The organism is Lysobacter sp. KACC 24251 (assembly GCF_057747755.1).
Genome location: NZ_CM173222.1, coordinates 1,410,442 through 1,871,814, shown reverse-complemented (window position 1 = coordinate 1,871,814; position 461,373 = coordinate 1,410,442). Strand labels below are relative to the sequence as shown.

Annotated in this window: 391 protein-coding genes, 7 tRNA genes, 1 other RNA gene, 3 pseudogenes and 1 riboswitch (2 of these 403 cut by a window edge); of the genes and pseudogenes, 190 read left to right on the top strand and 212 right to left on the bottom strand. The window is 65.8% G+C overall.

Translation table 11 applies throughout. The features are described 5' to 3' along the window. The 20 genes from nuoN to pnp form a co-directional block, all read left to right on the top strand. Window positions 1-842, top strand: partial view of an NADH-quinone oxidoreductase subunit NuoN gene (gene nuoN / locus AC3ARF_RS08725; protein ID WP_498927081.1) — the 3' portion only. It extends 634 nt beyond the left edge of the window; 842 of the gene's 1,476 nt are visible here — the last part of the coding sequence; its start codon lies beyond the left edge, outside the window; it ends in the stop codon at window positions 840-842. 59 nt (window positions 843-901) lie between these two features. Continuing rightward, window positions 902-978: transfer RNA gene (locus tag AC3ARF_RS08720), tRNA-Met, on the top strand. An 826-nt stretch (window positions 979-1,804) separates the two neighbouring features. After that, window positions 1,805-2,320, top strand: a complete 516-nt coding sequence (locus tag AC3ARF_RS08715) for a hypothetical protein (protein ID WP_498927079.1) — start codon at window positions 1,805-1,807, stop codon at window positions 2,318-2,320. Window positions 2,321-2,326: 6 nt separating this feature from the next. Next, on the top strand, window positions 2,327-4,255 hold the full coding sequence (locus AC3ARF_RS08710) for a tetratricopeptide repeat protein (protein ID WP_498927077.1): 1,929 nt from the start codon (window positions 2,327-2,329) through the stop codon (window positions 4,253-4,255). Continuing rightward, on the top strand, window positions 4,252-7,401 hold the full coding sequence (locus AC3ARF_RS08705; RefSeq protein ID WP_498927075.1) for a tetratricopeptide repeat protein: 3,150 nt from the start codon (window positions 4,252-4,254) through the stop codon (window positions 7,399-7,401). Before AC3ARF_RS08710 ends, AC3ARF_RS08705 begins: the two co-directional genes overlap by 4 nt. Beyond that, a complete protein-coding gene (locus tag AC3ARF_RS08700; RefSeq protein ID WP_498927073.1) occupies window positions 7,385-8,032 on the top strand; it encodes a tetratricopeptide repeat protein in 648 nt (215 codons plus the stop codon). Before AC3ARF_RS08705 ends, AC3ARF_RS08700 begins: the two co-directional genes overlap by 17 nt. Next, the gene (locus tag AC3ARF_RS08695; RefSeq protein ID WP_498927071.1) at window positions 8,032-8,379 is read left to right on the top strand and encodes a hypothetical protein; all 348 of its coding nucleotides are present in this window, start codon (window positions 8,032-8,034) and stop codon (window positions 8,377-8,379) included. Before AC3ARF_RS08700 ends, AC3ARF_RS08695 begins: the two co-directional genes overlap by 1 nt. Window positions 8,380-8,436: 57 nt before the next feature. Beyond that, window positions 8,437-9,111: a MotA/TolQ/ExbB proton channel family protein gene (locus tag AC3ARF_RS08690; RefSeq protein WP_498927069.1), complete on the top strand. Its 675-nt coding sequence runs from the start codon at window positions 8,437-8,439 to the stop codon at window positions 9,109-9,111. A gap of 22 nt (window positions 9,112-9,133) precedes the next feature. After that, entirely contained in the window at window positions 9,134-9,640 is a 507-nt protein-coding gene (locus AC3ARF_RS08685; RefSeq protein WP_498927067.1) for an ExbD/TolR family protein, read from the top strand. Continuing rightward, on the top strand, window positions 9,637-10,143 hold the full coding sequence (locus AC3ARF_RS08680) for an ExbD/TolR family protein (RefSeq protein ID WP_498927066.1): 507 nt from the start codon (window positions 9,637-9,639) through the stop codon (window positions 10,141-10,143). Before AC3ARF_RS08685 ends, AC3ARF_RS08680 begins: the two co-directional genes overlap by 4 nt. Before the next feature lie 28 nt (window positions 10,144-10,171). Next, window positions 10,172-11,554 (top strand): AgmX/PglI C-terminal domain-containing protein, encoded by a 1,383-nt coding sequence (locus AC3ARF_RS08675; RefSeq protein WP_498927064.1) that lies wholly within the window; start codon window positions 10,172-10,174, stop codon window positions 11,552-11,554. A 41-nt stretch (window positions 11,555-11,595) separates the two neighbouring features. After that, window positions 11,596-11,684: riboswitch (cyclic di-GMP riboswitch) on the top strand. A gap of 106 nt (window positions 11,685-11,790) precedes the next feature. After that, a complete protein-coding gene (locus tag AC3ARF_RS08670) occupies window positions 11,791-19,275 on the top strand; it encodes an isopeptide-forming domain-containing fimbrial protein (protein WP_498927062.1) in 7,485 nt (2,494 codons plus the stop codon). After that, window positions 19,272-24,404 carry an OmpA family protein gene (locus AC3ARF_RS08665; protein WP_498927060.1) on the top strand — a complete coding sequence of 1,711 codons (5,133 nt, stop codon included), beginning with the start codon at window positions 19,272-19,274 and terminating at the stop codon, window positions 24,402-24,404. The genes AC3ARF_RS08670 and AC3ARF_RS08665 overlap by 4 nt, the downstream gene beginning before the upstream one ends. Before the next feature lie 338 nt (window positions 24,405-24,742). Next, window positions 24,743-25,348, top strand: a complete 606-nt coding sequence (gene rimP, locus AC3ARF_RS08660; RefSeq protein ID WP_498927058.1) for a ribosome maturation factor RimP — start codon at window positions 24,743-24,745, stop codon at window positions 25,346-25,348. 5 nt (window positions 25,349-25,353) lie between these two features. Continuing rightward, the gene (nusA, locus tag AC3ARF_RS08655) at window positions 25,354-26,841 is read left to right on the top strand and encodes a transcription termination factor NusA (protein WP_498927056.1); all 1,488 of its coding nucleotides are present in this window, start codon (window positions 25,354-25,356) and stop codon (window positions 26,839-26,841) included. 106 nt (window positions 26,842-26,947) lie between these two features. Further along, window positions 26,948-29,572, top strand: coding sequence for a translation initiation factor IF-2 (gene infB / locus AC3ARF_RS08650; protein ID WP_498927054.1), 2,625 nt, complete (start codon window positions 26,948-26,950; stop codon window positions 29,570-29,572). A gap of 3 nt (window positions 29,573-29,575) precedes the next feature. Next, on the top strand, window positions 29,576-29,980 hold the full coding sequence (rbfA, locus tag AC3ARF_RS08645) for a 30S ribosome-binding factor RbfA (RefSeq protein ID WP_498927052.1): 405 nt from the start codon (window positions 29,576-29,578) through the stop codon (window positions 29,978-29,980). 46 nt (window positions 29,981-30,026) lie between these two features. Next, entirely contained in the window at window positions 30,027-30,950 is a 924-nt protein-coding gene (gene truB / locus AC3ARF_RS08640) for a tRNA pseudouridine(55) synthase TruB (protein WP_498927049.1), read from the top strand. A 222-nt stretch (window positions 30,951-31,172) separates the two neighbouring features. Further along, the gene (rpsO, locus tag AC3ARF_RS08635) at window positions 31,173-31,433 is read left to right on the top strand and encodes a 30S ribosomal protein S15 (protein ID WP_036135007.1); all 261 of its coding nucleotides are present in this window, start codon (window positions 31,173-31,175) and stop codon (window positions 31,431-31,433) included. 157 nt (window positions 31,434-31,590) lie between these two features. Next, window positions 31,591-33,699, top strand: a complete 2,109-nt coding sequence (gene pnp, locus AC3ARF_RS08630; RefSeq protein WP_498927047.1) for a polyribonucleotide nucleotidyltransferase — start codon at window positions 31,591-31,593, stop codon at window positions 33,697-33,699. 100 nt (window positions 33,700-33,799) lie between these two features. Here the strand turns inward: pnp and dinB are convergent, their stop codons facing one another. Next, on the bottom strand, window positions 33,800-34,885 hold the full coding sequence (gene dinB, locus AC3ARF_RS08625; RefSeq protein WP_498927045.1) for a DNA polymerase IV: 1,086 nt from the start codon (window positions 34,883-34,885) through the stop codon (window positions 33,800-33,802). A 218-nt stretch (window positions 34,886-35,103) separates the two neighbouring features. Here dinB and AC3ARF_RS08620 point away from each other — a divergent pair, with 218 nt between their 5' ends. Beyond that, complete coding sequence (locus AC3ARF_RS08620; RefSeq protein ID WP_498927043.1) at window positions 35,104-37,818, top strand: bifunctional acetate--CoA ligase family protein/GNAT family N-acetyltransferase; 2,715 nt, start codon at window positions 35,104-35,106, stop codon at window positions 37,816-37,818. A 15-nt stretch (window positions 37,819-37,833) separates the two neighbouring features. Here AC3ARF_RS08620 and AC3ARF_RS08615 read toward each other — a convergent pair whose 3' ends face one another. Continuing rightward, entirely contained in the window at window positions 37,834-39,237 is a 1,404-nt protein-coding gene (locus tag AC3ARF_RS08615) for a GntP family permease (protein ID WP_498927041.1), read from the bottom strand. Window positions 39,238-39,419: 182 nt separating this feature from the next. Between AC3ARF_RS08615 and AC3ARF_RS08610 the strand changes: the two genes are divergently transcribed. Both AC3ARF_RS08610 and AC3ARF_RS08605 read left to right on the top strand, forming a co-directional pair. After that, window positions 39,420-41,654 carry a TonB-dependent receptor gene (locus AC3ARF_RS08610; protein WP_498927040.1) on the top strand — a complete coding sequence of 745 codons (2,235 nt, stop codon included), beginning with the start codon at window positions 39,420-39,422 and terminating at the stop codon, window positions 41,652-41,654. 108 nt (window positions 41,655-41,762) lie between these two features. After that, the gene (locus tag AC3ARF_RS08605) at window positions 41,763-45,110 is read left to right on the top strand and encodes a hybrid sensor histidine kinase/response regulator (RefSeq protein WP_498927038.1); all 3,348 of its coding nucleotides are present in this window, start codon (window positions 41,763-41,765) and stop codon (window positions 45,108-45,110) included. A gap of 9 nt (window positions 45,111-45,119) precedes the next feature. On the opposite strand, the gene AC3ARF_RS08600 is transcribed toward AC3ARF_RS08605, so the two are convergent. After that, window positions 45,120-45,785 carry a response regulator transcription factor gene (locus AC3ARF_RS08600; RefSeq protein ID WP_498927036.1) on the bottom strand — a complete coding sequence of 222 codons (666 nt, stop codon included), beginning with the start codon at window positions 45,783-45,785 and terminating at the stop codon, window positions 45,120-45,122. A gap of 111 nt (window positions 45,786-45,896) precedes the next feature. Here AC3ARF_RS08600 and AC3ARF_RS08595 point away from each other — a divergent pair, with 111 nt between their 5' ends. The 7 genes from AC3ARF_RS08595 (at window position 45,897) to AC3ARF_RS08565 (ending at window position 53,074) form a co-directional block, all read left to right on the top strand. Further along, complete coding sequence (locus tag AC3ARF_RS08595) at window positions 45,897-47,756, top strand: 3-hydroxybutyrate oligomer hydrolase family protein (protein ID WP_498927034.1); 1,860 nt, start codon at window positions 45,897-45,899, stop codon at window positions 47,754-47,756. Between the two features lie 144 nt (window positions 47,757-47,900). Beyond that, window positions 47,901-48,518 (top strand): CDP-diacylglycerol--serine O-phosphatidyltransferase, encoded by a 618-nt coding sequence (pssA, locus tag AC3ARF_RS08590; protein ID WP_498927032.1) that lies wholly within the window; start codon window positions 47,901-47,903, stop codon window positions 48,516-48,518. A gap of 65 nt (window positions 48,519-48,583) precedes the next feature. Continuing rightward, the gene (phaE, locus tag AC3ARF_RS08585; protein WP_498927030.1) at window positions 48,584-49,897 is read left to right on the top strand and encodes a class III poly(R)-hydroxyalkanoic acid synthase subunit PhaE; all 1,314 of its coding nucleotides are present in this window, start codon (window positions 48,584-48,586) and stop codon (window positions 49,895-49,897) included. Between the two features lies 1 nt (window position 49,898). Continuing rightward, on the top strand, window positions 49,899-50,984 hold the full coding sequence (locus AC3ARF_RS08580; protein ID WP_498927028.1) for a class III poly(R)-hydroxyalkanoic acid synthase subunit PhaC: 1,086 nt from the start codon (window positions 49,899-49,901) through the stop codon (window positions 50,982-50,984). Window positions 50,985-51,048: 64 nt separating this feature from the next. After that, the gene (locus AC3ARF_RS08575) at window positions 51,049-51,249 is read left to right on the top strand and encodes a PspC domain-containing protein (protein ID WP_498927027.1); all 201 of its coding nucleotides are present in this window, start codon (window positions 51,049-51,051) and stop codon (window positions 51,247-51,249) included. Between the two features lie 8 nt (window positions 51,250-51,257). Continuing rightward, entirely contained in the window at window positions 51,258-51,701 is a 444-nt protein-coding gene (locus AC3ARF_RS08570) for a hypothetical protein (RefSeq protein WP_498927026.1), read from the top strand. A gap of 74 nt (window positions 51,702-51,775) precedes the next feature. Beyond that, on the top strand, window positions 51,776-53,074 hold the full coding sequence (locus tag AC3ARF_RS08565; RefSeq protein ID WP_498927024.1) for a PQQ-dependent sugar dehydrogenase: 1,299 nt from the start codon (window positions 51,776-51,778) through the stop codon (window positions 53,072-53,074). A gap of 105 nt (window positions 53,075-53,179) precedes the next feature. Here AC3ARF_RS08565 and AC3ARF_RS08560 read toward each other — a convergent pair whose 3' ends face one another. After that, window positions 53,180-53,551, bottom strand: coding sequence for a hypothetical protein (locus AC3ARF_RS08560; RefSeq protein WP_498927022.1), 372 nt, complete (start codon window positions 53,549-53,551; stop codon window positions 53,180-53,182). Window positions 53,552-53,698: 147 nt separating this feature from the next. Further along, entirely contained in the window at window positions 53,699-54,502 is an 804-nt protein-coding gene (locus tag AC3ARF_RS08555) for an NRDE family protein (RefSeq protein ID WP_498927020.1), read from the bottom strand. Between the two features lie 294 nt (window positions 54,503-54,796). Between AC3ARF_RS08555 and AC3ARF_RS08550 the strand changes: the two genes are divergently transcribed. From AC3ARF_RS08550 to AC3ARF_RS08515, 8 genes are all read left to right on the top strand, one after another. Beyond that, entirely contained in the window at window positions 54,797-55,300 is a 504-nt protein-coding gene (locus tag AC3ARF_RS08550; protein ID WP_498927018.1) for a MarR family winged helix-turn-helix transcriptional regulator, read from the top strand. A 59-nt stretch (window positions 55,301-55,359) separates the two neighbouring features. Beyond that, window positions 55,360-55,899, top strand: coding sequence for an arsinothricin resistance N-acetyltransferase ArsN1 family A (locus AC3ARF_RS08545; protein ID WP_498927016.1), 540 nt, complete (start codon window positions 55,360-55,362; stop codon window positions 55,897-55,899). 10 nt (window positions 55,900-55,909) lie between these two features. Beyond that, complete coding sequence (locus AC3ARF_RS08540; RefSeq protein WP_498927014.1) at window positions 55,910-57,319, top strand: FAD-dependent oxidoreductase; 1,410 nt, start codon at window positions 55,910-55,912, stop codon at window positions 57,317-57,319. Window positions 57,320-57,391: 72 nt separating this feature from the next. Then, window positions 57,392-57,700, top strand: a complete 309-nt coding sequence (locus tag AC3ARF_RS08535; protein ID WP_498927012.1) for an ArsR/SmtB family transcription factor — start codon at window positions 57,392-57,394, stop codon at window positions 57,698-57,700. Window positions 57,701-57,751: 51 nt separating this feature from the next. After that, window positions 57,752-58,756 (top strand): ArsJ-associated glyceraldehyde-3-phosphate dehydrogenase, encoded by a 1,005-nt coding sequence (locus tag AC3ARF_RS08530; RefSeq protein ID WP_498927010.1) that lies wholly within the window; start codon window positions 57,752-57,754, stop codon window positions 58,754-58,756. Between the two features lie 3 nt (window positions 58,757-58,759). Continuing rightward, window positions 58,760-60,004: an organoarsenical effux MFS transporter ArsJ gene (gene arsJ / locus AC3ARF_RS08525; RefSeq protein WP_498927008.1), complete on the top strand. Its 1,245-nt coding sequence runs from the start codon at window positions 58,760-58,762 to the stop codon at window positions 60,002-60,004. Window positions 60,005-60,031: 27 nt separating this feature from the next. Next, window positions 60,032-60,451 (top strand): OsmC family protein, encoded by a 420-nt coding sequence (locus AC3ARF_RS08520; protein ID WP_498927006.1) that lies wholly within the window; start codon window positions 60,032-60,034, stop codon window positions 60,449-60,451. An 8-nt stretch (window positions 60,452-60,459) separates the two neighbouring features. Next, window positions 60,460-61,068: a cation efflux transmembrane domain-containing protein gene (locus AC3ARF_RS08515; RefSeq protein ID WP_498927004.1), complete on the top strand. Its 609-nt coding sequence runs from the start codon at window positions 60,460-60,462 to the stop codon at window positions 61,066-61,068. A gap of 14 nt (window positions 61,069-61,082) precedes the next feature. Here AC3ARF_RS08515 and AC3ARF_RS08510 read toward each other — a convergent pair whose 3' ends face one another. Next, the gene (locus AC3ARF_RS08510) at window positions 61,083-61,313 is read right to left on the bottom strand and encodes a heavy-metal-associated domain-containing protein (protein ID WP_498927002.1); all 231 of its coding nucleotides are present in this window, start codon (window positions 61,311-61,313) and stop codon (window positions 61,083-61,085) included. 159 nt (window positions 61,314-61,472) lie between these two features. Between AC3ARF_RS08510 and AC3ARF_RS08505 the strand changes: the two genes are divergently transcribed. Then, window positions 61,473-63,908 (top strand): heavy metal translocating P-type ATPase, encoded by a 2,436-nt coding sequence (locus AC3ARF_RS08505; protein WP_498927000.1) that lies wholly within the window; start codon window positions 61,473-61,475, stop codon window positions 63,906-63,908. Further along, window positions 63,898-64,365, top strand: coding sequence for a Cu(I)-responsive transcriptional regulator (gene cueR, locus AC3ARF_RS08500; protein WP_498926998.1), 468 nt, complete (start codon window positions 63,898-63,900; stop codon window positions 64,363-64,365). The genes AC3ARF_RS08505 and cueR overlap by 11 nt, the downstream gene beginning before the upstream one ends. A gap of 88 nt (window positions 64,366-64,453) precedes the next feature. On the opposite strand, the gene AC3ARF_RS08495 is transcribed toward cueR, so the two are convergent. The 5 genes from AC3ARF_RS08495 to AC3ARF_RS08475 form a co-directional block, all read right to left on the bottom strand. Continuing rightward, complete coding sequence (locus tag AC3ARF_RS08495; RefSeq protein WP_498926996.1) at window positions 64,454-65,128, bottom strand: DUF2894 domain-containing protein; 675 nt, start codon at window positions 65,126-65,128, stop codon at window positions 64,454-64,456. Then, window positions 65,125-65,769 (bottom strand): OmpA family protein, encoded by a 645-nt coding sequence (locus AC3ARF_RS08490; protein WP_498926995.1) that lies wholly within the window; start codon window positions 65,767-65,769, stop codon window positions 65,125-65,127. The genes AC3ARF_RS08495 and AC3ARF_RS08490 overlap by 4 nt, the downstream gene beginning before the upstream one ends. Further along, entirely contained in the window at window positions 65,766-67,862 is a 2,097-nt protein-coding gene (locus AC3ARF_RS08485) for a DUF802 domain-containing protein (RefSeq protein WP_498926993.1), read from the bottom strand. Before AC3ARF_RS08485 ends, AC3ARF_RS08490 begins: the two co-directional genes overlap by 4 nt. A gap of 1 nt (window position 67,863) precedes the next feature. Beyond that, window positions 67,864-68,595, bottom strand: a complete 732-nt coding sequence (locus tag AC3ARF_RS08480) for a DUF3348 domain-containing protein (RefSeq protein WP_498926991.1) — start codon at window positions 68,593-68,595, stop codon at window positions 67,864-67,866. A 343-nt stretch (window positions 68,596-68,938) separates the two neighbouring features. Next, on the bottom strand, window positions 68,939-69,598 hold the full coding sequence (locus AC3ARF_RS08475) for a DUF2278 family protein (RefSeq protein WP_498926990.1): 660 nt from the start codon (window positions 69,596-69,598) through the stop codon (window positions 68,939-68,941). A gap of 245 nt (window positions 69,599-69,843) precedes the next feature. On the opposite strand from AC3ARF_RS08475, the gene AC3ARF_RS08470 reads away from it, so the two are divergent. Next, a complete protein-coding gene (locus AC3ARF_RS08470) occupies window positions 69,844-70,467 on the top strand; it encodes a DNA-3-methyladenine glycosylase (protein WP_498926988.1) in 624 nt (207 codons plus the stop codon). Window positions 70,468-70,500: 33 nt separating this feature from the next. Here AC3ARF_RS08470 and xth read toward each other — a convergent pair whose 3' ends face one another. Then, the gene (xth, locus tag AC3ARF_RS08465; protein WP_498926986.1) at window positions 70,501-71,295 is read right to left on the bottom strand and encodes an exodeoxyribonuclease III; all 795 of its coding nucleotides are present in this window, start codon (window positions 71,293-71,295) and stop codon (window positions 70,501-70,503) included. Between the two features lie 18 nt (window positions 71,296-71,313). Next, window positions 71,314-71,886, bottom strand: a complete 573-nt coding sequence (locus AC3ARF_RS08460; RefSeq protein WP_498926984.1) for a DUF488 domain-containing protein — start codon at window positions 71,884-71,886, stop codon at window positions 71,314-71,316. 193 nt (window positions 71,887-72,079) lie between these two features. Between AC3ARF_RS08460 and AC3ARF_RS08455 the strand changes: the two genes are divergently transcribed. Beyond that, entirely contained in the window at window positions 72,080-72,814 is a 735-nt protein-coding gene (locus AC3ARF_RS08455) for an SOS response-associated peptidase (protein ID WP_498926982.1), read from the top strand. Window positions 72,815-73,178: 364 nt separating this feature from the next. Here the strand turns inward: AC3ARF_RS08455 and AC3ARF_RS08450 are convergent, their stop codons facing one another. Beyond that, window positions 73,179-74,012 carry a dienelactone hydrolase family protein gene (locus AC3ARF_RS08450; protein ID WP_498926980.1) on the bottom strand — a complete coding sequence of 278 codons (834 nt, stop codon included), beginning with the start codon at window positions 74,010-74,012 and terminating at the stop codon, window positions 73,179-73,181. A gap of 239 nt (window positions 74,013-74,251) precedes the next feature. Here AC3ARF_RS08450 and AC3ARF_RS08445 point away from each other — a divergent pair, with 239 nt between their 5' ends. After that, window positions 74,252-75,085: a GlxA family transcriptional regulator gene (locus AC3ARF_RS08445; RefSeq protein ID WP_498926978.1), complete on the top strand. Its 834-nt coding sequence runs from the start codon at window positions 74,252-74,254 to the stop codon at window positions 75,083-75,085. A gap of 99 nt (window positions 75,086-75,184) precedes the next feature. After that, window positions 75,185-75,622 carry a GNAT family N-acetyltransferase gene (locus tag AC3ARF_RS08440; RefSeq protein ID WP_498926976.1) on the top strand — a complete coding sequence of 146 codons (438 nt, stop codon included), beginning with the start codon at window positions 75,185-75,187 and terminating at the stop codon, window positions 75,620-75,622. Window positions 75,623-75,703: 81 nt separating this feature from the next. Here AC3ARF_RS08440 and AC3ARF_RS08435 read toward each other — a convergent pair whose 3' ends face one another. Both AC3ARF_RS08435 and AC3ARF_RS08430 read right to left on the bottom strand, forming a co-directional pair. Continuing rightward, window positions 75,704-76,183 (bottom strand): nuclear transport factor 2 family protein, encoded by a 480-nt coding sequence (locus AC3ARF_RS08435; protein WP_498926974.1) that lies wholly within the window; start codon window positions 76,181-76,183, stop codon window positions 75,704-75,706. 19 nt (window positions 76,184-76,202) lie between these two features. Next, a complete protein-coding gene (locus AC3ARF_RS08430; protein WP_498926972.1) occupies window positions 76,203-76,811 on the bottom strand; it encodes a glutathione S-transferase family protein in 609 nt (202 codons plus the stop codon). Window positions 76,812-76,978: 167 nt separating this feature from the next. Here AC3ARF_RS08430 and AC3ARF_RS08425 point away from each other — a divergent pair, with 167 nt between their 5' ends. Beyond that, complete coding sequence (locus AC3ARF_RS08425; protein WP_498926970.1) at window positions 76,979-77,134, top strand: hypothetical protein; 156 nt, start codon at window positions 76,979-76,981, stop codon at window positions 77,132-77,134. On the opposite strand, the gene soxR is transcribed toward AC3ARF_RS08425, so the two are convergent. Beyond that, window positions 77,131-77,628, bottom strand: a complete 498-nt coding sequence (gene soxR, locus AC3ARF_RS08420; RefSeq protein ID WP_498926968.1) for a redox-sensitive transcriptional activator SoxR — start codon at window positions 77,626-77,628, stop codon at window positions 77,131-77,133. The genes AC3ARF_RS08425 and soxR overlap by 4 nt on opposite strands. A 111-nt stretch (window positions 77,629-77,739) precedes the next feature. On the opposite strand from soxR, the gene AC3ARF_RS08415 reads away from it, so the two are divergent. Both AC3ARF_RS08415 and AC3ARF_RS08410 read left to right on the top strand, forming a co-directional pair. After that, window positions 77,740-78,072, top strand: coding sequence for a hypothetical protein (locus AC3ARF_RS08415; RefSeq protein ID WP_498926966.1), 333 nt, complete (start codon window positions 77,740-77,742; stop codon window positions 78,070-78,072). A 214-nt stretch (window positions 78,073-78,286) separates the two neighbouring features. Next, complete coding sequence (locus AC3ARF_RS08410; protein WP_498926963.1) at window positions 78,287-78,559, top strand: hypothetical protein; 273 nt, start codon at window positions 78,287-78,289, stop codon at window positions 78,557-78,559. Between the two features lie 46 nt (window positions 78,560-78,605). On the opposite strand, the gene AC3ARF_RS08405 is transcribed toward AC3ARF_RS08410, so the two are convergent. The 13 genes from AC3ARF_RS08405 to AC3ARF_RS08345 form a co-directional block, all read right to left on the bottom strand. After that, window positions 78,606-78,692: transfer RNA gene (locus AC3ARF_RS08405), tRNA-Leu, on the bottom strand. A 43-nt stretch (window positions 78,693-78,735) separates the two neighbouring features. Continuing rightward, window positions 78,736-79,335, bottom strand: a complete 600-nt coding sequence (locus tag AC3ARF_RS08400; protein ID WP_498926961.1) for a cysteine dioxygenase family protein — start codon at window positions 79,333-79,335, stop codon at window positions 78,736-78,738. 60 nt (window positions 79,336-79,395) lie between these two features. Next, a complete protein-coding gene (metX, locus tag AC3ARF_RS08395) occupies window positions 79,396-80,544 on the bottom strand; it encodes a homoserine O-acetyltransferase MetX (protein WP_498926959.1) in 1,149 nt (382 codons plus the stop codon). Window positions 80,545-80,638: 94 nt separating this feature from the next. Beyond that, window positions 80,639-81,640, bottom strand: coding sequence for a tetratricopeptide repeat protein (locus AC3ARF_RS08390; RefSeq protein ID WP_498926958.1), 1,002 nt, complete (start codon window positions 81,638-81,640; stop codon window positions 80,639-80,641). Beyond that, a complete protein-coding gene (locus AC3ARF_RS08385; RefSeq protein WP_498931815.1) occupies window positions 81,640-82,146 on the bottom strand; it encodes a cytochrome c-type biogenesis protein in 507 nt (168 codons plus the stop codon). The genes AC3ARF_RS08390 and AC3ARF_RS08385 overlap by 1 nt, the downstream gene beginning before the upstream one ends. A gap of 83 nt (window positions 82,147-82,229) precedes the next feature. Continuing rightward, entirely contained in the window at window positions 82,230-82,814 is a 585-nt protein-coding gene (locus AC3ARF_RS08380) for a DsbE family thiol:disulfide interchange protein (RefSeq protein ID WP_498926956.1), read from the bottom strand. After that, complete coding sequence (locus AC3ARF_RS08375; RefSeq protein ID WP_498926954.1) at window positions 82,814-84,811, bottom strand: heme lyase CcmF/NrfE family subunit; 1,998 nt, start codon at window positions 84,809-84,811, stop codon at window positions 82,814-82,816. Before AC3ARF_RS08375 ends, AC3ARF_RS08380 begins: the two co-directional genes overlap by 1 nt. 66 nt (window positions 84,812-84,877) lie before the next feature. Further along, window positions 84,878-85,348: a cytochrome c maturation protein CcmE gene (gene ccmE, locus AC3ARF_RS08370; RefSeq protein ID WP_498926952.1), complete on the bottom strand. Its 471-nt coding sequence runs from the start codon at window positions 85,346-85,348 to the stop codon at window positions 84,878-84,880. Next, a complete protein-coding gene (gene ccmD / locus AC3ARF_RS08365) occupies window positions 85,345-85,509 on the bottom strand; it encodes a heme exporter protein CcmD (protein WP_498926950.1) in 165 nt (54 codons plus the stop codon). The genes ccmE and ccmD overlap by 4 nt, the downstream gene beginning before the upstream one ends. Next, entirely contained in the window at window positions 85,506-86,276 is a 771-nt protein-coding gene (locus AC3ARF_RS08360; RefSeq protein WP_498926948.1) for a heme ABC transporter permease, read from the bottom strand. Before AC3ARF_RS08360 ends, ccmD begins: the two co-directional genes overlap by 4 nt. A gap of 87 nt (window positions 86,277-86,363) precedes the next feature. Beyond that, entirely contained in the window at window positions 86,364-87,059 is a 696-nt protein-coding gene (gene ccmB, locus AC3ARF_RS08355; protein ID WP_498926947.1) for a heme exporter protein CcmB, read from the bottom strand. Next, a complete protein-coding gene (gene ccmA / locus AC3ARF_RS08350; protein WP_498926945.1) occupies window positions 87,056-87,715 on the bottom strand; it encodes a heme ABC exporter ATP-binding protein CcmA in 660 nt (219 codons plus the stop codon). Before ccmA ends, ccmB begins: the two co-directional genes overlap by 4 nt. 36 nt (window positions 87,716-87,751) lie before the next feature. Next, window positions 87,752-88,222: a DUF3293 domain-containing protein gene (locus AC3ARF_RS08345; protein WP_498926943.1), complete on the bottom strand. Its 471-nt coding sequence runs from the start codon at window positions 88,220-88,222 to the stop codon at window positions 87,752-87,754. Window positions 88,223-88,441: 219 nt separating this feature from the next. On the opposite strand from AC3ARF_RS08345, the gene AC3ARF_RS08340 reads away from it, so the two are divergent. Both AC3ARF_RS08340 and AC3ARF_RS08335 read left to right on the top strand, forming a co-directional pair. Continuing rightward, a complete protein-coding gene (locus AC3ARF_RS08340; RefSeq protein WP_498926941.1) occupies window positions 88,442-89,602 on the top strand; it encodes a pyridoxal phosphate-dependent aminotransferase in 1,161 nt (386 codons plus the stop codon). A gap of 14 nt (window positions 89,603-89,616) precedes the next feature. Beyond that, window positions 89,617-90,414 carry an amidohydrolase gene (locus AC3ARF_RS08335; protein ID WP_498926939.1) on the top strand — a complete coding sequence of 266 codons (798 nt, stop codon included), beginning with the start codon at window positions 89,617-89,619 and terminating at the stop codon, window positions 90,412-90,414. Between the two features lie 34 nt (window positions 90,415-90,448). Here AC3ARF_RS08335 and AC3ARF_RS08330 read toward each other — a convergent pair whose 3' ends face one another. Further along, on the bottom strand, window positions 90,449-90,658 hold the full coding sequence (locus tag AC3ARF_RS08330; RefSeq protein WP_498926937.1) for a dodecin: 210 nt from the start codon (window positions 90,656-90,658) through the stop codon (window positions 90,449-90,451). 389 nt (window positions 90,659-91,047) lie between these two features. Between AC3ARF_RS08330 and AC3ARF_RS08325 the strand changes: the two genes are divergently transcribed. Next, a complete protein-coding gene (locus AC3ARF_RS08325; protein WP_498926935.1) occupies window positions 91,048-91,512 on the top strand; it encodes an aminoacyl-tRNA deacylase in 465 nt (154 codons plus the stop codon). 47 nt (window positions 91,513-91,559) lie between these two features. On the opposite strand, the gene AC3ARF_RS08320 is transcribed toward AC3ARF_RS08325, so the two are convergent. Genes AC3ARF_RS08320 through AC3ARF_RS08310 form a run of 3 tightly spaced genes read right to left on the bottom strand, consistent with a single transcriptional unit; the run spans window position 91,560 to window position 95,139 of the window. Beyond that, window positions 91,560-93,251 (bottom strand): pseudouridine synthase, encoded by a 1,692-nt coding sequence (locus AC3ARF_RS08320; protein ID WP_498926932.1) that lies wholly within the window; start codon window positions 93,249-93,251, stop codon window positions 91,560-91,562. Then, window positions 93,244-94,143: an SMC-Scp complex subunit ScpB gene (gene scpB / locus AC3ARF_RS08315; protein ID WP_498926930.1), complete on the bottom strand. Its 900-nt coding sequence runs from the start codon at window positions 94,141-94,143 to the stop codon at window positions 93,244-93,246. The genes AC3ARF_RS08320 and scpB overlap by 8 nt, the downstream gene beginning before the upstream one ends. A 39-nt stretch (window positions 94,144-94,182) precedes the next feature. Continuing rightward, window positions 94,183-95,139, bottom strand: coding sequence for a segregation and condensation protein A (locus AC3ARF_RS08310; RefSeq protein WP_498926928.1), 957 nt, complete (start codon window positions 95,137-95,139; stop codon window positions 94,183-94,185). 382 nt (window positions 95,140-95,521) lie between these two features. On the opposite strand from AC3ARF_RS08310, the gene AC3ARF_RS08305 reads away from it, so the two are divergent. Beyond that, a complete protein-coding gene (locus tag AC3ARF_RS08305) occupies window positions 95,522-95,821 on the top strand; it encodes a YciI family protein (protein ID WP_498926927.1) in 300 nt (99 codons plus the stop codon). Further along, complete coding sequence (locus AC3ARF_RS08300) at window positions 95,818-96,114, top strand: BolA family protein (protein ID WP_498926925.1); 297 nt, start codon at window positions 95,818-95,820, stop codon at window positions 96,112-96,114. The genes AC3ARF_RS08305 and AC3ARF_RS08300 overlap by 4 nt, the downstream gene beginning before the upstream one ends. Before the next feature lie 27 nt (window positions 96,115-96,141). Here the strand turns inward: AC3ARF_RS08300 and AC3ARF_RS08295 are convergent, their stop codons facing one another. From AC3ARF_RS08295 to AC3ARF_RS08285, 3 genes are read right to left on the bottom strand one after another with little or no spacing between them, the layout of a single operon-like run. Further along, the gene (locus AC3ARF_RS08295) at window positions 96,142-97,089 is read right to left on the bottom strand and encodes a hypothetical protein (protein WP_498926923.1); all 948 of its coding nucleotides are present in this window, start codon (window positions 97,087-97,089) and stop codon (window positions 96,142-96,144) included. A 2-nt stretch (window positions 97,090-97,091) separates the two neighbouring features. Next, window positions 97,092-98,654 (bottom strand): hypothetical protein, encoded by a 1,563-nt coding sequence (locus AC3ARF_RS08290; RefSeq protein WP_498926921.1) that lies wholly within the window; start codon window positions 98,652-98,654, stop codon window positions 97,092-97,094. Between the two features lie 24 nt (window positions 98,655-98,678). Continuing rightward, window positions 98,679-101,408, bottom strand: coding sequence for a type VI secretion system Vgr family protein (locus AC3ARF_RS08285; RefSeq protein ID WP_498926919.1), 2,730 nt, complete (start codon window positions 101,406-101,408; stop codon window positions 98,679-98,681). Between the two features lie 266 nt (window positions 101,409-101,674). Here AC3ARF_RS08285 and smc point away from each other — a divergent pair, with 266 nt between their 5' ends. The 7 genes from smc to gyrA all read left to right on the top strand — a co-directional run bounded on the left by smc (window position 101,675) and on the right by gyrA (window position 114,180). Then, complete coding sequence (gene smc / locus AC3ARF_RS08280) at window positions 101,675-105,178, top strand: chromosome segregation protein SMC (protein WP_498926917.1); 3,504 nt, start codon at window positions 101,675-101,677, stop codon at window positions 105,176-105,178. Between the two features lie 50 nt (window positions 105,179-105,228). Then, window positions 105,229-105,987 carry a cell division protein ZipA gene (gene zipA / locus AC3ARF_RS08275; RefSeq protein ID WP_498926916.1) on the top strand — a complete coding sequence of 253 codons (759 nt, stop codon included), beginning with the start codon at window positions 105,229-105,231 and terminating at the stop codon, window positions 105,985-105,987. 18 nt (window positions 105,988-106,005) lie between these two features. After that, window positions 106,006-108,354 (top strand): NAD-dependent DNA ligase LigA, encoded by a 2,349-nt coding sequence (gene ligA / locus AC3ARF_RS08270; RefSeq protein WP_498926914.1) that lies wholly within the window; start codon window positions 106,006-106,008, stop codon window positions 108,352-108,354. Further along, window positions 108,351-109,334, top strand: a complete 984-nt coding sequence (gene epmA / locus AC3ARF_RS08265) for an EF-P lysine aminoacylase EpmA (RefSeq protein ID WP_498926912.1) — start codon at window positions 108,351-108,353, stop codon at window positions 109,332-109,334. The genes ligA and epmA overlap by 4 nt, the downstream gene beginning before the upstream one ends. A gap of 121 nt (window positions 109,335-109,455) precedes the next feature. Further along, complete coding sequence (locus AC3ARF_RS08260; RefSeq protein WP_498926911.1) at window positions 109,456-110,214, top strand: DUF3011 domain-containing protein; 759 nt, start codon at window positions 109,456-109,458, stop codon at window positions 110,212-110,214. Window positions 110,215-110,260: 46 nt separating this feature from the next. Next, complete coding sequence (gene mtnA / locus AC3ARF_RS08255) at window positions 110,261-111,322, top strand: S-methyl-5-thioribose-1-phosphate isomerase (RefSeq protein WP_498926909.1); 1,062 nt, start codon at window positions 110,261-110,263, stop codon at window positions 111,320-111,322. Between the two features lie 212 nt (window positions 111,323-111,534). Beyond that, a complete protein-coding gene (gyrA, locus tag AC3ARF_RS08250; RefSeq protein WP_498926907.1) occupies window positions 111,535-114,180 on the top strand; it encodes a DNA gyrase subunit A in 2,646 nt (881 codons plus the stop codon). Between the two features lie 93 nt (window positions 114,181-114,273). Here the strand turns inward: gyrA and AC3ARF_RS08245 are convergent, their stop codons facing one another. Beyond that, complete coding sequence (locus AC3ARF_RS08245; RefSeq protein WP_498926905.1) at window positions 114,274-114,756, bottom strand: peroxiredoxin; 483 nt, start codon at window positions 114,754-114,756, stop codon at window positions 114,274-114,276. 155 nt (window positions 114,757-114,911) lie between these two features. On the opposite strand from AC3ARF_RS08245, the gene AC3ARF_RS08240 reads away from it, so the two are divergent. Further along, on the top strand, window positions 114,912-115,832 hold the full coding sequence (locus tag AC3ARF_RS08240) for a DnaJ C-terminal domain-containing protein (RefSeq protein ID WP_498926903.1): 921 nt from the start codon (window positions 114,912-114,914) through the stop codon (window positions 115,830-115,832). A gap of 41 nt (window positions 115,833-115,873) precedes the next feature. Here the strand turns inward: AC3ARF_RS08240 and AC3ARF_RS08235 are convergent, their stop codons facing one another. From AC3ARF_RS08235 to AC3ARF_RS08195, 9 genes are all read right to left on the bottom strand, one after another. Continuing rightward, window positions 115,874-116,239 (bottom strand): response regulator, encoded by a 366-nt coding sequence (locus tag AC3ARF_RS08235; protein WP_498926902.1) that lies wholly within the window; start codon window positions 116,237-116,239, stop codon window positions 115,874-115,876. Between the two features lie 71 nt (window positions 116,240-116,310). Beyond that, window positions 116,311-117,303 carry a YhdH/YhfP family quinone oxidoreductase gene (locus AC3ARF_RS08230; RefSeq protein WP_498926900.1) on the bottom strand — a complete coding sequence of 331 codons (993 nt, stop codon included), beginning with the start codon at window positions 117,301-117,303 and terminating at the stop codon, window positions 116,311-116,313. Between the two features lie 158 nt (window positions 117,304-117,461). Beyond that, window positions 117,462-118,055, bottom strand: coding sequence for an LOG family protein (locus tag AC3ARF_RS08225; RefSeq protein WP_498926898.1), 594 nt, complete (start codon window positions 118,053-118,055; stop codon window positions 117,462-117,464). 97 nt (window positions 118,056-118,152) lie between these two features. Next, window positions 118,153-119,595, bottom strand: coding sequence for a dihydrolipoyl dehydrogenase (lpdA, locus tag AC3ARF_RS08220; RefSeq protein ID WP_498926896.1), 1,443 nt, complete (start codon window positions 119,593-119,595; stop codon window positions 118,153-118,155). 124 nt (window positions 119,596-119,719) lie between these two features. Then, the gene (gene sucB / locus AC3ARF_RS08215; RefSeq protein WP_498926894.1) at window positions 119,720-120,934 is read right to left on the bottom strand and encodes a dihydrolipoyllysine-residue succinyltransferase; all 1,215 of its coding nucleotides are present in this window, start codon (window positions 120,932-120,934) and stop codon (window positions 119,720-119,722) included. Between the two features lie 52 nt (window positions 120,935-120,986). After that, a complete protein-coding gene (locus AC3ARF_RS08210) occupies window positions 120,987-123,818 on the bottom strand; it encodes a 2-oxoglutarate dehydrogenase E1 component (protein WP_498926892.1) in 2,832 nt (943 codons plus the stop codon). A 130-nt stretch (window positions 123,819-123,948) separates the two neighbouring features. Continuing rightward, entirely contained in the window at window positions 123,949-124,851 is a 903-nt protein-coding gene (locus tag AC3ARF_RS08205) for a GNAT family N-acetyltransferase (protein WP_498926890.1), read from the bottom strand. Window position 124,852: 1 nt separating this feature from the next. After that, a complete protein-coding gene (locus AC3ARF_RS08200) occupies window positions 124,853-126,094 on the bottom strand; it encodes a ribosomal protein uL16 3-hydroxylase (protein ID WP_498926888.1) in 1,242 nt (413 codons plus the stop codon). Between the two features lie 32 nt (window positions 126,095-126,126). Then, window positions 126,127-126,498, bottom strand: a complete 372-nt coding sequence (locus AC3ARF_RS08195; protein WP_498926886.1) for a winged helix-turn-helix transcriptional regulator — start codon at window positions 126,496-126,498, stop codon at window positions 126,127-126,129. A 122-nt stretch (window positions 126,499-126,620) separates the two neighbouring features. Here AC3ARF_RS08195 and AC3ARF_RS08190 point away from each other — a divergent pair, with 122 nt between their 5' ends. Next, the gene (locus AC3ARF_RS08190; RefSeq protein ID WP_498926884.1) at window positions 126,621-127,718 is read left to right on the top strand and encodes an NAD(P)H-dependent flavin oxidoreductase; all 1,098 of its coding nucleotides are present in this window, start codon (window positions 126,621-126,623) and stop codon (window positions 127,716-127,718) included. Continuing rightward, the gene (gene gstA / locus AC3ARF_RS08185; RefSeq protein ID WP_498926882.1) at window positions 127,715-128,335 is read left to right on the top strand and encodes a glutathione transferase GstA; all 621 of its coding nucleotides are present in this window, start codon (window positions 127,715-127,717) and stop codon (window positions 128,333-128,335) included. Before AC3ARF_RS08190 ends, gstA begins: the two co-directional genes overlap by 4 nt. Before the next feature lie 137 nt (window positions 128,336-128,472). Here the strand turns inward: gstA and purB are convergent, their stop codons facing one another. After that, entirely contained in the window at window positions 128,473-129,855 is a 1,383-nt protein-coding gene (gene purB, locus AC3ARF_RS08180) for an adenylosuccinate lyase (protein ID WP_498926880.1), read from the bottom strand. Between the two features lie 160 nt (window positions 129,856-130,015). Here purB and AC3ARF_RS08175 point away from each other — a divergent pair, with 160 nt between their 5' ends. Then, a complete protein-coding gene (locus AC3ARF_RS08175) occupies window positions 130,016-131,422 on the top strand; it encodes a class II fumarate hydratase (protein WP_498926878.1) in 1,407 nt (468 codons plus the stop codon). Between the two features lie 73 nt (window positions 131,423-131,495). Here AC3ARF_RS08175 and AC3ARF_RS08170 read toward each other — a convergent pair whose 3' ends face one another. The 5 genes from AC3ARF_RS08170 to AC3ARF_RS08150 are packed head-to-tail and all read right to left on the bottom strand — an operon-like array spanning window position 131,496 to window position 134,760. Beyond that, window positions 131,496-132,137, bottom strand: coding sequence for a hypothetical protein (locus tag AC3ARF_RS08170; protein ID WP_498926877.1), 642 nt, complete (start codon window positions 132,135-132,137; stop codon window positions 131,496-131,498). Between the two features lie 43 nt (window positions 132,138-132,180). Further along, window positions 132,181-133,230, bottom strand: a complete 1,050-nt coding sequence (locus AC3ARF_RS08165; protein WP_498926875.1) for a hypothetical protein — start codon at window positions 133,228-133,230, stop codon at window positions 132,181-132,183. Further along, a complete protein-coding gene (locus tag AC3ARF_RS08160) occupies window positions 133,227-134,102 on the bottom strand; it encodes an ABC transporter ATP-binding protein (protein WP_498931813.1) in 876 nt (291 codons plus the stop codon). Before AC3ARF_RS08160 ends, AC3ARF_RS08165 begins: the two co-directional genes overlap by 4 nt. Before the next feature lie 5 nt (window positions 134,103-134,107). Further along, entirely contained in the window at window positions 134,108-134,479 is a 372-nt protein-coding gene (locus AC3ARF_RS08155) for a GntR family transcriptional regulator (RefSeq protein ID WP_498926873.1), read from the bottom strand. Window positions 134,480-134,481: 2 nt separating this feature from the next. Then, a complete protein-coding gene (locus AC3ARF_RS08150) occupies window positions 134,482-134,760 on the bottom strand; it encodes a hypothetical protein (RefSeq protein ID WP_498926871.1) in 279 nt (92 codons plus the stop codon). A 126-nt stretch (window positions 134,761-134,886) separates the two neighbouring features. Between AC3ARF_RS08150 and AC3ARF_RS08145 the strand changes: the two genes are divergently transcribed. From AC3ARF_RS08145 to AC3ARF_RS08120, 6 genes are all read left to right on the top strand, one after another. Continuing rightward, window positions 134,887-135,456: a glutathione peroxidase gene (locus tag AC3ARF_RS08145; protein WP_498926869.1), complete on the top strand. Its 570-nt coding sequence runs from the start codon at window positions 134,887-134,889 to the stop codon at window positions 135,454-135,456. Between the two features lie 84 nt (window positions 135,457-135,540). Further along, window positions 135,541-136,479 (top strand): FKBP-type peptidyl-prolyl cis-trans isomerase N-terminal domain-containing protein, encoded by a 939-nt coding sequence (locus AC3ARF_RS08140; protein ID WP_498926867.1) that lies wholly within the window; start codon window positions 135,541-135,543, stop codon window positions 136,477-136,479. Window positions 136,480-136,591: 112 nt separating this feature from the next. Beyond that, entirely contained in the window at window positions 136,592-137,374 is a 783-nt protein-coding gene (gene bamJ, locus AC3ARF_RS08135; protein ID WP_498926865.1) for a BamJ family beta-barrel-assembly machinery protein, read from the top strand. Between the two features lie 85 nt (window positions 137,375-137,459). Beyond that, window positions 137,460-138,809, top strand: coding sequence for a UDP-glucose dehydrogenase family protein (locus tag AC3ARF_RS08130; RefSeq protein ID WP_498926864.1), 1,350 nt, complete (start codon window positions 137,460-137,462; stop codon window positions 138,807-138,809). After that, on the top strand, window positions 138,806-139,036 hold the full coding sequence (locus tag AC3ARF_RS08125) for a SlyX family protein (RefSeq protein WP_498926862.1): 231 nt from the start codon (window positions 138,806-138,808) through the stop codon (window positions 139,034-139,036). The genes AC3ARF_RS08130 and AC3ARF_RS08125 overlap by 4 nt, the downstream gene beginning before the upstream one ends. 64 nt (window positions 139,037-139,100) lie before the next feature. Beyond that, a complete protein-coding gene (locus tag AC3ARF_RS08120; protein WP_498926861.1) occupies window positions 139,101-139,781 on the top strand; it encodes a DUF2058 domain-containing protein in 681 nt (226 codons plus the stop codon). 75 nt (window positions 139,782-139,856) lie between these two features. Here AC3ARF_RS08120 and AC3ARF_RS08115 read toward each other — a convergent pair whose 3' ends face one another. Further along, entirely contained in the window at window positions 139,857-140,567 is a 711-nt protein-coding gene (locus tag AC3ARF_RS08115; RefSeq protein ID WP_498926859.1) for an rRNA pseudouridine synthase, read from the bottom strand. Window positions 140,568-140,660: 93 nt separating this feature from the next. On the opposite strand from AC3ARF_RS08115, the gene AC3ARF_RS08110 reads away from it, so the two are divergent. Continuing rightward, window positions 140,661-141,518 carry a PA4780 family RIO1-like protein kinase gene (locus AC3ARF_RS08110; protein ID WP_498926857.1) on the top strand — a complete coding sequence of 286 codons (858 nt, stop codon included), beginning with the start codon at window positions 140,661-140,663 and terminating at the stop codon, window positions 141,516-141,518. A gap of 7 nt (window positions 141,519-141,525) precedes the next feature. Here the strand turns inward: AC3ARF_RS08110 and metH are convergent, their stop codons facing one another. The 3 genes from metH to AC3ARF_RS08095 form a co-directional block, all read right to left on the bottom strand. Next, complete coding sequence (gene metH / locus AC3ARF_RS08105) at window positions 141,526-144,213, bottom strand: methionine synthase (RefSeq protein WP_498926855.1); 2,688 nt, start codon at window positions 144,211-144,213, stop codon at window positions 141,526-141,528. Window positions 144,214-144,327: 114 nt separating this feature from the next. Further along, a complete protein-coding gene (locus tag AC3ARF_RS08100) occupies window positions 144,328-145,428 on the bottom strand; it encodes a homocysteine S-methyltransferase family protein (protein WP_498926854.1) in 1,101 nt (366 codons plus the stop codon). A 9-nt stretch (window positions 145,429-145,437) separates the two neighbouring features. Further along, the gene (locus AC3ARF_RS08095; protein WP_498926852.1) at window positions 145,438-146,379 is read right to left on the bottom strand and encodes an ArsR/SmtB family transcription factor; all 942 of its coding nucleotides are present in this window, start codon (window positions 146,377-146,379) and stop codon (window positions 145,438-145,440) included. Window positions 146,380-146,535: 156 nt separating this feature from the next. Here AC3ARF_RS08095 and AC3ARF_RS08090 point away from each other — a divergent pair, with 156 nt between their 5' ends. The 5 genes from AC3ARF_RS08090 to AC3ARF_RS08070 all read left to right on the top strand — a co-directional run bounded on the left by AC3ARF_RS08090 (window position 146,536) and on the right by AC3ARF_RS08070 (window position 154,721). Then, window positions 146,536-147,711, top strand: a complete 1,176-nt coding sequence (locus tag AC3ARF_RS08090; RefSeq protein ID WP_498931811.1) for an acyl-CoA dehydrogenase family protein — start codon at window positions 146,536-146,538, stop codon at window positions 147,709-147,711. Between the two features lie 5 nt (window positions 147,712-147,716). Beyond that, window positions 147,717-147,869, top strand: coding sequence for a hypothetical protein (locus tag AC3ARF_RS08085; RefSeq protein WP_498926850.1), 153 nt, complete (start codon window positions 147,717-147,719; stop codon window positions 147,867-147,869). A 59-nt stretch (window positions 147,870-147,928) separates the two neighbouring features. Beyond that, window positions 147,929-152,911 carry an NAD-glutamate dehydrogenase gene (locus AC3ARF_RS08080; protein ID WP_498926848.1) on the top strand — a complete coding sequence of 1,661 codons (4,983 nt, stop codon included), beginning with the start codon at window positions 147,929-147,931 and terminating at the stop codon, window positions 152,909-152,911. Between the two features lie 61 nt (window positions 152,912-152,972). Then, entirely contained in the window at window positions 152,973-153,746 is a 774-nt protein-coding gene (locus AC3ARF_RS08075) for an NAD kinase (RefSeq protein WP_498926846.1), read from the top strand. A gap of 66 nt (window positions 153,747-153,812) precedes the next feature. Beyond that, entirely contained in the window at window positions 153,813-154,721 is a 909-nt protein-coding gene (locus AC3ARF_RS08070; protein WP_498926844.1) for a 5'-nucleotidase, read from the top strand. A gap of 9 nt (window positions 154,722-154,730) precedes the next feature. Here AC3ARF_RS08070 and AC3ARF_RS08065 read toward each other — a convergent pair whose 3' ends face one another. The 15 genes from AC3ARF_RS08065 to asnS all read right to left on the bottom strand — a co-directional run bounded on the left by AC3ARF_RS08065 (window position 154,731) and on the right by asnS (window position 168,547). Next, window positions 154,731-155,294 carry a DUF2939 domain-containing protein gene (locus AC3ARF_RS08065; protein WP_498926842.1) on the bottom strand — a complete coding sequence of 188 codons (564 nt, stop codon included), beginning with the start codon at window positions 155,292-155,294 and terminating at the stop codon, window positions 154,731-154,733. Beyond that, entirely contained in the window at window positions 155,291-156,505 is a 1,215-nt protein-coding gene (locus AC3ARF_RS08060) for an MFS transporter (protein WP_498926840.1), read from the bottom strand. The genes AC3ARF_RS08065 and AC3ARF_RS08060 overlap by 4 nt, the downstream gene beginning before the upstream one ends. Window positions 156,506-156,507: 2 nt before the next feature. Next, window positions 156,508-157,194, bottom strand: coding sequence for a DUF2461 domain-containing protein (locus tag AC3ARF_RS08055; RefSeq protein WP_498926838.1), 687 nt, complete (start codon window positions 157,192-157,194; stop codon window positions 156,508-156,510). A 39-nt stretch (window positions 157,195-157,233) separates the two neighbouring features. Beyond that, the gene (gene sbcB, locus AC3ARF_RS08050) at window positions 157,234-158,676 is read right to left on the bottom strand and encodes an exodeoxyribonuclease I (RefSeq protein ID WP_498926836.1); all 1,443 of its coding nucleotides are present in this window, start codon (window positions 158,674-158,676) and stop codon (window positions 157,234-157,236) included. Window positions 158,677-158,680: 4 nt separating this feature from the next. Continuing rightward, window positions 158,681-160,039 carry an FAD-dependent oxidoreductase gene (locus AC3ARF_RS08045; protein ID WP_498926834.1) on the bottom strand — a complete coding sequence of 453 codons (1,359 nt, stop codon included), beginning with the start codon at window positions 160,037-160,039 and terminating at the stop codon, window positions 158,681-158,683. Further along, window positions 160,029-161,321, bottom strand: a complete 1,293-nt coding sequence (kynU, locus tag AC3ARF_RS08040) for a kynureninase (protein WP_498926833.1) — start codon at window positions 161,319-161,321, stop codon at window positions 160,029-160,031. The genes AC3ARF_RS08045 and kynU overlap by 11 nt, the downstream gene beginning before the upstream one ends. 51 nt (window positions 161,322-161,372) lie before the next feature. Further along, window positions 161,373-162,383 carry an amidohydrolase family protein gene (locus AC3ARF_RS08035; RefSeq protein WP_498926831.1) on the bottom strand — a complete coding sequence of 337 codons (1,011 nt, stop codon included), beginning with the start codon at window positions 162,381-162,383 and terminating at the stop codon, window positions 161,373-161,375. Between the two features lie 13 nt (window positions 162,384-162,396). Beyond that, window positions 162,397-162,945: a 3-hydroxyanthranilate 3,4-dioxygenase gene (locus AC3ARF_RS08030; RefSeq protein ID WP_498926829.1), complete on the bottom strand. Its 549-nt coding sequence runs from the start codon at window positions 162,943-162,945 to the stop codon at window positions 162,397-162,399. A gap of 23 nt (window positions 162,946-162,968) precedes the next feature. After that, window positions 162,969-163,412: a RidA family protein gene (locus AC3ARF_RS08025; RefSeq protein ID WP_498926827.1), complete on the bottom strand. Its 444-nt coding sequence runs from the start codon at window positions 163,410-163,412 to the stop codon at window positions 162,969-162,971. Window position 163,413: 1 nt separating this feature from the next. Next, window positions 163,414-164,076 carry a carbonate dehydratase gene (can, locus tag AC3ARF_RS08020; protein WP_498926826.1) on the bottom strand — a complete coding sequence of 221 codons (663 nt, stop codon included), beginning with the start codon at window positions 164,074-164,076 and terminating at the stop codon, window positions 163,414-163,416. Window positions 164,077-164,083: 7 nt separating this feature from the next. Beyond that, a complete protein-coding gene (locus AC3ARF_RS08015) occupies window positions 164,084-165,508 on the bottom strand; it encodes an aldehyde dehydrogenase (protein WP_498926825.1) in 1,425 nt (474 codons plus the stop codon). A gap of 100 nt (window positions 165,509-165,608) precedes the next feature. Further along, a complete protein-coding gene (locus tag AC3ARF_RS08010; RefSeq protein ID WP_498926823.1) occupies window positions 165,609-166,397 on the bottom strand; it encodes an SDR family oxidoreductase in 789 nt (262 codons plus the stop codon). Between the two features lie 138 nt (window positions 166,398-166,535). Continuing rightward, a complete protein-coding gene (locus AC3ARF_RS08005) occupies window positions 166,536-166,838 on the bottom strand; it encodes a hypothetical protein (protein ID WP_498926822.1) in 303 nt (100 codons plus the stop codon). Further along, window positions 166,835-167,143, bottom strand: a complete 309-nt coding sequence (locus tag AC3ARF_RS08000; RefSeq protein WP_498926820.1) for a hypothetical protein — start codon at window positions 167,141-167,143, stop codon at window positions 166,835-166,837. The genes AC3ARF_RS08005 and AC3ARF_RS08000 overlap by 4 nt, the downstream gene beginning before the upstream one ends. 3 nt (window positions 167,144-167,146) lie before the next feature. Continuing rightward, a complete protein-coding gene (gene asnS / locus AC3ARF_RS07995) occupies window positions 167,147-168,547 on the bottom strand; it encodes an asparagine--tRNA ligase (RefSeq protein WP_498926819.1) in 1,401 nt (466 codons plus the stop codon). Window positions 168,548-168,719: 172 nt separating this feature from the next. Between asnS and AC3ARF_RS07990 the strand changes: the two genes are divergently transcribed. From AC3ARF_RS07990 to AC3ARF_RS07955, 8 genes are all read left to right on the top strand, one after another. Further along, window positions 168,720-169,058, top strand: a complete 339-nt coding sequence (locus tag AC3ARF_RS07990; protein WP_498926817.1) for a HesB/IscA family protein — start codon at window positions 168,720-168,722, stop codon at window positions 169,056-169,058. Between the two features lie 285 nt (window positions 169,059-169,343). Continuing rightward, window positions 169,344-169,775, top strand: coding sequence for a 30S ribosomal protein S6 (gene rpsF / locus AC3ARF_RS07985; protein ID WP_498926816.1), 432 nt, complete (start codon window positions 169,344-169,346; stop codon window positions 169,773-169,775). An 11-nt stretch (window positions 169,776-169,786) separates the two neighbouring features. Beyond that, window positions 169,787-170,017: a 30S ribosomal protein S18 gene (gene rpsR, locus AC3ARF_RS07980; protein WP_036136221.1), complete on the top strand. Its 231-nt coding sequence runs from the start codon at window positions 169,787-169,789 to the stop codon at window positions 170,015-170,017. 135 nt (window positions 170,018-170,152) lie between these two features. After that, window positions 170,153-170,605, top strand: coding sequence for a 50S ribosomal protein L9 (gene rplI, locus AC3ARF_RS07975; RefSeq protein ID WP_498926811.1), 453 nt, complete (start codon window positions 170,153-170,155; stop codon window positions 170,603-170,605). Window positions 170,606-170,862: 257 nt separating this feature from the next. Next, the gene (locus tag AC3ARF_RS07970; RefSeq protein ID WP_498926809.1) at window positions 170,863-172,275 is read left to right on the top strand and encodes a replicative DNA helicase; all 1,413 of its coding nucleotides are present in this window, start codon (window positions 170,863-170,865) and stop codon (window positions 172,273-172,275) included. 59 nt (window positions 172,276-172,334) lie between these two features. Then, window positions 172,335-173,759 carry a cryptochrome/photolyase family protein gene (locus AC3ARF_RS07965; protein WP_498926808.1) on the top strand — a complete coding sequence of 475 codons (1,425 nt, stop codon included), beginning with the start codon at window positions 172,335-172,337 and terminating at the stop codon, window positions 173,757-173,759. Between the two features lie 110 nt (window positions 173,760-173,869). After that, the gene (locus tag AC3ARF_RS07960; protein ID WP_498926806.1) at window positions 173,870-175,285 is read left to right on the top strand and encodes a WS/DGAT/MGAT family O-acyltransferase; all 1,416 of its coding nucleotides are present in this window, start codon (window positions 173,870-173,872) and stop codon (window positions 175,283-175,285) included. A gap of 84 nt (window positions 175,286-175,369) precedes the next feature. Continuing rightward, window positions 175,370-176,065 carry a YiaD family glycine zipper/OmpA-like lipoprotein gene (locus tag AC3ARF_RS07955; RefSeq protein WP_498926804.1) on the top strand — a complete coding sequence of 232 codons (696 nt, stop codon included), beginning with the start codon at window positions 175,370-175,372 and terminating at the stop codon, window positions 176,063-176,065. Window positions 176,066-176,249: 184 nt separating this feature from the next. Here the strand turns inward: AC3ARF_RS07955 and ssrA are convergent. Beyond that, window positions 176,250-176,603, bottom strand: a transfer-messenger RNA (tmRNA) gene (ssrA, locus tag AC3ARF_RS07950). A 128-nt stretch (window positions 176,604-176,731) separates the two neighbouring features. Between ssrA and AC3ARF_RS07945 the strand changes: the two genes are divergently transcribed. Next, a complete protein-coding gene (locus AC3ARF_RS07945) occupies window positions 176,732-178,921 on the top strand; it encodes a CHASE domain-containing protein (protein ID WP_498926802.1) in 2,190 nt (729 codons plus the stop codon). Between the two features lie 42 nt (window positions 178,922-178,963). Here AC3ARF_RS07945 and smpB read toward each other — a convergent pair whose 3' ends face one another. Continuing rightward, window positions 178,964-179,473, bottom strand: a complete 510-nt coding sequence (smpB, locus tag AC3ARF_RS07940) for an SsrA-binding protein SmpB (protein WP_498926800.1) — start codon at window positions 179,471-179,473, stop codon at window positions 178,964-178,966. Window positions 179,474-179,517: 44 nt separating this feature from the next. Here smpB and AC3ARF_RS07935 point away from each other — a divergent pair, with 44 nt between their 5' ends. Both AC3ARF_RS07935 and AC3ARF_RS07930 read left to right on the top strand, forming a co-directional pair. After that, a complete protein-coding gene (locus tag AC3ARF_RS07935; protein ID WP_498926798.1) occupies window positions 179,518-179,952 on the top strand; it encodes a type II toxin-antitoxin system RatA family toxin in 435 nt (144 codons plus the stop codon). A gap of 47 nt (window positions 179,953-179,999) precedes the next feature. Next, the gene (locus tag AC3ARF_RS07930; RefSeq protein ID WP_498926797.1) at window positions 180,000-180,218 is read left to right on the top strand and encodes an RnfH family protein; all 219 of its coding nucleotides are present in this window, start codon (window positions 180,000-180,002) and stop codon (window positions 180,216-180,218) included. A gap of 59 nt (window positions 180,219-180,277) precedes the next feature. On the opposite strand, the gene AC3ARF_RS07925 is transcribed toward AC3ARF_RS07930, so the two are convergent. Continuing rightward, window positions 180,278-180,667, bottom strand: coding sequence for an outer membrane protein assembly factor BamE (locus tag AC3ARF_RS07925; RefSeq protein ID WP_498926795.1), 390 nt, complete (start codon window positions 180,665-180,667; stop codon window positions 180,278-180,280). Window positions 180,668-180,756: 89 nt separating this feature from the next. On the opposite strand from AC3ARF_RS07925, the gene fur reads away from it, so the two are divergent. Further along, entirely contained in the window at window positions 180,757-181,161 is a 405-nt protein-coding gene (gene fur / locus AC3ARF_RS07920) for a ferric iron uptake transcriptional regulator (RefSeq protein WP_036133315.1), read from the top strand. Window positions 181,162-181,225: 64 nt separating this feature from the next. Here fur and recN read toward each other — a convergent pair whose 3' ends face one another. Then, complete coding sequence (recN, locus tag AC3ARF_RS07915) at window positions 181,226-182,893, bottom strand: DNA repair protein RecN (protein WP_498926793.1); 1,668 nt, start codon at window positions 182,891-182,893, stop codon at window positions 181,226-181,228. 199 nt (window positions 182,894-183,092) lie between these two features. Here recN and hrcA point away from each other — a divergent pair, with 199 nt between their 5' ends. The 11 genes from hrcA (at window position 183,093) to recJ (ending at window position 199,183) form a co-directional block, all read left to right on the top strand. Continuing rightward, entirely contained in the window at window positions 183,093-184,142 is a 1,050-nt protein-coding gene (hrcA, locus tag AC3ARF_RS07910; RefSeq protein ID WP_498926791.1) for a heat-inducible transcriptional repressor HrcA, read from the top strand. Between the two features lie 99 nt (window positions 184,143-184,241). Continuing rightward, window positions 184,242-184,772: a nucleotide exchange factor GrpE gene (gene grpE, locus AC3ARF_RS07905; RefSeq protein ID WP_498931809.1), complete on the top strand. Its 531-nt coding sequence runs from the start codon at window positions 184,242-184,244 to the stop codon at window positions 184,770-184,772. A gap of 102 nt (window positions 184,773-184,874) precedes the next feature. Then, a complete protein-coding gene (dnaK, locus tag AC3ARF_RS07900; RefSeq protein WP_498926789.1) occupies window positions 184,875-186,791 on the top strand; it encodes a molecular chaperone DnaK in 1,917 nt (638 codons plus the stop codon). 152 nt (window positions 186,792-186,943) lie between these two features. Beyond that, complete coding sequence (dnaJ, locus tag AC3ARF_RS07895) at window positions 186,944-188,074, top strand: molecular chaperone DnaJ (protein WP_498926787.1); 1,131 nt, start codon at window positions 186,944-186,946, stop codon at window positions 188,072-188,074. A gap of 168 nt (window positions 188,075-188,242) precedes the next feature. Next, a complete protein-coding gene (locus tag AC3ARF_RS07890; protein WP_498926785.1) occupies window positions 188,243-190,363 on the top strand; it encodes a DUF1631 family protein in 2,121 nt (706 codons plus the stop codon). A gap of 48 nt (window positions 190,364-190,411) precedes the next feature. Beyond that, window positions 190,412-191,125: a 4-hydroxy-tetrahydrodipicolinate reductase gene (dapB, locus tag AC3ARF_RS07885; protein ID WP_498926783.1), complete on the top strand. Its 714-nt coding sequence runs from the start codon at window positions 190,412-190,414 to the stop codon at window positions 191,123-191,125. Window positions 191,126-191,401: 276 nt separating this feature from the next. Next, window positions 191,402-192,538, top strand: a complete 1,137-nt coding sequence (carA, locus tag AC3ARF_RS07880) for a glutamine-hydrolyzing carbamoyl-phosphate synthase small subunit (RefSeq protein ID WP_498926782.1) — start codon at window positions 191,402-191,404, stop codon at window positions 192,536-192,538. 1 nt (window position 192,539) lies between these two features. Beyond that, window positions 192,540-195,791: a carbamoyl-phosphate synthase large subunit gene (carB, locus tag AC3ARF_RS07875; RefSeq protein ID WP_498926780.1), complete on the top strand. Its 3,252-nt coding sequence runs from the start codon at window positions 192,540-192,542 to the stop codon at window positions 195,789-195,791. Between the two features lie 204 nt (window positions 195,792-195,995). Beyond that, complete coding sequence (greA, locus tag AC3ARF_RS07870; RefSeq protein WP_498926778.1) at window positions 195,996-196,472, top strand: transcription elongation factor GreA; 477 nt, start codon at window positions 195,996-195,998, stop codon at window positions 196,470-196,472. A gap of 3 nt (window positions 196,473-196,475) precedes the next feature. Continuing rightward, window positions 196,476-197,471 (top strand): phosphoglycerate mutase, encoded by a 996-nt coding sequence (locus AC3ARF_RS07865; RefSeq protein WP_498926776.1) that lies wholly within the window; start codon window positions 196,476-196,478, stop codon window positions 197,469-197,471. Continuing rightward, on the top strand, window positions 197,468-199,183 hold the full coding sequence (gene recJ, locus AC3ARF_RS07860; protein WP_498926774.1) for a single-stranded-DNA-specific exonuclease RecJ: 1,716 nt from the start codon (window positions 197,468-197,470) through the stop codon (window positions 199,181-199,183). The genes AC3ARF_RS07865 and recJ overlap by 4 nt, the downstream gene beginning before the upstream one ends. Here recJ and AC3ARF_RS07855 read toward each other — a convergent pair. Next, window positions 199,129-200,322, bottom strand: coding sequence for an acyltransferase family protein (locus AC3ARF_RS07855; RefSeq protein ID WP_498926773.1), 1,194 nt, complete (start codon window positions 200,320-200,322; stop codon window positions 199,129-199,131). The two genes, recJ and AC3ARF_RS07855, sit on opposite strands and share 55 nt — an antisense overlap. A 152-nt stretch (window positions 200,323-200,474) precedes the next feature. Between AC3ARF_RS07855 and AC3ARF_RS07850 the strand changes: the two genes are divergently transcribed. From AC3ARF_RS07850 to AC3ARF_RS07830, 5 genes are all read left to right on the top strand, one after another. Then, the gene (locus AC3ARF_RS07850) at window positions 200,475-201,350 is read left to right on the top strand and encodes a LytTR family DNA-binding domain-containing protein (protein ID WP_498926771.1); all 876 of its coding nucleotides are present in this window, start codon (window positions 200,475-200,477) and stop codon (window positions 201,348-201,350) included. Window positions 201,351-201,427: 77 nt separating this feature from the next. Next, window positions 201,428-202,556, top strand: a protein-coding gene (gene prfB / locus AC3ARF_RS07845; protein ID WP_498926770.1) for a peptide chain release factor 2 whose coding sequence is annotated in 2 segments (ribosomal slippage) — window positions 201,428-201,502 and window positions 201,504-202,556 — 1,128 coding nt in all. Because the reading frame shifts where the segments join, the coding sequence is not laid out codon by codon here. Window positions 202,557-202,674: 118 nt separating this feature from the next. Continuing rightward, a complete protein-coding gene (gene lysS / locus AC3ARF_RS07840) occupies window positions 202,675-204,195 on the top strand; it encodes a lysine--tRNA ligase (RefSeq protein ID WP_498926769.1) in 1,521 nt (506 codons plus the stop codon). Window positions 204,196-204,299: 104 nt separating this feature from the next. After that, window positions 204,300-205,358: an HD domain-containing phosphohydrolase gene (locus AC3ARF_RS07835; protein ID WP_498926767.1), complete on the top strand. Its 1,059-nt coding sequence runs from the start codon at window positions 204,300-204,302 to the stop codon at window positions 205,356-205,358. Window positions 205,359-205,361: 3 nt separating this feature from the next. Further along, window positions 205,362-207,545, top strand: a complete 2,184-nt coding sequence (locus AC3ARF_RS07830) for an ATP-binding protein (RefSeq protein WP_498926765.1) — start codon at window positions 205,362-205,364, stop codon at window positions 207,543-207,545. 22 nt (window positions 207,546-207,567) lie between these two features. On the opposite strand, the gene AC3ARF_RS07825 is transcribed toward AC3ARF_RS07830, so the two are convergent. Both AC3ARF_RS07825 and AC3ARF_RS07820 read right to left on the bottom strand, forming a co-directional pair. Then, window positions 207,568-208,437, bottom strand: a complete 870-nt coding sequence (locus AC3ARF_RS07825; RefSeq protein WP_498926763.1) for a crotonase/enoyl-CoA hydratase family protein — start codon at window positions 208,435-208,437, stop codon at window positions 207,568-207,570. Between the two features lie 138 nt (window positions 208,438-208,575). Then, window positions 208,576-210,255 carry a long-chain fatty acid--CoA ligase gene (locus AC3ARF_RS07820; protein ID WP_498926761.1) on the bottom strand — a complete coding sequence of 560 codons (1,680 nt, stop codon included), beginning with the start codon at window positions 210,253-210,255 and terminating at the stop codon, window positions 208,576-208,578. Between the two features lie 246 nt (window positions 210,256-210,501). On the opposite strand from AC3ARF_RS07820, the gene AC3ARF_RS07815 reads away from it, so the two are divergent. Beyond that, window positions 210,502-210,876 carry a nuclear transport factor 2 family protein gene (locus AC3ARF_RS07815; protein WP_498926760.1) on the top strand — a complete coding sequence of 125 codons (375 nt, stop codon included), beginning with the start codon at window positions 210,502-210,504 and terminating at the stop codon, window positions 210,874-210,876. Between the two features lie 7 nt (window positions 210,877-210,883). Here AC3ARF_RS07815 and acnA read toward each other — a convergent pair whose 3' ends face one another. After that, window positions 210,884-213,649, bottom strand: coding sequence for an aconitate hydratase AcnA (gene acnA / locus AC3ARF_RS07810; protein ID WP_498926758.1), 2,766 nt, complete (start codon window positions 213,647-213,649; stop codon window positions 210,884-210,886). A 290-nt stretch (window positions 213,650-213,939) separates the two neighbouring features. On the opposite strand from acnA, the gene AC3ARF_RS07805 reads away from it, so the two are divergent. From AC3ARF_RS07805 to AC3ARF_RS07790, 4 genes are all read left to right on the top strand, one after another. Continuing rightward, complete coding sequence (locus AC3ARF_RS07805; RefSeq protein ID WP_036133362.1) at window positions 213,940-214,185, top strand: AbrB/MazE/SpoVT family DNA-binding domain-containing protein; 246 nt, start codon at window positions 213,940-213,942, stop codon at window positions 214,183-214,185. 15 nt (window positions 214,186-214,200) lie between these two features. Continuing rightward, complete coding sequence (locus AC3ARF_RS07800) at window positions 214,201-214,602, top strand: type II toxin-antitoxin system VapC family toxin (RefSeq protein ID WP_498926756.1); 402 nt, start codon at window positions 214,201-214,203, stop codon at window positions 214,600-214,602. Between the two features lie 108 nt (window positions 214,603-214,710). Next, window positions 214,711-217,299 carry a bifunctional aconitate hydratase 2/2-methylisocitrate dehydratase gene (gene acnB / locus AC3ARF_RS07795; protein WP_498926754.1) on the top strand — a complete coding sequence of 863 codons (2,589 nt, stop codon included), beginning with the start codon at window positions 214,711-214,713 and terminating at the stop codon, window positions 217,297-217,299. Window positions 217,300-217,505: 206 nt separating this feature from the next. After that, window positions 217,506-219,644, top strand: a complete 2,139-nt coding sequence (locus AC3ARF_RS07790; RefSeq protein ID WP_498926752.1) for a TonB-dependent receptor family protein — start codon at window positions 217,506-217,508, stop codon at window positions 219,642-219,644. A 19-nt stretch (window positions 219,645-219,663) separates the two neighbouring features. Here the strand turns inward: AC3ARF_RS07790 and hflD are convergent, their stop codons facing one another. The 5 genes from hflD to AC3ARF_RS07765 all read right to left on the bottom strand — a co-directional run bounded on the left by hflD (window position 219,664) and on the right by AC3ARF_RS07765 (window position 223,054). Beyond that, window positions 219,664-220,263, bottom strand: a complete 600-nt coding sequence (gene hflD, locus AC3ARF_RS07785) for a high frequency lysogenization protein HflD (protein ID WP_498931807.1) — start codon at window positions 220,261-220,263, stop codon at window positions 219,664-219,666. Between the two features lie 20 nt (window positions 220,264-220,283). Further along, the gene (gene mnmA / locus AC3ARF_RS07780; protein ID WP_498926750.1) at window positions 220,284-221,402 is read right to left on the bottom strand and encodes a tRNA 2-thiouridine(34) synthase MnmA; all 1,119 of its coding nucleotides are present in this window, start codon (window positions 221,400-221,402) and stop codon (window positions 220,284-220,286) included. Next, entirely contained in the window at window positions 221,399-221,878 is a 480-nt protein-coding gene (locus tag AC3ARF_RS07775) for an NUDIX hydrolase (protein WP_498926748.1), read from the bottom strand. Before AC3ARF_RS07775 ends, mnmA begins: the two co-directional genes overlap by 4 nt. Before the next feature lie 93 nt (window positions 221,879-221,971). Continuing rightward, the gene (locus AC3ARF_RS07770) at window positions 221,972-222,451 is read right to left on the bottom strand and encodes a hypothetical protein (protein ID WP_498926746.1); all 480 of its coding nucleotides are present in this window, start codon (window positions 222,449-222,451) and stop codon (window positions 221,972-221,974) included. Window positions 222,452-222,580: 129 nt separating this feature from the next. Then, entirely contained in the window at window positions 222,581-223,054 is a 474-nt protein-coding gene (locus tag AC3ARF_RS07765) for a hypothetical protein (protein ID WP_498931805.1), read from the bottom strand. 155 nt (window positions 223,055-223,209) lie between these two features. On the opposite strand from AC3ARF_RS07765, the gene clpS reads away from it, so the two are divergent. Together clpS and clpA are read left to right on the top strand one after the other, a co-directional pair. Next, window positions 223,210-223,530 (top strand): ATP-dependent Clp protease adapter ClpS, encoded by a 321-nt coding sequence (gene clpS / locus AC3ARF_RS07760; protein WP_498926742.1) that lies wholly within the window; start codon window positions 223,210-223,212, stop codon window positions 223,528-223,530. Window positions 223,531-223,675: 145 nt separating this feature from the next. After that, window positions 223,676-225,961 (top strand): ATP-dependent Clp protease ATP-binding subunit ClpA, encoded by a 2,286-nt coding sequence (clpA, locus tag AC3ARF_RS07755; RefSeq protein ID WP_498926740.1) that lies wholly within the window; start codon window positions 223,676-223,678, stop codon window positions 225,959-225,961. 97 nt (window positions 225,962-226,058) lie between these two features. Here the strand turns inward: clpA and infA are convergent, their stop codons facing one another. The 4 genes from infA to trxB all read right to left on the bottom strand — a co-directional run bounded on the left by infA (window position 226,059) and on the right by trxB (window position 229,359). Further along, the gene (infA, locus tag AC3ARF_RS07750; RefSeq protein ID WP_031372296.1) at window positions 226,059-226,277 is read right to left on the bottom strand and encodes a translation initiation factor IF-1; all 219 of its coding nucleotides are present in this window, start codon (window positions 226,275-226,277) and stop codon (window positions 226,059-226,061) included. A gap of 165 nt (window positions 226,278-226,442) precedes the next feature. Then, window positions 226,443-227,177 carry a leucyl/phenylalanyl-tRNA--protein transferase gene (gene aat, locus AC3ARF_RS07745; RefSeq protein ID WP_498926738.1) on the bottom strand — a complete coding sequence of 245 codons (735 nt, stop codon included), beginning with the start codon at window positions 227,175-227,177 and terminating at the stop codon, window positions 226,443-226,445. A gap of 12 nt (window positions 227,178-227,189) precedes the next feature. Then, the gene (locus AC3ARF_RS07740) at window positions 227,190-228,362 is read right to left on the bottom strand and encodes a GNAT family N-acetyltransferase (protein ID WP_498926736.1); all 1,173 of its coding nucleotides are present in this window, start codon (window positions 228,360-228,362) and stop codon (window positions 227,190-227,192) included. Between the two features lie 43 nt (window positions 228,363-228,405). Continuing rightward, a complete protein-coding gene (gene trxB / locus AC3ARF_RS07735; RefSeq protein ID WP_498926734.1) occupies window positions 228,406-229,359 on the bottom strand; it encodes a thioredoxin-disulfide reductase in 954 nt (317 codons plus the stop codon). Between the two features lie 180 nt (window positions 229,360-229,539). Between trxB and AC3ARF_RS07730 the strand changes: the two genes are divergently transcribed. From AC3ARF_RS07730 to AC3ARF_RS07695, 8 genes are all read left to right on the top strand, one after another. Further along, window positions 229,540-230,607, top strand: a complete 1,068-nt coding sequence (locus AC3ARF_RS07730) for an alanine dehydrogenase (RefSeq protein ID WP_498926732.1) — start codon at window positions 229,540-229,542, stop codon at window positions 230,605-230,607. Between the two features lie 97 nt (window positions 230,608-230,704). After that, on the top strand, window positions 230,705-233,059 hold the full coding sequence (locus AC3ARF_RS07725) for a DNA translocase FtsK (RefSeq protein WP_498926730.1): 2,355 nt from the start codon (window positions 230,705-230,707) through the stop codon (window positions 233,057-233,059). 153 nt (window positions 233,060-233,212) lie between these two features. After that, window positions 233,213-233,851 (top strand): outer membrane lipoprotein periplasmic chaperone LolA, encoded by a 639-nt coding sequence (gene lolA, locus AC3ARF_RS07720; protein WP_498926728.1) that lies wholly within the window; start codon window positions 233,213-233,215, stop codon window positions 233,849-233,851. 305 nt (window positions 233,852-234,156) lie between these two features. Beyond that, window positions 234,157-234,867 (top strand): hypothetical protein, encoded by a 711-nt coding sequence (locus AC3ARF_RS07715; RefSeq protein ID WP_498926726.1) that lies wholly within the window; start codon window positions 234,157-234,159, stop codon window positions 234,865-234,867. Between the two features lie 152 nt (window positions 234,868-235,019). Next, a complete protein-coding gene (locus tag AC3ARF_RS07710) occupies window positions 235,020-236,330 on the top strand; it encodes a replication-associated recombination protein A (RefSeq protein WP_498931803.1) in 1,311 nt (436 codons plus the stop codon). A gap of 83 nt (window positions 236,331-236,413) precedes the next feature. Beyond that, window positions 236,414-236,992, top strand: a complete 579-nt coding sequence (locus AC3ARF_RS07705; protein WP_498926724.1) for a hypothetical protein — start codon at window positions 236,414-236,416, stop codon at window positions 236,990-236,992. A gap of 27 nt (window positions 236,993-237,019) precedes the next feature. Further along, entirely contained in the window at window positions 237,020-237,424 is a 405-nt protein-coding gene (crcB, locus tag AC3ARF_RS07700; protein ID WP_498926722.1) for a fluoride efflux transporter CrcB, read from the top strand. A gap of 143 nt (window positions 237,425-237,567) precedes the next feature. Next, entirely contained in the window at window positions 237,568-237,792 is a 225-nt protein-coding gene (locus AC3ARF_RS07695; protein WP_498926720.1) for a hypothetical protein, read from the top strand. 55 nt (window positions 237,793-237,847) lie between these two features. On the opposite strand, the gene AC3ARF_RS07690 is transcribed toward AC3ARF_RS07695, so the two are convergent. The 6 genes from AC3ARF_RS07690 to AC3ARF_RS07665 all read right to left on the bottom strand — a co-directional run bounded on the left by AC3ARF_RS07690 (window position 237,848) and on the right by AC3ARF_RS07665 (window position 250,533). Then, window positions 237,848-238,867, bottom strand: coding sequence for a hypothetical protein (locus AC3ARF_RS07690; RefSeq protein ID WP_498926718.1), 1,020 nt, complete (start codon window positions 238,865-238,867; stop codon window positions 237,848-237,850). 381 nt (window positions 238,868-239,248) lie between these two features. Further along, entirely contained in the window at window positions 239,249-240,340 is a 1,092-nt protein-coding gene (galE, locus tag AC3ARF_RS07685) for a UDP-glucose 4-epimerase GalE (protein ID WP_498926716.1), read from the bottom strand. A 141-nt stretch (window positions 240,341-240,481) separates the two neighbouring features. Further along, window positions 240,482-241,321 carry an alpha/beta hydrolase family protein gene (locus tag AC3ARF_RS07680; protein WP_498926714.1) on the bottom strand — a complete coding sequence of 280 codons (840 nt, stop codon included), beginning with the start codon at window positions 241,319-241,321 and terminating at the stop codon, window positions 240,482-240,484. After that, window positions 241,318-242,115 carry an alpha/beta hydrolase family protein gene (locus AC3ARF_RS07675; RefSeq protein WP_498926712.1) on the bottom strand — a complete coding sequence of 266 codons (798 nt, stop codon included), beginning with the start codon at window positions 242,113-242,115 and terminating at the stop codon, window positions 241,318-241,320. The genes AC3ARF_RS07680 and AC3ARF_RS07675 overlap by 4 nt, the downstream gene beginning before the upstream one ends. Further along, a complete protein-coding gene (locus AC3ARF_RS07670) occupies window positions 242,105-245,443 on the bottom strand; it encodes a non-ribosomal peptide synthetase (RefSeq protein WP_498926711.1) in 3,339 nt (1,112 codons plus the stop codon). The genes AC3ARF_RS07675 and AC3ARF_RS07670 overlap by 11 nt, the downstream gene beginning before the upstream one ends. Further along, window positions 245,440-250,533 carry an amino acid adenylation domain-containing protein gene (locus AC3ARF_RS07665; protein WP_498926709.1) on the bottom strand — a complete coding sequence of 1,698 codons (5,094 nt, stop codon included), beginning with the start codon at window positions 250,531-250,533 and terminating at the stop codon, window positions 245,440-245,442. The genes AC3ARF_RS07670 and AC3ARF_RS07665 overlap by 4 nt, the downstream gene beginning before the upstream one ends. Before the next feature lie 274 nt (window positions 250,534-250,807). On the opposite strand from AC3ARF_RS07665, the gene AC3ARF_RS07660 reads away from it, so the two are divergent. Beyond that, window positions 250,808-251,632 (top strand): DUF8692 domain-containing protein, encoded by an 825-nt coding sequence (locus tag AC3ARF_RS07660; RefSeq protein WP_498926708.1) that lies wholly within the window; start codon window positions 250,808-250,810, stop codon window positions 251,630-251,632. A 30-nt stretch (window positions 251,633-251,662) separates the two neighbouring features. On the opposite strand, the gene AC3ARF_RS07655 is transcribed toward AC3ARF_RS07660, so the two are convergent. After that, the gene (locus AC3ARF_RS07655) at window positions 251,663-252,601 is read right to left on the bottom strand and encodes a 4'-phosphopantetheinyl transferase family protein (RefSeq protein ID WP_498926706.1); all 939 of its coding nucleotides are present in this window, start codon (window positions 252,599-252,601) and stop codon (window positions 251,663-251,665) included. Between AC3ARF_RS07655 and AC3ARF_RS07650 the strand changes: the two genes are divergently transcribed. From AC3ARF_RS07650 to AC3ARF_RS07630, 5 genes are all read left to right on the top strand, one after another. Next, window positions 252,546-253,049 carry a CopL family metal-binding regulatory protein gene (locus tag AC3ARF_RS07650; protein ID WP_498926704.1) on the top strand — a complete coding sequence of 168 codons (504 nt, stop codon included), beginning with the start codon at window positions 252,546-252,548 and terminating at the stop codon, window positions 253,047-253,049. The two genes, AC3ARF_RS07655 and AC3ARF_RS07650, sit on opposite strands and share 56 nt — an antisense overlap. 125 nt (window positions 253,050-253,174) lie before the next feature. Then, window positions 253,175-255,079, top strand: coding sequence for a copper resistance system multicopper oxidase (locus AC3ARF_RS07645; protein WP_498926702.1), 1,905 nt, complete (start codon window positions 253,175-253,177; stop codon window positions 255,077-255,079). Continuing rightward, a complete protein-coding gene (locus AC3ARF_RS07640) occupies window positions 255,076-256,089 on the top strand; it encodes a copper resistance protein B (RefSeq protein ID WP_498926700.1) in 1,014 nt (337 codons plus the stop codon). Before AC3ARF_RS07645 ends, AC3ARF_RS07640 begins: the two co-directional genes overlap by 4 nt. Window positions 256,090-256,099: 10 nt before the next feature. After that, window positions 256,100-256,654 carry a DUF411 domain-containing protein gene (locus AC3ARF_RS07635; RefSeq protein ID WP_498926698.1) on the top strand — a complete coding sequence of 185 codons (555 nt, stop codon included), beginning with the start codon at window positions 256,100-256,102 and terminating at the stop codon, window positions 256,652-256,654. A 68-nt stretch (window positions 256,655-256,722) separates the two neighbouring features. Next, window positions 256,723-259,083 (top strand): heavy metal translocating P-type ATPase, encoded by a 2,361-nt coding sequence (locus tag AC3ARF_RS07630; RefSeq protein ID WP_498926696.1) that lies wholly within the window; start codon window positions 256,723-256,725, stop codon window positions 259,081-259,083. A gap of 54 nt (window positions 259,084-259,137) precedes the next feature. Here AC3ARF_RS07630 and AC3ARF_RS07625 read toward each other — a convergent pair whose 3' ends face one another. Further along, window positions 259,138-260,448: a hypothetical protein gene (locus AC3ARF_RS07625; protein ID WP_498926695.1), complete on the bottom strand. Its 1,311-nt coding sequence runs from the start codon at window positions 260,446-260,448 to the stop codon at window positions 259,138-259,140. Between the two features lie 203 nt (window positions 260,449-260,651). Between AC3ARF_RS07625 and AC3ARF_RS07620 the strand changes: the two genes are divergently transcribed. The 3 genes from AC3ARF_RS07620 (at window position 260,652) to AC3ARF_RS07610 (ending at window position 264,010) form a co-directional block, all read left to right on the top strand. Then, the gene (locus AC3ARF_RS07620; RefSeq protein ID WP_498926693.1) at window positions 260,652-262,172 is read left to right on the top strand and encodes a thymidine phosphorylase family protein; all 1,521 of its coding nucleotides are present in this window, start codon (window positions 260,652-260,654) and stop codon (window positions 262,170-262,172) included. Beyond that, window positions 262,169-263,101: a ribose-phosphate diphosphokinase gene (locus AC3ARF_RS07615; RefSeq protein WP_498926691.1), complete on the top strand. Its 933-nt coding sequence runs from the start codon at window positions 262,169-262,171 to the stop codon at window positions 263,099-263,101. Before AC3ARF_RS07620 ends, AC3ARF_RS07615 begins: the two co-directional genes overlap by 4 nt. Window positions 263,102-263,236: 135 nt before the next feature. Further along, window positions 263,237-264,010: an SDR family NAD(P)-dependent oxidoreductase gene (locus AC3ARF_RS07610; protein WP_498926689.1), complete on the top strand. Its 774-nt coding sequence runs from the start codon at window positions 263,237-263,239 to the stop codon at window positions 264,008-264,010. Between the two features lie 81 nt (window positions 264,011-264,091). On the opposite strand, the gene AC3ARF_RS07605 is transcribed toward AC3ARF_RS07610, so the two are convergent. After that, the gene (locus tag AC3ARF_RS07605; RefSeq protein WP_498926687.1) at window positions 264,092-264,937 is read right to left on the bottom strand and encodes a universal stress protein; all 846 of its coding nucleotides are present in this window, start codon (window positions 264,935-264,937) and stop codon (window positions 264,092-264,094) included. 157 nt (window positions 264,938-265,094) lie between these two features. Between AC3ARF_RS07605 and AC3ARF_RS07600 the strand changes: the two genes are divergently transcribed. Together AC3ARF_RS07600 and AC3ARF_RS07595 are read left to right on the top strand one after the other, a co-directional pair. Then, window positions 265,095-267,518: a DEAD/DEAH box helicase gene (locus AC3ARF_RS07600; RefSeq protein WP_498931801.1), complete on the top strand. Its 2,424-nt coding sequence runs from the start codon at window positions 265,095-265,097 to the stop codon at window positions 267,516-267,518. Beyond that, window positions 267,515-268,369 (top strand): ribonuclease H-like domain-containing protein, encoded by an 855-nt coding sequence (locus AC3ARF_RS07595; protein WP_498926685.1) that lies wholly within the window; start codon window positions 267,515-267,517, stop codon window positions 268,367-268,369. Before AC3ARF_RS07600 ends, AC3ARF_RS07595 begins: the two co-directional genes overlap by 4 nt. Here the strand turns inward: AC3ARF_RS07595 and AC3ARF_RS07590 are convergent. The 17 genes from AC3ARF_RS07590 to AC3ARF_RS07510 all read right to left on the bottom strand — a co-directional run bounded on the left by AC3ARF_RS07590 (window position 268,366) and on the right by AC3ARF_RS07510 (window position 281,059). Beyond that, window positions 268,366-268,992: a hypothetical protein gene (locus tag AC3ARF_RS07590; RefSeq protein WP_498926683.1), complete on the bottom strand. Its 627-nt coding sequence runs from the start codon at window positions 268,990-268,992 to the stop codon at window positions 268,366-268,368. The genes AC3ARF_RS07595 and AC3ARF_RS07590 overlap by 4 nt on opposite strands. Before the next feature lie 89 nt (window positions 268,993-269,081). Then, window positions 269,082-271,601: a DNA ligase D gene (gene ligD, locus AC3ARF_RS07585; RefSeq protein ID WP_498926681.1), complete on the bottom strand. Its 2,520-nt coding sequence runs from the start codon at window positions 271,599-271,601 to the stop codon at window positions 269,082-269,084. A gap of 3 nt (window positions 271,602-271,604) precedes the next feature. Continuing rightward, window positions 271,605-272,549, bottom strand: a complete 945-nt coding sequence (gene ku, locus AC3ARF_RS07580) for a non-homologous end joining protein Ku (RefSeq protein ID WP_498926680.1) — start codon at window positions 272,547-272,549, stop codon at window positions 271,605-271,607. A gap of 490 nt (window positions 272,550-273,039) precedes the next feature. Continuing rightward, window positions 273,040-273,492 carry a methyltransferase family protein gene (locus tag AC3ARF_RS07575; protein WP_498926678.1) on the bottom strand — a complete coding sequence of 151 codons (453 nt, stop codon included), beginning with the start codon at window positions 273,490-273,492 and terminating at the stop codon, window positions 273,040-273,042. 47 nt (window positions 273,493-273,539) lie between these two features. Then, complete coding sequence (locus AC3ARF_RS07570; protein ID WP_498926676.1) at window positions 273,540-273,983, bottom strand: hypothetical protein; 444 nt, start codon at window positions 273,981-273,983, stop codon at window positions 273,540-273,542. 16 nt (window positions 273,984-273,999) lie between these two features. Continuing rightward, window positions 274,000-274,395 (bottom strand): hypothetical protein, encoded by a 396-nt coding sequence (locus AC3ARF_RS07565; protein ID WP_498926674.1) that lies wholly within the window; start codon window positions 274,393-274,395, stop codon window positions 274,000-274,002. 172 nt (window positions 274,396-274,567) lie between these two features. Then, a complete protein-coding gene (locus AC3ARF_RS07560; protein WP_498926672.1) occupies window positions 274,568-274,873 on the bottom strand; it encodes a hypothetical protein in 306 nt (101 codons plus the stop codon). Window positions 274,874-275,272: 399 nt separating this feature from the next. After that, window positions 275,273-275,536: a TFIIB-type zinc ribbon-containing protein gene (locus tag AC3ARF_RS07555; protein WP_498926670.1), complete on the bottom strand. Its 264-nt coding sequence runs from the start codon at window positions 275,534-275,536 to the stop codon at window positions 275,273-275,275. A gap of 113 nt (window positions 275,537-275,649) precedes the next feature. Beyond that, window positions 275,650-275,919: a hypothetical protein gene (locus tag AC3ARF_RS07550; protein ID WP_498926669.1), complete on the bottom strand. Its 270-nt coding sequence runs from the start codon at window positions 275,917-275,919 to the stop codon at window positions 275,650-275,652. A 230-nt stretch (window positions 275,920-276,149) separates the two neighbouring features. Next, window positions 276,150-276,581, bottom strand: a complete 432-nt coding sequence (locus AC3ARF_RS07545) for a DMP19 family protein (protein ID WP_498926667.1) — start codon at window positions 276,579-276,581, stop codon at window positions 276,150-276,152. Window positions 276,582-276,678: 97 nt separating this feature from the next. Next, the gene (locus AC3ARF_RS07540) at window positions 276,679-277,038 is read right to left on the bottom strand and encodes a hypothetical protein (RefSeq protein ID WP_498926666.1); all 360 of its coding nucleotides are present in this window, start codon (window positions 277,036-277,038) and stop codon (window positions 276,679-276,681) included. Between the two features lie 105 nt (window positions 277,039-277,143). Then, a complete protein-coding gene (locus tag AC3ARF_RS07535) occupies window positions 277,144-277,617 on the bottom strand; it encodes a DUF4019 domain-containing protein (RefSeq protein ID WP_498926664.1) in 474 nt (157 codons plus the stop codon). A 59-nt stretch (window positions 277,618-277,676) separates the two neighbouring features. Then, window positions 277,677-278,114 (bottom strand): hypothetical protein, encoded by a 438-nt coding sequence (locus tag AC3ARF_RS07530; protein WP_498926663.1) that lies wholly within the window; start codon window positions 278,112-278,114, stop codon window positions 277,677-277,679. An 81-nt stretch (window positions 278,115-278,195) separates the two neighbouring features. Then, the gene (locus AC3ARF_RS07525) at window positions 278,196-278,651 is read right to left on the bottom strand and encodes a hypothetical protein (RefSeq protein WP_498926661.1); all 456 of its coding nucleotides are present in this window, start codon (window positions 278,649-278,651) and stop codon (window positions 278,196-278,198) included. A 231-nt stretch (window positions 278,652-278,882) separates the two neighbouring features. Then, the gene (locus AC3ARF_RS07520) at window positions 278,883-279,176 is read right to left on the bottom strand and encodes a hypothetical protein (protein ID WP_498926659.1); all 294 of its coding nucleotides are present in this window, start codon (window positions 279,174-279,176) and stop codon (window positions 278,883-278,885) included. A 512-nt stretch (window positions 279,177-279,688) separates the two neighbouring features. Beyond that, a complete protein-coding gene (locus tag AC3ARF_RS07515; protein ID WP_498926657.1) occupies window positions 279,689-280,258 on the bottom strand; it encodes a hypothetical protein in 570 nt (189 codons plus the stop codon). A gap of 474 nt (window positions 280,259-280,732) precedes the next feature. Beyond that, complete coding sequence (locus AC3ARF_RS07510) at window positions 280,733-281,059, bottom strand: excalibur calcium-binding domain-containing protein (protein ID WP_498931799.1); 327 nt, start codon at window positions 281,057-281,059, stop codon at window positions 280,733-280,735. A 286-nt stretch (window positions 281,060-281,345) separates the two neighbouring features. On the opposite strand from AC3ARF_RS07510, the gene AC3ARF_RS07505 reads away from it, so the two are divergent. The 5 genes from AC3ARF_RS07505 (at window position 281,346) to AC3ARF_RS07485 (ending at window position 284,678) form a co-directional block, all read left to right on the top strand. Beyond that, complete coding sequence (locus tag AC3ARF_RS07505; RefSeq protein ID WP_498926655.1) at window positions 281,346-281,990, top strand: c-type cytochrome; 645 nt, start codon at window positions 281,346-281,348, stop codon at window positions 281,988-281,990. Further along, on the top strand, window positions 281,987-282,970 hold the full coding sequence (locus AC3ARF_RS07500; protein WP_498926653.1) for a c-type cytochrome: 984 nt from the start codon (window positions 281,987-281,989) through the stop codon (window positions 282,968-282,970). Before AC3ARF_RS07505 ends, AC3ARF_RS07500 begins: the two co-directional genes overlap by 4 nt. A gap of 22 nt (window positions 282,971-282,992) precedes the next feature. Continuing rightward, the gene (locus AC3ARF_RS07495; RefSeq protein WP_498926652.1) at window positions 282,993-283,385 is read left to right on the top strand and encodes a DUF302 domain-containing protein; all 393 of its coding nucleotides are present in this window, start codon (window positions 282,993-282,995) and stop codon (window positions 283,383-283,385) included. A gap of 84 nt (window positions 283,386-283,469) precedes the next feature. Further along, entirely contained in the window at window positions 283,470-283,844 is a 375-nt protein-coding gene (locus AC3ARF_RS07490) for a rhodanese-like domain-containing protein (protein ID WP_498926650.1), read from the top strand. Between the two features lie 39 nt (window positions 283,845-283,883). Next, complete coding sequence (locus tag AC3ARF_RS07485; protein WP_498926649.1) at window positions 283,884-284,678, top strand: sulfite exporter TauE/SafE family protein; 795 nt, start codon at window positions 283,884-283,886, stop codon at window positions 284,676-284,678. Between the two features lie 35 nt (window positions 284,679-284,713). Here the strand turns inward: AC3ARF_RS07485 and AC3ARF_RS07480 are convergent, their stop codons facing one another. The 9 genes from AC3ARF_RS07480 to AC3ARF_RS07440 form a co-directional block, all read right to left on the bottom strand. Next, on the bottom strand, window positions 284,714-285,280 hold the full coding sequence (locus AC3ARF_RS07480; RefSeq protein ID WP_498931720.1) for a DUF7010 family protein: 567 nt from the start codon (window positions 285,278-285,280) through the stop codon (window positions 284,714-284,716). Window positions 285,281-285,342: 62 nt separating this feature from the next. Next, window positions 285,343-285,864 carry a DUF1993 domain-containing protein gene (locus AC3ARF_RS07475; RefSeq protein WP_498931718.1) on the bottom strand — a complete coding sequence of 174 codons (522 nt, stop codon included), beginning with the start codon at window positions 285,862-285,864 and terminating at the stop codon, window positions 285,343-285,345. Window positions 285,865-286,004: 140 nt separating this feature from the next. Continuing rightward, entirely contained in the window at window positions 286,005-288,131 is a 2,127-nt protein-coding gene (locus AC3ARF_RS07470) for a catalase (RefSeq protein ID WP_498931717.1), read from the bottom strand. Between the two features lie 212 nt (window positions 288,132-288,343). Next, the gene (locus AC3ARF_RS07465; protein ID WP_498931715.1) at window positions 288,344-288,778 is read right to left on the bottom strand and encodes a nuclear transport factor 2 family protein; all 435 of its coding nucleotides are present in this window, start codon (window positions 288,776-288,778) and stop codon (window positions 288,344-288,346) included. Then, complete coding sequence (locus AC3ARF_RS07460; RefSeq protein WP_498931797.1) at window positions 288,771-289,166, bottom strand: OsmC family protein; 396 nt, start codon at window positions 289,164-289,166, stop codon at window positions 288,771-288,773. Before AC3ARF_RS07460 ends, AC3ARF_RS07465 begins: the two co-directional genes overlap by 8 nt. A 40-nt stretch (window positions 289,167-289,206) precedes the next feature. Next, window positions 289,207-289,779, bottom strand: a complete 573-nt coding sequence (locus tag AC3ARF_RS07455) for an NADPH-dependent FMN reductase (protein WP_498931713.1) — start codon at window positions 289,777-289,779, stop codon at window positions 289,207-289,209. A gap of 151 nt (window positions 289,780-289,930) precedes the next feature. Continuing rightward, window positions 289,931-290,491, bottom strand: coding sequence for a YceI family protein (locus tag AC3ARF_RS07450; RefSeq protein ID WP_498931712.1), 561 nt, complete (start codon window positions 290,489-290,491; stop codon window positions 289,931-289,933). A 1-nt stretch (window position 290,492) separates the two neighbouring features. Beyond that, the gene (locus AC3ARF_RS07445) at window positions 290,493-291,077 is read right to left on the bottom strand and encodes a cytochrome b (RefSeq protein WP_498931710.1); all 585 of its coding nucleotides are present in this window, start codon (window positions 291,075-291,077) and stop codon (window positions 290,493-290,495) included. Between the two features lie 13 nt (window positions 291,078-291,090). Continuing rightward, a complete protein-coding gene (locus AC3ARF_RS07440; RefSeq protein WP_498931709.1) occupies window positions 291,091-291,798 on the bottom strand; it encodes a pirin family protein in 708 nt (235 codons plus the stop codon). A 191-nt stretch (window positions 291,799-291,989) separates the two neighbouring features. On the opposite strand from AC3ARF_RS07440, the gene AC3ARF_RS07435 reads away from it, so the two are divergent. Then, window positions 291,990-292,679, top strand: coding sequence for a glutathione S-transferase family protein (locus AC3ARF_RS07435; protein WP_498931707.1), 690 nt, complete (start codon window positions 291,990-291,992; stop codon window positions 292,677-292,679). A gap of 20 nt (window positions 292,680-292,699) precedes the next feature. Here AC3ARF_RS07435 and AC3ARF_RS07430 read toward each other — a convergent pair whose 3' ends face one another. From AC3ARF_RS07430 to AC3ARF_RS07420, 3 genes are all read right to left on the bottom strand, one after another. Further along, the gene (locus AC3ARF_RS07430; protein WP_498931705.1) at window positions 292,700-292,849 is read right to left on the bottom strand and encodes a hypothetical protein; all 150 of its coding nucleotides are present in this window, start codon (window positions 292,847-292,849) and stop codon (window positions 292,700-292,702) included. A gap of 154 nt (window positions 292,850-293,003) precedes the next feature. Then, window positions 293,004-293,681 carry an alpha/beta hydrolase gene (locus AC3ARF_RS07425; RefSeq protein ID WP_498931703.1) on the bottom strand — a complete coding sequence of 226 codons (678 nt, stop codon included), beginning with the start codon at window positions 293,679-293,681 and terminating at the stop codon, window positions 293,004-293,006. 17 nt (window positions 293,682-293,698) lie between these two features. Next, window positions 293,699-294,499: a dioxygenase family protein gene (locus tag AC3ARF_RS07420; protein ID WP_498931701.1), complete on the bottom strand. Its 801-nt coding sequence runs from the start codon at window positions 294,497-294,499 to the stop codon at window positions 293,699-293,701. Between the two features lie 259 nt (window positions 294,500-294,758). Between AC3ARF_RS07420 and AC3ARF_RS07415 the strand changes: the two genes are divergently transcribed. From AC3ARF_RS07415 to AC3ARF_RS07395, 5 genes are all read left to right on the top strand, one after another. Further along, window positions 294,759-295,853, top strand: coding sequence for a glycerophosphodiester phosphodiesterase (locus tag AC3ARF_RS07415; RefSeq protein WP_498931699.1), 1,095 nt, complete (start codon window positions 294,759-294,761; stop codon window positions 295,851-295,853). Window positions 295,854-295,982: 129 nt separating this feature from the next. Continuing rightward, window positions 295,983-296,600, top strand: a complete 618-nt coding sequence (gene lexA / locus AC3ARF_RS07410; RefSeq protein WP_498931697.1) for a transcriptional repressor LexA — start codon at window positions 295,983-295,985, stop codon at window positions 296,598-296,600. A 14-nt stretch (window positions 296,601-296,614) separates the two neighbouring features. Beyond that, window positions 296,615-297,331, top strand: coding sequence for a translesion DNA synthesis-associated protein ImuA (locus AC3ARF_RS07405; RefSeq protein ID WP_498931695.1), 717 nt, complete (start codon window positions 296,615-296,617; stop codon window positions 297,329-297,331). A 12-nt stretch (window positions 297,332-297,343) separates the two neighbouring features. After that, window positions 297,344-298,768: a Y-family DNA polymerase gene (locus AC3ARF_RS07400; protein WP_498931693.1), complete on the top strand. Its 1,425-nt coding sequence runs from the start codon at window positions 297,344-297,346 to the stop codon at window positions 298,766-298,768. Further along, entirely contained in the window at window positions 298,765-301,977 is a 3,213-nt protein-coding gene (locus AC3ARF_RS07395; protein ID WP_498931691.1) for an error-prone DNA polymerase, read from the top strand. Before AC3ARF_RS07400 ends, AC3ARF_RS07395 begins: the two co-directional genes overlap by 4 nt. Window positions 301,978-302,078: 101 nt before the next feature. On the opposite strand, the gene AC3ARF_RS07390 is transcribed toward AC3ARF_RS07395, so the two are convergent. Continuing rightward, window positions 302,079-302,492, bottom strand: coding sequence for an HU family DNA-binding protein (locus AC3ARF_RS07390; RefSeq protein ID WP_498931689.1), 414 nt, complete (start codon window positions 302,490-302,492; stop codon window positions 302,079-302,081). A 193-nt stretch (window positions 302,493-302,685) separates the two neighbouring features. On the opposite strand from AC3ARF_RS07390, the gene AC3ARF_RS07385 reads away from it, so the two are divergent. The 4 genes from AC3ARF_RS07385 to AC3ARF_RS07370 all read left to right on the top strand — a co-directional run bounded on the left by AC3ARF_RS07385 (window position 302,686) and on the right by AC3ARF_RS07370 (window position 309,055). Next, a complete protein-coding gene (locus tag AC3ARF_RS07385; protein WP_498931688.1) occupies window positions 302,686-304,125 on the top strand; it encodes a Wadjet anti-phage system protein JetA family protein in 1,440 nt (479 codons plus the stop codon). Continuing rightward, window positions 304,122-304,886, top strand: coding sequence for a DUF4194 domain-containing protein (locus AC3ARF_RS07380; RefSeq protein ID WP_498931686.1), 765 nt, complete (start codon window positions 304,122-304,124; stop codon window positions 304,884-304,886). The genes AC3ARF_RS07385 and AC3ARF_RS07380 overlap by 4 nt, the downstream gene beginning before the upstream one ends. Continuing rightward, on the top strand, window positions 304,873-308,301 hold the full coding sequence (locus tag AC3ARF_RS07375) for an SbcC/MukB-like Walker B domain-containing protein (RefSeq protein ID WP_498931684.1): 3,429 nt from the start codon (window positions 304,873-304,875) through the stop codon (window positions 308,299-308,301). The genes AC3ARF_RS07380 and AC3ARF_RS07375 overlap by 14 nt, the downstream gene beginning before the upstream one ends. Window positions 308,302-308,518: 217 nt before the next feature. Next, window positions 308,519-309,055, top strand: coding sequence for an outer membrane beta-barrel protein (locus tag AC3ARF_RS07370; protein WP_498931682.1), 537 nt, complete (start codon window positions 308,519-308,521; stop codon window positions 309,053-309,055). Window positions 309,056-309,160: 105 nt separating this feature from the next. Here AC3ARF_RS07370 and AC3ARF_RS07365 read toward each other — a convergent pair. The 6 genes from AC3ARF_RS07365 to ppsR all read right to left on the bottom strand — a co-directional run bounded on the left by AC3ARF_RS07365 (window position 309,161) and on the right by ppsR (window position 311,142). Next, window positions 309,161-309,236 (bottom strand) — tRNA-Glu (locus tag AC3ARF_RS07365). A gap of 35 nt (window positions 309,237-309,271) precedes the next feature. Next, window positions 309,272-309,347: transfer RNA gene (locus tag AC3ARF_RS07360), tRNA-Ala, on the bottom strand. 126 nt (window positions 309,348-309,473) lie between these two features. After that, window positions 309,474-309,549 (bottom strand) — tRNA-Glu (locus AC3ARF_RS07355). A 46-nt stretch (window positions 309,550-309,595) separates the two neighbouring features. Continuing rightward, a tRNA-Ala gene (locus AC3ARF_RS07350) sits at window positions 309,596-309,671 on the bottom strand. A 45-nt stretch (window positions 309,672-309,716) separates the two neighbouring features. Beyond that, entirely contained in the window at window positions 309,717-310,214 is a 498-nt protein-coding gene (locus tag AC3ARF_RS07345; protein WP_498931679.1) for a DUF1249 domain-containing protein, read from the bottom strand. 106 nt (window positions 310,215-310,320) lie between these two features. Beyond that, a complete protein-coding gene (ppsR, locus tag AC3ARF_RS07340; RefSeq protein WP_498931677.1) occupies window positions 310,321-311,142 on the bottom strand; it encodes a posphoenolpyruvate synthetase regulatory kinase/phosphorylase PpsR in 822 nt (273 codons plus the stop codon). A gap of 151 nt (window positions 311,143-311,293) precedes the next feature. Between ppsR and ppsA the strand changes: the two genes are divergently transcribed. Beyond that, window positions 311,294-313,669 (top strand): phosphoenolpyruvate synthase, encoded by a 2,376-nt coding sequence (gene ppsA / locus AC3ARF_RS07335; RefSeq protein ID WP_498931675.1) that lies wholly within the window; start codon window positions 311,294-311,296, stop codon window positions 313,667-313,669. A gap of 4 nt (window positions 313,670-313,673) precedes the next feature. After that, window positions 313,674-314,588 carry a mechanosensitive ion channel family protein gene (locus tag AC3ARF_RS07330; protein WP_498931673.1) on the top strand — a complete coding sequence of 305 codons (915 nt, stop codon included), beginning with the start codon at window positions 313,674-313,676 and terminating at the stop codon, window positions 314,586-314,588. 15 nt (window positions 314,589-314,603) lie between these two features. Here AC3ARF_RS07330 and orn read toward each other — a convergent pair whose 3' ends face one another. Next, window positions 314,604-315,170, bottom strand: a complete 567-nt coding sequence (gene orn / locus AC3ARF_RS07325) for an oligoribonuclease (RefSeq protein WP_498931671.1) — start codon at window positions 315,168-315,170, stop codon at window positions 314,604-314,606. 69 nt (window positions 315,171-315,239) lie between these two features. On the opposite strand from orn, the gene AC3ARF_RS07320 reads away from it, so the two are divergent. Then, window positions 315,240-315,695, top strand: coding sequence for a DUF2721 domain-containing protein (locus tag AC3ARF_RS07320; protein ID WP_498931669.1), 456 nt, complete (start codon window positions 315,240-315,242; stop codon window positions 315,693-315,695). A gap of 22 nt (window positions 315,696-315,717) precedes the next feature. Here AC3ARF_RS07320 and tadA read toward each other — a convergent pair whose 3' ends face one another. The 13 genes from tadA to ndk all read right to left on the bottom strand — a co-directional run bounded on the left by tadA (window position 315,718) and on the right by ndk (window position 329,158). Then, entirely contained in the window at window positions 315,718-316,194 is a 477-nt protein-coding gene (gene tadA, locus AC3ARF_RS07315; RefSeq protein ID WP_498931667.1) for a tRNA adenosine(34) deaminase TadA, read from the bottom strand. Then, window positions 316,181-316,681, bottom strand: a complete 501-nt coding sequence (locus AC3ARF_RS07310; RefSeq protein WP_498931665.1) for a hypothetical protein — start codon at window positions 316,679-316,681, stop codon at window positions 316,181-316,183. The genes tadA and AC3ARF_RS07310 overlap by 14 nt, the downstream gene beginning before the upstream one ends. Window positions 316,682-316,725: 44 nt before the next feature. Continuing rightward, a complete protein-coding gene (guaA, locus tag AC3ARF_RS07305; protein WP_498931664.1) occupies window positions 316,726-318,291 on the bottom strand; it encodes a glutamine-hydrolyzing GMP synthase in 1,566 nt (521 codons plus the stop codon). A gap of 4 nt (window positions 318,292-318,295) precedes the next feature. After that, window positions 318,296-319,753 carry an IMP dehydrogenase gene (guaB, locus tag AC3ARF_RS07300; RefSeq protein WP_498931661.1) on the bottom strand — a complete coding sequence of 486 codons (1,458 nt, stop codon included), beginning with the start codon at window positions 319,751-319,753 and terminating at the stop codon, window positions 318,296-318,298. A gap of 425 nt (window positions 319,754-320,178) precedes the next feature. Beyond that, window positions 320,179-321,060, bottom strand: coding sequence for a bifunctional methylenetetrahydrofolate dehydrogenase/methenyltetrahydrofolate cyclohydrolase FolD (gene folD, locus AC3ARF_RS07295; protein WP_498931659.1), 882 nt, complete (start codon window positions 321,058-321,060; stop codon window positions 320,179-320,181). Window positions 321,061-321,144: 84 nt separating this feature from the next. Then, the gene (moeB, locus tag AC3ARF_RS07290) at window positions 321,145-322,272 is read right to left on the bottom strand and encodes a molybdopterin-synthase adenylyltransferase MoeB (RefSeq protein ID WP_498931657.1); all 1,128 of its coding nucleotides are present in this window, start codon (window positions 322,270-322,272) and stop codon (window positions 321,145-321,147) included. Between the two features lie 106 nt (window positions 322,273-322,378). Beyond that, the gene (gene der, locus AC3ARF_RS07285) at window positions 322,379-323,782 is read right to left on the bottom strand and encodes a ribosome biogenesis GTPase Der (RefSeq protein WP_498931655.1); all 1,404 of its coding nucleotides are present in this window, start codon (window positions 323,780-323,782) and stop codon (window positions 322,379-322,381) included. Window positions 323,783-323,866: 84 nt separating this feature from the next. Continuing rightward, a complete protein-coding gene (bamB, locus tag AC3ARF_RS07280) occupies window positions 323,867-325,075 on the bottom strand; it encodes an outer membrane protein assembly factor BamB (RefSeq protein ID WP_498931653.1) in 1,209 nt (402 codons plus the stop codon). Then, complete coding sequence (locus AC3ARF_RS07275; protein WP_498931650.1) at window positions 325,075-325,701, bottom strand: YfgM family protein; 627 nt, start codon at window positions 325,699-325,701, stop codon at window positions 325,075-325,077. The genes bamB and AC3ARF_RS07275 overlap by 1 nt, the downstream gene beginning before the upstream one ends. A 60-nt stretch (window positions 325,702-325,761) precedes the next feature. After that, window positions 325,762-326,580 (bottom strand): RodZ domain-containing protein, encoded by an 819-nt coding sequence (locus AC3ARF_RS07270; protein ID WP_498931648.1) that lies wholly within the window; start codon window positions 326,578-326,580, stop codon window positions 325,762-325,764. After that, window positions 326,577-327,353, bottom strand: coding sequence for a type IV pilus biogenesis/stability protein PilW (locus AC3ARF_RS07265; RefSeq protein ID WP_498931646.1), 777 nt, complete (start codon window positions 327,351-327,353; stop codon window positions 326,577-326,579). Before AC3ARF_RS07265 ends, AC3ARF_RS07270 begins: the two co-directional genes overlap by 4 nt. 43 nt (window positions 327,354-327,396) lie before the next feature. Further along, entirely contained in the window at window positions 327,397-328,575 is a 1,179-nt protein-coding gene (rlmN, locus tag AC3ARF_RS07260; RefSeq protein ID WP_498931795.1) for a dual-specificity RNA methyltransferase RlmN, read from the bottom strand. Window positions 328,576-328,732: 157 nt separating this feature from the next. Continuing rightward, window positions 328,733-329,158, bottom strand: coding sequence for a nucleoside-diphosphate kinase (gene ndk, locus AC3ARF_RS07255; protein WP_036133688.1), 426 nt, complete (start codon window positions 329,156-329,158; stop codon window positions 328,733-328,735). A 212-nt stretch (window positions 329,159-329,370) separates the two neighbouring features. Here ndk and AC3ARF_RS07250 point away from each other — a divergent pair, with 212 nt between their 5' ends. The 3 genes from AC3ARF_RS07250 to AC3ARF_RS07240 are packed head-to-tail and all read left to right on the top strand — an operon-like array spanning window position 329,371 to window position 333,672. Further along, on the top strand, window positions 329,371-329,991 hold the full coding sequence (locus AC3ARF_RS07250; protein ID WP_498931644.1) for a TetR/AcrR family transcriptional regulator: 621 nt from the start codon (window positions 329,371-329,373) through the stop codon (window positions 329,989-329,991). A 55-nt stretch (window positions 329,992-330,046) separates the two neighbouring features. Next, window positions 330,047-332,422, top strand: a complete 2,376-nt coding sequence (locus tag AC3ARF_RS07245; RefSeq protein ID WP_498931642.1) for a 3-hydroxyacyl-CoA dehydrogenase/enoyl-CoA hydratase family protein — start codon at window positions 330,047-330,049, stop codon at window positions 332,420-332,422. Between the two features lie 26 nt (window positions 332,423-332,448). Next, the gene (locus AC3ARF_RS07240) at window positions 332,449-333,672 is read left to right on the top strand and encodes an acetyl-CoA C-acyltransferase (protein WP_498931641.1); all 1,224 of its coding nucleotides are present in this window, start codon (window positions 332,449-332,451) and stop codon (window positions 333,670-333,672) included. A 53-nt stretch (window positions 333,673-333,725) separates the two neighbouring features. Here AC3ARF_RS07240 and AC3ARF_RS07235 read toward each other — a convergent pair whose 3' ends face one another. Next, window positions 333,726-335,024, bottom strand: coding sequence for an NAD(P)/FAD-dependent oxidoreductase (locus AC3ARF_RS07235; RefSeq protein WP_498931639.1), 1,299 nt, complete (start codon window positions 335,022-335,024; stop codon window positions 333,726-333,728). Window positions 335,025-335,071: 47 nt separating this feature from the next. Between AC3ARF_RS07235 and AC3ARF_RS07230 the strand changes: the two genes are divergently transcribed. Continuing rightward, window positions 335,072-335,500 (top strand): hypothetical protein, encoded by a 429-nt coding sequence (locus tag AC3ARF_RS07230; protein ID WP_498931637.1) that lies wholly within the window; start codon window positions 335,072-335,074, stop codon window positions 335,498-335,500. A 44-nt stretch (window positions 335,501-335,544) separates the two neighbouring features. Here the strand turns inward: AC3ARF_RS07230 and AC3ARF_RS07225 are convergent, their stop codons facing one another. The 7 genes from AC3ARF_RS07225 to cmk all read right to left on the bottom strand — a co-directional run bounded on the left by AC3ARF_RS07225 (window position 335,545) and on the right by cmk (window position 342,976). Next, window positions 335,545-337,458 (bottom strand): polysaccharide biosynthesis protein, encoded by a 1,914-nt coding sequence (locus AC3ARF_RS07225; RefSeq protein WP_498931635.1) that lies wholly within the window; start codon window positions 337,456-337,458, stop codon window positions 335,545-335,547. Then, the gene (locus AC3ARF_RS07220) at window positions 337,455-338,477 is read right to left on the bottom strand and encodes an MraY family glycosyltransferase (RefSeq protein WP_498931633.1); all 1,023 of its coding nucleotides are present in this window, start codon (window positions 338,475-338,477) and stop codon (window positions 337,455-337,457) included. The genes AC3ARF_RS07225 and AC3ARF_RS07220 overlap by 4 nt, the downstream gene beginning before the upstream one ends. Before the next feature lie 3 nt (window positions 338,478-338,480). Then, window positions 338,481-339,659 carry a lipopolysaccharide assembly protein LapB gene (gene lapB, locus AC3ARF_RS07215; RefSeq protein WP_498931631.1) on the bottom strand — a complete coding sequence of 393 codons (1,179 nt, stop codon included), beginning with the start codon at window positions 339,657-339,659 and terminating at the stop codon, window positions 338,481-338,483. A 2-nt stretch (window positions 339,660-339,661) separates the two neighbouring features. Then, on the bottom strand, window positions 339,662-339,925 hold the full coding sequence (locus tag AC3ARF_RS07210) for a DUF1049 domain-containing protein (protein WP_498931629.1): 264 nt from the start codon (window positions 339,923-339,925) through the stop codon (window positions 339,662-339,664). 93 nt (window positions 339,926-340,018) lie between these two features. Beyond that, window positions 340,019-340,321 carry an integration host factor subunit beta gene (locus tag AC3ARF_RS07205; protein ID WP_498931627.1) on the bottom strand — a complete coding sequence of 101 codons (303 nt, stop codon included), beginning with the start codon at window positions 340,319-340,321 and terminating at the stop codon, window positions 340,019-340,021. Window positions 340,322-340,411: 90 nt separating this feature from the next. Further along, entirely contained in the window at window positions 340,412-342,097 is a 1,686-nt protein-coding gene (gene rpsA, locus AC3ARF_RS07200) for a 30S ribosomal protein S1 (protein ID WP_498931625.1), read from the bottom strand. A 198-nt stretch (window positions 342,098-342,295) separates the two neighbouring features. Then, a complete protein-coding gene (cmk, locus tag AC3ARF_RS07195; protein WP_498931623.1) occupies window positions 342,296-342,976 on the bottom strand; it encodes a (d)CMP kinase in 681 nt (226 codons plus the stop codon). Between the two features lie 215 nt (window positions 342,977-343,191). Between cmk and ykgO the strand changes: the two genes are divergently transcribed. The 5 genes from ykgO to AC3ARF_RS07170 all read left to right on the top strand — a co-directional run bounded on the left by ykgO (window position 343,192) and on the right by AC3ARF_RS07170 (window position 347,255). After that, entirely contained in the window at window positions 343,192-343,317 is a 126-nt protein-coding gene (gene ykgO, locus AC3ARF_RS07190) for a type B 50S ribosomal protein L36 (protein WP_010342887.1), read from the top strand. Window positions 343,318-343,512: 195 nt separating this feature from the next. After that, the gene (locus AC3ARF_RS07185; RefSeq protein WP_498931621.1) at window positions 343,513-343,923 is read left to right on the top strand and encodes a hypothetical protein; all 411 of its coding nucleotides are present in this window, start codon (window positions 343,513-343,515) and stop codon (window positions 343,921-343,923) included. 12 nt (window positions 343,924-343,935) lie between these two features. Further along, window positions 343,936-344,973, top strand: a complete 1,038-nt coding sequence (locus AC3ARF_RS07180) for an agmatine deiminase family protein (RefSeq protein WP_498931619.1) — start codon at window positions 343,936-343,938, stop codon at window positions 344,971-344,973. A gap of 160 nt (window positions 344,974-345,133) precedes the next feature. Continuing rightward, window positions 345,134-346,024 carry a carbon-nitrogen hydrolase gene (locus tag AC3ARF_RS07175; protein ID WP_498931617.1) on the top strand — a complete coding sequence of 297 codons (891 nt, stop codon included), beginning with the start codon at window positions 345,134-345,136 and terminating at the stop codon, window positions 346,022-346,024. Between the two features lie 10 nt (window positions 346,025-346,034). Then, complete coding sequence (locus AC3ARF_RS07170) at window positions 346,035-347,255, top strand: TraB/GumN family protein (protein WP_498931793.1); 1,221 nt, start codon at window positions 346,035-346,037, stop codon at window positions 347,253-347,255. 29 nt (window positions 347,256-347,284) lie between these two features. Here AC3ARF_RS07170 and AC3ARF_RS07165 read toward each other — a convergent pair whose 3' ends face one another. The 4 genes from AC3ARF_RS07165 to AC3ARF_RS07150 are packed head-to-tail and all read right to left on the bottom strand — an operon-like array spanning window position 347,285 to window position 356,128. After that, complete coding sequence (locus tag AC3ARF_RS07165) at window positions 347,285-348,397, bottom strand: DUF5694 domain-containing protein (RefSeq protein ID WP_498931615.1); 1,113 nt, start codon at window positions 348,395-348,397, stop codon at window positions 347,285-347,287. A gap of 51 nt (window positions 348,398-348,448) precedes the next feature. Then, window positions 348,449-351,526: an efflux RND transporter permease subunit gene (locus AC3ARF_RS07160; protein WP_498931613.1), complete on the bottom strand. Its 3,078-nt coding sequence runs from the start codon at window positions 351,524-351,526 to the stop codon at window positions 348,449-348,451. After that, on the bottom strand, window positions 351,523-354,990 hold the full coding sequence (locus tag AC3ARF_RS07155; RefSeq protein ID WP_498931611.1) for an efflux RND transporter permease subunit: 3,468 nt from the start codon (window positions 354,988-354,990) through the stop codon (window positions 351,523-351,525). The genes AC3ARF_RS07160 and AC3ARF_RS07155 overlap by 4 nt, the downstream gene beginning before the upstream one ends. A gap of 13 nt (window positions 354,991-355,003) precedes the next feature. Then, a complete protein-coding gene (locus AC3ARF_RS07150) occupies window positions 355,004-356,128 on the bottom strand; it encodes an efflux RND transporter periplasmic adaptor subunit (protein ID WP_498931609.1) in 1,125 nt (374 codons plus the stop codon). 253 nt (window positions 356,129-356,381) lie between these two features. Here AC3ARF_RS07150 and AC3ARF_RS07145 point away from each other — a divergent pair, with 253 nt between their 5' ends. Then, a complete protein-coding gene (locus AC3ARF_RS07145; RefSeq protein ID WP_498931792.1) occupies window positions 356,382-356,762 on the top strand; it encodes a c-type cytochrome in 381 nt (126 codons plus the stop codon). Window positions 356,763-356,776: 14 nt separating this feature from the next. Next, complete coding sequence (locus AC3ARF_RS07140; protein ID WP_498931607.1) at window positions 356,777-357,238, top strand: c-type cytochrome; 462 nt, start codon at window positions 356,777-356,779, stop codon at window positions 357,236-357,238. Window positions 357,239-357,408: 170 nt separating this feature from the next. Here AC3ARF_RS07140 and AC3ARF_RS07135 read toward each other — a convergent pair whose 3' ends face one another. From AC3ARF_RS07135 to AC3ARF_RS07125, 3 genes are all read right to left on the bottom strand, one after another. After that, complete coding sequence (locus AC3ARF_RS07135; protein ID WP_498931605.1) at window positions 357,409-357,822, bottom strand: DoxX family protein; 414 nt, start codon at window positions 357,820-357,822, stop codon at window positions 357,409-357,411. 140 nt (window positions 357,823-357,962) lie between these two features. Further along, entirely contained in the window at window positions 357,963-359,768 is a 1,806-nt protein-coding gene (locus AC3ARF_RS07130) for a hypothetical protein (RefSeq protein ID WP_498931603.1), read from the bottom strand. A 16-nt stretch (window positions 359,769-359,784) separates the two neighbouring features. Next, entirely contained in the window at window positions 359,785-360,381 is a 597-nt protein-coding gene (locus AC3ARF_RS07125; protein WP_498931601.1) for an NfuA family Fe-S biogenesis protein, read from the bottom strand. 103 nt (window positions 360,382-360,484) lie between these two features. On the opposite strand from AC3ARF_RS07125, the gene AC3ARF_RS07120 reads away from it, so the two are divergent. Both AC3ARF_RS07120 and AC3ARF_RS07115 read left to right on the top strand, forming a co-directional pair. Further along, window positions 360,485-360,826: a 4a-hydroxytetrahydrobiopterin dehydratase gene (locus tag AC3ARF_RS07120; protein WP_498931599.1), complete on the top strand. Its 342-nt coding sequence runs from the start codon at window positions 360,485-360,487 to the stop codon at window positions 360,824-360,826. A gap of 44 nt (window positions 360,827-360,870) precedes the next feature. Continuing rightward, window positions 360,871-361,302, top strand: a complete 432-nt coding sequence (locus tag AC3ARF_RS07115; RefSeq protein ID WP_498931596.1) for an energy transducer TonB — start codon at window positions 360,871-360,873, stop codon at window positions 361,300-361,302. Between the two features lie 73 nt (window positions 361,303-361,375). Here the strand turns inward: AC3ARF_RS07115 and AC3ARF_RS07110 are convergent, their stop codons facing one another. Further along, complete coding sequence (locus AC3ARF_RS07110; protein ID WP_498931594.1) at window positions 361,376-362,359, bottom strand: RluA family pseudouridine synthase; 984 nt, start codon at window positions 362,357-362,359, stop codon at window positions 361,376-361,378. Window positions 362,360-362,865: 506 nt separating this feature from the next. Here AC3ARF_RS07110 and rne point away from each other — a divergent pair. Then, the gene (gene rne, locus AC3ARF_RS07105) at window positions 362,866-365,958 is read left to right on the top strand and encodes a ribonuclease E (RefSeq protein ID WP_498931592.1); all 3,093 of its coding nucleotides are present in this window, start codon (window positions 362,866-362,868) and stop codon (window positions 365,956-365,958) included. Window positions 365,959-366,089: 131 nt separating this feature from the next. Here the strand turns inward: rne and AC3ARF_RS07100 are convergent, their stop codons facing one another. From AC3ARF_RS07100 to AC3ARF_RS07090, 3 genes and pseudogenes are all read right to left on the bottom strand, one after another. Then, window positions 366,090-366,737: a response regulator gene (locus AC3ARF_RS07100; protein ID WP_498931590.1), complete on the bottom strand. Its 648-nt coding sequence runs from the start codon at window positions 366,735-366,737 to the stop codon at window positions 366,090-366,092. Between the two features lie 229 nt (window positions 366,738-366,966). After that, window positions 366,967-367,056 (bottom strand) — tRNA-Ser (locus AC3ARF_RS07095). Between the two features lie 154 nt (window positions 367,057-367,210). Further along, window positions 367,211-368,131: pseudogene (locus AC3ARF_RS07090) on the bottom strand (LysR family transcriptional regulator); the annotation flags it as partial. 123 nt (window positions 368,132-368,254) lie between these two features. Between AC3ARF_RS07090 and AC3ARF_RS07085 the strand changes: the two are divergent. Beyond that, window positions 368,255-368,833, top strand: coding sequence for an FMN-dependent NADH-azoreductase (locus AC3ARF_RS07085; RefSeq protein WP_498931588.1), 579 nt, complete (start codon window positions 368,255-368,257; stop codon window positions 368,831-368,833). Window positions 368,834-368,948: 115 nt separating this feature from the next. Here the strand turns inward: AC3ARF_RS07085 and AC3ARF_RS07080 are convergent, their stop codons facing one another. From AC3ARF_RS07080 to serS, 3 genes are all read right to left on the bottom strand, one after another. After that, complete coding sequence (locus AC3ARF_RS07080) at window positions 368,949-370,991, bottom strand: tetratricopeptide repeat protein (RefSeq protein ID WP_498931586.1); 2,043 nt, start codon at window positions 370,989-370,991, stop codon at window positions 368,949-368,951. 135 nt (window positions 370,992-371,126) lie between these two features. Next, window positions 371,127-371,798, bottom strand: coding sequence for a DNA oxidative demethylase AlkB (alkB, locus tag AC3ARF_RS07075; protein ID WP_498931584.1), 672 nt, complete (start codon window positions 371,796-371,798; stop codon window positions 371,127-371,129). A 22-nt stretch (window positions 371,799-371,820) separates the two neighbouring features. Further along, window positions 371,821-373,149 (bottom strand): serine--tRNA ligase, encoded by a 1,329-nt coding sequence (gene serS, locus AC3ARF_RS07070; RefSeq protein ID WP_498931582.1) that lies wholly within the window; start codon window positions 373,147-373,149, stop codon window positions 371,821-371,823. A 113-nt stretch (window positions 373,150-373,262) separates the two neighbouring features. Between serS and AC3ARF_RS07065 the strand changes: the two genes are divergently transcribed. Further along, window positions 373,263-373,922, top strand: a complete 660-nt coding sequence (locus AC3ARF_RS07065; protein WP_498931580.1) for an energy transducer TonB — start codon at window positions 373,263-373,265, stop codon at window positions 373,920-373,922. Window positions 373,923-374,000: 78 nt separating this feature from the next. Here AC3ARF_RS07065 and aroA read toward each other — a convergent pair whose 3' ends face one another. The 4 genes from aroA to serC are packed head-to-tail and all read right to left on the bottom strand — an operon-like array spanning window position 374,001 to window position 378,776. Then, window positions 374,001-375,314 carry a 3-phosphoshikimate 1-carboxyvinyltransferase gene (gene aroA / locus AC3ARF_RS07060; RefSeq protein ID WP_498931578.1) on the bottom strand — a complete coding sequence of 438 codons (1,314 nt, stop codon included), beginning with the start codon at window positions 375,312-375,314 and terminating at the stop codon, window positions 374,001-374,003. Further along, window positions 375,311-376,477 (bottom strand): histidinol-phosphate transaminase, encoded by a 1,167-nt coding sequence (gene hisC / locus AC3ARF_RS07055; RefSeq protein ID WP_498931576.1) that lies wholly within the window; start codon window positions 376,475-376,477, stop codon window positions 375,311-375,313. The genes aroA and hisC overlap by 4 nt, the downstream gene beginning before the upstream one ends. Then, window positions 376,474-377,691 (bottom strand): prephenate dehydratase, encoded by a 1,218-nt coding sequence (gene pheA / locus AC3ARF_RS07050; RefSeq protein WP_498931574.1) that lies wholly within the window; start codon window positions 377,689-377,691, stop codon window positions 376,474-376,476. Before pheA ends, hisC begins: the two co-directional genes overlap by 4 nt. Beyond that, window positions 377,691-378,776, bottom strand: coding sequence for a 3-phosphoserine/phosphohydroxythreonine transaminase (gene serC, locus AC3ARF_RS07045; RefSeq protein ID WP_498931572.1), 1,086 nt, complete (start codon window positions 378,774-378,776; stop codon window positions 377,691-377,693). Before serC ends, pheA begins: the two co-directional genes overlap by 1 nt. A gap of 168 nt (window positions 378,777-378,944) precedes the next feature. Between serC and AC3ARF_RS07040 the strand changes: the two genes are divergently transcribed. From AC3ARF_RS07040 to msrQ, 6 genes are all read left to right on the top strand, one after another. Continuing rightward, on the top strand, window positions 378,945-380,141 hold the full coding sequence (locus AC3ARF_RS07040) for an efflux RND transporter periplasmic adaptor subunit (RefSeq protein WP_498931569.1): 1,197 nt from the start codon (window positions 378,945-378,947) through the stop codon (window positions 380,139-380,141). 12 nt (window positions 380,142-380,153) lie between these two features. Next, entirely contained in the window at window positions 380,154-383,312 is a 3,159-nt protein-coding gene (locus AC3ARF_RS07035; RefSeq protein ID WP_498931567.1) for an efflux RND transporter permease subunit, read from the top strand. Next, entirely contained in the window at window positions 383,305-384,738 is a 1,434-nt protein-coding gene (locus tag AC3ARF_RS07030; protein ID WP_498931565.1) for an efflux transporter outer membrane subunit, read from the top strand. Before AC3ARF_RS07035 ends, AC3ARF_RS07030 begins: the two co-directional genes overlap by 8 nt. Beyond that, the gene (locus AC3ARF_RS07025; RefSeq protein WP_498931564.1) at window positions 384,735-385,343 is read left to right on the top strand and encodes a TetR/AcrR family transcriptional regulator; all 609 of its coding nucleotides are present in this window, start codon (window positions 384,735-384,737) and stop codon (window positions 385,341-385,343) included. Before AC3ARF_RS07030 ends, AC3ARF_RS07025 begins: the two co-directional genes overlap by 4 nt. Window positions 385,344-385,553: 210 nt before the next feature. Beyond that, on the top strand, window positions 385,554-386,522 hold the full coding sequence (gene msrP, locus AC3ARF_RS07020) for a protein-methionine-sulfoxide reductase catalytic subunit MsrP (RefSeq protein ID WP_498931562.1): 969 nt from the start codon (window positions 385,554-385,556) through the stop codon (window positions 386,520-386,522). After that, window positions 386,522-387,169, top strand: a complete 648-nt coding sequence (gene msrQ / locus AC3ARF_RS07015; RefSeq protein WP_498931560.1) for a protein-methionine-sulfoxide reductase heme-binding subunit MsrQ — start codon at window positions 386,522-386,524, stop codon at window positions 387,167-387,169. Before msrP ends, msrQ begins: the two co-directional genes overlap by 1 nt. Here the strand turns inward: msrQ and AC3ARF_RS07010 are convergent. After that, window positions 387,138-387,944 carry an FHA domain-containing protein gene (locus AC3ARF_RS07010; protein ID WP_498931558.1) on the bottom strand — a complete coding sequence of 269 codons (807 nt, stop codon included), beginning with the start codon at window positions 387,942-387,944 and terminating at the stop codon, window positions 387,138-387,140. The genes msrQ and AC3ARF_RS07010 overlap by 32 nt on opposite strands. An 84-nt stretch (window positions 387,945-388,028) precedes the next feature. On the opposite strand from AC3ARF_RS07010, the gene AC3ARF_RS07005 reads away from it, so the two are divergent. Beyond that, complete coding sequence (locus AC3ARF_RS07005) at window positions 388,029-388,304, top strand: polyhydroxyalkanoic acid system family protein (RefSeq protein WP_498931557.1); 276 nt, start codon at window positions 388,029-388,031, stop codon at window positions 388,302-388,304. Window positions 388,305-388,353: 49 nt separating this feature from the next. Here AC3ARF_RS07005 and AC3ARF_RS07000 read toward each other — a convergent pair whose 3' ends face one another. Continuing rightward, window positions 388,354-389,067, bottom strand: a complete 714-nt coding sequence (locus tag AC3ARF_RS07000; RefSeq protein WP_498931555.1) for a DUF8198 family protein — start codon at window positions 389,065-389,067, stop codon at window positions 388,354-388,356. A 191-nt stretch (window positions 389,068-389,258) separates the two neighbouring features. Here AC3ARF_RS07000 and AC3ARF_RS06995 point away from each other — a divergent pair, with 191 nt between their 5' ends. The 3 genes from AC3ARF_RS06995 (at window position 389,259) to AC3ARF_RS06985 (ending at window position 392,340) form a co-directional block, all read left to right on the top strand. Then, window positions 389,259-390,503, top strand: a complete 1,245-nt coding sequence (locus AC3ARF_RS06995) for a patatin-like phospholipase family protein (RefSeq protein ID WP_498931553.1) — start codon at window positions 389,259-389,261, stop codon at window positions 390,501-390,503. A 57-nt stretch (window positions 390,504-390,560) separates the two neighbouring features. Then, on the top strand, window positions 390,561-391,142 hold the full coding sequence (locus AC3ARF_RS06990) for a phasin family protein (RefSeq protein ID WP_498931551.1): 582 nt from the start codon (window positions 390,561-390,563) through the stop codon (window positions 391,140-391,142). A 232-nt stretch (window positions 391,143-391,374) separates the two neighbouring features. Beyond that, window positions 391,375-392,340, top strand: coding sequence for a restriction endonuclease (locus AC3ARF_RS06985; RefSeq protein WP_498931549.1), 966 nt, complete (start codon window positions 391,375-391,377; stop codon window positions 392,338-392,340). A gap of 106 nt (window positions 392,341-392,446) precedes the next feature. Here the strand turns inward: AC3ARF_RS06985 and AC3ARF_RS06980 are convergent, their stop codons facing one another. Continuing rightward, window positions 392,447-394,438 (bottom strand): SDR family oxidoreductase, encoded by a 1,992-nt coding sequence (locus AC3ARF_RS06980; RefSeq protein ID WP_498931547.1) that lies wholly within the window; start codon window positions 394,436-394,438, stop codon window positions 392,447-392,449. A gap of 205 nt (window positions 394,439-394,643) precedes the next feature. Between AC3ARF_RS06980 and AC3ARF_RS06975 the strand changes: the two genes are divergently transcribed. The 4 genes from AC3ARF_RS06975 (at window position 394,644) to AC3ARF_RS06960 (ending at window position 397,321) form a co-directional block, all read left to right on the top strand. Further along, window positions 394,644-394,901: an acyl-CoA-binding protein gene (locus tag AC3ARF_RS06975; protein ID WP_498931545.1), complete on the top strand. Its 258-nt coding sequence runs from the start codon at window positions 394,644-394,646 to the stop codon at window positions 394,899-394,901. Between the two features lie 27 nt (window positions 394,902-394,928). Then, on the top strand, window positions 394,929-395,555 hold the full coding sequence (locus tag AC3ARF_RS06970; protein WP_498931543.1) for a TetR/AcrR family transcriptional regulator: 627 nt from the start codon (window positions 394,929-394,931) through the stop codon (window positions 395,553-395,555). 349 nt (window positions 395,556-395,904) lie between these two features. Next, window positions 395,905-396,792 (top strand): hypothetical protein, encoded by an 888-nt coding sequence (locus AC3ARF_RS06965; RefSeq protein ID WP_498931541.1) that lies wholly within the window; start codon window positions 395,905-395,907, stop codon window positions 396,790-396,792. A 106-nt stretch (window positions 396,793-396,898) separates the two neighbouring features. Continuing rightward, window positions 396,899-397,321: a universal stress protein gene (locus AC3ARF_RS06960; protein ID WP_498931539.1), complete on the top strand. Its 423-nt coding sequence runs from the start codon at window positions 396,899-396,901 to the stop codon at window positions 397,319-397,321. Between the two features lie 6 nt (window positions 397,322-397,327). Here the strand turns inward: AC3ARF_RS06960 and AC3ARF_RS06955 are convergent, their stop codons facing one another. Then, entirely contained in the window at window positions 397,328-399,676 is a 2,349-nt protein-coding gene (locus AC3ARF_RS06955; RefSeq protein ID WP_498931536.1) for a putative bifunctional diguanylate cyclase/phosphodiesterase, read from the bottom strand. 279 nt (window positions 399,677-399,955) lie between these two features. On the opposite strand from AC3ARF_RS06955, the gene AC3ARF_RS06950 reads away from it, so the two are divergent. After that, window positions 399,956-402,559, top strand: a complete 2,604-nt coding sequence (locus AC3ARF_RS06950; protein WP_498931534.1) for an N-acetylmuramidase domain-containing protein — start codon at window positions 399,956-399,958, stop codon at window positions 402,557-402,559. Window positions 402,560-402,717: 158 nt separating this feature from the next. After that, window positions 402,718-406,320 carry an LGFP repeat-containing protein gene (locus AC3ARF_RS06945; RefSeq protein WP_498931532.1) on the top strand — a complete coding sequence of 1,201 codons (3,603 nt, stop codon included), beginning with the start codon at window positions 402,718-402,720 and terminating at the stop codon, window positions 406,318-406,320. Between the two features lie 87 nt (window positions 406,321-406,407). Here the strand turns inward: AC3ARF_RS06945 and AC3ARF_RS06940 are convergent, their stop codons facing one another. The 8 genes from AC3ARF_RS06940 to AC3ARF_RS06905 all read right to left on the bottom strand — a co-directional run bounded on the left by AC3ARF_RS06940 (window position 406,408) and on the right by AC3ARF_RS06905 (window position 421,770). Further along, complete coding sequence (locus AC3ARF_RS06940) at window positions 406,408-407,322, bottom strand: DUF808 domain-containing protein (protein WP_498931530.1); 915 nt, start codon at window positions 407,320-407,322, stop codon at window positions 406,408-406,410. A gap of 210 nt (window positions 407,323-407,532) precedes the next feature. Beyond that, a complete protein-coding gene (gene tviB, locus AC3ARF_RS06935; RefSeq protein ID WP_498931528.1) occupies window positions 407,533-408,822 on the bottom strand; it encodes a Vi polysaccharide biosynthesis UDP-N-acetylglucosamine C-6 dehydrogenase TviB in 1,290 nt (429 codons plus the stop codon). Between the two features lie 126 nt (window positions 408,823-408,948). Continuing rightward, a complete protein-coding gene (locus AC3ARF_RS06930; protein WP_498931526.1) occupies window positions 408,949-409,959 on the bottom strand; it encodes an NAD-dependent epimerase in 1,011 nt (336 codons plus the stop codon). 149 nt (window positions 409,960-410,108) lie between these two features. Continuing rightward, window positions 410,109-410,564, bottom strand: coding sequence for a response regulator (locus AC3ARF_RS06925; protein WP_498931524.1), 456 nt, complete (start codon window positions 410,562-410,564; stop codon window positions 410,109-410,111). Between the two features lie 96 nt (window positions 410,565-410,660). After that, complete coding sequence (locus AC3ARF_RS06920) at window positions 410,661-416,003, bottom strand: PAS domain S-box protein (RefSeq protein ID WP_498931522.1); 5,343 nt, start codon at window positions 416,001-416,003, stop codon at window positions 410,661-410,663. A 329-nt stretch (window positions 416,004-416,332) separates the two neighbouring features. Further along, complete coding sequence (locus AC3ARF_RS06915; protein ID WP_498931520.1) at window positions 416,333-418,795, bottom strand: putative bifunctional diguanylate cyclase/phosphodiesterase; 2,463 nt, start codon at window positions 418,793-418,795, stop codon at window positions 416,333-416,335. Between the two features lie 75 nt (window positions 418,796-418,870). Further along, window positions 418,871-421,318 (bottom strand): putative bifunctional diguanylate cyclase/phosphodiesterase, encoded by a 2,448-nt coding sequence (locus AC3ARF_RS06910; RefSeq protein ID WP_498931518.1) that lies wholly within the window; start codon window positions 421,316-421,318, stop codon window positions 418,871-418,873. Next, window positions 421,315-421,770, bottom strand: coding sequence for a response regulator (locus AC3ARF_RS06905; RefSeq protein WP_498931517.1), 456 nt, complete (start codon window positions 421,768-421,770; stop codon window positions 421,315-421,317). Before AC3ARF_RS06905 ends, AC3ARF_RS06910 begins: the two co-directional genes overlap by 4 nt. Window positions 421,771-422,094: 324 nt before the next feature. Here AC3ARF_RS06905 and AC3ARF_RS06900 point away from each other — a divergent pair, with 324 nt between their 5' ends. Beyond that, on the top strand, window positions 422,095-423,210 hold the full coding sequence (locus AC3ARF_RS06900) for a GGDEF domain-containing protein (RefSeq protein ID WP_498931515.1): 1,116 nt from the start codon (window positions 422,095-422,097) through the stop codon (window positions 423,208-423,210). 322 nt (window positions 423,211-423,532) lie between these two features. Here AC3ARF_RS06900 and galU read toward each other — a convergent pair whose 3' ends face one another. Next, on the bottom strand, window positions 423,533-424,432 hold the full coding sequence (gene galU / locus AC3ARF_RS06895; RefSeq protein WP_498931513.1) for a UTP--glucose-1-phosphate uridylyltransferase GalU: 900 nt from the start codon (window positions 424,430-424,432) through the stop codon (window positions 423,533-423,535). 120 nt (window positions 424,433-424,552) lie between these two features. Then, on the bottom strand, window positions 424,553-426,232 hold the full coding sequence (locus AC3ARF_RS06890; RefSeq protein WP_498931511.1) for an ABC transporter ATP-binding protein: 1,680 nt from the start codon (window positions 426,230-426,232) through the stop codon (window positions 424,553-424,555). 77 nt (window positions 426,233-426,309) lie between these two features. Between AC3ARF_RS06890 and AC3ARF_RS06885 the strand changes: the two genes are divergently transcribed. Continuing rightward, window positions 426,310-426,609 carry a PqqD family protein gene (locus AC3ARF_RS06885; RefSeq protein WP_498931509.1) on the top strand — a complete coding sequence of 100 codons (300 nt, stop codon included), beginning with the start codon at window positions 426,310-426,312 and terminating at the stop codon, window positions 426,607-426,609. Next, window positions 426,602-427,045 carry a lasso peptide biosynthesis B2 protein gene (locus AC3ARF_RS06880; protein WP_498931507.1) on the top strand — a complete coding sequence of 148 codons (444 nt, stop codon included), beginning with the start codon at window positions 426,602-426,604 and terminating at the stop codon, window positions 427,043-427,045. The genes AC3ARF_RS06885 and AC3ARF_RS06880 overlap by 8 nt, the downstream gene beginning before the upstream one ends. 15 nt (window positions 427,046-427,060) lie before the next feature. Here the strand turns inward: AC3ARF_RS06880 and AC3ARF_RS06875 are convergent, their stop codons facing one another. Next, complete coding sequence (locus tag AC3ARF_RS06875; protein WP_498931505.1) at window positions 427,061-428,161, bottom strand: nucleotidyltransferase family protein; 1,101 nt, start codon at window positions 428,159-428,161, stop codon at window positions 427,061-427,063. Between the two features lie 33 nt (window positions 428,162-428,194). Between AC3ARF_RS06875 and AC3ARF_RS06870 the strand changes: the two genes are divergently transcribed. From AC3ARF_RS06870 to AC3ARF_RS06860, 3 genes are all read left to right on the top strand, one after another. After that, a complete protein-coding gene (locus AC3ARF_RS06870; protein ID WP_498931503.1) occupies window positions 428,195-430,093 on the top strand; it encodes an asparagine synthetase B family protein in 1,899 nt (632 codons plus the stop codon). Window positions 430,094-430,193: 100 nt separating this feature from the next. Continuing rightward, window positions 430,194-430,376 carry a hypothetical protein gene (locus AC3ARF_RS06865; protein ID WP_498931501.1) on the top strand — a complete coding sequence of 61 codons (183 nt, stop codon included), beginning with the start codon at window positions 430,194-430,196 and terminating at the stop codon, window positions 430,374-430,376. Between the two features lie 86 nt (window positions 430,377-430,462). Beyond that, the gene (locus AC3ARF_RS06860; protein WP_498931499.1) at window positions 430,463-431,413 is read left to right on the top strand and encodes a hypothetical protein; all 951 of its coding nucleotides are present in this window, start codon (window positions 430,463-430,465) and stop codon (window positions 431,411-431,413) included. Here the strand turns inward: AC3ARF_RS06860 and AC3ARF_RS06855 are convergent. Further along, on the bottom strand, window positions 431,385-432,734 hold the full coding sequence (locus AC3ARF_RS06855) for a phosphohexomutase domain-containing protein (protein ID WP_498931497.1): 1,350 nt from the start codon (window positions 432,732-432,734) through the stop codon (window positions 431,385-431,387). The genes AC3ARF_RS06860 and AC3ARF_RS06855 overlap by 29 nt on opposite strands. Window positions 432,735-432,749: 15 nt before the next feature. Then, window positions 432,750-434,147 (bottom strand): mannose-1-phosphate guanylyltransferase/mannose-6-phosphate isomerase, encoded by a 1,398-nt coding sequence (locus tag AC3ARF_RS06850; protein ID WP_498931495.1) that lies wholly within the window; start codon window positions 434,145-434,147, stop codon window positions 432,750-432,752. A gap of 141 nt (window positions 434,148-434,288) precedes the next feature. Between AC3ARF_RS06850 and fcl the strand changes: the two genes are divergently transcribed. Beyond that, entirely contained in the window at window positions 434,289-435,233 is a 945-nt protein-coding gene (gene fcl / locus AC3ARF_RS06845; protein ID WP_498931493.1) for a GDP-L-fucose synthase, read from the top strand. Between the two features lie 6 nt (window positions 435,234-435,239). Here fcl and AC3ARF_RS06840 read toward each other — a convergent pair whose 3' ends face one another. From AC3ARF_RS06840 to AC3ARF_RS06745, 20 genes and pseudogenes are all read right to left on the bottom strand, one after another. Beyond that, window positions 435,240-435,740 (bottom strand): hypothetical protein, encoded by a 501-nt coding sequence (locus AC3ARF_RS06840; RefSeq protein ID WP_498931491.1) that lies wholly within the window; start codon window positions 435,738-435,740, stop codon window positions 435,240-435,242. Between the two features lie 426 nt (window positions 435,741-436,166). Further along, complete coding sequence (locus AC3ARF_RS06835) at window positions 436,167-436,658, bottom strand: hypothetical protein (RefSeq protein ID WP_498931489.1); 492 nt, start codon at window positions 436,656-436,658, stop codon at window positions 436,167-436,169. 185 nt (window positions 436,659-436,843) lie between these two features. Beyond that, window positions 436,844-437,818: a UDP-glucose 4-epimerase GalE gene (gene galE / locus AC3ARF_RS06830; protein WP_498931487.1), complete on the bottom strand. Its 975-nt coding sequence runs from the start codon at window positions 437,816-437,818 to the stop codon at window positions 436,844-436,846. A gap of 616 nt (window positions 437,819-438,434) precedes the next feature. Next, window positions 438,435-439,187 (bottom strand): WecB/TagA/CpsF family glycosyltransferase, encoded by a 753-nt coding sequence (locus AC3ARF_RS06825; RefSeq protein ID WP_498931485.1) that lies wholly within the window; start codon window positions 439,185-439,187, stop codon window positions 438,435-438,437. Next, on the bottom strand, window positions 439,180-440,355 hold the full coding sequence (locus AC3ARF_RS06820) for a glycosyltransferase family 4 protein (protein ID WP_498931484.1): 1,176 nt from the start codon (window positions 440,353-440,355) through the stop codon (window positions 439,180-439,182). The genes AC3ARF_RS06825 and AC3ARF_RS06820 overlap by 8 nt, the downstream gene beginning before the upstream one ends. Next, complete coding sequence (locus AC3ARF_RS06815; RefSeq protein WP_498931482.1) at window positions 440,352-441,596, bottom strand: glycosyltransferase family 4 protein; 1,245 nt, start codon at window positions 441,594-441,596, stop codon at window positions 440,352-440,354. The genes AC3ARF_RS06820 and AC3ARF_RS06815 overlap by 4 nt, the downstream gene beginning before the upstream one ends. After that, window positions 441,589-441,780 carry a hypothetical protein gene (locus AC3ARF_RS06810; RefSeq protein ID WP_498931790.1) on the bottom strand — a complete coding sequence of 64 codons (192 nt, stop codon included), beginning with the start codon at window positions 441,778-441,780 and terminating at the stop codon, window positions 441,589-441,591. Before AC3ARF_RS06810 ends, AC3ARF_RS06815 begins: the two co-directional genes overlap by 8 nt. Before the next feature lie 396 nt (window positions 441,781-442,176). Further along, the gene (locus AC3ARF_RS06805) at window positions 442,177-443,346 is read right to left on the bottom strand and encodes an O-antigen ligase family protein (RefSeq protein WP_498931480.1); all 1,170 of its coding nucleotides are present in this window, start codon (window positions 443,344-443,346) and stop codon (window positions 442,177-442,179) included. A gap of 83 nt (window positions 443,347-443,429) precedes the next feature. After that, on the bottom strand, window positions 443,430-444,170 hold the full coding sequence (locus tag AC3ARF_RS06800; protein WP_498931478.1) for a glycosyltransferase family 2 protein: 741 nt from the start codon (window positions 444,168-444,170) through the stop codon (window positions 443,430-443,432). Continuing rightward, window positions 444,167-445,066, bottom strand: a complete 900-nt coding sequence (locus tag AC3ARF_RS06795) for a hypothetical protein (RefSeq protein WP_498931475.1) — start codon at window positions 445,064-445,066, stop codon at window positions 444,167-444,169. Before AC3ARF_RS06795 ends, AC3ARF_RS06800 begins: the two co-directional genes overlap by 4 nt. A 196-nt stretch (window positions 445,067-445,262) precedes the next feature. After that, on the bottom strand, window positions 445,263-446,636 hold the full coding sequence (locus AC3ARF_RS06790; RefSeq protein WP_498931473.1) for a hypothetical protein: 1,374 nt from the start codon (window positions 446,634-446,636) through the stop codon (window positions 445,263-445,265). A 12-nt stretch (window positions 446,637-446,648) separates the two neighbouring features. Further along, window positions 446,649-447,812: a lipopolysaccharide biosynthesis protein gene (locus AC3ARF_RS06785; protein WP_498931471.1), complete on the bottom strand. Its 1,164-nt coding sequence runs from the start codon at window positions 447,810-447,812 to the stop codon at window positions 446,649-446,651. Between the two features lie 149 nt (window positions 447,813-447,961). Further along, window positions 447,962-449,083, bottom strand: coding sequence for a GDP-mannose 4,6-dehydratase (gmd, locus tag AC3ARF_RS06780; protein WP_498931469.1), 1,122 nt, complete (start codon window positions 449,081-449,083; stop codon window positions 447,962-447,964). 58 nt (window positions 449,084-449,141) lie between these two features. Beyond that, window positions 449,142-450,527: an undecaprenyl-phosphate glucose phosphotransferase gene (locus tag AC3ARF_RS06775; protein WP_498931467.1), complete on the bottom strand. Its 1,386-nt coding sequence runs from the start codon at window positions 450,525-450,527 to the stop codon at window positions 449,142-449,144. A gap of 68 nt (window positions 450,528-450,595) precedes the next feature. After that, the gene (locus AC3ARF_RS06770) at window positions 450,596-451,864 is read right to left on the bottom strand and encodes an O-antigen ligase family protein (RefSeq protein WP_498931465.1); all 1,269 of its coding nucleotides are present in this window, start codon (window positions 451,862-451,864) and stop codon (window positions 450,596-450,598) included. A gap of 119 nt (window positions 451,865-451,983) precedes the next feature. Then, window positions 451,984-452,370 (bottom strand): hypothetical protein, encoded by a 387-nt coding sequence (locus AC3ARF_RS06765; protein WP_498931463.1) that lies wholly within the window; start codon window positions 452,368-452,370, stop codon window positions 451,984-451,986. Between the two features lie 97 nt (window positions 452,371-452,467). Then, window positions 452,468-453,652 (bottom strand): tetratricopeptide repeat protein, encoded by a 1,185-nt coding sequence (locus tag AC3ARF_RS06760; protein ID WP_498931461.1) that lies wholly within the window; start codon window positions 453,650-453,652, stop codon window positions 452,468-452,470. 25 nt (window positions 453,653-453,677) lie between these two features. After that, window positions 453,678-454,313: pseudogene (locus AC3ARF_RS06755) on the bottom strand (CpsD/CapB family tyrosine-protein kinase); the annotation flags it as partial. A gap of 141 nt (window positions 454,314-454,454) precedes the next feature. Continuing rightward, window positions 454,455-455,825 (bottom strand): annotated as a pseudogene (locus AC3ARF_RS06750) (GumC family protein); the annotation flags it as partial. Further along, entirely contained in the window at window positions 455,825-456,514 is a 690-nt protein-coding gene (locus AC3ARF_RS06745) for a polysaccharide biosynthesis/export family protein (protein WP_498931459.1), read from the bottom strand. The gene AC3ARF_RS06745 and the pseudogene AC3ARF_RS06750, both read right to left, overlap by 1 nt. Before the next feature lie 215 nt (window positions 456,515-456,729). Here AC3ARF_RS06745 and AC3ARF_RS06740 point away from each other — a divergent pair, with 215 nt between their 5' ends. Then, the gene (locus AC3ARF_RS06740; RefSeq protein WP_498931457.1) at window positions 456,730-457,212 is read left to right on the top strand and encodes a hypothetical protein; all 483 of its coding nucleotides are present in this window, start codon (window positions 456,730-456,732) and stop codon (window positions 457,210-457,212) included. A 248-nt stretch (window positions 457,213-457,460) separates the two neighbouring features. Beyond that, window positions 457,461-458,237 carry a TlpA family protein disulfide reductase gene (locus AC3ARF_RS06735; protein ID WP_498931455.1) on the top strand — a complete coding sequence of 259 codons (777 nt, stop codon included), beginning with the start codon at window positions 457,461-457,463 and terminating at the stop codon, window positions 458,235-458,237. Here AC3ARF_RS06735 and AC3ARF_RS06730 read toward each other — a convergent pair. Beyond that, window positions 458,234-459,802: a PAS domain-containing hybrid sensor histidine kinase/response regulator gene (locus tag AC3ARF_RS06730; RefSeq protein WP_498931453.1), complete on the bottom strand. Its 1,569-nt coding sequence runs from the start codon at window positions 459,800-459,802 to the stop codon at window positions 458,234-458,236. The genes AC3ARF_RS06735 and AC3ARF_RS06730 overlap by 4 nt on opposite strands. 182 nt (window positions 459,803-459,984) lie before the next feature. Here AC3ARF_RS06730 and AC3ARF_RS06725 point away from each other — a divergent pair, with 182 nt between their 5' ends. Both AC3ARF_RS06725 and AC3ARF_RS06720 read left to right on the top strand, forming a co-directional pair. Continuing rightward, window positions 459,985-460,986, top strand: a complete 1,002-nt coding sequence (locus tag AC3ARF_RS06725) for a ligase-associated DNA damage response exonuclease (protein WP_498931451.1) — start codon at window positions 459,985-459,987, stop codon at window positions 460,984-460,986. Next, window positions 460,986-461,373, top strand: partial view of an ATP-dependent DNA ligase gene (locus AC3ARF_RS06720; protein ID WP_498931449.1) — the 5' end (the start) only. Its footprint extends 1,217 nt past the window's final position; 388 of the gene's 1,605 nt are visible here — the first part of the coding sequence; it begins with the start codon at window positions 460,986-460,988; its stop codon lies beyond the right edge, outside the window. Before AC3ARF_RS06725 ends, AC3ARF_RS06720 begins: the two co-directional genes overlap by 1 nt.

The following is a 461,373-nucleotide window of genomic DNA, read 5'->3' as shown; positions in this document are numbered from 1 at the left end:
GCGCTTCGCTCATGCTGGTTACCGGTCTGGTGTTCGTGGTGTGCGGCATCGCGTTCAAGTTCGGCGCGGCTCCTTTCCACATGTGGCTGCCGGACGTGTATCACGGCGCACCCACCCCGATCACGCTGTTCATCGGCTCGGCACCCAAGCTGGCGGCCTTCGGCATGACCTACCGCCTGTTGGAGTCGGGCATGGGCCCGCTGGACAACCACTGGCGCCTGATGCTTGCCGGGCTGGCCGTGCTGTCGCTGGCCATTGGCAACCTGACCGCGCTGGTGCAGTCCAACCTCAAGCGACTGCTGGCCTATTCGACCGTGTCGCATGTGGGCTTCCTGTTCATTGGCTTCGCCGGGGGCGGCTCGCAGGGTTATGCCGCGGCGATGTTCTATGCGATCAGCTACGCCATCATGTCGGCTGCCGCGTTCGGTGCCATCGTGGTGATGTCGCGCCAAGGCTTCGAGGCTGACCGTATCGATGACTACAAGGGTCTCAATGCACGCAATCCATGGCTGGCTGGCCTGGTGTTGTGCGTGATGGCCTCGTTGGCGGGCGTGCCCCCGTTCCTGGGCTTCTGGGCCAAGCTTGCTGTGCTACGCGCAGCGATCGAGGGCGGCATGCTCTGGTTGGCGATAGTCGGCGTGGTGTTCGCGGTGGTTGGCGCCTTCTACTACCTGCGCGTGGTCAAGGCGATGTACTTCGACGAGCCGGAAGGCGATGCGCCGCCAATTCGCGAGAACCGACCGCTCCACATTGCGTTTGGTGTCAATGCGCTGGCTCTGCTTGCGTTGGGTTTTGCCTGGAATCCGATCATGGCGTGGTGCCAGGCGGCGTTCTCGGTATAGCGAAATTCATGAATGGGGGTTGCGCTTAGCGCCTTCCTCCGCTAACATTGTTCTTCTGATGCGGGGTGGAGCAGTCTGGCAGCTCGTCGGGCTCATAACCCGAAGGTCGCAGGTTCAAATCCTGCCCCCGCTACCAAATAACTGGTCTCCTGCTCCAGGCCAGCGCGTAACGAAGAGGCGACGATTTCGGTGACGAAATCGCCGCCTTTTTCGTTTGGATCGCGCAGCTGCGACGGAAGGGGGGGGGCTGGCGGTTTCAAGGATTGGCGGTTCTTGCCGGAAATGATTAACGACGTCCAGGTCAAATTGTCCGGCGTTCTAGGTCCGAGTAAGAGCACGTTCGGGCCGGCCCTGGCAGCGTCCTCAGTTCTATTCTGACCCTCAAGGCTGTGGCGGTGCTGGAGCTCAACGAGGCTCCCTGCTGTTCTTCCCAGCACCGGCTTCCCGTCTCGCCACTTGTGTGGCGGCTCGCAGGACGAGGCTCGCTTCGGCCGAAGGTCAGGGCGGGAGTTGCCACCACGCCGCGCCCACGGCAATGGGGCCGTCATGCGTGTGAGTCGCCGAAGCATCTCGCGAGCGACGCACCCTCGAAGCGGGCGCGCATGCCGCGCAAGTGATCCAACTGCAACCCGAGCAGTGCACCGATCCAACAGTGAAGATCAGCATCACACTTCGCGTGAGAGCTGTGTTGGCATCTGACAAAAATATGCCATTTCTGCCGCGCTGCGTAACAAGTTCTGCAATGACCATCTCACTGTCCACTACATGCGGACTGCTCTAATTCGCCCGTATTCAGCCGGCGGATGAACGGGCACAGCGAAGCAATCGAGAGATTGTCGAGCAACGCCGGCGGTCAAGGGGACAACGAACTCCACGTTAGCGGGAACCCCGCATTTCAGCTTGCTTTGCACGGCTGGATGGGTGGTGCGCATTCGTGGCCGGGGAACTGTGAGGCGCATTGCATGAAGAAGATCTTGTTGTGGACGGTCGTGCCGTTCCTGCTGGCACTTGGTTGCCTGCCGGCTTTGGCGCAGGACGGTTATCGAGAGCAGATGAAGGGGCTGGATGAGCAGGTGCAGGAGGTCAAGTCCGACGTTCTGTCCATCTCCGCCGAACTCAGCCAGCTTGAAGAGAAGCTGCTGTACCCGTCCGACACCCACTTCGCCATCTTCGTGCAGTTGGCGAAGGGCGACACGCTGCGGTTGGATTCCGTGGATGTGCGGGTCGACGGTCAGCCGGCGGCGCACTACATCTACAGCTTCAAGGAGCTGGAGGCCCTGCAGAAGGGCGGTGTGCAGCGCTTGCATACCGGCAACATTGCCAGCGGGCAGCACCAGCTCGAAGTCACGGTGATCGGCAAGCGCGCCAACGGCGAGGATTACAGCCGCACAGAGACAGTCGCCTTCACCAAGGAGATCAAGCCCAAGCTGGTCGGCTTGACCGTGTCAGGTGACTCCATCAGCGCGACGGACTGGTAAGACCCCATGCGACACGCGCCCATCGTCCTGCTGGGACTCGCGCTGGCCATGATGCCGGGAGTCCGCCCGTGCATGGCCGCCGAGGCGGAGCCGACAGCAGGTGAGCAGGACCCTTACTTTGGCGAAGCCTTGTTCAACGCCTACCAGGGACGCTGGTTCGAGGCGTTGCAGCGGCTCGATTCCGAGTTGGGCCAGCACTACCGCGTGGACGAAAAAACGCTGGATTCGCTCTACCCGTTGATCGGTCATGCCGAGTTCTCGGTGGGCGACTTCGAGCTCAATTACCGCATGCACCACCGCGCCGGGCGCGCGATCACGGCCGTGCTGGAAGCGGATGTCGAGGACGTGGTGCGTAATGAGGCGGCGTTCCGCCTCGCCCGCATTCATTTCCAGAAGGGCCAGCCACAGGACGCGATGCATGCGCTGGAGCGCATCAGCGGGGACGTGCCTGAAGACATCCGCGACGAGATCGAGTTCCTGCGCGCCAACACGTACCTGGCAATGGGCCAGCCCGCGGAAGCCGCGGCGGTCTTGAAGAAGCTGCAGGGCGCGGAAGGGCTGGCGGGGTTTGCCGGATATAACTATGGCATCGCCCTGCTGCAGGATGGCAAGACAGCGGAAGGCCAGCAGCAGCTGGCCAAAGCCGGGGCGCCCAGCCGCACGGATGCCGCGTCCGTCGTCGGGATCCGCGACAAGGCCAACATGGTGCTTGGCCGGCTGAGGCTGGAGTCCAGCGACTTCGCCAATGCCCAGCGCTACTTCGACCGTGTCAGCCTGGAAGGGCCGTACTCGAACCAGGCTCTGCTGAGCGCCGGTTGGGCAGACGCCCAGGCGGGAAACTATGAGCGTGCTCTGGTGCCGTGGAAGCTCCTCGCAGCGCGTGATGCCACGGACAGCGCGGCGCAGGAGGCGAAGCTGGCCCTGCCGCACGCCTACGGCAAGCTCAATCTGCATGGCCGCGCTGCGGTGCTGTACGACGAGGCATTGACCACGTTCAATGCGCAGCTGGAATCGCTGGATGCATCGACGCGCAGCGTGCGGGATGGTCATTTCCTCAAGGCGCTGGTGCGCGAGGAGATCCATCAGGATTCGCTGTGGGTGGTGAAGCTGCGTGATCTGCCGGACACGCCTGAAACTTTCTACCTGACCAATCTGATGGCGTCGCACGACTTCCAGACGGCGCTGCAGAACTACCTTGACCTCGAAGACCTGCGCAGGAAGTTGGAATCCTGGCAGTCGAGCTTCGACGCCTACGACGATCTGATCAGCCAGCGTCGCGACTATTACGAACCCCTGTTGCCGGGCATCGATGCGAGGTTCCGCGAGCTGGATGCGCAGTACAAGTTGCGGCATGAGCAGCGCAATATCCTCGCGCGCCGTCTAAAGGACCAACTGACTTCGCCACGGCCCGAACTGCTCGCGAAGGCTGACGAACGGATCCTGCTGGATCGCATCAACGCAGCAGAAGAAGCCCTTGCGCGCCTGCCTCAGGCTGATCGCGGCACCCACGCAGAGCAGATCGACCGCCTGCGCGGGGTGATCACCTGGAAGCTGCGTACCGAATACGCAGATCGCCTCACCGAGGCGCACGACCATCTTGAACAGCTGGACACGGAAATCGCCGCCTTGCAGGAACGTTATGCGGCGTTTGTTCGCCTGCGACAGGCGAGCGTGCACAGTTACCTTGGCTATGACGATGGAATCCGGGACCTGCGCAATCGCGTGCGTGACTCACTGGACCGCGTGGGGCAGCTGCAGAAGCAGCAGGGCGCCTTGATCGAGGCAGTGGCCATTACCGAGTTGACGGCCCGCAGCGAGCGTCTGAAGGCCTACCAGACCCAGGCCCGTTACGCCGTGGCGGACAGTTTTGACCGCGCCAACCAGGCGCAGGGCGCGACCCCGTCGCCGGGTGCAGCAGCCGGGGAGGGCAAATGAGGCTTCGTCTTCGCACCACCGTGGTGGCGGTGCAGCTTGCGCTGCTGGCTGGCTGTGCCCATACCGAACGTGCAAACACCTTGGCTTCGCTTCGCAAAGTGCAGCCGGATACCACCGATGTTCGCGTCGACAACGGTCTGGAGCGGGCGGTGGAGGGCTACCGTCAGTTCCTGCAGCAGACCCCGGCCAGTGAGCTGACGCCGGAAGCAATGCGTCGCCTTGCCGACTTGCAACTGGAGCGCGAATACGGTGTTCGCGGCACCACTGCCATCGTGGTGGACCGGCCGCCGACGTCGACCAGTTCTGCGGTGGATGTGTCTCCGGCAGGTTCGACGCCTGTGAGGATGGCCGCCCCTGAATCCATTACGAAAGTCTCCGCTGCCGCGAGCTCGAGCGGGAGGGCGGTGCCCAATGGCGCGCCCGGCGACATAGAACGCCAGATCGAGCAGCGTGCGACGCAGGAGCAGTCGATCGCTGCGGCTGACACCACCGGCGTCACGTCGGGTGAGTCGGGCCCGCTTGAGTCGATCCAGTTGTACGACAAGTTGCTGGCCGAGTTCCCCAACTACGCCTACCGCGACCAGGTGCTCTACCAGAAGGCCCGGGCTTTCGACGAGCTCGGTCGCCCGGACGACGCGATGTCGGTGATGGGTGATCTCGTCAAGGAGCACCCCAGTTCCGCGCTGGCGGACGAAGTGCAGTTCCGGCGGGGTGAAAGCTTCTTCGCCCAACGCAAGTACCGGGAGGCCGAAAGCGCTTACCAGAGCGTGGTAGCCAAGGGAGCAGCTTCGGAGTTTTTCGAGCCCTCGATGTTCAAGCTGGGGTGGTCCTTCTACAAGCAGGGCGCGTTTGAGGAGGCCCTGCACCGCTACTTCGGGCTGATCGACCACAAGGTCGGCAAGGGCTACGTCCTTGGCGGGAAGCACACCGCGGCAGAGGATCGCCGCGTTGAAGACACCTTCAACGTCATCGCGCTGTCCTTCTCCAATCTGGGCGGGCCGGAGGTCATTGGCGAGTATTTCGCCGAGTTTGGACACCGCCCCTACGAGGACCACGCGTACCGCTACCTCGGTGAGTTCTTCCTGTCCAAGCAGCGCTACCAGGATGCCGCCACGGTCTACAAGGATTTCGTGGGGCTCTATCCGTTCCATGCCGCATCGCCAGACTTCAGCCTGCGGGTCATCGGGATCTACGAGACTGGCGGATTCCCGCAGCTGGTGGTCGAGGCGAAGCGCGATTTCGCCGCCAAGTACGGGCTGAAGGCCGAGTACTGGAAGCACCAGCCCATCGGCGAGCGGCCTGAGGTGGTGGCAGCCCTGAAGTCCACCCTGATGGACCTGGCGAACTACTACCACGCCCGCTATCAGGACCCGACCTTGGCCAAGGAGAAGCAGCAGAGCTTCGCCGAAGCCACCCGGTGGTACGGCGAGTTCCTCGACTCCTTCCACAGTGACCCCACGGCCCCAGCCGCGAACTACCAGTTCGCCGACCTGCTGCGGGAGAACGGCGATTTCCGACTGGCGGCAGAACAGTACGAGCGCACCGCCTACGGCTATCCGGCGCACGAGAAGGCGTCTGCGGCAGGCTACGCGGCAATTTTCGCGCACCGCGAGAACCTTAAGGGGGTGGCGCCATCCGCACAGGACCAGGCGAAGCGGGCCACGGTCGCCAGCTCGCTGCGATTTGCTGATACGTTCCCGCAGCACGAGCAGGCGTCGGTTGTGCTGGTGGCGGCCGCACAGGACTTGTATGACCTGAAGGATTACGCGGCTGCGCGTGATGCCGGACGCAAGTTGTTGGAGAAGTTCCCGGCAGCAACGAGGGACCTCCAACGCACCGCCTGGATGGTGGTGGCGCACTCCTCGTTTGAACTGGCTGAGTTCCCGGTAGCGGAACAGGCCTACGTGCAGGTGCTGGCGGCGACGCCCGCGCAGGATGCGTCCAGGGCCGAACTGATCGAAAACCTGGCGGCGTCGATCTACAAGCAGGGCGAGGCCGCGAACACGGCAGCCGACTACCGCGCGGCAGCGAACCACTTCCTCCGCATCAAGGCGGCGGCCCCAACGTCGAAGATCCGCGCTGGAGCCCAGTATGACGCGGGTGCGGCGCTGATGCGGCTACAGGACTGGAAGGTGGCCGCGCAGGTCCTGGATGAGTTCCGCAGCGACAACCCGACCCACGAACTGGTCAAGGACGCGACGAAGCAGATCGCAAGTGCATTCCAGCAGGCCGGTGACCTGGGCGGTGCGGCGAGCGAGTACGAGCGCGTTGCCAATGAAGCAACCGACCCCGCGCTACGCGCAGAGGCGCTGTTGCTCGCAGGCAAGCTGCACGAGGATTCAAGGGACACGGAGCGTGCGTTGGCGGTTTACACCCGTTACGTCGGGGAATTCCCGAAGCCGGTCGGTGACGCTGTAGAAACCCGCAACCGGATGGCCGAGATCCACAAGGCACGCGGTGATGATGCGCGCTATCGCGCCGAGTTGGAACGGGTGGTCCAGGCGGACGCCAAGGCTGGCACGGAGCGTACGAGCCGCACGCGCACGCTGGCGGGTCGCGCCGCACTGGTTCTCGTCGAGCCGTTGTACGCGCGCTTCACCTCGATAGAGCTGAAGCTGCCGTTCGAGCGGAGCATGGCCGCCAAGCAGAAGGCGATGTCGGAGGCGATCAAGGGCTTCAATACGCTGGTGCCTTACGAAGTGGCGGATGTTACCGCCGCCGCCACCTTCTACATGGCCGAGGTGTACGCCAACTTCAGTCGGTCGCTCAACGAATCCGAGCGCCCTGGCAGTCTCAAGGACGCTGACCTGCAGGACTACAACGACCAGCTGGACGAAATGGCATTCCCCTTCGAGGAGAAAGCCATTGGCCTGCATGAGAAGAATATCGAGCTGCTGGAGGCTGGCGTGAACAGCCCGTGGATCGAGAAGAGCATCGCGCGCCTGGGCCAGCTGGTACCCGCACGCTATGCGCGTCCTGAAGGGAGCACCGGCTTCCTTGGTCAGGTTGATCGATACGAATACGTCAAGCCGGCGCCGGCAGTGGTTCAAGGCGTGCCTGCTGAAGCAGGTGGAAGCAACGACGTTGATAGCGTTGCCCCAGCTGCCCCTGCAAATAACGGAGACGAAGATGTCCGCGCGCAATGATCCCCGCTACCGCCGTGCAGTCCGCCACACCGCGAGGCTCGGCGCGTTAATGCTGGTCTACTTCGCGGCAACCGCCATGGCGGCACGCAAGGAGCCGCCAGGCGTGCACGTCAGCGGTACTGGCTTCACGATCGTGGAATCGGCCAGGATTGATGGGGCCACGCGATCCGACTATGCGCGTGCAGCTGGTCTGCTGGCGCAGCAGCGCTACGCTGACGGCATCGCGCTGTTGCAGGCAATCACTGCGAAACAGCCCGCATTGACCGCAGCTCACGTCGACTTGGGCATCGCATATGCGAAGACCGGTGAACTGGACAAGGCCGAGGTAAGCCTGAAGCGCGCTTTGGAGCTGCAGCCGCGCCATCCCATCGCATGGAACGAGCTGGGGCTGGTGCAGCGGCGTCAGGGAAAGTTGGGCGACGCACGCGCGTCTTACGAGAAGTCACTTGCCGCCGCGCCTGGCTTCCACTTTGCCCGACTCAATCTCGCAGTGCTATGCGATCTCTACCTGGCTGACGCCGGTTGCGCCTTGGACAACTACCTCATGTACCAACAGGCCGTGCCTGATGACAGGCAGGTGGCTGGCTGGATCGCGAACGCCCGGAGCCGGGCCGGAAAGGGAGCTAACTGATGTTTCGGATATTCCCATGCATCTTCCTGGTCTCGGCTTCGGTAGCGACATTTGCTGCCGAGCCTGCAACACAGAAAACCAGCAGCCAGGACGAAACCGCAGCGCCCGGTGCCAGCAAGACGAGAACGACGCCTGCGGGTGACGTGGTGATGTCCGGGCTGTCGATTGTCGGCAACGAGGAAACGCCCAAGGAGCTGGTGATCGTTCCCTGGAAGAGTTCCCAGCTGGCCGACGCACCAGGAATTTCGCGCCTGCTGGACGACAGCACGCAGCCGGTCGACAAGGACGTTTTCATGCGCGAGCTCGCGTACTACGGACTCAGGACAGCCGCTCCCGACGGCAACTGAGGCAAAGATTCAACTTTTTCCCAGATGTTTCAGCGAACTTTCAGTGAGGGCAGTGCCATGGGTGTGATTCATTCTGTTGCGGAGTTCTTCAAGGCCGGCGGACCGATGATGTATCCGATCCTGTTGATCGGTCTGGTCGGCCTGGCGATTGCCATCGAGCGCCTGGTGACCATCACCCGTGCGCAGATGCACACCAAGGCCATGTGGGCCAGGGTCGAGCCTTCGCTGGGTGAAGGTGACTTCGACAAGGCCCGCAAGATCGTCGGCGATGACAACAGCCCGCTGGGACGCCTGCTGGGTGCGGGTCTGGCGATGCAGGGTGCGGTGCGCCGTCGTGACGACGTCGAGAAGACCATGCAGGAAGGCATCATGGAAATCGTGCCGCGCCTGGAGAAGCGGACGCACTATCTGGGCACTTTCGCGAACCTGGCGACCCTCGTGGGCCTGCTGGGTACCGTGTCCGGCCTGATCGGCGCGTTCGGCGCGGTGGCCGCGGCCAACCCGGCGGAGAAGGCGAACCTGCTGTCGGCGAGCATTTCCGAAGCCATGAACTGTACGGCGTTTGGCCTCGGTACGGCGGTGCCGCTGCTCTTCATGCACGCGTTCCTGACCGCCCGCACCCAGAACCTGGTCGAGAGCCTGGAAACAGCTGCGATCAAGTACCTGAACGTGCTCTCGCTGCGCATGGGCCGTGTCGCCCAAGCCGCGGTCCAGAACATCCGGGCCGCCTGAGCCAACGTAGGGGAGAAACGCCATGGGCCTGATGCTCCGTCGCAAGCCGCCGGCCAAGCCGGTCGAGCTGATGCTCGTGCCGATGATCGACATCTTCAGCGTGATGATCACGTTCCTGCTGATGACGGCCGTGTTCTCGCGCATCTCGATCATCCAGCTCGACCTGCCGAGCGCGGCGGCCGGTGAGGCGGTCGAGCCGCAGTTCCGCCTTGAAGTGATGGTGCGCAAGGACGGCCTGGAATTGACCAACGGTCGCGACTCCATTGCGGTGTTACCGCTGGAAAACGGAGCCTATCCGCTCAAGCAGCTAACGCTCATGGCTGCCAACCTGAAGGGGCAGCACGTCGATGTCGACACTGCTTCCGTACTGATGGCGCCTGACGTGCAGTACGACCACCTTGTGCAGGTGATGGATGCCATTCGCAGCACGGACGTCGCTACCGCCGCGGCCAATGGCTTCACCAGCACGCCTGACGGAAGCGGTCGCGTTTCCATGTTCCCGAAGATCGCCGTGGGAGATGCACCATGAGGATGTCCTTGAACCCGTTCCGCGGGGCGCGCAAGAAGCACGAGGACCCGGAGCTCAACCTGATCCCCATGATCGACATCATGTCGGTAATGGTGGCGTTCCTGCTGATCTACTCGACCGAGGTCGAGGTGGTGCAGAACGCAAAGGATGTCGAGATTCCGCTATCGACGGCGGAAGCCAAGCCTGCCGAAACCGTCGTGGTGACCATCACCAGGGACACATTGCTTGTACAGGGCGATGTCGTCGCCACGATGGAGCAGATCCGCGACCCGAATACGGCGTTGATCGAGCCGCTGCGCGAGTACTTGTCGCGACCGTTGACCACCAAGGGCGACGCGGCCCAGCAGGCAGCGCTTGCAAACCGCGAGATCACCGTGCTGGCCGACCGGAGCTTGCCGTATGAGGTGATTCGCAAGGTGATGACGACCTGCACTGCTGCCGCCTACGACAAGTTGTCCTTGGCGGTGCTTGAAACCAGTGGAAGTGCGGCAGCGGGCGGCTGAGGCAGACCACGTGACGGATACCAACGCCATGGAACTCGAAACCATTCCCGATACCAGCGCCGACGGTTCGCTCGACGAGCGCATCGCAGCGGTGCGGGCACAACTTGAAGAGCTGGGTCACGATCTTGCGGCCGTGGATGACGAACTTGATTCGTTCGCTGGGGAGCGACTGCAGCACCGGTTGCTTGCGCAGGCCTGCCATACCCTGGAGGAGCTGGCACAGGCCGGTGGTGCTGACCTGTTCTGGGAAGGCCTCTCCGCCCGCGCAGCGTGGCCGGAACACATCGCCAATGCCCTGGCCCGCACTGAAGCGCTGCGTGCCAGGATTGATGATATTGAGGCGCGCCGCACCGAGCTTGTTGCGCGGATTGGTGAGCAGAATGAACAGCTGCTGCTCCTGGAGGACGAAGCGTTCGAGCACCTGGAGGAACTTGAGCGTCAGCGCAACGAGTGGGTGGTCGATCGCGAGCTGGAAGCCGATCGCGTTCGGCCGCATCTCATGCTGTGGATGCGCGGCGAGGAAGACCAGCGCTCGCGCAAGGCGCTGGCCATCGCGCTATGCCTGTGGGTCTTGATTGCCTTCATCGTTCCTTTCATCAAGATCCCCGAGCGCCTCGCGCCGGCGGCGGAAGCGCTGCCTGAGCGCGTGGTTACCGTGATTCCTGAAGCCAAGAAGCTTGAGCAGGCGCCGCCGCCACCGCCTGAGCTCACGCGGCCAGTGGAAAGGAAGGTTGAACGCAAGCCGACCCCGACGCGGACAGAAACGGCAAAGGTTGAGCCACGGCCCGTTACGAACCCGCAGCCGACGGCCAAGCCCCAGGGCATCCTGGCGTTCAAGGACGCCCTCACCGCAGTCGACGACGTACCTGCGGTGTCGCAACTGGGCAAGGCAGCCAAGCTCAGTAGCGACACAGGTGCGGCGCGGCCTGAGCGGGCAATGCTGACCGGAAGTGCGCCAGGACGGAGCAGTGGCATCAACCTCGCGTCGGAAAGCCGCGGCTTTGGCAATGGTGGTGGTGAGCGCGCCGCCATCAGGGGCACTGCGCTGACCCGCGCTTCGAGCGGGATCAACGCGATTGCCGCAAAGGATTCAGCGGGCGGTGGCAGCTCGCGACGCGGTGGACGGTCCGACGAGGAGATCCAAGTCGTGTTTGATCGCTACAAGTCCGCGCTATATCGCCTGTATCAGCGTGAACTTCGCAATGACGCGACGTTGCAAGGCAAGGTCATTCTTCGCCTGACCATCGAGCCCGACGGCAGTGTTTCGATGGCCCAGGTGAAGTCATCGGAGATGGATGCGCCTGGCCTGGTCTCCGACATCGTTGCGCGCGTCAAGGGCTTCAACTTCGGCGCAAAGGACGTCCCAGCGGTAACGATCGTGTATCCGATGAACTTCCTGCCGGCAGGCTGAAGACATAACGCCGACAGCGCGATTCAACGTAACAAGCAACAAATCGACAAAGGCAAAACCACCGAAAGGTGGCGACGCAAAGTCACCGGCCTGTCGGGCGCAGTGCGCCCGTGGTAGCGGGACCGCCGGATCCTCACCCAGGGAGCGAGCAAGCTCGCCCTCCTCGGGTGAGGCCATTCCTCGGTCCACTTCCAAGCCGATTCGTGGCATGCGCCGCACGCAAATGGAGTAAGGGCATGGGTCTGGGGTTCGCACGAAATACTCGAAGCACGGTAGCAGGGAGGAGCTGGGTCATCCGGCTGTGCGCCCTGCTGATGCTGCTCGGCATGTCGTTCGGTGCGTACGCACAATCCGTCAAGTGCTCCGACTTCGGTGGCGTTCTGGACGGGAGCACGCCGGGGGCCGTCAACCCGAGTCAGCTCGAAGTCGACACGCTCGTGTGCATCGTCCGCAACTACCCCCGTTCTGCCTATCCGCCAGATGGCTTCATTGCCAACCTGCAGTACAAGCCGGGTCAGGAAAAGCTGGTCATTTTCGACAACGTCTACTGGAGCGGCAACATTGCCTGTAACGACGTCCAGAACAACAAGATCTGGTTCGTCAACTCCGACGTTCCAAAGTTCCGTGAGGACTGCCAGAACGTCCTGATTCCGGTTGAATCCATCAACAAGCGCGGTCCTGGTTTCGTCGCCGTTGGCGTGCCCTTCACCTACCGGCTGATGATTCCGGTGCTGATCGATCCGCAGACCGGCGCAGTCGTGCTCAATGGCGAGTCGCAGGACGACCTGCACGGCATCACGCTGTACGACAACATCGGCATGGACCCGGTATCCGTGACCGTCAACGGTCCGGACGACAACGACCCGAGCACGCCGCCGGTTCAGTACCCGGTGACCATTCCTGGCACCGGCGTCGACCTTAGTCTGGTCGGTACCCCAAGCGTGCGTTGGTGCACAGACCTGTCATGCACTTCGCTGGGGGCGGCTCTCAATCCGAACATCGTCGTAAACGCGAACGGGCTGGTTGAGTTCCACTTCCCAGCGGGCTTCATCCTGCCCAAGGGTGGGCGCATCGCGATCGACATGACCGTGGTTCTCGATGACAACCCGTCGGTTAATAGCCTCGGTAAGTCCTTCGTCAACACTGCGATCTGGCAGTTCGGGCGCCTGATCGACGGTACGTTCTACAACCCGCTTCCGGGCGAGAACGGCGTGTCCAACCCCGCGGTGATCGCCGGTCCCAATCTGGTTGTCAACAAGAGCGGCACCGCGGCCCTCGGTAGCGCGGGCCTGAACCTGGGTGAGTGGGGCGACTTCACCATCGATGCGGTGAACACTGGCCAGTTCGATGCATGGAACGTCACGCTGCTCGATCGCCTGCCCGATGGGCCCAACGGCGGCATGTGTGACCTGACGCCTCGGATCACCTCCGTGCGCCTGGGCGGCACCACGCTGACCCAGGGCACCCAGTACGCCTTCTCGTATTCCGCCGCGCCGACGTGCGAAATGAGCATCACGCTGCTCGATGCGGCCGGACCGGTCGCGCCCGGCCAGCATCTCTTCGTCGAATACCGGACCAAACTCGACGCCAACAGCCAGAACGGCGAAACGCTCACCAACGTTGCCGGTGCGACGCGCTGGTACAACGACGACAGTGGCAATGCCGCGCGCGTTGAGATCAACCGTGTGCTGACCGACGGCACGGTTGGCGTCGATGACCATCAAGACGCGCATTCGCTAGCGGTGCTGCTTTCGGGCTTCTTTTTCGAGAAGACGGTCCGCAACGTCACGAGCGGCGCCGATCCCGCCCGCACCGCAGTGCCGGGCGACGTGCTGCACTACACGTTGCGGTTGCAGGCAACGGATTCGAGCTTCACCGATTCGATTTTCAGAGACCAGCTGCCCGCCGATTTCGTGCCCGGTTCGCTCAGCTTCACGTCGCTGCCGGCCGGTGCGGTCAATAACAGCAATCCAAGCACCGGGCTGATCGACATCGGCAATATCGATCTCGCCGCGGGCGGTGAGGTGCGCGTCGAGTTCGACGTCACCCTGCGGTCGACGTTGGCCCACGGCCACCTCGTCATCAATCAGGCGCAGCTGCTCAGCAGCAGCGGCAGCTTCCTCGCGGACAGCGACGATCCGACCGTCAACGGCCAGGCCGACCCCGACCCGGCTGTCGATGACGAAGATCCCACCATCGTGCGCATCTCTGCGCCGCCGGTGCCGCCGACCAAGGCGTTGCTGTCGCCCACCAACGGCGAAGCCACTATCGGTCAGGAGCTCGTCTATCGGATCGCCGTGCCTGGTCAGCCGCGGAACGCGCCGATGTACGACGTGCAGGTCCTCGATGCGCTTGATGTGAACCTCGAGTACATGAGCGCGACGGTGACCGTCGGCGGCGTGGTCAATGGAGCGGGCGTTGCCAACACCAGTACCGCTTCTCAGGTTTCGGTCACGATCGACCAGGTTGCGGCAGGCCAGCAGGCTTTCGTCGACGTGCGTGTGCGTGTGCGCAATGTGATGAGCGCTCAGCAGGGCGTGAACGTCGAGAACACGGGGTCGGTCACGTGGGCGGAAGCCGACGGCGGCGCCCGTGAACCGGCCCAGGTGACCAATCCGGTGGGTTTCAACATCGTCGAGCCGACGGTGACCATCGCCAAGACTGCCGACCGCGCTACCGCGGTCGCCAACGATGTCACCCGCTACACGATTACCTTGACCGCCGCCAGTGGCACCGATGCCTCTAGCGCGTTCGACGTGTCGCTGACCGACACGCTGAGCGCGGGGCTTGTGTACGCTGGCAATCCTGTCGTCACGGGTACGGGCAACACGCTGGGCGCGCCTGTTGTGACCGGCGACGGCAGCGCGGGCGCGCCGCAGACGATGGTGTGGAGTCTGGCCGACGGCAACGCGAACATCGACCTTGTTGAAGGTACCTCGGTGCAGGTGTCCTACGACGTGCGCGTGCTGGGCAGTGTGCTTGCGGACCAGCAACTGACCAACACTGTGGTTGCGCGCTGGACTGGCTTGGATGCGGCCAACGCCAACGAGCGCACCGGCGCCGACGGTGTCGGCCAGCTCAACGACTACGTCACCGCGCCGGTGTCCACCACCGTGATCACACCGGGCGCGCGCCCAGCCAAGCAGCTGGTCGCGCCAGCCACGGGGCTGGCGACCATCGGCCAGGAAGTCACATATGCGATCACCGTGCCAAGCGCGCCTAGCAGCGCGACCCTGTATGACGTTGCGGTCATCGACGTGCTTGACGGGAACGTTGAGTTCGTCAGCGCCGCCGTCACCGGGGTGAGCGGGGCATCGACCGCAACCAGTACTGCGACGCAGATGAACGTCACCATCCCGCAGATTCCCGCAGGTCAGCAGGCGACGATCGAACTGCGCGTGCGCGTGCGCAACATCGCCAGCGCGCAGCAGGGCGTGGTGGTCAGCAACACTGCCTCCTACACCTATGCAAAGACCGCGGGCGGCACCGCAGTTACGCCGCTGGTGAGCCCGGCGGCGACGTTCACCGTCGTTGAGCCGACGATTGCCGTCACCAAGACCGGCGACAGGACCGGTGCGAAGGGCGGCGACATCGTGCGCTACACCGTCAACCTGACCGCGGCTGCCGATGCGGAAGCGGCCGACGGGTTCGAGCTGCGCCTGGTCGACACGCTTGCGCCGGGTCTGGAGTACGTTGGCAACCCGGCCGTAACCGGCGTCGGCAACACCATCGGCGCGCCACAGATTACTGGCGGTGGCACCGCCGGCAGCCCGTACGTACTCACCTGGAGCACCGCTACGGGTAACGCCGCCATCGATGTCGCAAAGGGCGGAACCGTGCAGGTCAGCTACGACGTGCGCGTACAGAACAACGTCCCGGCACTGACGACGCTCGCCAACAGCGTCTACGTGGACTGGACCAGCCTGGACGGGAGTAGCACCTTCGAGCGCCACGGCGCAGGTTGCCCTAGCATCAGCGCGCCGAACGACTACTGCGCCGGTCCCGCGGTGCACGCGGTGCTCACCGATCCGCCGCGCCTCAACTTCACCAAGACCGTGGTCAGCACGATGCCTGCGCATCCTGGCGACGTGGTGCGCTACCGACTGCAGTTGAGCAACCTGAGCAACGTCAGTGTCGCCGGCCTGTCGCTGGTCGATGAGATCGATGCGCTCAACACCCCGGGGATGTTCGTGCCCGGCACGCTCGCCATTGTCGGCGCGCTCCCAGCCGGTGCGACCAGCAGCACCAATCCCACAGGCGGTGCCAAAGGCACCGGCCGCATCGAAATCGGCAGCATCGCGCTGGGTGCGGCAGGTACGGGCTCCGAGTCCGTGGTGTTCGAGTACCAGGTGCAACTGGTGCCGGTGATCGCCAACGGCACGATCGTGCTCAACCAGGCGCGCACGCAATTCGGTGCCGCCGTCATCGCCCTCAGCGACGATCCTGGCGTCAACGGTCTGGCTAACCCGGATGTGTCCGGCGACGAAGATCCGACCCGCCTGCCCATCGAATCCGCACCGCAACTGGTCGTGCAGAAGACGTCGTCCTACCTCGGCGCGGATCCCAACGTGCTGATGGCCGGCGAAACAGTGCGCTACACGATCACGGTCCGCAATATCGGCGACGACCACGCTCATGGCGTGATCCTGCGCGACCTGGTTCCCGCCAACACCACCTACGTTTCGGGCAGTACCGCGCTCAATGGTGTGGCGGTGGCCGATGGCGTCAACGGCTCGCCGCTGATCAACGGCATCGCCGTCACGTCGCCGGTCGAAACCACGGCGGGGCTCGTCCGCGCTGACAACCCAGCGGATGCCGCGGCCAACGTGGCGACCATTACTTTCAATGTGGTCGTCGATGCGGATGCGGCAGATGGCACCATCATCGCCAACCAGGCCTTTGTCACCGGCTTGGATGTCGGCAACGAAGTGCCGTCCGATGATCCGCGCACGCCGGTCGTCAACGATCCCACCCGGGATGTCGTGGGCAACGTGGCGCTCCTCTATGCCGACAAGGCTGCCGTCCTGCGCGTCGACGGCGGTTCGCCGGGCGTGGTTGATCCGCTCGATACGCTGCGGTACACCATCCGTATCTACAACAACGGCAAGGCACCGGCCACCCAGGTGGTGCTCCGCGACGACGTGCCGCAGCACACTACGTGGGTCGCCAATGCGCTAACCCTGAACGGCCAGCCTGTGGGCCAGCCGGATGGTGGCGTCTCGCCGCTCATTGCCGGCATCACCATCGGCACGCTCAATCCGGGCCAGGTGGCGACCGTGGAGTTCGAGCTGCGCGTCAACGCCGGTACGGCTGGCGGTACTTTGATCGTGAACCAGGCGCGCGTGATCAGTACCGGGCAACCGCCGCTGCTGACCGATGGTGACGGCAATGCCTCCACCGGCCCCGAACCGACCGTGGTGGTGGTCGGTGGCATGCAGATGCTCACCATCAACAAGCAGGTGGCCGTAGTCGGCGGCGGCGCGGCTTTGCCGGGTGCCGAGCTCGAGTACGTGGTTGTCGTGCGCAACATCTCGACCGTGCCCGCCACGCTGGTGCGCATCGTCGACGACCTCAACGCGACGGCCTCAGGCCAGCTTACCTATGTCAGTGCTTCGGCCACGTTGAACGGCAGCAGTGCCGGCATCAGCGTCAGCGGCCAGATGATCACAGGCGATTACGCCGGTGCCTATGGCGATCTCGCGCCTGGCGCGTCGGCCACGCTGCGCTTCCGCGCAACGCTCGCGTCCAACGTCGCCGCAGGCACGCGCGTGACCAACACCGGCGTCGTCAACTGGAACAACCCGGTGCAGACCGCGAGCGCGAGCGTCGCTTTCGACGTCGGCAGCCGGATCGGTGTCGGTGTGCTGAGCGGTCGCGCTTGGCACGACGCAGACTTCAATCGGACCACCGACGCGGGCGAACGCGTGCTTGCCGGCTGGAGTGTGGCGCTGTACCGCAACAACCAGCTCGAACGCAGCACGACCACCGATGCCAATGGTGCGTGGCAGATCGCGAACGTGGCGCCCAACGCCGGCTCGTCCGACGCGCTGGAAGCCCGCTTCACCGCGCCTGGCGCCACCGCGGCCACTGCCAAACTCGGCTACGCGCACTCCGTGTTCAGCAACGACCTGCAGCGTATCCACGCCATCGTCGTCCAGACCGGCAGCAGCCTGCCCAACCTCAACCTGCCGATCGAGCCCAACGGCGTTGTCTACGAGTCCATGAACCGTGGCGTGGTTCCGGGAGCGCGTGTACGCATGCTTGATGCGGCCGGTGTCTCGGCGCTGCCCGCCAGCTGCTTCGCCGATCCGGCGCAGCAGGGCCAGGTCACCCAGCAGTGGGGATACTACCGCTTCGACCTGAACTTCGCAGATCCGGCGTGCCCCGCAGGAGGCGGCTATGTCATCGAGGTGGCGCCGCCGTCCGCGGACTTCCTGGCCGGTGCTTCGGCCCTGATTCCGCCGACTTCGGACGCGAGTACCGCGGCGTTCTCTGTTCCCAGTTGCCCTGCGGGCGTGAGCGATGCCATTCCGGGCACCACCGAGCGCTGTGAAGCGCAGCCGTCGGAGCTTGCGCCATCCACGTCGGTGCCCGCACGTTCGGCGGGCACCACCTACTACCTGCACCTCCGACTGGACAACGCGTTCGTGCCCGGCAGCAGCCAGATCTTCAACAACCACATCCCGCTTGACCTCGACCTGGGCGAAGCGCTGGCCATCAGCAAGACCACGCCGATGAAGAACGTCACGCGTGGGCAGTTGGTGCCGTACACGATCACGCTCCGCAACCTGTCTGGATTGCAGCTGCGCGACGTGCGTGCGGTCGACTACTACCCTGCTGGCTTCCGCTACGTCCCGGGTTCGGCGCGCGTCGACAACGTTCCGACGGAGCCGACGCAGGACGGTCGCCAGCTCACGTGGAGTGGGGTGGCCTTCGGAACCGCCGACGAGCACGTCATCACCCTGCTGCTCGCAGTGGGTGCAGGCGTGGGCGAGGGTGAATTCGTGAACCGCGCCCGCGTCTGGAACGGCCTGACCGACCGTCCGCTGTCCGGGGAGGCCACGGCCACCGTGCGTGTGACGCCGGATCCGACCTTCGACTGCACCGATATCATCGGCAAGGTCTTCGACGACACCAATCGCAACGGGTACCAGGACCCGGGCGAGGGCGGCATCGGGGGAGTCCGCTTGGTCAGTGCGCGTGGCCTCGCAGCCAGCACCGACAAGCACGGCCGGTACCACCTGACCTGTGCGGTGGTGCCGAACGAAGACCGCGGCAGCAACTTCGTGCTGAAGCTGGACGACCGGACACTGCCTAGCGGTTACCGTCTCTCCACCAAGCAGACCGTGATCGCGCGGGCCACCCGCGGCAAGGCGCTGAGCATCGACTTCGGTGCATCGGTCTTCCGGGTGGTGAGCCTCGACCTGAGCGAAGAGGTGTTCGAGCGCGATGGCACCGAGTTGCGCCGCCACTGGCAGCCGCGCTTGCAGACGCTGCTCGATGAACTGGTGAAGGAGCCCGCCGTGTTGCGCCTGTCGTATCTGGCGGACCTCGAGAACCCCGATCTGGTCGAAGCCCGCCTCGCGGCGATCAAGGAAAAGGTCATGCAGGCCTGGCCGTCGGCTGGCGCCAGCCACCAGCTCACCGTGGAGCAACAGACCTTCTGGCGCCGCGGCGCGCCAGTGCAGCGGCCCGCTGACAACCAGGGGGCGCGTAAGTGAACACCAGGCTGAAGAACAACATGTTGAAGAAGCGCATGCGACTCTCGCTGCTGGCGTTGGGCCTGATGACCGCCACGGCAATGGCCCAGTCCGCCGATGAGCAGGCCCCCAGCGAGCAGGCCACCGAAGGCCAGCCCCCCAAGGAAGTTCCGATGGGCGAGGCGGTCGAGCGCCACCTGTCGGGTGACCAGGCGTTCCGTCCGCTGGTGCGTGACCCCAGCGTGCTCGAGAACATCGGCGGTGATCGGGTCGAGAAGCAGCAGGTCGACGGTCAGGTCATGGAGACGGTGAAGCTGGGCGGCATCGTCGCCCCGCTGCACTTCGACTCTGGCGCAATCACGATCCGCAGCGAGGACATCGAGAAGATCCGGCGTGCGATGGAATCGGTGCGCGGCAAGGCCAACGTCCGCCTGCACCTGATCGGCCACGCCGACAACCAGCGCCTGTCGCCTGAGCTGACCGCACGTTATGGCGATAACCAGGGACTGTCGCGCGAGCGCGCAGGTGAGGTGGCGGAGCTGCTCCAGCGTGCGCTTTCCCTGCCCCCGGAAGCGATCGCCTTCGAGGGCATGGGGGACACCAAGCCGGTGGCAAGTAACGCATCGGAAACCGGGCGTGCGAGAAACCGTCGCGTCGAAGTCGAGGTCTGGTACGACGAACCCAAGGCCGCCACGATGGAGCAGGAGGTGCTCGTCAAGGAGGACTTCCGCCAGATCAAGGTCTGCCGCGTGCAGGAACTTTGCCTCATGCGGTTCCAGGACGGCCATGCCAAGCGCACGCGCGTCAACAACCTGGTGACCGCCCTGCACTATGGCGAGGAGGGCGTCGACGTAACGCCAGCATTCATCGAGCAGGTGCGCAAGGCCTTCGCCAACCTAAGCGGCAAGCAGAACGTCACCGCCAAGTTCATCGGCTATGCCGATGAGATGGCACTGTCCGATCGCAACGCACGCATCTACGGCGACGCCGTCGCGTTGTCCAAGGCGCGCGCCCATCGCACGGCCCTCGCTGTGCAGCAGGCCCTTGGCCTGCCTGCCGCAGCGGTACAGAGTGATGGTCGTGGCGCGACCACCTTCCTGGCCGCCAACGACACACCGCAGGGCCGCGCGCTCAACCGTCGCGTCGAAGTGCAGTTCTGGTACGACGACCCGATGCAGGAGCTGCCCGAAGAGCCGCAGATGTGCCCGGCCGACGCCGGTAACGAGACCATCACGCGCATTCACCAGCCCTCGGGCGGGCCCATCCCGACGCTGGCCCTGGAGGCCGGCGAGGCAATCATCCCAGCCGGGTTTACCGAGCGCCTTCGCAGCGCCCTGGATGAAGTGAAGGACCGCGAGAACGCCCGCCTGCGCTTCATCGGTTACACGGGTAACGAGCGACTGGATCGCCGCACCACCTCTGTCTACGAGGATGACATTGGCCTGTCCGTGGCACGCGCACGCCGGGCGATGGAAGCCATCCGCACGGAGATGCAGCTTGGGGCGGAGCAGGCGGAGCATGAGGGCCGCGGCTTCGTGCAGGCCGCGGACGTCCCGAATGACGGCTTCATCCAGGGTCTGGATTCCTACATCGAAGTACAGGTGGTGTACGACGAGGCAGCCCCGCGCGATGACCTCGAAGGCGTGGACATCACCCGCCTGAACCGGGAGCTGGCGCCGACCAACGCGTTCGGTCTCAACCCCATGCACATCTCGGTGGACGGCGAGCCCATCGACGACCCGGCACGCAGCTCGTCCGATGTGCAGCGATGCACCGACGTGGCGCTGGACGGGGCTGGCATCCGCTTCCAGTTCGACGACCTGACCGCAGCGCCGCGTCTGGCCGTGTCCGCTTTGCCGCAGGTGGCCGTGGTGGACACTCCGGTTCGCTTCCGGATGTACTCCAACTACGGCGGCTTCATCCACCGCGCTGAAGTTCGTCTTCATCACAAGGGACAATCCCCGCAGACCACCCCACTGGCGGTCGTGGCGCTGGACCCGAACGGAGAGGGTGAGTGGCAGCCTGCCGGCGAAAGCATCCCGGCGGCAGGACGCGAGCTGCAATACGTGTTGCGCGTCTATGACGAGCAGGGCAAGTTCGATGAAACCAGTGCGCGTCCGTTGTGGATGGTCAATGCCAACGCCGATGGCAGTGTCGAGGACGTGCCTGCCACGGCAAGCGCTGAAGGCGCGCCAACCTTGGCGGGCTACGGCGAAAGCCACATCGCGCTGCGCAACATCCGCATCGGTGCCAATACCGTCGCGGTGCGCGGCAATGGCATTCCGCAAGGACACACCGTGTGGGTGGCCGGCCGCCCGGTCCCCGTGGACGCCAAGGGCGAGTTCATCGCCGAGGCGATCCTCCCCGAGGGCCTGCACACCGTGGAAGTCGCAGTGCTGGATCCCGAAGGCAACGGCCATCTCTACCTGCGCGACCTCGAATTGCGCCAGCGTGACCGCTTCTTCGTCGGCATCGCCGACCTGACGCTGGCCAAGAACCGCACCAAGGGCCCGGCCGACCTGCTTGAAGGCGAAAACACCGGTTTCGAACGCAACGCCTCGTTCTACGGTCGCCTGGCCTTTTACGGCACCGAGAAGTTCGGCAACGGCTGGCGCCTGACCGCCAGCGTCGACACCCGAGAGGGCCCGGTGAAGGATCTCTTTGGCAACCTGCTGGACAAGGCGCCGGACGCATTGTTCCGCCGCATCGATCCCGACTACCACTATCCGACCTTCGGCGATGACGGCGTCGTCGAGGAAATGGCGCCGACGCTGGGTAAGTTCTATCTGCGTGCGGAACGTGGCGACGACTTCGCGATGTGGGGCAACTTCCACACCGACTACGCCGACAACGAGCTGGCCCAGGTCGACCGCGGGTTATACGGTGCCAACGCGGAGTGGAAGGCGGATTCAACGACCACGTTCGGCGAGCGTCGCGCGGTCGTGGGCAGTTTCGCGGCCGAACCGGGCACCGTCGCGGGTCGCGACGAGTACCGCGGTACCGGAGGCTCGCTGTTTTACCTGCGCAACCAGGACATCCTCAGCGGCTCCGAGCGTTTGCGCATCGAGATGCGCGACAAGGATTCGCAGCTGGTCACCGGCACCGTGGACCTGCGCCCCGGCCTGGATTACGACATCGACTACCTGCAGGGCCGCATCCTGTTGAACCAGCCGCTGTCGTCCACCGGCGGCGACAACATGCTGGTGCGCAGCGGCGGCCTCTCGGGCGAGGAAGCTTGGCTGGTGGCGCGCTACGAGTACGCCCCGGGCTTCGACGAAATCGACACGGTGACCACCGGCGGCCGAGCGCACGTCTGGGTCAACGACCACGTCGGCATCGGCCTGACCGGCAGCCGAAGCAGCGGCGATGCCGAGGACAGCGGCATGCTCGGCGCGGACCTCACCCTGCGCAAGAGTGCCGACACGTGGCTCAAGCTGCAGAGCGGCCGCACCCGCGGCATGGCGTCCAATTCGCTGTATTCCTATGACGGAGGCTTCGGCTTCACCGGCAACGACCCCGCCGCGTTCAACAACGCGGAAGCCGGCGGTTACCGCGCCGACTTCAGCCTGGGCATCAACGACATCTTCAAGAGTGGCCAGGGCAGGGTGACGCTGTACACGCAGGCGCAGGATGCCGGCTACTCGGCGCCCGGCCTGGGCACGCTGTCCGACCGCACGTACTACGGCGGCACGGTGGACGTGCCGGTTGGCGACCGGCTCAGCGTGGTCGGCAAGGCCGACCACCGCGAGCAGGACGCCGGCCTCACGCTGGATGCGGCCGAATTGAACGTCAAGTACCGGCTGAACGACCGCTGGAACGTCGCCACCGGCGTGCGCAGCGACAAGCGCGAAGACCTGCGCACGACCGTGCCGCTGACGCAGGAGCAGGGTCAGCGCACCGATGCCGTGGTGCACGTGGGGTATGACTCTGCAGACAAGTGGAATGCCTGGGGCTTCGCCCAGCAGACCCTGTCGAAGGACGGCGACCGCCAGGACAATGGTCGACTGGGCGTGGGCGGTGCAATGCGCGTGGGCGAGAAGCTGCGCGTGGAAGCCGAAGCCTCGGCCGGTGACCTTGGCCCGGGCGGGCGCCTGGGCACCAGCTACCTGGTGTCGGACAAGACCAGCCTGTACATGAACTACGCGCTCGAGAACGAGCGCGGCGACATCCTCGACGGCACCAACATCAGCGGCCAGCGCGGCAGCCTGGTCTGGGGCGTGAAGCGGCGCCTGGCGGACAGCAGCAGCATCTATGCCGAGCAGCGCCACCAGGATGCCAACGAGGCCCGGGGCCTGACGCATGCCGCCGGCCTGTCGCTCAACCTGGGTGACCGCTGGAGCCTGGGCGCCAACGCCGAGCTGGGTACCCTGCAGGACAGCGAGACCGCCGCGGAGACCGAGCGCCGCGCGGGCGGGGTGCGGGTGTCCTACATCCTCGGTTCGACCCGGATCTCCAGTGGCGTTGAATACCGCGCCGACGACAGCGAACGGCCGGACGCCACGCATGTGGAGCGCACCACCTGGCTGTTCCGGAACAACTTCAAGGTCCAGATGTCGGACGACTGGCGCCTGGTCGGCAAGTTCGACCACTCCATGAGCGAAAGCTCGCAGGGGCAGTTCTACGACGGCAGGTTCACCGAGGGCGTCATCGGCTTCGGCTACCGCCCGGTGCTGAGCAACCGGTTGAACGCGCTGGCCAAGTACACCTACTTCTATAATGTGCCGACCACCGACCAGGTAACCCTCACCGGCACGGCGGCGCAGTTCATCCAGAAGAGCCACATCGGCTCGGTGGATGCCAGCTACGCCCTGACGCCGTGGTGGTCGGTGGGAGGCAAGTACGCCTACCGCCTGGGATCGGTGAGCCTGGACCGCGAGAACCCCGAGTTCTTCGACAACCGGGCGCAACTGGTGATCCTGCGTACCGACGTGCGCCTGTTCGAGGACTGGGAGGGGCTGCTGGAGGCCCGTCGCCTGCACCTGCCGGACCTGGACGAATCCCGTGGCGGCATGCTGCTGGGTGTGTACCGCTACTTCGGCGAGCACGTGAAGGCGGGTGTGGGCTACAACTTCACCGACTTCTCGGAAAACCTGACCGACCTGAGCTACCGCCACCAGGGTCTGTTCCTGAACGTCGTCGGCGCCCTGTAGCGCCGGCGGGGGTAGGGCGGGGCTTGGCTCGGGGCCGGGAACCGCGTATCATCCCGTGCTCCGGCGAGGGGTGGGTGGCCTGACTGGCAAGGTCAGATAGGCGCAAAACCCTGCCCGCGCTGCTAGTTCCGATCGAATGCCGGCAGTATCGGCATGCGATGCGCCCCGAGGATGGGGCACGTCCCGGGTCGGAATCTGGGCTAGGTGACGCGCTCTGCTCGCGCGTCACGCCGACATCCAGTTGTACGGACAAGGGGCCCAATGGGCCCTTTGTTGCATTCGAAGTACCGCAATCCGCAGTACCCACTCGCAGGTCACAACCGCAGGAGCGTCAGCGCGTGACAGATAAAGCGACCGAAATTGCCAACCTGCTGGCCCCGACCGTGTCGTCGCTGGGCGTCGAGCTGCTGGGCGTGGAGTACCTGCCGTCGACCGGCGGCACCACCCTGCGCCTGTACATCGACATGCCGGCTGATGCCGCTCCGGGCGAGGATGGCGAGCCGCGCATGGTCGGTATCGACGAGTGCGAGGCCGTGAGCCGCGAGGTGTCCGCCCAACTCGACGTCGAGGACCCGATCAGCGCCAACTACACGCTGGAAGTGTCCTCGCCGGGCATCGACCGGCCGCTGTTCACCGCGGAGCACTTCGCGCGCTTTGCGGGTGAGTCGGCGAAGGTGACGCTGAAGCTGCCGCAGGACGGCCGCCGTCGCCTCCAGGGCCGCATCGATTCGGTCGAAGGCGACATGGTCACGTTCAGCATCGACGGCACGCCTTTCGTGGTGTCGGTCGACAACATCGAAAAGGCGCGCCTGGTCCCCGATTGGGTGGCCCTGGGCCTCGCGCCCGCCAAGGACAAGTCCGGCCGCGACGCGCGCCCGGGCAAGAGCAAATCCAACAAATCCACCAAGAAGCCGGCGGCCGACAAGCCGTCCCGTGCGGAGTAATCGAGATGAGCAAGGAACTGTTGCTGGTCGTTGATGCGGTTGCCAACGAGAAGGGCGTACCGCGGGAAGTGATCTTCGAGGCGATCGAAGCCGCGTTGGCGTCCGCCGCGAAGAAGCGCTACCACGACGAAGACGTGCTGGTTCGCGTCAAGATCGACCAGAAGGACGGCAGCTACGAGACCTTCCGCCGCATGGAAGTCGTGGCCGATGACGTGGTCATGGACTCCGTCGACCGCCAGATCCGCCTGATGGATGCCATCGACGAAGTCGAAGGCGTCGAGGTGGGCGACTACATCGAAGAGCAGATCGAGAACCCCGAGTTCGGCCGCATCGCCGCGCAGGCCGCCAAGCAGGTGATCGTGCAGCGCGTGCGCGAAGCCGAGCGCCAGCAGGTGGTGGACGCGTGGAAGGACCGCGTGGGCGAGCTGGTCACCGGCATCGTCAAGCGCGTTGAGCGCGGCAACATCTACGTCGACCTGGGCGGCAACGCCGAGGCGATCATTCCCAAGGACAAGGGCATCCCCCGCGACGTGGTCCGCACCGGTGACCGCATCCGCGGCTATTTGTTCGACGTGCGCAACGAGCCCCGTGGCCCGCAGCTGTTCATCAGCCGCGCCGCGCCGGAGTTCATGATGGAGCTGTTCAAGCTCGAGGTGCCGGAAGTCGGCCAGGGCCTGGTGTCGATCAAGGCCTGCGCCCGCGACCCGGGTGACCGCGCCAAGATCGCCGTGCTGGCCCACGACAACCGTACCGATCCGATCGGCGCGTGCATCGGCATGCGCGGCTCGCGCGTGCAGGCGGTGAGCAACGAGCTCAACGGCGAGCGCGTGGACATCGTGCTGTGGTCCGACAACCCGGCGCAGTTCGTCATCAATGCGATGGCGCCGGCCGAAGTGCAGTCGATCATCGTCGACGAAGAAAAGCATTCGATGGACCTGGCCGTGGCCGAAGAGCGCCTGGCGCAGGCCATCGGCAAGGGCGGCCAGAACGTGCGCCTGGCCAGCCGCCTGACCGGCTGGCAGCTCAACGTGATGACCCAGGACCAGGTCACCGCCAAGTCGGAAGCCGAGCAGGCCGCGGCCCGCCAGCTGTTCATGGACAAGCTGGAAGTGGACGAGGAAATCGCTGGCATCCTGGTGTCGGAAGGCTTCAACACCGTCGAGGAAATCGCCTACGTACCGGTCGGCGAACTGCTGGCGGTCGAGGGCTTTGACGAGGACATCGTCGAAGAGCTGCGTTCGCGTGCCCGCGACGCGCTGCTCAACGACGCGCTGGCCGCGGAGGAGGAGCTGGAGGAACACCAGCCGGCCGCCGACCTGCTCTCGCTGGAAGGCATGGACGAGGCCACGGCCTACGCCCTGGCCGCGCGTGGCGTGGTGACCCGCGACGACCTGGCCGACATGGCCACGGACGAGCTCACCGATATCGAGGGCATCGACCAGGAACGCGCCGCGGCGCTGATCATGGAAGCCCGCAAGCACTGGTTCGAGTAAAACCCGGCCGGCGGCCACCCTGAACAGGGGTTGGCGGCCACCGCAGGGCTAGAATCGCTCCATCACGCGCGGGATGCGTCCCACGCCACGAGGACACGGAAACCGAATGTCGCAGCAAACCACTATCCGCAAGCTGGCCGCACTGGTGAACACGCCGGTCGAGAAGCTGCTGGAACAGCTCGCCGAAGCCGGCATGCCGTTCAGCGGCCCCGACCAGGTCGTGACCAGTATCGAGAAGGTCAAGTTGCTTGGCTTCCTCAAGCGTTCCCACGGCAAGGTCGAGACCACCGACGATGCTGTCGAGGCGCCCAAGAAGATCACGCTCAACCGCAGCCGCAAGCAGGAAATCACGGTGGGCGGCAGCAAGGGTGGCAAGACCACGGTGGACGTGGTCGTGCGCAAGAAGATCACCCTTTCGCCGCGCGATGCCGCTGCCGAGAAGGCTGGCCCGGTCACCGACGAGCGTGCCGAGATCCTGCGCAAGCTCGAGGAGTCGCGCCAGCGCAATCTCGACGAACAGCGCCGCCTGGCCGAGACCGACCGCCAGCGTGCCGAAGCGCAGGAGCGCACCCGCCTAGAGGCGGAAGAGGCTGTCCGCCAGAAGGCCGAGGCCGAAGCCCGTGCAGCACTTGAGGCTGCCGGCGTCGCTTCCACCGACGAGGAGGCCCCGGTCCGCAAGCCGGCGCCCGCGCACGCCCACGCCCATCCCAAGCCCGCCGCGGCACCGCGGGTCGATACGACGCGTGCGCCCGCGCACAAGCCGCGTGGCTCGCATGCCATGGTGGCTGGCGTCGAGGACGATGACCGCGCCAGCCGCTTTGCCGGCCAGATGCACCTGAGCGCCTCCGACCGTGCCCGCCGTTCCACCGGCGCGCGTGGCAAGCCTGCGGGTGGCAACCGACCGCGCCGGGGCTCCGAGCAGGCCCGCACCGGCGGTGGCAAGCACGCCTTCGAGCGTCCCACCGCACCGGTTGTGCGCGAGGTGGCCATCGGTGACACGATCACCGTGGCCGACCTGGCGCAGAAGCTCGCGATGAAGGGCGGCGAGGTGGTCAAGGCGCTGTTCAAGATGGGCGTCATGGCCACCATCAACCAATCCATCGACCACGACACCGCGGCGCTGGTCACCGAGGAACTGGGCCACGTCGCGCTGAAGGCCGACGCCGGCAACGTCGAGGACGCGCTGCTGGCCCACGTGGAGGACACGCAGGGCGAGAAGCTCGCGCGTCCGCCGGTGGTCACCATCATGGGCCACGTCGACCACGGCAAGACCTCGCTGCTGGATTACATCCGCCGCACCAAGGTGGTGTCCGGTGAGGCCGGTGGCATTACCCAGCACATCGGTGCGTACCACGTCGAAACCGACCGTGGCGTCATCAGCTTCCTGGACACCCCGGGCCACGCCGCGTTCTCCGCGATGCGTGCCCGCGGTGCCAAGCTGACCGACATCGTGGTGCTGGTCGTGGCCGCCGACGACGGCGTCAAGCCGCAGACCAAGGAAGCGGTGCAGCACGCGAAGGCGGCCAAGGTGCCGCTGATCGTGGCCGTCAACAAGATCGACAAGTCCGACGCCGACCCGCTGCGCGTGAAGAACGAACTGCTGGCCGAGGAAGTGGTGGCCGAAGAGTTCGGTGGTGACACCCAGTTCGTCGAGATCTCGGCCAAGACCGGCCAGGGCATCGACGCGCTGCTCGACGCGATCTCCATCCAGGCCGAACTGCTCGAACTGAGTGCGGTGCGCGACGGGCGCGCCAACGGCGTGGTCATCGAGTCCTCGCTGGACAAGGGCCGCGGCCCGGTCGCCACCGTGCTGGTCCAGTCCGGCACCCTGAAGAAGGGCGACTACCTGGTCTGCGGCGTGCAGTACGGCCGCGTGCGTGCGCTGTTCGACGAGCGTGGCGAGCAGGTGCCGGAAGCGACCCCGTCGATCCCGGTGCAGGTGCTCGGCCTGTCGGGCGTGCCCGATTCGGGTGACGACTTCGTGGTCGTGGACGACGAGCGCCTGGCGAAGGACGTCGCGCAGCAGCGTGACGCCAAGCGCCGCGAATCGCGTCTGGTCGCCCAGGCGGGTAACCGCATGGAAGACATCCTGGCCCAGATGGGTTCGGGCGAAGGCCAGCAGACCCTCAACCTGGTGGTCAAGGCCGACGTGCACGGTTCCGTGCAGGCCCTGCGCGAGGCCCTCACCGGTCTGTCGACCGACGCGATCCGCATCAACGTCATCGGTTCGGGCGTGGGCGGCATCACCGAGTCCGACGCCACCCTGGCCTCGACCTCGAAGGCGACGATCATCGGCTTCAACGTCCGTGCCGACGCCTCGGCGCGCAAGGTCATTGAGACCAACGGCGTCGACCTGCGTTACTTCTCGATCATCTATGACGTGATCGACCAGGTGAAGCAGGTGGCGTCCGGTTTGCTGGGCGTGGAGATCCGCGAAGAGATCATCGGCATCGCCGAGGTCCGCGACGTCTTCCGCAGCTCCAAGTTCGGCGCGGTTGCCGGCTGCATGGTCGTCGAGGGCGTGGTCAAGCGCTCCAAGCCGATCCGCGTGCTGCGCGACAACACCGTGGTCTTCGAGGGCGAGCTGGAATCGCTGCGCCGCTTCAAGGAGAACGTGGACGAAGTGCGCAACGGCACCGAGTGCGGTATCGGCGTGAAGGCGTACAACGACGTCAAGCCGGGCGACCAGATCGAGTGCTTCGAGCGTATCGAAGTGGCGCGTACCCTCTAAGCCATGGCACAGAAGTCGTTCTACCGCAGTGATCGCGTGTCCGCCCAGCTCCGTCGTGAGCTGGGCAAGATCGTGCACGAAACCGTGCGTGAGCACGGCCTGCCGTCGCTCAGCGTGTCCGACGTTGAGGTCACCCGTGACCTGGCGCACGCGAAGGTCTTCGTGACCGCGTTGCTGCAGGAGAGTTCAGCCGCCGCGGTCAAAGAGTTGAAGGCATTGACGCCCGAAATGCGCTACCAGCTGGGCCGGGCGATGAAGCTGCGGCACGTGCCGGAGCTGCACTTCCACTATGACGATTCGGTGGACAAGGGCGAGCGCATCGACCTGCTGCTGCGCGATCTGCCCGACCTGCGGGACGAGGCGGAACGCGCCGACGGCGACGAACCCGATACCGACGGGTCGAAGTGAAACCAGGAAGGCGGCCACGGCCGCCTTTTTCACGATTGGACTGGGAATGAGCAGGAAAGCGCGCACCGTATTCCGTCCGCTGCACGGCATCGTGCTGCTGGACAAGCCGCAGGGGCTGAGCTCCAACCAGGCGCTGCAGCGGGTGCGGCACCTGTTCCGGGCGGAGAAGGGCGGCCATACCGGCGCGCTCGACCCCTTGGCGACTGGGCTGCTGCCGCTGTGCCTGGGAGAGGCGACCAAGATCGCCGGCCTGTTGCTGGGCGCCTACAAGGCGTACGAGACGGTGGCGGTACTGGGTGCCACCACGGACACCGATGATGCCGATGGCGTGGTGCTGCAGGAGCGGCCCGTGCCGGCGCTGGATGACGCCGCCATCGAGGCCGCTTTGCAGCCGCTGGCGGGCGTGATCCAGCAACGTGCCCCGATCTACTCGGCCCTCAAGCAGGGCGGCGAGCCGCTATACGCCAAGGCACGCCGGGGCGAGGCGATCGAGGCCCCGGTGCGCGAGGTTGAGGTCCGCCAGATCCGCCTGCTGGGCCGCGACGGCAACCGGGTTCGCCTTCACGTGGAGTGCGGATCCGGCACTTACATCCGCAGTCTGGTGCGCGACCTCGGCGAGGCGCTGGGGTGCGGTGCGCACGTCGCGGTCCTGCGGCGCCTGTGGGTGGAGCCGTTCACCGCGCCGCGGATGTGGACGCTCGATGCCTTGGAGGCCCTTGCCGCTGAGGGCGAGGACCGGCTGATGGAGGCCTTGCTGCCCGTCGAGGCCGGGTTGGCCGGCTTTCCGAAGGTGACGCTTGACGCCGGCGGGGCCCTGCGACTGGGCCGGGGCCAGCCCGTGCCCCTTCCGGCGCCATCCGCCGACGGGATTGTCGCCGTGTGCGATGAGACGGGGCGCGCCCTCGGTCTGGGCCAAGTGGAGGAGGGCGTGGTGCGTGCGCAGCGTCTGTTCATCTGGGCGGTAACGTGACCAAGCGACCGGTCTTTCCGCGGCCTTCCGTCAGCACGGGGCCCGTGCCGCCGCGCTGAAACCTTGTTCCGCAAAGCCCCGCGGGCTACAATCCGCGGGCTTTCAACAGCAAGTTGGCACCCTCGGGTGCTTTTTTCCTTTGGCAAAAGGCGAGCCAGGCGGTGCATCGGCGCATAGCGCGTTCGATTCGCTTCTGCAGGCATCGCGTCACGAGATATCGCAATGTCCATTGATACCAGCAAGATCATCGAAGACAACAAGCGCGGCGCCAACGACACCGGTTCGCCGGAAGTCCAGGTCGCCCTGCTGACCGCCCGCATCGAGCAGCTCACCGAGCACTTCAAGCAGCACAAGCAGGACCACCACAGCCGTCGCGGCCTGCTGATGATGGTCAACAACCGTCGCAGCCTGCTGGACTACCTGAAGCGCAAGGACGTGGAGCGCTACAAGGCGCTGATCGAGAAGCTCGGTCTGCGTCGCTAACCGAGATACCTACCGCGGCGCAGTGATGCGCCGCGGTTCGTTTTTGGGGACGGCCGGAGTTTCCGTCGTCCCAGGCAACACCCGGTCGCCGTGAGGCAACCAAACGCCAGGGGCAGGGGCCCCGCGCGTAACGCATCGAAATTCGAAGGAAACCAACGTGGCAAAAATTACCAAGACCTTCCAGTACGGCAAGCACCAGGTCACCCTGGAAACCGGCGAGATCGCCCGCCAGGCCGGCGGCGCCGTCCTCGTCAAGATGGATGACACTGTTGTGCTGGTGGCCGCAGTCGCCGCCAAGACCGCACGCGAAGGCCAGGACTTCTTCCCGCTGACGGTCGACTACCAGGAGAAGTTCTACGCCGGTGGCCGTATCCCGGGTGGCTTCTTCAAGCGCGAAGGCCGCGCGACCGAGAAGGAAACGCTGACCTCGCGCCTGATCGACCGCCCGATCCGTCCGCTGTTCCCGGAAGAGTTCAAGAACGAAGTCCAGATCATCGCCACCGTGATGTCGATGAACCCGGAAGTGGACGGTGACATCCCCGCCCTGCTGGGTGCCTCGGCCGCCGTCGCGCTGACCGGCGCGCCGTTCCAGGGCCCGATTGGCGCCGCCAAGGTCGGCTACAAGAACGGTGAGTACATCCTCAACCCGTCGACCAGCGAACTGCTGGAGTCGGACCTGGAGCTGGTCGTCGCCGGCACCCAGAGCGCCGTGCTGATGGTTGAGTCCGAGGCCAAGGAGCTGTCGGAAGACGTGATGCTGGGTGCGGTGATGTTCGGTCACCAGCAGATGCAGGTCGCGATCAACGCGATCAACGAGCTGGTCGCCGAAGCCGGCACCAAGAAGTGGGATTGGGTTGCCCCGGCCAAGAACGACGCGCTGATCGGCGCGCTCAAGGCTGCCATCGGCAACCGCCTGGCCGACGCCTTCCAGATCCGCAACAAGCTCGAGCGTCGTGATTCGATCTCGACGCTGAAGAAGGAAGTGCTGGCGTCGCTGGCCGGGCAGATCGAAGCCAACGGCTGGAACCCCGCCGATGCCGCCAAGGAATTCGGCGAGCTCGAGTACCAGACCATGCGCAACTCCGTGCTGAGCACCAAGGTGCGCATCGACGGCCGTGCGCTCGACACGATCCGCCCGATCAACTCGAAGGTGTCGGTGCTGCCGCGTACCCACGGCTCCGCGCTGTTCACCCGCGGCGAGACGCAGGCGATCGTGGTCGCGACCCTCGGTACCGCGCGTGACGGCCAGATCATCGATGCCGTCTCGGGCGAGTACAAGGAACACTTCCTGTTCCACTACAACTTCCCGCCGTACTCGGTCGGTGAAGCTGGCCGCATGATGGGCCCGAAGCGCCGCGAGATCGGCCACGGCCGTCTTGCCAAGCGTGGCGTGCTGGCCGTCATGCCCAGCATGGAAGCGTTCCCGTACACCATCCGCGTCGTCTCGGAGATCACCGAGTCGAACGGTTCCTCGTCGATGGCCTCGGTCTGCGGTTCGTCACTGGCACTGATGGACGCGGGCGTGCCGATCAAGGCGCCGGTGGCCGGTATCGCCATGGGCCTGGTGAAGGAAGACGACAACTTTGTCGTGCTGTCCGACATCCTGGGTGATGAGGATCACCTCGGCGACATGGACTTCAAGGTCGCCGGTACCGCCGCGGGCATCTCGGCGCTGCAGATGGACATCAAGATCCAGGGCATCACCGAGGAGATCATGAAGGTCGCGCTGGCGCAGGCCAAGACCGGTCGCCTGCACATCCTCGGCGAGATGGCCAACGCCCTGACCACGCCGCGCAGCGAGCTGAGCGAGTACGCGCCGCGCCTGCTGACCATCAAGATCCATCCGGACAAGATCCGCGAAGTGATCGGCAAGGGCGGCGCCACCATCCAGGGCATCACCAAGGAAACCGGCACCCAGATCGACATCCAGGACGACGGCACGATCGTCATCGCTTCGGTCAACGCCGCCGCTGCCCAGGCCGCCAAGGCGCGCATCGAGCAGATCACCTCGGACGTGGAGCCGGGCCGCATCTACGAAGGCAAGGTCGCCAAGATCATGGACTTCGGTGCGTTCGTCACCATCCTGCCGGGCAAGGATGGTCTGGTCCACGTGTCGCAGATCTCCAACGAGCGCGTCGAGAAGGTATCGGACAAGCTCAAGGAAGGCGATCTGGTCAAGGTGAAGGTGCTGGAAGTCGACAAGCAGGGCCGTATCCGTCTGTCGATGAAGGCCGTGGAAGAGGGCGAGGGCCTGGCGGGCGAGTAATCGCTGCCGGGTTCCAAGCGGTACACGTGGAAGAGCGGGCGAAAGCCCGCTCTTCTGCTTTCTGGCGCCCTGTTGTTCTCGGGCAGGCTCCTCCCCCATCCTAAGTCCCGCACGCAAACAGATCGCTCTGGATCTCGAACTGATCAGTGTCGATGAAGCCAGACAGCCCGACACCTACCAGCCGGTAGCGCGTCTTTGCCGGGAGGTCGACACGATTGCGCAACCCACAGGCGATGCGCGCCAGATCCTCGGCGCCGACCGGTGGCGCAGGTTGCGTCAGGCTGCGGGTGAGCGTGCGGAAGTCTGTGGTCTTGAGCTTCAACACCACCGTGCGCGCCATGCGGCCTGTTTCGCGCTCGTATCCAGCCCAGGTCTTCTCCGCCAGCCGCTGGATGTGGGGCTCCAGTTCGTCCAGCAGCAGGTCTCGCTCGAAGGTGTCCTCGCTGGAGATCTGCACCGTGGGCCGTTCGGTCACCACGGGATGGTCATCGATGCCGCGGGACAGCTCGTGCAGCCGGCGGCCCCAGCGGCCAAATCGGTGTTCCAGCACGTCTTCGCCGATGGCTTGCAGTTCGCCCACGGTGGCAATACCCAACTCCGCCAGTTTCAGCTCCATCACCTTGCCTACGCCGGGCAGGCGTCCCACCGGCAGCGGAGTGAGGAAGGCTTCGGCCTGGTGCGGGCGGACCACGAACAATCCGTCGGGCTTGTTCCAATCCGACGCAATCTTCGCCAGGAACTTGTTGGGTGCGACACCCGCCGACGCCGTGAGCTGGGTTTCCTCGCGTATCGCGGCGCGGATGGCCTGCGCCGTTTCAGTCGCCGACGGCAGGCCAGTCTTGGTGACGGTGACATCCAGGTAGGCCTCGTCCAGCGAAAGCGGTTCAATCAGGTCCGTGTGGCGGGCGAACACTTCGCGAATCTGCCGTGATACGGCTTTGTAACGAGCAAAGTCGGGAGGCACGAACACGGCGCGCGGGCAAAGTCGCTCGGCCCGAACCGCCGGCATGGCCGAACGGACTCCGAACTTGCGCGCCTCGTAGCTGGCCGCACACACCACCGAGCGCGCACCGCGCCAAGCCACGACCACCGGCCGGCCGCGCAGGCTGGGATCGTCGCGCTGCTCGACGGAAGCGTAGAACGCGTCCATGTCGACGTGGAGGATTTTTCGGGGCGGTTGCTGCAAGCCGGTCAACGAGTGCCGTGTTAGTCAAAATACTAACGCCGTCGCTCTGCGGGAGCCAGTGGCTGTCATCGGGGCGACGGCGTGCAGGGACACAATGCGGTGCAATCAGCGGCCGGGCACGGCAGGATGGAATGGCGTGGCCATCTGAGCTGCGCGCCGGATTGAGGCCGATCAAGCCGGGTAATCGAGAGATCAGCGAGGATTGGCGTCATCCGCAGATGAGCACATATTCCCTCGAATCCGTCTTCAATCCCCGCTCCGTCGCGGTCGTGGGCGGCAGCCCGCGCGCGCGCTCGCTAGGTGCCGCTGTGCTCCGCAACCTGCAGGCAGCAGGATTCGCGGGGCCCTTGGGTCTGGTGAACCCGAGCCACGCCCGGATCGAGGGCGTGGCCGCGGTACCGCGCCTGCAGGACCTGGGGTGGACACCCGAACTGGTCGTCCTGGCGGCGCCACCCGCCAAGGTGACTGGACTCACGCGGACGGCGGCCGAGCTTGGGACGGCCGCGGCCATCGTGCTGGGCACGGATCTGGGACACGGGCCGGGATCGACCGCGGCCAAACTCGCGGCTGTTGCGCGCACCCATGGCCTTCGCCTGGTCGGGCCGAATGGTCTGGGCGTCATCGCACCACACGCGCGGCTCAATGCCAGTTTCTCCGCGCACCACCCGCAGCCGGGCGACATCGCCGTGATTTCGCAGTCGGCCGCGATCGCCGCGGCGCTGGTGGAGTGGGGCGCAGGCCGTTCGGTCGGCTTTTCCGCCGTGGCATCCCTGGGCGATGAGCTCGACGTCGACTTCGCCGACCTGCTCGACTTTTTCGCCCGCGACTTCCGCACCCGCGCGATCGTCCTGTACGTGGAATCGATCCGCGACGCGCGCAAGTTCATGTCGGCCGCGCGCGCAGCCGCCCGTTTGAAGCCGGTCGTGGTGGTGAAATCAGATCGTCATGCGCGGCCGGTCAACGTGCCGCGGACACACTCGGCAATGCTGGCCTCGCCCGATGCCGTGTACGCCGCGGCGTTCCAGCGGGCGGGCATGCTGCGGGTGCTGGCGCTGGACGAACTCTTCGCTGCCGCCGAAACCCTGGGACGGGTCGATACGTTCCCGGGACCGCGATTGGCGATCTTCGCCAACGGGCGGGGGACCGGCATGCTCGCCGCTGACCGCCTGCGCGATATGGGCGGCAAGCTGGCCGACCTGGGTGAAGACACGGTGCAGCAGCTCGGCGCCGTCGCCTCGGCGGTGTGGCCTGGCACCAACCCCGTGGACATCAATGGCGGGGTTGGCAATCCGGAGTATGCAGCGGCGTTCTCGGCGTTGGCCCAAGATACTGGCAACGACGCGATCCTGGCGCTGAACGTGCCCACGGCGCTGGTGCCGACCGAGGTACGCGCGCAGGCATTGGCCGAGGCCCGCAAGGCACTGCCGTCCACGGTCGCGCGCAAGCCAGTGCTGGCGGTGTGGCTCGGGGCGAATGACGCCGCGACTGAGCAACTGAGCGCCGCGCGAATTCCCACCTACGCGACAGAGGCCGACGCAGTTCGAGGCTTCATGTACCTCGTGCGCCACCGCGAGGCAAAGACGACGTTGATGGAGACGCCGCCCAGCCTTCCCGACGATCTCGTGGTGGACACGGCTACTGCGCGCGACACGGTGGCGCGCGCGCTGGCCGACGGGCGTGCATGGCTTGACCCGGGCGAAGTCGCGCACGTGCTGACGGCGTACGGCATTCCCATCACTCCCGTGGTCACTGCGCGTGATGCCGACGAGGCAGCGCGAATGGCGGAGCCGATGTTGGCCGATGGCGGAACGCTGGCGGTGAAGATCCTGTCGCCGGACATCACCCACAAGTCGGACATCGATGGGGTCTGCCTCAACCTCTCCGCCCCCGCAGCGGTGCGCGAGGCGGCCACCGCGATCCTCGCGCGCGCCCGGGAAGCGCGTCCCACGGCGCGGATCGATGGGGTCACGCTGCATCCCATGGTCGTGCGCACGAAGGCCCGCGAACTGATTGCCGGCGTCGTGGACGACGCGACGTTCGGGCCGGTCGTCGTATTTGGCCGCGGTGGCACGGCGGTGGAAATGATCAACGACAAGGCGCTGGAGCTGCCGCCGCTGGACCTTCGGCTTGCGCACGACATGATCGATCGGACCCGCGTGTCACGCATCCTCAAGGCATACCGCGATGTGCCTGCTGCCGACGAGCGGGCCGTGGCCCTGGTGCTGGTCAAGCTGGCGCAGCTCGCCGCCGACGTGCCCGACATACGCGAGATCGACATCAACCCTCTGCTGGCGGACAAGGATGGAGTCATCGCCGTGGATGCGCGGATCGGCGTGTCAGCGTTGGCGCGACTGCACAAGGGGCCGGGCCACCCGCGGTTCGCGATCCGGCCGTATCCGAGGGAGTGGGAGCGCCATGTCGAACTGGGGCACGGTCGCCAGGTGTTCGTGCGGCCGGTGCGGCCCGAGGATGAGGCACTGTTCCGCGAGTTCTTCACCCACGTGTCGGATGAAGACCTGCGCATGCGCTTCTTCCAGGCGGTCCGGCACTTCAGCCATGAGTTCATTGCCCAGTTGACGCAACTGGATTACGCGCGATCGATCGCGCTGGTGGCCTTTGACCCGGATACGGGTGCGATGCTGGGGGCGGTGCGGCTGCTTGCGGATGCCAACTACGACCACGGTGAGTACGCGATCCTCGTGCGCTCGGACCTGAAGGGGCACGGGCTGGGGTGGCGGTTGATGCAGATCATGATCGAGTACGCGCGCTGGCTCGGGTTGCGCTCGGTCGTGGGTGAGGTGCTTCAGGAAAACCGCACCATGCTGGAAATGTGCAAGGCGCTCGGCTTCAAGGTCGCGCCGAGTCCGGACGACCCATCGGTGATGGCAGTGTCGTTGCCGATCCAGGCCGAAGACGTGTCGTCCCCGGCCTGAAGTCCGGTTGGCTGATCAGACGATCCCTGCCAGGTAGTACGCGGCGATGACCACGAAGACCGCCGCGGTCTTGATGACCGTGATCGCGAAGACATCCTTGTAGGCCTGGCGGTGCGTCAGGCCAGTCACGGCCAGCAGCGTGATCACGGCGCCGTTGTGGGGCAACGTGTCCATGCCGCCTGATGCCATCGCCGCGACGCGGTGCAGCACCTCCATCGGGATGCCGGCGGCATTGGCGTTGGCGATAAACGTTTCGGCCATCGCCGCCAGGGCAATGCTCATGCCGCCGGACGCCGAACCGGTGATACCCGCCAGCGCGGTCACCGTGACCGCCTCATTGACCAGCGGGTTGGGGATGGCGCTCAGCGCATTGGCCACGACTAGGAAGCCAGGCAAGGCCGCGATGACCGCGCCAAAGCCATACTCCGAAGCGGTGTTCATGGCCGCCAGCATGGCGCCACCGATGGCCGACTTGGTGCCTTCTGCAAAGCTGGCCATCACCGGTTTCCAGGCGAATGCAATCACGCAGGCGATGCCCACGAGCAACGCGCCTTCCACCGCCCATATGGCGGCGAACTTGGATACTTCCTGCACCACGGGTGGCGTGCTGCCGATCACCGCCGGGTCGAAGGAATGGCTGTCACCGTAGACCCCCGGGATCCAGCTGGTGAACAGCTTGTTGCTCACGCCTACCAGCACCAGCGGCAACACCGCGATCAACGGATTTGCCAGCTTGCTGCCTGTGAACGAGGCCGGCTCGTTCACCAGCGCGCCACCGTCGGCGTAGCCCTCGCCGGCTTTCAGCGCGGCGCGACGGCGCCACTCAAGGTAGCTCAGGCCCACGATGAGGATGAAAACGCCGCCCAGGATGCCCAGCCACGGCGCGGCCCAGGCGTTGGTGCCAAAGAACGATGCGGGAATGATGTTCTGGATCTGCGGCGTGCCCGGCAGCGCGTCCATGGTGAAGGTGAACGCGCCCAGCGCGATGGTGCCCGGGATCAGCCGCTTGGGAATATTGCTTTGGCGGAACAACTCCGCGGCGAAGGGGTAGACCGCGAAGACCACCACGAACAGCGACACGCCGCCATAGGTGAGCAGGGCGCAGACGATGACGATGGACAGCATGGCGCGACTGGCACCGACCAGGCGGATTGTGGCCGCAACGATCGATTTGGAGAATCCCGAGACTTCGATCAGCTTGCCGAAGATGGCGCCCAGCAGGAACACCGGGAAGTAGAGTTTGAGGAAACCCACCATCTTGTCCATGAATAGCCCGGTGAACATGGGCGCCACCAGCGAAGGATCGGTGAGCAACACCGCGCCCAGCGCCGCCACCGGAGCGAAAAGGATGACGCTGTAGCCGCGATACGCCACGAACATCAGGAAGCACAACGCGGCCAGTACGATCAGAAACGCCATCCCCAGCTCCAGAGCCTTGCAGGTGGATGGAGTCTCCGGATCGGGCCGCTCCCCCGGCATTGTCCGAAGGTACAGATGCCGAGGTGACATGCCTCTCCTAGTCTTGCGGCCATGGTGGGACCGTCCCATCAGGCGCTGGCCGTCGTGCCGGGCCACCATGAAATCGGGGGAGGAGTGCCGTAATGGGTCGTAGCAAGAACAGCCGCAAGTACCTGAGCCTTGCCATCGCCAGTGCGCTGATGGCGCCGGCGGCGTGGGCGCAGGAGTCGGCGCCGACGGGGCAGCAGTCCGAACAGGCCACCACGCTGGACAAGGTCACGGTGACTTCGCGCAAGCGCGAGGAGACGCTGCAGGAAGTGCCCATCGCGGTGACCGCGTTTACCGCTGAGGCGCTGGACCGGATGGCCGTTGAGGACCTGAGCGACCTGGATGCCCTGGTGCCCAACCTCACCGTCTACGCGGCCCGTGGTTCGAGCAGCACGGTAACGGCCTACATCCGTGGCATAGGCCAGTCGGACCCGTTGTGGGGCGTGGATCCGGGCGTGGGCATCTACCTGGATGACGTCTACATCGCGCGTCCCCAGGGCGCATTGCTTGACGTGTTCGATGTCCAGCGCGTGGAAGTGCTGCGCGGCCCGCAGGGCACCCTGTATGGCAAGAACACCATTGGCGGTGCGATCAAGTACATCTCGCGTGGCCTGCCGACCGACTTCGAGGGCAACGCCTCGGTCACCATCGGCAACTACAACCAGCTTGACGTCAAGGCGGCGGTCGGCGGACCCATCGGCGGCGCGGACAGTGGCCTGCGTGGTCGCCTCGCCGTCGCGAGCCTGAATCGTGATGGCTTCGGCCAGAACGTGGTGACCGACCAGGAAGTCAGTGACAAGGAGATCCTTGCGCTGCGCGGACAGTTGGGCGCGTATGCGGGCGACGACTTCGACGTGCAGTTCGCCTTCGACTGGGTGGACGACCAGTCTGGTGTCCGCGGCGCGCAGATGCTCGGGGCCAACCGCTTCGTCCCCAATGCTCCGCCCATGGACTCGCGCTATGACGTTCGCAACGGCATGCCGAACGTCAACGACACCGAGCTGCGCGGCGCGTCCGTGACGGTGAACTGGCGTGCCAACGAAGATTGGGCCCTCAAGTACGTGCTGGCCAAGCGCGAGTCCGATACCGAGACCAACATCGATTTCGACCTCACGCAGGCCAAGATCGCCGACGTCAAGGCGTTCTACAGCGACCAGCAGGTCAGCCACGAACTGCAGGCTAATTTCGACGGCGGCGGGCGCGCCCGCGGCGTCATGGGCCTGTATGCCTTCGATGGCGATGCGGGCGGCCAGGTGCTCAACAACTTCTTCAACCTGCTGTTTGGCGATACCCAGGGTACTGTGCGCACCGAGAGCGTCGCGCTGTACGCCGACTGGACCTTTGACCTGACCGACAAGTTCAAGCTGGACGTGGGCGCACGCTACACCGACGAAGACAAACGAGCGACCGTCCTTAACCGCGGCTACAGCGATGCGACGTTCACGCGCCCCATCTCCACGGTGGCCAACTTCGACAAGTCGATCAACTTCAAGAACACCTCGCCGAAGGTCTCGCTCAACTACCAGGCAACCGACGACATCATGCTGTACGCGTTGGCGACGCGCGGCTTCAAGTCGGGTGGCTACAACATCCGTGCCCAGGCGACCGCCGTGCCTCGTTCCGCCGAGCCGTTCAATGACGAGGTCGTCGACAGCTTCGAGATCGGCAGCAAGATGGCGTTCCTCGACCAGACGCTGTTCCTGAACCTGGCGGCATTCCAGAACAAGTACGAGGACATCCAGCTGTCGGTGTTCACTGCCTACGACAGCAACAGCGACGGCACCGACGATGCGTTTTTCGGCGATTTCACCAATGCCGGCAAGGGCACGGTCAACGGGGTCGAAGTCGAGTACCAGTGGTTGCCGGTCCGCAATTGGGTGCTCAGCGGCAACCTGGCATGGCTGGATGGCAAGTACGACGAGTTCCGCTACGCCGGCCTGAACATCGCCGATGAGCAGGAGTTCACCAATGCGCCTGAGTTCTCCGGAGCAATGAATCTGGAATACCGCACGGATCTGTCGGGCGGGGGCAACCTTTCGGCGCGGGTGGGTTACAGCTACCAGTCGGAAGTGGTCGCCACTACCGAGATCCTGCGGGCGGAAGTCCCGCCCAACGGGCGTGGGCCCATCACCCAGGATGGCTACGGGCTGCTCAACGCGGGCGTGACGTGGCGCGTCAACAACGCCTGGTCGTTCTCGCTCAACGGCAGCAACCTGACGGACGAGGAGTATCTGACCACCGGATACAACCTCAACCGTGCATTGGGCGTCTACACGGGCTTCTACGGTGCTCCCCGCCAATACAGCCTCACGGCGCGCTTCGACTTCTGACCGACCCCGAAAGCGGTCAGGGTGCACGACGGGTTCCGGTATCGGGACCCGTCGTTGCATTTTCGCTATGCTCAAGGCGAGGGTCCGGGTAGGGGAGTCCAGGCGCGAATGTTGAGTTTCACCGCGGTCGCGCTTGCCAGCCTGGTGTGGCTGGCGTTGATGTTCGGTACGGCGCTGTGGGCCGAGCGGCACCCGAACGTGCTTGGCCGTCATTGGCGCCACATCTACGCCCTGTCGCTCGCGGTGCACTGCACGTCGTGGACGTTCTACGGAACGGTCACCCAGGCCGCGCGCTACGGGTGGCCTTTGCCTCCCACTTTCCTCGGCGCGATCATGCTGTACGCGCTTGCCGTCGCGTTCATGATGCGACTGGTCCGACTGGCGCGCGACACCAATGCGACATCACTGGCCGATCTGATCGCCACCCGTCTGGGCAAGGACGCGTGGTTGGCGGCCACCGTGACCCTGGTCGCCGCGCTGGGCCTGATTCCCTACATCGCGCTGCAGCTCAAGGCCGTCGCGATGAGCTTCTCGATGCTCACCACCCGCTCCGCGGCGGACGCCACCGGTCCGGCCTGGCAGGACATCGCCCTCTATGTCGCGTTGGCGATGGCGCTGTTCGCGATGCTGTTCGGCACCCGGCGCGCTTCCGCCACCGAGCACAATCGCGGGTTGGTGCTGGCAATGGCCTTCGAGTCGGTGTTCAAGCTCGCGGCGATGCTTGCGCTGGGTTGCTTCGTCTGGTTCGGCCTCGATATCCCCGAGCTGCCAACGCCCGCCACTCCGCCGCCCGCCGTGCCCTCTGGCGGCTTCATGCCGCTGGTTCTGTTGGGCGCCATGGCGATGTTCATCCTGCCGCACCAGTTCCACATCGCGGTGGTGGAGTGCCGCGACGAGCGCGACGTGCGGACGGCGCGCTGGTTGTTCCCGTTGTACCTCGTGTTGATCGCGCTGCCGGTACTGCCGTTGGCCAAGGCGGGGCAGGCGCTGCTTGCGGGGCAGGTGCCTTCGGACCTTTACGTGTTGGCCTTGCCTTTGTCACAGGGGCATGAAGCACTGGCGCTGTTTGGTTTCCTTGGCGGGCTCAGCGCCGCTACCGGCATGGTGGTGGTCAGCACACTGACCCTGAGCCTGATGATCGGCAACCACTGGTTCGCGCCCGGGCTGCTGCGCGGGGCATGGTCACGCCACGATGGCGGGGACCTGCGTGGCCACGTGTTGCTGCTGCGTCGCGGCGGCATCGTCGCGACGATGCTGCTGGCGTGGGCGTACAGCCGCCTCATCGCCGGCAGCGATGCACTGGCCGACGTTGGGGCCGTGTCGTTCTCGGCGCTGGCCACGCTGGTGCCTGCCTTGGGCTTTGCGGTGTGGCGGCCAAAGACTCCGGCCCGCGCGGCACAGGCCGGCATACTGCTCGGGTTCGCGGCGTGGGTGTGGGTGCTGCTGGTGCCGATGACCCTGGAATTGCGTGGTACGCCACCTGCCTGGTTGACCGCCGGACCCTTTGGGCAAGCGTGGCTGGCCCCGGACGCACTGTTTGGACTGACGGGCTGGAGCCGCCTGGGCCGCGCCGTGGGTGCCAGCTTGTTCTTGGGCACGGTCGGCACGCTGGTTGCCGCGCTGTGGCGCAGTGAAGCCCCGCGTAAGGTCCGATTGGGACTGGATGCGCGGGCACTGCGCGATGCCGGACTGCGCTTCCTGTCGCGCGATCGGGTGGACCACTTGCTGGCCGATGCCGCCGGCCAGGGCGCCGTTACCCCCGACGTGGAAGCGCGCATGGAGCGCGAGCTGGCCGCCGTGCTGGGCACCGCCTCAGCACGCGTACTGCTGGACGCGGCGCGCCGGGAGGCAGGCCAGGACCTCGACACCGTGGCGGCCATCGTCGGGGTCGCGTCCGCGGACCTGCGCTTCAACCAGCGTGTGCTGGAGGCGGCGCTTCAGAACATGTCGCAAGGCATCAGCGTGGTGGATGCGCAACTGCGGCTCGTGGCATGGAATCGCCGCTATGTCGAACTGTTCGGCTATCCCGAGGAGTTGTTGCAGATCGGTCGACCGATCGCGGATCTCTCGCGCTGGGCGCTGGCGCAGGTGCCGCACGGCCCGGACACCGAGCAGGCCCTTGAGCGCCGCTTGGCCTTCATGCGCGCGGGCACGCCGCACCTCTCGGAGCGGGTGCTGCCGGATGGCACCATCATCGAAATCCGGGGCAACCCCATGCCCGGCGGGGGCTTCGTGGCCACGTTCACCGACGTCACCGAATTCCGGCATGCCGAGGCGGGCCTGATCCAGGCCAACGAAACCCTGGAGCAGCGCGTGACCGAACGCACGGTGGACCTCGTAGCCGCCAAGCGCGAAGCCGAAAGAGCCAACGACGCCAAGAGCCGCTTCCTTGCCGCCATCGGTCACGACCTGATGCAGCCGCTGCACGCGGCGCAGCTGTTCACCGACGCACTGTCGCAGCAGCTACGCGACCCGGCGCAGCGCGCAACGGTGGCGCAGATCGAAGGCGCGCTCGACTCCACCAGCGACCTCCTCAATGGCCTGCTGGACATGTCGCGCCTGGAGGCCGGCGGCCTTGAGGCGCAACCGCGTGAGCTGCCCATTGCGGAGGTACTCGATCCGCTCGCTTCGGAGTTCGGTGCGATAGCCGCAGCGCACGGACTGCGATTCCGCTACGTGCCCAGCTCCGCGTGGGTCCGCACGGACCCCCAACTGTTGCGCCGCGTGCTGCAGAACTTCTTGGCCAACGCCGTGCGATACACCCCTTCCGGTTCCGTGCTGCTGGGCGTTCGTGCAGGGCGTGAGTCGTTGCGCATCGAGGTGCTCGACACCGGGCCTGGTATCGCGGTCGAGCACCAACGCCACATTTTTGAGGAGTTCCGCCGCGGCGATGACGCGCCGGGGCAGGGGTTGGGCCTGGGGTTGGCCATTGCCGACCGCATCGCCGAACTGCTGCAAGCGCCCATCGGCTTGCGCAGCCGGCCCGGCCGCGGCACGGCATTTACCTTGCAGGTAGAGCGCGTGGGCAGCCGTCCGCGCGTCGTCGCCCCGCTTGCTGTGCAGCGCCAGGGTTTGTCCGGGACCCGCGTGCTGGTGCTGGACAACGACCCGCTGGCACTGGAGGCCCTGGCGCAACTGCTGCGGACGTGGGGGTGCGAGGTGGTCACCGCGGGAGATGGCGAGCAGGCAGCGGCCGCGCTGGCCCACGAGCCTGCGGCCCTGTGGCTGTTCGACTACCACCTCGACGATGGGGACACCGGACCGGCCGTCGTGGAGAGGCTGGCGGCGCGCTTCGGTGCACGCCCCACGGTGATCCTGAGCGCCGACGCCGGCGAAGCGGTGCGTCGCGACGTGCAGGCAGCGGGGTTCACGCTGCTCCGAAAGCCGCTCAAGCCACTCGCGTTGAAATCGGTGCTGGACCGACTGCTCGCCTCACGCGAGTTGCAGCCCGCTTGAGGCCATCGCTCAGCCGGCGATCTGCCGCGCCGGGTCGGTCAGTTCCAGTTCGCGCAGGATCACGCCCGCCTGCGTGCGGTTGCGCACGCCCAGCCGCTCGAAGATTGCCGACAGGTGCGCCTTCACCGTCCGTTCCTGCACGTCCAGGCGATCGGCGATCTGCTTGTTCAACAGCCCCTGCGCAACATAGGTGAGGACACGAAACTGCTGCGGCGACAGGCTGGCCAATCGCGACGCAAGATCGGTATCGCTGCTGGAACTCTGCGTGCGCGCCACGGCGGCCCGCAGCGACGCCGGCAGCCATTGCTCGCACGCCAGCACCGCCCGCACGGCGTCGCGCAGCTCTTCCAATCCAGAGCTCTTCGGCAGGTAACCCGCCGCGCCGTGATCCAATGCCCGCCGCACGACGCGCGGATCATCGTTGGCCGATACCACCACCACGGCCACCTCGGGGTGCTGCGCGCGCACTGCCGCCAGCCCCGCCAGCCCGTGGTTGCCCGGCATGTGCAGGTCCAGTAGCACCAGGTCGACGCCGGGATCTGCATCCAGCGCCGTCAACACGCCGTCCAGGCTATCGGTTTCCGCCACCACGGTGTCCGGCACGGCATCGGTGGCCGCCTGGCGCAGCGCGGCGCGAAACAACGGGTGGTCGTCGGCAATCAGGAGTGAGGGCATGTTGGGCTCGGCTTCGTGCCTAGCCTAGCAAGCCGGACCCGCACTGTGCGCCGCCGGGAGGTGGTACCAAAGTACGATGAGGGCCGGAGTGCGGCTTGCTACGCTCGCAGCATGAAGATCTCCATGACCCTCCGCCGTCCGACCCTGCGCGCGTTGCACGTCGCCCTGGCCAGTGCCGCCCTCGCAGTGGCTGGCTGCAGCAGCCTGGGAGCCCCACGCACCAAGGGAGACAGCGACGTGTTTGGCCCAATGCGCATCACCGAGCATCGTGGCAACGACGACCTGCTGACGGCGGGCTTGGGCCTGGGCGGCCTGCGCGCCATGACTCCGCCTGCCTTCGCCGATGTCGCCGCGCCCACTTCCGGCGAACTGCGCCGCCGGGCGCTGTGGGCCAACTGGCGTGGCATCGCCGATCTCACGCCCGGTGGCGGCTATGGCAGCCTGTATGGCAGCGCCGCCGCAATACCCGGCCGGGAATTCAGCGCCTTGGCCACCGTACCGGGCGCACGTCACCCGCACCGCGTGCTGGTGCAGGTGCCCGACGCCTTCGACCTCAAGCGCCGTTGCGTAGTGGTGACCGCCGCGTCCGGGTCACGCGGGGTGTATGGCGCCATCGCCGTCGCCGGGGCCTGGGGCCTGCCCAAGGGCTGCGCCGTGGCACACACGGACAAGGGCGCTGGCACCGACTATTTCGATCTCGACAGCGGGCAGGGCGTGCGTCTGGATGGCACCGTCGGTTCCGCCGCGGATGACCTGGCGTTCAAGCCGGAGGCTCCGGCCGGTGCCACGGGCATCGCCTTCAAGCATGCGCATTCGGGCGACAATCCCGAGGCCGACTGGGGTCGCCACGTGAAGCAGGCCGCGCAGTTCGCGCTGCAGTCGCTCGATACGGCGTTCCCGCAGGCCGCGCCCTTTACCTTCGACAACACCCGCGTCATTGCCGTCGGTATCTCCAACGGCGGTGGCGCGGTTTTGCGCGCCGCCGAGATGGAAGGCGACTGGCTGGATGGCGTGGTCGCCGGCGAACCCAATGTGCTGGTGGAAGGGCAGGGCAGCCGCGCGCTTTACGACTACACGACCGAAGCGGCGCTGCTGATGCCATGTGCACTGCTGCACCCGGCCTTGGCCCCATTGCCCCAGCCGCCGCTGCAGGCACAAGTTGCGCCACTGTGGGCGGCGCAATGCACCGCCCTGCGCAAGGCCGGCCTGCTGGATGGCGCCGACACCGCCGCGCAGGCCGCCGCCGCCTATCAGCGACTGCACGACGCCGGCTGGACCGACGAAGCCCTCCGCGCCGGCGCCCTGTCGGCCGGATTCGACCTGTGGCGTTCGGTGGCGGTGACGTATGCCGCCGCCTACACGCGTGCGCCGCTGGGCGAGATGCCGTGCGGCTACACGTATGCCGCCTTGGATGCCGCCGGCAAGCCGCGTCCGGCCACCGCCGCTGAACGCGCGACCTGGTGGAGCGATGCCAGTGGCATACCTCCGGGCGCCGGGGTGTTTGCGGTGGCACCGACGGGTTCCAACCCGATGGCCGACCTCCAGTGCCTGCGTGCGCTGTGGACCAACCGGGACGAGGCGCAGGCTGCCCAACTGCACCAGGGTGTTGCCCAGACCCGCGCCGGCTGGCCGCGCGCCGGGCTGCCGGTGGTCGTCGTGCATGGCGCCAGCGACGGGCTCATCCCGATGGCCTTCACCAGCGCGCCTTACGTAGCCGGGGCCAAGGCGGCCGGCCGCGACGTGCGTTTCTGGCAGGTGCGCAACGCCCAGCATTTCGATGGTTTCCTCGGCCTGCCGGACTACGCCGCGCGGTATGTGCCGATGCTGCCGTATGTGTACCAAGCGCTGGACATGGTGCAGGCGCACCTGGACGGCAAGGGGCCGCTTCCCGCCGATGCGGTCATCCCCGCGGTTCCACGCGGGGCAGGCAACGCGCTGGAAGCGCGCAATCTCGCCATGCCGGCCCAATGACGTCGTGCGCGGTGCCATTGCACGGCGACGCGCTACGCCGACGCCGTCGCCTTTGTGCACACGCGTGCTTGCCCTGTTCACCTCGTCTTTGGCAGGCTGAGAGGCTGAAGGTCACCGACTGACCTGCCGACGACAGGAGTCGCCATGTCGCGCCGCCATTTCTCGATGCTCCGCGAGTTCCACCTCGCGGACTGGTTCACCCTCGCCAACGCCTTCTGCGGCACCGGTGCCATCTTTGCCGCCATGCGCTTCCTGCAGGAGGGCGTGGTGCGCGATCTCATGATCGGCATGGCGCTCATCCCGCTGGCGTTCGTGTTCGACGCGCTGGACGGCCGCATCGCGCGCTGGCGCAAGTCCGCCTCCACGCTGGGCCGCGAACTGGATTCGCTTGCCGACGTGATCTCCTTCGGCGTGGCGCCGGCCGCGCTGGCCTATGCCTGCGGCCTGCAGGGCGGCTGGGATTGGGTGGTGCTCAGCTACTTCGTCGGCTGCGGCGTCAGCCGCCTGGCGCGCTACAACGTCACCGCCGAACAGCTCTCTGGCGACGAGGGCAAGGTCAAGTACTTCGAAGGCACGCCCATCCCCACCAGTCTGGTGCTGGTCATCGTACTGGCGGTGGCGGCCTCGCAAGGCGCCATCGGCCAGAACTTGTGGTTCGGCATGCTTCAGCTGGGTCCATGGCAGTTCCACCCGCTGGTGCTGATGTTCGCCCTGTCCGGCTCGCTGATGATCAGCAAAACCCTGCGCATTCCCAAGCCCTGATCCGGGCGCCTTGGCGCACTGCAACATTTCCGTTGCTATGATCCGGACAGACGCGGGAGGGCACGATGGCCAAGCACGGTTTCGGGACAATGGGCGGCTTTGGGGCGGAAGAATTCGACACCATTGCCAAGCAGTACTGGAGCGCATGGGGCGAGATGATGCGCGGCGCGGGAGCCAAACCCGCCAACGCCGTCCCCGGTTGGGAAGAGGCGGTGCGCTGGTGGTCGCAACTGGCGCAGGGCGGCGCACCGCAGGCCAACGACGCCGTAAGCCGCTTCAACGCGCAGGCGCAGGGCTGGTTCGGGCAGATGCAGCAGCTGGCCGCACAATTCGCTGGCCAGAACGCCGACGCCAGCGAGATCGCCAAGGTGTGGAAGCAATTGATGGGCGGCGCCGGTGCCAATCCCTTCGCCGACATGCTCAAGCACATGCGCGGCCCCGGCCAGCACGACTTCGAAGCCTGGAGCGAGCAGGTGCGTCCGTATCTGGACATGCTGCAGCGCGACCGCGGCCGCTGGATGGACGCCCCCACCTTCGGCTTCGCGCGTGAGCACCAGGAGCGCTGGCAGGACGCCGCCAAGGCCCAGGCCGAGTACCAGGCGGCGAGCCAGACCTTCAACGCGCTGCTGGCCGAATCGGCCCAGACTGCCTTTGAGCGCTTTGAGCAGTTGCTGGCCGAGCGCAGCGAACCCGGGCGGCAGTTGACTTCCGCGCGCGCGCTGTTCGATCTGTGGATCGACGCTGCGGAAGATGCATATGCCGAGCTGGCGCTGTCGCAGCGCTTCCGTGATGCCTACGGCCACCTGGCCAATGCACAGATGCGCGTGCGCCAACACGTGCAGGAAGAGATCGAGCGCGCCAGCGCACTGCTGGGAGTGCCCGGTCGCACGGAGGTCGACGCCGCGCACCGCAAGATAGTGCAACTGGAGCGCGAGGTGCGCCGCCTGCGGGACCTGGTGCATGCGATGTCGGCCACGCCGACCGCACGCCCGACGCCGGCGAAGGAAAGCGCGTTCTCCGAAGCCATCGGTACCTTGCGGCGCAAGACTGCGGCGCAACCGCCCGCCAACGCTCGCAGTGCCACACGAAAGACGGCGGATACCGCTGCCGATTCGGGCGCGAGGAGTGCCAGGTCGGGTGCCAGCGCTGGCCAGCCCGTGCAGGGCAAGGGCGCGACGACCAATCGTTCCGCGAAGACGGGCAAGGCCAGCCCCCCCGGGGCAGCCGCGAAGCCTCCGATTGCCCGGAAGGCCACGAAAACCACCAGCACTTCCAAGGCGGCAGCGGCGCGCAGCGCCACGCCAACCAAAGCCGCACGCCCGGCCAAGGCACCGGCCAGCAAACCGGGTGTGAGAAAGTCCGGCAAGGGAGCCCGCTGACATGAACGCCTTCGACAGTTTCGGCCCCCTCGGCTTCACCCCGCAGTCTCTGGCCGAAGAGGCCACGAAGATGCAGCACAAGCTGGCCGCCGGCCTTGAGACGCTGACCGAGGTCGACGAAGTCGAGTACGGCGCCACCCGTCGCGAGGAAGTGTGGCGCGACGGCAGGGTGGTGCTGTACCGCTTCATCGGGGAACGCGCGCCCACTGCCAAAGTGCCGTTGCTGATCGTGTATGCGCTGGTCAACCGCCCCTACATGGTGGACCTGCAGACAGACAAGTCCATCGTGCGCGGCTTGCTGGAGCGTGGTGAGGACGTGTACGTGCTGGACTGGGGTTACCCCGACCGCTCCGACCGCTATCTCGAGCTGGAGGACTACATCCAGCGCTGGATTGGCGGCGCCGTCGACCACCTGCGCAGCGCCTACCACCAAGACGCCATCAACCTGCTCGGCATCTGCCAGGGCGGCGCGTTCTCGCTCTGCTATTCCGCGCTCAACCCGCGCAAGGTGCGTAACCTCATCACCATGGTCACCCCGGTGGACTTCCACACCGAGGGCAACATGCTGGCGAACTGGACCCGCGGGATGGACGTGGACCTGATGGTCGACACGCTGGGCAACGTGCCGGCCGACATGATGAATTTCACCTACCTGCAGCTCAAGCCGTGGCGGCTGTTCGTGCAGAAATACGTGGGCCTGGTCGATATCCTTGACGACAAGCAGGCGCTTGAAGACTTCCTGCGCATGGAAAAATGGATCTTCGACTCGCCCGACCAGGCCGGCGAAGCCTTCCGTCAGTTCATCAAGCAGTTCTACCAGGGCAACGGCTTCGTCAAGGGCGGCATCGACATCGGCGGACACCCGGTGGACCTCATCCACGTGGACATGCCAGTGCTCAACATCTTCGCCGAGCAGGACCACCTGGTGCCGCCTGAGGCATCCAAGGCGCTCGGTGGGCTGGTCGGCAGCAAGGACTACAGCGAGCTCTCGTTCCGGGGCGGGCATATCGGCATCTACGTTTCCAGCCGCGCCCAGCGCGAGGTGCCGCAGGCGATTCACGACTGGTTGTCCGCGCGGTCGCGCTGACGGTCACATGCCGGCGGGACGGGCCCGCGCTATGCTCGCCGGCAAGGCCACAAGGATCGATGCCATGAGCAACCCACGCCCGTTCACCCGCTCCCGCCACGACCGCATGATCGCCGGCGTCATGGGCGGCATCGCCCAGCGCTTTGGCTGGAATTCCACGCTGCTGCGCGCCATCTTCGTGATCTTCTCGATTGCGTCGGCGGCGTTCCCCGGCATCCTCGTCTACCTGATCCTGTGGCTGTTGATGCCGGAGGAGGGCGCCTGAGCCCTTGGTTGCGCCGTGCCGCGCAATTGCTCGGCATTGCATGGGCCTCGCCGAACACCGCGCTGGGGCTGGTGGCTGGCGGCATCGGCCTGGCGTTTGGTGCACATGTGCACCTGCGCCCGCGGGACATGGCCGTCGTATTCCACGGCTGGCCATGGGGCCCGGGTGGCGCGCTGACCATGGGCAACGTCATCCTGCATACCGGCGACACGCTGGATTCGCCTTGCATCACCTACGCACATCGCGCCGGCCACGGTGCGGAGCCGCACATCGTGCTGGCCGACCACGAGCGCGCGCATGTCTACCAGTACATGGTGCTGGGACCGCTGTTCCTGCCTGTCTACCTGTTGTGCGGAGGCGTGAGCGTGCGCAACCCGTTTGAGCGCGCGGCAGACCGCTACGCCCAATGCGGGCGAGGGTGGTGGCCGTGGAGTGCGCCAGGCCGGTCGTAACGACGCACATCGCGTAGACATTGCGTTGCGGAGGTGCGTGTTAAAGCTGAGGCACGCTCCCCACCACAACCGACATGCGCCGTCGTACCCCACTCTGCATTTCCCTGCTGTTGGTGGCCTGTGCAACCACGGCAGAGCGCGACCCAGGCGTGGGCAGCCAGCCCACACTGCCGACGGCGAAGCCGCCGGCCATCCCCACGGTGAACATCGCCCCCGCCGAAGCTTGGCACGACGGTGAGATGCCAACCCCCGCCCAGGGGCTGCAGGTGACGCCTTTCGCTGTCGGCCTTGACCATCCACGATGGCTGCTGGTGTTGCCCAACGGCGATGTGCTGGTGGCCGAATCCAACGGTCCCGCCGGCAAGTCCGGCATCCGCGGCGTCAAGGGCGCCATCATGAAGCAGGTGATGAGCAAGGCTGGCGCCGGGACGCCCAGTGCCGACCGCATCACGTTGCTCCGCGATGCCGACGGCGATGGCGTTGCCGAACTGAAGACGGTGTTCGCCAGCGGTCTGCACTCGCCCTTCGGGATGGCGCTGATCGGTCAGACGCTGTATGTCGCCAATGCGGACGCGTTGATAGCAACCGCGTACGCGCCGGGCGCGACGCGCGCGGGGGCGATCCGCCAGGTCACTTCGCTGCCGGGAAAGGGCGACGAGCTCAACCACCACTGGACCAAGAGCCTGATCGCCGACCGGGAAGGTCGCTTCCTGTACGTGGGCGTGGGTTCCAACAGCAACGTTGCCGAGAACGGCATGGCTGCCGAAAAGGATCGCGCCGCGATCCTGCGCATCGACCCCTCATCAGGAGAGACCCGCGTATTTGCGTCGGGCCTGCGCAACCCGGTTGGGCTGGCGTGGGAGCCCACCACGCAGCGGCTATGGACGGTGGTGAACGAACGGGACGAACTGGGCAACAACCTGGTACCGGACTATCTGACCTCGGTCACCGAAGGGGGGTTCTATGGTTGGCCGTGGTACTACTGGGGCAACAACCGGGATACCCGCGTACCACTCGCGGAAGGCGTTCCGCCGCCGCTCCGCCCGGACTACGGATTGGGCAACCACGTCGCGCCGCTGGGACTGGCGTTCTCAAACGGAAATGCGCTCGGCGAAGAGTTTGCCCATGGCGCGTTTGTCGGCCTGCACGGTTCCTGGAACCGGAAGCCGCTCAATGGCTACAAGGTCGTATTCGTGCCATTCCAGGCGGGCCGCCCCGCCGGTTCACCGGTCGAAGTGCTGGGTGCATTCCTCACGAAGGAAGGCAAGGCCCGGGGTAGGCCTGTGGGTGTCGCGCTCCATCGAAACGGCCTGCTGGTTGCCGACGACGTGGGCAATGTGGTCTGGAACGTGCGACGCGCGCCTCGTCCCTGAGTGCGCGGCCGTCCAACCGTCAAACAGAATCGCCGGCACTGCGACTCCTGGAGCGGGACGAGGAGTGTCCGGAGTCGCAGGCCGGCGAAATGGCCAACCGAAGGATCAGTTACCGTCGGTGTTGTTCTTGGCGTCAGCCGCAGCAGCAGCTTCCTCGGCGGCATCCTGCGCCTGCTCGGCGGCGTCAGCAGCCTTTTCGGCGGAGTCGGCGAGGTCATCGCGGCGGGTCAGTTCGTCGCCAGACACGGCCTCAGCGGTCGTCGCCGAAGCATCGGCAGCGGCAGCAGCGGCATCAGCAGCCGCCTGGGCGGCAGTGGTGGCCGCGGCGTCGCCAGTGGCGGCAGCATTGTTCGCAGCCTCCTGGGCTTCCGAGGCGGACTCGGCGGCGTCCTGGGCGGACATGTTCGCCTGGTCCTTGTTGCAGGCGCCCAGCGCCAGCACGAAGGCCATTGCGAGAAGGGTCTTGGTCGTATTCATGGTGTGCTCTCCTGGAACGCGTTGGTGCGTCGCAGGAACCTTGCAACCGAGCGTGTGAAAGCCACGGCAACGCGATGTTGTGGGTACGCGATCCGTTCAGTTTGCGCAAGGGCAGCCAGACAGGCCTCCCACCGCTCTCGGTCCGCCTCAGGCGATGCCTTCGGGCAATGCCAGCAGCTGAACCGTCTGCCCGGTCACTTCCGCATCCGGTCCGAAGCGCCGTTCCAGGAACAACAGACGCCCATGCTCGACCAGCACCACGGTGCTGCAACGTGTGCCATACGTGCCATTGCGGACGAAGGGCGGCGACAGCGCGCGCTCCAGCGCCAGCCCAACGCCGGTATCGGGCAGGGCATCGTCGGGGGCAGGCGCGGTGTCGGCCAGGGCCTGAAGCAACGGTTCCAGCGACGCGACGTCATCCGTGGTGCGCGCGATGGCGTCGTCCTGCGCCAGCCACGCGGACAACGCGCCCGTGGCATGTCCGCCCTTGGGCCACACCGCATCGAACGCCCCGTTGGACATCGCATGCACGCCGGGCGCGATCGGGCAGGTGGCAAACCCCGGATGGTTGGTGGCGAACGCCAGGGACTCCCCGTCCCACGCCAACAGGTTGAAGCGGCCGTAATCCGGAGCGTCGGGCGCCAAGGCCGCGCACCAATCGCGTGCGGGGGCGATGTCCTGTACGAACTGCGTTACCAGGCCGCCCCGTGAGCGCGGCGCTGTCTCGGTGGTCAAGCCCTGGCGCACGTTGGTCACCGCGGCCAGCCGCCCCCGCGACGACACCATCAGCCAACTGCCGCCCTGCAGCCCGTCGCGGCCACCGAATGCTCCGGGGAGATCCGCGTAGGCGCCGGCGGGCGAAGTAGGGCGCGCATGCGACTCGTCGCGGTTGGCGATCAGCGCCAACGGGTAGCGGGGATGGACGCCCCAGGCGACGGCAATCAGGCACATGCAGCGCATCCTAGCGCAGCGGCCGACAGACGGTCGGGGTTTATTGACACGCAGCTAACACGCAGCCGCGTAGAGTTCGTGGTGCCGGAGAAAAAGCACGAGACTCACGTTTCCTGCAACAGCTCCGACTGGAAGGCTCAGCCACCCGGAGATTCGTTTCCGAGGACTGGGCCTTCTTCATGTCTGGGGATTGGCCGGTGCGCTGCGGTCCCAAGCCGGGCAACGCATTTCAGTGTTTGACATAGTTGCGAGTGACAACTAATATGCTCCCGCATGAAGGGAGCGAACCCGCCAATGTCAGATAGCCAGACCCTGCGGAGCGACGCGGAAGCGCTGAACGCGGCCGTTGCCGACCTGGTGCGGATCTACCAGTTCCGGGATCGGGACAAAATCTGCTGCTACGACATCTCGGTGACCCAGTGCTATGCGCTGGAAGTGCTCGTTGAGAGCGGGCCCAGCCGCAGCCAGGTGCTGGCCGATGCGCTGCGCCTGGACAAGAGCACCACGACGCGCGTGGTCGACGCGCTGGTGCGCAAGGGCTACGTGGAGCGGCTGCGCGACGCGGATGACGCCCGTGCGCTGTCGCTCTCGGTGACCCAATCGGGGCGCAAGCTGTACGAGAAGATCAACAGTGCGCTGATCGACCAGCAGGTTGATCTGCTGCGGGGGCTGGATCCGCAGGTTCGCTCGGTGGCTACCCAAGTCATCCAGCGGCTGGCGCGCGCGGCGCAGTCCCGTTTCGTGTCGGGCGTCAGCGTCGCCGATTGCGCCACGTCCCAAGGCGATAGCGGTGGCTGAGCGATCAGCCGCCTTTTTTTTGTTCAATTGGTTGTCACTAACAACGTATGGGGCTTTGAATGAAACAGATCCGATCTGCGCGACCCGAGGACGCTGCCGCGGTTGCAGCCGTCTACAACCAGGCAATCGCCGAACGGTCCGCAACGTTTGAAACCGTTGCGAAAACGGTCGCTGACATGGAGCTGCGCATTGCCGACCAGGCGCGCTATCCCTTGCTGGTAGCGACCGACCCGGCCGGCACCGTGTTGGGCTGGGCGGGGTTGAGCAGCTACCGCCCGCGGGACTGCTACGCGGGCATCGGCGAGTTCTCGATCTACCTGGACGCATCGGCACGCGGACGTGGGCTCGGGGGCGAGCTGCTGCAGTCGCTGCTCGAAGTCGCACGCGAGCGCGGCTACTGGAAGCTGATTTCCCGTGTATTCCTCTTCAATGCCGCCAGCCGCGCGCTGTGCCGCTCGGCAGGGTTCCGCGAGGTCGGCATCTATGAAAAGCATGGCCAGCTGGATGGCCGTTGGCTTGATGTGGCCATCGTCGAACGGCTGATTCCCGAAAACATTGCCGCCCCCCTGACGGCCGCGCCGGCCGCTGCCATCCGCTAAGGAGAATCCGATGAACGCTTCACTTCCTGTTGTCGTAATCGGTGCTGGGCCGGTGGGCTTGGCCGCCGCAGCGCACCTGCTCGAGCGCGGACTCACGCCGCTGGTCCTGGAGGCTGGCGACGGCGTCGGTGCCGGAATGCTTCGCTGGGCCCACGTGCGCATGTTCTCGCCGTGGGAGTTCAACATCGACCGCGCCGCTGCGGCGCTGCTGGCGAAGCAGGGATGGGAGACGCCTGACGTGGCGCAGTTCCCCACCGGGGGCGACGTCGTCGAGCGTTACCTCAGGCCGCTGGCGGCCACGCCCGAAATCCAGCCACGTATTCGTACCAACGCGCGTGTGATTGCCGTGACCAAGCAGCGGCGCGACCGGATGAAGGACTCGCAACGCAACGAAGTGCCGTTCCTGGTGCGATATGTCGATGCCAAGGGCGAGCACGAAGTAGTGGCGCAAGCTGTCATCGACGCGTCCGGCACCATCGGCACTCCGAACCCGATGGGTGCGTCCGGTGTGCCCGCCTTGGGCGAGCGTGCGCTGCAGGCACAGATCTTCTACGGCATGCCCGATGTGCTGGGCATTCATCGCGGTCGCTACGCGGGCAAGCGCGTGCTGGTGGTCGGCAGTGGCCACTCGGCGTTCAACGTGTTGGGCGATCTGGCTGCCCTGGCACGCCAGGTGCCAGGCATGCGCATCGAATGGGCGATCCGCCGCGGATCCCTGCAGCGGGTGCTGGGTGGCGGCGAGCATGACCAGCTCAAGGAGCGCGGCCGCCTGGGCATGACCATCGCGAAGCTCGTCGAGGACGGGATCCTGCACGTGACCACCGGCTTCCATCTGGACCGCTTGGAGACCACAGGTGAGGGCATCGTCGCCCACGGCGACGGCCGCCAGATCGGCCCGGTGGACGAGATCGTCGCGGCCACCGGATTCCGGCCCGACCTGGGGGTGCTGTCCGAACTGCGCATCGCGCTGGATCACGGCACCCAGGCGCCGGTGGCGCTCGCACCGCTGATTGATCCCAACCAGCACAGTTGCGGTAGCGTCCGGCCGCACGGTGCCGAGGAGCTGAAGCACCCGGACGCAGGCGTGTACATCGTCGGCATGAAGAGTTATGGCCGGGCGCCCACGTTCCTGTTGCTGACCGGGTACGAGCAGGTGCGCTCGGTCGTGGCTGCGATCGCCGGCGATTGGGATGCGGCGCGTCGGGTCGAGCTGGTATTGCCGGAGACTGGCGTTTGCATTACCCAGTTCGCGGAAGAAGACGCTGCGGAGGCCGCGACTTCGTGCTGTGGCCCGGATTCGACCGCGGCAGCGGGCTGTGGCGTCGGTAATGTGGATGCGCAGGCCGAAGGAAAGTCCGGCTGTGGTGGCGCAAAGGGGAACACGGTGCCTGCGCCGCGCGAGGAGGCTTGCTGCCGGTAATCGGGCTCGGGAGGATGGGGGAAGGGATGACGTTGATTACAACTGTCACAATTATTCCATTATGCTGGAAGCATGGATATGAAGCAGGCCGTCCCCGCCCTCAGCGCCTTGGCGCACGCCTCCCGGCTCGCCCTCTTCCGCCACCTGGTTGAACTGGGTCCGGAAGGCGCTTTCCCGGGCGAGCTCATCGAAAAGTTCGAACTGCCGGCAGCCACCCTGTCGTTCCACCTCAAGAACCTGTCGCAAGCGGGCCTGATCGAGGGCGAGCAGCAGGGGCGCTACATCCGTTATCGCGCCAACTTCCAGCAAATGCAGGGGCTGGTGGACTACCTGACCCGGAACTGCTGCGGCGGAGACCGATCCAGGTGCGTCAGTACGTGACGCGTGCGGGTCTCCCCACCCTTCTTTCTCCATCGACTTGACGGCAATCACATGAGCATTCGCGTTGGCATCAATGGCTTTGGCCGCATGGGTCGACTCACCCTGCGCGCGGCGTGGGGCAATCCGGAGTTGCAGTTCATCCATATCAACGACCCGGCGGGCGATGCGGCGACGCTAGCGCACCTGCTGAACTTCGATTCGGTCCATGGCCGCTGGCAGCATGAGGCGGTGGCCGACGGCGACGCGATCGTGATCGGTGGCACCCGCATCCCCGTCACCCGCAACAGGGAACTGGCCGCCACGAATTGGTCCGGTTGCGATGTGGTGCTGGAGGCCTCCGGCAAGTTCCGCAAGCCCGACGTGCTGCAGCCGTACCTCGATCAAGGGGTGAAGCGGGTGGTGGTGACGGCGCCGGTGAAGGCCGAGGGCGCGCTCGACGTGGTGGTGGGCGTCAACCACCAGCGCTTTGATCCGGCGAGGCACCGTATCGTGTCGGCGGCGTCGTGCACCACCAACTGCCTGGCGCCGGTGGTCAAGGTGATCCATGAGGGCCTTGGGATCCGCCACGGCAGCCTGACCACGATCCACAGCCTGACCAACACCCAGGTCATCGTCGACGCCCCGCACAAGGACCTGCGTCGCGCACGTTCGTGTGGCAGCAGCCTGATCCCGACATCGACAGGCTCGGCGACGGCGATCGCGGAAATCTTCCCCGAGCTCAAGGGCCGGTTGAACGGCCACGCCGTGCGCGTGCCGCTGACGAATGCGTCGCTGACCGACTGTGTGTTCGAGGTCGAGCGCCCCACCACGGTGGAAGAGGTGAACCGGTTGCTGCAGCAGGCCGCGGAAGGTGAACTCAAGGGCATCCTGGGCTACGAGCCGCGTCCGCTGGTGTCGATCGACTTCCTGCACGATCCGCGTTCGAGCATCGTCGACGCGCTGTCCACCCTGGTCACCAACGGCACGCAGGTAAAGATCTACGCCTGGTACGACAACGAGTGGGGTTACGTGAACCGCACCGCCGAGCTGATCCAGCTTGTGGGCAAGGCGGCGTAAGCCATGCTCGCGCGCCTGTCGCCCGATATCCGCCAGTACCTGCTGATCACCGGCAACTACTGGGCGTTTACCCTGACCGACGGCGCGCTGCGCATGCTGGTGGTGCTGCATTTCCACCAGTTGGGCTATAGCCCGCTGCAGGTGGCCTTGCTGTTCCTGTTCTACGAGATCTTCGGGGTCATCACCAACCTCGTCGGTGGCTGGTTGGGTGCGCGCATCGGCCTCAACCGCACCATGAACATCGGCCTGGCGATGCAGGTCATCGCCCTGTCGATGCTGCTGGTGCCGGCGGCGTGGCTGACCGTGCCTTGGGTGATGGCGGCGCAGGCGCTTTCGGGCATTGCCAAGGACCTCAACAAGATGAGCGCCAAGAGCAGCATCAAGCTGCTCGTTCCGGGCGATCAGCAGGGGACGTTGTTCCGCTGGGTGGCCGCGCTGACCGGTTCGAAGAACGCGCTGAAGGGCATCGGCTTCTTCCTCGGTGGTGCCTTGTTGACGACCGTGGGGTTCGCGCCGGCCGTGGCCATCATGGCCGGTGGGTTGCTGGTGGTCTGGCTGTTGAGCCTGGCGATGCTCAAGCGCGACATGGGCAAGGCCAAGGGCAAACCCAAGTTCCGGGACATCCTCTCCAAGAGCCGGGCCATCAACCTGCTGTCGGCGGCACGGATGTTTCTGTTCGGCGCGCGGGATGTGTGGTTTGTCGTGGCGGTGCCGGTGTTCATGGCGACCACGCTGGGCTGGGACTTCTGGAAGATCGGCGGCTTCATGGCGCTGTGGGTGATCGGGTACGGCGTCGTCCAGTCGATCGCTCCTTATTTCACCGGCAAGCGCCGCGGGCAGGTGCCGGACGGTCGCGCGGCCTTTGCGTGGGCGCTGCTGCTGGCCGGGGTGCCGGCGCTGATGGCGTTCCTGTTGATGCAGGGCCATTCCGCGCAGTGGGTCCTAATCGCAGGGTTGGCGGTGTTCGCGTTCGTATTTGCCGTCAACTCCTCGCTGCACAGCTACCTGATCGTCAGCTACGCGGCCGAGGACGGCGTGTCACTCGACGTCGGCTTCTATTACATGGCCAATGCGATGGGGCGGTTGATCGGCACGGTGCTGTCGGGGTGGATCTTCCAGGCGCACGGCCTCGCGGCGTGCTTGCTGGTGTCGGCCGGGTTCGTCGCGATGGCGGCGCTGGTATCGGTGGCGTTGCCGCGTCATGGAGACCGACAGGACTACGGGCGACCCTCGTCCGTGGTGAACTAGAGCTCTCGGCAGACACCGGTGACAGGCATGGCCAGCACTCCCCAGAAACTGTCGTTCAAGGTCCAGTCCACGCGACTGGATGCCGATGGCAGCGAAGCCCGTTGCAAGGATGCCGTGATCCCCTTGGACACTCGGCTTGCGGGGCGCCGGGACGCCTTCAACCCGGCCGAACTGCTCCTGGCCGCGCTGTCGGCCTGCATGATCAAGGGCATCGAGCGGGTGGTCCCCATCCTGAAGTTCGAGTTGCGGGGAGTGTCGGTGACCATCGAGGGGGTGCGCCAGGACGCGCCGCCGAGGATGGAGTCCATTACCTACGAGATCGCGGTGGATACCGACGAAAGTGATCGCCGGATCGAACTGCTGCACGAAAACGTCCGCAAGTACGGCACCGTGTTCAATACAGTGTCGCCGGGGACGGAGTTGCACGGCACGATGCGTCGCCTCTGATTGCCCGCATGAGCGATTGTGACTGCCACCACGAGGCGAGGAATGCGCAGGAACGGCGGGTGCTGCGCATTGCGCTGCTGCTCAATGCCGCCATGGCCGTCATTGGTGGCATCGCCGGCTGGCTGGCGCAGTCCACCGGGCTGTTGGCCGATGCCCTGGACATGCTGTCGGATGCCAGCGCCTACGCCATTGGACTGATGGCGATCGGTCGCAGCGCGCGTTTCAAAGCGAATGCCGCCTGGCTCAGTGGCTTTGCATTGCTGATCCTGGGCGTCGCCGTGCTGGTGGAAGTCGCCCGGCGTGTCGCTTACGGCGCGGAGCCGTTGAGCGGCTGGATGATCGGCACCGCGCTGCTGTCGCTGGCGGTGAACCTGACCGTGCTGCGCCTGCTGTCGCCGCTGAAGTCCGGTGAAGTGCACCTGCGCGCCACCTGGCTGTTCACCCGCGCCGATGTCGTGGCCAACGTGGGAGTGATCGTGGCCGGCGCGCTGGTGTTCTGGCTGGCGTCGCCGTATCCGGACTATGTGATTGGCGTGCTGATCGGCCTGTACGTCATCAAGGAAGCCGTGGAAATACTGGGAGAGGCCCGCCGAGCACGCGCTGCCGGCGAGCCCTGACGCTTCGAGCACCCTCAACGGTTGCCGCTGCAGCATTCCGACTTCGTCGTACCAGTGGTGCCGTGAGTGACCGTGTAGCCCTCTTTTTGGATTGCGCGGCGCACGGCGGCGATATCGTCAATGCCGGTCACCGCCACGGTTCCCGCGGCCAGATCCACCTCGGCGGTGCCGCCCAGGGCCGCCACGGCCTGCTTGATGGCGCGCTCGCAATGGGCGCAGGTCATGCCTTCTACGTTCAGTTGCATCATTGTTCTCCGGGCCGGTGCATCCGGCAGCGGGCAGCCTAGGGGTTACCCCCGTGGGAAGGTCAACCGCGGGGCAACGGGGGGGGTGAACCGCGGACCCCTTGACCTTCCTACAATGGGAAGGCTCAGGCTGCGACCAAACCCCATGAGACCACGCCCATGAACGCCACCGTCCCCAGAACCGCCCTGCGCCTGCCCATCGAGGGGATGACCTGTGCGTCCTGTGCCGGGCGGGTGGAACGCGCGTTGAAGAAGCTGCCGGGCGTTGAGGACGCGGGCGTCAATCTGGCCACCGAAACCGCGGAGGTCCGCGGCGCGGCGTTGCCCGGCATCAGCGACCTCGCGAAGGCGGTGGAAGCGGCGGGCTACCGTGTAGGCGTGGACGAGGTGGAACTCGCGATCGAAGGCATGACCTGTGCCTCATGCGTGGGCCGCGTCGAGCGGGCGCTCCAGCGCGTCCCCGGCGTGCTGGAGGCGGCGGTCAACCTGGCCACCGAGCGCGCCCGCGTGCGAACCGCCGGTGCCCTCGACCTCGGGACGCTGCTGGCCGCGGTTCAGGCCGCCGGCTACACCGCGCGGCTCCCGGAGGCTGCTGCGGAAGAGGCCAGTGTCCAACCTGGCGACGCCGCTTCCGCCCCGATGTCGCGCGAAGCGCGCCACCTGCTGATCGCTGCCGTGCTCACGGTGCCGCTGGTGGTCCCCATGGCCGGCATGCTGTTCGGCATCCACTGGATGCTGCCGGGCTGGGTGCAACTGCTGCTGGCGACTCCCGTGCAGTTCTGGCTGGGCGCGCGCTTCTACCGCGCGGGCTGGAGCGCCCTGCGTGCGGGCACCGGCAACATGGATCTGCTGGTGGCGCTGGGCACGTCGGCTGGGTATGGCCTGAGCGTGTACCACCTGCTGCAGGGGACCGCGCACCACGCGCCCGCCGCGCTGTATTTCGAGGCCTCGGCGGCGATCATCACCCTGATCCTGCTGGGGAAGTTCCTCGAATCGCGGGCCAAGCGCCAGACCACCGAAGCCATCCGCGCGTTGCAGGCGCTGAAGCCCACCTCCGCGCGCGTGCGCGGGCCCTCCGGCGACGTCGAGGTGCCCGTGGAGCGTGTGCAGGTAGGCGACATGGTGGTGGTGCGACCCGGCGAGCGTTTCCCGGTGGACGGCGTGGTGCGCGAAGGCCGCACGCATGCCGATGAGTCACTCATCACCGGCGAGTCCCTGCCGGTCACCAAGGACACCGGCGACCGCGTGACCGGTGGCGCGGTCAATGGCGAAGGTGTGGTTGTGGTGGAGACGCGCGCCATCGGCAGCGAGACGGCCCTGGCCCGCATCATCCGCCTGGTGGAAGACGCGCAGGCCAAGAAGGCGCCGATCCAGAAGGCGGTCGACCGGGTCAGCGCGATCTTCGTCCCGGTGGTGGTGGCGATTGCCCTCTTGACGATGCTGGGCTGGGGCCTTGCCACGGACGACTGGAACACGGCCATTCTCAACGCCGTGGCAGTGCTGGTCATTGCCTGCCCCTGCGCGCTGGGCCTAGCGACGCCGACCGCGATCATGGCGGGCACCGGCGTCGCGGCGCGCGCAGGCATCCTGATCAAGGATGCCGAAGCGCTCGAGCTGGCCCACAAGGTGAAAATTGTGGCTTTCGACAAGACTGGTACGCTCACCGCGGGCGAACCGAGGCTGGTCGAAGCGCTGCCATTGGCCGGTGACCGCCACGCCCTGTTGGCATTCGCCGGCGCGCTGCAGAGCGGCAGCGAGCACCCGCTGGCGCGTGCGGTGTTGCGCGAAGCCGGGCAGGTCACGGCGGCCACCGAGGTGAAGGCCTTGCCCGGCCGTGGTCTCACCGGCAGCGTGGGTGGCCAGCAGGCGTGGCTGGGCAACCAGGCGCTGATGCACGAAGTGGGTGCTGCCACCCGCGCCCTGCAGCCAAAGGCCGACGCGCTGGCGCAGGACGGCCACACGCTCAGCTGGGTCGCGCGTCAGACGGGCGAGGGCGTGCGGGTGGAGGGCCTGCTGGCCTTCCGCGACGAACCCCGCGCCGGGGCGCAGGCGGCCATTCAGCGCCTGCACCAGTTGGGCATCCGCACGGTCATGATTTCCGGTGACAACGAAGGTGCCGCGCGCGCCATCGCCCAGCGCCTTGATATCGACGAGGTGCATGCCAACGTGCAGCCCGGGCAGAAGGTGGACGCCATCGGCGGCCCGAAGGGCCACGGCGTGGTAGCGATGGTGGGCGATGGCATCAATGACGCCCCGGCATTGGCGGCGAGCCACGTGGGCATCGCCATGGGCTCGGGCACTGACGTGGCAATGCATGCCGCCGCGATCACGCTGATGCGCCCGGAACTCACCCTGGTCGCGGACGCCATCGACGTGTCCCGCCGCACCACGCGCAAGATCCACCAGAACCTGTTCTGGGCGTTCGGCTACAACGTGGTGGGCATCCCGCTGGCGGCGCTGGGCTACCTGGACCCGGTCGTGGCGGGCGCCGCCATGGCCTTTTCGTCGGTCAGCGTGGTCGGAAACACGCTGCTGCTCAAGCGCTGGCGGCCTACCGATGGCCACAAACTCGCCGAGGTGAGCCATGCGCACTGAAACCTGCCCGCCGGAGCTTGGTGAAGCCCGCGCGCAGGGCCTGCACAACATCGGCCAGGCCGCGCGACTCTCCGGAGTGTCGGCCAAGATGATCCGCCATTACGAAGGCATCGGCCTGCTGCCCGAGGCCGCGCGCACCGCCGCCGGCTACCGCCTCTACAGCGATGCCGACGTGCACCGCCTGCGCTTCGTCAAGCGTGCGCGCGACCTCGGCTTCCACATGAAGCAGATCGCAGTGCTCTTGGGATTGTGGTCTGACCGCAGCCGCGCCAGCGCCGAGGTGAAGCAACTGGCGCAGCAGCACGCCAGCGAGCTGGGCGAACGCATTGCCGAGATGCAGGCGATGCAGCGCACGCTGCAGGACCTGGCGCGCCGCTGCCATGGCGACCAGCGGCCGGAGTGCCCCATTCTCGATGAGCTCAGCGGGGACTGCGGGTCAGGTGCCGCGGGTCAATGACGCGGGCACGGAGTATCAGGCGCGGCTGATTCGCTGATGCAGTCACTACGTCCCAGGTGTGGCTAATCGCCGATGCCGCGGTCGCGCCTCACCCGGGGCGACGACGCGGTTTTGCCCGGCTCGGTTTTCCGCCGCTGGCGGCGCGAGGCGCGGTGTCCGGTGGCGCCGTGTGCTTGGCGCAGATGGGTTCCAGCCCGGACAGCGCGTCGATGTAGGCGACGAAATGCTCCAGGTAGTCCGGCGACAGGTCGCGCATGAGGGTCAACGCGCGATGCACCAGGCTGGCGGAGTTGAGGGGGCCTGCGTCGGCCGGCGCAGGCGTCAGCGCCTGACGCAGTTGGCTTTCGGTGCGGACTTCGGCACAGATCTGTCTCAGCTCTTGGAACACCGGGGAACCAGACTGCGAGTGCCGCGGTGGAGCGTCGCAGAGCGGAGCATCACTCGGCTCTGCATCAAGGTGCGCGGCGCGCGATGCGAGGTGATCGATCAGGTCAGCCAGCAAGCTTGGTGGGCGCGCAGCAGGCAGCTCGCCCGTGTTTGCGCGTGTCGGTGCAGCGCCAGTCGTAGCGCTCAAGTACGCGGCATAGGCATTGACCAGCTCCGCCAGCCGCTCATCGAGCAGGCGCCGGACGTCGCCCACCTGTGTCGCCGCGCGCCGCTCCAGGGCCACGATCCGCTGGAGACGGATCGGGTCCTTGCGATCGGCGCTGTTCCCCAGCCACGACTCCAGCCGGGAGCGCGTGCTGGCTGCTTCCTGACTCATGGTGCGTTCCGGCGTGCCTTTTCGGGCCTGGGCATCGGCGCAATTTCCACGCGGCGGTTGCGGGCGCGGCCTTCCTCGTCGGCATTGGACCCCACGGGCTGCTGCGAACCAAACGCCGCCGCGAAAACAGACGAGGCCGGCACGCCTTCGTTGATCAACGTGCGGGTCACGGTGAGTGCGCGCTGGGCGGACAACTCCCAGTTGTCCGCAAACTGTTGGTTGCCATCGCGCACCTGGCGATCGTCGGTGAAGCCGCTGACCATCAGGATCTCCTCGCGCGCGCCCAGGTACTCTGCCAACGGGCCGGCGAGCGATTTCAGCAACTGCCGCCCCTCGGGCTGCAACTGGTCGGAGTTGAGCGCGAACAGCACGCTGCCGCGGATGCCGATGCGGCCGTCCACCAGTGTCACCCGTCCTTCGGCCAGCGGTACGGCGAGCACCTGCTCCAGCGTGCGGTTGCGCTGGGCCTCGGCTTGGCGCTTGCGAACCTCTTCGTCCAACTGGTGCGAAAGGCGCATCTGCACCGCGATAACGCCCACCAGGATCAGCGCGAACACGCCCAGCAGCACGGACATCAGGTCGCCGAAGGCGGCCCAGACGGCGGTGGACGACTCGGCGTCGCCGTCGTGCTCCACGCTCATGCCGCTTCGGTCCCGAGCGCGGCGCGCTGGTCGGCCAGATGCTTCAGCTCGCCGATGATCTGCTTCTGCGACAGCACGCTGAGGTCGATCACCTCACGCGCCTGCGCCACGTAGTACGCGAGTTGCTCGTCACTGCGGGCGAGCGACTGGTCCAGCGCGGCTTCGATGGCCTGCAGGCGGGCGACCAGTTGTTCATTGGACTCGCCAAAGCGCTGCACCGCTGCACCGAAGGTATCGCCCAGGCTGGCGACCTCGATCGCGCCGGCCGCAATCCGGGTGGCGGCGGCGTCCAGCTTGCCGGTCTCGGCCTCGACGTGCGCGGTGAAGCGCGTGCCCACGCGGTCGAGCAGGTCCGCCGTGGTGGAGATGAGTGAATCCACGGAGGTGCGCTGCTCGGTGGATGCATGGTTAACCGCGTCCAGCAGCGTCTCGACCGTGGCCAGCAGGCGGCCACGCTCCTCCAGCATCGCGGTGTCGCGCACCATGCTGTCGGACAGCTTCTGGCGCAACTCGGCGATCACGTCCGCCGCTGCCTTGGGTGCTTCGGAGGCCGCTTCCACCAGACGCGAAATCTCCGCGATCGTGTCGCGCGCGTGTGCCTGCGTCTGGGCGGCAATCGTGTCGGCCGTGCGCGCCAGCGTGTCGCACAGCGCCTGCTGTCGGCTGGCGGCGTGTTCGCCCGCCTGTTCCCAGCGCTGGACCAACGGACCGGTCATCGCGCCGAACGTCTCCGCCCAGGCCTCCAGGCGTTCCTGGGACTTGGCTTCCAGCGTCGATTGCAGGTCCGCGTGCGACTCATGCACCACGCGCACCAGGGACGCCGCATGCGTCTCGAACGTCGCCGAGGCTGCCGCCAGAGCGTCCTGGTTGCGGACGGCGAACTCGTTGCCAGCCGCGGTCTGTTGCGACACCGCCTCGGCCCACGCCGAGCTGGCGCTGCGGGTGGCCGCATCAAAGCGCGCCGATACGGACTCGACCATCCCCGCCGAGCGTTGGTCGAAGGTGTCGGTGAAGCGTTCCAAGGTGGCGTGCAGGTCCTGCAGCAGCGCGTCGTTGCACTGGCGCTGCTCGGCGAGCGACTGGCTCCACAACTCGGCCACCGTGCGCGTGCTCGCCTGGAAACCCGTGGACAAGCCCTCCACCTGCTGCTGCAGCGACTGCATCACCTCCGCGTGCAGCGACGCCGCATTGCGAGCCATCCCGGCCATGGTGGCTTCGACCACCGGCTGCAGCGCCGTGCTCGCGGCGCGCGCGCTCTCGGCCGCTCCCTCCATCAAGGACTGCTGCACCGACGATGCCAGCCGCGAATACACCGCTTCGGTGCGGTCATGGAATGCCGCCTGCTGCGACAGCTGCCGCTCGTTGGCCACTCCGCTCTGTTGCTCGATGGCCGACATCATCGCCTGCAGCCGGTCGACCAGTGCCGGCAGGGAATCGGCCTGTCGCTGCAGCAGCTTGAAGGCCTCCTCGCGCTGGTGCGGCTGCGAGAACGGGCGCAGCGTGGTCGCGATGGCCGCGTCCAGCGCCTGGGCCACTTCCACGCGTTCGCGCCGGCACAGGGCCGACAGCAGGCCCAGCATTGCCGACGCAGCCACGCCCGCGATGGACGTACCAAAGGCGAACGCCAGCCCCTTGACAGGGGCGGCGATCGACGCGCGCAGGGCCTGCAGGTCCGACGCACTTTCCAGTGCCAGGCCGGTGCCCTGCAGGGTGGTCATCATGCCGAGCAACGTGCCCAGCATGCCGAGCAACACCAGCAGGCCGACCAGGTACGGCGTGAGGGCCGGCGCCGGCAGCGGCGTACGCCCGCTTTCAATGCGCTGGCGCACTGCGTCGCGCAGGGACGGGTGCAACTGGGCGAGCCACTCGCCCAGATGGGGCGCGGGTGCAGTCAACGTGGCGACCGCGTGGTCCAGGCTGGCCGTGGCCTGCCGGTAGCGGTGCAATTCCAATGCGCCCGCCACGTAGCACGCAGCGATGAGCAGCACGACGGCCAGCGCCAGCAGATTGACGCCGACGTAGCCAGCCCCGATCCAGGTCAACGCGGCCAGGCCAGTGAAGAAGACAGCGGGTTTGAGCAGGTTGTTGCGCATGTTATCCACGGGGTGTGTTGCGAACGGCCGCGAGCAGGCCCTCCGCCGGTTGCAATCGAATATCGAGTTCGGCCAGCAGCAGGCGCTGCATGTCCTTCAGGAACGGGTCCAGCCACGCGATGGCTGGGCGGGCAGGGGAGGTGCTGTCCGGGACGCCCTGCGCGGCGTGCCGAAGCCGCTCGAAATGCTTGCCCAGAAGTTCGGGCAATGCGGACAACAAGGCGCGTTCATGCCGCCCCAGCGCCCGCTCCATGACCGCATCCATCGCAGCCAGTTGCTGCAGGGACGGCGCATGCCGCGCGGCCATGCCCCGCACCCGCCCGCGCAGATGGCTGGCTTCCGCCTCCATCGCCTGCTGCAGGGCCACGTAACGCTGGCGGAAGAAGGCGTAGTCGGGCGGCGCGCCTTCCGCCCCGTCCACCTCACCCGGTGCGCCCGGCGGCGAGGCGGCTCGGGCGAACGCGCGATCCCCCTCGATGGCCTTCACCAGCACCCCACGTACCCGCGCGCACTCGCCGTCCTCAGCGTGGGCGCTGGCGTTGTCTTCGCTCGGGGGCGGGGATGGCCGGGCGTCCAGCGCGGCCGATAGGGCCACCGCATGGCGCCAATCGATCCACTGGCCAAGCCGGGCCGACAACGATTGGGAGGGCAGGGGCGCGTCGGCGTCGCCCATGCGGGCCAGCAGCCGGATGAGCGCGGGGCCATGGGCCTGCGCCCTTCGGGAAGATTCCACTACGTCTACGCGGGTAAAACGCGGATTTTACACGGATTTTGGGGTGGGCGCGGGGGTGGGGCAGGCTGTCGGGTCGCGGGCCCGGGGTGGATGGCCGCCCAATTCTCATCACCGTCGCGTCCCGCTATCGTGTGCCGCTGAACCCCGCCGACCGTCGAGCAGCGCCTGCAACAGAGCAGGGGCCAGTTCCGTTACGGTGCGCGAAACACCTCGCACGTGGAAGCCGATGGCCGACTTGTCACTGGCATGAACTGGCAATCCACGCGTGATGTGGTCGGGGCCGTCATTCGGCAATTGGAGGCTGGGCGGGCCTCGGTAAAGTGACATGCGGGGGCGGCCAAACTCAGGCGGGCCGCCCCTGGGCATCGGTCTTGAAAGACTGCGTCTTGAACTTGTTGAGAAAGCCAACAAAGCTGCCGTCCGCCATCTGCACGATCGTCCCACCGTCCTGCCAGATGGCGTTTTCGGCTGAGAATGGGCTGTTGATCGGGTCGCCCTGGTTCTGGTGGATGTTGTGGACGCCAACACCGGTGGAAAACGGCTCGCCAAACACGAAGAAGCGCACGCCACTGTTGAGGACCGATTCCAGGCTTTCCAGCGCCTGGATGCCGGTCCCGTTGTTCCATGGCGGATTCCAGCGGAGCCAATGCAGGAAGAAGTACAGCGGCCTGCGGAACCACACCTGCTTGAACAGAAGCGGCGGGTGCAGGGCTGGCGCCCGGATGTAATCGAGCGCGCCGGTGCCCGGGGCAGAGGACAGGGCATGCCAGCCGTTGCCCTTGGACGCGATGTTCGCGAAATCAGATGGCCGGATCTTCACGACGCGCCACTGGATGCCGTCCGGCATGGACTTGGGGTCCACGTCGATGGCGCAGCGGTAAATCCCCGCCGGTGCCGCTATCTCGAGGTTGCCGTGGTAGTAGCGGCCAAAATCATCGGGATTGTCCCTGTAGTAGTTGTGCTTGGTACCGATCACAACGGCGTAGCCATTGGACAGTGCCATGACGACTCCTCCTTGAGGGCGGACGATGAGGCCTGCATCCATGCCTACGCAGGGGCGGCGCGGTAGGGGCCACACCGCCTGCCAGCCGACTGCCTCCATGGGGTGGCCGACCCCATGTGATGGGGTGGCTGACTGCCTCGACGGGGTGCTGAACCCCGTCCACGCGGCAGGGCGACCCCAGCCCATTGACCTGATGGCCACCTGGGAGGCGCCATGCTGTCCTCACCGCCCGAGGAACCTCGCCCATGCCTGCCCGGAACGATGCTGACGGTTGGGCCGTGCTACCCCGCGTGTTCTACCAGCGTCACGCCACGCTGGTGGCGCCCGAACTGCTCAACAAGATCCTGGTGCGCGATGACGGCCGCGCCGCCCGAATCGTGGAGGTGGAGGCGTACGCGGGCAGCGACGACCCGGCTGCCCATTCGTTCCGCGGCCAGACGCCGCGCAACGCCACCATGTTCGGCCCGCCAGGGCACCTGTATGTCTACTTCATCTACGGCATGCACTGGGGCGCCAACGCCGTGTGCGGCGAGGAGGGCGAGGGCACCGCCGTGCTGCTTCGCGCCGCCGAGCCGCTGGCTGGAGTGGACTCCATGCGCCTGGCTCGCCCCGCCGCCCGCCGCGACCGCGACCTGGCCAGCGGGCCCGGGAAGCTGTCGCAGGCGTTCGGGCTGACCCGCGCATTCGATGGCGCCGATCTGGTGACGGGCGATCGGGGCATCACCATCGTGTCCGACGGCACGCCGCCGCCCGCGGAGCCAACCGTGGGCCCGCGCATTGGCATCAGCAAGGCGACGGATTTTCCGTGGCGCTGGCACGTGCCCGCGCACCTGCACGTGTCGGTGCGGCCGCGCCGCACGCGTGGCTGATCCCGACGGTTCATCCCTCCCCGCAGCGCGGCATCAGGAAGCGGAGACCTCGATCCAGGTGGGCGCGTGGTCGCTCGCCTTCTCCTGCAATCGCACCCAGCGGTCCACGCCGGCGGCCTTCAGTCGCGGCGCCAGCGCGGGGTTCACCAGCAGATGGTCGATGCGCAACCCGCGGTCGCGCTCGGCGTGCTGGCGAAAGTAATCCCAGAAGGTGTAGATGCGCGCATCGCCAGACACCTCCCGCAGCGAATCGGTCCACCCCTGTGCCAGCAGCTGCTGATAGGCCTCGCGCACTTCGGGCTGCAGCAGCGCGTCCTTGCGCCAAGCCTTGGGGTCGTACACGTCCTCATCGGTGGGGATGACGTTGAAATCCCCCATCAGCACGACCGGGTGCGGCAGGTCCACCAGCGTCCGGGCGTGCTGGTTCAAGCGCTGCATCCACTTGAGCTTGTAGTCGAACTTCGGGCCCGGCTGCGGATTGCCATTGGGCAGGTACAACGCCCCCACCACGATGCCGTGCACCGCCGCTTCGATGTAACGACTCTGCTCGTCGCCGGGATCACCGGGCAGACCGCGCCGGCTCTCCTGCGGTGCCACCCCACGGCCCAGCAACGCGACCCCGTTCCAACGGTGCTGGCCATGCCAGATGGCGAGGTAACCGGCCTCCTCCAGGGCGGCGGCGGGAAAGGCCGCATCGACCGCCTTGAGCTCCTGCAGCGCCACCACGTCCGGCTGTTCCTTGGCCAACCACGCCAGCAGGTGCGGCAGCCGCGTGCCCACGCCGTTGACGTTGAAAGTGGCCAGCTTGAGCGTCTTTTTGCGCGCCATGACCTGTGCCTCGCTGCGTTACCCGCGCGTGGGAAACAAACCGCCCTGCACCGATGGGTAGATCAGGCCGTCGCCGACGGATTGCGCCGCCGGGTTGCCCGGATGTGGCTGGGCGGGCTTCTCGTCCAGGATGTGCAGCACGCGGTAGCCACGGTGCTGCAGCAGGTCGGCGATGAGGCGACGGTGACAGCGCCACCACAGCGATTCGGCACACATCAACGCCGTGTTCTTCGCTGCCGCCAGATCCAGTGCGTGCTGCAGGCCCTCGTGGAATTCCGCGCTGGCCATGTGGTCGGCGTAGCCCTGGAAGGCGGCGTTGCGCCAGCCGCCGTTGGGCGAACCGGGTTGCGCCCGACGCCGTCCACCCAGTTGCGGCAGCCATCGGTACGCGATGCCTTCCGCCGGCAGCTGCGTGGCCAGGGTTTCGCTGGCGAACCACGGATAGCGACGCGAACCGGGGAAACGGCGCACATCCGCGATGGCCTGGATGCCATGGGCCGCCAGGACCGAGAGGAACACCTCCCACGGGCGCGTGGAGTGGCCGACCGTCCACACGGTGTTCGAGGGAGGACTCCCGATGGGTGACGTCATGCAAAGGGTTCCTCGGTCCTCATTCCTATCGCAGGGGTCAATCAGTCGGTGTGGGTACGTGCAAATGCACCGTGTCGCCTCACACCATGGTCGGGGTAGCCCCGTAAAGAGATCGCGATATCCGCGTGAACGCCGATACGCCCGGCCGCGGATGCACGCGGGAATCACGCCCGCGCGGCTTACGCTGAAAGGCATGAGACGTTTCGCGCAAGCGTTCGCGGATGGTGAATCGCTGCCCCATGGCTTGCCGGAAGACGTGGCGCAGGCCCTGGTGGACGCGCCCGACCGCTACAACGTGGGCAAGGGAAAACCGGCCAGCGTGATCGCCGCCAACAAACACGGCGTTCCCGTGGTGGCGGACATGGCATGGGGCCTGGTGCCGCGCTGGTCGAAGGAACCCGCCACGCCCTACACCACGGTCACCGCGCGTTTTGAGCGGGCACCGCGCAGCCGCATCTTCGCGCAAGCGTGGCAGCTGCGGCGCTGCATCGTCGCGATGAGCGGGTATTACAAATGGGATCGGCAGCGCAAACCGCCGTGGCCCCGCTTCATCCAGCGAACCGACGGCGTGGCGTTGTTGGCCGCGGGATTGTGGGAGTACTGGGAAGGCCCCGAGGCGGAGGAGGGCCTGCTGAGTTTTGCGCTGTTGACGGGCCCCAACCCAGCGATCCCATCGCCGTTGACTCAAGACGGGCCTGTGTTTCTCGATGCAGCGACAGGATTGAGGTGGCTGGGAGGAGAGTTCACTACGCCGCGAGCGCTCGCGCGCCGCGCATTGCTTCCTTCGCTGGAGAGCTATCCGGTCAGTCGCCGGGTCAGTGATGTGTCACGCGACGATTACACGTTGCTGGAGCCGGTGGATCCGGACGGGGAAGCGGCTCACTCCTCGGAGGGGCCGCAGGAGGACTGGGACGACGATGGCGACTAAGGCGGCTACGTCGGTTGCCCAGGGTAGGGCGGCCGGGCAGCGCCTCCGGACTCAAACAGGGGTCCTGATACGGTGTCAATCGGGGTCCGCTTCTGACCCAGGCGTAATGACGCCGGCAACAGGCGGTCGCGGCGGCGACCAATCTCGGAGCGCGCCGCCTGGTTCCCGTCCACTACGGCGTATCGGATATCGACGAATACGGGGAGGTCCACGATCCGGTCGGCCGGCTGCGCAAGGCCGCACGCGGCCGGCCCATCGCGATCCAGCCAACGCTACCGGGTCAGTGGGTGGACTTCCAGGTCGACGCATTTGCATCGCAGGTCGGTTGATGGCGGCGCGACAGTCAACAGCAATGACGGAAAACCTAGACGCCAATGAGGCGCTCCCTCAGGAAGGCCAACACTTCATCCCGGGCGCGGGTCGTCGGTTCTCCACTGGCGTCGATGAGGTGAGCAGTCAGGACGCTATGCGGGCTTGCCACGACCTGCTTGAAGAACGGAGGTGGATCGCGGTGAGCGGCTGTGTCTGGCAAGACACGGGCGATGAAACGAGGTCCGAGCGCAGCCTGATACGCCGCGAAGCGCTCCGCCCGACAGTGGCGGTCGCCTTCAAAGCGGTAGCCGAGCACGGTGAGATCCTCACGTTCGAGTAGGTCTTTCACGGCGGCCAATTCCTCGGCGTCACTTTCGATCGCCTCGGGTACATCCAGCGGAAGCGAGGGCTGTGCGAGAACCGGTGCCAGCATCGCGGGCTCCAGCATCATGGAGAGGGCGAAGTTGCCGGTGAAGCACATGCCGATGGCGCCGACGCCGCGGCCCCCGCACTCGGCCAATACCTCCCGCGCCAGCGCGCGCAGCCAAGACGTCACGGGGCTCGCGCCTCTACCCCCCAGAGCATGGAACTCCGCGCTCACACAGGCGCGGCGCAAGACCTCAAGGCCCTCATCGGCCTGTGGGAAGGCACCGTCTCGGCCGAAGAGCGACGGTAGGTAAACCGAGAAACCGGCGTCACGCACCCACCGGGCAAAGCGGGCGACATGGGGGCTGATCCCTGGCATTTCCGCCATGACGATTACCGCCGGGCCCTCCCCGGAGACCAACACGCGCTTTGTCGTGCCTTCGACGGTGATGGCGCGCGCGTGGAAATCTGCAAGGTTGTCATCGTGGGCAAAGCAATCAGCAGGCGCAGCTCGATTCATGGGTCAAGCCTCTGGTGGTTGCCCTCATTTCATCCTCGACACGTCCCAAGACGAAGTGTCCAATAGGACATCTTTCGGGCGATAACGGACATGAAGGATTTCGAGGTCCTCGTTGTTGACGGTGCATACCCGAGCAGTGTCGCCATGAGCTGCACATCCTCGCAGCGGCGGCGCAGTTTGCTGACAAAGTAGGGGCGCCAATCCCCACATGGGGCGTCTACTCATTGCAGGGCGGGCAGGTGGCCTTGCGCGACGGGCTCGGCATCGAGACCGCGCGGTTCCCTCGGCGCATCCGCGGACGGCGCTCGATCTGCATTGTTCCTGGATTGGGCACTGCCGACCCGGAGGCGCTAATGGCGCGGATGGCGACACCAGAGGCAACGGCGGTTGCTGGGCTCCTGGCTCGTCACGTCGCCTGCGGGGGAAGGGTCGCGGCTTCCTGTTCGGCCGTTTTCCTGCTCAACGCCGCCGGCTTGCTCGGCGGCCGCCGTGCTACGACGACGTGGTGGCTGGCACCCACGCTGGCACGGATGGCGTCGGGTTGTGTCGTCGACGCGGACCGGATGGTGTGTGCCGATGGCCCCGTAGTGACTGCGGGAGCCGCGTTCGGCCACGCTGACTTGATGCTGCATCTGCTTCGCGATCGCTTCGGTCCGGATCTTACTGAAGCGGTTTCGAGGGCGCTGCTGCTGGAGCATCGCCACTACCAGTCGCCTTTTGTAGTGCCCGAGATGTTTGCCGGCGGTCATGCCTTGGTGGCGCAACTGACCACGAGGGTTGAGAAGTCCTTGCCGAACATTCCCCCCATTTCCCAGTTGGCGCGTGACCTGTGCGTCTCCCAGCGCACCTTGGGCAGGCACGTGCACAAGGCGACCGGCAAAACCACTAGCAGCCTGGTCCAGGGCATCAAGCTACGGCGGGCGAGGCTGCTGCTGGAGAATAGCCGGATGACCATTGATCAGGTTGCGGTGGCAGTTGGATACCAGGACGCCACCGCTCTGCGGCGATTGATGCGGAAGAGTGCGGGCACGAAACCAACGACCATTCGGAGAACGGCCACGGTGGGGGGCTAGGGCGAGTGCGATCCGCCCACCCCCAGACCTAGAACCAGGCACTGCCACAGTCTTCTTCGGCTGCTGCTTCGCCGATCAGATCACCCAAATGCAATCTTCGTGGGAATCATCATGCAGATATCGTGGACGCAATCCATTGATGCGGTCGACTGGGACGAGATGTCCGAGCTCTATCGTATTGCCCCTCTTGGCAACAAAAGCGCGGAATCGCTTAGGACTACCTACGCCAACAGTATGTTCAAGTGCCTCGCGATGAAAGACGGAAAGATCATTGCGGCCGGACGCGCCCTGGCCGACGGCGTGGACTGTTCCTACCTTTGCGACATCGTCGTCCACCCGGGTTATCAGGGCCTCGGACTCGGAAAGGACCTCATACAAAGACTGGTCGAGCTTTCCAAGGGCCACCGCAAGATCATTCTGTATGCGGTTCCAGGCCGTGAGCCGCTGTACGAGAAATTTGGTTTTCGTCGTATGAATACAGCGATGGCCATATTCTCGGATCCGCTGAGGGCAGTAGCGGACGGGTACACGCAGTGAAGCATGCGAATACGCCGCCGCCGCTAGCTTGACGACGCCCCGTGCCTGCTCCGAGTAAGACCGGCCAGCTCACCCAGTCGTCTACAGCCCCAGTTCGCTCAGCGCGGGGTACTCGTCTGGACGCCGTCCCAGCAGCCAATGGAACTCCCTCTCTGCAGCTTTGATCAGCTGGTCGTTGATGCAGGCGTAGCGCCGGCGCATCAGCCCGTACTCGTCGAACTCCCAATTCTCGTTTCCGTAGGAGCGGAACCAATTGCCGGAGTCGTCGTGCCACTCGTAGGCGAAGCGCACGGCAATGCGGGCGCCATCGAAAGCCCACAGTTCCTTGATCAGTCGGTAGTCGAGCTCCCGTGCCCACTTGCGGGTGAGGAACTGGGTGATCTCCCGGCGGCCGTTGACGAACTCGGCGCGGTTGCGCCACTCGCTGTCCTGGCTGTAGGCGAGGGTGACGCGCTCTGGATCGCGCGAGTTCCAGGCATCCTCGGCGGCGCGAACCTTCTGCATCGCCGTCGTGTGGGTGAAAGGCGGCAGTGGTGGGCGGGTCTGGCTGGCGGGGCACATGCTCTTTGTTCCGTTCGTTTCAGGCGCCGTCATGCATTCCGGGCATCCCGACGTAACCGGGCAGGGCCCGCACGGCCGCGAGCCAGCGGCGCACAGCCGGGTAGGGAGCCAAGTTGACCCGCGCGTCCGGCGCAAGCGCGAGATAGGGGTAGACGGCCAGGTCGGCGATGCTCGCCTGTCCCTCGACCAGCCATTCGTGGGTGGCGAAGTGCGACTCCAGGATGGCGAGCAGCCGGGCGGTAATCGCTTCGGCGGCGGGGACGTCGATTGCCCGGCCGAACAGATAATGAGAGCGCAGCAGCGCCGGGCCGTGGGCAACCTCGTTGGCGGCGGTTGAGAGCCATGCCGCGACTTTCGCCTCGCCGGCGGGGCTTGCCGGCAGCCAACGGCCGTCGCCATGGGTCAGCGCCAGGTACAGCAGAATCGCTTGGCTGTCGCGCAGCACCGTCGCGCCATCGACCAGCACTGGCACCTGGCCGAAGGCGTTGCGGGCCAGGAAAGCTGGCGACTTGTGTTCCAACTCGTTACCGCGCACCAGCACGCTTTCATACCGAAGGCCCAACAGCGAGAGCAGCAGCCGGACCTTGTGGCAGTTGCCGGACGCGGCGAACTCGTAGAGCGTGATCATCGAACAGGTTCCTTTGTTGGTGTCGGTAGGGATCCGGATCCGGGCGCGGAAGGGACGCAACACCAGGCTACTTTGTCGATTTCAACCCGCTGGGAGAATCGGCTGGAAATGCAATTGATCGTTCCTGATGGCGGAATGATGCGAGGGGTCCGCTGGAATCGACCGGTGTGTTCTTCGCCATTGCGGAGGTCCGCGAGTCGGCCGCGGCTCTCAACCGCCAGGCGCGCGGCCGATTGCACGGCCGGCGGTCGGTCAACATGCGCGCCTTCGTGGTCCTGATGGTCCTGCGGTTGCGGGGCGATGCGGCGCTGAGCGCGCGCTAGCCGGAAGCGCCGGGCGCGCTGCGTGACCCGGGTCCTGCGAGTATCCGTTGGGGACCAGGTCCTTGCTCCGACAATTCGTCGTACGGATTGCGCAGTCGGCAGGATTCGATCGACAAGCAGCCACAGCCAATGCAGTCGCTCAGCTGATCGCGCAGCTGGGTCAGGTAGTGAATGCGCTCGTCCAGCTCTTGCCGCCAGCGCTCGGAGAGCTGGCGCCAGTCCGCCGCGGTGGGGGTTCGCCCTTGTGGCAGCGACTGCAGCGTGTCGTGGATGGCGGCCAGCGGGATGCCGATCCGCTGGGCGACCTTGATGATCGCCACCCGCCGCAGCACGTCGCGCGAGTAGCGTCGCTGGTTGCCGCTGTTGCGCCAGCTCGCGATCAGCCCCTTGGACTCATAGAAGTGGATGGCCGAGACGGCCACGCCGCTGCGGTCCGCCACCTCGCCTACGGTGAGGGGTTTACTCAGCTCGCCGGGCTTCAAGCGGGACGCCATGATTCACCTTCTTGACCTCAACCAAGCTTGAGGTTTTACCCTGCTGTTCGCCAACTGACAAGCCGGCGCCTTCGGGGCGCTGACGCACAGCCAAACAAGGAGAACAATGCCATGACATCCAAAGTATTCCGCGTCGACAGTTTCGTGGTGCCAGCGGCAGCGAAAGCGGAATTCGTCGCCCAAGTGCACCGGACCCACGAGCTGTTACGGACACTGCCGGGTTTCGTCCAGGAACAGTTGCTCGAGCAGGATTCCAGTTCGGAGGCGTGCCGGATCGTCACTCTTGTCGAATGGTCGGGCGCGGACGCGCTTGAGTCCGCCAGGGCCGAAGTGATGAAGTTTCGGGCCCGGGAAGGTACCGATCCACGCCAACTGATGGCGCGGCTCGGGGTCCAGGCCGATCTCGGTGAGTTCCGTCCGCTCGTTGGCCCTTCAATCGACTAGACATACCTTCATCGTGCGGCGGTCACGCGCAACGTGGCCGCTTTCAACGAGCACGACGCCGACGCCCAGGGCGTGCGCTCGACTACGGAGGCATGGGAAGCCGACGCATCCCATTCACCAATATGACGTCGCTTTCACGATTGTCAGCGTGTTTCACTCCCCGCCAACTTCGCATGGTTACCCTCAGGACATCACTCCCCCAAGGAGGTTCGCCATGTCCGCAGACCCCAAGTCCCCGCTGGACCACGTCAACGACACCCTGCTGCAGCTCAAGGAGATGCGGCACTACTCCAAGAACAACGTCGAACTGCTGACTACGCAGTGGCTGCTGTTCGATGGTGAGCTGTCCAAGTTGAAGCAGGCGCAGAAGATTGAGGACCTCATGGCCCGCCAGTCAGGCTTCCACGATGCGGTGGAGTCCGCGATCGCCGACCTTGAGGAACTGGCAGTGCAATTGCAGCCTCCACCGGAGGAAGGGGGCGCTTGAGTGCGCCCCAACAAAAAAGCCAAGTCCGAAGACTTGGCTTTTTTTCTGGTGCCGGAGGTGGGACTCGAACCCACACGCTTTTAAGGGCGGCGGATTTTGAGTCCGCTGCGTCTACCGATTCCGCCACTCCGGCGCGGGCGAGCAGTATAGCCGAGGCCGCGGCCTCCGTCTGCGGGTCAGTGAACTTCGTCGGTCTTCAGCGCCTTGCAGGCACGGCCGAACCATTCGCCGTCCTGCGGCACGAACATCGAGCAGCTCTCCATCGGCCCCTTGTAGATGTGCAGGGAGATGGCCACGTCGTCGCCGCTGGTGTTGCGGATGGTGTGGTACTCGTGCGGGGGAATCAGGCTGCCGGCGCTGCCAGGGCCGGCCTGCATGCCGCCCGCGGCCCGGAAGCGGAAGCGGTCGCCATCGCGTTCCAGCAGTTCGTACTGGGTGATCTCCAACTCGCCGTCCCACACGCCCTCCACGCACCACAGGCCGCAGTGGTCGTGCACGGGGGTGCCCTGGCCGGGGCCCCAGGTCATGGCCACCACGCTGTAGCCGTGGGTCGGGCTGCGGTACAGCTCGCGGCGGGCGTAGTGGTCGTCGATGGGGTCGTACACGCACTCGGGCAGCTGCACGTCGCGGTCGCGGATCATGCTGCACAGCACGCTGCGCAGGGCCGCGGTCACGGCGTGTTCGTCACCGGCGGTGACGGCGGCATCGAGTGCGGCGACCAGCTTGTCGTGGCCGGGAAAATCGAGGTCGGGCAGGGTATCGGCGAGGGCTTGCATATGACGGAGTGTAACCCGCTCATCGCCGGATGTTATGTGCGGTGCCGCATGGTGCGGCCGTCAGAGCTCGGCCAGGAAGCCGCCCACGGCTGGTGAAAACCGGTCGAAATCCACCAGGAACGCGTCGTGCCCCTGCGGCGAGGGCAGCGGCAGGAAGCGCGCGTCGGTGCCGCCGGCCAGCAGGCCTTCGGCGATTTCCTGCTGCTGCTGCAGCGGGAACAGGATGTCGGTGTGCACGCCAATCGCCAGCGCCTTCTCCAGCTTGATGCTGGCAAGGGCGGCGCGGGTGTCCGCGTCACTGGAGGGATGCTCACCCCGGTCGCAGCCACCCGGGCAGAAGTCGCCGATGTCGAACCAGTCCATCGACCGGCTCAGGTACAGATAGCAGTTGGGGTCGAAGCGGCGCACGAAGCGGCGGGCGTGGCCTTCAAGGTAGCTCTCCACCTCGAACTCCAGGCCGAATGGCTCGTCGTCGGCCCGGTCGGAGTCCAGCCGCACGCGGCCGAAGCGGCCGTCCCACTCCAGCGCGGAGCGGTAGGTGATGACGCCCAGCTTGCGCGCCATGCGCATGCCCGACTCGGGGTAGTGCTCGTCGGTGTAGTTGCCGCCGTTCCACTGCGGGTCCAGCCGGATCGCCTCGCGCTGCAACGAACGGATGGCAATGGAGAACGGCAGGGCACGCGCCGCGCCGGAGATGTTGATGTGGCTGCGGGCGATGCCCGGGTGCAGGGCCAGCAGGGCCAGGGCGGTCATGCCGCCCATCGAGTTGCCGATCAGGCAGGCCAGTTGCTCGATGCCCAGCGCGCGCACCACGTGGGCGGCAGCGTTGGCGCCGTCTTCCACGGACAATTCCGGGAAGCTCAGGCGGTAAGTCTCACCGGTGGCCGGGTCGATGGACGCGGGTCCGGTGGAGCCTTTGCAGCTACCCAGCGAGTTGACGCAGATGACGTGCCAGCGGTCGGTGTCGATGGCCTTGCCGGGGCCGACCATGGCCTCCCACCAGCCGGCGGCGGGGTTGGCGTCGTTGGCGGCCGCGTGCGCGTCGGGCGACAGGCCGGTGACGATCAGGATGGCGTTGTTGCGCGCGGCGTTGAGCGTGCCCCAGGTCTCGTACGCCATCTTCCCCCCGCGCAGGGCGCCGCCGCGGCGCATCGGGAACGGCGAGGGCAGGTCGATGTAGCGGGTCCCGGGGGGGATGAATTCGGTCATTCCGTTGGCTCGTGGGCGGATGGTGGCGCCGGGGCAGCGGACGATTGTCGCAGACGGCACCCCTTGCGGCTGCAAGGGGGCGTCGTCGCGCCCGTTACGGGCGGATGCGGTCGATGGTCAGCACCAACGTGGCCTTGACGTCGGTGGCAGTCTGCACCGGCGTGGCCTCCAGATCGCCGGCCCTGGGCGTGGCGTCGCCGCTGGCCGACAGGCGCGCGGTGATCTCGGCCTTCGCCAGGTCGGAGAACTTCCGGGTAGGCATCAGGCTGTCGGTATCGTCGATGCGTACTTCCACGGGCAGCTGGACCGCGGCCAGTTTTTCCGCCGCCACCGGGATCGGCGCGCCGCCCGGCTCGCGGGCCATGACGAACAGGGTGGCGCCGGCGGGCACCTTGTCCCGCAGGGCGTCGGCCAATACCACTTTCACCGTGACGCCCTTGCCGCTGGCCACCGGGGCCGGGGCGGTCAGCTCGGGCAGGCCGGCTTCGGCGCGGGCGGCGTTGATCTGCGGACGCAACGTCAGGGCAACGCTCGGCTCGACGATGGCCAGCAGCGGCTCCCACGTCCTTGCCGCTTCGCCCGCTTGGCCGGCCTGGCGCTGGGCGATGCCGAGGAACCAGCGGGCGCGCTGGTGCATGGGCTGCTTTTCCAGCGCATGTCGCAGCATCTGCACGGCCTTGTCGTCGAAACGGTGGTCCTTGTCGGCGTTGGCGCGGGCTTCGGCCGCGTCGGCCAGCAGGTCCGGCTCGTCAGGAGCCACGGCGACCGCGCGGGCCAGGGCGTCGCGCGCTTCGGCCGGGCGACCCTGTGCGGTGTAGGCGCGGGCGAGCAGGCGCCACCCGTCGATTTCGCCGGGTTCGTCGGCCAGCTTGGCCTCCAGCTGGGCGACGGCTTCGTCCAGCGTCTGCGGGGCGCGGCGTTGCGCCGGGTCCAGCGCGCGCGGCGTGCCGATGGCGTAATACAGCGCGCCCGTCATTACCGCCGCCGACGCGAACATCGCCACGCCGGTCAGGCGATGGGCCTTGAGCACGGGACGCAGCACGAACGCCATTACCAACAGCACCAGCACCAGGCTGGCCACCACGAACGCACTCATCACCACTCCTGATCGTCTTCGGCGGCGTTGGCCGGATTGCGGCGCGCGGGGGCCCCCGGCTGCGCGAGGGAGCGATCCCTCGCCGAGCGCCGGCGAACGATACCCGCGACCACCACGGCGCCTGCCAGCAACACCACCACCGGGCCGAACCACAGCAGCCAGGTCTTCGATTCCACCTGCGGGCGGTACAGGACGAACTCCCCGTAGCGCGCGACCAGAAAGTCCTTGATCTCGGCGTTGGTCTTGCCCTGCCGCATCAGCGACAGCACCTCGTGGCGAAGGTCCACCGCAATCTGCGCATTGGAGTCGGCCAGCGACTGGTTCTGGCACATCACGCAGCGCAGCTCGGACACCAGCGCATGGAAGCGGGCCTCCTCGGCGCTGTCATTGAACTGGATGGGCGCGGCATCGACCGCCGCCTGCGCGTGGGCCGGAGCCGCAGCGAAGGCCGAAATCAGTCCCAGCGTTATTGCGATCGCTATAGCCTGCGCCCATGCCATGGTCAGAAGCGACCGCGCGGCAAGTGCCCCGGCCCGGGGCTGTTGCACGGACGAGGGCCATTGCGTCGCGGACGACCCCAGCAACCCGCTCACAGCGAAACTCCTGCCGGTGTGGTTTCAACTTCCTGCAGTGCGGGCAGCAGTTGCTTCTGGATCACGTCATCGGTCAGCGGGCCTACGTACTTCCAGCGGATCATGCCGTTGGCATCCACCAGGAACGTCTCCGGTGCGCCGTAGATGCCCCAGTCGATCGCGACTTTGCCTTCGTAGTCGGCCAGCACCAGCCAGTAGGGGTTGCCGAACTCGTCCAGCCAGCGCAGGGCGTCGGCGGATTCGTCCTTCCAGTTGTAGCCCACCACGCGCACGCGCTTGGTTTCGGCGAAGCGGGTCAGTACCGGGTGCTCATCGCGGCAGGCCGGGCACCAGCTGCCCCATACGTTGAGCAGGTACGGCGCGCCGCGCAGTTCCTGCGAGGTCACGGTGCGTGCCGGGTCATGCAGCACCGGCAGCGCGAACGCGGGTGCGGCCTTGCCGATCAGCGGCGAGGGCAGCGCTTCCCGGTTGGGGTTGCGGCTGAGCAGCACCCCCACGCCCAGCAGCACGCCCAGCAGCGCGACGAAGGCCAGCGGCAGCCAGCGCATCGCGCCGCGCTTGGGGGAAGGCGATGAACTCATCAAATGGGCTCCGCGGCCGGTGCCGTGGGGGAAGTGGGGGAGGCCGCGATGGTCGGCTCAGGCGCGCGCGCTGGCACCCGGTCGGTGCCCACGCGGCGGAAGCGCTTGTCGGCCGCAGTGACGAAGCCACCCAGCATCATCAGCAGCGCACCCAGCCAGATCCAGCGCACGAACGGCTTGATGTGCACGCGCACCGCCCACGCACCACCGCCCAGCGGTTCGCCGAGGGCCACGTACAGGTCCTGGGTGATGCCCGGGCGAATGGCTGCCTCGGTCATGACCTGGCCGCCACTGGCGTAGGCACGCTTTTCCGGATGCAGCACAGTCACCACGCGGTCATTGCGCAACACGGTGACGGTGCCGCGGTCGGCCTCGTAGTTGGGGCCTTGGCTGTGGGTGACGCCGTCAAGGCGGAACTCGTAGCCGGCCACTTCCACCGACTTGCCGGGCGACACGGCCACCTCGCGCTGCTGGTTGAGGCCCTCGACCAGCAGGGCGCCGATCAGGAACACCGCGACGCCAGCGTGGGCGAGGATCATGCCCGTCATTTCGGCGGTGAAACGCTTGCCGTTGGACTGCAGGCGCGTCCACGCGAAGCGGGCGGTGCCAGCGGCGACCCACACTGCGCCCATCACGCCCAGCGCCACCTTCCACGCACCTTGCGGCGCCATGAAGTACACCGCGATGCCCGCGACCAGTGCCAGCACCGCCCACGGCGCCAGCATCGCCAGCGGCTTGGACACCTGCTCGCGCTGCCAGCGGGTGATGGGGCCAAACGGCAGCAGCAGCACCAGCGGCGCCATCAGCAGCATGAACATCAGCGCGAAGTACGGCGGCCCGACGGAAATCTTGCCCATCTCCAGCGCATCCGCCAGCAGTGGGTACAGCGTGCCGAGCAGCACCATCGCGCAGGCGGTGGTCAGCAGCAGGTTGTTGGCCAGCAGCAGCGTCTCGCGCGAACTGGCTTCGAACGGCTTGCCTTCGTCATCGCCGCCCGGTGCTCGCAATGCGTACAGCAGCAGCGAGCCACCGACGATGATGCCGAGGAAGATCAGGATGAACAGCCCGCGCGACGGATCGGCGGCGAAGGCGTGCACGCTGGTCAGCACGCCCGAGCGCACCAGGAAGGTGCCCAGCAGTGACAGCGAGAACGTGGCGATGGCCAGCAGCAGCGTCCAGCCGCGGAAGCTGCCGCGCTTCTCGGTCACGGCTTGCGAATGCAGCAGCGCCGCGCCGGCCAGCCACGGCATGAAGCTGGCGTTTTCCACCGGGTCCCAGAACCACCAGCCACCCCAGCCCAGCTCGTAGTACGCCCACCAGCTGCCCAGCGCGATGCCCAGCGTAAGGAAGCCCCAGGCCACGTTGGTCCACGGCCGCGTCCAGCGCAGCCAGCGTGCATCCACGCGGCCGTCCAGCAGCGCGGCGATGGCGAAGGCGAACGGCACCGCGAAACCCACGTAGCCGGCATACAGCATCGGCGGATGGAAGATCAGGCCCGGATCCTGCAGCAGCGGGTTGAGGTCGCGGCCTTCCGCGGCGGCAGGTAGCAGGCGCTCGAACGGGTTGCTGGTGAAGATCAGGAAGGCAAGGAAGCCCACGCTGACCCAGCCCATCACCGCCAGCACGCGGGCAATCACGTCATCGGGCAGGCGCTTGGACCACAGCGCCACGGCCCCGGTCCACAAGGCCAGCACCAGCGCCCACAGCAGCAGCGAACCTTCGTGCGAGCCCCACACCGCCGAGTAGCGGTACATCATCGGCAGCAGCGAGTTGCTGTTCTTGGCCACGTAGGCCACCGAGAAGTCCTGCACCACGAAGGCCCAGGTCAACACCACGAAGGCGAGGGAGACCAGCCCCAACTGCGCGTAGGCCGCCGGCCGCGCCACAGCCATCCACGGCGCGATGCCGCGTTGGGCACCCACCAGCGGCAGGGTGGCCTGCAGGATCGAGACCAGCAGCGCCAGGATCAGGGTGATCTGGCCAAGTTCAGGCAACATCGTTCGTGCTCCGGCGCGCGATGCGCGTCAGTGGGGCCCGGACCGCGATGCGGCAACCGGGCTGGCTCAATTCGCCTTCCCGGCGTCGGCGGCGGGTTCGGGCACGTTGTGCTTCTTGTGCGCCTGGCCCATCTTGTCGGCCACTTCCTTGGGCATGTAGGTCTCGTCGTGCTTGGCGAGCACCTGCTCGGCGACGAAACGGTCGCCGTCCATGTGGCCGGTGGCCACCACCGCCTGGTTCTCGCGGAACAGGTCCGGGAGGATGCCGGTGTAGACGACGGGCATGATGTTGTCGCCGTCGGTCACATCGAAGTGCGCTTCCATCGAGCCCTCGGCGCGCTTGAACGAATTCTTGGCCACCATGCCGCCCAAGCGGAAACGGGCGTGCTTGCCGGCTTCGCCGGCCTTCACTTCGCTGGGCGTGTAGAGGTAGGCGACGTTGCGCTGCAGGGCCATCGCCACCAGGGTCGCGGCCAGGCCGGCCGCCACCACCAGGGCGAGGATCCACAGCAGCCGTCGGCGGCGGATCGGATTCATCGGGTCAACTCGTCGGACTGCGGGCGGGCCGCCACGCGCTTGGCGCGCTGGCGGGCGTTGTTGATCTCGCGGCGGATCTGCAGGCGGGTGGCGATGTAGTCCCAGCCCAGCACAATCACAAAGACCGCGAAGGATGCGATGACGTAGTTCTGGTAGCTCATTCGGCGCGCTTCCGGCTGTCGGGGCCGACACCGGCCAGGTCCGCCACCCACGACTTGCCGGCTTCGCGGCGCAGGTTGTCGGCACGGGCGCGGGCGAGCAGGGCGCCGATGAACCAAAGCTTGGTACCGACGATCATCCACCACAGCGGGGGCATCATCGTCGAATCCATGGCTGACTCACCGAACACGCGGATGGTCTGGCCCTGGTGCAGCGAATTCCACCACACGACCGAGTAGCGGATGATCGGCAGCAGCACCACGCCGACGATGGCCAGGAAGCCCGCGGCGCGCGCGGCGGCACGACGGTCGTCGATGGCGTTGTAGAGCCCGATGACGCCCAGGTACAGGAACAGCAGGATCAATTCCGTGGTCAGGCGCGGGTCCCAATCCCACCAGGTGCCCCACATCGGCTTGCCCCAGATGGAGCCGGTGGCCAGGGTAATGAGGGTGAAGGCCGCGCCGATCGGCGCGCAGGCCATGGCCAGGACTTCGGCCAACTTGATCCGCCACACCAGCGCGATGACGGCATAGAGGGCCATCAGCCCGAACACGGCCATGCTCATCCAGGCACTGGGCACGTGGATGTAGAGGATGCGGAAGCTGTCGCCCTGCTGGTAGTCGGCCGGCACCTGGAATAGCGCGCCATAGGTGCCGATGGCCATGAGCAGCAGGCCCAGCCCGTAGCCCCACGGCGCCCAGCGCGCGGCGAAGCGGTCGAAGTAGGGGGGAGAGCCGAGTTTGTGGAACCAGAGAACGATCGGATTCATGCGGTCAGGTCGCGCTCCGCGCAGGCGCGGTGCGCCGATGGGGTGGGGCCATTGTCGCCCAATGGGCGGGCCGGGCGTTGACGTGCCTCAATTCAGCGCGATCCGGATGGCCGTGGCAGCGGCCAAAGGCGCCAGCAGGGCGGTGACCAGGAGGCCCGCGGCCAGCATCAGCAGCGCGCCGATCGGGTCCAGACCCTGTGCCGACGCCGCCACCGAACCCGCTCCGAACACCAGAATCGGCACGTACAGCGGCAGCGCCAGCAACGCGACAAGGATACCAGAGCGGCGCATGCCGACCGTCAGCGCAGCCACCACGGCTCCAAGCAGACTCAGCAAAGGCGTGCCTAGCGCCAGCGAGGCCATCAGCACGCCCAACTGCTCGCGCGGCAGGTGCAGCAGCTCCCCGAGGAACGGGGTGGCGACCAGCAGGGGCAGCGCCGTCGTCATCCAGTGCATGAACGTGCGCACGCCGACCAGCCACGCCAGCGGCACCGGAGCCAGCATCCACTGCTCCAGCGAGCCATCCTCGGCATCGCCGCGAAAAAGGGTGTCCAGCGCCAGCAGTCCGGCCAGCAGCACCGCCAGCCACAACACGGCGGCGGCGACTTTCGACAGCGCCTGCGGCTCGCCGCCCAGGCCTAGGGCGAACAGCACGACCACCAGCAGCGCGAACAGTGCCGGCTGGAAAGCATCGCCGCGGCGGCGCCACAACAGGCGCAGGTCGCGGGCCATCAGGGCCTTGGCGGACGAAGCCAACCCCGGGGCGTGATGGGCGGAACTCATCGGTAGCCCTCCATGACGCGGCGTTCCAGGGTGAGCAGGCGCGTGCGCACCGGCGGCGCGGCGTAGGCGCCGTGGGTGGTGACCAGGGCAGCCCCGCCTTCCCGCAGGTGCGCCTGCACCATGCGATTGACCAGTTCGATGCCCTGGAGGTCGAGGTTGGCGTAGGGCTCGTCCATCAACCACAGCGGCGCCGGCGAGAGCCACATGCGTGCCAGCGAGAGGCGCTTCTTCTGTCCCGCCGAGAGCTGGCGGGCGAGTGCGTCCTCATAACCGGCCAGGCCGACGACAGCGAGGGCATTTTCCGGCAGCTGGGTGCGGCGGCGGCCCTGCAGGCCGCCGAGGAAATCAAGGTTTTCCAGCGCGGTCAGGTCGGCCTTCAGTCCTGGAAGGTGGCTCAGGTAGGCGATGGCGCGGGCGCGGCGGGAGGCCTGTGCGGGCTGGCCATCGATGTCGACCTCCCCGTCGTCGGCGCGCAGCAGGCCGGCAAGAACGCGAAGGAGGGTGGTCTTGCCGGCGCCGTTTCCGCCCTGCACCAGCAGCGCTTCGCCGGCATTGACGGAGAAGTCGAGGGGCCCGAAGACGGGCTCGTCATTGCGGGTGAAGCGCAGGCCGCGGGCTTCGAGCAGCGGCGGGGCAGGTCGGTCGGGAGGCGTCATCGGCGGGAATTGGGCGGCTATCGGGCCGCAATCCCGTCATTCTACCCAGTCAATGTGCGGTACAGGGGGCACGTGAAGTGGGCGCGGCAAGTACATCTTGAGCCGCACCGGGCGCCCCGGTTCCCAATGCAGCACGGCAGCCTGGCCGAATTCGTGGGCCATGGCATCCAGCATGTGCGGATCAAGCCCTGCGACCAGCCAGCCGGCTTCGCGCCAGTCTCCGGTGGCATCTTCGGCCCACGCAGGCTGGTGGGGCGCGCCGATGGCCTTGAGCTGGGCCACCAGGGATGAATCGGCGCTCTGGTTGGCCGTGTCGGATGTCGGCCGGGAGGCGGGATTCCACGCGGTGATGAACGCGTAGCGGGTGGCGGGCCAGTAGGCCTCCATGTCGCCCGCCGGGCTGCCCACCTTGAGCCGGAAGGTGTCGCCATCCAGACGCACCGCATAGTCCGCCTTGGCGTAGGCGGCTGCGAGTTCGCCGGCATCGACGATCTGGATTTCGCGCATCGCGTGAGTGTGGGGTGAAAACCGTCACGGAAAAAGCCCGTTCGTCGGGGGCGGGAGCACGGCTGGCTCTCGTCGCCGAGGCGGCTTCACGCGGTCACCTGGGTGTCGTATATCGCTTCATTCGGATTGATAGGTGGAATTTTGACGTGCCCTTTCCGTACACTTCGCGATTCTCTTCCCTCCGTCTCTCCTCCCTTCGTCCCGGATGACTCCCCCTTGATGACCCCTCCGCTGACCCCCGAGACCAAACTGCCCAAGGTGGGCACCACCATCTTCACCGTCATGTCGCAACTGGCGATGGAGCACGGCGCGGTGAACCTCGGCCAAGGGTTTCCGGACTTCGACGTGCCGGCTCGGTTGGTGGATGCGCTGGCCCGGGCCATGCGCGAAGGCAAGAATCAATACTCGCCCATGACCGGGCTACCGGTGCTGCGGCAGGCCATCGCCGACAAGACCGAGCGTTGCTACGGCTACCGCCCGCACGTCGATGCCGAGATCACCGTGGTTTCGGGCGCCAGTGAGGCGATCTTCGACGCCGTTGCCGCCGTGGTTCGCACCGGGGACGAAGTGATCGTCCTCGACCCGTGCTACGACTGCTACGAGCCCGCCATCGACCTGGCGGGCGGCGTGGCAGTGCACGTGGCGCTGGACCCGGCGACGTTCTCGCCCGACTGGGCCGCGATCCGCGCCGCGATCACCCCGCGGACGCGGCTGTTGATGATCAACAGTCCGCACAATCCGTCGGGCGCGATGTTCAGTGCGGACGACATTGCGCAATTGACGGCGCTGTTGAGCGGCACTGGCATCTACCTGCTCTCCGACGAGGTGTACGAACACATCGTGTTCGACGGCGCGCGTCACGAGTCGGTGTTGCGTTATCCCGAGTTGCGTGAGCGCGCGTTCGTGGTGTCCAGTTTCGGCAAGACATACCACTGCACCGGCTGGAAGGTGGGTTACTGCATTGCCCCGGCCGCGCTGTCGGCCGAGCTGCGCAAGGTGCACCAGTACAACACCTTCTGCACCTTCACCCCTGCCCAGGCGGCATTCGCCGAGATGATCGAAGCCGAACCGGAGCACTACGAGACGCTGGGAGCGTTCTATGAGGAAAAGCGCGACCGATTCCGTAACCAGTTGCTGACCACGCGGCTGAAGCCGCTGCCGGTGCCGGGCGGTTATTTTCAACTGATCGACTATTCGGCCGTAAGCGACCTCGACGACGTGGACTTCTGCCGCTGGCTGACGGTCGAGAAGGGTGTCACCGCGATTCCGTTGTCGCCGTTCTACGAGACGCCTCCAAAGGGACAGCGTCTGGCGCGCCTGTGCTTCGCTAAGAATGAAGCTACCCTGGACGCCGCCATCGTGCGGTTGCAGTCGCTTTGATCAAGGAGCTCCCCATGCTGGACCTGCGTGTCTCCATCGTCCAAGGCGATACCCTCTGGCATGATCCGGTCGCGAACCGCGAGTACTACGGCCATTTGATCGCGCCACTGCATGGCAGCACCGACCTGGTGGTGCTGCCGGAGACTTTCACCAGCGGTTTCAGCAACGACGCCATCGGCAATGCGGAAGGCATGGACGGGCCCACCGTCGCTTGGGTGCGCGAGCAGGCGGTTCAACTGGGTGCCGCAGTGACGGGCAGCGTGCAAGTGCGCACCGATGAAGGCGTGTTCAACCGCATGCTGTTCGCCACGCCTGATGGCGCGCTGCACACCTATGACAAGCGCCATCTGTTCCGCTACGCGCGTGAGCACGAGCGCTACGCAGCCGGCCGCGAACGTCTCACGGTGGAGTGGAGGGGTTGGCGAATCTGCCCGCTGGTCTGCTACGACCTGCGTTTCCCGGTATTTTCCCGCAACCGCTACGACGTTGAACGCGCGGGTCAGCTGGACTACGACCTGGCGCTTTACGTCGCCAACTGGCCGTCCTCGCGCAACTACCCGTGGAAGACGTTGCTGCGTGCGCGGGCCATCGAGAATCTCTGCTACGTGGTGGGCGTGAACCGTGTTGGCACCGACGGTAATGGCCTGCACTACAGCGGCGACAGCGCGGTGATCGACTTCCTCGGGCATCCGGTCAGTGAATGCGCGGACCAGGAAGTGGTCGTAACCACCACTTTGCAGGCGGCGGAACTGCGGGCGCACCGCGAACGGTTCCCCGCCATGCTCGACGGGGACTCGTTCGAACTGCGCTGATTGCCGGTGGGCCAGCCCTGACGCGGGTGACCCCTCACTCCTCGAGGGTGAAGCCCACTTTGAGTGTGACCTGCCAATGGGCCACCTTGCCGTTTTCCACGTGGCCGCGCACGTCCGTGACCTGGAACCAGCGGATGTCGCGGATGGTTTTCGATGCGCGTTCGATCGCATTGCGGATGGCGTCGTCGCTGCTTGCCATCGAGGATCCAGTCAATTCCACTGATTTGTAGACGTGCTCGGCCATGGCTGTGCGCTCCGGGTGAGGGGCGCCGACGCGGCGCCCGCCTGTCATCATCCTAGCAACGGCCGCCAGTCCCAACACATTGTCTTTGCACCCGGCGCCCGTCGCGCGGCCTTGGTCATCGACTATGGGGTAACCGGCCCGTGGGCACGGAGATGCAAACCCAGAAAGAACGCAGCAAACGCCATGCCAACGCCGTGTCGGTGGAAGGGAACGAGTGGGCGGCCGACGTCCGACGTACGGCGTCGGTTGCGTCTCGTCACAGGCATATATTCCCAGTGCGTGTCCGCTGGTCACGCCCGCCGGATGCCGGTCCGCGGCCATTTCGGCCCATTCTGTTTGGCCGACCTGATTCCGCGTGATCCCGGCTTCATCACCACAGGAGTCAGGCCATGGCTACGCAACGGCTCGAACAGTTCCTGCAAGCGCACAACGTGCGTTTCGACACGGTGACGCACGAACACTCGCTCACCACGCTTGATGCCGCCCGACGCGCGCATCTTTCCAGCCATGACGTGGCCAAGACAGTGATGGTCAAGGTCGACGGCAAGCTGGCGATGGCGGTGATGCCGGCCAACGAGTGGCTCAGCCTGGAGAACCTCCGCAAGGCGAGCGGGGCACGAAGTGTGTCTCTGGCTAGCGAAAGCGAGTTCAGTGACCGGTTCCCGGAGTGTGAGATCGGCGCCATGCCGCCGTTCGGCAATCTGTATGGCCTGGATGTCTATGCCGCGGACACGCTTTCGCACGAGCACAGCATCGCCTTCAATGCCGGCAACCACCACGAGCTGGTGCGGATGGGTTGGAGCGACTACGAGCGGCTGGTGCACCCGCGCATCATGTCGATGACGCGTCACTGACTAACGGAAAAACGAAGGGCACCGTGAGGTGCCCTTCGTGTCGTTGATCAGCCGCGCGGACCTTGGCCGCCTGGACGGCCGCCCCCCGGGCGTCCGCCACCGCGCGGACCGCCCGGACGCGGGCCACCCGGGCGGGCCCCGCCGGGGCGTGCACCACCTGGGCGCGGACCGCCAGGACGGTTCTCGCCCGGTCGACCAGCGGGCTTGCCACCCGGACGGGGACCACGCGGACGATCGCCGTACGGGTTGAAGCCGCCCGGATTCGCGTGGTCGGACGGGAAGGAGGGCGCATTGCCGGGGTGACCGTACGGACGCGCCGCACGCTGCGGCTTGCCCTGCGATGCTCCGCCACCGGGACCGCGGCGATCACCGCCGAAGCCGCCCTGGCCTTCGCCCGCGTATCCACCGGGGCCGCCACGACCGCCCGCGCCGCTACGTGCGCCGGGACCGCTACGGGCACCGGGGCCGCCGCTGCCGCTGCCGCTGCCGCTGCGCGCGCCGCCGGGCTTGCCGCCGCCCTTGGCGCCCCACGGCTTCTTCGGGCCGCGCTGCTCGGGGTTTCGGTGACCGGTGGGGCCGGTATCCACGCCCTCCGGCACGTACCAGGTGCGGAACGCGGCGGGGCTGCCTTCGGGCAACTTCTGCCCCTTTTCCTGGCGCTGCTTGAAGGGCTTGTGCGATGCCTTGGCCGCCATCTCGCCGCTGACCGTCAGGCCACCGTGCGGCTTCTTGCCACCGCGGCCGCCGCGACGGTCGTCGCGCACGTGGTCGAATCGGCGCAGCTCGCGGCCTTCATCGGCGGTGTTGTGGCCGCCCACGTAGCCCTGGGTACGCTCGCCGCCGAAGTGGATGGTCGCCTTGGCCGCCTTCCGCTGGCCGATCACCGGCTGCAGCGTCAGTGCTGACGGCGTGCCGTCCTCGAGGCCCAGCTTGGTGCGCAGCGCTTCGACGCGCTCCGCCGGCAGCTCCTGCGACTGGCCACGCAGCAGCGGCTGCGGCAGGGTCACGTCACCGTAGCGGATGCGCTTGAGGCGGCTCACCTGACAGCCCTGCGACTCCCACAGGCGGCGCACTTCGCGATTGCGGCCTTCCTTCACCACCACGCGGAACCAGTCGTGCGAATCGGTGCCACCGATGGCCTCGATCTCGTCGAACTTAGCCGGGCCGTCATCCAGCGCAACGCCGCGACGCAGGCGGTCGACGATGTTCTCCGGCACGTTTTCCATGCCTTCCGGCGCGCGCACGCGGCAGACGTACTCCCGCTCGACTTCAAACGACGGGTGCATCAGCGCGTTGGCCAGCTCACCGTCGGTGGTGAGCAGCAGCAGGCCGGTGGTGTTGATGTCGAGGCGACCGATGGCGATCCAGCGCGCGCCCTTCAGCGCGGGCAGGGCCTCGAACACGGTGGGGCGACCCTCGGGGTCTTCACGAGTGGTCACTTCGCCTTCGGGCTTGTTGTACATCAGCACGCGCGACGGGTCGGTCAGCGCACTGGCGACGAACTGGCGGCCGTCGATCTCGATCTTGTCGCCGCCCTTGATGCTCTGGCCCACCTGCGCGGTCTCGCCATTGACCTTGACCAGGCCGTCGGCGATGCGTTGTTCCAACGCGCGGCGCGAGCCCAGCCCAGCCTGAGCCAGTACCTTGTGCAGGCGTTCTTCAAGCTTGGGGGCGGTGGTCTCGCTCGCGGCTTCGGTGCCGCGCTTGAGCGTGAGCTTGCGGCTCTTCTCTTCAGTCATTTTTCATTTGCTCCGGCGCGTCCTCGTCAGAGGGGGCCTGTACTTCGGGAACGGTCGTCGTCGCGACGGCGTTGTCTTGCTCGTGATCGTTCTCGTCCGCCGCGCGCTCGCCCGGCGCGGCTTCGGGGTTGCCCGTGGGGGCGGTGTCTTGCTGGGTGTTGCTGTCGCTGCCGTCCTGGTCGAGCCCTTCGTCGGCATCGTCCAGGTCGGCAGCGGTGGAATTCATTGCGTTGGCTGCGTCGATGTCGTCCTGAGCACCTTCCTGGTTCGCGGCTGGCGCTGCGTCATCGCCCTCATCGGCGCCCTTGCCGATGCCACCTGCGGGCATCGGGGCGTCGCCCAGGGCCAACTGCGGCTCCAACTCGCCGATGTCCTTGATCTCCGACAGCGGCGGCAACTCATCCAGCCGCTTCAGCCCGAAGTAATCGAGGAACGTCCGGGTGGTGCCGAACAACGCGGGCCTGCCCGGAACGTCGCGGTGGCCCACCACGCGGATCCACTCGCGCTCTTCCAGCGCCTGGATGATGTTGCTGCTCACCGCGACGCCGCGGATCTGTTCGATTTCGCCGCGGGTGATCGGCTGGCGGTAGGCGATCAGGGCCAGTGTCTCCAGCGTGGCACGGGTGTACTTGGTCTTGCGGTCGGTCCACAGCCGCGCCACCCAGGGGTGCACATCGGCCTTGACCTGGTAGCGGAAGCCCGAAGCCAGTTCGACCAGTTCCACGCCTCGCTCGGCGCAGCGTTCCTGCAGGGTCTGGATGGCCTGCGCCACGCTGCCGCTCGGCGGCGGCTGGTCCTCGGGGAACAGCGCCTGCAACTGCGCCAGCGACAGCGGCTGGTTGCCCGCCAGCAGGGCGGCTTCGACGATGCGGGTGATGAGGTCTTGGTCCATTCGCTCAATGCTTGTGGGCGGGGTGGGCGGGTGCCCGAATCAGTTGTCCGGGTCGTTGGCGGCCGGCTCGTCGTCGAACTCGCTGGACAGTTCCAGCGCATCCGGCGCGTCCTGGCCAATTACCAGCGACTTCACGTAAATCGGTTGCAGCGGTGCTTCCTGCACGATCTCCAGCATCTGCTCCTTGGCCAGGGTCAGCATGCCAAGGAAGGTGACCACCACGCCGAGCTTGCCCTCCTCGGCGGTGAACAGTGACTCGAACCGGTGGAAGGCGCCGTCGCCCAACCGCTCCAGCAGTTCCGCCATGCGCTGGCGGACGCTGAGCGCATCGCGCTTGATGGCGTGCTGGGTGAACAGCTCGGCGCGCTTAAGCACGTCGTGCAGGGCCAACAGCATTTCCTTCAGGTCCACCGGCGGCGGCATCTTGACCGCCGCGCGGTCCGGCACGAAGGCCTGCGCCGGGGTGGTGTCGCGGTCCTGACGCGGCAGGGCGTCGATGTCCTCGGCGGCCTTCTTGAAGCGCTCATATTCCTGCAGGCGTCGGACGAGCTCGGCGCGCGGATCCTCCTCCTCGCCCTCCACACTGGCCGAACGCGGCAGCAGCATCCGCGACTTGATCTCGGCCAGCATGGCGGCCATGACCAGGTAGTCGGCGGCCAGCTCGAAGCGCATCTCGTGCATGGCCTGGATGTAGTCGACGTACTGGCGGGTGATGTCCGCCACCGGGATGTCGAGGATGTCCAGGTTCTGCCGCCGGATCAGGTACAGCAGCAGGTCCAACGGGCCCTCGAAGGCCTCGAGGATGACCTCCAGCGCGTCCGGCGGGATGTACAGGTCCTGGGGGATCTGCAGCACCGGCTGGCCATGCACCACCGCCAGCGGCATTTCCTGCTGCTGGGGAGCGCTGGCCTGGGCCGCCGGGGCGGCTACCGCTGGGGGCGTCTCAGCGTCCTGCCCGGGGGCGTCGGTCGCATCTGGCGCGTTTTCGTTGGTCATCAAGAGCGGGCCCCCTCGGGCCTGCGGCACTGCCAATGCATCGGAGTGGCGGCCGGATCGGCCACCTGGGAAGGTGCTACGGACAGCAGAACGTCTTTGCCAGGGGCCCGACGGGTCCGGCTCGCGCGCCATCAAGAGGGCGGGCAACAGTCAGGAAGGCGTTGGGCATGGGCCGGGAACGGGGCGAACCGTGGTGGGGCACGGGTTTCGCGGGGGGCTGGCGCCGCAACCGCGAGCATCGCCGCCTGACGGCCTCAGGCGATTGCGACCAAGGGTACGGTGTTGGGGGTGGCCCTGTCCAGTCGGGAGTTAGGGTCGCAGCTACTACAATTCAGACAGGGTCCGCGCCGCGTGGACATTTCCCAACAAGGAGCAGGGCCGTATGTGGTACGTGATCGAAGGGTATGACGGAGAAGACGTGCTGTCCCGGCGTCTGGCAGCCAGGCCCGAACACGTGGCCCGCCTGACTGAACTGCGGGACGCGGGCCGGCTGTTGCTCGCCGGCCCGTGCCCGGCCATCGACGCGGAAGACCCGGGTCCCGCGGGGTTCAGTGGCAGCCTGGTCGTTGCCGAGTTTGAATCGCTGGAAGCCGCCCGTGCGTGGGCAGACGCCGACCCCTATGTGGCCGCGGGGGTCTACACGCGCGTGGACGTGCGGCCGTTCCGCAAGGTGCTGCCGTGACCGCCGGGCCGCTGCCCCGTGAGGCGAGGGTGGCGGCGATCCGTGCTGCCATCGAAGCGGCCCTCCAGCCCGTGTCCTTGGTGGTGGAGGATGAGAGCCACCGGCATGCCGGTCATGCAGGTGCGCGGGATGGGCGGGGGCACTTCCGGGTGGAAGTGGTCAGTGCGGCCTTCCAAGGCATGGGCCCGATTGCGCGGCATCGGGCGGTGTATGCGGCCGTAGGTGACCTGATGGTCAACGATATTCATGCGTTGGCGATTGTGGCCAAGGTGCCCGGGGATGCCGGCCCGTAACACTTCCGGCCTGTGTTTGGCAGTGGATTACCGCAGGGACGGATCGGACTGGTCCGGTGACCACTGCCAGAAGGTCGCGCCGTAGCTGCTGCCTTCAATCTCGGGGAAAGTGTCGCCCTGTTTGAAGTGGCGACGGCTGCCTTGTTTCGCGGCGGTGTGCCAGTAGCCGGATTGCGATGCGGGCCGACCGGCGGGGATACGCAACAGTTCGACGGTGGCGTCGCCGTCTAGGCGGATCATGCGGCCGGTGGGGCGGAAGGGGTGCCAGATTACATCGACGGGGCGAGTGGCCTCATAGCTCGGATCATCCGGATGAGGAAACACCTCATAGGCCGGTTGCATGATCTGACCTCGCATGGCAAACGCGAGCGCGGCGGTGCCTGCGCCATTGGCGGGGATCCATACGCCGGTCCAAGGGACGATCTCGCCGGTGGTGCAGCTCAGGGAGGTGTCGGCCGCGTATTCCGGCAATTCGTGCACATGCTCCGCAAAGTCTTCCCAATACAGACGGATTTCTGAGCCTTGAAATCCTTGATCTTCGTCGACGCGCCAGTCGCCGTGGGGGTCGTCGAAGTGAAGTCCACTCATGACAGTGGCATCCATGTAACTGGTTGCGATTCCGTATGCCTCGTTCAGGGTCTTTTCGAAGAATTCCCGCGAGTCATCTCCCATCCACGTCATGATGCTTTCGGAAAACCCCCGGGGAATCTTCATGAGGAGGCCTGCCCAGTCGTTGATTGCACTGAACTCGCCATGCGCCATCATGGCGCGCGCATTGGCGTAGCTTTCCTCCAGCCGTTCCATCTCGCCCAGCCACCGAAGTACGGGCGGGTAGCGTTGGATCTCTTCATGCGACTTTATATGTTGACGCAGAAACTCAGCCGCTTCCTTAAGTTTTGCGTAGCTCCGGTCCAGGTACTTTGGCGAGGTCATCGCGTACCACAGGAAGGCTTCTTTGTTCAGGTCGCGCTGCATGGTTAATTCCGGTTTGGATTGGGCAGGCCGATCAGGTCGTGCTGATCTTCAAAGTCTTTGTAGCCCCAGCCGGTCTGGAAGGGGCCCTCAATGCGCTTGTCGTTGATCTTGCGGCGGTACCAAGCGTCCATGGCGCCGCCTTCGACCATGTCGGGCGTGCGAACCGCGCCGTCGGTGAAAGTGTCCTTCTTATCCTTCGCACCTTTGATCTGTTCCAGCGGACGGAAACGAATCTGGTCGAGTCCGCCTTCCAGATACCCGGCCTCGGGGTGCTGAGGGTCTTTCAAGAATTGCGCCGACGCTGGTCCTTCCCAAACCACCACCTCGCCATCTCGGACCTTGTTGTAGGTGTACTTGATGTACTGGCCGTTCTGGTTCCACTCGGGAAGTACCGCAAGACCGCCGCGCCAAAGAGCACGGGGGTCGTCTGCTTGTTTGATCTGCTTCCAGATCTCCTCGGTCATCCAAGAGGTGCTGAAGGTGCCACTCGTGGGATCGACGACGCGATAGAGAGTTTCGCCTTCCCGCAAGGCGCGGGCCTTTACTGGACGGCCAGCGATTCTCGCAAAGCTCCTGATTTCATCATCGCCGAGCGAAGGCGCGCCACGCTTCATTCCCTCTGCGTAATCGGCGGAGTCTCTGAATGTTTTGACCTTGTACTGCTTGTACTTGACGTCCTTGCTCGTCTTCACCCACTTCGGCTTGTGCCTCGCAATCAACCGCCGCGCGCCCTGTTCTGACACGGGCGCGATCCAACCCCTGTTGACCTGCTGCGTCCAAGCCACCCAGTACATGTCGTCCAGGCGCTTCGCAATGCGTTCCATGATCGCCTTGACCGGCGCGACGTACTTGTCGACGTGCTGGGTAAAGGATTTCTGGACGGTGGTGATGCCGCGCTTGACCTGGGCGATCTTACCGGCGGCGGCATCGGGGAGGAAATTGCCGACGTCATCCAGGATGTCCTTGAGGTCGTTCGCCCGTTCCGTGAAGAGCCGCTTGAGGTTGCTGGGCTCGACCTTGCCAGTAGCGACGCGGATGAGCCGCGCGACCTCCTTGACGATGTCGGGGATGCGCGACTTAGTGAGGAACTTCTGCACGCGTGGGTCGCGCAGGTATGCGAGGATGTCGGGCAGGGCTTCGTCAAACGCTTGATCGACGGCCTTCAATACCTTGCTGGTGTTGGTCAGGTCGTCGACGTGGCGCAGCAACGGCCGCAGCTTGATCAGTACCAGTTTGACCACGCCCTTGGCGACCGACCCCAGTTCGGGGATGAAGCCGACGATGGTCAGCACCAGCGAGAACCACGCGAAGCCGCTGGTGGGCGCACGAGCGATGGCAATGATGTTCGCGACCAGATCGCGGATATCCATCACCGTGTCGACGCCCGGAATCAGGCAAACGCCCATGTCCAGGCCGATCTGGCCCATGCTGCGGTTGGGGTTGAAGTCGCCCTGCAGCGCCTCCCACACCCAGACCGCCTTGTCCTTGGCAGTTTTCAGTTCCTGCCTGGCATTGCGCGCGTAGCGGTTGAGGCCTTGCAGGATGTCGTTGAAATCGAAACCCATGTGTCGCGTCCTTGCGTCCGACGGTTACTCGCCCAGGAAGGCGCGGATGGAATGGGCCAGGTCCTTGAAGTCGTAGGCGGGCGGGTCTTCGCCTTTGTTCTCGTAGACGACCTTGTGCTGGCCAGTTTTGGGCACGTTCTCGATGTGCGCGTAGCCGTTGCTGTCGAGTGTGCCCTTGCGCTTCGAGCCATCGGCGAACTCGATTGTGTACTTGACGCCAGGCAATGTTTCGGTTTCCCATCCGCGCAACTCAAGGTCGATCCAGTTGGGTGTTTCCCCGGCGAAGCCGCTTGGCAGGACGTCTGGTTCTGCCGCCCCACTTGCCCCCCCCAAGAACGGATTCTCACTGGCCTTGACTGTGAAGCTCCCCGGGCAGGCAAAGGTGACATTTCCGCCCTCCAGCGTGATCGCGCTTTTGCCTGCCTGCAGGACGATCTTCTCCTTCGCCAACACCTCAATCCGCTCATCGGTCGCGGTGATCGACACGGATTGATCTGCCAACAATTCCAACGTCCCGGTATGCGCCTGCAAGCTGACTTGGCCATTGGCTGCGACGGCCCGCAGCGGGCCTTGCTGTGCAAAGAACGCAACATGCCCCCCGCTGACGCCGGCCAGCGTCTGGCCCGCGGCGAGGTGCGCATGGTCCTGCGAGGTCAGGTGCAGGTGACCGCCCGCATACGCCACCGCGCTCTTCCGCGTGGCCATTGCGATGCGGTCCGGGCCTTCGGCGAGTATTGCTGCCGCGCCAAAGGGCTTGGGCGCCGCGCTCGCGCTGACGTTGTCAGGCGTCCACTCATCCGCAGTCGTTTCCACCGTCTTGATGAAGGCGCGCAGTGGATCGTTGGCCTTTTTGAGGCCCGGCACATCATGGTGTCCTAGCACCTCGTCCAGCGCCTGTGCGGTCTGCTCGGCACCGCGCATCTTGCTGATGGCCTCGGCGTCGTCCATCTGCGTGCAGGCAGAGTTGCTGCGCAGGGTGGAGGACAACAACACGCCTCGCCCAGCCCGCAGGTTGCCCCAGCCCAGCGTTGCCAGGTCGAAGCCTTGCCCGCGCAACCCACCGCGGTGCTGGTTGCCGTGTTCGACCAGGTAGCCCAACTCCAGTCGTGCGTCGGCGAGCGTGGAATGCAGGCGCTGCCGTAGCTGGCCGGGTGCGTCGTCCATTACCCACTGCTGCGTGCCGCCGCCGTCCAGCGACTGGCTGTGCAGGCCGCTCAGGGTGCCGATGTGGTTGGCTGCCGCGTCGTGGCCGGCAGCGAACGGTGGGGCGACGTCGCCGTTGTAGAGCTGGCCGCTCACGATCGGCTGGTCGATGTCTGCGTGCAGGAATTCCACCAGCACTTCGCTGCCGACGCGGGGGAGGGCGTGGCTGCCCCAGTTGGGGCCCGCCAGCCATTCGGCCACGCGCACCCATGTTCCGCTGGTGTGGTCACCCGGGGCGTGGGCCTCGGGAAAGGCGCCGGAAGCGGCCTCGGTCAGCCCGCCGCGATTCGGTGTGGCGCCCCGCTGCCACGAGAACTGGATGCGCACCTGGTGATCGCGACTCGACGTGATCGCAGCGTCCGGCAAACCCACGACCATGGCGGTCTGGGCGCCGGGCGCGACCGGCCTCTGGCGCGGGGCCGGCACGACCGGCACGCCTTCTGCGACGGTCAGGAACCGGTTGCGGTAGCTGCCGCGATCCAGATCGGGTGCATCGAGCAGCGCCACGATGCGGCTGCCGAGGTTGTTGCTGGCGGTGTGCTCCACCACCAGCGGGACAAACGACCTCCCCGACAGCTCCGGGTGTTGCAGCAGGGTGAAGGCATGCCCCGGGGCCATGCCACGGTCGCTGCCGCTGCCGGTCTGCAGCGTACGTGGCAGGCGCAGGGCATCCAGCAACAGGCGACCGGCCTGGTCGGCTTCGCCTCGGTTGGCGAAGCGACCAGCGTGGCCAGCGTGGAAGACCTCGCGACTGGCAACGGCGCCCGCTTCGTCGCGTGCCTCCGCAGTGGCGGAGGTGGCTTCGACAACGCCGGCATCCCAGCTGGCCACTGCGACTGCATCCGGTGCGAGACCGTGTGACTCGGCGAAGTGGCTGATGGCATCCCGCGACTCGGTGGCATCGATGCGGTGGTAGCGCACGGTCGCGGGTTGGGCGCGCGGGGCGCCGGCTTGGGCGTCGGTTATCACCAGGGTGGGGCCGGCGGTGTCGTGGTCAATGCGCCACGCCAGCCCCTGCTCGGCCAATAGCCGGGTGACGAAATCCCAATCGCTTTCGCGGTACTGCGTCGTGATGGCCCGCTGTGGCATCGCCTGTGTGACGTCCGCGCGCCAACTGGCCTGTGGGTAATCGGCAAACACTCGCGTCACCACACCCAACACGTCCAGGTCCTGGAAGATCAAGGCGTTGGTGCGCAGCCGCAGCAGGGCGGTCCAGGGCTCCAGCGTCAGCCGGTAGCGCGCGAGCCCGCCGTCGCTGCCCAGGGCCGAGGTGTGCGTGATGAGTCCGTTCCATGCCCGCAGGGAGCCATCGGCCCGGCGCAGGCGCAGCGTAGCCAGTTGCCCCAGCACGCCGGCGAGCGGGGCAAAGGCGGTAGGCGACAGGCAGTCGATCTCGAAGCGGAACCCCTCGCACACGGCTTCGCGGCCTTCGAACCGCTCTGGCACGAGGACGCCGGGCAAGGCGCAGTCAAGCTCGATGAGGCGGGCGTCCTGCGAAAGCAGTTTGCCCAAGGCAATGGCAGCGTCCTGCGCCGCGTCGATCCAATCCATGGCGATGTCAACCCAAGTCCGTTTGGTGGTGCATGACCGCGGACCAGTCCGCCGCGGTATGGCGGGGAGCATAGCACCGGCGGACGGGGCCCGTGGAACACCCACAGTGCTTGGTGCAGGTCGGTACGCGACGGCTATACTCACCTGTGGTCACGCGCGGTCCGCTCAGGCGGATTCAAGCAAATCAATGGCTTGTAGCGCAAACCTCATCTCGTCTTGACATCAATGGCAGCGCCCCTGCGCTGCGCCAGGGGCCACCTCGACGCATGCGTCTGTCCACCATCAAGCTCTCCGGTTTCAAGTCCTTCGTCGATCCCACGACGCTGCACCTGCCCACCAACATGACTGGCGTGGTCGGTCCCAACGGTTGCGGCAAGTCCAACATCATCGACGCCGTGCGCTGGGTGATGGGCGAGAGCTCGGCCAGCCGCCTGCGCGGCGACTCGCTCACTGACGTGATCTTCGCCGGCTCGTCTGCGCGCAAGCCGGTGTCGCAGGCCATGGTCGAACTGATCTTCGACAACGCCGACCACACCATCACGGGCGAGTACGCGGCCTACAACGAGATCTCGGTCAAGCGCATGGTCAGCCGCGATGGCCAGAGCAGCTATTACCTCAACGGCGCCAAATGCCGGCGCCGCGACATCACCGACCTGTTCCTCGGCACCGGCCTGGGCCCGCGCAGCTACTCGATCATCGAGCAGGGCATGATCAGCCAGATCATCGAGGCGCGGCCGGAAGACCTGCGCGTGTACCTCGAAGAGGCCGCCGGCATCTCCAAGTACAAGGAGCGCCGCAAGGAGACCGAGACCCGCATCCGCCACACCCGCGAGAACCTGGATCGCCTCAACGACCTGCGCGACGAGGTGGGCAAGCAGCTGGAGCACCTCAAGCGCCAGGCCCGCCAGGCCGAGCAGTATCAAGCCATCCAGGCTGAGCGCAAGGTCAAGGATGCCGAGTGGAAGGCGCTCGAGCACCGCGGCCTGGACCAGAAGCTGCAGGCCGCCCGCGAGAAGCTCAGCCAGCAGGAAACGCGCCTGCAGCAGCTGATTGCCGAGCAGCGCGAGGCCGAGCGAGAGATCGAGCAGGGCCGGGTCAAGCGCGAGGAGGCCGCGGAGCAGCTCAACAAGGCGCAGGCCTCCAGCTACGAGGTCAGTGGTGCCCTTGCGCGAATCGAGCAGCAGATCCAGCACCAGCGCGAGCTGTCACAGCGCCTGCTGCGTGCCCGCGACGAAGCACAGAGTCAGCTTGCCGAGATCGCCGCGCACATGGGCAGCGACCAATCACGGCTGGACGTGCTGCGGGCGGCCATCGAACAGGACGAGCCTCGCCTCGAGCAATTGCAGGCCGAAGACGAAGCCCGCCAGGAAGCCCTGCGCGAAGCCGAGACCCGTCTGCACGATTGGCAGCAGCGCTGGGACGAACACACGCGCTTCCAGTCCGAGGCCGCACGTGCCGCGGACGTGGAGCGCACGCGCATCGAACATCTGGACCGCCAGGTGCTGGACGCCGACCGCCGCCGAGAGTCGCTGGGCAGCGAACGGGTAGGCCTGGACGTCACGGCGCTGACGGAAGCCTTCGAGGCGTTGAGTGAGGAGCATGAACTCAAGAAGGCTTCGCTGGACAGCCTCACTGAGGAGCTGGAAACGCGCAAGCGCGCCGTTTCCGAGATGCAGGACCAGCAGCGCGGCACGCAATCCGAGCTGGCCGAGGTGCGCAAGAGCGCGCAGGCCGCACGTGGTCGCCTGTCATCGCTGGAAACGCTGCAGCATGCCGCGCTGGGCCAGGAACAGGGCGCGGCGCTGGCGTGGCTGAAGGCGCGCGGACTTGATTCCGCATCGCGCGTCGGCGAGAAGCTGATGGTGGAGCCGGGCTGGGAAAATGCCGTCGAAAGCGCCCTCGGCCAGTTGATCGAAGGCGTGCTGGTGGAGTCGCCTGAGTCGCTGGTCGATGCCATCGGCGAACTGGGCGAAGGGCGTCTCGCGCTGGTCGACCCGCACAACGACGCAGTGGCATTCGCCCCGACTTCGCTGGCGTCGAAGGTGCAGGGACCGATCGCCATCCGTCGCATCCTATCCAAGCTGCATGGCGCGGAAGACTTGCAGTCCGCCCGCGCGCTGCTGGCCGGCTTGGGCGATGGTGAGTCGGTCATCACCCGCAATGGCGAGCGCCTCGGTGCCGGTTGGGTCCGCGTGCTGCGTTCCGGCGCTGCCAAGCAGGGCGCCCTGTTGCGCGAGCGCGAGATCCAGTCACTGCGCGGCGAGATCGAGACCCTGCAGGAGCGCGAGCGCACCCTCGAGGCCACCCTGACCCAACTGCGCGACCGCCTGCTGGCCAGCGAGCAGCAGCGCGAGGACGCACAGCGGACGTTGTACATGGCGCACCGCAGCGTGTCCGAGCTGGCTGGCCAGTTGCAGAGCCAGCAGGGCCGCCTCGACACCGCACGCAACCGCATCGAAAAGATCGAGGCGGAACTGGCGCAGCTGGCCGAGACGCTGGAAACGGCGCGGGAGCAGGCCCGGGAGGCACGTACCCGCCAGGAAGAGGCGGTCATGCGCATGGGCGAGCTGGAAGATGCCCGCCAGGCGCTGGAAGCCGAGCGCCGCAACCTCAGCGAAGCCCGCGACCAGGCCCGTGCCATGGCCCGCGAGTCACGTGATGGCGCCCATGCGCTGGCACTGACATTGGAGTCGCAGCGCGCCCAGATCGTGGGACTTGCACAGGCGCTGGACCGCATGGGCGGCCAGCGCGGCCAGCTCGACAGCCGGCTTGAGGAGCTGGTGACCCAGCTGTCCGACGGTGACTCGCCGGTACTGGAGCTGGAAGAGCAGCGCCAGATCGCGCTGGAACGCCGCGTCTCCGCCGAGCAGGAGCTGACTCAGGCCCGCACCACCCTCGACGGCATCGACCACGACCTGCGCCGCTTCGAGCAGACACGCCAGCAACGCGATGAGCAGGCGCTGCAGCAGCGCGAGGCGATCGGCCAGCGCCGCCTTGACCAGCAGGCGTTGATCCTGAAGGCGGAAACCCTGGTCGCGGCCATCACCGAAGCTGGCTTCGTGCTCGACGATCTGGTCAACACCCTGACCGAGGACATGGATGCCGAAACCTGGGGCCGAGCCGTAAGCGAACTGGACGCCAAGTTGCGGCGCCTGGAGCCGGTCAACCTGGCCGCCATCCAGGAGCACGCCGAGGCGGCCCAGCGCAAGGAATACCTCGATTCCCAGCACTTGGACCTGACCACGGCGCTGGAGACCTTGGAAGAGGCGATCCGCAAGATCGACCGCGAGACGCGCGGCCGCTTCAAGGACACCTTCGATCGGGTCAACAGCGGCGTGCAGGAGTTGTACCCGCGCCTGTTCGGCGGCGGCCATGCGTATCTTGAGCTTACCGGCGAGGACCTGCTCGACACCGGCGTGGCGATCATGGCGCGACCGCCGGGCAAGCGTGTGTCCAACATCTCGCTGCTCTCGGGTGGCGAAAAGGCGATGACCGCGGTGGCCCTGGTGTTCGCCATCTTCCGCCTCAATCCGGCGCCGTTCTGCCTGCTGGACGAGGTGGACGCACCGCTGGACGAGGCCAACGTCGGCCGCCTCGCGCAGATGGTCAGCGAGATGAGCGAGCAGGTGCAGTTCCTCTTCGTCACCCATAACAAGGCGACGATGGAGGCCGCGCACCAGCTGTCCGGCGTGACCATGCGCGAACCGGGCGTGAGCCGACTGGTATCGGTGGACCTGGCCGAGGCCACGCGACTGGCCGGCGTGGCCTGATTTCCCGTCATTGCCGTAAGATTCCTGCCTGACAGAAAACGGAGTTGCTGATGTCGGACATGACCCTGCTGCGGGTAGGCATCCTTGTCGCGGGACTGATCCTGATCGCCGCCATCTTCTGGTTCGGTCGGCCGCGCAAACCGGGGCAGGGGAAGCGCCTGCCGCGCAACACTGCGCCAAAGGACGTGGAAGGCGGGCGGCTGGAACCGACGCTCGGCGAGCAGATCGAGGCGGCGTTGGCCGATGGCGAAGCCCGCGGTGGCGACGCCGCCACGCAGGCTGAACTTGATTTGTTCGAGCGCACGCTGGAGGGTGGCGGCGTGCCGACCACCGAACTGGGCAAGCGGTCCAGCGAAGAATTCGACAAGATCGTGACCGTGTATCTCGCGGCACGCTCAGGCAGCATGCTGGGGGGTTCCGACATCGTGGTCGCGGCTGAGAAGGCGGGGCTGGTGTACGGCTACATGGGCGTGTTCCACCGGCTGGTCGAGCGCCGTCCGGAGCAGGGACCGGTGTTCAGCATGGCCAACATCAAGTCGCCCGGCAGCTTCGACATGGGTGCCATGCAGTCCCTGGAGACTCCGGCGGTGGCGTTTTTCCTGACGCTACCCGCACCCGTGCCAGCGCTTGAGGCCTGGGACACCATGCTGCCGACCGTGCAGCGGATGGCCGAACTCCTGGACGGCGTCGTGCTGGACGACCAGCGCAACGCCCTCGGACGCCAACGCATTGCCCACATCCGTGACGAACTGCGCGCCTACGACCGCCAGCGCGAAGCCCCGCCGCTGACCAAGCCCGGTCGCTGGTAAACCGCCGGCCACACGTCGATGAGTGAGATCGCCGTCCGCATTGCCGAACTTCGCAAGCGGCTCGAAGACGCCAATTACCGTTATTACGTGCTCGACGATCCGTCCATTGCGGACGCCGAGTACGACAGTCTGCTGCGCGAACTGGAATCGCTGGAAGCGGCGCATCCGAACCTGCGCTCGCCCGACTCGCCCACCCAGCGTGTTGGCATCACGCCGTCGGGTGCATTCGCCGAGGTCCGCCACGCCATTCCGATGCTGTCGCTGGGTAACGCCTTCAGCGACCAGGAAGTCCGGGACTTCGTGGGGCGAATCGAGGAACGGCTGGATCGCCGCGAACCGCGGTTCTCCGTGGAACCCAAGCTGGATGGACTGGCGATCAGCCTGCACTACGAACAGGGCCGTTTCGTGCAGGGCGCCACGCGGGGGGACGGGGCCACCGGCGAGGACGTCACCGCCAACCTGCGCACGGTGAAGGCGATCCCACTGCACCTGCGGGGAGAGGGTTGGCCCGACGTGCTGGAGGTCCGCGGCGAAGTGTACATGCCGCTGGAAGCCTTCCGCGCCTATAACGAGCGCGCGCTCAAGGACGGCGGCAAGGTTCTGGCCAATCCGCGCAACGGAGCCGCTGGTTCCTTGCGACAACTCGACCCGCGCATCACCGCGCAGCGACCCCTTGCCTTCTACGCCTACGGCGTGGGCGTGGTGGAGGGCGTGGACTTGCCCCTGACCCATTCGCAGACCCTGGCGAAGCTGAAGACGTGGGGTTTCCCCGTCAGTGCCGAGAGTGACGTGGTCACCGGCGCCGAGGGCCTGTTGGGCTATTACCGCGCCATGGGCGAGAAGCGAGACCGCCTGCCGTTCGATATCGACGGGGTGGTCTACAAGCTCGACGACTACGAAGGTCAGCGTGAGATGGGCTTCGTCTCGCGGGCGCCACGCTGGGCCATCGCGCACAAGTTCCCGGCGCAGGAACAGCAGACCAGACTGGTTGGCATCGACATCCAGATTGGCCGGACCGGTGCGGCGACTCCCGTGGCGCGGCTGGAACCGGTCCAGGTCGCGGGCGTCGTGGTGACCAACGCGACCCTGCACAACGCCGACCAGATCGCGCGCCTGGACGTGCGCATTGGCGACACCGTGATCGTCCGGCGCGCCGGGGATGTGATCCCTGAAATCGTGCGCGTCGTGCCGGAAGGCCGCGACGCCCATGCCGCTGTTTGGCAGATGCCCACGCAGTGTCCCGTGTGCGGCGCCGAAATTGTGCGCGAGGAAGGCGAGGCGGTCTGGCGCTGCTCGGGTGAGCTGTCATGCCCCGCGCAGCGGAATGAGGCCATCCGCCACTTCGCCTCGCGCCGCGCGATGGACATCGAGGGCCTTGGGGAGCGCTTCATCGAGGACCTCGGTGATCTGGGCTATGTCACGTCGGTCGCCGACATTTACCGGCTGACGCTGGATGACCTGCTGGAGATGAAGCGCCGCGCGGACGAGCGCGGCGGCACCACGCCCGAGACGGCGAAGGCAGGAAAGGTGGCCAGCAAGTGGGCCGAAAACCTCATCGCCGCCATCGACCGCAGTCGCGACACCACGTTGGAGCGCTTCCTCTTTGCCCTTGGCATCGAACACGTTGGTGAGAGCACCGCGAAGGCGTTGGCCCAATGGTTCGGGGACCTGGCGCTGATCCGCCGGCTGCCGTGGCCGCTGTTCAAGCGCGTGCCCGACATCGGCGGCGAAGTAGCCCGCGCCCTCGGGCATTTCCTCGACCAGCCCGGAAACCAGCGCGTCATCGATGAACTGCTTGCCGGCGGGGTAGTGCTGCGCGATCAGCACGCACCCTCGCCGAGGCTGCATGGCAGCCTCGGTTTCGCCACGCTGCTGGTTGACCTGGAGATCCCGAAGGTCACCAGAGTCCGTGCCGACCAGTTGGCCACGGCGTTCCACGATGCCCCCGCTTTGTTGGATGCGCCACAGCACCATTTCATCAGCGCGGGCCTGCCCGCGGACACCGCGAAGGCTTTGGCAGATTGGCTTGCCGATGATCGCCATGCCCAGTTGCTGTCGGCGGCCGATTCCGCATTGCAGGAACTGCGCGTTATCACACCGGCCGCCACGTCCGCCGGCGCCGCCGTGCTCGATGGGCAGACCGCGGTGCTGACCGGTACGTTGACGGCGCTGACGCGCGACGACGCCAAGGAGCGACTTGAGGCGCTGGGTGCCAAGGTCGCGGGCAGCGTGTCGAAGAAGACCTCGTTCGTGGTCGCGGGTGAAGATGCCGGCTCCAAGCTCGACAAGGCGCAGGAACTGGGCGTGGAGATCTGGGACGAAGCGCGCCTGCTCCAGTTTCTCGCCGAGCACGGCCTGGCCCCATGAGCAACTGGCAACCGTCCGCCAGTTTCGAGGCCCTCCGGCTTCGTGCGGCGGTGAACACCACCTTGCGCACGTTCCTAGACCAGCGTGGCGTGGTCGAAGTGGAGACGCCGGTGATGTCGGTCGCCGGCAATACGGAACCAAACATTGCTTCATTCTCGCTGGAGTTCAGCGGCCGCACCGACGGTGGGCCCCGTACCCGTTGGCTCCGTACGTCCCCCGAATATCCGCTCAAGCGACTTCTCGCGGCCGGCTTTGGCGACTGCTATGAGCTGGGTCGTGTGTTCCGTGACGGAGAGGCGGGGGGGCGCCACAACCCCGAGTTCACCATGCTTGAGTGGTACCGGGTGGGATGGGATCACTACCGTTTGCTCGACGAAGTGGCGGAGCTGGTCAATGCCGCACTGGCGCTGGTCGGTCGCCACGCGGGACTGGTGCGCACCACCTACCGCGACCTATATCGCCAGCAACTGGGCATCGACCCGATGACCGCCGCCTCTGACGAACTCCGGTCGGCTCTGGGCGACGTGGCCATCGACCCCACTGGCCTGACCCGCGACGACTGGTTGGACCTGCTGATGACTCACCGCCTGCAGCCGGACTTCGCCCCCGATACGATGCTGGCGGTGGTGGATTACCCCGCTACTCAATGCGCGCTCGCCCGTGTCCGCCCGGGCGACGACGCCACCGACAATCAACCCGTGGCAGAACGTTTCGAGCTTTACCTCGGGCCGCTCGAACTGGCCAATGGCTACCACGAGCTGGCGGACCCAGCGGAGCAGGCCGCCCGTTTCGAACGTGATGCTGCGGTGCGGCATGCGCGTGGCGATGCCGTGCCGCCACGTGACGAACGCCTGTTGGCTTCACTCCAGACCCTGCCGGATTGTGCAGGTGTTGCGCTGGGCGTGGACCGGCTGATGATGTCCCTATTGCGGACCCCGCGTATCGCCGACGTGCTGGCCTTCGACTTCTTCCGCGCCTGAGCGTTCCCCGTTATGTGAACGAGCGCTGATGGCCGTCCCGAAAAGCGAATGCCGCGTGCTTGCGTTCACACAGGCGCGGTAGAGTGGGATCGTACTGACGGCAATCACAGGGGATTGGCTGATGCACTGCAACAACCTGCTCGCTGTCCTGTTTGGGTTCGCCACGATCGCCGCGGCGCCGACGGCATTGGCACAGTATGGTGGAGCTCCCGGTGCTGGCACGGTCCGGTGCGAGTCGCGCGATGGCCGGCTGCGTGAATGCCCCATCCAACTTGGTGGTGGCGGCGTTCGCGTCGCGAAGCAACTGTCGCGGACGGAATGCGTGCGTGGCCGTACCTGGGGCGTCAGCCGCGATGGCGTGTGGGTCTCCGATGGGTGCCGAGCTGATTTTGCCTATGGCTATGGCGCCGAAAACGACGACGATCGACGAATTGGTAGTCGTGACCGCACGTTACGCTGCGAATCCAAGGACGGTCGCTGGAAGCATTGCGCGACGGGCGAAGAAGGGCGCGTCGAATTTTCCCGCCAACTTTCTCGCAGCAACTGCTTGCGCAACCAGACCTGGGGCATCGATCCGCGCGGTGTATGGGTGAGCGGCGGTTGCCGCGCCGAGTTCCGCATCAGCGCCTCTGACGGGCGTCCCGACCGTGGCGCCGCCCAGGTCGTTCGCTGCGAATCCAACGATGGCCGGCAGGAACACTGCCCGGTGAATACCCGGGGTGGTGTACGTGTCGCCCGCCAGATCTCGCGCACGACCTGCATCGAAGGCCACAACTGGCGCTTCGACCGCAACGGGATCTGGGTGAAGGAAGGCTGCCGCGCCGATTTTGAAGTGGGTTACCGCCACGACCCGGGCTGGGGTTTGGGTCGCAACGAGTAGCGCGTGAACGGCGCTGTGTCACGGACGCCGCGCTAGAATTGGGCGCATGAATGACGCCCGCCTGGATTTTGACCGCTACGACCGTATCCGCCCGATCCGTTGGACGGGCGACGCCCTTGAGCTGCTGGACCAGCGCAAGCTGCCGTTCGTGGTCGAGTACGTCGCGTGCACCGACAGTGCCGGGGTTGCCGAGGCGATCCATGCGCTGACCGTACGTGGTGCGCCCGCCATTGGAATTGCGGCTGCGTGGGGCGTGGTGCTGGCAGCCCGGGAGGTCCAGGCCGACAGCGGCGCCGACGCCGCCGTGAAACTGGAACCTGCCATGCAGCAGCTCAACGCCGCGCGGCCCACCGCCGTAAACCTGGCGTGGGCGCTGGCACGCATGCGCAGCGCGTTGGCGGTCGCCGGCGCCGATTGGCGTGAGGTGCTGGCGCGGGAAGCCCAGGCCATCGCTGAAGAGGATCTCGCCGCGAACCGGCGCATGGGCGAGCTGGGTGCTGCGTTGATCGCGCCCGGCAGCGACGTCATGACCCACTGCAACACCGGTTCGCTTGCCACCGCGGGTTTCGGTACCGCCTTGGGCGTAATCCGCGCGGGCGTGGCACAGGGCCGCATCGCCAAGGTCTACGCCGGCGAGACCCGCCCGTGGCTGCAGGGTGCACGCCTGACGGCCTGGGAACTGCAGCAGGACGGCATCGCGCCGACGCTGGTCGCCGATGCCGCCGCCGCCCACCTGATGAAGACCGGCGCGGTGGACTGGGTCATTGTCGGTGCCGACCGGATCTGCGCGAATGGCGACACGGCCAACAAGATCGGCACCTATTCGCTTGCTATCGCCGCGCGCCACCACGGCGTGAAGTTCATGGTGGTCGCGCCGTCGTCCACCGTCGACATGGCCACGCCCACTGGCGATGCGATTCACATCGAGGAGCGTGATCCGGGCGAAATGTTTGCCATTGGCGGCGTGCGCACCGCGGCGCCGGATATTGCCGCCTGGAACCCGGTGTTCGACGTGACCCCGGCCTCGTTGATTGACGCGATCGTGACCGAGAAGGGCGTGATCGAGCAGCCTGACCTGGGGAAGATGCAGGCCGCATTCCGCGCCTGAGGGTCCATTCCGGAAAATCCCCACCGATTTCAGTGTAAGTATCTGTTTCTGCGTGGAAAATCCGCGTCAATCAGGGCGCTGGATGTGATAGGATTGAATGTCCTTTTCGCACGCCCTGAAATGGCTCTCGAAGCGACGCATTCCGGCCTGCCGGACGCGCCCGCACGTCGCCGTTGCCAGTGGCGCAGATCACCGCAGAACACGGAACCCTGATGGCCGAACTCGCCAAGGAAATCATCCCGGTAAACCTCGAAGACGAGATGCGCAGGAGCTACCTCGATTACGCGATGAGCGTGATCGTGGGCCGCGCACTCCCGGATGCCCGGGACGGTCTCAAGCCGGTGCACCGCCGCGTCCTGTACGCGATGAACGAGCTCGGCGCGCACAGCAACAAGCCGTACTACAAGTCGGCGCGTATCGTCGGTGACGTGATCGGTAAGTACCACCCGCACGGTGACACGGCGGTTTACGACACGCTGGTGCGCATGGCGCAGCCGTTCTCGCTGCGCTACATGCTGGTGGACGGCCAGGGTAACTTCGGCTCCATCGACGGCGACTCCGCCGCGGCCATGCGATATACCGAAGCGCGCATGTCGCGCCTCAGCCATGAGCTGATGGCTGACATCGACAAGGAAACCGTCGACTTCCAGCCCAACTACGACGAGAAGGAACTGGAGCCGACGGTCATGCCGACCCGGATCCCGAACCTGCTGGTCAACGGTTCGGCTGGCATCGCGGTGGGCATGGCCACCAACATCCCGCCGCACAACCTGTCGGAAGTGATCGACGCGACCATTGCGCTGATCGACAATCCGCTGATCGACGTCGACGGGCTGATGGAGTACATCCCCGGCCCCGATTTCCCGACCGCGGGCATCATCAACGGCACCGCCGGCATCATCGCCGGCTACCGCACCGGCCGTGGGCGGGTGCGCATGCGCGCCCGCGCCGAGATCGAGGTCAACGACAACGGCCGTGAGGCCATCGCGGTCACCGAGATCCCGTACCAGGTCAACAAGGCCCGCCTGATCGAGAAGATCGCGGAGCTGGTCAAGGAGAAGAAGCTCGAGGGCATCAGCGAGCTGCGCGACGAGTCCGACAAGGACGGCATGCGCATCTACATCGAGATCAAGCGCGGCGAGTCGGCGGAGGTCGTGCTCAACAACCTCTATCAGCAGACCCAGATGGAGTCGGTGTTCGGCATCAACATGGTCGCCATTGTCGACGGGCGTCCGAAGCTGCTGAACCTCAAGGAGCTGCTGGAGATCTTCGTGCGCCACCGGCGCGAGGTGGTGACCCGCCGCACCATCTTCGAGCTGCGCAAGGCTCGCCAGCGCGCGCATATCCTGGAAGGCCTGACCGTCGCGCTCGCCAACATCGACGAGATGATCGAGCTGATCAAGACCTCGGCCAACCCCAATGAGGCGCGCGAGCGCATGCTGGCGCGCACCTGGGAGCCGGGCCTGGTCGGCGCGCTGTTGGCCGCGGCTGGCGCTGAGGCCTCTCGCCCCGAGGACCTGCCGCAGGGCGTGGGCCTGGTCGACGGCCGCTACCAGCTGACCGAGGCGCAGGCCCAGCAGGTCCTGGAAATGCGCCTGCACCGCCTGACCGGACTGGAGCAGGACAAGCTCACCGAGGAATACAAGCTGTTGCTGGAGACCATCCGCGGCCTGATCGAGATCCTCGAGGATCCGAACGTCCTGCTGGAGGTGATCCGCACCGAGCTGCGCAACGTCAAGGAAGAGTTCGGCGACGCGCGTCGCAGCGAAATCCGCCAGAGCGAGGAAGACCTCGATATCCTGGACCTGATCGCGCCGGAAGACGTGGTCGTGACCCTGTCGCACGCGGGCTATGCGAAGCGTCAGCCGGTGACCACCTACCGTGCGCAGAAGCGCGGGGGCAAGGGTCGTAATGCCGCCTCGACCAAGGATGAGGATTTCATCGACCAGCTATGGCTGGTCAACACGCACGACACGCTGCTGACCTTCACCAGTGCCGGTCGCGTGTTCTGGCTGCCCGTGCACCAGTTGCCCGACGCCGGCCCGAATGCCCGGGGCCGTCCGATCATCAACTGGATCGCACTGGAAGCCGGCGAGAAGGTACAGGCCATGGTCCCGGTGCGCGAGTACGTAGAAGGCAAGTACGTCTTCTTCGCCACCCGCAACGGCACCGTCAAGAAGACGCCGCTCACCGAGTTCGCGTTCAAGCTGGCGCGCGGCAAGATCGCCATCAATCTCGACGAGGGCGATGCGCTGGTCAACGCCGAGCTGACTGACGGCAATCGGGACGTCATGCTGTTTGCCAGCAATGGCAAGGCCGTGCGCTTCAACGAGGAGGAGGTGCGCGCCATGGGTCGTACCGCCACCGGCGTGCGCGGCATGCGCCTGGCCGAGGGTGAAGGCGAGGGCGACGAAGCCACTGCCGGCGCCAAGGTGGTGAGCCTGATCGTGGTTGATGGCGAGGGCGATATCCTCACCGCGTCGCAGCACGGCTTCGGCAAGCGCACCCCGTTGGACGAATACCCGCGCAAGGGTCGCGGCATCCAGGGCGTGATCGCACTGAAGACCACGGAGCGCAACGGCGCGCTGGTCGGTGCGATCCAGCTCAGCGACCACCACGACGTGCTGCTGATCTCGGACGGTGGCACATTGGTCCGCACGCGGGCGGCCGAGATCTCGCAGGTGGGTCGCAATACGCAGGGCGTGACCCTGATGCGCCTTGGCGCGGGCGAGACATTGCAGGCCATCGAGCGCCTGGATGCTTCGCTGGACGACGATGAAGGCGTTGAGGGCGAAGGCAGCACCATCAGCGGCGGCGAAGCCGTGGTGGCCGAGGGCGACGGCGCCGCAGATGCCTGAGGGCCGAGGCGGGCCTGGATGAAATGAAAAGCCCCGGCGCGAGCCGGGGCTTTTTGCTTCGCGCCTCAACCTTTGCAGGAGGAGGCGCGGACATCATGCGGGCAGGTGCTCCAGCACGTACTCGGCAGACGAAACGTGAAACTCGCCTGGCGCCTCGACGTGCAACTGACGCACCACGCCATGGTCGGAGTAGAGCGCGAAGCGCTTGGAGCGGATGCCCATGCCGTAACCGGTGGCGTCCAGTTCCAGGCCGAGGGCGCGGGTGAACTCGCCATTGCCATCAGCCAGCAGGGTGAGGCCTTCGGGAACGTTCTGGCTCTTGCCCCACGCCTGCATCACGAAGGCGTCGTTGACGGCCATGCAGTAGACATCGATGCCACGGCTGCGGAACGCTTCGAAGTTCTCGACAAAGCCAGGCAGGTGACGCTCCGAGCAGGTGGGGGTGAATGCGCCCGGCACCGCGAACAGCACCGCCCGGCGGCCGTTGAAAAGCGTGGCGGTATCGACGATCTCGACACCATCGCGGATACGCTGCAGCGGGATCTCGGGCAGATGGTCGCCGACCTGGATGGTCATGGGTTGCTCCTGTGCGTGGGGGGCTTCAAACCACAGAGTATCCTCTGCACCGGGCACGAGGTCGATCACTTGAAATTGACGCACTCGCCGCCATGAGTGCAGGCTGGGCCAGCCTCGGAGGCTTGGCTGTTGGCGTTGGACAACCGGAGCGCTTTATGCAGTTCAAGGACTATTACCAGACGTTGGGAGTGGAGCCCACGGCCGGCGAGGCGGAGATCAAGACCGCCTATCGTCGCCTCGCGCGCAAGTACCACCCTGACGTGAGCAAGGAGTCCGACGCCGAGGACAGGTTCAAGGCGATCAACGAGGCCTACGAGGCGCTGCGCGATCCGCAGAAGCGCCAGGCCTACGACCAGTTGCGCGCGCGGGGCTACCGTCCGGGTGACGACATACAGCCCCCGCCGGGCGGCTTTGGTGGTGGCCCTGGCGGCGTCGACTTCGAGGAGATATTCGCCGGCGGTGGTGCCGGTGGTGGCTTCAGCGACTTCTTCGAGAGCCTGTTCGGGCGCGGGCGCGCGGGCGGCTTCGGCCAGGGCCCGGGCGGGGGCGCGGGTCGTGGTCCGGCGCCGCGGGGTGACACCCGCGCCAAGCTGGCCGTGTCGCTGGAAGCGGTCCATGAAGGCAGCAGTGTCCGCATCTCGGTCAACGGCAAGACCCTCGAAGTGCGCGTGCCCAAGGGCGTGCGCCCCGGGCAGGTGATCCGACTTGGCGGGCAGGGCACGCACGGCGATCTGCTGCTGGAGATCGAATACGCCGCACACCCCCAGTTCGAGGTGGACGGCCGCAACGTCATCCACATCCTGCCGATCGCGCCGTGGGAGGCCGCGCTGGGCGCCACGTTGAGCGTTCCGACCCTGGGTGGGCGCGTGGAGTTGAAGATTCCCGCAGGATCCGAGGCGGGTCGCAAGTTGCGCCTGCGTGGCCGGGGCCTGCCGGGTGATGCGAGTGGCCGACATCCTGCCGGTGACCAGATCGTGGAGCTGGAAGTGCTTGCGCCAAAGGCGCACACCGATTCGCAGCAGGCGGCCTATGCCAACCTGCGCGACGCATTCGGTAATGACTGGCGGCGGGCCTGAGGGCTCGCACGGAAGGCAGGGGCAGCATCGCCCCCGCCGGTTTATCGCGGCAACAGGTCCGCGATCACCGAGGACAGGTCGTCCTCGCTGAAGGGCTTGGTGATGTACGCCTTGGCGCCCTGGCGCATGCCCCAGACGCGGTCGGTGTCCTGGTCCTTGGTGGTCACCAGTACGACCGGAATGTGCTTGGTGGCTGCATCGCGGCAGATCGAACGCGTGGCCTGGAACCCGTTGAGGTTCGGCATCACCACGTCCATCAGGATGAGGTCGGGCAGCTCGCGCTTTGCAGCTTCGACGCCCGCGGCCCCATCTTCGGCCGTAAGCGCTTCATGCCCCAGTTTTTCCACGATGCGACGGATCCCCATCAGCTGCACCGGTGAATCGTCAACGACCAGGATACGCGCCATCAGCTCCCCCTTGTTACCGTCGATTGTAGCGGTGCGCGACGACACCGCAAGCATTGCTGAACGGGCAAGGCTCAGAACGTGACCAGCGTACGGCCGAATGAACCGCCCGCCAACATGGTCGGGAACACGCTGGGCAGGTCGGCCAGCGCGACTTCGCGGGTGCAGATTCGTTCGAGGTGGCGAGGCTTCCAGTCCGATGCCAGGTGCTGCCAGACGGCGTCGCGGATGTCGCGGGCGGTACCTGCGGACGCCACCCCCAGCAGCGAGACACCGCGGATGATGAAGGGCATGACCGTCGTGGGCAGTTCAGCGCTGGCGGCCAGGCCAGCGCTGGCCACGTTGCCGTAGGGCGTGGTCTGCGCAAGCAGGCTGGCGAGCATCGTTCCGCCCACATTGTCGAGCCCGCCGCCGAAACGCGCCGACTCCAGCGGGCGGGTGGTGGCAAGGGCATCCCGTCCCAGCACCCGGCTGGCACCAATGGCCTTCAGGTAATCCGCATGCTCCGGTTTGCCACTGATGGCATGCACCTCGAAGCCGGCTTGGCTGAAGATGTCGACCGCCAGCGATCCGACTCCGCCGGTGGCGCCGGTGACCGCAAGCGGGCCGAGCTCTGGCGACTGGCGGTTTTCCACCATGCGCAGCAGCGCCAACGCAGCGGTAAAGCCGGCGGTACCAAGGACCATGCTTTCGCGCAGGGCCAGGCCTTGCGGCAGGTGCACGGCCCAACGTGCCTCCAGGCGCGCGTATTCGCCATACCCGCCATCACGGGTCTCGCTGAGTCCGCACCCCGTGGTGAGGACCGCATCGCCTTCCTTGAACGCCGGGTCGGTGGAAGCCACCACATGGCCGGCGACGTCGATGCCGCCCACAAGGGGGAAGCGCCGCAGGATCTTGCCTTGGCCCGTGCCCGCCAAGGCATCCTTGAAGTTGATCGATGAGTACGCGGTCTTGATGACCACTTCGCCTGGGGCCAGGTCATCGAGCCCGATCTGGTCGATGCCGCTACGGTAGCCCGCGTCGTCGTTATGGATGCGGAATGCGGCGAAATGGCTGGGAATGGTCATGCGTGCGTCCGTGGAAGATGCGGGCCCGGTCGCTATTGTGACCGCGACGAATCGATCCCGCATCCCGGCGGGATGCGACCTTCGTCGATTCACGCCAGACAATCAGCTTTGCAGCGAGTGTGCGCATTGGGGGGCTGCAGCAGATCCGCCGCGCCGCGTCAGCGGAGTGCGGTCCGACGCTTCTCGTCCAGCCATTTGCTGGCCTGTGCGGGTTCGTAGCGGCGCATCCACTCGAGCATTCCCGGAATGTCGTCACCGTGCCACAGGTCGCGGCGCTGGTCGGCGTGCAGGAAGCGTTCTTCGACCATGCGGTCCATCATGGCAACGAGGGGGGCATAGAAGCCGTCCACGTCCAGGAACGCGCAGGGCTTGTCGCCGATGCCCAGCTGCCGCCAGGTCAGCATCTCGAACATCTCGTCCAGGGTGCCGAAGCCGCCGGGCAGGGCAATAAAGCCCTCGGACAGATCGAACATGCGCATCTTGCGCTCGTGCATGTTGGCCACGACCTCAAGGCGGGTCAAGCCCCTGTGCGCGACTTCCCAGCCCATCAACTGCTCGGGAATGATGCCGATGACTTCGCCACCGGCCTCCAGCGCCGCGTCGGCGACGATGCCCATCAACCCGACGTTGCCGCCGCCATAGACGAGCCTGATTCCATTGCGCGCAAGTTGCTGGCCCAGCGCGATTGCACGCTCGGTGTAGATGGGCCGGGCGCCAGGGTTGGAACCGCAATACACCGCAACGGACTTCATGTGTTGTCACCTCGTCTTCAAAGCAGAACGGCGCACCGTGGGGTGCGCCGTCCGTGACACTGCATTCAACGCCAGCCTGACTGGCGCCAGCCGAACCTTAGTTCGCCTTGTGGATGGCGCGCTTGTGCACCGCCATGGCCGCGTCATGCACGGCTTCCGACAGCGACGGATGCGCATGGCAGATGCGGGCCAAGTCGTCGGCCGAGCCGCTGAACTCCATGGTCAGCACGCCCTCGTGCACCAGTTCGGACACGTTGGCGCCCACGAGGTGCATGCCCAGCACGCGGTCGGTCTCGGCGTGGGCGATGACCTTCACGAAGCCGGCCGGCTCGGCCATGGCCACGGCGCGGCCCACGGCGGCGAACGGGAAGCTGCCAGCCTTGTAGGGAACGCCTTCGGCCTTGAGCTGCTCTTCGGTCTTGCCGACCCAGGCAATTTCCGGCTCGGTGTAGATCACCCACGGTATGGTGTCGAAGTTGACGTGACCGGGCAGGCCGGCGATCAGCTCGGCGACGGCGATACCTTCCTCGAAGCCCTTGTGCGCCAGCATCGGGCCGCGCACGCAGTCGCCCACCGCCCAGACGCCGTCAACGCCGGTGTGGCAGTGCTCGTCCACTTCGATCTGGCCGCGCTCGTTGACGCGAACGCCGGTGCCTTCGGCCAGAAGGCCCTTGGTGGCGGCGCGGCGGCCGACGGCGACCAGCAGCTTGTCGACCACGATGGTCTGCTCACCCGAGGCATCGGTGTAGGTGAGCTCGACTTCCTTCTTCTTGCCCTTGCCCTTGACCTCGGCCTTGGAGACCTTGGCGCCGAGCTTGATATCCAGGCCCTGCTTCTTGAACTCGCGGGCCGACACCTTGCCAACCTCGGCGTCCGCGGCGGACAGGAACCCCGGCAGCGCTTCCAGGATGGTGACCTTGGCGCCGAGGCGGTTCCACACGCTGCCCAGCTCCAGGCCGATCACGCCGGCGCCGATCACGCCCAGGCGCTCCGGCACCGCTTCGAAGTCCAGACCGCCCACGTTGTCGACGATGCACTCGCCGTCGAACTTGGCGAACGGCAGCTCGATGGAGTCCGAACCCGCGGCGATGACGACGTTGGTGCCCTTGAGCTCGACGACGCTGCCGTCATGCTGGGTGACCTTGACCACGTTGCCCGGCTGCAGCTGGCCGAAGCCGTAGAACGCGGCGACCTTGTTGGCCTTGAACAGCGCGGCGATACCGCCGGTGAACTGCTTCACGATGCCGTCCTTGCGGGCGACCATCTTTTTCACGTCGATCGCCGGCTTCTCGAAGCTGATGCCGTGCTGGTCGAAGAGGTGGCCCATGTTCCAGAACTGGCGCGAGCTGTCGAGCAGCGCCTTCGACGGGATGCAGCCCACGCGCAGGCAGGTGCCGCCGAGGGCAGGCTTGCCGTCCTTGCCGAGCGCGGCGTCGATGCACGCGGTCTTCAGGCCCAGTTGGGCGGCGCGGATGGCAGCGTGGTAACCGGCGGGGCCGCCGCCGATGACGACGACGTCGAAATTCTGTTGTTCGCTCATGGGGATCTCTGGTGTTCAGCCGTGCGCGCCGTGGCGCGTCCTTGAAGCTGTTGGCGGGGGCAGGGCAGGACCCTGTGTCCGGAAACGCGGACGGGAACCGTTGCCGGTTCCCGTCCCAGTGCGATCACATGCCCAGCAGCATGCGGTGCGGGTTCTCGAGCTGGTTCTTGATGTCGACCAGGAAGAGGACCGCGTCCTTGCCATCGATGATGCGGTGGTCGTAGGACAGCGCGATGTACATCATCGGCGCGGCGACGACCTGACCGTTCTCGACGATGGCGCGCTCCTTGATGGCATGCATGCCCAGGATGGCCGACTGCGGCGGGTTGACGATGGGGGTCGACATCAGCGAGCCGAAGGTGCCACCGTTGGTGATGGTGAAGGTGCCGCCCTGGAGGTCTTCCAGGCCGATCTTGCCGTCACGCGCCTTCTTGGCGTATTCGCCGATCTGCTTCTCGACGTCGGCGAAGCCCATGCGCTCGACGTTGCGCAGCACCGGGGTGACCAGGCCCTTGTCGGTGGACACGGCGATCGAGATGTCGGCATAGCCGTGGTAGACGATGTCGTTGCCGTCGACCGACGCATTGACAACCGGATACTTCTGCAACGCGTTGGCGGCAGCCTTGGCGAAGAAGCTCATGAAGCCGAGCTTGACGCCGTTGGCCTTCTCGAAGGCCTCGCCCAGTTCCTTGCGCATGGCCATGACCTTGCCCAGGTTGACCTCGTTGAACGAGGTCAGCATGGCGATCGATTCCTTCGACTGCATCAGGCGCTCGGCGATGCGGGCGCGCATGCGGGTCATCGGCACGCGCTCTTCCGGACGCGCACCACCGGCCGCGCCGACGCCGCCGGACTTGGCGTAGTTGACGATGTCTTCCTTGGTGACCATGCCGCGGCGACCGGTGCCCGCCACCTGCGAGGCATCGACGCCACTGGTAATGGCTTCAAAACGGGCGCCTGGCGGCAGGGCGGCGCCGGTGGTGACTGGGGCCGGGGTGGTGGACGCCGGAGCGGCGGCCGCGGCCTTGGCGGCCTCGGCCTTCGGCTGCACTTCCTGCGCGCCGGCGGCAGGCTGGGCAGCCGGAGCGGCCGCGGCCGCGGCGCCTTCCTCGACGACCGCGATCAGCTGCTGGCTGAGCACGGTGGCGCCTTCTTCGAACTTGATTTCCTTGATCACGCCATCGACCGGCGACGGCACTTCCAGCACGACCTTGTCGGTCTCGAGGTCGACGATGTTCTCGTCACGCTTGACGGCATCGCCCACCTTCTTGTGCCACGTGGCGATGGTGGCGTCGGAGACGGACTCGGGCAGGACCGGAACTTTGATCTCGGTGCTCATGGGGCGGGCATCCTGGCTTGCGTAAAGTTAGAAAGGGGGGAAGGGGTGAAGGTCACTCGTCGCCGGCTTCGCCGCGGAGCGAGTTGACCAGCGCGTCGGCGATCAGCTGGGTCTGTTCGCGCACGTGGTCGGCGAAGTGGCCGGCCGCCGGCGACGGCGAGCGGGCACGGCCGGCGTAGTGCAGCGACTGCTTCGGCGACAGGCAGGCGTTGAGGTGGTGGCGGATCTGGTACCACGCGCCCTGGTTCTGCGGTTCTTCCTGGCACCACACGACGTCGGTGGCGGCCGGGAAGCGCTTGAGCTCGGCGGTGAGCTGGGGGCGCGGGAACGGATACAACTGCTCCACGCGAACGAGGGCCACGGTGTCCAGGCCCTGCTTCTGCTGCTCTTCCAGCAGGTCGTAGTAAACCTTGCCCCCGCAGACCACGACGCGCTTGACCTTCTTCGGGTTGGCGTTGGCGTCCGGGATCAACTGCTGGAATTCGCCCTTCGCCAGTTCGTCCATCGAGGACACGGCCAGCTTGTGGCGCAGCAGCGACTTCGGCGTCATCACCACCAACGGCTTGCGGGTGGTCATGCGCATCTGGCGGCGGATCATGTGGTACGCCTGCGCCGGGGTGGTCGGCGTGCACACGATCATGTTGTTGAGCGCGCACAGCTGCAGGTAACGCTCCAGGCGCGCGGAGCTGTGCTCCGGTCCCTGGCCTTCGTAGCCGTGCGGCAGGAACAGCGCCAGGCCGCTCAGGCGACCCCACTTGGCCTCGCCCGAGGACAGGAACTGGTCCACGACCACCTGCGCGCCGTTGGCGAAGTCGCCGAACTGCGCTTCCCAGATGTCCAGGGTCATCGGATCGGCCGTGGAATAGCCGTACTCGAACGCCATCACCGCTTCCTCGCTCAGCAGCGAGTCGATGATGGTGACGTCCACCGGGTTCTTTACCAGGCGGCGCAGCGGCAGGATGTACTCGTCGCTGGTCTGTTCGTGCTGGATGGCGTGGCGGTGGAAGAACGTGCCCCGGCCGCAGTCCTGACCGACCAGACGCAGCTTGTAGCCTTCGTCCAGCAGGGTGGCGTAGGCGAGGTTCTCGGCGAAGCCCCAGTCGCCTAGCAGCTCGCCCGCCGTCATCTTGCGGCGGTCCTCGTAGATCTTGGCGACGCGCGGGTGCAGCTTGATGCTGTCCGGGACCGCGTTGATCTCGGTGGCGAGCTGGACCAGCTTCTTGCTGTCAAAGGTGGTGTCCACCGGGTCGGACAGCTTGCCGGTCAGGTACTTGGTCCAGTCGATGGTGAACTCGTCCGGCTTGACCTCCACCACCTCGGTGGTGACCACGCCGTCGTCCAGCTTCTGGCGATAGCCGTCGACCAGCGCCTGGGCCTCGTCGGCGGTGAGGGTGCCTTCCTCGACCAGGCGCGCGGCGTACAACTCGCGCGGGGTCTTGTGCTTGCGGATGACCTGGTACATCACCGGCTGGGTCGCGGCCGGCTCGTCGGCCTCGTTATGGCCGTGGCGGCGGTAGCACACCAGGTCGATGACCACGTCGCGGCCAAAGCGGTTGCGGAAGTCCAACGCCAGCTCGGCGCAGAACACCACCGCTTCCGGATCGTCGCCATTCACGTGCAGGATCGGCGCGCCGACCATCTTGGCCACGTCGGTGCAGTACAGGGTGGAGCGGGCGTCCTGCACGGCGCTGGTGGTGAAGCCCACCTGGTTGTTGATGACGATGTGCACCGTGCCGCCAACGGCGAAGCCGCGGGCCTGCGACATCTGGAACAGCTCCATCACCACGCCCTGGCCGGCAAATGCGGCGTCGCCGTGGATCAGGATCGGCAGCACCTGCTCGCGGCCCTTCTCGCCGCGACGGGTCTGGCGCGAACGCACCGAACCGACGACCACCGGGTCGACGATCTCCAGGTGCGACGGGTTGAACGCCAGCGCCAGATGCACCGGACCACCCGGCGTGGCGACGTCGGCGCTGAAGCCCATGTGGTACTTGACGTCGCCCTGGTGGGCGAGGTCGCTGTGCACGTGCTCGAACTTGCCTTCGAACTCGTCGAAGAGGTGGCGCGGCGGCTTGCCCAGCGTGTTGACCAGCAGGTTGAGGCGGCCGCGGTGGGCCATGCCGATGACCACGTCCTTGGCGCCATTCTGGCCAGCGCGACGGATGGTGGTGTCCATCAGCGGCACCAGGGCGTCGCCGCCTTCCAGCGAGAAGCGCTTCTGGCCGACGTACTTGGTGCCCAGGTAGCGCTCCAGGCCATCGGCGGCGGTGAGGCGCTCGAGGATGCGCTTCTTGTCGTCGGCGGTGCGGCCGTACTTGCCGCCAGCCTTTTCCAGGCGTTCGTAGATCCAGCGACGCTGTTCGGCGTCGGTGATGTGCATGAACTCCGCGCCGATGGGGCCGGTGTAGGTGGCCTTGAGCAGGGCCATCAGATCGCCCAGTTTCATGCGATCAAAGCCGCCCACGCCGCCGGTGCTGAACTCGGCCTTGAGGTCGCTCTCGGACAGGCGGTGGAAGGCCAGCCCAAGGTCCGGGGCTTCCGGCTTCTGCATCAGTCCCAGCGGGTCGATGTTGGCACCCAGATGGCCGCGCGAGCGGTAGGCGGTGATCAGGCGACCGACCTGGCGTTCGCGTTCATCACCTGCGCCCGCGGCGACCGTGACCTGGCCCTTGGCGGCGCGCTTGCCCGCGTCCACGATGCTTTCGATCGCGGCCGAGTGGGGCACGTCGCCCGCCTCACGGCCCTTGAAGCCGTCGAAATAGGTTTTCCACTTGGCCCCGACGCTGTCGGGGTCGACCAGGTACTGCTCGTACAGGTCTTCGATGAAGGCGGCGTTCGCGCCGAGCTGGGACGACTGGGAGAACTGCTTCAGGAGGCTGTCCACGATGGTGATCGCGAATCTCTTTTGGGGGAGGCGGGGAGGCCCGCGCGAGGGCAGGCGCTATTCAGGAAATCAAGATTCGGAATTATAGCCACTGGAAGCGGCCCCGCGGTTAACACTTAAGTCAAAACACTCAAATGCCGAGGGCCCGATATTCGCTGCAGGCGCGCGCGCGCTCCCATACGGGGTCGAAGGTCGCCAGCAGTTGGCGGGCCCGGGCGCGGTCATCCAGGCGGGTTTCGCCGTCGAAACGGTGGCCCAGCGTGCGGAAGTACCAGCCGCCGGCGTCGTTGACCGCGTACGCAGCGGCATAGGCCTGGTCGCCGGGTTCCTCGACCGCGCGGAACTGGAAGGCGCTGGACAGTCGCTGGCCCAGTCCCAGCAACGGGGCATGCGCACGCTGGGGCGTGGCGGAGTCCTGCAGGAGGATGCGGATCTCGCCGCGTCGGGTGGCCAGCTGGCGCAGGGCGGCGATGAGGTCGGGGTGGTCGAACAGGCCCGGGTCGAGGTCGCGGCTGTAAATGGCCAGATGACGTCGGGTACTGGTGACCACGCCGATCATGGCAGCCAGCGCCTGGTCGCGGGTCTCCACGGCGTTGGCGTGGTCAAGGAGCAGGCGCATGGACAGGTGCTCGATTCCCGCCTCGTCATAGCGGGGGCCGTAGGGCAGGAAGCCGTGGCGCGCGTAGAACCCGATCGCGCTCACCTGCGCGTGCAGGGTGATCTCGCGCCAGCCGAGCTTGCGGGCCTCGTCCATCAGCGCCCGTAGCAGGGCGTCACCGACGCCCTTGCCCCGCCATGGGGGGAGTACGGCCATTCGCCCTATGCGGTGCTCGGGGGTCAGGCGGCCAGTGCCGATCGGGTGGCCTTCGGCATCACGGGCGATGACGTGGTGGCAGGCCGGATCCAGGTCGTCCCATTCCAGGTCCAACGGCACGCCTTGCTCCGCGACGAAGACCGGTTCGCGCACGGCTCGCAGTTCGGCCAGGCCGGTGTCGTAGGCGATGGGGGTGACCTGGAATGCGTCCGTGGGCATGTCAGTCCTCGTCTTCGGCTAGCTGGAGCTGGTAGTGGCCGGCAGACAGCAGCGAGAACAGCAGATCGCGGCCGTGCTCTGAAAGGGCCTGGTAATCGTGGCCGTCGATGCTGGCATTGTTGGCCAGCAGCCGGGCATCGGCCAACGGCAGGGCGTAATCCTGGCCGCTGACGAACAGCGTGGCGCCGCGCGCCGCCTTGCGCCAGGCGACCCGGCTCCAGGGGTGGCGCTTCAACTGGGCGCCCTGTTCCAGGTCCCATTCGACTTCGATGCGCGAGCGGTCCTCGCCGTTGGGCATGACCTCGCCAGCGGCGCGGTAGATGGTCATGAAGCGGCCAAACCAGTCGCCCAGCCGCTCCGGGTCGTTCATGCGCAGCATGTTGAGGGCCTCGACCGCACGCGCCATCGCGTCCGTATCGATCTCATACGGATCCTTCGCCGGTTTAAGGTCGGGGTCGTGGTAGCGCAGCGACTCATCGGCGTCGGCCGCGAGGGTGTCGACGAAATCGCCAAGCAACTCGGCGGCAGCAGGCGCGCGCATGCCGACCGAGAACGTCAGGCACGCGTCTTCGGCAACGCCGTTGTGCGGCACGTTGGGCGGCAGGTACAGCATGTCGCCCGGGCCGAGCACCCAGTCATGTGTGACATGGAACGTCTGCAACAGCTTCAGCTCGACGTCGGGGCGGAAGGCCAGCGAAGGCGCGGGGCGCCCCATCGCCACGGAGGCATCGATCTGCCAGCGACGATGGCCATGCGCCTGCAGCAGGAACACGTCGTACTGGTCCACGTGCGCGCCGACCGAACCGCCCGGCGCGGCGAAGGAGACCATGATGTCGTCGATGCGCCAGCGTGGAAGGAAGCGGAACTCTTCCAGCAGTTCGCGGATGTCGACATCCCACTTGTCCATGTCCTGGACCAGCAATGTCCAGTCCTGGTGCGGCAGGTCCGGGAACATGGCCTCGTCGAACGGGCCGGAGCGCACGCTCCAGCCGTCTTGCGCGCGGTCGTGCATGACCAGGCGCGAGAGGGCGAACTCCTCGCAGGCCACGCCGGCAAGGTCTTCGGGCTGGATGGGGGAAACGAAGTCAGGGAAGGCGTTGCGGACCAGCAGCGGATGCTTCTGCCAGTAGTCCCGCAGGAACACTTCCGGAGTCATGCCCAACGGACCATGTCCTCCCGCATCGATCTCGAAAGGCAGGGCCTGGCTCGCGGGCTTCGCGGACGGCTTCCGGGGGCGCTTCATGGTGGCATGCCTTGATCGTGGGGCACGCCATTCTACGGGGTGGCGGCCCTTCGTTTGCTGGCGCCGTGGCTCTTGAGCTTCATGCCCACGTGGACAATTGCCTTGATCGCGGGGATCAGTTCGTGGCCCAGCTCGGTCAATGTGTATTCCACCGAAGGGGGTGAACTGGCGACCACGTGTCGCGTCACCAGCCCCTTGGCTTCAAGTTCTCGGAGGCGCGCCGTCAGCACGCGCGCGGAGACGCGCGGGATGTCGTGGCGCAGCTCACCAAAACGCCGTGCGCCGGCGCTCAGGTACCAGAGCACGTTGGGCGCCCACGCACCGCGCAGCAGTGCCATGCACTCGGTGAGGGGGCAGGTGGGCGGCGGCGATTCAACCTTGTTCTTGCGAAGTGGCAGGCCCATGGGCGGCGTGTCGGTGTGGTTACTGGATGGATACCACAATCGATGGGTTACAGGTAGTAAGCAGGTATCCAACAGTAACTAGGTATGTTTACGATACCGCCTCCCCACATAAGGACTGCGGCATGGAGCACAGCAGCAAGTCAGAGGCGGTTCGTCGCCTTGGAATACGCCATCCGATCATCCAGGGGCCCTTCGGCGGCGGCCTGTCCACCACGCGGCTGGCGTCCACGGTGTCCAATCTGGGAGGGTTGGGGTCGTTTGGTGCCCACATGCTGCCCGCCAGTGACATCGGTAGCCTGGTGGATGAGCTGCGTGGGCTGACGGCCGCCCCCTTCGCGGTGAACCTGTGGGTTTCTGATCACGATCAGGGTGGTCTGGACCTGGACGAGGCGTCGTTCGACCGGGGGTGGCGGATCTTCGAGCCCTATTTTCAGGAGCTTGGCGTGACGCGGCCGGAGCGGATGACGCGCGGCCATCCCGCGTTTGACGGACAGGTTGAGGCCCTGCTCGAAGCGCGTCCGCCGATTTTCAGTTTTGTCTTCGGCATCCCGTCCGCCGCCGTGCTGGCCGAATGTCGTCGGCGTGGCATCGTGACCCTGGGAGCGGCGACGTCGATTGCCGAGGCCCAGGCGCTTGAAGCCGCGGGTGTCGACCTGATGGTGGCGACGGGTGCCGAGGCCGGCGGGCATCGGCCTTCGTTCCTGGCGAGCGCGGAAGCCTCGCTGATGGGCACGTTCCCGCTGGTTCAACTCGTCAGCCGACGGGTCCGCCTGCCCGTGATCGCCGCAGGCGGCATTGCCGATGCTCGTGGTGTCCGCGCAGCGTTGGAACTGGGCGCCCAGGCGGTGCAGATGGGTACGGCGTTCCTGGCCTGCGAAGAGTCAGGCACGACCGAAGCGCACCGGGCGCTGCTTTTCAGTGAAAGGTCAGAGAGCACCACCTTGACCCGCGCATTCACCGGGCGGCTTGCCCGGGGCCTTCGCAACCGTTGGACCGAGGAACTGGCGTCTCGCAGCGCGGATTTGCCGCCTTTCCCGATCACCAGTTGGTTTGTTTCGAAGCTGCGCCCGGCCGCCGTCGCCGCGGGGCGCACCGACCTGGTCTCACTGTGGAGCGGGCAGATCGCGCCCGACCTCCGCCATCGCACCGCGACCGATCTCATGCGGTCGCTGCTTTCAGAGCTGTACCCCCACCCACAACCTGAGGAAGTGAACGCATGAAGCTCTACTATGCACCCGGTGCCTGCTCGCTGGCATCGCATATCGTCGCCCGCGAAGCCGGCATCGACATCGCGCTGGAAAAGGTCGACACGCGCACCAAGCGCACGGCAACAGACCGTGATTTCATGGCGATCAATCCGAAGGGCTATGTGCCTGCGCTGGAGTTGGCCGACGGCGAGGTGCTGACCGAAGGCGCGGCCATCCTGCAATACCTGGCCGACAGCAAGCCCGATGTCCGTCTCGCTCCCGCCCACGGCACCCTGGCGCGCTCGCGCTTGCATGAAGCCCTGAGCTACGTCAGCAGCGAGTTGCACAAGTCGTATACGCCGCTGTTCAATCCGGCCACGCCGGAGGACGTGCGCGAGGAGCGCAAGGCTTACCTGCGCAAGCGTTACTCGCTAGTGGATCAGGTTCTCGCGGACCAACCGTTCCTGCTTGGCGCAGACTTCAGTGTCGCCGACGCCTACCTGTTCACCGTCACCCAATGGGCGGGTTACGTCAGCCTGGACCTTTCCGAATTCGCGGCGTTGGACGCGTTCCAGGCGCGGATTCGGTCGCGGCCTGCGGTGCAGGCGGCGCTGCAGGCTGAAGGACTCATGCCGGCCAAGGCGGCCTGACACGTTTGGAACCGGGCCCGGCGTCTGACCGGCGAATCAGCAGCGATCCGGGGCCATGTTGCCCCGGATCCGTGTGATGCCAGAGGCGGCGTCAACCCATCGGGGGGACCCGCCTCCGGCTGCGCCGGTTGCCTGACTCAGATGTTCTTGGCCAGTTGCTCGGCGATACCGATGTAACTGCCGGGCGTCATGTCGAGGAGGCGCTGCTTGGCCTCCGCCGGCAGGTCCAGACCAGCGATGAACTCGCGCATCGACTGCTTGTCGATACCGTGGCCGCGGGTGAGCGCCTTGAGCTGCTCGTAGGGCTGCGGCAGTCCGTGGCGACGCATCACCGTCTGCACGGCCTCGGCCAGCACTTCCCAGGACGCATCGAGATCGGCGGCCAAGCGCTCCGGGTTGGCTGACACCTTGCCCAGGCCGCGGCCCAGCGCTTCGAAGCCGATCACCGCGTGGCCAAAGGCGGTGCCAAGCGCGCGCAACACGGTGGAGTCGGTCAGGTCACGCTGCCAGCGGCTGATCGGCAGCTTGGCGGCGAAGTGCTCCAGCAGCGCGTTGGCGATGCCGAAGTTGCCTTCCGCGTTCTCGAAATCAATCGGATTGACCTTGTGCGGCATGGCCGAGCTGCCGACTTCGCCGGCTTTGACCGCCTGCTTGAAATAGCCAAGCGAGATGTAGCCCCACATATCGCGGCACAGGTCGAGCAGGATGGTGTCGATACGCTTCTGCGCGTCGCACAGTTCGGCGATGCCGTCATGCGGCTCGATCTGCGTGGTGTAGGGCTGCCATGTCAGGCCCAGCGAGGTGACGAACCCCTGCGAGAACTTCGCCCAGTCCACTTCCGGGTACGACACCGAGTGGGCGTTGTAGTTGCCCACCGCGCCGTTGATCTTGCCGGGCATCGGCAGGGAGGCCAGGACCTCGCGCTGGCGCTGCAGGCGCGCGACCACGTTGGCGAGCTCCTTGCCGACGGTGGTCGGCGAGGCGGTCTGGCCGTGGGTGCGCGACAGCATGGGCAGCCCGGCGTACTCGTGGGCCATGGCACGCAGCTTGGCGATCACGCCGTCCAGCGCCGGCAACATCACCTGCCCGCGGGCGGTGTTGAGCATCAGCGAGTAGCTGAGGTTGTTGATGTCCTCGGAGGTGCAGGCGAAGTGCACGAACTCCAGCGCCGGAGCCAGCTCCGCATCATCCTTGAGCTTCTCCTTGATCAGGTACTCCACCGCCTTGACGTCGTGGTTGGTGGTTCGCTCGATTTCCTTGACCCGGGCGGCGTCGCGCACCGAGAGCTCGTCTGCCAGCGCGCGCAGGCGCGCCACGGCGGCCGGCGAGAACGGAGTGAGCTCGACGATGCCCGGCTCTTGAGCCAGCGCCAGCAGCCACTCCACCTCGACCTTGACGCGGGCCTGGATCAGGCCGTACTCGGAGAAGATGGGGCGCAGTGCATCGACCTTGCCGGCGTAGCGGCCATCGAGCGGGGACAGGGCGAGCAACTGGGTTTCGACGACGTTGGCGGCGGTCATGGGCGCGGAGTTGGCGAAGCGGGGCCGTAATTCTACAGGTCCGGGGAGTGGGCCGGGGTCGCGGCGCCGGTGGGAACGGTGCGTTCACCAGCTACACGGTGGCCGACGGGGACCGGCGCTATGCTCAGTCGATCCGAAGGCGCGGCCAGGGAGCGCTACCATGCCCACGCAGGCGAAATTCCGAATCGAGCACGACAGCATGGGGAAGCTGCAGGTCCCCGAGGACGCGCTGTGGGGTGCCCAGACCCAGCGGGCGGTCGAAAACTTCCCGATATCGGGCCGGCCCATGCCGCGTGACTTCATCCGAGCCCTCGGCCTGGTCAAGGCGGCAGCAGCCGAGGTCAACGGGGGGCTGGGCCTGCTGCGAAAGGGCATGGCGACTTCGATCCGCAAGGCCGCCATGGAGGTCGCTGCCGGCGAGCACGACAGGCACTTCCCCGTCGACGTGTTCCAGACCGGCTCGGGCACCTCCAGCAACATGAATGCCAACGAGGTCATCGCCACGCTGGCTTCGCGGCTGGGCAAGGCGAAGGTGCACCCCAACGACCACGTGAACCTGGGGCAGAGTTCAAACGACGTGATCCCCACCGCGATCCGGGTGTCGGCGCGGTTGGCGACAGGCGAGGCGCTGTTGCCTGCGCTCAAGCACCTGCGCCGCTCCATCAGCCAGCGCTCACGCGCGCTGAAACGGGTGACCAAGACCGGCCGCACCCATCTGATGGATGCCATGCCGCTTACCTTCGGCCAGGAGCTGGGCACCTGGGCCGCGCAGCTGGAGTCCGCGCAGGCCCGGCTGGAAGACACGCTCAAGCGCGTGCGGCGCCTGCCCATTGGCGGTACTGCCATCGGCACCGGTATCAATGCCGATCCGCGTTTCGGCAACGCCATGGCAAAAGCTCTGACCGCGCTCAGCCAGACCCGCTTCGAATCCGCCTCCAACCGCTTCGAGGGCATCGCGGCCCAGGACGACCTGGTGGAGCTGTCAGGCCAGCTCAATACGCTGGCGGTGGCGCTGATGAAGATCGCCAACGATCTGCGGTGGATGAATTCCGGGCCGCTGGCGGGACTGGGCGAGATTGAACTGCCCGCGTTGCAGCCGGGCAGCTCGATCATGCCGGGCAAGGTCAACCCCGTGGTGCCGGAGGCCTTGGCCATGGTCTGCGCGCAGGTGATGGGTCACCACACGGCCATCACCGTGGCCGGGCAAAGCGGCAACTTCCAGTTGAATGTAATGCTGCCGTTGATTGGCGCCAACCTGCTCGATGCCATCCATCTGCTCGCCAATGGCATGCGACTCCTGGCTGATCGCAGCATCGCGGGGCTGCGCGTACGCGAGGACCGGGTGCGCGAGGCGCTGGATCGCAATCCGATCCTGGTCACGGCCCTCAATCCGATCATCGGATACGAGAAGGCCGCCGCCATCGCCAAGCAGGCTTACAAGGAAGGGCAGCCCGTGCTGGCAGTGGCGATGCAATTGTCGGGATTGTCCCAAGCCGAGCTGAAAAACCTGCTCGACCCCGAGGCGCTGACCAAGGGCGGCATCCGCGAGGGTGTGTCGGGCGGATGAATGAACACGGCGCCGTCCAAAGGGACGACGCCGTGAATGCCTTGCGCGATCGAGCAGAGGAACCGGGGTTGGCTCAGCCGTTCGGTGGGGCGGGCGGTGCCGGCGGTGCCTCGGACTTGCCGGTGGTCTCCTCGCGGCAGTCGTCGACGTCCTGTGCAGTCATCGTCGCATAGGGCTTGAACTCCGGCACCGCCGCGGCCAGCTTCTGTTGCGAGGCGAGCATGGCCGGCAGACGGTCGCACAGCACCATGGCGTCGGCCTTGATCTTCTCCGCCTCGGCTTCGATGCGCTTGCCGATTTCCTCGGTATTGCCGCTGAAGACACCGCGGAGCGCTTCGCCGGCCGCCTTCATCCCCAGGTCCGCGCCGCGTACACCGATGGTCATCCCTGCGTCGGCGATTGCGACGATGTTCGCGCGGTGCTCAAGCAGCAGGGCGCGCTGATCTCCGGTCACCGGTACCGCCTTGCCGTCGATGACCAGGTCGCCCTTCGGCGAGATCTCCGCCTTCGGCAGTTTGCCATCGTCGCTGGAAAGCGTGATGGGCTCGTTGGCCAGCTTGATGCGGGCTTTCTCGGTGGCCTCGTCCACCACTTTGCCAAGCGAGGTGGCGGGTGCGTCGGCATCCTGGGGAGCAGGCGGAGTGGACTTCTCGCAGGCCCCAAGCAGGGGGATGCAGGCGAGGGCAACGAGGGTCGCGGTACGTACGGGATTCATGAATCAATCCTTGTGCGAGTGGGTTGCGGAGTGTGATGAGGGCTCAGCCCTCATCACGCCACCGGCGCATGCGGATCGCAGCAACAATCATCGCCGCGCCAGCCACCACGCCAATCCACAGCGAGGGCGATGCCAGCGTGGAGTACGTGGTCTGCAGGTTGACCAGGGAGTGCACGACCTGCGGACCATTGGCGTCGACATGGCCGATGCGGGCGGCGTCGAACCAGGTACCCGGGGCCACGCTGAACAAGACCCGGGCCACGACGTTCTTCCAGAACCAGGTCGCCTCCAGGTTGAACAACTGCATCATGTCGAACCAGGTCACGAAGATGCCTGCGAAGACCGGGATCATCACCGCCCACAGGAATGCCTTGCTGCGCGCCCAGGCCGAGCAGAGCATCAACCAGCCCACGGTCGGCATGGCCCACAGGGCGTACACCGGCAGCGAGGCGATCATGTTGCCGGCCACGGTCAGCGGACTGGCCGGACCCCACAGCAGGGTCAGCGGGTTGCCACCGTGCAGCAGCACCAGGCCGCTGTAGAGCACCAGCGAACCGAACATGGTGGCGATGCCGGCGGCCACTGCGAGGGCAGGGGCGACGACCACGGCGCTTGCCACCTTGGACAGCACGGTATCGCGGTCGGAGATGGGTAGCGACTTCCAGAACAGCACGCTGCGGTCCTTGCGGTCGTCGTACAGGCAGCTGAGGCAGTAGAAGAACACGACGAAGGTCAGCACGATCAGCGGCCAGCTCGCGGCCATGTACAGGCTGGCGTCAATCACGCCCCCGAACTCGCGCAGTTCCTCCGGTCCCAGCTTTTCAGTCAGCTGCGACAGGTCCAGCCCGTTGATGCGGAAGCTGCCGCCTTCGACGTTGACCCGGGCGTGGTCAGGTGCCTTGCGCAGGAAGGCTTCGCCTACACCGGCGCCCATCATGCTCAGCAGCAGGAAGATGCCGCCGGCCACCAGGGGGGCCCAGAGGAAGCCACCCTTGTGCTCCCAGAACTCACGCTTGAGCAGCAGTTTCAGCTTGTGGGTGGAGTGCGGTGCGGCCACGGGGGCGCGCACGTGGGTTTCGACGACGGCATTCATGCGTAGGTCCCCTTCATGGTGGCGACGAACAGGTCGGCCAGCCCCGGCGTGCGGGTTTCACCGAGCGGTTCCAGCTGGGCGACGGGCACGCCGTCGAACAGCATCACGGTCTTGCCGAACGGCAGCGAGCGCTCGTCGATCGGCTTGAGTGCGCGGGCGGTTTCCAGGTGGGCGGTGTCGACCAGCACCTCGATGAAACGGTCGCCCAGCGACTCCATGTCGTTGTCCAGCACCACCTTGCCGTCGCGGATGAACATCACGTCGGTGAGGATGTGCTCGATTTCCTCGACCTGGTGGGTGGTGACGATGATGGTCTTCTCCTCGTCGAAGTAGTCCTCCAGCAGGCGCTGGTAGAACTGCTTGCGGTAGAGGATGTCCAGGCCCAGCGTGGGCTCGTCCAGCACCAGCAGCTTGGCGTCGATGGCCATCACCAGCGCCAGGTGCAGCTGCACGATCATGCCCTTGGACATCTCGCGAACGCGCAGGTTGGGCTTGAGCTGGGTGTGCTCGAGGAAGCGCTCGCACTTGGCGCGGTCGAAGCGCGGATGCACGCCGGCCACGAACTCGATGGCCTCCTTGACCCGGATCCAGCGGGGCAGCACCGCCACGTCGGCGATGAAGCACACGTCACGCATCAGGTCGTCACGCTGGGTGCGCGGGTCACGGCCCAGCACGCTCAGCTCGCCCTCGAACGGGATCAGCCCGAGGATGGCCTTGAGCGCGGTGGTCTTGCCAGCGCCGTTGGGGCCGATCAGGCCGATGATGCGGCCGGTGGGGATGGAGAACGAGGTGTTGTCCAGCGCTACCTTGTTCTTGTAGGCCTTGCGCAGGTTGCGGGCGTTGACCACCGTTCCGGTGGCGACATTGGCCATGGTGTTCATGCCGTGCCTCCGATGGCCTTCGGCCCCATCAGTTCGTCCATGGACAGCCCCAGGCGCTGGATACGCTCCAGCACCAGCGGCCATTCCTCGCGGAGGAAGCGTTCACGTTCATTGACGAGCAACTTCCTTGCAGCCTCTTCTGTAACGTACATGCCCAGTCCCCTGCGCTTTTCTACGAGTGCCTCGTCCGCCAGTTCCTGATAGGCGCGCGAGACGGTGATTGGATTCAGCTGGTACTCGGCCGCGACCTGCCGGACGGAGGGCAGGGCGTCGCCGGGCTTGAGGACGCCATCGAGCATCATGGCGATGACGCGTTCCTTCAGCTGGCGGTAGATGGGAGCTCCATCGCTCCATTGGATTGCGGTCATGGTCAACCCCGCTGTGCGAATGAGAAAAAGGGCATGACCAACGTCTGCCGGCGGTGGCGCGCACTCTTCCTGATCGCGCGTTTCGGAGCCCCCGAGACACTGTCCGGAGAAGACAGGCCCAAGGTGCCCGTGGAAGGGAGGGCGCCGGGAACGGCCGCGGCTACGTCCGGGAGAACCGGCCCGAGCAATGCCGGGCTGGGGTCCGAAGGCAGGGCGACCAGCACCAGCAGGGCGCTGGCGGCGGCGAGGGTCAGGGCGGTGTGGCGGAGCGCGTTGTTCATGTTGAACGTCCTGCTCGTTAGTAGACCGGTGTTGTATGCAACTATAACACCAAAACACGCCGCGTCAAGCACCTCCAACCCAACTGAAGTCATACTTGGGGCCCACTCCCGGTCGAGGTCCTTCACATGGCCCGAAACACTGCTCTGGCGGCTGTCGCCGCCGTTTCCATGCTGGTCGCTGGCGTGGCGCTGTCCGCCTCGGGGCTGCTGGGCCACAGCTTCCGCCCCTTGGCCGGCAAGGCCCCGGTCAACCTGGAGAAGACCTACGGCGGGCAGGTGCTGTTGGTGGTCAACACTGCCAGCAAGTGCGGCTTCACCCCGCAGTTCGAAGCGCTTGAAGCGCTGCACGCCAAGTACAAGGGCAAGGGCTTTGCCGTGCTCGGTTTCCCGTCGGGCGATTTCCGCGAGCAGGAATTCACCGACGAAAAGCAGATCCAGGAGTTCTGCACGCTCACCTACGGGGTCAAGTTCCCGATGTTCGAGAAGGTGCACGTGGTGGGCGATCAGGCATCGCCGTTCTACAAGGCGCTGGCGCAGGCCTCGGGGGAGGCGCCTAAGTGGAACTTCCACAAGTATCTGATCGGGCGCGACGGGCGCCTGGTGGCCAGTTGGGGCAGCCGGACCAAGCCCGATGACAAGGCCATCGTCACGGCCATCGAACAGGCGCTGAAGGCGCCGCGGCCCGCTCGGCGCTGAGGCTGATTGCCGTCCGGGTCGCAGGTCGCGACAATGGGAACTTCGCGCCGCGCCAGCGGCGTATCCGACAGGAGCAGTTTCGGAATGAACGCTTTCGCGCGCGGCATGGCCGTGTTGATCACCACTATTGCGGCGCTGACCGGCGCTGTTGCCATTGCCAAGGACAAGACCGTGCTTACCAACGACCGTGAAAAGGTCAGCTACATGATCGGCCAGGATGTCGCGACTTCGATCGCGCCGGTGGGCCCGGACCTCGATGTCGCCGCTTTCGAGCGAGCGGTGAAGAACGCGTTCGACGGTGGCAAGCCGCTGCTCGACGAGAAGGAAGCCCAGGCCGTGGGCGGCGCACTGATGCAGCGCATCGGCGTGCGCATGGGCAAGGCGCCGGAAGGCACCAAGGCGCCCGAAGTGGCCAAGGACAAGGTGGGTTACCTCGTCGGCGCCGACGTGGGGCGGTCCCTGGCCGGCATCAAGGAGGAGATCGAGCTGCCGCTGCTGATGCAGTCGATTCGCACTGCACTGGCCAAGGGCCCCTCGCTGCTCTCGGAAACCGAAGCCAACGCCATTCGCGAGTCGTTCTCGCAGCGCATGCAGGCCAAGGCACAGGCCCGCGCCACCGAGCAGGCTGAAAAGAACAAGGCGGAAGGCGCCGCGTTCCTCGCCAAGAACAAGGGCGAGAAGGGCGTGTTCACCACGCCGTCGGGCCTGCAGTACATGGTGCTGCGCCAGGGCTCGGGTCCGCGCCCCAAGGCGACGGACAAAGTGCGCGTGAACTACCACGGCACGCTGCTCGACGGCACCGTTTTCGATAGTTCCTACGATCGTGGCCAGGAGGCCGAGTTCCCGCTGAACCAGGTCATTGCCGGCTGGACCGAGGGCGTGGCGATGATGCCCGTTGGCAGCAAGTTCCGGTTCTGGATCCCGGGCGAGCTGGCCTATGGCGCGCGCGGAACTCCCGGCGGCCCGATCGGTCCGAACGCCACGCTGCAGTTCGACGTCGAGTTGATGACCATCGTGCCGTAACGGTACGTTCAGTCCGACCCCGACACATTCCGCCGGCACAGTTGAGTGCCCCATCCGCCGCACCGGCCCCCGCCGGCGCGGCGGTCGCTGCATCACGATGGAGTCCTGTTCCATGAAGCAATCCGTGCGTCATATCGCTGTCCTGGCCGCTGCCACGCTGGTACTGGCCGCCTGCAACAAGCCCGCTGAAAAGGCCGAGGCCACCGCTACCGCGGGTGCCGAGTCCACCGAAGCAACCTCAGCGGCCACGAAAATCCCGGGCCTCGAAGGCGAGAAGGCCCAGTCCGGCTACGTGATCGGTCTGGACATCGCCAAGTCGCTGGAGCCCGCCAAGGGCGAGTACGACATCGACGCCATGATCAAGGGCCTGAAGGCCGGCGTCGCCGGTGAGAAGGCGCTGGTCGACGACAAGCAGGCGCAGACCATTCGTGAAGCCTTCGGCCAGAAGATCCAGGCCAAGCGCATCGCCGAGATGATGGCCAAGGCCAAGAAGAACGCCGAAGCGGGCACCCAGTTCCTGGCGGAGAACGGCAAGAAGGAAGGCGTGAAGACCACCGCGTCGGGCCTGCAGTACCAGGTCATCACCGAAGGTACCGGCGCCAAGCCCAAGGCCACTGACGTGGTGAAGGTGCACTACAAGGGCACCCTGCTGGACGGCAAGACCTTCGACAGCTCCTACGACCGTGGCGAGCCGGTGGTGTTCCCGCTTCAGGGCGTGGTTCCGGGCTGGCAGGAAGGCCTGCAGCTGATGACCGTGGGCAGCAAGTACAAGTTCTGGATCCCGGCCAAGCTGGGCTACGGCGAAGCCGGCACCCCGGGCGGCCCGATCGGCCCGAACGAGACGTTGGTGTTCGAGGTCGAGCTGCAGGACGTGGTGCAGCCTAGCAAGAAGTAATCCCGTGTCGGCGACCGCTGCATGCAGCGGTCGCCGACACGTGGTGCGGGGTATTGCGACACTTGTATTGAAGGATCCATAAGGCATGCGCGTCACCATCTTCGGCACCGGCTATGTGGGCCTGGTCACCGGTACCTGCCTGGCGGATGTCGGTCACGACGTGGTCTGCGTCGACATCGACACCGCCAAGGTCGAGGGCCTGAACAACGGCATCATCCCGATCTTCGAACCGGGGTTGGAGCCGATGGTCAAGGCCAACCACGCCTCGGGTCGCCTGCGTTTCACCACCGATGCGGCCGGGGCCATCGCCCATGGCGACGTGGTGTTCATCGCGGTGGGCACCCCGCCGGACGAAGACGGCAGCGCCGACCTGAAGTACGTGCTGGCCGTGGCCCGCACCATCGGCCAGCACATGCAGAAGCCGGCCGTCGTGGTGGACAAGTCGACGGTGCCCGTAGGTACGGCCGACAAGGTGCGCGCCGCGATTGCCGCGGAACTGGCCGCACGAGGCGCAGCCATCGAGTTCCATGTGGTCTCCAACCCGGAATTCCTGAAGGAGGGCGATGCGGTCAACGATTGCATGCGTCCGGACCGCATCGTGATTGGCGCCGACGACGCCGGTGCGGTGGAGAAGCTCAAGCGCCTGTACGCGCCGTTCAACCGCAACCACGAGCGGATCGTGGTGATGGACGTGCGCTCGGCCGAGCTGACCAAGTACGCCGCCAACGCGATGCTGGCGACCAAGATCAGCTTTATGAACGAGATCGCCAACATCGCCGAGCGGGTGGGCGCGGACGTGGAGATGGTGCGCCAGGGCATCGGTTCGGACCCGCGCATTGGCTGGCACTTCATCTACCCGGGCGCCGGCTACGGCGGCTCGTGCTTTCCCAAGGACGTGCAGGCGCTGGCCAAGACCGCCCAGCAGCATGGCTACAACGCCGAGCTGCTGAACTCGGTGGAGTCGGTCAATGACCGGCAGAAGGCCCACCTGTTCGACCTGATGGTGCGCCATTACGGTGGCGTCGACGCGCTGCGCGGCAAGATGGTGGCGGTGTGGGGCCTGTCGTTCAAGCCCAACACCGACGACATGCGCGAGGCTTCCAGTCGCACGCTGCTGGCCAAGTTGTGGGAGGCGGGCGCCAAGGTCCGCGCCTACGATCCTGAGGCGCACCACGAAGCGCAGCGGATCTTCGGCGAGCGCGACGACCTGTTGCTGTGTGACTCGGCTTACCAGGCGCTGGCGGACGCGGATGCGCTGGTCGTGGTGACGGAATGGAAGCAGTTCCGCAGCCCGGACTTTGCCCGCGTGCGCGATGCGCTGCGGGACAAGGTGGTGTTCGATGGCCGCAATCTGTATCACCCCGATGAGCTTGAGGCGTTGGGGTTGACCTACTACGGCATCGGGCGCGGGCGCTCGATCCAGGCGGACGCGTGAGCGCCGCCACCGAACAGCGGCTGATGGAGCTGGAAACGCGGTTGGCGTTCCAGGAGCAGGCCTTGATCGAGCTGAGTGACGCCCTGGCTGCCGCTCGCGATGAGGAGACGCGCAACGCGCTGCTGTTGCATCGCGTACTGGAGGAGCTGAAGCAGCTCCGGCTGGCCATGTCGAACGCGCCGCTTACCGGCGATCCCTCCCACGAGCCGCCGCCGCCGCATTATTGAACGCTGTCCGGTTGGCGAAGCTGCGCGCCCGCGTGACCCGGATGCACTACGCAAGAGAGACACCATGAGCAACAGCCTCCGTGACCAATTGCTCGGCCTCGGGTTCGCGGCGCCGGCCAAACCCGAGCGCTCCGAGAAGCCAGGCCGTGGCAAGCCCGGCGCTGGCAATCCCGGGGCGCCCAAGCCCAGCGGCAAGGCGCATACCAGCGGTAGTCCGCACAACCGCAATGCAACTGGCAAGGGTGGCCCAGGGCGTCCTGGCCAGCCGGGCAAGGGACGACCCCACGGAGCAGCCAAGCACGGCAAGCCGATGAGCCGCGAGGACATCGACCTTGCCAAGGCATATGCCATCCGCGCGCAGCGCGAGAAGGATGAGCGCATCGCGGCCGAGAAGGCCAAGCAGGAAGAGGCCCGCATCAAGCGTGAGGCCCGCGCCAAGCTGGCCGAATTCGTCAAGGACAAGAGCCTTAATGTGGCCGATGCCGAGATCGCCCGGCACTTCCCGTACGGCGGCAAGATCAAGCGCATCTACGTGACCCCCAACCAGCTGAAGGCGCTCAACGCCGGCGAACTGGGCGTGGTGCAGATGGAGGGGCGCTACCTGTTGGTGACCGCCGAGGTGCTGGCGCAGGCCGAGGCGATCTTCGCGCAGGCCGTCGCGCTCAAGGTGGATCCCAATGCGCCCACCGGGGAAGACCCTTATAGCGATCCGATGTTCCTGGTACCTGACGATCTGGTCTGGTGAGAAACGTCGGATGCCGTGATGCGTCCGGCATTCGAGTCAGTCCAGGGGCGATGGCCACCGGCGGACAACGGTCAGTCAGAACTTCTCGCCGACCGGTAGATAGCGCCATTCTCCGACCGGCATCTTGCTCAGCGAGATGCGACCGATGCGCAAGCGCCGGATGGACACCACGTCGAGCCCGACCTCGCGGCACATGTGCCGCAGTTGCCCCGGCTCTACGGCCTTGATGGCAAATCGCAGCCGGGTCTCGTTCTGCCAGCTGACCTTGCACGGTGGCAGGGCGTTACCCAGGTAGTGCAGGCCGTGGGCGAGCCGGGCCATGCCGTACGGCGCGATGTTGCCGGCGATCTCTACAACGAACTCCTGTTCGATGAGCGCGTAGTCCTCGGTCAACCGTCGGCGGACCCGGCCGTCCTGGGTCAGCACCAGCAGGCCACTCGCTTCGGCGTCCAGCGGCATCAGGGGAGCCAATCGGTGGAAATGGCGTTTGAGCATGCGCACTTCCGACATGTCCCCCTCGGCGCGTGCCGCGGGAGTCACCAGCGCCGCGGCGTCCTTGATGTCCACCCCGGCCGGCTTGTGCAGCAGGATGGTGGCCGGCTCGATGGGCTCAAGGCGCGCCCCCGGGGCGAGCTCCAGCTTTTGCGTGGAGATCAGGGTCTGCGGTTCCTCCACAACCTCGCCATCCACCAGTACCCAGCCGCCCTCGATGTATAGCTGGGCATCGGCGCGGGAACACTGGACCAGATCGGCGATGCGTTTGTCGAGGCGAGTGGGTTCGGACATGTCGATATTCGTGGCGGCTGGCTGCAAGTGTAATGATATGTGCCCCGTCGGTCCGGAAATCTGGCATCGCCGCCGCTCCAAGTTCAGGAACCCATGAAGACTCCCTCCGGCTTACAGGCATTGATTGACGACGGCGTGATCGACGAAGTGATGCGCCCACTCAAGAGCGGCAAGGAGGCAGCGGTGTACGTTGTGCGCTCCGGTGACGACGTCCGCTGCGCCAAGGTGTACAAGGACATGGCCCAACGCAGCTTCCAGCAGCGGGTCCAGTACCAGGAAGGCCGCAAGGTGCGTGGCAGCCGCGAGGCCCGCGCCATTGGCAAGGCCAGCAAGTACGGGCGCAAGCAGCAGGAGACCGCCTGGAAGAACACCGAGGTCGACGCGCTCTACCAGTTGCGCGACGCCGGCGTGCGCGTTCCCGAGCCCTACGGCTACTACCACGGCGTGCTGGTGATGGAGTTGGTGACCGACGCGGACGGCCACTCAGCGCCCCGTCTGGGTGAGGTGGAACTTGCGCCGGACCAGGCGCGTGGCTTCCACCGCTTCCTGATCCGCCACATCGTGAAGATGCTGTGCGTCGGGCTGATCCACGGCGACCTGTCGGAGTACAACGTGCTGGTCGCACCCGACGGCCCGGTCATCATCGACTTCCCACAGGTGGTGAGCGCCGCCGGCAACAATGCCGCGCGCACGATGCTGTTGCGGGACGTCAACAACATCACCGCCAGCCTGGGCCGTTGGGCGCCCGAGCTGTTGGACACCTGGTACGCCGAAGAGATGTGGGCGCTGTTCGAGGCCGGTGAGTTGCGCCCGGACAGCGAGCTGACGGGCGAGTTCGAACACGACAACACAGTGGCCGACGTCGACAGCGTGCGCCACGCGATCAACGACGCCCGCGAGGAAGCATTGATCCGGCAGCAGGGTCGCGAGGCGGCCGCGGAGGGGGACTAATCGAGCCTCACTCCGGGTCGTAATCCAGGTTCGACGCCAGCCAACGCTCCGCTTGTGCAAGGCTGACACCCTTGCGATGCGCGTAGTCCTCGGCCTGTTCCTTCGACACCCGGCCGACCACGAAATACTGGCTACCGGGGTGGCTGAAGTAGTAGCCGGACACCGCCGCCGCCGGGTACATCGCGAAGCTCTCGGTCAGGCGAAGACCAATGCGCTGCTCTGCCTCGAGCAACCGGAACAGCGTGGCCTTCTCGCTGTGCTCCGGGCATGCGGGATAACCGGGGGCGGGGCGGATGCCGCGGTATCGCTCGTCGATCAGTGCCTCGCTGTCGAGTGATTCCTCGGGCGCATAGCCCCAGAATTCGGTGCGCACGCGCTGATGAAGTCGCTCGGCCAAGGTCTCGGCCAAACGGTCAGCCAGCGCCTTGAGCAGGATGGCGTTGTAGTCGTCGTGGTCGGCTTCGAAGCGGGCGACATGTTCCTCGATGCCGATGCCCGCCGTCACCGCGAAAGCCCCGATCCAGTCCTGGCGGCCGCTGCCATGCGGGGCGATGAAGTCAGCGAGGCAGAAGTCCGGACGCTCCACCGGCTTGTCCGCCTGTTGGCGCAGGAAGTGCAGGGTTTCCGCGCGGCCATCCACGTCGATGAGGACGTCGTCACCCTTCGACTGCGCAGGCCACAGCGCGAACACCGCCTTCGCAGTGAGCCACCTTTCCTTGACGATGCGCGCGAGCATGGTGCGGGCGTCGCGGTAAAGCTCACGCGCCTGCGGGCCAACGACTTCGTCATCCAGGATGGCGGGATATCGGCCGGCCAGTTCCCACGCCTGGAAGAACGGCGTCCAGTCGATCAGGTCGACCAGGTCGTCCAGGGGCCAGTCCTCGAACACGTGGAGTCCGGGTTGCATGGGCGCAGGCGGCGTGTATTCGGCCCAGCCCCCATCGAATCGCTGGGCGCGGGCTTTTTCCAGCGGGACCAGACGCTTGCCGTCGCCGCGGTTGCGATGGCGCTCGCGGATCTCGGCGTAATCGGAGGCGTTGGCGGCCACGAAGGCGCCGCGCAGTTCAGCGCTGATCAGCGACTGCGCCACGCCTACCGCGCGCGAGGCGTCCTTCACCCATACCGTCGGCGCTTTGTAATGCGGGTCGATCTTCAGCGCGGTGTGCGCGCGGGAGGTGGTCGCGCCACCGATCATCAGCGGCATGGTCAGTCCCTGGCGCTGCATCTCGCGTGCGACGTGGCTCATTTCCTCCAGCGAAGGCGTGATCAACCCGGAGAGGCCCACAAGGTCGGCATTCTCGCGTATCGCTGCGTCAAGGATGGTCTGGGCGGGAACCATGACGCCGAGATCGATCACGTCGAAGTTGTTGCACGCCAGCACCACGCCGACGATGTTCTTGCCGATGTCGTGCACGTCGCCCTTGACGGTGGCCATCACGATCTTGCCGTTGGATTTGCCTGCATCGCCGGTGCGCAGCTTTTCGGCCTCGATGTATGGCAGAAGATGCGCCACGGCCTTCTTCATCACGCGTGCGGACTTGACCACTTGAGGCAGGAACATCTTGCCGGCGCCGAACAGGTCGCCGACCACGTTCATGCCATCCATCAGCGGGCCTTCGATCACGTCCAGCGGGCGCGTGGTGAGGGTGCGGGCCTCTTCGGTGTCGCCCTCGATGTACTGGTCGATGCCGTGCACCAGTGCGTGGCTCAGTCGTTCGCGTACGGGCTTGTCGCGCCACGCCAGATCTTCGACCTTCTTCTCGCCCTTCCTGCCCCTGTACCGGTCGGCGATCTCCAACAGGCGTTCGGTGGCGTCGGGGCGACGATTGAGCACCACGTCTTCCACGCGGTCGCGCAGCAACGGATCGAGATCGTCGTACAGGGGCAGCGCCCCCGCGTTGACGATGCCCATGTCCATCCCGGCCCGGATCGCGTGGTAGAGGAACACCACGTGGATCGCCTGGCGCACCGGTTCATTGCCGCGGAACGAGAACGATACGTTGGAGACACCGCCGGAGATGTGGCTGTAGGGGTGCCGCCGCTTCAATTCGCGGCACGCTTCGATGAAGGCTACCGCATAGTCGTTGTGCTCATCGATGCCGGTGGCGACCGCGAACACGTTGGGGTCGAAGATGATGTCCTCGGGCGGGAATCCAATCTCCTCGGTCAGAAGCTTGTAGGCCCGCGAGCAGATCTTCACCTTGCGCTCGACGGTGTCGGCCTGGCCAGACTCATCAAAGGCCATTACCACCACGGCCGCCCCGTAGCGGCGCACCAGCCGCGCCTGGCGCAGGAACTCGGCCTCTCCTTCCTTCATCGAAATGGAGTTGACGATGCCCTTGCCCTGCAGGCACTTCAGCCCGGCCTCGATCACGCTCCACTTGGAACTGTCGACCATGAGCGGCACGCGCGCGATGTCTGGCTCGGCGGCGATCAGATTGAGGTACGTGACCATCGCCTGTTCGGAGTCGAGCAGGCCTTCATCCATGTTGACGTCGATGACCTGCGCGCCGTTCTCCACCTGCTGGCGGGCAACCACGACTGCCTCGTCAAAGCGGCCTTCAAGGATCAGTTTCTTGAACTGCGCCGAGCCGGTGACGTTGGTGCGCTCGCCGACGTTGACGAAATTGCTCTGCGGGGTGATCTGCAGCGGTTCAAGGCCGCTGAGTCGGGTCTGGCGGGGGAGGGCGTGCATGGGCTCAGTTGCCTGTGGCCAGCGTTGGCCGACGATGACGAGGGGAGGCAAAGGGGTGGCCGCCGGATGCGGGACGCCCGCGGCATGTGGCTGATGATGTCCAGTCGCCACTGTTCATGCGGCCTCCACCAGTTCGGGGCGCTGGCGGGGCGGCAGATCGGCGACGGCCGCCGCGATGGCGGCGATATGCTCGGGCGTGGTCCCGCAGCAGCCGCCGACCAGGTTCAGCAGGCCGGCCTCGGCGAAGCTTCTCAGGACCCCGGCCATGTCCTCCGGCGTCTCGTCGTAGCCCCCAAAGGCGTTGGGCAGGCCAGCGTTGGGATGGCAACTGACATACGCATCGGCGACTTGTGCCAGCACATCGATGTGCACGCGCAGGTCCTTGGCGCCCAGCGCACAGTTGAGGCCGATGGCCACAGGTTGGGAGTGGCGCAGCGAGTACCAGAACGCCTCGGCGGTCTGGCCCGACAGGGTGCGGCCGGATGCGTCGGTAATGGTGCCGGAGATCATCACCGGCAGGCGCACGCCGCGGGCCTCGAAGGCTTCCTCGATGGCGAACAGCGCCGCCTTGGCGTTGAGCGTGTCGAATACGGTTTCCACCATCAGCACGTCGGCGCCGCCGTCGATCAGGCCATCCGCGGCCTCGCGGTACGCCACGCGCAGTTCATCGAAGGTGATGGCGCGGAAGCCGGGGCGGTTGACGTCGGGGCTGAGCGAGGCGGTGCGGCTGGTGGGCCCCAGCACCCCGATGACGAAGCGCGGGTGCGACGGATCGCGGGCTTCGGCTTCATCGCAGGCGGCACGCGCGAGGCGGGCACCTTCCTCGTTCAATTCGCGCGCCAGATGCTGCAGGCCGTAATCGGCCAGCGAAATGGTGGTGGAGTTGAACGTGTTGGTCTCGATCAGGTCGGCGCCCGCGTCCAGGTACTGGCGGTGGATGCCGGTGATGATGTCCGGACGGGTGAGCGTGAGGAGATCATTGTTGCCGCGCTGGTCGTGGCCGCAACCGCAGCCCTCGCCGTGGGCATGCCCTGCCGCTGGCGACCACAGCCGGTCATACCCTTCGACAAAGCGCTCGCCGCGGTAGTCGGTCTCCTGCAATTCATGGCGCTGGATCATGGTGCCCATCGCCCCGTCGATCACCAGGATGCGGTCGCGCAGCCGCTGCTGCAGTGCCTCGGCACGGACGGGATTGAGCCAGGGGAGCGTGTTCATGGGCTGTGGTTACCGGGCAACGAGCGGCTTGCGTGCGATCAGCGCGATCACTTCGAAATGCGGAGGGCGACGTTCGCGGGTGACGGTCTCGCACGACACAATGTCGAAACCGGCGCGGGTTGCGAAACGGCTCAGCTCCTTCTCACTGAAGCCCAGGTTGACGTGGCCAAAGCCTTCCACAGCCGTGCGGTGCTCATGCTTGGCCAGGCTGGTCAACAGCAGGCGCCCGCCGGGGCGCAGCACGCGCGCCGCCTCCAGCACTGCTTGCGCCGGATGCTCGGCATAGGTGAGTGCGTGCATCAGCACGACCAGGTCGAATTGCTCGTCAGCGAAGGGCAGGGCGTGCATGTCGCCCTCGCGCACCTCCACGTTCTTGAGCTTGCGCAGTCGCTCGGAGGCGGCCAGCACGACCTTGGTGCTGGAGTCGAGGCACAGGTAGCGGCGGGAGTGCGGTGCCAGCAGCTCCGCCAGGACCCCGTCACCCGAGGCTATGTCGAGCACGTCGCCGGGTTCCAGCAGCGGCAGCGCCGAGCGAGCCATGGCCTCCCAGGTGCGGCCGGGGGAATAGTGGCGCTCCATGTCGCCGGCAACGGAATCCGCCCAGTTCTGGTCGGCGGCGCGGCTGGCGAGCACTTCGGTGACGCGTTCGGCATCCTGGCGCAGCAGCGGGTCGTCGCTGCCCTCGCGCAGGGTTTGCCACAAGGCGCGCTGCGCCGCGTCCAAAGCCGTGTCATCGAAGCGGTAGTAGGCCGATACCCCGGCGCGACGATCGCGTACCAACCCGGCTTCCTTGAGCTTGGCCAGATGGGTGGACACGCGCGGCTGGGCCAGGCGGGTGATGGCGGAAAGCTCCGCCACCGTGAGTTCTTCGCGTTCCAGCAAGGCCAGCAGGCGGACGCGGGTGGCGTCAGCAAACACCTTGAGTCGGGACGACCAGCCTTCCAGATCCATTGCGCACCTATCAATCAATCTATCGCGATATAGCGATAATTGTGGCGGGTGCAGTGACATGGGTCAAGCGACGTGACCTTCATCATTGGGGTTCGGCGACGTGCCCGGCTACAATTGCAGGGGTAACCAACCGCGGGCGCGAGACGCCCCACAGCCATCCGAGGTGCTTTCGTGGATTTCCGCTTTACCGAAGAGCAGTTGATGATCCAGGACGTGGCGCGCCGTATCGCCCAGGAAAAGATTGCTCCGAGTGCCGAGCACCACGACAAGACCGGCGAGTTTCCGCTGGACAACATCCGCACCCTGGGTGAGAACGGCCTGATGGGTATCGAGGTGCCGGCCGAGTACGGCGGTGCCGGCATGGATCCCATCAGCTACGTGCTGGCGATGGTGGAGATCGCGCACGCCGACGCGGCGCACTCGACCATCGTGTCGGTCAACAATTCGCTGTTCTGCAACGGCATCCTGAAGTTCGGCACCGAGGAGCAGAAGCAGCTCTATGTGCGCGCGATTGCCGAAGGCCGTGAGATTGGCGCGTTCGCGCTGACCGAGCCGCAGTCGGGCTCCGACGCCACCGCCATGCGCTGCAAGGCCACCAAGCAGGCCGACGGCACCTTCATCGTCAACGGCAAGAAGAGCTGGATCACCTCCGGCCCGGTGGCCAAGTACATCGTGTTGTTCGCGATGACCGACCCGGAGAAGGGCGCGCGCGGCATCACCGCGTTCATGATCGACACCGATCGCGAGGGCTTCCACCGTGGCAAGACCGAGCCCAAGCTCGGCATCCGGGCCTCGGCTACCTGTGAGATCGAGTTCACCGACTACGTGGTGCAACCGCACGAGGTGCTGGGTGCTGAGGGCGATGGCTTCAAGATCGCGATGAGCGTGCTCGACGCAGGCCGCATCGGCATCGCGTCGCAGGCCATCGGCATCGCCCGTGCGGCGTACGAGGCGACGATTGCCTACGTCAAGGAGCGCAAGGCCTTCGGTGCGCCGATTGGCACCTTCCAGATGACCCAGGCCAAGATCGCGGACATGAAGTGCAAGCTGGACGCGGCGATGCTGCTGACGCTTCGCGCTGCCTGGCAGAAGGGCGAGTTCGAGAAGGGTGGAGCCCGCTTCAGCAACGAGGCGGCCATCGCCAAGCTGACCGCATCCGAGGCGGCGATGTGGATCGCCCACCAAGCCGTGCAGATCCACGGGGGCATGGGCTACTCCAAGGAAATGCCGCTGGAGCGTTACTTCCGCGACGCCAAGATCACCGAGATCTACGAGGGCACCAGCGAGATCCAACGCCTGGTCATCGCCCGCAACGAGACCGGCCTGCGCTGATCTCCATGAAACGCCTGCAAGGCAATGCTGCGCCCGCCACCGCCTGCCATGGGCATCGCGGTGGCGATCGTCGCGATAAACCGATCGCCCATCGCGTTGACTTCTCCGATCCGCTTCCCGGGTTGGACGGTGCGCGCGATGGTGTTGTTCCCCGCTGACTTTCCCTGACTGGCCTGCGCGAAAGCGTGGGCCTCACTGCATTGGAACTACCGTACCCATGAGTACTGCCGCCAAAGCTCCAGCCAAACCCCGCGGTAAAGCCCGCGCCGCTGTGGCCGAAACCGACGCCGTCTCCCTTGAGCCGATCCTGGCCGCCGTCCGCAAGCGCGTGTCGAAGCTGCGCCATGCGGAGGCCGAGGCCTTTGTGAGCGCGTTCTACCGCCGCATGAGCCTGGACGAGTTGCCGCAGCACGACGCCGACGGCTGGGCCGCCCTGGCCGTGGATTTCCTGGACTTCGCGCGCACGCGCAAGCCCGGCTCCGCGCTGATCCGCCTGTTCAATCCCACCTGCAAGGAGCACGGCTGGGAGTCGGCGCACACCGCGCTGCAGATCTCCAACGACGACATGCCGTTCCTCGTGGATTCGGTGACCATGGCGCTGGCCGAGCACGGCATCGGCGTGCACGTGTTGGGTCATCCGGTAGTCAAGCTCAAGCGCGACAAGGCCGGCAAGATCACGGCGGTGGGCGAAGGCGTGTCCGAGTCGATGATGTGCCTGGAGATTGATCGCCAGGCGCCGGAATCGATGGCGGCGATCAAGACGCTGGTCGAGGACGTGCTGGAGGATGTCCGCGCCATCGTGACCGACTGGTCGAAGATGCGCGACCGCATGGTCGGCGTCGCCAACGACCTGGTCAACCGCACGATGCCGGTGGACGAAGAAGGCCGTGCCGAGGCGCAGGAGTTCCTGCGCTGGGCGTCGGACAACCACTTCACCTTCCTCGGCTACCGCGAGTACGAAGTGGCGAAGGAAGGCGGCAAGGAAGTCCTTCGCGCAGTCAAGGACAGCGGCCTGGGCCTGTTGCGTGGCAAGGAAGTGGGCAAGCCGCGCCTGCTGACCTCACTGGCCGCGCACTACATGCCGCAGTCCGGTTCGGTAGACGCGCTGATCCTGACCAAGACCAACGCCCGCTCGACCGTGCACCGTCCGGGTTACATGGACTACATCGGCGTGCTGAGCTTCGACAAGGACGGGAAGCCGGTTCGCGAGGAGCGCTTCCTCGGCCTTTACACCTCGAGTGCCTACACCCGCCGCCCGTGGGACATCCCGCTGGTGCGCCAGCGCCACGAGTACGTCATGGCCCAATCCGGCCTGGCGCCGGACAGCCACAGCGGCAAGGCGCTGCGCCACATCCTCGAGACGCTGCCGCGCGACGAGCTGTTCCAGGCCAACGAGCAGGAACTGCTGACCACGGCCAGCGGCATCCTCGGCCTGCAGGAGCGCGTGCGCAGCAAGCTGTTCCTTCGTCGCGACCGCTATGGCCGTTTCTTCTCCGGCCTGGTCTACATCCCGCGCGAACGTTTCAATACCGACGTGCGCCTGCGGATCGAGGCCATGCTGAAGCGCGTGCTGCACGGCGAGCACATCGATTCGTCCGTGGTGATGGGCGAGTCTCCCCTGGCGCAGCTGCACCTGATCGTGCGCCCCAAGTCGGGCGAAACGGGCGAGGTGGACAACGCCGCCATCGAAGCCGAGCTGGCGGCGATCGTGCGCAACTGGCAGGACGACCTGCGCGAGGCGCTGGTCAAGCGCCACGGCGAGGAGAGGGGCCTCAAGTTGGCCAATACCCTGGGCCGGGCGCTGCCGCGTGGCTACATCGAGGGCGCATCGGTGGCGGTTGCCGCCGATGACGTCGACAACCTTGCCTCACTCAAGGGCGAGGACGACCTGCGGCTGAGCCTGTACCGCGCGCACGGCATCGGCGACCTCCGCCTGAAGTTCTACCGTCTGGGTGCAGACCTGCAGTTGTCCGATGCCCTGCCGCTGATGGAGAACATGGGCCTGCGCGTGCTGACCGAGCACCCGTATCGCGTTGCGGCCGGCAACACGCTTGCGTACATCCAGGACTTCGACGTGGCCGTGGCCAGCAAGGACCTGGACGTTGAGGCCAACCGCGTGCAGTTCGAAGACGCCTTCGTCCGTGCCTGGCGTGGCGAGGTGGAGAACGACGCCTTCAATCGCCTGGTGCTGGGTGCCGGCCTGTCGTGGCGCCAGGTCGCCATGCTCCGCGCGTACTGCAAGTACCTGCTGCAGGTGGGCGTGCCGTTCTCGCAGAACTACGTCGAAGAGACCTTCAACCGCTATCCGCTGCTGGCGCGCATGTTGGTCGAGTTGTTCGAGGCCCGCTTCGACCCGTCGACGGGCAAGGAGAGCAAGGCCGAGATCAAGGCGGGCATGGAACGCTTCACCCGCCAGATCGAAGCACTGGCGGGCGGCGACGAGGCGGTGATGGCGGTGGTCAAACCGGTCATCGAGGCCCGTGCCGGCAAGCGCGAGGCGCAGACCGAGGCCGCGCGCGCCGCATTGCTGGGCCTGCTGGACCGCGTCAACAGCCTGGACGAAGACCGCATCCTGCGCAGCTTCATTGGCGTCATCGAAGCCACGCTGCGCACCAGCTATTACATGGAGCGCAAGGACGGCCTGCGCGCCGACGGCGGCCCGGCTGACTACGTCAGCTTCAAGTTCGACTCGTCCAAGGTGCCGGACCTGCCCAAGCCGCGTCCGTACCGCGAGATCTTCGTGTACGGCCCGCGCGTGGAAGGCGTGCACCTGCGCTTCGGGCCCGTGGCCCGCGGCGGCCTGCGCTGGTCGGACCGCCGCGAGGACTTCCGCACCGAAGTGCTGGGCCTGGTGAAGGCGCAGATGGTGAAGAACACCGTGATCGTTCCGGTCGGTTCGAAGGGCGGCTTCTTCGCCAAGCACCTGCCGGATCCGAGCGTGGACCGCGATGCATGGTTCAACGAAGGCGTGGCCTGCTACAAGCGCTTCATCAACGGCCTGCTGGACATTACCGACAACATCGTCGATGGCAAGATCGTGCCGCCGCTCAACGTGGTGCGCCACGACAACGATGACCCCTACCTGGTGGTGGCCGCCGACAAGGGCACCGCGACGTTCTCCGACACTGCCAACGGCATCGCACGCGCGCACGGCTTCTGGCTGGACGACGCCTTTGCGTCGGGCGGCTCGGTGGGCTACGACCACAAGGGCATGGGCATCACCGCGCGTGGCGCGTGGGAGTCGGTGAAGCGCCACTTCCGCGCCATGGGCCGCGACAGCCAGAAGCAGGACTTCACGGCGGTGGGCGTGGGTGACATGTCCGGCGACGTGTTCGGAAACGGCATGCTGCTGAGCAAGCACATCCGCCTGGTCGCGGCGTTCGACCACCGCCACATCTTCCTGGACCCGAACCCGGATGCGGCGGTTACGTTCAAGGAGCGCCAGCGGATGTTCAAGCTGCCGCGCTCCAGCTGGGCTGACTATGACGCCAAGCTGATCAGCAAGGGTGGTGGCGTGTTCCCGCGTTCTGCCAAGTCGATCCCGCTGTCCGCCGAAGCGAAGGCCGCGCTGGATATCGATGCCTCGGTAAGCGCCATGAGCCCGACCGAGCTGATGAGCGCGATCCTGAAGGCGCCGGTAGACCTGCTGTGGAACGGCGGCATCGGCACCTATGTCAAGGCTGCCAGCGAAACGCACGCCGACGTGGGCGACCGTGCCAACAACGGCCTGCGCGTCAACGGCCGCGACCTGCGCTGCAAGGTGGTGGGCGAGGGCGGCAACCTGGGCATGACCCAGTTGGGCCGCATTGAGGCTGCGCAGCATGGCGTGCTGCTCAACACCGACTTCATCGACAATTCGGCGGGCGTGGACACCTCGGACCATGAGGTGAACATCAAGATCCTGCTGAACGACGTGGTGCAGTCGAAGAAGCTCACCGTCGAGGGCCGCAACAAGCTGCTGGCGGCGATGACCGATGAAGTCGGCGAACTGGTGCTCAACGACAACTACCGCCAGAACCAGGCCATCAGCCTGATGGAGCGGATGAGCCTTACGCGCCTGGGTTCCAAGCAGCACTTCATCCGCACGCTGGAATCGCAGGGCCTGCTGGACCGCCAGATCGAGTTCCTGCCCTCCGACAGCGAGATCAGCGACCGCAAGTCGCGCGGCCAGGGCCTGACCCGCCCGGAGCTGTCGGTGCTGCTGTCGTACTCCAAGCTGGTGCTGTTCCAGCAGTTGCTGGACTCGAACGTGCCGGAGGACTCGTACCTGTCGAAGGAACTGGTGCGCTACTTCCCGCAGCCGCTGCAGGAGAAATACGCCAAGGTGATGGAAGGCCATCGCCTGAAGCGCGAGATCATCGCGACCGCGGTGACAAACTCCATGGTCAACCGCATGGGTGCGACCTTCACCCTGCGCATGACCGAGGACACCGGCCGCACGCCGGCCGAGGTGGCCAAGGCCTACACCATTGCCCGTGAGGCGGTGGATGCGCGCGGCCTGTGGGCGCAGATCGACGCACTGGACGGCAAGGTGCCGGAGAGCGTGCAGATCGACGCACTGAAGACCATTTGGAGCCTTCTGCGCACGATGAGCCGCTGGATACTCTCGCGTCCGGGTGCGATCCCCGAGATCACGACGGCGATGGCGCGTTACGGTGAGGGCATCAAGGCGGTCCGTGACGCCCTTCCGGCTGTCCTGTCCGACACCCGTCGCGCGGCTTACGACGCGCGTCTGGGAGAGTGGAAGAGCAAGGGCGTGACGGCGGCGCTGGCGACCGAGTTGGCCGCGCTGCCCACGCTCGAGTTCGCCTGCGACATTGTCGAGATTGCGCAGTCGCGCAAGCTGACGCCGGTGGACGCGGCAAAGGCCTTCTTCGCCCTCGGTGCGGCGCTGCACCTGCCATGGCTGTACGAGCAGGTGGATGCGCTGGACGTCGACGGCCGTTGGCAGGCCTTGGCCCGCGGCGCGCTGCGCGACGAGTTGGGTGCCCAGCAACGCAACCTGGTCGCCCAGATCCTGGCCGGAGGCGGCAAGAAGGCCCCGGAAGCGAAGGTTGAGGCGTGGATGCAACGTGACGACTCGACCCTGCGTTTCACCATGGCGATGCTCAACGACCTGCTCAGCCAGAAGTCGCTGGACTATCCCACCCTGTCCGTGGCGGCCCGCCGCCTGGCGCAGCTCGCGACCGCCGGGGAGTAGTCCGGAGTAACGGCATGGGTGGGTCTCCGGGTTATGCTGTTGGCATGACCCGGAGCCTCCGATGACCCAGTCGCGCCGCATCGCTTTCCTGGCCAGTCACACCGAAGAAGCCCAGGGCGCGCTCGCCCAACTGGTCGAGCGCCATGGCCAGCATGCACCCGCGGAGGCCGACGTGCTGGTCGCGTTGGGCGGCGATGGTTTCATGCTGCAGACGCTGCACCGACACGGTACGTTGGGCAAACCCGTGTACGGAATGAAGCTCGGCACGGTTGGCTTCCTGATGAACCACCACAGCCCCGACGGGCTGCTTGAACGCCTGCAGGCGGCCGAGCCGGCGGTGCTGCGCCCGCTGGAGATGCTGGTGCAGACCGAGTCTGGCGCCACCGTCGGTTCTCTGGCCTACAACGAAGTATCGCTGCTGCGCCAGACCCGGCAGGCTGCGCATATCCGCATCGAACTCAACGGGCAGACGCGCCTGGATGAGCTGATCTGCGACGGAGTGCTGGTGGCGACGCCGGCAGGCAGTACCGCCTACAACTTTTCCGCGCACGGACCGATCCTGCCGCTGGGTGCCAATGTCGTGGCGCTGACCCCGATCGCGGCATTCCGGCCGCGCCGATGGCGTGGGGCGGTGTTGAAGGCCGAAACCGAGGTGCGCTTCCGGGTGCTGGACCCGTACAAGCGGCCCGTCAGTGCCACCGCGGATTCGCATGAAGTGCGCGATGTGGTGGAGGTGGTGATCCGCGAGTCGCATGACCGCACGGTCACGTTGCTGTTCGACCCGGAGCACAACCTCGAAGAGCGGATGCTGGCGGAGCAGTTCACCAGCGGGTGAGGTTTGAGGGGGGGCGGGTATCGGCGGGTCTCAGCGGGCGAGACCGGGAGCCGGCACAATACCTCCATGCCAGACGCCCATGCCGACCCCCTGATCGTTGCCATCTCCTCGCGGACCCTGTTCGACATGGAGGACAGTCACGCGCTGTTCGAGCGTGAGGGGTTGGACGCCTATGCCGACTTCCAGCGCAGCCATGAGGGTGATGTACTGGGCCCGGGCGTCGCATTTCCACTGGTGCGAAAGCTGCTGGGACTCAACGACGGTGCGCCGCCGGAAGCGCCGAGGGTGGAAGTCATCCTGATCTCGCGTAACTCGGCCGACACCGGCCTGCGGATCTTCAACTCGATCGAACACCACGGCCTTTCGATCAAGCGAGCGGCGTTCAGCAACGGCGCGCCGCCGTATCCATACATAAAGCCGTTTGGCTCGGATCTGTTCCTGTCGGCCCATGCCGAAGATGTGCGGGCCGCGCTGGCGGCAGGCGTGGCGGCGGCAACGCTGCTCCCTGCGCAGGCACAGCAGCACCGGCATGACCAGCTGCGCATCGCGTTCGACGGTGATGCGGTGATCTTTGGCGACGAGGGTGAACGGGTCTCGCGCGAAGGTGGGCTCGCGGCCTTTGCCGCCTATGAACGGGCGAACGCGGGGCAGCCCCTGTCAGGCGGCCCCTTCCGCGGGTTCCTGGATGCGCTGCACCGACTGCAGGCAGCATTCCCGACGGGCGAGCATGCGCCCATCCGTACGGCGCTGGTGACGGCGCGGTCGGTGCCGGCGCACGAGCGGGTGATCCGGACGCTGCGCGACTGGGGCATCCGCCTGGACGAGGCGCTGTTTCTCGGGGGGCGGGCGAAGGGCCCTTTCCTTGAGGCGTTTGGCGCGGACATCTTTTTTGACGATTCCGAGCACAACATCCTGTCCGCACGCGATCACGTCGCGGCAGGCCACGTTCCCCACGGCGTGGCCAATCCGCGCTGAAGTCGCTGCCTACTCGGCGGTAAGGTCCATGGCATCCAGTGGCAGACGGATGTCGGTGACCCGCCAACGCAACCCTTCGCGGGTCATTCCCACCACCAGCGGTCGACTCGACTCCGGATGCAGGGTGATGGTGAAACGCGATAGCGATTCGAATCGGTACTTCGCGCCTTCCAACGGGTCGCTCGGGCCGGTGTGCGCGGAGCTGTCGCCCGGGTCGGTACCTTCGCCGGTGGCGCGGTGCAGCAGTCCTCGGCCCTCGATCAAAGCGCCCAGGCCAGCCGGTGTTGCCAGTACCTCCACCAGGCCGTCGGTGAGACCCCCGGCCATGCGCACGGCCAAGGCACCGAGCAGGCTGGACTGAGCGTCCGCGCCGGCGCGACGCACCAGGTGATCGTCCAGTTGCTGCTTGAAGTTGGTGCGCAGCGCGGGGAAATCGATGTGCTGTGACAACGCAGCGGTGTCCTGGGCCTCGACGGCCTTGCGCATCTCATGCACGGCCAGAAACGGCCCCGAGGCCCATACAGCCAGCAGCAAGGCCAGCATCACGAGGCCGATGGCCAACAGCTTTTTCATTCGACGTGCTCCACGGTGCGTTGCCCTGAGGATATCCGCTGACGGAAGGATCGCGCCGAGGCAAGCAGCACGATGCCGCCCACCAGCGTAGCCAGCGCACCGGCGATGAACGCCCAGCGCCCCCCGCCATGCTGCCAGGCCAGCGACGCCAAGCCGGCACCGAGCACCCCACCTATGCCGCCGCTGAATCCATACAGCAGTCCCTGTGCGGCCGCCATGTCGCGGCGCTCGGGAAACAGCTCGGACATGCGGCGCATGCATCCGGCATGGAAGGCGGCAAAGCTGAGCGCGTGCCCGGTCTGCGCCAGGGCCATCCAGGCGAAGGAGGGGCCGAGCCAGGCCACCGTCAGCCATCGCGCGACGGTGAAGGCCATGCAGGTCACCATCACGCGCCAAGCGCCAAAACGCTGCAGCAATCTAGGCGCCAGCCAGAACATGGCCACTTCGCAGATCACGCCGATGGCCCACAGCACCCCGACGGCTGTTCCGTCGTGGCCTTGTGCTTGCAGGTGCAGGGTATAGAACACATAGAACGGGCCGAAGCCCAGCTGCATCAGCAGCGTCACCAGCAACAGGCTGCGAACGCCGGGTCTTCGCCACAGAGGGTGTGGTGCGGCGGGCGGTAGGGGAGGCAGGCTGCTCGAGTCGGGGGAACGCGGGTGATGCGGACGGTCGTGGCGATGCAGCCACGCCGCGACCGTGGTCAATGCCAGCCATGGCAGCGTCAGCCAGACGAAGGCGCCTTCGCCGAGCCGATCGAGCAGCCAGCCATAGGTGGCCGCCACCACGAGGAAGCTGATGGAGCCCCAGACGCGGATCCGCCCGTACTCATGGCTGCGATGCGCGAGCGCGGAGAGCGTCATTGCCTCGAACTGCGGCATCACCGCGTTGAAGAACAACGCGAACCAGGCGATCGCCAGGAAGATGGGTACGACACCGGTCGCGCCGGCGAGGGCGGCAAAACCCAGCAGGGCCAGCAGGCAACCGGCTACCAGCCAGCGCCCGGGGGCCGGACTACGGGCCGACCAGCGCGACCAGGTGGGCGGCGCCAGCATGCGGCCGCCATACCACAGCGCCAGCGCGGCGCCGACCACGTAACCCCCGTGCCCCTGTGCAACCACCCAGCGGCCGATGTAGGGGGTGAAGGCGCCCAGCGCGCCGTAATACCCCAGGTAGAACAGCGAGTAGCGACGGAAATCGGCGGGCGACACCGTCAGAACTCGAGGTCAAGAGCGGCGCAGAGGTAGTCGGTGAATGGACCGAGCGCGGCGAGGTCCTTCTCCACCGTCTGCAACAGGCGCGGCCCGGTCATGAGGTCATCGTCCAGCGCCCGGAACGCCACGAAGTTCTTGCGGCGCAGATCCTCCGCGAACTCGAAGTCGTCGGGAAACCCACGCGGCATGCGCACCAGCATTTCGCTGTCTTCCAGGTCGAAGCGCTTGCGGAATGCGGAACCGTGCGCCGCCACTTTCCAGCTGCCCGGGTTGTCGACGATGAAGTGACGCACCTTGCGCACCGTCGCGGTCTCCGGGTGCCACAGTCCGGCGCCGATGAAGCAGTCGCCCGGCTGCAGGTGCAGGTAGAACGACGGGGCTGCGACCTCGCGCCGACGCTCGTGGAACAGCCGTGCACCCTGCCAGGGCTTGTACGGCGCCTTGTCGTTGGCGAAGCGGGTGTCGCGCTGGATGCGGAACAGCGATCCACCCACCGGGCGCGGGTCGGCCCGGAAGTTCGGGCTGATGGCGGCCAGCGCCGGCTGCAGGTCGGTCAGCAGCCGTTGGAAGGGCGCGCGCACGTGGCTTTCGTAATCGGCTTTGTGCGACAGGAACCACTCGCGGTTGTTATGCCGCGCCAAACCGCGCAGGAACTTGAAACTGGCGTCGCTGAAGTACTGGCTCATGGCAGGGCGGTGACAGGCGGGACGTCAGTATCGCCCGCGTCAGGACAACCCTGCATCAAGAGCGTCGGTCCAAGCCTCGATCTGGTCCAGCAGCGCCAGCTGGCGGGTATCGATATCGCTGCGGGCGCGCAGTTCAGCCAACTCCTGGCGCACGCTTTCGAAGGTGTATTCAGACAGGCCCACCGGGCCGCGCAGTCGACGGCGGCGGAAGTCGTCCCAGCGATTCCGCTCCTCTGGCGTCAGCGTGGCCGGCCAGTTGCGCGCCCGATAGCGGAACAGCAGCTCGGGCAGCCGCGGGTCGCGGAATGAAATGGCGCGCTCGCCGAGTGATTCCGGAGGCGTGGTGCGCACGTCTTGGAACAGGCGCTTGTCGCCATCGGCCAGGAAGCCGTCGTAGAGCGAGGCATCGGCGTCAGCGGGTGCGCGTGCTTCGTCCTTGCCGAACACGCGGCGCACCTTCTCAGCGAGTGCGGGGCCGACTGCCTGCAGACGTCTCGCGTTGGCCGCCACTGCCTCGAGGTCGATGCCCAATCGTTCGAAGTCCGGCTGGCGCAAGTGCTGCCAGGCCATTAACGCCGGGCAGCGGTTGAGGTGCAACTCCTTCAACGCCACGCGCTCCTGGCCGGGTGCGAGTTGTTCGGTGCGCAGGTACATCGTGGCGGCGATCTCGTCGGGGTCGCGCTCCAGCAAGGCCTGCGGATCCTGGGTCAGGTCGAACACGATGATGCGGTTGTCGATGCGCGGGTGGCGGGCGATCGGCAGCACCGGCGCCGCGCACAGCCGGTTGGCAGGGTAACGCTGCGAGATGTGCAGCAGGGGCGTCATGGCCGCGACGTCCACGAGGCTGGCGGCGAACCGCTTGTCGCGCAGTCGCAGCGCGTACTCCCAGAGCCGCGGTTGGGTGGCCCTGAGTTTGCGCGCAAGCCCGATCAGCGCGCGAACGTCCGACAGGGCCTCGTGGGCATCGCCTTCGCGCACGCCATTGGCTTCGGCCAAGTGTTCGAGCTTGAAAGACGGGTCGCCTTTTTCGTTGCGCGGCCATACCAGTCCTTCCGGCCGCAGGGCGTGGGCCATGCGCAACACGTCCAGCAGATCCCAGCGCGTATTGCCGCCGCGCCACTCGCGCTCGTAAGGGTCGTAGAAGTTGCGGAACAGTCCGAAGCGGACGAACTCATCATCGAAGCGCAGTGAGTTGTAGCCCAGGCTGCAGGTCTCCGGCCGCGACATCTCGTCGTGGATGAGGGCGAAGGCCGCCGCTTCGCTCATGCCGTCGCGCAACGCCTGCTGCGGCGTGATGCCGGTGACCAAGGTGGCCCCCGGCGATGGCAGCAAGTCATCCGCAGGTCGGACATACACGCTGATTGGCGTCTCGATCTCGTTGAGCTCGGTATCCGTGCGGATGGCCGCGAACTGCGCGATACGCGTGCGGCGCGGGTCCTTGCCAAACGTTTCCAGGTCGTAGAACAGGAAGCTCGAGGGCATCGGCTCAGTCGCGCGGCAGGGGGGGCAGGCGCTCGCGCACGGTGGCATCCACGAGGCTCCAGTCCAGCGAATCGAGGGTGCTGTGACCGCGCGTAAGGTCCACCAGCAGCTGGCGCTGCAGTTGCCCGCGTTCGAAGGCAACCGCGTACGGCATGCGCTGGAAGGTCACCATGGCGTAGCGGGGCATGAAGCGGTCCGGGTGGCGCTCGGCTAATTTGAGTTCCAGTGCGCGCTGCAACAGGTAGTCCTCATCGTCTACCCGGTCGCGCATTTCCAGGTAGTTCTCCAACGCCATCTGCTGGATGGCACGGGCATTGGGAAGTCGCTCGGCCTGGAACGAGGCGAACGCCGATGCGAGGTCAGGATCGCGGTCGAGATGTTCGGCCAAGGCCACGCAATCCTCGAACGCGCAGTTCATCCCCTGACCGTGGAAGGGCACCATGGCATGGGCGGCATCGCCGACCAGGACGGCACGACCATCCAGGTGCCAGCGATCCAGGTAGAGCGTGGCAAGGAGCCCGGCGGGGTTGCGTTCGAAGTCCTCCTCCAGCCGGGGGATCAACGGAAGTGCATCGGCGAAGTCGCGCTCGAACAGCGCACGTGCGTCGGCACCGGTGCGCACCGTGGCAAAGCTCGGGTCGCCTTCGTTGGGAAGGAACAGGGTGACGGTGAAGGTGCGCTCGTCATTGGGCAGGGCAATGCACATGTAGCGCCCCCGAGGCCAGATATGCAGTGCGTTGGGCTCGATGCTGAAACTGCCGTCCGGGGCGGGCGGGATCTCCAACTCCTTGTAGGAGTGGCCCAGGAATTCGGTACGGTCACCCAGGTCGCCTTCGCGGGACATCGCGATCCGCAGTGACGAACCCGCACCGTCGGCGCCGACCAGCGCATTGAAGCCCACTGCATGCGAACTGCCGGACACGTCGTCGCTGAAGGTGGCAATCCGTGATTCGAAGTCCACGCTGTCCAGCCCACGGTGGAAGTGGAGGCGAGCCCCGGCCTGTTCGGCAATGTTGAGCAGCACGATGTTGAGATCGCCGCGGTGCACGGACCAGATGACTTCGCTGTCGTCCTTGCCGTAGCGCTGCAGGTCAGTACGGCCATCGCGGAAATGCACCATGCGGCCGCGCATCATCACGGCCTGCGCCATCACCTCGTCGTCGCCGGAGGCCAGGCGCAAGGCATGGCGACCGCGTTCGGCCAGCGCCAGGTTGATCGAGCGCCCGCCCGCGTAGCCTTTGACCCGCGGGTCGCCACGCTTCTCGTATACGTCCACTTTCCAGCCGCGCTGGGCCAGCAGGGTGGCGAGCAGGGCACCGGCCAGGCCGGCACCGATCACGGTGATGTGTCGTTCAGCGGGCATCGCGCCAAGCCTCCACCGTCCGTGCAAAGCGCAGCACGTCGGCATGGGTGTTGTAGAGCGGGGCAGGGGAAATGCGGATCACGTCGGGCTCGCGCCAATCGCCGAGCACGCCATTGGTCGCCAGATACTCGAACAGTGCGCGTCCCTGCGGCCGGCCGCCAACCACGCGAATCGAAAGCTGGCAGCCGCGACGCGCAGGTTCGGCCGGCGTCACAATCTGCAGCACATCCGAGAGGCGCTGACGGATCAGGGTTTCCAGATAGGCGGTCAACGACTCGGAACGAGCGCGGAGCGTAGCCATGCCCACCTCGTCGAACAGCGCCAGCGAAGCCCGCAACGGTGCCACCCCGAGGATGGGCGGATTGCTGAGCTGCCAGCCCTCCGCGCCGGGGGTCGGCACGAAGTCCGGCCCCATGCGGAAACGGGTCGATGCGTCGTGACCCCACCAGCCGGCGAAACGCGGACGCTGGGTCTTGGCATGCCGCTCATGCACGAAACATCCTGCTACCGCCCCGGGACCCGAATTGAGGTACTTGTAGTGGCACCACACCGCGAAATCCGGCCCCGCGTCGTGCAGCTGCAGCGGCAGGTTGCCGACGGCGTGGGCCAGGTCGAAGCCGCAGACAGCGCCCTGGGCATGCGCAAGCCGGGTGATCTCGGCGAGGTCGAACGCCTGGCCTGTTCGGTACTGCACGCCGGGCCACACTACCAGGGCGAGTCGCGGGCCGTGCTCAGCGATGGCACTTGCAATTGCGTGCATCGAGAACGTGCCATCGGCTTCGTCGGGTTCCAGCTCGATGAGGTCGGTCGCGGGGTCGAACCCATGGAAGCGCACCTGCGATTCCAGTGCGTAACGGTCGGACGGGAACGCACCTGCCTCCATGAGGATGGCGGGGCGGTCGGCGGTGGGCCGGTAGAAGCTCACCATCATGAAATGCAGATTGGCGGTCAGCGAGTTCATCGCCACCACCTCGGAGGGCAGCGCACCCACCACGCGTGCGAGTGGTTCACGCACCAGTTCGTGGTAGGTCATCCACTGCGCCTGCCCGGTGAAATGACCCTCCACAGCTTCCACCGCCCACTTGTCCAGGACCTCCTCGACATGCGCGCGCGCACCGCGGGGCTGCAGGCCCAGCGAATTGCCGACGAAATAGGCCATCTCGCGGCCGTCATGGTGCGGGATCAGGAAGTCGGCGCGGCGCGAGCGGGGCGCAACGGCATCGAGGTGGGCAGCGTAGGCGTCGGTAAACGGATCGGCAGTTTGCGTGGTTACGTCGGTCACGTAATGAGTTTCCACATCCCTGGTGCGGGACAGTCGGTCAATGGGGTGGGATCAGGCGAAGCGCGACATCGGCAGGCCCAGCCACTCCAGGGCCGTGCCGTGGTACAGCCGGGCCTGGTTGTCGGCAGACAAGGCGAGCGAAGCAATCCCGGCACCTGGTTCCTGTTCGCCCAAGGGGAACGGGTAGTCGGTGCCCAGCATCACCCGATCCGTGCCGCAGGTGTCGAGCAGGTAGCGCAGGGCCCGGTCGTCGGCCACCCACGAATCGAAATACAGTTGCGCCAGGTAGTCGCGAGGGTTGCGTGGGTTGTCCGTCGCGACAAGGTCCGGGCGCATGTTGAACCCGTGTTCGATGCGACCAATGGTGTACGGGAAGCTGCCACCGCCGTGGGCGAGGCACACCTTCAGCTTGGGCAGGCGTTCGAGGACGCCACCGAAGATCAGGCAGCACGCGGCGCGCGATTGCTCGGCCGGCATGCCCACCAGCCACGGCAGCCAGTACTTGGGCATCGAAGGCGTGCCCATCATGTCCCACGGGTGAACCAGGATGGCGGCGCCGAGCTCGGCGGCGGCCTCGAAGAAATCGAACAGCTCCGGTGCGTCCAGGTTCCAGTCGTTGACGTGGCTGCCAATCTGCACGCCCTGCAGGCCCAACTGGTCCATGCAGCGCTCCAGCTCCTGGATGGCCAGTCTGGGCGACTGCATGGGCACCGTGCCGATGCCCGCGTAGTGGCGTGGGTAGTCGCGGCAGGCCTTCGCCATGTGGTCGTTGAGCGCCTGGTGCAACTCCAGCGCGTGGTGCGGCTTGGCCCAATAACTGAACATCACCGGCACGGTGCTGATCACCTGCACCTGCACCCCGAAGCGGGCGTAGTCGTCGATCCGTTCCTGTGGATCCCACGTCTTGGACCAAACCTCGCGGAAGAACTTGCCGTCCTTGTAGATGCGGTGGCGGCCGTCTTCCGTGTGGTGGATGACCGGGAACCGCAGGTCGCCATATTTGCGCGCCAGGTCCGGCCAGTCGCGCGGCAGGTAGTGGGCGTGGGTATCGATCTTCAGCATCGCGCGTCCATGGTCAGGTGATGTCCGCCTGCGAGTCGGCTTGCATCTCGTACCGGCTGGGTCGGGGATTGAGGGTGCCGCATTGCGGGCAGGTGCGCAGCGTGTCGTCGCGGTAGAAACGTTCGAACACGCGGAAGAAATCCTGCTCGATGTCCACGAGGTGGAAGCCCTCCTCGAACAGCTTGTGGTTGCAGCTCACGCAGAACCACATCAACGCGTCATCCTCGTGGGCGAGTCGCTTGCGTTCGATCACCAGGCCGACCGACCCGGGCATGCGCTGCGGACTGTGGGGCACGCGCGGCGGCAGGTAGAACATCTCGCCGGCCCGAATGGGGATGTCACGCGGCGCGCCATCCTCCTGAATGCGCAACACCATCTCCCCCTCGAGCTGGTAGAAGAACTCCGGGCCTTCCTCCCAGTGGTAGTCGGTGCGCGCATTGGGCCCGCCGACAATCATCACGATGTAGTCTTCGTCGACGATGCACTTGTTGCCCACCGGTGGCTTGAGCAAGTGGCGGTGTTCGTCTATCCAGGCCTGCAGGTTGATCGGGGCGGGCAGCATGGCGGCAGATCCTGTGGCTTTGGTCAGGCGGTGGGCCGCGGTCCATCATGCAGCACCGCGACGCACTTGAGCTCGATCGCGATCGGCGTCGGCAGCGCGTTGATGCCCAGCGTGGTGCGGCAAGGCGCGGTGTCGATGTCGGGGAAGTACTCGGCCCAAATGGCGTTGTAAGTCTTGAAGTCCCGCGCCATGTCGGTCAGGTAGACGGTCACGTCCACCAGATCCGTGAAGCGCGCGCCGCTGGCCTCCAGCACCGAGCGGACGTTGTCGAACACGGCATGCGTCTGGGCGACGATGTCGTAGTGCTTCAGGCGGCCGTCGGCGAAGTACTCATTGCCCGGGATGTGGTCGCCGTCGGGGTGCCGGGGGCCAATGCCCGACAGGAACAGCAGGTTGCCCACGCGGCGCGCATGCGGGTAGCGGCCAACCGGCCGTGGCGCGCTGTCGGTACGGATCACATTGTTCATCTCAGGTGACCCCACAGCCGTCGGCGATGCGCGCCAGGGACAACGCATAGGTCGAAGCCAGTTGCTCCTGCCGGTTCATGCTGATGCCCAGGTCGTTCACCCGTCCATTGCTGAGGCTGTACACCCAGCCATGCACGGTCAGATCCTGCCCGCGGCTCCATGCATCGCGGACGATGTTGGTGTGGGCCAGGTTCACCACCTGCTCCAGCACATTGAGCTCGCACAGGCGGTCGTGCTGGTCGCGTTCACTCTTGAAGCCATGCAGGCAACGCGTGTGCTTGTCGGCGACGTCGGCCACATGGCGGATCCAGTTGTCCACCAGCCCCAATCGCTGGCCCGTCAGGGCCGCGTGGACGCCGCCGCAGCCGTAATGGCCAACCACCATGATGTGCTTGACCTTGAGCACGTCCACGGCGAACTGCACCACCGACAGGCAGTTCAGGTCGGTGTGCACCACCACGTTGGCGATGTTGCGATGGACAAAGACTTCGCCCGGCGCCAGGTCGGTGATCTGGTTGGCCGGCACGCGCGAATCGGAGCAGCCGATCCACAGGTACTCCGGTGCCTGCTGCTTGGAGAGGCGTTCGAAGAAACCCGGGTCTTCCTTGCAGATCCGTTCGGACCAGGCGCGGTTGCGTTCCAGCAGTTCGTTGAGCGAGTTCATTGAGTCCTTATCCAATATTGAGCCCGACGTTCTTAGCGTCGGTAAAGAAGCGCATGGCTTCCAGGCCGCCCTCGCGGCCCAGACCGGAAGCCCCCACGCCACCAAACGGCGTGCGCAGGTCGCGCATCAGCCAGGTATTGATCCACACCATGCCGACCTGCAGCTTCGCCGCCATGCGGTGCGCGCGGTTGAGGTCGCGCGTCCACACGCTGGCCGCCAGTCCGTAGTCACTGGCGTTGGCCAAGGCAAGCGCCTCGTCATCGCTGTCAAAGGGTTGCAGGGTGGCAACCGGGCCGAAGATTTCGTCGCGGTTGCTGGCGCAATCAGGTCCAAGCCCGTCGACCACGGTGGGCGCCACAAACCAGCCGGGCCGGTCGAGGGCATTGCCGCCGCACAGCACATGGCCACCCTCATCGCGGACCCGCGCCAGCGCGGCGGTGACCTTGTCGAAATGCGCCTGCGAGACCAGGGGCCCCATCTGGCTGTCGTCGTCCATCGGGTCGCCCACGCGCAACGTCAGCGCGCGTTCCACCAGCGCGTCTCGGAACTCGGCGTAGATGCGGCGCTCGACCAGGATGCGCGATCCGCACAGGCAGATCTGGCCGCTGTTCTGGAATGCGGAGCGGACGATGGTGTCGAGGTGGTCGCGCCAATCGCTGTCGGCAAACACCAGCGTCGGGTTCTTGCCGCCCAACTCCAGGGAGACTTTCTTGAGCATGGGCGCCGCCAGGCCAGCGATGCGTTTCCCCACCGCCGTACTGCCCGTGAAGGACACGGCCTTGACCCGCGCGTCCGTCACCAGTGGCTCGCCCACCTCCGGTCCGAGCCCGTGCACGATGTTGAGCACGCCCTTGGGGAAACCGACCTGCAGCATCAACTCGCCCAGCATCGTCGCAGTCAGCGGGGTGACTTCGGACGGCTTGGCCACCACCGTGTTACCCGCCGCCAGTGCCGGCGCGATCTTCCAGGTGAACAGGTACAGCGGCAGGTTCCACGGCGAGATGGTCGCCACCACGCCCAGCGGTTGCCGCAGCGTGTAGTTCAGGCCGGCCTGCCCGTGGTGGGACTCGCTGGCGAACTGCGTGGCGGCGTGGGCGAAGAACCGCAGGTTGCTGATCGCGCGCGGGATTTCCGCATCCCGCGCCAGTTTGATGGGCTTGCCGCCGTCCCGCGACTCGGCATGCGCGAAATCGTCCAGCCGCGCCTCGAGGGCGTCGGCCAGCCGTTCCATCCAGCGGGAGCGCTCGGTGTGGGGCAATGCGGCCCAGGCAGGGGCGGCGGCTTCCGCGGCGGCTATCGCCGCATGCACATCCGCGGCGTTGCCCCGCGCGACCTGGGCGAAAACTGCGCCCCGTGCCGGGTCAAAAACGTCGAGCCATTGACCCCCGGAGGGATCGCGGTACTCACCGGCAATGAAATGGCCGAGACGCATCCGGCTAATGTACCAGCCGCGTCAATCCCTCCGGCACGGTATGGGCCGCACTGGCTGTCGCCCGCGCGGTCGGAGCGCGTTTCGCCTAGTCCCCTGTGCCTTACAGCGAGCGGGTGCGCCCGCCGTCGACAGGCAGGTTCACGCCGGTGATGTAACCCGCGGCCGGCGAGCACAGGAAGGCAATGGCGGCCGCCGTTTCCTCTGGCTTGGCGAAGCGGCGCATCGGGATCTCCGCCACCATCTTCGCGAACACCGCTTCCCGGCTCTGGCCGGTCTTTGCCGCGGTCGTATCGATGATCTGCTCGATACGCGGTGTTTCGGTGGAGCCCGGCAGGACGTTGTTGACGGTGATGCCCTTGGCCGCGAGCTCCGCCGCCAGCGTCTTGGCCCAGCTGGCCACTGCCCAGCGGGTGGTGTTGGATACGCCCAGACCGGAAATTGGTTCCTTCACGGACGTTGATATCACGTTGACTATGCGGCCGTAGCCATCGCGCTCCATGCCCGGGATGACCGCCTCGGCCAGCACATGATTGGCGAGCAGATGCTGACGGTACGCGGCTTCAAACGCCGCGATGTCGGTGCCATGCACCGTGCCGGGCGGCGGGCCGCCACTGTTATTGACCAGGATGTGGACCGGCTTGCCGGCGGCCAGCGCTTCCACCTTGGCGCGAAGCGACTCGGTATCCGCCGCATCGGCCGAAACCCAGCCGTGGGCCTGTCCGGGCTGCGGGCAGGGCAGGGCGGCGGCCACCTCGCGCAGGACGTCCTCTCGGCGTGCGAGCAGGGTGACGTCGGCGCCGAGCTCGGCGAGCGCCCTGGCAGTCGCCAAGCCGATGCCTTGGGTGGCGCCACAGACCAGCGCGTGCTTGCCAGACAGGTTCAGGTTCATCTCAGTCTCCAGCGGGGGCTGATCGGTACGGATCGACCAGGCAGTGTTGCCGGTGGATTTCCGCGCAGACATTGCCAATTGGTCTGAGGGCGCCGCGAGCAACACCTCAAAGGGGGTGCGACTACGGGTCGAATTGCGTCAGTGACGATGCGGGAGTTTCTGGACCATCAACGCGCGCAGTTCCGCATCGTCGTTTGCCTGCGGCGGCACCAGTTCGTCCAGCGTCATGCCGCGTGCGACCGCATCGTCCGCATCCATGCCTTCCAGTGCCACGTACTCGGCGTCCATCAATGCCGCGCGGGCGCTGTCCTCGCTGTCGTAGGGTTGTGCATTACCGTCGCTGTCGAACACTTCCGCCGTGCCGGCATCCAGCATCCGCAGTCGCGCCCAGACCACCGTCCGGCCGAGTGTCGCCAGCCACCATTCGTCACGCGTGCTCATGCCGGCACCACCAGGGACAACAACCACAAGAGCCCACCGGCCGCGAGGCCGCCGAGGATGCACATCAGTGAAATGCGGGCCGGTGTGGCCAAGCCATTGAGGTTGCGGTCATTCGCCGCACGGTAACCACCGCGTAACAGCCACCACAACGAACTCGGCTTGGCGAACGCCAGTTCACCCAGGTTGCGCTGCAACTCCGGGTGGCGGTCACGCACGTGCACCAGGGTGAGGGGCCAGAAGATCGCCAAGGCGGTTGCGCCGGCGATGGCCAGCGCCAGGCAGCAGAGGGCCAGGAACAGGATCACCGATCAGAACTCCGCGCTGCCGGGTGCGCGCGGGTAGGGGATCGCGTCGCGGATGTTGGACAGGCCGCAGACATAGACCACCAGGCGCTCGAAGCCGAGGCCGAATCCGGCATGGGGCACCGTGCCGTAGCGGCGGAAATCCCGGTACCACTCGTAGTGCGCCGGGTCGAGGCCGAACTGCGCCATGCGCGAATCGAGCACGTCCAGACGCTCCTCGCGCTGCGAACCGCCAATGATTTCGCCGATTCCCGGGGCCAGCACGTCCATCGCCGCGACGGTCTTGCCGTCGTCGTTGAGTCGCATGTAGAAGGCCTTGATGTGCTCGGGGTAGTTGGTCACCACCACCGGGCGGCCGACATGCTCCTCGGTCAGCCAGCGCTCGTGCTCGGTCTGCAGGTCCAGGCCCCACTCCACCGGGAACTCGAACTTCTTGCCCGCGTTCTGCAACAGCTTGATCGCGTCGGTGTATTCGATGCGCTCGAACGGCGCATTGACGAACTTTTCCAGGCGCGTGATGGCATCGGGCTGCACGCGCTCGGCGATGAACGCCAGATCATCAGCGCGCTCGGCCAGTACCGCACGGAACAGGTACTTGAGGAATTCCTCGGCCACGCGCGCGTCTTCGGCCAGGTCGGCGAACGCGATCTCCGGCTCCACCATCCAGAACTCGGCCAGGTGGCGGGTGGTGTGGCTGTTCTCGGCGCGGAAGGTTGGGCCGAAGGTGTAGACCTTGCTCAGCGACAGGCAGTACGCCTCGACGTTGAGCTGGCCGGAAACGGTGAGGAACGTTTCCTTGCCGAAGAAGTCGCGGCTGAAGTCCACGTCGCCCTTGGGCGTGCGGGGCAGGTTGGCCAGGTCCAGCGTCGACACGCGGAACATCTGGCCTGCGCCCTCGGCGTCGGACGTGGTCACGATCGGGGTGCTGATCCAGTAGTAACCCTGTTCGTGGAAGAAGCGGTGCACGGCCTTGGCCAGACAGTCGCGGATACGGGTGACCGCACCGAACAGGTTGGTGCGCGGGCGAAGATGCGCCACTTCCCGCAGGAATTCCAGCGAGTGCGCCTTGGGCTGGATCGGGTAGGTTTCCGGGTCTTCCACCCAGCCCACCACCTCCACCTTGCTGGCCTGGAGTTCGTACGCCTGGCCCTGGCCCTGCGACTGCACCAGCGTGCCGGTGGCGATGACGGCGCAGCCGGCGGTGAGGCGCTTCACCTCGTCCTCGTAGTTGGACAGGGTATTGGGCGCCACCACCTGGATGGGCGCGAAGCAGGAGCCGTCGCTGACGTTCACGAAGCTCAGCCCGGCCTTGGAGTCGCGCCGGGTGCGTACCCAGCCGCGGACCGTGACTTCTCCGCCAGCGGGCACCTTGCCCGCGAGCGCCTGCGAGACGCTGACCACCGTCATGCCTTGAATCCTTGCCGCTAAGGGCCGATATGGGGAAAGAGGTCGAGTTTACCGGTTGCCGGCGCGTGCTTGCGAGTCGGCTGCCAGTTTCCGGCGCTGACGTGCCCGGTGGGCGTTGCCGGTCCTGTCAGGGTCCTATCCGTATACTGTTGCCGTACTTCTGGAGTCGTCCATGGCCGTCACCCTCAGCCCCGCCGCCCTTGCCCGCGTGCAGCGCTATCTCGCCGAAGCTCCCGAGGCCGTCGGCCTGCGCTTTGGCGTCACCAAGACCGGGTGCTCGGGCTGGCAGCACAGCGCGGACCTGGCCAAGGATGAGCGCGCTGGCGACACCGTCTTCGAGCAGGCGGGCGTGCGCATCTACGTGGACGCCGTCAGCCTGCCGCTGGTCGATGGCACCGAGATCGACCTGGTGAAGCAGCGCCTGGGCGAGCAGTTCGTGTTCCGCAACCCCAACGTGGCCGACGAGTGCGGCTGCGGCGAGAGCTTCACGACCACGGTGCACGCCGCCTGACCCCGGTCACGGGGCCTCCGGTCCCCGGGCCCGAAGGGTGGGGTGGTCCGGCCCGCGGGTCCAAGCCTTGGCATAACCTGCCGCAAACGGGGTAGGCCCGTCCCTTGGGTGCACAAACGGTCACTGGTTTGCGCGTAAGCCCGCGTCCTGCCATACTTTCCGGCTCTCGCGGCTTGGCTGCGGGAGCCCCTTGCCCTACCGCGCCCGGCATCCACCCGATGCGAAAGGTGGCGGAGGGCTGAACAGACCGGCCTCCGCCGGTCTTCATCCACAAGGAACAACACCATGCGTCATTACGAAGTCGTGTTCCTGGTCCACCCGGACCAGAGCGAACAGGTCCCGGCCATGATCGAGCGCTACAAGGGCCTGATCGAGAGCGGCGAGGGCAAGGTCCACCGTCTGGAAGACTGGGGTCGTCGCCAGCTGGCCTACCCGATCGAGAACCTGGTCAAGGCGCACTATGTGCTGCTGAACATCGAATGCAACCAGAGCGTGCTGAACGAACTGGTCGACGGTTTCCGTTTCAACGACGCCGTCCTGCGCCACCTGGTCATGAAGCGTGACGAGGCTGACACCGAGCAGTCCCTGATCATGAAGTTCAAGGACGAAAAGGGTGACAAGCCCGAGCGCGGCGAGCGCCGCCGCCGTGACGACGAAGGCACCGACGCCGGCCCTGCCGCCGACGAGTCCACCGACGACAACGCCGAAGCCGCCTGAGGATCACTGACATGTCCAAGTTCTTTCGCCGCCGCAAGTTCTGCAAGTTCACCGCCGAGGGCGTCAAGGAGATCGATTACAAGGATCTCAACACCCTGCGCCAGTACCTGACCGAGACCGGCAAGATCGTCCCGAGCCGCGTCACCGGCACCAAGTCGAAGTACCAGCGCCAGCTGTCGACCGCGATCAAGCGCGCGCGCTTCCTGGCCCTGATCCCGTACACCGACAACCACAACGTCTGATTGGTGCGGCCCGCGGGCATGACCCGTGGGCGTTGGGGTGGTTGCGAGCCACGGGCTCGCAGTCACCCCGACCACCCATTCGGACAACAGCATTGCTGCAGGGCGACGCCCTGCTAACGAATCCGGAGCAACACCATGAAGCTGATCCTCCTGCAGAAGGTCACCAACCTCGGCGGCCTGGGCGATACCGTCACCGTCAAGCCGGGCTACGGCCGCAACTTCCTCGTGCCGCAGGGCAAGGCCGTGCCGGCCACCGCCGCCAACCTGGCGGAGTTCGAAGCCAAGCGCGCCGATTACGAAGCGAAGGCCAAGTCCATCCATGACAACGCCGAAGCCCGCAAGGCCAAGCTGGAAGGCGTGTCGGTGACCATCCGCGCCAACGCCGCCACCGAAGGCAAGCTGTACGGCTCGGTCACCACCCGTGACATCGCCGACGCGCTGACCAAGCACGGCTACGAAGTCGCCAAGTCCGAAGTCATCATGGGCGAGGGCGCCATCCGCCACATCGGCGAGTACGACGTGCTGGTCCACCTGCACGCCGACGTCGAGACCACCGTCAAGGTGGTCGTCGAAGCCGAAGCCGCCTGATCCACCGATCCAGGCTGTGCTGCCGGAGGGCGCCGCAAGGCGCCCTTCGCGTTTTGGGGCCTGGGCGACGGCCGGTATAGGTGTCGTCGCAGGCAATGAGACGCGACCATGCGATTGCCTGGGCAGGACCCGGGCCGCGATATACCGGGATATCCACAGAGTTACACCCACCGCTTTGCGGCCATCCCGCATAGGATGGCAGACCGTTACATGATCAAGGCCGCGCAGACGGCCCAGCCCAGGGGAATGCACCAGCCATGAGCGCCCGTCCCGGTTTCCGCAACGACAAGCGGTTCGAGACCCGTTCCGACCAGCGCATGGACCAGTTGCGGGTACCTCCGCAATCGGTCGAGGCCGAGCAGGCCGTGCTCGGCGGCCTCATGCTGGACCCCAACGCCTACGACCGAATCGCTGACCAGCTCAACGATAACGATTTCTATCGCCGCGACCACCAGCTGATCTACCGCGCCATCGCCGAGCTCGCGCAGAAGAGCAAGCCTTTCGACGCGGTGACCTTGGGCGAGTGGTTCGAGTCAATGGGCCTGTCCGAACAGGTCGCTGGTGGCGCCTACCTTATCGAACTGGCCTCGACGACGCCGAGCGCGGCCAACATCGTGGCCTATGCCGACATCGTGCGCGACAAGGCGGTGCTGCGGCAGCTGATCGATGTCGGCACCAACATCGTCAACGACGGCTTCCAGCCCGACGGCCGCGACAGCGACATGATCCTGGAGGAGGCCGAGAAGGAAGTGCTGGCCATCGCCCAGTCGCGCTCGGCTGGCCGCACGGACTTCGTCGACGTGCAGAAGGCGCTGGTCGAGGCCTTCGACGTGCTGCAGACCCGCTACGCCAGTGGCGGCAGCGTGACCGGCCTGCCGACGGGCTATACCGAATTCGATGAACTGACCGCCGGCCTGCAGAAGACCGACCTGATCATCCTCGCGGCGCGCCCGGCGATGGGCAAGACCACACTGGCCCTGAACATGGCGGAATTCGCCGCGTTCAAGAGCAAGCTGCCGGTGGCGGTGTTCTCGATGGAAATGTCGGCCAGCCAGCTGGCGCTGCGCCTGATTTCGTCGGTGGGGCGCGTCAACGCGCAGCGACTTCGCACCGGCCAGTTGGAGGACGAGGACTGGAGCCGCGTCACCAGCGCGATCCGCCAGCTCAAGGAAGTGAAGATCTTCATCGACGACGAGCCCGGGCTGTCGCCGGTCAAGCTCGCCGCCAAGGCGCGACGGCTCAAGCGCGAGCACGGCCTCGGCCTGATCGTGATCGACTACCTGCAGCTGATGTCCGTGCCCGGCAACAACGAGAACCGCGCGACGGAAATCTCGGAGATCTCGCGCTCGCTCAAGGGCCTGGCCAAGGAACTGCAGGTCCCGGTGATCGCGCTGTCGCAGCTCAACCGCTCGCTGGAGACGCGCGCCGACAAGCGCCCGGTGATGGCCGACCTGCGCGAGTCGGGCGCAATCGAGCAGGACGCGGACATGATCGTCTTCATCTACCGCGACGACTACTACAACAAGGAAAACTCGCCGGACAAGGGATTGGCCGAAGTCATCATCGGCAAGCAGCGTTCGGGCCCGACCGGCTCGATCAAGCTCAAGTTCTTCGGTGAATACACGCGTTTCGACAACCTTTCGCACGACTCGATGGGCAGCTTCGAATAGCGCAAGGGGTGCATGCCGCTCTGGCAGAATGAGCCACCCCGACCTGGAAGCCGACGACGATGCCCATCGCGCTGGTGTGGTTCCGCAACGACCTGCGCCTGGCCGACAACCCGGCACTACGGGCCGCGCTGGACGCCGGGTACACGCCGCTGCCGCTTTACATCCATGCGCCTGAGGAAGAGTTCCCCTGGGCTCCCGGCGCGGCCAGCCTTGCCTGGCGCCACCAGTCCTTGGCGGCGTTGGACGCGGACCTGCGCCGCCGCGGCACGCACCTGCGCACGTTTCATGGGCCCAGCCTGGCGATCCTCCAGGCGGTGGTCGCGGCCAGTGGCGCGGAGGCCGTGTTCTGGAACCGGCGCTATGAGCCCGCCATCGAGCAGCGTGATACCGGCATCAAGCAGGCCCTGCGCGCGCAAGGCCTGCGGGTGGAAAGCTTCAACGGCAGCCTGTTGTTCGAACCGTGGGCGGTGCGCACCAAGCAGGGCGGTCCGTTCAAGGTGTTCACGCCCTTCTGGCGAGCGGCGCAGGCGCAGTGGCGGAGCGAAACGCTCTGGGATGCCCCGGAATCACTTGCTGAAGCGAACGCTGGCCCAGCGGGGGTGCCGCTGGCGGCGCTCGGGCTCGTGCCCAAGCCGCGTTGGGATGTGCCGTTCTGGGACGAATGGACACCCGGCGAAGCCGGTGCCCATGCGGCGCTCGAGGTTTTCGTCGACGGCGCATTGCAGGGTTATGCAGACAGCCGCGACCGTCCTGACCAGGTAGGCACCTCCCGACTGTCGCCACACCTGCATTTTGGCGAAATCTCTCCTTGGCGACTGGCAGCGACCATCCAGTCGGCGCGCTCGGCAGCGTCGGCCGCAGGCGCCGATGCCTGGCTGCGCGAACTTGGCTGGCGCGAATTCGCGCACCACCTGTTGCATCATTTTCCGCACTCTGCCCAGCACAACTTCAATCCGGCGTTCGACCGGTTTGCCTGGGCGAACCTGCGCGAAGAGACGCTGGAGCGTTGGCGCAATGGAAACACCGGCGTGCCCATCGTCGACGCCGGCCTGCGCGAGCTGTGGGCCACCGGCTGGATGCACAACCGGGTGCGCATGATCGTCGGCAGCTACCTGACCAAGCACATGCGTGCGCACTGGCTGGAAGGCGCGCGCTGGTTTTGGGACACGCTGGTCGACGCGGACCTGGCGAACAACACCCTGGGCTGGCAATGGGTGGCCGGGACGGGCGCGGACGCCGCCCCGTACTTCCGAGTGTTCAACCCGGTGACGCAGGCCACTCGTTTCGACCCGGATGCGCGCTACATCACCCGCTGGGTCCCGGAACTTGCCAAGCTGCCAGTGGCATTACGTTTTGCCCCCTGGACCGATCGTGCCGTGGCTGCGCGTCTGGCACCCGAGTACCCGCCGCACCCGCTCGTGGACCTCGCTGCGGGCCGCGACGCGGCCTTGGGTGCCTACGGGGCCCTTCGCGCGTCGCGTTGACGCTACTCGCGGCTGCATGATTCACTCGCAGCAGACCACGGGAGGGTTGCATGGCCACAGCGGCGCCCAAGCAGCGTGCGCGCAGGCCCAAAGGGCCGCGTGCGGAGAGCATGTCCAAGGTGGACACCGCGTGGCTGCGCATGGAGCAGCCCACCAACCCGATGATGATCACCGGCGTGCTGATGTTCGCCGAACGGATGGACATCGAGCAGTTGCGCAAAGTGGTGAAGCAGCGCTTCCTCGCCTATCGCCGTTTCAAGCAGAAGGCGGTGGACACGCCAACCGGCGCCTCCTGGGTGCCCGACCGCGACTTCGACCTGGACTGGCATGTCCAGGCGGCCGCGCTGCCAGGGCGCGGTGACAAACGCTCGATGGAGCGCTTCGTCAGCCAGCTGGCGTCCAGCCCGCTCGACCACGGCAGGCCGCTGTGGCAGTTCCAGCTGGTGGAGCGCTACCGCGGCGGCTCTGCGCTGGTAGCGCGCATCCACCACAGTTATGCCGATGGCATCGCGCTGGTGCAGGTATTGCTCTCGCTTACCGACACCACGCGCGAACCGACCGCCGGCGAGGAACTGCACGCCGCCTGGCTGAAGCACGACCACGCCCATGTCGCGCGGCGGGTGGGCGCGGTGGACCGTTACGTGCAGTTGGGCACGCGCGCGGTGGAGAAGGGCATGGAGATGTACCGCGACCCGAGCCTCGCTGCCGTGCTGGCCAAGGAGGGCGGCGAAATTGCCCGCGAGCTGGTGCATGCCGTGGCCCTGTCGGATGACCCGCCCTCACTCCTGCGCGGCCCCCTGGGGGTCAGCAAGCGGGTGGCCTGGGCCGAGCCGCTCGACCTGGAAGAGGTCAAGGCGGTCGGGCGCGCCTGCGAATGCACGGTCAACGACGTACTCATGGCCACGGCAGCAGGCGCGTTGCGCAGTTACATGATCGAACGCGGCGATTGCGTCGACGGCCTGACCCTGCGTGCCACCGTACCGGTGAACCTGCGGCCGCTCGAGCACGCCAGGAAGCTCGGAAACCACTTCGGACTCGTCTTCCTGGATCTGCCGGTGGGTGAGGGCAACCCCATCCGTCGTCTCGAACGGGTAGCGGAGTCGATGGGCGCGCTCAAGAGCTCGCGCCAGGCTATCGTGACCTACGGCCTGCTCGCTGCACTCGGCATGGCGCCGTCGGTCCTGCTGGGCCTGGCCCTGGACCTGTTCAGCCGCAAGGCGTCGGCAGTGGCCACCAACGTGCCCGGACCCCAGCAGCCGCTGTACATGGCGGGGTGCCTGCTGCGGGAGATGATGTTCTGGGTACCCCAGACCGGCTCGGTCGGCGTGGGCATTTCCATCCTCAGCTACAACGGGCGTGTCCACTTCGGAATCATCGCCGACGCCAAGCTGATCCCGGATCCCGACAATGTCATCCAGCGATTTGGCGGCGAGTTCGACAAGCTGCTCTATCTGTCGCTGATGGGCAGTTGGGAGCACCGATTGGACGCCGAAAGCGCCGCCCAGCTGATTCCTGCCGTAACCTGAACAGGCCCGTCCGGTCCTCACCCGTTCCTGACGGGGGCGTGTTTAGCTTGAGCCCGTCCTCTACACCCCCAAGGAATGACCCTCATGAATACCTCGCTCAAGATCGCGCTCGCCGCTGCTCTTTCCTCCGCCATGCTCGCGGGCTGCGCCACCACTGCTGGCGGCAGCGCCTACGGCAGCGCCGGTACCACGGACCAGGAGGGCATGAGCCGTACCAAGAAGGGCGCTCTGATCGGCGCGGCCGTGGGCGCCGTCGCCGGCCTGCTGTCTGGCGATGACGCCACCGAGCGCCGCCAGCGGGCCCTGGTCGGTGCGGGCGTCGGCGGCCTGGCCGGTGGCGCGATCGGCAACTACCAGGACCGCCAGGAACGCGCCCTGCGCGAGAAGATGGCAGGCACCGGCGTCGAAGTGGTGCGTAACGGCGACAACATCACGCTGAACATGCCGAGCAACATCACCTTCGGCTTCGACCGTTCCGACCTGCAGCCGCAGTTCTACCCGGTTCTTAACGACGTCGCCGCCACCCTGCAGGAATATAACCAGACCATCGTTGAAGTCGCTGGCCACACCGACAGCGTCGGTACCGACAGCTACAACCAGCAGTTGTCCGAGCGCCGCGCCGCGGCCGTGGGCAACTACCTGATGGGCAAGGGCCTCATGCGCGACCGCTTCATCCTGGTTGGCGCCGGCGAGACTCGCCCCGTGGCCAGCAACGACACCGAGGCCGGCCGTGCCCAGAACCGCCGTGTCGAGATCACCCTGGTGCCGCTGCGTTCGTAATAGAACGGCGTCACAGGATCCGGTTGAAGACGGGCTGCCGCGAGGTGGCCCGTTTTCTTTGGGCGGAATTCTTGGGGAGAGATTCATGGGCCCTGGGCGCGCCTCCGGGCCGGTCGCCCCAAGTCCGCCGGGAGGCGGTGTCCGCCAAAGAAAAACCCCAGTCGTTTCCGACTGGGGTTTGTGTTGGTGGAGGTGGGCGGAATCGAACCGCCGTCCGAAGGCACTCCATCCCCGGCACTACATGCTTAGCTCACCGTTAGATCTCGTCCCGGGGCAGCACGGTGTGCAAAGCGCGCCCAAGGACCAGCCTGCTTTGGGTTAACCAGGGGCTGACAGGCGGCCACCCCCGGCGATTCCGTGATGATGACCCTACGCTGCGAGCACGGACACAAGCAGTTTCGGGGCTTACGCCTTAAGCGGCGAGAGCGTAGTTGTCGTCGTTGGCAACTAGAGTTTTGCAGCTGGATTTACGAGGAAAGCTACCCCCTCGGCATGCGCCAGGCGACTTTGCAACCCCCGTCGAAGCCAGTGCACCCCCGGGGACAGCCAACATCGCTGACACCGCCAGTATAGGGGCGGACCGGCAGTACTCAAGGGGGGGATTGACAGCGTGCGGCCGCCGTTCACGTGACACGCCCTCCACGTCCCCGAGGTATGCTCCCGCGCATGACTTCAATCGATGCTGCGTCCGGGAAGGACCGTGGACTCCGCTGGCAAACCGGCCCCCGGGCGCACCTGTTGGCATTGGCGGTATTGTTGGGATCGCTGGGCATCGTAATCGCGCTGTGGCGCGTCGCATACCAGCGGGAGCTGGAAGTATCGCGCCGGGCGTTCGTCCAGGACGCCGAGGCAGTGGCGGAGCGGGTCCGCCAGCGGATGGTCAAGTATGAGCTGGTCCTGCTGGGTGGCTCCTCGTTGTTTGCGTCGATTGCCCGTCCCACTCCCCAGCAATGGCGGGCGTACGTGGATCAACTGGAGATCGACCGGCGTTTCCCGGCAATGGTGGGGTTGGGCTTTGCGGGCTACGTGAGCCAGGCCCAGATGCTGGTGCTGCAGCGCGAGTGGATGGACTCGGGCTATGGACGCCTGGAGATCCGGCCACGAGGAGTCCGCCCGCAGTATGGCCCGGTGCTCTATCTGGAACCCCGGACGCAGGTGAATGCTGACGCCGTGGGGTTCGACATGTACGCCGAGGCGCAGCGCCATCGCGCCATGGCCGACGCGGCGGAAACGGCGAGTCCCCGACTGACCGGGCCGGTCCACCTCATCCAGGACGGCAACCAGCCAGGAGTGGGCATGTTGATTTACGTGCCCGTGTATTTGGGTGGCATCGAGCCCAAGTCTCGGGAAGGCCGCCGCGAAGCGCTCCTGGGCTGGGTTTACGTGCCGCTACGCGCGGACCCCTTCGTTCGTGCCTCGCTGGGCGAGTTGGACGGGGGGCCACAGTTGAGCTTCCGCATTGCGGACGTTTCCGACGCTGTCGACCGACCCGTTTTCGCCACCGCGGTGGAGTCGGGGGATGCGGAGGCCGCGTTCGAGCATGTCCTTGAGTTGGACCTGTACGGACGTCGTTGGCGGTTCGACTTCCAGTCCGGACCCATGGCGCAGGCGGCGCCCCAACTGCGCAGCCTTTATTGGACCGGTGCGCTCGGTGTGCTGGTTTCTCTGTTGATGTATGCCGTGGCATCCATCCTGGTGAGGACGCAGTCGCGTGCGCAGGCGCTCGCTGAACGAATGACGGAAGATTTCCGCCGCAGCGAGGAGCGATTCCGCATCGCCGTGGAACATTCGGCCATTGGCAAGGCGCTGCTGGACCGTGAAGAACGAATCGTCGGCGCGAACGCCGCGCTGGCCAAGATTGTCAAGCGCGATAGCGATTCGCTGTTGGGCACTATGCTTTCGTCGTTGTTTGCCGAAGGCGACGCCACCGAAACGGTTGACGAGCACGGCATCCGTCGTACCAACCGGCAGATCGTCCGGCAGGACGGCGACGTACGCGAAGTGCAACTGACCTTCTCGCCGATCCCCGGCAACATCGGCCAGGACGTGACCGGGCTGGTGCAGGTGGAGGACATCACCGAGCGGGTGCGCGCCGAGGCACGGGTGCATGCGCTCAATCGCACGCTTGAAGCTCGCGTCGCGCTGCGTACCCGTGAGCTGAGCCAGGCCAACCAGGAGCTTGAGGCCTTCGCCTACAGCGTCTCCCATGACCTGCGCGCACCGTTGCGCGCCATTGACGGTTTCAGCCGGATTCTGGCGGAGCGCTACGCCAGAGTGCTGGACGAGGAGGGGGTCGATTACCTCAGCCGGGTGCGCAGGGCCGCTTCGCGCATGGGTGAGCTGATCGACGCGCTGCTGAAGATGTCGCGCGTGGGCCGGGGCGAGATGCGTCTTGAGCGGTTGGACGTGAGCCGCATCGCTGCCGAGGTGGTGGAGGAACTGCGCCTGGCAACGCCGGAGCGCAAAGTGGATGTGGTAATCGCCCCGGACATGGCCGTGGAAGGGGATGCGGCGTTGGTCCGAAACCTGTTGGGCAACGTACTGGGCAATGCGTGGAAGTTCACTCGCGACCGCGAGAATGCGCGCGTCGAGATCGGCATCACGGGCGTGGATGAAGGCATGGTGGAGTTCTACGTCAGGGACAACGGTGCCGGCTTCACCCAGGAGTACGCCGACAAGCTGTTCCGGCCGTTCCAGCGGCTACACCGCCAGGAGGAATTTGCAGGCCATGGTATTGGCCTCGCCTCGGTCAAGCGCATCGTTGAGCGCCATGGGGGTGAGGTCCGCGCCGAAGGCCGCGAAGGCGAGGGCGCGACCTTCTACTTCACGCTGCCGGCCATCGTCGCCCACAACTGACAATGCGCGGCTGGCACGGGCGACGGGCACCCTGCGCGCCCGTCACGCGTCCTTGTTGTGCCGCCGCATCACCCGCTGCTTTTCGCGCTGCCAGTCGCGTTCCTTGCTGGCGTCGCGCTTGTCGTGCGCTTGCTTGCCCTTGGCCAGGCAGATCTCGATCTTGACCTTGTTGCCCTTCCAGTACAGCGACGTGGGCACCACGGTATAACCCTCGCGCTGGATGCGGCCGATCAGGTTGTCGATCTCGTTCCGGTGCAGCAGCAGCTTGCGCGTGCGGCGCTCGTCGGCCACCACGTGCGTGGAAGCGGAGATCAGCGGGGTGATCTGCGCGTTGTGGAGGTACATCTCGCCGTCGCGGATGTGGGCGTAGCTCTCGCCGATGTTGGCGCGGCCGGCGCGGATGGACTTCAGCTCCCAGCCCTGCAGGGCCAGCCCTGCCTCGAACTTCTGCTCAAGGTAGTAGTCGTGGCGGGCACGCCTGTTGGACGCGATGGTGCCGCCACCCGCGCCCTTTGCCTTATCCTTGCCGGTCTTGCCATTGTTCTTTGCCATTGCGCCTATTGTCCCCGAAAGTGGGGCCGACAGGCGACCACCCCATGACTTCCATCCGCCGAACCGCACTTGTAGAGCATTCCGCCGCGCGCATGTTCGCGCTGGTCAACGATGTCGCTGCCTATCCGCGGCGGTTTGACTGGTGTGAAGGCGCGCAGGTGCTGGAGGAGGGCGAGGGCCGCAAGGTAGCCCGGCTCGACCTGCGGATGGGCGGGCTGCGGACGTGGTTCATGACCGAGAACACACTGGTCCCGCCGCACCACATCGACATGCGGCTGATCGACGGGCCGTTCCGCAAGCTGGGGGGGCGCTGGGAGTTCCACTCCCTGGACGAATCGGCGTGCAAGGTGACCCTGACCCTGGATTTCGAGCCGGCGGTAAAGCTGCTGGGGGCGGCGATGGCGGTCGGCTTCCAGAGCCTGGCGGACCGGATGGTGGACGACTTCGTGCGGGTCGCAGATAGGGGTGACGCCGCGTGAAGGTGCGGGTGGTCCGTGCGTGGCCCCGACGCCATGAGGAGGTCGAGGTGTCGCTGGCCCCGGGCAGCTGCGTACACGATGCGGTGGTGGCCGCCGGTTGGTCCGCGGACGCGGAAGTGACCGGTTATGCGGTGTTCGGGGCAAAGTCGTCCCCGGATGCGGCATTGGCCGAGGGTGACCGGGTCGAGTTGCTGCGTGCCCTTACCGTGGACCCCAAGCTGGCCCGGCGCAAGCGGGCCGAAGCTCGGCCGCTGAAAAGGCGTTGAAAGCAGAAGGGGCCGCAGCATGCGGCCCCCTCGGGAAGTTTCCCTGACTGCGGAAGCGGTCAGCGACCCTTCTTCTTGTCCTTGGCCAGGTTGGGCCCGAACTGCTTGCGCGCGGCCTTGGCCAGTTCCTCATCCTGCTCCGGGAAGTAGTCGCCTTCCCAGCGGGTGACGGCATCGCCCTCGAAGTAGACGGTGAGGTTCTTCTTCTCCGTGCGGGCCAGTCGGCCAACGCGCTGGGTGGCGGTGTAGTCCCAACGGTTCTGGCTGTGGGGGTCGGTGATCGACGGCGTGCCCAGCAACAGCTGGACCTGCTGCTTGCTCATGCCCACCTGCAGCTGCTCGACCGCGCTTTGCTCCAGCAGGTTGCCCTGGTAGATCGGCTGGCGGTAAACGATGCCGCAGCCAGAGGTGGCGAGGGCGACGGTAAGAAGCAGTACAAGCTTTCGCATTGGGTTTCGCGGGAGGCGGATATCGCCCCGATGATACACTGAAGGGAAGTTTGCGCGCCCGCCGCGTGCCGTCCGTTCATGGAGACGACATGGAATCGCAAGACCTGCGCAATGCCGGTTTGAAAGTGACACACCCGCGCCTGCGCATCCTGCAGCTGTTGGAGCAGGCAAAGCCGCGGCACATGACCGCTGAAGACATTTACCGGCACCTGTTGGAGCAGGGCGAGGACATCGGCCTGGCCACGGTGTACCGGGTGCTGACCCAGTTCGAGGCGGCGGGACTGGTGCTCAAACACAATTTCGAAGCCGGCCAGTCGGTCTACGAGTTGGATCGCGGCGACCACCACGACCACATGGTGGACGTGGACACGGGCAAGATCATCGAGTTCGAGAGCGACGAGATCGAAGCGCTGCAGCACAAGATCGCGGCCAAGTACGGCTACGAGATCGAGGCGCACTCGCTGGTGCTGTACGTGCGCAAGAAGCGGGGCTGACAGCCTCCGCCGCCATCCCGCGCCCTACGACGACCGGCGTTGTCCCCATGGCGTGGGGGACGACTCAGTTGACGTCTGCCAGCAGGCGTTTGGCGGCGGCGCGCGCTTCCTTGGTGAGTTCCACGCCCCCGAGCATGCGCGCGAGTTCCTCTTCGCGGGCCTTGGCGTCGAGGCGTTGCACGGCGCTGCGGGTGATGCCTTCGCTGGCCGCCTTGCTGACCCGGTAATGCGCGTGGCCCTTGGCCGCCACCTGAGGCAGATGGGTGACGCACAGCACCTGGCGGCTGGCGCCCAATGCGCGCAGCTTCTGGCCCACTATGTCGGCCACCGCGCCGCCGATGCCGGAATCCACTTCGTCGAACACCATGGTCTGCACGGCATCGAGGCCAAGTGCGGCGACTTCGATGGCCAGTGAAATGCGCGACAGTTCGCCGCCCGATGCCACCTTGCGCAGCGGACGGGCCGGCTGCCCGGGATTGGCGGCGACGAGGAATTCCACGCGTTCGGCGCCGTTGGGGTCAGGGCGTTCGGTGTCGGTCGGCTCCAGCGCCACGTTGAATCGGCCGCCCCCCATGCCCAGCTCCGCGATCAGGGCGGTGGTGGCCTCGGACAGGGTTTCTGCTGCCTGGCGGCGGGCATCGCTCAGGTAGGCGGCGGCGCGTTGCCAGTCGGCCTTGGCCGTGTCGATTTCGGCGTCGAGCTGGAGCACGCGCTCTCCAGCGGTGCGCAGCACCTCCAACTCTTCCGCCAGACTGTCGCGGTGGGCCGCGAGTTGCTCAGGCGTGACCCGGTGCTTGCGGGCGAGCTCGTGCAGTCGGCCCAGGCGGCGTTCCAAACCTTCAAAGACGTCCGGGTCCAGCTCCAGATCGCTCCGGACGCGGTCGAGCAGCACCAGGGCCTCGTCGATCTGGATGACGGCGTTGTCGAGCAGGGCGTCGATATCCAGCAGGCGCGGTTCGTGCTCGGACACCCGCTGCAGGTCGTGGCGGGCTTGTTGCAGCTGGCGGGTGAGTGACGGGCCCTCGTCACCGCCCAGGCGCGCGAAGGTCCCTTCGCAGGCGGTGATGAGGTCGGTGGCGTGTGCCAGACGGCGGTGATCCGCCTGCAGCTTGGCGATCGTCGCGGCATCCAGGGTCTCGCGATCGAGTTCGGCAAACTGGTGTTCCAGCCATGCCGTCCGTTCGGTGACATCGCCGCGCGCCGAGAGGGCGTCGCGTTCCTGCAGCAGCCCGCTCCACTGACGGGCGGCGGCCGCAACCGCGGCGCGGGGTGTCTCGGTGCGCCCAAAGGCGTCCAGCAGCGCCAGCTGGCTGGGCTTGGACATCAGGGCCTGGTGTTCGTGCTGCCCGTGGATCTCCACCAGCCGCCCGGCCAGGTCGACCAGCTGCGACAGGGTGACCGGTCGGCCGTTGATCCAGGCCTTCGAGCCGCCGTCGGCACGGATTACGCGGCGGATCTGGCAGCCATCGTCCTCGTCAAGCTCGTTTTCGCGCAACCAGGCGACGGCTGCCGGCGTGTCCTCGAGCGTGAAATCGGCCACCAGTTCGGCGCGCTCGGCTCCGTGACGGACGACGCCACTGTCGGCGCGGAGCCCGGAGATGAGCCCGAGCGCATCGACCAGCAGGGATTTGCCGGCGCCGGTCTCGCCGGAGATGACGGTCAAGCCGGGGCCGAATGCCAGCTCGGCTTCGGTGACGACGGCGAATTGCTTGATGGAAAGGTGGGTAAGCATGCGGGGCGATTGTGCCGGGTGCGGGGCGTTGGGCCAAGCGGGGGGCGACCGCACGTTGGCATGGGCGCTTCTCACGGGGCGAGACTGGCGGGGCCCAGCTTGAAGCGGACGGTGGTGTGCCCCGCCCAAGTCCCCAATGCTTCGTGCGTCGGGATGACATTCGCTTGCGCGCCGCGGGCCGGGCGCTTATACCAATTGCATGAGCCGCCGCCCTGCCGACCCCGTACTCGACCCGCGCGCCCGGCAGTTGCTGCGCACGCTGATTGGTCGTTACATCCAGAGCGGCGAGCCGGTGGGGTCCCAGACACTGGCGCGGCACGCGGGGCTGGACGTCAGCCCCGCGACCATTCGCAACATCCTCGCTGACCTGGAGGACGTAGGCCTGCTGAGTGCACCGCACACCTCCGCCGGTCGCGTACCCACCGCGCAGGGGTACCGGCTGTTCGTGGACTCGCTCCTGCAGGTCTCCCCATTGCCCGAGGGCGAGGTCTCGCGCCTGCGCAGCGAGCTGCCGGCCGGTTCCGGCACGCAGGCCCTCTTGGGCAGCGCCTCTGAGCTGCTGTCGGCCATGACCCATTTCGTGGGGGTGGTCAGTGTCCCCAACCGGGCCCAGTTCGCCTTCCGCCGGATCGGGTTCGTGCCGATCGATGCGCAGCGGGTCCTGGCCATCGTGGTCCTGGCCGACAACGACGTGCAGAACCGCATCATCCAGACCCGAAGGCCCTACGACTCCGGTGAACTGGAGCGCGTGGCCAACTACCTCAACACCCATTTCGCCGGGCGCACGGTGGTCGACATCCGCGCCACCCTCCTGCGCGAGCTGCGCAGTGCCCGGGCCGAGATGGAGACGTTGCTGGCGCAGTCGGTGGAACTGGCCGAGCAGGTGCTGGTGCCGGGCGGGGACGACATGGTCGTGGCCGGGCAGACCCGGCTCATGGGCGTGCAGGAGCTCTCGGACGTGGATCGCCTGCGGGAACTGTTCGAGGCCTTCGCCCGCAAGCGGGAGATCCTGCAGTTGCTGGAGCGCACGGTACAGGCGCCGGGCGTACGCATCTTCATCGGCGAGGAGACCGGGTTGGCCCCGCTCGAAGGCGTGTCGCTGGTGACCGCGCCCTATACCTCGGGCGGGCGGGTGCTGGGTGTGCTGGGCGTCATTGGCCCCACGCGCATGGCCTACGAACGGGTCATCCCGGTGGTCCAGGCGGCGGCAGACGCATTGGGTGCGGCAATCCAGCCCGACCTGGGCTAGGCGGCTTGAAAGCCCCGGGCGCGGGCCCCATAGCAGGGCTGTTGCGCACTTCCGTGCAGGTTGGGCGCGTCCGTTCTACGCAGGGAACCGCCAGGCATGATCAACAACGAACACCAGACCGACCCCAACCAGGCCGAGGCCGCCGGCAGCGCGGCAGGCGCCGAACCGCTCGACGCCATGGATACACAGATCGAGGCACTCAAGGCCGAACTGGCCAAGGTGGCCGAAGACGCCCTCCGCGAGCGCGCTGAGCTCGACAACCAGCGCAAGCGCCTGACCCGCGACGTGGAGATGGCGCGCAAATTTGCCAACGAACGCCTGCTCGGCGAGCTTCTGCCAGTGATTGACAGCCTCGAAGCCGGGTTATCCGTCAGCGGCAACGAGGCAAGCGCCTTGCGCGACGGGATGGAACTGACCCTCAAGCAACTGCTCAAGGTGGCGTCAGACAACGGCCTCGTGGCGGTGGACCCCGCCGGCCAGCCGTTCAATCCCGAGCACCACCAGGCCATGAGCATGGTCGACAGCGCGGAGCACGCGCCGGGCCATGTCGTGCAGGTCTACCAGAAGGGCTGGCTCCTCAACGAGCGCCTGCTGCGCCCCGCGCTGGTCGTGGTGGCCAAGGACGCCTGAACCAATCCGTCGCCGGACGCTTGAAGTGGTTTCCGGCGACCCCAGATAGCGACCATCGGCGGCCAGGCCGCCCCCAAGTCAAAGAATCGAGAGGGAAACACCATGGGCAAGATCATCGGCATCGACCTCGGCACGACCAACTCGTGCGTGGCGATCATGGAGGGCGGCAACGTCAAGGTCATCGAGAACGCCGAGGGCGACCGCACCACGCCGTCGATCGTCGCGTTCACCAAGGATGGCGAAGTGCTCGTCGGCGCCTCGGCCAAGCGCCAGGCGGTGACCAACCCCAAGAACACCTTCTTCGCGGTGAAGCGCCTGATTGGCCGCAAGTTCACCGACGCCGAAGTGCAGAAGGACATCAACCTCGTCCCCTACGGCATCATCCAGCACGACAATGGCGACGCCTGGGTGCAGACCGCCGAAGGCAAGAAGATGGCGCCGCAGCAGGTCTCGGCCGAGGTGCTGGCCAAGATGAAGAAGACCGCCGAGGCCTACCTGGGCGAGGCGGTCACCGAAGCCGTCATCACCGTCCCGGCGTACTTCAACGACAGCCAGCGCCAGGCGACCAAGGACGCGGGCAAGATCGCGGGCCTGGACGTCAAGCGCATCATCAATGAGCCGACCGCGGCCGCGCTGGCCTACGGCATGGACAAGAAGGGCGGTGACCGCAAGGTGGCCGTGTACGACCTGGGTGGCGGCACCTTCGACGTGTCGATCATCGAAATCGCCTCGGTCGACGGCGAGATGCAGGTCGAGGTGCTTGCCACCAACGGCGACACCTTCCTGGGTGGCGAGGACTTCGACGCGCGCGTCATCGATTATCTGGTCGAGGAATTCCTCAAGGACCAGGGCATCGACCTGCGCAAGGATCCGCTGGCCCTGCAGCGCCTGAAGGACTCGGCGGAGCGCGCCAAGATCGAGTTGTCCAGCGCGCAGCAGACCGAGGTCAACCTGCCGTACGTGACCGCCGATGCGAGCGGGCCCAAGCACCTCAACATCAAGCTGACCCGCGCCAAGCTGGAGTCGCTGGTCGAGGACCTGGTCAAGCGCACCATCGAGCCGTGCCGCACCGCTCTCAACGACGCCGGCCTGCGCGCCAGCGACGTGACCGAGGTGATCCTGGTTGGTGGCCAGACCCGCATGCCGAAGGTGCAGGCGGCGGTGGCCGAGTTCTTCGGCAAGGAGCCGCGCAAGGACGTCAACCCTGACGAGGCGGTGGCCGTGGGTGCCGCGATCCAGGGCGGCGTGCTGCAGGGCGACGTCAAGGACGTGCTGCTGCTGGACGTGACCCCGCTGAGCCTGGGCATCGAGACCCTGGGCGGCGTCATGACCAAGATCATCGAGAAGAACACCACGATCCCGACCAAGGCGTCGCAGACCTTCTCGACCGCCGAGGACAACCAGTCCGCGGTGACCGTGCACGTGCTGCAGGGTGAACGCGAGCAGGCCCGCTACAACAAGTCGCTGGCCCGCTTCGACCTGTCGGGCATCGAGCCCGCGCCGCGTGGCATGCCCCAGGTGGAGGTGTCGTTCGACATCGACGCCAACGGCATCGTGCACGTGACCGCCAAGGACAAGAAGACCGGCAAGGAACAGAAGGTCGAGATCAAGGCCGGTTCGGGCCTGTCCGAGGACGAGATCAACAAGATGGTCCAGGACGCCGAGGCGCACCGCGAGGAAGACCAGAAGTTCCACGAGCTGGTCCAGGCCCGCAACCACGCCGACGGCCTGATCCACATGACCCGCAACACTATCAAGGAAAATGGCGAAAAGGTGCCGGGCGACGTGATCGGCCGCGCCGAGGGCGCCATTGCCGAGCTCGAGACCGCGATGAAGGGCGACGACAAGGGCCAGATCGAGGCCAAGTCGAAGGCGCTGGAAGAAGCGGCCCAAGGTCTGTTTGCCGCGGCGCAGGCTGCGCAGCCGGGTGAGGCGGGTGCTGCCGCTGGCGGTGGCAAGGCCGGAGACGATGTGGTCGACGCCGAGTTCACCGAAGTAAAGGAAGACGACAAGAAGTAAGCCGGAACACCCTCGCCCCGTGGCGCCCGCGGGTGTCCGCGGCCGGGGGAGCCGGATGAGGGTTCGGGTTCGCGTTGCGGTCCCGGGCCCTCGTTGTTTGCAACCTATGTCAGTCCTGCCGGCCGTGGCGGGCAGGGGAACCCAAGCCGCACATGAGCAAGCGCGATTACTACGAAGTCCTGGGCGTGGCCCGCAACGCCAGCGAAGACGAGCTGAAGAAGGCGTATCGACGCTGTGCGATGAAATACCATCCGGACCGCAACCCGGGTGACAAGGCCGCCGAAGAATCCTTCAAGGAATGCAAGGAGGCCTATGAGGTGCTCTCGGATGCGTCCAAGCGGCGCATGTACGACCAGCACGGCCACGCCGCGTTCGAGCACGGCATGGGCGGCGGAGCGGGTGGGCCAGGCTACGCCGACATGGGCGATATATTCGGCGACATATTCGGCAACATCTTTGGTGGCGGCGGCGGTGGTCCCCGCGGGCCGCGACGTGGTGCGGATGTCGGCTACGTGATGGAGCTGTCGCTGGAGGAGGCCGTCGGCGGCGTCGAAAAGCAGATTGAAGTGCCGACGCTGGACGAGTGCGATAGCTGCCACGGCAGCGGTTCGGCCGACGGCAAAGTCGAGACCTGCAGTACCTGCCACGGGCGCGGCCAGGTCCGCTTCCAGCGCGGCATCTTTTCCATGCAGCAGGCGTGTCCGCATTGCGGTGGGCGCGGCCAGACAATCGCCAACCCCTGCGGTGACTGCCATGGCCAGGGGCGGATGGAGCGTACCAAGACCCTGCAGGTCAGGATTCCGGCCGGGGTGGACAACGGCGACCGCATCCGGTTGGCGGGCGAGGGCGAGGCCGGTCCCACCGGAACGCCGCCGGGCGACCTGTACGTGGAAGTCCGCGTGCGGGAGCACGACATCTTCCAGCGTGACGGCGACGACCTGCACTGCGAGGTGCCGATTCGCATCTCGCAGGCCGCGCTGGGCGACACCATCCGCGTGCCGACGCTTGGCGGGGAGGTCGAGTTGCGCATCCCGGCAGAGACCCAGAGTGGCAAGCTGTTCCGGCTGCGCGACAAAGGCGTGAAGTCGGTCCGTAGCCGCAAGCCGGGCGATCTGTACTGCCGGGTGGCGGTGGAAACGCCGGTCAATCTCACGGCGGAACAGCGCGAGCTGCTGGAGAAATTCGAAGCTACATTCTCGGGCGAGGACGCACGACGACACTCACCACGATCATCCACCTTCATTGACGGCGTCAAGGGGTTTTGGGATCGCATGACGTCCTGAGTCAGCGGATTGTCGATTCCGTCAAGGAATCGGAAAGGGACGTTGTCCTGCCGGCCGATAAATTTCCGTGAAGCGGATATAAATGGCCCAATGGAATTGCGAGCCCCGATGATGTCGACCGCCACGTTTGAGCAGAGTGCACGGGGGGTGGGGACGGATCCTCACCAGATGGTCTTCGGGCTGCAGCACCTCTGCATTGAGGCCCTCAATGAAGTCATCGAATCCGCGCTGCGGCGCACGGATGACTTTCTCTTCGACCGGGCACAGGTGGGGGCTGATGGGGTAGAGCTGACCGCGTTGCGCGACCTGCGTCGCGTCCGCGGCCAGATCGCCCAAGGCTTCGCACAGTCCGCCGCCGCTGGTTTTCGCGCCTTCAGTGGTATGTCCGCGGTCGAGGGAGGCGCCGAAGTAGTGCTGCGCCTGGTGGAAGAGGAAGACCTCCAGCAGCAGCTGGCCGACGAACAGCTCATCGACAACATTGCGCGGCTGCATGCGCAGGCGTTGGCCGCGCTGGATGCCCGCATGGCAGCATTGGCTGCACGCGCCTCGCTGCCGGGGGGAGACAATCCGGCGGGTCCCAAGGCACTGGCGAAGGCCATTCGCGAAGGCATGCGCGGCAGCGACCTCACGCCCAACGTGGCTATTGCCCTGCTCAAGTTCTATGAGCGGGAGCTGGGCGAAGCGCTGCACAACGTCTATGCGCGCATGAATGAACGCTTGGCGTCAGCGGGCATCCTGCCCAGCCTGGAAGCCCCGACGCCCAAACCGAAACCTGATGCCCATAAGGCTGCTGCCGCTGCATCGGAAAAGGCCGTCCATGCGTCCGACGACGCTTCCGGCATGGGGGGCAGTGATTCCGCCTTCTTCAACAGTCTGGTGGGCTTGTTGCAGGGCTGGCGTCAGCGCCTGGGCGGGCAGGAAGGCGGGCGTGCGATGGCGGGCGGGCAGGGTGCGCCCATGCCGACAAGCGACGTGATGAGCGTCCTGCACCGGATGCAGCAGCAGCCGCCGGCCGGATTGGCACTGGCGCTGGACGATGAGGGCGTGTCCCTCGCTGACCAGCTCCGCCGCGAGTTGCTGGCGACCGCGCAGCGTCTGGGGATGGCAGGACAAGACACCGGCCTGGGGGCCGCCGACGAGGATGCCGTCGACCTGGTCGGGATGCTGTTCGACGTCCTCATGGACGAGCGTGACTTCGAGCCCGAAGCACGCCGCAAGATTGGACGGCTACTCGTGCCCTACGTGCGGGTGGCAGTGAAGGACCGCCGCATGTTCCTCTACAAGGGCCATCCGGCGCGGCGCCTGCTGAACGCCGTGGCCGAGGCCTGCGAAGGCAACCACGGGGAAGGGCCACAAGAGCGCCAGTTGCTTGATCAGGTCGACGGCGTGGTGGAGCGCGTGGTCGCTGAGTACAACGAAGATCTTGCGATCTTCGAGACGCTGGAGCAGGAGCTTCGCAGCTACATGGACCAGCACCGCAAGCGCATGGAGCTTGCGGAAAAGCGGGCTGCCGAGGCGCAGCGAGGCCGCGAGCGGCTGGAGCAGGCCCGCGAGATCGCGGCCACGGACATCGTGGTTCAACGCAGCGGTCGTGAACTGCCCCCGGCGTTGGGGGAGTTCCTGTCGCACTACGCGACCCACCATCTCACCCAGGTGATCCTGCGCGACGGTCAGGCCTCGCCGCGTTATACCGACGCGATGCGTGCGGTCATGGGGCTGCTGGTCAGTTTCGACCATGCGGAGTTGGGCGCCCCCCCGGAGCGGCTACCCCCGCTTGAGCGGGCGGCGCTTTCGGCCATCCTGGAAAGCTCAGGCTGCGTGGGCCATGCCGCGGAAGAAACCCTGGCGGCGTTGCACCACACGCTGGCACGCATCGCCGAAGGCGACGTCAGCGCCGAGCAGCAGACCCTGCCCACACCGCCGCCAATCCCCGCACCACCGCCACCGGTGGTGGAGCCGTTGCTCGTGCCTGTCACGCAGGGGGCCGCCTTGGACTTCGACGCCGAGATGGCCGACCAGATTCGTGCGCTGGAGATTGGCAGTTGGGTGCAGTTGACGTCCGAAAGCGGCCGCAGTGAACCTGCCAAGGTGTCCTGGGTCAGTCCGATCTCCGCCCGGTTGCTCTTCGTCAACCGGCGTGGCATCCGTGTGCTGGTCGCTTCCGCCGAAGAGCTGGCGGCGATGGTCAAGGCGGGTCGCATGGCGTTGCGCGGTGTCGACAACGCGTTTGAGGATTCGATGCGCCAAGTGATGGGGCGTTTGCAGGCTGAGGCGCCGACGGTGGCGTAATCCGTTGTCCCGGGTGACGGCTGTGGTGGATGGCGTCAAGATAAGCGGATGAATACGCCCATCCGAGTTCTAATCCATGGCGCTTCCGGGCGCATGGGGCAGGCGCTGCTGCGACTTGCCTCCGAACAGTCCGCCCTGCAGGTGGTCGGCGCCGTGGCCCGCGCACCGGAGCACCTGCCGACACTGCCAGGCATGCATCGGCTGGGCGCCTCCGAGCTGTCGCAGGCGCCGGCGTTTGATGTGGCCATCGACTTCAGTCTCCCCGATGGACTCGAGCGGATCCTTGAGTTGTGCGTGGCGCGTGGCGCGGCGCTTGTCTCGGGGACCACGGGGCTGGAGCCTGTCCAGCGAGAGGCGCTGGCGGCCGCCACACGGCAGATCCCGGTGCTGTGGGCGTCCAACTTCAGCCTCGGGGTGGCGGTGCTGAACGATCTCGTTGAGCGTGCCGCCCAGGCATTGAAGGGATGGGATTGCGACATCGTCGAGTCGCATCACGTCCACAAACTCGACGCCCCCTCCGGGACCGCACTGACACTTGGCGAACACGCACGCTACGGTGGCGCCGAGCCGCGTTATGCCTCGCTGCGGGCTGGCGACATCGTCGGCGAGCATCTGGTGCAGTTCACCACCTTGGGTGAGCGGATCGAACTCGTCCACCGGGCCACCAACCGGGACATCTTCGCCCGTGGGGCCCTGCACTGTGCGGGGCGGCTGGTGGGCCGACCGGCCGGAAATTACCGGGTGCGGGACCTGCTCGACTAGTTGTCGAATTGGCGTCAGTTCAATGTCATTCGATGCTGAACAGGGACTTTCACCCGGCCGAGGGGAATCCTCCCGTGTGTGCGGAGTCTGACTGAAGGCTCCCTTTCGGGCCAATGAACGCTGGCGCCGGGGTGCCGATCCCGCTAGAATTCTCGCTCGCCTGAACTCCTCCCGCCGGACCGGTTAGAAACCGCGTCCGCGCTTTGCTGCAAGCCGCTTTCCGCGGCCGTGCGCAGGGCGGATGGTCAGCACCCCTCGGCACCCAAGGCGACCCCCGTGACCCAACCCGCAATCCTCGCGCTCGAAGACGGCACCATCTTCGAGGGCGTTTCCGTAGGCGCGCCCGGACTTTCCGTCGGCGAAGTGGTGTTCAACACCGCGCTCACCGGTTACCAGGAAGTCCTGACAGACCCGTCCTACGCGCGTCAGCTCGTGACCCTGACCTATCCCCACATCGGCAACACCGGCTGCACCGAACAGGACGACGAGGCCACGAAGGTGTGGGCGTCCGGCCTGATCGTGCGCAACGTGCCGCGCCGACCCAGCAACTGGCGTAGCGAGGTATCGCTGCCGGAGTGGCTGAAGGCCCGTGGCATCGTCGCCATCGCCGACATCGATACCCGCAAGCTGACCCGCATCCTGCGCGACAAGGGCGCACAGAATGGCGCGGTCATGGCCGGCGACGTGGACCCGGAGAAGGCCATCGAAGCCGCCCGCAAGTTCCCGGGCTTGAAAGGCATGGACCTGGCCAAGGTGGTGAGCACCGCCAACCGTTACGAATGGACCGACGGCGAGCTGGACCTGGACACCGGCGCCTTCGTGCAGGCCGAGCGCAAGTTCCATGTGGTCGCCTACGACTTCGGCGTGAAGATCAACATCCTGCGGATGATTGCCGAGCGCGGCTGCCGCGTGACCGTCGTACCGGCCCAGACACCCGCAGCCGACGTGTTGGCAATGAAGCCGGACGGCGTGTTCCTTTCCAACGGTCCGGGTGACCCGGCACCGTGCGATTACGCGATCGCCGCCATCAAGGAGTTCATCGCCGCGAAGGTGCCGACCTTTGGCATCTGCCTGGGCCACCAGTTGCTGGCGCTGGCCTGTGGCGCGCAGACCATGAAGATGCCCCACGGCCACCATGGCGCCAACCACCCGGTGCAGGACCTCGACACGGGGCGCGTGATGATCACCTCGCAGAACCACGGCTTCGCGGTCGATGAGCCGACCCTGCCGGCGAACGTGCGGGTGACCCACCGCTCGCTGTTCGACGGCACCAACCAGGGTATCGCCCTGACCGATGCGCCTGCTTACAGCTTCCAGGGACATCCAGAGGCGAGCCCGGGCCCGCATGACGTGTCCCCGCTCTTTGATCGATTCATTGCGCAGATGCAAAGCCAGCGCGCGGAGAACAACTGAAATGCCCAAGCGCACTGACATCAAGACCGTCCTGATCATCGGCGCAGGTCCGATCGTGATCGGCCAGGCCTGCGAGTTCGACTATTCCGGCGCGCAGGCTTGCAAGGCCCTGCGCGACGAGGGTTACCGCGTGGTGCTGGTCAACAGCAACCCGGCCACGATCATGACCGACCCGAACATGGCCGACGCCGTGTACATCGAGCCGATCAACTGGCAGACGGTCGAGAAGATCATCGCCAAGGAAAAGCCTGATGCACTGCTGCCGACCATGGGTGGCCAGACCGCGCTGAACTGCGCCCTGGACCTGGCCGACCACGGCGTGCTGGAGAAATACAACGTCGAGCTGATCGGCGCCTCGCGCGATGCGATCCGAATGGCCGAGGACCGCGAGCTGTTTCGCGTGGCCATGCAGGAAATCGGCCTGGAATGCCCGAAGGCCGCAGTCGCCAAGACCTTCGAGCAGGCGGTGGAAATCCAGGCCAAGGTTGGCTACCCGACGATCATTCGTCCGTCCTTCACCCTCGGTGGGACTGGCGGCGGCATCGCCTACAACAAAGAAGAGTTCGAGGAAATCGCCAAGCGCGGCCTTGAACTCTCGCCGGTCAGCGAGATCCTCGTGGAGGAGTCGGTGCTGGGCTGGAAGGAATTCGAGATGGAGGTGGTCCGTGACAAGGCGGACAACTGCATCATCGTCTGCTCGATCGAGAACTTCGACGCCATGGGCGTCCACACCGGTGACTCGATCACCGTGGCCCCCGCACAGACCCTGACCGACAAGGAATACCAGCGCCTGCGCGATGCCTCCATCGCCGTGCTGCGCAAGATCGGGGTGGACACGGGCGGTTCCAACGTGCAGTTCGGCATCAATGCGCAGAACGGCCGCGTCGTGGTCATTGAGATGAATCCGCGCGTGTCGCGTTCGTCGGCGCTGGCGTCCAAGGCCACGGGTTTCCCGATCGCCAAGATCGCGGCCAAGCTGGCGGTGGGCTACACGCTGGACGAGCTGCGCAACGAGATCACCGGCGGCAAGACCCCGGCCTCGTTCGAGCCGTCGATCGACTACGTGGTGACCAAAATCCCCCGCTTCGCGTTCGAGAAGTTCCCTCAGGCCGACGCGCGCCTCACCACGCAGATGAAGTCGGTGGGTGAGGTGATGGCGATGGGCCGCACATTCCAGGAGTCGTTGCAGAAGGCGCTGCGCGGACTGGAGACCGGCAAGGTGGGTCTCGACCCGACGGGGCTCGACTTGGGCAACGAGACGGACGTCGCCACCCTGAAGCGCGAACTGAAGGAGCCGGGTCCGGAGCGCATGTTCCACATCGGCGATGCGTTCCGTGCGGGCATGAGCGTGGAGGACATCCACGCGCTGTCGTTCGTCGATCCGTGGTTCCTCGACCAGATCGAGGAGATCATCGCGACGGAGAAGGACGTGGCCATCGGCGGCCTGGGTGGTATCGATGCCAGGCGCATGCGCGAACTCAAGCGCATGGGCTTCTCCGATGCGCGCCTGGCCCAGCTGACCAGTACCGACGAAACGGCCGTGCGCACCCTTCGCCGCGCCTTTGGCGTGCGTCCGGTGTATAAGCGCGTGGACTCGTGCGCGGCGGAATTCGCCACGACCACCGCGTACATGTACTCGACCTACGAGGACGAGTGCGAGGCGCAGCCGACCAACCGCAACAAGATCATCGTGCTCGGGGGCGGCCCCAACCGCATCGGCCAGGGCATCGAGTTCGACTACTGCTGCGTGCATGCCGCGCTCGCCCTGCGCGAGGACGGCTATGAAACCATCATGGTCAACTGCAATCCGGAGACGGTGTCGACCGACTACGACACTTCCGACCGCCTGTACTTCGAGCCGCTGACGCTGGAAGACGTGCTGGAGATCTGCGACCTGGAGAAGCCCAAGGGCGTGATCGTGCAGTACGGCGGACAGACCCCGCTGAAGCTGGCGCGCGCGCTGGAGGCCAACGGCGTGCCGGTGATCGGCACCACCCCGGACAGCATTGACCTGGCCGAGGACCGCGAGCGCTTCCAGAAGCTGGTACAGGACCTGGGTCTGGCGCAGCCGCTGAACCGCACCGCGCGCAACCCGGAAGAGGCGCTGCTGCTGGCGTCGCAGATCGGCTACCCGCTGGTGGTGCGTCCCAGCTACGTGCTGGGTGGCCGCGCGATGGAGATCGTCTACTCCGACGCCGACCTGACCCGCTACATCCGTGACGCGGTCAAGGTGTCCAACGACTCGCCGGTGCTGCTGGACCGCTTCCTCGACAACGCCGTCGAAGTCGACGTCGACGTCATCGCCGACAAGGACGGCAACGTGCTGGTCGGGGGCGTGATGGAGCACATCGAAGAAGCCGGCGTTCATTCCGGCGACTCGTCCTGCTCATTGCCGCCGTACTCGCTGACCCCGGCCGTGCAGGAGAAGTTGCGCGCGCAAGTGGTGGCGCTGGCCAAGGCACTGAACGTGGTCGGCCTGATGAACACCCAGTTCGCGATCACCTTCGACGAGCAGGGCAACGACACCGTTTACCTGATCGAAGTGAACCCGCGTGCCTCGCGCACCGTGCCGTTCGTCTCCAAGGCGACGGGCATGGCGCTGGCCAAGATCGCCGCACGCTGCATGGTCGGCCAGACGCTGGCGGAGCAGGGTGCAACGAAGGAAATCATCCCTGACTACTACTCGGTCAAGGAAGCGATCTTCCCGTTCGCCAAGTTCCAGGGCGTGGACCCGATCCTCGGGCCGGAGATGCGCTCCACCGGCGAGGTGATGGGCGTGGGCCGCAACTTCGGCGCGGCAATGGCGCGCGCGCAGGAAGCTGGCGGAATCAAGGCGCTGCAGCCGACGGGCAAGGTGTTCATCTCGGTGCGCGACCCGGACAAGCAGCGCGTGCTGTCAGTGGCGCAGGACCTGGTCAAGCGCGGCTACACGCTGGTGGCCACCAGCGGCACCCATGCGTTCCTCACGGAGCAAGGCTTGGCGTGCGAGCGAATCAACAAGGTCACCGAAGGTCGTCCGCACATCGTGGACCTGATCAAGAACGGCGAGATTGCGTACATCATCAACACGACCGAGGGCCGCCAGGCCATCAACGACTCTTTCTCGATCCGCCGCGAGGCGTTGCAGCAGCGCGTGACCTACTCGACGACGGTGTCGGGTGCCCGCGCGCTGGTCAACTCGCTCGACTACCGTGGTACTGGTCCGGTCTGGTCGCTGCAGGAACTGCACGCCGAGGTGCAGGGCAGCGCCTGACCGACGCCCGACAGCCACCGTGCGTGCAGCCGGTGGCGTCTTCGGGCGCGCCCGGATCGTTCGGGGGGCGTAGGGCAGGGAGCAGGGCAGCATGACGCCCCGGCCCCTTCGGTGCACAATCGGAACATAAGCCGCCGGCGACCTGCCGGCGGGATCATTGGATCAAACGCGCTGGCGTCCACGTCGGCACGAGGATTTTTTGCAATGCGAGCACCCATCACCATGAAAGGCGCGCAGCGTTTGCGTGCCGAACTGGACGAGCTGAAGTCGGTCAAGCGCCCGGCGGTCATCAATGCCATCGCCGAAGCACGTGCCCACGGCGATCTCAAGGAGAACGCCGAATACCACGCCGCACGCGAACAGCAGGGCTTCATCGAAGGCCGCATCAAGCAACTCGAAGCAGAGCTGTCGCACGCGCAGGTGATCGACGTCTCCTCGCTCAACGCAGGGTCGCGTGTTGTGTTCGGCGCCACCGTCGAACTGGTCGACGTGGATAGCGACGAGTCCAAGACCTACCAGATCGTCGGCGACTTGGAAGCCGATATCAAACAGGGCTGGATCGCGATTTCATCACCGGTGGCACGGGCCCTGATCGGCAAGCACGAGGGTGACAGCATCACCATCGAGGCGCCGGGCGGCACCCGCGAGTACGAAATCGTCGCGGTTCGTTACCTCGGCTGACCGATGACGTCCGCGACGCTCCTGCTGCCGGCCCGCGCGCGTCTGGCGCAGCAGCGTCTACCGCCAGCGCTCGCAGCACGCCTCGCTCGGGCAGAGCGCACCTTTGACCCTACCGACGGCCATGGAGTGGGGCAGTTGGGACGGGTGCTGGAGGTCCTCCCGCGGACGTGGCCAGTGGCCGCCGCGACGCGCCAGCGTGACGTGGGCGATGCGATTGGCGCTGCATGGTTGCGCGCTGACCCTGCCTACGTCCGCCCGGACATCAACGGCGCGCGGCTGCTCGCGCATGGCCCGGCGCTGGCGCTGGATGCCGCCGACGTCCAGGCATTCCTGCCCGCCCTGCGCCCGCTGTTTGGGGACGCGGGCCTTCCGATCGACGCTCCGGACCCGTCGCGCTGGTACCTGCGCCTGCCGGCTGGTGCCAAATGGCCATTGTTTGTGCCCCCCGACATGGCATTGGGCGACGATGTGTTCGACCATCTTCCGGGCGCCTCCGCCGACGAAACCGGCGAAGGGAAGCGCTGGCGTGCGCTACTGAGCGAGGCGCAGGTGGTCCTGCACAACCACCCCCGCAACGCGGAGCGGCTGGCGAAAGGATTGGCGCCGGTGAACTCGTTGTGGTTCTGGGGCGCGGGGCTTCTTCCGGGAGTAGTGCGTACCGATTACGCAAACATCGCCACTGATGACGAGGCGTTGGCGGCGATGGCGTCTCTGGCGGGTGCGACAACGGTGGCGTTGCCCGCCAAGTGGCCATCGGCGCCGCTGCTGGGCTCGAACGCTAGGGTCAATGCTGAAGAGCGCCGCGAACTGTTCGACCTGCGCCACGCGCGGGACCTCGCAGCATTGGAACGCGACTGGTTGGCACCGTTGCATGAGGACATTCTGGCTGGACGCCTTCAGCGTGCGACGCTGGATTTCGCCGATGGGTATATGTTCGTCCTGACGGCCGGCCAACGTTGGCGGCTCTGGCGCCGCGCACTGGGAGCCTTGGACGCATGACGCCCGGCTCGAAGCTGCGTCGCCGCCCGGAAGTTGGCCTTGGCGAGTGGCCCGAGCGCGTTCCGCCGCTATTGCAGCGGGTTTACTCTGCTCGGGGTGCCGCCAGCATCGAACAGGCCCAGCCGCGCCTGACTCAGCTCTTGCCGCCGGAACTCCTGGGCGGGCTGGACTCTGCCACGACACTGATCGCCGACGCCATGGCCCGGGATCGCCACATCGTGGTGGTTGGGGACTTCGACTGCGACGGCGCCACCGCCTGTGCGGTCGGCGTGCGCGGATTGCGGATGCTGGGCGCACGCCGCGTTTCGCATGCCGTGCCCAATCGCATCGTGCACGGTTACGGGCTTTCACCTGCGCTGGTGGACGAACTGGCCGCCTTGCAGCCCGATCTGGTCATCACCGTGGACCATGGCATTGCATGCCATCCAGGCATCGCAGCCGCGAAGTCGCGTGGCTGGCAGGTGCTGGTGACCGACCACCATCTGCCCGGCGAGTCGCTGCCCCCGGCGGATGCCATCGTCAATCCCAACCTGCGGGGTGACGCTTTCCCGAGCAAGGTCCTGGCCGGCGTCGGCGTGATCTTCTACGTGTTGGTGGCGCTGCGTCGTCGCCTTCGCGAGAACGGCCTCATCGACACTCCCGGGCCCGACCTTGCCTCGCTGCTGGATCTGGTGGCCGTCGGTACGGTGGCCGATCTGGTCCCGCTGGACACCAACAACCGGGCCCTCGTGGCCGCGGGCCTGCGTCGTTTGCGCGCGGGGCAGGGCTGTGCGGGGTTGCAGGCGCTGATCGAAGTCGCCCAGCGGGACCCCGCACGCCTGACCTCAGCCGACATCGGTTACGCCATCGGCCCGCGCATCAATGCCGCGGGTCGGCTGGAAGACATGGCGCTCGGCATCGAGTGCCTGCTGACGGACGACTTGGAACAGGCACGCAGCATGGCGGCCACCCTGGACGCCATCAACGGCGAACGCCGCAGCCGCCAGCAGCAGATGACCGACGAGGCCGCGGCCGCGGTCGCCCGCGTGGCCCTCGCCGACGGCGCGGTGCCGGTGTCCCTGTGCCTGTTCGACACCGAATGGCACCCGGGCGTGATTGGCCTGGTTGCCTCCAAGATCAAGGAGCGGGTGCACCGACCGGTGGTGGCGTTCGCACCGGCAGAGCCTGGCAGTTGCATGCTCCGCGGCTCGGCGCGCTCCATTCCTGGCTTCCACATCCGCGACGCCATTGCGGACGTGGACAGCCGGCACCCGGGGCTCATCGAACGCTTTGGGGGCCACGCAATGGCGGCAGGGCTCTCACTGAAAGCAGACTCCCTTCCCGCATTCGAGCAGGCCTTCCGCGATCGCGCCTTGGCAGTGCTGACGCCGGAGTTGCTGGAGGTGGACGTGCTCTCGGACGGGGAGTTGGCCCCGACGGAATTCACACGCTCCAGTGCGGAAGCGCTGCGTGACGCGGGCCCTTGGGGCCAGGGCTTCCCTGAGCCGCAGTTCGATGGCGAATTCGACGTGCTGCAGTGGCGCGTGATCGCCGAGCGCCACCTCAAGTTGGAGTTGGGCCACGCGGGCCGCCGCTTGAATGCAATCGAGTTCGGCGGCTGGACTGGCGCGCCCCCTGGGGGCCGGGTGCGGATCGCGTACCGGCTCGAGCCCGATGACTACCGCGGTGGCGACGCCGTGCAGCTGGTGGTGACGTACCGCGAGCCCGTCTGACCCTCAGTCCGGCGCTTGAGCCCGAACAGTGGGCGCAGCCACCGGAGTCGGCGGATCACCTCGTAGCCGGCCAAGCTGGCAGAGAAGGTGGCGAGAACCATCAGTGGCCCCTCGATCGCCGGTATGAGTCCCAGTGGTTTGGCCCAGTGCGCGAAGGCGACGATCAGCGTCTGGTGCAGGATGTACACCGGGAAGACCGCGCCGGAGAGATAGCGCAGGAGGGGGCCGCCACGCTGAACCCCATGCCGGGCCCAGCCGAGGATGGCGACAATGCTGGCCCACTGGTCCAGCCCCCAGAGGCCGCGCTGGAGCATTCGGAGCGCGTCCGGCGGGGGACTGGCATCGCTGTACCGGCTGAAGTACCACGCGATGAAGGCGTAGCTGGCCATTGCCAGCGTGGTGGCGGGCCATCTCAGGCGTTCGATTTCGTTCCAGACGTCGTCTGCCGTGGCCAGCCAGAAGCCGGCCAGGAACAGGGGCAGGTACTGCGCGTGGTTGTACCAGTCATCGACCACGGCATGGGTCGATTCGAAGCGTCCGACCAGGCCCAATCGCACGGCTGCCAACAACATGGCCGGTCCGGCCAGCAGCGCCGCACCTCGGAGGTGCCGCCGCAGTCGCTGCCCCATCCAATCCATCGCCCCGGGGAATCCCCGACGCAGCGCCACCAGCAGCACGGTGTAGACCCACAGGTAAGCCACGAACCAGAGATGATTCCAGGTGGGCACGTCCAGGCAATCTGCGTCGCGGCAGAAGTTAGTGTCTGCCATGAGGTATCGCTTGTAGAAAGCAATGTATCCGTCTGAATAATTTAGCTTTTCCACCACCTCAAAATACGCCTGTGGCGCGACCACCACCAGCATGCCAAAGATCAGGGGAACAAGAAGGCGCCAGGAGCGCTGGGCCAGGAATCGTTCGGGGCGCTTTGCCACCAAGAAGGCGGTGGCCACCCCCGATATCAGGAACAGAAGCGACAGTCGCCACGGGCTGGTGAGCAGCATCAGTGGTTCGATGGTGGGGCTGGCGAACGGGCTCTTGACGTGCCAGTCCCAGCTCACGTAGTACATGCCGACGTGATAGAGGACCAGCAGGCCAAAGGCAGCAACGCGCACCCAATCGAGATCATGGCGACGGATCATGGTCTTTGCGTCCTTGGCTGAGGTGGCCATCCTCCACCGGCCCGCGGGATCCATACCGCCCGAAGTGACGAAATCCCAAGCCGCAGGGACGAGCCGCGGACCGCAGGGGCGGAACGAAAAGCTTCTCGAAGTCGCCTCGGTAGAATGCGCGGATGACGACACGCGCTACCCCTGCCTACGAACGCTACCTGCCGTGGAAACGCACCGTGGAGGTCGGGTACTGGCTGGGGTTGACCCTGGTGAATGCGGTCGCGAACAGCATCACCGTGCTCATGGACGTGCGCCGGGCGGAACTGACCTTTGCCGACTGGGAGCCCGCGGCGTGGGAGGTGTCCAGCGGGCTCATGTTCCTCCTGCTGGTCCTCCCACTGGTGTGGTTCACCCGGCGTTTTCCCCTCCACTGGGACAACCTGGGCCAGCAGCTCTCCCGCCATCTGCTGGGCAGCGTGGTCTTCTCCATGGTCCATGTCGCCGGGATGGTAGGCCTGCGTAAGCTGGCGTACGCCAGCCAAGGCATGGTCTACGACTTCGGCCCTTTGACCCTTGAGCTGACATACGAGTACCTGAAGGACGTCCGGACGTACGTGGGCATGGTCGCCACCATCGAGATCTACCGGCTTGTGCTGCGGCGAATGCAGGGTGAGGCCACACTCTTGTCCAACCCGGACGAGGGGGAGCCGGTGGAGCCCACCGACCGCCCCGAGCGCTTCCTGGTGCGTAAGCTGGGGCGGGAGTTCCTGGTGGCGGCGGCGGACATCGAGTGGCTGCAAGCCTCGGGCAACTACGTGAACCTGCGCGTGCGGGGCCACGATTACCCTCTTCGGACCACGATGTCCGGGATCGAAGCCAAGCTGGACCCCGCGCGGTTTGTACGCATACACCGCAGCTACATGGTCAATCTGGACCAGGTTGCCTCGATCCAGCCGGTTGAGACCGGTGACGCGCGCGTGCATCTCAAGGACGGCACTGAGCTTCCGTGCAGCCGGCGCTATCGGGACGCCCTGCGGCCACCGGCGATCGCCGCCTGAGCGCACTTCGCCTGCAGGGGCTCTTGGCTTGCTAGAATTGCGGGTTCATCACCGCAAGACCAATACGGACACCCAGCATGATCGAGCTGAATCCCGTCCGCCAGCGAATCGCCGACCTTCGGGAACGGCTGGATTCGCTTAGGGGGTATCTTTGACTTCGATGGCAAGGTTGAACGCCTCGAAGAAGTAAACCGCGAGCTGGAAAGCCCCGACGTCTGGAACGACGCCGAGCGGGCCCAGGCGCTGGGGCGTGAGCGCGCCTCGCTGGACAAGGTCGTTGGCGGCATCCGCAGCCTGACCGATGGGTTGGTCGGCGCCAACGAGCTGCTTGAACTGGCCGAGATGGAAGACGACGAGGGCACCGCGCTGGCCGTGGTGGCCGACGTGGAACGCTATGCGAAGGACGTGGAGAAGCTGGAGTTCCAGCGCATGTTCTCCGGCAAGATGGACTCGGCCAACGCTTTCGTCGACATCCAGGCTGGTGCCGGCGGTACCGAGGCCCAGGACTGGGCGGAAATTCTGCTGCGCATGTACCTGCGCTGGTGCGAGGCGCGCGGCTGGAAGACCGAGTTGATGGAAGTCAGCGGCGGCGACGTCGCGGGCATCAAGTCAGCCACGCTCCGTGTCGAAGGCGACTTCGCTTTTGGATGGCTCAAGACCGAGACCGGCGTGCACCGCCTGGTGCGCAAGTCGCCGTTCGATTCAGACAATCGACGCCATACCTCGTTCACCTCGGTCTTCGTGTCGCCGGAAGTCGATGACAGCTTCGAGATCGACATCAACCCCGCCGACCTGAAGACCGACGTCTATCGCTCGTCCGGCGCAGGTGGCCAGCACGTCAACAAGACCGAGTCGGCGGTGCGCATCACCCATGTGCCCTCGGGCATCGTGGTCGCGTGCCAGACCGGGCGCAGCCAGCACCAGAACCGCGACAATGCGATGAAGATGCTGGCCGCCAAGCTCTACGAGCTAGAGATGCAGAAGCGCAACGCGGAGCGCGACGCGCTGGAGGCAACCAAGTCCGACATTGGCTGGGGCAGCCAGATCCGCAACTACGTTCTCGACCAGAGCCGCATCAAGGATCTGCGTACCGGCGTTGAGCGCAGCGATACCCAGAAGGTGCTGGACGGCGACCTGGACGAGTTCGTCGAGGCCAGCCTGAAGGCCGGCCTGGAGGCCGGTTCCAAACGCGCCGACATGGCCTGACCCGCCGGCAATGACGGGGCGGTTGCCGCCCCGTTGATGGAGCCAGGCGGGCTTCTGCTGGCATACCGGTGCCGTAGCCGGCACGATGCATTCCGTAACCCCCACATTCCCTACCGCGATGACCGACCAGACCACCCCTGCCCAGACGCCTGCCGACGAGAACTTCCTGATCGCCGAGCGTCGCGCCAAACTGACGGCGCTGCGCGGGGAGGGCATCGCCTTCCCGAACGATTTCAAGCGCCATGACTACGCTGGCGACCTGCAGGCTGCCTACGCCGACCGGGACACCTGGACGGTCGAGGCGCTGGAAGCGAAGGCGCATAGGGTGGTCGTCGCGGGCCGCATCCTGCTCAAGCGGGTGATGGGCAAGGCCAGCTTCGTGCAGGTGCAGGATGAGTCCGGCCGGATCCAGCTGTTCCTCCAGTCCAACGCCTTGGGCGACACCTACGAAGCCTTCAAGGGCTGGGATGTGGGCGACATCGTTGGCGCCGAGGGCGTGGTCACGCGCACCAAGACCGGCGAGCTTTCGGTCAAGGCCGAGTCGCTGCGCCTGCTGACCAAGGCACTGCGCCCGCTGCCCGACAAGTTCCATGGCCTGGCCGACGTGGAGCAGCGTTACCGCCAACGCTACGTCGACCTGGTGGTCAACCCCGAGGCGCGGGACGTGTTCGTGAAGCGCAGCAAGATCATCCGCGAGATGCGCGCGTGGCTGGATGCCCGCCGCTTCCTCGAGGTCGAGACGCCGATGATGCATTACATCCCCGGCGGCGCGACGGCCAAGCCCTTCGTCACCCACCACAATGCGCTGGACCTGCAGCTGTACCTGCGCGTGGCGCCGGAGCTGTACCTCAAGCGCCTGGTGGTCGGGGGCATGGAACGCGTCTACGAGATCAACCGCAACTTCCGCAACGAGGGCGTGTCCACGCGGCACAACCCCGAGTTCACCATGCTCGAGCTGTACGAGGCCTACGCCACCTACAACGAGATCATGGACCTGACCGAAGGCGTGATCCGTGACGTGGCGCAGACCGTGCTGGGCACCACCGAGGTGGACTGGGACGGCAACACCATCGACATGGCGCCAGTCTTCCGCCGCTGGTCGATGACTGACGCCGTGCTGGAGCACAACCCGGAAATCGCCCGCGGTGATCTGCGTGATGTGGAGAAGATGCGTGCGCACTGCGCCCGCCTGAAGATTCCGGTGAAGGCGTCCTACGGCTGGGGCAAGATGCTGCTGGAAATTTTCGAGAAGACCGCCGAACACACCCTGATCCAGCCGACCTTCATCACCGACCATCCGGTGGAGGTCAGTCCGCTGGCGCGCGCCAGCGACCACGACTCCGAGCTTACCGACCGCTTCGAGCTGTTCATCGGGGGCAAGGAACTGGCCAATGGCTTCTCCGAGCTCAACGACCCCGAGGACCAGGCCGCGCGCTTCCAGGCGCAGGTGGAGGCAAAGGCCGGCGGCGACGACGAAGCCATGCATTTCGACGCCGACTACATTCGTGCGCTGGAAGTGGGCATGCCGCCGACGGGTGGCCTGGGCATCGGAATTGACCGTCTGGTGATGTTGTTGACCGCCTCGTCCTCGATCCGCGACGTGCTGCTGTTCCCGTACATGCGTCCCGAGCACAGCTGAACCGCTACCCACTTTTGCCAAGGAATGGCTGCATGCACCCGAACGGGACGATATGCTGGGCACAGCGTGCCGCGCCCTTTGCGGCACAAAGGGCAGGTGCCTGAGTGAATGTGGTCATTGTCGATGATCAGACCTCCGCGCGAACGATGCTGCGGCGCATCATCGAGGACATCACCCCGGAGTTGCAGGTCCACGACTTCGGCGAACCGGAAACCGCGCTGGCATGGTGCGAGGCCGGCCACTCCGATCTGTTGCTGCTGGACTACCGCATGCCGGGCATCGACGGGCTGGAGTTCGCCCGTCGGTTCCGCCGTCGCCCCACCCATCGCGACGTGCCGATCATCCTGGTCACGGTGGTCGGGGACGAACCTCTCCGGCAAGCGGCGCTTGACGCGGGGGTAATCGATTTCCTGGTCAAGCCCGTGCGTCCGCGCGAGTTGCGCGCACGCTGCCGCAACCTTCTGCACCTGCGGCAACAGTCCGAGCACGTGAAGCAGCGTGCGCTGTCGCTTGAGCAGCGGCTGCTGGCGAGCATGCACGAGGTGGAAGAGCGCGAGCGCGAGACGCTGTCACGCCTGGCGCGCGCCATTGAACTGCGCGACACCGGCACCAGCGTGTATCTGGAGCGCATGGCCCACGTTGCGGGCCTCATCGCCGAGGAACTGGGCATGTCGGAGGAAGAGGCCCGGCTGATCGAGATGGCGGCGCCTCTTCATGACGTGGGCAAGATCGCGATCCCGGACTCGGTGCTGCTGAAGGCCGGTCCGCTCAACGAAGACGAGCGCGAGGTCATGCGCACGCATCCGCGCATCGGCCACCATCTGCTCAGTGGCAGCCAGAACCGCTTCATCCAACTGGGTGCCACCATCGCATTGCGCCACCACGAGCGATTCGACGGATCCGGTTACCCGGATGGCCTGGTCGGCGTGGAGATCCCGTTGGAAGCGAGGATCGTGGCGACGGCGGATGTGTTCGACGCACTGTTGTCGCCACGCCCGTACAAGCATGCGTGGACCATCGAGGAAGCATTGGAGTACCTGGCCGCCGAGCGTGGACGTCTATTCGATCCGGATTGCGTCGATGTGCTGATCCGGGCCAGCGAACGCCTGCACGACATCTGCCGCCGCTACTCCAAGGGCAGCCCCCGGTCGGAAAGGGAGTGACCGATGAACCATTTCCTGGATTGGCTTAGGTCGCGTCTCTCGCAGCGCACTGACAGCGAGCATGGCCAGGCGATGGTGCGGCTGGCCGTGTTGCTGGTGGTCCTGCTGTATCTCAAGCTCAGTGGCGTGCGCGACAGCATGCCGGCGGCCGTCTACGGTGACGTGCTGGCCATGGTGGCGACGGGCTTCACCATCGGTGCCGGACTGCTTGGCTGGATCGTGGCGCAGCCGGAGCGATCGCACCTGCGGCGCGGAATCGGCATGGCCGCCGACTATGGGCTGATGGCCGCGGCCATGGTGCGGATGGGCGAGCCCCTCGCCTGGGTCTATGTGATCCTGATGTGGGTCACGGTGGGCAATGGCCTCCGCTTCGGCAACCGTTACCTCGCGGCAGCAGTGCTGATGGCCTCGGCGGCATTCAGTTATGTCATCGTCGTGACGCCTTATTGGCAGGGCAACCGCGTGCTTGCCGTGGGGCTGTTGCTGGGATTGGCGGCGGTGCCCATGTACCTCTCTGGCCTACTGCGCGCACTAACGCGGGCGACCGATGAAGCGCGCCGCGCAAGTGAGGCCAAGTCACGTTTCCTGGCCAACATGAGCCACGAGTTCCGCACGCCACTCAATGGCCTGGCGGGCATGTCGGAACTGCTGGCCGCCACCCGCCTGGACGAAGAACAGCGCGAGTGCGTCAACACCATTCGCGCTTCCACCCAGTCGCTGCTGGCGCTGGTGCAGGACGTGCTGGATATCTCCGCCATCGAGGCGGGAAAGCTGAAGCTGGACCTGACCGAGTTCTCGCCGCGCGACCTGGTGGACAGCATCGGGCTGATCCTGGCGCCACAGGCCCGCGCCAAGCGGCTGCGCTTCTCCACGTCCCTGGACGATTCGGTACCGACGTTGCTGTGCGGGGACGTTGCGCACCTTCGGCAGGTGCTGCTGAACCTTGCGGGCAATGCGGTCAAGTTCACCCAGCAGGGCTCGGTCAGTCTGCAGGTCAGTTCGGTGGGCGCGCTCGATGGTCGGGCGCGCCTGCGCTTCACCGTCACCGACACCGGCGTTGGCGTCCCGGAATCAGTGCGCCATCGCCTGTTCGAAGCGTTTGAACAGGCCGACTCCAGCCTGGGGCGCCGCTACGGCGGGACGGGCTTGGGCACCACGATTGCCAAGGGCCTGACCGAGGCGATGGGCGGCACGATTGGTTTCGAGAGTGCCGAAGGACGGGGCAGCCGCTTCTGGGTGGAGTTGCCCTTCGACGTTCCCAGCCGGCAGTCGGTGGCACTGCCTTCCGGCGTGGGCGAGGCTTCGAGCGCGGGGGGGCACCGGGACACGGCGGACGCCGCCGAGAACGTCATTGCGTTCTCCGACCCGTTCCTGCGCCATCGGGCGCGCGTGCGCAGCATGCGCATCCTGATTGCCGACGATCACGCGGCCAACCGGCTGGTGCTGGAGCGCCTGCTGCGCAAGGCCGGCCACCGGGTTACCAGCGTGGACAGCGGCGAGGATGTCCTGTCGGCGATGGAGCAGGCCGAGTTCGATGCGGCAATCGTCGACCTGCACATGCCGGACATGAGTGGCCTTGACCTGCTTCACCACCTGCGGGTACTGCAGGCCGGTGCGCCAGCCAAGACGCCGGTGATGGTGCTAAGCGCCGATGTGACCCCCGATGCGATCGAGGCTTGCCGTCGGGCAGGTGCGTGGGAATTCCTGGCCAAGCCTGTCGCCACGTCGCGTTTGCTGGAATTGCTGGGCAACCTGGCCAATGGCGTGGCGCCAACGGCGGCCCCCGTGGCAGCGCGGGGGGAGGGTGGACTCGCGGCCAACGTGTTCGATCCGGGCGTATTGGACGAACTGCGATCGCTGGGTTTGGGCGAGTCGTTCGAACGTGAATTCATCGTGCAGTGCCTGCGCGATGCCGAAGAATGCCTGATGCAACTCAGTCAGGGCGGCGACCATGGGGATTGGGACCGCATCCGGGAACAGGCCCACGCCCTCAAAGGCGTGGCCAGCAACCTTGGACTGATGCGCCTTTCCGCGGCCAGCGGCGAGGTGATGCGCATGCAGGACTGGCAGCTCTCCCGCGATTGGCGGCAACACGCGATCAAGCTGGGCGAACAGCTGTCCCTGGGGCGTTCGGCATTGGATCGGCGGTCGCAGGCCTTGGGCGCGAGCGGCGAGAACGCGCCCTGACCCTGCGCACGGCGGGCGGGCATCACCCGACCGTGCCGCCGCCGCGCCGCGCCTGCGCGCGCACGATACGCTCCATGGTCCGCAACGAACGCTCGCCCAGTTGCAGGGCGGTGTCGACCCAGACTTCGGTGATGCGCATCAGTTCGTCCCGTTCCACCGGCTGCGACAGGGCACGCACGCGGTTCAGTGCGCGATGCGCGTGCGGTGCCCGCTGCTGCTGGCGGATCAGCTCACGCACGGCCTGCTCGCCGTGGCCCTTGGGAACGAGTACATCGACCACGCCCATGGCATGCAGTTCGTCGCTCGTGTAGACGCGGCCTTCCAGGATGATGCGCTCGGCGAGTTGGGGGCTGACGCGACGCGAGAGGAAGGAGTACGCGCCCATCCCCGGGAACAGGCCGAACAGGACTTCGGGCAACCCCATGTCCACGCCCTCCTCGGCGACGATGGTGTGGCAGGACAGGGCCAGCTCAAGGCCGCCGCCCAACGCGTCGCCCTGCACCAGCGCAATCGTGCGGAAGTCCCCGCCAAGGCCAGTGTGGAACTGATACACGCCTTCCACGCAACTCTGGGCATAGGCCAGCAGTTCATCGCGGTTGCCCGAGCGGATCAGCTTGCCGAACAGGTCCAGGTCGCCGCCGAGATTGAACGCCGGCGCCGAGGAGGCGATGACCAGGTGGCGCAGCTCGCCGTTGCCTGTCGGCGGGGTAGGCGACGCCACGGAGGCCAGGTAGGCATGCATGTCCACCATCAGTTCGGTGCGGAAACAGGGACGAATGCCCGGACGGATGTCGGCATGCATGTACATCCAGATTTCGTTGCCTTTCTCGTCGGCTTCGATTTCCACGGTGGGGTACGGGCGAATCCGGCAGAACTTTTCGATGACGCTCATGGTTGCTTCCTCGGTAGTTGCGTTGTGGCGGTTTCGGGGTGGCACGCGGAGTGAGTCCGATGCTACACCCCGAATTCGACCGCAAACGAGAAGGCCCCTCGGGGAGGGGCCTTCGAGGAAAAAACCGGGCGCTCGAGCTCAGTGCGTGGGGGTCTCGTCACGCAATTCCCGGCGCAAGATCTTGCCGACATTGGTCTTAGGCAGGTCCTTGCGGAACTCGACGATCTTGGGCTGCTTGTACCCGGTCAGGTTCTCGCGCGCATGTGCCTTCACCTGTTCGGCAGTGAGGCTGGGATCCTTCTTGACGATGACCACCTTGACCGCTTCCCCGGACTTGTCGTCGGGCACGCCGACGGCCGCGACTTCCAGTACGCCGGGCATCATGGCGATCACGTCCTCGATCTCGTTGGGGTACACGTTGAAGCCCGAGACCAGGATCATGTCCTTCTTGCGGTCGACGATGTAGAAGTAACCCTTCTCATCCATCCGGGCCATGTCGCCGGTGTGCAGCCAACCGTCTGCATCCATCACCGCGGCGGTCTCTTCCGGACGTTGCCAGTAACCCTTCATGACCTGTGGGCCCTTGATGCACAGTTCGCCCACTTCGCCTTGCGGCACGAGGTTGCCGTTCTCGTCCTTGACACAGGCATCGGTGGAGGGAATCGGCAGGCCGATGGCGCCGTTGTATTCCTCCAGTGTCATCGGGTTGATGCAGGCGGCGGGCGACGTTTCGGTCAGACCATAAGCTTCCACCAGCGTATTGCCGGTAACCTGCTTCCAGCGCTCGGCGACCGAGCGCTGCACGGCCATGCCGCCCCCCAGGGTAAGGTGCAGGCGCGAGAAATCGATCTCGTCGAACCCCGGGGTGTGGAGCAGGCCATTGAAGAGCGTGTTCACGCCGGTAATCGCGGTGAACGGCACGCTCTTGAGCTCCTTCACGAACGCAGGCATGTCGCGGGGATTGGTGATCATGTAGTTCAGGCCGCCGAACTTCATGAACACCAGGCCGTTCGCCGTCAGCGCGAAGATGTGGTACAGCGGCAGCGCGGTGACGATGATCTCCTCGCCCATCTTGATGTTGCCCCCGACCCATGCCGCAGCCTGCTGCATGTTGGCGACCAGATTGCGGTGGGTGAGCATCGCGCCCTTGGCCACGCCGGTGGTCCCGCCCGTGTATTGCAGGAAGGCAATGTCGCCGGACTCGATGTCCACCTCCGGGAGGCTGTGCATCTGGCCCAGCGTCAACGCATCGCGGAAACGGATCGCCCCCGGGATGTCGTAGTCGGGCACCATCTTCTTCACGTACTTGAGAACGAAGTTGACGATGGAGCCTTTCGGGAACGGAAGCATGTCGCCGAGGCCAGTGGTGATCACCTGCTTGACCTGGGTATCGGCCAGCACTTCCTGCACCGTGTGGCCGAAGTTGTCCAGCACCAGCACGACGCTGGCACCCGAATCCACGAGCTGATGCCTGAGTTCGCGGGCGGTGTACATCGGGTTGGTGTTGACCACCGTCAGGCCCGCGCGAAGGATGCCGAACGTCGCGATGGGGTACTGCAGGCAGTTGGGCATCATGATCGCGACGCGATCGCCCTTCTTGAGCTTCAGTTCGCCAAGCAGGTAAGCGGCGAACTGCGCGCTGAGCCGGTCGATCTCGCCGTAGGTCAGCGTCTTGCCGAGGTTCGAGAACGCGGGGCGATCACGGTAGTTGGCGATCGCTGCATCGAGCACCGACACGATGGAAGGAAACTCGTCGACGTCGATCTCCGACGGAATTCCTGCCGGGTACTGGGCCAGCCATGGTCGTGCATTGCTCATCGCGATCCCCTCTATATCGCTCGTTTTGTGGCCGCTCGGTACGCGAATGCGCCGCCGTACGGTCTTTGTCCGGATTGGAGCACACGGTTGTTGGGACTGGCAAGGCGGCCCCGGTACCGCTAGCGTTGGACAAGTTGTTGATGACCCACGGGGGCAAGGTTCTTGGGCAGGTTCTTGCGTTGTTTCTGGGTTGTAGTGTGCGCATGTGCGCTCTACGGTTGCGCGCGTACGGCCCCGGAAGACCGTTTGCGCCAGACGATTGCTGCGGCGCAGCAGGAGTTGGAGGCGCGTGATGCCGCAGGCCTCTCCGGCAAAGTTGCCGAAGACTTCATTGGTCCCGACGGCATGGATCGAGTCGGCCTGCGCCGTACCGCCCAAGTCGCGTTCCTCCGTTACCGGGCGGTGGGTGTAACGCTGGGCCCGATGCAGGTGGACATGGCCGCCGACGGCGCGCATGCCACGGTCCGCTTCACCGCCGCGCTCACCGGCGGCGACGGCGCTGTGTTACCCGACAGTGCGCGCCTGTACCAGGTGGAGAGCGGCTGGCGCCAGGCTGGTGAGGCGTGGGAGCTCACCAGCCTGCGCTGGACGGGCAGCGATGGCGGGCAGGGCTTGCCCTGAGCCGGCGTCAGGCCGCTTTCCTTGCGGCGAGCTGCCGCAGTACGTAGTGCAGGATGCCGCCGTGGCGGAAGTACTCCACCTCCTTGGGCGTGAGCAGCAGCACCTTGACCTCGAAGCGCGTCTCGCGACCATCGGGCTTGCGTGCCAGCACCGTGGCCACGCGCGACGCCCCATCCGCCAGGCCCGTGATGCTGATCGTTTCCGAACCGTCCAATCCAAGCGTCTGCGCGTTCTCGCCAACGTGGAACTGCAGGGGCAGGACACCCATGCCCACCAGGTTGGACCGGTGGATGCGCTCAAAGCTTTCGGCCACAACGGCCTTTACTCCCAGCAGGTTGGTGCCCTTGGCAGCCCAGTCCCGGCTGGAGCCGGTACCGTATTCCTTGCCGGCAAACACTACCAGGGGCACGCCATCCGCCTTGTACTTCATTGCCGCATCGTAGATGGCCAACTTCTCCGGCACACTGCCCCCGGGGCCGTAATACAGGGTGTTGCCGCCTTCCTCGCCACCCAGCATCAGGTTCTTGACGCGGATGTTGGCAAAGGTGCCGCGGACCATGACATCGTCATTGCCGCGACGCGACCCGTAGCTGTTGAAGTCCGCCGGCTGCACCCCTCGCTCTTGCAGGAAGCGACCCGCCGGCGACTCCTTCTTGATGTTGCCCGCGGGCGAGATGTGGTCGGTGGTGATCGAGTCGCCGAACAGCCCCATCACCCGCGCACCCTGCACGTCGTTGATGTGGCCCACGGTCATGCTCATGCCGTCGAAGTAGGGCGGATTCTTGATGTAGGTGGAGGCCTCGTCCCAGTGGAACGACTCGCCTTCCGGGGAGGCAATCTGGTTCCAGCGCGAATCGCCCTTGAACACGTCGGCATAGTTCTGGGCGAACAACTCCGGCCCCACGGTCGCGGCGATGAGATCGCCGATCTCCTTGTTGGTTGGCCAGATGTCGCGCAGGTGTACGGGCGCGCCCGCCTCCGTGAAGCCCAGCGGGTCGCGTGTCAGGTCGATATCCACCGTGCCCGCGATGGCGTAGGCCACCACCAGCGGTGGTGAGGCGAGGTAGTTCATCTTTACTTCGGGATGCACGCGCCCTTCGAAGTTCCGGTTACCGGACAGCACCGAGGCGACCACCAGGTCGTTCTCGGCAATGCCCTTGGACACCACGTCCGGCAGTGGTCCCGAATTGCCGATGCAGGTGGTGCAGCCATAGCCCACCACGTAGAAGCCCAGTTGTTCCAGGTCATCCAGCAGGCCCGCCTTCTTCAGGTAATCGGTGACCACCAGCGAGCCTGGTCCAAGCGAGGTCTTCACCCAGGGCTTGGCCTTCAGCCCGAGCCTCGCGGCATTGCGGGCCAGGAGGCCGGCGCCGATCATCACCGCAGGATTGGAGGTGTTGGTGCATGAAGTGATCGCGGCGATCACCACCGAGCCGTCCTGCAGGTAGGCATCCTGGTCGTGGATGCGGATCTTCGACTGCGGCTTCGCGGCCAGATGGTCGGCCTGTGGTTGCGCGCCACCTTCTTCGCGGAAATCAGACTCGGCACAACCCACCTTGGCTTTGCGACCAGTGATCAGTCCGGGGAGGTTTTCGCTGAAGTTGGCCTGCATGTCTCCCAGCAATACGCGGTCCTGCGGGCGCTTGGGTCCGGCCAACGAGGGCTTCACATCAGCCAGGTCGAGTGTCAGCGTGGCGGAGTACGTGGCTTCCGGCGCCCCCGGTTCGTGCCACAGCCCCTGCGCCTTGGCGTAGGCCTCCACCAGCGCGATCTGCTCGTTGCTGCGGCCTGACAGGCGCAGATAGTTCAGCGCCTCGGCGTCGATGGGGAAGATGCCGCAGGTGGCGCCGTACTCCGGCGCCATGTTGGCGATCGTGGCGCGATCGGCCAGCGGGAGATGCTGCAGGCCCTCGCCGAAGAACTCGACGAACTTGCCCACCACCCCCAGCTTGCGCAGCATCTGGGTGACCGTGAGCACCAGGTCGGTGGCGGTGGTGCCCTCGGGCAACCTGCCGGTGAGCTTGAAACCCACCACCTGCGGAATCAGCATCGATGACGGCTGGCCCAGCATGGCCGCCTCGGCCTCGATGCCGCCCACGCCCCAGCCGAGGACGCCAATGCCATTGATCATGGTGGTGTGGCTGTCGGTGCCGAACACGGTGTCGGGGAATGCCTGCAGTTCACCGTGAACCTCGCGCTCCACGACCACTCGCGCCAGGTTCTCCAGGTTCACCTGGTGGACGATGCCGGTGTTGGGCGGCACCACCTTGAAGTTCTCGAACGCCTTCTGCCCCCAGCGCAAGAAGCTGTACCGCTCCATGTTGCGCTCGAACTCGATCTTGCCATTGAGATCCAGCGCGTCCGCGCGGCCGAACACGTCGACTTGCACCGAGTGGTCGATCACCAGTTCCGACGGGATCAGCGGATTGATCTGCTTGGGATTGCCCCCCAGGCGGGTGACCGCGTCGCGCATTGCTGCGAGGTCCACGACGCACGGGACGCCGGTGAAGTCCTGCAGCACGACGCGGGCGGGCATGAACGCGATCTCGGTGTCCGGTTCCTCCAGAGCGTCCCAGTTGGCCACCGCCTCGATATGCTCCTTGCCGACCGTCATGCCACCGTCTTCGTGCCGCAACAGGTTCTCGAGCAGGATCTTCATGGAGTAGGGCAGCTTCGACAGGTCGAAGCGCTCGCCGAGTGCCGGCAGGCTGTAGTAAGTCAGGGACTTGCCGTTGACAGTCAACTGCCGGCGCGTCGAGAAGGAGTCGTTCATGGGGGTTGCAGCTCCTTTGGCAGGGTGGCGTGCCAGCCAGAGGCAAAGGCGGGGCGGGCTGGCGTCCTTCGGTGCCGCATGGCGGGGCCGGTGCGGCAGTACCTCGCCATTATGGGCACGGCATATTCAGGTTGGGTGAGGCACCGACTGGAACGCTGTGTCCGGGCATTGAACCTTGGTCGAAGCCCCGCTCATGCCTTTGCAGGCGGCTTCCCGGAACGGGTTCGGCAACTTGAGTATGAGAGTTCAGGTATGTATGATTAATACATACTTCGATGCGGGAAATGCCCATGGAAGCGACTGTCGGCGAGCGTGGCCAGATAACCCTGCCCAAGGCAGTGCGCGATGCGCTGGGCCTCGCCAAAGGCGCCCAGCTCAAGGTCGAGCTGGAAGGCAACCGCATCGTCCTGCGCAAGAGCGTGGACGATGCCATCTCCCGTGCCCGCGGCCGTTTCAAGCTGGATGGCTTTGCGTCCACCGACGAAGCGATGCGCGCTATTCGTGGCCGCGCCCCCGGCGAGCCGCTTGAGTCCTGATCAGGCGACGCACCGATGATCGCGATCGACTCCTCCGTCCTGATCGACCTGCTGGCCGACGGCCCGCAGGCCGATGCGGCTGAAGCCTGTCTGCGACAGTGCCTGGGCAATGGCCCGGTGGTGATCTGCGACGTCGCCCTGGCGGAAGTGTGCAGCGCGTTGCGAGACGGTGCGGAAGCGCTTGCCGTGTTGGAAGAGATGAGCATCCGCTTCAGCGCGCTTGAGTCGAAGTCGGCGCTGCGCGCCGGCGAGATGCAGCGCCGCCACCGCCAGCGCGGCGGACCGCGCGCCCGCGCGGTGCCCGATTTCCTGATCGGCGCCCACGCCCTGCTGCAGTGCGATGGCCTGATCACCCGTGACGACGGGTTCTATCGTCAGTACTTCAAGGGGCTCAAGCTGATCGTGCCGACCACTTGAGTCCACCGCCGGAGAGGCATTGCGCCACAACGGTCCGCATCACCCGATTCACCTCATTCAACACACGGATCCGAACTCCCGGATCCAGCATTTCACCGGAGTTTTCACATGCTCGAAGCCTATCGCCAACACGTCGCAGAGCGCGCCGCGCTCGGTATCCCGCCGCTGCCGCTGACCGCGCAGCAGACTGCCGACGTGATCGAGTTGCTGAAGAACCCGCCCGCGGGGGAAGGCGAGTTCCTGCTTGATCTGCTGACCCACCGCGTGCCGGCCGGCGTGGACGATGCCGCAAAGGTCAAGGCTTCGTACCTGGCGGCCGTGGCCCACGGCACCGAGAAGAACGCCCTGATCAGCCGCGCCCGCGCCACCGAGCTGCTGGGCACCATGCTGGGTGGCTACAACATCCACCCGCTGATCGACCTGCTGGATGACGCCGAAGTCGGCACCGTCGCCGCCAACGCGCTCAAGCACACGCTGCTGATGTTCGATGCGTTCCACGACGTGCAGGAAAAGGCCGAGCAGGGCAATGCCAACGCCAAGGCCGTGCTGCAGAGCTGGGCCGACGCCGAGTGGTTCACCAGCAAGCCGGAAGTGCCGGAGTCGCTGACCATCACCGTGTTCAAGGTGACCGGCGAGACCAATACCGACGACCTGTCGCCGGCGCCCGACGCCACCACGCGCCCGGACATCCCGCTGCACGCGCTGGCGATGCTGAAGAACGCGCGTGACGGCATCACCCCGGAAGAAGACGGTAAGCGGGGCCCGGTGAAGTTCATCGAGTCGTTGAAGGAGAAGGGCCACCTGGTTGCCTATGTTGGCGACGTGGTGGGGACCGGTTCCAGCCGCAAGTCCGCCACCAATTCGGTGCTGTGGTTCACCGGCGAGGACATCCCCTTCATCCCGAACAAGCGCTTCGGTGGCGTGTGCCTGGGTTCTAAGATCGCCCCGATCTTCTACAACACCATGGAAGACGCCGGCGCGCTGCCGATCGAGCTCGACGTGTCGCAGATGAACATGGGCGACGTGGTGGAGCTGCGTCCGTACGAAGGCAAGGCGCTGAAGGACGGCAAGGTCATCGCCGAGTTCGCGCTCAAGTCCGACGTGCTGCTGGACGAAGTCCGTGCTGGCGGCCGCATCCCGCTGATCGTCGGCCGCGGCCTGACCGCCAAGGCGCGTGAGGCGCTGGGTCTGCCGGCTTCGACCCTGTTCCGTCTGCCGACCAACCCGGTCGACACCGGCAAGGGCTATTCGCTGGCGCAGAAGATGGTCGGTCGTGCCTGTGGCCTGCCAGAAGGCCAGGGCGTGCGTCCGGGCACCTACTGCGAGCCGAAGATGACCTCGGTGGGTTCGCAGGACACCACCGGTCCGATGACCCGCGACGAGTTGAAGGACCTGGCTTGCCTGGGCTTCTCGGCCGACCTGGTGATGCAGTCGTTCTGCCACACCGCGGCCTACCCGAAGCCGGTGGACGTCAAAACCCACCACACGCTGCCGGAGTTCATCTCCAACCGCGGCGGCATCTCGCTGCGTCCGGGCGACGGCGTGATCCACAGCTGGCTCAACCGCATGCTGTTGCCCGACACCGTCGGCACGGGCGGCGACTCGCACACACGTTTCCCGGTCGGCATCTCGTTCCCGGCCGGCTCGGGCCTGGTCGCGTTCGCCGCGGCCACCGGCGTGATGCCGCTGGACATGCCGGAGTCGGTGCTGGTGCGCTTCAAGGGCGAGATGCAGCCGGGCGTGACCCTGCGTGACCTCGTCAACGCAATCCCGCTGGCCGCAATCAAGCAGGGCCTGCTGACCGTCGCCAAGCAGGGCAAGAAGAACATCTTCTCCGGCCGCATCCTCGAGATCGAAGGCCTGCCGCAGTTGAAGGTGGAGCAGGCATTCGAGTTGTCAGACGCATCGGCCGAGCGTTCCGCCGCCGGCTGCACCGTCAAGCTCGACAAGGAACCGATCATCGAATACCTCAACAGCAACATCACGCTGCTGAAGTGGATGATCGCGGAAGGCTATGCCGACCCGCGTTCGCTGGCACGCCGCATCAAGGCCATGGAAACGTGGCTTGCCAACCCGCAGTTGCTGGAAGGCGACGCGGATGCCGAGTACGCCGCCGTGATCGAGATTGACCTCAATGAGATCGTCGAGCCGATCCTGGCCTGCCCGAACGACCCGGATGACGTGAAGACCCTGTCCGACGTGGCGGGCGCCAAGATCGACGAAGTCTTCATCGGCTCGTGCATGACCAACATCGGCCACTTCCGCGCCGCCGCCAAGCTGCTGGAAGGCAAGCGCGACATCCCGACCCGCCTGTGGGTCGCGCCGCCGACCAAGATGGACGCCTCGGAGCTGACCAAGGAAGGCCACTACGGCACCTTCGGCACCGCCGGTGCACGCATGGAAATGCCGGGCTGCTCGCTGTGCATGGGCAACCAGGCGCAGGCACGCGAGGGCGCGACGGTGTTCTCCACCTCCACCCGCAACTTCCCCAACCGCCTGGGCCGCAACACCAACGTGTACCTCGGTTCGGCGGAACTGGCGGCGATCTGTTCGCGCCTGGGCCGCATCCCGACCCGCGAGGAGTACATGGCGGACATCGGCGTGATCAACACCAACGGTGCCGAGATCTACCGCTACATGAACTTCGACCAGATCGAGGAATACCGCGAAGTGGCGGACAAGGTCGCTGCGGCCTGATCGACACGGTCGCCACAGTGCAGAGAACCCGGCCTTGTGCCGGGTTTTCTGTTTTTGCGGTTGGCGAACATCCTTGCGTCGCTTTCCGGTGCCCCCTAATGTTGTCCGTGGAAGGTCGATGCCGAGAAGGTGCGCGAAGGGACTTGTTCGTGAGCTGCACGCGTATTCCACATGGCCGGTTGCGCCGGCCCTCGTCGGGTCCGCGGATGGGTATGTCGCCCCGGCGAATCCTGCTGCTTGGCTTCATTCTGGGCGTGGCGTCCCTGGACCTGTCCGCACAGTCCGTGACTGCCGAGTTTTCGCCAGCGGAGGTCGCGTCTGCCCAGACGCGGATGCTGGACACCATCACGGTGACGGGACAGCGCCTTCCGCTGTCGTCATTCCCGGGTGCCGTCGATGTGGTGGACGGCGAATCTCTGCGGGACGGACAGCGACGCGTGAACCTGTCTGAGTCCCTCAGCCGCGTGCCTGGGTTCACCGTGCGGGATCGCGGCAATTTCGCGCAGGACTTGCAGGTGCAAAGCCGCGGTTTCGGTGCGCGCTCCACGTTTGGAATCCGGGGCATCCGCCTGGTGGCCGATGGCGTGCCCCTGTCCGCTGCAGACGGTCAGTCGCAGGCGGCGGGGTTTGCGCTCGACACGCTGGACCGGATCGAGGTGCTGCGCGGTCCGCTGGCGCTGCAGTACGGGAATGCATCGGGTGGCGCGATCATCGGGTACACGGATCTGGACGACCGCGCGAGTGTCGGCGCGGACACCTGGGCCGACGATCAGGGTGGACGACGGACGGCTGCGCGATGGGACGGTCACCACGAAGTCTCTGACTGGCGCTGGCGAATGTCCGGTAGCCACTTCCGGACCAGGGGCGAGCGGCCACATGCCGCGGCCGAGCGCTGCCACGGAATCGCCAATGGCGAGTGGCGACCGGACGCATCGCGTCGCCTTCGGCTCACCATCAACAGCCTGACGCAGCCTTGGACTGAAGATCCCCTCGGCTTGACGCGACTGCAATGGCGTGCCGATCCGCATGGCGGCGCGCCCGCGGCCGCGGCCTTCGACACCCGCAAGCGCATTGCCAACCATCAGCTCGGGTTGCGCTGGGATCGTGAACCCGCAGCGGGGCGCTCCTGGTGGGTTGCGGCCCACGGCGGAATCCGGGGCATCGAACAGTTTCTCGCCATACCTGTCGGCGCACAGACACCTGCAACCAGCGCGGGCGGCGTGGTCGACGTGGACCGACGCGAGGGCGGCCTGGAGGTGGGGCAGCGTTGGCACGGTGGGCGCGGCTCGCTGGCCATAGGCATGGAGCTTGCGCAACTGACTGAAGCTCGTCGCGGTTACGAGAACTTCATCGGGGGCACACTCGGGATACGCGGGCGGCTGCGACGGGACGAGAACAACCGGGTTGGCAGCCAGACCGCTTTCCTGGTCGGCGAGCGCTCGCTGGGGAACCGGTGGCACGCCTTGGGCGGTGTCCGTCATGTGCGCTCGCGATTTGAATCGCGTGACGAATTCCTCGCGCCGGGCAATGGCAATGACAGTGGTTCGACGCGATATGCCGAGAGCGCGTTCTCGCTGGGCATCGCCCGCGGCTTCGACCGTGGCGAGTGGTTCGCGAGTCTCGGCCGGGGCTTCGAGACGCCCACGGTGACCGAACTCTCGTACCGACCGGATGGCGGCGGCGGGCTGAACCTTGGCCTGCGTCCCTCGGATACGCGATCTGTCGAGGCGGGCGTAAGGTGGCGGCCTCACGGGGGGCGCGTGGGCGTGACCGTGTACCGCATTGAAGGCCGCGACGAGATCGTGGCCGTTGCCAGCCTCGGCGGCCGTGCCAGTTTTGCAAACGCGGGCAGTACACGCCGCGAGGGGCTGGAGTTGGGCGTTGAGGGCAGTTGGAGCCCGCGCTGGCGATACGCGGTGTCGGCCAATTGGTTGAGCGCACGCTTCACCCAAGGATTCGCCTACCAGGTGTTCAGCGACGGCGCGTTGCAGACCCGGCACGTGGCGGCGGGCAATAACATGCCCGGTATTCCCCAGGCAGACGCCTTCGTGGAAGTTGCCTGGAATTCCCTGGACGGTCGCCTTGGCCTCGCCACGGAGTTGCGGGCAAGTGATCGGGTATTCGTGGATGACCGCAACAGCGACGCTGCGCCCGGTCACGCCTTGCTGGGCCTGCGTGGTACGTGGGGATTGTCGACGTCGGGCTGGCATGCCTTCGCGCGCATCGACAACCTGCTTGACCGGAACGTTGTGGGTTCGGTCATCGTCAACGAAGGCAACGGCCGCTTTTTCGAGCCTGGCGCGGGGCGTACGATCACGCTGGGCCTGGGCTGGCGATCCCCCTGATCGCCTGGAGCTGCGCGACTCAGCCCAAATGGGCGCTGATCGCCGCGACCATGTCCCGCCGACGCAGCAGGAAGTCCCACAGGCTGCCGCCCAACTGGCGCCAAAGCACCGCCGAACGCACCGCGGCCAGCAACACCGCCCGGACCTCCGCTACCACATTGGCCTGGCCCAGGTAGTGCGGGTTGCCCTGCACCAGCACGCGTGGGCGCAGGTGGCTGAGAGTCTCGGCGTACACGGCGCCCAACGCGGACAGCACCTCGGGGTGGGTCGAGCCCTCGCGCTCGGCCTGGGCGGCCTGCGCACGAATGCCATGCTGCACCCGGCGCCCCATTTCCTCGTCGGCAACGAACCGCCGCTCCAGTTGCAGTACCGCCAACGCGAGGCGTGGCAGTTGCTCATCCTTCGCCTGGCTGGAGAAGTAATCACGCAGCAGGGTCAGCCCGGGGCGCAAGGCGCTCACATCGCCGTACACCGCCGCAGGGGTAGCGGCATCGATGCGGAAGACCGAGTCCAACGCAGTGCCCAGGATGCGCTGCTCGGCCGTGCCGGTGTCAGCGATGCGGCGCACCTGCGCCAGCGCCTGTGCCAGACCGGCGAGGGCCAGCACGCGATCAGACATCGGATTGGGTCGGGACTCACTCATGCAGCTTGGGCCTTCAGGCGTTGTTCGAGGGGGGCATCGGTGCTCGCGATGACCGCGCCACCGAGGCACACGTCACCGTCATACAGCACCAGCGACTGGCCCGGCGTGACCGCACGTTGGGGGCGGATGAAGCGGACCTCAAGCGTGCCGTCTTCACACACCGAAACCTCACAGGCCTCGTCCGGCTGGCGGTACCGGGTCTGCGCCGAGCACGTGAACCGCTCGGCGGGCGCGGTACCGGACACCCAATGCGCGGCCTCCGAATGCAGCATCGTGGACTCCAGCCACGGAAACCCGCGGCATTGGTCAACGTAGAGCACGTTGCTGGCCACGTCCTTGCCCACCACGAACCACGGTCCCGGCTCGAAACCCCGCACCCCGCCGATGTTCAAGCCCTCGCGCTGGCCGAGCGTGTAGAAGAACACCCCAGGGTGTTCGCCGATGACCTGCCCATCGGGCGTGCGCATCTCGCCCGTGCGGGCGGGCAGGTAGCGCGCCAGGAACTCGCGGAAGTCACGCTCGCCGATGAAGCAGATTCCCGTGGAGTCCTTCTTGGCCGCGGTAGGCAGGCCGGCATCCTGCGCCATGCGACGCACGTCGGTCTTGACCAGCTCCCCCAGCGGGAAGCGGGTACTGGCCAGCTGGTGCTGGCCCAACTGGTGGAGGAAGTAACTCTGGTCCTTGTTGCGGTCGCGGGCGCGCAGCAGGTGGTGGCGCCCCCCGTCCCGGGCCACGCGGGCGTAATGGCCCGTGGCGATGTACTCGGCGCCCAGGTCATGGGCCGCATCGAGGAAATGCTTGAACTTTATTTCGCGATTGCAGAGCACGTCCGGATTGGGCGTCCGACCGGCTGCGTACTCGGCGAGGAAATGCTCGAAAACACCCTTCCAGTACTCACCCGAGAAATCGCGGAAATGGATGGGAATACCCAGCCGCCCGCACACGGCGACCGCGTCACGGCGGTCGTCCTCGGCGCGACAGTCGCCGCTGCCGTCGTCGGCCCAGTTCTGCATGAAGAGCCCGGCGATGGGCTCGCCGGCGTCCCGCAGCAGCAATGCGGCCACCGAGGAGTCGACGCCACCGGACATGCCGACGATAGTGCGCACGCCGCTCATGCCAGATGTTGCAACACGTCCAGCGACTGTCGGCGGCCAGCGAGGAAATCCTCGGCGGTGCGCCAGACCAGTGGGCTGCGATGGCGCTCGCTTTCGGCCTGAAGTTCGGCGGGCGTCAGCCACACCGCGCGGACGATGCCTTCGTCCAACGATCGCGTCGGGTCGTGGGTGACAGGCTCGGCGGCGAAGGCGAAACGCAGGTAATGCCGACCACCGCTGCCGTCGGCCTGCAGCGGCGCCTTCCATTGGTAGGCGCCCACGAACCCGGTCAGCCGCACGTCCCAGCCGGTCTCTTCGCGGGTTTCGCGCAGGGCCGCCGCGACCAGGCTTTCGTCTGGTTCCAGATGGCCAGCTGGCTGGTTCAGCACCAGGCGGCCCCCCGCCATTTCCTCGACCAGCAGCAGGCGCCCGTCGGCCACCACCACCGTCGCGACGGTGACATCGGGTTGCCAGAAGCGGCCTTCGCGGTAGGTCATGGGCTTGGGGTCTCGGGGGGCGGATAGGGGAGGCGGGAAATGCGAAGCCCCGCCGACGGCGCCGGACGGGGCTTCGCGGGATCCGACGCAGGATTACAGCTCGTCGCGATCACCGGACAGCTCCAGCTCCATGTCATCGGCCGTCTGGGCGGCGATGTCCATGGCCGATTCGAGCTCGGCGGCGCTCAGGCTGTCAGGAATCTTCACGACGAAGTACAGAACGTCGCCCGCAAGTTCCCAACTGCCCAGCTTGTTGTTGCGGCTTTCGCCCAACAGTTCAAGGGCTTTGTCGCCATCGATGTCGTCCTTCTCGACCCGGCCTGCGGGGGAGAAGATCTCCCGGACAATGAAGCCACCCACCTTCTCGGTGCCGCCCGAGACGAACACCAGTTGCGTGCGGCCTTCCTTGGAATAGTTGTAGGTGACCTTGTAGTCGCCGTCACCGTCCACCTCGTACTTGACGCCGCGGGCGTCCAGGCGCGTCTTCACCGAGGCGTCAGAGGCGGCGGCGGGGAGGGCGATGGCGGTGAGCAGCAGGGCGGCGGGCAGCAACAAACGATGGCGCATACGCATGAAACGTCCCCTGTGTGATGGAATTCGCATTGTGTCTTGCCAGGCGCCGAACCGTCCACGACACATTTTCACCCCCACTGATCGAAGGTGGGATGGGTCAGGGCAGGTACGGGGCGACGGCCGGCCCCCTTAGAACTCGTCCTTGCCCGGGGTCAACTCGGCTTCCATCTGGTCGGCGCTCTGGATGGCGGCATCAATGGCGTCGTCCAACTCTTCCGCCGAAGCATTGGTCGCGACCTTGATCACGAACACCGCGTACTGCCCCTGCTTGGCCCAGCCGCCCAACTTGCTGTCCTGGGACGCTTCAAGCAGCCGGTTGGCGACCTTGGCGGGAAACTCCTCGCCCTTGGACTTGTAAGCCGGAGCCCAGACTTCGCGCACCTCATGCGACCCATAGTCGTAGACGGGCGAGCGGACGTAGACCAACTGGCTGCGGTCCTTCTTTGCGTCTTCGTCACCCTCGAGGCTGAAGACCAGCTTGTAGTCGCCATCTTCATCCACTTCGTACTCGTACTTCAGCTTGTCCAGCAGGCGCTTTACGCGAGGGTCCGGCTTATGGTCACCAGCGGGGGCCGCAGCGGCGGCAGGCGCATCCTTGGCCATCACGGCCGGTGCGAAGGCGAGGGCAGACAGCAGCAGGACGAACGCTGGGCGCATGAGGAACGATCCGTGTGGTTTGACGGCCATTCTGCCGGTGGGTCGCAGTGCACGTCCATCGCACCCTCGGGCGGTTTGTCCCCGCTGCGTATAATGGCCCGATGCCCAAGCAGACCGACCATGAACACCACCACGGCGTCCTGGTGGAGACCGGTAAACCCGACGTCGCCCGCCCCCCGCTGTACTCGGTGCTCCTGCTCAACGATGACTACACCCCGATGGATTTCGTGGTGGACGTGCTGATGCGCTTCTTCCCCCTGGACATCGAAAAAGCCACCCAGATCATGCTCCATGTACATACCCGTGGCCGGGGCGTGTGCGGGGTTTTCACCCGCGAAGTGGCCGAGTCCAAGGTCGCGCAGGTGAACGAATACTCAAGACTGAACCAGCACCCCTTGCTGTGTACGATGGAAAAGGCCTAAAACGGGTCCAAGGCACGTACTGATCAGTAGGAGGGGTTTTCCGCCCCGGGCCGATCCGATCGGGAAGTTCCGAAGGGGGGCGCATGGAAAAGCACCTTGCGTGTCCCCATCTAGGACCGCAGTAGCTTTTTGGAGGCTTGCCCCCATGTTCAGCAAGGATCTCGAATACAGCATCGGCCAGTGCTACAAGCGTGCCCGCGAAGCGCGCCATGAGTACATGACGGTCGAGCACCTGCTGCTGGCACTCCTGGACAACCCCTCGGCCGAGCAGGTGCTGAAGGCCTGCAACGTGGACTTCCCACGCCTGCGCTCCGACCTGGAGCAGGCGATTGCCACGTCGGTGTCGGTGCTGCCCACGGACATCGACCGCGACACCCAGCCGACGCTGGGCTTCCAGCGTGTCCTCCAGCGTGCGGTCTACCACGTCCAGTCCTCGGGCAAGAAGGAAGTCACCGGCGCCAACGTGCTGGTGGCCATCTTCGGCGAAAAGGACTCCCATGCCGTCTACTTCCTCAACCAGCAGGACGTGGCGCGGCTTGACGTCGTCAACTACATCTCCCACGGCATCGCCAAGCACGGCGACGACGAGCCGCAGCACCCGCACGAGGAAGGCGAATCCCGCCAGGCCGAGGGCGGGGAGGGCGAGGGCAAATCCGACGCGCTGGCAGAGTTCGCCAGCAACCTCAACCTGGCCGCCCGCGACGGCAAGATCGACCCGCTGGTGGGCCGCGCCGACGAAGTGGAACGCACCATCCAGGTGTTGTGCCGCCGCCGCAAGAACAACCCGCTGTACGTGGGTGAAGCCGGCGTGGGCAAGACCGCGATTGCCGAGGGCCTGGCCAAGCGCATCGTCGAGGGCGACGTCCCCGAAGTGCTGATGGACGCCACCATCTTCTCGCTCGACCTGGGCGCGCTGGTGGCGGGCACCAAGTATCGCGGCGACTTCGAGAAGCGCCTCAAGGCGGTGCTGGCGCAGCTGAAGAAGCTGCCCGGGGCGATCCTCTTCATCGACGAAATCCACACCATCATCGGCGCCGGCTCGGCGTCCGGTGGCACGATGGACGCGTCCAACCTGATCAAGCCGGCGCTGGCTTCGGGCGACCTGCGTTGCATCGGCTCGACCACGTTCCAGGAATATCGCGGCATCTTCGAGAAGGACCGGGCCCTGGCCCGCCGCTTCCAGAAGATCGACATCGTCGAGCCGACGGTCGGAGAGACCGTGGAGATCCTGCAGGGCCTGAAGCCGAAGTACGAACAGCACCACGGCGTGACCTACGCCGACGACGCGCTGCAGGCGGCGGTGGACCTGTCGGTCAAGCACATCGGCGACCGGCTGCTGCCGGACAAGGCCATCGACGTGATCGACGAGGCCGGTGCCCGCCAGCGGGTGCTGCCGGAGGGCCTGCGCAAGACCCTGATCGACGTCGAGGAGATCGAGACGATCGTGGCCAAGATGGCCCGCATCCCGGCCAAGCAGGTCACCGCCACCGACAAGGACGTGCTCCGCAACCTGGAGCGCAACCTGAAGATGGTCATCTTCGGCCAGGACCCGGCCATCGAGACCCTGACCAGCGCCATCAAGCTGGCGCGCAGCGGCCTGGGCAACCCGGACAAGCCGATCGGCAATTTCCTGTTCGCCGGTCCCACTGGCGTGGGCAAGACCGAGGTGACCAAGCAGCTGGCGCTGCAGCTGGGCATCGAGCTGGTGCGCTTCGACATGTCCGAGTACATGGAGCCGCATTCGGTCAGCCGCCTGATTGGCGCGCCTCCGGGCTATGTGGGCTTCGACCAGGGCGGTCTGCTGACCGAGAAGATCGTCAAGACGCCGCACTGCGTCCTGTTGCTGGACGAGGTGGAGAAGGCGCATCCGGACATCTTCAACATCCTGCTGCAGGTGATGGACCGCGGCATCCTGACGGACACCAACGGACGCGAGGCCAACTTCAAGAACGTGGTGCTGGTGATGACCACCAATGCCGGCGCGGCACAGGCCTCGCGGCGCTCGATCGGCTTTACCAAGCAGGACCACAGCACCGATGCGATGGAAGTGATCCGCCGCTCGTTCACGCCGGAGTTCCGCAACCGCCTGGATGCGGTGGTGCAGTTCCAGCCGCTCGGCTTTGAACACATCCTGCGGGTGGTGGACAAGTTCCTGATCGAACTGGAGGCCCAGCTGCATGAGAAGGACGTGACCCTCTCCGCCACGCCGCCGGCGCGCGACTGGCTGGCCCAGCATGGCTTCGATCCGCTGATGGGTGCGCGGCCGATGGCGCGGGTGATCCAGGACAAGATCAAGCGCCCGCTGGCCGACGAGCTGCTGTTCGGCAAGCTGGTGAGCGGCGGCCGCGTCACCATCGACGTCAAGGACGACGAGCTGGTGCTGGACGTGCAGGCCGAACCGGAAAAGCTGTTGCCCGCCACGGTCAACTGACGGACTGCCCCCGCGCCGCGCCGTCCCGGCGGCGCGGGAACCCGAAGGCACGAAAAAGGCGACCCAAGGTCGCCTTTTTTTCAATTAGTTACCGCGATTACTTCATGCGGTAGGTGATGCGACCCTTGGTCAGGTCGTAGGGGGTCATTTCCACCTTCACCTTGTCGCCGGTCAGGATGCGAATGTAGTTCTTGCGCATGCGGCCGGAGATATGGGCGATGATTTCGTGCCCGTTTTCGAGGCGCACCCGGAACATGGTGTTCGGAAGGGTTTCCGCCACCGTGCCCTCGAATTCGATCACGTCGTCTTTTGCCATGTGTTCCCTGAGTGTCACGAAGAGCGGCCTTTTCCCGGCCGCGAAGCCCAGCATTGTGCCATGTTGCTTTGTCTGGCGCAAAAGGCGGAGTGGACGGGGTTCAGCCGACGGGGCCGGTGCACGCTCGGGGCCCAATAGCCGCGGACGGTCGGGCGGGGACTCGGGTCAACCCGCGAGTTCGGTGGCGGTCAGCACACCAAATCGCCGCGTCCACTGGTCGGCCGGCGCCAGCAGTGCGGTGAGCGCCTGCACCTGGCCCAGGAAACGGTCGCGGCGCATGAGCCGGGCGCCCAACGAGACGAGGTGGGGATTCTCGACCTGCGCATCAATCAGCGGCCAGCCCCATTGCCGCATCCGGTGCGCCAAGCCGGCCAAAGCGACCTTCGATCCCCCCGATTCGGCGCTGAACATGCTTTCGCCGAAGAATGCGTGGCCGATCGAAACGCCGTACAGGCCGCCGACCAGTCGGTCGCCATCCATCACCTCGATCGAGTGTGCGTAGCCAAGGCGGTGCAACTCAACGTAGGCGTCCCGCATCTCCGGCGTGATCCAGGTGCCGTCCTGGCCTTGGCGGGGAATGCGGGCGCAGAGGTCGATCACCGTCTCGAAGGCGGTATCGGCCCGCACCACCCAAGGCAGTTGTCGCAGCGTGCGGCGGAACCGGGATGAAAGCCGGAAACTCTCCGTGCGGAACACCGTGCGCGGGTCGGGACACCACCACAGGATAGGTTGGCCTTCCGAGTACCACGGGAAAATGCCCGCGCGATAGGCATTGAGCAAACGGGTGGCCGAGAGGTCGCCGCCAATGGCAAGCAGTCCATCGGGTTGCCGGAGCGCGCGCTCGCCCGGTGGGAACGGCGCCGCGGGATCGGTCGGCAGTTCGGGCAATCGCAAGGACATTCGCGCAGCTTGTCACGTCCCGGGCGGTGCGTCAGCCACCTTGAAGGGGGAGTGCCCACGCAGGCGCCGGGCGTACTGCATCACCGAGTCAGTCTCCTCGCGGCACCATTCGCGGAGCGCGTCGCGGAAGCTGTCGTGGGCGATCCAGTGCCGGCTGCGCACCAGTGCGGGCAGGAAACCCCGAGCCAGTTTGTGCTCTCCTTGGGCGCCCGGCTCGAAGCGGGTCAGCCCGTGCCGCAGGCAGTATTCAATGCCTTGGTAATAGCAGGTCTCGAAGTGCAGTCCCGGCAGCGTCGCGTCGCTGCCCCAGTAGCGGCCGTAGAGGGTGTCCGCGCCCCGCAGGCACAGGGCGCCGGCCACCGCCTGACCCTGGTACTCGGCGAGGAAGATCACCAGCGCCCCGGGCTGGGTGGCGGCCAGGTGCCGCAGGAAGGGCAGGGTCAGGGCCGGGTGGTTGCCGTACTCGGCAAAGGTGCGGAGGTAGAAGCGGTGCATCGCCGTCAGGTCGGATTCGCACGCGCTGTTGCCTTCAATCACGCGGAACCGCACTCCTGCCCGTGCCACCTTGGCCCGCTCCTGGCGGATGTTCTTGCGATGTTTGTGATCGAGCGCCCCGAGGAAGTCATCGAAGGTGCGCCAGCCGTCGGTGTTGTGCCAGTGGTACTGGACGTCGGTGCGTGCCAACCACTCAGGTGTGGCGCCCCCCTCGTCGGCATGCAAAGGCAAGAAGGCTGCTTCTTCGGTGGCGGTGTGGAAGTTCACGTGCACCGAGGGCAAACCCAGCGCTTGGCACTGAGTGACCATGGCCTCCACCAGCGCGTGCCGCATCGTGCCGTCCCGGGCCAGCAGGCGTGGCCCGGTGACCGGGGAATACGGAACGGCGCACAACCACTTTGGGAAGTAGTCCAGCCCATGCCGGGCGTAGGCGTGCGCCCAGGCGTGGTCAAACACGAACTCCCCGTGCGAGTTGTCCTTCAGGTACATGGGCGCGGCCGCGACCAGCGCGTCGCCCTCCCACAACGTCAGGTGGCGGGGCGTCCAGCCCCACTCGGCGCGCAGGCAGCCGTGCTGCTCCAGCCCGGCTAGGAATGCGTGGGTGACGAACGGGTTGCGGTCGTCATGCAGCGCGTCCCACTGTCCGGGGGGAACGTCGGCCAAGCGGGAGAGTAGGCGGACGTCGTGCATCTGGAAATGGCGCCCCGGCGGGGAGCGGGGCGCCTGGGCTGGCTCAGCCTTCGCTGTCGAGGAATTTCTCGGCGTCCAGCGCGGCCATGCAGCCGAAGCCTGCCGAGGTGATGGCCTGGCGATAGACCTGGTCGGCCACGTCGCCCGCCGCGAATACGCCTTCGACCGAGGTCTGGGTGGCATTGCCTTCCAGTCCGGTGGTGATGGTCAGGTAGCCGTTGCGCATTGCCAACTGACCCTCGAAGAGGGACGTATTGGGCGTGTGGCCAATCGCCACGAAGAAACCGTGCACTGGGAGCTCGCGGGTGCTGTCGTCCAGCATCGACTTGACGCGCACGCCGGTGACCCCGGCGTCGTCGCCCAGGACTTCGTCGACGGTGTGGTTCCACACCAACTCGATCTTGCCGGACTCGGCCTTGGCGAAAAGCTTGTCCTGCATGATCTTCTCCGCGCGCAGCGTGTCGCGGCGGTGGATCAGATAGACCTTGCGGGCGATGTTGGACAGGTACAGCGCTTCTTCCACGGCGGTGTTGCCGCCGCCGATCACCGCCACGTCCTTGTCCTTGTAGAAGAAGCCGTCGCAGGTGGCGCATGCCGAAACGCCGCGGCCCTTGAACGCCTCTTCCGAGGGAATGCCCAGGTACTTGGCGGTGGCGCCGGTGGCAATGATCAGCGCGTCGCAGGTGTACTCGCCGCTGTCACCCACCAGGCGGAAGGGGCGGCTGGACAGGTCTGCGGTGTGGACGTGGTCGAACACGACTTCGGTGTCAAAACGCTCGGCGTGGGCCTGCATGCGTGCCATCAGGTCGGGGCCCATCAGGCCGTGGGCGTCGCCCGGCCAGTTGTCCACCTCGGTGGTGGTCATCAGCTGGCCGCCCATCTGCAGTCCGGTGATCACCACGGGCTTGAGGTTGGCGCGTGCCGCGTACACGGCCGCCGTCCAGCCGGCCGGGCCGGAACCGAGGATGATCAACTTCGAATGCTTGGATGGGGTCATGGCTATACTTGGGCGCTATGGGACGCCATAGAGTGGCGGGCGAGTCCGGGCATTACAAGGCAAGCCCGGCGAAAACAGCGTTGCATTACCCGCGCCGCCGAAGATCCAAGTGCGACACCCGCGGCGCGGCGTAAGCGGCGATTCCTGACACACAAGGCAGGCAGAGGCAGGGAGAACGCGATGCGCATCGGAGTACCCCGGGAAACGAAGACCCTGGAAGGGCGTGTGGCACTGGTGCCCGCGGCTGCCGGGGACCTGGTGCGTCGCGGCCACGAGGTCTGGCTGGAGCAGGGGGCGGGCCTCAAGAGTGGGTTCAGTGATGCGCAGTACGCGCAACTGGGCGTCCACATCGCGCCGGATGCTGCGGCGCTGTACGACAAGGGCGAACTGATCGTGAAGGTCAAGGAGCCGATCGAGAGCGATCTTCGCCACCTGCGGCCGGATCACATCCTGTTCTGCTACCTGCACCTGGCCCCTGACCCCGCACTGACGCGGCGCCTGCTGGATATCGGCCTGACCGGAGTTGCCTTCGAAACCGTCGAGCTGGACAACGGCACCCTGCCGCTGCTCGCGCCGATGTCGATCATTGCCGGCAAGATCGCGGTGCAGATCGGCACCCACCTGCTGCACCAGCCGCAAGGCGGCAAGGGCAAGCTGCTCGGCGGGTTGCCATCCACCGAGCGAGGCAAGGTGGTGGTGTTTGGGGCGGGGCAGGCCGGTGGACATGCGGCGGCGCTGGCGGCGGCCGGCGGCGCCAACGTGGTGGTGTTCGAGAAGCGCCAGGACCGGCTGGACGAGATGATGCGTCTGGGCAACAACGTGACGGCCCTCTACCCCTACGACGAAGTCGTCGCCCGGGAAGTGGCCACCGCGGATCTGGCGGTGGGGGCGGTGCTGATTCCCGGCGCGGTGGCCCCGCACGTGCTGACCCGCGAGATGCTGGTGGGGATGGAGGACGGCAGCGTGGTGGTGGATATCTCCATCGACCAGGGCGGCTGCTTCGAAACTTCGCGCCCGACCACCTGGAAGGAGCCCACCTACGTCGAGGAAGGCGTCATCCACTTCTGCGTGACCAACATGCCTGGCGCCGTGCCGCAGACGTCGTCGCAGGCGATCTGCGCGGCCATCCTGCCGTGGGTCAGCAAGCTGGCCTCTGGCGCGTGGCGGGACAGCCTGCCGCTGGTCCGCGGCATCAACGTCGAAGCCGGCGAGCTGGTGCACCCTGCGTTGAAGGGCATGACGCTGTAGTTTAGGTAGCGGGGAGCCCGGCAGCCGGGCTGTGAATTTCCGGTATTCAGCCGTATATTCAACAACTAACGGAATCGATTTAAGGCAGAACATCACGGTGGCGCAAGCGTCCGCAGCAAGCCGAAAGAAGGTCACGGCCGAAAAGGCCCCGCCATCGCCCCGTCGTCAGCGGCTCATGCGCGACATCGCGCTGATCATCATTGCGCCGTTGCTGGTGTACTTGTTGGCCAGCCTCGTGACGTACTCGCCACAGGATCCCGGCTGGTCGCAGTCGGGAAGCGTGACCGCGCCGCTGCACAACCTGGGGGGCAAGGTCGGCGCATTCCTTGCCGACGTGCTGCTGTATCTCACCGGCTATGTCGCCTTCCTGTTGCCGGTGATGCTGGGCCTGATCGCGTGGATCGCCCTGTTTGGCATGGACACCGATGGCGATGGCCATGCGGACCTGGGTCCCGCGCTGCGCCTGATCGGTATTGTCGGATTTCTGGTGGCGGCCACGGGGCTGCTGTACCTGCGTTTCAACGGGGCCTCGGACTTCTCGGCCGGCAGCGGCGGCATCCTCGGCCAAGTGGTGGGCAAGTCCCTGTACCGCGGCTTCGGGCCGGTGGGCGGCAACCTGTTCCTGCTGGCACTGCTGCTGATTTCGGTGACCCTGGCGACAGGCCTGTCGTGGCTGCACGTGATGGACAAACTGGGCCAGTGGACGCTGGCGATGGGGCCGTTGCTGTCTGGCCTGTTCAAGCGCGGCAGCAAGCAGGCGAGCGAGTGGCAGCAAACCCGCGCCCTGCGCGAGGAGCGCGAGGAGAGCCGCAAGGTCGATACAGAACTGCGCGCAAAGCGTGCGCCGGTGAAGATCGAGCCGCCGCCGGCGCCTGTGGTGGAGAAGAGCGAGCGCGCCAAGCGCGAAACCCAGATCCCGCTCTTCCACACGGGCGATGGCAATGGCGTCCCGCCGCTGGCGCTGCTGGACGACCCCAAGCCGCAGCCCAAGGGCTATGACGAGCAGACCCTGGAAACGCTGTCCCGGCAGATCGAGTTCAAGCTCAAGGATTTCCGTATCGATGCGCAGGTGGTCGGCGCGTATCCCGGCCCGGTCATCACCCGTTTTGAAATCGAGCCGGCGCCTGGCGTGAAGGTCAGCCAGATCAGCTCGCTGGACAAGGACATCGCCCGCGGCCTCTCGGTCAAGTCGGTGCGCGTCGTGGACGTCATCCCGGGCAAGTCCGTGGTGGGTCTGGAAACCCCGAACACCCAGCGAGAGATGATCTTCCTGTCCGAGCTGCTGCGTTCGAAGGAATATGACAAGTCCCCAAGCCCGTTGACGCTGGCGCTCGGCAAGGACATTGCCGGCAGGCCGACGGTCGCTGACCTGGCGCGCATGCCGCACCTGCTGGTGGCGGGCACCACCGGCTCCGGCAAGTCGGTCGCGGTCAACGCGATGGTGCTGTCGTTGCTGTACAAGGCTTCCGCCAAGGACCTGCGGATGCTGATGATCGACCCCAAGATGCTGGAGCTATCGGTCTACCAGGGGATTCCGCATCTGTTGGCGCCCGTGGTCACCGACATGAAGGAGGCGGCCAACGGGCTGCGCTGGTGCGTGGCTGAGATGGAGCGCCGCTACAAGCTGATGAGCGCGGTGGGCGTGCGCAACCTGGCGGGCTTCAACAAGAAGGTCAAGGACGCCCAGGACGCGGGCCAGCCGATGATGGACCCGCTGTTCAAGCCCAATGCCGAGCTGGGCGAGGCGCCGCGACCGCTGGAAACGTTGCCGTTCATCGTCATCTTCATCGACGAATTCGCCGACATGATGATGATCGTCGGCAAGAAGGTCGAGGAACTCATCGCGCGCCTGGCCCAGAAGGCGCGTGCGGCCGGCATCCACCTGATCCTGGCCACCCAGCGTCCGTCGGTGGACGTGATTACCGGCCTGATCAAGGCCAACATCCCCACGCGCATCGCGTTCCAGGTGTCGAGCAAGATCGACTCGCGCACCATCCTCGACCAGTCCGGTGCGGAAACGCTGCTGGGCCACGGCGACATGCTGTACCTGCCGCCGGGCACCGCGATGCCCGAGCGCGTGCATGGCGCCTTCGTCAGTGACGAGGAAGTGCATCGCGTGGTCGAGCACCTCAAGCAGATTGGCGGCGGCCCGGATTACATCGAGGGCGTGCTGGACGAGGTGCAGACCATGGGCGACGGCGTGGTGGTTGGCGCCACCGGCTTGCCCGAGAGCGGGGGAGGGGGCGACGAATCCGACCCGCTGTACGACGAGGCGGTGCGCATCGTCACCGAGACACGTCGCGCTTCGATTTCCGGGGTGCAGCGGCGGTTGAAGATCGGTTACAACCGCGCCGCCCGACTCATTGAGGCGATGGAAGCCGCTGGGGTGGTCTCGCCACCTGAGCACAATGGCGACCGCAGCGTGCTGGCACCGCCCCCGCCGCGTGACTGAGGCACGCTGACCGCCTCCCAGGGAGCGCGTCGTGCGTGTCGGAGGGGATTGATGAACGGTGCTACTCCTGATGCCCGTTGCCTTGATGACCTATTCAGCTTTGGCGCCACACACTGCGGCCATCGCAAACGCCATTGCAGTTGGAGCAACGCCATGAAGCGCATCACCTTGTGGGCAGCCCGGATCAGCGTAGGCGTGCTGGCCGGCGCGATGTTCACCTCTTCCGCGCTCGCCGCCGCGCGGGACGACCTCAACACCTTCACCAAGGGGTTGAAGGGACTCAATGCCACCTTTACCCAGCAGGTCTTCAACGAAAAGGGGCGGCTGAAAGAGTCCTCCAGCGGCCGATTGGCTTTGTCCGCACCGCGCCTCTTCCGCTGGGAATACGTAAAGCCGTATCCACAGTTGATCGTGGCCGACGGCCGCAAGGTGTGGGTGTACGACCCGGACCTGCAGCAGGCGACGGTCAAGCCGCAGGGCCCGGAGGAGCAGAACAGCCCGCTGGCCGCGCTGGTCGATCCCGCCAAGCTGGATGCCCAGTTCGTCGTCAAGGATGCGGGCGCTGCCGATGGCATGAACTGGCTGTCGCTGGCGCCTCGCAACAGCGAGGCAGGCTTCCGTACCGCGCGCCTGGGCTTTGCCAATGGAGCGTTGTCCAAGATGGTGATCGTCGACAGCCTGGGGCAGCGCACCGAAATCCGCTTCAGCGGCTGGAAGCGTAATCCTGCGTTTTCGCGAGGCACGTTCAGCTACACGCCGGCGAAGGGCGTGGACGTGATCGGCGAGGGGTGAGGACCCGGTTGCCGCTTTCGAACCGGTTTCACGCTGGAAAGCGCCAGCGGCAACCGGCAGATGAGTGGCCTTGGCCAATCGACGGCGGGGTGTCAATGGACGGCGGGGAAACCCGCCGTCCGCGTTTCTTGATCCGTGTGTGCGGGAGCGATGCAGCCTTCCCTCGGGCAGGTTATCGCCAGTAATCGGTTGCACCGGCATTCACCTTCGAACCCCTGCGATCACGAAACTTCCACGGGGCGGCTGGCACTTTGCCTGCAACGCCCCGCAACCAGCGCGGCGTCCAGGACAGGGTTGGACACGCCATGCTGCTTCGCACCGCCATTTCCTCCGCAGTCCTCGCCTCCGCGGGCGCTTTGGGCGTGTTCTCCACGGTGCCGGCCACCGAGCCCGCTCCGCAGCCGGCCCCGATTTTCGTGGCGGCAGCGTTGGACAAGACGGCGGAGTCGCGAGTGGAAGGCGACCTGGCGATGGACGACGCAGTGGCGGCTTCCCTAGTTGGCGCCATCACCCTTCAGTTTCCGAAGCACAAGGTCGAGGTGAAGCTGGACAAGGTTGACGTGGCCCCACTCAGCCTGCGCGACCGCGCGGTGTCCGGTGAGGGCCGCGTGCGCATCGGCAACGACGACGCGTGGATCCCGCTGGCGTTCAATGCGCTGTACGACACCCAGGACACGGTCGTCACGCAGCCCCAACTCGTCTTTGGCAGTGACGCACCCTCAAGCATGGTGCCGCGCCAATCGGCGCTCGTTCGCGGGCTGTCGGAGCAGGCCAACCGTGTGCTGGCGGCTGAGTTCGGCCAGCAGTCGGTGGAGATGCGGATAGAGCAGGCGAGTACTTCGCCGGCCGGCCGCCGCTACCTGCACATACAGGCTGTGGGACAGGCAGTGTTTGAGGGGGAAGGCGGCGAGCCGGCCAGTGTGGAAGCGCTTTACGACCGCACCACGGGCCAATGGCTGCGCGTCAGCTACGACCTCGGGGGCGTCGCCGCGCGCGGCGCTGTCGCCCAGGGTTGATCGGCCCGCCCAACTGCGGTTGGGCACTTATGCACGGGCAGTTGGTATCTTGTGTGGCCCGTACTACTCGTTGATGCACCGTGCCCCGGCCGAGTCCGCCGCCCCCGTTCACCGAAACAGCCTCTGATCTGCTGAGCGTCGACCGCGACGCGATGCGGCCCTTGGCCGAACGCATGCGCCCGCGCACGCTGGACGAGATGGTGGGACAGCGCCGTCTGCTTGCACCCGGCAGCGCGCTGCGGCGAGCGGTTGAATCCGGCCGCATGCATTCGATGATCCTGTGGGGCCCCCCAGGCTGTGGCAAGACCACGCTCGCCCTGTTGCTGGCGCGCTACTCCGACGCCGAATTCCGCGCGATCTCGGCGGTGCTTTCCGGCCTCCCCGAAGTCCGCCAGGTCCTGGCCGAAGCCGCGCAACGCTTCGCGGAGGGCCGCCGCACGGTGCTGTTCGTGGACGAGGTGCATCGCTTCAACAAGGCCCAGCAGGACGCGTTCCTGCCACACATCGAGCGCGGCACCATCCTGTTTGTCGGGGCGACCACCGAGAACCCGTCCTTCGAGCTGAACTCCGCGTTGTTGTCACGCTGCCGCGTGCACGTGATGGAGGCGGTGTCGGCCGACGACATCGCGATTGCCTTGCGCGCGGCCCTGGACGATGGGGAGCGCGGCTTGGGCGGGCAGGGCGTCCGGGTATCGGACGAGTCGCTGAGATTGATCGCGACCGCGGCCGATGGCGATGTGCGCCGCAGCCTGACGCTGCTCGAGATTGCCGCCGAGCTGGCGGTGGACGAAGGCGGTGAGGTCACCGAGGCGACGCTGGGCCAGGTGCTCGCCGACCGTACGCGCCGGTTCGACAAGGGCGGCGAACAGTTCTATGACCAGATTTCGGCGCTGCACAAGTCGGTACGCAGCTCCAACCCCGATGCGGCGCTGTACTGGCTGGCGCGGATGTTCGATGGCGGATGCGATCGCGCGTACCTGGCCCGCCGGCTGACGCGGATGGCCGTGGAGGACATCGGACTGGCCGATCCCCGCGCGTTGCAGATGGCGATCGACGCGTGGGAGACGTACGACCGCCTGGGCTCGCCGGAGGGGGAACTCGCGCTGGCCCAACTCACGATCTATCTGGCCAGTACCGCCAAGTCGAACGCGGCCTACGTGGCGTACAAGGCCGCCCAGCAGGACGTGTCCCAGTACGGCACGCAGGACGTGCCCCTCCATCTGCGCAACGCTCCCACCCGGCTGATGAAGCAACTGGGCTACTCGAAGGGCTACCAGTACGACCACGACCGGGAGGGTGGGGTGGCGCTGGACCAGACCGGTTTCCCGGATGCCATGGGGGAACGCGTGTACTACCAACCGGTGGAACGCGGGTTGGAGCTCAAGCTCAAGGAAAAACTCGACCGCCTTCGCGCATCGCGGAGTGCGGCACGGGGGGGCGGACCGACCGGCATCCCCGAATGACGGTTGCGGGCAGGGACGGCCACAGGCAAGCTCAGGAAGCTCCCGCACCACCGAATGCAGACGCCAGTCCTGGGGAGGACCCGATGCGAATTGCCATAGCCGCCATCCTGGGCGGAATCGTGATGTTCCTGTGGGGCGCCGTGGCCCACACGATGCTGCCGCTGGGCGAATTGGGTATGCACACCGCCGTCGAGCAGGACACCGCGCTCACGGCCATCACCCGCAGCGCCACGAATGGGGAGGGGGTGTACATGCTGCCCGGCATGGACCCTGCGATGTATGCGGATGAAGCCGCGAACAAGGCCTTCGTGGAGGCCAACCGGGACAAGCCCTATGCCTTGGTGATCTACCAGCCCGATGGCAACCCGGCACTGGAGAACATGGGGCCCAATCTGGGCAGGCAATGGGCGTCCGATACGCTCGCAGCAGCGGTTCTGGCGTGGATTCTGTCGTTGGGTGTTTGGAGCTTTGGTCGCCGGGTCCTGATCGCTGCCGCCGTGGGGGCCTTCAGTTGGGCGACGATCAGCTTGCCGTACTGGAACTGGTACATGTTCCCGATGGATTTCACGCTGGCGAATCTTGTGGAGCAGGTGGTTGGTTGGTCCATCGCCGGTGCGGCCATGGCCTGGTGGCTCGGGCGAGGGGATAAGCGTGCGCAGTGAGCATGCCGCTGGCGCAGGGAGCGATTGATGCCGGCGATCTGGTGGCAGCAACTGGGTCTGGTCATGCTGGGCGGCGCATTGGGGGCCGCCGGGCGCCATTGGCTTGGCGGGTTGTTGCTACGGCAACTGGGCAGCGGTTTTCCCTGGGGGACGTTCACCGTCAACATGCTGGGGTCCTTCGCCATTGGTTTCCTGGCGGTATGGCTGGAAGCCCGAGGTCCCGTTGCCCTGTACTGGCGGGCTTTCCTGATTGTCGGCGTGTTGGGCGCACTGACGACGTGGTCTTCGCTGATGTTGGAGTGCTTGCTGATGGCGCGCTCCGACCGGCCATCGATGTTGGTGGGTTACCTGGGCCTCTCGATCGTCACCGGCTTGGCGTTGGTGTGGGGCGGCGCCCGCATCGCCGGCATGATCCGCACGCCGGCTTGGTGAGCGCAGGAGAGGGTGGCTCTTCGCAGGCTGTCGACTTGAGTGAACCGAAGCCTGACGTCGGATTTTCGTGGTGGCGATTTCACCCGTTGTAGCCAGTCAAAGGTCTAGCTTCTCCGCAAGAAAATTGCGGAGAGGCGAAGATCATGGTCAGGCATTCAGGCGTGTGGGCGCTGGTCGCACTGGGTGCGCTGGTTGTCGTGGTCGTGGTCGGTGTGGCAGCCAAGATTGGCATGGACACCTCGCGCTACCTGGAGACCGTTTCCGAGCAGCGCGACTGGACCGTGCCAGGCCGCGAGGACACCCAAACCGCGACAACGGGCATGCAGCCCGTCGGCACGGTGGGGGAAGTGGCCGTGGAAGCACCTTGATCGGCCCGGGCAGTTCCCGGGCCGATCCGTACGTCACTTCATAAAAGACGCAATCCTAGAAATACCCACAGGTATCGGTCAGGGCGCCACCCGAGCCATCGACGCCTCCGTTGGTGCTCCATTCCAGGTAGATCCCGGAGCCGGTGCCCTTGAGGGTGACGTCTGCCCGTGCGGTCCCGGCGAACGTGTGGGTGCATTTTCCTTCCGAGACCGCCTTGCCCTTGCGGCCCGTGGTGCCGGTGCCGTGGCGCCAGCCGCAATCGGTGGAGTAACCCAGCGTGCCCCAGGCGCTGGAAGCATTGCTGTAGCCGTACATGGATGGATAGCAACTGGAGTTGCAAGTGATGCCTACCTGTTGGCCCCCCAGGCTCTTGCTGACCAGGGTCATGCCGTAGACGTTCTTGTACGTAACGGTCCTTGCGCTCCAGGTGAGCGATCGTCCAATGATGTTGATGTTGCTCGCCAGGCGGCATACCGCCTGGGTGGAGAGGCCGTCAGAGGATGCGCTCTGCTCCTGGATCCTTGGCGCGTACCCCTCCGCCTTTGCCGTGCGGTAGTTGTTCACCACTGAGTCCAGGAATTCGATCTGCGGGTCGTAGACGACGCAGTGATCCTGTGCTTTCCAGCAGAATTCCAAGGCGCGATGCTCGCGCGAGTCGCTTCCGGCGGTCGCCCGGACCAGCAGCACGCGATAGGTGCCCCGGTCCACGGGGAGGCCTACAACGTCGAAGCCCTCAACGCCACCTTCCAGTTCGGAGCGGTCGATCTGCGCCGCTAGCGGCTCGAACCTGGGCCCCTGGATTCGACTGGATCGGGTTTCCTCGAATCCCAGGCGATAGATGGGTTCACCTGTCAGTTCAGCGAACGACTTGCCTTCGAGTCGCTTCATGGGGCCGGACGCCACCGTGCGCACGTCGAATGAGACGGCACTATCGGATGCGGTGGAGAAATCGGCGTAGATGCCTTCCGCGTAACGATCCCGACCATTGTCGGATTGCGCTGAGATCGCAGCGGCGGAGGAGAGGGTGACGAGTACGGCTGCAGAAAGAACAGACCACTTCACGTTCGACTTCATGTCTAACACTCCTTGTGGTTGTTGCAGTAACCCCGCGAACTGCGGCGGGGTATGAGGCCATGGGAATCCCTCCGATCCAGCCCCCTGCTGGAACGCCTTCCTACCTGTGTCGCGTTTACCCTGGATCAGTGACAGTCCCGGCGACAAGACACACCACTTCGTGGGTGCCTGGCACCCATGCTCGGCACTGGATGTGTCAATCGCCAGCCCATTGGAGACACACACGTTGGCCGTAAACTGCGATTGGCGTCACGTTATGGGTCGTTGGCGCGCGCGGAACCTGGGCTGGTCTGAGTCCCGAGGCTGGTGGGGCGGGGTCGAAACCAAGGGCAAAGGAATAACCGGACCAGCACGTCCGTTTAGGACTTCGCATAATGCCTATTATGTTATAGGTGCAGGACTGGCTGTCGGGCCATGAGCACCGATGCCCCTCCGCGGCCTTCGTGGCGCGATGGTCGTCTTGCTCTTGTATCCGTCCGGGTTCATGGCCTGCCACCGCCATGCGTCGCGGCACATGGCCTCAACATCCAGGTGTGCGCGCCAGCCAAGTAGACGACGTGCCAATGATGGGTCCGCGTACACTTGGGCAGCGTCCCCGGGACGGCGTCCGACAATCTCGAATGGAATGTCACGCCCCGATGCCTGTTCGAAGGCGCGAACGAGCTCCAACACGCTGATGCCCCGGCCTGTTCCAAGGTTGACGGTCAAACTGCGGTCTGCCGTTGCGAGGTATTCCAGCGCATCAACGTGCGCTTGGGCCAGATCTGTCACGTGGATGTAGTCGCGGACCCCAGTGCCGTCAGGCGTCGGATAATCGCCTCCAAAGATGCTCAGTTTCCTGCTCCGGCCAGCGGCGACGCGGCAGATGAAGGGCATGAGGTTGTTGGGTATCCCCGCGGGATCCTCACCGATCAGGCCGGAAGGATGCGCGCCCACGGGATTGAAATAGCGCAGGTTCGCGACACGGAAGGACGTCTGTGCGCGGCACAGGTCTCCGATGAGTTGCTCCACGACAAGCTTGGTCCGGCCGTAGGGGTTGGTGGCATCCAGGTGGCAGTCTTCCGTGACTGGCACTTTCTCCGGGTCTCCATAGACCGTCGCCGATGAGCTAAAAACGAGCCGCTGCACATCGGCAGCCTGCATGGCCTGCAAGAGGTTGATCGTGCCACTGATGTTGTTGTCGAAGTAGGCCAAGGGCCGTACGCAGGATTCGCCCACGGCCTTCAGCGCTGCAAAATGAATCACGGAATCGAATCGGCGACGGGCGAACAGTTTGGCCAACCCTGCCCTGTTGCGCACGTCGATGCGCTCACACTCGATCGGTGCACCCGTGATGCGTTGAAGCCGGAGCAGGACCCGCGGCGAACTGTTGGTGAAATTGTCCGCTATGACGACGCGGTGGCCCCGCTCCATCAAAGCGACGCAGGTGTGGCTGCCGATGTATCCGGCGCCACCGCATACCAGGGTGCTCATGGGTGACATGTCGGCAATGGATGTCCGCTTGAACCTTGTCGTCTTCCCAGAGACAACGGGAAATACATCCGCCTTCGTCCACGTTGCCGCTCCCGGCTGGCCCTGACACCTGATCCGTCCAGGGTCCGTGGACGCCCGGCGTCATGGTTGGCCATTGAGTCGATTGACCATCCAATCGGTGGTCGTAGTGATCAGTCGTTCCCGCTGTGCACGCACAAAGTAGGTGTGGTCGCAGTCAGGCCAGTAGTGGAACGCAACCCGGGGATCTCGCGTGGCAGGTCCGAAACTCCATCCGAACTGCCGCGGGTGGAGAAAGCGGTCGCCATAGCCGCCACTAAAGACCCACATGAAACGGACGTCACGCGCTACCAACTGCTCGAACTGTCGTCTAGCGGTTGCATGGTCCGGCCACGTCCGAAATGAGTTGGAATCCAGACCGGGCCTCCCCTTCATCCGAGCGGGCAACCTGCGCGCGAAGTGTCTCCATTCCCTGGGCATCCGGCGCAGCAGGCTGAGGATGTGGGCGTAGTGATACCAAGGACCGGCAAAACATATCCCGTCGAGCAGCAACAAGGCCGAGACCCGAGAATCGGCGACAGCCACATCCCACGCCGTATCGGCTGCGCTGCAGATGCCGCCAATCGCAAAGGTATGGCAACCATGGTCCAACTGCAGTTGGTCGATGGCGGCCATGCTGGCCTGGGTGGCATCGCACCCCGCGATACGCGGTGCTTCGCCGACTCCCGGGACGTCGTAGCGGAAGCAACGGATTCCCTGCCTGGCGAGGCGATCGGCCAGCAATACGTGCATTCGAAATGGCCCGGCGCGTGGCTGCAGGCCCGCACTCGGCAACAGGAGCGTGCAACCGTTGCCGCCAACTCCGCTCAAAATGCCGGTCAGTCGCTGGTCTGGACCGAAGCGCACAAACACTTCATTCGTGGGTGTGACATTCAGGTCGGGGACGTCCAGATTGACGGTCATGCCCGCACTTCCATTTGCACCGCCCTGCCCAGCTGCCCCACCAGCTCGCGCACCGGTGGGGTCACGAAGAATGTCGCGTCCATTGCGGCGTCAGTGCTGAAAGCCGGCGCGCCGGGGGGCAGGGAGAGTACGTTATCGACGCCTTCCGGCACCGCGCCGGGATTGGCTCGTGCGATCAGCCATATGGGAAGGCGCGTCCCCCGCACGCTGTCAAGCCGCGAATGTGCGAGGTCAGCAAGAAGCGCTCGTGAGGCAGTGAAACCCATGAGTTGGCCGTCGGCCCGATCCGTAATGCGAGGTACACCCGGGCGCGCCGGTGGCCGCGTGGCACGCTCACGGGCATCGCTTTCCTGCAAGCGCTGCAACCAGTCGGCACCGTCGATAATCGGTTCCCAGAGCACGAGCAGGTCGGCGGCACCGCCCTGCTCCGCCCAGCCCCGGAGGGCGAGCGCACTCCCGCGCCAAGCGCACACGCACACCCTGCTGACACCCGTCAGTTCCCGTAATGCCGCGATCGCAAGGTCGAGGTCACGGCGGATGGTTGAGAAGTCCAGTTCCTCCCCCCCTCCCCCGGAGTCCCCCGTCCCCTGGAAATCAAAGCGCAAGCTCGGTAGTCCAGTCTTCGCAAGCTCGCTGGCGATTTCGGTGAGGAAGCGACGGGTTCGGGGTAGCTCATGAAGCAGTGGCGGAACCAGGACGATACCCGTGGTGGGCGTCCCGGGAACCGCGTGCAGGGCTGCGTACAAGCGATGGGACGCGTCGCCGATCCAGTGTGGATCCCAATCAACGCTCATGGCCGGAGCCTGCCGATATACCAAACAACCGTCGAAGCCCACTTCCGATCCGAACGCCCATGCCTGGGTTGTCGGTGGGACCGTTGGTAGGCAGCGGCAAGCTCAGGGCAACCTGCGCCAAGGTCTCCGCGCCTAGGCGAATGAGCTTGATGCGGTGACCTGTATCGCGCTCGACGCGGCTGGCCATCTGGACCGCGAGCATGGAATGTCCGCCCAGCTCGAAGAAATTGTCGTCCTTGCCTGCTGGCACGCCCAGCAGCTCAGACCACACTTCGGACAGGTACCCGATCCTTGGATCCAACGCCCAGCCCTCCCTGCCCGGGATGGGTGTGTCGGCCTGCTGCTTCGCGCCGGGTGGCGGCAGTGCGCCCCTGTTGACCTTTCCATTCGGAAGGTGCGGGATCGCGTCGAGAAGTACGAAGTGCTGTGGAAGCATGTAAGCAGGCAGACGCTCGCGAAGATGGGAACGCAGTGCTGCCTCATCGACGCTGGCGCCCGGTGTTGCCACCATGTAGGCAACCAGGCGCTGGTCATTCGGCCGGTCTTCCCGAACGATCACGACGGCAAGCGCGATCTCGGCCCGTGAGGCCAGATTGGCTTCAATCTCTCCAAGCTCTATGCGGTAGCCGCGGACCTTGACCTGGTTGTCCAGTCGGCCCAGATGCTCAAGGTTGCCGTCAGGGCGCCAACGTCCGCGATCGCCGGTGCGATACAACAACGCCTCACCGGCGGATTTAGCCAAGTGCAACTTGCTATCCGTGTACCTGTCAGCCACGAAGCGGTCTTGCGTCAACTCGGGCCGGTTCAGGTATCCCTTGGTGACGCCCTGCCCCCCTATGCAGATCTCGCCAGGCACCCCGAATGGGCAAAGCTCCCCATGCGGATCCATGATCCAGATGCTCGTATTGGCGATAGGCCGACCAATGTGGATGTCGCAGGTCTGGCCGGCACCACCCGCTTCAATTCGTGCGCAGGTCGACCACACCGTGGTCTCCGTGGGGCCGTAAAGGTTCCACACCGAGTCCGTCTTCGCTACCAGGGCAGCCGCGACATCCGGCGTCATCGGTTCGCCCCCGCACAGGACCTTGAACCCGCTCGGTGCGTTCCACCCTGCTTCGAGGAGCAAGCGCCAACTGGATGGCGTTCCCTGCATGACCGTGGCTCGACAGCCCTCAAGCAACCCGCGTAAGGCCTTCCCGTCGACTGCGGCTTCCTGATCTGCAATCACGACCACCGCGCCCACAGACAAGGGCAGAAGCAACTCAAGTACCGCGATGTCGAACGAGAGTGTTGTAATGGCCAACAGCCTGTCTTCGGCCGAAATCCCGGGCGTGAACTGCATGCTCGTAAGGAAGTTGGACACGGAGCGGTGCGGGACGACGACGCCCTTGGGCCGCCCCGTCGAGCCCGATGTGTAGATCACATAGGCCGGATCCTCGGGAGTCGCGCAATGTTCTCCCTTCTGGAGTCTCTCAGCCGGGGCTGCCGCGATTTCTGCAGCATGTGCGTCCACCAACAGGATTGGTCTTCCGCGCAGGTCGAAACGCGCCGCGTATGCGCTCGTGGTGACCAGGAGGGAGAGGCCGGCGTCAGCAGCCATGTATGCGAGACGTTCAGAAGGGAAAGCCGGGTCCAGCGGGACGTACCCCGCGCCTGACTTGAGAATGCCCAGGAGCGCCGCAAGCATGTCCACGCCGCGGTCAAGCGACAGGCCTACCAGCGAGCCGCGGCGTACACCCTGTGCCCGCAGGACTTGCGCGATCCGGTTCGCGTAGGCTTCCAGCTCCGCGTAACTGGATCGATTGATGCCCGCCATCACGGCGAGGCGATGTGGTTCCCGATCGCATTGCCGTTCGAAGTGCTCGTGCATCCTCCATGCATGCTCATACGGCGTCGGATCGGGTTGCAGCGAATCAAGCTCTTTGCGGGCGACGCCGTCAACCAGCGGCAATTTCGCCAACGCGGTCATGTCCGAAGCGACCGCTGCGCGTAACAGCGTCTCGTAGGCCCGCAGCCACCGTTGTATGGTGGCGGCTGTGAACAAGTCGGTGTTGTACTGGCACTCGATCCGCAATTCACCCTTTACCTGAACAGCGTTGATAAACAGCTCAAAAGTCTCGAAACGCCGGGGATTGCTATCGAAGTCCATTGATAGTCCAGCAAATGCGGTGCTCTGCTGGTCAAGGGCCTGGTCGAGGTTGAACAGCACGCTGACCAATGGCATGCGCGCCGGGTCACGGGCAATCCGGAGCTTCGTCAATAGCGTGCCGAACGTGCACTTCTGGTGCTCAAGCGCGTCGAGAAGCGTGGTCTGTGCGGTATCCACAAGCTCCGCGAATGTGGCAGCGGCGTCGACGCGGAAGCGCAACGGCAATGTGTTGACGCAGTGTCCGACAAGATCGTCGGATCCCGCCACCGGTTGGCCCGCGGCCGGGATGCCGACGACGATGTCACCCTGCCCCGCCAGCCGGAACAGCAGCCCTGAGAATCCTGCCAGGAGCGTGGCGAACAGGCTTGCCCCGCGGCGCGCTCCGGCTTGGCGAAGAGCGGAAAGCAGGTCCTGTCCCAGCGAGTGATCTACTCGCGCAGAGGCAAAGCTTCGAACCGGTGGGCGCGCTCGATCGGTGGGAAGCTCCAGGATCGGTGCGGCGCCGGGGAAGCGTGAGAGCCAATAGGCGTCGTCAGCAGAATGCGTTCCATCCTGCTTGGCGTCGGCTTCGAGGAGCGCGTAGTGGCCGAACGCTGCTGCTTCCGGCAATGCGACCACAGAGCCGTCCCGATAGTGGCCATACAGTGAGCCCAGCTCCCGAACCAGCACCCACCACGACCAACCGTCGCAAACTACGTGGTGTGCGGTCAGCAACAGGAGGTGTTCGTGCGGACCGATGCAGAGTAGCTCCGCTCGAAAGAGCGGGTCCGTGGCCAGACAAAATGGCGTAAGCACGGATTCCCGAAGCCGGCAGGAAACGGCATGTTCCGCGTCCCCCGCCGAGAGGTCGGAAAAATCCCTTTCCGGCAATCGCATGCTCAGGGTCTTTCGGATGCACAGTTCAAGTCCGCCCGGGGCGACATTGGCCCTCAAGGCATCATGCCGGTCGACGACATCCTGCAGGGCTCGGCCGAGTGCAGCTCTGTCCAGGGCGCCATGGAATCGCAATGAGACGGATAGATTGAACGCGAGTGAAGCATCCTGGCTCAACTGGTCTGCCAGCCATATCTCTCGCTGTCCCTCGGTTGTTGGCACGACCAGCGCCAGCTCGCCTCCTGCGAAGGGGTCGTAGTCGACAGCCTCGAAGGCCGAAGTTGTGGCAGTCGCTACAGTGTTCATGTTCCCACCTTCAGGAACTTTCCGGCCCGATCGGGATCAGGGAGGAACCACGCCGGCTGGCCGCCAGGATCACGCCCCAGTCGCGCTCCGGGCAGCACGGGATGTGATGCGGCCATGTGCCTGTTAACGTTGCGGCGCATCAGACCGCCCGCCACCGTCGTTTCATCAGGATCGGCTGCTCGCGCTGCTTGCGCGACTTCACCCGTCTCCTTCGGAATCTGCTGGTCAAGGTAGCCAGCCAATTGGTCCAGACTGGCAAGTTCACTCATAAGCTGCCGGAAAGTGATCTTGACGGGGAATGCGCGCTGGAGTTGCAACGCCACCTGGGTAAGCATCAGGCTGTCGAGCCCCAGTTCGATGAAGTTCGCATCTGTGTCAGCGTGGGCGAGGTCGAACCCAGCCGTGTCCTCGAACAGGTCCCTCAACTGGACGAGTAGCCGAGACCGTCTATCACCGCCGACGGTACTGCTTGCCACGAACGGGGCACTACTCGTTTCAGCTTCCTGCGGTTGCTTGACAGGAATTGAACTGACGACGGGCAGCGCGACAACGTTGCCTGCCGGAGCGGCTTCGATCCAGTAACGCTGACGTTCGAACGGATACGTGGGCAATCGCACTCGATGGCGTGTTTGGCGGCGGTCGAACCAGGTGGTGTCAACTCCGACGCCGCGCACCCACAGTTCTCCGGTAGCCAGGCGCACGCTATTCGCCTCCGTGGCCGGGCTGTCGCCCAGACTCGCCACCGTGGCGATGCGGTGCTGCTGCGTCGAGGGATGTTGTCGGGACAGCGCACACAACGTCGCCCTGGGACCTACTTCAAGTAGTACCCGGGACGGTTTGTCCAACACACGGCCAATCGCGGAGGAGAACCGGACTGGCTCACGCAAGTGCGCGGCCCAATAATCCGGTGATGTAGCGCTCTCTTCGTCCAGCCAGTTGCCCGTGGCAGTGGATACGATCGGGATTCTCGGCGCCGACAATTCGATTGCAGCCACTTCGGCACGGAAAGGCGCCACCACCGGTTCCATCATCTGCGAGTGGAAGGCGTGTGACGTGCGCAACGCTCGACATGCGACGCCTTCGGATTCCAACTGTGCCTGGAACTTGGCGACTGCATCCAAAGTGCCTGAAACCACGCAGCTTCCCGGGGCGTTCTCGGCGGCCAGCGAAAGCTCTGAGGGCAGCCGCGATGCCAACTCCGCAAGCGACATCCTCACTGACAGCATGGTGCCAGGCGGCTGTGCTTGCATGAGTGCGCCGCGCTTGGCGATCAAGCCCATGGCGGCGGCAAGGCTGAATACGCCTGCGAGGGTGGCCGCAACGAACTCGCCGACACTGTGGCCGATCATCGCGGCCGGCGTGAGACCTTGGCTGATCCACATTCTCGCCAATGCGTACTCCAGGGCGAACGTAGCCGGCTGCATGATGGCCGTTGGCGTCATGGCCTCCGGAACGTCACTGAACATGCATTCGTGCAGGTCGAAGTCCACCGTCTTCCCCAATGAGGCAGCGCACTCGTCCAGGGCTATGCGGAACTCCGGCTCGGAACCGTAGAGACTCCTGCCCATGCCGGGATAGGTCGCGCCTTGGCCTGGGAAAAGAAACACCACATCACTGGGGCGCGCTGGGCGACTGCGCGCTGCCATCGCTGCCACCTCTGGGCTGCGCAGTTGGGTTACCGCATCTGTCGGCTGATCGGCAACGATGGCCAGCCGGTGTGGGAATGACTTACGGCCGACAGCGAGTGTCCACGCAACATCCGCCAGGTTGACATGTGGTTGGGAATCGAGATGCTCGGCCAGCCGTTCCGAGGCGCGTGCCAGCGCGGTGGGTGTGCGCGCGGAAAGCACCAGGAGTTGGGGGCCGCTTGCCGGCTCGGATTCCGGCCGCGCCGGGGCCTCTTCCAGTACGACGTGGGCGTTTGTGCCCCCCACGCCGAATGAGCTGACGCCCGCGCGACGTGGCCTACCGTCATCAGGCCACTGGGTAAGCTCGGAGTTCACCACGAATGGTGAGGTCGAGAATGCAATCGACGGATTGGGCGCACTGAAATGCAGGGTGGCGGGAATCCGGCGCTCGGCGAGGGAGAGGGCTGTCTTGATCAGCCCTGTTGCACCGGCGGCAATCACAAGATGACCGACGTTGCTCTTCACTGAGCCAATGCGGCAGAACCCGTTCTCTTCGGTTCCACGACGAAATGCCCTCGTCAAGCCCTCGATCTCGATGGGATCGCCAACGGGCGTGCCCGTTCCATGCGTCTCGACGTAGCTGATGCTGCGCGGGTCGACCCGCGCCCGCTCGTGGGCCATCGCGATCACCGCGGCCTGTCCATCGCTGCTGGGTGCGGTGAAGCTGGCTTTGCCGCCACCATCGTTGTTGACCGCTCCACCCAGAACCACGGCAAACACCTGGTCGCCGTCGGCCATTGCATCGGACAGGCGTTTGAGCATCACGACGGCAGCGCCATCGCTGAACACCGTCCCCTGGGCCTTGGCGTCAAAAGCCCGTGTGTGGCCATCGGGCGACAGCATGGCTCCCTCCTGGTGGAGGTACCCGCTTCGGGGTGGACAGGTAATCGTGACGCCCCCGGCCAGTGCCATGTCGCAGTGGCCGAGGCGGAGGCTATCCATGGCCTGGCAAACCGCCACCAGCGAGGTCGAGCACGCCGTGTGGATACTGATGGCGGGGCCCGTGAGGTTCAGCTTGTACGCGACACGCGTGGCGATGAAGTCCTTTTCATTGTCGAGCATCACCTGGAATGCGCCCACCTTGTCGATCAGGTCAGGACGTGCCGCGACGTGTCGCTGGAAGTAACTGGCATTGAACATGCCCGCGAACACGCCAACCGGGACCGGCACGTCATCCGGCACGTATCCAGCCCTTTCGATGCATTCCCAGGCAAGCTCCAGCAGGATCCGCTGCTGCGGGTCCATCAGCTCGGCTTCCTTGGGTCCGACTCCGAAGAAGCCCGCGTCGAACAGCTCGACACCCTCGACGATTCCGCGCGCCCTCACGTACGCGGGGTCGTTCCGTTCCACATCCGACACCGCGGGGTCGAGATCCCCGGGTTCGAAGAAAGTGATCGTGTCCCGTCCTTGGCACAGGTTTGCCCAGAACGTTTCGACGTCGGCGGCGCCCGGGAACCGCCCGGCCATCGCGATGATGGCGATGGGTTCGTCCACTGTGGTGTTACCGGTCTCGTGCCGGGAAGGGAAACGCGAGGCGGGAATGCCCTCGGCGTCATGACCTTCAAGGGCGGCGGCCAGCTTGGCGGGCGTTGGATTTCGGAAGAATTTCGAAGTCGGAATGGTGCGCGTGGCTGGCGTGTGTGAAGCCTCGCGCATGCGTTGCAGCAGGCGCGCGGCAAGCAGGGAATCCCCGCCGAGTTCGAAGAAATTGTCGTGGCGACCAATCGCGTCTATGGCCAGGAGGTCACTGAAGAGCCCGCAAAGCTGTGCTTCCAGCGCACCCACGGGCGGTTCAAATGCGCAGGCCAACTCGGGCCTCTGCCGGGTAGGTGAAGGAAGGGCTCGGCGGTCAAGCTTGCCGTTTTCGGTCAACGGAAGGGACCCGAGCTCGACGAACGCACTGGGGATCATGTAGTCGGGCAATGCCACCGCGAGATGGGTGCGAAGGTCAGCCTGTGACACATGCGTATCGACCGGGACGACATAGGCAACCAGTTTCGCCTCACCGTGATTGTCCTGGGTCCTTGCAACGACCGCGCAAGCACGTACGGAAGGATGGCGTGCGAGGACGCTTTCAATCTCGCCGGTTTCGATGCGGAAACCACGGATCTTTACCTGCTGGTCGCTGCGTCCAAGGTATTCGAGGTCGCCGTCGGGAAGCTGCCGCGCCAGGTCACCGGTCTTGTACAGGCGCACGTGAAGGCCGTCGGGTGATTGCCAGTCGAAGAACCGGTCCGCGGACAACTCGGGACGATGGAGATAACCCCGGCACACCCCTGCCCCAGCAACGTGAATCTCGCCGATCTCCCCTGCAGGCACGGGCATGAGGGTCGGGTCCAGTAGATACAGTTCCAGATCCGGAATCGGCTCCCCGATCATGCTCCCTGCATTCCGGTCGACGTCCGCCCAGCTGATGGGACGGTAGGTGACGTGAACCGTTGTTTCGGTGATGCCATACATGTTGACCAGTTGTGGTTGCCGGTCCCCATGCCGTTCAAGCCACGGCCGCAGCATCTGCAGTTCCAATGCCTCGCCACCGAAAATTACATAGCGGAGCCGGAATTCGGTTGTGGCGACTCCCGACACCCTGTCTGCGTGGATCAGTGCCTTGAATGCCGACGGCGTCTGGTTCAGGACGGTGACACGTTCGCGCACCAGCAGGTCATGGAACTGCTCCGGCGAGCGGCTGGTCAGGTACGGGACCACCACCAGGCGTCCGCCGTGGATCAGGGCGCCCCATATCTCCCAGACCGAAAAGTCGAACGCGTGGGAATGGAAGAAGGTCCAGACGTCCGTGGGCCCGAACTGGAACCACGGTTGGGTGGCGGTGAAAAGTCTTGCAACGTTGGCGTGCGTAACCAGGCAACCCTTGGGCCGGCCCGTGGAGCCTGATGTGTAGATGACGTAGGCCAGGTGATCGCCGTTCGCCAATGGCTCGGGATCATGGCTCGGATGGGCCTGAAACTCGCGCCATGTGTCGTCCAGTACCAGCGTGGGCACATCGGTCAGAGGCAGGGACTCGCGCTGCGATGCGGATGTGAGCAACACGACGGGACGTGCGTCCTCAAGCATGAACTGCAGGCGCTCGGGCGGGTAACTCGCGTCAAGGGGCAGGTACGCCCCTCCCGCCTTGAGGATGCCAAGCAGCGCCACCACCATCTCCGTGGAGCGCTCCATCCCAATCGCGACGAGGGCGTCGGGACCTACGCCCATTTCCCGCAGGCGATGTGCCAGCTGGTTGGCCCGGAGGTTCAGCTCCCGATAATTCAGGCTGGTGCCTTCACACGTGACCGCTACGGCCTCGGGCGTCCTGGCGGCCTGCTCTTCTACTCGTTCATGTATGCAGCGCGATCTGGTGGACAAGATATCGCTTGACCATGGCCGATCGGATTGCTGGCTCATGCGAACCTCCCAGAAAGCGCTCGCATCACCCTCGGCGGCACCTGCCGGTTGCGATGGCCCTCGCAGTTCACCCCCTTGGGGACTGCCGTCCGCGGGTCGTCCATGATGATTGCGCTGATGTGGGGGCAAACGTTGCGACGGCGGCACTGCGGCCATTCCACCCATGCCCACTGGGCAATCCGGGAACGGGGAACTGACCGGCCCAAACCCACGGCTGCGTTGTCAACCAGAGGGACACCGGCTCCGGCTGTGGACGCACGCGGGAAACGCCAACATGGTCAAGCCAACAATTGTGCTCAATCCATCGGCCGTTTGCCGGAAGTTGGGCCTGGTGGCCATGGCGCTGGTGGCCGTCAACATGGCCCTGCAGACCTACCGAATCCTCGCTAATGAGCAGGACGTACCAGGCTTACCCATGATGAGCCTGGACAACGAGCAAAACGTTCCTGCTCTGTTCTCCACACTGTTGCTGTTCGCCGCGGCACCGATCCTGGCCTATATCGCCGCGAGGGACCGGAAGGACGGAGGGAGGGATGCGGCCAAGTGGGCAGTACTGGCCTGCGGGTTCCTACTGATGGGGGTGGACGAGTCGCTTTCGCTGCACGAACGCATGATTGATCCATTGCGTGCCCTGCTGGGTCGCAGCTTCGATCTGGATCGGCTGGGGATCTTCTATTTCGCGTGGGTAATCCCGGGCATCATCCTGGTGGCAGGCCTTGCCGTGTATTTCCTGCCTTTCATGAGCCGCCTGCCCCGCCGAACCGGGATCATGCTGTTCGTGGCTGCGGCGATCTACCTGGGGGGCGCAATCGGGGTTGAGCTCGTGGAGGGGTGGTGGCGCGAGGGCCATGGTCACCGCAACGTCATGTACCACGCGATGGTCAGCCTGGAGGAAGGCCTAGAGATGGTCGGGGTGGTCATCTTCATCCATACCCTGCTCGACTTCATCTCGACGCAGTATGGGCAGGTGAGCATTACCGTGCTTAGCCCTCGCCATGCCACCGCTGGCGCCGATGATCCAGCGGAAGAATCCCCAACTGGACCGGTGCTCCGGCCTAGCGGAATCCACCCGGCTCCGCGGGGGACGGCGACCTGGTAGGAGGTGTCGCCCCGCTGCTGGGAATTTACCTTAGACGCGCCTCGTGCAGCCCCAAACGGCGACCGGTGGCGATGGCGTGGGGCTCAGCCAAGCCGCGGTGACCTCTGCCCCGGGCGCGCCGGCGACGGCCGCGACCCAGTTTGGTCCGGCATCGATCATGCGCACCCGGCTGCTTCCACCCTCTGGTAGATCCAGTAGCGCATTTTCGGGCGCGGGGAATGTGTGCATGTCGCGACTCAGGCCAATTCCCGCAGCCTTGAGGAAAGCTTCCTTCCTCACCCAGAGAGCGAGGAGGGCAGCATTGTGCGCGGCCGTCCCGGGGCATTCCATGCCTTTGGCGTCCCCGGGATGGAAAATCCAGTCGCCCACTTGAGGCATGACCGCGGAGCGACTCGCGGGTTCGAGGTCCACGCCCACCGGACCCGTAGTGGTGACCGCAATGGCCACGGCGCGGCGGTCCGCATGGCTGAGGCTGGTGGACAACAGGCACCCCGGAAGTCGGGGACACCCTGCATCGTCACGAACCAGCGGGACAAGGCTTGCTTCGCAATTCAAGGCCCGGCCCAAGAGAAGGCGATGCAGGGCGTATGCCATCGCAAGGGCATCGCGATCTGCCTCCGCCCGTCGGCTCGCGACCCGCCGTCGCTCGGCCGGGCTCAGGTACGCGTGGGCATCTGGTAGCCAGGACTTCCAGTCCTTCAGCGCGAACAGGCCAACGAAGATGCCCAGGTCGATCAGCGTCCCAAGCTCAGGCAACTTCATTGCCCCCTCGAAAGCCGCATGCAGCCCGCTGGCGAAGAGCCGGCCCGAGCCTCTATGTGAATCCAGCGTAAGCATTTCCACACCTTCAATGAGGTGATCGCAAATTTCCACACCTTCAATGAGGTGATCGCAACTAGCGAACGCACTGCCGATGACGCACAGGACAGGTGCAAGGGCCGACGATCGAAGGTCACGCGTCCCGTTCATCTTCGACACCCCAATACGGGTGCGACTGGCACAGTGCCGGACGTACACTATGGGGACGATGCTCTGGTCTCGCCTCCTCCCCCGGCTGCTGTTGGCGCTCTGCCTGGTCCTTAACGGGATTGGGACCTCCGCGGCGTCCCTAAGCATGCACCTCGGCGAGGACGCGTTGACCACCGCGTCCCAGCGATCCGCGCCTGCTGATCTAGCTGCGAAGGCCCTGGCGATGGACCACGGTATGGCAGCCGACAGCCATTGTGCTGATCAGCAGCCGGCGGATTGTTGCGACCCCGGACAATGCGATGGCGCCTGCGTTCCAGGTGTCACGGCGATCGTTGTCCGCGCCTGGTTGCCCACCTTGCCTGACCTGTCGGCGCGGCTCTCCGAGGGGCCTGCGCCCGTCCGCAGGGATCCTGCACTGCCACATCCCGTCAGGCCGCCAATAGCCTGATCGCAAGCGCCCTCCAGTGCCCGCCGCCGGGCGGGCACGAAGCCGTGGGCCGACGCCCGCACTGCCGCCAATGCGTCCGTGCTTTCAACTGCGCAGGCCCCGTTACAGCCTAGAGTGGAGTTGTCATGTCCAAACACAATCTCTCCGGTGCGAGAGACCGCCTGCTGGCGGACTTGTCACGTCGCAGATTCGTTACCGGTCTCGCTATCGGCGGGGCTGCCACCGCCGCGGGACTGGCCCGCTGGCCGGCATTTGCCTCGCCGAACCAGGCGGCCGGTGACGTGCCGCAATTGCGCGGATCCGAGTTCGATCTCGCCATCGGCCGTTCACCCGTGAATTTCACCGGTCGCGCCCGCATGGCGACGACCGTCAACGGGTCGTTGCCCGCCCCCATCCTGCGCTGGCGCGAAGGCGACACCGTCACGCTGCGCGTGGCCAATCACCTGCGGAACGCTTCTACCTCGATCCACTGGCACGGCATCATCCTGCCCGCCAACATGGACGGCGTGCCGGGAATGAGCTTCGACGGCATCGCTCCGGGTGAGACCTACACCTACCGCTTCCAGCTCAACCAGGCTGGGACGTACTGGTACCACAGCCACTCCATGTTGCAGGAACAGGCAGGGTTGTACGGCGCGATCATTGTCGAGCCGCGCGAACCCGCCCCCTTCCGCTACGACCGCGAACACGTGGTGCTGTTGTCGGACTGGACCGACATGGATCCGGTCGCCCTCTTCCGCCGCATGAAGAAGATGGCCGAGCACGACAACTACTACAAGCGCACCGTCGGCGACTTCTTGCGTGACGTGGGCGAGGACGGCCTGTCTGCCACACTGCAGGATCGCGGCATGTGGGGGCGCATGCGGATGACGCCCACCGATATTTCCGACGTCAACGCCCACACCTACACCTACCTGATGAATGGTGCGGCCCCGGCGGGCAATTGGACGGGCTTGTTCCGGCCCGGTGAGAAGGTGCTACTGCGTTTCATCAATGGCTCGGCGATGACGTACTTCGACGTGCGCATTCCCGGGTTGAAGATGACAGTGGTGGCAGCAGACGGGCAGTACATCCATCCTGTCACCGTGGATGAGTTCCGGATTGCCGTGGCGGAAACCTTCGACGTGCTGGTGGAGCCCGCCGGCCAGGACGCCTTCACCATCTTTGCGCAGGACATGGGGCGCACTGGCTTTGCCCGGGGTACGTTGGCGGTGCGACAGGGGCTGGAAGCACCGTTGCCGCTACTTGATCCGCGGCCGCTGCTGACGATGGACGACATGGGTCACGGTGGACATGCCGGTCATGGCAAGGGCATGGAAGGTGGCTGTGGCGCTTCCATGAAGGGCATGGAAGGCGGTTGTGGCGCTGCGATGAAGTCAACGGAAGGCAGCTGCGGCGGCGATATGAAGGGCATGGAAGGCGGCTGCGGCGCAGCAATGGCCAGCGCCCCACAGGATCCCCATGCCGGCCACGGCGGCGCGGATGCGCCCACCCCCGGCATGGTGCAACACCCCGCGACGGAGAATGGCAACCCGCTGGTCGACATGCAGACGATGGCGGTCTCGCCGAAGCTGGACGACCCGGGCATCGGCCTGCGCAACAACGGCCGCAAGGTGTTGACCTACGCCGACATGCGCAGCCTGTTCGACGACCCGGACGGTCGTGAGCCCAGTCGCGAAATCGAGCTGCACCTCACGGGCCACATGGAGAAATTCGCGTGGTCGTTCAACGGCCAGAAGTTCATGGATGCGGAACCGCTGCGGCTGAATTACGGCGAGCGCATGCGCATCGTGCTGGTCAACGACACCATGATGACCCACCCGATCCATCTCCACGGACTCTGGAGCGACCTGGAAAACGAGCAGGGTGAGTTCCACCTGCGCAAGCACACGGTGGACATCCCTCCCGGCACCCGACGCAGTTACCGCGTACGCGCCGATGCACTGGGTCGCTGGGCATTCCATTGCCACCTGTTGCTGCACATGGAGGCGGGCATGATGCGCGAGGTGCGCGTGGAGGAAAGCGCATGAATCGCTTCCCTACCCTCACCGTGCTTGCGTTTTCGATTGCGGTGCTGCTCCCGTCCGCCGCGCTGGCGCAGGATCACTCCGGCCACCATGGGCATGCGACCGCGCAGGCCGAAGCCGAGGTCGAACCTGAAGCGCCGGCGAAACCTTCAGATCCGGCCACTCCGCCGACGACCAAACCGGATCCCCATGCGGACCACGCCGCCCATTGGGCCAGCCCGCAGTTGCAAGACGCGCACGCCGGACACGCAGTCCCGCAACAGCACCCGGAGCACTCTGGGCCAGCTCCCATTTCCGATACGCCACTGACCCCGATCCCGCCAGTGACGGATGCTGATCGCGCCGCGGCGTTCCCGCCGTTGCACAAGCACATGGAGCATGCACCTGAGTTCAACTGGTATGTCGGCATCAACCGGCTCGAGGCGTGGGATGCGGATGAAGGCCGTGGTGAGGCGTGGGAGGCCTCCGCATGGTTTGGCACGGACCTCAATCGCTTGTGGCTGCGCAGCGAGGGCGAACGCGTTGATGGCCATACGGAATCGGCCGACATTGAGGTGCTCTACGGTCGCAGCGTCTCTGCCTGGTGGGACGTGGTGGCTGGCATCCGCCAGGAGACACGCCCCGGGCCCTCCCGCAGTTGGGCGGCCTTGGGCATGCAGGGGCTTGCCCCTTACAAGTTCGAGGTCCAGGCCACCACCTATGTGGGCAACGGCGGTCGCGTGGAAGCCAATGTGGAAGCCGAATACGAGCTGCTGCTGACCAATCGGTTGATCCTGCAACCCGTGGTCGAACTCGACTTCGCAGCCAAGGACGACGAGGAGCGCGGCATCGGCAGAGGCCTTTCAAAAGCCGAGGCCGGGTTGCGACTTCGCTATGAGTTCAACCGTCGTTTCGCACCGTACATCGGCGTCGTGCACGAACGTGCCTTTGGTCGCACCGCGGATCTGCGCGAGGCCGATGGCGAACATACCAAGGACACCCGGTTTGTTGCCGGCGTCCGCCTGTGGTTCTGAGGAGATGAACATGCTCAAGCAAAATTCGCGCCTTGGCCTTGTGGTTGCGCTGGCCGCTGGCCTTGGTCTCTCCGGGTGCGTGGACGCGTCGTCGCCGCAAGCCGAAGGTGCCCGGTCCAAGGTTGAGGTCGCCAAGTCCACGTCGGAGGTCAAACCCGTCCAAGCGGTCGGCACTGCCGCCCCCGCGCCCCTGCTGGTGGTCACCAAGAGTGCTACGTGTGGCTGCTGCCACCTGTGGGTGGAACACATGCAGAAGGCCGGCTTCCGGGTGGAAGTCCACGACGTGGAGGACATCAACCTGGTGAAGGAACGCGTCGGCGTGCCCTACGGCAAGGGCTCGTGCCACACCGCCGAAGTGGGCGGCTACTTCGTCGAGGGACACGTGCCCGCGGGAGACGTGAAGCGCCTCCTTGCCGAGAAGCCCGACGCCAAGGGCCTTGCCGTGCCTGGCATGCCCATGGGATCGCCGGGCATGGAAGTGCCGGACGGCCGTGTGCAACCCTACACGGTGGAGCTCGTAGCGCATGATGGCTCCACATCGCCGTTCGCCCGCCACGGGGACTGACGGTCTTTGATTACCGGCGCCGAGAACCTTCCGTTCCGGCGCCGGACTGCGTTGTCCACGGAGGACGCATGAACACGCACGAGCACGGCAAGCATGGCGCATCCCCCCTAGCCCACCGCGGCCCCGAGACCAGTCCGCCCATCGACAGGGTGATGGATCCGGTGTGTGGCATGACAGTGGACCCGGCCGAAACGCCACACCATGCGGAGCACGCGGGTATCGCGTACCACTTCTGCTCGGTGCGCTGCCGCGAAAAGTTCATCGCCAACCCTGCGCAGTACGTGAATCCCAAGCCCGCCGAGCCGGCGACCGACACTGCTGCCGGCACGATATACACCTGCCCGATGCATCCGCAGATCCGCCAGGACCGTCCCGGTACCTGCCCGATCTGCGGCATGGCGTTGGAGCCCGAGATGCCCAATCTCGAGGACGAAGGGAACCCCGAACTGGAGGACTTCAGCCGCCGGTTCTGGTGGACGTTGCCGCTGACCCTCATCGTGTTGGTACTGGCGATGTTCGGCCACCAATTCCACGCGTGGCTGTCCACGGAGGCGCGCACTTGGGTGGAACTGGTGCTCAGCGCGCCGGTCGTCCTGTGGGCCGGCTGGCCGTTCTTCGTGCGTTGCGTGCAATCGATCCGCAATCGCAGCCCCAACATGTGGACGCTGATTGGCATTGGCGTTGCCGCGGCCTTTGGCTACAGCGTCGTGGCTACGATTGCGCCCGACATTTTCCCGGTGTCGTTCCGCGAGCACGGCCGCGTGGGCGTCTATTTCGAAGCTGCGGCCGTGATCATCTCGCTGACCCTGCTGGGCCAGGTACTTGAGCTGCGTGCACGCTCGAAGACCGGTGCGGCGATCCGTGCCCTACTTGGCCTGGCACCCAAGACCGCGCGCGTATTGCGCGACGACGGCACCGAGGAAGACATCGACCTCAGCCACGTGCACGTTGGGGATCGCCTGCGCGTGCGCCCCGGCGAAAAGGTGCCCGTGGACGGCAAGGTGCTGGAAGGCCGCTCCAACGTGGACGAATCCATGCTTACCGGCGAACCGATCCCGGTAGAGAAGAGCGTCGGCACCACGGTAATTGGCGCCACGCTCAACGGCTCGGGCAGCCTGGTCATCCGCGCGGAGAAGGTGGGTTCGGAGACGGTGCTCGCGCAGATCGTGCAGTTGGTGGCACAGGCCCAGCGGTCGCGGGCGCCGATGCAGCGCATGGCCGACAAGGTGGCGTTCTGGTTCGTGCTGGCGGTGTTGGCAGTGGCGGTGGCGACGTTCCTGGCCTGGGGCCTGTTTGGACCGGAGCCGTCGTGGACCTATGCGGTGCTCAACGCGGTGTCGGTACTGATCATTGCGTGCCCGTGCGCGTTGGGTCTGGCCACGCCGATGTCGATCATGGTCGCGACGGGACGCGCCGCACAGGCGGGGGTGTTGTTCCGCGACGCCGAAGCCATCGAGAACTTCCGCCGGATCGATACGCTGATCGTCGACAAGACCGGCACGTTGACCGAAGGCAAGCCGGCGTTCCGCCAAGCCGTTGGGATTGGCAAATACGCAGAAGATGAGGTCCTGCGAATCGCGGCCAGCCTGGACCAGAACAGCGAACATCCATTGGCCGACGCAATCGTAGCCGAGGCCCGTCGTCGCAACCTCGCGCTGGAAACCCCCGAGCACTTTGAGTCGTCTACCGGGATCGGGGTGCGTGGTGTGGTTGGTGGCCGCAAGGTCGTCATCGGCAACAGCGAACTGATGCGTGAGGTAGGCGTGGACCCTGCCCCGCTGCGCGAAGCCGCGGACGCACTGCGCCGTGATGGCGCCAGCGTGATGCTCCTCGCGGTGGATGGTGCGCTTGCGGGCCTCCTCGCCGTGGCCGACCCCATCAAGGCCTCCACTCCGGACGCGATTGCGGCGCTCCATGCCGCGGGCCTGCGAATCGTAATGGCTACCGGCGATGGGGTGGCGACAGCCCAGGCCGTGGCGCGCCAACTCGGCATCGATGAGGTGTACGGCGAGGTGCGCCCACAAGACAAGGTCGAGCTCGTACAGCGCCTCAAGGCTGAGGGACGAAAGGTCGCGATGGCAGGCGACGGCATCAACGACGCCCCGGCGCTGGCGGGGGCCGACATCGGCGTCGCGATGGGTACCGGCACCGACGTCGCCATGTCGAGCGCGCAGGTCACGCTGGTCAAAGGCGACCTGCGCGGCATCGTTCGTGCGCGGACGCTGTCGGAGGCTACCGTGGCCAACATGAAGCAGAACCTGGCCTTCGCATTCCTCTACAACGCGCTGGGCGTGCCCGTGGCCGCCGGACTGCTCTACCCGTTCTTCGGCGTACTGCTCAGCCCGATGATCGCGGCGTTGGCGATGAGCCTGAGCTCGGTCTCAGTGGTGGCCAACGCGCTGCGGCTGGGTCGTACCCGGGTCGAATGAGCGTTCCGCCCAAGCCCCCTACTCCGGTCGCAATGGCGGTCCGAACGTAGCGGCTCAGGCGGGCCGCTCAACCGCAGTCAGTACGGGGGCGAAGCCGCCCCCCGGCGTGCGGAAGTTCGTCGTCTGGCCTTGGTACAGGCGCGCGGCATACAGCAGCGGCCGTCCCTGGTAGGCATAGCAGCGGATGTCCGCTTTCAGGGGTGTTGCGTCGGTGCCCAGGCGTCGCTCACTCGGGGGCACCAGCGACTGGGCGATGTAGGCGCCCGTCGCGATTTCGTCCCACACGCGCCTGGTCAACTTGTCGCCCCGGTAGCTGGCTTTGCTGCCATACCCCGCAGCAGGTTTGAAAAACAGCCGCCGCCGCTGTTCCCACAGCGCTTCGCGATTTTCCGGCGTCACCAGTTGCGTGGTAGGCACCACGGCCTCGAGGACGGCGATGGACGGCTCGTCAATGCCCGCTTCGCGGAGGAATGCACGGTTGCCGAGCAGCGCGAGGTTCCGCTTGTCCGCATATAGCGCATGTGCCCGCGGGTGCGGGGTCAGCACCACGTCGCCTGCCAGATAGGCCTCCCGAAGATGGGAGTGACCCGGCTGCTCAAGCGCGAAGTCGGTGAGGCGGTTGTAGACCATGTCGATGGCCACGTCCCCCATGAGGACACGCCCGTCGCGATGAACCAGATCACCGGGCGCACAAATGAGTGCGCGCAACCCGTGACGGGCAAATAACTGCTTGAACAGCAGGAACTCCGGATACAGGTACTGCGTCTCGGGCGATTCATCCACGATCGCAACCGTCAGCAGCGGGCGATCGCCCCGCTGCAGCCTCCACTCGTTGCGGAAGACCTCCATCACCTGTCGTTCCGCCTGTTCTGCATCCACCGGCGGCACCACCACGTCAGGCATGCACACATCCTGTGCCTGTCCCACCAGTGTATTCAGCAGTGCGCCGCCGGGGTTGGTGTTGATCTCAATGAGCCGAGGACCCTCGGGGGTGAGGTGAAAGTCCAGGCCCAGCAAGCCTCCCGGTGATCCGGGATCGTGCAATGCCACCTTCGGTGCCCACGCCAGTACCGCCTCGCGCCACGCCGGGAGACCGGTCACCGCTTCGATGGCAGTCACAGCCGCTTCCACCTGTACCAGATGCTGCCTGGAGACATAGACGGGCACGGCAGCGAACAGGTGGGGATGGGTTTCCGCCAGGGTTGCGGGCACCCCATGCGCGTCAAGGATTGACGCCAGGGCCGCATGCAGCGCCGAGGGATCGGCGGAGACACAGAAGCAATAGTCGTTGAGCGATTCCATCGACAGCGGATTCGCGCACCGGCTGTCGTAGAAGGATGTTGCGACGGTGGATTTGGTGGTCATGGGGCTGGGCGAAAGTGTTACCACGCCACTTTACTCCGTTATGCGGGTGGGCTTCGTTGGGGGCGTCGGAAATAGCCTCCCCCGGCATACGCCCGACGGGAAATTGACTGCACTGGGTGTGCGAAGCCTGGACCCGGGGCAGAATCGGTCTTGCCCGTCCACAAATTCTGCTTCAATGGAAGCAGCTCCCCGAGGCCTGCCCTTTGAACAGCGAAGCCGACCGCACCAAGCTCCGGGTCATCCGCGCGGGTATCGACACCTACCAGCAGCCGGTCGTCTACATGCACCGCGATTGCGAGGTGTGTCGTTCCGAGGGATTTGCCGCCCTCACCCGCGTCAGCATGCGCATCGACCATCGCGAACTGATCGCCACGCTCAACGTAGTCGTCAGTGACCTGCTCCCGGCTGACGCCGTGGCCCTGTCCGAGGCGGCCTGGAATGCCATCCAGCCAGAGCCTGGCGCCATGGCCACGTTCCACCACCCCGAGCCGCCCCGCTCGGCAGGCGCGCTGCGGGCCAAGGTGTTTGGCCAGCGGCTGGAAGAGTCGGACTACCTGGCGCTGATGCAGGACACCGTGCACAACCGCCTCTCCGACATCGAGCTGGCGGCCTTCGTCACGGCGTGTGCCGGTGAGCGCCTGGATCACGGTGAGACCACGTCGCTCACCCGCGCAATGGTGGCCGTGGGCGACACGCTGGAGTGGGGCGAAGGCGCCGTGCTGGACAAGCACTGCGTCGGTGGACTGCCCGGCAACCGCACCACACCGATTGTAGTCGCCATCGTCGCCTCGCTCGGTTACCTCATACCCAAGACATCGTCGCGTGCCATCACCTCCCCTGCCGGCACCGCCGACACCATGGAGGTCATGGCGCCGGTGGAACTTGACTTGGCGGCGATGCGCCGGGTGGTCGAGCGGGAGGGCGGCTGCGTGGTCTGGGGTGGCAACGTACGTCTCAGCCCCGCGGACGATGTGCTCATCCGCGTGGAACGCCCCCTGGATTTCGACAGCGATGGCCAGCTGGTTGCCAGCATCCTTTCCAAGAAGGTGGCGGCCGGCTCCAACCATGTACTGATCGACATGCCCGTCGGCCCTACCGCCAAGGTGCGCTCGGATGCGGCGGCGGATTCGCTGACCGGGCGGCTGGCCGGTACGGCCGCGGCCCTGGGCCTGCGCGTGGCGGTGAACCGCACCGACGGCCGGCAGCCGGTGGGGTTCGGCATCGGCCCTGCGCTCGAAGCCATGGACGTACTGAAAGTGTTGCGGGGTGATGCTGAGGCGCCGCTGGACCTTCGCGAGCGCGCGATCGCGCTCGCCGGCGACCTGCTGGATCTGGTGCCCGGGAATGTCATAGGCCGCGGGCGCACCTTGGCGGAGCAGTCGCTCGCCTCCGGCCAGGCATTGTCGAAGTTCATGGCCATCTGCGAGGCGCAGGGCGGCTTCACCGAGCCACGGCTGGCGCCGTTCCGTGCTGACGTGCAGGCACCCCGCAGTGGTGTCGTGGTTGCGATCGACAATCGACGACTCTCCAAGGTAGCCAAGCTCGCGGGCGCGCCCGTTTCAGCCACGGCCGGCCTGGTGTCACGACTCCGGATCGGCGACCGCGTTGCGACCGGTGAACATCTCTTTTCCATTTACGCGCAATCCAAGGGCGAGCTGGAATATGCGCTCGATTACGCCCGCGAATGCACCACGATCTTCGATCTGCAGGACATCGAGCCATGAGCGCCGCCGTGCTGCTGCCCTTCCCGCCCCAGCGCGCTCTGGCCGGGGCCATGGCGACCGCAATGTCCGCGTCGATGACGAAGGCAGCCTCCCAGGTCAGCGTGGGACGTCTGGATTGGCGACGCTTCCCCGACGGCGAGTCGCTGGTCGCGATTGAAGACCAGCTGGAGGGGGCCGACGTGGTCATCGTCGCCAGCCTGCACCACCCGGATGAGATGGCACTGGCCCTGCGTTTTGCTGCCGAGACGGCGCGGGAATTCGGTGCGCGTTCGGTCGGGCTGGTGGCCCCGTACTTGGCCTACATGCGACAGGATCTGCGGTTCCACCCCGGTGAAGTCGTCAGTGCCCCGCTGTTCGCGAGTTTCGTGTCGCAGAGCTTCGACTGGCTGGCCACCGTGGACCCCCACCTGCACCGCATCCACGCGTTGGAGGACGTGTACACGATCCCCGCGCACAACGTAGCCGCCGCGCCGGTCATTGCCGAATGGATCCGCCGTGAAGTGCGAGACCCCATGCTGATCGGCCCCGACAGTGAAAGCGAACAGTGGGTCGCGGCCATTGCGGCACTGGCTGGTGCACCGCATCAGGTGCTGGAAAAGAAGCGCCTGGGCGACCGCGACGTGCAGGTCAGCCTGCCCGATGCCGCCCTGGCGCAAGGGCGCACGCCGGTAATCGTGGATGACATCGTGTCATCGGGTCGCACGCTGGTGGAGACTCTTGGCCACCTGCGGCACCTGGGGCTGGCTCCGGCCACGTGCATCGCCACGCACGCGGTGTTTGCCGGAGATGCTTACGCCCAGCTGCAGGTGGCTGGCGCGGCGCGGGTGGTCAGCACGGACACCATTGCGCATCCCTCCAATGCCATCAGCGTGGCCGGCATACTGGCGGAGGCGACCACACGCATACTGGTCCAACGCCATCTCCAGTGAGCCGTCCACGCCGATGTCCCCCGGCCCCCGCTTGTGGCTCATTCGTCCCAGGTCTGTGCCAATCTGACCCGGATCAAGTCCCCGTCCGAAGATGGCGCGACCATCTTCTCCTTCCCCCCTTTGCGGAGATCACGCATGAACCGAGTCGAAGGCAAGACCTGCATCGTGACCGGCGGCGCCGTCGGCATTGGCCATGCCTGCGTGCAGCGGCTGGCGGAGGAAGGGGCCGCGGTGGCCATCTTCGACCGGCTGGATGCCGAGGGTGAAGCCCTCGCCAACGCAATCAACCATGCCGGCGGCAAGGCCCGGTACTGGCACGTGGACGTCACCCGCGAAGCCGACGTGGCCAAGGCAATTACGGAAGTGGCCGACCATTTCGGTGGCGTGGACGTGCTGGTGAACAATGCCGGTATTTCCGGCAGCACCAAGCTGACGCACGAGATCACCGAGGAAGAGTGGGACCAAGTGCAGGCGGTCAACGTAAAGGGCGTGCTGTTCTGCGCCAAGCACGCCATTCCGCACATGAAGCGCGCCGGCGGCGGCAGCATCATCAACCTGTCCTCCATCTACGGTCTGGTGGGTGCGCCCGATGTGCCGGCGTACCACGCATCCAAGGGTGCCGTGAGGCTGATGAGCAAGACCGACGCGATGATCTACGCGCCGGACCGCATCCGGGTGAATTCGGTCCACCCGGGATACATCTGGACCCCCATGGTGGAACACCACCTACAGGCCAGCGGCGCCACCGACCTCGAGGTGGCACGCACCGAGGTCGGCAATCTTCATCCGCTAGGACACATGGGGGATGTCGACGACATCGCCTGGGGCGTGGTGTACCTGGCGTCGGACGAGTCCAAATTCGTCACCGGTTCGGAACTGGTCATCGATGGTGGTTACTCGGCCCGCTGATTCCTGCGCCCGCTCCCTGTCGCAGCAACGAAACGGGGCGCCCATTCGGGCGCCCCGTTTCCACCTCCCCCCACTACACATTCAATGTGAGAACAGCACCGGCAGCTGCGCGCTCTCCAGCAGTTCGCGGGTCGCGCCGCCCAGTGCCCATTCGCGGAAGCGCGAGTGACCGTAACCGCCCGCCACCAGCAGGTCCGCGCCCGAGGTGCGCGCGTGTTCCAGCAGTGTGGCCGCCACCGAGCGCGAACCCCGCTGGAGTTGCACCACGCTTACCTTCAGGCCTTGCCGCGCCAAGTGGTTGGCAATGTCGGCGCCCGGCTGTTCGCCGTCACCGGACTCGCCGCTGCGGGGGTCCACCACGACCACGTCGACCGTGGCGGCACGACGCAGCAGCGGCAGCGCATCGCGCAATGCGCGTGCGGCTTCGGAGGTGGGGCGCCATGCCACCACGGCGTGTCCCGCCGGGAGCGCAGGTTGGCTGGACGGCGGGATCACCAGCACGGGGCCACCCGACTCCATCAGAAGTTCGCCGAAGTACGGGTGGATCATGGCGGCACTGTCCGCATCGCCGGGCGCGGCTCCGCTGATGATGCTCATGTCCGCATAGCGCGCATTGATGGCGGCGGTACGCGGCGGCTCGACGAACAACGATTCGACCACGCGCACCTCGCCCAGCACGCCAGCCGCCTTGAGTTTCTCGCGCCATTTGGCCGCGCGGGTTTCGGACTGGGCGCGCAACTCGTCGTACAGGCTGGCCATCGACGCATCAGGCACCATGCCCCACGGTCCGGGTACTGGCACGGGCAGGTTGACCAGCTCCAGCAAGGCCAGATGGGCGTCTTCCGCCGCTGTCAGGGCCAAGGCTGCAGTCACGGCATTGGCGTCCCCAGGGGTGCCCGTCAGGGGCAGGACGATGTCTTTGATCATGGCCAAGGCTCCAAAGGGGACGCATGCCATTAGCGCGCTGGCACGGGGACGAAACGTTGATCCGGGTCAATTCCCCGCCCATCTCATCGGGTGAGACGGCATTGGCCTACAAACGCGGCCAGCCAATCGGAATCGACCCATGTCCCGCGCCGCTTCCCTGCCCTCTCCCGCCATCGCCGATGCCTTTCCCACCGTCCCGCGGCCGGACGGTCCGCACGATGGGGGGCGTCTGGCCGCTCGGCTGGGCTCGAAGTACGCCAGCCGGATCACCGGGACGCTGCTGGTGCCGGGGCGCGAGGGCGACTACGTGCCCCTTCCTGATGACCTGCCGCCGGCACTGGCCGCCGCACTGGCCAGCCGCGGCGTCACCCGCCTCTACCGCCACCAGGCGATGGCGTGGGAGGCCGTGCAGCGCGGTCAGCACGTGGTCATCGCCACCCCTACGGCCTCGGGAAAGAGTCTGTGCTACACGCTCCCGGTGGTCAGCGCCGCCATGCAGCGACGGGCCAAGGCCTTGTACCTGTTCCCGACCAAGGCGCTGGCGCAGGACCAGGTCGCCGAGCTGATCGAGCTGTCCAAGGCCGGCGACCTCGGGGTCAAGGCCGCCACCTTCGACGGCGACACCCCCGGCGACCAACGCCAGGCCATTCGCCTGGCAGGCGACATCGTGGTCAGCAACCCCGACATGCTGCATCAGGGCATCCTGCCGCACCACACCAAATGGGCACAGTTCTTCGAGAACCTGCAGTACGTGGTGATCGACGAGATCCACAGCTACCGCGGCGTGTTCGGCTCCCATCTGGCCAACGTGCTGCGAAGGCTCAAGCGCGTGTGCGCGTTCTACGGCGCCCACCCGCAGTTCATCCTGTGCTCGGCGACCATCGGCAACCCGCAGGCGCACGCCGAGGCACTGGTGGAAGACGACGTCCATGCCATCACCCAATCCGGGGCGCCCAGCGGCGACAAGCACGTACTGCTGTGGAACCCGCCGGTGGTCAACCCCGACCTCGGCCTGCGTGCCTCCGCCCGCTCGCAGAGCAACCGCATCGCGCGCATGGCGATCAAGGCGCGTCTCAAGACGCTGGTGTTCGCCCAGTCGCGGACCATGGTCGAGGTGCTGACCAAGTACCTCAAGGACGTTTTCGACCATGATCCGCGCAAGCCGGCGCGCATCCGAGCCTACCGCGGCGGCTACCTGCCCACCGAGCGCCGCGAGGCCGAGCGTGCCATGCGCGCGGGTCGTGTGGACGGCATCGTCTCTACCTCGGCGCTGGAGCTGGGCGTGGATATCGGCAGCCTGGACGTCGTGGTGCTCAACGGTTACCCCGGCAGCGTGGCCGCCACCTGGCAGCGTTTTGGTCGTGCCGGCCGTCGCCAGCAGCCGTCGCTGGGCGTGCTGGTCGCCAGCTCCGACCCGCTGGACCAGTACATCGTGCGCAACCCGGAGTTTTTCAGCGGACACACGCCCGAACACGCGCGCATCGCCGCCGACCAGCCGGTGATCCTGCTCGACCACATCCGCTGCGCCGCCTTCGAGTTGCCCTTCCTCAAGGGCGAGCACTTCGGCGGCCGCGACGGTGCCGTGGACCCGCAGGTGTACCTCGAGCTGCTGGCCGAAGACGCCGTCATCCACTTCGAAGGCGACCGCTGGGAGTGGATCGCCGACAGCTACCCCGCCAATGCCGTCAGCCTGCGCTCGGTGGCCGACGGCAACTTCGTCGTGGTCGACCGCACCGACGGCCGCCAGACCATCATCGCCGAGGTCGACTACAGTTCCGCGCCGCTGATGCTGTACGAAGGCGCGATCCACATGGTGCAGTCCACGCCCTACCAAGTGGAGCGACTGGACTGGGAAGGTCGCAAGGCCTACGTCACCCGCACGCATGTGGACTACTACACCGACGCCATCGACTACACCAAGCTGAAAGTGCTTGAGCGCTTTGAAGGCGGCAAGGCCGGCGACGGCAGCAGCCACCACGGTGAAGTGCACGTGGTGCGCCGCGTGGCGGGCTACAAGAAGATCCGCTACTACACCCACGAGAACATCGGCTATGGCCCGGTCAACCTGCCCGACCAGGAGATGCACACCACCGCAGTGTGGTGGCAGCTACCGCAGGCCGTACTGGAGGCGCGGTTCGCTTCACGGCAGGACGCATTGGATGGCTTCCTGGGAGCGGCCTACGCGCTGCATGTCGTCGCCAAGGTAGCGGTGATGGCCGACGGCGCCGACCTGCAGAAGGCCGTGGGCAGCGGCGACGGTGCGTGGTTTGCCAGCGGTGACGGCCGCGGCCGAGGCCAGCTGCGCGGACTCGATGGCAGCCTGACTTCGCCGGACGCGCACGACGCGTTTACTCCCACCGTTTACCTCTACGACAACTACCCCGGCGGCGTCGGCCTGAGCGAGCCGTTATGGCGGCGCCAGCGCGAACTGGTGTCGCGGGCCCGGGAACTGGTGCAGGGCTGCGAATGCCGCGCGGGCTGTCCGGCCTGCGTTGGGCCGGTGCTTGCCGCCGATGAGGCGCTCGTCAACTCGCCAAAGCGCCTGACGCTGGATGTGCTCGACGGGCTGACCTGCGCATGAGCATCAGCCTCGCGAAACTGCAGCAGCTCAAGCGGCAGAGCGGACAGGCTTCGACCGCGCGCGCCGTGGGGTCAGCGCCCCTTCCCTCGCCGGCCCCGGACGCAGAAGCCTCGCTGGAGCGACTGCGGCAGCTGCTGCGGGTGCGCACCCCGCGGCCTGCGCTTGTTGCGGCCTCACGCGACCGCGAACTCCCCGGCGAGGAAATCGCCCCCGGCCTGCGCCTGGTCGAGCGTGTTCAGCGTTGCCAGCCAATGCCTGTGTGGCTGGACGGAAGCTTCGACCGCAAGGAGCCCCTCAGCGCCCGCGACCTGCTCTTCTTCGACACCGAGACCACGGGCCTGGCCGGCGGCACGGGCACTCGCGCCTTCATGATCGGCGCCGCCGACTGGGTGGAAGGCGGACTGCGCGTGCGCCAGCTGTACCTCACCGCCATGGCCGGCGAGAACGCCATGCTCGACGTCTTCGCCACGTGGCTGCGCGCGGATACCACGCTGGTCAGCTACAACGGCAAGTGCTACGACGCGCCACTACTGGCCACCCGCTACCGGCTGGCACGCCGCCCCAACCCGCTGGCCGGTCTCCAGCATGTGGACCTGCTGTTCCCCAGCCGCCGCCGTTGGCGTGGTGTGTGGGAGAACTGCCGATTGGCGACCATCGAGCGTGAGGTCCTGCGCGTCGTGCGCGAGGACGACCTGCCAGGCGCCGAAGCGCCCGCCGCCTGGCTGGAGTACCTGCGCGGGGGATCGGCGGACAAACTGCGGCGGGTGGCCGCCCACAACCATCAGGACGTGGTGTCGCTCTCGCGGCTGGTGAGTGTGTTGGCCCTCACGTCCTGCACCAGCGCGGACTAGCGATCGATGTACAGCGTGCTCGACCTGCCATAACGAAGGAACGCGCTCTCCGCCGGGCTGGCGATGATGTTGGGGCCGCCATCCAGCGTCACCACACCTGACGTGGTTGCGGGACGCGACGAACCTACGGTTCGCGTGAACCGCATGCCGTCGGCTGATGAGGATCGGTCGGTGAACGAGCTCTTCTCCACGATTCCATCTCCGCTCCATCGAACGTCGAGCGCCACCTGCCCGGAGAACTGCGAGCAGATATTGTCACCGCAGTGCTCACCAAAAACCGGCACTGTTGCGGATAGCCTTGCCTGCGACAGTCCGGGGTTTGGCGAGAACGCGACGTCAACATCAGTGTAGCCGCGCCAGGACGTATGGGCGTCTGTGCACTCATTCACATTGAAATACGAGATCTCTGCAGTATTGAACGAAGTAGTACCACCGCCGGGAGAAGTTGCCTCCTCGACGAACAAGAAGAGCGCAGTCGTTACGCAGGTGTCGGCGCTGGTCTGAATCCAGAAACCGTTCGCGCCGTGTCCCACCGTGGTGTACTGCTCTGCCATCACGTCAATGGGAAACGCCAATGCGAGTGGCACGAGGATTGCGCCAGCGAGGGGGCTGTGCCATTTCATGTCGCGCTCCTGGCTTGATCCGTTTCAATAACAACGGAACGACACGCCGCTTGCGGTCATGCTGGCATTTTTCGCTGACCGGCAGATTGCTAACCGCCCGCCTTGGACAGCCGCTGCAACACCTCCGCCAGGCCTTGGCGAACCTTTCGGTACTCGCCCCACGGATGTGCCGGCATCCGCGCCATGCGCCGCGGCGCGGATTTCAGGTCGTAGGCAGCGCCGCTCTTGACACGACCCAGTTCCTCCCACTTCAACGGCATTGCAACCGGTGCGCCTTCTCGCGCCCGCAGCGAGAACGATGCCACGCTGGTTGCCCCACGCCCGTTGCGCAGGTAGTCGATGAAGATGCGGCCTTTGCGGAACTTCTTGGTGGCCGTGGCCACGAACGCCAACGGATCCATGGCCACCATCGACTCGGCGAACGCATGGGCAAAGTCCTTCACCGGTGTCCACTCGTACGCCGGCTTGAGCGGCACGAACACGTGCAGGCCCTTGCCTCCCGAGGTGCGCACGTACGAAACCAGCCCCATGTCCTTCAAGCGATCCCGCACCTGCCGCGCCGCCTCAACCACGCGTCGCCATGGCACGTCCGGGCCCGGGTCGAGGTCGAAGACGATGCTGTCCGCCTTTTCGGGCGCGTTGGCCATGGCGCCCCATGGGTGGAACTCCAGCGCATTGAACTGGGCCAGTTCCAGCAGTCCTGCCTCATTGCCCACCACCAGGTATTCGGCGCGGGTGCCACTCTCTTCCTTCAGCGCGATCGCGTGCACATGTTCCATGCCGGCCGTGTGGTGCTTCTGGAAGAAGCACGGTCGCTCCGTGCCCTGAGGGCAGCGCACTACGGACAGCGGCCGGCCCTTGATCTCCGGGAGCAGCCAGGGCGCCATGGTGCGGTAGTAGTGGAAGACGTCCGCCTTGGTGAATCCGCTCCCCGCGAACACGACCCGTTCCGGACTGGTCAGTTCGACCGGCGGGGCCGCTGACTTCTTTCGTCGCCGCGCGGCGGGCGCGGATGTACCCGGCGCGCTGGCCACGCTTCCATTGGCTTGCAGGTCCGTTGCGGACTTGTCACGGCGGATGGTCTTGAAGACGGGCTGTCGCAGCAGTCCCTGGTTGCCGCGACCATGGTGGAAGACTTCCGCGACCCAGGTGGGTCGCACCCAATGCGCCTTGCGCAACTCGGGGTCGTCCACGGCCACATGCGCCGTGGGCTTGCTGCGGGTGGATCTGGATAGCTGTGCGGCCAGTGCGACGAGCTGGTCGTGGCTCATCCCCGTCCCGACTCGCCCGGCGTAGCGCCAGCCATGTTCCGCATCCGGCGCGGCCAACAGCAATGCGCCCAGTCCTTCGCGGCTGCCCTTGGGCAACGTATAACCCACCACGGCAAACTCGTCCGAGTCGCGCTGCTTGATCTTCCGCCACGTATCGCCACGCCCGGAGTGGTACGGCGCGTCGGCACGCTTGGAAATGATGCCCTCCAGCCCGCGCTCCACCGCCATCGCCAGCGCGTGATCGCCGTTGCCGATGACATGTGTGCTGTACGCCAGGCGCGCCGGCGGATGCTTCAGGATCTCAGCCAGTAGCAGCTTGCGCTGGTACTGGGGGCTGCGCGACACATCGACGCCATCCACTTGCAGGATGTCGAACAGCACGTAGGTCAACGTGGCGTTCTTCTCCCCGGACAGGGTGGCCTGCAGCAACCCGAAATCCTCCTGGCGGCCTGCTCCTGCGATCAACTCGCCGTCCAGCACCGCATCGGCAAGATCCAGCGCCTGCAGCGCCGCCACGATCTCCGGCACCTTGGCCGTCCACTCGCGTTCATTGCGCGACCACAGCCGCACCTTGCCCCCACTGATCTGGGCGATCAGGCGATATCCGTCCCATTTGGCCTCGTGCAGCCACTCCTCGCCGGTCGGCACGTAGTGGAACAGCTTGGCCAGCTGGGGAGCGCGGAACGTCGGGCGATGGTGACCTGCCCTCGCCCCATCCAGTTTGGCCGCGCGCTTCGCCCAACGCGGCGGAGTGGCGATCTCCTTGGGCTTGCGGGTGACCTTCCTGGCGGGGCGCCGAACCACGGTCCCGGGCGGCGGGGCGACGTCGTCCAGCAGGTCGTCGGCCTCGCGGGGACCAGCATGCTCGTCCGCTTCCTTGAACAGCAGCCATTGCGGCTGGCGGTCCGCCTTCTGCGTGCGCACCAGGTGCCAGCCACCCTTCAGCTTGTCGCCGAACAACTCGAACCGCAGATGGCCCTTCGCCAGTTGCGCTTCCGGGTCCCCGTCCGTGGTCCACACGCCCCGGTCAAACAGGGCGACATGGCCGCCGCCGTATTGTCCCTTGGGGATGTCGCCTTCGAAATCCGCATAGGCGACGGGATGGTCCTCCACCTCGGCCGCCAGGCGTTTCACGGACGGATCGAAACTCGGGCCCTTGGGCACTGCCCAGCTCTTCAGCGTGTCCCCCACCTGCAGGCGGAAGTCGTAGTGGCGGTGGCTGGCATGGTGGAGCTGCACCACGAATATGGGGCGCTCACCACGCGCAGGGCGCCGATCTGCCGACGGTTCCGGCGTGCGATCGAACTGGCGTTTGCGGCGGTAGTGCTGAAGGCCCACGGTTCACCCTTTCGCCGCCGTCCGGCTTGCGCGCTTGGCCGGCGCCTTCTTTGCCGGCTTCGACGTTGCCGTCTTGCGTGCCGTCGATTTGGCCGCGCTGGTCTTGCGCGCGGGCGCCTTCGTTTCCGCCTTCCGGGCCGGCGTGCGCTTGTTGCTGTCCAAGCTCTTCTGCAGCAAGGCCATGAAGTCCACCACGTTGGTGGTGGCGTCGTGCCGCTCGTGGGGCTCTTCCTCGGCGATCCGCGTGGTGGCTCCCTTGGCCTTGATGCGCTTGCGGATGATCGCCTCCAGCCGCTCTCGGAACTGGTCGTGGTACTCGTCGGGTTGCCATTTGGCCGCCATGGATTCGATCAGGCTCTTCGCCATTTCCGTCTCCTTCGCGGTGATGCGGAAATCGGCGGCCTTGCCCGAAGGCAGCTTGTACTCGTCCGGTTCTACCAGTTCCTGCGGATAACGCAGCATCATCAGCACCAGTGCGTCCCCCTCCGGGATGACCGCACATAGATACTCGCGGGTGCGGATGACCACGCGCGCCACGCCCACCTTGCCGGTGCTCTTCAGCGTCTCGCGCAGCAGCACGTAGCCCTTTTCGGCCTTCTTGCCGGGAACCAGGATGTAGGGCTTCTCGTAGAAGCGCAGGCCAATTTCCTCGCGGTCCACGAAGGCCTCCACGTCCACCGACTCGTTCGTCTCCGGGGCGGCGGCTGCGATGTCTTCCTTCTCCACCACCACATAGCTGCCCTTGTCGTACTCGAAGGCCTTGATGATGTCCTTCCACGGCACCTCTTCGCCCGTCTCGGCGTTGACCCGCTCGAACCGGATCGGCTTGCGATCGCGGGAGTCGAGCATGCGGAAGCTGAGGTCGACCTTGCGCTCGCCGGACATCAGCGAGACGGGGATGTTCAGCAGACCGAAGGACAGGGTTCCTGACCAGATCGGGCGGGCCATGGGGCGGCTCCGGAGTACGGTTACCCTGGATTTTCCCGGTCCACGGGGGAAACCCGCGTGAATGCCTGTTACGAGAGGGCGGCCGGCGGAAAAAACGGTTGAAACATGGTGGGCCCTTCATCGAACGCAACCCAGCCAAAACGGTCGCAAAGTCCTTGCACCAGCGCCGTGTAGTCTCCCGCCAACGAGCACCGAAGCGAAAGGGACTCCCCGCGCTCGTGGCCGGGCGGCGCAAATTCAACCCACCCCTGCGCTGACTCGCCAGAGGCTCCCCCATCGCTGGACCACGTCAGGGACGGTATGGCCAGCTTCAGGCAGGCCTGCGCTTCGTCCCACCCCAGAGGTGAGACCGATGTCTCGGTCAGCTCCGTCGGCAACAGGGGCAGCTTGCCGGGCTTAAGGAAAAGGTATGTCTTTGCCATGCTTTCTCCGGTCGGTACTCGCTGGTGCCTGGGCAAATCTTGCAGCCGGCCGCGCTGGGCAACTGTCCTTACAGCCAGCGGTGCACCCGTCTGCGGAATTCAGCGTATTCATCCGCGAACCGAGCCGCCAACACCCGCTCCTCCGGCACGATCTGAAAGCGCGTGATGTACAGCACGAACAGCGGCACCGCGAACAGGCCAAGCCAATGGCCCACATACAGCACCCAGGCGAGCAGCAACAGCGCCTGCCCCACATACATGGGGTTGCGCGAATACCGGTAGATGCCAGAGCTCACCAGCGCCGTGGCCTTGTCCGGGCGCAACGGGTTGACGGTGGTCCCTGCGCGTCCGAAGGCGAGCTTTGGGATCACATTCAGCAACAGCCCTGCGAATGCCACCACGGCCACGACCAGAGTACGCAGCGGGAGTTGGAACGAAAGCGACGGCACCCAGCGCCCAAGGCAATAGGCTATCAGCCCCAGTAACAGCATCACCACCGGCGGTGGAACCTTGGTTTCCAACCAGTGGGGTGACGGCGTGCGTCCAACTCCGTGCATGGCAAACCCCTTCAGGAGATCGAGATTCCGGACAGTCGGGGCCACGCCTGTCGCGTCCCCATCAGGTACACGGCGCCAATACCGAGGCAGATCGCCGAGCTCCACCACCAGAATGCGACGCTGCGCTCGCCCGGTGCAAACACCGCCAGCGCAAGCCCGGCCAATCCGCGTAGCAGGTAGACCGCGGTAATCGCGCACAGCACCCAGCGCGCCAAGGGGAGCCGGCCGATGACACCCGCCCCGGACAGGGCGTACAGCGACCAGGCTGCAAGCACGGCCGCAATACCCACGGTGATGATTGCCGGCTTGGGACTGCCCGCTTCCGCCAGTCTGGCCATGCCCTCGCCTGCGCCGAAGAAGCGGTACCACGGCGCGCCGAAGGCAATGCAGGCCAGGTGCAGCAATGCAGCGAGGGCGCTGAACAACGCCCCCAGGAGCAGGTAAGGATGGGTCATATCGTCCTTGTACGGGTCAGTGGGGAGCGCGGGCAGCCAGCCAAGCCATAACGGCCACCAGCAGCAGGGCGATCCATCCGGGGTGCCGGCCTTTCGTGCCGACCAGTACCAGCATCGATGACCCCAGATAGCCGAAGACGATCGCCGACACCAGCAGTGGCCTCAACGCCTGATCACCCGGAGCCAATGCCAACTGGAACAGGACGCCCGCAAAGGCCCAGCCGAACACGCTGCCAATGTGCCAAGTGGCCCAGAGGATGCGGACGTGGCGGCTTCGCAACGGCGGCGCGTCACCGGTGGGGACCACGCTTCCCTGCCGGAGGTGACGGAAGATCAACCGCTCACCCAGTACCGAGTGCGCGACACCGGTTACCGCGGCCAACAAGCCAGCGGCGAAGTACCAAGCCTGCATCGCATTCCTCCATGATCGCTCAGGTCGCCACCCACGACGCAAGCGCCGGCGCAGCCATGCTGGGTAGGAACTCAATCACCTCGTAGCTGGAAACACCATGTCGCTGGAAAGGGTCCTCTGCAACGGCACAGCGGACCAGGGGCCAACTGCGCAGCACCCCTGTCGAGTCACCCTAGCTTACCAGCCACTCTGCTAGTCGCTCGCGGGCCTCAATGTTTGCGGTCCGGACGCAGCACGGATGGGTTGAGGCGACGGCGAGGTACAACTGCTGTGCCCGGGGCTGAGGGCAGACGCCCGCCAGGTCGTGGGCGAACAGCTTCAGTTCGGTCAAAGTCAGTGTGTTGTTGGCGTAGCGCTTGACGGCTCGGCGCTGAAGCTCGTCAAGAAACCCATCGGGTACATCCTGCAGCGCCTGCTTCAGGAAAGGCCTTTTGCGGGACGAAGTGAGGTAGCTGTCCAGGAGCTGCGAGGGGTCCATTCGGGACATTGCACAGTGACGGGGCCGCTGCTTAGTGGGCCAGCGATCCTGTCGCCAGCGTGTGATTGCTGGCCTGGGAAAGCCTGAAAAGCCCCCGGTTGATGCAACGATGGGTGTCTTGCATGCATCCCCTACCCTCAGCGTGTGGAGCCCGGCCTCCCAATCGGGCCCGGCTACGGAGAACGGAACCTAAAATGTCCTCGCCGGTCGAGAAGGTTTCGGCGGATGGCCAGTAGTCCGTCGCAGGCCAGAGAAGCGGAGCCGATGGCGATGCCGCAACCGAGCACCTGCCATGGGCGAAACTGGCCGAATCGCAGCAACTCCAGCATCGCGGTGCGAGTGCCTTGGCGTTCTTCATTGAAATTACGCGCCGTGGCCCTTGCATACCCCATCGCTTTACTAGAAGTCGAACAGCTCGCCTAGCAGGCTCTTCTTCTTCTTGTGCTTGTAGTAGTCCGAATCACGCGACTCATACGACGGTGGCCTGACACTCCGCGATTCCTGTGGACGTGACTGCGGCGCATCAGTACTTGATCGCTCGATCAACTTATCCAGTTCGCCGCGATCAAGCCATACACCGCGGCATTGCGGGCAATAGTCGATCTCGATTCCTTGCCGATCGGACATGGCCAGGTTTACATCCGGACAGACGGGACACTTCATGTTGTCGATTCCTCTTCAAGGGGGGCGGCGTATAGTCTTTTCGTGCTTAAGGACGATCAGGACAGTCGGCTCAACTTCTCGAGCCGGCCTGCTTGACTGAATTGTCAGTGCTCTTATTTTCCCCGTAGAAGGCGCCGGAGCTGCTCATTTCGTGCTTCGAACGCTTCCGCGCTGCACGCCGGAATGGCATCCCCCACTGGGCTGTCATCACTGAACAAGGCCTGTTCTACTTGGCAATGGCCCTCTACATAGCTGCGCCAGAATTCCTGCGATTTGACGAAGTGCTCTTGTGCCAATAGGGGCTCGCCCTGCTCGTCTGATTCACGGACGAGTCTCGCAACAACCTCTTCCACAAGCTTGTTCTGCTGCTTCTCGAGCTCCATGACATAGAACTCCGTGCAAACCCGGTATCCATTGGAATTGGACAAGTCGGGACCTTCAGCCTGGCACTTTCGTACCCACGCGTCACGAGACTGCGCGTTGACGCCAAATGCCATGAAAGTGAGTACACCGAGCACAAGGAACTTTGACATGAGCTCAATCGCCAAAAGTAAGCCGTACCACCAGGCCTTCGGCGTGAAGGGACTGAAGCGGTTTTGGCATGAATGAATAGTCAGGCGTCAAGCGAGCCTGCGTATCGTCCCAAGGAATTCGCAATCTGTCCGTTGTAACTCTCCAGTTGCGCAAAGAGTTGGTTGAGCAACTCTTCCTGTTCCTCGGACCAGTAAGTGGCTTCCTCTTTGGAGACGGGGTCTGCGGGAACGCCACCGGGGAAGGCTACCCCAATAGCCGCCTCTGTTAGAACCGCAACCTCCTCAAGACCGACAGCTCGAAGGGCATGCACAACCCGTCTGATCTCATCCGGGGTAGCCCAGCGGAAATACTGCTCGTAAGACGCACCGCTACTGGTTTCCATGACTAGATAGTTGACGTCGTAGATAATCTGGTCCTGTGTCGTCACGGGCCTATTGGCTGCGGTCGCGGCCATTACGCGCTCGTACACCTCTCGGACAATTGCATCGTTCGCTTCCGTCCCGATCTCCATGCTCTCCCCTTGAGGCCTAGCGCCTGAACTAAGCCGAGCCGCGAAGCGGATTCGGCTTGAATGATTCTTTGGTGGCCAGCCTCAAGGCGGTGAGCCATCAACAGCATATGCCCGCGGTAAGACCGCCAATCGCCATCATGGCAAGGACGACGGAACCGACCGTAGTGACCGCCATGACCAGCCACGGGAGATCGATGCGGTGCAGCGTGCGGAGGATAAGCGCGGTAAGCGAGAGCGCGCCGAGGGTAAGTGCGAGCCCTAGCAAGCCAATGAAGAATTGGTGGCGAAGCGAGAGCGTGGATTGATGGGCCTGGAACGCCTCGTACGTTCCCGAGTCCACGAGCGTGAGCGGGTAGCCGAGCGCTTGGTACGAGAAGGGCACCAGCCAAGGAAGACACGCGGCTGCGGCCAGCGTCAGCGCGGCAATCGCGTAGTAGACCCGACCAAAGATTTGCATCGCATCAAGCTCCGTCGCGAAATGGGACAGCGTGTGGCCACCTAACACCTGAGTTAAACCGCACCGCGAAGCGGCGTCGGCTTGGACGAATTGTTAGGTGTCAGCCTACAGCACCTTCACCTGCTTCCTCTTTTCAGCCCAGTAACCCGCTAAGCGCCACTCTTGCCCCTGTTGCACGAGCACTACTTGCTCCTCCACTGCAGAGACCTTCGAAAAGTCCGTTGCGTAGAAAACGATCCCGTACTTTCCGGGCGGCGCACCTTCGACGGCCTCCGGAAACGCGTAACCTGTGATGGCTCTGGTTCTGGGCGCGCCAAACATCGCACGCGAGGTACGGACGCCCAACGTGAAGGCTGCGAGGTTTGCTGATTGCTTGAGCGAGGCGGCCGAAGCGGTCCAAGCTGCGTCCCATTGCTCTGCGTCAAGCTGCTCTACAACCGTTGCGGCCACTTCTCGGATGGCCTTCTGCTCGGCCGCAGTTCCAGGCGACGCAGGCTCGCTCTTCCCGGAGCCAGCGCTGAACTGGACTTGGCACCCGAGGAGCGCCGTGAAAAGCAACAAGAGGATCGCAATTCTCATCTGACACCTAACGCCTGAACTAAGCCGAGTCACGAAGTGGCTTCGGCTTGAATGAATTGTTAGGCCCGCTGCCGATGAATCTCGGCGTTGAACCTAGCGATCAACGGAGTCTCTGCCAGTCGATAGTACTGCAGTAGGTGATAGTAGCCGGACACGGCGCGATCCAGAAGGTCTCTGGACTGTTCTGCAGGGTCGAAGGTGATGACACTATCCTCCGCCGAGTCCATATGTTTGGTGCGATTTTTGGCGTGGTTTAGTAACTCAACCATGTCTTTCGGCTGCATTGGCTCGCCGTCGCCGAATGAGTTTGCAATCTCGACGCCACCGGTGCGGAAGTTCTCAAAGGTTGATTGTTTTCCGAGGACTTTGAGGTGTGCCCCAAGAAGCTCCTCTGCGGCTCCTGCCAAATGCAAGGACGCGAAATACAGATCCTCGTAGTAAAGGCGCAAGGCTTGCTCAAGGAGCTCGCAAGCTACGGTCAGCTTGTCAGTTTTCATGGAACTCTCCAAGCGGACCTAACGCTTGAATTAAGCCGAAACACGTAGTTTCTTCGGCTTGAATGAATTGTTAGGTTTCGGCTAGTGAACCCGAATGTGGGCGGCTAGCGCAGTAGCCAGCTCCACATAGGACCTGGCATCGTTTTCACTCAGGTTAAGTTCCTGCGCATGTGCGGCTTTGTTGCGGAGATCCTGCAGCTTTTTGAAAATCTCAAGCTGTTTGTGATCTATGACCTTGCACTGGACCAGGTACTCCCCAAGCCGCGGATAGTTATTGAACGCATCGCTAGGCGGAACGTTCCAGAAGGAGCTTGCGACCTCTATCGCCGCAGCCTCGAGTTCCAGCCAAGCTTCCATGATTGCTACCCGTGTTGAAAAGTTGACCATCCGAAGTAGGTCGTCGCGCCTACTAACCGACCTCTTGGTCTGTGACAACGCGCCCCCCGCATTGACTTCTGGAGCAGGGGCCGCAGGTACAGGTTGGTCAGGGGCCACGGCCTCGGCCTTGAGTTCTGCAATTTCCTTTGCGAACTCCATTTCAATCTCTTTGTACTTCAGTTTCGAAGTAGCGGGATAAGCTCCCGGAGAGGCTTCCGCAGCATCAGCACGAGAATCAGGACTGCCAGTGGCCAGGCGATCGACTTTGTGAGTGCTGCGACAAATGTCAGAGTGTCCAAACGATGGTGCTTCCTCAGAAACCTAACGCTTGGGTTAAGTCGAGCTCAAGCGCGAAGCGATTGAGCTTCGACTTGAACGAACTGTTAGGACTTACGCCAGTTCTACTATGAGCCCAGAAATCAGGAGCGCAACCCCGATCATGCCTACAAACTTAAAGAATGGGTGGGCAGGTTGGTCGGCGGCATTTAGTGAGGGATTGCTAAGTGAAAGTGGCTCGAAGTAGAACCAAGGAATCGCCAGCAGAAAGCCAGCACCCTGGAGTAAGTCGTGGAGCTCTTGGGTAGGCTTGAAGTAGTAGCTAAAAAGGTTGCTTGCGCCCAGAACGGCGAACATGATGGGCCACAACTTGCCACGCTTTGCTTTTGCCACAGTTGACGCTTCCATTCGTTGTGAGTCCTAACGCTTGAGTTAAGTCTAGCCACGAAGTGGCTTCGATTTGAATGAATTGTTAGGCACCTGGCCCCCCCACTATGGCGAGGTGACTTTTTGCCTCTGGCGAAGCTCGAAGTACATGAGTGCCGCACCCTCAGCCGGACTGCTTAGGGGTTTTTCACTGCAATGCCGATCGAGATACGCCTTAACGGTTTCCGCGTCGGGAATGTATAGCCATGGCTTTCCAGTGTTCTTCTCTGCGACGTTAGCGCCGCTTAGAAACCCTTGTGTCCACGTGACGAAAATTGCGGGGTCGTTGAGCTTCGCGTACTCGAGATACTTGCCGCAAGACGCAGCACCAGGACCTGTGACGACGTTGCTTGTAGTCTGGGCTGACGCGGAGTACGCGGTAAGCATCAGTAGACCAAGTGTAGCTAGTGGCTTCATTTGAGTCTCGCAGTGTCCCGTGCGCCTAACACCTGAGTTAAGCCGCGCCGCGAAGCGGCGTCGGCTTGGACGAATTGTTAGGGCGCAGGATCCGGAACCTGCGCCGCGAGCTTTTTCGGATCGAATCCGGCGACGGGAAAGGAAACCACTGGCGCACCCCTGCGGTAAATCGGCAGCTCAGCCTTTAAGAGACTCGACGCAAGCATTTCACTGATGAAGCGGTCACCATCCTCAAGCTCAAGAAACTGGCTGGAGTCTCCATACTCTCGGGCGCCAAATGTGAGCGGAGCCTTTCCATCAAAGCGCATCCGCACAGAGCAGGCGTCGGGTTCCGTCACGGCTTCGCCCGACTCACTCAAGTACCCGCCGGAGCAGTTGAGCTGTGCGCCTTCCACGCGAAATGACACAGAAGCAGGCTCATTTATGCTGAGCATGACTAAGGTCTTTTCATAGTCCGCGTCGCCAGGCAGTCGGTCGGAACTAAGCAACATTGCAAATTTGGAGACGGAGTCATCCATCTCGCTCTTGCTTGCACCGTACATCCATGCATCGACGGGTGAGGCTTGTGTAGTCGGTGTGCTGTTCTGGCCTTGGCTGCATCCAGCCGCTAGGCAAATGAGTAGGACGAAGCTCGCAAGTTGTTTCATCAGCTGAGAATCTCCATCTGCGCCCTAACGCCTGAGTTAAGTCGAGCTCAAGCGCGAAGCGATTGAGCTTCGACTTGAACGAACTGTTAGGCCTGAGTTGATCTGGCCGGCCATGCAGATATGCTCCACGACCTACCGGCGATGCTTCCGAGATCGAGCAATGCGCCACGCGATATAGCAGACAGCCATTAGCGGAACACCGATCACGAGCCAATGCCAAAGACTAAAGCCAAACATGATTAGAACTCCCTTTCCTGGTTGTCGTTGCGCCTAACGCCAATTAGATCCCGTTTCGGGATGATATCGCCGTATGGTCAAGCCCCCTACGCAGCCTGTCAACGTGACAAACTCCGAGTCTTGTCAGTGGCTTGCTGGAACATTTTGACGCCTTTGCGGCCTCACCGTCTCCGTGTTATCCGGCAAATGTGCAGTGATATTCGTTATCCACCCCATTTCTACCGGATAACGTCGTTGCTACCGTCGTCGATAAGGCTCGCACCCTACCCCATCATTGTCGCGGTCCAAGTGGGGGCCGTAGCCTCGATCACCTCGTCGCACTGGCGCAGCGCCCGCTGCCCTGGCTTCGGTACAGTTGGCGAACGAGGCGGAAGCAGGGGCCAGTCCCACGGGCGTCTCACCGGGTGCGAACCCGTTCGCGCGGGTCGGCATCACACCCTGCCCCGCACTCCCGCGATGGCAGTGGTAGTCCCCGGTCTTGCGATTGGTGTGGCAGCCGTCCTTGTTCAAACCGCCGCCGTGCGCGAATGCCAACCCGGTACTCGCCGCCAGCGCTGCCGCCATTACGTGCGCAATCATCCCCATAGCGGGTCACTGTGCGCGCACTCTTGGGGATTCTCCACCCACTGAGAAAAATCCTCAGTCGGGTCGGCACGCCAGCCGGTCCACTGCCGGATACCGATAGTTCATTGCTTCCATCCAATGGTGGATGGACACAGAGTGCTCGTGCCGTGCCCCTCTCAGATAGCGCGGCTTGGGCCCCATGTGCAGATGGCGTCAACGCGGTCGTCACCGCTGCGCACCGACACTGACCCGCATGGGAACACATTCCACGGCTCATACGCGCGCCATGGGCGCCGCCATCGTGTCCTTGGGGTTGTGCAGCGCGGCGGCCTCTCTCCCCGTCCGCGCTGCCGACCCCGCCACCCTCGCGCTCAAGGGCGGCGATGGGTTGGCGGCCTGTGCCAGTTGTCACGGACAGGACGGCGCCGGTCAGGCATCGTTCCCCCGCTTGGCGGGGCTGGATGCAGGCTATCTGCAGCGCCAGCTCGACAGCTTTGCCAATGGCACCCGGGTCAATCCGGTGATGCAGCCGGTGGCCAACGCGTTGTCGGCGGCTGATCGTGCAGCCATGGCCGTGTACTACGCGGCGTTGCCGGTACCCGCATCGCTGGTCAATCGACCGGCCACCCCCAATACCGATCGCAGCGCCGGTGCCCGGCTGGTGCGCGAAGGCGCGTGGCAGAAGGGCGTGCCGGCGTGTGAGCAGTGCCATGCCCGCGGTGGTGGCGGCGTGGGCGCGGCATTCCCGCCGATTACCGGCCAGCCTGCCGGCTATCTCAGCGCGCAGCTCAATGCATGGAAGAGCGGCACCCGCAAGAACGACCCGCTGCAGTTGATGCAGTCGGTGACCAAGCAGTTGACGGCCGAGGAAATCACGGCGGTGTCAGAGTGGCTGGCCAATCAGCCCGCTCGCGCGGGTGGTGGACGATGAGTGCCCTTCCCGTCCGTCGTTCTCGCCGCATCGCGGGCATTGCCACCGCCCTCGCCTTGCTGGCCACGGCATGCGACAACGTGCGCCCCCCGCGAACCGCCTACCGCGCCAAACCCGCCATCGCCGCCGAGGAGGCGCCTGTCACCACGGCGGCGCCCTCGCCCGAGGCGGTGCAGACGGCCGCCGCGTTCTCCCCGCCATCGTTCGACGATATCCCCGAGGGCCCGTACGGCGATCTGGTCCGTCGCGGGCGCGACATCTTTCTGGACACGCGCACACACGCGGCCAAGTACGTGGGCAACGGGTTGAGCTGCGGCAACTGCCACCTGGACGCGGGGCGCTTGGCCAACTCCGCGCCGCTGTGGGGTGCCTTCGTGCGCTATCCCGCCTATCGGGCCAAGACCGGCGAGGTCAACAACTACCTGGAGCGCCTGCAGGGCTGCTTCATGTACAGCATGAACGGCACCGCGCCGCCCGCCGACAGCCTTGAGCTGAAAGCACTGGAAGTCTACTCGTATTGGATGTCGCAGGGCGTGCCAGTGGGCGCACAAATGCAGGGCGCGGGCTATCCCAAGGACTTCAAGCCGCCGCAGCCGCCGGACTATGCACGGGGTCAGGCGGTGTACGACAAGAACTGCGCGTTGTGCCACGGCGCCGATGGGCTGGGACAGCAGGCGGGCGGGCGATACGTGTTCCCGCCGCTGTGGGGCCGCGACTCGTATAACTGGGGCGCGGGCATGCACCAGTTGGACAACGCCGCAGGGTTCATCAAGGCCAACATGCCGCTGGGTCGCGGTGGCACGCTCAGTGACCAGGACGCGTGGGACGTGGCCAAGTACATCAACGCCCAGGAGCGCCCACAGGACCCCCGCTACACCGGCGACCTGGCGGAGACCCGCACCCGCTTCCACGATTCGCCGCATTCCTTGTACGGGCTTGTAGTGGAAGGTCGCCGGCTCGGTGCCAATCCCTCCCGCTGATTCCATTCCCCCTGGAGTTGCCATGAACTACATCCGCCACACCGACGAGTCGGTCGAAACCCTCTTCCAGCGCGTGCAGGACGCGGCCAAGGCCAATGGCTTTGGCGTGCTGCACACCTACGACTTCAAGCAGATCCTGGGCGGCAAGGGCTTTGACCTGCCGCAGGAGGTGCGCGTGCTGGAGGTCTGCAACCCGGGCCAGGCACACCAGGTGCTGGGCATGGACATCGCGCTGAACATGATGCTGCCCTGCCGGATCTCGGTGTATGAGGATGGCGGGCGCACGGCGGTGGGCATGGTGCCGCCCACGGCGTTGCTGGGGCTGGTGTCGAAGGACGCACGCATCCAGTCGGCTGCGCGCGAGGTGGAATCCGCGATGGAGAAGATCATCGAGGAGGCAGTGGCAGGCAGCTGAGTGTCCGGCGGACACCGTTCATGGGAGATCAATATTAGCAAATGCTAATATAGGGCCACTCCCCTCGAAGACGCTGAGGTCCGCATGAGCATTTTCCGGTCCCTGTTCACCACTTCTGCTGGCGATATCGCCCCGGACGAGGCGCAGCGCGCCATCGCCCAAGGCACGCCCGTCGTGGACGTCCGCGAGGCGGATGAGTTTGCCGCCGGTGCGATTCCCGGTGCGGTCAACGTGCCCCTGGGCCGCATCCAGCAACTGGGCGCGCGGGCCTTGGCCAGCGCCGGGATCAACCTGGACGCCGGCGACGTGATTCTGGTCTGCCGGAGCGGTGCGCGCAGCGGCAGCGCCTGCGCGGCATTGCAGGCGTCCCTCGGTGAGCATGCCCGCAACCTCAGCGGCGGTGTGATGGCGTGGGCCCGCGAGGGGCTGCCCCTGACGCCGAATGGCCGGCAGGCGTAACGCCTGGGCTGGCGCGCGAGCTCGCGTGGGCGTGATGCCATGACCACCCTTTCGCTATTGCAGTACCTGCTTGGGGCGGGGGCCGGGGTGCTGGTCGGCCTCTCCCTGGGCACGGTGGGCGGTGGCGGCTCCATCCTGGCGGTGCCGCTGCTGGCCTACCTGGTAGGAGTCAAGGACCCGCACGTTGCCATCGGCACCAGCGCGGTAGCGGTGGCCGCCAATGCGGCGATCAACCTGGTCAACCATGCGCGGGTAGGCAACGTGAAGTGGCGTTGTGCGGCGCTGTTCTCAGCGGCGGGCGTCACCGGGGCCTGGCTGGGCTCTACCTTGGGCAAGGGCTTCGACGGTCAGCGGCTGCTGGCCTTGTTTGCGCTGCTGATGATCGTTGTCGCGGTGCTGATGCTGCGCGCCCGCGGCACCGAGGGGGACGCGGCGGTGGTGTTGAACCGGGGCAATGCACCGCGGCTGGTGGGCTCGGGTGCGGCCACGGGGTTGCTGTCGGGCTTCTTCGGCATCGGCGGCGGCTTCCTGGTGGTGCCGGGGCTGATGGCGTCCACCGGCATGCCGATCCTGTATGCAGTGGGCTCGTCGCTGGTGGCGGTCACGCTGTTCGGGCTGACCACCGCGCTCAACTACGCACGCTCCGGCTATGTGGACTGGTCGCTGGCGGCGGTGTTCATTGCCGGCGGTGCCGTGGGCGGACTCGTGGGCGCGCGATTGGCAAAGCGACTCTCCGGCAGCAAGGGCGCGCTGAACGCGGTGTTCGCGGCGATGATCATCCTGGTCGCGCTGTACATGTTGTTCCGCAGCGTACGCGCGTTGGGCTGGTTCTAACCCGCGCCTCTTCTGACCGATCCGGCGCGAAGCGGCTAGCGCCGCCTGCGCAACAGCCGCGTCCGCTCTGCCCCTGCAGCCATCGCCATCGACACGGCCATGCCCACGGCAATCGGCAGGGGCGCGGCGTTGTCCAGCGGCAGTTGCGCCACCCCCACCCCGACCACCGTTGCCGCCCCCAGGAGGGCATAGGGCACCGAACGGTAGAGCCACGCAAACGGCAGGAAGTGCGCGCCAACCAAGGTGGCCACGCCAAAGGGCACCAGTGTGGGCGCTTGGGCAAACAGCACCCACACGGTCACCCACCCCAGCAGTTGCGTTACCCCCAACGTCCAGATCAGGCTGGCCCACGGGTGCCCCCGGGCGAGAACGTCGCCTCCCAGTTGGCGGTTGAGCACGTACCCAACGGGGTGTACTGCGATGCCCCCAACGGCGACGGCCCACGCCAGGGCGTCACTCGAGAGCCCGTGCCACAGCAATGCCACGGCGACCGCGGCCCAGAAAAGGGCGCCAGCGAACGTCGCGCCGACGCCGCCCAGCGTTATTTCCGCCAATGCATCGCGGACCGCCACCGTGGTGAGGTTGGAGGCCTCGGTGTTCACGCAGCACCCCATGGTTGAATGTCCATGTGGACCCAATGCCAAGGGCATGCGCCCCGCCCTGCTCAGGCTGCCTGATCCTGCCGTACGTGCGGTGCCAGGAACGCCATGAAATCTGCCTTCCCCACCGGCACGCCGAGCTTGCGCAGGATTGCGTAGGCGGTGGTGATGTGGAAATACAGGTTCGGCAGCAGGTACTCGCTGACGTACTGACGGGCCGGCAGTTCGCAGTAGCGGCCTCCGCCCAGGCCGATCCGCTTGATCTCGTCCAGCTTGGCATCGTCCACGGTGATGGCCGACACCATGGTCTTCGCCTGCTCGATGGCCTCGCGTGCCTGCGCCACGGTGGCGATGTCGGGCTTGAGGTTCTCGACAGGCTGGCCGGCGCACCATTGGGCAAAGCCGCGCGGTTGGTTGCAGGCCAAGGCGATCTGCCCGCCCAAGGCGAACATGTCAGGTGCCAGGCACTCCTGCAGCGTCGCGTCGAAATCGGGCAGGTGCTTCTGGCCCACGCCCAGGATGTGGTCGAGGGTCGCCAGTCGGCTCAGGAAAAGGCGTTGCAGTTCGGAAATTTCGCGGTTGGACATGGGCATTCCGTGGCAGGGGGATGGGCGCTTCGCCGCAGCGGATTGCTGCGGTCGAAGCGGCGTCCAGTGTGACGCTTCCGCACGGGCGGCATCCAGTGCCTGAGTCGCTGTCTACCGCCGACCATGGCCGCGGCGGGGCATCACGGCAACGTGCGCAACGTCGGTTCCCGTTTCCACTGCCGGGTCTTGGCCAACTTGATGAAGTCGGCCACGTCGCCCGGGTCCACCACGCCCGCGTCGGGCTTGATGTTGGCCGCCTTGAGGATGTGCGCACGGGTGCCACCGCACGCGGCAATCGCCTTGAGATGGCCGAAGGCATCGCGGAACCAGTCGATGGCCGCGGCTTCGCCGGCGAGCTTCTCGGCCTCGGCCGGGTCCAGCACGCTGGCGACGGCGTCAAACAATACCGACGGGGTGCCGGCGAGCTGTCCGTCAATCTTCTGCGGCTTGCCGCCCTTGAGCGTGACGTGGCGCTTGGGCGCGATGATCTTGACCTGCGCGCCGGCCTTCTCGGCCGCCTTGCGCAGTGCATCCACCTGTTTGCCGTCGCTGCCCTCCGCCACCAGGATGCCGATGCTGCGGCCCTCCAGGGTGTCCTTCATCTTCGGGATCAAGGTGATGGCAGCCGACGTCGGCAGGTCCAGCACCGGCGCGGCGGCCGGAGCGGCCGGGGGCAGCTTCGCCATGCCCAGCCCATCGGCCACGCGCTTCGCCAACGCCTCGTCGATGTTGCGCAACTGCGCCACGCTGCGCTCGCGAACCGGGTCGTCTTCCACCTTGGCCAGTTCAAACACCAGCGCCGAGGCAATGTGTGCCTGCTCCAGCTCGGTCTGGCTGCGCCAGAACATGCGCGGCTGGCTGTAGTGGTCGGCAAAGGACGCGGCGCGCACCCGGCCCTTCTTGCCATCATCCGGCGCCCGCTCCGCGAAGCTGCGGAAACCGTTGGGGGTCTCGCGGCCGTTGGGCGTCGAGCCGTCCTTGTCCAGCGACGCGGGCTCGTACGCCACCCTGCCCTTGGGCACCTGCATCTGCATGTGCGCGTCGCGCTGGTGGTTGGCGAACGGGCACTTGGGGGCGTTGATCGGGATCTGGGTGAAGTTGGGGCCGCCCAACCGCGACAGCTGCGTGTCCAGGTAGGAGAACAGTCGCCCCTGCAGCAGCGGGTCGTTGCTGAAGTCGATGCCGGGTACCATGTTGGCAGGACAGAACGCCACCTGGTCGTTCTCGGCGAAGTGGTTGTCCGGGTTGCGGTCCAGCACCATGCGACCGACCACCTGCAACGGCACCAGTTCTTCCGGCACCAGCTTGGTGGCGTCCAGATGGTCGAACGGGAACGCGTCTGCTTCTTCCTCGGTAAACAGCTGCACGCACAGGTCCCACTCGGGAAACTGGCCGGCGTTGATGGCCTCGAACAGGTCGCGGCGGTGGAAGTCGTTGTCGGCGCCCTGCAGCTTGACCGCTTCGTCCCAGACCACGGATTGCAGGCCCAGCCGCGGCCGCCAGTGGAACTTCACGAAGGTGGATTCGCCGTTGCCGTTAACCAGGCGGAAGCTATGGATGCCGAAGCCTTCGATCATCCGGAACGAGCGCGGGATGCCGCGGTCGCTCATTGCCCACAGCACCATGTGCAGCGTCTCCGGGGAGAGCGAAACGAAATCCCAGAAGGTGTCGTGGGCGCTGGCGGCTTGCGGGAAGCCGCGGTCCGGCTCCATCTTCACCGCGTGGATGAAGTCCGGGAACTTCATCGCGTCCTGGATGGCGAACACCGGGAGGTTGTTGCCGACCAGGTCGAAGTTGCCTTCCTGCGTGTAGAACTTCACCGCAAAGCCGCGCACGTCGCGCGGCGTGTCCACCGAACCCGCGCCGCCGGCGACCGTGGAGAAGCGCGCGAACACGGGCACCCGCCCCTTCTCGGTCAGGAATTTGGCGGTGGTGTACCGGGTCAGCGGCTTGGTCAGCTCGAAGTAGCCATGCGCCGCGCTGCCGCGTGCGTGGACGATGCGATCCGGAATGCGCTCATGGTCGAAGTGGGTGATCTTCTCCCGCAGGACGAAGTCTTCCAGCAGCGTCGGCCCGCGCGAATAGGCGCGCAGCGAGTTCTGGTTGTCGCTGACCGGAATCCCTTGGGCGGTGGTCAACACGCCGGTCTTGGCGGTGGCCTGCTGGTGGGTCTCCCCTCCTTGGGCGGAACCGGCTTCCGACGGTGCGGGTTTTGACTTGGAGGCGGACTGCATCGTGCTCTTGGACACCTTCTTCCCGCTGGCCATGGGGACGGATTCCTGTTGTCGGGGGGTGTCCCAGACTGCACCGGATATCGTTATGGCGATGTGGTAACGCGGTCGGGGCCCCGCCCCCACCGCCCCCCGGGCGGGCTTTGCACTGACGGGCCAGGACACGCTGCAGGCAGCGGGACCAGGTGGAGTGCCTGAAGACGTCGTGAGGGACGGGAGCCGACCCGCTTGTGCCTGGGAGGGTCGGCTCAGCTGCGGTCCACGATCCGGGTGATGCACCCGTCGCGGAATTCGAACTCGGATTTGCCATCCAGTTCGATCACGCTGCCTGCCTGCGGGCCGCCGGGAATATCCGCCGCCAACACGCCGCGGAACGCAATGCCGGCCACGGCGCGCTCCGGCCATTCGCGCAAAGCGGTCAGCTGCTGCTCGCGCTCGGCAAACAAGCCGCGTGACTGCTCGGCGAGCGTGCGGAATTCCTCGATGCCCTGCGCCGAGGCCGTGAGCTGGTCACTGGTGTAGTTCTCGAACACCACGTCGGGCGCCAACAGGGCAAGCATGCCCGGGATGTCGAAGGCGGTGTACGCCGCCAGGTATTGCTGGATGAGTGCCTTGTTGCTGGTCATGGGGGCGTCCTGCGTGTGCACCGTGCCGGTAAAGCCGTGCGGTCGATTGTCAGTCATCTGCCCGTTCGCTGGTGATCACAGCGCCCTCGCGCATGACCTTGGTGACGGGTGTGTTGGCGACGATCTCCAGCAGGCGCTGCCATTGCTCGTCGCTGAGGGGCTGGTCCGAATGCAGGCGCCTGTGGATGTGCATCTTCCCATCGTCATCCGCGGACAGTTTCAGTTCGGCACGAAACTCGCCGAGATCCCAACCCTTGCGCTGTGCGTACATGCGCAGGGTGATGGCGGTGCAGGCCGAGAGCGAGGCCAGATACAGGTCAAACGGTGCCGGCCCGGTGCCCTGCCCGCCGAGCGCTGCTGGTTCATCGGTCACCAGTTCGTGGTGGCCGGCACGGATCCGGTGGGCGTAGTCGACGCCGGTCGAGACGATGCTCGCTTTGGCGATGGGTCGCATGGCGAAGGGTCCTGGGGTGGGTAGGCCGACCTTACCCCTTGCGTGGCAGTACCGTCAGCACCCGGCGCACAAACTGGTGGAACTCCGACATGTAGTTGCGCAGGAATTCCTCGGTCGAGGCATCGGTCACCTCGCCTTCGGGCGTGATTAGGCCGGGCTTGAACTGGATGTAGGCCTCGGGGGCATTCATCTGCGGCGAGTTGCAGAAGCTCAGTACGCTGCGCAGTTGTTGCTGCGCGACCGCGGTGCCAATGGCGCCGGGAGAAGTGCCGATCACCCCCGACGGTTTGCGGGCGAAGGAGTTGGTGCCCCACGGGCGACTGGCCCAATCGATCGCATTCTTCAATCCGCCCGGAATGGATCGGTTGTACTCGGGCGTTACGAACAGGACGGCATCAGAGTCCTCGATGGCCTGCTTGAACGCCTTGCCCTCGGGCGGGTAGTCGGCGTCGTAGTCGTAGCTGTAGAGCGGCAGATCCTTGAAGGAGATCTCGTGGAACTCCAGCTCCTTCGGCGCCAGCCGGATCAGCGCATTGGCAAGTTGCCGGTTGATCGAACCCTTGGCGAGGCTGCCGATCAGGTATCCAACCTTGTAGTGGGTCATACAGACACCTGCGCGCGGTAATGAAAGGGCGCTCAGTGTGGCTGCCGCAGCGGTTACGCTGCCGTGAACCGAGGCACCGGGCACTGCCACCCACTTCGGGCCAACGCCGCCGGCCTAGTGACCGGCAGCGTCGTACCGACTCCCGGCGGACTCAGGACTTTGGTGCAAACGTCACGCGAGTGGAGATCGCCACCTCGTTGGGAATGATGCTGGTGTCGGCCCAGTCGCCGCCGCCCACACCAAAGTCCAGGCGTTTCACGGTGGCTTTGCCGGTAAGCACTGGCTTGGCGCCCGGCGTCCAGGTGAAGGTCAGCGTGGCCGGGCGGCTGACACCGCGCAGGGTCAGCGTGCCGTCGGCGGCGTACTTGTTGCCGCCCAGGCTGCGGAAACCGTTGGCCGTATAGCGGGCCTGCGCGAACTTGCCCACGCTCAAAAAGTCCGAGCTCCGCAGCGTGCTGTCACGCTCGCTGTTCTGGGTGCTGGCGCCGGCTAGGGGAATGAGCACGTCGAGCTTGGCGGCCTTCGGTACGGACGGGTCGAAGCTCAGCTTGGTGCGAAAGCCCGGGAACTGGCCGGTAAACACCTCGCCCTGGTACTGGCTGGCAAAGCTGAGCGCGCCGGAAGCCTGGACGTAGTCAGCGGCATTGGCGGGCGCGGCGACCGTCGATGCGGCAGCGACGGTCAGTGACAGCAGGAATGGCTTGAAGGTCATTTCAGGACTCCGATTCGGAAGGGGCGGTCTGGGTGCGCCGCGGCAGCGCGGGCAGCATCCGGGTAAGCGTGTCGTCGCGCTGGACGACGTGGTGGTACAGGGCCGCGGCGGCGTGCAGCGCGACGAGTGCCACCAGCAACCAGAAGCCGTATTCGTGAAGGGTTCCGGCCACATCGGCCAGACCCTGGTCGCGCCCGCTCAGCGCAGGCAGGTTGAACCGCTTGAACCATTGCAGCGGGTACCCCGAAGCGGAGTTGAACAGCCAGCCACTGAGCGGAATGGCGAACAACAGGCCATACAGGGCCACGTGCGTGAGTGAGGCGATGCGTGCCTGCCAGCTGGGCGTGCCGGTCACTGGCGCCGGAGCCCCCGCATACAGTCGCCAGGCCAACCGCGCCGCCACCAGCGCGAGCAGCGTCAGGCCCAGTGATTTGTGTAGCGCATAGCTGCCGATCTTGGCGGGGGTGTTGGGCATGTCGACCATGCCCAACCCCAACCACGCGATCCACACCAGCAAGGCCAGGATGGCCCAGTGCAGCAGCTGGCTCACGCTGCCCCAGCGACCGGAGCGGTTCTTCAGGTCCATGGCTGGCTCCGGATCACGGTACGCGCGGCAGATCGAACACCAGCAGCTCGGCGCCGCTGCCCTGCTCCACTTCCACGCGATTCTCTTCGGCGTACAGCAGTGCGTCGCCGGCCGACACCGCGTGCCCGTTGACCACCGCCTTGCCGCGCGCAACGAACACATACGCCAGGCGACCCTGCGCGAGTTCCAGCGTGGCGCTTTCGCCCGCATCCAACAGGCCTGCGTACATGCGCGCATCCTGGTGGACGGTCACGGAGCCGTCGCTGCCGTCTGGGCTGGCGACCAGCCGCAGGCGACCGCGCTTCTCCGCTTCCGGGTAGGCTTTCTGCTCGTAGCCGGGCTTGATGCCGCGCACCGAGGGAATGATCCAGATCTGCAGGAAATGGGTGGTGCCCTGCTGGTCGTGGTTGTACTCGGAGTGGGTGATGCCGGTGCCGGCGCTCATGCGCTGCACTTCGCCGGGCACGATGGCAGTGCCATTGCCCATGGAGTCCCGGTGGGCCAACGCGCCATCGAGCACGTAGCTGATGATCTCCATGTCCTGGTGCGGATGGGTGCCGAAGCCCTGCCCCGCCTGCACGCGGTCCTCGTTGATGACGCGCAGCGGGCCCCAGTGCACGTGGCGCGGGTCGTGGTAGCCGGCGAAGGAAAAGCTGTGCCATGAATCCAGCCAGCCGTGGTTGGCGTGGCCGCGTTCGTTGGCAGGGCGCAGGGTGATCATGGCGGACCTCCGTAGGGGGTGGGCGAAGCGGGTGCTTCGGCTGACGGAGCACAGTGTCGAAGATGACGAACGCAGGATAAAGTGGGCGGAATGACACCTATTGTTCCAAATTAGTGATCATTCAAAAGGCTATGTTCGCGCCGAGGCAGGCGACGCCATACTGGCCGCATTCCAGCCTCCCGGACCAACGCATGTATCGACTGCACATCGCCAACAAGAACTACTCCTCGTGGTCGCTGCGCCCTTGGGTGCTGATGCAGGTGCTGGGCATCCCGTTCGAAGAATCGTTGACTCCCTTTGCCGCCGCAGGCGCGCCCAACCCGTTCCGCTCGTTCTCGCCCAGCGGCCAGGTGCCCTGCCTGGTCCACGGTGGACGTTCGGTGTGGGACTCCCTGGCCATCACCGAATATCTGGCCGAAAGCCACCCCGCGGTGTGGCCAGCCGATGGCGTGGCTCGTGCGTGGGCCCGGTGTGCTGCGGCTGAAATGCATGCGGGTTTCCGCAGCCTGCGCACGCAGTGCACGATGAACTGCGGTGTGCGCGTGGCGCTGGACGCGATCACGCCGGCCACGCTGGCCGACCTGGCGCGCATCGATGCCCTGTGGAACGAAGGACTGACGCGTTTCGGCGGGCCGTTCCTGGCTGGGGCGGACTTCACCGCGGTGGACGCGTTCTACGCACCTGTGGCCTTCCGCATCCAGACCTACACGCTGCCGCTCTCGCAGTCGTCGCTGGACTATGCGTCACGCCTGCTCGCCTTGCCCGCGATGAAGGCGTGGTACGAAGCCGCGCTGGCCGAGACCTGGCGCGACGAGGCGCACGAGCACGAGATGCGTGACGCCGGCCGTATCGTCAGCGACCTGCGGAGCCCCGCCGACTGATCGGCGCGGGCGCGGCGTGCTCAGGGCATGAAGTGGCCGGCGAAGCCCGACGGGTTCGCTGGTCCGCCATTGACCCACGCCCATACCACGGCCGCGAGCAGCGCCAACCCCAGCAGGCTGCGCAATACGCGCTCCACCCGGTCGCCGCGACGGGTTCTATGTGTACTCATGGTGCCGCCCCCTGTTCCCCCTGCGGCAATCAAACGCCTGCAATTGCCGGATGTCTGCGATGGGGGTCACAGCGCGTGAACTGCGAAGGCGGACCGCTGCCGCACTTGCGCAGTGGGTCGCATTCGGCGCTTGCACGGTTACGCGGGCGCGAAGTTACGAGGCCGGGGCCAGCAACGGCCGGTACCAGGCTTCGAAGTCGGCGCGCATTTCGGCACTGAGGGTGTGATCGACGGGATACAGGCGCGTGGTGTGGGCCACGCCCAACTGGGTAAGCCACGCATCCGCACGCGCGGCCCACGTCACGGGCAGCTTGCTGTCGTGGAGCCCATGACCGATGAATCCGTGAAGGTTCCGAAGCCGCTCTGACGCAGCAAGCGGGGCCTCCAGTTCCGGCAGGATGCGGCCGGCAAGCACACCGAAGCCGGCGACGGATTCGGGTGCAGTCAGCGCCACGCTGGCACTCATGATGCCGCCCTGGCTGAATCCCGCGACGACGGTGCGCGAGGGCGGAATGTCGTGCTGGCGTTGCAGGGCTGAAATCCATTGGATCAATGCGAGGCGACTGGCCTCGGCCTCCTCCGGCACGATCTGCGGCCCACTGGGGGTGAAGGCAACGCGGAACCATCCGAACTGCCCCGGGCCGAACGCGAGCCGCCCCTGTGGCAGCACCACCAATACATCGCGGCCGGCAGTGCGGGCCAACTCGGCGAGTTGCGCTTCATTGCCGCCCACGCCGTGCAGCAGGATCAGCAGCGAGGTCGGCGTGGTGGGCACGGGCTCTGCCACCCGCCACGCCAAGCCCGTAACTGCATCGCGCATCAGTTCGCTCATCGCCATCGCGGCCCGCCTCACAGCGCCGTCGCGGGTGCGGCGGTGCCGGCCCAAAGGTAGGAATCCATCGACAGCACGCCGTAGGTCATGCCGCCCTCGATGAACTGTGCGGCGTCGTCGGGGCGGCTGGCTCCCAGCGCCACCAGTAGCGGCAGGTAGTGTTCCTCGGTGGGGTGGGCGCGTTGCGCATGCGGGGCGCGGCGGCGGTAATCCACGAGGCCTTCCACGTCATGGCGTACAACGGCCGCCTGCACCCAGTCGGCAAACTGTTGCGCGTACTCGGGGTCCTGGATGTGCTGGCGGAACTCGTACAGGTTGTGGGTCATGCTGCCCGAGCCCACGATGAGCACGCCCTGTTCGCGCAAGGGCGCCAGTGCGGCGCCCAGGCGCAACGCGCCTGCCGCATCGATGTCATGCGGCAGCGACACCTGGAACACCGGCAGGTCGCCTTGCGGCCGCAGGTGTCGCATCGGCACCCACGCGCCGTGGTCGAGGCCCCGTTGTTCGTCGATCGCGACCTCGAAACCGGCATCGGCCAGCAGCTTGGTCGCCTGCGTCGCCAGTTCCGGCGCCCCGTCCACGTCATAGCGCAGCGTGTACAGCACGGACGGGAAGCCGCCGAAGTCGTGGATGGTCTCTGGGCGAGCGCTCGCCATCACCCGCACGCCGCGCGTCTGCCAGTGGGGCGATACCACCAGCACGGCGCGCACATCGTGCAATGCCTCGCCGAGGGTGCGAAGGCGTGGACCCAGCTGGCCGGGCTCGACTGCGAACATGGGCGAGCCGTGGGAGACAAACAGGGACGGGGCGGTGTTCATGGGGGCCTTACTCCAATTGACCGGCCCGAGGGCCGGCGTGTTGGAATCAGTGTATGAGCGCACCTGCGCGCAACAAATGCCGCACGGAACGACGTTACGTTCCGTATTTGCGGTTAATCGGGCCGGTACTGGCTGGGTTTTGCGCTGCCATTGCGACACACTCCGGCAAGACGCAGTTTCGACGCTAGGGCGGCTTCCGGGCGAGTCCGGCGTCGCGATATCCCATGCCGCAATCGCGGTTTCCGGTCGCAAGACCGCCATGGTGTCCATCCTTCTGACCGTAGGCCTGATGTCCCTCCCCCAACCTCCCGTATGCGCCCAACCCGGCGACACACCCCTGGCCAACCCCGTGGTCGTGATCGCCCACCGCGGGGCCAGCGCCCTGCGGCCGGAGCACACGCTGGCGGCGTACGCGCAGGCCATCGCCGATGGCGCGGATTACATCGAACCGGATCTGGTGATCACCCGTGACGGCGTGCTGGTGGCACGCCACGAGAGTGAAATCAGCCGGACCACCGACGTGGCAGCGCGAAAGGAGTTCGCCGATCGCCGTCGTCGGCAGGTCATCGACGGCACCCCAGTGGAGGGCTGGTTCACCGAGGATTTCACCTTGGCCGAGCTGAAGACGCTGCGCACCCAGGAGCGCTTTCCCGTCCTGCGCTCCACCGCCCACGACGGCCTGTACCCGATCGCGACGCTGGATGAAGTCATCGCGCTGGCTGCCAGCGAGTCCGCGCGCGTGGGACGGACCATTGGCCTGATTCCCGAGATCAAGCACCCCACCCATTTCCAGCGGCTGGGACTGGCAATGGAAGACCGCGTGTTGGAGCGCCTTGCGGCGCACCCTTACACCCGCACCGCGCCAGTGGTGATCCAGTCGTTCGAAGTAGGCAACCTGCGCTACCTGCACGAACGCCTCGCGGGGCGACCCAATATCCGCCTACTGCAACTGCTCGGTGCGCCGGGCAAGTGTCCCGTGGATCAGGTGGAAGCGAGTGGCTGCCGGCTGAGCTACGGCCAGATGATGACGCCCGCGGGCCTGCAGGCGGTCGCGGAGTATGCGCAGGTGCTCGGCCCGCCGTCGCGTGCGGTCATTCCCGTCACGGCGGAGGGGGCGTTGGGAACGCCGACCTCACTGGTGCGCGACGCCCATGCCGTGGGTCTGCAGGTGCAGCCGTATACCTTCCGCCCTGAGAACCACTTCCTGCCGCCTGCGCTGTGGCGGGGTGGGGATCCGCGCACCGTCAATCCGGATGGCTCGATTGCCGAGATCCGGGCCTACCTGGTGGCCGGCATCGATGGTTTCTTTACCGACAACCCTGCTCAAGGGCGCAAGGCGGTAGACGATCGCTGATGCATTCCGGGGTGCCGACACCAGGGGGAATGACGCGGCGTCGCATCCCGTGAGACCGCCGGTCGGCAGGCTGGGCTGACCTGGGCCCCGTTCACCCAGTCACACCCGGTTATGACTAATATTAGTCACATGAGCCTGACCGACACCCAACGCGCCATCCTCGACTTCATCCGCCAGCGGGTGGAGGCCGACGGCGTGCCGCCCAGCCAGCTGGAGATCGCCGCGGCCTTCGGTTTCCGCCAGAACAAGTCGGCCGGCTACCACCTCAAGGCACTGGAAGACGCCGGCGCCATTGAGCGCGTGCCCGGCCAGGCGCGAGGTATCCGGCTGGTGGAACGGCGCCCGCGCCGACGCGGTCGCCCGGAACAGCTGCGCCTGCCGGTACTGGGCCAGGTCGCGGCGGGTGTGCCCATTGGCGCCGACATCGGCAGCGACGCGGAGATCCTGATCGACCGGGTGCTGTTCTCCCCTACCCCCGACTACCTGCTGCGGGTGAAGGGGGACTCGATGCGCGAGGACGGTATCTTCGACGGCGACCTGGTGGCCGTGCACCGGACCAGCGAGGCGCGCAACGGCCAGGTGGTGGTGGCGCGGATCGACGGCGAGATCACCATCAAGCGACTGGAAATGCGCACCGGACACCTGCGCCTGCTGCCGCGCAACCCCGACTACACCCCCATCGAGGTGCCGCCCGGCGCCGACTTCGCCATTGAAGGCATCTACTGCGGCCTGGTGCGCCAGGGGTGACCGTGGGCGCGGTGATGCCCCTGGAAGCCCTGTTGGATGCCCGCCGTATCTGGCGCGGGCAATCGCATGCGCCCCCATCGTCCACCTGCCCCACCGGCCATGCCGCGCTGGACGCGGCGCTGCCCAGTGGCGGCTGGCCGGAGGCGGCATTGACCGAACTGCTGCTGCCCGCACCGGGCGTGGGCGAGTTGCAACTGCTGTGGCCCACGCTGGCGCGGCTGTCGGCGCCGGCAAGCGGGGAAAACACTGCGGCGCTGGGTAATGGAAAGGCATCACGCAAGGGCATGGGCAAGCGCCACGCCACAGGGCCCATGCAAGCGGCAGATGGCCGGGTCATTGCGGTGATCGCACCGCCGTGGTTGCCCTATGCCCCCGCGTGGCAGGCGGCGGGCGTGCACCTGCCCAACTTGCAGGTGGTGCGCTGCGAAGGCCGCGATGCGCTGTGGGCCGCCGAGCAGTGCCTGCGTTCGGCCGCCTGCGCGGCGGTGCTGTGCTGGCCGGAAAACGCCAACGACCGTGCCCTGCGCCGCCTGCAGGTGGCCGCCGAGACCGGGCAGTGCCTGGGCTTCGCCTTCCGCGATCCGCAGGCGGCCCGCAACCCCTCGCCCGCCGCGCTGCGCCTGCTGCTGGAAGGCGGCTTGCCCGATGGCGGGCCCTGCCGTGTGCACGTGCTCAAATGCCGCGGCGGTGCCGTGCCGGCGCACCCCATTCCCCTGCGCGTCGCGCATTGATGGCAGGCGCACATGCACTGGGCTTGTCTGCTGCTGCCGCAACTGGCGCTGGATGGCGTCCTCCGTCGCCACCCCGCGCCGAACGAACCGCTGGCGCTGGTCACCGGGCCGATGCAGCGGCGCGTGTTGCATGCCGTGAACCCGGCGGCCAAGGCCCTGGGCCTGCGGGCGGGCATGGGCTGGGCCGCGGCGCAGGCGCTGTGCAGCGGCTTCGCCACCGTCGAACATGACCCCGAAGCCACCGAGCGCCTGCGCCGGCTGCTGGCGGCGTGGGCCTATGGCTTCAGCTCGCAGGTCAGCACCGACCTGCCGCACGCCATCGTGCTGGAAGTGGGCGGCAGCCTGAAACTGTTCGGGCCGTGGTCGCGGTTTGAAGCCCGCCTGCGCGAGGAACTTTGCGCACTCGGCATCCGCCATCGCATCACCGTGGCACCCAACCCGCAGGCCGCCCGTGTGCTGGCCAACGTGGGTGATGGGCTGGCCTTGGACCAGGAGGCCCTGGTCAACGGCTTGGGGCGCATTCCGGTCGAACGCGCCGGCCTGGACCACGACGTGGCCACCGCGTTCTCGCGGATGGGACTGCGGCGGCTGCAACAAGTGTTCGCCCTGCCCCGCGATGGGCTGGCGCGGCGCTTCCCCAAGGACCTGCTGCCCTGGCTGGACACACTGCGCGGCCTGCATGAGGCGCCTTTGCACTATTACCGACCACCCGACCGCTTCGATGCGCGCATCGAGCTGGAGCAGGAGGTCGAATCCAGCCAGGCGTTGCTGTTCCCGCTGCGCCGGCTGACCGCCGACCTCGCCGCGTTCCTGGCCGGGCGCGACGGCGGCGTGCAGCGCTTCGTGCTGCGACTGGAGCACGACCGGCGTACCGACAGCGAGGTGGTGGTAGGCCTGCTGACCGCCGAGCGCGAAGCACCGGTGCTGTTTGAACTGGCGCGCGGCCGCCTGGAGCAGGCGCGTGTGCCCGCATCGGTCCGCGGCCTGCGTCTGCTGGCGCGCGAACTTCCACCGTTCGTGCCCGCCCGCCGCGATCTCTTCGACCCGCGGCCGCAACAGGCCGTGCCGTGGCTGCAACTGCGCGAACGCCTGCGCGCACGCTTAGGCGATGGCGCCGTGCATGGCCTGGCGGTGCAGGCCGACCATCGCCCCGAACGGGCGTGGCGGCGGTTGGAGGGTGACGATGCAGCTGCGAGGCCCCCCCGCGTCCCGCGCCCCTGCCTCCGCCCCGGCTGGCTGCTATCCGAACCGCAGTCGTTGCCCGACCACGGCCTGCGCCTGCTCGCCGGCCCCGAACGGATCGAATCAGGCTGGTGGGACGACGAGGACACCCGCCGCGACTACTACCTCGTCGAAACCGCACAGGGGCAGCGCGCCTGGGCGTGGTGCCCGGCGGGCACGCATGGGCCGTGGACGCTGCATGGGTGGTTCGCATGACGCCGGGCCTGCTGCCACCGCCCCGCGCGTTCACCGCCGATGCCACCGTGCAGGCGGTCGAAGCGCAGGCCTGGCCCGACTACGCGGAGCTGCACTGCCTGTCCGCTTTCAGTTTCCAGCGCGGCGCCTCGGTGGCGAAGGAGCTGTTCGAGCGTGCCCAGACGCTGGGCTACCGCGCACTGGCCATCACCGACGAATGCAGCCTCGCCGGCATCGTGCGTGCGCTGGAAGCCTCGCGGGAGACCGGTCTCCCCCTCATCGTGGGCAGCGAGGTGCGGGTGGAGGACGGGCCGAAGCTGGTGCTGCTGGTGGCCACGCAGGCCGGCTACACCGCGCTCTGCGGGCTCATCACCGCGGCGCGCCGCCGCGCCCCCAAGGGCGAATACCGCCTGCTGCGCGAGGACTTCGAACGCCCCGGCCTGGAGGGACTGTTGGCGCTGTGGGTGCCCGAGGAGCACCACCTCCCGCCAGCGCGCATTACCACCTCCGCGACCATGCCGGCTCACGGCGCCATCCCTGAAGCCTGGCATGTTGCCGCCTCCGAGACCTCATCGTGGCTCCAGGGCCACTTTCCCGACCGCGCGTGGTTGGCCATTGAGCTGCACCACGGCCCCGACGACGCCGCACGCCTGCAGCACCTGCTCGCCCTCGCCCGGCACTGCGGCCTCCCCGCGGTGGCCACCGGCGACGTGCACATGCACGTGCGCCGTCGCCGCGCCCTGCAGGACACCCTCACCGCCATCCGCCACCGCTGCACCCTAGCCGAGGCGGGCGCGCACCTGTTCCCCAACGGCGAGCGCCACCTGCGCACGCGCGAGGCATTGGCCGCCACTTACCCTCCCGAACTGCTGCGCGAAAGCCTGCGCATTGCCGAACGCTGCACGTTCCAGCTCGACCAGCTGAAATACGAATACCCGCACGAGCTGGTGCCCGAAGGCCACACCGCCACCACCTGGCTGCGCCACCTCGTCGAACAGGGCGCCCGCGAGCGTTGGCCTGGCGGTACCAACGCCGCGACGCTCGCGCAACTCGATCGCGAACTCGCGTTGATCGCACAGCTCAAGTACGAGTCGTATTTCCTTACCGTGCACGACATCGTCCGCTTCGCCCGCAGCCGCGGCATCCTCTGCCAGGGGCGCGGCTCGGCCGCCAACTCGGCGGTCTGCTACGCGCTGGGCGTGACCGCCATCGACCCGGTGCGCATGCACATGCTGATCGAGCGCTTCATCTCGGTGGAGCGCAACGAGCCGCCCGACATCGACATCGACTTCGAGCACGAGCGCCGCGAGGAAGTACTGCAGTACGTGTTCCAACGCTATGGCCGCGAGCGGGCCGCGCTCACCGCCGTGGCCATCAGCTACCGCGGCCGCAGCGCGATCCGCGACGTGGCCAAGGTGCTCGGCCTGCCCCCCGACCAGGTCAACGAACTGGCCGCCACCATGGACCGCTGGGGCGGCCATGCCCCCATCCCCGAATACCTGCGCGAGCGTGGCTTCGACCCGGAGTCCCCGCTGATGCGGCGCGTCGTCGCGCTGACCACCGAACTGGTCGACTTCCCCCGCCACCTCTCCCAGCACCCCGGCGGCTTCGTCATCTCCGAGCACCCGCTGAGCACGCTGGTGCCGGTGGAAAACGCCGCCATGGACGACCGCACCGTCATCCAGTGGGACAAGAACGACCTGGACACGATGCAGCTGATGAAGGTCGACTGCCTCGCGCTGGGCATGCTCACCGCCATCCGCAAGACGCTGGAGCTGCTGCGCCACCACGACCGCGGCGACTACACCCTGGCCACCATCCCCGCCGAGGACAAGGCCACCTACGACATGATCTCCCGCGCCGACACCGTGGGCGTTTTCCAGATCGAGTCGCGCGCGCAGATGGCGATGCTGCCGCGGCTGCAGCCGCGCACCTTCTATGACCTGGTGATCGAAGTCGCGATCGTGCGGCCCGGCCCGATCCAAGGCGACATGGTGCATCCCTACCTGCGCCGCCGTCGGGGCGAGGAGCCCATCGAATACCCGCCCAAGCTGGAGAAGGTGTTCGCGCGCACGCTGGGCGTGCCGCTGTTCCAGGAGCAGGTGATGCAGCTCGCCATCGTCGGCGCCGGCTATACCGGCGGCGAGGCCGACAAATTGCGCCGGGACATGGCCGCATGGAAGCGCCGCGGCGGCCTCGACCCGCATCGGGAGAAGCTCACCGATGGCATGCTGCGCAACGGCTTCACCCGCGAGTACGCTGAGCACATCTTCAGCCAGATAAAAGGCTTTGGCGAATACGGCTTCCCCGAGTCGCACGCCGCCAGTTTCGCCCTGCTCACCTATGCCAGCAGCTGGCTCAAGTGCCACGAGCCCGAGGCGTTCACCTGCAGCCTGATCAACAGCCTGCCGATGGGCTTCTACAGCGCCGACCAGTTGCTGCAGGACGCGCGGCGCCACCGCATCCGCGTGCTGCCGGTGGACGTGCGCTACAGCGAGTGGGATTGCACGTTGGAGTTTCCCGCCATCCGGCTGGGACTGCGCATGGTGCAGGGGTTTTCCGAAACCGTCGCGCGTCAGGTACACGCCGCCCGGCTGCGCCGTCCCTTCGACGACGTGGATGACCTGTGTCGCCGCGCCGCACTGGATGAGCGCCACCGCAGCCTGCTGGCCGATGCGGGTGCGCTCAAGGCATTGGCCGGTCATCGCCATCGCGCGCGCTGGGCCATCGCTGGCGTCGAGCCGCAGTTGCCGCTGTTCGCCGAGGCCGCCCCCACGCCCGAGCGCACCATCGCCCTGCCTATGCCCACCGCCGGCGAGGACCTGGCCCTGGACTACGCCACCACCGGCACCACCCTGGGCCGCCATCCGCTGGCAATGATCCGCAAGGCGCTCACGGCACGGCGCTGCAAGCGCTCCTCCGAACTGGACACCCTGCCCCACGGCCGCCGCGTGCGCACCGCCGGTCTGGTCACCCTGCGGCAGCGCCCCCAGACCGCCAGCGGCGTCACTTTCATGTCACTGGAAGACGAGGACGGCACCATCAACGTAGTGGTCTGGCGGCAGGTGGCCGAGCGCCAGCGCCGTGTGTTCCTGGAATCACGCCTGCTGGTGGTCGAAGGCCGCCTCGAGCGCCAGGACGGCGTCCAGCACCTGATCGCCGATCGGATGGAAAATGCCAGCGAGCTGCTTGGCACGCTGGCCACCGGTGGCTCGCGCGACTTCCACTAAGCGCCACCACTGAACGCCATAAACGAAAACGGCCGCCCCTTGCGGAGCAGCCGTTTCGCGGATTCGGAAAGCGCCGGAAACCCGGCCCTTTCCAGCGGTCATCAGGCCGCGGCGTCCTTCAGCTTCTTCAGCGGACGCACCTTCACCTTGACGGTGGCCGGCTTGGCGGCGAACCACTGCTCTTCCTTGGTGAACGGGTTGATGCCCTTGCGCTTCGGCTTGGCCGGCACCTTGACCACGGTGATCTTCAGCAGGCCCGGCAGGGTGAACGCACCCGCGCCCTTCTTGTTGACGGAGGCAGCCACGACCTCTTCGAGCGAGCTCAGGATCTGGCGCACGTCCTTCGCAATCACGCCCGTCGCCTCGGACAGGTGGGTCACGAGCTGCGACTTGCTCAGCACTTCCTTGATCGACTTCGGCGCAGCCTTGGCGGCAGCCTTCGGAGCAGCCTTCTTGGCGGCCGGCTTCTTGGCGGCAGCCTTCTTCGGAGCAGCAGCTTTCTTCTTCGTTGCCATCTTGTTCCCCATGGGAATCGGAAAAAAACAGGTTGTTTGGTGCCAGTAACCCCTTGGCACTGCGAATGTAGGGCAACAAGTGCGCGCCGCCAAGCGGTCCGGACGAGAAATTTGCGGTTTTTTGGTCAAATTCGGGGCTTCCGGGTCGGCTGGCATATGATTTGGGCTCCACGATGCACCGAGGAAGGCCGGATTGAGCGGCTCAGACCCAACGCCCGCACTGTTCGCCCACCTGCCCGACGGCCTCTTCGGCCCACTGGCATCGCCCAACCGGCTCCATTACTGGAGCATCCTCGGCCGCCTGTATGCGGAGTACTTCGGCCCCGACGCACCGCTGCCGCCCAGCGACGGCTACCCGCGCCGCGAACTCACCGCCGCCATCGAACGCTGGCTGCTCAGCGACGATCCATGGGAAGACGACGAGGGCGAATCGCCCGATACGCCGCTGACGGTGCGCGCCAACGCCATCTACGAACGCCTGCGCGCCGCAGGATGGCTTCGCCAGGAGCGCGTGGGCGTGCGCGAAATGGCCTCCATGATGCAACCCGTCAGCCTGCTGCTGGGGACGCTGTGGGATTTCGCAGAGCGGGGCCCCGCGTTCCTCGGTGCCAAGATCCGCTCCGTGGAACTCCTGCTGCGCCAGGTGGTGGAACACGATGCAGGTGGCGATGCACTGGACGAAGCCGCCGACCAGACCCGCGGCTTGCTGTCGCATGTCGCGGCGATCAGCGTGCGCGTACGCGACCTGATGCCCGAACTGATCAAGGCCGGCAGCACCGCGCAGTTCGCCCGCCAACTGTTCGAGCGCTACGTCACCGAGCTGTTCATCGGCGATTACGCGCAACTCCACAATGCCGACCATCCGCTGGCCCGCCGCACCGCAGTGCTGGCCTTGGTGCGCGACATCGAGCATTCCGAGCATCGCGATCGCCTGCTCCACTGGTACCAGGAACGCACGCCCGGCCATGACGCCGAACGCGCGGCGGGACGTCTGGAACGCAGCCTGCGCCGCCTGCGGGAACTCGACCGCATCGCCGAATACCTGGAACGTCTGGACGAAGACATCCGCCAGGCCAACCGGCGCGCCCTGGCGTTCCTCGACTACCGGCTGCGCGCTCCGGACCGTTTCGACGTGCTGCTGCAGCGCGCCTGTCGCGGCGCCCTCGCCGCGCCGGAACACGAACTGCGCCTGCCCGTCGCGCCGGGCCCTTTGCTGGAAGAGTCGCGTCTGCGCGCTCCACGCAACCGCTCCCGCCCGATCCCGCGCACCGCCAACGTCACCACGCCGCCCACGCCGGAGCAGCTGGCGCGCATGCACCTGCTGCGGCAGATGAAGCGGGTGCGCCAGGTGTTGCCGGAAGATCTGTCGCGCTACGTGGACCGCCACCTCGGCGGGCGCGAGCGCGTCAGCTCCGACGAACTGGCCATCGACAGCATCGCCGACCTGCGCGCCTACCAGGTGCTGAGCACGCTCGCCCTGCGCGGCCACCGCAACGGCGGCCTGCGCCGCGACGACCCCTTGCGGCGGATGCTGCGCGGCTTCGACGTCGAACTCGACGCCCGCGCTCGCACCGCCAACCACCACCTCGACACCCCGCGCTTTACCCTGCGCCGCACGAGACACGCTGCATGAAACGATCCTGGGCCCACCTGAGCCAGCAAACCGGCGGCACCTACACCCTGCAGGACTTCGAGCGCGCCGCGTACCGCCTGGTCACCGAACAGGTGCTGTACGCCAGCGACCGCCGCTCCCGCAACGCCTACCACCTGGTGGAAACGTGGCTGGGCGACTTCACCTCCGCGCTGGAACCGCTGGGCATCCGCCTGGAGCGCAACGCCCACTTCCGCTACATCGTCGCCCTACCCGCGCATGCCGAAGGCGTGGCCGTATCACTCAACGAGACCCTGCTCGCCCTGGTGCTGCGCCAGCGCTACGACCAGGCCATGCGCCGTGGAGAAGTGGAAGAACATGGCGAAGTCACCGTCGAGCTGCCCGACCTGCAGGAAGCCTGGCCTGCATTGACCGGCCGCCCCATGCCCGAGATCGGCACGCTGCGCGACCTGCTGCGCACCGCCCGCCGCTGGGCGCTGTGCCGCGAGGAGGAATGCGAACCCGGCGACCTGCAGCCGTTCCGCATCGTCGTGCGCCCCGCCATTGTCGAGATCATCGGGCCGCAGTGGTTGCAGCGCCTTGACCAGCACAATCTCGACGATGGCGAATCAGAAACCGATGACGACCCACCCGGCGATGACCTGGACACCGACATCGGCACCGATTCAGCGTTTCCAGTAACTGCGGAGGCCTCCGCCGTCGCGACCCCAACGGGCGACCCTGTCGGTCCAGCCACCCATGCCTCACTGACCGACGGAGATGCCTCGCATGTTCCTGCTTGAGCGCGTCCACCTCGTCCAGTTCTTCCTGTTCCAGGCCCAGACCCTGGAACTGGACCGCACCACCGCCGTCATCGCCCCCAACGGCGCCGGCAAGAGCGCCCTGCTCGATGCCCTGCAGATCGTGCTGCTGGGCGGCGACCGCAACCAGATCCGCTTCAACGCGCAGGCTGGCGGCAACCACCGCGCCCGCACCATCCGCGACTACTGCCTGGGCGTGTACCGTACCGGCGACGACGGCCGCGCCCGCCGCACCGCCACCACCTACATCAGCCTGGTGTTCCGCGACGAAGCCACCGGCGAACCGCTCACTGCAGGCATTGCCCTCGGCGCCTCGGCGGACGAGCCCGACCACCGCGTCAACGGCCTCTACCTGCTCCCGCACGTCGACCTCGCGCTGGACGACCACCTGGAACAGGTCGATGGCCACGAACTGCCACTGGAATGGGCCAGATTCCGCGAGCTGATCTCGCGCCGCTGCAAGGACAACGGCGCCACCGCCGACCTGCACGCCAGCAGCGACCGCTTCGTCAAGGAACTGCTGCATCGCCTGCGCCCCTCGCCCACCGCACATCTGGATGCCGGTGCCTGGCGCAAGGCCTTCCGCAACGCCCTCAACCTGCAGCGCGTCGATGACGTGGACCTGTTCGTCCGCACCTTGGTCGCCGAGGAACGCCCCACCGACATCGGCCGCTTCCGCGCCCTGCTGGACGGCTTCCGCCAGATCAAGGAGCGCATCGAGCAGGTGGCACGCCGCATCGGCGAAGCCGAAGCGGTCGACGCGCAATACCGCAAGGTCGCCAGTCTGGCCACCCGGTCCAGCAGCTACCGCGCCCTCGCCGCCGAATACCGGCGCGACGCGCACGGCGAAGCCGTCGATGCCGCCGAACAGGCCCTGCAGACGGCCAACGACCAGTCCCGGCAATCGCAACGCGCCTTGGAAGGCGCGCGCAGCGGACTGCGAACCGCCGAAGCCGAATGGGACGAGGCCAAGGCGCGCCTGCAAAGCACGCCGGGGCACAACGAACAATCCAGCTTCGATGGCCTCGCCACCCGCGATCGCGAGGAGCTTGCGCGGCTGAAGAAGTCGCTGATGCGCGACGCGGTGCTGGTGCGTGACCTCCTGCAGGCCGCCACGCGGCTCCAGCTGCCCACGCTCGACACCGGCCTGCTGCAGTCCGCCATCGCGCCGTGGCAATCGCTGTACGACAGCCTCGCCTCCCTGCCAAGCGACGCGGCGATCCCCGCCGATCCCGAAGCCCTCCACGCCCGCCTGCACGAAGCGCTGCGCCTGGCCGAACCCGTGGTGCGCGCCGTCGCCGCCCACGACCGCGACCAGCACAACGCCATCGACGCCGCCCACGACCGGGTGAGGTCGCTGCGTGCCAACCTGGAACGCCTCGGCGCCGGCAAGGCCGAACTGCGCCCGGACGTGCTGCGCCTGCTCAACTACCTGCAGGAAGAAGGCATCCCCGCCCGCCCCGTCTGCGACCTGGTGCGCGTCACCGACCGCGACTGGCAGCCCGCCGTCGAGGCCTACCTGCGCACCCACGTCGAGGCGCTGCTGGTGCCGCCGGAACATGAGGAGCGCGCCGTGCGCCTCGTGCGCGGCCTGCACGGCAGCCGCGCGGTGTACGGCGCCAAGCTCGCGCTGGCCAGCCACGCTCGCCGCCATGCCGCTGCCACGCCGCCGTCCGACGCGGTTGCCGCACTGCTGGACGGCGACGATGCCGACGCCCTCGCCTACCTGCGCCGCCAACTGGGCGACGTACGTCGCGTCGACACCGATGCCGAAGTGGTCCAGAGCCGCCACGGCCTGTCGCGCGACGGCCTGCTGGCCAAGGGTGGCGGCGTCGAGCGCCTGCGCCTGCCGGCCGCCAGCGAACTGCGCATCGGCGCCGCCAACGACCGCGAACGCCAGCGCCTGCTGCGTGGCGACCTCGAGGCTGCCATCGCCGAGCACGAGCGCCTGCAGCGCCAGGCCCGCCCCGTCGCCGATTGCGCCGCCGCCCTGGCGCGCCTCGGCAACGCCGACGAAGTGGCCGGCTCCATGCACACGCGCCTGCTGGAGCACCGCGAAGCCGTCGATCGCCTCGACCGCCTGCGCGAAAGCCAGGCTGCCTTCGCCAACCCCGACCTGCTGCGTCTGACCGAGCATGCCGAGGCCTGCCGCATTCGCGTCGACACGCTGCGCCAGCAAGTGGAAGACCAACTGCGCGCCGTCACCCGCAACGAGGAGGAGGCCAAACGCACCCTCGCCGCACTGGACGAACTCAACGCCCAGACCGAGGCCATCGCCCGCGCCGCCATCGAGGCCTTCGCCGATCCCGATGTCGACCCCAACCTCGTCGAACGCCACCGCGACGAGCTGGACGAGAAACAACCCGATCTGGTCGAACGCCTGATCCTGTGCGCCAAGCGCGCCCAAGGCGCCGACCACGAACTGGCCAACCTGCTGCCCGAGGCGTGGCGCGGCCTGACCCAGTACGGCAAGGACCACGGCCTGCCCATCGACCTGGAGCCGCAGGACTGGCGCGCCGCGGGCAAGTTGCTGCGCAAGGACATCGACCACCTGCGTGGCACCGAGCTGGTGGAACACCAGGCCGCCGCCGAAGAGGCCTACACCACCGCCGTCAGCACCTTCCGCTCCAACGTCGCCTCGGCGCTGTACGACAATTTCACCCGCCTGCGCCACCAGGTCGAAACGCTCAACCGCACGCTGTCGCGCAGCCCGGCTTTCTCCAACAACGAACGCTACCGCTTCCGCTACGACGTGCTGCCCGAGTTGCGCGAGTTGCACGCCTTCATCAAGCGTGCCGCCGAAGTGGGCGAAAGCGACAACCTGTTCGGCACCGCGGGCAAGGTGCCCGCCGCCTTCCGCGAGCTAATCGAAGACCAGGCCGGCCCCGCCCGCCCCTCGCCCCTGGACGACTACCGCCGCTTCTTCCACTTCGAAGTGGACATCCGTCAGGAGGATCGCGTGATCGGCACGCTCAGCGAACGCATGCGCTCGGGCTCCGGCGGCGAGCACCGCGCCCCCCTGTACGTGATTGCGGGCGCCGCATTGGCGGCCGCCTACGGCAAGGCCGAAGGCCAACAGGGCGGCATCGGCGTGATCATGCTCGACGAGTTCGGCGACAAGATCGACGCACAGAACGCCCGCGCCACCACCCACTACCTGCGCTCACTCGGCCTGCAACTGGTACTGGCCGCACCCGACACCGCGCAGGGCACGCTCACCGGCGTGCTGGACAGCTACGTCGAACTGTTCCGCGACGGCGGCATGCTGCAGGTCGAACAGGTGCGCGTGCGCGAAGCCGGTCGCGAATTGCTGGAAAGCGATCAGTTCGCCATCCACCCCGAATTGCTCGAGCGCGAGGTGGAGCGGATCGTCGCCGAGCAGGCGGACGTCAGCTGATCCGCGTGGTCGAAGCCAGGGACGGCCTTCCGGATTTCAAGGGCATTGTTGTTCCTATTCCGGAACAATCAGTGACGTAATGAAGCATTAACATCCCCGTCAGAACGCCTATCTTGTGTCCCACGGCGGCAGCAGCCCCGGGCATTTCGCCCAAGCCTGCCCCCCAGCACCGGCTCCCTCCCCCCTTCATCGCCGGGCTGAATCAGGAGACACAGAGATGAGCAAGAACAAGGTCCTGAGCGCTTCCCTTCTCGCCCTGCTGGCAGGCGCCAGCGCCTTCGGCGCCAATGCCGCGGACGACAAGGGCTTCTACGCTGGCGCCGGCGTCGGCCAATCGTTCGTCGATGAGCGCGGCTATGACGATGAAGACACCGCGTTCTCGGTGTTCGGCGGCTACCAGTTCAACCGCTACTTCGCCGTCGAGGGTGCCTACACCGATTTCGGCAAGATCGAACCGGAAGCGCTGGGCAGCGACCTCGAGGCGGACGCGGCGTCCCTCACCGCCGTCGGCATCGTGCCGATCACCGACAAGTTCTCTGCCTACGCCAAGGCGGGTTTCAGCCGCTGGAACCTCGACACCGAACTGCCGGCCGTGACCGGCACGCAGGACGACAGCGGCACCGACCCGACCTACGGCCTCGGCGTGCAGTACAACATCAATGACGCTGTCTCGCTGCGTGGCGAGTACAACCGCTTCGAAGTCGAGGACATCGACCTGGATGTTGCGCAACTGCAGGTGCGTTACAGCTTCTGACGTTGGGCCTCTTCGGCCGTCGACGTCATCGGCGGCCGAAGAATTCGCGACATCGTCCAGAACAAAAAAGGCCCGGTTTCCCGGGCCTTTTTTTTGCTATCGAGTTGGCGTCCCCACGGGGATTCGAACCCCGGTCGCTACCGTGAAAGGGTAATGTCCTAGGCCTCTAGACGATGGGGACGTCGTGGAAATCGAGTCACGCGATTTCCGTAAAAGTGGTGGAGCCAGGCGGGATCGAACCGCCGACCTCCTGCATGCCATGCAGGCGCTCTCCCAGCTGAGCTATGGCCCCACGAGGCTGGAAAGGCGCGCATGATATCGAGCCTTTTCCACTTCGTCAAAGAAAATCTTCACGAAGTTTTCCGGGTGTTTCATAAACAAACAGGGCCACCTTTCGGCAGCCCTGCTTGATGAATAGTGGCGTCCCCACGGGGATTCGAACCCCGGTCGCTACCGTGAAAGGGTAATGTCCTAGGCCTCTAGACGATGGGGACGCGGAGTACAGCTTTGGCCTGTTTTACAGCTACTTCCAGCAACCAGTGGTGGAGCCAGGCGGGATCGAACCGCCGACCTCCTGCATGCCATGCAGGCGCTCTCCCAGCTGAGCTATGGCCCCACGGGGCTGGAAAGACCGCTATCTTAGGGTGGGCCCTTCAGGTCGTCAAGCGGATTTTGAAATCACAGTTGCTGCGGGACGCCACTCCTGCACCGTCGCCATGCCATGGCCCTGCTGCGCCAGGTAGTCCAGCCATTTCCCGAGGAACGTGTTGATCCGGAACCGGTAACCAAACACCGCATCCGGTGCGGGGTTCATGCCGATCACGTCCTGCCAGCGTCGCCCCACGTAGCAATGGGTGACTTCCAGTTGCCGCGCGTCGTGGTACACGCGGACATAGGCCGACGGATCGGGCTCGCCCGTCACCGGGTCCAGCATCGCGTAGGACAACCGCAGCTCAGTGGTGTAGCGATGTTGCTCGATCACCTCGATGTGCAACTCCAGCCCATCGCCGGCCATGGACACGTAATGCCCGCGCGCCAGCGCCCGCACGTCGAATAACCGGGCGATCTTGGCGTGGTTTTCCCCGTACAACCCCATCAGCCAGCCGAGGCGGCTCAGCCGGGGGAAACGTGCATGGGGGCGGGACAGGACTGCGTTCATGGCGTCGATGCTACACGGCCGCCAGCCCCTGCGGCAGCGTTGACGCCAAGCGCCGTCAAGCCTACGTTGGGGAAACCCGGACGTTTTTCGCGCTGCCCCGCTGCCCTCAGAACATCTCGCGCGAGATGCCCAGCGTGGTCATCACCTTGCTGGCGATTTCCTCGATCGATGCATTCGTCGTGCTCAGGGTGGGGATCCGCTCGGCCCGGAACATCTTCTCCGCCGCCGCCACCTCACGCTTGCAGGTGTCCAGCTGCGCGTAACGCGAATTCGGCCGCCTTTCCTGGCGGATCTGCTGCAGGCGGATCGGGTCGATGCTCAGGCCAAACAGCTTGCGGCGGTGTTGTCGCAGCCGCGCCGGCAGGGTGTCCTGCTCCAGGTCTTCCTCGGTCAGCGGGTAATTGGCAGCCCGCACCCCGTACTGCAGCGCCAGGTAGACGCAGGTTGGTGTCTTGCCCGCGCGCGAGACGGCCACGAGGATCACGTCGGCCCCATCGTAGTCCACGGACATGCCGTCGTCGTGGGTCAGGGCGAAGTTCATCGCGTTGATGCGACGGTGGTATTGCTCGAAGTCCACGATGGCGTGGGCCTGGCCGATGCGATGCTCCCGCTTCTGGCCCAGTTCGCGCTCCAATGGACCAATGAACGGCTCGAAGACGTCCAGCATCAGCGCGCCACTTTCGGCCAGCGCCGCCCTCACGTTCATGTCCATGCACGAATTGATGACGATGGGGCGTACTCCGTGGGTCTGGGCGGCGGCCCGGATGCGCGCCGCGGCCATCTCCGCCCGCTCGATACTGTCGACGTAGGAAATGCGCGTGCTTTCAAACCGGGTATTGCTGAACTGGGTCAGCAGACTGTGGCCGATGGTCTCCACCGTGATGCCCGTACCGTCCGAAACATAAAAAACCGGCCGCATGTCTGGCATCCGCTACTCCAACCAAAGTAGGCCCCAAAGGCCGTGTCAATACGAAAAGCCTCACCGGATCAACCTTGTACGGGTCCGGCGCCCCTGCGATCATATTAGCTTCTGTGCGTCCGGACGTACCCGGACACCCCGCTCCACGGAGATCGCCCGTTTGAACGAGAACATCCTCTGGCTGCACGAGCTGCGCCTGTCCGACCTTGCCCGCGTCGGCGGCAAGAACTCCTCGCTCGGCGAGATGATCGGCAACCTGGCCAACCTCGGCGTCTCCGTCCCGGGCGGCTTCGCGACCACGGCCGAGGCCTTCAAGGCGTTCATCGCCCACAACAACCTGCACCAGCGCATCTACGACAAGCTGGCCACGCTGGACGTGGAGGACGTGCCCGCGCTGACCGCCGCCGGCGCCGAGATCCGCGGCTGGGTGATCGACGCCCCGCTGCAGCCGGACCTGGATGCCGACATCCGCACGGCCTACGTGCAGCTGTGTGCGGAGAATGGCGGTGGTGACGTGGCTGTCGCGGTGCGCTCCTCGGCCACCGCCGAGGACCTGCCGGACGCTTCGTTCGCTGGCCAGCAGGAGACCTTCCTCAACGTGGCCGGTGCCGACGACGTCGTGCGCAAGGTCAAGGAAGTCTTTGCCAGCCTGTACAACGACCGCGCCATCGCCTATCGCGTCCACCACGGCTTCAAGCATGAGGACGTGTTCCTGTCTGCGGGCGTGCAGCTGATGGTCCGCTCCAACGTGGGCTCCTCGGGCGTGTTGTTCACGCTGGACACCGAGTCCGGCTTCCGCGACGTGGTGTTCGTGACCTCAAGCTTCGGCCTGGGCGAGATGGTCGTGCAGGGCGCGGTCAATCCCGACGAGTTCTACGTCTACAAGCCCACCCTGCGGCAGGGCAAGCACGCCATCCTGCGGCGCTCCATCGGCGCCAAGCAGCTGCGCATGGTCTATTCCGACAAGCCCGGCGAGCGCGTCCGGATCGAGGACACGCCAGCCGAGCTGCGCAACAGCTTCTCGATCTCCGACGAGGACGTGCAGGAGCTGGCGAAGCAGTCGCTGGTCATCGAGCAGCACTACGGTCGCCCGATGGACATCGAGTGGGCCAAGGACGGTGTCAGCGGAAAGCTGTTCATCGTGCAGGCACGCCCGGAGACCGTGAAGTCCCGCGCCCACGCCACGCAGATCGAGCGCTACCAGCTAGGCGAGCGCGGTGAAGTGGTGTGCGAAGGCCGCGCCATCGGCCACAAGATCGGCACCGGCGTGGCGCGCGTGGTGCGCTCCCTGGATGACATGGCCCGTGTGCAGCCGGGCGACGTGCTGGTCGCCGACATGACCGACCCCGACTGGGAGCCGGTGATGAAGCGCTCGGCGGCGATCGTCACCAACCGCGGCGGCCGCACCTGCCACGCCGCCATCATCGCCCGCGAACTGGGCGTACCGGCGGTGGTCGGCACCGGCAACGCACTGGACACCATTGTCGACGGCCAGGCCATCACCGTGAGCTGTGCCGAGGGCGACACCGGTTTCATCTACGCAGGCACCCTGCCCTTCGAGCGTTTCGTCACCGACCTGGAGGGCATGCCGGAAGCCCCGCTGAAGGTGATGATGAACGTCGCCAACCCTGAGCGCGCCTTCGACTTCGCCATGCTGCCCAACGCGGGCGTGGGCCTGGCGCGGCTGGAAATGATCATCGCCAGCCACATCGGCCTGCACCCCAAGGCGCTGCTGGAGTACGACCAGCAGGACGCCGAGACCAAGCGCAAGATCGACGAGAAGATTGCCGGTTACGGCAACCCGGTCGACTTCTACGTCGACCGCCTGGCCGAGGGCATCGCCACCATCACCGCTTCGTTCGCGCCGAATCCGGTGATCGTGCGCCTGTCGGACTTCAAGTCCAACGAGTACGCCAACCTCATCGGCGGCAGCCGCTACGAGCCGCACGAGGAAAACCCGATGATCGGCTTCCGCGGCGCCAGCCGTTACGTCGATCCGTCGTTCGCCGACTGCTTCGCGCTGGAATGCCGCGCAGTGAAGAAGGTGCGCGAACAGATGGGCCTGACCAACTGCTGGGTCATGATCCCGTTCGTTCGCACGCTGGACGAAGGCCGCAAGGTTATCGAGGTGCTGGAAGCCAACGGCCTGAAGAAGGGCGAAGGCGGCCTGAAGGTCATCATGATGTGCGAGGTGCCGTCCAACGCTCTGCTGGCCGACGAATTCCTCGACATCTTCGACGGCTTCTCCATTGGCTCCAACGACCTGACGCAGCTCACCCTGGGACTGGATCGCGACTCGGCCATCGTCGCCAAGCTGTTTGACGAGCGCGACCCGGCGGTGAAGAAGCTGCTGGCGATGGCCATCTCGGCTGCCAAGGCCAAGGGCAAGTACATCGGCATCTGCGGCCAGGGCCCAAGCGACCACCCGGACCTTGCGCAGTGGCTGATGGAACAGGGCATCGAGTCGGTGTCGTTGAACCCGGACACCGTCGTCGACACCTGGCTGCGTCTGGCCAAGGCCAAGAACGGCGGCTGACCGAATGGTGTTAGAGGCTGAGGTCCAGAAGTCGCTACAGAAGCTGGAAGGCATCAACTTTCTCGCCGAAGCCGAACGGTGGGGACTGAAGTTGCTGGGCGCCTTGCTCGTCCTGCTGCTCGGGATCTGGCTGGCGAAGCGACTCTCCAAGGCTCTCGACCGCGCGTTCGAACGCGCCAACATGGAAGCCACCCTGCGTGGCTTCCTGCGCAACATCGCCTATGGGGCGATGTTGGTCATCGTGGTGGTGGCGGCGCTGCAGTCAGTGGGCGTGCCGACCACGTCGGTGATGGCCGTGCTGGGTGCGGCGGGCCTGGCCATCGGCTTGGCCCTCAAGGACTCGCTGTCCAACATCGCATCGGGCGTGATGCTGATCGTGCAGCGCCCGTTCCATGTCGGCGACATGGTCCAGGCTGCGGGCATCGAGGGCACCATCGAACAGGTGCGCGTGTTCCAGACGCGGATGCGGACGGTCGACAACCGTTCGGTGATCATTCCCAACAGCCTGGTCACCACGGCCCCGATCATCAACTTCACGGCAAACAGCAAGCGCCGGGTCGACATCAAGGTCGGCGTGGGCTACGAGGATGACCTGCGCGTCGCCCGCGAGACGCTGCTGCAGCTGGCGGACGAACATCCCAAGGTGCTCAAGGAGCCCAAGCCCGAGACGCTCGTGATGTTGCTCTCTGAGAGCAGCGTGGACATGGAGCTGCGCGTATGGGTCCGTACCGAGGACATGCCCCGCGTCCGCAGTGACCTCACCGAGGGCATCCGTGACCGGATCATCGGCAAGGGCCTGCGCATCCCCTACCCGCAGCGCGACCTGCACGTGTATCACCACGATGCCGATGGTAGCCCATTGGCTGAATTGTTGGCCCGCTCCGTGGCCGACGATGGGGATATCCGGCCCAAGGGCTGACGGATTTCCGGACACTCAGGCGGGAAGCCCGCCCAAGCGGCCCATCGCCGCGCGGTAGTGGCGCAATTCGGCGATCGAGTCGTGGATGTCGGCCAGCGCGGTGTGCGTCCCCGCCTTCTTCACTCCGGCCAGCACCGCCGGCGCCCAACGGCGTGCCAACTCCTTGACCGTGCTGACGTCCAGGTTCCGGTAGTGGAAGTACTGCTCCAGCTGGGGCATGCAGCGGTACAGGAAGCGGCGGTCCTGGCAGATGGAGTTGCCACAGATCGGCGACACCTTGGCGGGCACCCACTCGGCCAGGAAGGCCAAGGTCCGCGCCTCTGCCTCCCCCATCGGCACGCCCTGCTCCAGCACGCGCTGCCACAGGCCCGACTTGCCGTGCTGGCTGCGGTTCCAGTCGTCCATGGCCTGCAGCCGCTCCAGCGGGTGCGCAATCGCGAACACCGGCCCTTCGGCAAGCACATTGAGGTCGCCGTCGGTCACAACGGTGGCGATCTCGATGATCGAGTCGCGGTCGGTGTCGAGGCCGGTCATCTCGAGGTCGATCCAGATCAGGCGGTGTTCGTTGGACGAAGTGGCCACGTGTGCTCGCGATCCTTAATGGGACAGCGCATGATATCGCAGTGCACCTTTTCACCCACGGAGTAATCCTTGGACCTGTCCATCCTCGGCGAACACGCCATCCTGACCGCCATGCTGGCACCGGCCTTGTTGATGGCGGCGACCGGGTCGCTGCTGATCTCGGCCAATACGCGGCTGGCTCGCGTCGTGGACCGACTTCGCGCGCTGATCAAGGAGTGGAAGGACGATGCGCCTGACCGCGAACAGCGCGATGGGCAGATCCGCCGGCACCGCATCCGCGCCCACCTGGTGCTGCGCACCTGCCAGATGCTCTACATGGCGCTGGGAGCGTTTGTGGGTACCAGCCTTGGGTTGGCGGCCGATACGCTTTTCAACTTCAAACTGGGCGTGGTCCCGACCGCGCTAGCCGTGATTGGCGTGCTATGCCTGCTCGTGGCATGCGCGCTGATGTGGCGTGAAGTCAGCCTGGCGGTGTCCAGCTTCGACGACGAGCTCGACCAGGAACTTGCACGCCGCCGCAACTGAGTCGAAGCAAACCAGCCGTGGCTCAGACCAGGGGGCGCCCGCGCTTGGCGCGGAAGTAATTGGTCAACCGCGTGCCAGCCTCGCTGGCCAGAACGCCCGCGGTGACTTCAACGCGGTGATTGTGGCGCGGGTCGGAAAGAAGATCGAATACGCTTCCCGCGGCACCTGTTTTCGGGTCGCCCGCGCCGAACACCACCCGCGAGATGCGGGCGTGGATCATTGCCATGGCGCACATCGCGCAGGGTTCCAAAGTGACATAGAGCGTGGCGCCGAGCAGACGATGGTTGCCCATGCGCTTGCCTGCCTGCCGCATCGCGACGATCTCGGCGTGCGCGGTCGGGTCATGCTCGCGGATGTTGCGATTCCAGCCCTCGCCCAGCACCTCGCCCTCGGCGGACACGAGCACGGCCCCGACGGGGATCTCGTCGTCCTCCTGCACCGCGCGCTCGGCCAGGGCCAGCGCGTGGCGCATCCAGTACTCGTCGTCAGCTACCGCCATACAGCCATGATTTTGATTCACCGCCCAGCGACTTGACCTTGCCGTTCCTGCGGATGAGCTTCTCCGTGTACCGGGTGCGTCCCAGGAGGAACTCACCCATCTTGATGGTAACGGTTCCCTCCACGGTGGCCAGCTTATCGCCCTCGCTGAAAGTCACCTTTTGCACCCGGTTGGCGTAGCTGGGCTGGAGGATGCCTTGGGTCGCGTGCGCGAGGCGTTGGATCTGGGCCAACTCCTGCTCCAAGTCACGGCAACCTTGGCTACTGTCCATTTCGGTTCGCTTGGTCCCATCGGGTGTGAACGCGACATCCGTCGAACGATAGCCCTCCGCCATCGTGGCGCAGAGCCCCTGGCCATCGAATTCAGTCAGCATGAGGAGCTGTTGGTCGTAGTACTCATTGACCAACTTCTCGTCAAGCTGACGGCTGAAATGAAAATACCAGGCTGCGAGCCCTGCTAGCACTGCCAACAACACGACCTTCTTCACTGCGGATCCCTCCGATTCCAGTCCACCGGGTCAGTGCAGCGGGATTACTCCCACTCAATCGTCGCCGGCGGCTTGCCACTGATGTCGTAGACCACGCGGGAAACGCCGCGCAGTTCATTGATGATGCGGTTGGACACCGTGCCCAGGAACTCGTATGGCAGGTGTGCCCAGTGCGCGGTCATGAAGTCGATGGTCTCCACCGCACGGAGCGCGATCACCCACTCGTATGCACGGGCATCACCCACCACGCCCACCGACTTGACCGGCAGGAACACCGCGAAGGCCTGGCTGGTCTTGTCGTACAGGTCGGCCTTACGAAGTTCGTCGATGAAGATGTGGTCTGCCTTGGCCAGCAGTTCGGCGTACTCGGGCTTGACCTCGCCGAGAATTCGAACACCCAGGCCCGGACCCGGGAACGGATGGCGATAGACCATCTCACGCGGCAGGCCGAGCTCGACGCCCAAGCGGCGAACCTCATCCTTGAACAGCTCGCGAAGCGGCTCGACCAGCTTGAGCTTCATGTCCTCCGGCAGGCCGCCCACGTTGTGGTGGCTCTTGATCACGTGTGCCTTGCCGGTCTTGCTGCCGGCCGACTCGATCACGTCGGGATAGATGGTGCCCTGCGCCAGCCACTTAGCGTTGGCCAGCTTGGATGACTCTTCGTCGAAGATCTCCACAAAGAGGTTGCCGATGATCTTGCGCTTGGCTTCCGGATCGCTGACGCCTTCCAGTGCCTTGAAGTAGCGGTCGGCGGCGTTGACGCGTACGACCTTGACGCCCATGTGCTCGGCAAACATCGCCATCACCTGGTCGCCCTCGTTCCAGCGCAACAGGCCGGTGTCGACGAACACGCAGGTCAGCTGCGTGCCGATGGCCTTGTGCAGCAGCGCCGCCACCACCGAAGAGTCGACGCCACCCGAGAGGCCAAGGATGACCTCGTCGCTGCCGACCTGCTCGCGCACCCGGGCGATCTGGTCGTCGATGATGTTGGCCGCGGTCCAAAGCGTCTTGCAGCCGCAGATGTCGGCGACGAAGCGACGCAGCAGCGCACTGCCCTGCTTGGTGTGGGTCACCTCGGGGTGGAACTGCACGCCATACCAGCGCTTGTCCTCGTTCGCCATGGCGGCGACGGGAATGCGATCGGTGGTGGCGGTGATGGTCCAGCCCGGCGGCGCCTTCGAGACGTGGTCGCCGTGGCTCATCCACACGTCGATGCGCGGCTCGCCGTCGTGGTCGCTGAGGCCACCCAGCAGCGCGTCGTGTGCCTCCAACTGCACTTCGGCGTGGCCGAATTCGCGCTGGTCAGCGGCCTCCGTCGCTCCGCCCAACTGCGCGGCCAGGGTCTGCATCCCGTAACAGATGCCCAGGATTGGCAGGCCGCTGTCGAACACCTGCTGCGGCGCGACGGGCGCACCCGGCAGCGTGGTCGACTCGGGGCCGCCCGACAGGATGATGCCCTTGGCCCCGAACTTCGCGATGTCCTCGGGGTCGTGGTCCCACGCCCAGATCTCGCAGTACACGCCGATCTCGCGGATGCGGCGGGCGATCAGCTGGGTGTACTGCGCACCGAAGTCGAGGATGAGGATCTTGTCGCTGTGGATGTCTGTCATGGGGTCACGAGGCGCGGTAGTTCGGCGGTTCCTTGGTGATCTGCACGTCGTGCACGTGGCTCTCGCGTGCACCGGCATTGGTCACCCGAACGAAGCTCGGCTTCTTGCGCATGTCCTCGATGGTCGCGCAGCCCACGTAGCCCATCGTGGCGCGCAGGCCGCCGGCCAGCTGGTGCACCACGCCGCCCAGCGAACCGCGGTACGGCACGCGGCCTTCGATGCCTTCCGGCACCAGCTTGTCCGCGTCGGATGCGTCCTGGAAATAGCGATCCTTGGACCCCAGTTCCATCGCGCCCAGCGAGCCCATGCCGCGGTAGCTCTTGTAGCTGCGGCCCTGGAACAGTTCGATCTCGCCCGGGCTTTCCTCGGTGCCGGCGAACAGGCCGCCGATCATCACCGAGGATGCGCCAGCCACGATCGCCTTGCCAATGTCGCCCGAATAGCGGACGCCACCGTCGGCGATCAGCGGGATGCGGTCCTGCAGCGCCTCCGCGACCATCGACACCGCGGTGATCTGCGGCACGCCGACGCCGGCGACGATGCGGGTGGTGCAGATCGAACCGGGGCCTACGCCCACCTTGACCGCGTCCGCGCCGTGGTCCATCAGGGCCAGCGCAGCGTCGCCGGTGACGATGTTGCCGCCGATGACCTGCAACTGCGGGAAGTGCTTCTTGACCCATTTCACACGGTCCAGCACGCCCTGGCTGTGGCCGTGCGCGGTGTCGACCACCACCACGTCCACGCCGGCGGCGGCCAGCGCTTCCACGCGAGCTTCGGTGTCACCACCCACGCCCACCGCAGCGCCCACCAGCAGGCGCTCGCTGCTGTCGTAGGCGGCATTGGGGTTGTCCTGCTTCTTCTGGATGTCCTTGACGGTGATCAGCCCCTTGAGTTCGAAGCCGTCATTGACCACCAGCACCTTCTCGATGCGGTGCTTGTGCAGCAACTGCAGCACTTCGTCATCGGTGGCGCCTTCGCGCACGGTGATCAGGCGATCCTTCTTGGTCATGATGTGGCGGACCGGATCGTCCAGCTTCTTCTCGAAGCGCATGTCGCGGCTGGTAACAATGCCGACCAGCTGGCCGCCGTCCACCACCGGAACGCCGGAGATGTTGCGCGCGCGGGTGAGCTTCAGCACTTCGGCGATGGTGGTCTCGGGGCCGACGGTGAACGGCTCCTTGATCACGCCGGCCTCGAACTTCTTGACCGACGCCACCTGCGCGGCCTGCGCCTGCAGGCTCATGTTCTTGTGCAGGATGCTGATGCCGCCCAGCTGCGCCATGGCGATGGCCAGGCGGGCTTCGGACACGGTGTCCATGGCCGCCGAGACGATCGGCAGGCGGATGGTCAGGTCGCGGGTAAGGCGGGTGGCGAGGGAAACGTCCTTGGGCAGGACGGTCGAATGCGCCGGGACGAGCGAGACGTCGTCGAAGGTGAGCGCTTCAGCCTGGATACGCAGCATGGCCGGGTCCGGGGAGGATGAAGCGCGTCATTGTAACTTTTTTTTTGGGGGTTTTGGGGCGGGATGTGGGGGCGGTCTGGGGCGGGTTGCGGGGCGGTCCGGGCAGTCGCTCCACGGAATTCGCTTGGTGCCCGGACCACCCCGCAACCCGCTCCAAACGCGGCTGAGGCTGGGATAAGAGCAACAGCGGGGAGCACAACGCCTGCCGTCCTAGCCTCCGACCAGGGCCAAGCAGTCGACGTGCGCTTCGCACGAAACACATTGTTTCGGCAGCGGCTACGTTCGCGCGACAGCCCAAGTCCGCGGTTTGAGGGAATCCGACCTCTTGCTGTGGTTCGTTTCGCCAGCGTCGGGAGATCCACTGCAGGCAAGCCGTCGATCCAGCCTTCCAGTTTTTCGCAGGGGCTGTAGCTTCGCCCGCCTGATCAGGCCGCAGGGTCGAGCGCTTCAGCCGCTTCCAGGGTGTTCTGCATCAGGGTGGCGACGGTCATCGGGCCCACGCCGCCGGGGACGGGGGTGATCCAGCTGGCGCGGTGGGCGGCGGCGTCGAACCCGACGTCGCCCACCAGGCGGCCGTCGTCGAGGCGATTGATGCCCACGTCAATGACCACGGCGCCCGGCTTGACCCATTCGCCGGGAATCAGGCCAGGACGGCCCACGGCCACCACCAGGATGTCGGCGCCGCGCACGGCGGCTTCCAGCACTTCAGGCGGCGTGAACTTGTGGCAACTGGTGACGGTGCAACCGGCGATCAGCAATTCCAGCGCCATCGGTCGGCCCACGTGGTTGGACACACCCACGATCGTCGCGCTCTGCCCGCGCACGGGCTTGTCGGTATAGGCCAGCAGCGTGGTGATGCCCCGCGGCGTGCACGGGCGCAGTCCGAACTGGCGCAGGGCCAGATGTCCAACGTTTTCGGGGTGGAAGCCATCCACGTCCTTGCGTGGATCGATTCGGTGGATCAGCTGCGTGGCGTCACGACGGTCGGGCAACGGCAGTTGCACCAGGATGCCGTGCACCTCCGGGTTGGCGTTGAGCCGGTCGATCAGCGCCAGCAGTTCCTCGTCGCTGGTGTCGGCCGGCAGGTCGAAGTCGATGGCGCGGATGCCCACCTTTTCGGCCGCACGACGCTTGTTGCGCACGTACACGGCCGACGCCGGGTCGTTGCCCACCAGCACCACGGCCAGCCCGGGGCGCGCCTTGCCAGCCGCGACGCGTGCATCCACCCTCGCCTTGAGGTTGTCGAGCAGGTCGTCGGCGATGCGCTTGCCGTCAAGGATGCGGGCGGGGGCTTGCGAAGCCGTCATGCGATGGTCCGGGGAACAGGTGCGGCCGCGCATTATCGCATCCCGCGCGCCCATCTGGCCGGACGGCGCGGGCCTCCCGGCCTTTCAGTGCGCCGAACAGAAAGCCTGGTAGTCGATGTATCCCGGGAACGGCAGACCGGCCCCGCACACCGGACAGTCCGGGTCAGGGGTAAGCCGTGTCTCGCGAAAGCGCATTGCCAGCGCGTCGAAGTGCAGGAGCCGCCCCGTCAGCGGCTCGCCGATGCCGAGCAGCAGCTTCAGCACTTCGGTTGCCTGCAGGAGACCGATCACACCCGGCAACACCCCCAGTACACCAGCCTCCGCGCAATTGGGTGCGGCCTCCGGAGGCGGCGGCTCCGGGAAAAGGCAGCGGTAACACGGCGCGACGCCTCGCTGGCGTCCGGCATCGAACACGCTCACCTGCCCTTCGAAACGGTGCACCGCACCGTAGACCAGCGGCTTGCGAAGCTTGATGCACGCGTCGTTGAGCAGGTAGCGCACCGGGAAATTGTCGCCGCCGTCGAGCACGACATCGGCCTCGGCGATAAGCGACTCCACGTTCTCGCTGGTGATGCGCTGGGGCAGCGTATCGACTTTGATGCTGGGATTGAGGGCGGTCAACGCCACCCGGGCCGATTCCACTTTGGATAGACCCACCCGGGCCTCCGTGTGGAGGATCTGGCGCTGCAGATTGCTGCGGTCGACGACATCATCGTCAGCCAGGACCAGTTGCCCCACTCCTGCCGCAGCGAGATAGAACGCCGCCGGCGACCCGAGGCCGCCTGCGCCCACCACGGCCACCCTGGCTGCCTGCAACTTGCGCTGCCCCACTTCACCGACCTCTGGCAGGCGCAGGTGGCGCGAATACCGGTCGTAGAAGTCGTGGTCGCCTTCGGGCACGGTAACGGGAAGGCCCTCCGCCACCCATTGCGCGGTGCCCCCTTCGACCGAGGCAATCCGGACGTAACCCGCCGCCACGAGGGCTTCGGCGCACTTCATTGAGCGACTGCCCGCCTGGCAGATCAGCATGACCTCGGCGTGGTGATCAGGGAGCGTCGCGCCGAGGTCGGCCTCGAGGGCAGCACGACTGATGCACAAGGCTTCTGCCGCGTGGCCGGTCGCGTGCTCGTGGGCTTCGCGAACGTCTACGAGGAGGACGCCGCGCTGCTGTCGCCGCCGGGCTTCGGCGGGCGTAATGGTTTCGACGCTCATGACGGCATTATCCGCCTTTGGCCGGCGTCCGCGACGGGTGCAAGCGCAGCGTGACCAACCGCTTGCGCCGCCGTCCGTCGGACTGGTGGCGCTCCCCCGGACGGTTTTACTTGCCGCGGCGCTTCACATGCCGGATCAGGCGCCGCTTCTTGGCGACCTGGCGCTCGGTCAGCACATTCTTCTTGCCTTCGTACGGGTTGGTGCCTTCCTTGAAGACAAACCGCACGGGCGTCCCTACCAGCTTGAAGCGCTTGCGGAAGAAGTTCTCAAGGTAACGCTTGTACGATTCGCTGAGCGTACGCAGGCGCGTGCCATGCACCACGAAGGTGGGTGGGTTGGTGCCCGCAGGGTGACAGAAGCGCAGCTTGGCGACGTGCCCCCGCACCACCGGCGGCGGGTTCGTCTCGTAGGCGATTTCCATCGCCTTGGTCGCTTCGCTGGTTCCGAGTTGGAACGTCGCCGAGGCATGCGCGCGGTGGATCGCGGCGAACAGCTCGCGCAGGCCGGAACCGTGCTTCGCACTGATGCGGACGGCCTCGGCCCACTCTACGAACGAGAGCTTGCGGGCCAGCAGCGCTTCGGCCTGCTGGCGCTGGTAGTCGGTCTGGCCATCCCACTTGTTGACCGCCACCACCAGCGCTCGGCCTGCGTCGAGCGCGTAACCCAGCACGCTGGCGTCCTGGTCCGTCACGCCCTCGCCTGCGTCCAGCATCACCACGGCCACCTGGCATTGCTCGATGGCCTGCAGGGTCTTGACGATGGAGAACTTCTCAACCGCCTCTTCGACCTTGGACTTGCGGCGCAGGCCGGCCGTGTCGATGAGACGGTAGAGTCGACCATCGCGCTCCATGTCGATCGCCACCGAATCACGGGTGGTACCCGGGACGTCGGATGCGATCATGCGCTCCTCGCCCAGCAGCCGGTTCACGAGCGTCGACTTGCCGACGTTGGGGCGGCCGATGAAAGCGACGCGGATGCGGTTGGGATCCTCGTCCAGTGCTTCGGTGGTGCCCTCTTCTGGCAGCTTCTCCAGCACCCGATCGATAAGCGTGTCGATGCCTTGCCGATGCGCGGACGAAGTGGCATGCACTTCGCCAATACCATAACGGGCGAACTCGCTGACCGCCGCCTCGACATCCAGGCCGTCCGTCTTGTTGACGATCAGCATGGTCGGGCGGGCGGCCTTGCGAAGCCACGCCAGGATCTCGTCATCCAGTGACGAAGCGCCTTCTCGCCCATCAACCACGAACAGGACGAGGTCCGCCTCTTCGGCGGCGGCACGCGCCTGCCGGGTGGTGGCGCCGACGAGGCCTTCGCCCTCGCCCGCAATACCGCCGGTGTCGACCACCATGAACGGACGCTGGCCTTCCGGCCGGCATACGCCGTAGTGACGGTCGCGGGTGACGCCCGGCTGGTCGTGCACAAGCGCGTCCCGACTACGGGTGAGCGCATTGAACAGCGTGGATTTTCCGACGTTGGGACGACCAACGAGCGCGACGAGCGGAAGCATTGAGACCTACCCGATCAAAAAACGAAACGACCCCGGCCCTATGGAGGACCGGGGCTTGGGGCCGGGGGTGAACCCGGCAGACCCTTACTGGCCGAGGCGGAAAGCGGTCAGCTCGCCATCCACGTTCTGCGCAACGAGGATACCGTCAACCACCACGGGGGTGGCGCGCAGGGTGGACCCGCCCATGCGGGCGCGGGCGGCGAACTCGCCGTTCTCCAGGCGCAACCAGTGCAGGTAACCATCGTAATCGCCAACCACGGCGTAGTCGCCCTGCACCGCCGGAGCGGTCAGGCTCCGGCGGGCCAGTCCGGCCTGCTGCCACAGCGCATTGCCGCCGGCCTTGTCGAGCGCGTAGACCGTGCCATTGGGCGAGGACACCACGAGGCGATCAGGGGCGTTGCCCAGCGAGCCTGCGCCGCCATGGTTGCTGGCCCACATGGGGCGACCACTGGGACCGTCGATAGCCAGGGTCTGTTGTTTGTAGCTGGTGGCGTAGACGGTCGTGCCGTCCAGCAGCGGCGATCCATCGACGTCGGCCATGCGATCCAATTCGGTGCGGCCGTCCTGCTCGGCCACGGTCTGTTCCCACAGCATCCGGCCATCGGCCATGGCCAGCGTGGAAATGGTGCCGTCGTCGTTGCCGACAAACACCACGCCCGGCCCCAAGGTGGGCGCGTCGTTGCCGCGCACGGTCAAGGTGGGCAGATCATGGTTCCAGAACCAGCGGCGCTCGCCACTGGCAGCATCAAGCGCAGTTACCCGACCGTCGTTGGAACGGATGAATACCAGGCCCTGTCCGACGGCGGGGGGCGCCACGACCTCGGCAGTCACCTTGGCCTGCCACTTTTCCTCACCCGTGGCGGCATCAAGGGCGATCACTTCGCCATCCAGCCCACCGACCACCACCAGCCCGTCGCCGGCGCCCGGGCCTCCGGTCAGCTCCTTCTTGCTCTCGTGCTTCCACACCAGCTTGCCGGTCTGCAGGTCGAACGCACGAACCCCGCCTTCAACGGCAGCGGCATACACGCGCCCGTCGGCTACGGCCGGACGCTGGCCCACGCCCATGCGTCCTTCGCCCTTGCCGGCGTTGGCCGACCACAGCTTGGACACGACCACCGTCGGGGTGATGTCGGTCAGCGCGAGGGGTTCATTGGGCTTGTCATCACCCTTCTTGTCACCGAACCAGCCCTTCACGGTGGAGCAGCCACCCAGCGCGATCGCGCAGGTCAATGCCAGCGAAATGCGCGCGACGGTCGTCGAGCCGGACCGGCCCGAATGGGAATTCGACTTCATCAGGACCTGGCCTCGCTGGGGGTGGGGGCGCCGCCGACTTCGGAAAGCTTGAGCTCAAGCAGGCCGCGCTGTGGCGAGCCTACGGCGAGCTTGGTGAGGGCCTGACTGTAGGCATCACGGGCCTTGTCGGCCTGACCGAGTGCCAGATGCGCGTCGCCGCGTACTTCAAGTGCCGCCGCCGAGTCCAACGCGCCGATCAGCTTGAGGGCCTCGTCGGCCTTCTTGGTGTCGATCAACAGTCGGGCCAGACGCTCATTGACCACTTCGGCCAACGCTGCATCGGTGGTCCTGATCGCGCGGAGCGTGGCAACCGCGGCATCAGCCTGGTTCGCTTCCACCTGGGACTTGGCCAACTCCAGCCCGGCGAGCACAGCGTAGGCACCCTCCAGGCCGTTGACCTTCGCGGCGGCCTGTTTGTCACCGGCCTTGGCGGCATCCACCGCGGCTTGGTAGGCATCGGCTTGCTGCAGCTTCTGCTGGACCTGGTGGTGTTCCCACCATTTCCATCCGCCAATCGCCGCCAGCCCGAGGGCAATTCCGCCAATCAGTGCGCCGCTGTTGCGGCGAAGCCATTCGCGGACGCGTTCACTTTGTTCGTGTTCGTCTAGAAGCTCGTCGATCGCCATGCTGTCTCGCCCCGCCAACCGGCTGGGGCCCAAGTGGTTTTGAATGACCCGCGACGCGGGTCAGTCGACCACCGGCGCGAGGGAACCGTCAGAGGATAGCGTAAAGCGCGCTACGTTCGCTCGGCTGAACGCAGCCAGATCAACCGGCTTACCCGCGTGGAGGACCTGCGCAGCTGAAGAATTGCCCAGCACGACCCGACCCACCTGTCCGGCTTGGTAGCTGCGGCGCTCGCCATTGGTGAGCAGCCCCTTCTCGAGGGAGCTGCCGTCGGCGGCGTAAACCTGCACCCAGCTGTCACCGGAGAAGACGAGCTCCAGCGCCGGCGCGGATGCCGGGGCCGGGGGCGTTATCGACGCCATCGAGGCGATCACGGGAGTGCGTTGTGCGGGCACGGTTGCTGCGCTCTCGGTGGTGGCTGGTTGCGCCGGGACCGAATAGTTGTCCAGCGACTTCACCGTATTTGCGGAGCCGCCGCCGAGGTGAGTACGGGAGGCGAAGATAATGGGGGCGACTATGACCACCGTCAGCGCTATGTAGACCGCCCGACGACCGGCCTGCTCGGCCATGCGGCGCAGTGCGGGTGTATGCGAGTGGCTGACCAGTGGTGGCAACGTGGCGGCGGCAACGGGCGCCTGTTGCATCAGAGGCTCCAGATCGACGTCGAGTAGCCGGGAATAGCTGCGGAGCTGGCCGCGAATGAAGACCGCGGCACCCAGCGAGTCCCAGTTTTCGGCCTCAATGGCCTGGATCACCCGGACCGGCATCCTGCTGCGGCTGGAGACTGTTTCGATAGAGAGTCCGGCGGCTTCCCGTGCCTGCCGAAGTTGTTCGCCACAACCAGTGAAAACATCAGCCACGACGTGCCCCGACTGTTTCATCGCCTGTTGCCATCCCCAGAAACGGAGCCCGGTTCGACCGGAAACTCCACCCTTATTCGCTGAACGTACTTGGCCGCCGCGACCTTGTCGCCCAGTTTTTCTTCAATTTGTGACGCAATCTCCAAGGCTCGGCGATCTGCAGGGCCAGCGGCGAGGCGGCGTTCGGCAAATGCGCGCGCCTCAAAGGCGCGCCCCGCCCGGAACTCCCGTTCGGCCATTGCTGCCAAGGCCACCGTGTTGGCCGGGTCCACGGCCAAAGCCTGGCGCAGCAGTTGCTCCGACTGCTCCGGCATCCCACCCTCATCCGCACAGACACCCGCGTTGGCCAGCGCCGCGCCCGGAGTCGCATACCCTGGCGCCGCCGCGGCACGTTCGAACAAGGGCATGGCCTCGGCTGCCCGGCCACCCGAGCACAGCCATACAGCGTAGTTGTTCAACATGACACCCGTGTTGGGGGCCAGGTCGAGTGCGCGGCGGTAATGCTCACCCGCCTTGGCCGACTGACCGCGCCGGTCGGCCACCAGCGCCAACAGGGTCTGCGCCGGTGCGGAACGTGGATCGATCCGTGCCGCCTTTCGGGCGGAGTCATCAGCGGCGTCAAGGTCGCCAGCGAGAAGCGAGTTTTGACCGCGCTGGACCAGCGCAGTGGAATCCGGCGGCTGACGGCGAATTTCGACTTCGGGTGCGGTGCGGTCAAAGCCGCGACGACGCGGGTCGGTCTTCACGAAATCCAGCCGATTGCAGCCCACGAGTAGCGCCACCAGCGCGGCCATGGCGATCGCGACGCGGGCAGAAAGGTCGACGGTGCTGCGCCCTTCAGGCCGCATCATCCACTCCCTGCTCCTGCAGATGCTTGCGGAACTCGGCCTGCCGACGGGTGCGGTCCATGACCTGCCCCTTCAACTGGCCGCAGGCGGCGTCTATGTCGTCACCCCGGGTCCGCCGGACCGGGGCGATCAATCCCGCCTCGTTGAGCAGCTTCTGGAAGCTGCGGATCGCTGTTTCATCGGGACGTTCGAAGCGCGTGCCCGGGTAGGGGTTGAACGGGATTAGGTTGACCTTGGCCGCGTCCTTCATCTGCACGGCGTTGTCGAACTGCCGCATCATGCGGGCCAACGCTCGGGCATGCTGCGGCTGGTCGTTGACCCCCTTCATCAGGGTGTACTCGAAAGTGACGGACGACTTCTTGCCGCGCGCATAGCGCACGCAGGCGTCCATCAACTGGTCCAGCGGGTATTTCTTGTTGAGTGGCACCAATTCGGTGCGCAGTTCATCGAATGGCGCGTGCAGCGAGACCGCCAGCGACACGTCGCTCTCGACGGCCAAGCGATCAATCATCGGCACCATGCCGGCGGTCGACAGCGTGACGCGCTTGTTGGCCAGGCCGTAGCCCAGGTCGTCGCGCATGATGCTCATCGCGCGCACGACGTTGTCGAAATTGGCGAGCGGCTCGCCCATGCCCATCATCACCACGTTGGTGAGCTTGCGCTGCTGGTGTGGCACGTTGCCGAGGTGACGCGCCGCCACCCAAACCTGGCCGATGATCTCGGCGGTGGTCAGGTTGCGGTTGAAGCCTTGGGTTGCGGTGGAGCAGAACTGGCAGTTGAGCGCGCAGCCCACCTGAGACGACACGCATAGCGTGCCGCGCCCCTTGTCCGGGATGTAGACCGTCTCGATGGCGTTCTTCGGGTCCATGCCCAGCAGCCACTTGTGGGTGCCGTCGGTGGAAGCCTTGTCGAAGACCACCTGCGGCACGCGGACTTCGGCATGCGCCTCGAGCTTGGCGCGCAGCGCCTTGCCCAAGTCGGTCATGTCGGTGAAGTCGGTGACGTAGCGGTGGTGGATCCACTTCATCACCTGGTGGGCGCGGAACTTCTTCTCGCCCAGCGTCTCCTCGAAGAAGCGCTCGAGCGAGGCGCGGTCCATGTCGAAGAGGTTGCGCTTGCCGCCCGCAGGTGCGGCAGCAGCGTCGTCCTTCTTCGGGGCGGTCACGATGTTGCCCGTCACGTCCACTTCCACGGGCGCGGTCGCCTGCGCAGCCGGTGCAACGGGGGCATCGGCAAGCTTGAGGTCGATGGTGGCGCGCGGGGTGGTCATGTCGGTTCCTGCTAGGTGTCGGTCGGCTGGGGAAACCAGCCGACCGACTGGTCAATCAACGGGCGTAGACGTCGGTGGCCGGGAAGAAGTACGCGATTTCGATCGCGGCGTTCTCCACGCTGTCCGAACCGTGCACGGCGTTGGCGTCGATGCTGTCGGCGAAGTCGGCGCGGATGGTGCCGGCGGCGGCTTCCTTCGGGTTGGTGGCGCCCATCAGGTCACGGTTCTTCTGCATGGCGTTCTCGCCCTGCAGGACCTGGATCATCACCGGGCCGGAGATCATGAACTCCACCAGCGCGTTGAAGAACGGACGCTCGCGGTGCACGGCGTAGAAGCCCTCGGCCTCGGCGCGCGAGAGCTGCTTCATCTTGGAGGCGACGACCTTAAGGCCGGCCTTCTCGAAGCGGGTGTAGATCTCGCCGATCACGTTCTTGGCAACGGCATCGGGCTTGATGATGGAAAGGGTGCGCTCCAGCGCCATGGGAAGTCTCCGGGTAGGCGGGCCGCTGAACTTGAATGGGTTCGCGCCCGAGGATAACAGAAAAACCCGCGACAAATCGCGGGTTTAGCCAACGAGGCTGAGGTAATTCTAGCGGATTGCGCTGGCATTTTGCAGCCAACGCATACGTTTCCATTGACGACCCGGCTGCACCGGACTAGCATCAAACAAGCGTTTGATTCAGGAATGTGCACATGGCCACCTCCGCCCACTTTTCCACCAAGGACCGCATCCTCGGCGCCGCCGAGGAGCTTTTCGCCCAGTACGGCTTCACTGGCACCTCGCTGCGTCAGGTGACCAGCCTGGCGGACGTCAACATCGCGGCCGTGAACTACCACTTCGGCAGCAAGGAAAACCTCGTCAACGAGGTGTTCCGCCGACGCATGGACGAGATGAGCGCCAACCGGCTCGCCGCGCTGAAAGATGCGCTGGAGAAGCACCCCGGCGAATTGGAGCCGATCCTCGCGGCCTTCGTGGAGCCGGCGCTGGCCATGGCCCAGGACCGGCATGGCGGCGGCGCCTTCGTCCGCGTGGTCGCCCGCGCGTACGCGGAGAAGAACGACAACCTGCGCAAATTCCTGTCCGACCACTACGGCCACGTGCTGCGTGAGTTCGCCAAGGCCATCGCGACCGCTGTCCCGGGCCTGAGCAAGGAAGAACTGTACTGGCGCCTGGATTTCCTGGCCGGCGCACTGACCTACGCCATGGCGGATTTCGGGCTGATCAAGCGCCCCAGCGGCGTCTCCGAAGCGGCGCACCGGGAGCGCGCCGCCCGCGAGCTGATCCGCTTCAGCGCCGCCGGCTTCAAGAGCTGACAGTCCCGCCCCACCAATTCAAACGATTGCGTTATATTCCAAGGAGTTGCAAGTAATGTCTCACAAACTACTTGTACGCCGCGCCGCCGTCCTCGGCGCCGGTGTGATGGGCGCCCAGATCGCCGCCCACCTCACCAATGCCGGCGTCGACACGGTGCTTTACGACCTGCCGGCGAAGGAAGGCGACCCCAATGGGGTGGTCACCAAAGCCATCGCCAACCTCGCCAAGCTGAGCCCTGCCCCGCTGGCGAACAAGGTCCTGGCCGAGCGCATCGTGCCCGCCAACTACGAGACCAGTCTTGAGCTGCTCAAGGGCTGCGACCTGATCATCGAGGCCATCGCGGAACGGATGGACTGGAAGCAGGACCTGTACAAGAAGATCGCCCCCTTCGTGCCGGCGCATACCGTGCTGGCATCCAACACCTCGGGCCTGGGGATCAACAAGCTGGCCGAGGTGCTGCCGGAAGAGCTGCGCCACCGCTTCTGCGGCGTGCACTTCTTCAATCCGCCGCGCTACATGCACCTGGCCGAGCTGATCCCGGCCCGCAGCACCGATGCGTCTGTGCTGGAAGGACTGGAGACGTTCCTCACCACCACGCTGGGCAAGGGTGTGGTGATCGCCAAGGACACGCCCAACTTCATCGGCAACCGCATTGGCGTGTTCTCGATGCTGGCAGCGATGCACCACACCGAGCAGATGGGCCTGGGCTTCGACACGGTGGACGCGCTGACCGGCCCGGCTATCGGCCGTCCGAAGTCGGCCACCTACCGCACCGCGGACGTGGTCGGCCTGGACACCATGGCCCACGTCATCAAGACCATGGCCGACACCCTGCCCGAAGATCCGTGGCACACGTACTTCAAGGCGCCGAAGTGGCTGTCGGCGCTGATCGAGAAGGGTGCGCTGGGCCAGAAGACCGGCGCTGGCGTTTACACCAAGCGCGGCAAGGACATCCTGGTGCTCGACCTGCAGGCGCAGGACTACCGCGCCCAGACCGCCGAGTTGGATGCCGAGGTTGCTGCCTTGCTGAAGGAGCGCGATCCGGCGAAGAAGTTTGCCGCGCTGCGCGCCAGCGACCACCCGCAGGCGAAGTTCCTGTGGGCCTGCTTCCGCGACACCTTCCACTACAGCGCCTTCCACCTGGAGTCGATCGCCGACACCGCGCGTGACGTGGATTTCGCCATGCGCTGGGGCTACGGCTGGTCGATGGGGCCGTTCGAGAGCTGGCAGGCCGCCGGCTGGAAACAGGTCGCCGAGTGGATCGCCGAGGACATCGTCAAGGGCGAGGCCATGAGCAGCGCCCCGCTGCCCAACTGGGTATTCGACGGCCGCGAGGGCGTGCATGGCGCGGCCGGCAGTTACAGCCCGGGCCGCAACACGATGGTCGAGCGCTCGGCCAACCCGGTGTACCAGCGCCAGCGCTTCCCGGATCCGCTGCTTGGCGAGAAGTTCTCCCAGGGCGTCACGGTGTTCGAGAACGACGGTGTGCGCATGTGGGCCGACGACGGCGACGACATCGCCGTGGTCAGCTTCAAGACCAAGATGCACACCGTTTCCGACGCAGTGCTGGAAGGGCTGCAGCAGGCCGTCGCCATTGCCGAGCAGAAGTTCAAGGGCCTGGTGATCTGGCAGCCGAAGGAGCCGTTCTCGGCCGGTGCCGACCTGGCCGGCGCCCTGGGTGCGCTGCAGGCCGGCAAGATCGCCGAGTTCGAGGCGATGGTCGCCAACTTCCAGACCACCAGCCAGCGCATCAAGTATGCGCAGGTGCCGGTGGTGGCTGCGGTGCGCGGCTTGGCGCTGGGTGGCGGCTGCGAGTTCCAGATGCATTCGGCGCGTACCGTGCTGGCGCTGGAGAGCTACATCGGCCTGGTCGAGGCCGGCGTCGGCCTGTTGCCGGCCGGTGGTGGCCTGAAGGAGTTCGCCGTGCGTGCCTCCGAGAAGGCTGGCCCGAACGGTGACGTGTTCGCGGAGCTGAAGACCGCGTTCGAGAGCGTGGCCATGGGTAAGGTGTCCGCCTCCGCTTTCGAGGCCCGCAACCTGAAGCTGGTCCGCGACAGTGACGTGGTGGTGTTCAACGCCCACGAGCTGTTGTACGTGGCCAAGCAGCAGGCCCGGGCGCTGGCTGAATCCGGCTACCGCCCGCCCCTGCCCGCCCGCGCCATCCGCGTGGCAGGTGATGTCGGCATCGCCACCTTCAAGATGCTGCTGGTGAACATGCTGGAAGGCCGCTTCATCTCCCCGCACGACTACGAGATCGCCACGCGCATCGCCACCGTGATCTGCGGTGGCGAGGTGGATCGCGGCGCGGTCGTCGATGAGGAGTGGCTGCTCAAGCTTGAGCGCGAGCACTTCGTTGCCTTGGCGCAGATGCCCAAGACCCAGGAGCGTATCGCCCACATGCTCAAGACGGGCAAGCCGCTGCGCAACTGAGCGACGACGACACAGGACAGACAGACATGAACAACCCAGCATCGAACAAGCAAGTCCAGGACGCATACATCGTCGCCGCCACCCGCACCCCAGTCGGCAAGGCTCCGCGCGGCGTGTTTCGCAATACCCGCCCCGACGAAATGCTCGCCCACGTACTGAAGTCGGTGGTCGCGCAGGCCCCCGGCATCGACGTCAACCGCATTGACGACGCCATCATCGGCTGTGCCATGCCCGAGGGCGAGCAGGGCATGAACGTGGCGCGTATCGGCGCGCTGCTCGCCGGCCTGCCGAACACGATAGCCGCGCAGACCATCAATCGATTCTGCTCCTCAGGCCTGCAGGCTGTGGCGATGGCCGCAGACCAGATCCGCCTGGGACACGCCGAGCTGATGTTGGCCGGCGGCACCGAATCGATGTCGATGGTGCCCATGATGGGCAACAAAGTTGCGCTCAGCCCTCAGGTGTTCGCCAAGGATGAGAACGTGGCGATCGCCTACGGCATGGGAATCACGGCGGAGAAGGTCGCCGAGGAGTGGAAGATCTCCCGGGAGGACCAGGATGCATTTGCCCTCGCCTCGCACCAGAAGGCCATCGCGGCGATCCAGGCCGGCGAGTTCAAGGCCGAGATCTCGCCTTACGAAGTGATCTCGCGCCTTCCAGACCTGGCGGGCAACACCATCCGCCTCAAGAAGACCCTGGTGGAGATCGACGAAGGCCCCCGCGCCGATTCGTCGCTCGAGGGACTGACCAAGTTGAAGCCAGTGTTTCGCAACGGCATGTTCGGAGGTAGTGTCACCGCCGGCAACAGCTCGCAGATGTCCGATGGTGCAGGGGCGGTGCTGCTGGCCTCCGAGCAGGCGATCAAGGACTACGGGCTGACGCCCCTCGCCCGCTTCGTGAGTTTCTCGGTTGCGGGCGTGCGCCCGGAGGTGATGGGCATCGGGCCCATCGCTGCGATTCCGAAGGCGTTGAAACAGGCCGGCCTCACGCAGGACCAGTTGGATTGGATCGAGCTCAACGAAGCGTTTGCCGCGCAGGCCCTCGCGGTCATCCGCGATTGCGGGCTGGACCCCTCAAAGGTCAATCCGCTGGGCGGTGCGATCGCATTGGGCCATCCACTGGGCGCCACTGGTGCGGTGCGGACCGCGACCATCGTGCATGGATTGCGCCGCCGCCAGCAGAAGTACGGCATGGTGACCATGTGCATCGGCACCGGCATGGGGGCAGCGGGGATTTTCGAGTCGCTGTAAAGGCGGCTCCAACCCACTCCCGCACGACGGCGCCATCAGGGCGCCGTCGTCGCTCAGGCAGTGCGCCGCTCGCTCCAATCCTTCCAGACGTCCCGGGATTCTGCCCACCAATAACTCAGCTGGGCGCCGAGGAAGCCTGCCGGTTTCAGCGCCGACACCAGTCCATAATCAGAGAACTCCCGCCAGCGCGGGTCGCCTTCGGCAATCGCCGATGCGACGACCTCTCCGGCGAACGTCGTGGGCGCCACGCCATGGCCGCCGAATGCCTGCGACAGCCAAAGTCCCGGAGCAATTTCCCCGATCTGAGGCATCTGATGGCGTGCGTAGCTCATCAGGCCGGACCAGGCGTAGTCCACGCGGACCCCTTCCAACTGCGGGAAGACCTTCTGCAGGTCGCGCCGGAGTAGGCGCTCGACTGAGCCTGCGGAGCGGTCCAGGACCGAAATCCGCCCACCCCACAGGAGTCGCGTGTCTGGTAACGGCCGGTAGTAGTCAAATGCAAACCGCGTGTCGTATACGGCCGCATTTGTCTGCAGGATGTCCTGCATCCGCCCCCCCAGCGGTTCGGTCACCATCACGTAGGTCGCGATCGGCAATACGCCCGCGTCGACACGCCGCACCAGGCCAGCAAGATATCCCCCGCAAGCCAGGACCACCTGTCGCGCCCTCACAGCACCACCGGCCGTTCCAACACGCCAGCCCGATCCATCGGGCGACAGTCGCACCGCGGGTGAGGCCTCGTGGACGCGACCACCCATCCGAGCAACCACCTCGGCGAGGCCCAACGCGTATTTCAGCGGGTGGAAGTGGAACGCTGAGGGCTCGAACAACGCATCGTGATAGCGCGAGGTACGGATGAGTTGACCCAACTTCTTCTCCGGAATCCAGTCCCAATTCGTGCCGTAGGACTGGGCCAGCAATCGCTGCCGCCTGCGCAACACTTCCGGATCACGAAACCAGTTTGCCCAGATCACCCCCGCTCCCTGGTATTCGCATGCAATGGAGTGGCGCGCGATGCGCGCGCGGATGGTCTCCACCGATTGAAGCGTGCCGGAGTACAACGCCCGTGCCCGTTCCGCGCCAAGTTCGTGCAGCAGGGCGTCCTCGCCGCGGGAGAAGCCTCCGAAAACAAAGCCGCCATTACGCCCGGACGCGCCATGGCCGACCTCCTGTGCTTCCAGCACCATGACATTACGCACGCCGCGTTCAAGCAACCCCAAGGCTGCGTTCAGTCCAGCGAAGCCCCCGCCGATGACGCAGACCTCCGCTTCCGCGGCGCCATTCAAAGGTGGAAAACGTCCCGGATTCCTTTCGACAGTTGCGCTGTAATAGCTGACCGATGGTCTGGACATGGCGATCTCCAACGGATCAGATAGCTTCATGGGTCGAGGAAAGGCAGATGGAAATCCACTACGCTGACAAAGGTTATCGCAGGCGCAGCGTCTGGGCCCTGTCCGGGGTCATTGTCTTGTTGATGGTGCTGCTGTGGCAGCTCAATGGCTGGTTGCAGGAGTTGGCGCCGCAGCTTTCGGGCACAGACCCCGACACCGCGAGGCGCTGGTTGAGGGCACTGCTGGCCGCGCTTGGACTGGCACTTTCAGCCCCTGCAGCGGCGCTTGGCCTCTCGCTGCACCGGCTGGCTCGTGCATCCCGCTTGCAAGGGCGATTCCCTCCGCGCGAGTTCAAGACCCTGCGGGATGTGCGCGTACTGCGGGATGCGCCGGCGTTGCGGTGGGCGAGACGCGTGGAGGTTTCAGGCGCGGCTGCCCTGGCACTCGCGGGGGCGCTGGCAGGTTGGGCACTCTGGGCGTTGTGGTACTTCCGCTGAGTCCACGCTGCTAATAGGCAGACTGCAGTCACCGGGCCGCCGGGTCACGACCGGCCGCTGCGTCCGGGAAACGGAATCACCGTCGATGCCCCGCCGGTAATATCGAAGCTAGGCGCCATGGGCGTGAATTCCGGCACCGCCGTGCGCAGCAATTCACCCAGCAACGGATTGTCGTATTCCCGGCTTGCATCCCGGAGTGCGCCAAGCGCCTTGCGCACCTGCGCAACGGGAACCTCGCGAGGTTCGGCCAGAAGAATCTTCGGATGAGACGTGGCCCGGTAGCGCTCGTCGGCATGGAACAACGTCTCGTGCAGCTTCTCGCCCGGACGCAGGCCGGTGTACATGATCGAGATGTCCCGCCCGGGTTGCTTTCCGGCCAGTCGAATCATCTGTTCGGCCAGGACCCGGATTGCCACCGGCTCGCCCATGTCCAGGGTGTAGATGGCCTCGTGATTGCCCATGGCGGAAGCCTGCAGGATCAGCACGCACGCCTCGGGAATGGTCATGAAGTACCGGGTGACGTCGGGGTCCGTGACGGTTACCGGTCCGCCCCGGCGTATCTGTTCCCGGAACAATGGCACCACGCTACCCGCCGAATCGAGCACGTTGCCGAAGCGTACGGTCACGCAGCGAGTTGGTTGCCCATGTGCCAATGCCAGAGCGGTCATTTCCGCCAATCGCTTGGTCGCGCCCAGGACGTTGACCGGATCCACGGCCTTGTCGGTGGAGATGAGCACGAAGGTTCCAACACTTGCCTCGACACTGGCCGCGGCGACGGTCTCGGTCGTGAGGACGTTGTTGCGTATCGCCTCGCGCATCTGCCCCTCGAGCAGGGGGACCTGCTTGTAGGCCGCCGCATGGAACACCGTGTCGGGCCGGACCAGTCCCATCGCGTGGCGCATCACGGCCGGGTCTCCGCAGTCGCCAAGAATGGGGATCAACTCGACGTCGGGGAAATCACGGCGCAAGGCCGCGTGGGCAGTAATCAGGGCCAGCTCGTTGATCTCTACCAAGGCGAGCCGCCGTGACCCGTGCCGGGCGCTCTGGCGGCACAATTCGGCGCCGATCGAGCCACCTGCACCGGTGACCAGGACCGAACGCCCGCCCAACCAATCGCGGATGGCGCGCCAATCCGGCATGACCGGTTGACGCCCCAGCAGGTCTTCGATGGCGACTTCCTTCAGTTGGCCCGGCAGCGAGCGACCTTCCAGGACGTCGTGCAGATTCGGGACCATCCGGAACGGCAAGCCGGTCTTCTCGCAGGCAGCGACCACGTGCCGCACCGTCTCGGCATCCGCCGAGGGTATGGCAATCACCAGCAGGCGGGCCGCGGTTTCGCGGGCGATCCGCACCGCTTCGTCCACCCTCCCTAGAACCGGAACGCCATGGACCAATGTCCCACGAAGGCGCGCCGCATCATCGAGGAAGCCAACCGGATGGTAGTGACCGGAGCGACGGAGGTCGCGAACCAGTGCTTCGCCCGCCTGCCCCGCCCCCAGGATGAGGGTGCGCACCGCATCCTGGCGCAGCGCGTGCTCGCTGCTGTGGTCTTTCCACGTCCGGAAGAGGATTCTGGGAGCACCCAGCATGCCGCTCAAGGCGAAGGGATAAAGCAGCAGCGCCGCCCGCGAGATGAGTTCACCGCGGTTGTACAGAAACAGACTGACGCCGATCGCCACAAGGCCAAGTATCGACGCCTTCACGATATTGATCAGGTCGGGAACGCTCGCAAAGCGCCACAGCCCCCGGTAGAGGCCGACCTGCCAGAAAACGAACCCCTGGGCCAGAAGGACCAAGGTGATTTCAGTCGACCAGAGTGGCATCGACAACGGCTGCTCCATGGTCGCGTAGCGAAGCCGATGCAACGCTTGCCAGACCAGCCAGACCATCGTCAGATCATGCGTGACCACCGCCAGACGCGGCGCCCATCCTGCCCACCTATCACGCCATGCGCTCATGCGCTGTTCCTGCTCCCTACGGCTGACTCACGTACCTGGGCCCAACGCCGAAGCCGCCGCCACAGGACCGCGCCAAGGGTAAACCAAATGGCGACAAGGGCCGCGACGAAAAAGTCTGATTGTGATCGCGCCAGCACCGCAATGACACATGCAAGCAGGGTCCACCCCAGGTACCCCATCGTGACCCTCCCGTGGCCGACCTGGCGTGCGGTGGCCTGATAGGCATGCTGGACATGCGGTGTCCACCACCGCTCCCCGCGCAGGATGCGCCCGGCAAGTGTCAAGGTGGCGTCAACAAGAAAGGCCGAGACCGGCAATGCCAGAAGCAACGCAGATGAAAGTGCCGGCCTCGCCTCCAAGGACTTCCAGATCGCCACTGCCAGCAGGCATCCCACGGCGAACCCCAGGGCGCCACTTCCCACGTCGCCCATGAAAACCTTCGCCCGCGGAAAGTTGTAGGGGACGAATGCCCACGTCGCCGCCGCCGTGGCCAACGCCACTACCGTCCACGCGCCATCAACCGCAAGGGACAGGAACCCCGCCACGACAACCGTCTGGGTGGCCGCAATGCCGTTGATGCCGTCCATGAAATTCCACACGTTGGTCAGGACCAACGGCGCCAGGAAGGCGACCAGGGTCAGACCCAGGTGGCCCGTGGCCGCCCAGCACGCGCCGGCAAACAACCCTGCGGCCATTACATGCACCAGAAGCCGTCCCGCCGCCGGCAACGGACGGTGGTCATCCACCCAGCCAATGGCGGCCACCATCGCGAGACCTGCGAGGAAGGCGGCCATCAACGGCGAGGGATTGCCCGCGCCATTCCATGGGCGCAGCCAGAAGGCAAGACCCACCAAGAGCACGGCAGCCACGATGGCGATGCCGCCGCCGCGGGGCGTTGGGGTTTCATGGCTGCGGCGATCACCGGGGTGGTCGAGCAACGCCCGGCCATGGGCATAGCGAATGGCCAGGGCGGTCCCCACGGTAGCGATCAACCATGCCGCCAGTACGGCGTAGAGCACGTCTTACACCACCGCGTAATTGAGCAGGGGCTTCACCGTGCCCCACTCCTTGCAGCTCGGACACTGCCAGTGATGGCTGCGTGCGCCAAAGCCGCACCGGTTGCATCGATAGCTGGGGTTACGCACCAGCAACTGGTCGGTGATGTGCTTGAGGTCATGCAAGGTCGCTGCCGGATCGGCGCCTTCGGCCAACGACAGGTCGATCAACGCCGCCTCGCCTCTCACCGACGGACGGTCCTTCAACTGCTGCGCCAGATAGGCACGAGCCGCCGGGACGCCGTCTTCGGTTTCGACCATGCGCGCAAGTGCAAGCACGGGTGAAATGCCGCGGTAATGCTCGGTCATTTCCGCCAGGAACTTGCGCGCCCCGGATGTATCCCCCACCCGCTCATAGCTCGCCAGCAACGCCGGCAGGATGTCGGGGAGATAGTCCGGGTCCACCCGGGCGACGCGCTCGAACGCGCGAATGGCCCCGGCATCGTTCCCCGTTTCATTCTCGATCCGGCCTTCGATCATGCCAGCGCGAACCGAATTGGCGTCGGCCTCGTAGGCACGCGCCACCGCGGTACGTGCGCCATCCAGATCCCCCGCGGACCGGTGCCGTTCTGCAATTTCGCATTCGAACTGGGCGACCAGCTTGCCCATCGACTCGCCAGTCGCGGCCTCGTACTGACGGGCGTTCTCGATCGCTTTGTCCCAATCGCGTTCGGCCTGGTAAATGCCAATGAGGTGACGAAGCGCCAGCGGCGCACGGGCATCCAGCGCAGCCAGGTCGCCGAAGACGGTTTCCGCGCGGTCCAACAAGCCGGCGCGCATGTAGTCCTCGCCCAGCGCCAGCAAAGCCTGGATCTTCTGTGCATCATTCAGCCCGGGGCGCTGCGCCAATGCCTGGTGCAGCCGGATCGCACGGTCCACCTCGCCGCGACGGCGGAACAGATGGCCCAGGGCCACCTGCGTTTCGAAGGTTTCCTTGTCCAGTTCCGCGATGTGCAGGAACAGGTCGATGGCCTTGTCAGGCTGCTCGTTGAGGAGGTAATTCAGGCCACGGAAATACGTGGTGGAAAGCCGGCTGATCTGGGTGTTGCTGTGGCGTTCGCCGCCACGACGGCCAATCACCCAGCCACTGGCCGCAGCCAAGGGCAGCAGCAGGAAAAACCAGAACCACTCGCTGATGAATGCCATCGTCAAATCTCGGCAGATGGGGGGACGGCTGGCGCGGTGCGCATCGCACGCGACAAGCGACGTCGTAGCGGCATGACCACGCCAAACGTGACGGCCAGACCGCCAGCCAGGACACCCAGCAGCAGCGCCAGGATCAACGCGACTCCCAAGGTGGTGGGCACCGAGGCGAAGCCCAGGTCTACCAGTGCGGCCTGTCGATTCAGCGCGCCCAAGGTCGCGCCGACCAGCAAGCAGGCCATGGCCACGAGAATTCGAATCAATCGCATGCCGGGCTCCGTGGCGTGGACGGTCAGGCTAGCTTAGCCGACCTTGCGGGCCGCGTTCAGCCAACCACAGCGGCTTTCCGAGCAGCCGTTGCGTCAGGCCTGTTCGTCGAGCGGTGTGACGCCGCTGACGCGCTCGCGCAGCTCCTTGCCGGGCTTGAAATGCGGCACATGCTTGCCCGGCAGCGCAACCGACTCACCTGTCTTCGGGTTACGGCCCAGTCGCGGCGGGCGGTAATGCAGGGAAAAACTGCCGAAGCCACGGATCTCGATCCGCTCTCCGGAGGACAACGAGCCCCCCATCATTTCCAGCAAGGCCTTCACCGCCAGATCCACGTCGTCGGCCTTCAGGTGGGCCTGACGCTGCGACAGGATCTCGATCAGTTCGGACTTGGTCATGAGTTCGTGGTGCTCGAAGGGTTGGAACTGACTACATGCAGAAGACGGCCCGACCGGGGTCGGGCCGTCTCCGGTACAACTCAGGGCTGATTACTCGCCCTTGCTCAGCTGCTCGCGCAGCAGCGCGCCCAGCTTGGTGGTGCCGCTGGAGGCCTCGGACGCCTGGCGGTTGTAATCCGCCATCGCCTCGGCTTCTTCCGCGTAGTCCTTCGCCTTGATCGACAGCTGCATGGTGCGACCCTTGCGATCGTTGCCGATGATCTTGGCTTCGATTTCCTGGCCGACCTTCAGGTGCTGCGAGGCGTCGTCGATGCGCTCGCGGGCGATGTCGCGGGCTGCGATGTAGCCCTCGATGCCGCCTTCCAGCTCAACGGTGGCGCCCTTGGCGTCAACTTCCTTCACCACGCCCTTGACGATCGAGCCCTTGGCGTTGGAAGCAACGAAGTGGCCCATCGGGTCCTGCTCCAGCTGCTTGATGCCCAGGCTGATGCGCTCGCGCTCCGGATCAACGGCCAGGACCACGGCTTCCAGGGTGTCGCCCTTCTTGTAGTTGCGGACGACGTCTTCCCCAGTGGTGTTCCAGCTGATGTCCGACAGGTGCACCAGGCCGTCGATGCCACCGTCCAGGCCGATGAAGATGCCGAAGTCGGTGATCGACTTGATCTGGCCTTCCACCTTGTCGCCCTTCTTGTGCAGGACGGAGAAGGTTTCCCACGGGTTGCTGGTGACCTGCTTCATGCCCAGCGAGATGCGGCGACGCTCCTCGTCCACGTCCAGGACCATGACCTGAACCTCGTCGCCGACCTGCACGATCTTGGACGGGTTGACGTTCTTGTTGGTCCAGTCCATCTCGGACACGTGCACCAGGCCCTCGACGCCCGGCTCGATCTCGACGAACGCGCCGTAATCGGTGACGTTGGAGACCTTGCCGAACACGCGGGTGTTGGCCGGGTAGCGACGGGCGATGTTGTCCCACGGATCCTCGCCCAGCTGCTTCAGGCCCAGGCTGACGCGGTTGCGCTCGCGGTCGTACTTCAGCACGCGGACGTCGAGCTCGGCGCCGACTTCCACGACTTCGGACGGATGGCGCACGCGCTTCCAGGCCATGTCGGTGATGTGCAACAGGCCGTCGATGCCGCCCAGGTCGACGAACGCACCGTAATCGGTGAGGTTCTTGACGACACCCTTGAGGATGGCGCCCTCGACCAGCTTCTCGAGCAGCTGCTCGCGCTCTTCCGAATGCTCGCTCTCAACCACGGCGCGGCGGGAGACGACGATGTTGTTGCGCTTGCGGTCCAGCTTGATGAGCTTGAACTCGAGTTCCTTGCCTTCCAGGTAGGTCGAGTCGCGCACCGGGCGCACGTCGACCAGCGAACCCGGCAGGAAGCCGCGGACATCCTTGATGTCGACGGTGAAGCCGCCCTTGACCTTGCCGCTGATGCGGCCGGTGATGGTCTCGTTCTTCTCGAGGGCTTCCTCGAGTTCGTCCCACACCATGGCGCGCTTGGCCTTCTCGCGCGACAGGACGGTTTCGCCAAAGCCGTTCTCGATGGAGTCGAGGGCAACCTTCACCTGGTCGCCGATCCCCACGTCGATTTCGCCGGCGTCGTTACGGAACTGCTCGATCGGCACGATGCCTTCGGACTTCAGGCCGGCGTTGATCACGACCACGTCGCCGCGGACGTCGACGACGGTACCGACAACGATGGCGCCCGGCTTCAGCTTGGTCAGGAATTGCTGACTCTGCTCGAACAGTTCTGCAAATGATTCGGTCATTGGAGTAATACTCGGTTGAACACACGGGCCGCACCGGTTGGCAGGCCATCTGGATTGATGGTCAAGCAAGCCGTGGTCGACCCACCCATTGATGTGGTGCGATGAAGCTGCACCATGTGTTGGTTGGTCATATCCGCCCGCGGGATTGCGGGTCGGTCCTTCTGCCGCGAATGACTTCGCCGGTAACGTTATGGAACGTCAGCGCGCGGGCACGATGGCCAGCACGCGTTGCACCACTTCGTCGATGCCCTGGCCGGTGGTGTCGATGTGGACGGCGTCATCGGCCGGCCGCAACGGGGCCACCGCGCGATTGGCATCGCGGGCGTCGCGGGCGAGGATCTCCCGCAGCAGACCATCAAATGTAACCGAAACCCCTTTATCCTTCAACTGCTTATAGCGCCTTTCCGCCCGCTCCCCGGCGCTGGCGGTCAGGAACACCTTGAAGCCGGCATCGGGGAAGATGACGGTGCCCATGTCGCGGCCATCGGCGACCAGCCCGGGCGGCCGGCGAAAGGCCCGCTGGCGATCCTTCAGCGCGGCGCGGACTTCTGGGATGGCCGCGATCGCCGAAGCGGCGGCGCCGGCGGTCTCGGTCCGGAGCTCATCGGTGGCATCGACGTCGTTGACCACCACCCGCAGCTCCCGGGTGTCAGGGTCCTCGATGAACTCGATCGCGGTATCGAAGGTGCAGCGAACCAGCGCCGAAGGATCGGCCAGGTCGATGTCACCCCACCCCGCAGCCACGCCCACCGCCCGGTAAAGGGCACCCGAGTCCAGGTAGTGCCAGCCGAGCTTCTGGGCGACCAGTCGGCTTACGGTGCCCTTGCCGGAGCCGGAAGGGCCATCGATTGTCAGTACAGGAATAGTGGTATCGGTCATTGCGGGGATTATGCACTCGCAGCAAAATTGCTGGCGTTCCGGTTTCCGCCGAGCGTGGCCGGGCAACCTGGCTTCTCCCTTTGGCCGCCCCCCCTCAGGCGGCCCGCGCGAGCGGGATCACCCAACCACTTGAACAATCAGGGAAACCTCAGCTAGAATAGCGGGCTGGTTTACCCCATTCCGATTTATCCCATTCCCGTTTGCCGAGGTCTGTCATGAAGGTCCTGTCCTCCCTGAAGTCGGCGAAGGCCCGTCACCGCGACTGCAAGGTCGTTCGCCGCCGTGGCAAGGTCTTCGTGATCTGCAAGTCGAATCCGCGTTTCAAGGCGCGTCAGCGCTAAGAGCCGGGACGCCCCCTGCCCGGCATGTCCGGAGCGGGTCGGCATCACGACTGGAAAGCCGCCGCAAGGCGGCTTTCTGCGTTATGGGGCATGTACATCGCCGTCATTCGCCGCTGATAGCGTGACGGCCGCCTGCTGCCGCCACACCGCGTCGTGTGCGTACAATCGCCTATCCATCAGGTAGGGAGAGCCATCATGAACACCCGCATCGTTGCTGCTTCGTTGTTCACCCTGCTGGGCCTGGTTGGCACGGCCGCCGCCCAGGACGCGCCGGTGGGGGCCAGCGACCAGGCCGCCACCACTGCCGATGCCGCGCAAGTCACCACCACCGAGACTACGGGCAATACGCTGCTGATCGAGCGCGTCAGCGAGGAGAACAAGGCCTCTATGCCCGCCCGCGGCATGACCATGGCGCAAGTGGAGGCCAAGTACGGCGTTCCCAGCGACAAGCTGGAACCGCGCGGCGGGCAGAAGCGCCAGTGGCCCACGATCAATCGCTGGACGTACCCCAATTTCATCGTTTACTTCGAGAAGTCCAAGGTCATCGATGCCGTCGCCGTGAAGGCGGCCGCGACCGAGGTCGGCCCGAAGCCCCCCATTCGCTGATTCCGAGAACCGATGACCGACAACGCCCTGCGCTTCCCCGCGGAGTGGGAACCCCAGTCCGCCGTCCTGCTTGCCTGGCCCCACGCCGACACCGACTGGGCCGAGCGGCTCGGAGATGTGGAAGAGACGTACATCGCGCTGGTGGCGGCCATCACCCGCTTCGAGCCGGCGCTGGTCTGCGTGGCCGATGACGACGTGGAAGCCTACGCGCGGGCGCGCTTGGCCTCGGCGCGTGTCGACATGGGCCGCGTCACCTTCATCACTGCTCCGTACGACGACACCTGGCTGCGCGACTCGGGTCCGATCTCGCTCCGGCGCGACGGCGGCGGATTCGAACTACTGGATTTTCGCTTCACCGGATGGGGCGGCAAGTACGAGGCCAACCAGGACGATGAGCTGGTAGAGCATCTCGACGATCACGGAATCTTCGTCAACAGTGTTCGCCAACGCATTGATTTCGCTTTGGAAGGCGGAGCAATCGAGACCGATGGCAATGGCACCCTCCTCACCACCTGGAAGTGCCTCAGCGAGCGCCACCCCGGGCACCCACGTGAAGAGCTGACCAGCAAACTGGCCGGCTGGCTGCATCAGGACCGGGTTCTGTGGCTGGACCACGGCTACCTGGAAGGTGACGACACCGACGCCCACATCGACACCCTCGCCCGTTTTGCCTCGGAGAACGCAATCGTCTACCAGGGCTGCAGCGATCCGTCTGATGACCACTACGTGGAACTGCAGGCGATGGCGCAGGAACTGGCCGCGCTGCGTACCCGTGGAGGCGAGCCGTACCGCCTGTTCGAACTCCCATGGGCCGAGCCCATCCTGGACGAAGGGCGCCGACTGGCGGCCAGCTATGCCAACTTCCTGATCGTCAACGGCGCGGTGCTGATGCCTGCCTACGGCGACAAGGCCGATGCCCAGGCCGTGGCCGTGCTGCAGAAGGCATTCCCGGATCGCGAGATCGTGCCGGTGCCCTGTCGCGCGCTGATCTGGCAGAACGGAAGCCTGCACTGCATCACCATGCAATTGCCGGCGGGTGTGGCTGCCTGATTCATCTGCACGGGGTGCGCGCCCATCGAGCGCCCCACCCTGCTTCCAACCGATTCCGCACGCGCCTTGGGCGCGTCGCGTCACCGGCATCCTCATCCCCGACCCGGCACAATAGGCGTCGCATTGACGCGCCTGTCGCCCCGTAACGGAGACTCCCCCGATGGCCAAGCCCACCACCCTCCCCGTCGCCCTGGTCCAGGATCGCGACCACGGCAGCCGCGACGCCAATCTTGCCAATATCGAGGAGCGCGTGGCCGAAGCCGCCAAGCGCGGCGCCCGGCTGGTGCTGCTGCAGGAACTGCACAACGGTCCCTACTTCTGCCAACACGAGTCGGTGGACGAGTTCGACCTGGCCGAGGCGATTCCCGGGCCGAGCACCGAGCGGCTGGGCGCGTTGGCCAAGCAACACCAGGTGGTGCTGGTGAGCTCGCTGTTCGAAAGGCGCGCCGCCGGTCTGTACCACAACACGGCGGTGGTCTTCGACGCCGACGGATCCACCGCGGGCAAGTACCGCAAGATGCATATCCCCGATGACCCCGGCTTCTACGAGAAGTTCTATTTCACCCCTGGCGACCTGGGCTTCGAACCCATCAACACCTCGGTCGGCCGACTGGGGGTGATGGTGTGTTGGGATCAGTGGTACCCCGAGGGCGCGCGCTTGATGGCGCTGGCGGGCGCCGAGATGCTGCTGTACCCCACCGCCATCGGCTGGGACCCCACCGATGCGCAGGACGAGAAGGATCGCCAGCGCGGCGCATGGGTGCTGAGCCACCGCGGCCATGCCGTCGCGAACGGCCTGCCGGTGCTTTCGTGCAACCGCATTGGCCATGAGCAGTCGCCTCTGGACGCTGCGGGCATCGATTTCTGGGGCACCAGCCACGTCCTTGGACCGCAGGGCGAGATCGTCGCCGAAGCCAGCACCACCGACGCCCAGATACTCATGGCCGAAGTAGACATGGGTCGCAGCGAGCACGTGCGCCGGATCTGGCCCTTCCTGCGGGACCGCCGCATCGACGCCTATGGCGACCTGCTGAAGCGCTACCGTGACTGACACCATTGCCATGCCCCCGGAAGCCAACGTGACCGAAACCAGCAGCGACTGGCGCGACCAGCCACACCAGATCGTGGAGCGCGACGGTGTGCGCTACACCCTGCTGGGCACCGCGCATGTCTCGCGGGCGAGCGTGGACGCGGTCCGTGACGCCGTGCAGAGCGGTACTTTCGACGCCGTCGCCGTGGAACTGGATCCACAACGCCTGCAGGCGATGACTGATCCTGATGCCATGGCCAAGATGGATCTGGTGCAGGTCATCCGAACCGGCAAGACGGCCCTCTTCGCCGCCAACCTGGCCCTTGCGGCGTACCAGCGCCGTCTGGCGGAGCAACTGGGCATCGAGCCAGGCGCGGAACTGAAGCGCGCCGTGCTGGAGGCACGCCAGCGCGAATTGCCGGTGCACCTGATCGACCGCGAAGTGGGACTGACCTTCAAGCGTGCGGCCAACCGGCTCGGCTTCTGGCAGCGGGCCAAGATGGGCGGCGGGCTGCTGGCCGGGCTGTTCGTGGACGAAGAAGTCGCGGATCACGACATCGAGAAGCTCAAGCAGGGCGACATCCTCGCTTCCAGCTTCAGCGAGTTCGCGTCCGACAGCCCGGAGCTCTACGACACGGTGATTGCCGAGCGCGACCGCTACATGGCTGCGCGCCTGCGCGAGAGCCACGGCGAGGCGCGGGAGGTCCTTGCCGTGGTTGGCGCCGGTCACCTTGAAGGCCTCGCCCGCCACTTGCGCGACGAGTCGCGTGCACCCGGCTCCGTGCGCGAAGAGCTCGAGGCAATGCCCGAAAAGAGCGACATCCCCTGGTTCACCATTGCCCTGGCGGCGTTCGTGCTGGGCGGTTTTGCCTGGGGCTTCTACCAGGGCGGCCTGGACGTGGGTTCGGACCTGCTGCTGCAGTGGGTGCTGGCCACCGGCGTTCTGGGCGCCCTCGGCTGCGCGTTGGCGGGCGGCCACCCGCTCAGCATCCTCGTGGCGTTCGTCGCATCCCCGATTACGCCCCTGCACCCTGCCCTTGCGTCGGGCACACTGAGTGCGCTGACGGAGGCGTGGTTGCGCAAGCCCACCTACGCGGATTTCATGGCGCTGCGGGACGATGTGCAGCATGTGACCGGATGGTGGAAGAATCGCGTCGCGCGAGTGCTGCTGAACTTCTTCCTGACCAGCCTGGGCACGGCCATCGGCGTGTGGACCGGCGGCCTGAAGATGCTGGGAACGCTGTTCAGTTGATCAACGTCGCCTGGCGCGCGCCACACCTTTCAATGCGTGTCGCCCGACTCTTGCACGAACTCGTCCAGCTGTCGGACGCGGATGCCGATCGAGCGCTCAAGGTAATCGTCGAAGAACGGCTTGTGGCTCGCTCCCACGACGACAAGCACGCGCTGCCCGGGATGCCGGCTCACCACGCGCATGATGTTGGACACCATTGCGAGGTTACGGACGTCCCATAGGGCAATGCGCGCCTGACCCGGACCCCGCGGCAGGTCACGGTCGACGAACAGCCGCCACTCCTCGTCCAACACCCATCCGCCGTACTCCGGACTGTTCATCCACCGGTAAAGCGGTAGTAGATTGCCCGACGCAACTCCCCGTCGGGTGCGTTCGTCGGCTTCCTTGATGACGCGCGCGTGTGCCTTGAAGGCCTCGTAGGCTTTGGATTTCCCGAGGGCAGGCAGCAGGGCTTCGAACACCGGGCCGTACAAGTCCTCGCCCGGATGGTCATCCATGCCGTAAACGCGAGGAAGGCGTGCCTCGCTGGCCAACCGTGCCCCGATGAGTTGGTTCTCATTGGTGGACTTGCCCAGTCGTGCAATGCGCTCGCCGAGCGGACCGTCGGGCTTGGCACTAGGCCAGCGCCGCGCATGCTGCCACGTGAGGTAGTCCGCCCAGGGCTTGTCCCAAGCGGCGGCCGCCAGGTGGATGCAACGCGTGCTTGCCTGGGCGGTGGATGCAAGGTCCCGCGAACATTCATTTGCCAAGGCCTTGCGGGCACCTGCGGCATCCAAAGCCAGCAGTCGTTGGCTCTCTTTCGCAAACTCCAGGAACCGTGCACCGACGAACGAATCCAATGCTTCTGGATGCAGGTCCGGCTGCTGCTGCATCGCCTCGATGGTATGGGACGGGAGCGACTCCAACACCACGGCCTGCGGCGCGTAGCGCGACAGCCCGGCAGCCAGGCTGTCGACATGCGCCGGCGTGACGCCCTCGAGTTGGTCGAGGTGTGGCGTCGCAAGCACGAGCACTTCGGCGGGCTGCTCCATGCGCTGCCGGAGCAACTGCACGGGCGACGCGGCGGCCGCCACGTCGCCTCCCATGACCGAAACCACCACCAGCACTGCCCAAGCCAGAATCCGGGTGTGTATCAGCTTCATCCTTGCTTCCTCTTCAATAACTCATCCGTCCCTGGCCGCACCGATTGGACCTCAGGCCGGGGCCACCCCGGCCCCTTCCGGCGCAACCCCACGCGCCCGACGCAGCAACCCACCCGTCTTCTGGCCCATGTCGTCCAGGATCGCGTACACGGTCGGCAGGAACAGAAGGGTCGCCACCGTGGAGAATGCAAGGCCACCGGCGATCGCGCGTGCCATCGGTGCGTACGCGATGCCATCGCCCGTGCCCTGCGACATCGCAATGGGGATCATCGCCAGGATCGCGGTGCCCATGGTCATCAGCACCGGGCGCAGACGTTCGCGGCTGCCCTCGACAAGTGCTTCCGTTCGCGACAGACCGCGGCGGCGCAGATTGTTGATGTGCTCCAGCATCACGATGCCGTTGTTCACCACTACGCCCATCAGCACCAGGATGCCGATGAAAGCCATGATGTTGAACTCGGTACCGGTCAGCCAGAACAGCCAGAACACGCCGAAGACCGAGAACACGACGCCGGACATGATGGCGGAGGGGAACAGCAGCGACTCGAACACAGCCGCCATCACCACGTAGACCATCACCAGCGCGATCAGCAGGTTGAAGATCATCTGCGTGACCATCTGGCTTTCGTCGAAGAACTGCAGGGTCTCAAACGTGTGGCTGTAACCCGGCGGGAAGGTAACCGACTTCATCGTCTCCTCCACTGCCTTGCGTGCATCGGGCATGGTGGTCTTTCCGTCGGGCGCTGCCTCGATGGTGAGTGTGGTCTGCCGGTTGATGCGGCGGATCTGGTTGGCCGCTTCGCCCGGGATCACGTCCACCATGGCGAGCAACGGCACCTGACGGCCATCGGCGGCGCGGACGTTGAAGGACGCCAGTTCCTTCGCGCCATACTGTTCGGCGCCGGAGAAGCGCACCCAGACGGGCACCTCGGTGTCGCCCCGGCGGAAATCACGCAGGCGTGCTCCGCGTAGGGCCATGCCGACAAACGTGCCGACCTGCTCGGTGGTGAAGCCGAAGGAGGCCGCGCGTTCGCGGTCAATGCGGACTTGCACTTCCTGGTTGCGGTCGCCGCTGTCCACTCGCACATCCCGCAGTTCGGGGCGACGCTCAAGCACAGGGAGGATGTCGCGGGCGATGTCGTTCAGCACCTGGGTGGAGTCGCCCACGAGGCGGAACTGCACCGCCTTGGGTGGGCCACCGCCGCCGTCGCCTTGCCGCCCGACGATGAGGCGAGCTCGCGCGGACTTGGGCAGTTCGCGGCTGATTCGATCCACCAATGGCTTGAGCTCACCGTCGAAATTCTCATCAAAGGTGATGCGGGTGCCGCCCCATCCCTGCTCGCTGAACCACGAGTAGATCTGGGTGATCTGGTAGTCCTTGCGGCGCGCATCGAGGAAGTCCTCCACCCGTGCAACCTCAGCGGACATCTGCTCGACGGTGTAGCTGCCGTTCCACTGGTAGCCGATTTCGGTCTCGGCCTCCTCGTCACCGCCGAACATGTTGTACTTGGTCAGCATCACCGGGGCAACGCTGACGGCGACCATCAGGAACACGCCCAGCAGGCTCTTGCCCCGATGCGCCAGGCTCCAGTGCAACAGGCGGGCATAGCGTTCCTGCAGGCGATGGATGACGCCCGTGCGCGCGGTCAGCGCCGGCGGAGTCTTCAACCGCGCCGACAGCATGGGGATCAGGCTCACCGCCACCAGCCATGAAGCCAGCAGCGATACCGAGATGGTGATGGCGATCTGCGACAGGTAGATTGCTAACACGTTGCGTTCGCCAAACAGGTTGGGCACGAACACGATGCAGTGGCACAGCGTACCGGCCGACAGTGCGATGGCCACGTGGCGCGTGCCCAGGATCGAGGCGAGGCGCGGATTCCCAGGGTTCTTCTCCCGTTCCTGGTAGATGCTCTCGACCACCACGACGGCGTTGTCGACCAGCATGCCGACGGCGAGCAGCAAGCCCATCATCGACAGGATGTTGAGCGTGACCCCGGCGAAGTACATGAAACCCAGGGTCATGACGAAGCAGATCGGAATCGCCAGTGACACCATGAGCGTCGACGGCCAATGGCGCAGGAAGAAGTACAGCACGATCACCGACAGCAGCAGGCCGATGGCGCCGGCCTCGGCCAGTTCCAGCAGCGAATCCGTCACCACGGCACCCTGGTCGTTGATGATCTTGACCTGGATGCCCTGCATCGACGGTTCGCCCTGGATGCGCTCGACCTCCGCCAATACCTGCCGAGAAACGTCCACCAGGTTCGCGCTGCGCTCCTTGAATACATCCAGTCCCACGGCGGGGCGACCATCGAGGCGACGGCCCATGTCGTTGCGTGCGGGCTTCAGTCGCACCTCGGCGACGTCGCCAAGGCGCACGTTACCGGTCAGGACGAGTTCGCGAAGCTGATCCAGTGACTCCAGTTCGCCCACCGGCTGGACCCGCAGGCGTTGTCCGCCATCGGTGACCTGACCCGCCGAGACCGAGAAATTGAGGTCGCGCAGGCGACGGTTGAGATCATCCAGCGAGAGTCCGTGGGCGGTCAGCCGCTGGGGTTCGATGGCGATTTCCACTTCATTGGCCGTCGCACCCGACACTCGCACCTGCGCCACGCCCGGCACGCGCTCAACTCGACGCTTGAGCTCGCGATCGATGAGATCGTAGGACTTTGAAAGGTCGAGCGTCTGGCTCGCAAGGCGAATGGCCAGTACCGGCTCGTCGTCGGTGCTCGCGTTGCCGACGAAGATGCGCGTCAGTTCATCCGGGAGGTCGTTTCGGATCGCGTCGATGCGTTCGCGTGCCTCGGAGGCTGCGATCTTGACGTCGCGCTCCCAGTCACTGAACAGCACCATGATGTTGGCGCCGTTGGACGTGGCCGTGCTCTGGATGTTGCGAATACCCGGCAGGGTCGCCAACGCCTCCTCGGATGGGCGCACCAGCGTGCGCTCCACTTCTTCCGGCGTGGAGCCCTGGTAGGGCATCTGCATGAAGATCACCGGGAAAGAGACCGACGGAAAGGCCTCCAGCGGCAGGCGGATCGCGGCGATCAGGCCGATCACCACCATGGTCACGAAGAACATGACCGTGGTGATGGGGCGGCGGATGCTGAGTTCGGCGATGCTCATCCGGCCATCCCCGCATCCGCCGCGATGGCGCCTTCGTTCTCGGCACGGACCTGGCGGGCGCGGCGACCGCGCTCCAGCCAGTACTCTTCGGAGCGCCGATCCAGCAGGTCATAGACCACCGGGATGACCAGCAGCGTCAGCAGCGTCGACACCAACAGACCACCGATGACAGTGATCGCCATCGGCGAGCGCACTTCCGCGCCCTCGCCCACCGCGATGGCAAGGGGCAGGAAGCCGAACAGGGTGCACAGGGTGGTCATCGCGATCGGCCGCAGGCGCGAGCGGGCACCTTCCACCAACGCATCACGCTTCGCCACGCCGGTCTCGCGCAACTGGTTGACCTTGTCGATGAGGATGATCGCGTTCTTGGTCACCAGGCCAACCAGGAGGATCAGGCCAATGAACACCACCACCGAGATCGAGTTGCCGGTCACCAGGAGCGAAAGCACCGCGCCCACCAGCGCCAGCGGGATGGTGAACAGGATCACGAAGGGGTGCAGCAGTGATTCGAACTGCGACGCCATGACCAGATAGACCATGAACACCGCCAGCGCGAAGGCGAACAGCAGCGAGCGCATCGACGACGCCAGTTCCTCGCCTTGGCCGCCGACGTGCATGCCGATGCCCGCTCCCAGTGGATCGGCCGCCACGATGTCACCGACCTCCTTCACCGCGGCGCCCAGGTCGATTCCGTCGAGGTTGGCCGAAACCACCGCCACGCGCACCTGGTCGGCGCGATGGATTTCGCTCGGACCGGTGGTGGCGACGACGTCGGCCACCGCGTCCAGCGTCACCGGACGCGCACTGCCCGGATTGACCACCAGCCGACGGATGCTTTCGACCGAGTCGCGCTCGCTCTCGTGGGCGCGCACCAGCACGTCGATGCGGCGGTCACGGAAGCTGTAACGGGTGGCCACCTCACCACGCACCTGACGCACCACGGTGTCGGCCAACTGGCGGGTGGTGAGGCCGAGTGCAGCGGCACGTTCCTGGTCGAATCGGATCTGCACCTCAGGGAAGCCCTGTTCCACCGTCGACTTGACGTCCGTGTAATGCGGGTTGGCGCGCAGCAGGCCGGCCAGCTTCTGGCCCGCGGTGCGGATCTCCTCGAGGTCCTGGCCGCGCAGCTCGATCTCCAGCGGCGGCGAGAAGCTGAAGAGCTCCGGGCGGCGGAAGTCGACCTGTGCACCCGGGTGGGCCTGCATGGACTCGCGCAGGCGATTCGTGGTCGCGGCCTCCACCGCTTCGCTGCCACCGCCCTCCATGATCACCGAAAGGCGCCCGATGTTCTCGCCGCTCTCCGTGGGACTGGCGTCCAGTCGCGTGCCCGTGCCGCTGACGCCGTACATCGCACGCACGCCCGGCTCTTTGGTATGCGCCATCTGCACGTCGCGGATCACTGCGTCGGTATCGCGCAGCGGGGTTCCAGGCGGCAGCTTCACCATCATCTCGAAGCGATCCTGCGCCAGCTGGGGGATCAGGTCCGTACCCAGCAGCGGCAGCGCCGCAAGCGCCAGCACGAAGGCCGCGGCCGAACTCGCCAGGACCAGTGTCGGGTGTCGCAGCGCGGCGGGCAGCAGGCGCAGATAGCCGCGTTCGGCGCGACCGTACGGCGCCATCGCCAGGTCGCTGGCCTTGCGCATCACCGGAGCGACCACGGCCACCAATACGCGCCAGGCACGCACCACCAGCCAGGCCACGCTGAAGAACGCATTGCGCACCACCCAGCCGAGACCACGGCCCGTCGCAGCAACCGGCTTCTGCCAGCGCTTCTGCGGCGCCCAGCGCGGCTGTGCGGGTTCCTCTGGGAACGCCAGCGGCGCCCGGCCCTTGATCGAGCTGAGCATCGGGATCAGCGTCATCGACACGACCAGCGAGATCGCAATGGCGATGGCCACGGTCAGCGCTTGGTCGCGGAACAACTGGCCGGCGATGCCTTCCACGAACACCAGCGGCAGGAACACGGCGATGGTCGTCAGCGTGGAGGCCACCACGGCCATGCCCACTTCGCGTGTCCCAGTGATGGCCGCATCCAGGATGCCCAGCCCTCGCTCGCGGGCCTTGGCAATGCTCTCCAGTACGACAATGGAGTCGTCCACCACCAGGCCCGTCGCCAACGCCAGGCCGCCCAGCGACATCACGTTTAGGCCCAGGCCGAACTGGCCCATGAAGAAGAACGTCGCCACGATGGAAACCGGAAGCGAAAGGCTGATGACAAAGGTGCTCCAGCCATCGCGCAGGAACAGGAAGATGATCAGGATCGCGAGTACGCCACCGATCACCGCATCCTTCTTGACCTCGTTGACGGAGTTGCGGATGAACTGTGACTGGTCCTCGATGACCGTGAGTTCCACGTCCGCCGGCAGCGACTTGCGAATGGCCTCCAGGCGGGCGTGCACGGCGTCTGCGGTGGAAACGGTGTTGGCGTCGCCCTCCTTGTAGACCGCCAGCTCCACGGTCTCGCGGCCGCCCAGGCGGATGATCGCCTCGCGCTCGCGATAGCCTTGGCGCACTTCGGCCACGTCCTTCAGGCGCACGGGCAAGCCGCCCGCGGCCGTGGTGCCACCCCCGCCCGATGCGCTCTGGGCGGCTGCGGCGGCAGCCATGGCGTCGGCCGAGCCGGTCGCCGCCGCCACACGCGCCATCTGCAGCATCGCGTCCTGCGCCGCATTGTTGCCAGCGCTCCGCACCGTCAGCAGCAATTCGCGCATCTCCTCGACGCTGGCGAACTGGTTGACCGTACGCACCAGATACCGCTGCGATCCCTCTTCCAGGCGACCGCCGGAAACGTTGACGTTCTCTTGCTTGAGCCGGTTGATGACGGTGTCGACCGACAACCCCATCTGAGCCATGCGGCGCGGGTCTACCTCGACCTGCACCTCGTCCTCCAGGCCACCGCCCACCTTCACCGCGGCGACGCCGCCAACAGGTTCCAGCTTCTTCTTGAGGTCATCGTCGGCGTACCGGCGCAGCATCACCAGCTGGCGATCCGCTTCCCCGCCGCCCTTGGCCGACAACGCCAACCGCAGGATCGGCTCATTGGAGGGGTTGAAGCGCAGCAGCACCGGCGGCTTGGCCTCCTGCGGCAACTGCAGCATCTCCATCTTGTCGCGCACGTCGAGGCTGGCACGGTCCATGTCCGTGCCCCACGCAAACTCCAGCACCACGTCGCTCTGCCCCGCACGGGACACAGACTTGAGCTTGCGCAGGCCCTTGACCACGCCCAGCGCCTCTTCCACCGGCTCGGAGACCAGGGTCTCGATCTCGGCGGGAGCAGCACCGGTGTACTCGGTGCGCACCGTCAAGGTGGGGTAGCTGAGGTCGGGCAACAGGTTGACCTTCAGCCCGCTCAGCGCAATCAGGCCGAACATCAGGAAGGTGAGCGTCACCATCGCCACCGTCACTCGGCGGCGGGTGGAGAACTCGACCAGATCGAAAGAGCGCGCGTCCGAGGGCTGCGTCACGGGAAGTCTCCGCTTACTGCTTCGACGAGGCGGGCTTGGCGGCAGCCACCGGCTTGGTGCCCGGCTGGCCGATCACGGTCACCACGGTGCCGTCGCGCAAGGTGTTCTTGCCGGCGACCACCACCTGGTCACCCACCTCCACGCCCTTGCGCACCTCCACCCATTCCCCGTCGATGTAACCCAGTTCCACCGGGACCCGCTGGGCCTTGCCGGCCTTGACCATGAACACCGCAGTGTCGGCCTCGCCTTCCAGCAGTGCCGAACGCGGAATCACCAGCGCATCCGTGCGGTTGTCATATGCAATGCCGATGCGACCGAACATGCCCGGCTGCAACACACCCTCACCATCGAAGGCGCAGATGACGCGGAAGGTGCCGCTGCCCGAGTCCACCACCGGCGCCACGCGATCCACGGTGCCCTGGAAGCTGCGCCCCGGCAGCGCATCAACCTTCAGCTCCACCGGCAGGCCGGCCTTGAGCGTGGCCATCTCGCGCTCGGGGACATTGAGCACCATTTCCAGTCGCGCCGTATCCACGATGCGGAAGATCGGCGTGTTGATCTGGACGAAGTTGCCCGGCTTGATCGACTTGGACGCGATCACGCCGGAAATGGGAGCCACTACGTTGGCGTAGGACAGCTCAAGGTTGGCCATGCGGTTGACCGCTCGGGCGTTCTCCAGATCGAAGCGGATCCGGTCGTGGTCGGCTGCACTGATCAGCTTCTGCGCCATCAGTTGCTGCGCGCGCGAGTACTCATTCTGCAGCTTGTGCATCTGCGCGGCGCTCTGCGCTGCCTGCAACGAGGCCCGGGCCGAATCCAGGCGCACCAGCACCTGGCCTGCGCGCACGTGCTGGCCTTCTTCCACCATTACGCGGAGGGCAACGCCCGAAGTCTTGGCCACCACCTGCGACTCCGCCCGGGCCTCCAGCGGCGCGGTGCCGCTGTAGCTGGCGGCCACCGAGCGGCGGGTGGCCTTGGCCACTTCCACCGGGACCGACTCGACCTCGTTCTTGTCAGGGGTCTTGGCCTGGGCATCCCCGTTCCCGCCCTTGCAGGCGCTCAGGGCCAAGCCGCAAGCCAACGCCAGCGCACCCGCGCGCAACAGTCCGGATCCGTGGAAAAGGTTGAAGTGACGCATGGTGGGATGACCTTGATAGGGGGATGGGCCCGGCGCTTGTGCCGGTGTTGTATCAAGGTAAATCACCCCATCGTCGAAGCCATGCGCCGAAGGTCATGGTGACCGTCGCCATGGATCGAAAAGGCGCCCTGCTCGCCATGACTTCAGTCAAAGCAGCGGTAGCGGCTATACTCCAGCGCTTGTGCGCGGCCCTGGGCCCCGCCCAGCCAGCATTGACCCCTGCCAGCCATAAGAGATTGCGGACTACGACATGATGCGACCGCTGACGATCGCCGCCTGCTTCGCCCTCACCACCGTCGCGTTCGCGACCATGGCCCAGGACGCCCCGGCGCCCGAAGCCACCCCCGCCGCGGCTCCGGCCGCCGCTGCACCCGCCGCAGTGAAGGGCAACGCCGATGCCGGCCGCGCCCTCGCCTACACCTGCATGGGCTGCCACGGCATCACCGGCTACAAGAACGCCTATCCCAACTTCCATGTGCCCAAGATCGGCGGCCAATCGCCGGAGTACCTGGGCAATGCACTGCACGAATACAAGAAGGGCAGCCGCAAGCACCCGACCATGCAGGCGCAGGCGCAGAGCTTCAGCGACCAGCAGATCGCCGACATCGCCGCCTTCCTTTCCACTTTGAATTGAGTGAGCTGACCCACATGACGACCCATTGCTTTGCTCGAGGCGGCTTTGCACGAGGCGCCCTCGCCATTGCCCTGCTCGCCACCGTGACCCTGGCCGGCTGCTCCAACAACGCCGAGCACGCCGCGGCCGAAGGCGCGCATGCGGCCGAAGCCGCCAAGTCTTCTTCAGCGGGCCTGCCCGACGGCCACGTCGCCGCCGGCGAGGAGCTGGCCAAGGCCAAGGGCGCGTCCGGCCAGTCGTGCATTGACTGCCACGGCGCCGAAGGCAATGCCCCGATCGATCCGAGCTATCCGAAGCTGGCCGGCCAGTACGCCGACTACCTCGCCCACGCCCTGACCCAGTACCGCAGTGGCGAGCGTGAGCACGCCCTGATGTCCGGCCAGGCCAAGGGCCTGACTGACCAGCAGATCGCCGACCTGGGTGCGTACTTCGGTTCGCGCTCGGGCGAACTCCGCGATCTGCAGGGCTTGCAGTAAGACAGTCCTGCGCGGACCGCGGTTCGCGTAGTTGCTGCACAAGAGCCCGCATCTGCGGGCTCTTGCCGTTTCAGGGTCCCGTTTGCGGTCGAACTGCCCCAACCGCTTCGCTACCGGGCCTGACATGGCGCAATGCCTGTACCGGTAACGAGTCGGCGCTGGGCAGACCCTCAGCAGACAACACAGTCCTCGGCTGGGGCCGCCTCAGGTGCACGGCGCCCCGCGTCGACGCTGAACGCACCCGCGCCCGTCGCCACCAGCATCAAATAGCCGCCGGCCATCACCGCGTGCTTGCTCAACTGGATGAACTGGTTCTGGTCGGTGAGATCACCGTATGCCAGCACGCCAACCGCGAGCGAAAACAAGCCCAACACGCCAGCCGCCACGCGGGTGAATACCCCCGCGAGCACCGCCACGCCACCACCAACCTCCAGCAGGATCACGACAGGCAGCAGTGCCCCAGGCATGCCCAGCTGCTCAAAGGATTGCTGTGCAGCTGCGTAATGCGCCAGTCGCCCGGCACCAGAAAAGATGAAAAGGAATGCGAGGGCGGCGCGGCCCAGCAGCAGGTATAGATGGCTCATGGCGGCATCTCGGACGGCAACGTGCCGGGACGGTCTCCGGGATGGAGCGCGGGGATCCCGTGCGATGGGTCACAGTCTGGTTGCGACTGGTGCCGCCTTCAATTGGCCTAAATACAACCGATTGTTCCAATTCCAGGACGTCAGCCGCCCGGCGGGGTGCCGGGCTTGACGCTGCCGTTGTCCTCCTGGAGGTGCGGCTTGAAGGGCACGGGCGGGGGCGGCCGCGCACTGGCCGGTTGCTCGTTGAGGTTCGGGTCAGTGATGCCGCAGGCGCCGCCCAGCGCCAGCAACGCCACGGCGCATCGGATGCGCTTGTTGGTGCCGGGGATGGGAATCAGCACTTCCTTGATGCTCTTGCGCACCCATTCCGCCAGCAAGCTCTCGTTGGGCACCCAATACTTGTCGAAGGAGGTGGGCTCAAAGTCGGTGGGCTTGCGCTTGAGCCACGTGCCCGCGCGGTCCAGGTTGGCAATTTCCTGTGTCACCGCACCCGGCGGCATGCCGGGCGCAGCGGATCCGGGCCCTTCAGGCACCCGCACGCTGCCGTCCGCATTGAAGACACCCGGCGCCACGCCCCGCTGTGCGCCTGGCGTATTCCGGGCCGATGCCCCCCAGTCATCAGCACGGGCTGGCGTGGCCCAACTGCCCGGGGTGGGCTGGGCCTTCGGCCCGGTTCCTTGCGAGCTCGCCGGGGACGGCGCACTCGCCGTTGCAGTACCTGCGCTGGAGGAAGGCGCGGCCGGACGGGATTGGGAAGGGGTGGTACTCGACGAGCCCGTCGTCGGACTGGCGGACGTTGGCGCAGACGCGCGACTGGTGGTGACCGCGGTTGCGGCCGTGGTCGCTGGGGCGCGGACAGGCGTTGGCACAGGAGCGGGTGCCGCCCGAGGGGCCTGCACCTCTCGCTCCCTGACTTCTTGTGTCTTCGGGGTCAACTCACGCACCGCCGGCGTACGAACTGCCACCTCGCGGGCGGTCGGCGCCTGGACCGGCACGGCAACCTCGCGCTCCACCACCTGTGGCGTGCGGGCGATGAGTGCGCGCACCGTTGGCGCGGCCGGGTCCAGCGTGCGCGTGGGGACGCTCACGGGGGCGGATACCTCTGTTTCGCGAATCTGGGGCACCGTCGCGCGCAGTTCCCGGGCCGGGACTCGCGGCGTCGCCTGGGCTGCGCGCGGCGGGGGCAACACGAATACGTCCGTGCGGTCCGGGGTGGGCTCGCTGACTGCCACGACCTGTTCCTGCGGCGCAGCCGGAACAGACGGGGCTGCCACTTCACGCTCGGGCACATCCAATGGTTGCCCGGCGAGTTCCGGTGACTCGACGCGGGTCTCAAGTGCCGCCTGCGGGAGCACAGGCTGCGACTCGGTCGATTCGCTGACCGCCTCTGCCTCTGGGTTGGCGGCCGCTGCCGCCTCCGAAGCGGGCGTCGGGCGGTCTGCTGTCTCGGTTTCGGTCTGGGCGGCGGGCTGCGGCGGCGCGTCCCCCCCACCAATTTCACCCGGCGTGCCCTGGCCAACGAATTCGACCTGCACCACGGTCTCGCCCTGGGGCGGGGGCTCCAGCCCAAGGAACTGCAGGTACATCAGCCAGACCAGGGCCGCGGCGAAGAACAGATTGACCAGGACAGAGAAAATCGCCACGGCCCAGCGCAAGCGGCGATCCTCGCGCGGAGCGGGATGCCACTGCTGGCGCCACAGCGTCGAAAATGCCTGCCAGCGGCCGAGTAGCGCGGCGCGCTCCGGCGGCACGGGCAAAGCGCGCGCCAGGAACACCGCCAACACATCGTCCACGCCCGCGCCCGTGACCGCGCCCACGCGCTGCGTCATCGACTCAAGCCAGGCCTTCCAGCCCTCGGGAAACTCGCCGGGGAGGCGCGAGCGATGCGCGGTGAGGCGCCACCTGCGGTGCAGGGCCTCGATGAATGCGGCGGCTGAGTTCGTCAACGGCGCCGCGCCGGCATCACGTCGCGCTTTCGCGACTGATGTACGGGGCCGCGCCGCTGTCGTGGTCGGTCGCGTCGCGCACCGCGGTCACGCCGGGCACCTTCTCCAGCAGCGTCTTCTCGATCCCCTGCTTGAGGGTCACGTCCGCCATGCCACAGCCGTGGCAGCCGCCACCGAAGCGCAGCACGACCATGCCTTGGGCCGTTACTTCCTGCACGGCGACATTGCCGCGATGCATCGCCAATTGCGGGTTGATCTCATGTTCCACGATCCACTGCACGCGCTCGACCAGGGACGCACCTTCGGTCGGCGCCTGCCCTTTGATCTTCGGGGCACGGATCTGCAGTTGGCCACCCGTGGCCTGGACCTCGTAATCGATCTCCGCGCCGTCCAGGAACGTCACGCTGCCCGCGTCCAGCCACAGGGTGAAGCCTTCGCAGTCCACCGCCCACTCGTCACCGCCCAGGTCGGCAGGCTCGGCGAACTCCAGCCGCACATCGGCCTTGGCCGTGCCCGGATGCACCGCGGAGAGCTTCACGCCCAGCCCCGGCAGGGACTCGCGCTCGATCAGTTTGCGGAAATGGGTCTGGGCGGATTCGGAAATCTGGATCATCCGGCTATTCTAACGGCGTCCGGTGGCCGGCACGCCACCCGTAATCCGCTATGACCCCGCGCGATGTGATTGGTTCACATGGCGTCCGCTGCAAGGAGCCTGCATGAACGACCTCGTCCCCCTCGCCAAAGCCCACTGCATCCCGCGCCGTGGCGTGGAGCACCGACTGTCGCCGGCCAGCATCCGCGAACTCATGCCGCAGATCCCGGGCTGGGAGTTGGCCGAAGACGGCCATGCCCTGGTGAAGACGTTCCAGTTTGACGACTACTACCGGACGATGGCCTTCGTGAATGCCCTGGCGTTCGTGGCGCATCGGGAGGACCACCATCCGGACCTGGGCGTACACTACAACCGTTGCGTGGTGCGCTTCTCCACCCATGACGTCGGTGGCCTGAGCGAGAACGACTTCATCTGCGCGGCCAAGGCTGACGCCCTCGCGGACTGATGATTCAAAGCCGCCGAAACAAGGCAAAAACAAGGAGGCACGCCATGACCCGCAAGTTCGCCATCCACGCTGCCGTGTCCGCTGCCGGCTTGCTGGCCGTGTCGGCCCTGCTCGGCGGTTGCCAGCGCCCCGCGGCGCAGAGCGACGAGAACATCGTGCCGTCCACTGAACTCAAGGCGGTCGACACCCCGCCGCCCGACTACCCGTTGGATCTGGCCTGCTCGCAGGTGGGCGGCACGGTGGAACTGCTGGTGACGGTCGGGCCTGACGGCACACCCACCGACATCCAGGTCGCGCGGACCAGCAAGGTGGCGGCCCTCGACGCGTCCGCCCAAGCCGCGGTGCGCAACTGGAAGTTCTCGCCAGCCACGCGCAACGGCCAGCCGACGACCTCCAAGCTGCAGGTTCCGGTGAAGTTCACGCCGCCGGCCGAGCTGCCTGAGGACTGCCCCGGCACCACGGCCGACAGCCTCTAGGTCCTGATTCCGCTTACGCGCAAACCCCGCCCCGCCGCCCGTGAAAACCGGCGGGGGGCCCATACGGCGCGGCTCAGGCCAGCCGGTCCAGGACGTCCAGCAGGTCCGGCGCAAGTGGCGCCGTCAGCTGGTACGGCGCCTTGCCCCCCTCCAGCGCGAATTCCAGCGTGGACGCATGGAGGAACAGGCGCTTCAGCCCCACCTGCTCGCGCAGGCGCTTGTTGACCGCCGGGTCGCCGTACTTGTCATCGCCGGCCACCGGGTGGCCGATATGCTGGGCATGCACGCGGATCTGGTGGGTCCGGCCGGTCTCGATCCGCACTTCGCAATAGGACTGGCCGCCGCGGCGTTCCAGCACCTTGAAATGGCTCAACGAAGGCTTGCCGTCTCGATGCACCTGTACGTGGCGCTCGCCGCCCTGGCGCAGCCCGATGTGCAGGGGCGCATCCACGGTCATCACCCCATCGGGCATGCGGCCCGCCAGCAGCGCCAGGTAACGCTTGGCGATGCCGCCTTCCTCACGCATCAACGCCTGCATTTCCTTCAGGGCCGAACGCTTCTTCGCCACGATCAGCAGGCCGGAGGTGTCCCGGTCAAGGCGGTGCACCAGCTCCAGGGTCTGCCCAGGCCGCAGCGCGCGAAGCGTCTCGATGGCGCCGAAACTGATGCCGCTGCCGCCATGGCTGGCCACACCCGACGGCTTGTTGATGGCCAGCAGGCGGGCGTCCTCGAACACGATCGAGGCGTCCATGGCGTCCAGGAAGCCCTTGGGTGGTGCCGGCTTCTCGCCCTCCTCGGCCAGACGCAGGGGCGGGATCCGCACTTCGTCGCCGCCAACCAGCTTGCGCTCGGGCTTGCCGCGCCCTCCGTTGACCCGCACCTGGCCGGAACGGACGAGCTTGTAGATCAATGACTTGGGCGCACCCTTGAGTTGCCCCAGCAGGAAGTTGTCCAGCCGCTGCCCTTCCCGATCCTCCGGCACGCGCACCATGCGAGCGGCAGCACGGGCCTCACCGGCCTCAGCGGCCGGGACTCTGGGAAACTTGGGATCGGTCATCGGCAGGGTTATCTGATACACTCGCGAAGCGAGATAAGGTTTTGATTTCGCAGGGAGTTGCAGAGTCGGGCAAATGCGCGCCGGCCAACTGCGGCAGTCTGGGGCCGAAAGCCCCTCCCCGCGAATCCGGTCCGTGCCTGACCCCTGCCCTTGGGGCAGCCATGTTAGCAGCGTCGGCCCGGCGGAACCCGCCCTCGCCCTCCGGGTCATACCGGTGGAAGTGAACACGTCCCGTGCGACGCAAACGGCCCCGGCCGCGCGCTGTCGCCGGCCGCCCCGAGCGACGTTCGCGTCGCCGGCCCGTAACTTGGAATGCAACAACAAGCGCTCCCGCGGCATGCCGTGGTGTAGAAGCGCTGGAAATTTGAGGTTCCGTCGGCGCGCAAGGTGCAGTCCGCTTTGCAGGACGCAACGCCGCGACGGGGGAACGGAGTTCCAGAGGCGAAACGCCATGGCGTTCCGCGTGCCTGCCTTCGGGTGGGGTGAAGCGCGCGAGGAACGCAACAATGAAGCGAATGCTCATCAATGCCACGCAGGCTGAAGAACTGCGCGTGGCCATCGTTGACGGCCAGACCCTGTACGACATCGACATCGAACAGCCGGCCAAGGAACAGAAGAAGTCCAACATCTACAAGGGCAAGATCACGCGTCTTGAGCCCTCCCTGGAAGCGGCATTTGTCGAATATGGCGGCGAGCGCCACGGCTTCCTGCCGCTGAAGGAAATCTCCCGCGATTACTTCGCCGCCGGCGTCGACCACAACAAGGCGGGCCTGAAGGAACTGCTGCGCGAAGGCCAGGAAGTGGTCGTGCAGGTGGACAAGGAGGAGCGCGGCAACAAGGGCGCGGCCCTGACCACGTTCATCTCGCTGGCCGGCCGCTACATGGTGCTGATGCCCAACTCGCCCACCGCCGGCGGCGTCTCGCGCCGCATCGAGGGCGAGGACCGTGCCGAGCTGAAGCGCGCCATGGATGCGCTGAACATCCCCGACGACATGGGCGTGATCATCCGCACCGCGGGTGTGGGCCGTGACGCCGAAGAGCTGCAGTGGGACCTGGATTACCTGCTGAGCGTGTGGAAGAGCATCACCGATGCTGCCTTGAGCAAGCCCGCTCCGTTCCTGATCTACCAGGAAAGCCGCCTGATCATCCGCGCCCTGCGCGACTACATGCGCCCGGACATCGGCGAGATCCTGGTCGACACGCCTGAGATGTACGCCGAGGCCCTGGAGTTCGTCGACCAGGTGATGCCGCACAACAAGCGCAAGCTCAAGCACTACACGGACGACGTCCCGCTGTTCAACCGCTTCCAGATCGAATCGCAGATCGAGAACGCGTACGAGCGTGAAGTCCGCCTGCCCTCCGGCGGCGCGCTGGTGATCGACCAGACCGAGGCCCTGACCGCGGTGGACGTCAACTCGGCACGCGCCACCAAGGGCGGCGACATCGAGGAGACCGCGTTCAACACCAACCTGGAAGCCGCCGAGGAAGTGGCCCGCCAGATGCGCCTGCGTGACCTGGGCGGCCTGGTGGTGATCGACTTCATCGACATGTCGTCCAACAAGCACCAGCGCGAAGTCGAGAATCGCCTCGCCAATGCGCTCAAGCAGGACCGCGCGCGCGTGCAGATCGGCCGCATTTCGCGTTTCGGCCTGCTTGAAATGAGCCGCCAGCGCCTGCGCCCGTCGCTGGGCGAGTCGAGCCAGCTGGTATGCCCGCGCTGCGAAGGCCACGGCCGCATGCGCAGCGTCGAGTCGCTGTCGCTGTCGATCCTGCGGTTGGCGGAAGAACACGCGATGAAGGACAACACCGGCCAGGTGCTGGTTCAGGCCCCGGTGGAAATCGCCAGCTACCTGCTCAATGAGAAGCGCCGCGCGCTCAGCGAGATCGAGAAGCGCCACGACGCGCCGATCGTGATCGTGCCCGACGAGCAGTTGCACACGCCGCACTACGAAGTCACGCGGATCCGCGAGAACGAGCTGGGCGAGGAAAGCAGCAAGCCCAGCTACCACCGTGGCACGCCGCGCAAGCTGCCCACCCACGCGCTGACCAAGGCCAACCTCAACATCCCGCCGGCGCCGGCGGTGACCAACGTCAAGCACGACCGCCCTGCACCGCTGCGCGAGCCGCGTGAAACCGCGGCGGCCGCTCCTGTGGCACCGGCCCCTGCGCCGGTACCCGTGGTGGCGCCGACCCACTCCATCGGGGTGGTGGAGCGCATCCTGCGCTTCTTCCGCGGCAGCCAGCCGATCACCGTTGAACCCACGCCGTCGGCCGGGCGCGACGGCCGCGCAGGCCGCGGCGACAGCCGCAGCGACCGCGGCGGCAAGCCGGGGCGCGATCAGCGCGATGGTCGCGGCGAGAACCGTGGCGAGCGTGGAGGCAAGCAGGGCCGCGACGGTCGTCGCGACGAGCAGCGTCGCAATCCGCAGGCCGGCAACGGCAGCGCGCAGGCCGGTCAGGCGCAGGGCCAGAAGCCGCAGCAAGGCCAGAAAGGCCAGCAGCCGGGTCAGCAGAAGCAACAGCAGAATGCTCCCAAGCCGCCGAAGCCGCAGGTCGAGGAGCGCAAGTCCGCGCTGGAAGGCCAGCCGCAGGGAAATCGCCCGCCGCGCGCCGAGCAGCCCAAGCCCGCTACGCCGAAGAGCGAACCGGCGATTGAGGCGGCTGTCGTCGCAGGCGCCGTGACCGCGATTGCCACCAGCGATGAACTGCCCAAGGTCATCGAGGTTGCCTCAGCATCTGAGGGCGTGACCGACGCCGCCGCGATCCCCACCGAAGGCGACACCACTGCCGAAGGCGTTGGCCGCCGTCGTCGCGGTCGTCGTGGTGGCCGTCGTCGCCGCCGTGGCGGCGAGGGCGCGGCTGCTGGTTCGGAGGACGCGGCCAGCGACGAACTGATGATGGATGACGAGGACGAACAGGACTCAGGCATCACCGGCGGCCAGGGGGCCCCCGCCGCCGACCGCTCCCAGCCCGAGTTCGATTTCGACGACGTGGCGGACGCACCGGCCAAGCCGCCGTTGCCGGTGGCGGCTGCCACCGCGGCCTCGGTCGCAGCAGCAGCGGTGATGGTGGCGGCAGCGCCGTCCGTTGAAGCTGATTCGGGCGACGTACCAGCCCACACAGGCCTGAACACCTCCGCTCCGGCGGCCAGCGTTCCTGCCGAAGTGCCTGCTCCGGCGGATACGCTCAGCGCTGACCCGGTCGTCGCGGAAGTGATTGCCCCGGCGGTGATCGCCCCAGAGGTGATCGCCCCGGAAGTCGTGCAGCCCGAAGTGGTCCAACCCGAAGTCATCGAGCCGGTGATCATTACCCCCGAGGTGATCATTACGCCCGATGAGATCCTTGCCCCCGAGGTGGTCGAAGCCCCTGTGGCCGAACCGGCAGCGGCAGCGGCGGAAGCCTCCCAGGCAGAGCCGACCCAGCCGGCAACCGAGCCCGCCAGTGCTGCAGCCGACGCGGTTGCCGCCGATACCGCTGCAGCCGCCATGGATGCGCCGCGGACGGGCGGGTTGTTCGATGCATTGCCGAAGGCGGACGAGGAAACGCTCGCGAGCGCCAATGCCCCGGACACCGGGAAGCCGGAGGACGGCAAGGTCTGATCTTGCCGTCCAGCACCAAGAAAAAGGCCGCGCAATGCGCGGCCTTTTTCTTGGTTTCCACACGGTTGCGGTTGCAGCCGTCCAACGGCAATGGCGCGGCGGGCCACGCCCGGATCGGGATCTGGAAGGGCTCAGGGGCCGACTTCCGTGGGGTCGAGAATGCCGTGCTGGCGCAACATCCGCGCGAGCGTCACGGTATCGCGAACCCCAAGTTTCTCGAACAGCCGCTGCTTGTGCGTGCTTATGGTCTTTCCGCTGAGGCGCAGTTGCCGGGCAATTTCCTCGTTCTTCAACCCTTGCGACAGCAGCAGGGCGACTTCCGTCTCGCGCGGTGACAGCGTCTCCAGCGAGGAGGCCATGCCGAGTCCTGCCAACGCGATGTTCTGCGCAACCGCATTGGCAAGGTAGCGCTTGCCCTGGGCCACGCTGCGCACGGCGGCTACCAGCTCCTGCGAATCCCCACCCTTGCCCACGTATCCGGATGCACCAGCCTCCAACAGGCGGCGCGGCATCGGGCCATCGTCCAGGACCGAGACCACGATGACCTTGGGGGGCACCTCAAGCTTGACCAGGCGTTCGGTGAGGTCAAGGCCGCTGGCACCGGGCAGATGCAGGTCGGACAGCACGACGTCGGGTTTGAGTTTGCGGATCAATGGCAATGCGGATTCGCCACTGTCGGCCTCCCCGACGACGTCGATGTCGACCTGGGCCGACAGGATCATGCGAATGCCGGTGCGGACGATGGCGTGATCGTCCACGATGAATACACGGATGGTCATCCTTAACCCCGGTGATGAAAAGTCGTCGGCAGACTAAGCAACCCACGGACGGCGCGCAAGCGCGCCTCCGTCCGTGGGGGGATAGGTGCTGGTTCGGGAGCTCACTATCCTTAGTGGCTCCCGATTGCCGCTTCGGGGGACGGCACCAGCATGGGCAGCGTGAGGCAGTGGTCATGACACTGCAATCACAGAGAGAAACATTCCCAGTCAGCCACCATGGGCGGCGAATTGGCGGACAGGGTGGGATTCGAACCCACGGAAGGGATTAACCTTCGGCGGTTTTCAAGACCGCTGCCTTAAACCACTCGGCCACCTGTCCGGGAAAAAAATGGGCGCGGGTGGTTCACGCGCGGTGCGTATTCTCGCACGGCCCCCGCCCCAAACCCTAGTCTTTTCTAGGCTTTTTCGGGCTTCTTCGACTTGGAGGTCGTGCTGGCTCCGCCTGTCCCGGGACACGGAATGCCGGTGACCTCCCCGCATTCCAGACGCACTGCCTCGATGAGTCCGGGCACCTTCTCGGCCAGGAAGTCGATGAACACCCGGACCGCCGGCAGCAGGCCGCGGCGCGAAGCGAAGACCGCATGGATGATGCCCTGTGGCAAGCGCCACTCCGGCAGCACGACTTCCAGCGCTCCGCTGCGCACGGCTTCGTGGCAGACGGTTTCGGGCAGCAAGGTGATGCCAACGCCCTGCTCGGCCAGCGCCATCATCATCGGGAAATCGAAGCCCATCACCCGTGGGCGCAGCTCGACGCGACGCACCTCGCCATCGGGGCCGTGCAGTTCCCAGCGCTGACGGGCCTCATCCTCGCTGACGCTGAGGGTCACGTGTTCGGACAGGTCCTCCGGCACCTTCGGCCGCCCCATGCCCTTGAGGTAGCCCGGGCTTGCAACGAGGAGCTCCTGCGTCATGCCGAAGCTGCGCATCACCAGGCTGCCATCGTCGTCGAGCTTCGACCGCACGCGCAATGCGACGTCGATGCCTTCGTTGATGATGTCCACGCGACGGTTGCTCACGTGCATCTGCACGCGCACCTGCGGGTAGCGCGCGAGGAATTCGGGCAGCAGCTTGGGCATCTGGTGCTGTGCCAATGCGACCGGCACGCTGACCCGGATCACGCCTCGCGGCTCGGCGCTGAGGCGGTCCACCACCTCACGTGCGGCCTGTGCTTCGGCCAGCATCGATTGTGCGTGTCGGTAGACGCCCTGCCCCACCTCGGTGACGGCGAAACGCCGGGTGGATCGCTGCAGCAGGCGCACGCCCAGATCCGCTTCCAGCTGGCTGATGCGGCGACTCAAGCGCGACTTGGGAATGCCCAGCGCACGCTCCGCCGCGGCGAAGCCGGCGTGGTCAACCACCGCGGCGAAGTAATAGAGATCGTTGAGGTCGTTCACGGCGAGAGTTCCATATTCAGAACGTTTCGTGACATTTGAACAGGTTTATCCCACGCTAGCAACGGCCTAACGTGTGTCCCAAGGCGGTTGCATTGACCGCCACACCCGACAACGAGGCACGCCATGAAGCTCCTGCATATCGACTCCAGCGCCCTGGGCGCCAACTCCGTCACCCGCGACCTGAGCGCGGCGGTCGTCGCCCGCTGGCAGGATGCCGTCCCGGGCCTTTCGGTCCAGTACCGTGACCTGGACGCCAACCCGGTGCCGCACCTGACCGGCGGTTCCCTGGCCGGCGCCAATCCCGAGGAAGCGGCCGATGCGGCAGCCGTGATGGAACAGTTCCTGGCGGCGGACGTCATTGTGATCGGTGCGCCGATGTACAACTTCGGCATCCCCTCGACGCTGAAGTCCTGGATCGATCGCATCGCGGTGGCCGGCAAGACGTTCCGCTATACCGAAAATGGCCCCGAGGGCCTGGCCGGTGGCAAGAAGGTGATCGTCGCCAGCGGACGTGGCGGCCTGCACAGCGGTGCGCCGAGCGACTTCCAGGAGCCGTACTTGACCTTCGTGCTGGGCTTCCTCGGCATCACCGACCTAGAGTTTGTTCGCGCCGAAGGCGTGGCCTATTCGCCCGAACACCGCGCCAGTGCCATCGCCGGCGCGAAGAACTCCATCCCGGCCCCGCTCGCCCAGGCCGCCTGAGCATTCTGCGTAGCCGTCCCCAGCATCCGGCTCCCTCCCCCTCCCTGCCGGATGTCTTCGGGCCCGCCCAATCGGGCGGGCCCGCTCTTTGGGGCGGAGGCAGCTACCGCGACCCTCACTCCATCCACGGATTCCGCAGCGGTTGGACGTCTGCGAGTTGCCGCGCGGTGCGCACCTCTTCGATCTTCGCCTTGAGCTGCGCAGCCAGCTTGGGTTCGACGGGTATCTTGTCCTGCTCCAGGAGCCGCTGGTAGACCTGCATCGCCTTGTCGCGCTCGCCCAGACGCAGATAGGCATTGCCCAGCTCCACCGCGGCATCGACCTTGGCAGGAAGATGAACCACCACTTCCTCCAGCCGCGCCGCAACCAGCGACCAATCGTCACCGCCCTCCTTGTAGATGTAGTCGGCAACCTTGTCGGCCATGCTGCCGGCACGCGTTTGCGGCCGCCTCAGTTCGCCGCGCCACACGCCGATGTAGCCGAACCGCGCCACCATCCGCATGTCCTTGAAAACGACCTTGGGGTCCCAGTCCCATTGCGGCCATGGCAACGTGTCGGTCATCGGGTAGATGAACCAGCCTGCGTAGTGCCCGTCCACGTTCGTGTCCTTCAATGACTCGACCGGTCGCCTGAATTTCATCCCAGCCGCGCGGATCTGCTGCTCCCCTGCCCAGTAATTGACATACAAGGGTTCATTCCCTGGCGCGATGTAGAGATCATGGAATTCGCGGAGTTCGTGGAAGCGCTGGCCAAGGTCAACACCCTCGTGCCGGAAATAGCGATACGCATTTGACGTGCCGCCAACCAGTTCGTTGTGGTATTCCCAAACCCGTGGTTCGCGGATGGTCATGGCCACAGCGGCGATGTACAGGGCGGCCGTTGCCGCCAACGCGGGCCACTGCCGCCGCTGCCACGCCCACGACACCACCCCGCCCGCCAGCACGGCTGCCGCGGTGATCACCGGGAGCGCGTGGCGCACCCCACCCCAGATGCCATCCGACCCCACCAGGGCAGCCATGTGGAAGCCGCTGGCCAGCACCACGGCGGCGACGGTCCAACGCGTGGTTGCCGGCAGTGCACTGTGCAGTGCCAGCGGCAGGCTCGCCAGCAGGAGCACGAGTAGCGCGAGCGGCATCTTTGAGGCCAGGATTGCCGGCCAGCTGAACCACGGCGGATTGCCGTAGTGCACACGCCCCCACACGAAATGCATGCCAATGCTGCGTCCCTCCACCCCGGTGCGCACCGTATCCGCCAGACCCCACAGGTAGGACCGCGGCAGCAAGCGATGTTGGTCCGCAAAGCCGATGCCCGATCGCCACAGGGGTGACTGCAACTCGGCCACCTTGTCGGGCATGGGGCGGTTGAACGCATCCGTGCCATCGGCGCCCGCGTGGTACCGCATTCCGTAGTGCGCCCAGATCACCGCAACGGCCAACAACGCCGCGCAGCCAAGCATCAGGTGACGCCGCGGGCCTTCGCCCTTGCGCCAACCCCATTGGGCGGCGATCAGCAGCCCCAGCCCCAACCCGCCCACACCCGCGAGCGCGGAGTGCTTGGTCACCAGAGCGATACCCATCGTGACGCCCGCGGCGATCGCCCAAGGCCAGCGCCACGTGGCGGCCAGCAAGCCTCCCGCCACCGCCGCGACCATCAGGGTCAGCGCCAACGGGAGGTCAGTCATCACCACCGGCATGTGCGCCGCGACAGTAGGCTCGATGGCAAGGAACGCCAGGGTGCCTGTCGCCCACGGCAGTCCCACGGCCCGCCACAGCAACAGTCCCAACGCGACAAGGAGCAAGCCATGCAGGCTCCACATCGCGATCCGGGCGCGCTGTTGCACGGCACGCGAATCGTTGTCGAAAAAGAACGTCTTCTCGACCCACTCGCGCTCCTGGGCCTTCTCGCGCAACTGCACGGGCGGGCGCAGCCTGAGGTCGTCGGGCATGGCTGCACCCACCCACAGCTTCACCAGGGGTGGGTGCTCGGGGTTGAGGTGGAAGCCGCCCCCGCGCACGTAGGTCGTACCCGCGATGATGTGCCACGGCTCATCCACCGTGAGGCTGTCCAGCCGCGTTCCCACCGAGGACCGGACCACGGAGAGAAGTGAAAGCAGCACGATCAGCGCCGCGCCTGGCCAGCTACGCGAAGCGACATTCATGCCGGACGTGAACGGGCTAAACGCGGGAACGAGGCCAGCGTACCTTTGGCAAGGAATGTCCCCGCCCGTTTCAGAGCGGATGGGTGCTCATCGGTCCCGGGGGGCGCCTGACTTGCGCCTCTGGGCCCGGCGACTTCAGCTGGCGCAGCGAAAGGTCAGGTTGATCCGAAGCTCGCCCGTGGCGGGATGCCAGCCGGGCTTGAGCGGCGCGATGCCGTGAAATCGCATGCGCGATGGCCCTCCCCAGACGACGACGTCGCCGTGCTGCAGGCCCACGCGCTGGCTGCGTCCGCCGCGTTCCAACCCACCCCAGAGGAATGTCGCCGGCACCCCAAGCGATACGGAGACAATGGGCGCCGCCAGCCGCGCCTCGTCCCGGTCCTGATGCAAGGTCAAGCGGGAACCGGGCTCGTAGCGATTGATCAGGCAAGCGTCCGGATCGAACCCTGGGTAGCCGGCCTCCTCCGCAGCCCGCGCTGCAAGCCGGGTGAAGCTCTGCGGCATGGCGGGCCAAGGGTGCCCTGAGCCCGGATCAAGAGCGTCATAGCGGTAGCCGCGGCGATCACTCACCCAGCCGAGGCGGCCGCAGTTGGTCATCGCCACCGACATGCGGAAACCGCCGGGCGTGATCAGGTGGCGGAACGGCGACGCCTGCACCATGTCGTCGACGGCCTGGAGCAACACCGGGGCCGCGTCCAGTGCGAACCCGCGCAGCACCCACGCGCCCTCGGAGAGCGGCTCGCGCTCGCCCGTCCCCGCGGCACCTGTCGTCGCGCCAAAGAGGTCGGGCGTGGTGCCTTGGCTCACCGGGGAATGCCCTGCCGGGACCTCAGGCGATGACCTCAAGCCCGCCCATGTACGGACGCAGCACCTCGGGCACGGTGATCGAGCCGTCGGCGTTCTGGTAGTTCTCCATCACTGCAATGAGCGCTCGGCCCACCGCGACACCCGATCCATTCAGCGTGTGCACCAGCTCCGGCTTGCCGGTCGTCGGATTGCGGTAACGCGCCAGCATGCGGCGGGCCTGGAAGGACTCGCAGTTGGAGCACGAGGAGATCTCGCGATAGGTGCCCTGCGAGGGCAGCCAGACTTCCAGGTCGAAGGTCTTGGTGGCGGAAAAGCCCATGTCACCGGTGCACAACAGCATGCGGCGGTACGGCAGGCCCAGCTTTTCCAGTACCACTTCGGCGCAGCGAGTCATGCGCTCGTGTTCGTCGTAGCTTTCTTCCGGACGCGCGATGGTCACCAGCTCGACCTTCTCGAACTGGTGCTGGCGGATCATCCCGCGCACGTCACGCCCACCGCTGCCGGCTTCCGCGCGGAAACACATCGAATGCGCTGTCATGCGCAACGGCAGCGCTTCGGCTTCCAGGATGGTGTCGCGGGCGATGTTGGTGAGCGGGACTTCGGAAGTGGGGATGAGGTAGCGCTTGTTCTCGCCCACCTCGGTGGAGAACAGGTCGTCCTCGAACTTGGGCAGCTGGCCGGTGCCGCGCATGCTGTCGGCGTTGACCAGCAGCGGGACGTTGGTTTCCTGGTACCCATGCTCGTCGGTGTGCAGGTCGAGCATGAACTGCGCGAGTGCGCGGTGCAGGCGGGCGACCGGCCCACGCAGCACGGTGAAGCGCGACCCCGACAGCTTCGCAGCGGTCTCACCGTCCAACCAGCCGTTACGCGCGCCCAGCTCGACGTGGTCCAGGACCTTGAACTCGAAGCTACGGGGCGTACCCCAGCGGTGCTGCTCGACGTTGTCGTTCTCGTCGCCGCCCGCGGGCACGGATGCGTGCGGCAGGTTGGGAATGCCCAGCGCGATCGATTCGAGCTCGCCGCGAATGGCCTCGAGGCGGATCTCACTGGCCTTGAGCTCGTCGCCGAAGCCGGCCACTTCGGCCTTGATGCCTTCCACCTGCGCGGTGATGGTGTCCGCTTGGGCGGCATCGCCCGCGGACTTGGCCCGCGACGCTTGCCCCATCAACTGGCCGATTTCCTTCGACTTGGTATTGCGAAGGTTCTGTAGCTCCTGCGTGCGCACCTGGATCTGCTTGCGCTCGGCCTCCAGTGACTCCAGCGCGCTCGGGTCCAGGTCGAAACCGCGGGTTTCGCGCAGACGGGCGGCAAGTTCGGCAGGTTGCTGGCGCAGCAGGTTCGGGTCGAGCATGGCAGGGCCGGGAATAGGATCAGATTCGGGATTATCGCAGCGTTGACGGCCGGATTGACGCTTTGTTAAGCCAGTAGGCGGCAACAATCAGGCATCCGTTGCCTGGACCGTGCATGTCGACCCCCGCCTCGCATCCCCCACCTCGCCGGCATAACGCTGCCGACTGGCGTCCCTCCCCCCGCTCACTGTTGTGGGTGGCGCTGGCCTTTGCTGTAGGTGTGGTGCTGTTCGCGTGGGCAATTTCGGGCGGACGGCAGGATGACTTCCTGCGCGCCGACCAGGCACTGCCGACAGCCGCGCCACGTGATTACGCTCCCTTGCCGACGCCGCTACCGGCCGGCGAGGAGCGCGCCAATGCCAGTGGCTTGGGCGCGAAGCCGGAAAGCACGGACGGAGCTGCGGAACGGCCCTACGTGGTGGAAACCCCTCGCCCGCCGCCGGCTCCTGCTGCGTCGGACGCACCCGCGGCGCCGAAGCCCGCGCCCAGCACCGTCGCCACCACGCTGCCCATGCCGATCTCCGGCCAGACGCCTGCCCCGCGCTACCCGTCGCGCGCGCTGCGACGCGGCGAGTCGGGCACGGTGCGGGTCCGGGTCGAAGTCGGGCCGGATGGGCGGCCCTCCCAGGTGAGCGTGGCGCAGGCCAGTGGCTCCCGCGACCTTGACCGCGCGGCGGTCGACGCCGTGCGGCGCTGGCGCTTCCATCCGGCGCGCCGCAATGGCGAGCCGGTGCCCGGCACGGTGATCGTACCGATCAGTTTCTCGCCGGAATGACATGTGGGGCAGGTGGAGCCCTGCCCTTCGGATCCTGGGCGTCTGGCCTGTTCCCCGGCCGCGCGGGCCAATGCCGCGCTATTCCCCGGCAAGCCCGAAGCCGGCAGCAGCGGCCAGGGTGACGAAGCCCGGGAACGAGGTGGCCACATTGGACACGTCGTCAATTCGCACCGGCGCGTGGGCAACCTGCGCGGCTATGGCGAAACTCATGGCGATGCGGTGGTCACCATGGCTATCCACCGTGCCCCCGTGTATGCGACCGCCTTCGATCACGGCCCCATCCGGCGTTTCGTGGATGGTCACTCCCAGCGCGCGCAGGCCGGCTGACATGGTGGCAATGCGATCGGACTCCTTCACCCGAAGTTCGGCGGCGCCACTGACGGTGGTTTGGCCCTCGGCGCAGGAGGCTGCCACGAACAATGCGGGGAACTCATCGATCATGTCCGGAACCAGCGACTGTGGCACCACAATGCCGCGGAGGGGTGCATACGACACCACCAGATCCGCAACCGGTTCACCCCCCTGTTCGCCCGGGTTCTCCTCGCGGATGTCCGCCCCCATCAGTCGCAGGGCGGCAAGCAGCCCGGTGCGGCGCGGATTCATGCCGACACCTTCCAGCTTGAGCCGCGATCCGGGAATGACACACGCGGCAACCAGGAAGAAAGCGGCGGAGGAAAAATCCGCAGGCACGGCAACATCGGTGGCCTTGAGCCCGTGGCCGCCCTCCAGTTCCGCTTCGCCGGGGCTGAAGCGGATGGGCCACCCGAAGGCCTGCAGCATCCGCTCGGTGTAGTCGCGGGTGGGATGCGGCTCGCGCACGCGGGTGGTGCCGCGCGCATACAGGCCGGCCAGCAACAAGGCCGACTTCACCTGTGCGCTGGCGATCGGCAAGGTGTAGTCGATGCCCTGCAATGCCTGGCCGCCGTACACATGCAGGGGCGGCAAGCCATCACCCGTGGCCTCGATACGGGCGCCCATGCGCGACAGCGGTTCGATCACGCGCCGCATGGGGCGTCTGGAAAGCGAGGCATCGCCGACCAGCGTGCTATCGAATCCCTGCCCCGCAAGCACACCCGCGAGCAGGCGCATGCCAGTGCCCGCATTGCCGCAATCCAACGGGGAGACGCTACCGCGAAGACCATGCAGACCCACGCCATGCACGACACGCTCGCTGGCGTTCGGCGTCTCGATCCGGACGCCCAACTGCTCAAAAACGTGGGCGGTAGCGCGCGTGTCCTCGCCCTCGAGGAACCCGGTGATGCGTGTGGTGCCTTCGGCCAGCGCGCCGAACATGATGGCGCGGTGCGAAACCGACTTGTCGCCGGGAACGCGCAGCGCACCCTGCAAGGGTCGTCCGCGGCAGGCAATCCAGTGGGCGGTGCTGCCGCTCATGCCAGAACCTCGTCCAGCGCTAGCAGCAACCGGCGATTCTCATCGCGGGTGCCGACGGTGATGCGAAGGCAGTCACCCAGGCCGTATCCGCCCATCGGCCGCAGCGCCACGCCCCGCTGTACGAGTGCGTGCTCCACCGCTGCCGTACGCTCGCCGAACTCGACCAAGAGGAAGTTTGTCTGCGAGGGGAACACGCGCAAGCCACGGGCCTGCAGCGCCTCGCTGAGCGCGGCGCGTTCCTCGCGGTTGCGCGCGCGCACCCACTCCAGATGCTCGACATCGCCCAGTGCGGCCTCGCACGCCGCCAGCGCCGGCAGGTTGACGTTGAAGCTCTCACGCACCCTTTCCATCACCGCGACCAGTCCAGCCGGCGCGACGAAGTAGCCCACCCGCATGCCCGCCAGGCCATACGCCTTGCTGAAGGTCCGACTGACGACGAGGTTCGGATGCGCATCGCGCATCGCCAACCCGCTCCGGTATTCGGGCGCATCGGCCAGTTCGGCGTAGGCCTCGTCGATCACCACGATCACGTGCTCCGGCACGCGGGCCAGGAAGGCGCGCAGCACGTGTGCGTCCAGCCAGGTGCCCGTTGGGTTGTTGGGGTTGGCCAGGTAGAGGACCGCGGTGGCCGGAGTGATTGCCGCCAACAATGCGTCCAGGTCGTGGCCCGCGGGCATCGCGGCCGTGCGCGGCAACGCGTCGGCCACGCACGCCTTGGCGCCGGCGGCCTGCGTGGCGAGCGCGAAGACGGCGAAGCCGTAACGCGGGTACACCACCTCCTCGCCCGGACCGGCGAAGACCTGGGCAACCATCATCAGAAGCTCATGCGATCCGTTGCCCAGCAGCAGTTCGCCTTCACTCACACCATGCAGATGGGCCAGTGCGCGCTTGAGGTCCGCACCGAGCGGATCGGGATAGCGATGCAGCTCGTGCAGACGATCAAGCACTGCGGCGCGTGCGGCAGGCGATGGTCCGTAGGGGTTTTCGTTCGAACCCAACTCCACCAGTTGCGCCGCCCCGAATCGACGGCGCAGTCCCACCAGATCGTGGCCGGGATCGTAGGCCTTCAATCCCTGGACACCACGACTGGCGCGAGCGGCGTACCAGGCCTCGTCGTGCACTTGCGGCAGATTGGCCGCGGCGCCTTGCACCACCGCGCTCATACGATCGCCACGGGGTACGAGCCCAGCACCTTGACCTGGGTCGCGTACGCGTCGAGGTCCTTCAGCGCCTCGCGCATGGCCGCCTCTTCGGAATGACCGCTGACGTCGATGAAGAACGCGTACTGCCACAGACCGGTATGCCCGGGGCGCGACTCAATGCGGTTCATGCTCAGTCCATGCCGGGCGAACGGCTCCAGCACGTGGTGCAGCGCACCCGGCTGGTCGTTGATGAACACCAGCAGCGACGTGCGGTCATTTCCCGAAGGCGGGAACAGCTCGCGGCCAAGCACCAGGAAGCGCGTGGTGTTATCGGGGCGGTCTTCGATCGGGCCCGCAACGCGCTGCAAGCCATACACCGGCCCCGCGCTGGCCCCCGCAATCGCGGCGGCGTCGTCCGCGCTGCGGGCACGCTTGCAGCCTTCGGCGTTGCTGCCCACCGCGATCTTCTCGGCCTTTGGCAGGTACTGGCGCAGCCATGCCTTGCACTGGGCGAACGACTGCGGGTGCGCGTAAACGCGCTCGATGTCCTCGATCCGCCCGGAACGAGACAGCAGGTGCTGATGGATGCGCAGCTCCACTTCGCCGCAGATCCTGGCCTTGGACGTCAGGAACATGTCCAGCGTCGACTGGATGGTGCCCTGGGTGGAGTTTTCCACGGGCACCACGCCGAAATCGGCATTGCCGGCTTCCACTTCCTGGAACACTTCCTCGATGCTGCCCAGCGGCATGGCATGGATGGAGTGCCCGAAATGCTTGTATACCGCCTGCTGGGTGTGCGTGCCTTCGGGGCCGAGGTAGCCGATCTTCAGCGGCTCCTGTTGGGCCAGGCACGCAGACATGATTTCGCGGAACAGCCGGACCAGAACTTCGTCCTGCAGCGGGCCTTCATTGCGGTCGACGACGCGACGCAGCACCTGGGCCTCGCGCTCTGGGCGGTAGTAATCCACGGCGGCGGCCAGCTTGCCCTTGGCTTTGCCCACCTGGCCTGCGTATCGGGCACGTTCGCCAATCAGGTCCTGAATCGCGCGATCCACGGTGTCGATGCGATCCCGCAGGGCGGCCAGATCGAGCGGCGGCAGCTTGGCGGAAGGCTGGCGCGGAGATGGCTTTTCGGTCCCCCCTGCATCCTCGGCGCTATCCCGACTCGAGGAGTCCTTGCCCGCAGCCTTGCCCGCGGGTTTTCGACCCTTCGATCCTGCCGGTGCCTTGGCCATCAGCCATGCCTCCGCTGGAAGTCCTTCATGAAGGCCGCGAGTGCCTGCACGCCTTCTTCCGGCATGGCGTTATAGATCGACGCACGCATGCCACCCAGCACGCGGTGGCCCTTGAGAGAGATCAGCCCCGCGTCCCGGGCCTCCGCCAGGAACGGCGCATCGAGGGCGGCATCCTGCAGGAAGAACGGCACGTTCATGCGCGAGCGGGCCGCGCGTGCCACCTCGTTGCGGTAATAGCCGCCAGACTGGTCGATGGTGGCGTACAACAGCTCGGCCTTGCGTGCATTGCGACGGGCGAACTCCTCCACGCCGCCTTCGGCGAGCATCCACTTCACCGTCAGGCCCAGCAGGTACCAGTTCCAGCTGGGAGGCGTGTTGAGCATGGACTCGGCGGCCAGATTGGAGGCGTAGTTGAAGATGTCGGCGCGCGGCTGGCCCGCGCGCGCCAGCAGGTCACGGCGCACGATCACCACGCTGATGCCCACCGGTCCGAGGTTCTTCTGAGCGCCGGCATAGATGACACCGAACCTGGACACGTCCAGGGGCTCGGAGGCGATGGAGGAACTGAAGTCAGCAACCAGCGGCACCTCGCCGACTTCCGGCACGTCGCGGTATTCGACCCCGTGGATGGTCTCGTTGGCGGTGTAATGGACGTAGGCCGCGTCCTTCGACAACGACCACGTGGATGGCGGCGGCGCGTCACGGAAGCCGCCGGCTTCGGTGTTCGCGGCCAGATTGATGGTCACGTAGGGCGACGCCTGCTTGAGCGCGGTCCTGCCCCAGTGGCCGGTAACCACGTAGTCGGCCGCCTGGCCCGGCGCCGCGAAGTTAAGCGGGATCAGCGCCTGCGCCGTAGTCGCTCCGCCGGCGGTAAACAACACCGCGTAGTCATCGGGAATGCGCAGCAGGCGGCGCAAGTCCGCTTCGGCTTCGGCGGCGACCTCGATGAACTCGGGCCCGCGATGGCTCAGTTCCACGATCGAGGCGCCCGCCCCTCGGAAGTCCAGCATCTCATCCTGTGCCTGGCGGAGCACCGCCTCGGGCAACGTGGCAGGACCGGCACTGAAGTTGAAGGCGCGGGACATGAGCGGGCTCCGGACGACGGGGCTGTTCAGTATGCCGCAGCGCATCAACCCCGGCGGGCGCGGTTTCCGATGCAACGAACCAGGCTCAACCCACGCTGAACCTGAACGCTTTGACAGAAAGCGAATGATCGTTCATTCTATTCAAGCCTTCCCCACTCCTCCCCTCCCATGCCCCGACCCGCCCTCCCACTCGTGCCGTTGGCACTCTCGTTGTCCCTCGCGCTGACCGCCTGTGGTGGTGGAGCCGCGCCCACCCAGCCGGCACCTCAAGCCGCGCCTGTCACTGTCGTCACCCTGAAGCCGCAGGACGTCACCCTGACCCGCGAGCTGCGGGGCCGCACAACTCCCTTCCTGGTTGCTGAGGTCCGACCACAGGTCTCGGGCATCGTCCGCCGCCGTCTGTTCACCGAGGGCGGTGAAGTGAAGGCCGGCCAGCCGCTCTACCAGATCGATGACGCCAGCTACCGCGCGGACAACAACAGCGCCCGCGCCGCCCTTGCCCGCGCCCAGGCGGCGCTCGTGACAGCGCGTCTGAACGCCAGGCGCAGCGCCGAACTGGTCAAGCTCGATGCGGTCAGCCGGCAGGACAACGACAATGCGCAAGCCACCCTGCGCCAGGCCGAGGCCGACGTGAAGGCAGCCCAGGCGGGCGTGGACGGCACCGACGTCATGCTGGGCTACGCCCGCATCTCTTCCCCCATCAGTGGCCGTATCGGCAGGTCCTCGGTCACCCAGGGCGCGCTGGTCAGTGCCGGCCAGGCCGCGCCGCTTGCCACCGTGCAGCAGCTGGATCCGATCTACGTCGACCTCACCCAGTCCAGCTCCGAGTTGCTGGCCCTGCGCAAGGCCGTGGCTGCCGGCACGCTCGCCAGCACCGAAACCCTGCCTGTGAAGGTGCTGCTGGAGGACGGCAACCCGCACTCGCATGAAGGCAAGCTGGCGTTCTCCGAGGTGACCGTCGACCCGAGCACGGGCAGCTTCGCGCTGCGCGTGGTGGTGCCGAATCCCGAAGGCGTTCTGCTGCCGGGCATGTACGTGCGCGCGGTGGTGGGCAACGGCGAGCGCAAGGGCGCCCTCCTGGTACCGCAGCAAGGCATCACCCGTGACCCGAAGGGCAACACCTCGGCGATGGTGGTGGGCAAGGACGGCAAGGTCGAGGCCCGTCCGGTAAAGGTCAGCCAGGCGGTTGGCGACAAGTGGCTGGTCGAGGATGGCCTGAAGGCCGGTGACAAGGTCATCGTCGAAGGTTTGCAGAAGATCAAGCCCGGCGTCCCGGTGGTGGCGAGTGAAGCGGGCACCCCTGCCCCGGCACGTACCGCCGCCAATCCCTTCTCCAAGCCCGCCGCTGGCGCGGGCAGCAAGTAAGGGGCGCCGCGCATGGCACGCTTCTTCATTGATCGACCCATCTTTGCGTGGGTGATCGCGATCATCATCATGCTGGCCGGCGGCTTGGCCATCTTCAAGCTGCCGATTTCCATGTACCCGACCATCGCTCCGCCGGCGGTGGAAATCCGCGCCACCTATCCGGGTGCATCGGCCCAGGTGGTCGAGGATTCGGTGACGCAGATCATCGAGCAGAACATGAAGGGCCTGGACGGGCTGATCTACTTCTCGTCCAACAGCTCGTCCAATGGCATGGCGACGATCAAGCTGACCTTCGACAACAACACCAACGCGGACACCGCGCAGGTGCAGGTGCAGAACAAGCTGCAGCTGGCCATGCCGTTGTTGCCGCAAGAGGTACAACGCCAGGGCGTCAATGTCTCCAAGTCGCTCACCGGCTTCCTGCAGGTGCTGGCCTTCGTGTCCGAAGACGGCAGCATGGACAAGAACGACATCGCCGATTTCGTGGGCAGTACCCTGGTCGACCCGCTCAGCCGCGTGCCGGGCGTGGGCAACATCCAGGTCTTTGGCGGCAAGTACGCCATGCGCATCTGGCTGGACCCGGGCAAGTTGGACACCTACAAGCTGTCCACCAACGAGGTCATCGCCGCAGTGCGTGCACAGAACGCGCAGGTGGCATTGGGCCAACTGGGCGGCACGCCGGCCATCGACGGCCAGCAGCTCAATGCAACGATCTCCGCGCAGGACCGGCTGCAGACCCCGGAGCAGTTCCGCGAGATCATCGTGCGGGCCAATCCGGACGGTTCGGCGCTCAAGCTGGGCGATGTCGCGCGCGTTGAACTGGGCGCGGAGACCTATGAGTTCGTCACCCGCTTCAATGGCAAGCCGTCCACCGGCATCGCGATCACCTTGGCCACCGGTGCCAACGCGCTGGAGACGGCCGCCAATGTCGAAGAAGCCGTCGAAGCCCTTCGTCCCACCTTCCCCACCGGTCTGAAGGCCATCACCGCCTACGACACCACCCCGTTCGTGCAGGTGTCGATCAAGAACGTCATCAAGACCCTGCTGGAAGCCATCGTGCTGGTGTTCCTGGTGATGTACCTGTTCCTGCAGAACTTTCGCGCCACGCTGATCCCGACGATCGCCGTGCCCGTGGTGCTGCTGGGCACGTTCGGCATCCTCGCGGCGATGGGCTTCTCCATCAACATGCTCACCATGTTTGCCATGGTGCTCGCGATCGGCCTGTTGGTCGACGATGCGATCGTCGTGGTCGAAAACGTCGAACGCATCATGAGTGAGGAGGGCCTCTCGCCGCTGGAAGCCACGCGCAAGTCGATGGACCAGATCACCGGCGCCTTGGTGGGCATCGGCCTGGTCCTGTCGGCGGTGTTCGTGCCGATGGCGTTCATGTCCGGCGCTACGGGCATCATCTACCGGCAGTTCTCCGCCACCATTGTCTCCGCGATGGCGTTGTCAGTGCTGGTGGCGATCGTGCTGACCCCGGCACTGTGCGCCACCATGCTCAAGCCGCTGAAGAAGGGCGCCCACCACGACGATGGCAACGGTCTTCTTGCCCGCTTCTTCCGCAAGTTCAATAGGGGCTTTGACGCCTCCAGCACCCGCTACCAGCGTGGCGTGCGCGGCATCATCGGCCGTCCGGGGCGCTTCATGGCCATCTTCGCGGCCATGGTGGTGGTGATGGGCTTGCTTTTTGTCCGCATGCCCACCGTGTTTCTCCCCGATGAGGACCAGGGCGTGCTGTTCTCGCTGATCCAGACGCCGGTCGGCGCCACGCAGGAGCGCACCCTGCAGACCATCGAGACCATCGAGAACCACTTCCTCAACAACGAGAAGGCAGCAGTGGATTCGGTGCTCTCGGTGCAGGGCTTCAGTTTCGCTGGCATGGGCCAGAACGCGGGAATGGCCTTCATCAAGCTCAAGGACTGGGACGAGCGCAAGTCGCCCGAGCTGAGCGCGGGCGCCGTTGCGGGACGCGGCATGGGTGCGCTGATGCAGATCAAGGACGCCATGGCGTTCGTTTTCCCGCCGCCGGCCATGCCGGAGCTGGGCACCGCCGCGGGCTTCACCTTCTTCCTCAAGGACAACACCGGACAGGGCCACGAGGCGCTGGTGAACGCACGCAACCAGCTGCTGGGCGCTGCGGCGCAGAGCAAGCTGCTGATGGCCGTGCGCCCCAACGGCCAGGACGACACCCCACAGTTCCGAGTGGACGTGGATGAAGGCAAGGCCAGCGCATTGGGTCTATCGATGGACCAGATCAACGCGACGCTGGCCACCGCGTGGGGCAGCAGCTACATCGACGACTTCGTCGACCGTGGCCGCGTGAAGCGTGTCTACGTGCAGGCCGACGCCAAGTTCCGCATGACGCCGGAGGACTTCAACCGCTGGTCGGTGAAGAACAACCAGGGCGAGATGGTGCCGTTCTCGGCGTTCGCTACCACCCATTGGGAATTTGGATCGCCTCGCTTGGAACGCTACAACGGAGTGTCCGCCGTGGAAATCCAGGGCCAGGGCGCGCCGGGGGTCTCCTCGGGTGATGCCATGGCCGAAATGGAACGGCTGGTCGCACAGCTGCCGCCGGGCTTTGGCATCGAGTGGACTGCGCTGTCCTACCAGGAACAGCAGGCCGGCAACCAGACCACGTTGCTGTACGTGCTGTCGCTGATGATCGTGTTCCTGTGCCTGGCCGCGTTGTATGAAAGCTGGACGGTTCCGACCGCTGTGCTGCTGGTGGCCCCGTTGGGCATCCTGGGTGCGGCGCTCGCCAACACCATGGCAGGTATGGGCCGCGACGTGTACTTCCAGGTGGCCATGCTCACCACGGTGGGGCTGACCAGCAAGAACGCGATCCTCATCGTGGAGTTCGCCAAGGCCAACGTGGAAGACGGCATGGAACTCATCGCCGCCACGATGCAAGCCGTGAAGGATCGCCTGCGCCCGATCATCATGACGTCGTTGGCCTTCGGCCTGGGCGTGCTGCCGCTCGCAATCGCAAGTGGCGCCGGCTCGGGTGCGCAACGTGCCATCGGCACTGGCGTGCTGGGCGGCATGGTCGTCGGCACGGCGCTGGGGGTGTTCTTCATTCCCCTGTTCTTCGTGGTGGTGCAGCGCGTGTTTGGGGGCCGCAAGGCCCAACCGGCTGCCGTCGCCGAAGGTGATACCCATGACTAAGCCGCTGATCGCGCCGCTGGCCCTGGCCGCGGCCGTGTTTACCGCCGGGTGCGCCACGCTGGTGCCCGCCACGCCCACCGCCGATATGGGCATCGCCGAACGGTGGCCGTTGCCGGCCGCTACCGGGTCGCCGCTTGCACTGCCGTCCCCTGAAACCGGGGGTGAGGGTACGGCCCTGCCGGTGGCGGACGTCGGTTGGCGGGACTTCTTCACCGACCCGAAGCTGGACGCACTGGTGGAGACGGCGCTGGCCAACAACCGCGACCTGAGGGTGGCGGCCCTCAACGTGGAACGGGCCCGCAACCAGTACCGCATCCAGCGCGCCGACCGGTTGCCCACATTGGGCGGCAGCGCGCAGATGGAACGAAGCGGCGGTGACTTGCCCACCACTGAGGTTTACACCGCAGGAGTGGGGTTGTCGGCGTTCGAACTCGACCTGTTCGGTCGCGTGCGCAACCTCAGCGAGGCGGCCCTGCAACGCTACTTCGCCACGGACGAGACGCGCATCGCCGTACAGCTGAGCCTCATTGCCGAGGTGGCCAACGCCTACCTCACCCTGGCCGCCGACCAGGACCTCTTGCGCGTATCGCAAGCGATGCTGGCCACCTTCGAGGACAGCCACCGCCTCGCAGGGAAGCGCCACGCCATCGGCGCCGCCTCCGCGCTGGAGCTGGCGCAAGCCAAGGCCGAACTGGAGGGCGCCCGCGGTGATGTGGCGCGCTTCGAGGGCGACGTGGCGCGCGACATACATGCCCTGCACTTGCTGGCTGGTACGCCGCTGGCCCCCGAGCAGTTGCCCAACGGCCTGCACGACGGCGCGATCGGGCTGTTGCCTGTGCCGGCGGGCCTGCCGTCCGAGGCGCTCCTGCGCCGGCCCGACGTGCGCGCGGCCGAGCATCGCCTGCTGGGCGCCAGCGCCGACATTGGCGCCGCCCGGGCCGCCTTCTTCCCGTCGATTTCGCTGACGGGTTCGGTCGGTGCGGTCAGCGGGGAGTTGTCGGACCTGTTCTCGGCCGGGACGCAGGTATGGAGCTTCGTCCCACGCATCACCCTGCCGATCTTCCAGGGTGGCAAGCTGCGCGCCAACCTCGGCGTGGCGAAGGTCGACCGCGACATCGCGCTGGCGGAGTACGAAAAGGCCATCCAGGCCGGATTCCGCGATGCGGCCGACGCGCTGGTGCTGTCGGAGACCTTGGCCCAGCGGCGCGAGGCCGCCCAGGCACAGGTGGATGCGGCGACCCACGCCGACACCCTCGCCAAGGCGCGCCACGAGGCTGGACGTGACAGTTACCTGACACGGCTGATCGCACAGCGCACACTGTATGGGGCCCAGCAAGGGCTGATTGCAGTCCGCCAGGCCGAGCAGGCCAACCGCGTGGCCCTCTACCGGGCCCTCGGTGGCGGTTGGAGCGAAACAGGACAATGACCGCACAGACCCGCAGCAGCAAAGCCAAAGCACGGACCCAAGCACAGCGCGAGCGCATTCTCAGCGCCGCGCAGCAGTGCTTCATCGAGCACGGTTTTCATGCAGCGGGCATGGCCAAGATCGCGGAAACAGCCGGGATGAGTCCCGGCCTGATCTACCGCTATTTCGAGAACAAGAGCGCGATCATCCAGGCGATCGTCGACCGGCAGTTGGAACTGCTGCGCGAGGAAATTCGGCTCACGCGCCATATCGACCTGGCCCAAGAGATGGCCGAAGGCTACGGCACGGGCCGGGCGGACGGCAGTCGTCGCATCAGCGCGCCGTTGCTGCTGGAGCTCTCCGCCGAGGCCACTCGGGACCCGGGGATCGCCGCATCCGTGCGCAACTTCGACACGGGGCTTCGCCAGGCGCTGCAGACCTGGCTGGCCCGCCCCAAGGAAGAGGGTGGTCACGCGCTGCCGCCGGCAATCACGGCGCAGCGGGCGTTGATCCTGCAACTGATTTTCGAGGGCCTTCGCGTGCACGAAACCCGCGAGCCCGACTTGGACCATGAATTGCTGTCCCGCGCATTGCGCGAACTCATCCCGCACCTGCTGGCGCCGTGACCGCCGCACCCTACCCTCCGGACAAACAATCCCGGGGACGGCGCGGGGGTCACACTGATCAGGACAAGCACGCCGAGATCCTGGCCGCGGCGCGGGCGCATGCTCCGGACCTGCGGACCCTGGCCCAGCCGACGCCGACGTGGGTCGCGCCATGCAACTTCTTAACCGCAGTCGCGGTCTACTGCAGTAGCCCCCAACCGGCGCTGCCCCATGTCCTTGCGTGACGTCCTCCGCATCCCTGCCGCCCAGATCACCGAAGAAGCGGTGTACCGCGACCGCCGACGCCTGATCGCCGCGTTCGCCGCCAGTCCCGCCCTGGTACTGTCCGGCTGCGCCGAAGCCGACCCCCCTGTGCCGCCCAAGGTCGCGCTGACGCCGCAGCAGGCGCGGTCAGGCTTCCGCACCGCCGAGACGCTGACGCGCATGGAGGACGTCACCAGCTACAACAATTTCTATGAGTTCGGCACTGGCAAGGCCGATCCCTCCAAGGCGCGCAAGACGCTGCGTACCTCCCCTTGGACAATTGCGGTCAGCGGCGAGTGCGCCAAGCCCGGCGTGCTGGACCTCGCCGAGCTGCTCAAGGGCCACGCTCCCGAGGAGCGCATCTACCGCCTGCGCTGCGTGGAAGGCTGGTCGATGGTGATTCCGTGGCTGGGCGTGCCGCTGGGCAGCGTACTCAAGCGCTTCCAGCCCACTTCGAAGGCGAAATACGTGGCGTTCACCACCCTGGCCGACCCGCGGCAGATGCCGGGGCTGGTGTATCGCAGCATCGACTGGCCGTACCGCGAGGGCCTGCGCATCGACGAGGCCATGCACCCGCTCACCCTGCTTGCCACCGGCCTCTACGGCAAGCCACTACCGCAGCAGAACGGCGCGCCGTTGCGGCTGGTCGTGCCGTGGAAATACGGTTTCAAGAGCATCAAGTCGATCGTGGAGATCCGTTTCGTCGAGAAGATGCCACCCACGGCCTGGAACGATCTGCAGCCCGATGAATACGGCTTCTTTTCCAACGTCAATCCGAATGTGGACCATCCCCGGTGGAGCCAGAAGACCGAGCGGCGGATCGCAGGCACGGCGAGCAAGCTGTTCGCCGAGCGAATACCCACTCGGCTGTTCAACGGCTACGCCGAACAGGTGGCCGGGATGTACAAGGGCATGGACCTGAGGAAGTGGTTCTGATGGCACCCTGGCGGCCCTCTTCCCGGGCCAACCTGGCGCTCAAGACGGTCGTCCACGCCCTCGCGCTGACCCCGGCCGCCATACTGGCGTCGCAGGTCCGCGAGGAGTTCCTCACCGGCAGCGGCGCACTCGGTGCCGACCCCGTCGCAGAGATCGAGCACCGGCTCGGGCTGTGGGCGCTGCGCCTGCTGATGCTGACGCTGGCCATCACGCCCTTGCGCCAACTCACCGGGCAGACGGTGTTCCTGCGCTTCCGGCGCATGTTGGGCCTGTACACCTTCGCCTATGCCACGCTGCACCTGACGGCCTATCTCGTGTTGGATCTGCGCGGCTATTGGACCCAGATCTTCGAAGAGATCGCAAAACGGCCCTACATCACTGTCGGTTTTCTGGCGTGGCTTTTGCTGGTGCCCCTCGCCGCGACGTCCACGCAGGCAGCGATCCGTCGGCTCGGCCGCCATTGGGCGCGACTGCACAAGGCGATCTACGCGATCGGCGTGCTGGCGGTGCTCCACTTCTGGTGGCTGGTGAAGTCTGACATCCGCGAACCGCTGCTGTACGCGGTAATCCTTGCCGTATTGCTGGGCTGGCGCCTGGCGCAGCGGTGGCGTGGTGTCAGCGCGCGCCAAAGAGCAGCAGCAGGGTAAGCAACCCGGCCAACAGCAGCGCGGCCAACAGCAGCCACGGGATGCGTCGCACGGAGGTCGATAGCGCCGCCCTGCGGCCCGTATTGACCAGCACCGGCGCCGCGGCGTCCTGCTCGAGGAGCTCCGCGTCAGGCAACGCCTCGGCAAGCACACGCAGCGGGGCTTCGACCACGAAGCGATGCGTGGTGTCGAACACCACTTGGTCGCCTACCCGCAGCAGCGCATGACGGACGGGATGGCCGTTGACCGTACTCCCCGTCTCCGAGCCCATGTCGCGCAGCACGATACCGTTGGGATGCGGCTCCAGTCGGGCATGCCGCTCGGCAAAGTCATGGTCGGTGATGACGATGTCCGCGTCCGCGCTGCGCCCGACCATGATCGGACGATCCAGTGGGAAGGCGCGCCCGTGGTGGCTGCCCCCCACGCCACGCAGCACGGCATGTAAGTGCCCGTCGGCCGCGATGGTTTCCCGCGGAGCCGGCAAGGGTTCCGTGCCCAGCAGTTGCAGCAACTGGCCTTCAAAAAAGATGGCATCGCCCGGCCGCAGCATCGCCATCCGGCGCACCGGCCTGCCGTTGACGTGCACACCCCGCGAGCCTTCGCGCAGTTGCAGCCAGATTCCGCGCCGGTCCACACAGAATTGCACCCGCGCATCGGCCCCGCCTTCAACCGGACGCGGTCGACCATCGGCGTCGAGGCCAACGGCATGCACGCCCGGTGTCAGCACCAGGTCAAGGTGGTCACGATGCGGGAAGCGGAGTCTGGGGGCAGTCACGTGCGGGGAATCTAGCACGGCGGGGCCACTTGGAAGCACCTGCAATGGCCGCCACAATAGTCAGGCACCCCCTGGAGTCTCCGCATGTCGCACATTGCCATCGATCACGCCCACAAGCTTTCGCAGGCCCAGGCCCGCACCGTCGTCGAGGAAGTGGCCGCGAAACTGCACGAGCGTTTCGGCGTGGACCACCACTGGGACGGCGACCTGCTGCATTTCACCCGAAGCGGCGTGGATGGCCATATCGCGCTGCAGCCGGGCAACGTGCACGTCACCGCCAAGCTCGGCTTCCTGCTGGGCGCATTGAAAGGCCCGATCGAGGCGGAGATCCGCCGGGTACTGGACGAGCGCTTCGCCTGAGGCATCGGCAACCCTGCGCTTCGCCCCCACGCAAGGTCGGCACATCGATTCAACCCGAGGTCTGCGGATCGCCGGCAAAGAGCCGGCGCGACAGTTCACGCTCGTCCTGTTCGATCTCGGCAACGAACGCCGCAGGGTCGCCCAACCGTGCAAAGGCGTCGACGCCACGCTCCAGAAACCTCTGCAGCTCCGCCAGCCCGGCCGCCGTCGCGGGCCCGCGGGACAGCTTCAACAACATGCCGACTCCGGGCAGCTTCAAGCCCCGACCCAGGTCCTTGCCCACGCGGGCGATCAGGTCAATCTGGTAACTGCGCAGCCTGGGTAGACCGCACGCGCGGTAGGCCTCCCCGTAGAGCGCGTCATCCAGCCGCTTGCGCTTGGGTGCCAAGGTTTCCAGCACCTGCGCCATGCGCAGGTCGAAGGCGTGGGTTAGCAACCCCAGTTCGATCGCGTCCGCCACGCTGGCCAGCAGCGCGTCCGGCAACAGCTTCTGCATGAGTGGCACGACCCGGGCGATGTCGGCATCGCGCCGGCTGAAGTCGTGATCGCCATAGACATCGCTGAGGAAGAATTCGGCCGCCGCGCGATGCCGAGGGTCTTCCAGGAAATGGGCGAAACTCCGCCGCAGACGCGCCGCCTGCCATCGCCGCAACTCGGGGAGCCAGCGCAGCCGGTTCCGCGGATCGTGCGCCGGGCTGGTCAGTCGCTGGTGGCGCTGCAGCAGGTCAGGAAGCCGGATGGACAGATCGCGGGTGCGGGCCATGCCCCGGATCATCGGCTGCTCGCGTGCCAGACCGCAACCACGCACCCGCTGCAGTCGCTTCGGTCAACCCGCGGGCCGCCTGGCGGTGGAGTGCGCCCACGGCCAGCGGGGTCGGCGGCGCGTGAGGACGGCGCCACAGGCGTCATTGGCGATTGGGCTACACTCGGGCCAACCCCTCCGTACTGCTGCGCATGCTGTCACTTCATACCGCCCGCCAACGCCGCGACACCCAGGGCAAGCCCCGCATTGGCCTCGCCATCGCGGGTGGGGGGCCCATCGGCAGCATGTATGAGCTGGGCGCCCTGCGTGCGCTGGATGAGGCCATCGAGGGGCTCGACCTCAATCGCATGGATTGCTACGTGGGCGTCAGCAGCGGCGCATTCCTGGCCGCAGGCCTCGCCAACCGCATGCGGACGGAGGAGATCTGCCGAATCTTCATCACCGGCGACAGCTACGACGCGGTGTTCCGCCCCTCCGACTTCATGCGCCCGGCCGTCGCCGAATACATGCGCCGTGCCGCAGCCCTGCCCCGCATTACCCGCAAGTGGTTGGGCGACATGCAGCACACGCCTTGGGGCACGGGCTGGTCGAACTTCATCATGCGCTTTGGCGGGCTGGTGCCTACCGGGCTGTTCGACAACGCCCAGGTCGAGCGATTCCTGCGGGACGTGCTGACTCGCCGCGGACGCACCAACGACTTCCGCAAGCTGGACGTGCCCCTCTACGTGATCGCGGTCGACCTGGACAACGGCGAGGCCGTCCGCTTCGGCAGCGAACAGTGGCGCGATGTGCCTATCTCGAAGGCCGTCCAGGCCAGCGCCGCACTGCCCGGCCTGTACCCACCCGTGCAGATCCGCGGCCGCAGTTTTGTCGATGGCGCCTTGCGCCGCACCATGCACGCCTCGGTGGTGCTGGACCAGGACATCGACCTGCTGATCGGCGTCAACCCGCTGGTGCCGTTCAACGCGCAGGGCGAAGACGAGGGACTGGAGGCCGGCGCCGGCCATTCCGGACGTCTTGCCCGCGGCGGCCTGCCCGCGGTCCTCTCACAGACCTTTCGCACCCTGCTCCAGTCGCGCATGCAGGTGGGCTTGGCCAAGTACGCCACCCAGTACCCCAACATCGACCAGCTGATCTTCGAGCCCAATGCCCGGGACGGGGAGATGTTCTTCACCAACGCCTTCAGCTTCTCTGCGCGAGCGCGCATCGCCCAGATCGGCTACCGCAACACGCTCGCCGACCTGCGCCGCCGCGCCGAGACCCTCCGCCCCCTGTTGGCGGCGCACGGGCTGGCGCTGCGCGAGGACGTGATCAACGATGCGCGCCGCTCCATCTTCGACGGGCTCCCCCCGGCCACGCGCGATTCGGATGCCACCGCGCGGCTGCGGCGCGCTCTGGACGAGCTGGAACAACGTGCGTCCTCGGGCTTGGTGTGAAAGCTCTAGACCCGCGGCGCATCTTGCAACACAACCCACCCACCCCCTGAGGGACCCATGGCCACGTTCAAGAAGTCCGCGAAGAAGTCCACCGCCAGGAAGGCGGGCACCGCGTCCTCATCCGAAGGACTGACCAAGACCCTCAGCGAATCCGCGCAGCAGATCTGGCTGGCCGGCATGGGCGCCTTCGGCCGTGCGCAGAGCGAGGGCACCAAGCTGTTCGAGGCACTCGTCAAGGAAGGCCTCAACCTGGAGCAGACCGCACGCAAGCTGGCCGGCGGCCAGGCCGATGCGGTACGCGATGTGGTGGAGACCAAGGTGGGCAACGCACGCGAGCGCGCGGCCGACACCTGGGACCGTCTGGAAAAGGTGTTCGAGGACCGCGTGCAGCGGGCGATGAACAAGCTCGGCGTGCCGGGCCGCGACGACCTCAATGAACTCAGCCGTCGCGTCGACGCGCTAACCACCCAACTGCGCCAGTCGTCCAAGCCCGCCGCCCCGGGCAAGGCTCCTGCCAAGCGCGCGGCGAAGTCCGCGACCAAGCCGGCCCCGGCACCCGCGAAGAAGGCAGCCCGGAAAGCTCCCGCCCAGCGCGCGCGCAAGTCGGCGGCCGGCTCTGCGAAGTCGACACAAGCGTAACGTCCGACGACCCAGACGGCTCAGCATGCGCTGGTCGCATGCCCGATCAAGCCCGCCAGTTCCCTCCCCCGTTTGCTCCCCTCCCCTTACGGTTACGGACTGGCGGGCCTCTTCCCTCCCCAATCCCCCAACGCCGGTCACGGGTTTCCTGTGCCGACCGGCACTGAACGCAGCAACGCGGGCCACGTATAGTGCGCGACTGGGTGTCTACTGCGGGGTGGGAATGCTCAACGTGTCGTTCATCGCCATCATGCTCCTGGTCGCCTTGTTGCTGGGTGGCGGCCTCATGGCGTACCTGTGGTTCGTCAAGGAACGCCAGCTGATCGTAGCCGGCGGCATTGCCACGTTGGCCGGCATGCGTTGGCGCGAATTTTCCCGTTTCGTCATCGAAGCGCTGCAAGCGCAAGGTTTCGAAGCCCACCCCGACGAACACAACCCCGAGCAGACCGATCTGCGCCTCACGCGCGGTGGCCAGACCTGGCTTCTCAGTTGCAAGCAAGGCCCGAAGAACCGGATCACCGGAACGCAGGTCGGCGAACTCACCGACGCGATTCGCCTCAATGGCGCGGCCGGCGGCATCCTGGTGACGCTTGGCAGCATCGATCCGTCGGCACGAAAGATCGCCGGACATGTAGAGATGCTGGATGGCCAAGCGCTCTGGCCGCTGATCGACCCCTTGCTGCCACCCAGCGTACACAATGGGCTCAACGCCAAGGCGAGGGCCCAGATCACGCGTACCGCGGCCCTGGGTTGGGTCGGCGCGCTTCTGGTCGGCTTTGGTCTTGCCGTGCTTGTCGCGCCCGAAGTCGACCCCGCCGCGAAGACGCCCGCGACCACGGGCGCGCTCGCTACCGCCAAACCGACCCGGGCACCGACTTCCGCCCCCACCGCGACAACGCCGAACGCCGGGCCCGCGCCGGCGATTGCGCCGACCATTTCCGTCGCCACCATGCCCGAGGAGGACCAGCGCAAGCAGGTCATCGACGAAGTCGGCACCCTGTCCGGCATTGAGTCCGTGTTCTGGTCGACGCGCTCCACCCTGATGCTGCAGCTGTCCGAAGAGGCCAATCAGCAGCGAATCGACGAGATCTGCGCGGTGGTAAAGCATTACGAGGCGATCCGCACATCGCGCCTGCACCTGCAGCCGCCCAAGGGCAGCGATGCCCGCGTGCGCTTCCTGCAGTGCGCCACGTACTGACGACTGCCGGCAGTCGCCGCACGCGAGAAGGGCCGCCGGCACCCCCGGCGGCCCTTTGCATTTCAGTCACATCCGATCACGCTCGCGCAACCCGGATGGTACCCACTTACCAATGCACCCCGCGCATCAGCGAGGCGAACGCAATCTGTTCATGGCTCGGCTGCTCCTCCTTGAGGGCCTTCTTGTCACCCTTGGCCGCGGCAGAGTCCGGAAACAGTTCGAAGGCGGTGTTCATCACCACCTCATACGCCTTGGGTGCCAACGCATTGACGAGCGAAGCGAAGATGCCCAAGCGCGTGGCGATGCGGCTGGGGCGTTCGATGATGCCCTTGACCACCAGGTCGGCGGCCTCCTCCGGCGTCAAGGTGGGCACGCTGTCGTACATCTTGGTCGGCGCGATCATCGGCGTCTTCACCAGCGGCATGTTGATGGTGGTGAAGCAGATGCCCTTGCTCGACAGTTCTCCCTGCGCGCAGCGGCTGAATGCATCCAGCGCCGCCTTGCTCGCCACGTAGGCGGAAAAGCGCGGCGAGTTGGCCAGTACGCCAATCGAGCTGATGTTGATGATGTGCCCCCGGCGGCGCTCGGTCATGCCGGGCAGGACGCCCATGATCAACCGCAGGCTGCCGAAGTAATTCAGCTGCATCGTCCGCTCGAAATCATGGAAGCGGTCGTAGGAAAGCTCGATTGAACGTCGGATCGAGCGACCCGCGTTGTTGATCAGGATGTCGACCTTCCCATGTTCTTCCAGAACCGTCTTCACCAGCCGGTCGCACTCGGCCATGTCGGATAGATCGGCGGTATACGCGAACACCTTGCCGCCGGCAGCCTGCATTTCGTCGCGCGCCTTGAACAGTTCCGCCTCACCGCGCGCAACGATCACCGTAGTGGCGCCCGCTGCTGCCACCTTCTGCGCGGTGGTCAGGCCAATGCCCGAAGATCCGCCGGTGATCACGACAACCTTTCCCTTGACCTTGCCCTTGAGCGAGCGGTCAATGAACAGGTCGGGGTCGAGATTGCGCTCCCAGTAGTCCCACAGGCGCCAGGCATACGTGTCCAACCGAGGCACGCTGATTCCACTGCCTTTGAGTGCCCGCTCCGCCTCGCGGTTGTCAAAGCGCGTCGGGTAAGTCAGGAACTTCAGCGTTTCCTTCGGCACCTGGAAGTCACGCAACAGCATCCCGACCAGGCGCCGCACGGGGGGCAGGCTTCCCACCGCCATGCGCACGCTACTTGGTATGAATGCGAAGGTGCGGGCGTCGATGCGCATCGTCATCTCGGGCGCATGCCCGGCGCGGGCGAAGGTATTGAGCACCTCGCCCACGCGCATCGGCTCCGGGTCGGTCAAATGGAAGCATTGGCCATCCAGCTTGGGCTTGTGCGCGATGTGGTCCATCGCGTCGACGACGAAATCCACGGGCACGATGTTGATGCGCCCGCCCTCCAGACCCAGCGTCGGCATCCACGGCGGCAGCATCTGGCGCAGCCGCTTGAGGAAAGTGAAGAAATAGTACGGGCCGTCGATCTTGTCCATCTCGCCTGTCTGCGAGTGGCCCACCACCATGCCGGGGCGGTAAATACGCCACTTGACGCGCTTTTCCGCCCGTACAAGCCCTTCGGAATCATGCTTGGTACGCAGGTACGGGTCATCGAGACCCTCGGCCTCTTCGAACATGTCTTCGCGGAACACGCCCGGATACAGTCCCGCCGCCGCGATGGAACTGGTGTGGTGGAAGCAGCCCGCTTTGATCGCCGCGGCCAGGTCCAATGCATGCGCCGTGCCGTCGATGTTGGCGGCGCGCTGCGCCTCCGCACTGGCCGTGAGGTCGTAAATGGCGGCCAGATGGAAGAAGTGCTTCACCGTGCCTTGCAGGGTCTTGATCCGGGCCGGCGCCACGCCGCAGTTGGCGCGGGTCATGTCGCCCTCGACCGCCACCACGCGCTTCATGTCCCAGCCCATCTTTCGACCGATGGCCTCGAGCTTCTTCATCGAATCCTTGCGCACCAGCACGTGCACTGGTCCCTTGCGCTTGAGCAGCAGGTTGGTGACCAGAAAGCGCCCGATGAAGCCCGTCGCGCCCGTGACGAAATAGCCCATGCCCCTCTCCTGGTTGTGTTCCCGGCACGCTCCATCGCGGGATCGGCTCGCTCGCCCGGCACCGCGCCGGACACGCTCGCCCGCATGGCGCCGTCGCGCCTACGTTGCCAGAGTGGCGACGCACTCACAATTCCCCGCCGTATTGACCACCCCCCACCCGCATGGTGTGATGAAGGCACCGCTTCGTAGCGCTTGGGAGGGCCCCATGTCGGACCTGCAAACCGCATTCAAGCAAGCCGCCGAGGACATCAAGGGGCTCGCCGAGCGCCCGGACAACGACACCCTGCTGCGCCTGTACGCGCTTTACAAACAGGGCGCGGAGGGTGATGTGAACGGCCCCAAGCCCGGTTTCTTCGATTTCGTGGGCACCGCCAAGTACGAAGCCTGGTCCAAGCTCCAGGGCACTTCCCAGGAGGACGCCATGAAGAAGTACGTCGACCTCGTGAAGAAACTGCGCGGCTGAGCCGCGCCTGCAGAGGACGTCGCCTTAGTGGCCAAGGACACGCGCCAGAAGATCCTCGATACGGCGTTGAGCATGTTCAACGCCCAGGGCGAGCCGAACGTCACCACCAACCACATCGCCGACGAGTTGGAGATCAGCCCCGGCAACCTGTACTACCACTTCCGCAACAAGGACGACATCATCGAGCAGCTGTTCGCGCGCTTCGAGGAGCGCATGGACACCGCGCTGGGCGCCCCCGAGGGACGCCTGCCGGGGCTGGAAGATGTCTGGTTGCAGCTGCACCTGGTGTTCGAGTGCATCTGGGACTACCGGTTCCTGCACCGCGACCTGGTCGAGATCCTCAGCCGGAACCGGCGGCTTCGCCTGCGGTTCGCCCGGATCCTCAAGCGCGCGGACGAGCAGGCGCATCTGGTCATGCGCGGTCTCTCAAAGGCCGGGGTGATGCGTGGCTCGGCCGAGGAACTGGCGGCCACTGCGACCAACGTGCTGCTGATCGCCACCTTCTGGCTCAATTATTCGGCCGCTCGCGGCGACAAGGACGAGCAAGTGGCGATCCGTCAGGGCATCGTGCAGGTGATGATGCTGATTGCGCCCTTCCTGCGCGATGCCGAGCGCATCCATCTGCACACCCTGACCCGCGCTTACCGCGACTGAGTCTGATCACGCCCCACGGCGGTGCCCAGGGCGCGTACGCGCGCCCGGCAGGCGGTTGGCTGCTCCCCGCTGCCAATCCGCGACGCCCGCCAGCAGACGCTCCGGAAGCGCAATCGCTTCCCGATGGGCCACCGCCACCAGGCCCAAGCCCGCCAGCCAGAGGTGACGAAGCGTGGTCTGCCGGGACTGCGCGGCTCGACGCGGGTTGGCGACCATGGGCGGGGCTCCGTTGACCGGTCGGCCGACCGGCTTTCCGTTTCCCATTCTGGCGCTGCACAACCGAGCAAACAAACTACCCTGCCGCGGCCCACCATGGCCCCGGCGATTGCCAGCGCAGCGGATTTTGGGGATGCTGGGGAAGCACTGGAGCGAGGGACTGGTCATGGCAGGCAAGGCATCGTGGGCGGCACTTCCCAAGGACATGCAGCGCTTTGCCTTCCCAGGCGATGCGTTGAAGAAGGCCTGGTCGAAGCTCCATACCGGCGACCAGGAGCCATACCCTGACAAGAAGCGTGCCGCCGCACTCATTGCCGCCGCCGGGAAACAGGCACCCAAGGGCCTGGATGCAGACGCGTTGGCCGCCGCGTTGCAGGAGGCCTGGCGGTCTTTCCACGAAGGTGACTTCAAGGCGGCCTACGACGCGGGGGTTGCGCTGGGCCCCGTGGGTGCGTCGGTGGCGGTCAAGGCCATCGGCATCCATGCCACCCACCTCGTTGACGACGAGGCGGAGAAGCTCAAGCGTTTCGAGCAGGCCGCCAAGCTCGCGGAGGCGGCGGTCAAAGCGCTTCCGGACGAAGCCAACAGCCACTTTCGGCATGCTTTTGCGCTGGGCCGCTACAGCCAATGCATCAGCATCGTGAAGGCGCTAAAGGCCGGCATCGCCGGCAAGGTCCGCGCCGCGCTGGAAGCCGCGCTCGAATTGGCACCCAATCATGCCGAGGCGCATACCGCGATGGCGCTGTACCACGGCGAGATCATCGGCAAGGTCGGCAGCATGATCGGTGGCGTGACCTACGGCGCCAAGGCCAGCGAGGCCACGAAGCACATGAGCACGGCGTTGCGACTGACTCCACAGGTCCCGATTGCCAACATCGAGCACGGCAACCTGCTGCTGCTTCTGCATGGCGACAAGGAGGAAGCCGAGGCAGCCCGCGCGTACGAGATTGCCGGTGCGCTCACGCCGCTCGACGCCATGGATGCGCTGGATGCGGCTTTTGCGCGCTCGCAATTGGAGTGAGCCCGGGAGGCGCGCGTCGGATTGACAAGGGTCAAGCCGGCGCCGCGACATACCGCTAATCTGACCTTGCTGGAACCATCCCGCTCATCCCGACAAGGAGCTCGACATGCACATTCTTCTCGCCGTTGACGGCAGCGCAGTGGCCACGCGGGCCGTCAAGCATGTCGCCAAACTGGCCGCCAGCATGGCCAAGCCGCCCAAGGTCACGCTGTTGTTCGCGGATGAGCCGCTGCTGCGCAGCGTGGCGGTTTCACTGGGCGCGCAAGGTGTCGAGAAGTACCACGCCGACAACGCCGCCTATGCCACGCGACAGGCGCGCACCGCGCTCAACCGCGCCAAGATCGCCTTCAAGGAGGACATGCGCGTGGGCACGCCTGCCCCCACCATCGTCAAGGCGGCCAAGGAGCTGAAGGCGGACCTGATCGTGATGGGTTCGCGCGGCCACACCGCACTGGCCAGCGTTTTCCTCGGCTCGGTGGCGACCAAGGTGATTGCCGAAAGCCCGATCCCGGTAACCGTCGTCAGGTAACCCGGCTCAGGCCACGCCGATTGCCATCGGTTTGCTCAGCTTGGCCACCACCGGGTGGTCTGGCGGCAGTGCCTTGACCATCAGCGCGACCGCTCCCTCGAACCGGGTCGGGCGGCCCAGGAAGTAGCCCTGCAGTTCGTCCACCCCGTGTTCGGCCAGCCAGTCGCGCTGGGCGGCAGTCTCCACGCCCTCCGCCACCGTTTCCAGCTCCAGTGCCTTGGCCAGCGCGATCACGGATTGGCAAATCGACCGGTCGCTGGAGTTTTCCGCCAGGTCACGCACGAAGGAGCGGTCGATCTTCAGCCGGCGGATAGGCAGGCGCTTGAGGTAGGCCAGGCTCGAATAGCCCGTGCCGAAGTCGTCCACCGCAATGCTCACGCCCAGGTGCGTCAATGCCTCCATCGTGGCGATCGCGTGCTCGGGGTTGTCCATGATCATGGACTCGGTCAGCTCAAGCTCCAGCGCGCCCGGACGCAAGCCGTAGGTGGCGATCGCCTGCTGCACGTCCTCGTAGAGCGACTCAGCGAACTGCGCGGCCGACACGTTCACCGCAATGCGGAACTCGCCCAGCCCGAGGGCGGAAAGGCGCTTGTGATGCTGCGCGGCCATGGTCAGCACGCGCCGGCCCAACTCACCGATCATGCCGCTCTCTTCGCACACCGTGATGAAGCGCCCCGGCGGGATCTCGCCCTGCTCGGGGTGGTTCCAGCGCACCAGCGCTTCCATCGCCACCGGGCGGCCGTCGCGATGGAACACCGGCTGGAACGCCAGCACGAACTCGTTGTTCTCGAACGCCTCGCGCAGTTCCTTCACCAGCTGCAGGCGTTCTGACGTGTTCGCGTCAAAGCTGGCGTCGTATCCGACCGCGCGGTTACGGCCCAGACGCTTGGCCTGGTACATCGCCATGTCCGAGCGCATCAGCAGCATGTCCGCGGTGGAGCCCGATTCCGGGTAGCTGGCGTGTCCAATGCTGGGGGTGATGGCGTGGGCCGTGCCGTCGATGATGATCGGCTGCGAGATCGCCTGGGTGACCCGCTCGATCACCGCATTGCGTGCCGTGGCATCGCCCTGCTCGGTCAGCAGCACCACGAACTCGTCGCCGCCAAAGCGCGCCACGGTGTCGGTGTCGCGCACCAGTCCGGACAAGCGCGAGGCAACCGCGCGCAGCACCTTGTCGCCCGCCGCGTGACCTAGGGTGTCGTTGATGAGCTTGAAATCATCGAGGTCGATGAACATCACGGCGACGCTGGAGCCATTGCGGTCCGCCATGCGGATCGCCTGCTCCAGCCGGTCAAGCAGCAACTGGCGGTTGGGAAGACCGGTCAGGTCATCGTGGGTAGCGCGATAGGCCAGCTGGTCCTCGTAATGCCGCTGTTCGGTGACGTCATTGACGATGGCCACGTGGTGCGTCACCACACCGTCCGGCGAGCGCAGCGGGGTCAGGTGCAGGTCGTTCCAGAACAGGCTGCCGTCCCGCCGGTAGTTGCGCAGGGTGACCCGTACGTCGCGCTCGTTTTGCAGCGCGGCGCGAATCCCGTCCACCGCCGCCTGCTCGCGGTCGGTGCCCTGCAGGAAGCGGCAGTTGCGCCCCACCAGTTCGTCGCTGGCGTAACCCGTGATGCGCTCGAACGCGGGATTGACGTAGATGATCGGATGGTCGGTCACCGTGGCGTCGGTGATGACGATGCCGCTGTCCGTGGTCTCCACGGCGCGGCGCAGAAGTCGCAGGTCGGTCGCGAACCTGCGCTTCTCGTCGTCCCAGTTGGGTGCGCCTTCGTGCCCCATTTCATGCCGCAAGGGGGCAGACTCGGTGACCAACATGTCCGTCGCGCCGCTGGCCGTCACCAACAGGCACGACACGCCACCAAACTCGAGGTCGCGCACCTGCAGCTGGGCCGATAGCGCTCGACCATCCGGCAGGGGGAACGACCAGCGCTCGCCCCTCAGGCGCTCCTCCGGCCGGCGGGTGGCCAGCGTATCGAGCACCCACGCCAGCGAATACCCCGGCGTGCCTTCGGCGGACACCACGCCTTCGGTCAATCCGAACGCGGTACGCGCCGCGGCGTTGGCCGCGACCACGCAACCCTTGGTCGGGCAATGGATCCACATGGGCACCGGGTTGTCGCCGAACAGGGCGCGCTGCTGCCCTTCCATGCGCTTGACGCGTTCGCGTGCCTGGGCCAGCTCGCCCTGCCCGATGGCCGCCGCGCGGTCGGCTTCCAGCAACGCCCGGTGGGCGGCCTCCAGCTGTGCCACGTGTACCCGGTTACGGCGCAGCAACGCGCCGACAAGGAAGCCCGCCAGCAGCGTGACCGCCCCGGTCACGACCAGCCCGCCCCAAGGCCACGCACCCACGATGTGTAGAGTTTCCGATGCCGTCACTGCCGCGCGTCTGCCATCGCCGGATCGGGCGCGCCCGCAACGAGCACGCCAGTAATTTTGATGATGCCACAACCCGCCCGCACCTCACGGCGAGTAGTTGACAGCCGTCACACATTGGGTCGCCGGCCCCCGCAAGGCCAGTGGATGGCGTCATTTCCATGGCCTGATTCCCGCATCGTCAGCGTTGCAGTCTGCGAGACGCAGGCGTGCCACGCTCTAGCTCCACCATGAACGACCCCATGGAGAGTTCAGATGAACAAGGATGTTTCTGATCTGGCCTGGACCGACCTGGCCAAGGCGCTGGAAGTCGAGGAGAACGTTCTCAAGGCCATTGCGCGCGTGGAAACCGCGGGGCATGGCTTCATGAGTGGCCGGGCCAACAAGCCCAAGATCCTGTTTGAAGGCCACGCCTTTCACCGCCTGACCGGCGGCCAGTTCGATGCCAGCCACCCGCACCTGAGCCACGCCGAATGGGACCCGCGCAAGTACGCGCGCGACCAGGCGGGTGAATGGAAACGTCTGGATGAGGCCAGCCAGCTCGACCGCGCAGCGGCGCTGCAATCCGCCGGCTGGGGCCTTTTCCAGGTCATGGGCTTCAACTACCCCTACTGCGGGCAAGACACGGTCGAGGCCTTTGTCGCCGCGCAGCATGCGAGCGCGGACGAACAGGTTTCCGCGTTTGCCCGCCTGGTCGCGCGTCCGCCGTTCCTGTCCGCGCTGCGCAAGCACGACTGGCGGACATTCGCCGCGGCCTACAACGGCCCGGGGCATGCCATCCACCACTATGAGGCCCGTCTGGCCGCCGCTTACGCGCAGCTCACTGCGGAAGCCCAGGACGCTGGCGGAACCAGGGCGCGCACTAAAAGCCGCCCTCTCCTGGGTGCGGCGCCCAGCCTGCGTGCACTGCCTCCCGGCCGCAGCCAATTTGCACCATTGGGCACGCTGCGTCGCCGCCTGCCCAAGCGCCGCAACGTCCGCCCCGACCCCGTCGACCTGCGCGATTGGGAGTACCGGCCCAGCATTGCGGTGGCGCCTGTGGACGTGATGCTGCCGCTGGACCCCAACCCCACCAAGCAACAGGGCGAGACCAATGCGTGCACCGGGTTTGCGCTCGCGACGGTCATCGAATACCTGCTTGATCGCGGACGGCGACCCGTCCAGGTGATTTCGGGGCACATGCTCTACAACATGGCGCGCCGCTACGACGAATGGGCGGAGGACGACGAGGAAGACGACAGCGGCTCTTCGTTGCGGGGCGCACTCAAGGGGTGGTCACGTCATGGCGCAAGTTGCGAGCGCTTGTGGCCACGCGAGCCGATGCCGCGCCCCAAGCCCGGCTCGCTGGATGACTGGTGGCTGGACGCGGTGAAGCGCCCGCTGGGCGCCTACTACCGCATAGACCCGGAGGACATCCGCGACATCCACATCGCGCTCAGCGAGGCCGGGGCAGTGTATGCCAGCGCCTTCACCCACAAGGGCTGGGACGCCCAGCTCCAGCAGATGACGCTGCCCGCGCCCACCAGCGCGGACGAGGTGCCGACGATCAAGCATGCCACCGGCTCGCAGGAGCAGGGCCACGCGTTCGCCATCGTGGGCTATACCCCGGAGGGATTCATCATCCAGAACTCGTGGGGCGGCGAATGGGGGCGCGGCGGCTTTGCCGTGCTGACCTACGAGGACTGGATCGAGAACGCCATGGACTGCTGGGTGGTGCAGCTGGGTGTGGTCACCGTCGAGCACGAGGCGGTGGCCGGGGCCACCTCTCTGCGCCTGGACGCCCGCACCGGTGCCGCCGTGGTGTCGAACAACACCACGCTGGCGGACCACGAGATCGCCCCCTTCGTCATCAACATGGAGAACGAAGGTCAGCTCAGTCGACGCGGCCGATTCCGCACGGGCCCCGACGACCTGCGCCTGCTGCTGGAGCACCACCTGCCCGAAGCATGCCGCGCCTGGGGCCTGAGAAAGACCGATACGGTGGATATCGCCCTATACGCCCACGGCGGCCTGACCGGCGAGGACGCCGCAGCCGCGACGGCACGCGCCTGGATCCCGCACCTGTACACCGAACGCGTGTTCCCGGTCTTCCTGATGTGGGAAACGGACGCGTTCAGTACCCTGTCCAATATCTTCGAGGACGCGGTAAAGGGCGAAGCGGAGAAGACCGGCGGCGAACGGTGGAACCGCTTCCGCAAGCGTTTCGAGGAATGGCGCGACGAGCGCCTGGAGGGCTTGGCCCGATTGCCGGGCGGCAAGCTCTGGGGCGAGATGAAACAGAATGCCGACGCGCTGTCGGGCGCGAAGAATGCCGGGGTCGCGCAGCTGTTCGAGTGGCTCAAGCGCAAGGACCTGCAGGCCAACCTGCCCCGGATGCGCCTGCACCTGGTCGGACATTCCGCCGGTTCGATCGTCCACGCGTGGCTGGGCGGACGCGCCCTGCGACAAGGGCTGGACGTCCGATCGATCAGTCTGCTGGCGCCCGCGGTACGGCTGGACGTGTTTGATCAGCAATTGGGCGGTTACATCGCGCAGCGTCGAATTCCCGTGCTGGTTTCCAACCTCACCGATGCGGCCGAGCGCGGTGATCCCACGTGCAAGCCGTACGGCAAGTCGCTGCTGTACCTGGTGGCGCGATCCTTCGAGGACCACGAGGAAACGCCATTGCTCGGCATGGAGAAGCACCTGGTGCCAGCCCTGCCCACGCATGCGTGGGGCAGCATGGTGCGGCAACTGCCCACGCCGGGTGGTGCCTGGGCGCCCAACACCCCTGCAGCCCGGGCCACGAGCCATGGTGCGTTGGACAACGATGCCGCCATCCGCGAAGCAGTCAGCGCTTTCATCAAGGCCAGCGCATGAGTCCACGCGAGTGCCCCCGGCGCGAGGGGGCGCACGCGCGGGCCGTTGCTGACACCAGGTACGCGTTCTACCAAACAGGGGAGCCATGGACGGCCAACACTGCAGCCGTTCGTGCGCATGACAGTCCGCAGTGAACCCAGCACTTGTCGAGGAACGACATGACTCACCCAATCATTGAATGGACCTTCACCCCCACCGGGGCCAGCAACCCTGACGGTTCCCTGCCGGCGAGCTTCACCGGTACGCAGCCAGCCGCCGGGCCGGGCGCCACCGCCTTGGGCCAACTCAACCATGCCCTCCGGTTCGGTCCCGGAGCGCAGGGACGCGCCACCGTCTCTCCTGGCCTGTTCGATCCGAGCCGATTCGCGGTCCAGATCGTGTTCCGCGTCACCGACCCCGTGGCGGGGCGAGGGAACTTGGTTGAATGCACCGCGCTGCCCTTCGCGATGTTCGTCGAACCCGGCAACGCCGGCGATCGCTTCAACCTCGCAGCTTCGGTGCATAACGGGGCAGCGGGCTGGGCCGGCGCAGCCACCTGGAACCGCGCTGACCTGCGCGTGGGCATCTGGTACACCGCCTTGCTGGTTTACGACGCCGACACGCTCGCGCTGATGGTCGACGACGAGGTAGTGGCCGTCACCGCGTTTCCGGCAGGCGGGCTGCACGCAGGTTCGGGCGACACGCTGCACGTCGGCGCTTGGGTGGATGGCTCCCGGTGGCCGTTGCCGGGCGAGGTGGCTGCCGTCCACATCCACCACGGGATCCCGGCCGCACTGGACGCCAAACTCGACGTGGAACGGGGGTCGCCGGAGTGGCACCTGACGCGAAAGGAAAATGAAGTCCGTCCCACGCATAACCTCGGGCCGCGCACTGCGGACTTCTATTTTGACCCGGCAACGGGCGCGTGGCTGCAGCCCTTTGCGCTGGGCGTGCTCTCGTACCGTGAAACCCACGGCGTCGCCTTCCTCATGCATGGCGCCATCCTCGCCAAGTGGCGCAGCGATGAAGTGCTCCGCCGCAAGCTGGGCGCGCTGGTCTCCGACGAATTGCCGTGGCGCATTCCCGGCAGTCGCCGAAGTGTGTTCGAGCGCGGCAGCATCCACTGGTCAGCGGACACGGGTGCCGTCCCGTTGTTGGAGCGCTTCCACCTCGATTACGACCTGTTGGGCGCCGACGTGGGGAAGATCGGGCTGCCCTCCGCGCCCGCCCAGTCCATCCCGGGTGGCCAGGTGCAGCAGTTCCAGCGGGGCCGCATGTACCATCGCGCGGGCGCACCCAAGGCCTTCGAGGTGCACGGTGCCATCCTGGCCAAGTACGACGCAACCGGTGGACCGGGCCGCTGGGGATTCCCCCGCAGCCACGAAAGCGATGTCAAGCGTGGCACCACGGTGGTCGGCAAGCTGAGCGAGTTCGACAACTGCAGCATCTACTGGTCACCGCAGACACCAGCAAGCATCGTCTACGGGGCCATTCGCGACCGGTACCTGGGCATGGAAGGCGGCCCGCTCGGGCACCTGGGTTTCCCCACCACCGACGAAAACGACATCCCCAGCGAGGCGGGAGCACGCTACAACGCGTTCCAGAACGGCAGCATCCTATGGTTCAACGGTCCCCTCTACGTGTGCCGCCCCTTCAACGTGGCACTGGGTCGGCTGGATACCAAGGAGGAGGACCGAGACATCCTCGACCTGGACGGACAGAACGACCTGTACTGCCGGGTGTGCCTGGACGTCAACGGCGGCCGCGTGTTCGACCGCAAGTTTCCCGAGGGTCCGAAGCACTACGCTTCGGCCAACGTGGTCCAACTCAACCTCACCGTTCCGCACCGGGTGGTCCCCAACAGCGCCGACTTGCGCGTGGACGTGCGGGTGGAGGTTTGGGAGTCCGATGACGGCAACCTGTTCGCCGGCGGCGACGATCGCCTCGGCACACTGACCAGCCAGCTCAACATCGCCAACGCGTGGGGCCAGCGCCCCAACAATGGCCTGTTCACGGCCAGCAATTTCGGCCCGTGGGTCAATCGCCTGGATTGGTCGGTCAAGGCGGTCCAGACGCCTGACATGCCATTGGACACGTTCGGCGTGCAGAACCGGGGTACCCCGGAAGTCTCGCCGCGCGAATACGCAGCGGCGTTTTCCGACGTTGACCCGGACTTCGAATTCGACTTCGGCCTCATCGACTCCGGCCTGAAGGAGCTCTACTACCAGGCGGTGGTCAAGGGTGCGGCGTCGGGGGGGAATTGCTTCGGCATGTCGCTCGAAACCGTCTATACCTGGAAAGGTCGCTCGCGCCTGGGCCTGCCGATGCGCAACTACGCCGATTGGGTCCCGGTGGAAGACGATATCAACGTCAAGCACATCTACCAGTTGGGCGCCGATGCGATCTGGTGGTTCGTCGGCCAATTCCTATCAGGCAACACCCACGACCCCAAGGGCGTGTTCCAAGCCTCGTGGGACGCGTTCAACCGCGGCGAGAACCCGGTGGCGTGCATCGCGCAGAACTATGATTTCAGCGGCGCACCGCACTGCGTCCTGCCTGTCGCCTGGGAGCGGCGTGCCACGGAATGGCGGATGACATTGCTGGACTCCAACTTCCCAAACCAGGAACGCGTGCTGTCCATCAACCCCACCAACAACACGTTCCGGTACGACGGCTCCAGCGATGGCAGCCGCATCTACCAGGGTGGCGCCTGGTCGGGGGGCCGACTCCATTACATGCCGTGGAGCGTGCTCAACCATACCCAGCGCACGCCTGTGTGGGACGCTGTCATGCTGTTGCTGAGCGGCACCGTGCTCCTGTTCGCGCAGGATACGGACGTGGAGGCACTGGTCGACGAGTCCGGCAACAACCTCGACGGCGGCAAGGCAACGTCGCGCGAAGCGCTGGCGGGCAAGCTCGTGCCGGCAAGGGGCTTCTCGGGGGCTGGCGCGATTCCGGGACGTCTATACCTGGGCCGCGCAACCCCGCGCGCCTTCCGTCCACGTCCGGAGGTGTTGGCCGACCTGGGCCGCCTGCCCCACGTGCTTGACGCCACGCGGCCGTCAGCTCCCCACCCGACTACCCCGGGGGGCGACGTGCGGATTCCGCGCGGACTGCGCCACCGCATTCCGTTGCCCCACTCCACCACCACCCGGCCCGCGGCCGATATCCCGGCCGACGCGCTGGCCGGCAGCCGCCTGATGGAAGCGATGCGCCGCCATGGCGTAGGCGCGTTGGGCGCAGGCCGTCCTACTGACCTGGACGTCGTTAACGCCACCGTGCGCGGGCTCCGCAACGGAAAACTGGACGGGTATTACAAACACGGGATGATGGCCGTGCGCATCCGCGGCGATGTCGCGATGCGCGAGCAGGTGAACATCGGCTATCGGCGAATGTCGGCGCGCGACAATGAGATCAGCATCCGCTCTGACCACGAGCGCCGTTACGACGCCACAGTGAGCACCCGTCTGGGGCCGGGCAAAGACCAGCTCAATATCACCATTGAAGGCCTGCCCGCGTCGTCCTCGGACGCGGTGCGCATCAATGCACAACCGGGACTGGGCACGATCGATGTGATTGCCGCCGACACTCCCGCTGACCTGCAGGTACGGGTGGAAGGCACCGTGGGGGGCAAGCCCGTACGCTCGGGCTTCACCGTGCCCAACGGGCGTGGCCAACGGCTGACGCTGGCCAACCTGGCCGATCCCGGGACGCTGAAGGTGGCCGAGATCGACCAGCTCAACGGTGAATCGCGCAACGTCCGGTTGGTTCCGCGCCGCTAACCGCGGCGTTCGCGGCCGCCCGGCTGGTGTGCCAGCCGGGCGGTACGGGTATAGCCGCCGCGCAGGCCAAGTCCCTAAGCCCGCACGTCAGTGCGCCGCTGCGGGCTTGCCGCGCAGCTTGTGGAACAGGGTCACGCCCGCCAGCACGACAGCGCCGGCGAGGATGCCCACCCCGGCGTTGGCCAGCGCCGTCACGATCGCCCCCACCCAGCCTTCCGGCGCGATGCCCTCCACCGCGTGGTGCAGCGCCGGGATGGAGTGGACCAGGATGCCGCCGCCTACCAGGAACATGGCGGCCGTACCCGCCACCGACAGCGCCTTCATCAACCACGGCGCGGCAGTCAGGATGCCACGCCCCACGGCGGCAAGCGCCCGGCCCTTCTGCGTGAGCCACAGGCCCAGGTCATCCAGCTTCACGATGCCCGCGACCAGCCCATAAACGCCCACCGTCATCGCCGCGGCAATGGCCACCAGCACCATGACCTGTTGCATGAAAGGCTGGCCCGACACCACGCCCAGCGACAGCACGATGATCTCCGCCGACAGGATGAAGTCCGTGCGGATGGCCCCCTTGACCTTGTCGCGCTCAAGCGCGGCCACGTCCACGGTTGGGTCGGCCAGATGCTGCAGATGCTCGGCATGGTGCTGCTCGTCCTCCTGCTTCGAATGGAGGAAGCGGTGCGCCAGCTTTTCCACGCCCTCGTAGCACAGGAAGGCGCCACCGATCATCATCAGCGGCGTCACCGCCCACGGCAGCCACGCACTGATGGCCAGCGCCGCCGGCACCAGGATGGCCTTGTTGATCGCCGAGCCCTTGGCCACGCTCCAGACCACCGGCAATTCCCGGTTGGCCTTCACCCCTGTCACCTGCTGCGCATTGAGCGCCAGGTCGTCGCCCAGCACGCCAGCGGTCTTCTTGGCCGCCAACTTGGTGAGGATGGACACGTCATCCAGCACGCTGGCGATGTCGTCAAGCAGGGTAAACAGGCTGGCGCCGGCCATTGGTTCCAAGTCCGTTGAAAGGGAGCGCAATTGTGACGCAACCTACGACCAGGTGGCGTGACAACCCGAGGGGTGGCCGCGGAATGGCCGCGGAATGGCCGGGGGCCACCCCGAGCGTGGGTCAGCGCTCCTCCACTCCTCGCGCTTGCACCGCCAGAAGGCCTGCGCCGCCCAAGCGCGGGGCTCCTCGTTGATCAATTCCGGCTGCTGTCACAGCCGCCCATCTACCAGTTCCTTGGGCAGCACATACTTGACGTCAAAGACCACGCTGGCCTCCGGCTTGCCGAACGCACGAATGCCCTCGTAACCCAGCTCGCGGAACTGGTTGTGGCCCACGGCAACGATGACCGCGTCATATTGGCCCGGTTGCGGACTGGCGATCGGCGCCAGGCGATACTCGTGCATGGCCTCCGCGCTGCTCACCCACGGATCGTGCACGTCCACCTGCGCGCTGTAGTCGCGCAGTGCGTCAACGATGTCCACCACGCGCGTGTTGCGAAGGTCGGGGCAGTTTTCCTTGAACGCGAGCCCCAGGATAAGTATCCGCGAATGCACCGGGTTGATGCCCTTGCGGACCATCAGCTTGATCACCTGCCCCGCCACGTAGCCGCCCATGCTGTCGTTGGTGCGTCGGCCCGCCAGGATCACGTCGGGATGGTGTCCCACTTCCTGTGCCTTGTGGGTCAGGTAGTAAGGGTCCACCCCGATGCAATGTCCGCCAACCAGACCAGGCCGGAACGGCAGGAAGTTCCATTTGGTGCCCGCCGCCTCCAGCACGTCCAGGGTATCGATCCCCAACTTGTTGAACAGGATCGCGAGGTCATTGACCAACGCAATGTTGAGGTCGCGCTGGGTGTTCTCGATCACCTTCGCGGCCTCCGCCACCTTGATGCTCGAGGCCTTGTGGGTTCCCGCCGTGACGATGCTGCGGTACAGGGCATCCACGTAATCCGCTACTTCAGGCGTGGAGCCGGAGGTCACTTTCCGGATCGTGCTGACCCGATGTTCCCGGTCGCCCGGGTTGATGCGCTCCGGGCTGTACCCGCAGAAGAAATCCTCGTTAAACCTCAAACCCGAACCCTGCTCCAGGAGGGGCACGCAGACTTCCTCCGTGCAGCCGGGGTACACGGTGCTTTCGTAGATCACGACGTCACCCGCCTGGACGACCTGGGCAACGGCTCGACTGGCCGCCTCCAGGGGCTTCAGATCCGGCCGCTTCGCCTGGTCAATCGGCGTGGGGACGGTGACGATATAGGTGTTGCACTGGCGGAGTTCTTCGAGCTGGGTGGTGAAGCGCAGCCGCGTCGCCTGGCGAAGCTCCTCGCCGCCCACTTCCAACGTGCTGTCGCTCCCCTGGCGGAGTTCAGCCACCCGGGCCGCGTTGATGTCATGCCCCAGCGTGTCGAACTGCTTTCCAAACTCGACTGCCAAAGGGAGACCTACGTAGCCCAGCCCCACGATCGCGATCTGGGCGCGCTCCACATCCCTCGAAAACCGCATCCCCTTCTCCTGTCGTCAACGCGTGCCGCCGGCAGGCACACCCGCCGGCGCGCCCGGTACCGGTCGATAATGCCAACCCTTGTGCTTGACCCCAACGCATGCGGGGGCTCCAGGCGGCCTTTCTGCTCAGACCTTGTAGTACTCGCGGTACCACTCCACGAAATTGGCGACCCCCTGCTCCACCGCCACCAGCGGCCGGTAGCCGACGTTGGCAATGAGATCGGACACATCAGCCTCGGTGTCTGGGACATCGCCAGGCTGCAGCGGCAACAGCTCCATGATGGCCTTGCGCCCCAAACACTCTTCCAACACCTGGATATAGCGCAACAGCTCGACGGGCTGTTCATTGCCAATGTTGTAAATCCGGTACGGCGCCACGCCACTGGTTGCAGGATCCGGGGCGTCTCCACGCCAGGCCGGATCCCTCGTTGGAATGGTGTACAACGAGCGGACAACGCCTTCCACGATGTCATCCACGTAGGTAAAACTACGCTTGTGGCGCCCGTGGTTGAACACGCGGATCGGCTGGCCTTCCATTATGGCCTTGGTGAACAGGAACAGTGCCATGTCCGGGCGACCCCAAGGCCCGTACACGGTGAAGAAACGCAAGCCTGTGCTCGGTATGCCATAGAGGTGCGCATAGCTGTGCGCCATCTGCTCGTTGGCCTTCTTGGTGGCTGCATACAGCGTCAACGGGTGCTCGGCCGAATCGTGCTCGGAGAAGGGCATCCTGGTGTTCGCGCCATACACCGAGCTGGTGGAGGCATACACCAGATGTTCCACGTCGTGCTGCCGACAGCCCTCCAGGATATGAAGGAAGCCAGTGACGTTGCTGGACACGTATACGTGCGGGTTCTCGGCCGCATAGCGGACGCCGGCCTGGGCAGCCAGATTGATGACACGGCGGGGCCTGTGCTCGGCAAAGACACCCTCAACGGCAGCGCGGTCGGCCAGGTCGGCCGTCACGTGGGTGTAATCGGGCTTGTCCATCAGCCGCGCCAGGCGTGACTGCTTCAGGCTCACATCGTAGTAGTCATTGAGGTTGTCGAAACCGATCACCTCTTCGCCGCGGGCGAGTAGCACCTGCGCCACATGCGAGCCGATGAAACCGGCAGTACCAGTGACCAAGACCTTCATCGGGACTCCCTGGAATGAACCCACCCTATGCCAACGAGGAGTTTAACCTGCATCCTCCCTCGCAGGATCGGCCGGAGCCCAGTCGCCGCGACGCACAAGGCGATCACGGCGGAACAGGACTCCACCGCACCGGCAGCGCCCCGGATCGATCAGGAATTATTACTGGACGGCAAGTCCACCACCTCGAGCCAGTACCTGCCCAGGGTTTGCAGCACCTCGAGCAGTTCCTCATACAGGATCGGCTTGGCGACGTAGGAGTTGGCACCGATATCGTAGGTCACGGCGACGTCGTCGGGAGATCGGGAGGTCGTCATCACGACTACCGGCAGGTGACGCAGTTCCGGGTCCGACTTGATCTCCCCCAAGGCCTCCCGGCCATCCTTGCGCGGCATGTTGAGATCCAGCAGGATCAGCCCAGGCAACTCGGTGCCTTTGAGCGCGGCATATTCGTGCTCACGACGCAGATAGCGCATCAGCGCTTCGCCGTCCTCCAGGAAGTCCACGGGGTTGGAGATGTGGCAATCACGTAGTGCGTCCTGGATCATCATCCGGTCGTCCGGATCGTCCTCGGCGATCGCGATGATCACTGACTTCATGCGGTCCATGTGTATTTGCCTCTCCTGCGACCTGGGTGCTCACTCAGCTGGGAGTGGCTTGTGCCACGATGCCCGAGTGGAGACGCGCGGGCAACCGTTTTTGGCCTAGGCCGGCGACCACTCGTCACCGTCGTCCACGCCTGCCGGCAGCCAGACGTGGAAGCACGCACCCTCCCCTGGCACGCCGGTAGCCCACGTCCGGCCACGGTGGCGTTCGACAATCTTGCGGACAATCGCCAAGCCGATGCCCGTGCCCTCGAATTCGTGGCGGCCATGCAGCCGCTGGAAGGGCGCGAAGATCCGCTCGCCATACTTGTCCTCGAACCCGATGCCATTGTCCTGCACGCGCAGATGCCACCCCGGCGTGCCGTCTTCACCCGGCTCGGGTGCGGCCGATACCGCCACCTGCGGCGGCCGATCAGGTGCGCGGAACTTGAGCGCATTCGCCACGAGGTTTTGCAGCACCTGCCCCAACTGACTGGCGTCGCCTGGAACCGTTGGCAGGTCGCCGGCTTCGACGACGGCATTGGCATTCTCGATCGTGGCCTCAAGGTCCTCGAGCACCCCAGCCATCACCCGTCCGAGCGGCACGTTCTGGAAGGGCTTGCCCTGCGAGGTCACCCGCGAATACGCCAGCAGGTTCTCGATCAACAATTGCATGCGGGCAGCGGCCTTGCCAGAGCGGTCCAGGTAGTCGCGCGCCTGCTCGTCCAAGGCATCGGCATGGCGCCGGATGAGGCGATCGGTAAAGGAGCGGATCTTGCGAAGGGGCTCCTGCAGGTCGTGCGATGCCACGAAGGCGAAATCCTGCAACTCCCGGTTGCGCGTCGCCAGGTCCGCGAGGGACTGCTGCAACGCCATCTGTGCGCGGGTGCGCTCCGTGACATCACGGCCGACGCCATAGATCATTCCATCGGCACCGGGCACGGTGGTCCACTCGATCCATGCGATGCCACCGTTGCGACGCAGGTATCGATTGGAGAAGTTGCGAACACCCTGGTGACCGTCGAGCAAGGCGACCCGCTCATACGCCGCGCTCCGGTCCGCTGGATGCAGGAACTCCTGGAACGGTCGGCTACACAGTGTCTTCTGGTCGTGGCCGGTGACCTCGCAGAAGGTCGGATTGACTTGGTGGAATCGCCCCAGGGTGGGGTCGAACACCACGAAGATCTCCTTGGACATCTCGAAGAACCGGTCGCGCTCGGTCAACCGGTTGATGAGCATCATCCGTTCGATAGCGGCCGATGCCATCTGTACAAGCTGCTCCGCGACCAGCCGGCTGCTCTCCTCCAGCTCGCGGCCTTCAGGTAACGCCACTGTCATTTGCCCTAATGGCCCGCCATCGGTTGCAGTGAGTTCGAACGAGATGCCCCCACCGGCGACCGCTCCCTCGTCGGCATCCTGGTCGACAGGATCCGGGGGCGATTGTGCCGTTCGTACCCCGGCCTCACCCTTCGGGTCCAGGACCGCAATGTTGACGTGCGCCGCATCCAGGGTGAATCGCATGAGATCCGCCAGGGTCTGGCACAACACCTCCCCCCCGGCGACGCTGTTGATGCGCACCCCTGCCTGGCTCAGCCTCCGCAGTTGACTGCCCATGTCCTTGGCCTGGGCCAGCGCCTTGGCCAGGCTTCGCTCATGCGCTCGCAGCGCCGAGATGTCATGTGCCACCCCGAACACGCCCACGATCTTGCCTTCGGACATTGTCGGGAAATTGGTCACGCGAACCTCGAAGCGACTGCCATTGCTGCGAAGTCCGGTCGACTCGTAGGTGACCGCTTTACCCGCGAGGGCTTGCTCGAAGTAGCGCCGTGTCCGCTCGCGGTCCTGCGGTGCGACGAGCTCTTCAAAGTGATGGTTGATCACCGCCCGCGCTTCCACGCCCAGCATGGACTCAAAGCCCCGGTTCACGGCGACGAACCGGCCGTGGGCATTGAAGGCATACACCGCGTCCGGGTGCTCCTGGAACAGGGAGCGGAAGCGTTCCTCACTGGTGGCCAGGCGACGATAGGCCGCGGTCTGCTCCAGTGCCACGCCGGCCAGGGCCGCCAGATCGTCGACCAACGCGAGTTCGGCCCGGGTGGGTTCGCCTGTCTCCCGGTAGAAGACCGCGTAGGTGGCCAACACCTCGCCCGTGGAGGAACGAATGGGCGTGCACCAGCACGCCTTGAGGCCAACGCTCATCGCGCTGGCGCGATCGTGATCCCACAAGGGGTCGTGCTCGATGTCCGCCACCGTCACCCGCTGGCCACGGTAGGCGGCCGTGCCGCAGGACCCGTGGTGCGCCCCAATTTCCAGGGACGCATGGGCCTGGGCGTACTCCGCAGGAAGCGATCCCGGTGCGGCCAGTCGCAATCGATAGCTTTCCGAGTCCAACACCGCGATCGCCGCGATGGTGGCGGGAAAGGACTCTTCGAAGATCGTGACGAGCAGGTCCAGCGATTCTTCGACGGGACGGCGCTCAGCGATCATCGCCAGCACCTCGCGTTTACCCGCATCCACCCGTTCTTCGCGAAGCCGCTGCGAGATGTCAGTGAATGTGATGACCATGGCCAGTCCCGCTTGCCCGGGCGCGGCACTGATCGACACGGCCACGGGAAGCGGAGATCCGTCCTCCCTGAGGATCCGCGTATCGGCGCGGATGGGCGCCGACAGTGCCTGATCCAAGTGGCGCAGTGGGCACGGTCCGGCCATGCCTGCTTCCTCGTGCGCACAACCCGCGCCATGCAGGAGACGGTGGACCTCATGTCCAATCATCGAGTCCGGCGCCCGCGAAATGAGTTCCCCGGCGGCGCGATTGGAGAAGGCGCAACGACCCAGACTGTCGACGCCCAGGAGACCTTCGCTCATCGAATCCAGCAGGACACCGCGCTCGCTGCTCAGTTGCTCGCGGTCCATCTGCAACTGGCGTTGGACGGTGATGTCGCGCATGGTGACCACCGCGCCGAGCTTTTGCCCGTCAGGCGAAATCACCGCTTGGCCGTTGCATTGCACCAGGCGCGTGGGCCCGTTCGGCGGGCGGATGAGCATCTCCACGTCCCGCACTTTCTCCCCCGCCAGGGCACGGGCCAAGGGTACCCGGTCAGGGGCGAGCACTCGGCCATCGACCGGATTGCACAGGCCGTATGTCTGGGCCCACTCCTCGCTGGGGACTGGCAACTGGCCCACGCCGTGCAAGCGCTGCATGACCTGCGTGTAGTGGGAAAGGTTGCCTTCCGCGTCACAGGCGACCACGCCCTCGGTGAGACTTTCCAGCATGGCCGCCAGGAACTCGCGCTCTCGCGTCATGGCCGCATGGATCTCGCGACTGGGCGTCAGGTCGGTCATGCCGCCGACCATGCGCACGGCTTTACCCGCGTCGTCACGGATAACGTGTCCCCGGTCAAGCACGTAGGCCCAAGTGCCGTCGCGCCTCGCAAAGCGGTATTCGGCCGCCCATGAGGTCGCGTCACCCAGTTGCGCCGCGCGGATGGAGCCCACGACACGATCCAGGTCATCGGGATGGATGTAGCGCATCCACCCGTCAATTCCCGCGCCCAGATCGGCGGGATCATGGCCAAACAATGTGGTCACTCCGTCACTCCACCACAGGGAGTCATCGGCGAGGTTCCAATCCCACAGTGCATCCGCCACGGCCATGGCCAGACCGTGGAAGCGCTGTTCACTCTGGCGGATCTTCTCCAACGCGGATACGAGCGAGGACTGATGCTCGACACGGACGTCGACTTCGCGGGCAAGCCAGTGCTGCACTTGTTCGGCGTACTCCGCACGTTGACGCGCGAGCGCGGAATAGCGCAGCGACACCGCCAGGAGGCCGCCGGACAGGATGCTGATAAGCAGCAGCACAATGGGCAATCGGGGACGAGCGGCATCCGGCGCGGGCCAGACGTCGATCGCCAGCAGGGGGCGCCCCGCGGGATAGCCTCCTTGCAGGGTCGGCGGTCCCTGTCGGACCCCACTCGAATGCAATTCGATGGTGCTGTTCCACGGACGGACGACCACCGAAGCGTTGGGAACCACCCCCGCCAGGGCGTCACGCACCAATGGCCCCAACTCTACGGCAGCCAGCATTACTTCCTGTTGCCCAGGGCCCGGCCGCAGCAGGGGCATCACCCAGACCGCCCCCGGTTTTCCGTCGGGGAGCACGACCGGCACGTCGGCCATGCGCGTCCCTTCCTGCGCTTGCGTCACCGCCCTGCGCACGGACTCCTGCCGCAGGAGTGCCAACATCCCCCGCCGTGACGTTTCATTCCGGGCCTCCATGGTCTGCGCGCCACCTGGCGACGCGAGTGCCACGGCCGCCAGCGCCGGCATGTCCAACAGGTACAGTTGCGCGTCGTGCCGGAATAGCGGATCGCGCTGGGCTGAGGGCGCTTCCAGGCTCAAGCGCTGGGCCATGCGGATCAGGGCGCGCTGCATCTCGGTCCGCTCGGCTTCGATGCGCTGCTCCACGCCACCCAGGATCCGACTGGCCATCGTCTCGGCGGTGTCCTGCTGCTCCTGCCGTACGGTCAGCCACACCATGCTGGTGACCACGACGGTTGAACCGGCTATCAGCACCGGGAGCCATGTGATTCGGAACGCGGTCAGGTGGCGGGGGTCCACACCGGCAAAGGCCACGCCGATCCCGACCAGCGCCAGGCCCAGCGCGGTCAGCGGAGCCATCGGCACGAAACTGCCCCAGTTGGTCGCGTCTTCCACGCCGAGGGCGTAGCCAAACAGCACCAGGGTCGCCAGCACTACCAGCACGAAGCCGATACCCCAAGCGATCACTTCACGCCAATCGCGGCTGCGAAGATGAAGTACGGCCATCAAGCCGATGACCGCCAGAGTGAGCGAAATGGCGATATTGGGCGCGAGCAACGGGGGCGGTTGGGACGGCAGGCTTGCGGAGATCGGCAGCCAGTGCTGATGGGTAGTCCGCCCCTGCAGGTCAGCGAGGAAATTGAGGGCCGGCAGCAGGAGAGCGGGAACCGCGCAGGCCGTCGCCCACCACCGCAGGCCAAGGCCGGCGCACCACACGGCGAGCCCCAGGCCCAACAACGCCACACCCGTGCCGCTATGCGTGACCACCGGGACCGTTGGCAGCTTCAACCATGCCACGGCGCCACTCATCCACGCCAGGCTGGTTACCAGCCCCAGGCCCGCCACGGCCGCCCCGGCCAGCAGCGCCGGTCGCCTATCGCGGGGATAGCTGCCTACCGACCACAGCGCCCGCAGCCCCGCACCCGAGGCCGCGACCGCCCAACTCCAGCCCAGCGCCCATACCTGCTCGCGCCCGGTGGCGTCCTGCAGGGTTCTATGCGCCAGCCAGAGCACGGTGAGCAGCACAAGTGCCGACCCGGCCACGTGCCGCCCTGCTGCAGCCAGCAGGTCGTCCTTGCGTGTTTCGCTCGCCATCGCCAGTGCGCACGCGAGCGCCAGGACGAAACTCTCGGGAACGCCCATGGGGCGGGCTTCCCCCGTTAGTAGCTGGAGACCCAAGGCCGCCAGCACGAGCGCGATGCCTGCAATCATTCCGCAACGCGCACGAGGCCTCCACCAGCACAGAAGCACGAGACCTCCGGCCATCAGCCCCAGGGCGCGGGGATCAGCCCACGACCGACCGGCAGTACTCGCTGTCGCCAGTGCCCATGAGTCCGCGACCAGTGCCAGCGCCAGCACGACACTCCACCCCCGCCACACCCATCGCTGAGCGGGATCGGTCCACGTCTTCAAACGGGCGAGCATCGCGTTCGGCCCAGCCAATGAGCCAGTGGGGGCCTGCACTTCCTGCATTATCCGATCGCACCCATGGATGCCTTGTCCTGCTGGGAGACCAGGAGCCCGGCGAAATCACCCGCTGGAACCGGCAAGCCCGACCAGTAGCCCTGCAGCGCATCGCACCCCACGGCGCGAAGAAATTCCGCTTGGGGACCGCTCTCCACGCCCTCCGCGATGACCTCCATGCTGTACTCCCGCGCAAGGGCCACGAGCCCTCTTGCAATCGCCTCCCCCTGCGACAAGGAACGCAGCTCCTCGAAGTAGACGCGATCCAGTTTCAGTGCATCCACGGGCAGTTCCTTCAGGCTGGACAGGCTTGAGAAGCCCGTGCCGAAGTCGTCCATGGCCACGCCCACCCCCATGTCGCGCAGACGCGACAGCAACTGCCGGGTTCGTGCCGTGGATTCCAGCAAGGTGGCTTCGGCCACATCGACGCGAATCAGCGACGGCGGCAGCCGGAACTCCTCTAGCACCTGTTGTAACTGCTCGGGTAGCAGGTTCTCACGGAAATGCGACGCTGCGATGTTGACTGTTACCGGTACGCACTCCAGTCCCTGGTCCAGCCAGTTGCGCAATTGCCGGCCCGCCGAACGCAACGTCCACTCCCCGATCTCGGGCATCAGGCCGGTTGCCTCGGCCATGGCCACGAACTCCGAGGCCGTGATCTCCATTCCGTCTGGCTGGGTCCAGCGCAAGAGCGCCTCCGCTCCGATGATCGCGTTGCCGTCCGCACGAACGATCGGCTGGAAGTGGAGGCTCAGCTCGCCGCGGTGCAAGGCTGCGTGCAAACGCCGGCCCGTCTCCAGGCGGGAGGTGAACGCCGTCTCGTGCTCCACGGTGAAGTACTCGATCCCACCCCTGCCTTGCCGCTTGGCGTGGTAGAGCGCCGACTCGGCCGCCTGCAGCAACTTGTACGGATCTTCGGCGTGATCCGGGGCCCGCGCGATGCCCATGCTGGCGGTCAGCCGCAACGTGTGCGCACCCACTTCCACTGGCGCGGAGATCGCCCCGCGCACGACCTGGGTGAAGCGGTCCAGAGAGGAAACGTCGTCTCCCTCCAGCACGATGGCGAACTTGTCGCCCGACAAACGCGCGACCATCGCATCCGCGGGAACCACATCGGCCCCGGACAGGCGGCGCGCAATCGCAGCCAGAGCCGCATCGCCCGCGGCGTGACCAAAGATCTCGTTGATCGAGTGCAGGCGATCGATGTCCACCACGATCAATGCCAGCGTGGCATTGGGGTGCAGCATCAGATCCTTGATTGATTGCGCGACCAGGCCAAATCGCGGCAGCCCGGTCGCCACGTCGTGACTGGCGGCGTATGCCAGTTCCGATTCAACCGTGCGCTGCTTGGTGATGTCGCTTATTACGCCCACGAAGTGCGTCACGGCACCGTCCGCATCACTCACCGGGGCGATCTGCAGATGGTTCCAGAACAGTTCCCCGCCCTTTCGGAAGTTGCGCAGCACCACGTCGCAAGGGCGCTTTTCCGCCACAGCGCGGCGCAGGACATGCGCCTCCGGCTGGTCTGGCTCAAAGTCCTGCAGGAAACGGCAATTTCGGCCCATCACCTCTTCGGGTTGGTAGCCGGTGATCTGCGTAAACGCCGCGTTGATGAAAATGATCGGCTGGTCAGCTTGGCGTGCGTCACATATCACCACGCCATTGACGCTGGACTGGATGGCGCGGTCCAGCAGCGCGAGGTGCGCATGGGCATCGACCAAGGGAGTGATGTCATTGGCGATGGCAATCTGGCAGTCATGGCCTTCCAGCTCCAGCGGGTGGAGGGTCACTTCCGTCCACAGCTGGTTTCCAGTGCGCGTCTGATGTCGCCACACACCCGCCTGACCCACCGCCCCCGAATGGCGGCGGAAAAACTCGGCCAGGCGCAACGTCTGCTCATCGGCCACCAGCGCCTGGCTGGACATGGCCAGGAGCTCGTCACGGGTGTACCCATACTTGTCCACCATCGCGTCGTTGACAGCGATCATGTGGCCGTCCTCAACCCGTTGCACCCACGATGGCAGGGGATTCTTCTCGAACAGCGCGCGGTATCGGCGGTGGGCCGACAGTACCTCGTTCATCTGCCTGTCGCGCTCGATCGCATACCGCAACGAACGCAGCAACTGCTCACCGGTAATCGTCCCCTTGACCAGGAAATCCGAGGCACCCGCCTCGAGTGCGGCCTGATCCACGCTGTCACTTCCATGTCCTGTCAGCATGATGATCGGGCACGGGCCACCGGCAAGCGTGGCTTCACGCAACATCGTCATGCCATCGGCGGGGCCGAGGCGATAGTCCAGGAGATAAGCGTCGTGCTTCCGGGCACGCAGCGCCGCACGTCCGGCGTCGACCTCGCTGGTCCACTCCAGTACGTACTCGCTGTTTCCCGTGTCCATGAGCAGGTCACGGATGATGAGGAAATCTTCCTCGTCATCGTCGATCACCAGCACTCGATTGACTTTTGCCGCCATAACGCCTCCCCACCTCAACGCCTTGACACCCCTGTCCACCTGGGACCGTGCGATGTCGTTATCCCGCCACCCGCCTCACGCGCGGGCGGACTCCTGCTCTTTCAACATGGCCTCGACCGCTCGCGCGTCCATGGGGCGCCCGAACAGATACCCCTGGAAGATGTCGCAGCCATACTCTCGCAATCGCTGTGCCTGGTCGGGCGTTTCCACGCCCTCGGCCACCACACGAAGTCCCAGCTCATGCGCCATCGCCACGATGGCACGGGTGATCGCTTCGGCGCCCGGGTCCCGTCCCAACCGCTGGACGAACGACCGGTCGATCTTGAGCTTGTCCAGCGCAAAGTGGTTCAGGTAAGCCAGACTGGAATAGCCGGTTCCGAAGTCGTCCAGGGAGAGACTGAGCCCCAACTGCTTCAGCTCCATGATCACGTCAGCCACCTGGCCCACGTTCTCCATCAGCGAGCTTTCCGTGATCTCGATATCGAGGTAACGGCCCTGGATGCTGTGTTCGGCTAACGCATCGCGCATCAGGTCCACTACGCCGGGACGCTGCAACTCCTGCGCGGAAAGGTTGATGCCAAGCGAGATCCCCTCCAGACCCATGTCATGCCACGCCCGCAGTTGCCGGCACGCTTCGTTGATCACCCAACGCCCAATCTCGGGCATGAGCCCCAAGGCCTCGGCCACCGGGACGAAACGGTCGGGCGGCACCACCCCATGCTGCCGTTGCGTCCAACGCAACAGCGCCTCGAATGAACACACCTTGCCGGTGTGAGCGCCCACCAAGGGCTGGTAATGCAGTTCCAGCTCACCCCAACGGGTCGCTTCACGCAAATTGGCCCCCAAGTTGAGGCGATCCTCCACCTGCCGCATGTTCTCCGAAGAAAACACGTGAATCGCATCGCGCCCTACCCGCTTGGCTTCATCCTTGGCAGCCTCGGCCCTGCGCACCAGGTCCTTGGCCGTGGTGCCATGCGCGGGGCCGCAGCTGACACCGACGCTTGCGGTCACCTGGAACGTGTATGAGCCGCCATCGATGGGGCGCGCAATCGCGCTGCGAATCTCCGCGGCGACTTCCCGCGCTCGCGCGGTACACGCATTGGGCAGGAATACGACGAAGTCGTCCCCCGCGAACCTGGCCGTGACCGCACCCTCGCCGGCGGCGCGGACCACCCGCCAACCCAGTTTGCGCAGTACACCATCGCCAAACGAGTGACCCATGGTCTCGTTGATGTTGTGGAACCTGTCGATATCGATGAACAACACCGACGCCTGGCCGTTGGGACCCTGCAAGGCGTGGGCCAGGCTCGGCTCCACCACCTGGTAACGGGGAAGACCCGTGATCGGGTCATGACGCTCGGCGTGGGCCAGCTCGTCCTCCACCTCGCGACGTGCGGTGATGTCGTTCTGCACTCCCACGTAATGGGTAATGGTCCCATCGGGGTCACGCACGGGGGACAGGTACAGGTCATTCCAGAACGCGGTGCCGTCCTTGCGGAAATTCCGGACGATGACGTTGCAATCGCCGCCCTCCAGCAACGTCCTGCGAACGTGGCCCAAGGGCATCTGGTTGCGATCGGGCCAGTTGAGGAAGCGACAGTTCCGCCCGATGACTTCCTCTTCCCGATACCCCGTGATGCGTTCGAACGCGGCGTTGCACAGGATCAGGGGCATGTCCGGTTCCCGCGCATCGGCCACGACGATGCCACTGGTACTGGAGTTCACCGCGCGCTCCAGCAACTTGAGGCGTGCCTGTGCCTCCCGTTCGGCCGTGATGTCGCGGGCAATCACGATGCGGCAGGCGCGCCCATCGAGATCAATCGCGTGCGTGCTGATATCCGCCCACAACGGCGTGCCGTCGGCGCGGCGGTGCTCCCAGATGCCGGCCGACGTCACGGCATCGCCCAGTTGGGGCAGATAGGCCTCCAGCCGGCGCGCTTCGCTGGGTGAGCGCAGGTCGCCCACACGCATGCCAAGAAGCTGCTCCTCACTGTAGCCGTAGGTCTCGACCATGGCCCGGTTGACCGCCACCAACTGCAGTGAGTGGCTGTCGAATACGTAAACCGGCAGCGGGTTGGTATCGAACAGGCGCTGGTAGTGTCGCTTGCGCTGTTCGATTTCCTCCATCTGCCGCGTCAGCTCCACCGCGTAACGGATTGCGCGTCCCACCAGCGCGCCGTCGTAGTGGCCCTTGACGATGTAATCGAAGGCGCCGGCTTCAAGTGCCCGTCGGTCAACTTCGCGGTCACCTACCCCAGTCATGACAATGACGGCCTGGATCGCACCCCCGCGATTGCGCGCTTCCTGCACCAACTCAAGGCCGTCGCGATGGCCCAGTCGGAAGTCGACCAGGTACGCGTCGTGATCCTGCCGCGCCATGGCCTCCTGCCCCGCCTGGAAGGACCCGACCCAATCGAGCACGAACTGCCCCGGCGCGTAGTCCTCCAGTGCATCGCGCAGCAGGAGGTAATCCTCCTCGTCGTCGTCGATCACCAAGCAACGCAACACCTGGGCGTGCATCATCCTGCGCGCGCCTCTGGGACCGGGCCCACCACCACGTTCATCCAGTACTCAAGCACGGTGGACAGGCTCAACGTTCGTTGCTCGCGGTCTTCCGGCAGGAGGACGCAGGAGTTGGCGCCTGCCTGATAGGCAGGACGGACGAGACCCCCATCGGTGGGCGTCCCTGTCATCACTACGGGCAGACCACGGCGCGCACGGCCATTGCGCAGGCGCTGCAACACCTGCAGGCCGCCCAGCCTCGGCAGGTGGAAAGACATCAGCACCAGTCGCGGGGCGGGGTCTCCTTGAGGAAGCTCAACGGCTTGCAGATAAGCCAGGCATTGCGCGCCATCGTCAAACCAGCGTACGGAAACCCGGGCCTCGACCTCCGCCAGCGCCGCGGTGAATGCGGCGCGTATATCCGGACTGGGCTGGGCCAGTACCACGCCCGCAAGTCCGCGCCCAGACGACATGTGGATCGTTCTCATATCCCGCATAACCACCTTGTAATGCGGCCCGAGGGCGTCGAGGGCCTACCGCTTCCGCATCTGCATTTGTATTTACATTTGCTGCAGCGTTCACACTTTCTGCAGGCATCGCAAGGGCGGAAAGATAGGAGTTGTCTCTCTGTAGCACGCCACGTGTGCAAACTGTGACTACGATCACCGGCATTCACCTAGATAAACTTGAATGATCATGAAACGCTTTCCCTACGGGAAGCGGAGAGTGTCGACTGCATTGCGGTTTGAAGCTCTCGTACCGCTCAGACTGCTCGCATCAAACGCGCGGCCTCCGTCATGTTTTCGCCTTCCGGCACGCTCTCCCGGCTGCAACTCTCGAAGCGATGGTTGCTTGGGCGCGGGCGTCACCTCAGCGCGGCTGCGGCACGACAACACATCGACGCGTTCACACGGTCGCAATTGACCGGCTCCCGCTTCGCCCACTTCCTGATCCTCGTATGCGGAGGCGCGCTGGTCTGCCTGCTCCATGCGTTTGAGCATTGGGGTTGGGTCGCCGGCGGCGGCCTGCCGGATGTGGTGCTGGGGGCGGGTGTCGCGGGCCTGCTGCTGGCCGCGTATGCAAGCCTGTATGGCGAACCTTTTCCGGTCCGGGTCGCGGGCATCCTGGTGTACATGCCACTACTGGGTTTCCTGGTGGCATCCGCCGCTCCGGACCCCGTGTCCCATGCCGAGCGGTTGTCGCTGTTTCTGTTGTTTCCGCTCATCTCCATCACCCTGACCATCCGCGTCCTGGGTGTGGTCGCTATCGCCCTGGCTAGCGGCAGCTTCCTGGCGTACCACGCCCACGCGCACCCGCACGCCGCTTCCGTGCTGCTTTGGCTGCAATGGAGCCTCGCGGTGGTGTTTGGAGCCGTGCTGCGCCACTTCCGCATGCGCCTTGCCATGCACTCGCACCTGCGGCGTATTGAGTTGCAGACGCGCGTGCGCACCGACTCCCTGACGGGGCTGCACAATCGCAATGGCTGGAATGAACTGGCACCGGGGATCATTGCCGAGGGCGTGAAACGAGGTCGGCCGGTGTTCGTGCTCTTCTTCGACGTCGATCGGTTCAAACTGGTCAACGACGTCTACGGACACGCGGCGGGCGATGACGTGTTGCAGCGGCTGGCCGCACTGATGTCGCGACTGCGCCCCGTGCGCAGCATTGCCGCCCGGCTGGGTGGCGAAGAGTTCGTTGTGATCACCGCGGCCAACGATCCCGAGGAGGTCACGGCCTTCGCACAGAACGTACGCGCGGGCTTCGCCGACCTGGAGAGCAGTCGCGGCATCACCGTCAGCGTTGGCATCTCCCGCATCCGGGACGGGGAGTCACTTGGCGGCGTGATGAAGCGAGCCGACCAGGCGCTCTATCGCGCCAAGCAGGAAGGTCGTAACCGCATCAACTGGGCGTGAGGCCCAGGCTGCCCCCCCTCCACCGCGGCTCTCGGGCTGCTGGGAGTGTGACGCAATCACTGCCGGTGGCCGGATCGCTTGTGCAGAATCCGTTGTCATCCTTCAACGGCCCGACAAGCCGTCCTCCGGCCCACCGGCCCGGGGGTTACCAACAGGGGACCACGGGGATGCTGACCTTCATCATTGGGGTAATGCTGGGCGCCTGCATCGGCGTTGCAGTAATGGGTATCTGCACAGCGAGTTACGAGCACCAGCGCTCCGAGTAGTGCAACGCCACCTTGGCGGGCGCCCTTCGCCGGGGCGCCCATTGGCGGGCGCTTCGTCAGCGCTCCACCCTGCTCAGCTCCTCCAACGCGGTGCGCATGGCCTGCGCCGCCGAAGCGCTCAGCTTTTCGTTGTCCAAGGCAAACCGGATCGTCGCCTCGATCAGCCCCAGATGGCTGCCGCAGTCAAAGCGGGTGCCCTTGAAGCGATACGCGTGTACGGGCTGTTCGGCCAACAACTGCTGGATGGCATCGGTCAGCTGGATCTCGCCTCCCTTGCCGGGGGGAGTTTCCTCCAGCAAGCCGAAAATGCGTGAGTCCAATACATAACGACCCACCACGGCCAGCGTGCTGGGGGCATCGGCCGGGGCGGGCTTTTCCACCATCGATTTGACCAGGCCCGATTGTCCGTCGAATGCCGGGGCATCGACGATGCCGTAGCTCCCGGTCATCTCCCGGGGCACGTCCTCCACCGCCACCACGCTGCCGCCCTCGCGCTCGGCCAGATCGGCCATCTGCTTCAAGGCCCCGTCACCGTTGCGGTGCCAGATCAGGTCGTCGGGCAACATCACCGCAAACGGCTCATCACCCACCACCGACTTCGCGCACAACACCGCGTGCCCCAGTCCCAGGGCCTCGGCCTGGGTCACGAATACCGCGCGCACGTGGGGCGGCAGGATGTTGCGGATCAGGTCCAACTGCGTCTGCTTACCGGCCTTCTCCAGCTTCTGCTCCAGCTCGTAGGCCTTGTCGAAGTAATCCGCGACCGCGTGCTTGTAGCGGTTCGTCACGAAGATCAGGGTGTCGCAACCGGCCTCGATCGCCTCGTCGACTGCGTACTGAATCAGCGGCTTGTCGACGATGGGCATCATCTCCTTGGGCACCGTCTTGGTGGCCGGGAGGAAACGGGTGCCGAGGCCCGCCACGGGAAACACGGCTTTGCGAATACGGTTTGCCACTGGGCACTGTCCTCAACTTTGCGCGTGCTCGCTCCAAGCCGCTGGCCCAGAGCATGACGCTGATCACGCTATTGTATTTGTCGCACCCTCACAGGGGAGCAGACGCGAAGTGAGAAATTGTCAGCCCTGATCGTCGCGGCGACTCTCCAACACCACGGGTTCCAGTCTGCCGTTGATCAAACGCAGCACGCGGTCTGCCAAGGCCAGACTAGCGGGACGATGGGTGATCAGCAGCACGGTTCGACCCTCCAGTACCGCGTGGCAGCGGGCAATGAACGCACGTTCGGCGTCAGGATCGAACATCGCCGTGGCCTCATCGAGCACGATCACCGCAGGGTCCCGGAGCAGCACCCGGGCCAGCGCGATTCGCTGGCGCTGGCCACCCGACAACCTGAGGCCCTGGTCTCCGACCACGGTGTGGTACCCGTCCGGCAAGGCACTGATGAACTCATGCGCCATGGCGGCCTGCGCCGCCGCCTCCACCTGCGCCTGGGTCGCGGCACGATTGCCGTAGGCAATGTTGTCGAAGACCGACCCGTGGAACAGCATCACCTGCTGCGACACCAGACCCACGTGGGTGCGCAGGTTGGTCAACCGCAGCTCGGCGATATCCACGCCATCCAGCAGCACACGACCTTGGGCCGGTGCCATGAAACGAAGCAGCAAGTGTGCCAGCGTGCTCTTGCCCGCTCCGTTCTCCCCCGTGATGGCGACGGTTTCACCGGCCCGTATCAACAGGTCCAATGATTCGTACAGCGCAGGCCGCCCCGGATAGGCGAATCCCACCTGCTGAAACTCCACCTCGCCCCTCGCGGTCCCGATCTGGCGCGAGCCCTCGTCCACCTCAGGTGCTTCGGAGAACAACGCGGACAGCCGCTCGGCACTCTCGCGAGCGGTCTGCACCTGCCCGTACACCCCGGCCAGTTGGCTGAGGGGCTGCGTGAGCAGCAGTCCGTACAGCAGCAAGGTGATCAACTCCGGTGCCGACAGTGCCCCCGTCGCCACGCTTCGGCTGGCAACACCCAGCAGGATCATCACCCCCGCGGCGGCTACCAGTCGCGCCGCGGGCGTAATCAACTGTTGCAGGCGACCGAGGCGGATTTCGAGTTCACTCAGCCGCTGGGCCTGCTCGGCATAACGGTCCGACTCGTGCCTCTCGCCCGCATAGGCCTTCACCAACGGCAACATCGCCAGGTTCTGCTCGGCCAGCGACCACTTGCGGACCGACGCGTCATGCTCCAGCCGCGCCAACGGTCGCAACTGGCGCCGGGCGAGACGGAGCCCCACGAAGATCACCGGAAGCACCAGGACCACGGCCAACGCCGTGGCGGCGTCCACCCTCAGCATCAGCACGAACGCGCCCAGGCATGTAACCACGAGTGGCAGCAGCGGCACCAGCGTGTTCACCAGGAAGTACGAGAGCCGGTCGACGTCCTGCGTCACCCGCGCCAGCACCTCGCCACGCCGACGCTCCCCGTGCCAGCCCAGCGGCAATGACTGCAAGTGGTCAAAGGCCTGGATCGAGGTGTCGGCGACCAATCGCGAGACCAGGGCCTGCGAACGCAGTCCCGCCAGATAGCCCAGCCCCACCTGCACCACGATCAAGGCAAACCACACCGCCAGCCAGACATCCACCGGGTCCCCGGCCAGCAGCTCGGTCGTGAAGCGTCCCGCCATCCACGGGGACCCCAGTGCCGCCACACTCTGAAGGCCCATCAGGAGTGCGAGCCACGTGGCCGGGGCCCGGTAGCGCACCAGCAGGTCCCACAGGAAGCCCCACGGCGAGCCTGCCCCGTCCATCCCCCGGGGCGCCCTTATACTGGCGCCAGACCGCGCGCGGTCGACTTCTCCCGTCACTTCATTGCGCCCCTTCAAACGTGACCACGCTTTCGCCCCCTGCCCCGCTGCTTACCTCGCGCGTCTTCCTGTCGCCGGATGTCCGCATGCAGGTTACCGGCAGCGAGTCGGTCCTGCTGGATCTGCGCAGTGAGCGCTATTTTGGCTTGAATGCCGTCGGCACGCGCGTGTGGCAGTTGCTGGGCCAGGACCCAAGCCTGCAAGCCGCGCATCAGGTGCTGCTGCAGGAATACGAAGTCGCGGCCGACCAGTTGGCCAGCGACGTCCTGACGCTTGTCCGGCAGCTGGCCGATGCAGGCCTGCTGACCCTGGATGACTGACACCGCAACGCCACTCGGACGTCTCCTGGGGCTGCCCTGGGAGGAGAAATGGCAGCTCGCGGCATTGACCCTCCTGCTGCCGGCCGTAGACCTGCACCTCCGCCAACGCGGCCTTCAGGCCACCCAGCGACGGCTTCGGCGCCTGCGTGGGAATTCAGCGCCGCGTCCCACTGCCGCATCGGACATTGCGCGGGCCCAGCAACTGGCCCGGCTTGCCGCCATCGCGGGGAAGCGCGGGCTGTACGCCAACACCTGCCTTCGACAGGCACTGGTCGTGCACTGGTGGCTCCGCCGCCGCGGACTGCCGGCCGAACTCGTCATCGGGGCACAGCTGGGCCCCGGCGAACTCGACGCCCACGCCTGGGTCGAACTGCAGGGCGTGGCGCTCGCGCAGCACCGCGCACTCCCTCCGGAGCTGGTCCGCTTTACCGACTGAGCGCGGCCCGCAAGGCTAGCGGGCCTTTACCCACAACTGCCGCGTGCGTGCCCACCACAAGCCCACGAGCGAGCGGTCGGTTCCGTACATCTCACGCATATGGCCCATTTCGGGGAAGGCCTTCCGGGCCAGCCAGCCGAGCCGCGACCAGTTCGAGGGCAAGGCGCGCAGGTTCATCCGGTGCATGTAACGCCAATCCGCCAGCCGCGCTCCGTCGACGCCCGAGCCCACCGGGAGCGCACGCAATTGGGCCATGGCCTCCCGCGGCGCGGCGGGACCAAACCACTGGTCCGCGGCGTCCAGGGCTGAGAGGCAGACCCCCGCCAGGTGCCGATCGCGACACGCCGCCACGAACGCGGCCCACCCGTCGGCCGTCAGAAGCAGCGCAAGCAAATGCACGTCGTACAGCCACTTCAACCGGTCGCCCAGCCCGGTGTAGAGGTTGATCGCCCTATGCATGCTGGCATGCAGCAGCGCGTGGTGCGGGGCAAGCCCCTGCGCATTGGGCGCAAGCGTGGGCAGGGCTATCGCCTGATCCCACAGTTCCTGCACCGGCAGCGCATCAGCAAACACGGGCGCGTTGTTGAGGCCCCAATGCAGGTCAAGGTCCAGTTGCAGCGTAGGCGACAGCGCCTTGCGGCACACGCGCTCGTAGGCTCGGCGCCCTTGGGTGTAGCCCTGGTCATAGCCTAGGGCCACCAGGTCCTGGGCCAGCGCATCGGCGATTTGCCGGGACGGCAACAACAGGTCGATATCGCTGCACTCCCGCAGGTGCGCAGACGGGTACAGCCACCAGGCCAAGGCGGAGCCTTTCAACAGCAGCGCCGGCACGTCCCGTTCGCGGAGGAAGCGCAGCAGGCGCCGGCACTCGGCATCCCGCAGCATGGAAAGCGCCACGGCGCGGCGACTGGCGGTGGCGAACATTCCCGCCAGCCCGGAATCGCCACCCTCCCCCGGCAGCCGTTCCGCTATCAGGCTGACCACCCCTTCCTCGGTTGCCAATCGCAACAACGCATCGCCGCTCACCCCGCTAGGGGCCGGCACCGGCCGCCCCTCGCGGAGGATGGCCGCCAGCCAATGACGTCCGGGATCAGCGACGGAAAGTGGTAAATCCATCACACTAATACTAACAGGCACCCTCTCACGTCCATGCGCGGCATCTGCGGCTTCATCCACATCGATGGTCACCCCGTGGCGGCCAGCGCATTGGACGCCATGCAGGCCGCCCTTGCCCTCACCCCGTGGTCGGTCGCAGCCCGCGAACAGACCGCCAGCGCCGCGTCGGCAGCCGTGCACTGGGCGATGCAGCCGCGTCGATCCGGTCTGCACGGCATTGCCCGTGACCCCGCCAGCGGCTGCGTGGTGGTGGCGGATGGCCACCTCAGTGACAAGCCCGGCCTTGCGGCCCGCCTGGGCTTGGCGGTTGACCGCGCGATTGCAGAAGACGATGCAGCACTGATCCTGCATGCGTGGCTGCGCTGGCAGGAACGCACGCCCGAACAGCTTGACGGGGAGTTCGCGTTTGCGGTCCATGACCCGCGCCGGCAAGCCGTGTTCCTGGCACGGGACCGCATGGGCATCCGCCCGCTCTACCTACATGTCGGTCCGGGCCGGTTATTGGTGTTTGCCTCCAGCGCCCAAGGCGTGCTGGCGCACCCGGACGTTCCGCGCGAGCTCAATCACGCCCGGATCGCCGACTTCCTGGTCACCCAGCTCGAAGGCATCGACAAGTCGTCCACCTTCCATGCCGGCATCCAGCGTCTGCCTCCCGCCCATTGGCTGCGGGTGGACCGTAACGGGGTGCAGGAGCAGCGCTACTGGTCCCTGCACGACGAGCCAGCCGCGGCGGTCACGCGAAGTGATGACGAGTGGGCCGAGGCCTTGAAGGAGGCCCTGGACCGCGCCGTCCGCCACCACCTGGCCGCAGGCAACACCGGCGCGATGGTCAGTGGTGGCATGGACTCCTCCTCCCTGGCCGCCCTCGCCGCCGCGCAATTGCGTGCCGCCGGTGCCGGGCCATTGCGGACTTACTCGCTGGTCGACAGCCGGTCCCCCAACAGCGAGACGCGGGCGGTGCATGCCATGCAGGGGCTCCGCGGGTTCGCGCCGCGCCTGCTGGACCACACCGCCATCGGCGAGGTGGCCGAAGGAGCCTGGGCACACGCCTGGCAATGCGACGAGCCCTTCGACGCCCTGATGATGCCCATGCATGCCGCGTATTGGGCCGCCGCGCAGGACGGGCTCGACGCGGTGATCGATGGCGTGGACGGCGACATGCCCTTCCTCATCGGCAATGGCATGGCACGCCGCCTGCGCCGCGGGCACGCCTGGGAAACCTGGCGCAACGTCCAGGGCCTGGCACGGACCTACCCCCTGGGGCCGTCGGCGGCCCGGCAGTTCGCCCACGTGGCCCGCCGGGCATTCGTTCCGGATTGGGCGCGGACCCTGAGACGTGCCTTGCGCCCTGCCTCCGCCCCCATCACGCCACCCGACAGCCTGATCCACCCGGATTTCGCGCGGCAGGTGGACCTGCCGAGCCGGTTGGATCGGCTCGCGCGATGGTTGGCGCCCGTGCCGCATTGGTCAGAACGCGCGGAGGCCGCGGAAATCCTCGACCACCCTTACCTGACCGTGGGCGTGGAGCGCTATCACCGCGTGGCCGCCAGCCACGGCATCGAGCCCCGCCACCCGTTCCTGGACCGTCACTGCCTGCGCCTCTACCTCAGCTTGCCGGATCGCCAGCGGCTGCATGGCGGCTGGACCAAAGCCGTGCTGCGCAACGCCATGGCCGGGCATCTGCCGGAAGCCGTCCGGCAGCGGCAGGACAAGCAGCATCTGGGATGGGCCCGCACGCAGGCCCTGCTCCACCGCCACCACCGCCGCGTGGTCGAAGCGCTGGAGGCCCAGCAGGATCGCCTCCGCCCGTACGTCGCGCCCCAGGCCATCCGCCAGGCCTTGTCCACGCCGCTGCATGCCCCTCCGGACTCGGACGATTGGGACCGGCTGTTCAACCTCGCCACGCTTGCCCACTGGCTGGCGAGGCAGTAGCCCGCAAACAGGCAAGTGCCAAAGGCAAAGAAAAAGTCGCAAACGAGACCTCAGTCGCGATAAGATCTGTGACACAGCACTCAAATCAGGGGATTGAGCGATGTCGGTACAGCAAGCGAACGGGCCGCACAGGCCCGCGACGGTGTCTCTGAACAAGTACATGCCGCCCGTCTTCACTGAATTTGGCCGTGTACAAGACCTCACCAGCCAGGCTTCGGCAGGTGCTGGGGCCAAGTTCGGCAATGGCCAGGAAGGCAGCAAGTCCTGGCAGATCCGCACGTAAGCACTGGAAAGTGCTGAACCCGTAATCGCACTGGCAGGAAGGGGAACGTCCGCCACTGCACCACGGAGGCCACTCGCTGGCCGCCTATGCCGCATCAATTCCTATTCGCCGGCGACGCCGTCGGCGCCAGCTTCGTACTTCCCGAACTGCCCGTTGCGCCCCCCGACACCTCCACCCGCATGCGCATCGTGGCCATGCAGGTGACGCCGTGCGCCCAGCGCAGCGACATTCTCTGGCGTCATGACTTCAACGATCCCGACCACGGCACCAACCTGACCTGCGCCCGGTGCGCGGACGGCTACCTGATGGAGTTCCCGGGTGTCGCCACCATCCTGGCAACACCCGACCAGCAGGTGCACGTCTCCGCCTGGCCGGGCGCCAGCGCCGAGTCGGTGAACCACGTGCTGCTGGACCAGGCCCTGCCCCGCCTGCTGGCGCAGCAGGCCGTACTGATGCTGCACGGCGCCCTCGTGCGCCTGCGTTCGGGCCGGTGCGTCCTGATCCTGGGCGAAAGCGGCCGCGGCAAGTCCACGTTTGCCGCCGCCTGCAAGGCGACGGGCGCGCTGCTGCGCACCGATGACGGTGCGCGCGTGGAAGTCGACGATGACGGCGTCTACGCCTGGCCCACCTACCCCAGCTTGCGGCTGCTGCCCGACTCCCTTGACACACTCTTTGCCGAGGCCCACGACAGCCGGCCGATGGCCGACTACAGCGCGAAACGTCGCATCGACATCGTCGACGCCGACCCCGCGGCACCCGAGCGGCTTGACGCCGTGGTCGTGCTGGGTGCGCCGGCAGACGCCTTCGGCACCCGGCGCCTGCACGGGAATGAAGCCTGCATGGCGCTCACCCGCCACGGCTTCCAGTTGGACCTTTCGGACCTGGGCAATGTCAGCCAGCTGTTTGCCAAGACGGCCAGCCTCAGCAACAGGATCCCCGTGCTGGAGCTGGCCTACCCGCGCCGGTACGAGCTACTGCCCGCGGTGATCGGCTATCTGGAGGACGCGCTCAGCCCGCGCCCAGCAGGATGCTGCTGATTTCTTCCACGCGCTGGGCAACCAGATCGGGGTTCGCGCGGGATTCGACATTCAGGCGCACCAACGGCTCGGTGTTGGAGCTGCGCAGGTTGAACCGCCAGTCACCGAAATCCGCCGAGACGCCGTCCGTGTGGTCCAGCTCCGGTGAGAGGGCGGCATAGCGCTCCACCACCGCCCGAATGGCGGCCGGCGCATCGGCCACGGTGAAGTTGATCTCGCCGCTGCAGGGGAACCGGCGCATCCGGTCCTCCACCAGTTCTGCCAACGACTGCCCGGTCGCCGACATCAGTGCGGTGATCAGCAGCCACGGCACCATTCCCGAATCGCAATAGGCGAAGTCGCGGAAGTAGTGGTGCGCGCTCATCTCGCCGCCGTAAACGGCGTTTTCCGCACGCATGCGTTCCTTGATGAAGGCATGCCCGGTCTTGCTCATCACCGGAATCCCGCCCGCCTCCTGCACCATCTCGACGGTGTTCCAGACGAGGCGCGGGTCGTGGATGACCTTGCCCCCCGGCTCGCGCGCCAGCAGCGCCTTGGCCAACAGCCCCACGAGGTAATAGCCCTCGATGAAGCGCCCATCAGCATCGAAGAAGAAGCAGCGATCGAAGTCGCCGTCCCAGGCGATGCCCAGGTCCGCCCCGTGGGCCCGCACCGCGTCCGCGGTGGCCGCACGGCTGTCCGGCAACAGCGGGTTGGGGATGCCGTGCGGGAAGGTGCCGTCCGGCTCGTGCTGGAGGCGGATGAAGTTGAAAGGCAGGTGTGGGGCGAGTCCGTCGACCACCAGCCCCGCACCGCCGTTGCCGGCGTTGACCACGATCTTGAGCGGCTTCAGCGCTGCCACATCCACGTATTCCAGCAGATGCTGCAGGTACGCAGACTTGTCCAGCGACAGCGTTTCCGATGCCCGAAGCGCCGGCTCGCCGACCTGCATCGACACGGACTCGTCGCGGATGGCAAACAGGCCGGTGTCGCCGCTGATCGGCTTGGCCTGCTCGCGCACCAGTTTCATGCCGTTGTAGTCCATCGGGTTGTGGCTGGCGGTGACCATCACGCCACCTGCCGCCCCGAGGTGCGCCGTCTGGAAGTACACCTCTTCCGTGCCGCACAGCCCGATGTCGATCACCTCACGGCCCGTGCTGCGGAACCCCGCTGACAACGCGGTCTGCAGCGCCGGGCTGCTCAGGCGCACGTCTCGGCCCAGCACCACCGGACCATCACCCAGCTGGCCGGACATCGCAACACCGATGCGGACCGCCAGCGATTCATCCAACTCATCCGGCACGCGGCCGCGGATGTCGTATGCCTTGAAAGCCTTGCTCAAAACCTTTCCCCTGGTTCAGCCGCGACCGTACACGTCTTCGAAACGGACGATGTCGTCCTCGCCCAGGTAGCTGCCGGACTGCACTTCGATCAGCTCCAGCTGCACCACGCCCGGGTTCTCCAGGCGGTGCTTCACGCCCAAGGGGATGTAGGTGCTCTGGTTCTCGGCGAGCAGGATCACCTCATCGCCGCGGGTGATGCGGCCCGTGCCGCTGACCACGATCCAGTGCTCCGCGCGGTGGTGGTGCATCTGCAAGCTGAGCGAAGCGCCCGGCTTGACCGTGATGCGCTTGACCTGGAAGCGCTCGCCCATGTCGATGGAGTCGTAGCTGCCCCACGGGCGGTAGACCTTGCGATGCCACGTCGGCTGAGGGCGGCCCTGCTTCTTCAGTGCGGTGACGATGCTCTTGACCTCCTGCACCTTGTCCTTGTGGGCCACCAGCACGGCGTCGTCGGTGTCCACCACCACCACGTCCTCCAGCCCCAGCAGGGCCAACAGGCGGCCGTCGCCCCACGCCAGGGTGTTGCGGCAGTCCTGCGCGACCACGTCGCCGTGGTGCGCGTTGCCGTCACCGTCCTGCTCAGCCACTTCCCACAACGCCGACCAGCTGCCCACGTCGTTCCAGCCCACGTTGATCGGCAGGATGGCCGCGGCCTGGGTCTTTTCCATCACCGCGTAGTCGATGGAGTCCGACGGCGAGGCGGCAAACGCCTCCTTATCCAGCCGCACGAAGTCCGCGTCGCGGCGCGCCTTGGCCAGCGCCTCGCGGCAGGCGGCCAGCATGGCCGGCTGGTGCGCCGCCAGTTCGCCCAGGAACACCGACGCGCGGAACATGAACATGCCGCTGTTCCAGAAGTAGTCGCCGCTGGCCACGTACCCCTTGGCGGTCTCGACGTCGGGCTTCTCGACAAACTGCACCACGCGGCGCACGCCCTCGCCCATCTCGGCCAGGATGTAGCCGTACCCGGTCTCCGGGCCGCTGGGCACGATGCCGAAGGTAATCAGCGCGCCATCTTCCGCGGCGCCGGCAGCGGCACGAACCGCCTGGCGGAACGCCTCGGGATTGATGATGACGTGGTCGGAGGGCAGCACCAGCAACAGCGGGTCGTTGCCGCCGGTCATGGCTTCCAGCGCGGCGATCGCGATCGCGGGCGCGGTATTGCGGGCGACGGGCTCCAGCAGGATGGTCGCCCCGTGGCAGTCGGACTCGCGCAGCTGCTCGGCCACCATGAAGCGGTGGTCCTCATTGGCCACCACGATGGGCGCGGCCGATGCCAGCGGCGCCACCCGGCGCCACGTGGCCTGCAGCATGGAGTCCTCACCGACCAGGCTCAGGAACTGCTTGGGGAAGGCCTCGCGCGAAAGCGGCCACAGGCGCGTGCCGGAACCGCCGGACAGGATCACGGGAATCATGCGTTTACTGGACTCCAAAAAAATGCCGCCGATAGCCTACCGGCAGGGCCGCGCCACTGTCGCGGAAAAAGTCTCGCCACGGATAACCCGTGGCGTCGTACCCCATAGAATAGCGGACCCCCATCCGCAGGACCGAGCAGCATGCAGCGCAATGCCCGTATTTTCGTCGCAGGCCACCGTGGACTGGTAGGGGGAGCCATCACCCGCCGGCTGCAGGCCGAGGGCTACGACAACCTGCTGCTGGCCGGCCGCGACACCCTGGACCTGCGCGACCGCGACGCGGTCGAGGCGTTCTTCAGCCAGCACAAACCCGAGTACGTGTTCCTGGCCGCGGCCAAGGTAGGCGGCATCCACGCCAACAGTACCTATCCGGCCGAGTTCCTGTTCGAGAACCTGCAGGTGCAGAACAACGTGATCGACGGCGCGTACCGCCACGGCGCCACCAAGCTGACCTTCCTGGGCTCGTCGTGCATCTACCCCAAGCTGGCGCCGCAGCCGCTTAAGGAGGAATACCTGCTCACCGGCCCACTGGAGCCGACCAACGAGTGGTATGCCATCGCCAAGATCGCGGGCATCAAGCTGTGCCAGGCCTATCGCCGCCAGTACGGCTTCAATGCCATCAGCCTGATGCCCACCAACCTGTACGGCCCGGGCGACAACTTCGACCTAAACAACTCGCACGTGCTGCCGGCGCTGATCCGCAAGTTCCACGAGGCCAAGCTCAAGGGCGATGCCGAAGTGGTGATGTGGGGCACGGGTACCCCGCGCCGCGAGTTCCTTCACGTGGACGACCTGGCGGATGCCGTGGTGCAGCTGACCAAGACCTATGAGGGCGAGGACATCGTCAACATCGGTGTCGGCGACGACATCAGCATCCGCGAGCTGGCCGAACTGGTGAAGGACATCACCGGGTACGAAGGCACCATCGTCAACGACACCAGCAAGCCCGACGGCACCCCCCGCAAGCTGATGGACGTGAGCCGCCTGCATGCGCTGGGCTGGCAGGCGAAGATCGGGCTGCGCGAAGGCATCGAGGAGACCTACCGGTGGTTCCTGGAGCACCAGAGCGAGTTGCGCGCGTCCTGAGCAGCCTTACAACTGCATCTTCCAGCTGCCCACGCCCTCGAGGAAGTCAGTGCTCATCGGCACGTCCTTGTCCCAGGTGGCCAGATGGCTCCAGTCTTCGTCCTCGACCCAGCCCAGCGTGTCGAAACTCGTCGCCTGCTGCCGGATCTGCTTCACGTACAACTTCACCCGGTCCTTGATCCAAAGGTCGTCGCCGTGGATCTGCAGGCGCAGCTTCATGTGTCCGGCGACGCCGCTGGAGAACTCGATGCCCAGGTCCGGGTATGGCATCGGGTTCTGGCCGATGCCATCCGGCAGCTCTTGAGTCTGGTCGTTGCGGCGCGCCAGGCCGAAGTAGTCGTAATTGCGCACCGCGCCCCGCTCCAGGTCGTTCTCGGCGGGGTAGTCGAGCCGCAGCCGCGCGACCTCGTTGCCGTCCCTGAGCACGGACGTCGTCACGAGCTGGTCGGTGCCCGCATTCGGCGCGTTCTCGGTTTCCACCGTGAGCCGGATAGCGCTGATCCACATGATCTTTCTCCTTGTGCGGGACCGCCCCGCGTCGAAGGAAACGCGCGCATCGGCTGCGTGCGGACAGCCTGCGAGGCGCTGCTCACGCTGTCTGAGCTACTGAGCGCAGGGCGCCCGGGCTATCCAGCAAAGTCACGCGGACTTCCCGCAGGGCCCGGGGCCCTGACGGCAGTGCCTGCGGCATTGACCGAGAAGGCGTGAGGGCGGGCGGAAGACCTCGCGGCAACAACCGCAGGGTGCGGAGGACTGACGGAAGGCCGCGGCCATCATTGACAGGGCCCTTGACAACGACGTTGTTGCTACAGCCGTGTGGTTGATGTTGAAAACATCAAAACCAGAACAATCCCCCGGTGGTGCGCCCCCCAAACGCAACAGGCCGCCCGAAGGCGGCCTGTTAGCGCGTGTGACGCCCGGGAAGGAAGGGCCTCAGCCCCCTGCCCCCACCGGTTCGGTCCCAGTGACGGCGCCTCCGCTTGTGCGGCTGCGGCGGCGCCAACGGGCGCCGATCTCCTTGCGCAGGTCGCCCAGGCCGTAGCGGTCGCCCATCAGCTTGATCTGCGCGTAGCCGTCCAGCGCCACGTCCATGGCGTCGCTGCCCAGCGCGGTCAGGTTGTCCTGCAGCTGGTTGGACAGCGCGAGCACCTGGCCGGCGATGGGGCGCAGCGCGTCCCACGCCGCCAGGTCGGCCTCGGCTTCGGCCAGGTTGAGGCCCGGCGGAACCAATTGCGGGTTCTCGCGAAGGACGCGCAGGGTGGCACGGACGAAAGCCTCCGACTGCGGGCCCATGTACAGCAGACCGGACTCGTCGGGATGCAGCTCGATGAGCTGCGGCAGCGCCGCGCGGGCCTGGGCGACGCCGGCGCGGGCGGCCTGCGCCTGGTCGGCGGTGATGGTCATGCTGATGCGGTTCTTGCTCACTGGGACTCTCCCTGTTGCGTTCCTTGTGGGCCGGCGGAAGGCCGGCGGTCCTTGCTCCGGGCCCATCGTGGGCCATGGGCCACGGGGTGTGGCTGGAGCGGAGAGGACTATGCCCGGAAGGAGGGAAGCGGGGGATCAGCAGAGGCCGTGGCGCGGGGTAGGAATTTTCCTACCCTGCCCCACGATCAGTAACTCGGGTTGCGGTGCCAGCGGTAGGCGGTCTCAATGATCTCGTCGAGGGACGTGTAACGCGGCGACCAGCCCAGCTCGGCGCGGGCGCGCTGGCTGGAAGCCACCAGCACCGGCGGGTCGCCGGCACGGCGCGGCGCCAGCTCGTACGGAACCGGACGGCCAGCCACCTTGGATGCCGCATCAATCACCTCACGCACCGAGAACCCCTGCCCGTTGCCGAGGTTGAAGGCGTGGGCGCCCTGGTGGGTGTCCATGTACGCCAGCGCCTGCTCGTGAGCCTGCGCCAGGTCGTCCACGTGCACGTAATCGCGCACGCAGGTGCCATCGGGCGTGGGGTAATCGCTGCCGAATACCTTGAGGCCTGGGCCCGTGCCCAACGCCGCTCGCAAGGCATTCGGGATCAGGTGGGTTTCGGGCTGGTGCGACTCGCCGATGCCGCCGTCCGAACTTGCACCGGCGGCATTGAAGTAACGCAGCGCCACCGAACGCAGCCCATAGGCGTGCGCCGCATCGGCGAGGATGCGCTCCACCATTAGCTTGCTTGCGCCATAGGGATTGATAGGCGCCTTGGGATGGTCCTCGTCGATGCGATCGTGCACGGGATTGCCAAACACCGCCGCGGTCGAGGAGAACACCAGCTTGGCTACGCCATGCCGGCGCATCGCCTCCAGCAGATTGAGAGTGCCGGCGACGTTGTTGGCGTAGTAGTCGTACGGCTGCGCCACCGACTCGCCGACCAGGGAGCGCGCGCAGAAATGCATCACTGCATCGAACGAGTGCCCGGCGAAAACGCGCTCTAGCGACCTCGGATCCAGCAGGTCCGCCTGCACGAACTCACCCCACTGCACCGCCTGGCGATGACCGGTGGAGAGGTTGTCGAGGACGGTGATGGTGTGGCCGCGTTCGGCGAGCCATTTGACCATATGACTGCCGATGTAACCAGCGGCGCCGCAAATAAGAACTGTCATCTCTTGCCTCACACCCATCCCAAGCAGGCCTTGCACTAGGTAGCCGAATCCAACCTTCCTGCGCTCGGAGGAAACTCATGGTGATCAGTTCACGGGCACCCTTGCCCTGCACCTGATCCGCGATCAATCAAGTACATCATGCTAGGCAAACCCGACCAAATTGCCTACATGAAATGCATGAACCGCAACTTCGACGAGGAGCTCTTGGGCCAATACCGTCTGCCCGACAAAATGCTCGAGGCGTCGGAGTGGTAGCCGCCCCCACGACGCAGTCGGCAGCATGCGTCCCGTCGAATACCGAGGCATGCGCGGACGACGCTCTCTCCTTGAAGTGACTCCTTGACGGGGAAGCTTACACAAGCAGGTCAATCTCGATTCACTCAAGTGCAACAACCCCAGTAGAGAATCGCCCATGGGCGCCTATAGAGGTCCCGAGGCACACCGTCGCTCATGACAATCGAAACGAGGGAACGACCGCATGCTGACCTTTCTCGTAGGCCTGTCCTTAGGTGCGTGTATTGGCGTGGTCGCGCTGAGCGTGTGCCGTACGAGTTATGAGCGAGAGATAGATGGGGATGCGGGAGACGGCGGAGCTGGTGCCGGAGACTCTGTAGGCCTACCGGCGATGAATCAGCTGCCGAACCACGTATCCAATGAACAGCGAGTTGGTCACCAGATAACGACGCCACAGTCGACGTGGCTCAGTCATTAGTCGATAGAACCACTCAAGTCCGCTGTCCTGCATCCACAGAGGCGCGCGCTTCAAAGTCCCAGCGTGATAGTCGAATGCGGCACCCACTCCCACCATAACCGCGTTGATGCGCCCCCGATGTGCCGCCATCCATTTTTCCTGCTTGGGGCAACCAAGGCTTACCCACACCACGCCGGCTCCCGAGGCATTTATCTGTCTGATCACGCCATCGTCTTCTTCCTGGGTCAGCGCGCGAAACGGGGGGGAATAATGACCCGCGACGCGGAGTCGCGGAAAATGGGTCGCAAGCCGGGCACGCAAGGCGTCGAGCGCTTCCGCGCTTGCACCGTAGAGGTAGATGGATTCATTGTGCGTCTGCGCATACTCGCAATACCTCCACATCAAATCGGGCCCGTTGATTCGTTGCTGATCCCGGCCCGACAGCAATCTAAGCATCCAAGCAACTGGCGCGCCGTCCGGGGCCGCTAGGTCGGCTTCCGAAATGACTTTGAAGAACTCGGGGTCATGGCGTGCAGAAACCACAGAATGAACGTTGCAGATGCAGACAACGCGGCTGTCATGCGCCCTTCCCCATTTCGAGATACGCGACACTGCTTGATCCCAATCGACTAGATCGATGGGCACCCCAATCACTGAACCCTGCTGACGGCTAGTCACGATGTCGATCTACTCTTCTTGATTCCATGGCCTCGCGATAAACTGCCATGAGCTGTACATAGTTGATTTCCCCGGTGTAACGCGCCTCATAGCGCTCGCGCGCCGCGCGCCCCATCCGAGCCATCTCTTCCGGATGGTCCAAAGCCCAACGCATCTTGTCACCCAGATCGCCCGGCGAGCCCGGATCGAAAAGTAGGCCAGTCACTCCCTCTTCAACTAATTCGGCCAGTGCCCCAAGACGACTAGCGATCACCGGGAGACAATTGGCATAGGCCTCGACCAACACCATGGGGAAGCCTTCATACCAGATGCTGGGCATCACCAAGGCTTGCGCAGAAGCCATTTCCCGGTATACGGAAGCGGTATCTAGTCCGCCCAAAACGACAACCCCAGGAGCTTCACTCAAGACTCCTCTTAACGGACCAGTACCCGCTACCCGGATGTAGCTTTCACTTCGATTAAGCAGTGCGGCGGCCGCCGCCAGAACCTCTATCCCCTTCTCTTGTGACAGTCGCCCCACGAACAACAGGCTAGATCTCTCAATCTGCGACGGCGCGACAACGTCAACAAAGTTTGGCTTTACAGTGAGAAGCGAGGTCGGAATGCCAGCCTCTGCAAACTTTCTGGCCGCAAATCCAGTAAGAACGATGAATCGTGTGACCCGCCGGGACCAAGTACCTGCCAACTGGTGCGCCGCAATCATCGCCGCCAGCACAAACGTCCCTAGTAGCGAGTTACGGTAGACCCGTTCCCGAACAGTCCACCACGGCCCCTCCTGCAAACTGCGCTCTGTGACGGCGCCGTCATGCATCAACAACGCGGTGGGACACACGATGCGAAAGTTGTGCAGTGTAAACACACTGGGAATGCGGGCCTTATGGCACACATAGAAGACGGATGGCGAGATTAGCGGAAAGAAATTGTGGACGTGTACAACGTCCGGCCGGAAGTTATGTAGCTTACGGCCGATCTCACGGTATGAGCGTAAAGAGAAGATCGCCTGAGCTGCAGCCAGAATGCCGCCAAGAGCTCCCGAAATTTGATCATTGCTAACCAAGTGTTCTCGCACGTCGTGCCCATGAGCACGAAGCACCGCCACCTCTTGACGGACAACAGAGTCCTCCCCACCGGCCTGTTGGTATGCATTGTGGACAACAAGTACTTTCACGGTGATGCTACCTCGCCGCACTTGCGACGATAAATTTCGCTCACGATCGCGGCCTTTGCCGTCCATGAATAGGCCAAGGAACGCTCTAAAGCTCCTTGCGCCAATCCATACCTAAAGGCCTCATCATCCATGCGCTCGACCGCAGCGGTTAATCCGCCAATTACATTTGCGGGCGAAGTCACGGGAACTTTGATTCCACAGCTGTTGTCAATTGCTGCAGAAAATCCACAATGATCCAGGCAGACAACTGGCAGACCAGCGGCAAACGCTTCTACTGTCACTGTGGACGTGAGGTCTCGGAGGCTCGTAATCAGCATGACATGGGAGTTACTCATTACTTCCAACGCTTGAACACGGGGCAGCCATCCGTGGAAGCGACATTTGCTTCTAACACCTAGACGCGCGGCCAGTCGAATCCACGCATCCGTCGCCTCGCCTTTGCCAAGGACGTGGAGCTCCCACGAAATATCTGGATGAATATTGGCGAGCGCGCGCAGACCCAAATTCAGTGCTTTGCGTGGGATATGCAATCCAGACCAGACGATCCGAAGTGGATCGCCCGGTTTGCGAGCCGCAGGAGCAGAAACCACTTGAGGTGGGAGCCCGACTTCAGCCAACAGAGTGCCGTGGCAGTTCCAGTATCGTCGCGCACCCGCTTCGTCCGCCGTGGTTGCAACCAGCAAGCCATCGCCGGCCGATCGTGCCGCGACCCTAGGGCGCAGCAAGAATCGCTCGTGAAGGGCATTAATTAGGTTGTAGCCCGCGTAGTACAGGGCACCGTAGAAGCCGAGTTGGGTAAGAAATCGCCACGGCAAGTGCCCCATACCACCGATCGGCCCCCATACGAAGGGCACGCCCAACTTCCAAAGATACCCAGGCTCTCGGAAACCAACCATGTTGAGCTGATGTGCAAGATCAAACCTGACGGTTCGGTGCAACTCCTTGGCAAGCGCGAAGACGTCCTTGTGCCAGCGCCGATAATACCAATAGTACGACGGGGGCCAGATCTTTCGAAGCCGGCGATTCCGCGACTTCCGTATGAAAAAGAACTGCACCCGTTCGGCGAAGGTGGGGTGATCACGCAGGTAGGCTTCGATATCCTCCCGGCACTTTTCTTCTTCAACCACAACCCAAAGTCGGTGCGTCCGCGCTAACTCCTGCACAAACCCCCAACCCACAGCGAACTCCGAGCCCTTGAATGGGCTGCAGGCGTATGCTGAAACGAAAACCTTCTTACTCACTTGCGACGCTCCTCCTGCCGCCAGAGAGCAGACGTACAACCCTAGCGGGGTTTCCAACAGCTACCGAGTACGCAGGGAGACTTTCAATCACCACACTACCTGCCCCAATGACAGAATGATCCCCGATCGAAACGCCGCCGATAATCACTACGTTCGCCCCAACGTCTACATACGCACCAAGCACCGGAGCGTCGCCGGCAAAATCCTCGTCGGATTTTGCAACGCCGATCGTGGTCGAACATCGCAAGATGCAGCCTTCTCCTATCACAGCACGATCGTTCACAACTAAGGCGTGTCCATGGAAGACGCGGAGGCCTGGGCCGGCCCGTAATCTCCAAGGCAACTCGATTCCCAACACCCACTCGACGACGATGCGATAAAAAACCACATACGGAAATGTCAGCCATTGAACTGCGCCACTTAGGCCGCTGCACCAAGTAGCTATCCGAAAGAGAACCAGAATGAGTCTGGCCTTGGGGTTTCCACGGTTCGCTTTCCAGTCTTGAAAGATATTCAATGCTTAACCTCTTAATGATCATGCGTCCCTCTCTTGCGTCGGTTGCTGACGCAAGTAGAACGCCTAGCGGCGCAGCTCGCTTATCGAAAGGCGCCGCAGCTTTCGCTCACGTGTCGTGCATGCAGCCAGCAGGAGCAAGAGCAAAGGCAACGGAAAAATCATTCCAAAAACTTCAGCTTCCGTGAGCCCCCGAATCGAGAGCAGCGCTAACAGCGCGAGACCCACGCGCGCTTGCGCACCGCGCCCACCTACCAGTGCCCGACTCCGCCACCATCTGTACCCGGCAGCCACATAGGTAGTGACTGCAAGAAGCAACCCTACCAGTCCGAGCGAGAACCACTGCTGCAACAGATCATTGTGAGCATGGGGAACCCTAACTGCGAAGACCAATGGCCCAATGTCTCGGAAAGATAGAAACCCATAACCCAAGAACCATCGATCTTTGATCATGAGCCAGGTTCCCTCCCAAAGGTCCGTTCGCCCGCTGAGCGTCTCAATCGATCCCGCGGAAGAGCTTAAGTACATACCCAAATATTCCTCGAGAAGGGGAAGCATCAGGATCACCAGCCCAGAAACCACAAGAAGCAATAAGAGGTACCCGCCTCGAACGCCCTTAGAAAGGAGACCGCACGCAATGAAAGACATCCCAAATGCCAGGATGGACGTCTTGCTTAACGTTGCCAGGAGACCGACAACGATTACAGCGAACGCGGCAATCCAAAACCGCTGAGATATCGAGCCCTGGCCACCTGAGAAGACCATCAGAAGGCACGCGATAGCACTGAAAGACAATTGCCGGCCCAACGTGTTGGGATGAAGCAGATCGTTTCCTATTCGACCATCACCCATTCTCTCGTTTGACAGAAAAACAATCAGCACGAGAGACAGAGCTCCTATCGCCAAGCCACGGACGTACTTTTCACACAGCAGCCTAGCGTCCGCCAGCGATAGCAGGATCAAGACGGTTGCCATATCCGCAAAGCCGCCCAACCAGTAAATGCTCGCCACACGCACTGACTCAGCACCAGTCCACGCCAGCGAAACTAAAGACCATGTCAAATATGCGATGGCCATCCAAGAAGCAAATGGCACCAAGATCTTGCGGACCCGCCCCCCATTCAGGATCACGAGAAATAGCGAGACACATGTAAGTGCCGCAGAGATAGCCACCCCAGCGGCAGCGCCAAGATCGGGCGAGGAGGAGAACAGAACCCAAGTCAAGGCAGGCTTCATCGCAAACACGAATCCGCACAGCCAGCACAACAACCACACCTCAGTGCGTGTCGTGCGCGTTGTAGCTACGGACCCGACCGTCATCATGATCCAACTAGCCGCCTGAGCACCCTACTTCCTGCGTTAAAAGCGCCATTCCGCCAGTAGTCAATCAAAGCGCGGACGGGTGATCTCCCATGAAGCAAGGCCGCAGCCATTGCCTCCCTTCGACTCCGCCGCGCAGCAGTACTACTTATACCTTGCCGCCCCATTAGAACCAAAACTTCGTCAAGGTACGTTGAATGCACTTTCGGAAAAACACGCAACAAAAAATCATAATCAGCGGCAATCTTAAATCCGACACTGAATCCACCGAATTTCTCGTAGACAACTCGTCGGACGAAAACAGATGGATGCGCGATACGCATCCTTCCAAGCAAATTCGCGGGGCTCTGCGGAACGCCAATCACTGCATACTGACTTCCATCGCCATTGATCAGCGCCACCTTTCCATGACAAAGATCGCAGCCCGAAGCTGACATTGCCTCTACTACGCGCTCAATTATGTTCGAATCGGAATACCGGTCGTCGCAGTTTAGAATTCCAATGATGTCGCCTCCCGCCAAGGCGATCCCCTTGTTCATCGCGTCGTAGATACCCACGTCCTTACCGGAAACATAGGAGGCTCCGAGTTCATCCAATCGATCCGTGGTTCCATCTACCGAACCACCGTCGACAATGATGTGCTCAATAAGCGGGTAGGTTTGACCGCGAACCGACAGCACACAATCCGATATTGTCGAAGCGCCGTTCAAGACAACAGTAATGATAGAAACTTTCTTCACGAAACCAACTCCGGACAAATTCTATCAATCAGCTCACCATATGCCGCGACAACTTTATCCCCTTCGTCACGGCCTTCATTAGACACAAGGTAAAACGTGCAGATATCGAAGGCGTACAGCACAAGTTGCACCGAAAGATCCAATCCCCGCGAACGATCACGGACGACCTCGGCGAAAGCCCTCGCGGCACCGACAGCGCGATCAGTCACCATGCCTTTTGCGGCTATAGGCATGAGCATAAAGTGCAGGGCATCGAAGGCATCTGGATAGCCGTCTTCCGAATACTCCCAATCGTAAACAAACGGCTTTCCTCCAACCTTTTTGATATTCCAATGGACGAAGTCGCGATGGGCGCGCACAAACCGACCTTCCATGTGCGCATGCGCGCGAACCCACGAACAAACCAGCGCAATTCTCTTTGACCAGGCAGGCGAGACCTTGTCCTCCAACAATTTCGCGCGCTCTTGCAGTACGCGATACACATTCGCCTCGCCGAGCCTACCCACGATCTCCGTTGCCTGTCCCAAAGACTCAAGCATCTCCAGGATCGGTTTGGATGCATCGAAGGCCAGCCATTGCGGCCCAATAGCCAAGGACTGCCGAAAGCAGAACGAACCTTGCGCTGTCTTCTCCGCTAGTAGCACGGGCACCCGCCCGGCAAGCTGGTGAACACGTGAGAGTTCCCTTAAGACGACTGCCTCTTTCGCGACCAATTCTTGAGCCACAGGGGTCAGCCCCAATTTACTTATGAACAAAGGCCTCCACGACTCGTCAGAATGCAGGACAGTGATCTTCTGATAGGGTCCTGGCGTACCAATTGAAAGCGAGACAAACCCGGCGTCCGAAGGTTCAATACCAATCGCGTCGGATAGGTCGCATGCCAACTCGACCTTCACAATCCGAGACCCAATGGAGCGCAAATAAAGTTTGAATCTGGAAAGGGCTCGCGGACAGAAGAACCGGAGCCCTCCTTCCCACCCGCGCGAAGACGCAGGCAAGATCAACCGCGGTTCCAGAATCGACGGGTAGACGCAATGTCGACCCGCGCTTGAGGGCTCGCATATCTTGCTGAGTTCAAAGACCGATCGCGTATCACTTCTCCTCTTCAACGCGTCCCTCCTCTGTCAAAGAGTCTGCTATTCCACAGATGAGACTCAGCACTTTTGCACTCGATTCCGCGACGTCACAATCTGTAGATACGAGCACCGCATTCGCGTGGACTCTAGCGAATGCTTTGATCGCCTCTGTCTGCCTAAACACTTCCTCAGTTGAAAGCTCTCCCTTGCGGGCCGAGACACGAACTGGGTCCCCATACAGACAAATAGTCACATCCGGTTTGGGAGCCAACCCGACAAAAAACTTGATCACATTCGGCGGAAGATTGATTCGATAGCGCCGCGCGTCGAGTTCGAGATCGTACGCATACCTGTCAAATAGAAACACGGTTGGCGACTTGCAGATCACTGGCCTCACAATCAACCAGTAACCGAGTATGTAGTCCGCCAACAGATAGGATGTCCTAAACACAGAACCGAGGAAGTTGGAGGCAGATTTGGCATGTGGCGCCACTGCAACGTCAGCCTGCGCAAGGACACCAGATGGTCCACGTAGCACCGAGAGTGGAGGCAGCAGGCGAGGACGAAGATGCCGAAGTACAAACGCCCCATGAGTCGCCGCCATCAAGAGTGGCGCAACTGCGGCAATGTTCGTAGATTTCCCCGCCCCGTCAACACCGAGTACGGCGACAACTTTGCCAGCCGGCGCGATCAAACGCCTGATGAGCGAAAAGTAATTACATATAACGCCACTCGCGAACTTTACAGGATGCTGAAAAAATGACTTCGTTAAGACAGAACGACGAAAACTTCGAAGAAGACGCTTCCTGTCGCGCAAGTCGGCTTGCCGCATTGCTTTTTCCAGGTAACTCCACGTGCGCGAATGAACTGGGCAAAACAGTTCATTTAGGAGCTCCCTATCTTCTTCCATGACTCGGCGAGCACGATCCACGTACCTCGCAGGAATTTCGAGATTGTGAAGGACCTCCTTCAGAACGGCGATAATGGCAGCAACATCCTCTCGGAGGACGCGAATCTGATTATGATAATCAGAGTTGCGGAGCATGGATTCGACGGGCGATAGCTCGCAGCCACCCTTGTAATACAATCCAAAGAAGATATCTATGCTGACTCCGCCAGCATCGCCAGCTGTGTTGACGCCTACAACAAAATATCGAGCAAAGTCTGGCCGGAGCCTAGATTGACCAAGAATTCTCACATTCGATTGAATGGACGCAGCTAGAATCACGTCTTCGATGTCGCTGGAGTCGTCCGGGTGAACCACCAGATCGATGTCGCTGCCGTCCAAACGAGATGGCAGCCCCTCCCAGTTGCGGAGCACGCTATAGCGAACATTCCTAAGCTCAAGTGCCTGAAAGAAGGCCTCGACAAACGTCTTGGTATAAGCCATTACCTACCTCACTCAAGAACGCGCTGATTTGCGCGTAATTGACATGGCCGCCAGAGCAATCGGGACGAGGGTTGCAATCTGGACAACAAGAATCCCCGCCATAACTGCATTTACCCCGCCGTTCAGCACAACATCTCTAGCAAGCATAAATGCGCACCCCGCTCCAATTCCGTACCCGACGAATATCGCCTTGGTGCTCTCTAGCGTTCGTAGAGCTGTACGCAGCGGCAGCGCAAGTGCGATAAGCACGTATATCGGCACGTACCAATAGACCGATACGATGCTTATCTCGGAAACTGTGTTGTAGACCCTAGAAAGGAGCCAAGCGGCAAATACCGCAATGACGGCCGCTACGCCCCCCGTTCCGAGCAAAACTGAGACCCCAACTCGAACCAAATATGCGCGAAGACCCTCAATTCCCTTTTGCGAGAACGCCTTGGAAGCACCAGCCGGAACGAAGTTCTCTAATGCCTGAAAAACGACATGGGTTAGACCGAAGATGTTCTGCGCCGCCTTTATGGCGCCAGTGAATGCTGGCCCATAGACGGCTGCTGCAGAGACAAGGATCAAGTTCCCTGAGAGCCACTGAAATAGTGATGCGCCTAACAGCCATCGGGAACTGACCCAATGCCGATTCCACGTCTTTTGCGAAAGGTCTAGCGGCGCCAAATGAGGGCGGAGACATGTGGCGGCCAGCCCCGCAGAAAGCATAAACACGAACGCGATCGCCCAGACTATCGCTGAGGCCGGATAGCCAAACAAATTCAGCGCAAGAACTGCGAGCAACTGCCCCCCGTATGCAACCGTATCAACGAGAAACGCATGCCAGAGCCGCTCACTGGCAAACAATACTCGGCGCAAGCCATCCTGCATCTGCGCGGAGAAAGCCCACAGTGCCAAGGGCCAGGAATACGTTGATCTCCACCAGCCGGGCATAAGTCCCGTTGCAGTCTCCCCCACTGCCAGTACCAGCCCTGCCGATACGCATGCAAACAAGAGCATCCATGCCACCACCGAGCTGAAGTACTCGTTTTGCTTCTCTGCGGCGACTCGGGGGCCGATTGACATCATTGGCGATATCAGCAGCGCGTTCTGGACACTTTGAGCAAACTGAACCACCGCCCAAAGAAGAACAAAGACGCCGTAAGCCTCAAGGTCAAATGCACGAATCAGCAAAACGCCGATCAGGAAGTTCGACCCGCTTACCAACGCTTGGTCCGCCAGCGGCAGTCCAAGGCGCCGTGAGCCTCTGCGCAACAGGGAAAGCCACGCCCCCATTTAGAGTGACCGCTTTTGCTTGGTATCAGGAGTCACTTTGGCGGGCATCAGCTCTCTCGACCGACAGAAATATCGAAACCGTGATCTTTCAGCAGCGCGTGGCGCCTAGCATTCTCCAAGTCGCAAGCCATCATTTCGACGACCATCTCCGCCAATGTAATCTGGGGAACCCAATCCAGATCCTTCTTTGCCCGCGCCGGGTCACCTAGCAACGTCTCCACCTCAGCGGGCCTGAAGTATCGCGGGTCGACCCGTATGATCACATCGCCCACCTTCACCGCCGGCGCCTTGTCGCCTTCCACGGCCTGGACCACGGCGCGCTCGTCCACACCTTGCCCTTCAAACGCAAGCGTGATGCCAAGCTCCTTAGCCGCCATGTCAATAAACTGGCGAACGCTGTACTGCACACCGGTGGCAATCACGTAGTCCTTCGCCTGCTCTTGCTGCAACATCATCCACTGCATGCGCACGTAGTCCTTGGCGTGCCCCCAGTCGCGCAGCGCGTCCAAGTTGCCCATGAACAGGCACGACTCCAAGCCAACGGCAATATTGGCCAGACCTCGGGTGATCTTGCGGGTGACGAAAGTTTCGCCCCGGCGCGGGCTCTCGTGATTGAAGAGGATGCCGTTGCAGGCGTACATGCCGTAGGACTCGCGGTAGTTCACCGTGATCCAGTAGGCGTAGAGCTTGGCTACGCCATAGGGACTACGCGGGTAGAACGCCGTGGTTTCTGATTGCGGCACTTCCTGTACCAGCCCATACAGTTCAGAGGTGCTGGCCTGGTAGTAACGACACTTGTCGCCCAGCTTGAGGAAGCGCATGGCTTCGAGCAGCCGCAGCGCGCCGAGGCCGTCGACGTCGGCGGTGTACGCGGGCGCATCGAAGCTGACTGCCACGTGGCTCTGCGCGCCGAGATTGTAGATCTCGTCCGGCTGCACCTCGGACACGATGCGGGTCAGGTTACTGGTGTCGGTCAGGTCGCCGTAGTGGAGGTGAAACTTGCGGCCGGTCTCGTGCGGGTCCTGGTACAGGTGATCCACCCGATCGGTATTGAAGGAAGACGCGCGGCGCTTGATGCCGTGCACCTCGTAGCCCTTCTCCAACAACAGCTCGGCAAGGTAAGAACCGTCTTGACCCGTGATGCCGGTGATAAGTGCGCGCTTGTTCATGTACCTATTTCTTTCACTTTGATGAGATGTTCTTGCGAGGTCGGCGCGCGTACAACAGCTAGTAGGCAGTTCGTGCAACCATGCCCTTCAGGACTGTCAGCGCGATGATCTTCAGGTCAAACCACAGCGACCAGTTCTGCAGGTAATACAAGTCGTATTCCACGCGCGCCGCCATCTTGGCCACGGTGTCCGTCTCGCCACGCAGGCCATTGACCTGCGCCCAGCCGGTGATGCCCGGCTTGACCCGATGTCGCTGCATGTAGTGCTGTACTTCACCCTTGTACTGGTGGTTGTGCGCCACCGCGTGTGGGCGCGGGCCCACGATGGACATCGTGCCCTGCAGCACGTTGAAGAACTGCGGCAGCTCATCCAGGCTGGTTTGGCGCAGGAAGCGGCCAAACCGCGTTACGCGCGGGTCGCCGCGCTTGGCCTGCGTGACCTTGCCATCGTCCTCGGCATGGGGGCGCATGCTGCGGAACTTCCACACCTCGATGATCTTGCCGCCCAGGCCATGGCGCTTCTGCCGGAACAGCACCGGCCCCGGCGAGCTGAGCTTCACGCCCAGCGCGATCATCGCCATCAGCGGTGCGATCAGGATCAGGATCAGCGCCGCCAGCACGCGGTCCTCGATGGCCTTGATCGCGCGGGCATGGCCATCCAGCGGGCTGGCGCGCAGGTTGATCACCGGCAGGCCGGCCACCTGGTCCACCGAGTGGTTGAGCAATTGCAGGCCAAACAGGTCGGGGACGAACTTGATGTCGGCCGTGGCGTGGTCCAGCCGCGCCAGGATGGCCTGGATCTCGGCCTGGGCGCTCATCGGCAGGGCCACCCACACCTGGTCGATGTGGTGTGCCTCCACGTAATCGGCCATGGCGTCCAGGTCGCCCAGGTGGGCGACGCCCGTCAGCTGGCGCGTGTCGGCGCTGGTGTTGAACCAGCCGCGCACGTCGATGCCGGCCCACGGGCTGGTCTGGAAGGTCTGCACGATGCGCGTGGCATCGGCATTGGCGCCGATGACCACGGCGCTGCGCAGGTCCCAACCCTGTGCGCGCACCCACGCGGCCAGGCCGCGGGCCACGATGCGGGAGCTGCCGCTGCCCAAGAGCACGGCGCCGAACCAGCTGCCCCACCACATGCGCGAGGTGGCGCCTTCCAGCTTGAACATCAGCGTGTACAGCAGGCTCAGGCCAAACACGGCGCCCCACAGGGCGGTCAGGTGGGTGAGCTCCAGCGTCAGGCTCTGCCCGCGCCAGCTGCGGTAGATGTTGGCGGTGCCAAACACCAGGAGCATCAGGATCACCGCACGGGCCACCGTGCGCTGGTACTCGATGGGCGGCCAGAAGGTGTCAAACCGCAGCCAGTACGCCAGGCAGGCTGCCGCTACCAGGACCACGGCATCGCCCACGCGCAGGCCCATGGTCGCCATGGCGGCGAACTTGTGCATGGCAAAGCTGCCAGGTCGCGCTGGATGCGCGATGGATGAAGACACCATGTTCATGACTCCCCTGTAAGTCATTGAGCACGTTGCGGGTTGGCCGTAAGCAGCGCCATGAGCATCGCGAACGTGGTTGCCACCGCGAGGGTGCGCAACGGGTAGTCGACGAACGAATGGACCAACGGCAAGAACACCGCGACGGCGGCAGCGCCCAGTATCCCCCGCCATTCTGTGACGGCAATAGGAGTTTTTCGCACCGAAACCGCCAATACGCCCAGGTATGCAAGCACAAGCAGCAGACCCGGCACACCCAACTCGATCGCGGTCTGCAGCAGGTCGTTGTGGGCGTGCAGCGCATGCACTTCGCGCATCGCGCCCACGGGCTCGAAGGGTGCGTAGACCTCGCGGAAACTGCCGGCACCACTGCCCCACGGGAGGCTCGCCTTGGCGACCTGCCAGCCGTACTGCAGGTACTGCCAGCGCAGGTCGTCCGCCACGTCCTGGTTGAGGCGCTGAACGATGCCGTTCCATGCGTAGACCGCAATGCCCGCAGCGGCGACGGCCATCGTCACCAGCGGCGCCAACCAGCGGCGCCCCGCCCCACCTTCGCGCCGCAGGCACAAGGGCAATGCGGCAACGCCGGCCAACAGCGCCAGCGCGCCGCCCATGCGGGAGAAGCTCAGCGCCGCTGCCAGCATCAGGATGACGGCCGCGCCGTACCAGCCCGCCGCCTCGGAGGGCCGACGGCGATGCTGGGCGCGCGCGGCGAAGGCCAGCGCAAGGGGCAGCAACATGCCCATCAGCGCGGCGAAGTGGTTGCGGTTGGCGAAAAGACCGATGGCCCCGATCGGGTGGTGGTAGGCGTAGGGGCGTAGCGTGGAGTGCGCGCCGGCCGCGGCCTGTGCAAACCCCAGCAGCGCCATGGCCAACCCCACGCCGATGGCCAGCAATAGGAGCCGTCGTCGCGAGGCTTCACCGAGCGTGGAGACCAGTGCCCACATCGCAAACGCCGTGGCCACGGCCATCAGCGCGCGCACGGTGCCCCATGGGTCCAGTGACCAGGGCAGCCAGTGGCGCGGCACACCGGCCGCGGACAGGTCGGCGAGCAGAGCAGCGCGCGGGGCGCCCTGCCCCCACAGGCTGGCGGGGAGCGGGAGCAATGACAGGGCAAGCAGGAGCAGCGCGGCGCCAAAGATCCACGCCGTCCAGCGCTGGGCCGGTAGCCGCTGGGTGGTGGGCCAGCGCAGCACGGCCATTGTCGCCGCGGGCAATGCCGCCAGGTGGACGACCAAGTCGCCCACGCCACGCGAACCGCCGCCACACAGCAAAGCGGCAAGCAGCAGCACGCCGGCGGCCCCTTCCGCCCATCGATCCTGTGTTGTCGCCCCTGCGCGCACCCAAATCCCCTGAAAAACAAACGGGCCGCTGAGGGCGGCCCGTCCGTGAAACCTACTCCATCCTGGAATCAGGGGCTGGACGGCTTGTCGTCACCGCCACCGCCACCCACCAGTGCCGCGGCGGCGGCCACGCCGGCGCCAACGGCCCAGTAGTACTGGTTGTCGGAGGCCGCGGCCTTGGCCGGCGAGGCGCACTTGGGCGCGACGGGCTGCACGGTGTAAGCACCGGCGGAGGTCACGGTCACGGTGCAGCCGTTGGCGTAGGTCACCTTGGCTTCACCGAAGGCCACCGAGATGACGTCGCCCGGGGCGGCGCCCATGCTGCTGGCCGCCGGCACGGCACGACCGCTGATGGTCACGCCTTCGCTCTTGGCATGCGCCAGGACGGTGGGCTGCTGTGCAAACGCGGCGCCCGTGGCGAGGGTGGCGATCAGGCCGACAACCAACTGCTTCATGCATGAACTCCAAAATTCGTGCCAATTCCGACACATACCAGCGGAAGGATAGGGGAAACGGTATCCGGGACGCAACCCGGCCACCCGAGAGTTTGTCTCACTGCAGACGCAATTCGAGGGCGTCGAGCCGCAACGTACCGGACAGGATGCGCTCGTTGAGTGAACGACCGAGGTAGCGCAAGCGCAGCACATGGTCGGTACAGGCGTCGCCGGACACCTCCACCGCCCCCGAGAACGACTGCCAGCGGCGTCCGCTCCGGGCTGCCGGTAGCTCGACGGAGCCCACGGGGCGACCACTGGTGGTGCACACCACCTCAAGCGCGAACGGGCGGCTGGCCGTGGTGTCGTTCGCCGCCTTGCCGCTGAGGTGATACCGGCCCGGTGCCAGCGCCAGTGGCTGCTCCAGCCCCAAGGCGGAGACCGAACGGCCTTCGAATACCAAGGACAAGCTCCCCTGCCCCTCGGCGGGGTCCGTGTCATCGGGCAGGACGCTCACCCCGGTCTGCGGCGTGATCCGCCAGGCAAACCCTCCGGTGACATCCGGCGCCTCGAATCCGCCATCGAAGAGCAACGGCGCGGCGAGGGCCTGTTGCGGGGGCGGCAACGTGGCCAGCCACGCGGCGCGTGCGTCCGCAGGCCGCCCCAGGCGCCGCAGCAGGGTGACGCGCGCTTCCAGTTCCGCCGGCGTAAGCGGTACGGCCTGCGACAACACGGCCAGCACGGCTTCGGCGCCCGCGGCCGGCGTTGTATTGGCCAGCAGGGCCGGCACCAGAGCTCCGCGCCAATTGGGGGCGGCGGTCAGCCGCTCCACCAGCGCGAGGCGCACATCCTCGCGGTCCAGGGTTTTGGCCAGCTCCGTCAGTACCGTGTCCCGCACGCCCGGGGCAACGCGCAGCAAGGCGTCCAGAGGCGCCAGGGCAGCGGGGACATCGTCGCGGGTCAAGGCGCGATCGATCAGTGCGGCACGGGTCAGACGGTCACGGGGCGCCAGTCGCACGGCAACCTCGTACAGCCGCGTGGCCTCTTCGCGATCGCCGCGCGCATCCGCGGCCTGGGCCAGGACGCGATAGGCGCGCCCGTCGTGCGGACGCTCGCGCAGAATCGCGCGGGCGGTGGCGACATCGGCCTGCGTCACCGCGGGTTCGGCGTCGATGGCCTGCATCTGCCGGTCGGCACCTTTGGGCGGGCCCAGGTCGGCGTCGCGCATGGCCAGTTCCACGGCCAGCCACCCGCCACCCAGGGCGAGGCTCGCTGCAATCGTGGTGCGTGCGATTCCCGCCATGGTCAACGCAAGCCCGGTGCGGCCATCAGCCGCGACCGTCACCGCCGTAGTTGTAGTACGTGTATCCGCCGTAGCCGTACGAGTCGCCCTTGTTGAGGTCGAAACCCGTCAGCACGGAGCCCAACACATGGGCACGTGCGGCCACGAGGCGTTGCATGGCGCCCTGCAGCGCGTCGGTGCGGGTCTGCTCGGCGGAGGCGACCAGCAGCGTGGCCTCGGAACGGTGCGCCAGCAGCGGCGCGTCGGCCAGGCCCAGCACCGGCGGACCGTCCAGCACGATCACGTCGAAACGCTCGCCCAGCGCGGACAGCAACGCGTGCAACCCGTCACCGGCCAGCAACTCCGGCGGATTGGGCGGCAGCGGACCGGAGGTGATGACGCTCAGGCCGACGTCCTTCGAGACCTGGACGGCGGTATCGGCGGTGGCCGCGCCGGCCAGCACATTGGACAGGCCGCTGGCATTGGAAAGCCCGGTCAACTTGTGCACGGACGGATTGCGCAGATCCGCATCCACCAGCACCACGCGCTTGCCCAGCTGGGCGATGTTGCGCGCAAGTTCCAGCGCGGTGGTGCTCTTGCCTTCACTGGCGCTGGGACTGGTGACGAACAGGCTGGCGGGGATGCCGTGCGCGGTGGCGAATTGCAGGGCCGTGCGCACGGAGCGATAGGCTTCCGCGAACGGGGACCGCAGGTCGGTGGCGGCCTGGGCGGGCGTAACGCCGGTCGCCAGCCGCGGAATCACGCCCAGCACCGGGCGGTGCGTCAGTTCTTCCAATGCCTTGGGCGAATGGATGGTGCGATCCAGGTAGTGGCGCGCGAACGCCGCCAGCACTCCCAGCATGCCGCCCACCAGGATGGCCAGTGCGAGGTTGCGCAGCAGGCTGGGCTTGTACGGCGCCTCGGGGACCATGGCGCGGTCGACCACGAAGATGTTGTTGGCACCCACGCCACCGGCTACGCCGATTTCCTTGTAGCGCTGCAGCAGGCCGTCGTAGAGCTGGCGGTTGGTCTCGGCTTCGCGCTTGAGGATGTTGTACTGGATGCTGCGGTTCTGCAGGTCCAGCACGTCACCCTTGAGGCCGCCGATGCGGGACGTGAGCATCTCTTCCTGCGCGACGGCGGCATCGTACCGGGCCTTCACCGACGAGCGGATGTGCCCGACTTCGCCGGCGATCTGGCGGTCGATCTCGGCGATCTGGCCCGACAGGCGCTGCATGTCCGGGTAGTCGGGCTTGAAGGTACGCAGCTTCTCCTGGTACTCGCCCTGCAGCTTGCTGCGCTCCTCGCGCAGGCGCTGGATCAACGGGTTGCCCACCACTTGCGGCAGGCCCAGCCCTTCGCCCTGGGCGGCCTGCGCCCACTCGGCTTCGGCGCGGATGCGCTCATCCTGCGCCTTGGCCAGGGAGGCATTGAGCTCCGACAGGTTCTGCGCCGACAGCGACGGCTTGTCCTCGCCCACTGACACGATCTGCTCCTGCGAGGCGAATTCCACCAGCGCCTTCTCGGAGTCCTCGAGCTTGGCCTTCAGTTGCGCCAGCCGCTCTTCCAGGTACTTGCCCGCGTAGGACGAGGCATCGAAGCGACGCTCAAGGTTGGCGGCGATGAAGGCCTGGCTCCACGCGTTGGCCACGCGCGCGGCCACGTTGGGATCCGGCGAGTCGACATTGATGCGCACTAGGCGCGAGTTGCGCACGGGCTCGACGCTGACGTCGCCCAGCAGGATGTCGGCCAGCACGCGGCGCTGCTCCTGCAGGCGCTGCGCGGGCTTCTCACCCTCGCCCACGCCTTCCAGCAGCGGCTTGAAGTGCGGATCCTGGGTGAGGTTGAGGTCCTGCACCACGCGCAGGGCCAGCGAGTGGCTGGACAGCAGCTCGTACTGGGTCTGGTAGAAGTCGTCGCCGTAGTAGCCGCGCTCGGTGGGCATGACGCCCTCGACGTTGACCACTTGCAGGCTCTCGCGCTCGATCTGCAGCAGCGAATTGGCGCGGAAGATGGGCGTGGCGAGCAGGGTGAGCACCAGCGCGATGGCCACCACCGAGGCGCCGACGATGGCCACCAGCCAGCGGTTGTTCCACAGGATGTGCCAGTACTGCAGCAGGTCGATCTCGTCCGGATCGCGCTCGGCCTTGGGCGAGGTGGCCAGGGTGCTGCCGGAATTCATGACGGTGCTCATCAGTTGGAGTAGTAGAACCAGGAGGTCAGGACGGGGGCGATCTGGATGAAGCGCTTGAACCAGACGGCGCCCTTCGATTCGTCCACCACCACGATGTCGTTACCGAGGATTTCGGGGTCCTGCATGCGGCCTTCGCGGATCGCTTCCAGGTCGAAACGCGCGACCATGGTGCGGCCATCGACGCGGCGCAGGACGGCTACGTGGTGCGGGTTGGCCGTGTCCGTCAGGCCCTCGCCCAGCGACACAGCCTGCAGCAGCGACAGGCGCGCGGCGTTCATCGGGAAAATGCCGGTCTTGCGCACGGCACCGTTGACGGTGACCCGCTGGCTGGAGAATTCCTTCACGAACAGGGTGACCTGCGGGTCCTGCAGGTAGCGCGCACCGTACTGGCGGGCGACCTCGGCCTCGAGCTCGGCCACTGTGCGGCCGGCCGCCTGCACGCCGCCGATCAGCGGCAGCGAGATCTGGCCGGCATTGTTGACGCGCACCTCGCGGTCCAGATCCTTGATCTGGAAGACCGTGACAGCAATCAGGTCGTGCGGGCCGATGCGGTACTCGGGCTGGCCGAGCACTTCGGCCACCGGGTCTACTGCGGGGAGTACCTGCGTTTGGGCCACTTCGCCGCGACTGGCACAAGCAGACAGCAGCACGGCGCCCAGCAGCGCGCCGAGACGAAGAAGGTTGAACAAGCGACTGACCCCTGTAACAAATTCAATAACTTGGCAATTATGCCCGATGTTGGGGCGCCACGGGTGATGCCGGCCAGCCGGTGGGGCGTGGAAGTTGGGAAAATTTCTGAGACGAGGCTGAACGAAGCGGGGGGAGTTCACGGAACCCCAACCCCTGCCCCGCCAGTGTTGGGCCGTGCCTGACGCACGCGTCCCTTCCCCACAGGAGCTGGCAAATGAACGACAAGAAAGATCTACCGGTCGAAGACGGTACTGCGCAGGCGGCGAGCACCGCCACTGGCGCCGCAATTGGCGCCATCACCGGCGCCACGATTGGTGCGGTAGGCGGTCCCCCGGGCATGGCCGTGGGCGCGGCCCTTGGCGCGGTGGTGGGTGGCGCCACGGGCGCGACGGCCGCGGCAACCGTCAACCCCGCCGAGTACAACGACCACTTCCAGAAGTTGTACCCCACCAGCAGCTACTACCAGCCTGGCTACGACTGGAATGACTACCAGCCGGCCTACGAGTATGGCTACCACACGTTTGGGCACCACCAGGGCAAGCGCTTCGAGGACGTGGAACCGCAACTGGCCCAGAAGTGGGAGACGGAACGCGAGGGCTCGCGCCTTGAGTGGGAAAACGCTCGCCAGGCGGTTCGCGAGGGATGGCATTACCTGGAGCGCGCGGTGCCCGGCGACGCTGATCGAGACGGCCGCTGAGGCAATGCGGTGGTGAAGGCGAACGCGGTGGGCAACCATCGCGTTCGCGTTATTGGGCCGGGACGTCGGGGTAGGATGCACGCCCGTTCTTTGAGCCGCCCCTGCTGATGCCGAGCTTTCCCCTCCCAGTACTGTTTGGCGCGGTTGCGTTGCTGGTGGGCGCGTTGGCTGGCCGCTGGGTGCAGCGTCACACACGGGTGGAAGCTGGACCTGATGCCAGGGCTCCCGACGCACTCCACCCCGGGCAAGTGACCGCGAAGGTTCGCGGCACGCCGACGGCCACCTCGACGCTCCTGGACATGGTCTTCGCCGGCGTTGCGGCTGCGAGGTTGGTGTTCGTAGTGCAGTGGTGGGCGAATTACCGCGAGGACTTGGCCTCGATCCTGCGCCTTGGAGATGGCGGCTATGCCTGGTGGGCGGCCGTGCCCGCTGCGCTTGCGGTGGGGGTCCTATCGTGGCGCCGCCGACCCGCGTTGCGGCAACCCTTGCTGGTGGCATGCGCGGTGACGGGATTGGTCTTCGCCTTGCTCCTGGGTGCGCGCGCCGCGCTTACCGCTCCGGGACAACCGCTCCCCGCGGTCACGCTACGCACGCTGGCGGGTCAGGAAACCAGACTGGACACGGTGTTTCGGGGGCAGCCGGTGGTGCTGAACCTGTGGGCCACGTGGTGCCCCCCATGCCGCCGGGAGATGCCGGCGTTGGCGCGGGCGCAGGCCGCCTTTCCGGGCGTCCACTTTGTGTTTGCCAACCAGGGCGAATCCCTCGCCGAGGTCCAGCCCTACGTGAGGCAGGCAGGCCTGCCCTTGAAGAACGTCCTGCTGGACGGCGGATCGCAGTTGTCTGCCGCCCTCACCGCGCGGGCGCTGCCCACGACCGCGTTCTATGACGCGCAGGGGCGCCTGGTCGAGGTGCACATGGGCGAATTGACCAGCGCAGCGATTGCGCGGCAGTTACAGGCGATGGGCGTGGAGACCAAGGCGACGCCGCTTCCGGACGCCGCCGGGCCCTCCGGGGGCGGCCCTTAGCCTGAAGTCAGGGGGTCGCCCCGCTTTGCGTTTGCCGCCTGGCTTAGCAGGGCCTCCACGGCATCGGCGGAAACCGGCTTGGTGAGGTGCCCCTGAAATCCGGCGGACGCCGTCGCGGCGCGGTCTTCGGGAAGTCCATAGCCGGTGAGCGCTACCAACTGGGGGGCGATGCCGGCTTCCTGCAGGATGCTGGCCAACTCCAAACCAGACATCCCGGGCATCCCCAGGTCCAACAGGGCAATATCCGGGCGTTCACGACGGATCAGCTCCACCGCGGTGTGGCCGTCGTAGGCGACCAGGCAAAGGTGGCCCAGATGACGCACCAGCATCTGCAGCGTGTTGGCGGCATCGCGGTTGTCATCGACCACCACCACCTTGAGCTTTCGCGCAATTTCCGGACACGCCTGCTCGCTGACCGTTGCATCGCCCTCGCGGGGAGCCCTCTCCAACAGCGGCAGACGGATGATGATCTCGGTGCCCAGCCCGTCCTGACCCGCACTGAAAGCGCTGACCTTGCCGCCATGGCACTGGATCAACTGCTGCACCAGGCTGAGCCCCAGGCCCAGGCCGCCAGAGGCATGCTGCGGGTCCGGATGAGCCTGCACGAACAGGTTGAAGACGTCCTGCAGCTTCTCCGGGGCAATGCCCGGGCCATTGTCGGCGATGGACACTTCCGCTTCGTCCCCGACCTTGGCCATGTGCACGCGGATCAAGCCGCGCTCGGGCGTGAACTTGGCCGCGTTGTTGAGGATGTTGTTGAACACCTGCACCAGGCGGGCACGATCGCCCTGCACGCAGAGATCATCGGCGTCCGCATCAAAGCGCACCTGGTGCCGCTTGGCGCGCAGCAAGGGGGCGGCCGCCTCCAATGCATCGGTCAACACCTGTCGCAACGCAGTGGGCGCAAGTTGCAGGGGGATCTTGCCGCTGGTGATGCGGCCCACGTCCAGCAGGTCGTCCACCAGCCGGGTCATCTGCCGCAGCTGCCGATCCAGCACGTCGGCGGCCATGCGGGTGGTTTCGCTGGCCGCCGGGTCCATGCGCAGCAGGGCGGTGGCATTGGCCATGGGCGCCAGCGGATTGCGCAGCTCGTGACCGAGAATGGCGAGGAAGGTGCTGATGCGCCGGCCCTCGTCTTCCAGCGCGGCGATACGCCGGCGTTCGGTCAGGTCGCGCGTCACCTTTGCAAAACCCAGGTGCCGGCCGTCGTCGTCCAAGACCGCGGTGATCACCACGCTGGCCCAGAAGCGCGAACCGTCCTTGCGCAGGCGCCAGCCTTCCTCCTCGAAGGAACCGTTCTTCAGCGCCAGCCGCAGTTCCTCGTCCGGCCAGCCGGCCTTGATCCGCTCCTCGGGATAGAAGATGGAGAAGTGCTTGCCGATGATCTCGTCGGCGGAGTAGCCCTTGTTCTTGGCCGCGCCTGCATTCCAACTGGCGATCGTGCCGTCGGGATTGAGCATGAAGATGGCGTAATCCTGCACGGACGCCACCAGTTGCCGGTAATCCACATCCAGTCGTACGGGCGTGCTGGGCTGCGTTGTCGCAATGGTCACGTTGTGTTTCATCCCCTGTTTACCGCTGATACCGCAACGTTCACTGTGATGCACGCGCCGTGAAGGCCGGGTTACCACCGTGCCGGCCCAAGCGTGTACTGCGTTGATCTTTTAATGTGGCTCCGCTTTTCGTGTCTGTCACACCGCGCTCCACAAACTGGGCGCCTGCGCACAGATCATCACGAGGAGACCCCTTGAGCGCGAGGCCGGACCTGGTGGTCCTTCGCCCGGAAGGGCTGTATTGCCCCGCCGGCGACTTCCACATCGACCCGTGGCGGCCGGTGCCGCGTGCGGTGATCACCCATGGTCACGGCGACCATGCGCGCCGTGGCATGGGTCGGTATTGGGCGGTGCGCCAGGGACTGCCGATCCTGCACTGGCGATTGGGCGATCAGGCGTACGAGACGCTGGAGTATGGGGAGCCAGCGCAATTGGGACGCGCGCGGGTATCCCTGCACAGCGCGGGTCACGTGCTGGGATCGGCGCAGGTGCGGATCGAGGTGGATGGCGAGGTCTGGGTGGTCAGCGGCGACTACAAGCGCCAGCCAGACCCGACGTGCGCCCCGTTCGAGGTCGTTCGCTGCGACACCTTCATCACCGAGGCGACGTTTGGCTTGCCGGTGTACCGCTGGCCCGACACCCGCGACGTGGTGGCGGAAATTTCGCAGTGGCGCGACGAGTGTGCGGCGCGGGGTGAGGGCGCGATCCTGTACTGCTATGCGCTCGGCAAGGCGCAACGCGTTCTCGCCGAGTTGGCGACCCTGGACCCGCGTCCGGTGTGGCTGCATGGCGCGGTGGATGCCGGGGTCGCGGTGTACCGCGAGGCGGGCGTGGCGATGGTGGAGACGCGGCGCGTCAGCGACGAGGACAAGGGCTTCGATTTCGCGGGGGCGCTGATCATCGCCCCACCCTCTGCAGCAGGCAGTCCGTGGTTGCGGCGGTTTCGCCGCGCCCAGCATGGGTTTGCCTCTGGCTGGATGCGATTGCGCGGCAACCGCCGCCGCGGCAACTACGACCGCGGTTTCATCGTCTCTGATCATGCCGACTGGCCTGATCTGCTGCGCACCGTGAGCGACACGGGCGCGAGCCGCGTGATCGCGACGCACGGCAATACCGACGCCCTGGTGCGCCTGTTGAACGAGCGCGGCATCCGCACGGATATCTTCCGCACCGACTTTGGCGGGGAGGAGGACTGATGCGGCGCTTTGCCGAGCTGTTCCAGCGCCTGGACCGCAGCACCGCCACCAACGACAAGCTGGCGGCTCTGGTGGACTACTTCCGCGACACCCCGCCGGAAGACGCGGTGTGGGGGCTTTGGCTGCTGTCGGGCGGCAAGGTGGGCGGAGCCAAGGCGCGCATCGCCTCCAGCACGGAACTGCGGGCGTGGATCGCGGAGGAAACGGACAACCCCGCGTGGCTCGTGGATGCCAGCTACGACCAGGTGGGCGATCTGGCTGAAACGCTGGCACTGCTGATGCCCGAACCCACCCAGGCGCATCACGACCTCGGGCTGGCCGAATGGGTGCAGGAACGCCTGGGGCCCATCGCCAACGCGGACCTGCCGCTGCGCCGCGAAGTGGTGG

Bases quoted from the DNA above. Each gene is read 5' to 3' on its own strand.
- AC3ARF_RS07450 (WP_498931712.1), bottom strand. From the start codon at position 290,491: ATGACCTTCAAGCCATTCCTGCTGTCACTGACCGTCGCTGCCGCATCG.
- AC3ARF_RS07645 (WP_498926702.1), top strand. From the start codon at position 253,175: ATGTCCAAACACAATCTCTCCGGTGCGAGAGACCGCCTGCTGGCGGAC.
- der (WP_498931655.1), bottom strand. From the start codon at position 323,782: ATGCTTCCGCTCGTCGCGCTCGTTGGTCGTCCCAACGTCGGAAAATCC.
- rpsO (WP_036135007.1), top strand. From the start codon at position 31,173: ATGTCCATTGATACCAGCAAGATCATCGAAGACAACAAGCGCGGCGCC.
- AC3ARF_RS06950 (WP_498931534.1), top strand. From the start codon at position 399,956: ATGAACAAGGATGTTTCTGATCTGGCCTGGACCGACCTGGCCAAGGCG.
- AC3ARF_RS08025 (WP_498926827.1), bottom strand. From the start codon at position 163,412: ATGAACAATGTGATCCGTACCGACAGCGCGCCACGGCCGGTTGGCCGC.
- AC3ARF_RS07775 (WP_498926748.1), bottom strand. From the start codon at position 221,878: ATGACCTACCGCGAAGGCCGCTTCTGGCAACCCGATGTCACCGTCGCG.
- AC3ARF_RS08695 (WP_498927071.1), top strand. From the start codon at position 8,032: ATGTTTCGGATATTCCCATGCATCTTCCTGGTCTCGGCTTCGGTAGCG.
- clpA (WP_498926740.1), top strand. From the start codon at position 223,676: ATGTTCAGCAAGGATCTCGAATACAGCATCGGCCAGTGCTACAAGCGT.
- AC3ARF_RS07535 (WP_498926664.1), bottom strand. From the start codon at position 277,617: ATGAGAATTGCGATCCTCTTGTTGCTTTTCACGGCGCTCCTCGGGTGC.
- AC3ARF_RS06850 (WP_498931495.1), bottom strand. From the start codon at position 434,147: ATGATTCCCGTGATCCTGTCCGGCGGTTCCGGCACGCGCCTGTGGCCG.
- can (WP_498926826.1), bottom strand. From the start codon at position 164,076: ATGAACTCGCTCAACGAACTGCTGGAACGCAACCGCGCCTGGTCCGAA.
- AC3ARF_RS07100 (WP_498931590.1), bottom strand. From the start codon at position 366,737: ATGACCATCCGTGTATTCATCGTGGACGATCACGCCATCGTCCGCACC.
- AC3ARF_RS06945 (WP_498931532.1), top strand. From the start codon at position 402,718: ATGACTCACCCAATCATTGAATGGACCTTCACCCCCACCGGGGCCAGC.
- AC3ARF_RS08305 (WP_498926927.1), top strand. From the start codon at position 95,522: ATGTGGTACGTGATCGAAGGGTATGACGGAGAAGACGTGCTGTCCCGG.
- AC3ARF_RS07425 (WP_498931703.1), bottom strand. From the start codon at position 293,681: ATGAGCGAACTGATGCGCGATGCAGTTACGGGCTTGGCGTGGCGGGTG.
- AC3ARF_RS06730 (WP_498931453.1), bottom strand. From the start codon at position 459,802: ATGAAACACAACGTGACCATTGCGACAACGCAGCCCAGCACGCCCGTA.
- AC3ARF_RS07455 (WP_498931713.1), bottom strand. From the start codon at position 289,779: ATGACCCACTACAAGGTTGGATACCTGATCGGCAGCCTCGCCAAGGGT.
- AC3ARF_RS07805 (WP_036133362.1), top strand. From the start codon at position 213,940: ATGGAAGCGACTGTCGGCGAGCGTGGCCAGATAACCCTGCCCAAGGCA.
- AC3ARF_RS07150 (WP_498931609.1), bottom strand. From the start codon at position 356,128: ATGCGTCACTTCAACCTTTTCCACGGATCCGGACTGTTGCGCGCGGGT.
- dnaK (WP_498926789.1), top strand. From the start codon at position 184,875: ATGGGCAAGATCATCGGCATCGACCTCGGCACGACCAACTCGTGCGTG.
- AC3ARF_RS07415 (WP_498931699.1), top strand. From the start codon at position 294,759: ATGGTGTCCATCCTTCTGACCGTAGGCCTGATGTCCCTCCCCCAACCT.
- AC3ARF_RS08245 (WP_498926905.1), bottom strand. From the start codon at position 114,756: ATGACCATCCAGGTCGGCGACCATCTGCCCGAGATCCCGCTGCAGCGT.
- hflD (WP_498931807.1), bottom strand. From the start codon at position 220,263: ATGTCTGATCGCGTGCTGGCCCTCGCCGGTCTGGCACAGGCGCTGGCG.
- AC3ARF_RS07680 (WP_498926714.1), bottom strand. From the start codon at position 241,321: ATGACCGTCAATCTGGACGTCCCCGACCTGAATGTCACACCCACGAAT.
- AC3ARF_RS07675 (WP_498926712.1), bottom strand. From the start codon at position 242,115: ATGAGCGTTGATTGGGATCCACACTGGATCGGCGACGCGTCCCATCGC.
- AC3ARF_RS08510 (WP_498927002.1), bottom strand. From the start codon at position 61,313: ATGCAACTGAACGTAGAAGGCATGACCTGCGCCCATTGCGAGCGCGCC.
- AC3ARF_RS08550 (WP_498927018.1), top strand. From the start codon at position 54,797: ATGTCAGATAGCCAGACCCTGCGGAGCGACGCGGAAGCGCTGAACGCG.
- AC3ARF_RS07510 (WP_498931799.1), bottom strand. From the start codon at position 281,059: ATGGCGGCAGCGCTGGCGGCGAGTACCGGGTTGGCATTCGCGCACGGC.
- infA (WP_031372296.1), bottom strand. From the start codon at position 226,277: ATGGCAAAAGACGACGTGATCGAATTCGAGGGCACGGTGGCGGAAACC.
- AC3ARF_RS07850 (WP_498926771.1), top strand. From the start codon at position 200,475: ATGACGACACGCGCTACCCCTGCCTACGAACGCTACCTGCCGTGGAAA.
- AC3ARF_RS06960 (WP_498931539.1), top strand. From the start codon at position 396,899: ATGCACATTCTTCTCGCCGTTGACGGCAGCGCAGTGGCCACGCGGGCC.
- AC3ARF_RS07380 (WP_498931686.1), top strand. From the start codon at position 304,122: ATGAAACGATCCTGGGCCCACCTGAGCCAGCAAACCGGCGGCACCTAC.
- AC3ARF_RS07640 (WP_498926700.1), top strand. From the start codon at position 255,076: ATGAATCGCTTCCCTACCCTCACCGTGCTTGCGTTTTCGATTGCGGTG.
- AC3ARF_RS07965 (WP_498926808.1), top strand. From the start codon at position 172,335: ATGCCCATCGCGCTGGTGTGGTTCCGCAACGACCTGCGCCTGGCCGAC.
- AC3ARF_RS08605 (WP_498927038.1), top strand. From the start codon at position 41,763: ATGTTGAGTTTCACCGCGGTCGCGCTTGCCAGCCTGGTGTGGCTGGCG.
- AC3ARF_RS08360 (WP_498926948.1), bottom strand. From the start codon at position 86,276: ATGAATCCGATCGTTCTCTGGTTCCACAAACTCGGCTCTCCCCCCTAC.
- AC3ARF_RS07390 (WP_498931689.1), bottom strand. From the start codon at position 302,492: ATGGCAACGAAGAAGAAAGCTGCTGCTCCGAAGAAGGCTGCCGCCAAG.
- ppsR (WP_498931677.1), bottom strand. From the start codon at position 311,142: ATGCCAGACATGCGGCCGGTTTTTTATGTTTCGGACGGTACGGGCATC.
- AC3ARF_RS07210 (WP_498931629.1), bottom strand. From the start codon at position 339,925: ATGCGATTGATTCGAATTCTCGTGGCCATGGCCTGCTTGCTGGTCGGC.
- AC3ARF_RS07160 (WP_498931613.1), bottom strand. From the start codon at position 351,526: ATGAGCATCGCCGAACTCAGCATCCGCCGCCCCATCACCACGGTCATG.
- AC3ARF_RS07120 (WP_498931599.1), top strand. From the start codon at position 360,485: ATGAACGACCTCGTCCCCCTCGCCAAAGCCCACTGCATCCCGCGCCGT.
- AC3ARF_RS08455 (WP_498926982.1), top strand. From the start codon at position 72,080: ATGAGACGTTTCGCGCAAGCGTTCGCGGATGGTGAATCGCTGCCCCAT.
- pssA (WP_498927032.1), top strand. From the start codon at position 47,901: ATGTCGCGCCGCCATTTCTCGATGCTCCGCGAGTTCCACCTCGCGGAC.
- AC3ARF_RS07440 (WP_498931709.1), bottom strand. From the start codon at position 291,798: ATGATCACCCTGCGCCCTGCCAACGAACGCGGCCACGCCAACCACGGC.
- hrcA (WP_498926791.1), top strand. From the start codon at position 183,093: ATGAGCCGCCGCCCTGCCGACCCCGTACTCGACCCGCGCGCCCGGCAG.
- AC3ARF_RS07485 (WP_498926649.1), top strand. From the start codon at position 283,884: ATGACCACCCTTTCGCTATTGCAGTACCTGCTTGGGGCGGGGGCCGGG.
- AC3ARF_RS07650 (WP_498926704.1), top strand. From the start codon at position 252,546: ATGACGCACAGGACAGGTGCAAGGGCCGACGATCGAAGGTCACGCGTC.
- pheA (WP_498931574.1), bottom strand. From the start codon at position 377,691: ATGGCCAAGGCACCGGCAGGATCGAAGGGTCGAAAACCCGCGGGCAAG.
- AC3ARF_RS08100 (WP_498926854.1), bottom strand. From the start codon at position 145,428: ATGAACACGCTCCCCTGGCTCAATCCCGTCCGTGCCGAGGCACTGCAG.
- serC (WP_498931572.1), bottom strand. From the start codon at position 378,776: ATGTCCCGCGCCTTCAACTTCAGTGCCGGTCCTGCCACGTTGCCCGAG.
- AC3ARF_RS07185 (WP_498931621.1), top strand. From the start codon at position 343,513: ATGAACACCCGCATCGTTGCTGCTTCGTTGTTCACCCTGCTGGGCCTG.
- AC3ARF_RS07250 (WP_498931644.1), top strand. From the start codon at position 329,371: ATGGCCACCTCCGCCCACTTTTCCACCAAGGACCGCATCCTCGGCGCC.
- AC3ARF_RS08150 (WP_498926871.1), bottom strand. From the start codon at position 134,760: ATGAACAACGCGCTCCGCCACACCGCCCTGACCCTCGCCGCCGCCAGC.
- AC3ARF_RS07665 (WP_498926709.1), bottom strand. From the start codon at position 250,533: ATGAGCCAGCAATCCGATCGGCCATGGTCAAGCGATATCTTGTCCACC.
- AC3ARF_RS08415 (WP_498926966.1), top strand. From the start codon at position 77,740: ATGACATCCAAAGTATTCCGCGTCGACAGTTTCGTGGTGCCAGCGGCA.
- AC3ARF_RS07330 (WP_498931673.1), top strand. From the start codon at position 313,674: ATGGTGTTAGAGGCTGAGGTCCAGAAGTCGCTACAGAAGCTGGAAGGC.
- AC3ARF_RS08070 (WP_498926844.1), top strand. From the start codon at position 153,813: ATGCCAGACGCCCATGCCGACCCCCTGATCGTTGCCATCTCCTCGCGG.
- AC3ARF_RS07710 (WP_498931803.1), top strand. From the start codon at position 235,020: ATGCGGCCCTTGGCCGAACGCATGCGCCCGCGCACGCTGGACGAGATG.
- truB (WP_498927049.1), top strand. From the start codon at position 30,027: ATGAGCAGGAAAGCGCGCACCGTATTCCGTCCGCTGCACGGCATCGTG.
- AC3ARF_RS07565 (WP_498926674.1), bottom strand. From the start codon at position 274,395: ATGCAGGCTTGGTACTTCGCCGCTGGCTTGTTGGCCGCGGTAACCGGT.
- AC3ARF_RS07395 (WP_498931691.1), top strand. From the start codon at position 298,765: ATGACGCCGGGCCTGCTGCCACCGCCCCGCGCGTTCACCGCCGATGCC.
- AC3ARF_RS07990 (WP_498926817.1), top strand. From the start codon at position 168,720: ATGGCCGTCACCCTCAGCCCCGCCGCCCTTGCCCGCGTGCAGCGCTAT.
- AC3ARF_RS07405 (WP_498931695.1), top strand. From the start codon at position 296,615: ATGCCCCTGGAAGCCCTGTTGGATGCCCGCCGTATCTGGCGCGGGCAA.
- ccmD (WP_498926950.1), bottom strand. From the start codon at position 85,509: ATGAGCTACCAGAACTACGTCATCGCATCCTTCGCGGTCTTTGTGATT.
- AC3ARF_RS06925 (WP_498931524.1), bottom strand. From the start codon at position 410,564: ATGGACCGCATGAAGTCAGTGATCATCGCGATCGCCGAGGACGATCCG.
- AC3ARF_RS08485 (WP_498926993.1), bottom strand. From the start codon at position 67,862: ATGCGCAACAACCTGCTCAAACCCGCTGTCTTCTTCACTGGCCTGGCC.
- AC3ARF_RS06860 (WP_498931499.1), top strand. From the start codon at position 430,463: ATGCCGCATCAATTCCTATTCGCCGGCGACGCCGTCGGCGCCAGCTTC.
- mnmA (WP_498926750.1), bottom strand. From the start codon at position 221,402: ATGAGCGGCGTGCGCACTATCGTCGGCATGTCCGGTGGCGTCGACTCC.
- AC3ARF_RS07690 (WP_498926718.1), bottom strand. From the start codon at position 238,867: ATGAAGTCGAACGTGAAGTGGTCTGTTCTTTCTGCAGCCGTACTCGTC.
- carB (WP_498926780.1), top strand. From the start codon at position 192,540: ATGCCCAAGCGCACTGACATCAAGACCGTCCTGATCATCGGCGCAGGT.
- AC3ARF_RS08560 (WP_498927022.1), bottom strand. From the start codon at position 53,551: ATGAATACGACCAAGACCCTTCTCGCAATGGCCTTCGTGCTGGCGCTG.
- AC3ARF_RS07960 (WP_498926806.1), top strand. From the start codon at position 173,870: ATGTCCAAGGTGGACACCGCGTGGCTGCGCATGGAGCAGCCCACCAAC.
- AC3ARF_RS08535 (WP_498927012.1), top strand. From the start codon at position 57,392: ATGGATATGAAGCAGGCCGTCCCCGCCCTCAGCGCCTTGGCGCACGCC.
- msrP (WP_498931562.1), top strand. From the start codon at position 385,554: ATGTCCTTGCGTGACGTCCTCCGCATCCCTGCCGCCCAGATCACCGAA.
- AC3ARF_RS07765 (WP_498931805.1), bottom strand. From the start codon at position 223,054: ATGGCCAAGGATGCGCCTGCCGCCGCTGCGGCCCCCGCTGGTGACCAT.
- AC3ARF_RS06765 (WP_498931463.1), bottom strand. From the start codon at position 452,370: ATGAAGCAGTTGGTTGTCGGCCTGATCGCCACCCTCGCCACGGGCGCC.
- AC3ARF_RS07505 (WP_498926655.1), top strand. From the start codon at position 281,346: ATGGGCGCCGCCATCGTGTCCTTGGGGTTGTGCAGCGCGGCGGCCTCT.
- guaB (WP_498931661.1), bottom strand. From the start codon at position 319,753: ATGCTGCGTATCCAGGCTGAAGCGCTCACCTTCGACGACGTCTCGCTC.
- AC3ARF_RS08475 (WP_498926990.1), bottom strand. From the start codon at position 69,598: ATGGCACTGTCCAATGGCTACGCCGTTGTGATCGGTACCAAGCACAAC.
- AC3ARF_RS07490 (WP_498926650.1), top strand. From the start codon at position 283,470: ATGAGCATTTTCCGGTCCCTGTTCACCACTTCTGCTGGCGATATCGCC.
- rplI (WP_498926811.1), top strand. From the start codon at position 170,153: ATGAAGCTGATCCTCCTGCAGAAGGTCACCAACCTCGGCGGCCTGGGC.
- AC3ARF_RS08600 (WP_498927036.1), bottom strand. From the start codon at position 45,785: ATGCCCTCACTCCTGATTGCCGACGACCACCCGTTGTTTCGCGCCGCG.
- soxR (WP_498926968.1), bottom strand. From the start codon at position 77,628: ATGGCGTCCCGCTTGAAGCCCGGCGAGCTGAGTAAACCCCTCACCGTA.
- AC3ARF_RS06980 (WP_498931547.1), bottom strand. From the start codon at position 394,438: ATGGGCTATTTCGTCACGGGCGCGACGGGCTTCATCGGGCGCTTTCTG.
- AC3ARF_RS07235 (WP_498931639.1), bottom strand. From the start codon at position 335,024: ATGTCCAGACCATCGGTCAGCTATTACAGCGCAACTGTCGAAAGGAAT.
- AC3ARF_RS08690 (WP_498927069.1), top strand. From the start codon at position 8,437: ATGGGTGTGATTCATTCTGTTGCGGAGTTCTTCAAGGCCGGCGGACCG.
- infB (WP_498927054.1), top strand. From the start codon at position 26,948: ATGTCGCAGCAAACCACTATCCGCAAGCTGGCCGCACTGGTGAACACG.
- AC3ARF_RS07005 (WP_498931557.1), top strand. From the start codon at position 388,029: ATGTCGCACATTGCCATCGATCACGCCCACAAGCTTTCGCAGGCCCAG.
- lysS (WP_498926769.1), top strand. From the start codon at position 202,675: ATGACCGACCAGACCACCCCTGCCCAGACGCCTGCCGACGAGAACTTC.
- clpS (WP_498926742.1), top strand. From the start codon at position 223,210: ATGCCCAAGCAGACCGACCATGAACACCACCACGGCGTCCTGGTGGAG.
- AC3ARF_RS07945 (WP_498926802.1), top strand. From the start codon at position 176,732: ATGACTTCAATCGATGCTGCGTCCGGGAAGGACCGTGGACTCCGCTGG.
- AC3ARF_RS07115 (WP_498931596.1), top strand. From the start codon at position 360,871: ATGACCCGCAAGTTCGCCATCCACGCTGCCGTGTCCGCTGCCGGCTTG.
- AC3ARF_RS07540 (WP_498926666.1), bottom strand. From the start codon at position 277,038: ATGCAAATCTTTGGTCGGGTCTACTACGCGATTGCCGCGCTGACGCTG.
- AC3ARF_RS08470 (WP_498926988.1), top strand. From the start codon at position 69,844: ATGCCTGCCCGGAACGATGCTGACGGTTGGGCCGTGCTACCCCGCGTG.
- AC3ARF_RS07825 (WP_498926763.1), bottom strand. From the start codon at position 208,437: ATGAGCGTCATCGAAAAGTTCTGCCGGATTCGCCCGTACCCCACCGTG.
- AC3ARF_RS08545 (WP_498927016.1), top strand. From the start codon at position 55,360: ATGAAACAGATCCGATCTGCGCGACCCGAGGACGCTGCCGCGGTTGCA.
- tadA (WP_498931667.1), bottom strand. From the start codon at position 316,194: ATGGCGGTAGCTGACGACGAGTACTGGATGCGCCACGCGCTGGCCCTG.
- AC3ARF_RS07080 (WP_498931586.1), bottom strand. From the start codon at position 370,991: ATGAATGTCGCTTCGCGTAGCTGGCCAGGCGCGGCGCTGATCGTGCTG.
- AC3ARF_RS07740 (WP_498926736.1), bottom strand. From the start codon at position 228,362: ATGCACGACGTCCGCCTACTCTCCCGCTTGGCCGACGTTCCCCCCGGA.
- AC3ARF_RS07955 (WP_498926804.1), top strand. From the start codon at position 175,370: ATGAATACCTCGCTCAAGATCGCGCTCGCCGCTGCTCTTTCCTCCGCC.
- AC3ARF_RS08120 (WP_498926861.1), top strand. From the start codon at position 139,101: ATGAGCAACAGCCTCCGTGACCAATTGCTCGGCCTCGGGTTCGCGGCG.
- AC3ARF_RS07520 (WP_498926659.1), bottom strand. From the start codon at position 279,176: ATGGAAGCGTCAACTGTGGCAAAAGCAAAGCGTGGCAAGTTGTGGCCC.
- AC3ARF_RS07545 (WP_498926667.1), bottom strand. From the start codon at position 276,581: ATGGAGATCGGGACGGAAGCGAACGATGCAATTGTCCGAGAGGTGTAC.
- bamB (WP_498931653.1), bottom strand. From the start codon at position 325,075: ATGAAGTCGAATTCCCATTCGGGCCGGTCCGGCTCGACGACCGTCGCG.
- AC3ARF_RS07770 (WP_498926746.1), bottom strand. From the start codon at position 222,451: ATGCGTATGCGCCATCGTTTGTTGCTGCCCGCCGCCCTGCTGCTCACC.
- ccmE (WP_498926952.1), bottom strand. From the start codon at position 85,348: ATGAATCCGATCCGCCGCCGACGGCTGCTGTGGATCCTCGCCCTGGTG.
- AC3ARF_RS07435 (WP_498931707.1), top strand. From the start codon at position 291,990: ATGTATCGACTGCACATCGCCAACAAGAACTACTCCTCGTGGTCGCTG.
- AC3ARF_RS07225 (WP_498931635.1), bottom strand. From the start codon at position 337,458: ATGAGCGCATGGCGTGATAGGTGGGCAGGATGGGCGCCGCGTCTGGCG.
- AC3ARF_RS08035 (WP_498926831.1), bottom strand. From the start codon at position 162,383: ATGCTGAAGATCGATACCCACGCCCACTACCTGCCGCGCGACTGGCCG.
- aat (WP_498926738.1), bottom strand. From the start codon at position 227,177: ATGTCCTTGCGATTGCCCGAACTGCCGACCGATCCCGCGGCGCCGTTC.
- AC3ARF_RS07695 (WP_498926720.1), top strand. From the start codon at position 237,568: ATGGTCAGGCATTCAGGCGTGTGGGCGCTGGTCGCACTGGGTGCGCTG.
- AC3ARF_RS07140 (WP_498931607.1), top strand. From the start codon at position 356,777: ATGACGACCCATTGCTTTGCTCGAGGCGGCTTTGCACGAGGCGCCCTC.
- AC3ARF_RS08680 (WP_498927066.1), top strand. From the start codon at position 9,637: ATGAGGATGTCCTTGAACCCGTTCCGCGGGGCGCGCAAGAAGCACGAG.
- AC3ARF_RS07610 (WP_498926689.1), top strand. From the start codon at position 263,237: ATGAACCGAGTCGAAGGCAAGACCTGCATCGTGACCGGCGGCGCCGTC.
- AC3ARF_RS06900 (WP_498931515.1), top strand. From the start codon at position 422,095: ATGTTTTCGCCTTCCGGCACGCTCTCCCGGCTGCAACTCTCGAAGCGA.
- AC3ARF_RS07670 (WP_498926711.1), bottom strand. From the start codon at position 245,443: ATGAACACTGTAGCGACTGCCACAACTTCGGCCTTCGAGGCTGTCGAC.
- smpB (WP_498926800.1), bottom strand. From the start codon at position 179,473: ATGGCAAAGAACAATGGCAAGACCGGCAAGGATAAGGCAAAGGGCGCG.
- gmd (WP_498931469.1), bottom strand. From the start codon at position 449,083: ATGAACAAGCGCGCACTTATCACCGGCATCACGGGTCAAGACGGTTCT.
- AC3ARF_RS08495 (WP_498926996.1), bottom strand. From the start codon at position 65,128: ATGAGTCAGGAAGCAGCCAGCACGCGCTCCCGGCTGGAGTCGTGGCTG.
- dnaJ (WP_498926787.1), top strand. From the start codon at position 186,944: ATGAGCAAGCGCGATTACTACGAAGTCCTGGGCGTGGCCCGCAACGCC.
- AC3ARF_RS08205 (WP_498926890.1), bottom strand. From the start codon at position 124,851: ATGCCCACGGACGCATTCCAGGTCACCCCCATCGCCTACGACACCGGC.
- AC3ARF_RS08200 (WP_498926888.1), bottom strand. From the start codon at position 126,094: ATGAAGCGCCCCCGGAAGCCGTCCGCGAAGCCCGCGAGCCAGGCCCTG.
- AC3ARF_RS08230 (WP_498926900.1), bottom strand. From the start codon at position 117,303: ATGACCATTCCCAGCCATTTCGCCGCATTCCGCATCCATAACGACGAC.
- AC3ARF_RS07170 (WP_498931793.1), top strand. From the start codon at position 346,035: ATGCCCCCGGAAGCCAACGTGACCGAAACCAGCAGCGACTGGCGCGAC.
- AC3ARF_RS08580 (WP_498927028.1), top strand. From the start codon at position 49,899: ATGAACGCCTTCGACAGTTTCGGCCCCCTCGGCTTCACCCCGCAGTCT.
- AC3ARF_RS08615 (WP_498927041.1), bottom strand. From the start codon at position 39,237: ATGGCGTTTCTGATCGTACTGGCCGCGTTGTGCTTCCTGATGTTCGTG.
- AC3ARF_RS08520 (WP_498927006.1), top strand. From the start codon at position 60,032: ATGGCCAGCACTCCCCAGAAACTGTCGTTCAAGGTCCAGTCCACGCGA.
- AC3ARF_RS07240 (WP_498931641.1), top strand. From the start codon at position 332,449: ATGAACAACCCAGCATCGAACAAGCAAGTCCAGGACGCATACATCGTC.
- AC3ARF_RS06740 (WP_498931457.1), top strand. From the start codon at position 456,730: ATGAACGACAAGAAAGATCTACCGGTCGAAGACGGTACTGCGCAGGCG.
- AC3ARF_RS07030 (WP_498931565.1), top strand. From the start codon at position 383,305: ATGACTAAGCCGCTGATCGCGCCGCTGGCCCTGGCCGCGGCCGTGTTT.
- AC3ARF_RS08085 (WP_498926850.1), top strand. From the start codon at position 147,717: ATGAAACGCCTGCAAGGCAATGCTGCGCCCGCCACCGCCTGCCATGGG.
- AC3ARF_RS07495 (WP_498926652.1), top strand. From the start codon at position 282,993: ATGAACTACATCCGCCACACCGACGAGTCGGTCGAAACCCTCTTCCAG.
- AC3ARF_RS06940 (WP_498931530.1), bottom strand. From the start codon at position 407,322: ATGGCCGGCGCCAGCCTGTTTACCCTGCTTGACGACATCGCCAGCGTG.
- AC3ARF_RS07175 (WP_498931617.1), top strand. From the start codon at position 345,134: ATGGCCAAGCCCACCACCCTCCCCGTCGCCCTGGTCCAGGATCGCGAC.
- AC3ARF_RS07265 (WP_498931646.1), bottom strand. From the start codon at position 327,353: ATGGCCGCGCTGGTGGCGCTACTCGTGGGCTGCAATCGGCTGGATTTC.
- metH (WP_498926855.1), bottom strand. From the start codon at position 144,213: ATGCACGCCCTCCCCCGCCAGACCCGACTCAGCGGCCTTGAACCGCTG.
- AC3ARF_RS08705 (WP_498927075.1), top strand. From the start codon at position 4,252: ATGAGGCTTCGTCTTCGCACCACCGTGGTGGCGGTGCAGCTTGCGCTG.
- ccmB (WP_498926947.1), bottom strand. From the start codon at position 87,059: ATGAGTTCCGCCCATCACGCCCCGGGGTTGGCTTCGTCCGCCAAGGCC.
- rbfA (WP_498927052.1), top strand. From the start codon at position 29,576: ATGGCACAGAAGTCGTTCTACCGCAGTGATCGCGTGTCCGCCCAGCTC.
- AC3ARF_RS07790 (WP_498926752.1), top strand. From the start codon at position 217,506: ATGGGTATGTCGCCCCGGCGAATCCTGCTGCTTGGCTTCATTCTGGGC.
- AC3ARF_RS08320 (WP_498926932.1), bottom strand. From the start codon at position 93,251: ATGACTGAAGAGAAGAGCCGCAAGCTCACGCTCAAGCGCGGCACCGAA.
- AC3ARF_RS08505 (WP_498927000.1), top strand. From the start codon at position 61,473: ATGAACGCCACCGTCCCCAGAACCGCCCTGCGCCTGCCCATCGAGGGG.
- acnA (WP_498926758.1), bottom strand. From the start codon at position 213,649: ATGAACGACTCCTTCTCGACGCGCCGGCAGTTGACTGTCAACGGCAAG.
- lpdA (WP_498926896.1), bottom strand. From the start codon at position 119,595: ATGAGCGAACAACAGAATTTCGACGTCGTCGTCATCGGCGGCGGCCCC.
- AC3ARF_RS06805 (WP_498931480.1), bottom strand. From the start codon at position 443,346: ATGAAGCCTGCCTTGACTTGGGTTCTGTTCTCCTCCTCGCCCGATCTT.
- acnB (WP_498926754.1), top strand. From the start codon at position 214,711: ATGCTCGAAGCCTATCGCCAACACGTCGCAGAGCGCGCCGCGCTCGGT.
- AC3ARF_RS06875 (WP_498931505.1), bottom strand. From the start codon at position 428,161: ATGGATTTACCACTTTCCGTCGCTGATCCCGGACGTCATTGGCTGGCG.
- AC3ARF_RS07830 (WP_498926765.1), top strand. From the start codon at position 205,362: ATGAACCATTTCCTGGATTGGCTTAGGTCGCGTCTCTCGCAGCGCACT.
- AC3ARF_RS07370 (WP_498931682.1), top strand. From the start codon at position 308,519: ATGAGCAAGAACAAGGTCCTGAGCGCTTCCCTTCTCGCCCTGCTGGCA.
- AC3ARF_RS08375 (WP_498926954.1), bottom strand. From the start codon at position 84,811: ATGTTGCCTGAACTTGGCCAGATCACCCTGATCCTGGCGCTGCTGGTC.
- AC3ARF_RS07820 (WP_498926761.1), bottom strand. From the start codon at position 210,255: ATGAGCAATGCACGACCATGGCTGGCCCAGTACCCGGCAGGAATTCCG.
- AC3ARF_RS08010 (WP_498926823.1), bottom strand. From the start codon at position 166,397: ATGAACCTGAACCTGTCTGGCAAGCACGCGCTGGTCTGTGGCGCCACC.
- AC3ARF_RS08670 (WP_498927062.1), top strand. From the start codon at position 11,791: ATGGGTCTGGGGTTCGCACGAAATACTCGAAGCACGGTAGCAGGGAGG.
- AC3ARF_RS07400 (WP_498931693.1), top strand. From the start codon at position 297,344: ATGCACTGGGCTTGTCTGCTGCTGCCGCAACTGGCGCTGGATGGCGTC.
- AC3ARF_RS08620 (WP_498927043.1), top strand. From the start codon at position 35,104: ATGAGCACATATTCCCTCGAATCCGTCTTCAATCCCCGCTCCGTCGCG.
- gstA (WP_498926882.1), top strand. From the start codon at position 127,715: ATGAAGCTCTACTATGCACCCGGTGCCTGCTCGCTGGCATCGCATATC.
- AC3ARF_RS08175 (WP_498926878.1), top strand. From the start codon at position 130,016: ATGCCCACGCAGGCGAAATTCCGAATCGAGCACGACAGCATGGGGAAG.
- AC3ARF_RS07890 (WP_498926785.1), top strand. From the start codon at position 188,243: ATGGTCTTCGGGCTGCAGCACCTCTGCATTGAGGCCCTCAATGAAGTC.
- AC3ARF_RS07590 (WP_498926683.1), bottom strand. From the start codon at position 268,992: ATGAAATGGCACAGCCCCCTCGCTGGCGCAATCCTCGTGCCACTCGCA.
- AC3ARF_RS07110 (WP_498931594.1), bottom strand. From the start codon at position 362,359: ATGACCGATCCCAAGTTTCCCAGAGTCCCGGCCGCTGAGGCCGGTGAG.
- asnS (WP_498926819.1), bottom strand. From the start codon at position 168,547: ATGACGGTGGTCAGCGTCTCGCAGGCGCTCGCGGGCAAGGTGCCCGCT.
- AC3ARF_RS07085 (WP_498931588.1), top strand. From the start codon at position 368,255: ATGAAGCTCCTGCATATCGACTCCAGCGCCCTGGGCGCCAACTCCGTC.
- AC3ARF_RS08110 (WP_498926857.1), top strand. From the start codon at position 140,661: ATGAAGACTCCCTCCGGCTTACAGGCATTGATTGACGACGGCGTGATC.
- AC3ARF_RS07035 (WP_498931567.1), top strand. From the start codon at position 380,154: ATGGCACGCTTCTTCATTGATCGACCCATCTTTGCGTGGGTGATCGCG.
- fur (WP_036133315.1), top strand. From the start codon at position 180,757: ATGGAATCGCAAGACCTGCGCAATGCCGGTTTGAAAGTGACACACCCG.
- sbcB (WP_498926836.1), bottom strand. From the start codon at position 158,676: ATGCCCTCGAGCTTCCTGTTCTACGACCTGGAAACGTTTGGCAAGGAC.
- trxB (WP_498926734.1), bottom strand. From the start codon at position 229,359: ATGACCCCATCCAAGCATTCGAAGTTGATCATCCTCGGTTCCGGCCCG.
- AC3ARF_RS08140 (WP_498926867.1), top strand. From the start codon at position 135,541: ATGAACGCTTTCGCGCGCGGCATGGCCGTGTTGATCACCACTATTGCG.
- AC3ARF_RS06930 (WP_498931526.1), bottom strand. From the start codon at position 409,959: ATGAAGGTCTTGGTCACTGGTACTGCCGGTTTCATCGGCTCGCATGTG.
- AC3ARF_RS07205 (WP_498931627.1), bottom strand. From the start codon at position 340,321: ATGACCAAGTCCGAACTGATCGAGATCCTGTCGCAGCGTCAGGCCCAC.
- AC3ARF_RS07065 (WP_498931580.1), top strand. From the start codon at position 373,263: ATGTCGACCCCCGCCTCGCATCCCCCACCTCGCCGGCATAACGCTGCC.
- smc (WP_498926917.1), top strand. From the start codon at position 101,675: ATGCGTCTGTCCACCATCAAGCTCTCCGGTTTCAAGTCCTTCGTCGAT.
- AC3ARF_RS07925 (WP_498926795.1), bottom strand. From the start codon at position 180,667: ATGCGAAAGCTTGTACTGCTTCTTACCGTCGCCCTCGCCACCTCTGGC.
- guaA (WP_498931664.1), bottom strand. From the start codon at position 318,291: ATGACAGACATCCACAGCGACAAGATCCTCATCCTCGACTTCGGTGCG.
- AC3ARF_RS07730 (WP_498926732.1), top strand. From the start codon at position 229,540: ATGCGCATCGGAGTACCCCGGGAAACGAAGACCCTGGAAGGGCGTGTG.
- cmk (WP_498931623.1), bottom strand. From the start codon at position 342,976: ATGACCGATACCACTATTCCTGTACTGACAATCGATGGCCCTTCCGGC.
- AC3ARF_RS07270 (WP_498931648.1), bottom strand. From the start codon at position 326,580: ATGAAACAGTCGGGGCACGTCGTGGCTGATGTTTTCACTGGTTGTGGC.
- AC3ARF_RS08390 (WP_498926958.1), bottom strand. From the start codon at position 81,640: ATGAGTGCGTTCGTGGTGGCCAGCCTGGTGCTGGTGCTGTTGGTAATG.
- AC3ARF_RS08400 (WP_498926961.1), bottom strand. From the start codon at position 79,335: ATGCAAGCCCTCGCCGATACCCTGCCCGACCTCGATTTTCCCGGCCAC.
- AC3ARF_RS08115 (WP_498926859.1), bottom strand. From the start codon at position 140,567: ATGTCCGAACCCACTCGCCTCGACAAACGCATCGCCGATCTGGTCCAG.
- AC3ARF_RS08430 (WP_498926972.1), bottom strand. From the start codon at position 76,811: ATGATCACGCTCTACGAGTTCGCCGCGTCCGGCAACTGCCACAAGGTC.
- hisC (WP_498931576.1), bottom strand. From the start codon at position 376,477: ATGAGCGCGGTGGTGCAAGGCGCCGCGGCCAATCTGCCGCAAGTGCAC.
- AC3ARF_RS07970 (WP_498926809.1), top strand. From the start codon at position 170,863: ATGAGCGCCCGTCCCGGTTTCCGCAACGACAAGCGGTTCGAGACCCGT.
- AC3ARF_RS06840 (WP_498931491.1), bottom strand. From the start codon at position 435,740: ATGTGGATCAGCGCTATCCGGCTCACGGTGGAAACCGAGAACGCGCCG.
- AC3ARF_RS07500 (WP_498926653.1), top strand. From the start codon at position 281,987: ATGAGTGCCCTTCCCGTCCGTCGTTCTCGCCGCATCGCGGGCATTGCC.
- nusA (WP_498927056.1), top strand. From the start codon at position 25,354: ATGAGCAAGGAACTGTTGCTGGTCGTTGATGCGGTTGCCAACGAGAAG.
- AC3ARF_RS08595 (WP_498927034.1), top strand. From the start codon at position 45,897: ATGAAGATCTCCATGACCCTCCGCCGTCCGACCCTGCGCGCGTTGCAC.
- AC3ARF_RS08235 (WP_498926902.1), bottom strand. From the start codon at position 116,239: ATGGCGCGTATCCTGGTCGTTGACGATTCACCGGTGCAGCTGATGGGG.
- rpsF (WP_498926816.1), top strand. From the start codon at position 169,344: ATGCGTCATTACGAAGTCGTGTTCCTGGTCCACCCGGACCAGAGCGAA.
- AC3ARF_RS07660 (WP_498926708.1), top strand. From the start codon at position 250,808: ATGGTCAAGCCAACAATTGTGCTCAATCCATCGGCCGTTTGCCGGAAG.
- AC3ARF_RS08685 (WP_498927067.1), top strand. From the start codon at position 9,134: ATGGGCCTGATGCTCCGTCGCAAGCCGCCGGCCAAGCCGGTCGAGCTG.
- bamJ (WP_498926865.1), top strand. From the start codon at position 136,592: ATGAAGCAATCCGTGCGTCATATCGCTGTCCTGGCCGCTGCCACGCTG.
- AC3ARF_RS07530 (WP_498926663.1), bottom strand. From the start codon at position 278,114: ATGAAAACTGACAAGCTGACCGTAGCTTGCGAGCTCCTTGAGCAAGCC.
- AC3ARF_RS08080 (WP_498926848.1), top strand. From the start codon at position 147,929: ATGAGTACTGCCGCCAAAGCTCCAGCCAAACCCCGCGGTAAAGCCCGC.
- AC3ARF_RS07595 (WP_498926685.1), top strand. From the start codon at position 267,515: ATGAGCATCAGCCTCGCGAAACTGCAGCAGCTCAAGCGGCAGAGCGGA.
- AC3ARF_RS06880 (WP_498931507.1), top strand. From the start codon at position 426,602: ATGACTGACACCGCAACGCCACTCGGACGTCTCCTGGGGCTGCCCTGG.
- AC3ARF_RS06905 (WP_498931517.1), bottom strand. From the start codon at position 421,770: ATGTCGTCTGGGCGCGGACTTGCGGGCGTGGTACTGGCCCAGCCCAGT.
- AC3ARF_RS08555 (WP_498927020.1), bottom strand. From the start codon at position 54,502: ATGTGCCTGATTGCCGTCGCCTGGGGCGTCCATCCCCGCTACCCGTTG.
- AC3ARF_RS07040 (WP_498931569.1), top strand. From the start codon at position 378,945: ATGCCCCGACCCGCCCTCCCACTCGTGCCGTTGGCACTCTCGTTGTCC.
- AC3ARF_RS08015 (WP_498926825.1), bottom strand. From the start codon at position 165,508: ATGCGTCTCGGCCATTTCATTGCCGGTGAGTACCGCGATCCCTCCGGG.
- AC3ARF_RS07125 (WP_498931601.1), bottom strand. From the start codon at position 360,381: ATGATCCAGATTTCCGAATCCGCCCAGACCCATTTCCGCAAACTGATC.
- AC3ARF_RS07570 (WP_498926676.1), bottom strand. From the start codon at position 273,983: ATGACCCATCCTTACCTGCTCCTGGGGGCGTTGTTCAGCGCCCTCGCT.
- AC3ARF_RS07715 (WP_498926726.1), top strand. From the start codon at position 234,157: ATGCTGCTTCGCACCGCCATTTCCTCCGCAGTCCTCGCCTCCGCGGGC.
- rne (WP_498931592.1), top strand. From the start codon at position 362,866: ATGAAGCGAATGCTCATCAATGCCACGCAGGCTGAAGAACTGCGCGTG.
- AC3ARF_RS07375 (WP_498931684.1), top strand. From the start codon at position 304,873: ATGTTCCTGCTTGAGCGCGTCCACCTCGTCCAGTTCTTCCTGTTCCAG.
- AC3ARF_RS08610 (WP_498927040.1), top strand. From the start codon at position 39,420: ATGGGTCGTAGCAAGAACAGCCGCAAGTACCTGAGCCTTGCCATCGCC.
- AC3ARF_RS07800 (WP_498926756.1), top strand. From the start codon at position 214,201: ATGATCGCGATCGACTCCTCCGTCCTGATCGACCTGCTGGCCGACGGC.
- AC3ARF_RS08450 (WP_498926980.1), bottom strand. From the start codon at position 74,012: ATGAATCGAGCTGCGCCTGCTGATTGCTTTGCCCACGATGACAACCTT.
- AC3ARF_RS07000 (WP_498931555.1), bottom strand. From the start codon at position 389,067: ATGGCCCGCACCCGCGATCTGTCCATCCGGCTTCCTGACCTGCTGCAG.
- AC3ARF_RS08260 (WP_498926911.1), top strand. From the start codon at position 109,456: ATGCACTGCAACAACCTGCTCGCTGTCCTGTTTGGGTTCGCCACGATC.
- AC3ARF_RS07865 (WP_498926776.1), top strand. From the start codon at position 196,476: ATGACGTCCGCGACGCTCCTGCTGCCGGCCCGCGCGCGTCTGGCGCAG.
- AC3ARF_RS06920 (WP_498931522.1), bottom strand. From the start codon at position 416,003: ATGGGCGTTCCCGAGAGTTTCGTCCTGGCGCTCGCGTGCGCACTGGCG.
- AC3ARF_RS08410 (WP_498926963.1), top strand. From the start codon at position 78,287: ATGTCCGCAGACCCCAAGTCCCCGCTGGACCACGTCAACGACACCCTG.
- AC3ARF_RS08335 (WP_498926939.1), top strand. From the start codon at position 89,617: ATGCTGGACCTGCGTGTCTCCATCGTCCAAGGCGATACCCTCTGGCAT.
- AC3ARF_RS08075 (WP_498926846.1), top strand. From the start codon at position 152,973: ATGACCCAGTCGCGCCGCATCGCTTTCCTGGCCAGTCACACCGAAGAA.
- AC3ARF_RS07855 (WP_498926773.1), bottom strand. From the start codon at position 200,322: ATGATCCGTCGCCATGATCTCGATTGGGTGCGCGTTGCTGCCTTTGGC.
- AC3ARF_RS06760 (WP_498931461.1), bottom strand. From the start codon at position 453,652: ATGGCGGGAATCGCACGCACCACGATTGCAGCGAGCCTCGCCCTGGGT.
- AC3ARF_RS08005 (WP_498926822.1), bottom strand. From the start codon at position 166,838: ATGAGCACGCGTGACGAATGGTGGCTGGCGACACTCGGCCGGACGGTG.
- ku (WP_498926680.1), bottom strand. From the start codon at position 272,549: ATGGCCCGCCCGATCTGGTCAGGAACCCTGTCCTTCGGTCTGCTGAAC.
- msrQ (WP_498931560.1), top strand. From the start codon at position 386,522: ATGGCACCCTGGCGGCCCTCTTCCCGGGCCAACCTGGCGCTCAAGACG.
- AC3ARF_RS08460 (WP_498926984.1), bottom strand. From the start codon at position 71,886: ATGACGTCACCCATCGGGAGTCCTCCCTCGAACACCGTGTGGACGGTC.
- zipA (WP_498926916.1), top strand. From the start codon at position 105,229: ATGTCGGACATGACCCTGCTGCGGGTAGGCATCCTTGTCGCGGGACTG.
- lolA (WP_498926728.1), top strand. From the start codon at position 233,213: ATGAAGCGCATCACCTTGTGGGCAGCCCGGATCAGCGTAGGCGTGCTG.
- AC3ARF_RS07025 (WP_498931564.1), top strand. From the start codon at position 384,735: ATGACCGCACAGACCCGCAGCAGCAAAGCCAAAGCACGGACCCAAGCA.
- crcB (WP_498926722.1), top strand. From the start codon at position 237,020: ATGCCGGCGATCTGGTGGCAGCAACTGGGTCTGGTCATGCTGGGCGGC.
- AC3ARF_RS08330 (WP_498926937.1), bottom strand. From the start codon at position 90,658: ATGGCCGAGCACGTCTACAAATCAGTGGAATTGACTGGATCCTCGATG.
- AC3ARF_RS08380 (WP_498926956.1), bottom strand. From the start codon at position 82,814: ATGAGTTCATCGCCTTCCCCCAAGCGCGGCGCGATGCGCTGGCTGCCG.
- AC3ARF_RS07550 (WP_498926669.1), bottom strand. From the start codon at position 275,919: ATGGAGCTCGAGAAGCAGCAGAACAAGCTTGTGGAAGAGGTTGTTGCG.
- AC3ARF_RS07180 (WP_498931619.1), top strand. From the start codon at position 343,936: ATGACCGACAACGCCCTGCGCTTCCCCGCGGAGTGGGAACCCCAGTCC.
- AC3ARF_RS08700 (WP_498927073.1), top strand. From the start codon at position 7,385: ATGTCCGCGCGCAATGATCCCCGCTACCGCCGTGCAGTCCGCCACACC.
- AC3ARF_RS06790 (WP_498931473.1), bottom strand. From the start codon at position 446,636: ATGGCTTATACCAAGACGTTTGTCGAGGCCTTCTTTCAGGCACTTGAG.
- recN (WP_498926793.1), bottom strand. From the start codon at position 182,893: ATGCTTACCCACCTTTCCATCAAGCAATTCGCCGTCGTCACCGAAGCC.
- cueR (WP_498926998.1), top strand. From the start codon at position 63,898: ATGCGCACTGAAACCTGCCCGCCGGAGCTTGGTGAAGCCCGCGCGCAG.
- aroA (WP_498931578.1), bottom strand. From the start codon at position 375,314: ATGAGCGGCAGCACCGCCCACTGGATTGCCTGCCGCGGACGACCCTTG.
- rpsA (WP_498931625.1), bottom strand. From the start codon at position 342,097: ATGACCGAATCATTTGCAGAACTGTTCGAGCAGAGTCAGCAATTCCTG.
- moeB (WP_498931657.1), bottom strand. From the start codon at position 322,272: ATGAGCGTCGAAACCATTACGCCCGCCGAAGCCCGGCGGCGACAGCAG.
- AC3ARF_RS08170 (WP_498926877.1), bottom strand. From the start codon at position 132,137: ATGAATCCCGTACGTACCGCGACCCTCGTTGCCCTCGCCTGCATCCCC.
- galE (WP_498931487.1), bottom strand. From the start codon at position 437,818: ATGACAGTTCTTATTTGCGGCGCCGCTGGTTACATCGGCAGTCATATG.
- xth (WP_498926986.1), bottom strand. From the start codon at position 71,295: ATGGCGCGCAAAAAGACGCTCAAGCTGGCCACTTTCAACGTCAACGGC.
- mtnA (WP_498926909.1), top strand. From the start codon at position 110,261: ATGAATGACGCCCGCCTGGATTTTGACCGCTACGACCGTATCCGCCCG.
- AC3ARF_RS07430 (WP_498931705.1), bottom strand. From the start codon at position 292,849: ATGAGTACACATAGAACCCGTCGCGGCGACCGGGTGGAGCGCGTATTG.
- AC3ARF_RS08310 (WP_498926928.1), bottom strand. From the start codon at position 95,139: ATGACCAACGAAAACGCGCCAGATGCGACCGACGCCCCCGGGCAGGAC.
- AC3ARF_RS08565 (WP_498927024.1), top strand. From the start codon at position 51,776: ATGCGCCGTCGTACCCCACTCTGCATTTCCCTGCTGTTGGTGGCCTGT.
- AC3ARF_RS06910 (WP_498931518.1), bottom strand. From the start codon at position 421,318: ATGATGCACGCCCAGGTGTTGCGTTGCTTGGTGATCGACGACGACGAG.
- AC3ARF_RS08675 (WP_498927064.1), top strand. From the start codon at position 10,172: ATGGAACTCGAAACCATTCCCGATACCAGCGCCGACGGTTCGCTCGAC.
- AC3ARF_RS08190 (WP_498926884.1), top strand. From the start codon at position 126,621: ATGGAGCACAGCAGCAAGTCAGAGGCGGTTCGTCGCCTTGGAATACGC.
- AC3ARF_RS08030 (WP_498926829.1), bottom strand. From the start codon at position 162,945: ATGCTGCCCGCCCCGATCAACCTGCAGGCCTGGATAGACGAACACCGC.
- scpB (WP_498926930.1), bottom strand. From the start codon at position 94,143: ATGGACCAAGACCTCATCACCCGCATCGTCGAAGCCGCCCTGCTGGCG.
- AC3ARF_RS07705 (WP_498926724.1), top strand. From the start codon at position 236,414: ATGCGAATTGCCATAGCCGCCATCCTGGGCGGAATCGTGATGTTCCTG.
- greA (WP_498926778.1), top strand. From the start codon at position 195,996: ATGCGAGCACCCATCACCATGAAAGGCGCGCAGCGTTTGCGTGCCGAA.
- rpsR (WP_036136221.1), top strand. From the start codon at position 169,787: ATGTCCAAGTTCTTTCGCCGCCGCAAGTTCTGCAAGTTCACCGCCGAG.
- AC3ARF_RS07935 (WP_498926798.1), top strand. From the start codon at position 179,518: ATGACTTCCATCCGCCGAACCGCACTTGTAGAGCATTCCGCCGCGCGC.
- ndk (WP_036133688.1), bottom strand. From the start codon at position 329,158: ATGGCGCTGGAGCGCACCCTTTCCATCATCAAGCCCGATGCCGTTGCC.
- AC3ARF_RS08295 (WP_498926923.1), bottom strand. From the start codon at position 97,089: ATGCAGCGCGACCTGAACAAAGAAGCCTTCCTGTGGTACGCGATGACC.
- AC3ARF_RS06995 (WP_498931553.1), top strand. From the start codon at position 389,259: ATGCTGTCACTTCATACCGCCCGCCAACGCCGCGACACCCAGGGCAAG.
- AC3ARF_RS08435 (WP_498926974.1), bottom strand. From the start codon at position 76,183: ATGTGCCCCGCCAGCCAGACCCGCCCACCACTGCCGCCTTTCACCCAC.
- sucB (WP_498926894.1), bottom strand. From the start codon at position 120,934: ATGAGCACCGAGATCAAAGTTCCGGTCCTGCCCGAGTCCGTCTCCGAC.
- AC3ARF_RS07525 (WP_498926661.1), bottom strand. From the start codon at position 278,651: ATGGAGTTCGCAAAGGAAATTGCAGAACTCAAGGCCGAGGCCGTGGCC.
- AC3ARF_RS08165 (WP_498926875.1), bottom strand. From the start codon at position 133,230: ATGAATGCCGTCGTCGAAACCCACGTGCGCGCCCCCGTGGCCGCACCG.
- AC3ARF_RS07605 (WP_498926687.1), bottom strand. From the start codon at position 264,937: ATGATCAAAGACATCGTCCTGCCCCTGACGGGCACCCCTGGGGACGCC.
- AC3ARF_RS07625 (WP_498926695.1), bottom strand. From the start codon at position 260,448: ATGACCACCAAATCCACCGTCGCAACATCCTTCTACGACAGCCGGTGC.
- AC3ARF_RS07615 (WP_498926691.1), top strand. From the start codon at position 262,169: ATGAGCGCCGCCGTGCTGCTGCCCTTCCCGCCCCAGCGCGCTCTGGCC.
- AC3ARF_RS08715 (WP_498927079.1), top strand. From the start codon at position 1,805: ATGAAGAAGATCTTGTTGTGGACGGTCGTGCCGTTCCTGCTGGCACTT.
- galE (WP_498926716.1), bottom strand. From the start codon at position 240,340: ATGAGCACCCTGGTATGCGGTGGCGCCGGATACATCGGCAGCCACACC.
- AC3ARF_RS08095 (WP_498926852.1), bottom strand. From the start codon at position 146,379: ATGGATCTGGAAGGCTGGTCGTCCCGACTCAAGGTGTTTGCTGACGCC.
- AC3ARF_RS08055 (WP_498926838.1), bottom strand. From the start codon at position 157,194: ATGAGCCAGTACTTCAGCGACGCCAGTTTCAAGTTCCTGCGCGGTTTG.
- AC3ARF_RS08575 (WP_498927027.1), top strand. From the start codon at position 51,049: ATGAGCAACCCACGCCCGTTCACCCGCTCCCGCCACGACCGCATGATC.
- AC3ARF_RS07470 (WP_498931717.1), bottom strand. From the start codon at position 288,131: ATGGCCAGCGGGAAGAAGGTGTCCAAGAGCACGATGCAGTCCGCCTCC.
- recJ (WP_498926774.1), top strand. From the start codon at position 197,468: ATGACGCCCGGCTCGAAGCTGCGTCGCCGCCCGGAAGTTGGCCTTGGC.
- ccmA (WP_498926945.1), bottom strand. From the start codon at position 87,715: ATGACGCCTCCCGACCGACCTGCCCCGCCGCTGCTCGAAGCCCGCGGC.
- AC3ARF_RS06890 (WP_498931511.1), bottom strand. From the start codon at position 426,232: ATGGACGGGGCAGGCTCGCCGTGGGGCTTCCTGTGGGACCTGCTGGTG.
- AC3ARF_RS08540 (WP_498927014.1), top strand. From the start codon at position 55,910: ATGAACGCTTCACTTCCTGTTGTCGTAATCGGTGCTGGGCCGGTGGGC.
- AC3ARF_RS08530 (WP_498927010.1), top strand. From the start codon at position 57,752: ATGAGCATTCGCGTTGGCATCAATGGCTTTGGCCGCATGGGTCGACTC.
- lapB (WP_498931631.1), bottom strand. From the start codon at position 339,659: ATGGCATTCATCAGCGAGTGGTTCTGGTTTTTCCTGCTGCTGCCCTTG.
- ligA (WP_498926914.1), top strand. From the start codon at position 106,006: ATGAGTGAGATCGCCGTCCGCATTGCCGAACTTCGCAAGCGGCTCGAA.
- AC3ARF_RS06975 (WP_498931545.1), top strand. From the start codon at position 394,644: ATGTCGGACCTGCAAACCGCATTCAAGCAAGCCGCCGAGGACATCAAG.
- AC3ARF_RS08340 (WP_498926941.1), top strand. From the start codon at position 88,442: ATGACCCCTCCGCTGACCCCCGAGACCAAACTGCCCAAGGTGGGCACC.
- AC3ARF_RS07475 (WP_498931718.1), bottom strand. From the start codon at position 285,864: ATGTCCAACCGCGAAATTTCCGAACTGCAACGCCTTTTCCTGAGCCGA.
- AC3ARF_RS07420 (WP_498931701.1), bottom strand. From the start codon at position 294,499: ATGAACACCGCCCCGTCCCTGTTTGTCTCCCACGGCTCGCCCATGTTC.
- AC3ARF_RS07135 (WP_498931605.1), bottom strand. From the start codon at position 357,822: ATGAGCCATCTATACCTGCTGCTGGGCCGCGCCGCCCTCGCATTCCTT.
- gyrA (WP_498926907.1), top strand. From the start codon at position 111,535: ATGGCCGAACTCGCCAAGGAAATCATCCCGGTAAACCTCGAAGACGAG.
- AC3ARF_RS07165 (WP_498931615.1), bottom strand. From the start codon at position 348,397: ATGAAGCTGATACACACCCGGATTCTGGCTTGGGCAGTGCTGGTGGTG.
- ykgO (WP_010342887.1), top strand. From the start codon at position 343,192: ATGAAGGTCCTGTCCTCCCTGAAGTCGGCGAAGGCCCGTCACCGCGAC.
- AC3ARF_RS08325 (WP_498926935.1), top strand. From the start codon at position 91,048: ATGGCTACGCAACGGCTCGAACAGTTCCTGCAAGCGCACAACGTGCGT.
- AC3ARF_RS07230 (WP_498931637.1), top strand. From the start codon at position 335,072: ATGGAAATCCACTACGCTGACAAAGGTTATCGCAGGCGCAGCGTCTGG.
- AC3ARF_RS06965 (WP_498931541.1), top strand. From the start codon at position 395,905: ATGCTGGGGAAGCACTGGAGCGAGGGACTGGTCATGGCAGGCAAGGCA.
- AC3ARF_RS08285 (WP_498926919.1), bottom strand. From the start codon at position 101,408: ATGGATTGGATCGACGCGGCGCAGGACGCTGCCATTGCCTTGGGCAAA.
- epmA (WP_498926912.1), top strand. From the start codon at position 108,351: ATGAGCAACTGGCAACCGTCCGCCAGTTTCGAGGCCCTCCGGCTTCGT.
- folD (WP_498931659.1), bottom strand. From the start codon at position 321,060: ATGACGGCTTCGCAAGCCCCCGCCCGCATCCTTGACGGCAAGCGCATC.
- AC3ARF_RS08710 (WP_498927077.1), top strand. From the start codon at position 2,327: ATGCGACACGCGCCCATCGTCCTGCTGGGACTCGCGCTGGCCATGATG.
- AC3ARF_RS07655 (WP_498926706.1), bottom strand. From the start codon at position 252,601: ATGAACGGGACGCGTGACCTTCGATCGTCGGCCCTTGCACCTGTCCTG.
- AC3ARF_RS06915 (WP_498931520.1), bottom strand. From the start codon at position 418,795: ATGGCGGCAAAAGTCAATCGAGTGCTGGTGATCGACGATGACGAGGAA.
- AC3ARF_RS07445 (WP_498931710.1), bottom strand. From the start codon at position 291,077: ATGGACCTGAAGAACCGCTCCGGTCGCTGGGGCAGCGTGAGCCAGCTG.
- AC3ARF_RS06775 (WP_498931467.1), bottom strand. From the start codon at position 450,527: ATGCACAAGTTCGCCGCCATGGCGACCATGGGCCTGCGCGTGGGCGAT.
- AC3ARF_RS08065 (WP_498926842.1), bottom strand. From the start codon at position 155,294: ATGAAAAAGCTGTTGGCCATCGGCCTCGTGATGCTGGCCTTGCTGCTG.
- AC3ARF_RS08240 (WP_498926903.1), top strand. From the start codon at position 114,912: ATGCAGTTCAAGGACTATTACCAGACGTTGGGAGTGGAGCCCACGGCC.
- metX (WP_498926959.1), bottom strand. From the start codon at position 80,544: ATGACCGAATTCATCCCCCCCGGGACCCGCTACATCGACCTGCCCTCG.
- AC3ARF_RS08145 (WP_498926869.1), top strand. From the start codon at position 134,887: ATGGCCCGAAACACTGCTCTGGCGGCTGTCGCCGCCGTTTCCATGCTG.
- AC3ARF_RS06865 (WP_498931501.1), top strand. From the start codon at position 430,194: ATGTCGGTACAGCAAGCGAACGGGCCGCACAGGCCCGCGACGGTGTCT.
- AC3ARF_RS07560 (WP_498926672.1), bottom strand. From the start codon at position 274,873: ATGGACCCCTCGCAGCTCCTGGACAGCTACCTCACTTCGTCCCGCAAA.
- AC3ARF_RS07555 (WP_498926670.1), bottom strand. From the start codon at position 275,536: ATGAAGTGTCCCGTCTGTCCGGATGTAAACCTGGCCATGTCCGATCGG.
- AC3ARF_RS08130 (WP_498926864.1), top strand. From the start codon at position 137,460: ATGCGCGTCACCATCTTCGGCACCGGCTATGTGGGCCTGGTCACCGGT.
- lexA (WP_498931697.1), top strand. From the start codon at position 295,983: ATGAGCCTGACCGACACCCAACGCGCCATCCTCGACTTCATCCGCCAG.
- AC3ARF_RS08160 (WP_498931813.1), bottom strand. From the start codon at position 134,102: ATGGCCAATGTCGCCACCGGAACGGTGGTCAACGCCCGCAACCTGCGC.
- fcl (WP_498931493.1), top strand. From the start codon at position 434,289: ATGCAGCGCAATGCCCGTATTTTCGTCGCAGGCCACCGTGGACTGGTA.
- tviB (WP_498931528.1), bottom strand. From the start codon at position 408,822: ATGCGGTTTTCGAGGGATGTGGAGCGCGCCCAGATCGCGATCGTGGGG.
- serS (WP_498931582.1), bottom strand. From the start codon at position 373,149: ATGCTCGACCCGAACCTGCTGCGCCAGCAACCTGCCGAACTTGCCGCC.
- phaE (WP_498927030.1), top strand. From the start codon at position 48,584: ATGGCCAAGCACGGTTTCGGGACAATGGGCGGCTTTGGGGCGGAAGAA.
- AC3ARF_RS06870 (WP_498931503.1), top strand. From the start codon at position 428,195: ATGCGCGGCATCTGCGGCTTCATCCACATCGATGGTCACCCCGTGGCG.
- AC3ARF_RS08045 (WP_498926834.1), bottom strand. From the start codon at position 160,039: ATGCCCGCTGAACGACACATCACCGTGATCGGTGCCGGCCTGGCCGGT.
- AC3ARF_RS07635 (WP_498926698.1), top strand. From the start codon at position 256,100: ATGCTCAAGCAAAATTCGCGCCTTGGCCTTGTGGTTGCGCTGGCCGCT.
- AC3ARF_RS08345 (WP_498926943.1), bottom strand. From the start codon at position 88,222: ATGCGCGAAATCCAGATCGTCGATGCCGGCGAACTCGCAGCCGCCTAC.
- AC3ARF_RS07465 (WP_498931715.1), bottom strand. From the start codon at position 288,778: ATGACTGACAATCGACCGCACGGCTTTACCGGCACGGTGCACACGCAG.
- arsJ (WP_498927008.1), top strand. From the start codon at position 58,760: ATGCTCGCGCGCCTGTCGCCCGATATCCGCCAGTACCTGCTGATCACC.
- AC3ARF_RS08225 (WP_498926898.1), bottom strand. From the start codon at position 118,055: ATGAAGTCCGTTGCGGTGTATTGCGGTTCCAACCCTGGCGCCCGGCCC.
- AC3ARF_RS06990 (WP_498931551.1), top strand. From the start codon at position 390,561: ATGGCCACGTTCAAGAAGTCCGCGAAGAAGTCCACCGCCAGGAAGGCG.
- AC3ARF_RS07515 (WP_498926657.1), bottom strand. From the start codon at position 280,258: ATGAAACAACTTGCGAGCTTCGTCCTACTCATTTGCCTAGCGGCTGGA.
- AC3ARF_RS08290 (WP_498926921.1), bottom strand. From the start codon at position 98,654: ATGGGTTTCGATTTCAACGACATCCTGCAAGGCCTCAACCGCTACGCG.
- AC3ARF_RS07275 (WP_498931650.1), bottom strand. From the start codon at position 325,701: ATGGCGATCGACGAGCTTCTAGACGAACACGAACAAAGTGAACGCGTC.
- dapB (WP_498926783.1), top strand. From the start codon at position 190,412: ATGAATACGCCCATCCGAGTTCTAATCCATGGCGCTTCCGGGCGCATG.
- AC3ARF_RS08515 (WP_498927004.1), top strand. From the start codon at position 60,460: ATGAGCGATTGTGACTGCCACCACGAGGCGAGGAATGCGCAGGAACGG.
- AC3ARF_RS08155 (WP_498926873.1), bottom strand. From the start codon at position 134,479: ATGACCGCAATCCAATGGAGCGATGGAGCTCCCATCTACCGCCAGCTG.
- AC3ARF_RS07145 (WP_498931792.1), top strand. From the start codon at position 356,382: ATGCGACCGCTGACGATCGCCGCCTGCTTCGCCCTCACCACCGTCGCG.
- AC3ARF_RS08195 (WP_498926886.1), bottom strand. From the start codon at position 126,498: ATGGGCCTGCCACTTCGCAAGAACAAGGTTGAATCGCCGCCGCCCACC.
- AC3ARF_RS07245 (WP_498931642.1), top strand. From the start codon at position 330,047: ATGTCTCACAAACTACTTGTACGCCGCGCCGCCGTCCTCGGCGCCGGT.
- purB (WP_498926880.1), bottom strand. From the start codon at position 129,855: ATGACCGCCGCCAACGTCGTCGAAACCCAGTTGCTCGCCCTGTCCCCG.
- AC3ARF_RS07630 (WP_498926696.1), top strand. From the start codon at position 256,723: ATGAACACGCACGAGCACGGCAAGCATGGCGCATCCCCCCTAGCCCAC.
- AC3ARF_RS07345 (WP_498931679.1), bottom strand. From the start codon at position 310,214: ATGAACGCAGTCCTGTCCCGCCCCCATGCACGTTTCCCCCGGCTGAGC.
- AC3ARF_RS08490 (WP_498926995.1), bottom strand. From the start codon at position 65,769: ATGAGCGTGGAGCACGACGGCGACGCCGAGTCGTCCACCGCCGTCTGG.